Source organism: Christensenella sp. MSJ-20 (genome assembly GCF_044357945.1).
In the GTDB taxonomy this organism is placed as follows: Bacteria; Bacillota; Clostridia; order Christensenellales; family QAND01; genus QAND01.
In genome coordinates, this window is the sequence record NZ_CP076563.1 from 630,586 (window position 1) to 1,088,352 (window position 457,767).

Sequence of the window (457,767 nt, forward strand, 5' to 3'; positions counted from 1 at the left end):
ATCATGCCCAAGCCGGTCAGCACAAGGATCTGCCGTTCGGTTAGCACGTCCCCCTCCCGGGCGATGGCCTGCCCCTTTTTGTATTCCACAGGGCTCACGGCGTCCTCCGCCGCTTGAATGGCGGCGTTGGTGGCGGCCTGATCCAGCGTCATATTGGTGCGGACGCACTGGGTCAGGGCAGCGGCAGCCAGATTCCGCTGGGTCTCCCCCAGGGTATTATCCCCCTGGACAACCTGGATGGCGGCAGCCAGGGATGCGGTAACATCCTCCTCCTTGAGGCCCTTTTCCATGGCGGCCACCAAAAGGCTCTCGGTCGCCTGCATGGCTTCGTCAAGGCCCGCGTCGGAAAGCAGCAGCGCCGGGTATAGCAGAGGAGCCTCGATGGGCACGCTGAGGCTCTCCAGTATATTTTTTACCTGCTCCTGCGTCAGGACGTTCTCATAGTTCTCAACGGTGATGAACCCCATGGAAAGAGCATAGCTGTTGGCGGTGGATTTGGCCCGTTTCAGCCCCTCGAAGAAGTTACGGTTCTCGTTTTTGGCCTGCTCCAAGATGGTACTGTCCAGCAGGTAGATGGGCGATACCGAATCCCTGGCCTGCTGCTTCAGCTCGGCGGTAGCTTCCTCATCCACGGTATCTCGGGGCGCCAGAATGGTCTCGGGGCTGATATCCCCCGCCTTCAGCGCGTAATTCTGGGTGGAGATAGCGGAAAACATGATGGCCAAGGCCAACGCCAAAAATGCCACCATTCCCGTCCAAAATCGTTTCTTGTCCCTAGGGCTCATGTCGCTGCCCCCTCCTATACCTGCAAAGGCGCCCAAACGAGCGTCCCATATCCATGCACAGAATTTCTATTTTATTATATACCCTTTCCCCCTATTTTGCATTCTGTTTTTCTCGGGGGCCGCGGCGCCGCGTTTTTGCATCCCATTGGACGCGCTCGCCGGTCTTTGGGTTCCAAAAAGCCGCCCTGTGGGGCGGCTTGCTTCTGCCGGGTACCGCTATACGATCTCGAATCCATCCCGTCCTTTGTTTTTCACGGTATACATCGCTTGATCCGCCCGGCGGTATAGCGCGTCGAAATCCCGTTCCTCCCCCACCATCGCCACGCCGATGCTGAAGGATATGGGCCATTTGGAGATCAGGTCGCGCATCCGCTCCCGAATCCGAATACAGCGCTCCCGAACCATCTCCCTATCCTGGACTCCCCGCAAAAAGACCAGGAACTCATCCCCGCCCAAGCGGCCCACGATGTCCTCATGGCGCACTTGGGACTGCAGGACCTCTCCCAGCTCCATCAGCACCCGATCCCCCACGTAATGGCCATGCTGGTCGTTGATGCTCTTGAAATCATCCACATCCAGGATAAACAGTGCGCCGCCCTGGAACTCCGGATCCGCCAGGGCTTCCCGGACGGCCTGGCGGCAGGCTCCGGCATTGAGCACCTGAGTAAGGCCGTCCCGCTGGGCCTGTTCCTTCCACATCTCCTGGGCTTCCCGCTCGCTGCTGATATCCATGGCCTTGCCTAGGGCGTATACGGCATTGCCACCCTCATCCCGTATGATGTTGGCCACCACCCGGAGCCAGCGGAAATCATCTTCTCCCAGCCGAACCTGGATATCAATGGGCGTGCCGCCCCCTTGCTCCAATCGCTCCAAGAGGTCGGAAAGGGAAAGCGTTCCAAGGTCCATCCGATCCTTCACCCGGCGGGAAAACCCCTCCAATGTGGAGGATACCCCAAAGAATTGGCCGCCCTTGTCCGACATGGTAAAACGGTCACGCGGAATATCGTATTCAAAGAGGATCTCGTTGGATAGGGCACTGAGCTGCTTATACCGCTGGTTGGCCAGGGAGATCTCCCGGTTAACCCGAGACCGGCGGCGTAGGTACTGCAACAGCAGCAAAATGATAACGCCGCAAACGGCGAGCACCCCCACCATAACCGCCTGCCAGTTGGATGCCAGAAAGACCTCCAGGGTAACGGGGCCGCTCTGAAGTCCGCTGTTTTGATAGATGATCGCCTGAAGCTCCCCCTGGGATACCCCTCGCTGGGCTTTATTGAGGATGGAGAGCAGCTCCGGGCTTGCGGAGCGTACCACCCCCACGCAAAACTCCTGCAATATGGCAGCCTGGGGGATTAGGTTAAGGTTGGAGTAGTACCGCTGATTGGTGATGGCCTGCACGGTGTACACGTCCCCAAAGAAGTAATCAGCCTCTCCCACGCTGTTGACGGCTTCCAGGCATTCCTCAACGCTGGGATATAAGCGTATGGGGCTGTTGTATACGTTTAAGAAGTCATAGCCCTGGGGCAAAGCGATGATTCGCTCCGAAAGGCCATCGGCCTTCACGCTCTTGTTGACCGCTAAAACCACCTGGGCGGAGATTACGGGCTGGCTCAAGGATACGCCATAGGAGCCGGCCAGATCATAGTCATGGTAAAACCCCGCCACCAGGTCCACCTGCTTCTCTTCGATGGCGTCCCGGAGCGCTCTGTGATCCTCCATATAGACAAATTCAAAGGTGAGGCCGATCTTCTCCCCCACCAGGCGGAGATAATCGGGCAGGATGCCCAGAGCCTCTCCCTTAACGCTGTCATAGCGCTGAAGGGGAGATTGAAAGGGCCAAAGAGCCACGCGCAGGGTGGGATGCGCCTTTACATAGTCCGCCTCATCCCGGCTCAAATGGATTTCATCTCTTTCAGCGTTGAAGTATTTGGCGTACAGAGAGGCTGCAAAATGGGGATTGCTCTCCTGAATATTCAAGATGGCTGCGTCCAGCTGGCCGGCCAGGTCGGTGCGGCCCTTGGTACAGGCAAAATAGTAGGGGCTGGGCGCAAACCGAGCCACAGCCCGCATGTCCACAGGCATGCTGATATCCTTGGTCAAAAAGACGTCGGCCTTTCCCTCCCGGACGGCGTTTGCGCTTTCCTCCATGGGCCCGCATTCCACATATTCCAGTGAAAGGCTCTGGGTATCGGCAAAGGTTTCCAGCTCCTGGCGGCGCATCACGCTGCCCCGATACAGGGCAACCCGCAGATTAGGGTAATGCCGGTAGCTGACTTCGTTGATCTCAGCATTCTCCTCCAAGGCGCTCAGCACGGTATAGGAGCTGCCATAGCTGTTGACGGGGTATTCATAGCGTTGGGCCAGCTGGTCGCTGTACACCATACCCCCGATAAGATCGGCGTCTCCCCGCGCCACCAATTCGCATGCCGTGGTCAAATCTTGGTTGATGTCCCCGGTATTGATGACGATGAACTCATATTCCCATCCGGTATACTGGGAAATTTCCTGGAGAAATTCATAGCTGTACCCAGAAAATCCCCCTTTTTCATCGTATTGGGTCAGGCCCCATTGTACGGGGTAAGCCACCCGGATCACCTGTCTCTCCCCGTCCTGCTCCTGGGCCTGTGCAACACAGAAAAAAGGCAAGGATCCCAAAGCCATTGCCAAATAAAACGCCATCCGGCGGAAGATTCCAATGCGGTCAAATCGTCTTTTCATCCAAACTCCATCTGCGTATAGCGGTGAGTTAGCCTCAGTATACGCTCCTCTTATGGGAAAGGCAAATGAATACAGCGCTCTCCTCCAATTGTTTTCCAGGTCAAAGCCGCCCTATTCTCGCGAAAAATCATCCAATGCCGGGAATGCCGTTGAAACTTCCCCCGTGGGATACTATAATGAAAAAGCCTTTATTATCGTTATAAGGAGTATCTATTTGGAAACCGAACACGTAGAATTCGAATCCCTGGATCAAGTGATGGACACCGTCGGCCCAAACGACTGCCACCTGAAGGCCATCGAAAAGGCCTTTGGGGTCGCCTGCCATATCAGCGCCACCGGCGTCACCGTGTCGGGGAACGATCCCGCCGCGGTTCGCAGCGCCGGGTCCGCCTTCCGCATTCTACAAAAAATGCGGCGCACCACCCCCGTGCTAACCTCCATGATGGTGGACCAAGCCATGGAGCTCGCTACCGGTGAGGGCGGTGTGGATGCCGATCAGGCGGTGGAGGCCATGACGGACGTGGTGGCCGTCACCTACCGGGGAAAGCCCGTAAAATGCAAAACCATCGGCCAGAAAAACTATATCAAAGCCATCCGGGACAATACCGTCACCATCTGCATCGGCCCGGCGGGTACCGGCAAGACCTATCTCGCTATGGCCATGGCGGTAAACGCCTTAAAGCGTAAGGAGATTTCCCGGATCATCCTGACCCGCCCGGCGGTGGAGGCCGGTGAGCGGCTTGGCTTTCTGCCTGGCGACCTTCAGCAGAAGGTGGATCCCTATTTGCGCCCCCTCTACGACGCCCTTTACGACTTCCTGGGCCAGGAGCAGGCGCACCGTTATCTGGAAACCGGGGTCATCGAGGTGGCGCCCTTGGCCTACATGCGGGGCCGCACCCTAAGTGATTGCCTGGTGATCCTGGATGAAGGGCAAAACGCCACCCTGGAAACCCTTAAAATGGTCCTCACCCGCTTTGGAGAGGGCGCCAAGGTGGTGGTCAACGGCGACGTCACCCAGATCGACCTGGGCCAGGAGCGGACCAGCGGCCTGCGCCAGTGCGCCGAACTGTTAAAAGGCATTGAAAGCATCGCGGTGGTACGGCTCACTAACCGGGATGTCGTCCGTCATAAGCTGGTAAAGGAGATCATCAAGGCCTTTGAAAAATATGAGGAGAAGGAGTCCAAGTCTCCGCGGCCCCAGAGCCGCCCTCCCCGCAAACGGAGCTGATCCCTCCTTCCCAGCGATGTTTCTTTAAAACAAAAACCCGCGTATCGCGCGGGTTTTTTGCTACTCATAATAGACCGGCGTACCCAGGGTTACCGCCGCTTCGATGTAGACGGTCACCTCCACCTGGCTCCCCTTGACGGCGCTGCGGACCAAGGTATCCCGCACCACCGCATGGGTGGGCACCTGCCGAAGGGCCAGCTCCTCTGCCGACGCTTTTGCCTCCGCCTCAGCGGCGGTGAAATCCCCCTGCTCCGTCACCACCGTCACCTCCCGGTACCGCTTGGTGATAACCTGAGCCGGGAAAAAACTGCCCACCACCGGGGTCCGGGATACCTCCTCCACGGTGTACTCCTCATACGGGGGCGGCTCCTCGGTAAGATCCACCTCCCAGCCGCCCAGCTCCATGGTGCGGACGGTATATTCATTGCCGGTGGGCTCGGTGCGAACCGCTTCCAAAGAGGCGGTAGCGCTGGCGCTGTACCAAACCCGGCCCAGTATCTTGCCTCTAGCCGAGACATACCGAGGTTCCTCCTCTTCGTTGCGGAAGAAGGACCCCTCGATAAGCACCTGCCCCTCCTTGACCACATCCCCTGCCTTTACCTTGGGCGTGCCTTCATAAGCGGCGATCTCCAGGATCACCGCAGGGCGGTCGGCTACGATGTCGCAGTGGCGGGTAGCGTCCACAAAGGGTTCAGGCTCCACCGCCAGATATAGCTCCCCCTTCAAGGTCACCCCCTGGCGCTTTAGGATCAAATAGGCCAGGGAGGGGTTATCCAGCATCAGCCGGTTGTTGATGGCATCCAGGTCCAAGGACCTCCAGAGGGTTCCCCGTTCCACCCCCATGGAGGCCAACTGTTCCAAAACCTGTCCTCGGAAGGGCTCCGCCCCCGAAAGATCCACAAACCAAACAAACTGGGACAATACATAGGCGGCGACCAAGAGTAGCGCGGCGCCCAGCACCATGCCCCGGCGGGACGCCACCCGCAGCAGGAGGGGAACCACACCCCGGTACCCCAGGTCCTCCACCTCCACCCTGCTTTCCTCCGCCCACATAAGGAGTTTTTTCATGTGGCTCTGGGGAATGCGGCATCGGACGGACATGCTGCCCTGGCGTTCCAGGTCATAGAGGCGGATACCTCGGTTTCGGCATCCATTGAGAAAGGCCAGAATCCGGGTGCCCTTCAGCCGCACCCGGTGATAACCCACAACATACCGCCAAATTCTATTCATGGGCGCCGCCTCCGCCCAACAGCTCCATCCGATGGACCCGCCCCCCAACAACCACGGTGCCGCCGTCCAGTTCCATCAGGGCCAGAGAGGTGCCGGAGAGCACCAATTCCCCCTCTTGAACCCGCAGCCGTACGCAGTCGTCCGCGTAATCCAAAATGCCCCCGTGATTTTCCACGATGGTCCTATCATCCCCGTACATCACCAACCGGAACTGCCCCGTCAGGGTATCCAGCGGCAGGTTCAGGCCGGCAGCGATTCGCTTGGCGGTCTGTGCAATCTTTTTCACCCCATCCACCTCATGTATTACATTATGAGGCCCCCTCTACAAATAGAATCCCAGAAACGCTCATAAAAAAAGCTCCCCATAGGGGAGCCTTCCTTTTAATACTTTCTCTTTCTAGCCGCCTCAGCTTTTTTCTTTCTCTTCACACTGGGCTTCTCGTAATGTTCCCGTCTGCGCACCTCGGCCATGGTCCCAGACCGTGCGCACTTCCGCTTAAACCTCTTAAGAGCACTCTCGAGGGATTCGCCTTCTCCAACATGTACTTCAGACATCGATTTTTCCCTCCCTCCGTTGCCACTCTATCGTTAACATACAAGCATTATATCCAATCCATTGTTCCATGTCAACCAGGGAACGATGCATTTATACCGTCATCAACCGGGAGGCCACGCCAGCTTCCGCTTTCCCAGCAGATGGATGTGAAGATGCCCCACCGTCTGGCCGCCGTCCTCTCCGGTATTGACGACGCACCGAAAGCCCTTTTCCAGCTCCAGCAGCGCCGCCACCTTCTGCACCGCGCGGAACAGCGCTTCAGCCTCCTCAGGACTAGCGGGGTCTAGTATGCTCCCCAGATGGCGCTTGGGTATCACCAGCACATGGACGGGGGCCTTTGGATCCAGGTCGTAGAACGCCAGGGTCCGGTCATCCTCATACACCTTGCGGCTGGGGATTTCCCCCGCCACGATCTTACAGAATACGCAATCCATGGTTTTCCTCCTTTTCCATTGTCTCAATCCACGGGACGGCAGAGTGCTGTACCCCGCCGCTCCCCGATGATCTCCACCGTTCGGGACCGCCCAAGCTCTCCCCTCGCCCCCGGAGCGGATACCCGGATGTAGTTACCGGTGTAGCCCACAAGGGCGTCCCCTTCCCGGGTCTCGAACACGGCGCGCAGCTTCTGCCCTAGAAACCGCTGGACAAACGCCGACTCCAGCTCCTCTCCCAAAGCGATGAGCTCCCTTGCCCGTTCCTGCTTCACCTGCCGGGATAGATGTCCCGGCAGACCGGCAGCCACGGTGCCGGCCCGTTTGGAGTAGGGGAATACATGAAGCCTGGAAAAGCCCACCTCCCGAAGGAATCGGCAGGTGGCCCGATGCTCCTCCTCGGTCTCCCCCACAAACCCACACAGCACGTCGGTGGTGATGCCGGCATCCGGCATGGCGGCCCGGATACCGTCCGCCACCGCCCGAAACTCACCGGTGGTATAGCGGCGGTTCATGCGGTGAAGCACCGCATCGCAGCCGCTCTGAAGGGATAGATGAAAATGGTGGCACAGCTTTTGCTCCGCGGCGGCACGGCGGATAAAGGCCCCGTCCACCTCATCGGGGTCCAGGCTTCCCAAACGGATGCGCTCCACCCCCGGGAGGGCGGCCACCGCCTCCACGGCGTCCATAAGGCTCTCCCCCCGATCCCGTCCAAAGGAGATCAACCGAATACCGGTGAGTACGATCTCCCGAATGCCGCTCTCCGCCATGGCTCCGGCCTCTTTCACCAGGTTATCCATCCCCCGGCTCCGCACCGGCCCTCTAACCTTGGGGATGATGCAGTAGCTGCAATACCGATCGCATCCATCCTGAATCTTCAAATATCCCCGGGTTCGATGGGTGGCCGCCACCCCCATCTCCTCGAAGAAATGGGAGGGCTCCTCCACCAGGTTCAGCTTTTCCCCTTTCCTGCCCTGCTCCACCGCAAAGAGAACCGCCTCCCGGTTGCCGGTTCCCAGCACGCAGTCCACCTCGTCCATCTCAAGGTAGGATTCCGGATCCCGCTGGGCAGAGCATCCGCACAGAACCAGCAAGGCGTCCGGGTATTGCTTTCCCATGCGCCGCAGAGTCTGACGGGTCTTTCGGTCGCTCTCCTCGGTGACGGTGCAGCTGTTCACCACCACCGCTTGGGGAACCTCCCCCCGGCCACAAGTGGGATACCCATGGGCGGTCAGCAGCGCTTCCATGGCGCCGGTATCGTATTGGTTGGCTTTGCAGCCCAAGGTAACGTATCGAATCCCAGCCATCCTACTCCATCTCCCCGTAAACGCACAGCATGGCGGAAAGCACCGCCATGCCCGCGGTCTCGGTCCGCAGGATCCGAGGCCCAAGGGTAACGATGCCCCCTCCAGCCTCTCGAAGGCTGTGGGCCTCCTCCCGGGTCATGCCGCCCTCGGGCCCCACCACAATGCCATACCGCCCTCGTCCAGCCCGATCCAGCAGTCCCCGGTAAAGGCCGTATCCCTCCGCCTCCTCATAGGGGCAGATGAGGCATTCCTGGGCCTGGAGCAGCTCGGAAAACGGAATGGCCTCCCCAATGCGGGGAATCACCGCCCGGCCGCACTGCTTGGCGGCCTCCCGGGCGATCTTCCGGTATCGGCCCAGGCGTTCCGTGCCCAGATCCCGCACCTCACAACGGGAAAAGACCACCGGTACAATGGCTCCAATCCCCAGCTCCACGCACTTCTGGATCACCAGCTCCATCCGGGGCGCTTTCGTAAGCCCCTGATATAGGGTGACGGATACCCTGGGCTCGGTGCCGGCGGGTACGGCGGACAGCACTCGAAGATCCACCTCCCGGCGGTCGGCCCTGACAATCTCGCATTCCAGCCGGTTGCCTAGGCCATCGAAGGCAAAAACCCGATCTCCCTCCCCCCGGCGCAGGGTTTTGACGATGTGCCCGGCGTCCTCCCGGATAAGGGCCCGCTCCCCCTCCAGATGGTCCAGGAAAAACCCCGGCATCAGGCCCGCTCCAGAAGGAGGGCGACCCACTCGCCCATGCCCTTCCGGCCCCGCGCCATGAAGCCGGCGTCCTTCGCCGCCGCCAACACTTCCTGTTCCCGATCCCGGATGATACCGCTGACCACCATTTGGCCTCCGCCCGCCAAAAGAGGCGCCGCCTGGGGCAGCAGCGCCAGGATCACATGGGCCACGATGTTGGCAAAGATCACGTCGTAACCCCCCTTCGCCCGGTCAGCAAGGTTCCCCTCCACGCAGAGAAATTCCTCCTTACAGCCATTGAGGGCGGCATTGTGCCGAGCAGCGGATACCGCCACTGGATCCATGTCCACGCATAGCACCTCCCGGGCTCCCAGCTTGTCCGCGGTAATGCCCAGAATGCCGGTGCCACAGCCCACGTCCAGCACCCGTTTGTCCAAAAGGTCCATCTCCTCCATCAGCTCCAGACACATGAGGGTGGTCTCATGCTGCCCGGTGCCAAAGGCCGCTCCCGGCTCCATGGTCACCACCGTCCGCCCCTCCTGGTTGGCATAGGCCTCCCATTCTGGCACAATGGCGAGCCGGCGGCCCACCTCCAGAGGCTTATAGTACTGTTTCCAGTTGTTGGCCCAATCCTCGTCCCGCATCTCCTGAACGGATACCGAAAACGCCCCCAGATCCAAGTCAGGGTTTTCCTCCCGGAACCGGTCCGCCGCCGCCCGGATGGCGAGAAGCTTTTCTTCCCCGTCCTCCTCCTTGGAAAGATATACCCGGACGCAGGGCTCCTCCTTCCCCATGATCTCCTGAGCGCTGGCATAATCCCAGTATTTGCTGGTCTCCAAGAGAACGGCCTCTACCGCCTCCTGATCCTCAATGATCTCCAGATTCTCGTAGCCCAGATCACTCAAAAGCCCTTGGGCCACCTCCCGGCCCAGGGCATTCCCCAGGATGGAAACCCGTATCCACTCCATCGTCCTTGCTCCTTCACACTAAGGTGGAAAAGCTCCGGCACAGCCCGACGCTTTCCCTTTTCACTGGGTCAATTATACGGGATGCCCTCCCATTCCGCAACCACAGGGCCGCCCTTTTCTGCCCATCTCCCACCGCCAGATTCCCGTTCCCCCTTTCCAACGGCCAAATCAAAAATGCCGCCGCATGATTGCGACGGCATTTTACGCCTCTACTCCTGATTAAAGATCTTATCAAACAGACCCTTGCCCTTTTTGCCCTCCTTGGTGGAGTGGCCGTCAAACTCCCGAAGCAGCTCCTTCTGCCGTTCCGTAAGATTTTTGGGAACTTCCACCTTAAGGGTAACGAACAGGTCCCCCTGCCCGCCCCGGATGCGGGGCATCCCCTTGCCCTTAAGGCGTACCACTGTGCCGGGCTGGGTGCCCTCCGGCATCCGGTATTTTGCGTCCTCCGTGAGGGTAGGCACCCGGAGCTCATCCCCCAGAGCCGCTTGGACAAAGCTGATCGGCATCTCCATGGATAGATCGGCGCCGTTTCGCTTAAACAAACGGTGAGGCTTCACCGAAGCCACCACATATACGTCGCCGTTGGGGCCGCCCCGCTTGCCGGCGCTCCCCTCCCGCGAGAGGGTGACGTATTGCCCGTTGTCGATGCCGGCGGGAATCTTCACCTTGATCTTCCGCTGACGGCGGACGGTACCCCGCCCCCGGCAATCGGCGCAGGGGCTGTCGATGATCTCCCCGGTGCCCCCGCAGGCGGTACATACCGACGTGGTCATAAACCGGCCTAAAGCGGTCTGTTGCGCCCGACGAACCTGGCCGGTGCCCCCGCAGACGGTGCAGGTCTTAGGCGACGTGCCGGGTTTGGCGCCCGATCCATGGCAGGTGGGGCAGTTCTCACTCCGACCCACGGTAATCTCCCGGGTCACACCGGTAAAGGCCTCCTCCAGGGTCAGGCTTACATCCACCCGGATATCCTCCCCCTGTTCCGGCCCAGTTGGGTTTCCCCCAAAGCCGCCGAATCCGCCCCCGCCAAAGATGGTATCAAAAATATCACCAAAGCCGCCGAATCCGCCCCCGCCAAAGCCGCCGCCATAGCCCGCGCCGCCTCCGCCCGATGCGTTCTGGGTATACGCCTCATGGCCATACGCGTCGTACTGGCTGCGCTTCTCCTTGTCGGACAGCACGGAATAGGCCTCGTTCACCTCTTTGAACTTGGCCTCGGCCTCCTTGTCGTCCTTGTTGATATCGGGATGATACTGCTTGGCTTTCTGACGGAACGCTTTTTTGATCTCCTCATCGCTGGCCCCGCGGCCCACCCCTAAGATGTCGTAATAATCCCTCGCCAAATGAATCACCTGTCAAGCATACGGGAGATAACAGGGAAAAAGGCAACGCGCGGCTGCCTCTCCCCTATATCCCTATGCGGATTTACCGGTTTCGTTCCGGCTTATTTCTTTTCGTCGTCATCCACCACTTCGTAGTCGGCGTCCACGCCGCCGGCCGCTCCGGGGCCAGCCTCAGGACCAGCGCCGCCCGCAAAGCCGGGGCCGCCGGGCTGCCCACCCTGGGGCGCTTCCTGCTGATACACCTTCCCAAAGACCTCATAGCTCTTCTGGCGGAGGGTTTCGGTAGCGGTCTTGATGGCCTCAATATCGCTGCCGTTCAACGCACTCCGCACGTTGCCGATCTCATCGTTCAAGGCGCTCTTGTCGGCCTCGTCGATCTTGCCCTCCAGATCCTTCATGGTCTTTTCAATCTGGTATACAATGCTGTCGGCGTCGTTGCGGGCGTCCACCTCTTCCTTCTTCTTCCGGTCCTCATCGGCAAACCGCTCGGCCTCGTCCATGGCCTTCTTGATCTCGTCATCCGACAGATTGGTGCTTGCGGTGATGGTCACCTTCTGCTCCTTGCCGGTGCCCAGATCCTTTGCAGATACGTTGACGATGCCGTTGGCGTCGATGTCAAAGGTCACCTCGATCTGGGGAATCCCACGAGGAGCGGGGGCGATGCCGGAAAGCTGGAACCGGCCCAGGGTCTTGTTATACTGGGCAAACTCCCGCTCACCCTGGAGCACATGGACGTCCACAGCGGTCTGGCCGTCGGCCGCGGTGGTAAACACCTGGCTCTTCTTGGTGGGGATGGTGGTGTTCCGCTCGATGAGCTTGGTGAACACGCCGCCCATGGTCTCGATGCCCAAGCTCAAAGGCGTCACGTCTAAAAGCAGAATATCGGTTACCTCGCCGCCCAATACGCCGGCCTGGATGGCGGCGCCAATGGCCACGCACTCGTCGGGGTTAATACCCTTATAGGGCTCCTTACCGGTGATGCGCTTTACGGCCTCCTGAACGGCGGGAATCCGGCTGGAGCCGCCCACCAGGATTACCTTATCGATCTGCCCGGCAGAAAGGCCGGCGTCTTTAAGGGCCTGGGTGGTGGGGCCAACGGTCTTCTCCACCAGGTCAGCGGTCAGCTGGTCAAACTTGGTACGGCTGAGGCTGATGTCCATGTGCCGGGGGCCATTTGCGTCCGCGGTGATAAAGGGCAGGTTGATGGAGGTCTCGGTGGTACTGCTAAGGTCGATCTTAGCCTTCTCAGCAGCCTCCTTCAGCCGCTGCATAGCCATGTTGTCCCGGCTGAGGTCGATGCCATCGGACTTTTTAAACTCCTCCACCAGGTAATCCATGATCTTCTTGTCAAAGTCATCGCCGCCCAGGCGGTTGTTGCCGTTGGTGGCCAGCACTTCAAACACGCCGTCCCCGATCTCCAGGATGGAAACGTCAAAGGTACCGCCGCCCAGGTCAAAGACCAGCACCTTGCCGGAGCCGTCCTTGTCAAGGCCGTAGGCCAAAGCCGCGGCGGTGGGCTCGTTGATGATCCGCAGCACCTCCAGGCCGGCAATGGTGCCGGCGTCCTTGGTGGCCTGACGCTGGGAGTCCGAGAAATAGGCGGGCACGGTGATGACGGCCTGGGACACCTTCTCCCCCAGATAGGCTTCGGCGTCCGCCCGGAGCTTCTGCAAAATCATAGCGGAGATCTCCTGGGGCGAATAGGTCTTGCCCTCAGCGGTTACCTTCCGATCGGTCCCCATGTCCCGCTTGATGCTGGCGATGGTGTTCTGGGGATTGGTAATGGCCTGGCGCTTGGCAATCTGGCCCACCAGGCGCTCCCCGGTTTTGGCGAAGCCCACCACCGAAGGGGTGGTGCGCATGCCCTCGCTGTTGGGGATAACGGTGGGGTCTCCTCCCTCCATAACGGCCACGCAGCTATTGGTGGTTCCTAAATCGATGCCGATGATCTTTGCCATAGTGTTTTCCTCCTGTATTGGTCAAAATGTTGTGTGCAATTCTTGTGTCTAAATGTATGTCAACGCCCCTAGGCGTAAACAGCTACCATACTGTGGCGTAGCACCTTTCCGTGCAAAAGGTATCCCACCTGAAGGGTCTGGGCCACCTTCCCGCGGAGGGCGTCGTCCTCGGTGGGGGTCTGCATCACGGCGTTGTGGAGGTTTGGATCAAACTCTGCCCCGTCCGATTCAATCCGCGCAAACCCATGCTTTTCAAAGGCCTTTAAAAAGGAGTCCATGGAAAGCTGGATGCCTCCGGCAATGGCCTCGTTTTCCGCTTCCTTAGCGGCGGCAAGGGCCCGCTCCATGTTGTCCATCACCTTTAAGAATTCCCCCAAAGCATAGGCCATGCCCTCATTATAGGCGTCGGCCACGGCAACCTGGTTCCGCTTCTTGTAGTTTTCAAAATCCGCCTTCAGCCTAAGATGGCTGTCGGTCAGCTCCGAGAGCTTTTTCTGGCTCTCCTCCAAATCCTTTTCCAGCCGCTGTTCCTGCTTTTTTTCCTTCTTGGCGGCCTTCTTTTCCTGGCGGGGCTGTTCCTGGTCCCGTGCCTCCTCGGCCTTCGGCGTTTCGGCAGCGGTCTCTTCCGCCTGGGCGGTCTGCTGATTCTGTTCCAGTTCGTCCTTCTGGTTCATGTATCTGTCCTCCGTCTATTTTTCCTGCTGATGCAAAAAGTCAATAAAAAAGGAACCCAAACTCTGCATGATGGACACCACCCGCGGATAGTTCATCCGCATGGGGCCGATAACGCCAAAGCTGCCCACCTGCTGGCCGTCCACGCTGTATGTGGCGGTTACCACACTGACGTCATTGAGATCCTCCCGCCCATTCTCCATGCCGATGGAGATGGAAAGGGAAAGCTGGTTGGCCCGATTCAAAATATCGTAGATGGTATCCTGGGTCTGAAGGGCGGTAAGGATGCTCTTCGCCCGTTCCACATCGGTAAACTCCGGGTAGCGGAACAGGTTCTGGGCCCCGTCAAAGACGATGCTCTTGGCGGGCACGGCGTTCTCCGACGCGGAGATCACCTCGATGAGGGATTCAAATACCTTCCCATGGTACTGCATCTCCTCCATCATTCCCTTGGCGGTTTTCTGCAATTCCGCCACCGATTTTCCCTCCATCAAAGAGGTCAGCGCATTGCTGATCATATCCAGGCTGGAGTCATCCACGTCCTCAGGGATGTTGATAAAGAGATCGTTGACAAATCCCATGTTGGTGACGATGACCACCAGAGCGCGGCCCCGGGTAACCGGCACCAGGCGGATCTGCTTAATGAGCACGTTCCGCAGCTCCGGCGCCATGGCGATGGAAACATAGTTGGTGCTGGCCGAAAGGGTCTTGGCCGTCACCGATATGATCTCCCCAATCTGGTCCATCCGGCTGGTGAAATAGCGCTTAATCTGCTCCATCTCCCGCTGGTCCACCCCGGGCACATGGAGCATCCGATCCACATAATAACGGTAGGCTTTCTGGGAAGGCACCCGGCCCGAGCTGGTGTGGGGCTGGTTCAAATAGCCCATTTCAAAAAGGTCGCTCATCTCGTTGCGGATGGTGGCCGGGCTGAATTCTCCGCCCCACAGCTTGGAGATGGTACGGCTGCCCACGGGAATGCCCGATGCAATGTAGTCGTCCACAATGGCCTTCAGAATCCGAATTTTCCGTTCACTGAGTTCCAAGCTGTTCACCTCGCTTCTTTGTTAGCACTCTCAACACTCGAGTGCTAACCACAGACAGAAGCATAGCACTGACCCCTCGGTTTGTCAACGGATTCCAGAACAAAAAAGCGGAAAATCGATATGATTTCGTAACTATTTGAGGTGATGCATTTTTCCCGCCGCGTTGTTGCCATGTTCCCGCCATAGTTTTCTCCATGAGCTGCCCATGCTCCCTCGTTTTTCTCCCAGCTCCCATCCAGCCAGGGCTGGATGGCCCAAAAAGAAAAAGCGCCCTTTTGCCGGATCTTCCCGGCTAAAAGCGGCGCGTTTCGGCCAATTTAGGCCAAAAATGGCCGGATAACAAATCCGTATGAGGCCCGGCCCGCCCTCAGCAATCCCTCATAAATTTCATAAGAATCCCATTTTGTAAATCCATGCCCCGCGGGGTTAGGGCAAGATACTCCCCCCGCTCCATCAAAAGATTCCCCTCCAAAAGCGGCTGAATAACCCCAGGATAGGCATCCTCCACCCGGATTCCAAACTCCCGGCAAAATGTCGTTCGGTCCAATCCCCTAGCCATTCGAGTGGAGAGCATCACCGCCTCAAACATCCGCTCCGCCCGGCTTAGGTACCCCCGGTTGGGAAACCGCTTTTCTGGAGCCGTCTCCAGCTCCTCCCGGTATGCCCCAAGATCATTGGCATGGAAATAACGGAACCATCCTCCTTTTTCCCAAAGATACCCATGGGCTCCCGCCCCGATGCCCAAATAGGGCTTCCGCTCCCAATAGACGGTATTGTGCCGGCTCTCCTGCCCGGGCTTAGCAAAGTTGCTGATCTCATAGCGGCGATATCCCGCCTCATGTAGCATGCTGACCGCCAAATCCCCCATATCCGCCTGGGATTCCTCCTCCAACGCCAGAGTTCCAAGGGCAAGCCCACGAGCAAGCGGTGTCCCCTCCTCCACCGTCAGGGCATAGCAGGAAAGATGGGGCACATCCAGCTCCAGTATCCCCTTTAAAGTCTCCTCCCACCCTGCCAGCGTCTGGCCGGGATAGCCGTAGATGAGATCCAGGCTGATGTTTTCGATGCCCGCCTTCCGGGCGGCTTCCACCGCCCTTGGCACGTCCGCCCCGCGGTGCCCCCGTCCCATGGCGGCCAACACCCCATCCTCCAACGACTGAGCCCCCAGAGAAATCCGGTTTACTCCCGCCAAAGCCCAGCGTTCCGCCAGGGCGGGGGTAAAGGTTTCGGGATTGGCTTCGCAGGTCACTTCCGCTCCCGATCGCAGCCGCACCGACTGCCGGACGGCAGCCATGAGGCCCTCTACAAACCCCGCCTCCATGCAACTGGGGGTGCCACCCCCAATGTACAGGGTAGGCGCTTCAACGCCCAGATCCTCCAGCCCGGAAAGCTCCCGCACCAATAGGGGCAAATAGCTCCTTTCCCCGCCGTCACGGGGGACGGAGAAAAAGGAGCAATAGGCACATTTATGGGTGCAAAAAGGCACATGGATGTAAAGGGATGCTTCCATTTCTAATCCATCTTCAAAACGGCCATAAAGGCCTCGCTGGGTACCTCCACGCTGCCCACCTGGCGCATGCGCTTTTTGCCCTCCTTTTGCTTTTCCAACAGCTTCTTCTTTCGGGTGATGTCCCCGCCGTAGCACTTGGCAAGCACGTCCTTGCGCATGGCCTTGACGGTCTCCCGGGCGATGATCTTTCCCCCGATAGCCGCCTGAATGGGCACTTCAAACATCTGACGGGGAATGGCGTCTTTGAGCTTCTCGGCGATAGTCCGCCCCCGGTTGTACGCCTTATCCCGGTGAACGATGATCGAAAACGCGTCGCAGAGATCCCCATTTAACAGAATATCCAGCTTCACCAGGTCACTGCGTTTATAACCGGTTAGTTCGTAATCAAAAGAGGCATACCCCCGGCTCTTGGACTTGATCAAATCAAAGAAATCATAGATGATCTCATTGAGCGGCATCTCATAATGGATGGATACCCGTCCCCCCTCCAGGTACTTCATATCCTGAAAGGTACCCCGCTTTTCCTGGCACAGTTCCATGATGGGCCCGGTATAATCGGATGGGGTCATAATGGTAGCCTCCACCATGGGCTCCTCCATGTATTCAATCTCGGCGGGGTTTGGCAGATTGGTGGGATTATCAATGGTCAGTTCCTGGCCGTCGGTCTTCTTCACCCGGTAAATGACGCTGGGAGCGGTGGTCACGATGGAAAGATCAAACTCCCGCTCCAGCCGCTCCTGAGCGATCTCCATGTGCAAAAGTCCCAGAAACCCGCAGCGGAACCCAAATCCAAGGGCCACGCTGGTCTCGGGCTCAAAGGAGATGGAAGCGTCGTTGAGCTGCAGCTTGTAGAGGGCCTCCTTCAGGTCCTCGTAGTCCCCCCCATCGGCGGGATAGATGCCGCAAAACACCATGGGAACCGCCTTCTTGTACCCCGGCAGCGGCGTCTGGGCGGGCCGGGCGGCGTCGGTGATGGTATCCCCCACCCGGGTGTCCCCCACCGACTTGATGCTGGCGCAGACGTACCCCACCTCCCCGGCGGTGAGCTCCTTCACGGGCACCATGCCGGGAGAAAACACCCCCACCTCGGTAACGTCGAACTCCCGTCCAGTGCTCATCATCCGCATCCGGGTCTGATTGCTGATGGTACCGCTCATAACCCGGACATAGCAGAGAGCCCCCTTGTAGTTGTCGTATACGCTGTCGTAGATGAGAGCGGTCAGGGGCGCGTCGTCATCCCCCTCCGGTGCCGGGATATAATCCCGGATCACCCGGAGCACCTCTTCCACATTGAGGCCGGTTTTCGCGCTGATGAGAGGGGCCATGGAGGCGTCCAAGCCAATCTCATCCTCGATCTCCTGGCGGACAGCCTCGGGCATGGCGCTGGGCAGGTCAATCTTATTGATGACCGGCACCACCTCAACGTCGTTGTCCAGGGCCAGATAGACGTTGGCAAGGGTTTGGGCCTCGATGCCCTGGCTGGCGTCCACCACCAAAAGGGCCCCCTCGCAGGCCGCCAAAGACCTGGAAACCTCGTAGGTGAAGTCCACATGGCCGGGGGTGTCGATTAGGTTATAAACGTATTCCTCCCCATTTTCATCGGTATAGAGCATCCGTACGCTTTGGCTTTTAATGGTGATGCCCCGCTCCTTCTCAATATCCATGTTGTCCAAAAGCTGCTCCTGCATGTCCCGGGATGCGACGGTACCGGTCAGTTCGATGAGCCGGTCCGCCAGAGTGCTTTTGCCATGGTCAATATGAGCAATGATGCTAAAATTTCGTATTTTATCCTTTTCGATTCTCGCCATAGAATCCTCCACACTCCGCACTGGGCCGATGTACCGGCCTCTTCATACATATGATATCCAAAGAGATCCCTCCGCGCAAGAGAGAGGGGCTGCCGGTCCTCAGTCCCCTTTTCTCAGATCCCAGCCGCCTCCCGGACTTCCCCCTTGGATAGCCGGAAAACGTCAGCCAGCATCCGTGCCGCTCCCTCCTCGTCATTGGTGAATTCCGTCACCAAATCGGCCGCGGCCTGCACTTCGGGACTAGCATTGCGCATGGCGACCCCCAGGCCGGCATACTGGATCATGGGAATATCGGTCCTGGTATCCCCCACCGCCATCGCCTGTTCCCGGGTCAATCCTAGAACCTGACACAGAGCCGCAACCCCGCTTGCCTTATCCACCCCATGGGGTAGAATCTCGACATAGGTCGGGCTGTTGAGATAGGCATCCGCCTCATGGGACAGCTCAGTCTGGAGAAAAGCCGCCAGCTTAGCCAGGCCCTCGGCCGTGCCTAGGGGCAGTATCTTGCTGGCTCCTCGGCCAGTTCGCTCCCAACACTCCATCAGATCCCCGTAATCCGCCACAGTTGGAACCACGCCCACCGTAGCGCTCTCCTGCTGGGCATAGGCGTCCATCTGGGGCACATACCAATTTTCATCCTGATACAGGCTGATATGCACCCCAAAATCCTTCCCCTTTTCCACAATTCGCTTCACCGCAGCCGGGCGGATGTATTCCGCCCGTACCGCCTTGCCGTCCTGAAAGATCGATCCGCCGCCATAGGCGATCATGGGGCCGGTGAGCTCCAGCTCCTTGTGAAACCGTTCCATGGCCTGGGGCATCCGAGCGGAGACCAGCGCCACTGCTACTCCATCCCGTTGGAGCCGCCCGATCACCGCTTTCGTGTAAGAGGTAATCTCATGATATGGGTTTAAAAGAGTGCCATCCAAATCCAGGCACACCAAGCGATACTGCATGATACGATTTCCTTTCAAACTTTATTGGAAAGGCCGGGACAGGCCCGGCCCATTTCCTTTCTCGGATCACACTTTAAGGCCAAACGCCTGGACAAGAGCCCTCGCGGCGCCATCCTCCTCATTGGTGAGGGCAACCATGTCGGCAGCGTCCTTCGCCGCCTGGGAAGCATTTCCCATAGCGATGCCAAGGCCGGCGTATTCCAGCATACAAGCGTCAGTAGCGCCATCGCCGACGGCAACGATCTCCTCCCGAGGGATCCCCATGCTCTGGGCCAGGAACGCCACGCCGCTGGCCTTGTCCACCCCATGGGGCAGAATTTCCAAATAGGTGGAGATGGAACGGTAGGTATCGGCCTCCTCAGCGGTGTGTTCCACCAGCCACTCATAGAACCGCTGGATGTCCTCCGGTTCCCCGATGCACATGATCTTACAGGCCCCTTTCCCAGAGGCCCGCCAGGCTTCCAGCATAGTTGGATAGTCCTTCAAGATGGGCTCCATATTCACCATGCCGATCTCCGCATCGATCCAATGATCCCACCTGGATACAAACCAGTGGCTATCCTGATAGAGGTTGATATTAATGCCCGTCTCTTCCCCCGCCCGGGCGATCCGTTCCACCGTATGGGGATGGATATACTCCGCCCTTAAAACCCGCTCCCCATCCCACACGGTGCCTCCGCCGTAGCAGATCATGGGGCCCTTTAGCTGAAGCTGCTGGTAATAGGCTTTCATAGCCTGAGGCATCCGAGCTGAAGTCAATGCCACCGTTACGCCGATTCCCTGAAGCCGGGCTATGATGTCCTGGGTATAGGGAGTGATCTCCTTACGGTCATTTAAAAGGGTTCCGTCCAAATCCAAGCATACCAAACGGTATTGGCCCATTTCAATTCTCCTTCTATCGTCCATGATCTATGGTGCTAATTGAGGGACTTGCCGCATTTCCTGCAGAAGGACCAATCCCCCTCCGTACGAGCGCCGCAATAGGGACAGAATCCGCCTTCCCCCTGGGGCTTGGAAGGTTCCCGGCGTCGGGGATCCAGGGTATCCCCCTCCTCCGATTCATCGGTGATATCAAATAGGGACATCCGATCCCTGCCGGTAGCGTTCCGCTTGTGGTACAGTCCCTGTACAATGGCTAGCACCACAAAAAAGACGCCAAACAATGGAAAAAACCAAGGCGCGCCCATGGAAATGGCCGCGATGGTCCAGATCACGCCGAATCCGGCGGTAAATAGGCTTCCGATGGCCCCCATATAGGAAGGGCCGCGGCCCGGCTTTATGCTTTTCATGGCTTGCCTCCCTCCGTTCCAACAGTACAGTATTATGCCATAGGCCATCGCATCCGTAAAGAAAAGCCTGTGAAAACAGGCCGCGGCTTATCCATATATGGATGGATGCGCTCCGCCAGAAAAACAAACATCCGCCCCCATGGAAATCAAAAAGGAGGCGCACGCCTCCTTTTCCTTTCTCACCCAAGCCCCAACGCGTGTGGCAAATACAAGGACCCAGCCACCAAAAGTACCCCATTCTGGGGGCAAAGCTCCCGAGCCTGGAACAGGGCGGCTCTGGGATCGGAAACCGCTTGGGCCTTTTCCCCGTAGAACGCCGCCAGCCTCTGGCAATCCAGGGCACGGGGCGCGTCCACCTGAGTGGCGATAACCCGGTCTGCCAGCGGCGCCAGCTGGGCCGCTACCCCAGAGGCGTCCTTGTTGCTCATCATAGCGGTCAAAAGCACCAGGGGCTTTGAAGGGTACGCATCCCGGATCGCCGTGGCAAGGGCGGCCGCCCCCTCCGGGTTATGGGCTCCATCCAAGAGCAGAATGGGCGTTTGCTCTATCAGTTCCAGCCGCCCCGGATGGCGGGCAGCCATTAGACCCTCCCGAATGGCATCCGGGGTGATCCCATATCCCTGCTCCATCAGCGCCTGGGCGATGAGCACCGCAAGAGCGGCGTTATAAGCCTGATGCCGCCCCATGAGGGAAACTCTCGTGTCCAAAAGGGATAGGCCGGGGCGGCGGATATCCACTCGCCAGCAGCCATCCTCGCCGGGACGCAGCTCCAGTTCCCCCGGTTCATAGGCAAGGACGGGTGCCCCTACCCGGCGGCAATAATCCCGAATGGTCCGTTCCACCTCCCCGGGATAGCGGGGGTATAGGGCCATGGGAACCCCTGGCTTTGCGATGCCCGCCTTTTGCAGCGCGATCTCACAAAGGGTGTCGCCCAGGATCTCCCGGTGGTCCATGCCAATGGTAGCGATAGCCGTCACCTGGGGCAGCAGAATGTTGGTTGCGTCCAGAGCGCCCCCCACGCCGGCCTCCATCACTCCAAACGCTACCTTTTGCCGGGTATACCAGCGCAGAGCAGCGTACAGATATCCGTCAAACAGCCGTAAATCAGGATACCGGGCGTATATCTCGTCCAGATAGGCGGTCAAAACCTCCTCCAAAATAGGCGTTCCGTCCACCAGGATCCGCTCATTCTCCCGATAGAGGTGCGGGGAGGTAAACAACCCCGTCCGATAGCCAGACGCCATGAGGATGGCGGCCACCATAGCGCAGACCGACCCCTTCCCGTTGGTTCCCGCCACATGGACGGTGGGAAAACCGGTAAAAAGCGGGGTTTCCAGCCCCAGGGTCTGCGCAACCCCGGACAGCCGCTCCCTCTGCACGTCGTCCCAGATACGCAGAACGCGCCCATAATCCGTCATGAGAACAGCGCCTTCTCCATAGCAATGGTCCGCTCCAGCATCTGCCGGAACTCATCAAGCTTCATTCGCTCCGCCTCCACCACCTGTTGAGGCGCCTTCTGGGCAAAACCAGGATTGTTAAGCTTTCCTTCCGCCCGCTTGATCTCGCTTTCCAACCGAGCCTTTTCCTTGTCGATACGAGCCCGCTCCTTCTCCAAATCCAGCAGCTCGCCTACGGGCAGATAGACGGTCCCCAAGGGGGACAAAGCGCTAACCCAGCCCTTCTCCGCCTCCTTTTCACTGGTAAGGAGGCGTACCTCGCTGGCCATGGTCTGACGGGCAAAATAGCCGGGCAGAACGGCAAAATCCCCCTCTTTTCCGGCGGCGGGCAGGATATAAAGGGCGGATCGCTTGCCCCCCTGGATGTTCAGCTCCCTGCGCAGGTTCCGAACGCTGCGGATCATCTCCATCATGCCCTGGGTCCGGGCGGCGGACGCCTCGTCCCCCAATCCGCTTACGCTGGGCCACTGGGATACCACGATGCTGCCCTCAACGCCGGGTAGGCTCTGGTAAATCTCCTCGGTGATGAAGGGAGTAAAGGGATGGAGCAGCTTTAACGTGCGCTCCAATACATAGAGAAGGACGCTCACCGCAACGGCCTTTTCCTCCGGACTTCCATTCAGCCGGGCTTTGCTCATTTCGATATACCAGTCGCAATAGTAATCCCACAGGAACTCATACACCGACTGGGCGGCCAGGCCCAGATCAAAGGCATCAATGCTGCGGTTCACATCGGCAATGGTCTCATCCAACTTCCGCAAAATCCACCGGTCCTCATCGGCTAAATCCAGCGTGGCTGGATCCATGGGAACAATGCCCTCGGCGTTCATCAGTACAAACCGGGCGGCGTTCCACACCTTGTTGGTAAAGTTCCGGCAACTCTCCACCTTCTCATAATAAAAGCGCATATCGCTTTCGATGCTGTTGTTAAGCACCAGAGAGAACCGGAGCGCGTCGGTGCCATAGGTATCGATGATCTCCAGTGGATCGATACCGTTGCCCAGGGATTTACTCATCTTCCGTCCCTGGTTATCCCGGACGATGCCGTGGATCATCACCTTGCGGAAGGGAATATCCCCCATAATCTCCAGGCCGAACACAATCATCCGAGCCACCCAGAAGAAGATGATCTCATGGCCGGTCACCAGGGTGCTGGTGGGATAGAAATAATCCAATTCCGGGGTCTTCTCGGGCCATCCCAAGGTGGAAAAGGGCCAGAGGCCGGAGCTAAACCAGGTGTCCAGCACATCCTCATCCTGATGGAGGCGATGGCTTCCGCATTTGGGACAAGTCTCCGGCGCCGTCCGGGCAACCGTCACCTCTCCACAGTCATTACAGTAATAGGCGGGAATCCGATGCCCCCACCAGAGCTGACGGCTAATGCACCAATCCCGTACATTCTCCATCCAGTTGAAGTAGATTTTCTCAAAGCGCCTGGGTACAAACTCCACCCGGCCGGACCGCACCGCTTCGATGGCGGGCTCCGCCAGAGGCTTCATCTTTACAAACCACTGGTCCGAGGTGATGGGCTCCACCACGCTGCCGCAGCGATAGCAGTGGCCTACGCTGTGGGTGTAATCCTCCACCTTCACAAGGCAACCCAGCTCCTCCAGTTTTTTCACCACCCGGCGCCGGGCCTCCAGCCGGTCCAGCCCCTCAAACGGGCCGCCGTTCTCATTGACCACGCCGCCGTCATCCAATACCCGGATCACCGGCAGGTTGTGGCGGATGCCCACCTCAAAATCATTGGGATCATGAGCAGGAGTGATCTTCACCGCGCCAGTGCCGAACTCCATTTCCACATACTCGTCGGCCACAATGGGAATCTCCCGGTCCATAATGGGCAGAATCACCGTCTTGCCAACGAGGTCTTGATACCGCGCGTCGTCAGGATGAACTGCCACCGCGGTATCCCCCAACATGGTCTCAGGCCGGGTGGTGGCCACAATGACGCTGCCGCTGCCGTCCGCGGCGTCATAGCGGATGTGCCAAAGATGCCCGGCCTCCTCCTCATATTCCACCTCGGCGTCGCTCAAAGCGGTGCGGCAGTCGGGACACCAGTTGATGATCCGGTTGCCCCGGTAGATGAGGCCCTTTTCGTGCAGCCGTACAAACACCTCGTTTACGGCGTGGCTGCATCCCTCATCCATGGTAAACCGTTCCCGATCCCAATCGCAGGAGGCGCCCATCTTCTTCAGCTGTTCCACAATCCGGCCGCCATACTTCTCCTTCCACTGCCAGGCCCGCTCCAAAAAGGCCTCCCGGCCAATGTCGTTTTTGGTAAGCCCCTCCTCCGCCATATTCTCCACGATCTTGACCTCGGTGGCGATACTGGCGTGATCGGTGCCCGGAACCCACAGGGTGCTGAATCCCTGCATTCTCCGGGTACGGATGAGGATATCCTGCAACACGTTATCCAGCGCGTGGCCCATGTGAAGCTGCCCCGTGATATTGGGGGGCGGAATCACAATGGTATAGGGCTCCTTGTCCGGGTCCACCCGGGCGGAAAAACACTTTTCCCGCAGCCAAAAGTCGTACAGGCGGTCCTCCACCGCCTTGGGATCATAGACCTTCTCGGGCAAATTCTTCATGGGTATGCTCCTTCCCTTTTCTGAAAAATCAAAAAGGGCTCCGTCCCAAAGGACGAAGCCGGCTTCGTGGTACCACCTTATTTTACGGAGGGGCTTTCCCCCCCCCGCCTCTTGGGATTAACGCTCCCCCACGCGGCCGGCTGACGCGCTTCACCGGCCGAGCTCCCGGGCGACCTTCAAAGGCTTTCTCCCAGCGTCCTCCCACCATGGAAGGATTCCCTTCCCGGACGCCTCTCTTGAGGGACCAATGCCTCCTACTCCTCCCGATCCTCGCAGATATCGGATTGTTAGCTATTTTACCAAAGGCTACCCCGGCTGTCAACACGCCGGTCAGAGGGGCTCCGTCTCGTTGTCCCGGCGCCAAAAATATGGTATCCTTTTTTTGCTTGGATGTTTAACCAGGAGGAATCCCCATGTACCCTCGATTAAACCACGTCTTGAATCTCCTCATCGGCAGTTTCATCGGTGTCTGGATTGGACATAGCCTGTATCTCCTTTGGGACTACCATGCCCATCCTGGGCTATACGCCCTGGGATCCGCCCCCTGGTATACGGGTATTCTGATGAATGGCCTTTGTACCGCTGGCTTTTTGGCCGTTGCTCTCTTGGTTAAGTACATTCTCCATAGAAAAGGAAGATCCGTCTCCCGGGAAAAATAGTAAAAAAGGGCCGTCCATGAGGGCGGCCCTTTTGTATTGAGCTTATTCAGACGGCTTTCCAAACAGATTCTTAATGGCGCTGTTGACGTATCGGGCAAAGGCAATCAGGGCCACCACCAGCCCCAGATACAACACATACATGTTGTAGGGACGCAGCACCTCAAAGAAGGTCATCGCCAGGCCCATGCTTAAAAAGTAGGTAGCTGCCTTGCCAAAGATATCGGAATATACCACGATATCCTTCTTGCGCAGCAGCACCAGCGCGCCGATACACAGGATCAGATCCTTGGCCACAAAGATCGCCACAAAGAAGGTGGGGATGTAGCCCACCAGCATAAAGCAGATCAATACCGAGAGGGTCATAAGCTTGTCTGCCACCGGGTCCATCAGCTTGCCATAGGTGCTGATGGCCTTGTATTTCCGCGCCAAATAACCATCGATAAGGTCGGTAACCCCCGCCGTAGCGCAAATGGCAAAGGATAGCATCCGCCCCTCGAAAACGGTGTCGGGATTCCAAAATGCCCACCAGAACAGCGGCACCATCAAAAAGCGCAACGTGGTTAAAATATTGGGAATTTGCTTTTTATACTCATTCATTTTCGTATCCCTAAGGCTTTCCGGCGCATTGGATTGGATCGGCTTCCTACCGCCGCCGGCGCTCATCGTTATCTTATCATATTTTGTTAAAAAGTTCACTAAGTTTTTCACAAAAGGATCAAGAATTTGGAAAAAGGGTCCTAACCCCACAAAATGGGAATATGCTTTACGGAAGGAGGTTACCGCTGTGGAACAATGCTATCCCTTTGAGGCGCTGCCGCTGCCCTATCCCTATGATGGCCTGGCGCCCTATTTAAATGCAGAAACCCTGACGTTTCATCACGATAAGCACTACCAAGCCTATGTGGAGGGGCTCAACCAAATTTTAGAAAAATGCCCCCAGTACCAGTCCTGGTCCCTTAACCGGCTGGTGACGGAGTACGCCCACCTGCCCCAAAGCATCCAGGAGCCGGTACGAAACAACGCAGGGGGCGTTTACAACCACGGCCTTTATTTTATGGGGCTTTGCCCGGGCGGCTCCATGCCGGGCAGCCGCCTGACGGCGGTCATCGAGAAGGCGTTTGGTTCCTTTCAAAACCTAAATGACGCCCTCATCCAGTGCGCCATGAGCCAGTTTGGATCGGGCTATGCCTTTTTGATCAGCGATGCCTGGGGCCGGCTGGGGCTGGTAAAGGCCCCCAACCAGCAGGTTCCGCTAAGCAGCCGCATGTGTCCGCTCCTCGCGATTGACGTATGGGAGCATGCCTATTACCTCCAGTACCAAAACCGCCGGAAGGACTATCTTACCGCCCTTACCCAGGTCATCGACTGGTCCTTTGTGGAGCATCGGTACGCCGATGTAATGGACGCCACCCGCCGCCGGGGACAGCGGGGTTAAAATCCGAGAAAACGCAGATACTATCCCCGAGGTGATAAGGATGAGCAGCGACTTACCACAGGGGTTTCTCATGGCTCTGGCCGATAACCTGGACGCGACAGCCTACTTTGCGTCCCTCAGCCAAAGCCATCAGAACACCATCGTGGATCATGCCCGCCATGTCAATTCAAAACAGGAGATGCGCCAATACGTCAACAGCTTTTTCAAAAGCTAAGGCGGGGAGGCGTTTCTCCCTTTTTGGCCTAGAATCCGATCCGCTCCAAAAAGGCCGCTACTTTCGCTTCATACGCCTCCGGAGACTGCAGATGGCTGGTGGCATGATACGCGCCCGGGACCAGAAACAGCTCCTTTTCCCCCTGGTACGCCTCAAACATCTCCCGCGCCATTCGGACGGGAACATAATCGTCCTCCGCGCCATGGATAAACAAGATGGGAATCGTTGCCTTTTGCAGCTGATGGATAGGGCTGTTGTCCCGAAAACGGCTGCCCATGCGGCGGCGATACAAAAGGCTGGCCAGATACATCACCGGAAAGGGCGGCAGATGGTACTGGCGCTTTAACTGATGAACCAGTTCTTCCCAGGCCGAACTATATCCGCAGTCCGCCACCACCGCCCGCACCTGGGGTGGAGGCGACTCTCCCGCCGCGTTCAACACCGTAGCGCCTCCCATGGAGACGCCATGAAGGAGGATGCGGGCCTCCTTTCCCAGTCTCTGGATCAGATACGCCGCCCAATCCAAACAATCCAGCCGGTCGGCCCATCCGAACCCCACATAGCGGCCGCCGCTTTTGCCATGAGCCCTGTTATCGGGCATCAAGAGATGGAAACCCATACGCTGATAGAAGGCCGCAAAGGGTCCAAAGGTGGAGATGCCATCCCCCCGGTACCCATGGATGCACAGGGCAACCCGGCAGCTGGGCTCCTTGGCCGGAAGAAACCAGCCTGTAAGGAAAACCCCATCCTGAGAAGCCGCGATTTTCACCCGTTCCATGGGCTGGGTGGAAAGCCATTCCTTAGCTTCCAAGATGGATGCCGTCCACCGCCGGCCCAGCGGGGTCATCCTCTTGGGATCCCGCTTCCGTCTGGGGCCGTCCGTATGATAAAAGGCAATCCATAGCAACAGCTCCGCCATCAGATAGCTCAATAGGCAAACCGCCAAAGCCGCTATGGCTAGTATCTCCCACCAAGGCATGGCCATCCTCCTTTCCTCTTCATATATATCACCGAAAAGAAGGGGATTCAAACGAAAAAACCACAAAACGGAGCATTTTCAAAAAAGTTCACGATTTCTTATGGATTTCTTCCTCTTTCCCAGGCGTTGCTTTTGGGACAAAACGCTATCGTCTCTTCCGCCAACACTAGAGCTTCTCCTCTTTCCAAGGGTTGGAATCCAGAAAGGCAAAAATTGAAAGAAGGAATTTCCAATATCTGTGTGATTTAATTCCATTTCATGGTAAAGTTGAGTACAAATGAAACAAAAAGTGTAGTTGCTATTTCATAAAAGAATCAAATTAAAGGAGGAATGGAGTATGACCTATCAACACCTGCGTACCGAAAGCGACGTCCGCGCGGTAGCCATGGAGAACCCGGAGGAGCAGCCCGTCCGGCTTACGCCACAGGCGGTGTACGATATCGCCTGTGGATTCGCTCGCTTTGTCTCGGAGAAGCTGCAAAAACCGCTGGAGCAGCTGCGCATCGCCGTGGCGCAGGACTGCCGGCTGTCCGGCCCTCTTTTGATGCCTCGTCTCCAACAGGGACTGGCGGATATGGGCGTCCAGGTGTTTGACTGCGGACTCTCCACCACCCCCAGTATGTTCATGAGCACCGTCACCCCGGGATTCCTCTACGACGCCGCCGTCATGATGACGGCCAGCCACCTGCCACCCGATCGCAATGGTCTGAAGTTCTTCACCGCCCAGGGCGGCACCAGCAACGAGGATATGATCCATATCCTCGCCCTGGCGGAGGATGGCTGCACCAAAAAAGCAACGCCGCCCAAGGCCGCCATCCAGGTGGACTTTCTTTCAAAATATGCCCAACAGCTGGTGGATCTGGTTCGTAGAGGTGCCAATGCCCAGGACTATGACCATCCCTTGGCCCCCTTCCGCATCCTGGTGGATGCGGGCAACGGCGTAGGCGGTTTCTTCGTGGAACAGGTGCTAAAACCCCTGGGCGCCGATCCAATCGGCAGCCAGTTTCTAGAGCCGGACGGCCGCTTCCCCAATCACATGCCCAACCCGGAGGACGACGACGCCCTTTCGTCAGTCAGCCAGGCCGTAACGCGAAATAGCGCCGATCTCGGCATCATCTTTGATACCGACTGCGACCGGGCTGCTGTCATCAACCGGGACGGAACCCCCTTTGCGCGGAACGCCCTTGTAGCTCTTATGAGCGCCATCGTATTGGAGGAACATCCCGGCACCACCATCGTCACCTGCTCCAGCACCTCCAACCACATCCGTTCCTTTATCGAAGCCCGCGGTGGCAAGCAACGCCGGTTTAAACGGGGCTACCGCTTTGTTATAGACGAGGCCCTTCGCCTAAACGCCGCGGGAACCGACAGTCAAATGGCCATCGAAGTCAGCGGCCATTGCGCCCTAAAGGAAAACCACTTTCTGGACGACGGCGCCTATCTGGTGGCAAAGGTTCTCATCAAAATGGCAAGGCTACACCAGGAGGGCAAGCGGCTGGACAGCCTCATTGCCGATTTGAAGGAACCTCTGGAAGCCCTCTCCTTCCCCTTCCACTTTACAGTGGAAAACCCCAGGGAATATGGCGATATGCTCCTGCGGGACCTTTTCCAGTTCGCCAAAGAGCAGGGAATTGCACTCAACGAAGAACACGTAGACGGATTTCGTGGCGAGTTTCCCCCCGGCGACGGAGATGGCTGGGCCTCCAGCCGGCCCAGCATGTATAATCCCCTGATGGGATTCCAGGTGGAGAGTGAAGAGCCAGGCGGTGCGAAACACATCGCAAAAAAATTCATCCCCTTCTTTACCCGTTATCCGGAGCTAAATCAGGAGGATCTAGCCCCCCTGCTGGCCCTTGCCCAAGAATGATTCCCGAATGAAAAAAACGCCGTCTCCTCAGGGATGGCGTTTTTTGTAGCACGCCATTTTATTTCATCTCAAGGGATGCAGTTTTTGCAACGGCCCGGCCTTGACGGCTATGGAATATTATGGAACAATGGATCCTAAAGTGTACTAAATTATACTAAATTTAAGAAGGGGCGCCCATGAACTACAAACAGGTACAAACCAGGTTGAATATCCTCGATTTTCTCATCGTCGGAGGTCTCACCGGCGGCTCCTATCTGGGCATGGTGCTGCGCGCCGCCGGCCTCTCCAGCATGGCTCTGGGCACGGTATTGAGCATCAATTCCCTGATGGCGCTCCTAACGCCGCCGCTGTTTGGAATGATCGCCGATAAAATCGGTTCACCCCGCAAAACCATGTGCATCACTCTTGCTCTCACCTGCCTGGTCTGGCTGGGGATTCCCCTCACCCTTAACGTCAAAATCGCCACCTTTCCTGTGGTAGTGGTATTTGTCATCTGCGGCGCTTGGGTGCGGTCTCCCGTCAATTCTCTGACGGACAGCTATCTGATGCAAGTCCAAACCGCCGATTCCCGGATTGTCTACTCCCGGGCCCGCAAATACGGCTCATTGGGCTACGCCATTATCGCTCTGTTGTCTACCCCTCTTATGGCGGCTCTGGGGGTTGGCGTCATGTTCTACGTCCCTCTGTTGATCCTGGGGCCGGTTATTGTCATCACCCGCCAGGTTGGCGATGTCAAGCCCAAGGACGCGCCAGATTCAGGCCAGGGAGCCAAGCACAAGCTGCAGATCGGCCGGGCTTTCAAAAGCTATTACCTGGTCTGCCATATCATCTGCCTCATGGTGGTTTGGATGCCCTTCATGCTCCACGGCACCCTGGTGCCCTTTCTGCTGGAGGCCATCCACGCCGATTCCTCTTTACAGGGAATCGCCTTCGGCATCCGGGCTTTCATGGAATTTCCCTCCTTCATGTTGGTGCCCTTTCTTCTGCGGAAATACAATCCGCAAAAGCTGCTTCCCCTCTGTTTTTCCTACTATGCCGTCGAATGCCTGGTTCTGGCCATGACCCAACAGGTCTGGGCCCTATATGCCATCATGGTATGCAGCGGCACGGTCTTTGCTATGATCATCGGGGTCAATATCAACTACGTTCACAGTCTGGCCCCCAGAGGGCTGGAATCCACCGTCGTAACGGTAAACGCCGCTGCACAGTCCCTGGCCGGGGTATTGGGAAACCTCTTGGCCGGCGCTTTGGTGGATAGCGTGGGCATCCGCATGACCTATCTCATCATCGCGGCAATGGTGGTGCTGGCATCCCTTATGATGTACTTCCTGGCTGGGCATGGGCGCAAGAAGGGAATTCCCCTGAATGCCGAAACAGCGATTCAATGCCCTTAGACCAGCCTTGTGGACAGAAGCAAAACGCAAAAACGCGGTCCCCTTGGATCGCGTTTTTGCTATTCGCCCGTTGCCCCTTTTGTTTGCACCATATAAAAAACAACCCTGGAATCCTTTCTTCCAAGGCCGTTTCGTTAATGAAGCATTACGATAATACTCCTCCCATTTTATGCAAAAAATATCGCAACCCACAAAAGCGGATTGCGATATTGAGCGCGGCAACTTACCGCTGGTACCCCCTCAGGGATTCGAACCCTGGACACCCTGATTAAGAGTCAGGTGCTCTAGCCAGCTGAGCTAAGGAGGCATGTTTGGAGCGGGTGATGGGAATCGAACCCACGTAGCCAGCTTGGAAGGCTGGAGCTCTACCATTGAGCTACACCCGCAAGTGGAGCGGTAGACGAGATTCGAACTCGCGACATCCACCTTGGCAAGGTGGCACTCTACCACTGAGCTACTACCGCAGATGGTGCGGGCGAAGAGACTTGAACTCCCACGCCTATTGGCACTAGATCCTAAGTCTAGCGCGTCTGCCATTCCGCCACGCCCGCAGGGCTTGGCCTGCAAAAGCAACGTCTCACTCTTGCATGCCTTGTGATTATAGATAGTATCTCCAAAATTGTCAAGCCCTTGTGAGAAAAAACCGCTCCTAAAACTTCCACAAAAGGAGGAAGCATCCGCCCTTGAATATATTGGCTCCATAAGAGCACCGCAAACCGCCGGGGAGGCTCTGCTCCTCTCCGGCCAGCAGCATGCTACTGAAGCAGCCCCAGTTTCTCCTTCCATAGGAGGACTCGCAGCACCGACGCATCCAATGCCTCCTCGCTGATCGTTCCATCCTTAACCGCCTGAACCACGGCGGGTATCTGCTCCTTATAGTCGGTTCCACAGATCATATCATTCCCCGCTTGAATGGCCAATACCGCCGCATCCCCTATGCCATATTCCGTGCGGATGGCGTCCATATAGAGATCGTCGGTCATGATCACTCCCTGAAACTCCAGCTCCTCCCGAAGAATCTCATGCACCTTAGGGGATAGGGATGCCGGAAGATCTGGGTCCATGGCCTCCACCACGTTATGGCTCACCAGGACGCTGTCGGCTCCGGCCGCAAAGCCAGCGGAAAAGGGCAGAAAATCGCTGGAGCGGAAGGTCTCCATGGGGCGCTGGTCATGGGCTACCCCGGTGTGAGTATCCCGGTTATTGCCATAACCGGGGAAATGCTTTAGCACCGATCCCATGCCCTCGGCATCCATCACCTCCACCACCGTTCTTACATATTCCGCGGTCTGGGCGGCGTCCTTTCCAAAGGTTCGGGCATAAATATAGTCCCCGCTATCGGTGGAAACATCGCAAACCGGCGCCATGTTAACATTGATTCCAAGTTTTTTTAAAAACTGTGCCTTTTCCTGGGTATCGCTGCTTACCAATTCCAACCCCCCTGCTCGGAACAGCGCCTGAGGGGAGCGGAAGGGGGCGGAACGAAACTGGGGCAGTTGGCTGATGCGGTTCACCAATCCCCCTTCTTCATCCACAGCAATCAGCATGGGAATCCTGCTGGCCTCCTGGTAGGATGCAATCTCCTCCTTTAAGCCGGCTGGCGTCTGGTTTTCCGTATTGGGCTTAAACAACACATATCCGCCCAGATGGTAGTCTGCAGCGTCCTGAGCGGCTCCCTGGGTCGGGCACCGCACCAAGAACAGTTGGCCCACCTTTTCCTCCACACTCATGCCAGCCAGAAGGTCGTCCACCACCCGATAGCGCTTGGCTTCCTCTCCCGGCTCCACCAGGGTGATCACCAGGGCTTCATAGGGATTCCGGTGCTGAACCTCCACCCGGTCTCCCTCCATCAGGCGATATCCGTTCAGCTTCAACTGCGCGTTCTGCCGTTCAAAGGTATGGGTTGCATCCTCTGTGGTTTGAATGGTGATAATCTCCTCCGTTACCTCCACCACCTTGCCCACAGTGGCCTCCACGGGCTTAGGAGTGGGAGCGGGCTCAGCCGCATTGCCGCAGGCGGCGCACAGCATACAGATACAGCAGATGATTCCAATTACCGCTTGTTTTTTCATAGGTTCACCCGATCCTTTTTTGCCATTTGTTTTATTATATCAGATCATCGGTGCCATAAAAAAGTCAATGTTCGGATGCATTCCTCCTGGACAATGCAATTGACGGAGCAAGACATCTATACTATAATATCCAAGGAATCGGCCGAAACCGGCATTCACGGGGTATAGCGCAGTTTGGTAGCGCGCTTCGTTCGGGACGAAGAGGCCGGAGGTTCAAATCCTCTTACCCCGACCAGCGGCAAGTTGCCGCGTCTAATATCGCAATCCACTTTTGTGGGTTGCGATATTTTTATCCCCGCCCCATCTTTCCCTCCTTTCCGCATTTCAGCCAGCGGTAGGTTGCAGCGTCCAATATCGCAATCCGCCTTTGTGGGTTCTGGTATTTCTATCTTCCTTCATCCATACCATTCACATTCGGTTGCATCGCAAGATTCTCATAAAAAGCTTGGCTGATTCATAAGCACAAGATACTTTTACATCGTTGTCTCGCTTATTCCCTCCGTTTTCTCCCAAACCGCCCTATATGATCCCGCAAAAAGCTGGCAAATCCTGCTATGTTTTTGTCCATGCCCTTGACAAATCCTGCAAAGACTGATAAAGTATTTTTCGTATTCAAAGAGGTATCAATTGTACTCACAGGTATTGTAAGTCATTGGCTCCATTCTTGATTTACACCTGTGGGTTTTTTGTCTCTTATGAGTGCAGATTCTTTTAGGAGGTACCAGTTATGAACAATGGTACGGTAAAATGGTTCAACGATAGCAAAGGCTATGGCTTCATCTCCAACGATGAGGGCGGCGAGGACGTTTTCGTTCATTTCTCCGCTATTCAGGGCGAAGGCTTCAAGACCCTTGCGGAAGGCCAGAAGGTAACCTATGATACCGAGGTCGATCCCAAGAACAGCAGCAAGACCCGCGCCATCAACGTCTGCCCTCTATAATTGGAAGTACCACGAACAGCCGCTGCTGTTCAGCCTTTCAACATACGGCAAAAGAAAGCGCCTGTCATCTGACAGGCGCTTTTCGTTTCTTCAAACCACATCGGAGCCAAAAGGCATCAGTGCCAGCTTGGCGATTTTAAAGTGTTGCTTTCCAAACGGGATTCCCACGATCGTCATACAGAAAAGCACTCCGGTCACCGCGGAGCAGATGGCAAGTGGAATCCCGCTGAAGATCAGCCATAGGACATTGAGCAAAGTAGCCCCTACTCCCCCGGCATAGATGATTTTTTTCCCGAAGGGGAAGAATGTCAATTTGGCAAACTTAAAGCACTGCATTCCCAGGGGAATACCCACCACGGTGATGCTCCAGAGCACCCCTGCCAAAATCCAACCAAGGCCGATCTCCAGCCCGCCAAATACAAACCAGATAAGATTACCAAATATTCGCATGATATGCTCCCTCTTCCCCTTCGTTAACCTGATGATACCCGATCTTCCTATGCTTCTCATAAAGAAAAGCATAATAAATCCTTAACTCGTTCGCCTCAGCAGCGCCATACTTTTCATGCGCTTCTGACGCCTTGTACATATCAGACTGAAAAAAAGTCGCATCCTCCAATAGAAGATGCGACTTTGGGTGCTGCAACTTGCCGCTGGCAGAGTCTTACGATTTGGCTCTTTACTGTCGGGAACAAAAATATCGCAACCCACCAAAGTGAATTGCGATATTGAGCGCGGACACTGTCCGCTGGAGCCACTGTGGGGATTTGAACCCCAGACCTGCTGATTACGAATCAGCTGCTCTACCACTGAGCCACAGTGGCCTGAATGCGGATGCATTATAGCATATTTGGAAAGAGGCTGTCACTACCCAAATTATCGATACCGGCGAAAATACATATATAGATCGCATCGAATGCTGCCATTATACAGCTTGCGACGCTTGTTTGCCCGCGCCCCAAAGGATCTTTCAAATCCCCGATCCTCACTGATAGCAAATACACCCCAGCGAGGGTTCGCCTCCTTGAGCCGGCCCAAAGCGCCGATGGCCTCCCGATCCACCTCCATACGAACGCCGTAGGGGGGATTGGTGACGATGACGCCGCCCTCGCTGGGCAGAGACAGGCTCTTAACGTCCCCCTGAACGGCGTTGATAAACCCGTTGACCCCCGCCCGCTTTCCGTGGCGCTGGGTCATGGACACCATCTTAGGATCGATATCGCTGGCGTGGATATGGGCAAATCCCCTTTCCCTCCGAAGATCCCGAGCCTCCTCGCGGCAGCGCTCTCCTGTCTCCCGCCAGTGGCTCCAGCTATCAAAGGCAAATTCCCGCATCAGTCCAGGTGCGGTGTTGCTGGCGATCATAGCCGCCTCAATAGCGATGGTACCAGAGCCACAGAAGGGATCCAACAGAATTTCCCTGCCGTCATAGTGGGAAAGATAGACCAACGCAGCGGCCAAGGTCTCCCGGATGGGAGCCTTTGCGGACAGGTCCCGGTATCCCCGGCGGTTGAGCCCGCCTCCCGATAGATTCAAGCCGATGGTAGCTACATCCCGGAGCATGCCAATCTCAATGTTATACCGGGGCCCGGTCTCGGGACAGCGGGCATATCCATAATGGGCCATCATGGACTCGGCCACAGCCTTTTTGCCGATGGACTGCATGTCCCGTACGCTGACCAGTTTGCTGAGCGCTCCCTTTCCGGTGATGTACAACTCCGCGTTGAAGGGCAAAAGCTCCCCAAACCCAATGGCGCGGATGCCCTCAAAGAGCTGATCAAAGGTCTCGGCGGGAAAGGACCCTAACTCCAGAAAAACCCGGTCGGCGCACCGGAGCCAAAGGTTAGCCCGAACAGCGTCCTCCTGTTCTCCCTGGAAAAACACCCGGGCGTCCTCCACCCGCTCCACTTGAATGCCAAGCTCCCGGAGCTCATCCCGTACCAGAGCTTCCATTCCAAACCCGCAGGTGGCATAATACCTCATCAGTTTTCCTCCCCTTGGCCGGATTTGCCCGGCTCGGTATGGCGGTTTACATATACATCGTTGATCCACAGCTCAAACCGACAGCCCAAATAACGGGCAGCGGCTTCCGTCAGCGTCATCCGGCTCATATAGATGTCCAAAAACTCCTTGATGGAGGAGCCATTCTCCATCACGCAGGAAAAGCGGATCACCTTGGCCTCCCGATCCACCGTAACATTGGTCTTCTGGATGGAATAGTTCACCCGGTCGTGGATATCATTGGGATCATACTTGTTGCGCCGAACCCGGACCCGGTGGGCGTCGATCTTATCGGCAATGATCAGAGCGGAGCTGATGGCGCTGACAGGCTTCCCATATTGCTCCTCGTGGTTTCCCACCGCAAGACAGATCTCGCTGGCCTCGTCCGGATCCATGCCGGCCTGCAGCAACATAGGAAACAGCAAACACGCCCCGGTGAGTCCATGATATTCCCGGTTGACCATGTTTCCCACGTCATGAACCCACCCGGCAATGGCGCCCAGCTCCACCGTGCGGCTCGGATACCCCAAGCTGGAAAGGATCTCCGCGGTGATGCGACTTACATAGCCCACATGCTTGGGCCCATGATCGGTATAGCCTATGGCCTCCAAATACCGGTTGGCGGTTTCTATCATGGCTGATATGGCGGGATCCCGCCGAATATCCAGCAATACAATCTGCGACATACTATTCTCCCATCGTTCTCATCAATTCATAATCCTGATCTCCGTAGAACTCTCGTTCCACATCCAGGATAGCGCCTAGGCTTTCAGCGGCATCCCGCATGGCAAGATAATCCCCATAGCGCAAATTGGGCGCCTGCATAGCGGTTTTGAGAGGTTCCACCGCCCGGGCATCCCCCAGCCGCATCAGACACTGGGCGTAGAAGGCGTCCGGACAATCCAAAAATAGGTTCAACAGGGCTTCAAAGGTTCCCTCCACCGGGAGATAGCTCAGGATATCCCCCAGCCGCCGCCGGTTCTCCGGATCCATAATTCCGGGCAGGCGATCTTGGATCAACCGGGCAGTCTCCAAATCCCCCAGAGCGATGACGGCCTCGGCTGCGGCGTCGCTGAGGCCGGCGTCGGCGTCCTCATCCAGCAGGATCTCCCGGTAGCGGGTAAGCGGCGCCCTGCTCTCCAGATCCATGAGCAACCCGATGACCGCCACCCCCTCGCCAGGGCTGAGCCCGGTATCCGCAAGCGCCTCGTAAAGGGCTTCCTCCCCTTGAGAAGACGACAAAATGGCGTCCATCAGATAATCGGTCGGGGGGATTCCCTCCCTTGCGCAATCCAACAGCTCCTCTACCAGCATATAGGCGTTCTTTTCGGAAAAGTACTCCTCCATGGTTCGGCCGTCCAATTCGGGGAGCGGCGTATGAAGGAACCCATGGTACAGCTCCTCCGCCCGCTCCTCGATCTCCTCCTCGGTGGCGTCCTCCGACACCTTGCCGTGCCGGGCGAAATACTGCCGGAACAGCCCGTCAAAATCCACAGCCATATCAGTGATGCTCCTTCCCATAACCCAGGGCGCCAAGGCCCCGGTTCAGGCCGTCATACCGAACCCCGAAGATCCGGCAGGCCTCCTTCTTCAATAGGGGTCTTCCCCGCCGGAGAGCAGCAAGATAAGCAAGGGCTGCGCAGAGGTCCTCCTTCTTCATCCCGGTGATCTCCTCCATTCCATGATCCCGGATGTATTCGCAAAACACAGCCACCATCTCGTCCACCAGGGCATCCTGGCCCTCCTCGCCCATACGGCTAACGGCCAAGGCAATCACCTCTCGGTAAAAGGCTTCCCCATCCTTTGGAAAATCATAGACCGATATCTTAGCCCGGACCACCGAGCCCTCCAGCATGGCCAGATAGGGCTCCGGCTCCCCCGCGTGGTAAAGGGCCATCAAAAGCTCATTCTTTGTCTCGTCGTCGTAGAATTCCGATAACAACATCCATCGCAGTGTCAGAATGCACTCTTGGGTAGCCACCATGGAAAGGATCTCAATACAAGCGCTCCGCACCCGCTTATCGGAAAGCTCCACACCCCACAGAGCATAGGAGCGAAACTCCGCGTCCTCCAAAAAGGCGCTTCGGGTAGCCCGGGGACCCTGGCGCAGCACGCCGTTGATCACCGATACCCGCCGGGCTGCTTCCGTAAGGGGCACCTGGTACTGATAGGCCAGCCACAGCACCTGAGGTTCCTCCTTCATGGCCTCCTGGGCAAGATTCCGATAGTATAGGGAGATGCTGTTTTCCCATTCCCACTTGGACAGCTCCCCAAAATGCCGGAACGCCCGGCCGTATTGTCCACTGTTATAGGCGGCAATGCCGGCAAAATACAGCATCCGCTCATCCCATTCAAACTGGTTCATAGCGGAACGAAATACCTCATACGCTGCGGCATCCCGGTGATTTTCTCCCAGGGCCAAACCCAGCCGCAGGGCATCCTGTTCATTCTGGGGAACCAGCTTTTCGATCTCCTCCAGCTGCTCCATCGACCGCTCTACATCCCGAAGGGTCTGGTAATATAGGAGCAGATTGCAGTTTGCAAAGATATTCTGAGGCTCCACAGCGCGGACTTGCTCCACATCCCGAAGCGCTCCCTCCACATCCCCCAGGGCATACTGGCAGATGGACAGATTATTCCGTGCATACACCAGAGAATCGTCCTGCTCCAGGCATCGAGAGAACCGTTCCGCCGCCCGGGAATAGTCCCCCTGATCCATGGCCTCCCGCCCTTCTTCCGCCAGCTTTTCGGCGGGGGTCAGTTGTTCCATATCCTCCAGGTATTCATAGATGGAGAGGATCATATCCTCCGCGTCCTCTGCGTATTCTCCCTCGGGCTCTGCATCCAAATACCCCCGCAAAAAGCGAAGGGCCTTGTCATACTGTCCCATATTCATCTGGTTGTATCCCAGATAATAGGCGCATTCCGCCGCCTCATCTCCTCCCTCCTCCAGAAGTCCATAGAGAATTCTGCAGCTCCGATCATACATCTGCAGCCGGGACAGCACATCGGCCAGCAAAAGCTGGTATTCCCTGTTTCCAGGCTCCCGATTCAGGGCACGCCGAAGGTTGGCCATGGCCCCTGGCAGGTCGTCCCGGTCCAGATTGCGGATGGCCAGCTTGCCGTAGAATTCCCCCGGCTGATGATAGGTTAAAATCTTGCTTTTCTCTCTGGGTAGTGCCATAGGCTCCTCATTCTACCGATTTCGCGGAGGCCTCTCCCAACAGGCGAAGCAGCTCCTCTTCGGTAAAGCAGTACTTGGTACCGCAGAAGTGACAGGTGATTTCGCAGCCATGGTCCTCCTCCACCATCTGAACCAGTTCAGCCTCCCCGATGCTGATCAGCGCCCGCTCCATGCGCTCCCGGCTGCAATTGCAAACATACCCGCAGTCCTGGCGCTGGGTAATGCGGTAAGCAAGACCGCTAAAAGCCATTGCAATGGAATCCGGCAGGGAGGAATCCTTCAGCATATTGGTAAAATCGCTGTATAAAGGCGCCCCCAGCTCCAGCTTCCGGATGGTCTCCTCCGGACATCCAGGCAGGGGAAAGATCCCGATGCCCCCCGCCGATAGAATGCTACCATCGGTATTCACCAGCACACCAAGGTATAGCAAGCAGGGCTGCTGCTGGCTGGTGGCATAGTAGTAGGCCATATCCTCAGCGATCTCCCCGCTTACCAGGGGGGACTGTCCCACATAGGGTTCTCCAAACCCCAGATCCCTTACCACAGCGATGCGCCCATTCTTGCCCACGGCGCCTCCTACGTCCAGCTTGCCGTCGGCCCGGGGTGGCAGCATCACCTCTGGATGATCCACACACCCCCTAACCTCCCCCTTGGGGTTGGCCACAGCGATGATGCGGCCCAGCGGGCCGTCCCCCTGGATGGTCACCGAAACGTCCCCTCGATCGTCCTTGATATCGGAAGCCATAATAAGGGCGCCCATGAGGGTGCGCCCCATGGCGGCGGCCGCTACCGGGCTCAGGCCGTGCAGGTTTACCGCCCGCTGAACGATCCGCGTCCCGTCAATGCAGACCCCGTAGGCCGCGCCGTCCTCCAGCATGGTTTTGATCAAATTTGCCATCGATCCTATCTCCTCGCTATCATCATGATACGCTCATCCTGGGGCTTTATATCCTCCACCGTCAAAAAGGAGAAGGCCTCCACCTGGGAAAACCCCGCGTCATACAAAGCATCCGCCAGATCCGTGGGATCATGGACAAACAGAAAATGCTCTTCATAGCCCCGTCTATAATACTCCCCTTGTTTGAAAAAGAGAGTCAGCTCCATGCTGCATCCCCCCTTCTCCCGGTGGGTTACCAGGATATAGGCGGAGTCGTCGTTCTCATCGGCAAAGGTATTGTCCCCCAATGCCGTTAGGAGCCGGTATTGGGTGCTGAAATCAAAAAGCAGGAGCCCCTGAGGCAAAAGGGCATCGTAAGCACAGCGAAAAAAATCGTCTCGGGCGTGGTGCGTCAAGTAGTTGATTCCATCGCACATAGCGGTGATGCAGTCCACCCCATTGATCAGGGAAAAGTCCGTCATATCCATGCGGTAAAAAGGAACTCGCTGCCCCCGATCCCTGGCCTTTTCCTGGGCTCTTTGTAGCATATCCTGGCTCAAATCGCCGCCCATCACATCATATCCCAATGCGGCGAGCCCCAGGGAAACGGAGCCGGTACCGCAGCAAAGATCCAGCAGACGCCGGGCCCCGGGGCGCCGGGTTTGAATCAAGCCGTGGAGATAGGCGCACCAGTCCCCATATGGAACATCGGCCATAAAACCATCGTAAACCGTGGCAAAGTCTCCGTACACCGTCTCATCTCCTCCGGTTTGCCCACATTTTCAATGCCCTTTCCGGGCGCCAAGCATAGTATGATATATAATTGTATCATGTTTGTCAACGCGGACGGCAGAAAGAGGTATAAGAAACCCAGGATGCCGTTGACAACCCCCCTAGCGCAATGCTAAAATCATCATAATTACATACGGAGCAGGACAGAGGTGCGGTTTGCATCAGTAGCAGCGGCCAGGGCGCGGAGCCCGCTAACGCGCTGTGAAAGGGTAAACTGCCGAAGGGAGCGGGTCTGCCGCGGACGGTTCCCTGGCTGGTTGGATGAACAATCTCCCGGCTGTCACCCTCGGGTGGAGCGCTGACTGCCCTCATACCGCGTTTTGCGGTTTGTTGGGCGGCGCGCTGAGCGCCGTTTTTTCATTATCTAGAGGAGGAAGCAACGATGAAGAAGTATCAGGTGGCCGTAGTAGGCGCGACCGGCATGGTAGGCCAGCGGTTTGTCACCCTTTTGGAGAACCATCCCTGGTTCCAGCTTTCGGCAGTGGCGGCAAGCGGCCGTAGCGCTGGCAAAACATATGAAGAAGCAGTGGGCGCCCGTTGGGCCATGGCCACCCCCATGCCTCAGTCCGCCAAATCCCTGGTGGTGCTGGACGCCAGCCATGTGGAGGAGGTCGCCAGCCGGTGCGATTTTATCTTCTGTGCCGTGGATATGCAGAAGAGCGAAATTCTGGCTCTGGAGGAAGCCTATGCCAAGGCCGAAACCCCGGTAATCTCCAACAACTCCGCCAACCGCATGGTAGCCGACGTTCCTATGATCATTCCGGAGATCAACCCCGAACACGCCCAGGTGATCCCCGCCCAGCGGAAACGGCTGGGCACCCGGACGGGGTTCATCACAGCCAAATCCAACTGCTCCATCCAGAGCTACGTTCCCGCCCTATCCTGCCTTATGGACTTCGGCGTAAAGGACATCCTGGCCTGCACCTATCAGGCCATTTCGGGCGCGGGCAAAAACTTTGCCACCTGGCCCGAGATGGTGGATAACCTCATCCCCTATATCGGCGGCGAGGAAGAGAAGAGCGAGCAGGAGCCCCTTAAGATCTGGGGCAAGGTGGAGGATGGCAAGATCATCCACGCCGCTTCTCCCCGGATCAGCGCTCAGTGCTACCGGGTGCCGGTTTCCGATGGCCACACCGCGGCGGTGTATGTCAATTTTGACCGCAAACCCGCCCGGGAGGAGATCATTGCCCGATGGCAGGAATGGACCCCCCTGCCCCAGCAATTAAAGCTGCCCAGCGCCCCGCAGCAGTTCCTCACCTATTTCAATGAGGATGACCGGCCCCAGGCTAAGCTGGACCGGGAGCTGTATGGCGGCATGGGCATTACCATGGGACGTCTCCGGGAGGACAATATCTTCGACTACAAATTCGCCTGCTTGTCCCACAACACCCTTCGCGGCGCGGCGGGCGGCGGCGTGCTCTGTGCCGAGCTGCTCTGCGCCCAGGAGTACATTCCCCATAAATAAAAGGAGGTAGCGCCATGACCCTGTTTACCGGCTCCTGTACCGCTATGATCACACCCTTTACGGAAGACGGCATCGACTTCGAGGCCTATGGCCGGCTCATCGACTTCCAGATAGAAAATGGCACCGACGCCCTGTTGATCGCCGGCACCACCGGAGAACCCCCCACCATGACGGCCCAGGAAAAAAGCGATCTCATCCGCTTCGCCCTAGATCGGATCAATAAGCGGGTGCCCGCCATCGTCTCCACCGGCGGCAACAATACCGCCGCCGTCATCGAGGCCAGCTTGGCCGCACAAGCGGCGGGTGCGGACTGCCTTCTGGTGGTAACTCCCTATTACAACAAAGCCACCCAAAAGGGCCTCATCGCCCATTACAACGCCGTGGCCGACGCGGTGGATACTCCCATTATGGTCTATAATGTGCCGGGCCGTACCGGAGTCAACCTGCTTCCCGGTACCTTTGCGGAGATCGCCCGCCACAAGAATATCGTTGCCATGAAGGAGGCCTGTGGCAACGTAGCTCAGGCCCAGGAGACCCTGCGGCTCAGCCGGGGCCAGGCGGATCTGTACTGTGGCGAGGACGCCATCACCGTACCCTTGATGGCCATGGGCGCCAAGGGCGTGGTATCGGTGGTCAGCAACATCCTGCCCCGGGATACCCACGAGATGTGCGCCGCCGCCCTGCGGGGGGATTTCACCACCGCCGCCGAGATGCAGCATCGGCTAAACCCCGTCATCGACGCTCTGTTCTGCGAGGTAAGCCCCATCCCCGTCAAGACCGCCGCCGGTCTCATGGGCTTGTGTAGCGATCGGGTTCGGCTGCCCCTCTGTCCCATGGAGGAACCCACCAAAAACCGGCTGATCCGCGCCATGCGGGACTACGGCATCCAGTTCTGACATCACACAAAAGGGCCTACGGGCCCTTTTTTACAAAGGATCTAACGAGGTGTTACTATGATCGATGTTTTGTTGACCGGCGCCCTCGGCGTCATGGGTGGCATGGTGCGAGACGCCATCTCCCAAACCCAGGATCTGCGCATCATAGCAGGGGTGGACATCACCCCCAACGACAGTCTTCCCTTTCCCGTCTATCCCTCCTTGGACGCGGTTCGGGAGGCCCCCCAGGTGGTGCTGGATTTCTCCCATTTTTCCGCCCTCAGCTCCATTCTGGACTACTGCCTAGAGCGTCAGCTTCCGGTGGTGATCTGCGCCACCGGGCATACCATGGAGCAGCGGCGGGAAATCCAGCGGGCGGCGGAGCGCATTCCCGTATTCTTTTCCGCCAATATGAGCCTGGGTGTAAACCTCATCAAACATCTAAGCCAGGAAGCCGCCAGCCTTCTGGAGCCAGCCTACGACATCGAGATTTTGGAAAAGCATCACAACCGCAAAATAGACGCGCCCAGCGGCACGGCCAACATGCTGGCCGAAGCCATCAATGAAGCCGTAGCTCAGCCCAAGAGCTTTGTTTATGAGCGCCATAGCAAGCGGGAGCCCCGGAAAAAAACCGATTTGGGCATTCATTCCATCCGGGGAGGGACCACGGTTGGAGAGCATTCCGTCCTCTTCTACGGAGAGGACGAGGTGGTGGAACTAACCCACATCGCCAATTCCCGGCGGATCTTCGCCACCGGAGCGGTAAGCGCCCTGCGGTACATCGCGGAAAAGGGCCCCGGCCTCTACTCCATGGACAACCTCTTTGCCGAGGACCAGGCGGTGACGGATATTCGGAGCCTTTCCCACCAGACCCTTTTCAATCTAGCGGGAAAATTGAGCCCCGACGCCTTCCTGGAGATCTTTGCCGCCGTTGCCCAGGAAGGAATTCCGGTGGACGTTATCACATACAGCTTTAGCGGCGTGATCTCCCACCTAACCCTTTCGGTGGACAACGCCCACAGCGCCGTGGTGACCGCCGCCATCTCCCCCATTCTAGACCGTCATGGCCTCTCCATGGATCTGATGGCAGACCTCAGTAAGATCACCATCCGGGGGCCCGGCATGGAGTTCGAGGCTGGCGTGGGCGCCAGACTCTTCCGTCCCCTGATTCAGGCGGGCATTCCTCCCCTGTCGGTGGCCACCAGCGAAGAAAAAATCGTTCTCCTGGTGCCTGGCAAGATGGAGGAGCAGGCCCTTTCCCTTTTGGCCCAAGAATACGCCCGGTAAAGGCGCGTACCGACATCAGTTCCTATATTGATAGTGCACATACAAAGGCTCCCAGGGGGGAGCCTTTTTATGTGCTGCGGAATCCTCATTTTCGAGCATAGGCAGCAGGTCAGTTCGCATCTTGCGATTCTCAGGTTCTTTTTCATACGCGCCCCCATAGATTCATATTTCTCTTCCCGGTTCTCCTTTTCCGTCCTGCACAGCCTTTAGCAGAACCCCCGGCAATTCGCCTTCCTCTGGAACTACTCCATGGCCATTTTCACAATATAGCAAAAAAGGAGCACATAAGCGCTCCTTTTGCAGTTCTTGTTACTGTTCCCCGCCGAACTTAGGCCGAGCGGTGTAATGGGTGTGCAACAGCTCGTGGGCCTTGTGGCTGCCGGGCTCCCCGAAGAACTCCTTGTAAACCCGCTGGATGGAGGGGTTCTGGTGGCTCTTCCGGATGACCTTGGCCTCGTCCTCGTCGTAGATAGCCTTGGCGCGGAGGGTCCGCACATCCTTCAACATCTTTACATTGGCAGGTACGATGGGCTGGCCGCCGCCGTTTACGCAGCCGCCGGGGCAGGCCATAACCTCGATGAAGTGATAGCCAGAGTCGCCCTTCCTTACCTTCTCCATGAGCTTCCGGGCGTTGGCGGTACCATGTGCAACAGCAACCTTAATATCCATACCAGCCACATTGACAGTGGCTTCCTTCACACCCTCAATGCCCCGCACATCATTGTACTCAATGGTCTGGAGATCCTGGCCGGACAGGATGTCCGCCACGGTACGGAGAGCAGCCTCCATGACGCCGCCGGTAGCGCCGAAGATTACAGCAGCGCCGGTGGAATCGCCATAGATCTGGTCGAAGTCCTCATCGGGCAGCAGGTTGAACTCAATGCCAGCCTGCTTGATCATCTTGCCAAGCTCACGGGTGGTCAGAACAGCGTCGATATCCTGATAGCCGCAGCTATTCATCTCAGGCCGCTGAATCTCGTATTTCTTGGCGGTGCAGGGCATGACGGATACCGAATAAATATCCTTAGGATCGATGCCCGCCTCCTGAGCATAAACGGACTTCACAACGGCGCCCATCATCTGCTGGGGAGACTTACAGGAGGAAAGGTTGTCAAGAAGATCATGGTACTCATGCTCACAGAACTTGATCCAGCCGGGCGAGCAGGAAGTGATCACTGGCAGCTTACCGCCGTTCTTAATCCGGTCGATAACCTCAGTGCCCTCCTCCATAATGGTCAGGTCCGCGGCAAAATCGGTATCAAAGACCTTATCAGCGCCCAACCGCCGGATGGCAGCGGCCATCTTCCCGGTCACCCGGGTGCCGATGGGCAAACCAAACTCCTCGCCCAGGGCCACCCGGACGGAGGGAGCGGTATGGAACACCACGTGCTTGGTGGGATCGTTGATGGCGTCCCACACCTGAGCGGTGGAATCCTTCTCGTAAAGGGCGCCCACGGGGCAGGCCTGGATGCACTGTCCGCAGTTGACGCACTTGGACTCAGCCAAGGGCCGGTCAAAGGGCACGCCGATATCGCTCTTATAGCCGCGGTTCCGGATGCCAATAGCACCGATCTGCTGTACCTCGTTACAGGCCGCTACGCAGCGCTTGCACAGAATGCATTTATTGGGATCCCGCACAATGGAGGGAGACGCCAAATCCAAAGGCAGGTTCTTCTTGGGCATTTCATACTTGATATTGTCGATACCCAGCTCCTCGGCCAAAGCCTGAAGCTCGCACTTGCCGTTGCGGGGGCAGGTGAGGCAGGCCCGGTCATGATCAGCCAGAATGAGCTCTACCACAAACTTCCGGGCCTTGCGGACCTTATCTGTGTTGGTATAGATCTCCATCCCCTCGTTGATGGGCATCACGCAGGCGGCGGCAAGAGCTCTTGCGCCCTTGATCTCCACCAGACAAACCCGGCAGGCGCCAATGGCGTTCACATCCTTCAGGTAACAAAGGGTAGGAATTTTAATCCCGTTTGCACGGGCGGCCTCCAATACGGTAGACCCCTCTGCCGCCTGCATCGGAACACCATTGATTTTGATGTTAACCATGCTTCATTTCCTCCAACTCTATCGCTTACTTTTACGCCATAATCCCCTCTTTATGTCGCAGAGCCATGGCGGAATGTCAACCTACAAAAAAGGACAAAACAAGACCTTTATGTGAAAAAATAGCCAAATAGAATTATAGTATTTTATATGTGCTTTGTCAAACTGAAACCAGCCCAAATAGTGAAAACTCCGCCGTTTCGTCCCTTCATTTTGAAGGGACGAAACCGGTTTTTCCCATGGGCGGAGATATTTAGCAGGTTTGCTTTACGCCTTGGGGGCGTCCATCTCGATCACTTCGGTTTTGTTCATGCTCTCCATATACGTAAGATACGCTTCCTTGGTGAGCTTGGGAGTAAAGCCGTCCTTTAACTCATGAGCCAGCTTGGCGCCGTCCTTCAAAAGATGATAGGCGGTCAGCGCGAAGATCTTAGCGGTAACAATATAGGCCAGCTCCTCATCTGCGATGTCATAATTCACCTGATGCCCGCCGCCGCATGCGCCGCCGGTGCGGAACTCCATGGTAGGCATGATATGGGTCAGGTCACCTACATCGGTGGAGCCAGTGGAGTGGTCCTTCTCCCCCGCCCAGGTCATCTCATAGGGATAGGCCTCCTTGATGGTCTCGGCGGCCTGGTTAAGCGCGTCGATATTCTCCAAGGGGATGGTGGGCAAATACCCCGGCATGGTGACGATCTCGCATCCCGCGCCCACGGCAAGGGCGCCCGCCCGGAAGGCCCGATCGGTCTTCTTATCGGCGTCCATAACCATCTCCATGGTGTTGGCCCGGACCAAGGTCTCCACCACCACGTCATCGGGGATCACATTGACCAAATCCCCGCCCCGGGTGATGATGGGATGAATGCGGACGGTATCCTTATCCTGGAAGGTTTCCCGCTGGAACTGGACGGCAGTGATGCCCAGGGTCGCGGCATTCAGCGCGTTCACGCCCTTGTGGGGAGAACCTGCCGCATGGGTAGCCACGCCCTTATAATTGATGGTTTTGGCGGTAAAGCCATTGTTGGTGGCCGACCCAATGATGACCTTATCCTCGGTAACGGTGTGATGCACCACGTTGATGTCCACATCGTCAAAAGCACCGATGCGGATCAGCTCGCACTTGCCGCCCAGGTAGCGGATAATGCCCTGATCCATCAGACTCTTCTTAAAGTCCACCTCGCCGCACTCCTCGCTGGGTACAGCGTAGAACACCACCCGGCCAGCTAAGGCCTCGGCGATCTCCGGATCCGTCAAGGCAAGCGCCGCGCCCATAACGCCTGCCATCTGGGCATGGTGGCCACAGCAGTGAGCGGCGCCGGTCTCGGCCCAGGCATGGGCATGGTTGGGAATGGCAAGGGCGTCCAATTCCCCAATGAGGGCTACGGTAGGGCCCTCCTGTCCGCCGGACAGATACCCCTTTACGCCGGTCACAGCCAGCTTCTCCTGGATCTCGGTGATGCCCGTATCCCGGAGAGCCTCCACAAACTTGCCGGCGGTACGATACTCCTTGTAGCCCAGCTCGGCGTGATCATAGATATCCCGGGCAAAGGCGATGATTTTCTCCCGGTTCTGGTCAATGCGTTCCAGTATTTTTTGTTCCATCCGATCCATGCGCTTCATCCTCTTTTCTCATAGTTTATCGGCATAGGCCATCAGCGCCTCCAAAAAAGCGCTAAAAACAAACCCCATTTATAGATAGTAAATTCCTATAAATTATAGCACCCTTTCCCACCATTTTGTAGGCTCTTTCGCATTTAAAAGAATTCCGAATTCTATTTGCGTTCCCGCCGGTCCACACGACGGGGTACGTCAGCCTTCCTCTTGTGCCGGCTTGCCAATGACGATAAAATAAAGAAAAGGAGGGAATTCCATGTCTAAAAAGATTCTTGTGGTAACGGGTAGCGCCCGTCGGAATGGCAATAGTGACCAGCTGGCCCAGGCCTTCGCACGAGGGGCGCAGAAAGCTGGACATCATGTGACGCTCTTTTCCGCCGCACAAAAGCGCATCGGAGGTTGTCTCGGCTGCGATCTATGCTGGAGCCAAGGCCGTCCCTGCATCCAGAATGACGATATGACAGAAGCCTATCCGCTCTTTCAAGAGGCAGATGTTCTGGCCCTGGCAAGTCCGGTGTACTTCTCCTGCCTCACCGCCCAGCTAAAAGCCTTTTTGGACCGGACCTATTGCTTTGGCTCCCTCTCCGAAGAGCATAAATCCCATATCCGGGAAAGCGTTCTTCTCCTGACGGCCGGGGACGCCCCCGAAAGCGCCGTCTTTGACGCTCCCCTCAAAATCTACCGGGATACCATCCGGTTCTGGAAGGTCCAAGATCGGGGCATTATCAAGGCCGGCGGCCTGGGAGAAAAGGGAGCCATTCAAGGAACCCATTGGCTCCAGGAGGCGGAAGCCCTTGGCCGCTCCATCTGAGATGGAGATGTGGAGCCCTTGGCACGGCTGCCATAGGATCAGCCCGGGCTGCGCCAACTGCTATGTCTACGCCCGGGATGCCGCTTACGGCAAGGATAGCTCGGTGGTGGAAAAAACCAAGTCCTTTGACCTCCCCCTCCGCCGGGATCGGCAGGGCAACTATAAGCTGCGTTGCAATAGTCCGGTATTCACCTGCGGCACCTCGGATTTCTTTCTTCCAGAGGCGGATCCCTGGCGGCTGGAGGCCTGGAGCATGATCAAAGCTCGGCCGGATCTCACTTTCGCCATCATTACCAAGCGTCCTCAACGGTTCTACGTCAATTTGCCCCTGGATTGGGGCCAGGGCTATCCCAACGTACGCCTCTATTGCACCGTAGAAAACCAGGCCGAGGCGGATCGCCGCCTGCCGGTATTTTTAAGCCTTCCCCTCCGCTACCGGGCCATCAACTGCGAACCCCTTTTAGAGAACCTGAACCTAACCGCCTACCTTAACCCCCAGCTTCTGAAAAAGGTATCGGTGGGCGGGGAATCCGGCCCTCATGGACGGGATCTGTCCTATCAATGGGTGGTGGCCATCCGGCAGCAATGCCTTGCCTATGGTATTCCCTTCGCCTTCAAGCAAACCGGCACCCATTTCATCAAAAACGGACGGCGTTATACCATCCCGCGGCAGCTTCAACACCAGCAGGCAATCCGGGCGGGACTGGACTATCCAAAACCATAAAAGCGGCCCGAAGGCCGCTCTTTATTTATTGATCCATATGTTCCAGCAAAACCGTCCGCTCCCGCCGGCAGACAAAAGCCGGCAAATCCTTTCCCATCTTACGGGCCGTTTCCATGTCCCCATGGATCACCCGGCTCAGCTCGTCAAATCCGGAAAAGCGTTGCTCTCTCCGAAGCCGTCGGATGAACCCAACCTCCAGAAGCTTGCCATAGAGATTTCCCTCAAAGTTTAGGATATGGGTTTCCACCGAGAGAAATCCCGTCTCCCCCACCGTAGGATTCTGGCCCAGGTTGGTCACCCCTAAAAAGGCCCGGTCGCCCAACCAAACCCGGCTCAAGTACACTCCGCCCTCCGGCAGAAGGCGTCCCGTTATCCGCAGGTTAGCGGTGGGAATCCCCAGCTTTGCCCGGCCCACCTGCCGTCCATGGATTACCCGGCCATAGATGGTATAAGGCCGCTCCAAGCGTTCTCCCACCGGTTCCACGTCCCCTTGCCGTAGCAGCTTTGCCAGGGGCTCTTTGGGAGAATCCTCTCCTTCCCAGAAAAGCCGTGTTTCTTGATAGCCCATTCGGGACAGCATATAAAACGCCGATCGGAGGGAATACATCCGCTTCCCCTCGGCAGAAAGGGGCAGATGCGCCACGGTCTCCCCCGCTCGCGCTCGCTCCCCTAGGGCCCGCACCGCTTCCGGCAGCAAAGCGTCCAATCCCGAAATCACGCTGGGAATCTCCTCATTGTTTGGTATCCAAGCAACCCGCACCCGGATTCCTCCTTTTTTCGTCGCTGTCCTTTATTCTACCACAAAATACAGAAAAGCCCGATGGGATTTTCCCACCGGGCCGTTCCAAACTCGCTTATTTGTAGTTATCAGCTTTGATGGCGAAGTACGCTTTGGGATGATCGCAAACGGGGCAGATCTCGGGGGCGGTGTCGCCGGTGTGGATGTGGCCGCAGTTGCCGCAGATCCAAACCACAGGCTGCTCCCGCTTGAAGACGCGGCCCTGCTCCATGTTGGCGATGAGGGTGTTGTACCGCTCCTCATGCTCCTTCTCAATCTTGCCTACGGCCTCAAAGAGGTAAGCCAGCTTGGTGAAGCCCTCTTCCTTGGCCTCTTTGGCAAAGGTAGCATACATATCGGTCCACTCATAGTTCTCGCCGGCAGCGGCATCCTTCAGATTGGTGAGGGTATCGGGCACAGCGCCGTCATGAAGCTGCTTGAACCAAATCTTGGCATGCTCTTTCTCGTTGGCAGCGGTCTCAGCGAAGATATTGGCGATCTGCTGATACCCCTCGCTCCGGGCCTTGGACTCATAGTAGGTGTACTTATTCCGGGCCTGGGACTCCCCAGCAAAAGCGGCAAGCAGATTGGCTTCAGTCTTGGATCCTTTCAATTCCATGGTTTGTCTTCCTCCTTAGATTGTTTTTTTGTTCCGTACGTTATGTTACAGGGCAGCTTTCCACAGGCCGTGGAGGTTGCACCAAGCATAAACGTCCAGCACCTTCTCGTCGGTATAGAAGTCGGCCTCAGGGGCGGCGTCGGGGCTCAGGTTCTTCCGCAGAACGCCAGTGGGCGTCACCAGGGAGATCCACTGGATGCTGTGCTCCGCCGTCATGGGATGGGCCACATCCCCCACGCTTACATGAACCCGGTTGCCATCAATGGTAACCACGGGCACATGCTTTTCGGTAGCCGCGTCGGTGGTATTGGCCACCAACAGCTCCATGTCCTGTCCACAGCAAACCAGCTTGCCGGGGCCAGTTACCACTTCTTCTACGATCTTCTTACAGAGATTGCACCGATAGTAGTTCACTTTCATCTTAATTCCCTCCATTGATTTTGTCACGACATTTTTTACATAAACCGTAAAATATTACCTCATGGGACCGTAATTGATATCCGCAGGCTTCCTCCGCCCGCCGGATCAACGCTCCCTCGGGTTCCAGAAAAACGTCGGCCACCTCACCGCAGGACTGGCATACCGCATGGTAATGCGGCCTGGTATCGCCATCGAAGTGATCGGAGCTGTGGGGAGTGGTCACCTTGCGGATCACGCCCTCCTCGGCCAAGTAGTTGAGGTTTCGGTATACCGTTGCCAAACCGATCCCGGTTCCTCGCTCCTGCAACATTCGATAGACCATATCCGCCGTAGGATGGCCGGTGGTGCTGTTGACGGCATCCAGAATCAGCCGCCGCTGTCTGGTCATTCTCCGTTCCATCGGTCCTCCTAACAATAATGAGAATTATTTTCAATTAAAGTATATCCATCCTCCACCCTCTTGTCAACCCCTTTTCTACCAATTTTTCCAGCTTTTCTAGTCTAACCATTTGGAGGGAAAGCCATTCTTTTGCGCAAAATTTTCGTTCCCTGCCCTGGTATCACATCCCGCCAGCGATCCTCGGTTGCGGCAAAAAGGCTTTGGGCTTATAATATAAGTATCATTTTCCAGATTGTGACGACCCAATAAAGGAGGATTTCCATGCAGAACAAGCAGCCCCTGATTTTGGATGCGGAGCACCATGCGGCGCTCTTCGGATGCCTTGCCCGCTGTACCCTTTCCACCCTGGAGGAACAGGGCCCCGCCGCTGTACGGGAAGCGGTCATCCTATACGGAAACCAGCGGGGTGCCCGCATGGCCATGCGGGCCAAAGCCGCCGGCCTGCCCCTGGACATGGCCACCTATAACGCCACCCGGGAATGGCAGGTGGTCATCCCTGGGGCCGCTCACCAGCATCCCGCCTATAAAGCCGACCCCACGCCGGCCTATTACGTTTCCCTGAGCTCCAGTTGCCCCTGGCACGCCGCATGGGAAAAGCACGGCATGCTGGAGGAAGGCCTTTACTACTGCAACGACGTGGATGTTGCCCTGCTTCACGGCTTCAATCCGGAGCTGCGTCTAACGGTCACCAAGCTGCTGACCCGGGGAGACGGCTACTGCGAGATGCACTGGCAGGACGATCTTGACCACAAGGCCGCGGAAGAACTCGTCCAAGAGCGGGCGGCAGCTGCCGGCAAGGTCATGGGGTGGGACTATCACATGTGCCACCTTTACTGCTCCTTCATTTCGGTGCTCTCAAAATACCCCCAGTGCCGCTCCATCCTGAACGCCGCCCGGGAGATGTTCGAGGGGTTGTACGGCGCCGGCGCCTTGGATGCCCTAACGCCCTGGATGACCTGCAACTTTGCTTCCCTTCCCAAAGAAGGATAAGAACTTACCAAAAAGAACGGCCCCCTGCGTGGGGCCGTTCTTTTTGGGGTCTTCTCGCCTAACATAGTCCTATACCCGAAATCATTGGACCCTTTTAATCATCTTTATATGCCATCCTACATCTGATATAATCAAAATAAGTCACGATTTATAGGTAAATTACATGAACATCGTAGAGGTAAAAGACAGAACCAACGTATTGGTTGAGCAATTACTAAAAGTTTGGGAAAGCTCCGTTAGAGCAACGCATCTATTTTTATCTAACGAAGAAATTGAGAATATCAAAAAATATGTCCCACAAGCACTAAAAGAAATTTCTTATTTAATTCTTTTCAACGACGAAAGCAACAGACCCGTTGGATTCATGGGGATCAATCATCAAATGTTAGAAATGCTATTTATTGCAGCTAAAAATAGAGGACAGGGAATTGGAAAACAATTATTAAATTATGGAGTTGAAAGGTTCAATATAAATGAACTTGCGGTGAATGAACAGAATCCTCAAGCAAAAGGTTTTTATGAACATATGGGATTTAAGGTCTATAAAAGAACTGAATTAGATGAGCAAGGAAAACCATATCCGCTTTTATACATGAGAAGGGAAATTTGATTTTTCTCTGGATTAATGCTTTAGCAAGAACGATTCTTTTCTATAATTTATCATTTTTAGGATTGTCCATTTTCATTCGGATTATCCTTTAGAAAACCTGTCTAGAATTTTTTTCTTTTTGAACTTATCTTCGGCTTTCCATTCGGATGCTGGCAACATGCATGGAAATCCAGTAAACTATAAAGAATAGTACGTATCTACCAGGAGGAACTCGCCCATGGGATTGCAAATGGCCCAATACATCGACAGCTACCTCCCCGCTGTGGATGGCGTCGTAACAGTGGTAAAAAACTATGCTCGGGTATTGGATGAAGCATATGGCAGCTGCTGTGTGGTGGCCCCCCGAATGCCTGGATACCTGGACCAGGATCCGTTCAACGTCTACCGGTTCCAGTCCATCAAGGTCCCCAAACGGGACCCCTACCGGTTTGGCTTGCCCAGCGTGGATGTTGCCTATCGCCGCTATATCCGGGACGTCTCCTTTGATATCATCCACGCCCACTCCCCCTTCGGAGCCGGCCGGGAGGCCGCGCGCCTAGCGCGGAAGCTGGACGTGCCCCTTGTGGCTACGTTCCACTCCAAGTTTTACGATGATTTCAAAGAGGCTACCGGCAGCGATCGGATGGCACGGCTGGGAGTCAAATACGTCATCCGCTTTTTTCACTCCGCCGACTACGTATGGAGCGTCAATGCCGCCACCGCCCAAACCCTCCGGGACTATGGCTATCAGGGCGAAATCACCGTGGTGCCCAACGGAACCGATGTGGGCGTTCCCGCCGATACCAAGGAGCGCCGGGCAAGAGTACGGCAGGAATTGAAACTGGGAGAATTGCCGGTGTTTCTATTCGTAGGACAAATGATTTGGCAGAAAAACCTGCGCCTCATCTGCGAAAGTCTTGCACGCTATAAGGAACTGGGCAATGACTTCCGCATGGTTTTTGTGGGTACCGGGGTAGCGCTGAGCGACCTCCAAGCCCTCTGTCGAGAGCTGGGGCTGGAGGAAAATACCGTCTTCACGGGAATTGTTTTGGACCGCGATTATCTCCGCAGCATCTTTGTAGCTGCCGACCTCTTTCTCTTCCCCTCCATCTATGACAACGCGCCCCTGGTGGTTCGGGAAGCGGCCGCCGTCTGCACCCCATCCCTATTGATTGCCGGATCCAACTCCGCCGAGGGGATCGCCCATCTTGATAACGGTTTCCTCTGCGCAGAAACCCCTCAAGCCATCTGTGATACCCTCTGTGCAATCGCAACGGACCGGCCCCTTTTGGAGCAGGTGGGCCGCCGGGCCAGCGAGACTCTGCCCCTGGGTTGGGACAAGGTGGTGAAACAGGTTTATAACAACTATCAAGAGATCTTAAAGGATTGGAACGACCGCCGGAAATAACCGTAACGTACAAAAAGCGCCCATGAACCCTCTGGTTCATGGGCGCTTTTTCGGTTCGGCTTACAGAAGGGCCGCTGCCTCAGCATCCGCCACCACAATAACATCGGGATGCTTCTGCAAAAGGCTTGCGGGCACCTGCTCCGTCATGGGGCCGGTAAGCGCCGCCTTCAGGATCCCGGCCTTTTTCGCTCCCCGCACCATTAAAAGGATGGTCTTGCTCTGCAAGATGGTATAAAGGCCCATGGTGATGGCCTTATGGGGCATCTCCTCGGGAGAATTGAAGTTGACGCTGTTGGCGTCAATGGTGCTCTGGGTCAGCTCCACTACATGGGTCTTCTGATCGGCGGAAGTTCCGGGCTCATTAAATCCGATATGGCCGTTCATTCCCATGCCCAAGATGGCAAAATCGGCGTACCCTCTAGCGGCCAGAGCATTCTCATAGTCCCGGCTCTCCTGCTCCATATCCGCCGCCATGCCGTTGGGCAGATGGAGGTTCTTGGGATCGGCGTCGATATGCCGAAACAGCCGGTTCTCCATATAATACCGGTAGCTGTTTACATCGGACGCGGGAAGGCCCACATATTCATCCAGGTTATAGGAATGCAGATCCCGGAAGGACACCTTTCCCTCCTTGCACCGTTTTACCAGCTCATCATAGACCGGTTCCGGAGTGGACCCCGTCGCAAGGATCATGGTGAGGTCGGGCTTTTCCTCCACTGCTTTCTGAATCTCATCCGCCACCGCATTGGTCCATTTTTCTAGGGTTTCACATACCACCGTCTTCACTGCCATCACCGTTCCATTTCTTTATTGATTCTTCCGGGACGCCATTGGCTGTCCCATCTAAAACAATAGCACAAAAATCACCAAGAAACAATACCCATTGTTTGCTCTTGTGCGTTTGATTGGTTGTTGCATTTACAGGTTTTCCATCGTTCCTTGTTTTTTCCCTGTTATTTTCCAGAAAAAAAGGGGCCTTTTAAAGGCCCCCTTGTCTCGGCTGACTATTTGATGCGAACCCCGTTCTCGTCAATCCGGCCAATGATGCCCTCAGCGGCTTCCTTATCCATCAGCCAGGTGCAGTTGGGATGCAGCTGCAGAATGCTGGCGGGCACCGCCTCCGTCACCGGTCCCAGAATGGCGTTGGCTACGGCTTCCGCTTTGCTGGTTCCTACGGTGATGGGCAGGGTGATCTTGCCCTGCATGAAAGTCTTCAGGCCCATGGTGATGCCGTTAAAGGGGCCATATTTTGCGGCGTCCAGATCAAACCGGCGGCACATGTTGCCGGTAACGGTCTCGGACAGAGCGGTTACATGGGTGGTAGTGCCGAAGGAGGTGCCCGGCAGACAGAAGCCAAGGTGCGCATCGGGGCCCACACCCAGCATCTGCAGGCCGATACCGCCTACCGCACGGATCTCCGCCTCATACTTTTCACACTCGGCATCCCAGTCCTCGGCCAGCGGATTGGGAAGATGGCAATGGGCGTCGTCCATGGAAAGAGGGCCCCACAGATCGCCTTCCATCCGGGGCCGCATGGAACACACCACGCCGGCATCCTTGGGAGAGCAATACTCATCGGCGTTAAAGGTATGGAGGCCGGAGGCATCGAAGGGATTCTTCTTATACATTTCGGCCACGATCCGATGGATGGGCTCGGTGGTGGTGCCGGTGCAGACGCCGATTACCGGATTCTCATGGTTCAGGGCGTACCGCATAAAAGCCCATGCGCCGGCGACCAGGCACTCTTCGCGGGAGTCGTAAATTTTAATTTTCATTGTGGTTCTCCTCCTATTGTATATGGTTATTTGATGCCGTTATTTAATACGAACCCCATCGGGGGTAATGCGGCCAATGATGCCCTCAGCGGCCTCGCGGTCCAGGAGCCAGGTACAGTTGGGGTGCAGCTGCAGAATGCTGGCGGGCACTTCCTCCGTCACCGGCCCCAGTATGGCATTGGCAGCGGCCTCAGCCTTGTGGGAGCCCGAGACGATGGGCATGGTAATCTGCCCCTGCATAAAGGTCTTAAGACCCATGGTGATTCCAGAGAGCGGCAGCCATTTGGGATCCACTCCCTCGTTCTGCACCATATCGTTCTGGATGGTATCGGACAGCTTCACCACATGGCTCACGCTATCAAAGGGGGTCCCAGGGAGGCAGAAACCCAGATGGGCGTCAGGACCCACACCCAACATCTGCAAACCAACCTTCAGTTCCCGCACGCGTGCCTCGTAACGGGCCGCCTCAGCTTCCCAATCATCGGGGTCGGGATTGGGCATATTGGCCCGGTCGCCCTCGATGCCCAGCGCATCCCACAGTCCCTTCTGCATCCGGGGGCGCATGGTCAGAAGGCCCTTGTCGTATCCCTTAGGGGTAAGGAATTCGTCTGCGTTGACGGTATGAAGTCCGGACGCGTCGAAGGGGTTCTTCCGATAGATTTCGGAGATCATCTCATGGATGGGTTCAGTGGTGGTTCCTGTGCAGCAGCCGATGGTTCCATCGGGATGGGCAAGGGCGTATTTGATAAACGCCCAGGCTCCGGCGGTAAGGCACTCTTCTCGGGAATCAAAAATCCTGATCTTCATGGGTGTCCTCCTTATATTTGGTTGTTCCAGGCGAGCGGATTTCTTCTTTCCCCCGCCAAATCCATCATTTGATACGGACGCCGTTCTCATCGATGCGGCCAATGATGCCGGCTGCCGCCTCCCGGTCCATATACCAGGTGCAGTTGGGATGCAACTGCAAAATGCTGGCAGGGACCTCCTCCGTCACCGGCCCTAAGATGGCCTTTTCCACCGCTTCCGCCTTGCTGGCGCCAACGGTGATGGGTAGCAGCTCCCGGCCCTGCATAAAGGTTCTAAGGCCCATGGTAATGCCATAGAAAGGACCCCATTTGGGATTTACCTGGCGGGTCCCCCCTACAATGCTGCTCTCGGTCAGCACCTGGGAGATGGGGGCGACATGGGAGATGGTGCCAAAGGGGGTTCCAGGCAGGCAAAAGCCCAGATGAGCATCGGGACCCACACCCAGCATCTGCAGACCAATGCCTCCGATCTCCCGGATGGTGGCCTCATACTTCTCCGCCTCGGCCTCCCAGTCCTTGGGATTGGCGTCCGGCATATGGGCATGGTTCTCATCGATGCCCAGCACCGACCAAAGGGTTTTTTCCATGCCGGGGCGCATGGTGATGATGGGGCCGTCATACCCCTCGGCCTGGGGAGTCAAAAATTCATCGGCATTGACGGTGTGAATGCCCGAAGCGTCAAAGGGATTTTTCCGGTAGATCTCAGCGATCATCTCATGGATAGGGCCGGTGGTGCTTCCAGTGCAGAGGCCGATGGCGCCGCAGGGCTCCTTTAGCATATAACCGACGGCCCGCCAGGCCGCGGCAGTCCTGCACTCTTCACTGGAATCAAAAATACGGATTCTCATGACTGAACTCCTCCTATTCACCCGGCAAACGGGCGTTATTTCATGGGGGTGCCATCGGGATTAACCCGGCCGATGATGCCGGCCGCCGCCTCCCGGTCCATATACCAGGTGCAGTTGGGGTGCAGCTGCAAAATGCTGGCGGGAACCTCCTCCGTCACCGGACCAAAGATGGCTTTCTCAGCCGCCTCGGCCTTGCTGGCGCCGCAGACAATAGGCAGCATCTCTTTGCCCTGCATAAAGGTCTTCAGCCCCATGGTAATGCCATAGAAGGGGCCCATGGAGCGATCGAACTTATACTTGTTGACGATGATCTCCTCGATGGCCGGGGAAACCGCCCGCTTATGACAGACGCTGTCAAAGGAGGTTCCCGCAAGACAGAAACCCAGGTGGGCGTCGGGGCCCACACCCAGCATCTGCAAGCCTACGCCGCCTACAGCTTTGATGCGCTCCTCATATCTGAGGGCCTCGGCGTCGCCATCCTCGGCGGTGCTGTCCGGAAGCATGCCCCGCTCCTCATCGATGCCTAGGGCGTCAAACAGATCCTTTTTCATGGTGGTACGCATGGTCAGGGTGACAGGGCTTCCCTTGGGGGTGAGAAACTCGTCGGCGTTTACGGTGTGCAGCCGGGAAACATCGAAGGGGTATTTCCGATAGATATCCGCCACCATCTCATGGATGGGGCCGGTGGTGGATCCGGTGCAGAGGCCGATGGTTCCCTCCGGGTTGTTGAGGGCATACCTGATAAAGGCCCAGGCCCCCGCCACAAGGCATTCTTCCCTGGAATCAAAGATGCGAATTTTCATCCGTTACCTCCATTGGGACCGTCTACCAAACCGGTCCTATTTTGATAAATTTATTATACTATGAGGCTCCCGGGAAATCCACCCATTTATACCAATCAAACAAAACCATATTGGTGTTTTTTGTAGGTTCTGCCGGTCTTTTCCCGTGTATTTTATGGTATACTAATAAGGTTATCGAAAAGAACGGAGGAGATAAACATGAAACAACTGGACTATACCCAGACGGCCAACCGGGTTCTGGAGGCTTTCTCCCAGGGCGGAGCCTTTCTCACCGCCGGAAAGATGGGGGATGCCAACCCTATGACCATCGGCTGGGGTGCCGTGGAAATCATGTGGAACAAAGGCATCTTTCTTACGGTAGTCCGGCCCCAGCGGCATACCTTTCCCCTACTCCGTCGGGATATGGAGTTTACCGTCAGCGTGCCCACAAAAATTCCTTTGAAAAAGGAATTAGCCTATTGCGGCACCAAATCCGGCCGTGACGGCGATAAATGGGCGGCAACCGGTCTTACTGCCGCTCCTGGACAGGTGGTAAAAACCCCCATCGTAGCACAATGCGGCCTGCATTTTGAGTGCAAAGTGGTAGCATGCCAGACCTTCGAACCCATGCTGCTTCAGGAAGAGATTCGGGAAAAAAGCTATCCTGGCAACGACTATCATACCGCCTTCTATGGGGAGATCGTAGCCTGCTATACCACCGATGAAGAGTAGCGCGCAACCTCGTGCAAAAGGGGCCTTTCGGGGCCCTTTTTTCATGGATTTTTCTTGACTTCAGCCAAAACAATGGTATGATTTATATGAAAAGTAATACTATTCTTACCATTGGAGGGATGTATCGTGGAGAACAAGCGGCAGCCGGAACCCTATATGGGCACCGTAAAGCTGGGGCCCAAGGGGCAAATCGTGATTCCCAAGGAGGTTCGGGAGATGTTTGGCATCGGGCCCGGGGATTCCCTCTTGCTGATGGCTCACCCAGGACGGGGAATCGCTATGCACCGGCCCTCCTTCTTTGCCGCTATGGCGGACGCCATCTTCCAGGGAACCTATCGAGAGGAAGCCGCTCCAACGGAGCAGCTTGCAAATTTTGCCCAGGTGGTCCAGGAGACCGTCCGGGAGGAGGAAACCAAATGAACGCCCTAGAGATTCGTGCCCTTACCAAGGTGTACGAACAGCATACGGCGGTAGACCACCTGACCCTTGACATCAGGGAGGGAGAGCTCTTCGGCCTGTTGGGGGTCAACGGCGCCGGCAAATCCACCACCATTAAGATGCTGTCCTGTCTATGTCGCCCCACCGCGGGGGACGCCCTTCTATTGGGGGACAGCATTCTTACCGCTCCCCACCGGGTAAAGGAGAAGATCAACGTCTCCCCCCAGGAAACCGCTGTTGCCCCCAATCTATCGGTGGCGGAAAACCTGGCGCTCATGGCCGGTATCTATGGAAGCCCCGGAGCACAGGCCCGGGAGCGAGTCCAGGAAATGCTGGTTTCCATGGGACTGACGGAGGTGGAAAAACAGAAGGCGAAAACCCTCTCGGGAGGCTGGCAACGGCGGCTTAGCATCGCCATGGCGCTGATTACCCGGCCAAGGATTCTATTCCTGGACGAACCCACCCTGGGCCTGGACGTACTGGCCCGCCGGGAGCTATGGGGAATCATTCGCAGCTTAAAAGGCCGGGCCACCGTCATCCTGACCACCCATTACATGGAGGAGGCTCAATCCCTATGCGACCGGATCGCCGTCATGGTACGGGGACGGCTTCGGGCGGTGGGCACCGTGGATGAGTTGATGGCGCAGACAAAGGCTCCCAACTTTGAGGAGGCCTTTGTATCCCTCTGCGAAAAGGAGGAATCTCTATGAAGCTCATAGCGTTTGCATCTCGCAACTGGAAAGAGCTGATTCGGGATAAGCTAAACTTGATATTCGGCATTGGCTTTCCGGTGATCCTGCTGCTGCTGTTGACGGCCATCCAAGCCAACATCCCGGTTTCCTTGTTTACCCTGGATCAGCTTACGCCCGGCATAGCGGTCTTTGGCCTATCCTTTGTATCCCTGTTTTCCGGCGTACTCATCGCTAAGGACAGAACCAGCTCCTTTATGCTGCGGTTGTTCATCTCCCCCCTTCATCCGGGGGAGTTCATCCTGGGTTACATCCTTCCCCTTCTGCCCATGGCCGCCGCCCAGATTCTCCTCTGCTTTCTGGTGGCGGGTATACTGGGGTTGCCTTTAACCGTTAACGTCCTTTGGAGCGCGCTGATCCTGCTTCCGGCATCGGTGCTGTTCATCGCACTGGGGTTGCTGTGCGGCTGTCTTCTCACCGACAAACAGGTGGGCGGTATCTGCGGCGCGCTTTTGACCAACCTCACCGCCTGGCTGTCCGGCACCTGGTTTGATCTCGACCTGGTAGGAGGTGTGTTTTCAGGGGTAGCAAATGCGCTGCCCTTTGTACACGCGGTGGAGGCGGGCCGGGCAGCCCTTCATGGAAACCTTGCTGGCGTATTTCCCCACCTCTGGTGGGTGCTGGGCTACGGCGTCGCTTTTCTGGGGCTGGCGGTCTGGGTGTTCACCCGGCGGATGAATGGGGATCAAAAATGATCCTTGCCACCAAGCGTTCCGGATACTTTCCATGATATAATTAATAAACACTATATCAATCGGGAGATACAAGAATGGCACAGAAATACACCATACCCGCTTGCTGCGGACGGGCAATCGACGTACTCATGGGACAAACCATAACCGTAATCGATCTTGAGGGAGGACAGGTTGTAGATTTCTTTGCGGAGTCCGCGGAAAATCCAGAGGAGTTTCTATCCCCCGGCGTTACCATCGACTGCAACGAATCCCTGCGCATATCCGTTGGGAACCATCTCTATTCCAATCTTTACCGCCCCATGTTTCAAGTGCTTCAAGATGAGGTTGGTGAGCACGACCTTTTACATCCATGCTGCCGGCCGGAAATGTACGATTTTTTCTACCACAACGGCGCAGGACATCCCAACTGTCTGGAAAACATCAATGGCTGCCTAGGAAGGGCAAGGCCGATCATCCATCCCATCAATCTCTTTATGTATACGGAGATCCAGCCAGATGGCAGCATCTGCGTCAAACGTCCCCTCTCCAAACCGGGCGATCGGATCGTTTTCAAAGCGGAGATGGATCTGCGGATCGGTGCCGCGGCCTGCAGCGTCTCGGAAAGCGACTGCAACAGCGGGAGCTGCACGCCCATAAAAATCCTGATTACGGACTAACGCCGCATCAAAAAAGGCCGCCCTGGGGCGGCCTTTTATTTGGTCTCCAGAAGCTTTTCCGGAAAATGCCACAAGCCACAGCAACTCTGTAAAGGATCCGAAGCGTTGGCATGCGGATACAATTCAGTGCTTCTATTTCGCCTATATAGGCACGGCTGAGTCCCGAGGCTTCTGCCGACTCCTCCTGTGTATACCCCGAAAGCTTCCGGTAGTGGCTTATGTTGAGGTCAACTTTTAATAGAAAGCATTCCTCCTCTTTAGAAAGCATTTTCCCCTCAATGGATAGACAATGAAATGGCAGAAACGATTTACCCCAAACCCACTATATCGCAGTTTGCTGTTAAAATGCTGATTTCGCCTAAAGTAGGAGAAAGTGGGATAGCAGGCAATAAAAAAACGGCGGGTTCCAGATTGGAACCCGCCGCGGGCCATCGCAAGGGGCGCTACACCTCAAAGGCGATGATGCCGATGAGACCTGGTCCGGTATGAGCCCCCAACACGGGGCTCACCGCCGAGATGAAGGATTCCTTCACCTTGGCAAACCCCCTAAGCTCCCGCTCCACATCCCGAGCCAGGGCTTCCGCTCCGCCGTGAACCACCGCCAGCTCCACCTCTTTACCGGTAAAGCGGGCCTTGAACTCTTTTTTCATGCTCTCCAGGGATTTTCGATACCCTACCGTTTTGCTCATGGGATAGTAGACGCCGTCATCGTTGACGGAAATCACCGGGCAGATGCGCAGCAACGTGCCCACAATGCCCTCCACCTTGCCGATTCGTCCGCCCTTACTGAGGTATTCCAGCGTGCGAACCACATAGGCCGCCAACATGCTCCCACGGATCCGATCCATCCGTGCGATGGCCCTGGGGATGCTGCCGCTCTTTTGAATCTCTCGGGCAGCGCTCAATACCATGAGCCCCAAAGCCATAGACAGGGTTCGGCTGTCATACACCGTCACCTGCATCCGGGTGTATTCCTCGGCGCACATCCGCATGGCGTTATAGGTCCCCGAAAGGCCCGAACTGATGCAGATCTGCAGCAAATGGGTGTAGCCCTCATCCGCGATGGCATCCCAGGTGGCGGTGATATCATCGAGGCTGGGCATGGAGGAGGTGGGTAGTTCCTCATCCAGGCGCTCGTACACATACTGCGCATCCACCTCTACCCGATCCCGGTACTCTCGGTCCGCATACACAATCCGAAGCGGAATGATACTGATCCCATACTGGGCCAAAATCTCATCGGATAGATCGCAGGAGCTATCGGTGGCAATGGCAATTCTCTGATCCATTTCCATTGGGTGCCTCCAATCGGCAACAGATTATATTCCCCTATACCGGCCCCTCCGGCCAATACACAGTCGATATGATAAATGATACCAGATGCCCTGGTTTTTTGCAACAAATCTAACCGACCACAAGGGATTTCTACTTCATTCTATCCATGAAAGGGCAAAAAAAAATCCACTTTCCCAAAAATTTCTCTGGAAAAACCGGTGCACATCGTATATACTGTCATAGTACCGCACTATTGCTGTACTATGCTAAATTATATTTGGGAGTGTACGCTGTGATGAAAAAGTTGAGGTTCACCGCTCTGTGCGCAGCCGGCATGATGCTGGCCGCCCTCACCGCCGGATGTGGCGGAGACAATCCCGCCGATACCAGCGCCAAGACCTATGTGGTGCTGGAGGATTCCCTGGACGCCGAACAATACGGCATCGGCTTCCGCAATGAGGATATCGCTCTGGGACTGGAGGTACAAAAGCATCTGGATGAGATGATCCAGGACGGCACCGCCGCCGAGATCAGCAACAAATGGTTTGGCGAGGATATCCTTCTGAAGGATCAGGCCTATCTGGAGGAATCCACTGCCCCCAGCGGAGACGATTCCCTGACCAAAATCCAGAACAAGGGCAAGCTGGTTCTGGGCTTGGACGACAGCTTCCCGCCCATGGGCTTCCGGGATGAGAGCGACACCATCGTCGGCTTTGATATCGACCTTGCCACCGAAGTTGCCAAGCGCATGGGGGTTACCCTTGAGGTGCAGCCCATCGATTGGGACGCCAAGGAGATGGAACTCAGCACCGGCCGCATCGACTGCATCTGGAACGGAATGTCCATCGATGACGACCGGCTGGCCGCCATGTTCTTCGCCAAGCCCTATGTGGCCAACCGCCAGATCGTCATCGTGCCCAGCGATTCCGATATCAAAACCGTGGCTGACCTTGCCGGCAAAAAAGTTGGCCTGCAGAAGGGCTCCACCGCCCTTTCCGCCCTCAAGAAAAACGCTGTCTTTGAGCAGGTGGCCGAGGTTGTGGAGCTGGCCGACAACGTCACGGTCTTTATGGATCTGAAAGCCGGACGGGTGGACGCCTTTGTGGTGGACGAGGTGGTAGGACGGTATATCATCTCCACCGATCAGGGAGAACAGGAATAACTTTAAATCGTATTCCCCATTATTAGAACGGTTTCGCGGGGCTTGCGGCTTGGCCGCAAGCCCCCGTGCTGTCATAAAAGGAGTAAGACGCTATGAGCGCCCAATACCTGTTACAGCTGAGCGTCTCCCTGGCAGGGGGACTAAAATACACCATCGGGCTGTTTTTCATCACCATTCTATTGTCCATGCCTTTGGGGCTAGCGCTGACCTTTCTGCGGATTGGCAAAAGCCGTGTGCTGAAAGCCATCACCGGGGGGTATGTATGGATCATGCGGGGCACCCCTCTTTTGCTACAGTTATTTTTCTTCTGCTATGGCATTACCGCCATCCCGGGCATCGGCCCCTACCTGGTGATGGATCGGTTTACATCGGCCTGCGTGGCCTTTGTCCTCAACTACGCCGCCTATTTTTGTGAAATCTTCCGAGGCGGCATTCTATCGGTGGACAAGGGCCAATATGAAGCCGCAAAGGTACTGGGCTTTTCCCGCTGGAAGACGACACGGCTCATCGTGTTGCCCCAGATGCTCAAAGTATCCCTGCCCTCCATCAGCAACGAGTGCATCACCCTTGTGAAGGATACCGCTCTCATCACCGCCATCGGCATCACCGAGGTTTTGTACTTTGCCAAGAGCGCCGTAAACCGGGACGTCAACGCCCTGGCCTATCTAGTGGCCGCTGGCTTTTATTTGATCATGACCTACGGTCTAACGGTGCTGTTCCGCCGTTTGGAGCGGAAATACAACTATTAGGAGGCGCTCCTATGGAGATGATCCGTGTAACCCAGCTTGGAAAATCGTTTGGCTCGGAAGCGGTGCTGCGGGACGTCAGCTTTACGGTGGAAAAGGGGGAAACCGTGGCCATCATCGGAGCGTCGGGCGCAGGCAAAAGCACCATGCTTCGATGCCTCATCGGCCTGGAGCGAGCCGATAGCGGCTCCATCCTGGTGGAGGGTGAGGCCATTTTGCGGGACGGCAGCTATCAGGATGAAAAGACCTGCCGCCGTATCTGCGGCAAGATGGGCATGGTGTTCCAGAGTTTCAACTTATTTCCCCATATCTCGGTGCTGGATAACCTCATCTACGCACCGGTTCATGTGCGCAAGGAGAGCAGGGCCTCCGCGGTGGAGCGCGCCATGGAGCACCTTCGGATGGTAGGCCTTGTGGGCAAAGAAGCCGCCTATCCCGGCCAGCTTTCCGGAGGGCAGAAACAGCGGGTAGCCATCGCCCGGGCCATGATGATGGATCCCGATATGCTGCTGTTCGACGAGCCCACCTCCTCCCTGGATCCGCAGCTCACCGCAGAGGTTTTAGCCGTCATGCGGGACCTGGCCGCCCGGCGCATGACCATGGTGGTGGTCACCCATGAAATGGGATTTGCCCGGGAAGCCGCAGACAAAGTGCTGTTCATGGGGGATGGCTGCATCATCGAAGAAGGGCGGCCGGAGGAGCTTTTCGGCAATCCCAAAGATAACCGGGTAAAGGAATTCATCCACAGCATTCTATAACTGGAAGGGCCTGGTTTTACCGGCCCTTTTTCTTGCACCGGTTTTTATGGGCTGGTATACTCAAATGTAAAAAGGAGGAAGAAGTTCTTGGCCATCCGTGAGATCCGCACCCTGCCCGACCCCATTCTGCGAAAGAAATGCAAAGCCGTTCCAAAGGTGGATGACGATATCCGCTCCCTTTTAGCCGATATGGCGGAAACCATGTATGCTTCCCCCAACGGCGCTGGGCTGGCCGCCAATCAGGTTGGGGTGTTAAAACGGCTGGTGGTGCTGGATATGGGCCAGGGCCTGATTCAGCTGGTAAATCCTCGGATCGTGCATCGAGAGGGCAAGCAGGAGGTTCTGGAGGGATGTTTGAGCCTGCCCGGCCGATGGGGCAAAGTGGTTCGTCCCAAAATCGTAACGGTGGAAGCCCTAGACCAAAATGGAGCGCCTCTGCGCCTGGTGGGGACTGGGGATCTGGCCAAATGCTTCTGCCATGAAATCGACCATCTGGATGGCATTCTTTTTTGTGATCGGGTGATCCAATGGGTCGCCATGGAATAGGAGGATTTATAATGATCAAAGATCTGGTACAAAAAAACCGCAGTTACCGCGGCTATGATGAAAGCCGCAAAGTCACCCGGGAAGAGCTGGTTCACCTGGTGGAATGCGCCCGCCTGGCTCCCTCAAGCGTCAACATGCAACCGCTGCGCTATTATCTCATTCATACCCAGGAGGAGCTTGATCTGCTTCAGCCCCTCACCAACTGGGCACGGGCGCTGCCGGAGCTGACCCTTCCCCATCCCGGCCATTGTCCCACCGGCTTTGTGGTGATCTGTCAGGACACCAACCTGAATCCCTCCATTCCCCGCTTCCAAAAAGACATCGGCATTGTGGCCCAGACCATGCTCCTTGCCGCCGTGGAAATGGGGCTGGGTGGTTGTATGATCGGCAATTATGACGCCGGAAAGGTAAAGGCCGCGCTCAATCTGGCGGAGAACCTAGCGCCCGTCCTCATCGTAGCCATCGGAAAGCCCGATGAAACCATCGTTCTCACCGATGTGGGCCCCAATGGCGAAACCAACTACTACCGGGATGAAAACGATGTTCATTACGTTCCCAAACGGAGCCTCGATGACCTCATCATCAACAGATAGAAACGGCAAAATAAAAAAAGAGCCTAAGGCTCTTTTTTTATTTTGCTTGGGCTAACCGCTCCAAAGCTTCCTTCTGGGTGGATAGAAAAAAGAAATCCCTTCCCTCGTTGCTCTCATAGATAAAATCCCGAAGGGGCTTGCTGGTATAGCCGGAGTAATCCCCATAAACCGCCAATTTCATCCCGTAGTTCTGGTATTTCTGAAGAATTTCCCCCAATAAGCCGGTGGATAGCCGAAAAAAATCCTCCGAAAAAGCCTCCTTGGGAAGGGCCATGCGATTACAGCCCGTCTCATACCGCACCGCTGCCATGAGATCCAGCGCGGATTGCCCATCCGCAATGGGATCACAACCCTCTATCAGAGCGATCTCCCGATCCCTATAGACGATCTTTTGTATGATCATCTCGTTTCTCCTTTAAAAGGGCCCGCAAGTACCGGGCCAAGGTCTTCTTTATATCCCCTGAAACAGGGATACCACACCGTAGGAGCCCAAGGTCATGATGACTCCTGCAATGAATACCCCCAGCACAATCGCCGGCAGGGCATACTTCATCCGGATATCCAACAGGGCAGCGATGATGGCTCCGGACCACGCTCCCGTTCCCGGCAAAGGCACCGCCACAAAGAGGCAAAGGCCCATCACGGAATACTTTAAAGCGCTCTGCGCCTTCCGCACCAACTTTTCCTCATAGCGGTTGAAAAAGCCGCCAAACCATTTGGTGCCCTGAAGCCAATGCAAGATCTTCCTGCCAAAGACGATCAAAAGGGGGACCGGCAGGATGTTTCCAATCAAAGCGATGAGGAAGGTGGTTCCCCAGGGCATGCCCAGGGCGGCGCCCAGCGGAATGGCTCCCCGCAGTTCCACAATGGGTAGCATGGACACGATGAACAGCGCCCCCTCCTGCCCCAGGAAGGAAAAAAAATTTAAAATATCCATAAAAAGAATTCCAGCAGCTTTCCTTAGTTTTACCGGGCATGCCAGCAGTATTTTTCATTTTACACAAATTTCCGCTGGGACACAATTAATTTTGTCTTAAATCAAGGAGCGGGGCTCAGCCCCGCTCCTGTTCTTCCATAGCAATATGCAATTCCCGCAGTCGCTTATCGATGCCAATGATCTCCGCCATTGCCTCTCCATAGGCCCCTGAGCCATGATTCTGGCAAAGGACGTTTTTAGCCGTCAAAGCATATAGCCGCTGCCGGCGGGCCAAAAGTGCCGTCCGCTCCCGCTCCAAGGCTTCCCAAGCGGCCGAAGCTTCTTCCTTCATGGGTTAATCCAGCTTGGCGCCGCACTGGGGACAGAATTTGGTAGCCCCCTCCAACTCCGTTCCGCACTGAGGACAGGCTTTGGGCGCCGCCGAGGCAGCCTCCTCCGTCTTCGCGCCGCACTCAGGGCAGAATTTCGCCCCCTGCTCCAGCTGAGCGCCGCAGGCTACACACTTAGCTCCAGCGGCTGGAGCGGGCTCCTCCATTCTGGTTCCGCACTCGGGGCAGAACCGCGCTCCCTTTTCCAGCTTGGCGCCGCACTGGGGACAAATCGGGCTATTGGCAGCCGCTCTGGCCTGCTGCCGTTCCCGAATCTCGGCGATCTGCCGCTCCAAATCGGTAATTTTCTGGTACTCTTCCTCGATAATTTTGCAGATATTTACGATGGATTCATCCAGGCTGCCGTCCTTTTGATACAAATTCCAGACATATTCTCCCAGATCCGCCTTGCTAGCGGCAATTTTGCCCTCCTGGCTGCGAATCTCACCGTTTAACTTGCTGATCTCGATGGATTCCCCCGTCTTATCCGCTACGCCCTTGGCGAAGTTCCCCATCTTCTCAAAAAACGCCATGGTTCCCCCACGCTCCTTCACTTTTCTGTCTCCATTATAGCCCATTTTTGTCCGGACAGAAATAGCTTTTTCCCCTTTTCCCGGGATCAAAAAATATTGATAAAAAATGATCAATATCTATTGACACAGAAAAAAAACTTGCTATAATCAAAGTATGTTAAAAAATGATCAATCTTTGCGGGCTGCTCCACCAAGATTGCGCACCTTAAGATAGAGACCGGAAGCGGAACGATGGGAACCTCTCTTTTGCATTTTGTTTCAACTCCAGACCGGGCGGATTGAATTCGGCTCAGGTTCCCAGAAACGCGTAGCGTTTCAGCCTATCCTTCCAAAGCAGATTATTCCCATCCCCACCAAGCGTGGCCCTGCGCTTCCAGCGAAAGCCTCTGCCGGCCGGACCGGCGATAAAATAGATTATTTCTTTCCCCTTTTTTTCATCCTTCAATACAGCAAAAGCCCCCGCGGGGGCTTTTGCTGTATCTCCAACTGTTAAAAGGTATCCTGATAGCGCCGAATGAGCGCGTCCCAGGTGGCCGGCCCTACGATGCCATCCGCCGCCAGGTTGCTCATCTGCTGGAAAGCCACCACCGCCGCACGGGTTCTAGGACCGAAGATGCCGTCCGGTGTAACGGAGGGAATCTGAGGATACACAGTGGCCAGATCCGCCAAATACTGCTGCACCAGCCGCACATTCTCCCCACGGGAGCCTTCCCGAATGAGGTAGCCGGGATAGGGGCGAATGGGGACGGTACCTACGCCGGGGGACTCCCCCTCGCTGTTAAGAGCGGCAAGGCGTTTGACCGCTGCATAGATATAGGACAGCTGATACCAGGTGGCACGGCCCACGATGCCATCCTGCTGGAGATCGAAAATCTGCTGAAACTTCCGCACTGCGGCCTCGGTCTGAGGGCCAAAGATGCCATCCGGCGCAACGTACGGGATGGCGGGATAGTTCTGCCCTACCCTGTTGAGCTGCTGCTGGATGATCCGCACGTTCTCATCCCGACTGCCCCTGCGCAAAAGATAGCCCGGATAGGAGCGTTCAATGCCGCGAATCTCGTTGGTCTGTACCAGCTCCACATCCCGGCCATAGTAATATTGGAGCATCTGGAGCGGATTATAGCCCTGGTTGGCCAGGCTTACCGTCCCCCACTGGGATAGGCCGCTGCAAGTCGTGGTGGTGCCGTTACAGTAGGAGGAAAACAGCGGCTCCAGATGGCCCAGGCGCCGGGGATATACGTTGAAAATTTCATCCACCAGCCGGCTGATGTTATCAAAGATATTCCGTCCCTCCACGAAGGACTGGTCGTAGGCCGTGGAGTTGGTGATCTCAAAATCATAGCCCCGGCTTGGATACCATTCGGTAAACACCCGGTTGAGGACAAATCCCACCTGGGCATGGATGTTGGCCCGGAGAGCAGCCTCGGGCCAAGTGGGATAGATCTCACTGCTGGCTACATTTTTGATATAGTCAATAAAGGGAACTCTTACGTTCCGGGCGCTGGCGCTGGGGCGCCCCAAATGCACCGTAATGAACTCCGGTATGTATACCCTGGTGAGGATTCTGGCATTGGACGGAGGGCCCTCCGGTTCTCGCTCTTCGCTGGAATCCAGGCTGTTCGGCGGAATCTCAATGACGATTTCCTCCTCGCCGCTTCGGGCTCGGCTGGAAGCCGCAATCAAGTCCACCGGCTGGATGGTCTCAATCCCTGAAAACACCTGAATTCCCCGCACCGATACCGGCGTATAGCCCTCTTTTCTTACATCCACCTGAAAGAGAGAGTAGGGAGTGATCAAACTGTCCGGGTCCAAACTGGCGGATAGGGGCGGCGTCTCCACCCGGATGACGGGGGTACGCCCCGACTCGTCGGTTACCAGTTCCATGGCCTCGCCGTTGGCCAGATCGGTAAGGAGCACCGACGCCCCTTGGATGGGCAGCGCCCCCTGGCCGGTGGTAACCTCCACAATGATGGTTCCATGATCGATCTGTTCCATCTATCATCGTCCTTCCCTTGGCCTTGCGGCCCATGATTTCTTCCTATCCTATGCTTGCCCTGCCCTTTCTGCCACAAAAAAGCGTCCGGCAAACTTGCCGGACGCTTTCAATGCTTTTTCTAAACGCCGCTATTCCGTCAAAAAGAGGACCCCTAGGGTATTGGGCCCGCAATGGGAGGAGATGGTACAGCTGGCCTGGGTGATATGGATCTCATCAAAGAGATTTTGTTCCCGCACAATGCGTTCCACCAGAGCGATCCGCTCCGGAGCGATGCCCGAATGGGTGATGAACACGCGGTCCCGGCGATAGGAGGGATAGCGGCTCAGCTGTTCCTGGACGTATTTTTTCAACACCCGATCCAGCTTGCCCTTGTACTTTTTCCCCACCTTCATAGCCCCGCCATGAAGGTTGTCCACCTCAATGCAGGGCTTCAGGTTCAGCATATTTGCACCCAGAGCTACCAGGGCAGAGCAACGCCCTCCGGCCTTCAAAAACTCCAGAGTATTGAGAATAAAGCTGGCGTGGCTCTTGGGCACCAGCGCCTCCACCTCCTGGGCAATCTGCCGGGCGGGCATACCCTGTTCCGCGCGGATAGCCGCCTCCAGCACCAAAAGGCCCATGCCGGTGGAAAGGTTTTGAGAATCCACCACATAGACCCCGCGAAGCGCTTCGGCGGCTAGGCGGCAGTTCTGATGAGTGGAGGATATGGCCGATCCCAGATTGATGTGAATCACCTCATAGCCATCGTCCACCCAGGGCTTGAAGTACTCGTAGTATTCCTTTACATTGATGGCGGAGGTTTTGGGCAGAATCCCCCTCTTCTCATAGGCAGCATAGATATCCTCGGGGAAGATGTCCACGCTGTCTATGAACTCCTCCTCACCCAGGGCGATATGAAAGGGAAAATAGTGGATATGATACCGCTCCTTGAGTTCGGGTCCCAGATCACAGGTGCTGTCCGCGCTGATGATAATCTTCTGCATAACCCTCTAACTCGCTTTATAAATTTTCAGTCCACATCGGTGGACGGATTTCATAATTGGTCCATGCTTAGTTTATCCCATAAATCCGTAGGAGCAAGGGAAATATTATAAAAAATTATGAAGGTTTTCTAGGCTGTCTCCCTGCCGTCCGCTTCCATGATCCTCTGGTTGATCTTCATCATCTTTTCATCTAAAAGGCTGATCTGCTCCGCACAGTAAAGAAGATCCTCCGACACCCCCGGCAGCACGCGTCCCTCATGCTTATACCGCAGCTTGTGCTCCAAACTAGCCCAAAAATCCATGGCAACCGTACGGATCTGCACCTCCACCCGGACCCGCTCCATCCCATTACTAAAGAATACTGGAATCTCCACCACCAAATGCAGGCTTCGATACCCGTTGGGCTTGGGGTTTTTGATGTAGTCCGTCCGCTTGACGAGCGTTACGTCGTTCTGTCGGATCAGGGTGTCCGCCACCATGTAAATATCATCCACAAAGGAACAGATCACCCGGATCCCCGCGATATCGTTTAGATTCCGCCGGGCGGATTCCACCGACGGGGGCAGTCCCTTGCGGGCCAACTTTTTCAGCATGCTGGCAGGAGTCTTGATCCTGGACTTGATGTGTTCGATGGGGTTATCCTGCCGAAGAGAACTGAATTCATCGTTTAAAATTTCCAGCTTGGTGCCCACCTCTCGCAGAGCAGATTGGTACATTAAACGTATTTTGGTAAACTCCTCCACATAGGTTTCCACCTCGTGGGAACTCAGCTCCAATATGGTTTCCTTTGCTTCCATGCTCTCCCTTTCTATGCCAGCTCTCCCGTCAAGAGACGGAGTACAAACACCACCGCAAGACCGCCACCCGGCCGATTTTCCGCCCAAATCCGGCCTTTATGGGCCTCGATGATCTCCTTACAGATAGCAAGGCCCAACCCGGCCACGCTGCGGCTTTCGTCGGAGGTATAAAGGGCTTCAAAAATGCGGTCCAGATTCTCCTCAGGAACCCCAACGCCATTGTCGGATACCGCCACACGGACCCCGTCTGGAACCTGATCCACCGTCACCTTGATGAGGCGGTCCGCTCCCTTCATATGCTTAACGCTGTTGCCGATGATGTTGCCGAACACCCGCCGCAGCTTGCTAATATCCACCCACAGGAGGGTTTCAGGACAATGGTCTTCCACCCGCAAAGCGATGCCCATGCCATCCAGCTCCTCCTGGTTGTCCACAATCACCATGCGGCAAAGATCCGCAACCGCGACCTGTTGGCATCGCAGGGAGCCCTGCAGATGGCTGGAAAGATAGTCGTCAAACTCGTCGATGAGGTCGCGGATAGCGAGAGAACGATCATAGATGGTATCGATATACCGCTCCTGCCGCTCAGGGCTTAGCCCTCCCCTGCGCAGTCGTTCCGTGTACCCCATCACCGAGGTAAGGGGCGTTTTGATATCATGGGAGATAGACGCGATGATCCTATCCTGCTTCTGCCGCTCCTGGTCAAGGCGTTCCGTCATATCCACAAAGGCGTTGTGAAGATTCCCAATCTCATCCGGCCGCTCCATCCGAAGCAGGCGGCTTCCCTTGCCATAGCCTGTAATGGCTTTCTGAAGCTGCTCGATGGGTTTGATATACAGAAGATAGATGATCACCATCATCACCGCCAGGATGATGGGAAGGGCCATCATCTCCCCCCAGAAGAGATATCGGATGGTGTTGGTCCCCTGTTTGCCCACCGGTATGGGCCGGGCCACCTCCACAAAGTAGGTAACGCCCTCCAGTTCCACCGGGGCCATAGCGTTGATGGCGTATAAGCCCAGACCAAGGTCTCCCTCTTCTCCTGTTAGGGTTCTACCATCCATATTCTTAATGCGGAGGATTAGATCCTCCTTGGTACAGCTTTCCATCACCGTCTGAAAGCTCTCCCCCGCTTCCAGCCTATCCGATATCTGGTGCGCCGTCTGGTTTAAGGACTGCTCCAGCGCCGTCTGATTGGAAGCGAGCTGCCTGGTAATAAAAATGTTGTAATAGCCCACCAGCAGCAGGAGGTTCAAGCAGCAGGCCGTCACCACCGTAAGGGTGATCTTCCATCTAAGCTTCATCCAAATCCTCCGTGGGTTTTACAAATTTATAGCCCACACCCCACACCGTTTTGATGTAACGGCTGTCGGGATCAATCTTCTTCCGCAGGTTCTTGATGTTGACCGTCACAGTGCCAATATCCCCATAATTCATCCCCCAGACCCCATTGAAGATCTGTTCCCGGGTCAGCACATTGCCCTGGTTCCGCATAAAGTATTCCAATAGTTGAAACTCCCGGGGGGTCAGTTCCACCCGTTCCCCCTTCAAAAACACCTCATAGCTTTTGGCATATAGGCGGATGTCCCCTACCGCAAGGCAATCGGGCTCCTGATCCACATGGCTGCTGCGGTTTTCCCGCCGGAGATGCGCTTTTACCCGGGCCACCAGTTCCTCTACCACAAAAGGTTTGGCAATGTAATCGTCGGCCCCCATCTCCAGGCCCAGCAGGGTATCGATGGTCTTGCTCTTGGCGGTTACAAAGATGATTGGGCAGGATACCACATCTCGGATCCTGCGGCACAGCTCCAGACCGTTCATCCGGGGCATCATGATGTCCAAAAGGATCAGGCTTACATCCGGGTTCTGCCGCACCGCTTCCTGGGCGGCAGCGCCGTCCCGGCAGAGGATCGTCTCATAGCCTTCGTCCGCGAGGGCATCTGACACCAATTCTCCAATGGCGCGATCGTCATCCACGATGAGTATTTTTTCCACTGTGGCTTCCCTCTTTTCCATAGGCTCCATTCCTTCCGGCTCCAGTATAACACAGCATTTCAGGCCAATTCTAACGTCAGTATAAAATCAAAAAGTGATGGAGTAACCCACAACCCATGAAGAATTATGAAAGATCCTTTTCTCTTGACATGCCGCGTTCCATTGGGTATGCTGAAGCAAAACCATAGGAATTGGAGTTGAAAGCATGTTCGATTGCGCTTGCTAACATGATACCCATCATGGGGCCCGGAGATCTCTTGGCCCGCCGGCAAGGAAATCGTCATGCTTTTTCCATTCGTATCATATAAACGCCCAGGGGCGTTTCCTACGGGGATGCGGGACGCGGAAAACACGGTTTTCTTGCGTCCCTTTTTATCGATAGGAGGTGCCCAATGGCACAGATCCGCATATCCCATCTTACCTTTGCCTACCCAGGCAGCTATGATGATATTTTTACCGACGTCTCCTTTTCCCTTGACACCGATTGGAAACTGGGATTCATCGGCCGTAACGGCCGGGGCAAGACCACCTTCTTGCAGCTTCTCATGGGACGGTATCCCTTTAAGGGCTCCATCACCTCACCGGTGGATTTCGCCTACTTTCCCTTTTTGGTAGAGCGTCCCGAGAAGTGGACCCTCAGCATAGCCCAGGATCTCCTGCCTTGGATGGAAACCTGGGCTCTGTGCCGGGAACTCTCCCTTCTGGAGGTGGAGGAAGAGGTCCTCTACCGGCCCTTTTCCACCCTGAGCCAAGGGGAGCAGACCAAGGTGCTCCTGGCCCTTATGTTCTTGATGGAGGGCCGCTTTCTCCTGGTTGACGAACCCACCAACCATCTGGATCTCCACGGCCGGGAGGTTGTCAGTCGTTATCTATCCCGGAAGCATGGCTTTATCCTGGTATCCCATGACCGGTCCTTTCTGGATAGCTGTGTGGACCATGTTCTCTCCCTCAACCGCACTGGGCTGGAGGTACAGCAGGGAAACTTTTCCTCCTGGTGGAAAAACAAGGAATACCGGGACCAATTTGAACAGGGCGAACAGGATCGGCTGCGGAAGGATATTGGCCGCCTGACCCGCGCCGCCGGCCGCACCGCTGGATGGTCCCATCGGATAGAGGCCAGCCGTACAGGCCAAGGCCCGGTAGACCGAGGGTATATCGGCCATAAATCCGCCAAGATGATGAAACGAGCCAAGGCCATCGAACAACGACGGGAACGGGCAATAGCAGCAACCACCGACCTGCTTCAGGATCTAGAGTCCGCCGAAGCCCTCAAGCTCTTTCCTCTCCGCTATCACAGCGCACGACTGGCGGAGTGCCAAGACGTCACAATCATGTATGGAGAACGAGGGATAACCAATCCCCTGTGCGTTACCATCGCCCAAGGGGAACGGCTGGCCGTCACCGGACCCAACGGCGCGGGAAAGTCCAGTCTATTGCGCCTGCTTGCTGGGGAGGAAGTCCCTCATCGGGGAAGCCTTCGTCTGGGGAGCGGCCTAACGGTCTCCTATGTTCCCCAGGATCCCTCCTTTCTGCATGGAAACCTTCTGGAATATGCCCGGGAATGCGGGATAGATCAGAGCCTGTTTCTAACCATCCTACGAAAGCTGGATTTCAGCCGGAGCCAGTTTGAAAAGAATATGGAGAATTTTAGTGCAGGGCAAAAAAAGAAGGTGCTCATTGCCCGGAGCCTATGCGAAAAGGCCCACCTCTATCTTTGGGATGAGCCTTTGAATTACTTGGACGTATGGTCCCGCATGCAGGTGGAGGAGCTGCTTTTAGACAGCCAGCCCACCATGGTGTTTGTGGAGCATGATGCAGCCTTCTGCCAAAAGGTCGCCACTAAACGATTAGCGCTCTAGGCGCCGCTTCCGTTTCCGGCGGCGGAATACCAAGCCGCGCATTGGCGCGCCTATGACAAAACCTTTTGAGAGCAAGGCCGATATGGTTTACCCGTTGAGCAGTTCCATAAACTCCTCGCCGGAGATGGTCTCCTTCTCCAATAGATGCTTGGCCAGCAGATGGAGTTTTTCCTGATTGTCCTGAAGAATACGGGCAGCCTTGGCATGGGCCGATTTAATGATGGATAACACCTCGTCGTCGATTTTGGCCGCCGTCTCAGAGGAGCAGGTCAGGCTGGTATCCCCCGAAAGATAGGGGTTATTTACCGTTTCCAGAGCCATCATATCGAAGGCATCGCTCATCCCCAGCCGGGTTACCATGGCCCGGGCGATGCGGGTGGCCTCGGCAATGTCATTGCTGGCGCCGCTGGTAAAGGTGCCAAACACCAGTTCCTCCGCCGCCCGGCCCCCGGTCAGGGTAGCCACCTTGTTCACGGCCTCCTCCCGGGTCATGAGAACCTTTTCGTCCTCCTCCACCTGCATGGTATATCCTAGGGCTCCCGAGGTCCGGGGTACGATGGTGATCTTATGAACCGGCGCGGAATCCGTCTGCTTGGCTGCTACCAGGGCATGGCCGATTTCATGATAGGCTACGATCTCCTTTTCGCGGCCGGAGATCACCGCGCCCTTGCGCTGGTATCCCGCAATGACCACCTCTACGCTCTCTTCCAAGTCTTCCTGTGCCACGGCGTGCCGGCCGCAGCGCACAGCCCGGAGAGCAGCCTCGTTGATGATGTTGCTAAGCTCCGCCCCCGAAGCCCCGGCGGTGGCCCGGGCAATGGCTCGAAGATCCACAGCGCTCTCCATCCGCACCTTTTTGGCATGAACCTTCAAGATGGCCTCCCGTCCAGCCAAATCCGGAAGCTCCACCGGGATGCGACGGTCAAACCGCCCCGGCCGCAGCAGAGCCTTGTCCAGCACCTCCGGCCGGTTGGTAGACGCAAGAATTACCACGCCCTTTTTCCCGTCGAAGCCATCCATCTCGGTAAGGAGCTGGTTTAGGGTCTGTTCCCGCTCATCGTTCCCCCCTGGCATCCCGGTATCCCGCCGTTTGCCAATGGTATCAATCTCATCGATAAAGATGATACAGGGCGCCTTTTCGTTGGCCTCTCGAAATAGATCCCGTACCTTGGCGGCGCCCATTCCCACAAACATCTCCACAAACTCCGAACCGGAAATAGAGAAAAAGGGGACTTGGGCCTCCCCCGCCACCGCCTGGGCCAAAAGGGTCTTACCGGTGCCGGGAGGGCCCACCAAAAGAGCGCCTTTGGGCATACTAGCGCCGATCTCCTGGTACTTCTGGGGATTATGGAGGAAATCCACAATCTCCTGAAGGGCTTCTTTGGCTTCATCCTCCCCCGCCACATCGGCAAACGTCTTTCCGGCGGTATCCTTTACATATATTTTTGCGTTGCTCTTCCCCAGGTTCAGGGCATTGGGCATATTGCCTCCGCCCATCCGCTTCATCATGGAACGCATCATCAGCTGACCCAGGAAAGCGAAAAGAGCAATGGGAAGCACCCAGGACAAAAGGAAGCTCACCAGCGGGGAGTTCTCCTTGGGAATCACTCTGCCAAATTCGATCTCGGCCTGATTCAGACGCTCCACCAACCCTGGATCGTCCATGATGCCCGTCACATAGGCTACATCGTTGCCGGTATCCCGGGTGAGGTAGGCAATCTGGTTTTCCTGAATCTCCACCTGGGTCACCTGGCCGGCTTCCACCTGATCCAAGAAGGTGTTGTAGCCTACCTCTTCCACCTTCTGCCCTCCCAGGAAGGGAAACACCAGGGCGTTGAGCAATAGCACCAGGATCAGTACAATACAGTAATAATATAAAAGGGATTTCTTGGGATTTTTAGGATTCTGTTGTTCGATGGGCATGGAACCCCCTTCTTTCTTCATTGGTTTCCAGTGTATCTTTATTTTATCTGTCGTCTATGAACCAATCCCGAAAATATTATAAAGAATCATAAATTTTTGAATCTATAAAATTCATATGAAAAAGGACGGCGCATAGCCGTCCTTTTCTGCCGTTTAAACGGATTACCGCATCCAAGCCAGGGCGCCCATGGGATCCCAGGGCGGCAGAGGGATGGGCTCGCTTTCATAGGCGAAAAGCTCTTCCTGGCTCAGATACTTCTTGTGTACCACCACCTGATAGGTGAACTGAGAAAACCAATCATCCGACATGATATAGACCCCCTTCTCCCCGGACTTGGCGCCCCAGCTGTTCTCCACCCGCCAACGGTCCGGCACGCCGTCTTCGGTTAAGTTCACCCCGGTAAATACCATGGCGTGGGTCATCAGGCTCTCACCATAATCTAAACGCTGGGCCTTGGTCATGGGGAACCGAGTGGAAAACAGGTTTTCAAGAGCGAAGCCGTCAAGGTCCATAGCCCCTGTGGTGCGGTTTAGCCACTGGCCCACATCGCATCCAAACCAAACCGCATGGCCGTCCTGCATCTGGGCAATGGCCAAGCGCTTTAAACCCTCCACCGGAAGGTTCAGATACCGGACAGGCGCGCCATCCACAGCACTGCCCAGGTAGGTGACGGTGTAACTTCTGCCGTAGGGCTTATCGGCTGTAGGCGCATTGATAACGCTGACATAGTCCGACAGCTCCCAGCCCACATACTCCCGGTAGAAATCCTGGGGCGTGATGGGCCCAATGCGCAGGAACTTGTTATCCTTGTCCCGGGTCTCATAGACAAAGGTCTCCGGAGGCTTGCCCAAAGCCACGCACAGCATATGGTAGATGGTATACAGCATTTCCTCCTTCATTCCCCGGAGCTCCCCCAGCGGCGCGCCGGCGCCATGTGCTTCCCGGAGGGTGCAGGCAAATCCCCGGAGTTTTAAGGTCAGGTAACGGTTCAGTTCCGCCGTAGCTGAGGAGGAAAAGGACTCGGGCATAGCATCCTTTGGCACCACGCCGTACTTCCTTACCAATCCGGCAAACATATCCCACTGTCCACCATCCTGAACGGGGGCGGACAGCAAGTGGGATACCAGCCGGCCGGACAGGGGTTCATCAAGGGTGGAAAGAATGCTCTCTAAAAAATAATTGGCCTTCTCCAGCTTGTCATAGAACAGCGGATAGCTCTGGGATAGCTCCATGGTCTTGAGGTTCAGCTTCTGCATCACTTCCAGCCGCATGGTATTAAGGGCGGCAAACATCCAACAGCGGCCTGACCGTTTCTGGTCCGTCACCTCTCCCGCCTCCAGCTGAAGGGAAAAATCGTACCGCATGCGCCGGGCTCCAGCGTAGTCCGTAGCGGCAGCGCTGATCCCATTCTTAACGGCGGCGTTCATGGCAACCTGGGCAACCTGGTTTTCATCAAACCGGGCGGAAAATCCTGTTAATAGCTCAGATGTGATCGCAACTTCCATACCGTTCATCCCCCTAGTCATTTCGATATTCCAATTATACCACCAGGCACTCGTCCCCTACAATCCCGGCCCGCTGCATGTTTTATCCGGGAAAGGCATATGTACTCATAGAACAAGGAGGGCCCACATGGAGCAGTTTCTAACCACTCTGGATTCGGCGAATCGCGCCGTCAACAATTTTGTATGGGGGCCGCCCATGTTGATCCTGCTTCTAGGAGCCGGCGTCTATCTAACCCTGCGCACCCGGTTCTTTCAGCTATCCAGGATGGGGCTATGGTTTAAAAGCACCCTTTTTGCCCTATTTTGCAACAAAGAGGTACGGGATGGAAGTGATCCCGGCTCCATTAGCCAATTTCAAAGCTTTACCACCGCCCTCGCCGGCACTATGGGCACCGGCAATATCGTGGGAGTCGCTACCGCTCTTACTGCCGGAGGGCCAGGAGCCATCTTCTGGATGTGGGTCTCCGCTTTATTCGGCATGATGACCAAGTACGCCGAAATCGTGCTTGGCATCCTCTTCCGGCGGCGGGGGAAAAACGGTCAATGGAAAGGCGGCCCCATGTCCTATCTTGAAAAGGGGCTTCACTGCAAACCCCTGGCGGTTCTTTTTGCTTTTTTCGCCAGCTTGGCCTCCTTTGGCATAGGGAATATGACCCAGGGCAACGGCATCGCCGACGCCATTCACCGCAGCTTTCCAGTGATCCCCAAATGGGCGGTAGCGGTAGCCGTCATGGCCCTTACCACCCTCTGCATTTTAGGCGGCATCAAGCGGATAGCCAAGGTCACCGAAGGGCTCATCCCCCTTATGACGGTTTTATACCTGGCGGGTTCCCTGGCCATTCTGGTTCTGCACTTCCGCCTGATTCCCGCCGCGCTGGGGCTGATCCTGCGCGACGCCTTTTCCCTACAATCGGTGGGCGGTGGTGTAGGTGGATATGCCGTTCTGCGGGCCATCCGATACGGCACCGCCCGAGGAGTCTTCAGCAATGAAGCCGGCCTGGGCTCCTCGGTGATCGTCCACTCTGCCGCACAGGTCAAGGAGCCGGTGATCCAGGGCATGTGGGGCATCTTTGAGGTGTTTGCCGACACCATCGTTTCCTGCACCCTGACCGCTCTTTGCATCCTTACTACCGGAGTGCTTTCCACCGGACTTACAGGAGCGCCTCTTGCTATGGCGGCCTTTTCCAGGGTATTCGGCTCCTGGGGGGAGCTGTTCATCACCATCTCCATCACGCTCTTTGCCTTCTCCACCATTTTGGGATGGAGCTATTATGGAGAGCAAACGGTGGAATATCTTCTGGGGCCTCGGGCCATCCCCGGCTATAAGCTTCTCTATATCCTGCTGGCTGGAGTGGGCTGCGTAGCTTCCTTAGAGTTGGTCTGGGACATCTCCGATACCATGAATGGCCTCATGGCTCTACCCAACCTCATCGGGGTTCTGGGACTCAGCGGCATGGTGGTTCGGGCCACAAAAGACTTTCTTTCCCGACGTGACAAGGGCCAATACCGGGAACTGGCCCGTACCTATCGGGATTTTATTAAAAAGCGGTGAGGAATTCCTCACCGCTTTTTAATAATTAATTTAGTTATTGTCGATGTTTTTTACAGTCAAAGCAGTCACCGGCTTCTTCCTCGTCGCCTCAAGGTAGCATAATGCTAACATTAGAGAAAAATAAATGGAGGCATTGGGCCGCCGCAATAGATAACCTGTAAAAATGGAAGCTCCAATTTGCAATGCCACTGTTAAAATAATTGCAAAATTGTATAAGGACATCGCATTTCTAAAATCCGTCAAAACTTTCTTCAACACTTTGGAAAAAATAAAAAGTAAAAGTATAAGGTACAGTCCTGCCCCGATATAACCAAAGTAATAGAGAATACTCTCCGCGTCATTCTCTAAGTCAAAATTATCATTCGGCGTACGCATCCTTGTTTCTTCAAAGCCAACTAGCTTCGTAAGGAAATCGCTTTCTTCCCATTGCAATTGTCCAAAAATTCTTTTTTTTAACCGCATATCAAGCAATTGGGATGCCGATGGATCTCCTCCATAAGCTGCCAAAACACGCTCAAATCCAAATCTAGCAATCAAGTCTTGATTGAATTGATTTTTATAGTCTTCATTGGACGATAATTCAGTTGGACCATTTGAAGAAGGTGTTTCAATGTTACTTAGTTGTTGCTCCACCTGATTCTGACCGTGAATCTCAGTATTGCGTCTTTGTTTATATGGAGTATATGGTAAAATAATATATGTGACAATCAGCATACTACAAAGAACAACTATTATAGATCCACAGAATTTTTCTCCTTTTCTTATATTTAGAAAATACTTAAATAACAAAAATAAAATAAATCCTAAAAACAGAATGATCAATGTATAAAAAGTAGTTTTCGTCCCATTACTTAGCAACAAAAAGGTAAGAATAGCAACACCAGTAATCAATAACCATTTATTATTTGACTTAATAAAGGTATAAAGAGCAAATGGAGCTAGGCTAATTATAACAATGCTCTGGGAATTTGCCTCTGCAAACCATCCAGTCAAACCCAAGTCATAATCTACGTAAGTATATCGACCCGTTCCTGTAATCCATGCAAGTATCACCACCAAAAATATCAATAATAGATTTACAAGAAATCCATATTGGATTTCTTTTGATATTAATTCATAATCTTTTTCTTTTCTGTGATTAAAATAAAAAATAAAGCTTATTGCAAGTATTGGCATATACCACGTACGAATAAAATAACCCATATCCTCAAAAAAAGAAATATAGCCAACGCGAAACGAATTTGCGCAATGCAAGAGGCCTAACAAAGCAATCGGAAGCAATGAGAAAAGAAAACCTTTTTTATAGGATGTCTTTATGAAAACAAAAATTGGAACTACAATTACAAAAGCTAGGCGCAAATATCCTGCCATAGTCCCTATCGGATTATTATATTGAATATATGCAATTATATCCAAAATAGGCTGCATGACAATGCATAAGAATAGCGGACTTTTAATAACTTGTTTTATTGTAATTCGATTTACTGTCACGTTCATTCTCCCTACCCACAATCATTGCTATAGACTAAAAAATCTTATTCTTGAATATACAGGTAAGATGCAAATTATCCATCATATTTTCGGACATAAAACACCATTACAATTCAATGTTTTATTTTTGCGCTTAATAACAAAAGAATTCGTGAAAGGGAATGTAAGCCCATAGCATTCATCTTTGCAACGATTCTTCGGTTCCTTGGCATATTAAGAAAAGCTTCATCCCTCTGAAATTTTGGGTACTTATTTTTCACATAATGGCGCAATTCAGCTATAACCCTATTTTTCTCAGGATGCTTTTGTCTTGCCACCCGATTAATCGTAGTAATCAAGACATGCTCAAGTACGATGTACTCAATATCCTTCTCGTATTTATCATACAAGAAATTCCTCCTCGCAAAATCAAGAATATCATCAACCGCTACAATGATATCAAGATTTTTTGGAGAATTATGATTATTCATTGTTGATACAGCGCGACTATGACAATGATAAAAAAACTCTGCACAATATCCTATGCACTCTGTCTTCATCAGAAGTTTTGTCGTAAAATTAAAATCTTCATACCAAATACCGTCCATAAAAGTTTGATTTCCTATCAAATTTTTAGAAAAAAGCTTGTTACATGCAGAAGGAGTCTGCATAAACTTATTTTTTGCATGGTTTGTATCATAAGCTATCACTTTTCCATTGGAAAAATGATCATCCAAATTACATACTACAATATCTAGCATTTCTTTTTGTGCAAATGCTAACATAACTTCATACATGCTGGAGTCAACCCAATCATCGCTGTCAACAAATCCAATATATTCTCCTTTAGCATATTGCAGCGCATAATTTCGTGCACTAGCTTGTCCAGCATTATCTTTAAAGTATGCTTTTAAGCGCCCTGGATAACGTTCGGAAAATTCTCGAACAATTTCTGTACTTCCGTCAGTTGAACCATCATCAACCACTAATATTTCTAAATCCTCTAAAGTTTGCGCAACTAAAGAATCAAGACACTGTTTTAAATAGTCCTTAGTATTATAAACAGGTACGATAATACTTACTTTCATAATAATTGTCTTCCTTATAAATTCTTGAGCTTAAAAATTAATCGAATAAGTTTATACATTTTATGACGTAGTAAAAAGAAAACCAATCGTTTATTTCTTCCCAACAAATTCAAATAAGGATTTCTATTATAATCAGGAAAGCTATTCCGCATAAAGGCACAAATTTCTTGAAGAAGTTGATGTTTAGAATCCACAAGAATAATTCTAACAGAAGCAGCAATATAAAGATGGAAAATCGCTAAATACTCTATTTCATGATAGTATTTTTCCCAAAGATTATTACTCTTGTAATAATCTTGAATATGACTAAAAGCTAGAGAGACACTTTGATTTTTTTCTGGATCTTGACTTCGCATAGCAGAAGAATTTCTTTGTATATAGTGATAAAGCGGCGCATCCCCCTCATATACAAAATAGCGGCAGTGAGGAAGATATGCCAAGAAAAAATCCAGATCCTCCGCAATAGATAGACTAGGACTAAACCGTATAGAAAATCTTTCAACAATTTCTCGAACAAACAACTTATTCCACATAGCGGGCTGAACCAGCATTACTTCAGAATAATTATCAAAAAGAAGTGCTTTCTGGACAGGGAGCTTCTCATTCATAATTTTAAGCGGGGTCCCGTCTTCTGATTCCGCTATTGCGCTACAAATTACACATCCGATCTCAGGATGCAAAGCACTACATTGGTATAAACGTGCTAACATATCAGGCTCGATATAGTCATCACTATCCAGAAAGGCTAGATAGGTCCCCGAGGATTTCTTTATTGCATAATTTCGCGCATTGGAAACGCCATTATTAGAGGTGTGAAATACCTGAAAACGGGGGTCTATTTTCGCAAAAGAATCACAGATTTTACCGCTTTCATCCGTGGATCCATCATCAACAATAATCACCTCAAAGTTCAAAAACGTTTGAGCAACTAATGAATTTAAACATCGCTCCAAATATTTTTCAACATTATAAACTGGGATAATTACACTAATTTCAGGCATAGAAACTTCTCCTACTAAAAAGTCTGACTTTCAACAGGAACTCGTGCATAAGGAAAAGGATAAAGGTAATCTGAAAGATTATCTGTAATTATTTTAGTCTCTTCCTTATACCTCTCATTTTGAAACAATTGTGTATTATTGATGGATCGTTCAGGCAAAAAGTATGTCTTCTTTAATGTGTGAAAACTAGAATCCAAATTTAGAAATTTCAAGATTTGGTTAACACTATTTTCATAATCATATACTAAATCCTCAAAATGAATCCGCAAAACTTTGTTGGATTGCGTATATTTCTCACTTTCCCTTAGGCCTTTATAAAAACCGCAAAATTTTTTTACATCCGTTGGATAAGGCACAGGCATATTTTGTTTTGACCAAATATATTTATTGATAATAAAAACATCCCTTGGATCACGAGAAACCACTATAGCTCTTAGTTCATCTCCGAAATAGTGATCAACACGATATAAATTATGAGGAAGCAAAAGCTGATCCAAAATAATTGATTGCTCCATGATGCCCATTAATTTCAATATTTGTTGTATATAAACACGACTTATCTCATAAAACTCATCTGGTTGAATAAAAGATATCCACATGGGTGAATAAAGTAATGGTTTCTTTAAATTAACTTTGTGAAAAGTCAACAACGATACAATACGCTTCCATGCAAGTTTAAAAAACATTTGTATATTTGTATTCTCTTGCATATACCAATAATACGTAGGAGTGTACTGCACTAATTTTTTTATATAAGTTTTAGTACAATCCCAGAATTCCACTCCAACTCGCTGTTGATAATCTCCAACCCACCACCACTTTTTATCATATAGCTGACGCATTGTATTTAAAAAAGAGTGCAAAGCTTCATCACTTCGTAGCGCATTGTTCCCAATTAATAGTTTATCTTCTAAATCAAACACACCATTTGGGCAATGTAAGAAAACGTACTCAAACGTGTCATTTCGCGCTTCGTATCCTCGAAACTCAGAGACCAAGTCAGTAATCACAGATGAACCTGATCCCATATATCCTATAGGAACTACCAACTGATGCATAAGCTCACCTCAGAAATACTTTTATTAATTTCTTAGTATACCCACAATTGCACAAAAATACCGAAAAAATGGGTCAGATATATGTTTATATTCTACCCGATTCTATGTACATCAGCAACTATGAAAGCAAAGGGCTCAATTTAAGTGCATAAAATTAATTTATTATTTTAACACCATTCTATCCCAAAAACAATCAAGTAACCCAATCGCCTATTCCATCTTGGTCAAGCAGGCATCCCGATCTACGGCATTCACATGGACGATTTTCACGTCCACGCGATAGACGCTGGAGAGCAATTGCTCCGTCAGCACCTGGCGGGCGAGGCCCGCTGTCATCCTGCCCTCTCGGTCCAAAACGCCCACGGTATCGTCCAGCATGATGGCATGATCAGGGTTGTGGGTGGTCATGACTACAGCATAGCCCCGTTGAGCTAAGGCACGGATCATCCTTATCGTCCGCAGCTGATTGCCAAAGTCTAGGGAGCTTGTGGGCTCATCCATGAGGATAATCTTGGGCTCCTGGGCAATGACACGGGCAATGGTCGCCTGCTGGCGCTCTCCCCCGCTGATATCGGTATAGGGACGATCCCTAAGATGCTCAATTCCCATGATTTCAAGGGCCTGATCCGCTTTTTCAAAATCCTCCTGTTTGGGGAGCTGCATGGTGCTGATATAGGGGGCGCGTCCCATCACCACAAAATCCCGAACGGTATAGCCATAGGTGGGATCCTGGCTTTGGGGTACATATCCTATCCACTGGGCGACTTCCCTGCGGGAAAGGGTATGCATGGGCTGCCCGTTTAAGAGGATTTCTCCCTTTTGAAGGGGAAAGAGATTGGCCAGGCAGTTGAGCAGAGTGGATTTCCCCGCGCCATTGGGACCTAGAATGCAAAAGACTTGTCCCGCTCGCAGAGAAAAGCTGACGTCTTCAAAAATCACAGGGCCGTCATGATATCGAAAAGCTCCCTGTCTTATTTCCAGCTGTACATTTCCTTCCATCATTTTATCCGCATCCTCTGTTTGGTAAGCATCCAGGCATATAGCGGCGCACCGATGAAACTGGTTACGATACTGAGGGGCAGCTCGGCCACCGTCACGGTACGGGCAAGGGTATCCACCACCACCATAAAGGCCGCTCCCATCACCAGGGAGAAGGGGATGGCCTGCGTATTGTTTGGGCCGGCCAGCATCCGGCTAAGATGGGGCACCACAAGGCCCACCCAACCGATGGTCCCGCTGATGCATACAGCACAGGCCGTCAAAATGGTGGAACAAAGCACCATCAAGCCCCGAACCGCGCGTATGTTGACGCCCAGGGTCTTGGCCTCTCCGTCCCCCAAGGACAGAAGGTTGACCCGCCAGCGCATGCGCAGCAAGATGACTGCGGCAACAGCCATGGCAGGGAGGACAGAAAACACATCCTGCATATTGGCCCCAGCAATGCTGCCCATGGTCCAATAGGTGATCTCCGCCAGCTCGGTCTGGGGATCGGCAACAAACTTGATGATACCCATCAACGCTCCAAAAAAGCCGCTGACGATAATGCCCGAAAGTACCAGCACCATGGTGGAACGATTTTTTAAAAGCCGTGGCAGCATGGTGGTCATCAGCACGGCCAATAAGCCGGCTATTAGGGCCAAGATTTGGATGCCGGTGCCTCCCAGGCCCAATAGAATGGCTATGGCTGCTCCCACGCAAGCGCCTGAAGAAACGCCCAATAGATCGGGGGATACCAGGGGGTTCTTAAAGATTCCCTGATAGACCGATCCCGAGAGAGACAAAGCGCCTCCCACCATGGCTGCTACCAGCATACGGGGCAGGCGGATCCGAAAGACCACGTTTTCCATGGTAGGCGTCCAGGTGGATTCCATGGGAATGATACGGGAAAGCAGGATCTTAACAGCCTCCAAAGGCCCGATACCATACCGTCCCACGCAGAGAGAGCCGATGCAAACCACAAGGGCTATCACACATACGGGTATGAAAAAGTGGGAACGCCAAAGGGCGTTCTCACTTTTTCTTTTGCTATGTTGCTTTTGGATTTCCATAAAGATGCTCCAAACTTATTCTATTGGGGAAGCAGCTCGGTGCGCAGAAGCTGATCGACCTCCTCGTCGGTAAGCTCGCACTGTTTGAAGTCCTTATAATATTTCTTGGTCTCTTCCTTGATATCGAAGGAAACCTTGTCGGGATGCAGAATGGTTGCGGCCCACAGCGCCTGCAGAGGGGTATCGCCGCACAAACGGCCCCACCAGAAACAGCCCTTGGGGATGCAGTAAATCCTGTTTTCCTTGACGGCGGTGATGTCCTGCCACTCGGGGCTGGCCTTCAGAGCGTCACGGACTTCCACAGCGTTATCCCCATCGATCATGATATAGTCGGGGTTGGTGGCCAGGATCTGCTCAGCGGTAACGTCCTTCAAGCCCATGCCCTTGCCTAAGGCCGCAGTGGAAAGCTTGCCGCCAGCGTAGTTGATCCACTCTTCGATGATGCTGCCGCCGCCAGCGCCGGAATAGAGCTTGGTGGTATCGGAGGTCATGATGTAGTGAACAACGGGCTTGTCCTCCTCCTGAACGTCCTTCAGGTCTTCCGCCAGGGTGTCGGTAACCCATTGGGTGTAGTCCACCAGAGCCTTAGCACGCTCCTCGTATTCGCCGCCCAGGATCTGGCCCAGGATGGTGGTGGATTTCTGGAAGCCCTCATAATCGGTATACATGAGGTTGATGGCGTTTACCCCTACGTCCCGCAGCTCCATCTCCTTTTCGGTGCTGGTGACGATGACCATATCGGGGTTCAGCTCCAAAAGCTCCTCAGCGGTGGCCTTGGAATAATCCGGCAGATCAGCGATTCCAGGGAAAACCCGTTTGCTCCAATCGGACACAGCAGCGGGATGTCCAGAAACCAGCAGCTCGCCGGCGCCCAGGTTAAATAGGTTGTCCGTAGCGGCAGACCAGGTATCCACGATGGTCTTCACTTCCTTGGGAAGGGTAACCTCCACTCCCCCCATGCCAGTTACGGTCTGGGTCTGAGCCTCTTCAGAAGCAGGGCCGCCGCAGCCGGCGGTCATGAGCATCAGAGCGGCCAGCATCAGCGCCAGCAGAAGGCTTGTCTTCTTTTTCATTCCGTCCTCTCCTTATCCTTAAACATTATTTTACAGCAGCCATAGGCCACGGCTGTAACAAAAAAAGAACGCGCAGAAAAATCCACGCGTACAGAAAACTGCGCCGATCTTTCTTTTCAAACACGGAAGGCGGCGCCGTTTCCGGCGCAACCCATTGGCAGCGGACCATAGCCCATCGGGCGGTAGGCGTCGCTTGCTTGAAAAATCGCGGTATGATTCGTATGGTTCACTGGGTCAGGTTGGAATCATAGAAGGCCCCTGGCCTCTGCGGTATAGAGATCCGCAACAGGATTATGGTTTAACATTCGGTCCTTGGCAACCAAAACGGTACAAGGAGCGTTAGCATACTGCAAAAATAGACTGTCGTGCCCGACGCATAGGCCTACCACAACGTTGAACTCGGTATTGGCCTCGTTAAGCACCATGGCTTGGCCGATAGGATCACAGATAGCCCGCGGTTTGACCTTTTCCGGCGGATGAAGCCGTCCATCCGGGCTCCGGAGATCCCTGCGCTCGGGAAGGGATTCCCGCATGGGGCAGGGCCCGATGAGCTCCTCACTGGAAAATCCACCCACCTTGCAGCCGGCCGATACGGTTTCAAAGCCTTCTTTTTTGAACAGGGCATTGACGATCCGTCCCTCCCGCAGCATGCCGCTGCAATAGGCGATGCCGATGGTATGATACTTCATCAGCCTGCAAAAATTAATGGTCTCCATCAGCCGGGTCAGACGGGCAAAGGATTGCCGCATGCTCTCCACGGAGGCCTCATAAAAGGTATGGATATCCGGCTTCTGATACTCGGCCAGAATGGCGTCAAATAACGCCTGATCCTTCATGGGGCAATCCGCACCGCCAGGCTGTTTACACTGAACCTGACAGTTCTGAACGAGACACTCCGCGCAATGCATAGGATACTCCTCCTTCATCTTTCGACACAATTTGCCAAAAGCATAGCCATTCTATCCCATTTTCAAATCTCTGGCAAGGGGACTACTGCCGGGCGACAGCCCCTTTCTCTTTCTAAAACATGAAATACGAAAGCCGGATCTCCTCAACGGCACATCCAGTTCTTCCATTAACGGCACTGGCTAGCGCCGCTCCAACTCCAAACGGCGCCTGGAGGATTCACAAAACCGCTCCATGAGCCGCTCCTCATCCTCCTTTTTGATGGCCTCCTTCAATTCTTGGAATTGCATCTCAAAGTCCTCCATGGCCAATAGCAAATTCTCCCGGTTCCCCAGGAAAAGCTGGGACCATAAGGGCCCGTTGATATTGGCGATCCGGGTCAGCTCCCGGTAGCTGTCCCCCACAAAGGAGCTGGTTTCCTGGGGATGGCGATCGCTGTTGATAAGGGCTACCGCCAGCACATGGGGCAGTTGGGAGGTAAAACCGATCATCCGATCATGCTCCTCCGGCGAGATGCGTCTGATCCTGCCAAACCCCAGCTCCCGAACCAGATCTTCCACCAATCGGATGCTCTCTTCCCGGTTTCCCGGCCGGGGAACGATGAGATAGTTGGCCCCAAGGAATACCTCCGCACTGGCAAAATCGATGCCCTCTTTTTCCCTTCCGGCCATGGGATGGCCTAAAACAAAGTCCACCCCTGGAGCCAGAAGGTCATCCAGTTCCCGGCATAGAGGGCCTTTGACGCCGCTAACGTCGGTAAGGACGGTGCCCGGCCTCAGGCAGCTTCCATGCTCCCGTAAAAAGGCAGGTACATCCTTAGGATACACCGCCAATATGGTAAGATCCGCGCGGGGCAGTACCGCCTCGGGATCGACGCTGCCCTCCCGAATCATTCCTCGGCAAAGGGCCTTTTGGATGGTATCGGGATTCCGGTCCACTCCAAAAACGGTGTGGTCGCTTTTCTCCAACAGGGCCTGGGCGAAGGATCCCCCAATAACCCCCAAGCCAACAATGGCAATGTTCATGTCCGTTTTCCTTTCAGATGGTGGTTCAATGCGTAAAGCGCCAGGATATAGCCGTATTCCCCCAGTCCGCAGATCTGGCCCAGACAGACCGGCGCCGTCACCGAGCGGCTCCGAAACTCCTCCCGGGCGTGGATATTGGACAGGTGCACCTCCACCGTGGGGATGGATACCGATTGAATGGCGTCATGGATGGCATAACTGGTATGGGTATAGGCGCCGGGATTTAGGATGATCCCATCCACCCCGTCATGGTAGGCCTTCTGAAAAGCATCGATGATGGCGCCCTCGCAGTTGCTCTGAAAAAACGCCATCGTATGGCCCAGCTTCCGAGCCTCCTCGTCTATCCGAGCGTTGATCTGCTCCAGTCCCACGCTGCCGTAAATCTGCGGCTCCCGAATCCCAAGAAAGTTCATATTAGGGCCGTTGATCACCAATAGGTTCATCCGATTCCTTCCTCCTTCAGATAGACCAGGATGGCGGCCACCGCCGCCTCCTGGGTCGCATCGTTTTGAATCACCGCGTCCCCGGCCGCCCGGTACAGGGAATAACGGTCCGCATAGAGCTGATACAAGCGATCCATTCCATCCCGCAGCAGCGGACGGGTGGATCGGTCAATATCCCCAGCGATATGGGCCAGGGGCCTATCCAGGAACAACACAGGCCCACCGGCTTTCAGAGCGTCAATGTTGCCAGGGGTTAGGACTACCCCCCCGCCGCAGGCCACTACCGTAGGCCTGTCAACGCTGGATAAGCGGGCACAGACCCGGGCCTCCCATTGGCGGAATACCGGCTCCCCTTGGGAAAATAGCTCTGGGATGGTGCGTCCCGCCATATCCTGGATGGCGTCGTCCATATCCACAAAATCCCATCCCAATTCCCGCGCAACCAGCCTTCCCAAAGTGGTCTTCCCACTGCCCGGCATACCAATTAGAGACAGGATCATCGCCGATGCCTCCCCTCATGCAGAGCGCCCCAGGCCTCTTTATAGGCCGCTTCCCCAATCCTTTGGGGAATGTCCCGCTCCTGCCAAAGCTCCTGTGCCCGCACCGCTTGGCTTACCAGCATCCAAAGCCCTCCACAGGTGCGCTTGCCCAGCGTTCGGCCCAGTACCAGAAGCTTGGTCTCCAGAGGATTGTAGATTAAATCCACAATATCCTCATGCCGCTCGATGACGGTGGGCCCCACCGGGCAGGCGTCCGTATGAGGATGCATTCCAACGGGGGTACAGTTGACCAGCACATCCCCTTCCCAGCGTTCCAGTTCCCGGTAGGAGCGTTCCCCCTCTCGTGGCGTGCGGCTCACCAGGGTCACCTCCCCACCTCCATCCCGGATGGCCGTGGTCACCGCCCGGCTGGCACCTCCCGTTCCCAAAACGGTAAACCGCCGGCCGGACACGCCGATGCCCTTCTGCGCCAGCATGGCCAGAAATCCATGGTAATCGGTATTATCCCCGTATAATAGTCCATCCCGCAAAGCGACGGTATTGATGGCCCCGATGCGTTCTGCCTGGGGAGAAAGAACATCCATCTGCTCCATCACCGTCCGTTTATAGGGGATGGTAACGTTGACTCCGCGGATGCCAAGGGTCCGGATAGCTTCCCCAAGGCCGCCGATGCGGCCGCGGGGAACCTCTATCAGATGATAGGTGCCGGGGACGCCCAACTCCTTTAAGATGCGGGTATGAATCAGGGGGGACAGGCTATGGCCCAGAACCTCCCCGATCAATCCATAACATTCCATAGATGCTCACCAATCCTCACAACGACTGTGGTTTTTAGCCGCCTAAAGTTCGTCCTCCCATTTTATGGGCCTGATAGATTCCCAGCAGCCGCCAATGTTCGCTTAGGGACTGGGCAACCATTTCCGCCTCCTGGAAGTTCTCCCCCAAATCCCCGGAAAAATCCCCGTAAAAGCGGTATTCAAAGGGGCGGTGAGGGATGGGCCTCGACTCGATCTTGGTCATGTTGATGCCCCTTTGGGCAAAGACAGTCAACAGCTGTGCTAGGGTGCCCGGGCGGTTCTTTAGGGTGAATACCGCCGTGGCCTTGTTCCCCGGCCCCCTCATGGGTTCCCGGGTCACCACCAAAAAACGGGTGTTATTGTCCCGCACATCGTTGATGGCCTCCGCTAAAATCGTAAGACCGTAGAGGCTTGCCGCCCGTCGGCTGGCAATGGCCGCCCGGGTTTGGTCGCCGCACTCGGACACATATTTGGCGCTGGTAGCAGTATTGTAATAGGGAATCAGCCTCCACCCAGGGTGGGTATGGAGGAACCCCGCGCACTGAGCGATCCCCTGGCTATGGGAATAAACCTCCCGGATGTCGTCGAGGCGAGCACCCGGCAGAGCGAGAAGGTGCTGCTGCACCCCGATGACCCGCTCCCCCACCACGCTGAGGTTATACTTCTCCAAAAGGTCATATACCTCAAAGACCGATCCTGTGGTGGTGTTTTCCACCGGCAGGACCCCGCAGGGGACTTCCCCACCCTGTACCAGCTGGCAGAGCTCCTCAAAGGTATCGGTTCGCCGGACGGGGGCCTCCTCCCCAAACAGTTCCCGGAGGGCCTGTTCTGAGAAGGACCCCGGAACTCCCTGATAGGCGATGGCTCCCTGCGCTCTCAAGGGGGAAAGCTCCTGGCAGGATTGCCGCTCCTCCGACAAAAGCTGGCGCTGATAATCCTTGCTGATGTTCATAAGAGCGGTATACAGTTCCCGCACGCCGGCATCATAGGCGTGGTTCTCCAACAACGCCTGTACCTTTTCCAGCACCTGGGCCTCCCGGGTTCCCTGGAAAACCTCCAGGTTATGGGCCAGCTTATACCGGGCAACATCCAACACCACATCCATCCGCTCCTCAAAAAGGGCGGTGATCTTCCGGTCAATGGCGTCAATTCGATTCCGATATTCCGTCAAATCCCCCATGCCGCTCTCTCCTTTAACAACTCCACCATGGCCATAGCCGCTACCCCCTCGATAACCGGTACCGCCCGGGGCACGATGCAAGGATCATGACGACCGCCCGTCTGAATGGGCTCCTCACGATGCCGGACGAGGGATACCGTTTGCTGCTCCCGATGGATGGAAGCGGTGGGCCGAACGGCCGCCCGAAACACCACCGGCATGCCACAGGTGATGCCCCCCTGGATACCGCCCCCTCGATTGGTACGGGTTTTCACTGCGTCCCCTTCCAAATAGAATTCATCGTTGCACTGGCTACCCCGCAGGGCCGCCATGGCAAATCCCAATCCGAATTCTACTCCTTTGACGGCGGGAACCGAAAACAACAAATGGGCGATCACCGATTCTGCCGAATCAAAGAAAGGAGCGCCCAGCCCCGCAGGAACCCCGAAGATTCCGCACTCGATGACGCCCCCTAGGGAATCCCCCTCCATGCGGGCAGCGTCAATCGCCTGTTCCATGGGCTTCCGCTTGGCTGGATCCAGCAAGGGCAGCACCTCCTTTGCCAGCTCTGGCAGGCGGGGATCCCCCGTTGGCACATCCAGAAGCAGCGCGTCTTGAATCCCCCCAAGGGCAGCCACATGGGCGTAGACGTCAATCCCATGGCGGCGCAGGATCTGTTTGCAGACCGCCCCACAAAATACCAAGGGTGCGGTGATCCGTCCAGAAAAATGTCCCCCGCCATGATGGTCCTCAAATCCGCCATACCGTACATGCCCGGTATAATCGGCATGCCCCGGACGGAGCAAATCCAACTCTTCCCCGTAATCCCCGCTATGGGCGCCGGTATTGGCAATGGTAGCGGAAAGGGGGGTGCCGGTGGTCCTCCCCCGATACAGGCCGCTCAAAATCCGGGGCGTGTCCGCCTCCTGGCGCTGGGTGGAGAGCGAACTCCGCCCAGGCGCCCGCCGTGCCATCTCAAAAGCAATGGCATCCAGGTCCAGGGGCAGCCCACTTGGCAGGCCGTCTATGGTGATGCCGATGGCCGGGCCGTGGGACTCCCCGTAAATGCTTACGCGCAGATAATTACCCCATTGTCCACTCATCCGCTTTTCCTCCTAACGCCGTAAAATCCCGGAAAAATCCCGGATAGGACTTCCGTACACAGGGATAGTCCTCAAGGTAAATGGGCTCCTGGCAGACCGTGGCGGCCACGGCCAGCATCATGGCGATGCGGTGATCCCCGTGGCTCCACACCGTGGCGCCCCCGGCAAGGCGCTCCACCCCCTGAATAAGAAATCCATCGGGAGTCTCCTCAATCCTGGCTCCCAGCTTGCTCAGTTCCTGGGCGGTAGCCGCCAGCCGGTCGCACTCCTTGATCCGCAGACGGGCCGCTCCGGTGATTTTCGTTTCCCCATGACAAAGACAAGCCGCCAAAGCCGCAATGGGCACGATATCGGGGCACTGGCTGCCATCGATATGAGTAGCCGTGAGCCGCTTTGGCGGAAGGACAGCGCCTCCATCCATCCGGCAGCCCATTCGAGAAAGGATATCCAGGATAGCCCGATCCCCTTGGGCGCTGTTGGAATCAAGCCCTGTCACCGACACACGGCTGCCCAACGCATCGGCAACCAGATAAAAAGCGGCCTGGGAATAATCCCCCTCTACCGCCCCGTCCCGGGGCCGATACCGTTGCCTGCCAGGAATATGGAATCTCTGATACATCTGGTTTTCCACCTGGATCCCATGGGCAAAAAGAGCCGAAAGGGTTAGATCCAAATACCCCTTGGATTCCATAGGCGTGGTGATGACCAGATCGGAATCCCCTTCCAAAACAGGCAGGGCCAACAGCAAACCGGTGATGAACTGGGAGCTGATGTCCCCTGGAACGGCATAGGTTCCCGGCGTCAGCCGTCCCTGAACCAGCAAATCCAGGTGTTCCCCCCGCCCTTCCTCATAGCGGATGTCCTGGGCCCGTGCGATATCCCGATACACCGTCATGGGGCGCTTGTGAAGGTTCCCCCGGCCGATGAACCGCACCGGCCTATTTTGCGTCAGCGCCAGGGGTACCAGGAACCGCAGGGTCGAGCCCGACTCGTTGCAGTCAATGGTAATTTCCCCATCGCCGGTCCCGGTCTGGATGCTAGCTCCGTCCAGAATAAGGGTATCTCCCTCAAAGGTCCATTCCGCTCCCAGGGCTCGAAGGCCCTTGAGGGTGGCCAGGATGTCGTCAGACGGGTCGATGCCGGTGATGCGGCTCTTCCCCTCCGCTAGGGCGGCACAGATGCACAAGCGATGGGCCATGCTCTTGCTGGGAGGCGCCGGAACGGTCCCGGCTAGGAGCCCAGGCTGGATTCTCATGGTTTTCATGCTGATAGCTCCTTAAAAAAAGCTGAGGTGGTATCGTAGAGATAGGCCTCCCCGATTCGTTTCAATAATACCACCTTTAGCACCGATCCCAAATTCTTTTTATCCCGGGCTACGGCGGCTAGTATTTCCTTGCCGTTCAATAGAGGATGCTCTACGGGCAGATCATAGACGGAAAGCACCCGCCGGATGCGGTCCGCTGTCCCTCGAGGAGTGAGGCCCTTTTTCTCCGCCAGACGGGTGATGGCTACCATTCCAACGGCCACCGCCTCCCCATGGGTAAGCCCCTCATACTGCTCTATCGTCTCAATGGCATGGCCCAGGGTATGGCCGAAGTTCAGCGCCATCCGCTCCCCCCGATCCCGGGGATCCCGCTCCACATAATCCCGTTTGATAGCCAAGCACCGGCAGATGATCTCCTCCATCCTTCCCCATAGGGCCTCTGGGCCCTGTTCCAGTAGGGAGAACAACTCTCCATCCCCGATGCAGCCATACTTTACGACCTCCCCCATGCCGTCAGCGTATACCCGCTGGGGCAGGGTGGAGAGAAGACCGGGATCCACGAACACCATCCGAGGCTGGTAGAAGCTGCCGACGAGGTTTTTCCCCTCCGGCAGGTCCACCGCCACTTTGCCTCCAATGGAGCTGTCCACCTGAGCCAACAGGGAGGTGGGCACCTGGATGTACGGCACCCCCCGCAGATAGGTAGCGGCGGCAAAACCCGCCAGGTCGCCGATGACCCCGCCCCCTAGGGCCAGCACCAGATCCTTCCGGGTGCAACCCAGAGCCAGAAGATCCTCATAGATGCGGGGTAGGTTCCCAAAGGACTTGGTGGCTTCTCCCGCCGGAAGCACCGTCCGGCCCACGGTAAAACCGTGGTGCCGGAGCTCCGCTTCCACCCGGTCCCCGTAAAGGGCGCTCACATGGCGGTCGGTCACCACCAGGATACGGGCCCCGGAATATTCCTCCCTGAGATGCTCCCCCATCCGGTCCAGCATGCCGTTCCCCAGAAGAATGGGATAGCTTTCTGGCCCCAAATTTACATGGATGCGCCGTTCCCCTTCCATAACCGTCTCCTTATAGCTCCCGGCCCACCGCCTGGGCGATCACCCGAAGTTCCTTCACTAGCTCATCCAGCACGCAGGGCTTGATGGACTGCTGGCCATCGCACAGAGCATGGGCGGGATCGTTGTGTACCTCAATCATCAGCCCATCGGCTCCCACCGCGATGGCCGCCTTGGCAAGGGGGGATACCATCCACCACTTGCCGGTGGCGTGGCTGGGATCCACCAGGATGGGCAGGTGGCTCAACCTCTTGATGGCAGGCACAGCTCCCAAGTCGGTGGTATTGCGGGTGTAGGTCTCGTAGGTGCGAATGCCCCGTTCACAGAGGATGACATTCTCGTTGCCGCCCGCCATGATGTATTCCGCAGACATCAGCCACTCCTCGTAGGTGGCGCAGAGACCCCGCTTTAGCAGGATGGGCTTGTGGATCTTGCCCAGCTGTTTCAAAAGATCGAAGTTCTGCATGTTCCGGGCGCCCACCTGGATGACATCTACGTCCCGGACGAAGACGTCGATGTCATCGGGGGACATGAGCTCCGATACGATGGGCAGGCCGGTGATGGCCCGGGCCTCCTTCAAGAGCTCCAGGCCCTGGTATTTCAGCCCCTGGAAGGCGTAGGGGGAGGTACGGGGCTTGAAGGCGCCGCCCCGGAGGAATCCCGCCCCAGACTCCTTGACGCTCTTTGCCACCGATACGATCTGCTCCTCACTCTCCACCGAGCAGGGCCCGGCAATAAGGGCCAGCTTCACGTCCCCGATGGTCCGATCCCCCACCGTTACCACGGTGTTCTCGGGATGGAAGCTGCGGTTGGCTTTTTTGAAGGGTTCCGCCACATGCATGACCCGCTCTACATTGCGGTTGGCCTCGATGCGGGAGGGATCGATCTTGCTGGTATCCCCCACCAAGCCCAGGATGATGAGCTCTTTCCCCACCACGGGGTTTACCTCCACCCCCTGAGCGGAGAGCTGATCGGTGAGTTTGTCGATTTCCTTCTGCTGGGTTCCCTGTTTCAATACCACAATCATGACATTCAACTCCTTAAAAAATGATAAAACAAAAAGGAGAGCCCTTTTATGAGCTCTCCTTACGTTCCCGGTTCTGCTATCCCTGGCGGCTTATGCCCCCAAGGCCATAGGATGGCTACATAAAAGGATGTTTTTTGGGAAGCGGAAAAAGCCGAAGCTAAAATAGCTCCGGTAAGTAAAGCCGAAAAAGTTAACGCTATGGGCTTTACCCGCCAATCCTTTCATAACATCCTCCAGGCCATGCCATGTGATTGATGTTATTATATGCAGGCGAGCCGGTCATGTCAACGAATTTTTGCGATTTTTTCAGCTCAGTTTTCGGGAATCCCTTTGTTCCCAGCAACCCTTGGCTTATAATGGATGGGATAACGATGCCGAAATTCCGGCAGAAGGAGCCGTCATGCAATCAATGGAGATTCTTGCCCCGGTTGGGGGCCAGCAACAGCTGATCGCCGCCGTGCGGGCGGGGGCCGACGCCGTATACCTGGGCGCTCAGGGCTTCAACGCCCGGCGCAATGCCCAGAACTTTGACGAAACCGCCCTTCCCCAGGCGGTGGCCTATGCCCATGGCCGGGGGGTGAAGGTCCACGTTACCGTCAATACCCTTGTGACCGATGGAGAGCTCCCCGCCCTTATGGAGGAAATCCGCCGTATCGGGGAAGCGGGACCGGACGCCGTCATCGTTCAGGATCTGGCGGTGGCGGCCCTTTTCCGCCGCCATCTGCCCACCATGCCCCTCCACGCCTCCACTCAGATGACCATCCATAACCTAAGTGGGGCCAAAGCCCTCATGGATCTCGGCTTTCGCCGGGTGGTCCTAGCCCGGGAACTAACCCTTCGCGAAATCAAAACCATTGCCCGCGGCGTGCCTTTAGAGGTGGAGACCTTTGTCCACGGTGCTCTGTGCATGAGCCTCTCGGGCCAGTGTTATCTCTCCTCCCTATTGGGGGGCCGCAGCGGCAACCGAGGGCTTTGCGCCCAGCCCTGCCGGCTCAACTACCAAGCAGGAAGCCGGGAATACGCCCTCTCCCTCCGGGACATGTCCTACATCCAGCATATGAAGGAGCTGTCGGAGGCGGGAGTGGTCTCCCTGAAAATCGAGGGACGGATGAAACGGCCGGAGTATGTAGCCGCCGCCGTCACTGCCTGCCGAGCCGCTCGGGAGGGGCGGGAACCGGATCTTGCCAGTTTGGAAGCGGTATTCTCCCGCAGCGGCTTTACCGACGGATACCTCACCGGCAAGCGGGACCTTTCCATGTTTGGACGTCGGACAAAGGAGGATGTAGCGCGATCAGCTCAAGCCCTCCGGGGCCTAGGAGAGCTCTACCGCCGGGAATACGCCCATATCCCGGTGGAAATGTCCCTGACGGCAAAAACAGGGAGCCCCGTGACCCTTCTGGTCACCGATGGACAGCACTGGACAACGGCGGAAGGCGCGCTGCCCCAGCCGGCTCAGACCCGGCCCCTGGATGAGGCCTACGCCCGCCGAAGCCTGGAGAAGACCGGGAACACCCCCTTTGTCCTAGGCCGGCTGGAGACCCAGATTGAGCCGGGCATCATGGTACCCCAAAGCCAGCTCAACCAGCTGCGCCGAGAGGCCCTGGAGAGCCTGCTAAAACTCCGCAGCGTCCCGACGGACCATCCCTTTGTGGAGGGCGCCGTTCCCCATACCGTGGGCAAGCGAAGCGCGGAGGAGCCCCGGCTTCATATCCGCTTGGAAACGCTTCACCAGCTCTCCCCTGCCCTTTTAGAAGCGGAGCGGATCGTCCTTCCCATTGGGGAATTGGAGCAGGATCCATCGCTGATCCAGGTCCTGGGAAGCCGGCTGGTGTGCGAGCTTCCGGCCCTGGTGTTTCCCCCGGAGGAGGAGGGGCTCCGGGAGCGGCTGGTCCGGCTCCGGGAACAGGGGCTTCAGGCGGTCTGTGTCCACAATTTGGGAACCCTCCATCTGGGGCGGGAGCTGGGGTTCCGGCTCCACGGGGGCTATGGGCTCAACATCTTAAATTCCGCGGCACTCATGGAATATCAATCCCTGGGGCTTTCCGACGCCACCCTGTCCTTTGAGTGCGCCATGGGAGACGTCCAGCGGATGGATCATAGCATTCCGACGGGAATCCTGGGATACGGCCATCTGCCTTTGATGCTGTTACGGGCCTGTCCCGCCCAGGGTCCAAAAGGCTGTGGAAGCTGCGATGGACGCCCCGCCCTTGTGGATCGTTTGGGCGCTTCCATCCCTCTTCTCTGCCAGGAAAAGCGCTATGCCGTACTGCTAAACCCCATCCCCCTGCATCTAGCCCATCGAAGGATCCAGGGGATGGCCTTCCTTACCCTCTATTTTACCAAGGAAACACCGGAAGAGTGTGTCCGCGTCTGGGAGGACTACCAATCGGGACGGGCATACGAGGGGCTCCGCACCGGCGGGCTCTATTACCGGGAACTGCAATAGGAGGTCCTATGAACAAACCTGAATTATTGGCTCCTGCCGGGGACATGGAAAAGCTAAAAACCGCCCTTTATTTTGGCGCAGATGCCGTCTACCTGGGCGGGCCGGGGCTCCATCTCCGGGCAGCCTCTGCCGATTTTACCCTGGATGATCTCCAAACCGGGGTGGAATATGCCCATGGCCTGGGAAAACGGGTATATGTCACCGTCAACGCCTTTGCCCGGAATGGGGATTTCGAAACGCTTCCAGAGTATGCCCAGGCCCTTTCCCATATGGGCGTAGACGCCGTGTTGGTGGCGGACATCGGCGTGCTGGCCGCCGTAAAAAAAGCGGCACCCAGTCTTCCGGTTCATATCAGTACCCAGGCCAACTGTACCAACTATGCGGCAGCCAACGCCTATCACGACCTGGGTGCCAGCCGGGTGGTGCTAGCCCGGGAGCTCTCCATGGAGGAAATTGGGGAGCTGCGATCCAAAATCCATCCCGGCCTGGAGCTGGAAGTGTTCATTCACGGCGCCATGTGTATGGCCTATTCAGGACGATGCCTCATCAGCTCCTATCTCACCGGCCGGGATTCCAATCGAGGCGGCTGCGCCCAGCCCTGCCGCTGGACCTATGCCCTCATGGAGGAAAGCCGGCCCGGGGAATATTTTCCCGTCTATGAGGAGGATGGCTTTACCACCATTCTAAGCTCCTGTGATCTCAACACCATGGCATTTGTGGACCAGTTGGCGGACATGGGCATCGACTCCCTGAAGATCGAAGGACGGATGAAGTCTCCCTACTACGTAGCCACGGTGATCAACGCCTATCGCCGCCGATTGGACGGCTCCGCGCCGGTGGAGCAATTAGAACAGGAACTCCTCTGCGCCAGCCATCGGGCGCAATCCAGCGGCTTTTACTTTGGGGAGCTCAAACGCCATACCCCCGATCCCGGGATCTACCATCAGAACTGCCTTTTCATCGGTCCGGTGCTGGAACAACACCATGGGCGCATCCTGGTAGAACAGCGCAACCGGTTTGGCATCGGCGACCGGCTGGAAGTGCTGTCCCCCCATTCCCTAGGAGACTCCTTTATGGTGGAAGGACTTTGGGATCGGGACGGCGCCCCACTCTTGGAAGCCATCCATCCCCAGGAGGCTGTTTGGGTCTCCTGCCCGTTCTCCCTCTCCCCCGGTGATCTGTTGCGCCGGCGCATCTCTGATTGAGTATCTGATTGTTGAAAAATTGGACAAATATAGATCATTTAAATTATTCGCTGGTATAAAAAAACCCCCGGAGCGCACTCCGGGGTTTCTCTTTTCCCTTAAGCGTTTTTATTCTTGATGTACTCGTCGATGGCCGCTGCGGCATGCTTGCCGGCGCCCATGGCCAGAATCACGGTAGCAGCGCCGGTAACGGCGTCGCCGCCAGCATATACGCCCTCGCGGGTGGTAAGCCCACTGTCATCCCGGGTAATAAGGCAGCCCTTGCGGTTGGCCTCCAATCCAGGGGTAGTGCTGCGGATAAGGGGATTGGGGCTGGTACCGATGGACATGATCATGGTATCCACATCCAGTACAAATTCGGAGCCTTCCTTGACCACCGGACGGCGGCGGCCGCTCTCATCGGGCTCGCCCAGCTCCATCTCTACGCAGCGGAGGCCGCCAACGTTGCCCTCGCCATCGTCAATAACCTCAACCGGGTTGCTCAGCAGCTTAAAGATGATGCCTTCCTCCTCGGCATGTTCCACCTCTTCCTTCCGGGCGGGGAGCTCCTCCATGCCGCGGCGGTAAACGATGTAAACATCCTCGGCGCCCAGGCGCTTGGCACAGCGGGCCGCGTCCATGGCTACGTTGCCGCCGCCAACCACAGCCACCTTCTTGCCCCGCTTGATGGGGGTCTTGCTGTCCTCACGATAGGCCTTCATCAGATTGACTCGGGTCAGGAACTCATTGGCGGAGTAAACGCCGTTGAGGCTCTCGCCGGGGATGCCCATAAACATGGGAAGACCGGCGCCCGAAGCGATATAGATGGCCTCATTGCCCATCTCAAAAAGATCGTCCACGGTAAGGACCTTACCGATGACCATATTGGTCTCCACATCCACGCCCAGGGCGGTGAGGTTGTCGATCTCCTCCTGAACGATAGCCTTGGGAAGACGGAACTCGGGAATGCCATAAACCAGAACGCCCCCCGCCAGATGCAGGGCTTCGTAAATGGTCACCTCATAGCCCAGCTTGGCCAGATCCCCCGCAGCGGTCAAACCGGAAGGACCGGCGCCGATCACCGCAACCTTATGGCCGTTGGGAGCGGGCTTCTGAGGTTTCTCCTTGCTGTTGGCCCGATGGTAGTCGGCAACAAACCGCTCCAGCCGGCCAATGCCCACGGGCTCGCCCTTGATACCCCGGACGCAGGCGCTCTCGCACTGGGTTTCCTGGGGACAAACCCGGCCGCAGACGGCGGGCAGGGTGCTGCTGGCGGACAAAATCTCGTAGGCGCCCTCCATATCCTCTTCCGCCACCTTCTCAATAAAGGCGGGAATATCGATCATTACAGGGCAGTGGGCCACGCAAGGCTTGTTGGGGCAATGAAGGCACCGCTTGGCCTCGTTGACCGCCATCTCATAGGTATAGCCCAGGGCCACTTCGTCAAAGTTCTTATTGCGGACATTGGGATCCTGGGAAGGCATGGGACACTTCTTGGGATCCATATTACGCTGTACCGCCATCTCACTCAACCTCCTTGGTAAAAAGCTTACAGGCTTCCTCCCGGGCATGGGCCTCTGCCTCATGATACATGGTACCCCGCTTCATAGCCTCGTCGAAGTCCACAAGGTGGCCGTCAAAATCCGGGCCGTCCACGCAGGCAAACTTGGTCTCGCCCCCCACCGTCAGCCGACAACCGCCGCACATGCCGGTGCCGTCGATCATGATGGGGTTCATGCTCACGGTGGTCTTGATGCCGTATTTCTTGGTGGTTAGGGTGACGAACTTCATCATGATCAAGGGACCAATGGCGATGACCTCGTCATACTGATTGCCCTCATTGATGAGGTTCTCCAGGGCTACGGTAACCACGCCCTTCTCTCCATAGGAGCCGTCATCCGTCATCACCACGAGTTTGTCGCTGACGGCGTTGAACTCATCTTCCAGGATCAAAAGATCCTTATTGCGGAAACCGATGATCGAATGTACCTCACAGCCCAGCTCATGGAGCTTTTTCGCGGTGGGATATGCGATGGCGCAGCCCACGCCGCCGCCTACCACAGCAACCTTTTTGAGGCCCTCCAGTTCGCTGGCCCGGCCCAGGGGGCCCACAAAATCATGGAGGCTATCCCCCACAGACAGGCTGTTGAGCTCCATGGTAGCGCCGCCCACGATCTGATAAATAATGGTAATGGTGCCGTTCTCCCGATCATAATCGGCAATGGTCAAGGGAATCCGTTCGCTGTCCGCCTTGGACCGCAGGATGATGAACTGGCCCGGCTCCGCCTTCTTGGCGATAAGAGGGGCTTGGATCACCATCTTGGTAACGGTTGGGTTCAATGCTTCTTTGGATAAGATTTTATACATGAGTCCATCCATCCTCGCTTTTAAATTAAATTCACTAGTGTTTATAATAGCGGCCAAAGCGCAAAGTTGCAAGGCAACTTTGCGCTTTGGAAGAGTTTACATTTTAGATATGCAAATCATGAAAGAGCTCTCTGCCGTTCCCGATTAAAAATCGATTTTCTTGCCGTCGTAGATGTAGCGGAACAGCTTCTCCATCTCCACAGGGGTGATAGCCCGGGGATTGCTGCCGGTGCAGGCGTCGCCCACAGCCAGCTCGGCAATCTTGGCGATCTTCTCGTTAAACTCCTTCTCCTCGATGCCGAATTCACGCAGGGTCTTGGGGATGCCCAGCTCCACGTTGTAGGCGTCGATCTTGTCGCACAGGGCCTTAACCAACTCATCGTCGGTGCTGCCGGGCAGCTTCACAAACCGGGCGATGTCAGCATAGCGCTTCTTGGCGGTAGCATCCTTGGCGTTGTACTGGATGACATAGGGCAGATAGATGGCGTTGGCGCAGCCATGGGGGATGTGGCCGGTGCTGAAAGCGGCGCCGGTCTTATGGGCCATGGAGTGCACGATGCCCAGGAGAGCGTTGCTGAAGGCCATGCCAGCTAGGCACTGAGCGTAGTGCATCTGCTCGCGGGCATCCATATCGCCGTTGTAAGAAGCGGGTAGGTTCTCGAACACCATCTCGATGGCACGCAGGGCCAAAGGATCGGTGAAGGGGCCGTTCATGGTGGATACATAAGCCTCGATGGCGTGGGTCAGCGCATCCATACCGGTGTGGGCAGTCAGGGTCTTGGGCATGGTCTCAGCCAGCTCAGGATCCACCACGGCCACGTCGGGAGTGATGTTGAAGTCAGCCAGAGGATACTTGATGCCCTTGGCGTAATCGGTGATAACCGAGAAAGCGGTCACCTCGGTAGCGGTACCGGAGGTGGAGGGGATGGCCAGGAACTTGGCCTTCTGCCGCAGCTCCGGGAAGGAGAAGGGCTGAATGATCTCCTCAAAGGTGGTGTCGGGATACTCATAGAAAACCCACATGGCCTTAGCGGCGTCAATGGGGGACCCGCCGCCCATGGAGATGATCCAGTCGGGCTGGAACTCCCGCATGGCCTCGGCGCCCCGCATTACGGTCTCCACGGAAGGATCGGGCTCCACGTTCTCAAAGAGCTGAACCTCCATGCCAGCCTCTTTCAGATAGCCCACGGCCTTATCCAGAAAACCAAAGCGCTTCATGGAACCGCCGCCCACCACAACGATGGCCTTTTTGCCTTTCAGCGTCTTCAATACCTCAAGAGAACCTTTGCCATAGTACAAGTCACGGGGAAGTGTAAAGCGTGCCATTCTTATAACCTCCTATAATAGATTCTTATTGGATCTCTCTCCCCCTCTCCGTATTGCAGCCGGAGAAGGTTTGATAAAATTTTAACAATATCTTGCGAAAGAAAAGCCGAATCAACGTACGGCATGGAATGAAACTTTCAGTTTTTGATTCTCTCGTTTTGAAACAGGCGCTCCATTTTCTAGCATTTCCCTCTTTCGATTCTTATTATAGTCTTTCTTTTCTATGGCGGGTAATGCATAATTGAAATAGACCGTATATGTTCCATCATATGTTAATATTTTCACAAACATTCGTTTCATTGGATGTGCCAGGAGGGGACCATGAATTTACAGCAGTTGCGCTATGCCGTCGAGGTGGAAAAGACCTCCAGCATCACCCAGGCGGCAAAAAACCTTTATATGGGGCAGCCCAATCTCAGCAAGAGCATCAAGGAATTGGAGCAGGACTTGGGCATCACCATCTTTACCCGAAACGCCAAGGGAGTGGAACCCACCAGCATGGGGCTTCAGTTTCTACGCTACGCCCATGAAATCTTGGACAAGGTGGATGAGCTTAGCAGCCTGTTTCAACCCCAGCATGAGACCACTTTGCGTTTCAGCGTTTCCCTTCCCCGGGCCACCTATGCTTCCGTTGCCTTTGCCAACTTTATCAACCGGCTGGACCGCTCCCGGCCCTTGGATATCCTCTGCCGGGAGACCAATTCTCTGGCCATCGTAGGGGATGTCAGCGTAGGAACCAGCGTTATGGGCGTGCTCCGCTACCAGGACATCTATGAAAGCTATTTTCTCAACCTCTTGAAAAAGAATAATTTGCAGTACCAGGTACTGTGGGAATACCGCATGATGCTGTTGGTTCATAAAAGCCATCCCTTGGCCGAATGTACCGATGTCCCCTACGAAAGGCTGCAGGAATATACCGAAATCATCCATGGGGATTTCCAGGTGCCCGCTCTTCCCCCTGCTCAGATGAAACAGCTTACTCGTTCCGATAACCGTATCTTCATCTATGACCGGGGCAGCCAATTCGATCTGCTGGAACGGGTCAAAGGCACCTATCTATGGGTGAGCCCCCTGCCCCAGGAGGTGTTGGATCAGCATGACATGGTCCAGTTAAAATGCAGCGGGGCGGGCATCCACCGGGATCTGGTGATCTACCACCAAAGCGATGGATTGGAGGAATACGAGCGGCAGTTTATCGAGGAGCTAAAACAGGAGGTCGCCTTCCTGGATCAATCCATCCAATAGTTCAGTGTATGAAGCGCCCGGCAATGCCGGGCGCTTCACGCCCATCCCTCCTCACAAATTTACCATACGGTTGTTTTTATTCTATTATGAGGAGGCAAAAATGGAAAATTTGGCTAACCATCATAAAAAAGGACCGGGAAAATCCCGGCCCTTTTTGCCGTCTATCGTTCTTCTCGGAAGAAATTGGTACCACAGCTCTTGGGCTGAAGCCCCTCCTTGGATTGACGAATACTGGTTATGATGATAACCAAAATGGTCGCCACAAACGGCAGCATCACATAGATGGCAATGGGGATCTTGGCGGATACATACAACCGCAAAATGCTGAGACCGCCAAACACCAGGGAGCCGATCACCGCCCGGCCTGGTTTCCAGGCCGCGAAGATCACCAGCGCCACCGCAATCCAGCCCAAACCGTTGACACAGTTGTACACCCAGGTGCCCCCGCAGGTAGCCATGATCACATACACCCCGCCCAAACCACAGAGTCCGCCGCCCAGGCAGGTGGCCATGTACTTGTACTTGGTTACACTGATACCAACCGCATCGGCAGCCGCGGGATCCTCCCCCACCGCGCGGAGGTTGAGGCCGGTCCGGGTATGCTTGAGGAACAGCGCCATGCCAATGGCGATAGCGATTCCAAGGTAAACAAAGATGTTGTACTGGAAGAAAAGCTTGCCCACATAGGGGATATCGCTCAAAAACGGAATGCTCAGCCTGGAAAAAGCGCCGCTGACCTTGGCGCTTACCACCGCCGCTCCACCGGGAGCCGATCGCATCAACGCGTCCCCGATCATGTTGCCAAAGGCCACCCCGAAGATGGTAAGGGTCAGACCGGTAACGTTTTGGTTGGCCTTTAAGGTCACCGTCAAAAAGCAATAGATGAGCGCGCCCAAAGCGCCGGCCAAAAAGGCGCCGATCACCGCCATTATGGCGCTGTCGCAGGTATAGCCCAGCACCAATCCCATGGAGGCGCCCATATACATCATACCCTCCACACCCAGGTTCAGGTTGCCGGACTTCTCGGTGAGAATCTCCCCTAACGTACCATACAAAAGAGGGGTGCCCGCCAACACCGCGGCATAAACAAAGCTGATGATGTAGCTTACGGTCTCATTCATGATCCCGATGCTCCTTTCTCCTCCAAACCAAGCGGTAGCGGATAAAGAACTCACAGCCCAGCATGAAGAACAGGATGATGCCCGTCAGCACCTCGGCGGCGGCATTGCTGATGGCGAATACCGTCTGGATGCTGTTGCTGCCCTTATCCAGAATGCTGAACAAAAAGGTGGTTACCAGCATGGCCACTGGATTAAGATTCCCCAGCCATGCTACGGTGATAGCGGTAAAGCCCACGCCGCCGGCCACCGTCTCCACCAGAGTATGGTCGGCTCCCGTTACCTGAAGCATGCCCGCGATTCCACACAAGGCTCCCGACAGGAACATGGTCCGCATGATGATGCGCCCCACGTTCATTCCAGCGTACTTAGCGGTGGGTTGGCTCTCCCCCACCACGCTGATCTCGTAGCCCTGCTTGGTACGGTTCAGGTAGAAATACATCACCCCAACCAGAACTAGCGCCACAATCCAGCCGATGTGGACGCCAAATACCTTGGGCAGCCGGGCGGCGGTATCAAATCGAGCGATCTGAGGAAACCCAGTGTTGGCCGGATTGATCCAAGGCCCTTCCCGCAGATACTGGATGATGTATACCGCCACATAGTTCATCATCAGGGTAAACAGGGTTTCATTGGTATTGAATTTCGCCTTGAAATAGGCCGGAATTAACCCCCACAGGCCTCCGAAGACCGCTCCGGCTAAGAACATAACCAGGAACAAAAACGGCTGCGGGATTTTATCCGCATAGAAGAGGGCAAAATAGGTGGCTGCGATGGCCCCCAAGCAGATCTGCCCCTCAGCGCCGATGTTCCAGAATTTCATTTTAAAGGCCAGTGCCACACCCAGGGATGTGATCAAAAGGGGAATGGCAATGCGGATGGTCTCCCGTAGGGCCGCTGGCGTCATAAGGGCCCCCGTTACCATCTGGCCATATACCGCCACCGGATTTTTCCCCAAGAGGGCGATGAGCAGTCCCCCGGTGACAAAGGCTGCCAGCAAGGCCAGCACTCGGATCAGGATGGATTTTCCCCGGGTAAGATCGGTGCGTTTGACCATCCGTACCAGGGGCTGGTTGTGATGATGGTTATTCTGCTTCATGGTCCGCACCCTCCCCCGCTACATGGACCATCATCAGGCCCAACTGTTCCTTGGTGGCCGTCCGAGCGTCCACCACGCCGCTGACCCGGCCCCCGCACAGCACCAAAATTCGGTCGCTCAGCTCCAGCAGCACATCCAAATCCTCCCCGATGAACAGTACCGCCACGCCCTTTTCCTTCTGTTCATTCAAAAGGTTGTAGATGGTATAGGTGGAGTTGATGTCCAGCCCCCGGACGGGATAGGCGCTGATGAGAATGGCGGGGGCGCTGTCGATCTCCCGTCCCAGCAACACCTTCTGCACATTGCCCCCCGATAGCATCCGCACCGGTGTGTGGATGCCCGGCGTCACGATGTCCAGCTTTTCGATGAGGGACTCCGCCTGGGCTGCCGGCGCTTTTCGATCCACCAAAGGCCCGGAATGCTCCCCGTAATTCTTGAGCATCATGTTTTCCACCATGTCGAGGCCGCCCACCAGGCCCATGCCCAGCCGATCCTCCGGCACAAAGGCCATAGAAATGCCCTTTTTGATGATCTCCCTCGGGGTCTTGCCCACCAGATTCTCGCTGACCTCCACCCCATCCACATGGTTTTTATAGAGGATAGCGCCGCCGGCCACATCGTAAAGCCCCGCGATGGCCTCACACAACTCCCGCTGGCCGCTGCCCGCCACACCTGCTACTCCTAAAATCTCTCCTGAGCGCAGGGTAAAGCTCACATCATCCAGTACTTTGTGCCCCTCGCTTCCCAGGCAGGTGAGGTTCACCACCCGAAGCCGATCCTCCGGATCCTTTACCGGGGAGCGGTGAATCTCCAGACTAACGCTGCGGCCTACGATCATCTCCGTCAAGGTGGGGACGTCCATCTCGGCGGTTTCCACCGTACCCACCGCATGGCCCCGGCGTAGCACCGTCACCCGGTCCGAAATGGCCATCACCTCGTTGAGTTTATGGGTGATGATGATCACCGCTTTACCGTCCTCCTTCATCCGCCGAAGGATGGCAAACAGCCGATCGATCTCCTGGGGCGTCAGTACAGCGGTGGGCTCGTCCAAAATCAAAATATTAGCGCCCCGGTACAGGACTTTTAGAATCTCCACCGTCTGCTTCTCGCTGACGGACATATCGTAGACCTTCTTCTCCGGGTCCACCTCCAAGCCATACCGGGCGCTGATCTCCCGGATCTCCTGACTCAGCTTCTTCCGGGACAACCGCTGCTTGCCCGGCAGCCCCAGGACGATGTTCTCCATACAGGTCAGCACATCCACCAATTTAAAGTGCTGGTGGATCATCCCAATGCCCAGATCAAAGGCGTCCTTGGGGGAACGAATGGAACAACTCTCTCCCCGCACCAGAATCTCCCCTTCATCCGGGTAATAGATCCCCGACAGGATATTCATAAGGGTGGTTTTGCCCGAGCCGTTCTCCCCCAAAAGCGCCAAAATTTCTCCCCACCGTAGGGTGAGGGAGACGTCTTGGTTGGCGATGACCGGGCCAAAGGTCTTGGTCACATGTCGCAATTCAATGGCGTTTTCCATGGATATCCACCTTATACGCAAAATAGAAAGATGGGGTTATGCACATGGTATAACCCCATCCCTTCCTCACTATTCTGGGATGCGGATTAGTCTACCCGCACGCCCTTTACCAGCCAGGTCATCTGCTGAGCAATGAGCAGGTCGGAGGCTTTCTCGCCTTCCGCAATCTGCAGGTTGCCCTCGTTGTCGTAGATGGGCCCGTTGAATACGTCAAACTCGTCGTTCTCATCCACGATCCTGTCATAGGCTTCCTTGATCTTTTCCTCGGTGCCGGGAGCCACGTTCTTGGACAAGGGAGACAGATAGCAGGTGCCGATGGCCATGCTGCCCAGATGAATGCCGCCGGTGAAGGTGCCGTTCAGAGCATCCTCAACCAACTGGGTCATGATGGCGCCCCAGTTCCAGACAGGCGCGCACAGATGAGCGTCGGGAGCAAACTCGGTCATGTCGTTGTTGTAGCCGCAGCCCCACTTGCCCCGCTCCTGCGCGGCCACCTGGGGACCGGTGGTATCCACATGCTGAGCGATCACGTCGCAGCCCTGATCCAAAAGGGCCTCGGCAGCCTGCCGCTCGCCGGTGGGATCATACCAGCTGTTGGTATATTTAACGATAACTTCAATGTCGGGGTTTACGGACTGAGCGCCCAAGGTAAAGGCGTTGATGCCGCTGTTGCACTCGGAATTGCTGAAGGCAGCCACATAGCCCAGCTTATTGGTCTCGGTACGCATACCAGCGGCGATACCCGCCAGATACCGAGGCTGATAAACCCGGCCGAAATAGTTGCAGAAGTTGGTCTCGTTGGACTTGATGCCGGTGGCATGGCAGAAATACACCTCAGGATGCTCCTTTGCGGCCTCATCCATGAAGTCCATAAAACCGAAGCTGTTGGCAAAGATGATATTGCAGCCCGACTCGATGAGCTCGTTGATGGCGTCGGCACAGGCGCTATCCTCGGATACGTTGGCCTTGACGATCATCTGATCATCCCGCAGGCCAAGCTGCTCCTGCATGTACAGGCGGCCCTTTTCGTGGGCATAGTTATAGCCGTTGTCGCTGGGATCGCCGATGTAGATCAAGCCGATCTTCACGTTTTCCTTGGTCAATTTGCCGTCAGTCCCGCCGCCGTTGCCAGCGTCTCCGCCGCAAGCAACCAGGGACAGGGCCAGCATGACACAGAGTGCTGCCACCAACCACTTTTTCATTGCGTCCTCTCCTCCAAAACCAATCAAAAAATTCCCCGCTGCCATTTTGCACCGAGGTGACATCCATATGATACGCTATTTTTTGCAGCCTGCCTAGAGCAAACCCGTCATTTTTCTTGCAGTTTTTGCAAATTACGACGGAATTTTTGAAAGACAGTCCTCTCCGCCCTGAAAACAAAACAAAAAACGCCCCCGGAACCGCCTCTCCGGGAGCATTTTCCCAATCTTTGCATAATCGGCGTCACGCCTGGCGGAAGCGGAACTTGCCGTCCTCCACCCCTTCAATGATAGCCAGGGACTGCAGGTTAATCCCCCGTTCCCGCAGGCGTTTGCCCCCCTCCTGGAAGCCTTTTTCCACCGCCACACCCACGCCCATCAACTGGGCGCCAGCCATATCCACAATGTCGATGAGCCCGCGCAGCGCCTCGCCGTTGGCTAAAAAGTCATCGATGATCAAAACTCGGTCCTCAGCACCGAGCCACTGCTTACTTACCAAAAAGGTGACCTTTCTATTATAGGTATAGGAGTAGATCTCGCTGGCGTAGAGGCCCCCCTCAATGTTATCGGATTTGGCCTTTTTCGCAAATACCACCGGCACATCAAAATACTGGGCGGCAATGACGGCCACAGCGATACCGGATGCCTCCGCCGTCAAAATTTTGGTTACGCCCAGATCCCCAAACAGCCGGTAAAATTCCTTTCCCATGCGGTTCAATAGCTTGGTATCGATCCGATGGTTCAAAAAGCCGTCCACCTTGATGATCCTGCCATCGATGATCCTACCCTCCTGGGCAATGCGCTCCTCCAGCTCCTTCATGGACCCCTCTCCCCTATCCGTCGTTGATGAAATGTTGATGAAATTTAGTATAGCACAAATCCATGGCCGTGTACCATTTTCTTGATAATTCATAAGGAGATCGGCGGGCCAACACAACGGAACCATGGACAGAAGAAAAATACCGTGCTATAAAAAAATCATGAATGATACCGGGTGCCCCAATATCGAGGAAATCGACGGCGGGCTTCTGCGCCGGAAAGACGGCAGAAAGGTATTGTGCCAATGAGATACGGTATGACATCCATCATGCCCCATGAGTCGCCAAACCAGTGGGCAGAGGACTTGGCAAAGCGCGGCTTCACCGCCGCCTATTTTCCCGCCAAGGAAACGGCTTCCGACCGTGAGATCTTCGCCTATGAAAAGGCTGCAAAGGATCACAATCTGGTGATCGCGGAGATGGGCATATGGAAAACCCCGTTTGCCCAGGATTCCAAGGAGGCCGAAAAAAACAAAAATATCTGCTTGCGTCGATTGGAAATCGCGGACGCGGTAGGGGCCAAATGCTGTGTCAACGTTTCCGGAGCGGCGGGAGAAATTTGGTATGCCTACTATCCGGAAAACTATTCGGAAGCGACCTACTGGAAAAACGTGGAGTTTGTCCAGTGGCTTTTGGATACGGCAAAGCCAAAAAGCACCTACTACGCGCTGGAGATCATGCCCTGGATGCTGCCGGATAGCGCGGAAAGCTATTTGAAATTCCTCTGGGATGTCAACCGTGACCGGTTCGCCGTGCATTTTGATCCGGTAAATCTCATCAACAGCGTTGAAAAGGTCCGCCACTATGGGGATATGCTGGAAAGCGCCGTCATCCAGATGCATCCCTATATCAAAAGCTGTCATCTCAAGGATTTTCTTCTGGCGGACGGCTATACGCCAAACGTCCGGGAAACCATCCCGGGAAGGGGCTGGGCCGATCTTTCCAGGTATCTGAAGCTAATCCACAGGCTGGATCCCCAGATGCCGATGCTCTTCGAGCACCTCCATACCTGGGAGGACTACGAAGAGGCGCTTGCTCATGTTCAACAGCTGGAATCCCGGCTGTTTCCCCAGGATTGATGTCCCCGGGTCAACGCTTCCAGGCCACCTGTCCTCCCACAAGGGTATGGGTTAGGATCAGTTGAGGGGTCAGCACCACAACGTCGGCCAGCTGGCCCACATCGATCTCCCCCCGGTCCATAAGGCTGATGGAGCGGGCGGGGTTATAGCTGAGCACCCGGCTGGCCTCCTCCACCGTCAGGCCAATGACGTTGACAAAATTGCGGAAAGCCTGGTCCATGGTCAGCGTGCTGCTGGCCAGAGTCCCGTCCGGCAGGCGGCAGATTCCATCCACCACCGTCACCTTTCGGTCACCCTCTAAGAAATCGTACTCGCCGTCCGGCATGCCTGCCGCCTGCATGGCATCGGTAATGCCGATGATCCGGCCCACTCCCATAAACTTCACCGCAAGGCGGACCATAGCGGGATTCACATGAATGCCGTCGCAGATGATCTGTCCATGGATTCGGTCATCCAAAAAGCATCCCACGGGGGTGGTATCCGCACGATGATTCATGGGCGGCATGCCGTTGTATAAATGGCTGGCCTGGGTGGCGCCCCAGTCTGCGGCAGCCTTCACCGTAGCGGAATCCGCCGTGGTATGGCCAATGGCCGCCACCACCCCATGATCCGCCAAATATTCCACGACGGCCTGCGCTCCCTCCATCTCAGGAGCGATGGTCATCATCTTCACATCCCGGAGGTCTGGACCGCACATCTCGATCAGGGTATCCAGACGGGGCGGCCGGATGCTCTCCACCGTAATAGCTCCATTGCGCTCCGGATTCACAAAGGGCCCCTCCAGATGGGCGCCGGCAATCCTAGCCCCAGGACAACCCATGGCCTCCCTGGTATCCTGCAAAATTCTCCGATGCTCCTCCGGCGTTCCCGCGAAGGTGGGTAAATAGCTGGTAACGCCCTGGCTGGGCATTCGGGCCGTTAGCGCTTCGATGGCCTCCCGGCCCATGAGGGTGGCATATCCATAGGCGCCATGGACGTGGACGTCCACAAAACCCGGCAACACATAGCCTCCCTGAGCATCCAAACAGGGGCCTTCCGTCTCAGTCTGGCCTCCTATCTGGGCAATTCGCCCATTTTCCATGAAAAGATCCCCTTCCACAAATCCCCGAGGCGTCAGAATCCGTCCGTTTACGATGCGCATGGCCTACCTCCTATAATCAATATATCATGATGTCTTAAAACCAATTTGTCCCGCTCCCTGTCATAGACCACCTTGCCGTCCATAATGGTCTTTTGCACAAAGAGATCGGGGGTCATCAGAACAAGGTCTCCCTTTCTCCCCCGCTCAACTTTGCCCCGATGGGTTTCCCCAATGGATTTTGCCGGATTCTCCCCGCACATGGTGCCGATCTCCTCCAGACTAAATCCCATGGATCGAAGGGTTCGCATGTTTTCATCGAAGGGATGGGCGCCTGTCACCAGCTTTCCATTGGGATCCCTCGCCGCGCCGTCCTTAAAGATAACCTCCTTGTCTCGCCGCATGTAGCGGCCTTCAGGCATCCCCAGGAACTGAGAACAATCGGTAACCGGCACCACCCGGTGGATTCCCTTGGCCCGCACGGTAAGCTTCACAAAAGCTTCCGCCACATGGATCCCATCACAGGTAAGCTGGGCGTACATCCGATCCTCCAACAACCCGCCGGCCAGGGCGCCGCTCACATGGTGATCCATAGGCGCGAATCCGTTGTAAAAGTGGTTTAAAAGGGTCGCTCCGTTGTCCGCCGCCTCTTTAACCTGGTCGGCGGTACACTCGGTGTGGCCCACTTCCCCCACCACTCCTTGATCGGTGATCCATCGAAACCATTCCATAGAGCCGGGAAGCTCGGGCGCACAGGAGATAATCCGAATATCGGACAGATCATGATCCGTCATCTCAAGGGTATATTCCCGGGTGGGAGGCACCTTGATGTTGTAATAGGCAATGGTCCGATACCGAAAAGGGCTGTCCAGATGCATCCCCAGTACCTCAGCGCCGGGGCAGCCCTTTGCCGCCCGAACCCCCTGTACCGCTCGGCGGACGGTTTCCGCGTCGGGCAGGGAAAAGGTTGGAATAAAGCCCGTCACCCCATAGTTGGGCAACAGCGCGCAGGCCTTGCGAACTGCCTCCGGCCCCTCATTGCACTCGCTGCCATTGCATCCGTGGATGTGGGTATCCAGAAATCCAGCAAACACCAAGCAGCCCGAGGCGTCCACCACCTCCTCATCTCCCGCGGTAAGACAGGGGCCGATCTCCTCCATCACGCCATTGCGGATCCGAATGTCCTTCTGATGAAAACCGCCGTCATAAAACACACTTCCATTTTGAATCAGCATGGGAAACTCCTTTCCATGATACCGTCTCCCATGATTATAGCTTCTTTTAAAGAATATTTATATAGAAAAAAAGCGGCTGCCTGTCCGGCAACCGCTGTTCTCCTTTCAATCTATTCCGTAAGATCCGCGATGCTGGTGTCCCCTCGGACGCCGGTCCAATCGCGCTTAAAATCCTCCACAGCTTTGGCGATGGCCGCCATGCCAAAGGCATCATGCAAGAGCTTAGGCTGCACCGTCACCGCCTGGGCCCCCGCCAAAAGAGCGCTTGTGACTTGGGCCATATTCCGGAAGCTGGCCGCCATAATCCTGCTATCCGATCCCGCTTCATCGATGAACTGGCGCATGGCTGCAATGGTCTCCCGAGGCTCGATATCCAGGTTCTCCATCCGGTTGAAGTAGGGGGCGATGTAGTTGGCTCCCGCCTGCATGGCCATAAAGGCCTGGATCTGACTGTAGACCGCCGTGGCGGTAATGGGAACGCCCTCTCCACGCAAGGCCCGGATGGCGGCCAGCCCCTCCTCGGTAACGGGCACCTTGATATAAACCCCGTTGTCCACCATCCGATGGATGGCATGAGCCTCCCGAATCATCCCCTGGGCGTCATCCGCCGTCACCTGGACATGGAGGGTACGCTCAGGGCCGATGAGCTCCCGCATCCGTTTCAGATGATCAAAAAAGGCCACTTTCCCTTCGGCCTTGAAAATGCTGGGATTGGTGGTCACCCCGGTCATGGGAAAATAACGGTCATAGGTCTTGATCTGTTCCAAATTGGCGGTATCAAATAGCAATTCCATAGCTGTTCTCCTTTTCTGCTCTCTTCCCTTTAGTAGGATGCGCCATTTCCTTTCAATCATGCAACCCCTTCCGCTGGCGAGGGCTCCGGCGCATGCGAATGGATGGCATGCTGCTCCGAGCGGCCTGCATAAGCTGGATCAGGGTCTGCCAAATCATACGACGGGTATCGGCGTCCACGTTTTTCAGCCCCTTCAAAATGGTGCCGGCGCTCCTAAGCCAACTGGCCGATAGCTCCGATAACGTGGTAGCCCCGGTGGCGGAAAGCACCTCGTACAGCACATCCAAAAACCGCTCCCGCTGGATGGGCGCAAGAGCCGCCAGCCAGTTTTTCAGGGTACGATCCACAAACTGGCTGCTTTCGGTAATGGTCTCCATCTCCCGAAATCCCGAACGATTCACCTCCCAGGAGTAAAGATCATGCTGCAGCAAGCCTCTTTGGACGCTGTGGACCACGGTATAGGGTTCCTCATGTTCCAGCAACATGCCAATGACCGAGGACTGGGGCAAAAAGGTATGGATGCGCCCCAGTACCGCCTGGTAACCCGGCTGGCGCAACATTTCGGCGTCAAATCCAGGTCCATCATTGTTGTGTACTTCTAGGATGCGGCCCTGTACCTTGGGCGCGGCCATTGCCGCGGCATAGACCGCCAGGTTTCCCCCCTTGGAATGTCCCCCCAGCATCAGAGCGCCCCGACGTTTCCGGGCCACGTAGTTGAGGTAATCGAGCCCTTCCCTCTGAGCCGGCACAGGGGTGAGAAATGTCATATTAAAGTCCTCTTTCCACCCAACAAGCGTGCTGTCGGTGCCCCGGTAAGCCAGATACCGGATGCCGTTGCCCAAAGCCACCGTTACCGCCGAAAACTGTTCCTCTTCGGCCGGGTCCAAGTGGTTCACATAATCCGATAACGCCATGCCGCCAAACCGCCGGCTTTCCCCCAGTGCCTGAAAAAGGGAAACGTCCTGTTCCATCAGCAGCCGTCCTAAATGGGGCGTTCCCTTTTTAAAGTACCGCTGTGCCGCCTCCGAAAAGGTCATAGGAGCATCCCCCAAAATCCCGTCAAAAGGGAGATAGGCCGCTCGGCAGAGGATTAGGCTATCCACCGGACAAAACGGCGATTGATCCAAGGTCAGGTCTCCCCGCCACTCCAGATAGTCCAATATGTTTGCCACAATATCCCTCCTCATGCCGCTCCTCGGTTCACGCTAACGCAGCATACCGCCGATCCCCCAGGGGACCGCAAAACAGACAATTCAGCCCCATGTGCTATACAAACAGCCGCAAAACCATCTCCAATTATAGGTTTGGGGCATCAGAAAATCAATCCAATCAAAAAGCCGTCCACCTCCATGGTGAACGGCTTAGACGCACTCCCTTATTTGCCCTTCTTCTCCTTCTGCATATCCAGGTACAGATAAACAAACTCCTGGTCCGTCAGCTTCCGGCCAATCTTGTTCTCCATGTCCTTGCGCGCTTTCTTTTGTCTGAAGAAAGCGATCAACACCTGTACTGCGATGAAAGCGGAATACAAAAAGGCAAGCCCAGCGATAATCGCCAGTGCCCAGTACAGCCACGGAACCGCGTTGCGGAACCAGACCATGAGAGGGCCAATGGGATCATGGAATTCCACAAAGAACCGTAAAATCAAGAGGACGGCGATACCGATACCGCACCAAACGGAAGACCGTTTCCGCGCCCGGAAGATTCCCATGGCCATGGTAGTCCCCTCGTTCTGCTGCTTCTGCTCAATCTCCTGACCCATCCGGTTCATAAAAAGGACTTCACTCTTATAGGCCGGCATATAGAACATGAGCGCATAGACCAGCACACCAAAGGTGATAAGGGACATCATCACATTGGTGGATACGCCGGGAGCGTATTGGAAGACCGTAAACACCACAATCCAGGCTGCCAGAATGTGGAACGCCGACCAATATCCAAGGGCAAACTTCTCTTTTCCGCCCTTCATATACCACTGAATCAGGAACAGGGACTCAAACCCCGCTCCGATTACTCGCACCAATCCCAAGCCGATCAGCATCTGGGACATAAAATCCAGGATCAAATACAACAACTCCTCCAACTATTCCTTCGCCCATCGGGCATTTGTGCGCAGCAACCGCCGTTATTCCTCCGGCGTTTTAGGGGCGTCCTCCACGGTCTCTCCCTGATGGTTCTCCTCCTGGGCAGCCATGCTCTCCTGATAGGCAGCCAGTTTCTGACGAAGCAGCTCCGCCTCAGCGTCTTTGGGCTTCCTCGGAATATCCTTGGGCTGCCTACGCCTGCGCTTGTCTCCCGACTCCTGCGCCTTAGTTTCCTCTTCTTCCACAGCAGCCGCGGCCTCCTCGTTGTAAGCTGCCCGTTCCTTTAAGGTCTCCGGGGTTTCCGCTTCCAGAACATCCTTGTCGTAGCCTTTGGAAAGCGCTTCCTTCAGCCGGCGCCTTGCCGCACGGCGCTGGGCCTCGGAAGTCTTGGCGTTATATTCGTCTTGAATCTCTCGAAACGTCGGATCGGGCGGCGTAATATCGATGCCAGTCTGCTTGGCAAAGGCTTCTATGAACCCTTCGTCGTTCTTAGGGGTAATGGTCACCACGTCATACCCGCCGCCAGTCCCCTTCATATAGATGGCAATCCGTTTGCGGGTGGAAAGGCCATAACTGTTCTTCGCTTCGGCCAATACACGCTGGAAACCAAAAATCGAGGAATACGGGAAAAAGCGGTTGGCAAACCAGCCAACCTTAATCCGAAGTCCGTCCTCCTCCACAATGTACTTCATCGAAAAGTACATTGGGACCAAAAGGACAAAAAACATCAGGGAAAAGATAATAGCCAAAATCAGGAGGGTTACGCTAAAAGATGTAACCGTGAAGTAGATAAAGATTGCGGTAAACAGAAGGAAGCAGAGAAATCCCGCTTTATAGCCGCCATCCACATCCGTTTTAAAGGTCATTCCTTTGGGCTCCTTTGTTCAGGCGCCAAATTTCCGCACGCCGTATAATATGGATAAGTTATTTTATCATAAACGGATGCGAATTCCTAGGCTTTTTTCCCCTGGCAAAGGGGATACAAAATAATTTGCACAAGAAAAGGGCTGGCACATGGCCAGCCCTTATTCCGTTTGATGTATTCGGGAATCGGCTTAGAAGATGCCAATACCCACGCCAGCGATGCCGACGACTACCATGATCACGATCAACCAAGCAACGTTGATGCCCTTGCGGATACCAGCCAGGGTCAAAAGGCTCACGATCAGGGGCAGCAACTTGGGGAAGATGCTGTCCAGAGCGGACTGCAGGGTCTGGGCGGTTTCGCCGGAGCCGGACAGGATGATGGCGGTGTTCAGGCTGACGAAGTTGGCGCACATGGCACCTACCATGATCAGACCGATGGTGGTGGCGCCCATGGTGAGCATATCCACATAACCACTCTCGTAGGCCATCTCCAGGAAGTTGTTGCCCAGGCTGTAGCCATACTTCAGCATCAGCCAACGCAGGGGCTCGCTGATCACATGATAGATCACCAGGAAGGCAAAGGGAGCCAGCATGGAGCCGTTCTGGGCCAGGGTAATGGCCACGGAAGCGGCGATGGTCCGAACGGTTACCCAGAAGATGGCGTCGCCCACACCGGACAGGGGGCCCATCAAAGCGGCTTTCAGCGCGCTGATGGAAGCGGGATCAAAGTTCTCAGGATCGGCAGCGTACTCACCCTCCATGGACATGCACAGTCCAAGGATGAAGAACGCGGTCTCGGGGGTGCAGTTGAAGAAGGGCTGATGCCGTACCATGGCCTCGGCCATCTTCTCCTGGTCGTCGCCGTAGAGCTTCTTGAGCCAGGGAGTCATAGCGAAGCAGAAGCCAGCGGTCATCATCTTAACCTGGCTAAACGCGGCAGACGACATAATTTCGTAGCGCCACCAGATTTTTGCCCGTAGTTTCTTATCCATTACGATGACTTCATTAGCCAAAGAGATCGTCCTCCTCTCCGGAAGAGCTACCGCTTACGGCCTTCAGCCGGTCACGGAGATCCAGCTCGTTGTAAACCTGCATCAAAGTGATAAACACAGCGATGACGACCATGAAGGTCATGTTGATGTTGAGGTACACGGTGGCGGCGAAGCCGAAGAAGAAGTAGATGGAGGCTTTGCCGGACCACAGCATGTTCATCAGGAGGCCAAGTCCGATGGCGGGCATCATGCCGGCAGCCACGCTGAGACCATCCAGAATGAAGGCAGGGATAGAAGCCAGGATGCCCTGGAGAGCGTCGGCGCCCAGTCCGATAGCAGCATACACCAGGATGGTGGAGAAGATGGGGTTGGTCGCGTTGGCCAGGATGGCCATGCGATTGTAGCCCTTCACATCGCCCTTGGCGGCCAGCCGCTCAAAGATGGTAACGAACATACCCTGATAGACAATACGGACGGTAAGGGACCAAATGGCGGATACGGCGCCGATAGCGGCGGCCAGAACCACGGCGGTCTCATAGTCCAGATTGGTGCCGATGCACAGGGCGGTTACGATGGTGCCAGCCAAGAACACGTCGCTGGGGATGGAACCACCGATGTTGGTGATGCCCATGAACAGCAGCTCCAGAGAGGCGCCCAGGGCCAAACCGGTGGCCGCGTCACCAAGGATCAAACCAAGGATGGGGCATACCACGATGGGACGGGTCGCAAAGTTATGCGCCCAGAATGCACCGAGCTCACTAAAAGCCAAGTACACCAATGCAGTGGTTAAAGCAAGAGTACCTGCACTCAAATTAATTAACCCCTTTCATTTCAATGTAAAAGTGCAAACGATTCCGAATTTACTTGAGCACGTCGTCCAGGGTAACCATCGCCATGTACGGCAGCAGCTGTACGTCGATGGGAATCCCGGTCTTTTTCATCTCTTCAATGACTTTCAGATCCTCTTCGTCCACGTAGACGTTATCGGAGAGTTTTTTCTTCTGCGAGACGTCTCCGCCGTTCAGGCGGCCGTAGTTGCCGAAGTTGATCCGCTTCACCTGGTCGGTGGCTCCCTGCGCGATGGCGAGAGCGTCTTTCAGGTTGGTGACGATGATCCCAATTACGGTGTTAGCGGTCCGGGGATCATTTAGGGTTTTAATCGCCTGCTCAATGCTCTGCACCGTGGTCTTGCTGCTGGGCGGGCCCGCCATCTTCAACGCCATGGTCTGGGTCTTGCTGGCAGCAGCCACGTCGCTTGCCACCATCAAAACCTTGAATTCCAAGGCCTTGCTCCAGGCAATGGCCACCTGTCCGTGAATCATCCGATCATCCACACGCATTAATTTTACCAATTCATTTTTCACCTCCTCCTTTTTTAAGTGACCAAAGACGCTTGGTCCTAAAGAGAAAATTACGCATACTAGAGTTCTTTTTTACACCGTTTGATATCGGTGCGGGTAACTTTCCCCGAAGTATTCAGGCAAAGGGGCGCTTGCCATTTTCATCAAAATTGCAATGTGCGTTCACCGCACGCTTACAAACAAGACATCCACTCTTTCAAACAAATAAAATTAAACATTTTACTTGTTTTTTAAATTTCCATATATAATCCAGGAAAATCCAATCACTTTTTCTACCAATATCATTCTATGATCAAACGCGCTAAAAATAATCGCTATTTTTAGGGTATTTTTCGGAAATCGCTCTGACTCATCTCCGTTTTAATCCCTCTATAATTAACTTTATTATATGTACTCACCTATCGATTGTCAATAATAACCTGGTATTTTTCACATAAATAATCAATAATTTATTGTTTTTTTATATTTTTTTCAGTTCAATAATTTCAAAAATTTTTTGTAGTTATTTGGGCTACTTGCGTCATCCATTTTATTGGAAATTTCTAACTTTCATAGGATAAAGCCTCTATTCTATGGGAATCTTTTTAAACTCCACCTGAATCCATTCAATCATCTCCGCAATTCAATATTCCAAATTCTTATTTTACTTTTGTAACTTCAAGGAGATTTTTTCCATACCTGATTTTCCCTTTCATTTATTGATGCCAAACCTTTGATCCATCAACGCAAATCCGCGCAAGCGAAGACACAATCCTTTTCCATCTTAGATCTCCTCCTGGCCCTCCCCTTCGTCCATATCCGTCCCCATGTGGGTCTCTTCGGTTTTGATCTCCCAATGGATCAGAAAGGTCAAAGCGGCCCGCAGCAGTATGATTGCCCCAACGATAGCGATTTCACTGAACTCCCGCACTACCACCGTTCGCAAAATCTCACTTCCCAGCTTAAATTCAAGGCCCATGGCCATTCCTTTAGCCAACTTCAAGCGCGTAAGCGGATCCCGGCGAAGATAGCACACGAGCCCAACTACGCCCGCTACAATAATGACGCCAACGCCCATAAACTCAAACGCGATGATGGCTAAATTGACCACCCGGATCAAAATATGATGAAGTAGTTCTTCCATCTGTATCCTTCACCCTTTCCGATTTCCTCACTATTGTTAACGCAAGGATGGGGAAATCATTCCGATTTCCCATTTCTTCATCAAATCCACTCCAGATAAAACACAGATCTAGCGAAGAAATCCAAAGGCATTATAGGCGCAGGCGAAGAAACTTTTGAGTCATAACCTTCATGTGGTTTCGATTTGCGGCAGCAAAGGAGCTACGTATTTCATGTTCTCAGCAGAATAAACCAATTCAATAAACAACTTAAAAAAACAGCCCTCATTTATGACATCCATGGGTCTGAAGTGAATGGCGAATTAAAATTAGTGGCAAATGCCGTTGACGATGTGTTTTCAAAAGCAATCAAGAAATGAACTATGTACTTTTGTGTGTACCTGAAAAAGAAAGCCCCCGAGAAACCTTTATTCTCTGGGGTTTTGTTTAGCACAGTCTTACGATATGGATCTTTACTTGCGGGTACAAAAATATCGCAACCCGCAAAAGCAAGTTGCGATATTGGATGCGGCAACTTGCCGCTGGTGGAGGCGAGGGGAGTCGAACCCCTGTCCGAAGACGTTTGTTCACGGTTTTCTCCGAGCGCAGCGGCTCGATCAAATTCCCGCATCCCTTCCTCGATGCCGCGAGGGAAGGGAGTTGGTAGCTTCATCTTACCGGTTTAGACGCAAAGCTTAGCCTAACCTGTTCCCCATCTAATGGCGTTCTATCCTACCCGATGGGACATGTAGGGAGAACGTCGCGGCTTAGGCCGCGAAAGCTACTTCGTTTTTCGCAGTTATTATTTGATTTGCCGGTTTTTAACGCAGCCCCGGCGGTCTGCGGCTCGCTTACCGTGCCCAATCCATCCCCGTCGAAACCATTACGCCCCCATATAGGGCCCCATCGGGTATTAGATTATACCATACCCGCAAGAGAATTCATATGCCAGATTCTACAAAACATGGAATCAAAAAACAAGCGGGCATTTCATAGAATGCCCGCTCTTACCTCGGATATGCGTATGGGGAAACTCAATCAAACAGATTCAGAAAATCCAGGGTAGCAAAGTAATCCTTTGGCGTCTCCGCCCGGCGGATCAGCTGGGTGCTGCCATCCTCCTTTAGCAAAACCTCTGCGGAGCGGAGCTTTCCGTTGTAGTTGTAACCCATGGAAAAGCCGTGAGCGCCGGTATCATGGATCACCACGATATCCCCAATGTCGATCTTGGGCAGCGCCCGGTTGATGGCAAACTTGTCGTTGTTCTCACACAGCGAACCCGTCACATCGTAGAGGGTATCGCAGGGCTCGTCCTCTTTGCCCATCACGGTGATGTGATGGTACGCGCCGTACATGGCGGGCCGCATCAGGTTGACAGCACAGGCGTCAAGGCCGATATAGTCCTTGTAAATCTTCTTTTCGTGAAGAACCGTGGATACCAGATAGCCATGGGGGCCCGTCATAAAACGCCCCAGCTCCGTTTTAATCTGTATCTCCATGCCGGCCTTGGCGATGGTCTTTTCATAAACCTTCCGGACGGCGTCCCCCACCTCCAGAATATCCACCGGCTTGTCCTCGGGACGATAGGGAATCCCGATTCCACCGGATAGATTCACGAAGACAATGTTGGCGCCGGTGGTCTTATGCATCTCCACAGCCAGATGGAACAAATCCTTGGCTAAGATGGGATAATAGTCTTTATCGGTGGTATTGCTGGACAAAAAGGCATGGATTCCGAAGTTCTTGGCGCCCAGGGACATGAGCTTGCGGATACCCGCCATCAGCTGAGTTTTGGTCATGCCATATTTGGCGTCCCAGGGGCTGCCCATGATGGCGTTGCCCACCTGGAAATCCCCGCCGGGGTTATACCGCAAGCAGATGGTTTCCGGAATGCCCCCGTTCTCCTTCAAAAAATCAATGTGGCTGTAATCATCCAGGTTGATGAGCGCGTCCAGCTTCCGGGCGTACCGGTACTCCTCCGCCGGAGTGACGTTGGAGGAAAACATGATGTCCTCCCCCGCAAAGCCCAACGCCTCTGCCAGCATCAGCTCGGTGTAGGAGGAACAATCCAAGCCGCAGCCCTCCTCCTTCAGGATGTTCAGAATCACGGGATTGGGCAGGGCTTTTACGGCAAAATACTCGCGGAACCCAGGATTCCAGGAAAACGCCTGGTTCAGGGCCCGAGCGGTAGCCCGGATACCCTTTTCATCATAAATATGGAACGGCGTCGGATACTGCTTGATGATCTCGACGATCTGCTCCTTGGTAAAGACCGGTACCTTCATGGTGTGCCTCCGTACAAAAACTTTAATAGCGAAATTGTATCATGGGGGGTTAGCCCAGTCAAACAAAGAAGTAATTAAAATTGACGGTTTTGCCCTCTCCGTCTTGCATAAATTGAAACAAATTTTTCACATAGGGAAAAAGAAATCCCCGGGCCCCGGGGATTTTCCTTTCTTTTGTCAACCCAGGGGCTACTCCCCCCTGCGTCCAGCCCGGGCCACCGCCCGTTCCATTTCCCGTTTATCGTCCCGCTGCTTGAGAGATTCCCGCTTGTCATACAGTTTCTTGCCCTTGCAGATGCCCACTTCCATCTTGGCATAATTGCCATAGAAGTACACCGAAAGGGGAATGAGCGTATACCCCTCTCGCATGGTGCTGGCGTTGAGCTTTGCAATCTCCCGTTTATGGAGCAGCAGCTTCTTATCCCGCAGCGGATCCCGGTTAAAGATATTCCCCTGTTCGTATGGGCTGATATGCATCCCCACCACATAGGCTTCTCCATTCCGCACCCGGATATAGGCGTCGGTTAGGTTTGCTTTTCCCTGGCGGATGGACTTCACCTCGGTGCCAAAAAGGGATAGGCCAGCCTCCATGGTCTCCTCCACATAGTATTCATGGCGGGCACGGCGGTTCTGCACCATCACCTTTTTCTTCCGATCCATTTAGCGGCCGCCTCCTTCAGCGGGAACAAATTCCACCCGGCGCATATCCAGGTTGACCCCGCTTACTATAATATCCATTTCGTCGCCGATTGCAAAGGTTTTCTTGGTTCGCTTGCCGGTAAGCCGAAGCATCTTCTCGTCGTAGACATAATAATCGTCATCCAAGCTGGCCATACGGATGAGTCCTTCGGCGGTATTGGGCAGCTCCACAAAGATGCCGAAATCCACCACCGAGGTGATCACCCCGGTGAACCGCTGGCCGATGAACCGCTCCATGTATTGAGCCTTTAAGAGATCGTCCACCGCCCGTTCGGCTTCCATAGCCACCCGCTCCCGAGCGCTGGTATGCTCCCCCATAGCATGGATCTTTTCCTCCATGGCCTCCAGCTCTTTACAGCCGGGGCCATGGCCAATGGCCGCCTTGATGGCCCGGTGGACCACTAGATCGGGGTACCGGCGGATGGGCGAGGTGAAATGGCAATAGTTCTTAAGAGCCAGGCCAAAGTGTCCCAATGGGGCGTCGGCATACCGGGCCTTTTTCATGCAGCGAAGCATGGTACGGTTCATTACCGAAGCATAGGGCGTATCCTCCGCCTCCCGCAAAAGGACCTGCAAGGCCTTGGGATGGATGTTGCGCAGCTTGGGCGCCTTTAGGCCCAAGGCCTTGGCCATGGTAAAAAGCTCCTCCATCCGCACCTGATCCGGCTCCTCGTGGACCCGGTATAAAAAGGGCAGATCCCAGGCGGAGCCATAGGCGGCGGCGCACTCGTTAGCGCTGAGCATAAAGTCCTCGATCATAGCGTTTGCCCTGCCCCGCTGGGCCCGGCGGATATCCACGGCGTTGCCCATATCGTCGGTCTCGATATCGGTCTCCGCCAAATCAAAGTCGATGCTGCCCCGCGCATGCCGGTTGCGGGAAAGGATCTCGCTCAATTTTCCCATTCGAAGAAGCAGATCCGCCACCCCCTCGTATCCGGGGACAGTAATCCCCTTCTCCAGCAGCTGGCTCACATCCTCATAGGTACACCGCTTATCCACGTGGATCACCGAGTTGTGGAAGGAATAGCTTTTGATGTTCCCCTGCCGGTCCAGTTCCATACGGCAGGACAGGGCCAACCGGTCCACCCCGGCGTTGAGGGAACAGATGCCGTTTGAAAGGGCCTCAGGCAGCATGGGAATCACCTGACCCGGGAAGTATACGCTGGTTCCCCGTTCATAGGCGTCCTGATCCATGGGACACCCCGGAGTCACATAATGGGATACGTCGGCAATGTGGACGTATAGGATATAGCCATCCTCCCTATCCTCCAAGGAAACGGCGTCGTCCAGATCCTTGGCGTCCGCCCCATCGATGGTGACGGTGGTAAGGCCCCGATAATCCTCCCGGCCCCGTTTCTGCTTGGGGTCCACCTGCTGCGGCACCCCTTTGCTCTGGGCAAGAGCCCCCTTTGTAAAGGTATCGGGCAGGTCATAGGAGCGAACGATCCCCAGTATCGACGCCTGAATGGAGCCGGATTTGCCCAGCACCTCGGCAACCTTTCCTACAGCGTTGCGGTTGCCGCTGGGCCATTTGACGATTTGGGCCACCACCAGGTCTCCGTTCCTGCCGTCTCCCATATTCTCCAGAGGAATGAACACGTCGGGGATTCGCCGATCCTCGGGCACCAGAAACCCGGCGTTATGGCCTCGCTCCAGCCGTCCCACCACGCTGTCCCGGGCGCGGCTTAGGACGCGGACCACCTCTCCCTCCTTCTTGCCCCGGTACGCCCGGCTGCCCCGAACCTTCACCAAGATCCGATCCTGATGCATGGCTCCCATCAAGGCGCCACTGGGAAGGAACACGTCCTCTGCATTCTTGTCGTCAGGAACCAAAAAGCCAAAGCCCCGCTGGTTTCCCGACAGGGTTCCCGCAAGATACCCCAGCCATTGAGGCAGAGCCACCTTGCCCTTACTGGTATAAACCAGCTTTCCCTGGAATTCCAGCCGGGCAAGGATTTCCCCAAAGGCTTCCTCTGAAAGGCCGGACCGCTCCATCAATTCATTCTTCTTCATGGGAATCCCCTGGGATTCCAGTACGTTCAACAATTTTTCTTCCATAGAATTCTCCAATAATAAAACAGGGGCGCCCCAGGCGCCCCGTATGAACCTATCCCTTAAGCAGCAAATTTCTGTATCAACACCAGCGCAAAGGACCCAATGGCCAGCAGCACTGCCGCGATCTTGGTGTAGCGATCCAGCTTTGCTTCATAGGTCTTGCTCTTGGTCTTGGACAAAAAGGTGTCGCTCCCCCCAAAGGATGCGCCCATGCCGGGCTCTTTGGGTTTCTGCATCAGCACCAATACGATGATCAGCGCCGACAGGATACAGATAACGACTTTTCCAATGGTCATCAGCATTTAGTTCACGATCCTCCCAAAATCCATAGCATTCGGATTATAGCATACCCCATGTCCCATTGCAAGCCCGGCCTTTGGGAGAATCTGGCGGAGGAGGACCAGACGCCCGGTACTGTGTCATTTTACCGGCGGTTTATGGGTTCCTGGTTATTCCCGTGTTAGGGTTTCCAGAAGCGTGCTATAGCATTCCTCCGTCTCCTCCGGGGTAGAAAGGTTGAACACCACCGTCTGTTCTCCCCGAAGCACGATATACCGGTGAACTTGCCGGTAGATGTGAAGCTGGTATCGGCCAAACTCCTCGTTCTGAAAGCTGCCGCTAAACACCTTAAAGCTGTCGGTGCCAAACACCTTTTTCCCCGGGGCGAGCTCCTCCCGCAGCTCGACGCCGGTCACGGCGTCCAGATCCACCGTGACGCCCGCGCCCAGGACCCCATCCACCCGCAGCCGATCCCCCGACATCCCCGCGTGGATATCTCCGCCCACAAACAGAAGAATCAGCACCACAGCCGTGATCACCAGGGTGATGGCCGTGCCAAAGCCAATGAACACCCTTCTCTCATTCGCCCGCATCGAAATCCCTTCTCTCCTCTATAAAAAAGGGGAAGGACCGAGGTCCTTCCCCTTTTGGTTATCGGTTCAACAGGGATACGCCCGTCATCTCCGGCGGCTGCGGAACATCCATCAGCTCCAGAAGAGTTGGGGCCAAATCGCAGAGCCGGCCGCCTTCCTTGAGGGAAGCACCGCTCTTCTCCCCCACCAGGGCCAACATCACCGGATTGGTGGTATGGGCCGTCATGGGCCCGCCGTTCTCATCCACCATGGTTTCCGCGTTGCCATGGTCCGCCGTCAAAAGGAAGCAGCCGCCATTTTTCAGGATGGCGTCCGCCACCTTGCCCACGCACTCGTCCACCGCCTCCACGGCACGGATAGCCGCGGGGATCACGCCGGTATGGCCCACCATATCAGGGTTGGCAAAGTTCAACACCATAAAGTCGTATTTCCCCTCGCCAATAAGCGCCACCGCCCGGTCTGCCACCTCATAGGCGCTCATCTCGGGCTTTAAGTCGTAGGTATCCACCTTGGGAGAGGGAATCAGCTCGCGATCCTCCCCGGGATTGGGCGCCTCTACGCCGCCATTGAAGAAAAACGTCACATGGGCGTATTTCTCGGTTTCGGCGATGCGGAGCTGCGTCTTGCCCATCTTGCTCAGGTACTCCCCTAGGGTGTTGTCCAGGGACTGGGGTAAAAAGGCCACATGGACCTTGTCCCCAAAGGTGGCGTCATACTGAGTGAAACACACATAGTGGACGGGGAAATACGTCCGCTGAAATCCGTCGAAGTCCTCCATAATGAAGGTACGGGTGATCTCCCGAGCCCGGTCGGGGCGGAAGTTGTAGAAGATGATGGAATCCCCTTCTCCTACGGTTGCCACCGGCTGGCCGTTCTCCGTAACGATGATGGGCTTGATAAACTCATCGGTAACGCCCTCGTCGTAGCTCTTCTGGATCATGGCGGGGGCATCCTCACCCCGCTGGTCGCCTTCGCCCTTGGTGAGGGCGTTGTAGGCCACCTCTACCCGCTCCCAGCGGTTGTCCCGATCCATGGCATAGTACCGGCCGATGACGGTAGCCACTTTTCCGCAGCCCACCTTCTCCATGGCCGCCTGTAGCTGCTCCACATATCCCTTGCCGCTGGTGGGCGCCACGTCCCGGCCGTCCATAAAGCAATGGACATATACCTTATCCACGCCCATCCGCTTGCAGAGCTCCAGCACCGCGATGCCATGGGTCAAATGGCTGTGAACACCGCCATCGCTGCACAGGCCAAAGAGGTGAACCGCCTTATCGTTGTCCTTTGCATGCTGGATGGCCTCCCGCAGCACGGGATTCTCATAAAAATCCCCATCTTCGATGGATTTGGTAATCCGGGTCAGCTCCTGGTACACGATGCGCCCAGCGCCGATGTTCATATGACCCACCTCGCTGTTGCCCATCTGTCCCTGGGGCAGTCCCACCGCCAGACCGCTGGCTTCGATCTGGGTATGGGGATAGGTGGCAAGAATTCTGTCAATATTGGGGGTATTGGCAGAAAGGATGGCGTTACCGCCATCCTTCTTTCCAATACCGAACCCGTCCAGGATAATCAATCCCGTCAGTTTCTTCATGATATCCTCCTAAGTCCGGTCAATGTTCCTTATTTCTGGTAGTTGATGAGGGCGGAGAAATCCTCAGCCTTCAGAGCAGCACCGCCGATGAGGCCGCCGTCGATCTCGGGCTGCGCCATGAGGCCCTTCACGTTGCCGGGCTTCATGCTTCCGCCGTACTGGATCCGAACGGCATCAGCGGCTTCCTTGCCGGCAATCTCCTCCACGGTCTTGCGGATGATGCCGATAACCCGGTTGGCTTCCTCGTCGGTAGCGGTCTTGCCGGTGCCGATGGCCCACACGGGCTCATAGGCGATGACCAGCTTGGCAACGTCGGCGGGGGCCACGCCGGCAAGGCCGGCCTTAACCTGTCCGGCCACCAGGGTATCGGTAACGCCGGCTTCCCGCTCCTCCAGGGTCTCGCCTACGCACATGATGGGAATCAGATCGTGGGCAATGGCGGACAGAACCTTCTTATTCACGGTCTCGTCGGTCTCAGCGAAGTACTGGCGCCGCTCGCTGTGGCCCAGGATCACGTACTCCACACCGATCTCCTTCAGCATCAGGGGAGAGATTTCGCCGGTGAAGGCGCCGGACTCCTCCCAGTGCATGTTCTGAGCGCCCAGGTGGATGTTGCTGCCGTCCAGATACCGCTTGGCGATCAACAGGCAAGCAGCGGTGGGGCACACCACGGCGGTCACGTCGTTGTTATCGGCAACCAAGGGCTTCAGAGCCTCGATGAGCTCCTTGGCCTCGTTGGGGGTCTTGTTCATTTTCCAGTTGCCGGCGATGATGGGTTTTCTCATGTGCGTAAGCCTCCTAATGATATGTATCAATGTTGACCGGGCTGGGCCCGGCATGTTGCCTTATTTGTTGGGGATCGCCGCGATGCCGGGAAGTTCCAAGCCCTCCAGGAACTCCAGGCTGGCGCCGCCGCCGGTGCTCACATGGGTCATCTGATCCTTGTAGCCCAGCTGCTCCACCGCCGCAGCGCTGTCGCCGCCGCCAACGATGGTCACGCCCTTGCACTCGGCCATAGCAGCCGCAACCGCCTTGGTGCCGGCGGCAAAGGCCTCAAACTCAAACACGCCCATGGGGCCGTTCCAAACCACGGTGCCCGCGCTGACGATGGCGTCATGGAACAGCTTCTGGGTCTTGGGCCCAATGTCCAAGCCCTGCCAGTCGGCGGGAATCTCGGTGCTGTCCACAGTTTTATGCTCGGCGTCAGCCGCAAATTCCTTGGCCACCACGGTGTCCACAGGCAAGAGCAGCTTCACACCCTTCTCCTCGGCCTTGGCCATCAGCTCCTTGGCAAAGCCAATGCGCTCCTCGTCCAAGAGGGACTGGCCAATCTCATAGCCCTTGGCAGCAAGGAAGGTATAGGCCATGCCGCCGCCGATGATGAGGGTATCCACCTTCTCCAGCAGGTTGTTGATGACGCCGATCTTATCCTTCACCTTGGCGCCGCCCAGGATGGCGACGAAGGGACGGTCGGGATTCTCCAACGCCTTGCCCATAACGGAAACCTCTTTCTCGATGAGGTAACCGCAAGCGGTGGGCAGGTAGGCAGCCACGCCGGCGGTGCTGGCATGGGCCCGGTGGGCGGTGCCAAAAGCGTCGTTGACATAGATCTCAGCCAAATCGGCGAGCTGTTTGGCAAAGGCAGGATCGTTCTTCTCCTCCTCTGCATGGAAGCGAACGTTCTCCAGCAGCAGGATCTCGCCGTCCTTGAGGGCAGCGGCCTTCTGCTGGGCGTCCTCGCCCACAACATCCTTGGCCAGGATCACGTTGGTATCCACCAGCTCGCCCAGGCGCTTTGCCACGGGAGCCATGGAGAACTTCATGTTAAACTCCCCTTTGGGACGACCCAGGTGGGAGCAAAGGATGACTTTGGCGCCATGCTCATAGAGGTATTTGATGGTGGGCAGAGCCGCGGTGATGCGGTTGTCATCGGTAATTTCCCCGGTTTCCTTATCCATGGGGACGTTAAAATCCACACGAACCAGAACCTTTTTGCCCTGTACAGCGATGTCCTCGATGCTGACTTTGTTCACAACGATCACTCCTTATATAAATGTCTCATTTGGGTTCCAAGAAGGCACAATCAGCCCATTCTTCCACACCAACCATTTTATAGCAACCATGTTAAAAAGCAAGCAATTTGTGAAAGATTTCTCTTTTTGAAGGGATCCAGGTGGAAAACGCCAAAAACCAAAAGCCCCCAACTGGGGGCCTTTGGTCTGCTGCATTGCTTTCATTCTAATTGGAGGGGAGGTATTTGGTTATCTGCTGCATCTTTACTATAGGCACAGGATGTGTCCTCTATATAGTAAAATCGTGTCAAAATTGTGAACAACTGTGTCAGTTTCCTGTCCGTATTGTTTCCCCCTTCCTCTTTCTATATAATAGGATCGAAAGCGATTATCATCCCACCCGAGGTGCATTTATGACCAACCTAATCCTGATCTGCGACGATTCCCCGGTGGTTCACGAGACCCTGGGCGCGTACTTAAAATCCGAAGGCTTCCCCTTCCTCTCCGCCACCGATGGCGAGGAGAGCCTCCGCCTGTGGCGGGAAAAGGATCCGGATCTCATCATCCTGGATATTATGATGCCCAAGCTGTCGGGCATCGACGTCATGCGGGAGATCCGCAAGGTGAGCACCGTGCCCGTACTGATGCTCACCGCCCGGGGAGAAGAGGTGGATCGTATCCTGGGCCTGGAGCTGGGCGCCGACGACTACATCGTAAAACCCTTTTCCCCCCGGGAGGTGGTAGCCCGTATCAAAGCGGTGCTCCGGAGAAAGAACGATCCCCAGGGGGAAAGCCAGGGTGCCATCGTCCGGGCCGGCAAGCTCTCGGTAAATCTGGCCAAGTATGAGGTCCTCTACGATGGAAAGCCCGTCATCTGCACCCCCAAGGAGGTGGAGATCCTCAACCTGTTGATCTCCCATCCCGGCCAGGTGTTCGATCGGGAGACCATCCTCAATAAGGTATGGGGCTATGACTACTTCGGGGATACCCGGGCGGTGGATACCCAAATCAAGCGGATCCGGCATAAACTTCCCGAGGATCCCGACTTCTCCATCAAAACCATCTACGGGGTGGGCTATAAGTTCGAGGTATCCTGATGGGCCGCAACTTCATTTTAAAGCGAATCCTTTCCATGGTAGCCATGGCCCTCGCCATGGCTACCATCCTCATTGCCGGCATCTACGCCGTGGTAACCCCTGGCAAGGTGGCAAAGGCCAAGGTGCAGGAGCTGCTGCCACGGGCCTGGGCTGCCGCGGACCTGGTCAACGAATACATGCTGGGCAACATCAGCATGGATGTCCTAACCCAGGTGCTGGGCTCCGAGCAATCCATCCTAAACTCCTATATGTATACCTTTTTCCGGGACAGCGAAACCATCCTCTACACCCAGCGGGAAGGTGAAAGCTCCCTGCCCAGCGATAGCACCCTTACCCTTTTGAAGCCCTACCGGGATACGGTGCTGTCCGGCGCCGTGGTCACCACCACCGCGGATCTTCGGGACGGCCGGGGCAACTGCCTTCTTGTGGGCGTTCCCATCTATCGGGAAAGCCGGGTCATCGGCGCGGTGTTCCTCACCAAGACCCTGGCGGAGGTCAACGCCGCCTTCCAGAGCCTGAATATCACCCTGTTTATCAGCCTGTTGACGGTGTTTTTTGTCATGCTGTTCCTCACCTATTTCGCCTCCCGGGTCATCACCCGCCCCATCGTTCAGATGCGAGGAGTCGCCCTTGCCATTGCCGGAGGGGACTTCTCCGCCCGGGCAAACGAGACCATCCGGGGAGAAATCGGCGAGCTGGGCCGCACCCTCAACTATCTGGCCGCGCGGCTGGACGAGAGCATGACCGCCATCATCCTGGAGCGCAACCGCCTGATGCAGCTGTTTGACGGCCTCAACGAGGGCATCCTGGCCCTAGATGTGGACGGCAATATCACCCACGCAAACCCCGCCCTATACAACCTGATGGGGTGTGACGAAAGCATGCCCATCTCCCAGCTTCGCAGCACCGATTTCCTCACCCGCGCCCTTACGGATGTGGACGTGATCATCAGCACCCGCAGCTCCGCCATCAAGCAGCTGGTCTGCGGCGATAAGATGATCCGGGTCATTCTCTCCCCCATGCTCAATTCCCGAGAGGAATGTGAGGGCGTGGTGGTGCTGTTCTCGGATATCTCGGAATCCGAGCGGCTGGAACAGACCCGGCGGGAATACGTGGCCAACGTATCCCACGAGCTGAAAACCCCCGTCAGCTCCCTCATCGGTTTGGCCGAAACCCTCAACGACAATATTCTCACCGAGGAGGCCGACCGCCGGCGGTATTACAGCCTCATTCTAAAGGAGTCCCAGCGCCTAAGCCGCCTCATCGACGACCTCCTGGAGCTGTCCCGCCTTCAGGAAGGACGGGGTCGGGCAGACATCATCCGGGTAAATCTTTTGGAGCTGGTCCACGAATCCCTGGAGGTATTCCAGCAGACCGCCCGGGAAAGCGGCGTCACCCTTATGGTGGACGAAAGCTTTACCGATTGTCCCCGGGCCCTGACCGACCCCGACCGGGTGGACCAAGTGCTGGTGATTTTAACCGACAACGCCCTGCGGTTCACCCCCCGGGGCGGATGGATCAAATACTCCGCCGCTTGGGATGAAACCACCATCCGGATCACGGTGGAGGATTCGGGCTGCGGAATCGCCCAGAAGGACCTGCCCCATGTGTTCGACCGGTTCTACAAGGCCGATACCTCCTACGCCAGCCCCGGTACCGGCCTGGGGCTGTCCATCGCCCAAAAAGCCTTGGGGCTCATCGGCCAGCGCATCTGGGTTAAAAGCGAGCCGGGCCACGGCGCCGCCTTCACCTTTACCGTCCGGCGAGCGGACCCCCAATAAAAAGCGTTTGACCTACGGCCCCCCTTTGCCTATGATATCTTGGGACCCAGGGTAATGGTTTCGCCACAGTGTTGCCTTATTTTACCGGTATAATACCTAACGTTTGAGGAGGTGTGCCCCAAATGAACCGACAGTCCGTTGTGGTATGTGTCACCGACCAACAGAGCTGTGTTCGGCTGATTCACGAGGGCAGCCGTATTTCCAGGGAAAAAGACCTGGATCTCCACGTATTAAGCGTCGTGCCTTTAAAGGTGGCCCCCCGCAGCTGCGGCGAGGCCCTGGAATACCTTTTTTCCGCCTCTCGGGACGTGGGTGCGGAGATGACGGTGTTTTACAACAACGACGTACTCCCCACCATCCTGGATTTTCTGGAGAAAAAACGGGCCACCGATGTGGTCCTGGGCGAAGGAGATCTCTCCGCCGGCGGCTTTATGGATTCTCTCTTAAGCCATACCCAGGCCAATCTCCATGTGGTGGATAAAAAAGGCGGAAAAACCGGCTATCGCAAGGGCCGTCCTTTGGACTATAATAAAGAATCATACCGGAAAGCTCTATGAGCTTCCCCCGCGTCGCGGGATCAATAGGAGGTATATCCCCATATGGAACCGAACAACGCGCCCCAGCCCCGCAAAAGCCAGTTCTGGCCTCTGTTTACCACCGCCATCTGCTCCGCTTTGGTTGGGGTGCTCATCGCCTGCTTAATTCTGTCGATCTTCTTCAAGGGGTATGGGGATACGGCGGGCCCCTCCGCTTCCCCCCACCCGGAGAATCCCAGCCAGACCACCATCAACCTGGATAAATACGAGAATCCCGCCGTAGCCGTGGCCCAGAAATGCATGGATACCGTGGTGTATATCGAGATCACCCAGGTGTCCGCCATCGGCAAATACGCCGGACGGGAGCAGGTATCCGGCACCGGCAGCGGGGTCATCATCAGCGCGGAAGGCCATATCGTCACCAACAACCATGTGGTGGATGGCGCCAAGAGCATCTATGTCACCCTTAACGATGGCACCCGTATGAAGGCCAGCCTCATCGGGGTGGATTCCTCCAGCGACCTAGCCGTGGTAAAGATTGAAAAATCCGGCCTCCATGTAGCGGAGATGGGCAGCTCCGCCAGCCTCAACGTGGGAGAGATGGCCATCGCCATTGGCAATCCCTTTGGCAGCCAGCTGGGCAACTCCCAGTCGGTGGGCTATATCAGCGCCCTGAACCGGGAGATCAATACCGACGGCGTCACCATCTCCTATATCCAGACCGACGCCGCCATTAATCCCGGCAACAGCGGAGGCGGGCTTTTCAACGCCAAGGGCGAGCTCATCGGTATCAACACGCTAAAATCCCGGATCAGCGGATACGACCAATACGGCAACGCCATCTCCTCCGAGGGCATCGGCTTCGCCATCCCCATCGATTACGCCAGAGGCATCATCGACGACCTAATCCAGCACGGCAAAATCAGCCGTCCCGGAATCGGCATCGTCGTCTACACCGTAAGTCCCGAGGATGCCGAAATCAATGGCCTCCGGGCCGGCGTGGTGGTAGATCGGGTGGTGGTCGGCGGCCCTGCCAGTCAGGCCGGGGTCAAGGCCCAGGACATCATCCTTCAGGTGGATGGCCAGGATGTAACCGATAACGACGCCTTCCTCGCCGCCATCAAAAGCAAATCCATCGGGGATCAGGTCACCCTGAAGATCCAGCGGGAGGATGCTCAGCTGGAGCTCTCCGTCACCATTGGGGACATGAGCGAAATGAGCTACGAGTAGACAAAACAAACGCACAAAATGGGTTTTGCATCCCCAAATGCAGCCAATGGCCCGCCGGGATCCGGCGGGCCATTGCTTGTCACATTCGTGATATCATATGATCAAGCGTATCCAGAATGGACGGAGTGAGCTTCCATGTATTTTCAATATGGAGAAAAGGAAATCGCATATCTGAAACAAAAGGATCCCAAACTTGGGGACGTCATAGACCAAGTCGGCATGGTAAAGCGCGCGGTTGATCCCGATTTGTTTTCCTCCGTCGTTCATCACATTGTAGGCCAGCAGATCTCCACCAAGGCACAGGCCACGATCTGGAAACGGGTACAGGATGACCGCGGCATCGTCCAGGCCGATACGATTCTGGATGCTGGCGTTACGCATTTGCAGTCCCTCGGCATGTCCTTTCGGAAAGCCCAATATATCGTCGATTTTGCGGAAAGGGTCAAAAGCGGAGCCTTCGATCTAACGGGCATCTATCACAAATCCGATGAAGAAGCCATTCAAGACCTGATGAGTTTACGCGGGATAGGCCTTTGGACCGCCGAAATGATTCTGCTCTTTTGTATGCAGCGTCCCAACGTATTGAGCTATGGCGACCTGGCGATTCATCGTGGCATCAGAATGGTATACCATCATCGACAAGTCAGCCGCAGCCTATTCGAAAAGTATCGGCGTAGATTCAGCCCCTACTGCAGCGTCGCAAGCCTTTATCTTTGGGCGGTGGCCGGCGGTGCGATCCCCAACATGAAGGACTACGCCCCGAAAGCGGCAAAAACGGGGAAATCATCTTCCTCGCTTTCTCCTCTTTAACTGTCTCCGTTCCCCCTGTCCCGCCCTTGCTTTGCGGGGGCGTTTCCAACATCCAGAGGGGCTTCATGTTAATGGGATGCGCAAGGGAAAATCATCCCCCTCTTTCCCAACAGGAACCGACCGTTCCCGTCCCTTCTCCCAAATAAGGCCGCCCGCCAGGGCATCCATCCCGGCGGGCGGTCTGCGCATCACGAATCCTACTTCAAAATATCCTCTCCAACGGTCTCTGTCCTGGGAAGGAAATGGAACGCCGCGAAGTCGGACGCCAGGAATTGCGCTGCAAACTCCTTGGCGGCGTCTTTGAACTTTGCGGTTTCCGGAATGGTAAGCGCATGAACGATGGGAGCGCCGTAAACGGTATTCTCGTCATCCACCGCAAAGCTCACCTTGGCATACTCCTCCTTCAGATCCTGGCTGGAAAGATCGATGCTCTCGGGAAGCTCCGCAAAGTCACCCCCGCGAGCCTTCGCCCCGGAATAGTAAGTAAACATATAGTCGGCCTCAGGCATCAGTTTCCCCTTCGCGGGGTCGTGTTCCATCCCCAGATGACCGGGATGGCTCATCAACTGATGGGCCAACCCCTTCTTTAGCCGATCGGCCAGCAGGATGGTCATAATGGCCCGGTAACCGCTGGGATCGCCATAGGGGTTGGTATGGCTGAAAGTACTGCTGGGATCCAATAACCGCTCCATCCAGTTTTCGCTGTTAATCCCCTTGCCCGCAATGACCATCTTGTTTCCGGCAAACACCTTGTATCCCCTGGCATACTTGGGCATCAGCATGGACTCAATATTGGTATCGTCGGCTAAGATCAGCACATCGCACCGTTCCCCCGCCAAAACCTGCCGGATCAAGTCCACCGATCCGCCGGGATGCATCTCTGCCTGGAGCTCCGGATGCTTTAAATTCCACCGCTGGATGGCCTCCTTTGTCACGCCGATTGCCACGCCGGCGGTAAACACCTGCAGGGTCTTGTCCGTCTCCTGGAACATATCCCGAGCGTCGCGGATCAAAAACAGCTCATGGCGTACATCGCAGACCTTCTGCGCTAGGATGCCCAGGAAGTTACGCAGCATGATGCCCTGGGCATGGGCATGCTGCTCCCCATAAAAGGCCGTCATCATGCCCTCGGTAAACTCCAGCATCTCCAGATCATAATCGATGGGCGTAGGCTTGTGCATAGGCCCCCCTGGCCGGCGCTTTAGCCCCTCAAACATTCTGGAATAGGTGGGGATCTCCGCCATCAACATGCCTGGTTCCCCAAACTTAGGCATATCGTATTTGAACTTTCTGGGTACGATCCCCTGATCCGGCGTAGCGCGAAGGGCCATTTTAAAGGTTCCCTCCGGCATGGGCGGCATGGGCTCCCCCGCTTTGCGCATAACGATCTTCGGCTGCATCGCTTCCAGGAGAGCGATGAGCTCCTCATCGGGGATATCCTGAAACAGGGTGGTGGTCTTGAGTTCCTTTAAATACGCTCTGTAATTCTCCATAAGTTCTCCCCTCTTGCTAGCATACGACGCAAATATTCCGTTTGGCGTCCTCATCGTATACGGTCTTGATATTCAATCCATACAATGTGGAAAGGGTCTCCTTCTGCAGCGTTTCCTTTGCCAATCCAACGCTGAGCAGCCCTTCCCGGTTTAAAATGGCCACTTTTCCGTCCAGGAGGATGGCGTGATCGGGATTATGGGTGGTCATGATAAGGGCAAAGCCCTTGTCAGCAAGCTTTTTGATCATCTGCATTACCCGATACTGGTTGCCATAGTCCAGGTGGGCGGTCGGCTCATCCAGCAGGATCAGCTGGGGCTGCTGGGCGATCACCCGGGCTATGGTCACCTGCTGCCGTTCTCCACCAGAGATCTCCGTATAGGCTTTGTTGCTTAAATGGCTGATTCCCATCCGTTCCAAAGCCTCGTCGGCAATACGGTAGTCCTCCTTTTTGGGCTTGGCAAAGGCGCCGATGTAGGGCGTCCGCCCCATAACGGTAAACTCTCTAACGGTATAGGCATAAGCCGGGGTGTGGATCTGGGGCACATACCCGATCACCTTGGCCACATCTCGCATATGCATTTCCGTCATGGGCTTGTTATGTAGGAGAATCTCTCCGCTCTGCGGCCGATACAGATTGGCAATGCAGTTCAATAGCGTGGATTTTCCCGCGCCGTTGGTCCCCAGGATGGACAGCACCTCCCCCTTGGACAGGCCAAAGCTGACATCGTGGAAGATAGTGCGGCTGTTATAGTAACGGTAACTCAAATTTTTTACTTCTAAAATCATCTTAAGTTCCTACTCTGCTTGATCAAAATCATGATAAAGAAAGGCGCTCCTATGATGCCCGTCAAAATGCCAATCCGAAGCTCCGCCGCCGTCAGGGTTCGGCATAAAAGATCGATGAGCACCATAAACGCCGCGCCCAGCAGGAGGGCGATGGGCAGCATCTTTTTATTGTCCGCTCCCACAATCATCCTGGAGGTATGGGGAATCACCAATCCTACCCAGCCGATGGTTCCCGAAAGGCATACGCAGCTGGCGGTGATCAGGGTGCTGCATAGGATAAAGATTCCATTGACCGCCTGAATGTTGATCCCAAGGGATCGGGCTTCATTCTCTCCCAAGGAAAGCACGTTGAGCCGATAGCGCATCAGGAGAATCGCCGCTACGGGAACAAGAATGGTCGGAAGCACGGGCAGCATGTCCGAAAAGGTCACGGTAGCAAAGGAACCCATGGTCCAGTAGGTGATCTCCGCCAGCTGGGTATCGGTATCCGCCACAAACTTGAGAATGCTCATCACCGAGGACATCAGGCTGCTTACCACGATCCCGGAAAGAATCAAAACGGTGGTGGATTGGTTTCGCATCAGCCTGGGGATCATCACGGTAATGGCCACCGCTAAAATACCTCCCATAAAGGCGCTGCCCTGAATTAAAACGCTCCCCCCTCCCAAAAGGATGGCGGCAGCGGCGCCCACGCAAGCGCCGGAGGACACCCCCAATAGGTCGGGCGAGCACATGGGATTTTTGAAGATGCTCTGGTAGGCCGCACCGGAAAGGGCCAGTGCAGATCCAACCAACATGGCCGCCACGGTCCGAGGCAGCCGAAATTCAAAGACCACCGCGCTTGCCATATCCGGCCAAGTTTGCTGGATGGGAAATAGCCGGGAAAGCAGAATCTTTATGGTATCAAAAAAACCGATGCCATAGCGCCCTATGGAAAGCGACGCCACAAAAACCAGCCCCAGAACCGCCGCCACACCCCAAATAACCACCCGGTACCGGCGCTCTGAGATATTAAGAGACTTTTTGTCAAGAGCCTCCCCGTTTTCGGGAAGGCTCTTAACACTTTTCACTTTCAATCGTTTCATTGCTTATTGAACAGGAATTTCAGCGGTACCATCGGGCTTCAAGCCGTCCAGCATATAGCCGGCCTCTTCCGCGGTCAGCTCTTTGCCGTTGTACTGCTTATAGAACTCGATGATGCGCTTCACCATATACTCCCGGTCAATACCGTTTTCTGCGGCAATCTCCGGCTGGATGGCCATCAGCGCGTATTCAATCTGCAGGTTGCTCTCCAGGCCAAAGCGATCCCAGTTAAAGCAAGCATAGGGATTGGTGTATACGCGGTTGTTCTTTACGGCCTTCAGATCCTTCCAGCCATCGGTGTTCTTGAGCTGGTCAACCAGCACATGCTGGTAGGCGCCGCCCACGATGATCACGTCGGGATCCAGCTGGAAGATCTGCTCCGCGGTCACCTCGGTAGAATCCAGATTCAGCGCTTTGGCGGCATAGATGCCCCCGTTGGACTCCACCCAATCCTGCATGATGGAGTTCTGGGCCATGGTGGTCACAAGGCTTTCTCCCTGGCCGGCGATGTAATAGACCACGGGTTTCTCATCCTCGGGGATATCCTTGGTAAGCTCCCGGGATTTCGCCAGCTTGGTCTCCACCTCTTCGCACCAGGTCGCCAGCTTTTTCTCATAGTCTCCGCCCAATACCTTGCCCAGAATGGTGTAGGCTTCAATCATACTCTCATAGTCGCTGAAGTTGATATTGATGGCGGGTATGCCGGCCTTGCGGATCTGCTCGGCAAACCCATCCTTGGCCGTGCTGGGATGGATGATAACCAAGTCAGGCTCCAGGTTGATGAGCTCCTCCACAGAGGGGGTGGTGCCGCCCAGAGCGGGGATGTTTACGGATTCCGGATAGAAGTACTGGGTCCAGGCGCTCATAGTGCCGGTGCTGTTAACGGCAAGGCCCTTTACCAGATCGCCAGCGCCCATCACAAAGAACGAGGAAGTTCCGGCGGGCCACAGGTTGATGATGCTCTTAACCTCACCCTCGATGGTCACGGAATCCCCGCTCATGTCGGTTACCGTAACGGAACGGTCATCCGGGGTCTCGTTGCTGTTGGTCTGTGCGCTGCCGCACCCTGCAAACAGGGTAAGGGCCAGGCACATGGTCAGGAACAGTGCAAGAGTTCTTTTCATGATTCTCCTCCTCATCGTAAAAAAATCCGCCCTTCTGTTAAGAAAGACGGATGCTTTATCATTGCATGTAGGTTTGAAAGCGGAGCTCAAGCCCATCACAGCGCAAACACCATCTTCTTTTCATACTGGAAGGCTGCTTCGTTTCCAAAGAAACCCTTTGCCTTTAAGGCCGGCCAACACCCCATAGAACCCCTTAGGCGTGATGGCTCGAAGATAAGACGCTTATTCACTTGTTTATTGGACTTAATTCGTGTGTATTCTTATATATTCTCCAATAATTGTCAAGTTTTTGCAGGATGCTTTTTTTGCTTTTTATCACAGGCTGGGTGCATGCGGTTTTGGTGTAAGTCAACAAAAAATCGTTTAAAAGTCCCACATAGAGCCAATCGAAAGGCATGATCAACTTACAAAAAACATGAAATATACGAATAGCGCAGGCCAGCTTTGAAAAAAGGCTTTCAACAAACATGGCTTTCAGAATACAAAAAAGTTCGCAAACCACCTATGGGTTTGCAAATTTTTTCAGCGCCTGGCTGCTGACAGAATTTTACGATATGGAGATTCTCTAACGGATACAAAAATACCGCAATCCACCCAAGTAAATTGCGGTATTGGATGCGGCAACCTGCCGCTGGCGTACCCGAAAGGATTCGAACCTTCGGCCTTTAGAGTCGGAGATCAACGCTCATCAGTTTTTAAGACACCCCCAAAATGCTGAAAATGCCCTTAAATAAAGGCTTTTGGCCATTTTCTTGGGATTCCATTATTTCTATAAAAGACGGCTTTTTCCACTGTTTTTTGGTGAGATTGTAGTCAAAATTGTAGTCAAATTTGACTACAATTTTTTGTTTCGCCAGTCTGTCAACAATATATTTAGAGCAACGCCTATTTTTAAACGTTCCAAGTAGAATTTAATTTTTTCATCATTGGTTTTCATATAATTGAACCTATTGATTCGACCAATATATTTTTCTGGCAAGTCTTGATTTCCTTCTATAAATGATTCAAAGGCTAGTTTTTCTTCCTCCGAGTAATAAATAAGAATCACCTCTTTAAGACGCTCAAACGCAGAGTGTTCATCACCATTTTGTGGCTCATATAGAAAAGATAATATCTTATAAAGTTTACTACCAAGAATATAGTATTCATAACTATATTTCGGACATATCTCATACCCCTTATGACAGACAAATCCCTGATCAGGTATTGGTATCCTCAGTCGGCCAGAATCCAAAATAATCAACCCATAAGATTCTAATATTATATTTTGATATTTGATATTTAAAACTTCAAATGATGTCTGTGAGTTTACCATTGCGTATGAATAATACATTGGTTCATCTCTAGCTTCATCGTTTTTACTTTGTATTTGAATAGTATACTCAGGGCGGTAAATATTATAAAAACCCTCGTTTTGTTCTATCCATTCAAACTTATTATTCATACGATCATAGATAAATTCCAATGGTGGCTTAGTGAGTCCAAATCGCTTGCGCCACAAATCCTCTATCTCTCCAATATCCGCATTTCCATTATCAGGAGTATTTTTATCGCCCACACGTGTATAAATGCATCCGCCCCGCATTGTGCCATAATTCTTTTTTAAATATATAGGCGTGCGTTCTACATTAAAAATAATCAGCACATCTAGCACTTGTCCATCTAACACAATAGTCTTTACTTCTATTTTGGGTGAGACATCACCCGCAAACGTAAGATTAGAAATTGCATCAAGTATCTCAGCTTGTTTGATCCGCTTCTTTTGCATCCCTAAAATCTGTAAAGAATCAGAAATGCCAAAAATAATATAACAATTTTCATCGTGAACTGTATTGGCAAAACAAATTATATCTTTTAGAAGGTCAACCATATTGTCATGCCATTCCAGTTTGAAATCCCAGCAATCGCCCTCTTTGCCCGTTTTAAGAAAATAGCGTACTATTTCTTCAGTTGAATAATATTGAAACCTTGATATTAGAATACACCCCCTATTTATTTTTTGTGCGATAATTGTATTATAATGAGTAACATAATTCTAAATCTATAAAAACTATGATACAGTAAATTTGATAATTAATCTCTAAAAACATAAGGATCGGTGCTATGACTCTTAAAGAACAAGCCAAAGAATTTGAAAGAAATTTTACGGAGATTATTGAAAGATCGGTAAGGGATTTGTCATCAATATTTGACGATCTATATTTCAAAAGAGATGGGCGTAATATTCTGGATACTATTAAAAAAGCCGAATCTTTATTATACAAAGAATACAATATCCCAACACAAATTCAGATCCACTATGACATTGCAACTGCGTATGACGAACTATCTTTACTAGAAGAAGAAATCAAAGAACAATATTTTGAAAAAGAACTCTATCATTTCAGATATGCGTTAGATTTATATGAAACTCACTATGATGATACCGATAATAACCCAGAAGCAAAGGTCGCACAATATATTGCAATGCGTTCGTATACTAATTTAGGAAATGCATATAACAAACTAGGGCGATATATCATTGCATCAGATTGTTTTCAAAATGCTTTGCTTATTAGCAATGATTTCGCAATGGCAAGTCTTAATTATTCAATTTTATTATTTCGATTTGCACCAATTCAGCTTAAAAAATATGAACAAAACTATTTTTATCACGCTTGTTATCATTATTTTAAACAAGCAGAAAAATGCAAAATAAATATAGAGAACAAGGAATTTCTAAAGATACTACAAAATCTCATTTCTTCATTTGATTCCACATATATCGAGAATTATTTGAGTAAACCTCTAAACCTGCCTCCTTTCCAATCGAGTAATCAAAAAGAAGCAGATTATCGAAACTATTTACTTCTATTTCGTCTTTTTCTCAACCCATGCTTAGATATAATAACAAGTCCATGCTTTGCAGTCGATAGTGTTAATCTTCCTTTTAAAGAACCCTATAACAATAAAGAAAAAGAGTTTATTGGTTTATTTAACCAGATTAAACAAGAGTATAATTGGGCCAGGTTACTATGGTATAAAATTTCTACTGAGGAAGAATACAAACACTATTCTGAGTCGAATTTGGATTTAATTGATACAGCAGATTTCTCTGATTATTCTTTAAAGGATAGTATGTTAAGAACAGCCTTTAAATCAGCTTACTCTTTGTTTGATAGGATTGGTTTTTTTATTAACGAGTATTTTCAAGTAGGGCTTACTGGTACAAAAATTAGTTTCAAAAATGTATGGAAAACTGAACTTATCAATGGAAAAGGAAGATCTTATTTTATTGTTCCACATCCTATTCTCAAAGTACATCCAAACAATCCTTTAGTTCAGGCAATGTATTGGCTCCAAAAAGATTTTTTTGAAAAAGATTCCATTACCACTGCACCTCAAGCAGAGCCAATCTTTAAAATGAGAAATGATATGGAGCACAACTGCTTGCGCACAGCATATCAATTAAATAAAAATATTTCTTTTACAAAGTATACCACAGAAGCTAAAATTGAGGATAATACGTTTCGACTTTTAAAACTAGCACGAGAATTAATCATATATCTTTGTCTTGCAGTCAAGTTTAATGAAGAAAAGAATGAATATACTAAAGATTAAATAAACTAAAACATTTTTTAAAAGGCGCCAATGGCGCCTTTTTCATTTTCCAAACCTATGGAGGTGAAGCAATGCCGAAAGTCATCACAATCACCAATGAGAAAGGAGGGGTTGCAAAGACCACAACCACCATAAACCTGGGCGTAGGACTAGCCCGCCATCGAAAAAAGGTTTTGCTGGTGGATTGCAACATGCAGTCGGATTTAACATCCTGTTTTTTAGGGGAGGATGAGATCCAATCCACCCTGGCCGACGCCATGATCCAAACCATGGACGGATCGCCCATTGAAAAACTTGATTTCATCCATCCTACTAAAGAAGGGGTAGACGTTATCCCCGCAGAAAAAGCCCTAATCGGTGTTGAAAGCCATTTGGTAACAGCCTTAAGCCGAGAAAGCATATTACGCCGGTTTCTGGAACAGGTTCAAGAGGGATACGATTATGTGCTTCTGGATTGTCCAGCCGGACTATCCCAAATCGTCATCAATGCAATGGTAGCATCCGATGGGGTGATTATCCCAACAGAACCAGGGACGGACAGCTTTTCCGGGGTTTATGGAGCGGTAGAAAATGTCCGCAAGATCAAAAACCTGTTAAATCCTTCCCTTGACGTAACCGGGATTCTCATTACCAAAGCGGATCTGAGGACCAATCTTCACCGACGGTTTGCCCTGCAAATCAAGGAGATGTTTGGCCCATCCGTTCCTGTTTTTCGGCAGATCATACCAGATCGCATCGCCGTGGGTAACAGCAAGGAAAGCCGCAAAAGCATCTTTGCCTATGACGCAAGGAGTGATGCCGCCATAGCCTACGACAATTTAACAAAGGAGGTGCTGTCACTGGATGCCCCAATCAAAAAGCAAAGCCGCACTCGATAGCCTGTTTCAACCAGCGTCCCATCCTCCAATCGGAGAACAACGGATCCCATTGGAGCTGATTGACCCGAACCCCAATTTATTCGAGCCCATTGACGAGAACAGTCCTGAAGTCATCAGCCTTGCCGAGCAGTTACAGGACAAAGAAATCCACACTTCCATCAAGCTGCGGGCTTTGTCCAACGGAAGATATGAGATCATCGACGGCCACCGGCGTTTTCTCGCTTCCAAGATAGCAGGAAAGAAAACCATTCCTTCCGAGGTTCGCAATATCACAGAGGAAGAAGCCAAAGAGGAATACGCCGATTCCGTACTGCTGCAAAGAAAAGAATTTCATCACATGGTAGTTGCCCGTGCCGTGAAACTCAAATATGAGGTGTTAAAACACCAGGGCAAAAGGCTTCCGTTTCTGGACGAGGAAACTTGTGCCCACGATGGGCACAAGTTAAAAAGTCAGAAATCCAGGGACGAAGTTGCCGCCGACTTTGGCATGGGTCATACCTCGGTACACCGGTATTACCGGCTCAATTTCCTAATCCCACCGCTCCAAACCATGGTAGACACGGGGAGCCTCAAAATGACCCCAGCCGAGCAGATCTCCTACTTGTCCCAAGATCAACAACAATCCACCCATGACTACCTGATCCAAGCAGAACGTACTCCTTCTCTGCCTCAGGCAAAGAAAATCCGGGCAGAAGCGCAAAAGGCTAAAACGCTTTCCGATGAGATGCTGGATCAGATCATGGTGGATATTCCAGGTCCCAAACCCCTGCCAACCAACGGGAAACGTGATCTCGTCATTCCGTACAAGGAGGTATCCAAATATTTCGGCGGGGAGGTGAACGTAGACCAAATACAGAAGTTGTTCCTGGATTTTGTCCAGTTCTACAGCAAAAAGAAACAGCGCCATCAACAAATGGCAAGGTAGTCCACTCAAAAGAGGTGGGCTTTTCATTTTTCTAGGAGGGATTCTCCATGCATAAAGACCCTATTTCCTTAAACGATCTCGTCATTGGATTGAACCGTCTTACCAAAACCCTGGTCCGTTTCAACTATCTGTCCGTACATCTCGCGCCGGATTTCCTACATTGGGTATTCCAATCCATTCCCATCCTATCTGCAAAGGCCGCTTATCAACCCGAAGCATATAGCAAGGCCCTCCCTTATCAGACCGAAACACAGCTTTATCGATCCCTGGAGTACCTTTTACATGATCTTCCCAAGGGGATGTGCCTGCCGCATATGGCCCAAAGACTCACAGGGTACAAACGATGGGTATCGGATCATTTCTCCATGGTTTATGGAATGCCCATTACTGACAGCCGGACAACATACATGTTCACCGAGCCGTCCTTAAACCCGGATTCAGCCGATGAGCCATCCTATGTCTTTGCAGACGATCACGACGCCGTACTGGAAATGATTGACCTGGACACGCTGGAAAACGCCGTACAACAAGCGGTTGAGGGGGTATTTGATGAACTCCGCTAAACCGATCAACGAGCAATGGCGTAAGGAGCTGCGGAAAATCCTCTCCACCCTCTCCCAGCGATGGGGGCTTGAAGATTATCAGGCCATATATTTTCTTGCCCCCTTAATGTTCATCCCCGCCAACGAAGAACCCGAAAGCCTATACAAATGCCTGTTAGCCCTGTATGAAATCGCAGATCTTCCCCTGCCCGATGGGGTCGCCCAGCTTCCTTCTTCCGAGGCGATACGCCAGATGCCAGCCATGCAGATTGAATGCGATGATCTCTATGGTTCGGTGCTATTGGTACAAGGGCTTTTGGATGATTTTCTCATTTCTTAGGAGTGAACCAATGAAGATATTGAAAAACCGATATGTTGTAGGAACTGCCTGTATTGTCCTTGGTCTGTTGATCGGCTTTGTGGCGATTCCAGGTATTCAAAGGGGAAGCGGGAACGCCACCGTTTCCGTGATCCGTGCCAAGCAATATATATCCGAACAAAGCGAGATCATGCCCGAAATGCTGGAAACGGTACAGGTCCCCCGCAACAGTGCGCCCAAGGACGTGTTATCCGCTTTGCCCTCCGGCTCATACGCCGCCGCTCCCATCTATGCCGGCGACTATCTCACAAAATCAAAACTAGCCGGAGACAGCAGCGCCTTAAACGGAATGGAGAAAGCGTCGGCAAAGGGACTGCGTGTGGTATCCGTTACCCTTCCCTCCCTTGCCTCCGGTGTATCCGGCAGATTGGAGCCCGGCGATATCGTATCCGTACTTTCCTTTTCCCGGAGCAGTAACAGCGTAACCCCCGGCGATGCCGCTGCTTCTGCCGTTGCTTTGGTACCCGAGCTGCAATACCTTGAAGTCGCTATGATCTCAACAGCCGATGGCGCTGATTCCCTGGTACAACCCAGCCCATCCGAGGAAAACAAAAACGCCCTGCCCGTCACCATCTCCTTCTTTGCTACGGAAAGCCAGGCACAGATGTTAGCGGACTTGGAACAAACCGGCGTACTGCACCTGGTTTTCGTGGCCCGTGGGGATGATGCCGCCGCCTATCTATCCGATGACCTGCGTGTGTTGAAATAAAGGAGGGACAACTATGATTTTAGCCATCTGGGGAAAAGACGGGGTCGGCAAAAGCACCCTGGCCCATAGGCTAGGTGCTTTTTTTGCAGCCCATGCACTGGCCGGAGTGGTGAATACCGATCTTACCATGCCCACCTTACCTCTCCAGGTACCCAAAGCCATCCCGAGCTCTGGTTCTTTAGGGCGATTCATTGCCGGAACGGGCACATCTGAAATCCGGCCCTATCTGCATCAGCATCCTCAACAAGAAGGATTGTTCCATGCCGGTTTATCCTATGAAGATGACTTCCTCACCTATGAGGTTGGCCTGGAAGCGGATGAAGCCGCCCGCCGACTCATCAACCAATGCACCCATGTCCTCGACCATGTGATCCTAGATCTCTCAGGGCAGAGGAATGATCCGTTCCTGCTTCCCGCTCTGCAAATATCCGATCATGTTTTGGTCTGTATGACGGCGGATTTATCCGGGCTTTGTTGGTTCAATGCCATCTCTCCCCTTTTACACCATCTGTCCGTAGATGGCCGGGTGGTTCCCGTCGCCATGCAGGTACAGAAGGGCCAGGACCCCGGAGCCATCGAACGATCCGCTGATCTCCGATTTCAGGCAGTGTTGCCGTATGTAAAGGAATTTCCGCTCCTGAATGGAACGGGGGAGATGGACGGCATCACAAAGGAATCTCTGCGCTGGTCCCATGGGGTAAAGAATCTATGGAAACGATTGGACAAGCTCTCCGAAACGGAGGGAGGCAAGAAGGAGGGTGAAGCCCGATGACCCCTACGCTCCGTGCTATGGCCTATGGACAGCAACAAAAAAAGGCAGTAGACGCCGCCGATCCTCTTAGCTATGAAACCATCCTGGCCCAGACAAGGGAATATATCTCCACTGAACACGGGGATGCGCTTTCCGAGGTAATCGGCAACAGCAAAAGCGCCAGTGTTGTGAAACGACTGATCTCCCAATACCTAACGGACCAATCCCTTTCCTTGCCGGATATGACCCTGGATGAGCTTACTAGCCGCCTGTATGGGGACATGGCTGGATTCGGCTTTCTGGACGCATATCTAGCTGATCCCGAAATTGAAGGAATCAACGGCAATCGCTGGGACGATATCGAAATCGTTACCGCCAATGGCATTTACAAGATCACGGAACACTTTTCCTCCCCTCAACATGCGGTGGATGTGATCCGCAAAATGGTACGCTTGGGCGGCCTGGTGCTGGACGGCACCACCCCCATTGTGGACAGCTTTCTTTCCAGGGGCATCCGCATCTCCGCCATGATTCCCCCCGTTGCAGACCGGGACGCAGGCGCTTCCTTTTCCATCCGGCGGCAGCGGATCAAGAACCTAACGGCCCAGGACTTTATTGATACCAATATGGCATCAAAGGATATGCTGGACTTCCTTTCTTTTGCCCTAAACCATGGAGCCTCTATTGCCATCTGCGGAAACACCCGTGGCGGTAAAACCTCCTTGATCTCCTATCTGCTCTCCACCGTCCATCCAGACCGGCGGATCTACTGCATCGAAGAAACCAAGGAGATCGAGGTAGTCCGATATAACGAAGATGGTCGGGTGGCAAACAGCGTTGTTCATACCACCACGCGGGAAAGCGACTCCCCACAAGCAAACGTGGATATGAACGATTTACTGCGTCATGCTCTGCGTTTTGACCCAGACATCATCGCCCCCGTAGAGATCCGTGGCCCAGAAGCTCTAACGGTGCAAGAAGCAGGGCGCACCGGGCATACCATTATCACCTCCCTTCATGCCAACTCCTGTCGGGCCGCATACAACCGCATTTTGAGCATGTGCGAAATGGCCGATACCATGCTCCCCTCCCATGTCCTAACCCAAATGATCGTAGAGGCATTTCCCATCGTGGTACACCTTCGCCGATGCCCCGATAACCAGCGCCGGATGCTGGAGATCACGGAAGCCGTTGGGATCTGGGACGATGAGGTTACTTGCAACACCCTGTACCGCTACGACTTCTCCACCCGCCAGTACCGGCAGATAGAGCCGGTATCCGATGCTCTGGAGCAGCGTTTCATCCAGAATGGAGCTACCACCTTTGAAATGAGCCGGTTCAAAAAACGCAGAAAAGGAGGTGCAAAATGACTGCCAAGCTCTGTTGTACCATTTTTATCATCCTGGGATGTTTCCTGGTGCTTGGCTTCTCTTTGCGGGATATATCCGATCTCATGACTAAGCCCTTTCAGCACAGACTAACCCGAAAACAGCGAATCCAGGAACTCACCCAAAAGCCCCACGGAAGAATCCGTTCTTTGATCGAGGATACCCGTGTCCTACTAGAAAGTATCGGGGGTCAAAAAACCTTGGAATCCTATCAGTGGGGAACCTGTCTGATTGCCCTAACAGGATTTGCCATTGGCGTTCTTCTGGACAATTTGCTTCTCGCCCTTGTCCTTACCGGCGGTTCTGTCCTTCTGCCCCTTGCCATGATCTATATTCGTTCGGGGGAATACCAGCGCAGTTTAACCGCCAGCTTGGAATCCGGCATGGGCATTGTTACCAACGCATACATCGCATCCGGCGATTTTATTCAAGCAGTAGAGGAATCCCTGCATCTGCTCCCCGAACCCCTTATCGGATGGTTTCGGACGTTCTTAACCCAAACGCAGTTGGTGGACGCCAGCATGGACCGGGCTTTAGAGGCGCTGCGCCGTCAGTGCAGCAACCGTTGGTGGCAGGATTGGTGCGGCATTTTGATTCAATGTCAGGTAGACCGACAGCTACGCTATGCCTTGCCCGGAATCGTAGAACGCCTGGGGGAATCCCGGCGGGTACAGATGGAGGTGGACACCACCATCCAGCGAAATTACCGGGACTATGCGCTGATCGTCCTCATCGTATTGAGCAGCGTGCCTCTCATGGGGGTTATGATGCCCGAATGGTGTGACGCCCTTTTATATACCCTTCCCGGCAAGATCACCCTTGCCCTGGTGCTGGCTGCCGTTCTTGCGACCAGCGTATGGGTAGCCCGTGCCAATCAGTCCATCGATGCAAAAGAAAGGAGGAAACATTCATGACCATGATCCTATCCTTTTGCATGGCTGTATTGCTCTGTGTTGGACTGTACCAGCTTGCCGGAGCCATCCTCTGTTTTCCCACCGGACGCTGGCTAAAAAGCGTCCAATCCTACCGGGGAAACCCCACCATAAGCCAGCGACTGGACCGAGCGTTATCCCCCTGCGTTCCCTTGGTACAAGCGATCTGGCCCATGAGCGAATACCGAAAAAGGCGGCTTACGGTGTGCCTGGACCGCTTGGGAAAACAGGAGGATCCCGAATGCTACCGTGCATTGGCGCTCTTGCGCTCCATTCTTCTTGCCCTGTGCGGCACTTTCTTTCTTCCCTTTGGATTTCCGCTGTTCTCCATTCTTTTGGCCATCTATGCCGTACTCCACTACTTTAAGACCATCCAGGCACCCCAAAAGAAGGTTGCTGCATTGGATGATGAGATTGAATCGGAGTTACCACGGCTCATCGAAAGCATCAACTATTCCCTGGCAGATCAACGGGATTTGATTTCCATTTTCCGACGTTATCGCCGGGTAGCTGGACCCGCTCTTGGCGCTGAACTGGATATTCTCTTGATGGACATGCAGACCGGCAACCACGAATCTGCTTTACGGAAAATGGACAGCCGGTTAAATATCCCCCAGCTTTCGGTATTGGTCGCCACCCTGTGCGGCGTATATCAAGGAGCGGATCAGCGAACCAGCCTTATGATTCTGGAACAGGATGTACGAACCACTCAACGGGAGAAACTTCGCAAAAAGATGGAACGAAGCCCCGGACGCATCCGGGCCGCTTCTTTTCTCCTAACCCTTCTATTGATCTTCCTATTCATGGTTCCCTTGGTTATCCTGATTCTTTCCAATCTGCAAGCTGCCGGCATTTAGCCGGAGCAATATACAAAGGAGTGTTGTAAATGAACTTCATCGCCAACCTTTCCCGTTCCCTTTCTCTCCCCCGCTTTTTGAAAAAGCGTGCCGACAAGCCCAGGCGGTCCCTTCTGTCTGATTGCCGGGGCGAAGGCTACTTGGACATGGCCATGAAAATCTTGATTGTGGTCGTGGTCGGAGCCGCTATCCTGGTAATCATGAACACCGCAATGCCCGACCTGTTCCAGTCGTTGATTGATAAGGTATCCAGCGAGCTCAGCGGCGTAACCGTCCTTCCGTAACCCCCATCCTCCTTGCACTCGGTGGGGGCGGCAATGCCGCTCCCACCACCCCTTTTTAGAAAGGAGGCCCCCATGTTCAAATCATTACACCGTTTTTCCAAGGATCAAAAAGGAGAAGCCTATGCTGATCTGGCAATCTCCATGGTTCTTTTGATTTTACTGGTTTTTGGCCTTATGATGCTTTGGCCCATTTTCAGTACCCAAATGAGCTTGTCCCAGTCAACTCGTCAGATCACACGCACCATTGAGATCACCGGCGACGCCAGCGATCTGGATCATATGGTGGAACAACTAGCGGGAGCCCAGCCCGATTCCATAGAGATTCAAACGGAATGGCTGGATGAAAGCGAAAAAACCATCCAGCTGAAAACCCCCTTTACCGTTAAAGCGGTTAAGGAAATCCCCATCACCATTGCCCGTCCAATCTGGGGCGACCCCATTGTGTTCTATGTCACCTTACATTCCAGTGCGGAAGGCATTTCGGAGGTGTACCATAAATGACCCTAGCCCTCATCCGGGATAAACGGGGGAGCGCCTATGTTATGACGGCGTTTTTGATTCTACTAGTCTGTTCTCTGGCCCTGGTGGTCTACTCCGTCGCCATTACCTACAACAAATATCTTCAGGCGCAAAACGACCTGGAACGGGTTCTGTCGGTATCGGTAGATGAACAACTGCGCAACGACCATATCCGGGATCTTTTGGTGGACGTCCCCAATACCGTGCCTCAAGCTGTCGAAAACAATCTCAAAGCCTACGGATGGTCCCCGGATGGAACCGATTGGGTCAAAACCTCGGACGGAACGGAGCGTTACCGGCTCTCCGATCTTCAAATCACCTTATCCGGCAATGACCTCATGGTACGGGCCAAGGTGTCCTTTCCTTCCCCCTGGTTCTTTGGGGGGATCCGTAACATCACCATTCCACTAAAAACTCAAGTGCAGGTCCTGTACATTGAATGAGCGTCGGACACTCTTGCAAGAAAATTCTTCCTATGAAATGATGAGGCCGAAAAGAGGTGTTATATTATGAAAACGATGCGTAGTCTCGTCCTAATTGCCCTGTCTGGCCTATTGCTTCTGGCTGGATGCTCTCCCAAGTCCTCCATGACTCGTGTGCCGGAGGATTCTCCGGCTCTTTCCTCCCCTTCGCCGGTTGAAAGCCAGGAGGAAAACGCCGCCCATGAGGAGGAAGAAAAGGCTTCCTCCCAAACCAGTGCAGCCGGGAATATCGATGCGAAAGAAACCGTACCAGATACCAAACTTCCATCCCCCAACTCCAATACTTCCTCCAGTCCGTCCAAGGTGGAGAAACCATCTACCGGTTCCAGCAACAGCCCATCAAAACCAGCCGCCGACAGCAAACCGGAATCCACAGCTACCCCTGTTCCAACTCCCAAGCCTACCCCGGTACAGCCCAGCGGCAGCGCCAGCACTGGTTCCTGGCCCTCTCTAAATCGCCCCGTGACCGCGGCACAGATCAAGAATGCCGTCCAGGTACGCCCGGCGTCCTCCGATTGGGCCGTCCATGCGGCGGGTATCCCAACGGCCCTGTACACTTATCGGTATAACCTGGGCACCAGCGACAGCATCTTTGCCGGGGAAGCGGAAAAGGTCAACAGCGGGATGCAGCTATCCGATCCCTATCCTGTACTGCGGAAAAACAAGGACATCTACTATCGCTCCGACTACTCCGGTTCGATCAACAGTATCCAGTCCCGGTTCCGCAGTCAATATGGGGACAGCGCCATATTCCAGTCCCATAACTCCCTGGTCTACAATGCTCTGTACAGTGGAATCGTGATCCGTGGCCGTCTCTTTGTGGAAAAGGACGGCGGTTGGCAATACCGGGACGTGGAATGCACCGTGGGCGGGTCTGTCTATGCTTGGCTGTCCGGCTGGGCAATCGGCAATCCTCCCGCTTGATCTCCACACATATCTCCTATAACTGAAAGGAGAAGACGCTTTTGAAAAGGAAAATACATCGATCCGTCACGGCCATTCTAATGGCCGTGATGTGCTTTTTAGGCCTCATATTCCCCAGCCTAGCACAGGCGGCAGAAACCCGAACCTTTAAGACAATTGGATGGAATGTACGCTTGATTGTGTCGGGGGAATCGCCCATTGACATCCTGTATCCATATTATTCGTCCTGGCCCATGGCAAAGGTATCCCAACAGCCCAGCGATACATCCAAATCCAGCGAAATGCAGAACGCCTACCTCAAAGACGGTACTTCCTATCTCTATGTGGAAAACTGGGAATATTATCTGAACGAGAACAACTACCAGCTTACCCGTTACTCCATGCCCCTTGTTACCCCCATTACGAAGGACGCCCTTGCCACCCCCTCCGAACAATATTACTTCGACCAGGGCACCATCCCGTCCCTGGAATCCGTCATCATCCAACAGTATGGGAAAGACAGCGCCAAGCACAAAGCCTTTAAGCGCCTTTTAACCAAGGGTGGTCGGATTGAAATGCACTCCATTGATACCATCTGCTATTCCAAGGTTCCCCAGGGGTCCATCAACTCCGGCGTGACCTTTGAAACCCCAAAGGACACGTCATACAACTGGGACCCCTACGGAAAGTACAATGGCTTTGTGGTGGACAGCTACTATGGCGATAATGATAATGTCATCGGATACAACAAGAACGATCCCATCAATACCGTGGGTATCGCTGATCTCCTGATCTATCACCTCAAAGAATACCGGGGAATCACCGGCCCCAATTTCAGTCAATTTACCCTCAATTCTATGAAGGTAACCCATCCCCTATGGGGGCTTTTCCCCGCACAGCCCCATGTGGATATTCAAGCCCATCTTACCTACCAGACCCCGGATGGCGCTGTGCTCCATACCGAGACAAGGGACCTTGCAACCCTGTTTCCCGATCAAAGCCAGGCCGTATCCATATCCTTTCCAGCCGCCTTTGAGGACAGTGCCTTTGTAGGATGGGAGCGCACTTACCTGGGGGCTTCATCCTCCGGCACTTCCGTTACCGATACCCTAACCGTCACCAACCATGCCGATGGCCGGGATGAGGACGTCTACTACACCGTTACCTATGAGCGGGAGCCAGAATATGACCTTACCATTGATTCCGTAAACATTGAAAATTGGTATGCAGACCGGGATGTTGTGGTAACTGCCGTTATCAGAAGCAAAACTTCCGATTCGATCCCTGCTACTGATGTTCGGATGCGGCTGGGCAATCTTGAATTAAGAGAAACCATCTGTGTCCCAGGCAATGGGACAAATCTTGCCGTATTCCGTTTCCGTACTCCGTCCGATCCGGGGGAATACCCCATTAAATTTATAGTTGACCCTGATAACGTGATCCCGGAAACCGACGAAACCAACAACGAGTATTCCGAAACTGCCCATATCTTTGCGGTTCCTGCTTCCTCCCTTGTTGATCCCGATGACCCCGATATGCAAAAAGCCTATCAGGAGGATGGCATTGCCTCCCTTCCTCCCACTACCGGCGCAGCTACCCATAGCTGGACGGAAACCCGGTATGAGGATGGGCAGTATGTCGCCAAACGGTTTTGGGCTCGCTTGGAGAACGAGTTCTCCCTCTCTCCCGATACCAGGATATCCGCTACCAATCTCCTGGAATCGGGGTTCGGCGTGAACCTCTCCTGCAAAACCATCCTAACTACCAACTATGACCGAGTGGATAAGCTGGTAGGACCCCAGATGGTATGGGTAACATATCCCGAATCGGCCTATGGCACAGGAAAATGGGGTAATGTCCGCAGTAGCTTGGAAGTCAAGGAAGGGGCCCCAGGGGAAAGGATCGTCACCTGGCAGAATCCCATCAATCCCTATTCCATCCTGGGTACACGCCTCCATTACATCCCCCTCTGGTATCCCGACGGCGCTTACCTGGCTTCTGCTCAAGCGTTCTACGCTTGGACGCCCCAAGGCCAGCTTCACAGCACCCAAACGGGATCCGTGGAGGTTTATGGGGATATGTACGACAGAATCCATGTGGTGCGCCGATAGGGAGCAAAATCATACAGAGCGGGAACAAGGAAGTTATGGTATAATGACTTTGTTCAGCATCGTGAACATTATTAGGAGGTGACGCCATGGCAATCTGGGATCAAATCGACGAGGCAAAAGCGGTCCTTGACGCTCTGCCTCCCCTTACCAATGGCAGCCTAATCCGGTTGGACGAGGAGTTCAGCTTACAGTTCAACTACAACTCCAACCGCATCGAGGGCAGCACCTTAACCGAGCAGGAAACCCGGCTTGTGGTAAAGGACGGGATATCCATCAAGGGGAAACCCGTTCAGGATCAATTTGCCGCCATCGGCCATCAAAAAGCCTATGCCTATCTCTGCGATCTGCTCCACGACAGCCCGCTGATTTCCGAGGAGATCATCCGGCAGGTACATCGGCTTGTACTGATGGGACAGCCCGAGGACGCTGGGCAATACCGCACCGTACCGGTATATATCGGCAATGCCGACGTGATCCTACCCTCTCCCAACCTGGTGCCCGCCCGGATGGAGCGGCTGATCCGGGAATACCGGGAAAAGCTGGCGTGCTGCCATCCCGTCCAGGCCGTTGCCTGGATGCACTTGGAGTTTGAGAGCATCCATCCCTTTGTGGACGGAAACGGACGTACTGGGCGGCTGATCCTCAACTATGAGCTCATGCGTCAGGGATACCCGCCCATCGATATCAAATATGCCGATGTAGAGCGATACTACGACTGCTTTAGGGAATACCAGGGCGGCGATGAGAATCCCGGCCCCATGGAATACATGGTAGCGGAATACCTAAAGGACGCCCTTCAACGACGCATTGCGTTGGTGAAGGAATCCCACCGGCTTAGAACGGAACAGGAACGATAAAGAGGCGCGTATGCGCCTCTTTTCTTATCTAACGATGCATTCCTCTGGCGGTTTATCGTCCCGTAGTCCTTTGTATACTGCCCGTCGCAACGATCCGTTCTTGGTTTTCTCCATGTACTCTACCCGGCAGACCAGCTTAGGCGGTATCCAAACAGCTTGTTCGTTTCCGTGGCCTTTGGGATACGGCAGAGGTGCAAAGGGCGCTGGTGGCAGCGCCTTGATCTTTTTCAAATCCGACTTAGATACGCCCATAGTAATGTGGCCTTTGTAGATTAGCTGTTCTCCATCATATTGTCCAAGAATTAGGCTAACCAGCCCATCGGCCTTGTTGATGTACCCGCAGATCACAAAATCGTCATCCTCAAAAGTCTTGATCTTAATCCAATCTTTTGTACGTTTGCCAAAGTAGTATTTGCTAGTTTTTCGTTTGGCTACAATCCCTTCCAGCTTTTGTTCCACGGTTAGGTTGTAAAAGGCAATGCCCTGATCTTCTATGACCCGGGATACCGCCATCCAATCCGTTTCCTTCTTTACCATAGCCGACAGGAGTTTTTTTCGTTCCATCAATGGCTTCTGGGTCAATGATTCGCCATCCTGATAAAGAATGTCAAAAGCAGTAAAGCAAACGGGCAAGGCATCGGCGGCAAGGCGTATCTTAAAAGGATCTCCCATGAGCGCACGGCGTTGCATCTCGCTAAAGTCCGGTTTGCCGTCTTTGATTACCAGCACCTCTCCATCTAAAATACACCGTTTTTTGACTTGCGTGTGTATCTCTCTTAACTCTGGATAGGCAGCCGTTACATTGAGATTCCTTTTGTTTCGTAACTCTGTTCCGGTTTTGGGATCCAAATATGCGACACAACGCACCCCGTCTAATTTGAGCTCATAGATATAGTCCGGGGAATCGAATGCCTCTCCCGACGCCCCGATCAGCATAGGCGCTATGCTCTTTTGTTCAAACAGGTCGCTCATTTAGCCACGGCCCGTTTCCGGGTGGAGGGCCGTTTAGACGGCTTCTTTTGTTCAAGCGACTTTTGCAGGGCTTCCATCAGATTGATTACATTTCCACTCGTTTCCGTACTAGGCGCAACAAGTTTCTGGCCTGCGGCTTTTTTCTGAATGGCTTCCATTTCCCGTTCGTAGTATTCGTTCTTATATGCAGCAGGCTCAAATGGCTGTACCATTGCGTTGATCAGAGACTTTGCCACTTCCAACTGATTTTGCTCCACCTCTGGCTGGGTATACGCTTTTGGCATTGGCTGGATTTCTTCTGCATAGAACAGCGTTTCCGCTAAAATGCCGTTTTTCCCTGGGACCAGCGCAACTAATGTTTTACTGGTACGGATCACAGTCCGGGCAATCGCTATTTTATTTTCCTGCAACATAGCCGTGCGGAGCAGTTCAAATGCTTGCTCTCCACCGCCGTCCGGCACGACATAAAACGCCTTTTCAAAGTAAATCGGGTCTACTTCCTCTATGTCCGCAAAGTGCAGTATCTGAATGGATTTATCAAGCGGCGTCTTAATCGCTTCAAAATCATCATCTTCCATGATGACGTATTTCCCTTTTTCTATCTCATAGCCCCGGACGATATCCTCTTGCTTTACTTCCGTCCCATCGTCCAAAACCTTTTTATATCGGATTCTTTGATGGGTGTCCCGGTGTAGCTGGTTATAGCTGATCTTTTGTTCTCTGGTCGCTGTGTAAAAGGATACCGGGATATGAACCAATCCGAAACTAATTGCCCCTTTATGGGATACCGATGCCATAAGGATCACCTCTTTCTTCTTTAGGGTGTCCTATCGCACAAAATCTTTGCGCCTACCGGCGCTTTTTTATTGGAGGTTAATCATGATACGAATGGATGAAATGGGTTTTCCAGCACGGATATATTACTCATAATATATGCCGTTGAATTGAATGCTCCCGTTAGAAGTGGCAGATCCTTTTTACGCTTTTTTCGCAGATGATCTATAGGCTAGATTTCGTAAAAACATCGAGTTATGAAATAGATTATTCTAGTTCACTGTCAAAATGAATGTTTGCATGGCACAATGAATTAAAGAAAAATCAAAAAGCCAACTAGTGTGGTTTTTTGCATCATAACATCCAAACCTTTTTGAACATAAGTAAATTTGTCGAATATTGGCTAAACTATTTACATTTTTTACTAATAGTATATATTGGAAATAGAAAATAGTGTTAGGAGGCAAAAATGAAAAAAATCCAAATAATACTATATTCCCTCTATTCTATCTTTCTATTAGCATTGCTTCTTTTGCAAAATTACTTTGGAAATTCCTTAAGGAGTCTATTGGCGAGCTTTGATTTAAGAATAGTAATTTATAGTCAATTCATACTATTTGGGGCTGCTGTGTATTCAGAAAAAATATTTTCTTCCAGAACAAGCAGAAATCAAAGAATAGTGACTACGGCTTTAGGCACCATTGTATTTGGTGCCTATTATTTTTATCAATTCAAAATTCCTCTTTTTGCGCATCAAGCCAACCAATCCGTAATTTCCATAGCCTTTGTTGTAGCTGGCTATTTTCTAATTAGGTTAATAGAGGAGGTGAAGAATAGATAAGCCAAAGAACAGCGGTAACCAATAAGACCAAACTCATCACTAAGGAGGAAAACAGAGTGAAAAAAATCATGAAATTTTGGCCATTGTTTTTAGCCCTAATGATGACCGCCTTACCTCTTCAAGGGTTTGCTGCCAATAGTAATTATGTGCAGTTACCTGATACAGCAGTCGTTGCTATTCTCGAGAGTAACGAAGAACTCAGTATAGATGAAATTCGTACCAAATCAACTAAAGTAAAAACGGAAGTTCTTCAGGCAAGCGACCCTGCATTGCGAAACACTTCCTCCGTGCTGGTCTCAGAAATTTATGAATATGATCAGGTTTTGAGTCGCGTTCAGTTGGCAGATGGAACAGAAGTAACAAGACGTGCTAAAACTGTAATTGAGGAAATACAGCCCCGCTACAATTCTGAAACGACTAAATCAGAAAACGATGGATACTATACCCACTACATTACTTTTTACTATAATGAAACCACGAATGGCTATGCAACTTACTACACTCTTGAAAGTTTGAAGCTAAGCCGCTCTAGGACGCAAAACGGTGGAGATATGGTATCTGGAACCTTAACTGCTTACTCACTTGCAGAAAGTCCAAAGACAACAGTATCTACAGTTCCTATGGGTACAGCTGGTTTTTATATGAATTGTCCTGGGCATCCTCCGGTAATTGTTACATTCGGAGTTATTTCGGGGACCCTAGATTATGTCCTGAACATCAACGGAGTTAACTATACTCGACAGTGGCAGACTTACTTGCTTCATAACAGCTAAGTAAATAAAGTAAAAGGTGAAGGGGCCGGCGTATGCTGGCCCCTTTTCACATCTGAATAATTTACCAACCAAGTAAAACATCAAGTTGATCAAATACCTGCGATGTTATAAGCATCTTTTGTCGCCGGGCTCATATAGCGCAGTCATAGATGATATTTTATGAGTATTTTCAAATACGATGTTGATGATCTTGAACCAGAACTTGAAAGGGAACAACTGCAAAAAATAGAACTTGAAAGGTAAAGGGGGGCCATATTGGCCCCCCTTCCCACGATCAATATGGTCAACATGAATTACCAGCCGGGCAAAACATTTAGTCTAGCAGAACGGTTATAAAGATTAACGCCTACTTGGACAGTAAAAGAGAGGGTACATGTCATCTGAGCTGCTCCTTGAAGCATTGCATCATGAGCTGTCGGATAAATATTATAGTTATTGGTATCAGGTATGGAGTGGGTTGTGGTCAATGCCGTTTCCCTGCGTTCATACCCTGCTCCAGAGGTAAATATCGTAGTCTTCATATTAGAGTAAGAGGCAGTTCCTCCATGCAACGAAGAACGGTTATAGTTTACTCAAGTAAGATCAAAGTATGTCTGATAGAGGTTTAGTTTAACCAGATCATAATAAGCAATCATCTTATGACGGGAAATCCCGTCAAGATCTCTCTGATCGTCATAAGTCTGAGAATAACTGGCGTAAGGAACAATTTCCTCAACAATAGAAGATGCATATTCTTCGACGATAGTCCATCCTCCATTGCGCTTCTTTTTAACAGCTGATCATATTGAACATAAAATGATTAACTGGGTGTATTTTTTTGCTTTTATGTTTTCTTCCTTTGTACATATTGGGACTCGGGTTCTCATTCTTCTGCCTGCTTATTTTTTTCTACCACTTCCTCAACAAATCTAAATATAAAGTATCCAACAGAAAGGAATAATGAGACATTAATGAATTGAGTAATTTGTGCCATAAAAAATGCTACCCGATACTGTAAAATGTAATATAAAATGTTGATTATAATGCTACTTCCAAGGACAACAAGACAGGTCTTTTTTGAGTGCGATCTGGATAGTGACCTTTCCATCGCTAAACAAAATCCATATGGAATTAACATGGAAAAAGCAAATGCAGAAAATAGTATGAAGTTTCTATAATTTTCGATCATTTCGTATTGGATTATTGTAGCAATACGATTTGCTATCATAAGGAGTATAAGTAGAAAAACAGGATACGTAAGATAAAGAATTTTGATACTTTTTTTCACGCTGATTCCCTCCTTTTTAATCTCCATAATTTACCTTTTTCTTACTTTTATAATGACAGGAAGGAAATAGATGTCAATAGAAATCGACAAAAAAAAGATAAAAAATGCTAAAATCATACAAGCCTTTAAAAACCAAATGGCAATAGAGTGAGGAAAAATAAAAATGACAACCTTTGATTTTATCAGCATCCTTTTGGATGCTTTTTTTGTTGCTGGGCTTATATGGAGCAGCTATACCGACCTACAACATCGGAAGATCTCAAATGCCTGTGTACTCCTTCTTTTGTGTCTAGGATTGACCCGCACCTTTTTATCTCTTGCAGCCGGATCAATCGTATGGTATTTGCATCCGTTTGGATTGCTCTTTGGCCTTCCCTTTTATATCGGCTGGCACCTTCACAAAGTAGGCGGCGGTGATGTAAAACTCGCCGCCGTCCTTGGTCTCTACTTTGGCCTCCCTGCTTGCGTTATTCTTGTGATCTTTATGCTACCTATCCTATTTGCATATTACCTATTCCTCCATACCTCTAAAGCCAGCGTAGCAATGGCCCCAATTTTTTCCTTGGCGGCCATTGCTATGTTGGTCATCCAATACTTGATTTTTTAATAATAGAAAGGATGTTGTCTATGAAAGTATTGATTATCGAACCATCTTTTGAACCACGGGAAGCAGAGATCGAAAGCGGCCTGGAATCCCTGCAATCTGTTGTGGGAGGGAACATTGAAGCAATCTATCCGTATGAAGATGAGGTGGCCATCATCTGCAACGAGGAGGGGAAGATCAACGGTCTCCCGCTCAATCGCTCCATCGTTATGAATGGAGAAACCGTGGATATCATTGCCGGAACCTTTCTTGTCGCTGGCCTGACCAAATCCAACTTTGGTTCGTTGTCACCAGAACTTTTAAAAAAATACCATGATCTGTTCTATCCTGCGGAATTGTTCCAAATAGATCATCACCAAATTAAATCCATAAAAATTCCTCCTAAAACAAAACGGCGTTCTCATAAGTCTGTTGATGATCTCGTCCGTTAACGCTACTGCCGGGCTCTGCCCGGTTGTGGCAAGCATCGCATTTGTGGCCCTCCGGCCACACCAATGCCGCTTGTTAGGGGATACTCCCCTAATACCCCTAGAAAGGATGATGTGTCTTTGTCCAACGTCTTTCCCGAAGAACTATTTCGCTACCGGGAATGCCGCAGAGCTTTGGAATCCGAGCTCTTTTCTTCCCATGGCCGCATTTGCCTTTTTGCCCTTAACGCCCTGGATCAGATTATCCAGCAATATGGATTCGACCATGTGTGCGCTGTTATAGCTACTACCATTAAAAGTAACGATCCCGAACAATACAGCCAGCGAATACAGAAATGGGCCGATTCCATCCCTTCCCTCCCATTTTCAATGGAAGATCAGAAATCCCTATGCGTCTATGCCTCAAACTTTGCCCTAGAACGTGTGGCGCACTATCTATCCCTGGTGGCGAATGCCATTGCGTAAAAGAACCTATCGAGCTCGTGTCTGGCTGGACGATCAGGAGTACCGAGCCTATCGATCAGCCGTAAAACAATCCGGGCTTACCCAGGAAACTTTTCTGCGCCAACTGATTACGGGGTATGTGCCACGGCCCGCCCCCCCAATGGACTACCATAGGATGATCCGAGAATTAAACTCCATCGGGAACAACTTGAACCAAATCGCCGCTGTTGCCAACAGCAACGGATATATCAACATTGAGGAATACCGGAAAGCGGTGGCATATTTAAGGCGTGTTCTTTCAGAAATCCAAACCGCTATCGCCCTTCCAGAACGCAGGTGATCCTATCGCATACACGAAGATCTGGCCGGTCTATGACAGTATAAAGCGCCTCCTGCATTATGTGGCACGGGAGGATAAGGTACAAAACCCCGATCCCCAGGGAATGCGTCAACTGGTCACCGGCATCAACTGTGATCCCGATCCCGGTATTGCGACACAGCAATGGCAGGATATTCAAATGCATTATGGGTTACGGGGAAACCGCTTGGCCTATCATGCGGTACAGTCCTTTCAAGGATACGAGGTTCCCCCCTCAACCGCCCATGAAATCGGAGTAAAGCTGGCAACAAAGCTATGGGGAGAAAACTACCAGGTTCTTGTCGCTACCCATGTTGATACAGACGATATTCACAATCAATTTGCCATCAACCCCGTATCCTTCATAGGAGCCGAAAAATTCAGAAACGAGAATGCTTTTTATCCCCGAATGAGAGCTTTATCCGATGAACTATGTAAAGAATATGGGCTTTCCATTATCGACCTTCCGCAATCTAAAAAGGGGAAATCCTATGCGGAGCACAAGGCAGAAAAGGAACATCTGCCCACCAAACGGGGTATGATCCGGGAGGATGTAGACGCCGCCATTGCTCAAAGCCAAACCTATCAGCAGTTTCTATCCTGCCTCCAAAGAATGGGATATGAGGTAAACACCCGTGGCAAGTATCATAAAATCCGGCCAATAGGCGATGAACGCTTTTTTCGGCTTCGCAGCTTGGACCACAATGAAGGGGCTTACACCCAAGAGGCCATCATCCAGCGGATTCTTGCAAATGAGGCCCCTGCCAAGCCATCCAAGCGTCCCCAACGCAAAACGCTTCGTGTCCGTCCCTATCCCGTTCTTCATGGCCTACAAACCACTTGGTTCATTTATATCTTTGCCGCTGGGCCTCGGCGCAAATCTCGACCCCGGTCCCACCACACCGTTGTGTTGCGCAAGGACGCCCAAAGGCTTCGGCAAAGGGCGGCCATGTGCACCCTCCTATTTCAGCGAAAGATTACTACCCTATCTCAACTGGCCGAATATCAGCTTTCCCTACAACAACAGATCAAAGAACAATCCTCCCAGTATCGTAAGACATGGGAAGAAAAACAGCGAGAAGCAATCGGCCAACAAGTCAAACAACTGCGGTACGAGCTGCGGCTCTGTAAACAGATCGCCTCGGAAAATGAGGAGGTGTCTCGCCAAGTCCATTTGAAGAACCAGCTAGAAAAACATATAGTGTCCAGGACGATTTCTACTCCCATCAGATAGAAAGGAGTATGCAATGAATTTCAGCGATCCGGCCTCCCAACTGGTTGAGTTGGGATTAAAGGCCATCAGCACTGCCGCAATCGGCGGTGCAATTGCCGGCAAATTTGTGATAAAAGGAGCAGCAAAAGGCGGTGTCAGATTGACCAAACTTGCCAATCAGAAAATCAAGACGCTAGCAGGAAAAGATCCGTACTTTGTAAAAAAGGTGGAGGCATTGCAAAAGAGAGGACCCATCGCCATCTTTGCCGTCCCCAAGGAATGTGTAGACGCTTTTCGTGAGGCGAATATGGGAATGGAAAAGGGGTTGAATGTCTTTTACCATACCAGTCCCAGTGCGGATCGGCAGGGATTGGTTGAAATCATCGTAAATGAGGATCAGCTTGCCGTTGTTCAGCGAATTTTTCAACGTGCTGAGCTTACTTTTTTGGAGGATGATCGTACTCTAAAAAAAGACAAAGCCCCGGAGGATCGGAGCAACGGCAGTCCGTCCGGGGCTATCTCCAAAGCCTACGCTTCTTTTAGGCAGACCAACCAAGATCGTCCATCGGTTCGTTCCGAGCTAGAAAGTATCCAACATAACTCTTCCTCACAAAAAGAAAAAAAGAAAGGGGAAAAAATGCCATTGTTCAATAACCGGAAAGGACGATGATGCAATATAAAAAATCCAAGCCAAGGCCAGTATGATTGGATCATATGGCCTCTTTGTTATCCCCTCGTCCTATGGGCGGCCTTGCTGTTCGCCCCCTATTTTTCCTCCCATGTCAACGTCGGCACCATCTTAGATTCCCTTGTGCTTGCGCTCCAACATCCATTTTCCATCACATGGGCGGAATCCTCCCCGCGCTTTTTGTTGCTCTTTTCACTGGTCTATGGAATTGCCTGGGCTTCCTGGTGGGCAACCCGCCGCAATCTCCGTCCTAAGGAGGAATATGGGAGCGCCCATTGGGGCAATGTCCGGGAGCTCTGCAAACGCTATGCCGATCCTCATGGAGGCAACCGTATTTTTACGGAAAACTTCCGCATGGGCTTGGATGGCAAAAAACACCGGCGTTCCCTAAACTCTCTGATCCTAGGGGCCAGCGGCACCGGCAAATCCCGAAGCTATATCATCCCCAACATTCTTGCCATGAACGGCTCCATGCTGATCCTCGATCCAAAAAAGGAGCTATTGCGGTCTACCGGCGGCGTTCTAAAGAAAAATGGGTATGATGTACGGGTCTTTGACCTCATTGATATTCAAAACTCTTACCGCTACAACCCCATGCGCTATCTGGAATCAGACAAGGATGTATTAACCCTGGTGGATGCCCTCATAAGGAACACCACTCCCGCCAAATCCCACGACACCGACCCTTTTTGGACAAAAGCAGAAACTTCCATGTTTCAAGCGTTAATCCTCTATCTCATGTACGAAGCGCCGCCCGAAGAACAAAACCTGGGGATGGTCATGGAGCTCTTGCGGGCAGGAGAGGCACGAGAGGAAGAAGACTTCCAAAGCCCCTTGGATATTCTCTTTGAACGCCTTGCCATGCGGGAGCCCGACCATGTTGCTGTCAAAGCCTACCGTACCTTTCAACAGGCGGCAGGAAAGACGGCAAAATCCATCTTGGTGTCAGCGGGCGTCCGGCTCAGCTCCATTTCTCTCGGCATCATTGAATCCCTCGTCAGCATGGATGAGCTGGACCTATATACCCTTGGCACCCAGAAGGTCGCCCTATATTGCTGCCTCCCCGACAACGACAAATCCCTCAACTACCTGGCCGGGTTGTTGATTATGCAGGTGATCCAGGTACTCTATCGGGTTGCGGATCAGCACGGCGGCTCACTTCCTATCTCGGTTCATCTCATGCAGGACGAGTTTGCCAACGTCCCCAGCCTTCCGGGGGACGCCTACCAGCAGTACCTTAGCACCTGCCGATCCCGGAATATCCACAATTCCATCTGCATCCAAGGGTTGAGCCAGCTTCAAGCCATGTTCAAGGACGAGTGGGAGATCATCGTCGCCAACTGTGACGAGCTTCTTGTCCTTGGCGTCAATGACAGCAAATCCGCAGACTATATCAGTCACCTTATGGGCAAATCCACCGTGGATATCACCACCCATGGGCATACCAAGGGCCTAAAAGGTTCTTACTCCGACAACTTCCAGCAAGTGGGTCGGGAACTGATGGCTCCCGATGAAATCCGGCTCATGAATAACGACTATGCCCTGCTTTTGATCCGTGGGGAAAACCCATGCATTGACCGCAAATTTAACCTGTCCCGGCATCCCAGCTATGCCGCCACGCCGGAGGGTGGGGGCAGCCAGGACTTTGACTATACCCAGCTTACCTATCCGTTACAGCCGGATATCGACTTTGACGATACCGACGATCCCCAAGGCCATACCTTGAATCTTTTGGAGGTGCATTCCGATTAACATGCGTTGCCGAAAATTATTGACCTTTTGTTCCGTCCTGCTCCTAGTGTTTTCCCTTGCCGTACCCGCCCTTGCCGCCCCCGACGATCCACTTACCGTCGTCCATAACCTGGACGATTTCTTGTTTCAGTTCATCCAGGCCATCGGATATATCATGGCGGGCTATGGCGCAGTCCAGGTCGGCCTATCCTTCAAAACCCAGGATGCCAGCCAAAAATCCGCCGGATTGATGACCCTTGCCGGAGGCATTCTTGTAATCTTTGCTCGCAGCATTATCTCCCTCATCACCGGGGGCTGATCTCTTTGCCCATCTCTAGGAGGTGATCCCTCATCGACAGCAATCTTACCATTGAACTTCTGGAAGGGGCCCTAAATACTTGGAATGAAAAGCTCAGCCAGTTGTGGACTCTCCTTACCACCAGCCCCGCCGAGTTTCGGGATGGGGCGATTTGGCAGACCATCGTTACCATCAACGACGCTTTGAAAGCCTTTGCCCTGGCTCTATTGGTTTTATTTTTCTTTGCCAGCATCTTCAAGACCGTGGGGAATATGGCCGAGCTCAAACGGCCCGAGCTCATCGTCAAGATGCTGATCCGTTTCGTCCTGGCCCGTGCCGTGGTAATCTATGGGATGGACTTGATGCTGGCCGTATTTGAAATCTGCCAGGGCATCATGGCCACCATTGGGGAATCCATCGGGGCCATCGGAGCAGAGCCCTTGGTTTTGCCCGACGCCATCCGGGCAAAAATATTGGACACCGGGTTCTTTGAACGGATCCCCATGACAGCCGTTGCCCTCATCGGGAGCCTGGGCGTTACGATTATGTCCTTTGTTCTGATCCTCACGGTATATGGCCGCTTCTTTAAGCTCTACATGTATACCGCCATCGCTCCCATCCCTTTGGCTTCCTTTGCCGGGGAAAGCACCGAATCCACCGGCAAAGCCTTTCTCCGCTCCTATATCGGGGTATGTATGGAAGGGGCCATCATCATGCTGGCCATGCTGATCTTCAACGGCTTTGCCATATCCCCACCCGATCCCACCATCAACGTCGGCAGCACACAGATGATCTGGAACTATATTTCCGAAACCATTTTTAATTTCCTAGTTCTGGTGATTGTCGTTAAGGGCAGCGACCATATCACCAAGGAAATGCTGGGCCTATCGGGATGAAAAAGCTCCGGCCTTCGGCAACGTTCCATAAGGAAGTAAAAAGTATTTTGGTCGGAACTGGCGTGTCAAATCATGCCGGTTCCGATTCGTTTGGGGACTCCCTTCCAATCTTCAAAGGAATGCGGATTTGTCCCACATAGGTGAAATACAGGTCGATTCGCACCTGCTTCCTTCCGTTCTCCCTTACCGGGCTATGTACCACATTCCAATACGGCTAATTTCCCTTTTGCCACCACTTCCCTGATTTCTTGGAAAATCCAATTCATATATCCTATATAGTAATTTTTGTGAAGTCTAATTAAGCGCCTATCGCATTACCCGTATAAAGCTGGTAGTACCGCCCTTTCTCCGCAATCAACTGGTCGTGGGTGCCCCGCTCGATGATACGGCCCTGCTCCAGTACCATGATGCAGTCCGCATTCTTGACCGTGGACAGACGGTGGGCAATCACGAAGGTGGTGCGCCCGTACATCAGGCCGTCCATACCTTGCTGCACCAAAGTCTCCGTCCGGGTGTCGATAGAGGAAGTGGCCTCGTCCAAAATCAGCACCGGCGGGTCGGCAACAGCGGCGCGGGCAATCGCCAATAGCTGGCGCTGACCCTGGGAGAGGTTAGCTCCGTCCCCGGTGAGCACCGTCTGATACCCGTCCGGCAGGCGGCGGATAAATCCATCGGCGTTTGCAAGCTTTGCGGCGGCAATGCACTCCTCATCGGTGGCATCAAGACGCCCATAGCGGATATTGTCCATAACTGTCCCGGTAAACAGGTGGGTGTCCTGAAGTACCATACCCAGGGAGCGGCGTAGGTCTGCCTTCTTGATTTTGTTGATATTGATCCCATCGTAGCGGATCTTGCCATCCGCGATGTCATAGAAACGGTTGATCAGGTTGGTAATGGTGGTCTTGCCCGCGCCAGTGGAGCCGACAAAGGCGATTTTCTGCCCCGGCGTGGCGTACAGCTTGATGTTATGCAGGATGATCTTACCCTCCTCATAGCCAAAGTCCACATCGTCAAAGGTGATGTCGCCCTCCAGTTTTTTGTAGGTGATGGTCCCGTCCGCCTTATGGGGATGTTTCCAGGCCCAAACCGCTGTCCGCTCGCTGGTCTCGGCCAAAGTGCCGTCCGCGTTTTCCTTTACGTTGACCAGCTCCACATAGCCGTTGTCCTCCTCCGGGTGCTCGTCCATCAGGTCAAAAATCCGCTGGGCGCCGGCCATTGCCATGACAATGCTGTTGAGCTGCTGGCTGATCTGGCTGACCGGCTGGGTGGAGTTTTTGTTCAGCGTCAGGAAGGAAACCAGAGTACCGAGCGTCAGCCCCAGGTATCCGTTCAGGGCGAATACCGCGCCTACCACCGCGCACAGCACATAGCTGATGTTACCCAGGTTCACATTGACCGGCATACTGATGTTGGAGAAGGTGTTGGCCTTGTCTGCGCTCTGGCGCAGCTCGTCGTTCAGCTTACGGAACTGCTCCAGGCTCTTGTCCTCATGGCAGAATACCTTGACCACCTTCTGGCCGTCCATCATTTCTTCAATGTAACCGTTGACTGCGCCCAGGTCTTTTTGCTGACGGGCAAAGTAAACGGATGACTTCGCAGCGATCTTCGAGGTGGCAAAGACCATCACGCCGATCACTGCCAGGGTGATAATGGTCAGCGGGATGTCCAGAATAAACATACTGACAAAGGAAGTCACGATGGTCACGCCGGAGTTGATAACCTGGGGGATGCTCTGGCTCATGAGCTGCCGCAGAGTGTCCACGTCGTTGGTGTAAACGGACATGATGTCGCCGTGGGCATGAGTATCAAAGTAGCGGATAGGCAGGCTTTCCATGTGCTGAAATAGCTCCACGCGGATGTTCCGCATCGTGCCTTGGCTAACATTAACCATGATCCGGTTGTAGGTATAGGCACAAAGTATGCCGATCCCGTAGGTGACCGCAACGGAGACCAGCGCCGTCGCCAAATGTGAGTAGTCCGGTGTCTGGGCCTGAGTCAGCGGCACGATGTAATCATCAATCAAACTCTGCATGAACAGGGTGCCCCGAAGGGTAGCCAAGGCGGAACCAAGGATACACACTACCACCATGAAAAAGGAAAACTTGTAATTTTTCAGCATCAACCCCAGCACCCGGCCCATGGTGCGGAGTTGCCGACCAGTGCTCATTTTGCTGTTTTTCTGTGCTGTCATGCCAAAATACCATCCTTTCCGTCCGGGGCCGGCTGGTCGAAGTCGCCGCCACCCTGGGTCTGCGCGTCATAGATCTCGCGATAAATCTGATTGGTTTTCAGAAGATTTTCGTGGGTATCAAAGCCGTTGACCTTTCCGTTATCCAGCACAAGGATACGGTCAGCGTCCTGTACGCTGGAAATTCTCTGAGCCACAATCAGCTTCGTGGTGCCGGGAATCTTTTTGGCAAACGCCTCTCGGATCTTCGCGTCGGTGGCCGTATCCACGGCGCTGGTGGAATCGTCCAAAATCAGCACTTTCGGCTTCTTCAGCAGGGCGCGGGCAATACAGAGACGCTGTTTCTGGCCGCCGGAGACATTGCTGCCGCCCTGCTCGATCCAGGTATTGTATCCATCCGGGAACCGCTCGATGAACTCATCGGCACAGGCCAGGCGGCAGGCTTCGGCGCATTCTTCCTCCGTGGCGTCCTCTTTGCCCCAGCGCAGATTGTCCAGGATCGTGCCGGAGAACAGCACATTTTTTTGCAGTACCACCGCCACCTGATTGCGCAGAGCCTCCATGTCATAGGAGCGAACGTCCTTGCCGCCGACACAGACGCTGCCGCTGTCCACATCGTACAAGCGGCTGACCAGGCTGACCAAGCTGGATTTTCCGCAGCCCGTTCCGCCGATGATACCAATGGTCTCGCCGGAGCGGATGTGCAGGTCAATATCCTGGAGCGTCTTTTCGCCGCTGCCATGCTTATAGGAGAAGTCCACATGGTTGAAGTCGATGCTGCCGTCGGCAACGGTTTCCTCCGGCTGGGAGAGATTAGCCATATCGGGGACCTCGTTCAGGACCTCCGCGATCCGGCGTCCGCTGGCTGCGCTCATGGTGACCATGACAAAGATCATGGAGAGCATCATCAGGGACATGAGAACGCTCATCACATAGCTGAACAAGCTGGTCAGGCTGCCGGTGGACAGGTCGCCTGCCACGATGAAGTGCGCGCCGAACCAGGAGATGGCAAGGATGCAGCCATAGACCACCAGCATCATCACCGGGTTATTCAGCGCCAGGTTACTCTCCGCCTTGACGAACAGACCATAAAGTTTTTCCGCAGCCTTGCCGAATTTCTTGTTTTCGTGGTCCTCCCGCACGAACGCCTTGACCACACGGATGGCGGAAACATTCTCCTGCACACTGGCGTTTAGGTCGTCGTATTTGCGGAATACCTCATTGAACACCGGCAGGGTGCGGGTCATGATAAAAATCAGCCCCACAGCCAAAATAACGATGGCCACCAGGAAGATCGTGCTCAGCTTTACGCTAATGAAGAAACACATGACCATGCTGCAAATCAGCATCAAGGGAGCGCGAACCGCGATCCTCAGAATCATTTGATAGGCGTTCTGCACATTGGTCACATCGGTGGTCATCCGGGTAACAAGACCGGCGGTGCTGTACTTGTCGATGTTGGAGAAGGCGAAGGTCTGTACCTTTTCATAAATCCCTTCTCGCAGGTTGCAGGCCAGGCCGGAAGACGCCTTTGCCGCGTACCGGCCCGCCAGGACGCCGAACACCAAGCTCAGAAAAGCCATGACCAGCATGATGCCGCCGTACAAATAGACCTGGTTGATATTTCTCGCCTCGATCCCCTTGTCGATGATTGAAGCGGTAACGAATGGGATCAGTACTTCCATCAGCACTTCCCCCACCATAAAGATCGGCGCAAGGATAGAAGCGGATTTGTACTGCTTCACCTGCGCCAATAGCGTTTTAATCATATCGCTGCCTCCATTTCTTTTTTCAAATTACAGAGCATTTGATCCAGGACCTCCTCCAGCCATTGCTGGGATCTCCTGGTACAACCGCTTCTGCTGGGCAAGCAGACTGGTGTGAATCAACTGCTCGGCGCCGTAGGCCTTTTCCATCAGGATGATCTGCTTTTTCCCGTCGTCCAGCGGATCTTCCTTCATGCGTAAATATCCCTGCCTCAATGCCTTCAGTGTGGAGGACACGGAAGCTTTTGCCAGCGTTGCTAGAAGGTCCGCTCCGTAAATATCCTGCCCTCTGCGGCTCAACAGATAGTGGAGAAGGATACACTGGGTCGGTGATAACTCCATATCTTCTAGCAGTATCTTTCCGTACTGCTCCAAAGAGAGATGGAGCTGTTTCAAAGTCCATATGAGATTTTTCCGCAAGGTTGGCTCTCCTTTCCCGAACTTTTTCACGGTAAACGATTCAGCTCCTGACCGTCCGTCCAGACATCATTATACGGATTTCCTGTTGAAAGTGAATTTAGAATATATTACTATTAGAAAGGAAATCTTACTAATTGAAGAAGGAGGGCATTGCCATAAACACCTTTCAGCTTTCCTGCTTTCTGGCGGTGGCGGAATATTTGAACTTCGCACAGGCGGCGCAGTCGCTCCATGTGACGCATCCAGCCGTCAGCCAGCAGATCCAGTCCCTTGAAAAGGAATTGAATGTGAAACTGTTCCAGCGGACCACCCGCACCGTCCGACTGACCGAAGAAGGAAAAGCGTTTTTGTGGGATGCGCAACAGATCGTGGTGCTTTCCGAGCGTGCCAAGAAACGCTTTGGCAATGTCATGGATGGAAATATAGAAACGCTGGCCATTGGCTGCTATAACTTTCCCTGTATGTTCCTGCTGTCGGACGCATTGGAGAGCCTACGCGTCCTCCGGCCAAAACTTCACCCGCGCCTCCAGACAATCCCATTTCAGCACATCTATCGAATGTTGGAGGAGGGAGATCTGGATGCAGTCGTTGGCTTTCGGGAGTCATCCAAGCAGAAAGTCAACGCGCAGTATAAAGAGATTGCAGAGATTCCGCTGGTTTGCCTCTGTTCCTGTAAGCATCCACTGGCAGGCCAGAGCAAAATCAGTTTAGAAGAATTACGAAACGAGAAATTGGTCCTGTTCGTCCCCGCTAGAGCCACCATTTCCATCGCACAGATACAGGAGCAGCTCATGGGGGAGCATTCGCCCTCAGAGTTTTATTTTTGCGAGTCGGCGGAGGCAATCACGGTTCTGGTCACGGCTGGATATGGTGTTTCCGTCCTGCCGGATTATCTGGTGCCGGATTCACCGTTGATTGCCAAAATTCCGCTGAAAGACACGGAACCCATGTCCTTTGGCATTTACTATAAGACTCTTCAGGGTAACCCGGCGCTGAAAGCCTTTATGCAGTGCGCCAAGGAACATTTTGAGTAAAAAATGTTCAATCTGTTATTTTAATTGAATCAATGCCGAAAGTCAGATTATCCCAAATTCGGGATAATACCGGTTGCGATTTTGGCCGGATTACCAAGGAAATGCTGGGCCTATCGGGATAAAGGAAGCCCTGGCAAACTGCCGGGGCTCCTTCCCTACTTGTACCATCGTGGGCACAAGTGAATATCCATAAAGAAAAAACTTGTGCTCATCGTGAGCACAAGTTGATTTATATGATATATTGAAGATATATAGGGTAAACATGAGTATCCCCATAAAGGAAGTGGCTCAACGATGAATTTTGAGAACAAATATTGTATGAATGAAGAACAGAATATCTTTGTTGCAAAACGCAATATTGTCGACTATATCTGGAAAAGCGCAAAGCTAGAGGGGCTGGGCGTTACGTTCCCACAGACCCAGGAAATTTATGACGGCGGCATCATCAACGGAATCCCACGGGACGAAGTCATTGCCGTTAACAACCTAAAACATGCGTGGCAATTCCTTTTTGAAACATTGGAGTATCCCATGGATCTTCCCTATCTCTGCCATATCAATCAGGTGGTAGGGGCAAACCTGATCTATGGTTCCGGCTTTTTGAGGAAAATGCCCGTCCGCATGGGCGGTACGACCTGGACGCCGGATATGCCCATAGAATCTTTAATAAAGGAAGAATTGGACGACATCCTAAAAATAGAGAGTGCAACCGAGCGGGCCATTACCCTGATGCTTTGGGGGATGCGCCGCCAGATGTTCCCCGACGGGAATAAACGTACCAGCATGCTAGCCGCCAATCAAATTATGATTCAAAACGGCTGTGGGATCATCAGCATCCCCATTGACCGGCAGGGAGAATTTATAGAGAAGCTAGTGCGCTTTTACGAAACCAATGAGATGGATTCTCTCAAAACATTCGTCTATAACCACTGCATTGACGGCGTTGATTTTGAGCCAATACAGGAACAGCCCACCACACGGGAGCAATTTACAAGCAAAAAGCGCAACCAAGAACGATAATACAAAATAAAAGGCCCTACACTTACAGGGCCTTTTTCATTGAATGGGTCACTTGTGCCCATCGTGGGCACAAGTGCTTACAAACTCTCTTGATATTGTTTTTCCATCGCTACAAACCATGCCGGGACATCTCCATTGGTTCGCATAAATTCTCCATTCTGATACTCTGCCACGAGCTGAAATCCATTTTCATTGTCATAAAAATTCGCTTCATCGCAGTATGGGAGAATATCAACCAGCACATCAAATCGTTTGGCAAACCGACGGCGCACATCTTCTTCCTGGATATCGTGCCCGCCCTTTGCAACACGGTTTGCAATCCGCTTTAGGCATTCCTCCTCCGTTGCTACGCCAACATAAAATAGATGTACCTCGTATCCTCTTTCCTTGGCCTTCTGGATCATCCTCGTTACCTGATGTCCACCCGAAAGCGTAGATTCCTGTGTAAAAGAGATACCATTTTCACAGTAATGGTTCATCAGCCTTAACGCCTGTTTTCCTGCTTCTAAAGCCGACAGCTTCCCCTGCATCGCCATCTTATCAATGTCTATAATCATGCCCAGGTCATCGCGTTCCTTTTTCAAAACGCCTGTTAAGCTGGATTTCCCCGCTCCATTGACCCCGCCGATGATGGTATATACCTTTGCCATGACATCTTCTCCTGCCTTTGATCCACCCCATATTCTTTAGGGTATTATATCATACCATCCATGATTCGTACCAATCTGGCAAAAGAACGGACCTCTAGCCTTTATCCATTTTAATAACCATTTAGTTATAAAGTGGCTTTCGATACAAAAAAGACCCCGCAAATGCAGGGCCATTTCAATATCGTTTAGTCCGCTTCTTTATATTTTTCAAACACCTTGAGCAACGCATCAAACTCTTGCTCCCATCATCAAGAAAATAATAGAGCCCAGGATATTTCCCTGGGCTTAATCTTTTTTCCGGCCTTTTTTATATTTCCTTATCGTACTCTCAATGGAATCTAATGTTTCTAATGCACAAATTGGTTTTTCAAAACCCGGCGTAAAAAACTCTGCGGGTGTAATTCCGAAATAATCGCATATTCCCAATAAGCTATCTATGGTGATTCCCTCTGGCTTCTTCGTATGATTCCTCAATGCATTGATGTATCCTTCACTTAAACCTGATCCCAAAGATGCTTCACGATCAGATACACCCTTTTCTGAGATCCCTTTTCATCGGGAGTGGTCCGCCCAGGAGATCCGCTCCATGGAGGAATCGGAGTTTCTGGCCGCAACCGAAAGCCTAGAGCAATTCTGCAATGAGGTTTTAATTACGGAAACAGAGCGGGGGCCCCAGCTTCCCACAGTTCGGGCGCAGTATATTCACTTTTACACCCAAGTTGCCCGGTTCATCCGCACCGTCCATCCCGTAGTCTATTTCAACCTGGTCAACGGAGCGGGAAAATCCAGCCCGTTATATGTTCTGGAATTCATCACCGCCGCCGTGCATGCGCCATATATCCCATGCTACCCGGTGGATTTTATGAAAGCGCTCTCCCGTGAACAGGCCCAGGAATACATCGGCGATCTGTTACACGCCGGTGAAATGCTGGTTTTTATCTATGGAAAGATTCATCCTGTCCCTATGTTCCTTTTGTCGTATTTCTCCATGTTCCTAACCAAGCGGCCAGGGGAAACAAAGGACTTTCAAAAATACCACGGTCAGCATGACGGCAGTACTACGCCGCAAATACTCAACTAAATTTCATCTTGGGAGGCGGTAGCATGATACACACGGACCATTTGTTGACGGAATTTACCCTGGGCATGTACGACGAAAATACCATGAGCGTTGTCTACCAGATGGATGCAGAGGAATATGCCGACCACGACAAAGCATTAGCGGCTGTCAAAGAAGGCTTTTTTCACGGGAAGATCCGCACTTGCAATCCTAGGCTATACACTTTTCTTGTTCGGTATATAGATGGGTCGCGTGGGCTGGGCAGAGAAGTTCGCCAGGATGACCGCCCGCTGATTGCCGACCTTGCCCGTCAAAACGCTCCGCACTACATCGAATATCTAAGCGTGGATTTTGGGCCGCAGGACCGGCACTATATCCCGCCTGTTTGCTACCAAACTCGCTTGGAGGATGGGACTGTTCTGTTGCCTCAGCTTGCCTTAAAAGACCTTTCAGAGCTTACCGATCAGGAGATAGCCGCATATCAGGTAGATCTCTATCTCCTGCTTCTAAATCTAAAACAGTCCTTTTATTATGATGATCCTGCGCCAGTCTATGTCCGTTCCTATGCTCGGATCATGAACTGGTGTCTAGGATATGCTGCTCCTAGCCGCCGATATTTTGAGGTCGCTAAGGACGTATATTTGAGGAAATTGGAGGAAGGGATTTATGAGCAAAAAATGTGCGATTATAGTTGAGCATGGGCTATCTAGGATGAAACTAGCACCAAAGTTGGGGGAAGCCATTGATCTCTATATAGAAAATGGTGTGGATGAGTTTTACATTTCTTTAGATACCTCCCTCGGCAGATGGGCACTCCAATATGTCACAATAAGATTTCCTGGCATGAGATGCATTGGATGTGTTGCTAGCGATAAAGGTACACACAGCAATCATGGAAAGGTCATAATAAGGGACTATTCAGAATATAGCCGAGCGCATTTGAAAAAAATCATTGCGGATTGTGATTGTGCGATTATGGTAACTGCTTTTATGCCAAATGCTTTCGGTTCAATTCGCTCTACCATTGGCTGGGCACAGCGATATGTGTATGACCACAACTATAACACCCTTCACATAGATATACGGGATGGCAAAATTCGCCCTTCCAAAACAGCGATCAAACAAATATGCGTAAATACTCTAGTACCGCATCGTTATCACCGCTGTACCCTTGTAATCCAAGATGAGCGACATCTGCTTAGTCACACTGGAGATTCCATCTCTGAAAATGTAATTGAGGAACTCGAGCGCTGTATCGTAGAAGGTATCTCTGATTACGAAATAGTTCTGTGTTCTAATCCAATCATATCCTTAGCAAAGGAGATTCTCTCATATCCCAATACCACTTGTAAGACCAGTTATTCATCCATTTCCGAACAAAGCGAATGGCGTTCAATTCCCATAGAAGATTTGATAGAAAAACTGGATTCTGATTATTTCGTCTTTATCGGCAAAGTTGCGGGTACGGGAGACAGCTATTATGAACAATTGATCCAAGCAGTTAAGAAAAAACGAATTGATGCATCCTATGTTGTCCATCACGATATCAAATATATACGTTATGAGGACGATCAAGAAAAGCTTTTAACCTATCCAGATTGATAACCAATTGTTTATATACAACAGCCTCCATTGGAGGCTTTTCATATTTTAGGAGGTGAAAAACTTGGAAGTCAAAGTCCCAAAAGACATTAAGCAGTTCCATGAAACCGTGTTTTTCGGCCTTACGATCCGGCAAGCCATCTGCGGCATATTGGCCGGTGGCGTCGCAATCGCCCTGTATTTTTTCTTCATTGATAAGCTGGGCATGGAGATCACAAGCTGGATCTGCATTCTAGCGGCTGTCCCCTTTGGATTGATGGGGTTTTTCAACTACCACGGCCTAAACTTTGAGCAATTCCTATGGGCCTGGTTGTTTACCAATGTCCTAACCCCAACCCGACTTTTCTTTCGTGCCGAAAACCTTTACTACACAATGCTTACAGAGCCCAAGGCAAACCGCAAACAGAAAGGTTGATGTTGTTGCTATCTTCCCTTAAAAAACTCTCTATCCTGTCCCGAAAAAAGGGCCCTTCCATTCCGAAATCCACACAAAATGTTATCCCCATCAACCGCATCTGGCCTGATGGGATTTTCTTTTTAGGAGATAACCGCTATTCAAAGACCTACCACTTTACGGATATCAACTATTCCGTCAGTTCCCCCGAAGATATGACCACCATGTTCTTAAGCTATTCTGCAATCCTTAACTCACTGGAACCCGGCGTTGATGCCAAGATCACCATTAACAACCACCATATTGACCGCGCGGACTTTAATCAATCGGTGTTGCTTCCTTTAAAGCATGACGGCTTAGATCATTACCGCCAGGAGATCAATCATCTGATGGAAAACCGGGCGCTGGTTGCCCACAACCACATCACACAAGATAAGTACATCACCATCACGGTTGAAAAGCGAAACGTAGACGAAGCTCGAACAGCCTTTCAAAGAATCGGCAGCGACTTATCCGCAAAATTCAAGCGGCTGGAATCACAGCTAGAAGAATTGGATACGAGCTCCCGCTTAAAACAACTCTATGAATTTTTACGCCCGGATCATCAGCCCCCAATGCTATATCCCATCAATGAAACCGCAAAAAAAGGACATAGTTTTAAGGATGCCATCGCTCCCGATTCCATGTCCTTCAAACGGGACTATTTTGAAATGGACGGTAAAGTGGGGCGGGTACTCTACTTGCGGGAATACCCTTCCTATCTCCGGGACAGTATGGTTGCAGAGATTAGCGACATCGCCCGGAACATGATGCTGTCCATTGATATTGTTCCTATCGCTACCGAGGATGCATTGCGCCAAGCGCAAAATAAGCTCCTTTCCGTAGAAAGTAATATTACAAATTGGCAAAGACGACAAACACAAAACGCCAATTTCTCCGCACTGATTCCTTTTGATCTGGAACAGCAGCGCCAGGAGTCTCGAGAGTTTCTGAGTGATCTCACCGCCAGGGACCAGCGAATGATGTTCGTTGTCCTCACCATCGTCCATCTTGCCGATTCCAAGGAGCAGTTGGATCAGGATACCGAAAGCATCCTTTCCGTTGCCCGCAAAGATATGTGCCAGGTCAGCCCCCTGTCCTATCAGCAGCTCGCCGGACTTCAAACGGTGCTGCCCATTGGCGTCCGGCAAGTCCATGCTCTGCGCACCATGACGACAGAAGCCACCAGCGCTCTCATGCCCTTCCGTTCTCAGGAGCTATCCGACCCTAACGGCCTATACTACGGCCAGAATGCAATCACCGGACGGCTGTTGCACCTCCATCGCCAGGGGCTGCTAAATGGCAACGGGTTTTACCTTGGCGTATCGGGCAGTGGAAAAAGTATGGCGTGTAAAGTCGAAGCTGCACAGATCATTTTAAACACCAACGACGAGGTTCTGTTCTTGGACCCCGAAGGGGAATACTCCGAGTTTGTCCGGCATCTTGGTACAGGAAATGACTGTGAAGTCATCGACATCTCCACCACCAGCAAAGCGCGGATCAACGCCATGGATATTTCTGCGGGATATAGCGATAATCCTATCGCCCATAAAGCAGAATTTCTCCTTTCCCTATGTGAACAATGTATCGGCGTTGGAAAGCTCAACGCTAACTTTCCATTGATTGTGAACTTAGTCGCCATATTCCCTGTGTTTTAACCCACTTCCCCTGGTATTCCCATATGTTTGCCATCAGACGGAAGATAGAAACCTCCACCGCATCCTCCCGTTGGTCTCCTCCTGATCCTTCTGTTCTGGTGGCGTCACCCAGAAACGGCTCTGTTACAGGCTCCGCTTGAATCGTCGCGGCATATCTTCCTCCTGGCCCTCGATCATTTAAGTTCACATAGCCTTCTCCACCAAATACTCTAGAGTGCGTTTCTTCATCTAAAGAGATCGGGGTGTCCAGTTCCCCAGCGTCGATAAAGGATCTATCCAGCCAAATCGCGTTCTCCTTGATATCAAGAATGAAATTTGGAGCGCCCATGTATAGACACATGCCTTCTTCCGTGAGTTCGCCTGCAATTCCCGCAAATACAACATATTGCCCATGTATTTCCTCTGTCCGCGCCATGATCGCCATATTCATTTCATAAAGGGGCGCAGATAGCTCTTCATCCTCGTCCGATGGTGCAGCATACGCCATCTGGAATGGCAGGACTAAAAGCAGCAATAGAATCATCAGCATCCATTTTTTCATGGTCCTCACCCTTTACTTCATAATCGTTTGAACATGATGTCCAAACTCACCCAAATAGATGTCTTTCCTACGCTTATGCATTTATCTCAATTTTAGCTCCATTGGAGTGCTTTCCATCATATATGTCAAGCAAAGAGGAAAGGCGATGCCACCACCGCCTTTCCTCTTCTCAATCAAACTTTATGTCCCTGCCAAGATCATCAGAACCATAGCTATTCGGCTCACGAATGATCTCCATCTTCTTTACTTTCGTGACCTTAATCCCACACGCATATGTCCCCTCCGGTCCTTTATCCGCTACGGATTGCACCCCAGTAACTTCTACAAACCAGGTGTTCCATTCCTCTAGGCTCTGTGCATTGACAACGTCCTCATCGATTTCTCCAAGCCATATGGCGTCCAAAGGATTGTAGTATTTTGCGTTTTCCCTTGTATAGTATAGACAGTATCCGTCGGTCTCTTTTTTCAGAACGCCTCGTACCGTTACTTCCTCTCCATCAAACCGGGACGGATGCGTTAGCAGCTCAAAAAAAGAAACCACATTTTGTTTCGCGGGCTGCTGTTGTTCTCCACAGGCACAGATGAGCAGCACCTGCAATACCACCAGAATAATTAGAAATATCGGTTTCTTTTTCATGGATTCTGTTCCTCCATGGATTGTCGCATCTCCTGTTCTCGCTTAGGATGCAAGGTTAGATCGCTTGGATGCTCTAATTGAGTTAGCAAATAGTAGACGTCATCAATATTTAATTCTACCTGAGCCTGACCAATTACCGATGCCTGAAAGCCACCAGAGGAATCAAAAGATCCGCTGACTACCCGTTTGTATTCCTCCCTTTCCATGGTTGAAAGCTGCTTCCCCAATACCGTTATCTGAGAACCTGGGAATTCAATGCGGGGAACAAAATGCTCACCACTGATTGATTCCATCCCTATTTTCCCCTGAATCTTCACCCATTTTCCGGTAAACCGCCACGGGTCTCCTAAAAGGGCGTGTATCGATACTTCCATTGCATTTTCCCTGGTATCCCCTCCGGATGGTATGGGCTCTTCTGCCTGTTTCCCCTGATATGGTTCTGTTACAGGCTCCAGCTTGAGAGTCCCCGCATATGCGTTTCCTGGACCCCGATCGTTAAGGTCCACATATCCATTCATGCTGATAAGCCCATCGTTATTCACCACATCTATTCCATGCTTTTCAAGCATTTCAGGATACCCCGTTCTTTGATACTGCTCCGTTTCAAAGAACTCTTTTCCTAGCCAAACAGCATTTTCTTTGAGCCCCAACGCCCAGGCTTGTTCACTGTAATAGATGGCCATCCCCTCATTTTCATAGAGGTATAGAATCCCTGAAAATATAACATATCTTCCATGTATCTTTTCTGAGCGGGATATCACTGCCTGCTCCGCATAAAAAACTTGGATTGGGCTCTCAGTAGCCTCCGCTACCGGTATTTGCAGATACCCTCCCAACAACAAGAGACAAGTTACTAAGCTCCAAGCTCCTCTTTTCATCTTCATTTCCCCCTTATGGATAGATCCTTTGTACATACTTGTCAAAATAATTGATATACTTTCTATTGAGGTAATAGCTTCATTAATTCTTCTCCTACCTCATAAACAGCTTTTGAGGTCTCTTTTTCTAATCTTTTGCATATTTTTTTCCGTAAATATAAAACAGAAATATTATCTTTAAAACCATGATCTTTATACAAATCCAAAAGGCTTTGAATAGCTAAATATCTGTTTTTATAAAACTTATTATCTATTTCTCTAATTATTTCATAAACATACTCTATCTCACCTAAAATACAAAGGTTATAATAATAATTTATTTTTACCCATATGCTCTTCTCTTTTTTACTTGCACTTTTTAAAAACGAGTGTATATCCTCATCTTTTTTTCGAAAGGCAATATTCCCTAATGAAAGTACTGCATAGCCACGCACTAACTGCAAATCATTTACAGCCTTTTTCTTCAATACTTTTGTAACGCTCTCTGAAGAATAACTTCCCAGGGAATCACAAGCGTTAGCTCTGATTAATTCATCTGTATCATCAACAAGTTTAAGAAGAATTTTTTCACCTTGCTTTTGATCTGTTTGAGCTAATATAATTGCAACAGCATTTCTTATCTCCCAATTCTCATGTTTTGCATACAACTCTAATCGATCAAAGTTTATACCTTCTAATGGAAATTTTAAATTATCAATAATTTTGATAATCTCATCATTACTCATATTTTTCTCTCCTCATTATGGAACCATAAGATTCCCAGGTATCGTCCACCAAAAAGGTGGGAATAGCGATGGTAATAATCGTATTCCCCTATATGCCAAATAACCCAAACTTACTGTTGAAATGACTGCTATTTCATTTTGATAACCATATGGAATCACTTGATCAATATTACTTTTGCGCTTTTGCACGTTTCTTTGTTTTCTATACTTTTCTTCCGTTTGATATCTTCTTCTTTCTTTTCCACTTAAACTTTTATCTCTTGCTCTCCGTGATATTTCTTCATTTGTCAAATCCTTAAGACCTGAATCCCTGTTTGAATGTGTTTGTTTTGATAACACAATTATTCTATTTTCATTCTCTGAGAAGCTTAACTCATGGTATACATTTATCTCATTCTCTCCATAAGATAGTCCCCAATAGCCATTTTGATTATCAACTTCTGGCTTCCATATATTCTCAGGATCTTTGCTAGAATTATCTGAGAACCAGGGAATCACTTCCTCAATATTTTGCTTTACAGCAGCAGTGGCACCGCTTTTTACTTTTTCCTGCACTCCTCCAACAATTTCTTCTTTCCCTATTACTAGTTTTAGAGATCGATGCCCAGTAGGATCGATATAGTTGATGGGATTGTTGCTGGTATAGGTATACAGGTTCTGGGTCCAGGGGCTATACCTGTCCCCCTTGTAGCTGTCCTGCTGCACGAACCGCCCTACGTTGGGATCATAGTGCCGTGCCCCCATGTAGTATAGCCCGCTACTATCGCTCATGCTCCCGCCATACTTGATGTTGTTCTCCACCTGGCTGAAGCTAGTGGCCTCGTTCTGCTTCCCAAAGGGATCGTACTGGTTCCGCTCCGTATACCGGTACCCCGCAGCGCCATCCTCTCCCAATACGATGCTCCCCACGCTGGACTGCATGTCGTAGTGGTAGAACTGGTACGCGCTCTCAGTTGGGTTCTCGTAGATCTCCTTGAACCCTCGCTTGCTGGCGATGATCCGGCCGTCCGGACCCAGGATGTTCTCGCTGGGCACATAGTCCGTCGACGATCCCGTGGTGAACGCCAGCGCTCCTCCCATGTAGAAGTACCTCTCGTACTCCCCTGCCTCGTTGTACTGCCGGACCCGCTGACCCTCTCCGTTGTACACGTTCCGGCTCTTCACCGTGTAATCGCTGGCGCTCTCCAGCTTCTCCTCCACCTTCGTTAGCTGGCTGGCGTTGTTGTAGGTATACCGGATATCCCCGATCCTCTGGCTCTCATCCTGGGTGTAGTCCACATGGTACTGGGTCTCCAGCGTCCAGTTCCCGTAGGCGTCGTACCCATAGGCAATATCGTTTTCTATATATTACCATATTGTAGGGTATAAAGGAAGGCGATGCTTAGCATCACCTTCCTTTTCCTACTTCTCTATTCCTTTGGCAGTTCATTTACTGGTTCCAGTTTCAGTATCTTCTGAATATCCTTTAGCTCACAGTTATATGCTTCCTTTGGACCGTAGGCGTCTCCTACCACCGTACCCGTCACTTCTACATATTCTCCATCCAAAGCTTTTAGCTCCTCGGGGGTATACGCCGTGATCGTTTCCTGCTCCCCCATCCACAGAGCATTAATGGTCAGCAGATATTCCCCATCGTCAGGAGTAGCATACAAAGCAGCTCCATCTCCATCCAGATAGAACGCTCCCCGCACCGTTACCGTTTGTTCGTTATAGGCTTCCGGATCGATGATCAAGGCAAAGATGGAGGTGCGATCCTCTGGGGAGACACTCTCAGGGTTTACTGATGCTGAAGTAGGTTTATTCTCTCCACATCCGGATATCAGAAAAAGCAGTATTGCGAACGACAGAAACACTTTTGTTAGCTTCAATGCTTTCATGGTTTTGTCCTCCGTATCTCATACAACTCAACTATTGGATTTTTTAAATATGCAGATGACATGCTTATTCTTTCATTCGGCATTGCTCTTACTTTTACCATTTTGCCCAAATAATCATTGTTATATATTGGTATATATTCTCCATCAGTTTTAGAGTATCCTGAAATAATGGTTCCATCCATCGTGCAAGGTTCTTTTTTTCTTTTTGATGGCATTACTTGCCAAAGAGATAGCTGGTGTGTAACCTGTGTTTTCCTGTTGTACGGCCATCCTAGGTCAATCATTGGAGTTTCCCCAGCCTCACCAAAATCTTTCCCAATGTTTAAAACCCCAACTAGTTCCACAGGCATTCCCACATACTTTTCTGAGAGATCTGCAATATATCGATATATCGATACAGGCATAGCATCTTCCCAATATGCTTCTGGGTTCTCTATAGGAGTAGCAGCATAATCCACCGTTCTAGTTTCCTCTTCCATTCCCCACCGATCATACAAAGAACACATATCCAATTCTTGCAGTTTTGCAATGGCTCCATTTGTTTCTTCAGAAGAAAACGTAAAACATCTTGCCATAATCCATGCCCTTTTTCCTTCCAATTGCTCCAATCGCAATATATCTTTTGTATTTTTAAAGCTACTTCTAGCCTCATCCTTTTCTACTACTATTGCAGATTCTCTATTATTATAAGCATAGTCATAAGGAGTAAAGTATAACAACACCTCGTTTTCTGTAATATGTAGATACCCTTCTGTCTCCACAACTCCTTTTTTTCGCAAGATTTTTTCTTGTCCAATTAGTGTTATCGGCGGAACGATTCCATACGTGGGTCCGATTATACTCATATCCGATTCTAAGGCAAAGCTCCCCATTTGAATGTAACAAAGTAGGGCAATTATAATTTTGTGAAACACTGCTTAATCTCCTTTTATGCTAACTGTATTATGGATATTGCATCTCTCGGTACACTTGATAACCTCTTCCTAAAAGTGCATCATCAATCTTGTCTTTCTGAAGGCCTGATACAGTACTTACTACGTAACAACCTCCGCCCATAAACAAATTTGGCGTAATATACTCGTTTGCGTACCAAATTGCTGCCTTATCACTATCAGAGGGGCTCTGTTCATACTTTAAAAGCCCTTTACTATATGGATGCGTATGCGAATAGCTTAAGTTCTGGATGTCTACTTGCTGAGCAAACTCTTTAGCATCTGCATGTAAAAAGCCTGCTTCTATTCTATCAATTGCTTTCGTAGACCACCTTAGTTTTCCAAGCTTTGACCCTGAATGAAAATTCCCAATCACCATTCCAAATTCTATCCCAGTAAAATCTCTTAGCTTTGCCAAGTCTCCTGCCGTCGTCTCCGCTACAGCATCCGAATTTTCATGGTCATTTTCTCTTGTTACTTCAATACTTAGTATTATTGACAGTACATACTCCTGCTGCCATTTTTCTGTAATTTTATCATCGATCCCATACGCCGTACTTGCCATCTCACTATATGTCTTTTCTGCTCTTCCATATGCAGCTGGATTCGTCCTCTTCCACGAGTATGTTTTTGCATACTCATTTCTCATTACCATAACTCCTCCCAGGCGTATACGCTCTGATTCCAATATGTCCAATGATTCCTGAATGGACATATTCGTATTATCACTTCTTAGTTGCTCCATATACGCTTGATCATATGCTTCAATCATGCTCATATAGCTATGGCCAGTAGGATCGATATAATTCACAGGGTTGTTGCTGGTATAGGTATACAGGTTCTGGGTCCAGGGGCTGTACCGGTCCCCCTTGTAGCTGTCCTGCTGCAGGAACCGCCCTACATTGGGATCATAGTGCCGCGCTCCCATGTAGTACAGCCCGCTGCTGTCGCTCATGCTTCCGCCGTACTTGATATTGTTTTCCACCTCGCTGAAGCTGGTACTCTCGTTCTGCTTCCCAAATGGATCGTACTGGTTCCGCTCCGTATAACGGTATCCCGCGGCACCATCCTCTCCCAATACGATGCTCCCTACACTGGCCTGCATGTCGTAGTGGTAGAACTGGTACGCGCTCTCAGTGGGATTCTCGTAGATCTCCTTGAACCCTCGCTTGCTGGCGATGATCCTCCCGTCCGGACCCAGGATGTTCTCGCTGGGCACATAGTCCGTGGCCGATCCCGTGGTAAACGCCAGCGCTCCTCCCATGTAGAAGTACCTCTCGTACTCCCCTGCCTCGTTGTACTGCCGGATCCGCTGACCCTCTCCGTTGTACACGTTCCGGCTCTTTACCGTGTAGTCGCTGGCGCTCTCCAGCTTCTCCTCCACCTTTATGAGCTGGCTGGCATTGTTGTAGGTATACCGGATGTCCCCGATCTTCTGGCTTCCGCTCTGGGCATAGTCCACGTGGTACTGGGTCTCCAGCGTCCGGTTCCCATAGGCGTCGTACTGGTACTCCCGCTCCACCTGCCATACGCTGGCTCCCGTATTGCTCCCGTTCCCCTTCTCGCTCCTTATGAGCTGGTACAGGTTGTTGTAGCTGTACCGGTCCGTCTGAGTATCCCCATCCTCCGTGATGCTCTGGTACTGCCGGTTTCCTACCTTGTCGTATCCATGGGATTTCCATTGTGGAGATCAGCAAGCTCATGGGCTTAAAATATCAAACCACTGCCAAGAAGATCAGAGAAAAGAAAAAGATGGTTCAGAAAGCAATGCAAGAGGAGGGGTCGCCGGGTGAGGCAAAACTATGAACCGCCCATCCAGGATAAAGACTACGACGAGGAAATGGGAAAACGGGTGCTGGAACAGGCTAAACGGATCGTTGCTGCGGAATCCAAATTCCAGTACCGCCGCAAAAAGCCCCGGTCGCTCTTGATCGCTATGATCCTTGCTTTCATTGTCTTGCTCACTCCTGCCGGGATATTCGCCTGGCAAACGATTTATCCGCCAACCTATCCCATGGAAGGGGAGTTCCAATCCCACTATACTTTGGAACTGCCGGGGGCCGAGCTGCTTTCCCGCTACACGTCGGAAGGGCAGTTGGATGAAGCCTAGCTGTAGCTCCGGCTCTTGGTGGTGGATGTTCCGCTAACTGGCGTGCTCACCTCCGTGATCCCCGTACTGGTTAGCCGTCCGATGGCGTCGTACCCATAGGTACGGCTCACGCTGAGATCCTCTTGATCCCCCATGTTGTCCGCCAGATAGCTCCCCCCAGTCGCATAGCTTCTGCCGTCATAGCTCTGGGTATATTTCTCCAGCAGGGTCTCCGTTTCCCCCGCCCGTTTTACGTACTCCAGCTCCGTCACTCGGCCCAGGCTGTCATAGCTGTACTTCTCCACCACCGTGGTGCCCTGGAGATTGGCTTTTCGGTCAAAGTCCAGATACTCCACCGCTTCGTTCAGATCCCCATTGGCGCCGTAGTGGTAGGTCTTCACCGTCTTCAGGTTCTCCGGTTCCACGGTCCCCGCTCCCGCCATGGCGCTGCGCACCTCCACGGGGCGGCCCATAGCGTCATACCCATAGGCGATGGTCCGCACGCTCCCCGTGTTCCCATACTGCATGGCCACCAGTTCCCCTACCCCGTTGTAGCTGTAGTTTACCGGCTTCCCGTCCTGGATCATCTGGATTACATCGTTTTCTATATATTACCATATTGTAAGGCATAAAGGAAGGCGATGCCAAGCATCGCCTTCCTTTTTCTACTCCTCTATTCCTTCGGCAGTTCATTTACCGGCTCTAGTTTCAGTATCTTCTGAATATCCTTTAGCTCGCAGTTATATGCTTCCTCCGGACCGTAGGCATCCCCTACCACCGTACCCGTTACCTCTACATATTCCCCATCCAGAGCTTTTAGTTCTTCCAGGGTATACGCCGTAATCTCTTCCTGCTTTCCCATCCACAGGGCATTAATGGTCAGCAGATACTCTCCATCGTCAGGCGTTGCATATAGCGCCGCTCCATCCCCATCCAGATAAAACGCTCCCCGCACCGTTACCGTTTGTCCATCATAGACTTCTGGATCGATGATTAGCGCGTAAATCGATGTGCGGTTCTCCGGAGGAGTAATTGCAGTTTTATCAATGATTCTTTGATTCCCTTTTCCACAGCCAACACAGAAAAAGAGCGTTGCCAACACAAAGCATAGTATTATCAAAACCCTTTTTTTCATTGTCGCACCTCTCTCTTTTCTGCCAATCGTATTTCATCTACCTGAAGTTCAATCGTTGGAATAGCATAAAAGCCATAAAGTCTATTAATATCAGCAACATGGCCAATTATTTCTACTCTCTGATCCAAATACTTTGGATCAAGCACTGCCGCTCCATTATCCTCATATCCAATAATCAAATTCCCATCCAAGTGTTTATCAACTATTAAGCGGATATGTTCCCCTTCTTGATTATCAAGTCTTTGATCTAAACTTAACAAGCACCGTGTTTCTTTTGTGGTTATGGTTGTTGTATACGCCATAAATTTCCCTTGAATGTAAACTTTTTGTTCCGCATGTAGCTTTGGATTCCATAAAAAACGATAGAGAGATACTTGCTTTACTTCATCTAAATTGAACTCTGGCTCTTTTTCCAAACAGTATCTTTGAATTTCATTTGGAAAATAACACCTTTCTTGATACTCATTAACCAGCTTTTTCCCGACATCTACTTCATAAATATCATAAAGCCTTGCGATAGCGGCATCGTTCTTTTCACAAGTCAAATACGCCGATATTCTCATATATGTTCCATTCAAATCCTCTACTCGTTTTCCGGTCCATCCTTTCAATTCTTTAGAGTTCTCGCTTAAACCATCAAAGTATTCTTGAAATTCCTTTCGATCCATAACAACCGCATTCTCATGATTTCCATATTGGTAGTCTGCAAAGAAGCAATAAAGATATATATTGTCTTTTTCAGCGCCAAAATAACCCTCTACATGCTCAAAGTCATAAATTTCCTCAATATTGTCACGACATAACAAAGTAAATGGTAATATAGTACCCCATCGTACTTCTTCATCTACCAAGCTGCTTCCACAAAACAACATATTCAAACTAATCACAATACACACAATATATTTTATCTTTTTCATTTCTTTTCCCCTATGGTTGAAAGCCTGGTATGGTCAAAGGTTTTCCCTTCTCGATCACATATTTCATATTAAATCCTTTGCTTTCTCTTGTACTTTGTGACGTAACATAGAGCTTACCATAAATCTTGGCTGTTCCCTGTCCAACCACAAGATGATGTTTTGTCGCCAATGCTTCTCCATTAGCAGCAAACACACTAGCGTCTCGACTAGAAAACAGCTCCTTTGTTTGAGGATCAACACCATCAGCACCTATCGGATGCACATGGGTAAAGCTATTAACGATAAATCCTCCTCTTTGACTTAACTCATAAGATGCCTTTAGAGTTCGCTGAGATTCAGCATTAATTGCAACATTCGTTCTACTTCCAAATAAAATGCCACTTAGCTCCGCATGACTGCCCATATTCCCTATGAAGGCTCCAAACTCTACTCCGGTAATATCCGTCATCTTAAGGAATATCTCACTTGCCGCTTCATTCGCATCATCTACTGTTGCAAACAATGCACTGCTTCCGCTTGCTACGCGCAGTTCTTCATACTCTATAAAGTAATTTTGCAATTGGACTTTTTCTTCAGCTGATAATCCTTCCACTCCATTTGTTTCCACATATCCTCTCCATCCACCCGGTCCGTCATCTTCTTTCGCCGTCCGAAGTGGTCGTACTCATAGGTGGTGTACCGACCGCTGTCCGTGGTCTCCTTCACTACCCGGTCATAGGCGTCGTATTCATAGCTCTGCCGCACGATGAGGCTGTCCCCGCTGGCTCCCGCCTTCACCTGGCTCAGGCGGGCGTATTCGTCGTACACCCACTCCGTGATGATCCGCTTGTCCGTGGCCGCGTCCACCGTTTTTCCATACTGGATCTCCCTCCGAGTCTGACCCAGCTGGTTGTAGTAGGTCCGAGTCACCCCGCCCTCCGCGTCGGTGACGGTGTCGTAGTACATCCCTTCCACCGCGTCGTAGGTATCGTAGGCATAGCTGGTGCTCTGGCTTTCCCCGCTGGGAGCGCTTCCCCTGGCTTGAAGGCTCAGATACTCCTTTACCTCCGTCACCCGGCCCAGAAGGTCGTAACTGTACTCCTTCACGGCGTACTTCCGTATCCCGTCCGCCGTCTCCACATAGGTCCAGCTACGGAACACGTTCCCCATGACGTCGTAGTCTGTATAGCTCTCCACCAGCAGATTCTCGTCATACTGCCGGACGGCACGGCCTACCAGGTCGTATTCCACATGGACCGGCCGCTCCTCCTTCCAGGCGCCATCCTCCTCATACATCTGTACCGATTTTACCATGTTTCCGGCGTAATCGTAGTATGCTTTGCTACCCAGGGTGCCATTTTTCTGATACTGGTACATTTGACTGGCATCCGCCACCCCATAGGGGTTCTTCCCGCCGGTTACCGCCGCGCGGCTTACGCCATCCGTTCCCGACACAATAGTTGCAGATGTGATCTTTCCAGCGCTCGTCCCCACCTGGTTTGTCGCAATGCTTCCATTGGGTAAGGTGGTCTTTATGAGTCGCCCTACTTTATCATATTCATACTGAGTCTCCAGGCTTTCCACAAAGGCATTGTTCTGATACCCCAGCAAGGCATTGCTCACCATATAACCCATGGGACTATATTGGACATATTCCTTCTGTCCCGTAGCGTAGTCCGTATGCACCAAATACCCTAGGTCGTCGTACTCATACTGGTTGGTGATGGCGCCGCTTCCCCGCTGTATGCTGCTGCTCACCGGATTGTTCCGGCCATCGTAAGCGTAGGTGGTGGTCAAAGTCTTTCCGTCTCCAATATCCGATGTGCTGGTTAGCCGTCCAAACTTGTCATACCCATAGGCCGTTTTCTTTCCGTTCCAGGCCGTGGTCTCCAGCAGCAGCCCTTGGTTATCATATACATTGGTGGTGGTTTTCACGTCCGTAAACACAATGGGGTTGCTCACCGCGATTTTACTGGTCAGCAAATTCCCCCGATCATCGTAGGTATACTGAGCGCAGTTCAATAGGGTATCCCCATCAAATACCTTCTGCTCCGTCAGCCAGCTGGTCCCGCTCTGGTAGGTGTATTCGCTCTGGATTCCCAGAGGATCGGTGCTGGTCAGCACGTTTCCTCGGCTGTCGTAGGTGTACATGTTGGTTACCGCCGTGGTATGGGCTGCGTCATTGTAGGAGCGCACCGTCTGGGGCTGTAGCGTATCGGTATAGTCTTCGTAGTATACCGTCCGCCCGCCATCCACCCGGGTTTCTATCACCACCCCATGATTGGCCGTATCCGTATAGAACGTATATCGGGATACCGCCACATCCTCCTGACTGGCAGTAGCCGTTGTCTTCAGAACGTTGGCCCCATAACCGCTCTCCGGCTCCAGGTAGCTGAGTTCCATCCGTTCCTCTTCATGGACAATGGAATCGATCCTATGGTTTTCCGTATTCAAATTTAAGGTTGCCGCAGAGGTCCGTCCCGGGTACGTCAAGGATTTAGACGGCATGGTGATGGTATGGAGTCCCGCTCCATCGTAAGAGTAAACCTCTGCTACGGTAAAGGCCTGGTAATCAATGGGTTCCGGAACATCATCCTCTCCAAAGGTCAGGATGGGACGCACGGTAGACGTACTTACCCCCACCAATTTTCCATAAAGATCCGCGTTCTCCAGGTTACTGCTATACTCATAGACATAGGCCTGCTCATCGGCCGTCCCATCGGAGTTGATTCCAAAATGGTTTACCGCCTTGATAATTTTATCTTGATTATGAGGCGCCTCACCATATTCAAAAGTGATATATTGCTGCTCGCTTTCACTAAACAAGAGCTGACCATCGGCTTCTCTCTTCAGATATTGGTTGTGAATCACCTTGATGAGCCGACCCTTCCTATCGTATTCGAACAGCAGCTTATTCCCATTGGGCTCGCTAAACTCTTGAATCATCCTTTGCTGGTTGAATACATAGGTAATATCATCGGAGCGCTCCGCAGTAAAAGTTCCATCCTCCTGTTCAATCAGTTCCAGGAAAACGCCATTAGGCGCTTTGTAACTGCCATCCTCCTGCTTTACATACCGATGGATGGTTCCATCACCGTCTTTCAGCAGGATCGCGATTTCCACCATATCGCCGTTGGCATCCGCCCCATACTCCGTCAACAGGTTGGTGTTAAAGCTAAAATCCCATCCCTCCCCCAAGGGGGATCCAGCGGTGGACTGGCTATTGTAGGTTCGCCGCATCACCGACGCTAACAGAGGCGCGGTATTGGCAAAATCCGTTTTCTGATACACCAGGTTTCCGCTGGCCACGTTGGCATAGGCAGTGCCATCGTCCAGGCCCAGAGTGGCATAGCTCCAATAGCTCTGAAGCCCCAAATACTTCTCCGTTTCCCCTTGGTCCACCATTGTAGCTTGGGCCGAGATAGAAGGGGCGCTAACCGCTTCAAAGCTGTTCTCTCCCGTTCCAATGGTCTTCTTGGCTACCACATAATATTGGAAGGTCTGGCCATAGTATAGATTGTAATCGTAATGGTATGGCTCCGTCAGATTCTCCGCAATCAGCTGCGGAGTCCCTGCTCCATCCGCATAAATCGGGGTCCGGTAGACATCGTAGGTCAGTGCCTCTACATCTGATTCCTCCTCATCCCACCGCAGCCAGGTGGTGTAATTCATCTGGGCAACCGCGCTGAGTCCCCGGGGAGGCAGAACCAATTGGTTATCAGTCAAAAGGTTGATTCCCGTATAACCCACGGATATTCCTATATCTGTAATGGCTAAATTCTCCGATGGCGCATGGGTGCCGTAATCCACAACCCGGCCGGTGACTTCATAGCCGTAGTAGCTTCCAGCAATGGTAGCCGCTTCCCCAATCCCTACAGTTACCGGTTCCGTATAGTTTTCTCCATCAAAGAACCGCACATCAAAAGCAATTTCCACATCACTGGGCAGCCCTATAAAGGTATCCACCACAACGCTGTTAACCAACCCCAAACCCGATTCCACAGGGGCCAAGATAAAGTATCCATCCGTGGACAAGTCATTGGGCACATTAAGCCGTCCTTCTTCCAGGGTAAAGCCCAATAGCTGACTAAATTCTTCCGCAGCAAAAGCCACCGATTGATTGGCCACAAACACCGGCACCGAATACGCAGACGTTTCTCCCGCTGTCAGCTTTATGTGCAAGGATACCGGCTGCTCCTTCAGCAGAAGTGTCCGGTTCTGAGGGTCAATCACATCAAAACTGATGGTTTTTGCCGTTTTATCCACCACGGTGTTGGGCAAAGGTTCCCCGTCAGCATATAGAATTAGGTCATAGGCATCCGGCAGTGTGTATTCTCCCAGTGTTCCATAGCCAATGGTCTTGGTCGGGCCATCCAGTATAACAGAACCCATGGGATCTCCTTCCGCTCCCACAATCCGAATCTGCGGATTCTGATATTCTGCCGACGCTGCCAGATAAAAGCTCTTCTCTTCCATCCAGGTATTCCCTACAGTATCAACTGCTTTGACCCGCAAGGAATATTCATAGTTCCCCAAAGCCAGCGAATTGAGGGGAATTACCGCTGGATACACAGTATCAGCAGTCCCTGTATAAACCGTACTGTATGCCGTGCCCACCAAAGGCAGCTTAACTCCCAGCTCCACTGTAATCTGTTCCAGATTGTCATCCTGCACCGAGGCGATTTCAATGGAATCGCTAATCTCCCATACCGGTGGTTCCCCCACTCCCTGAGGGTAAACCATCTCCAACACAGGGGGAAGGGTATCCCGTTTTACCTGGATATTGGCGGATGGCCCCGCTAGAGCATTCGTCGGGTTACTATCAACCCCACGAACCTCAATATAATTGCTCCCCTCCCATAGGCTATCGACGTCCAGCATGATACCGTTAACCGCCATAGTATCATTGGGACCAGTCAGCAGAAGGTCCTCCGGACTTACGGTAATCCAGTCCTCGCTAGACTGATTCACACGGTACTGCACTGCACCAATCCCATAGTCGCTTCCCTCTCCCGGAGAAATGCTCCAATATAGTTCAACATCCTCCTTTACCGCAAATCCAACGGGATCGTCCTTCCCATAACCGTCCCCCGCCTGGTTTTTGATGGTTAGGCTGCTGGGTGCCTGGGGAGTAATATAGTTGGGTATGGTTATCCCATTGGAGAAACAGGGCACCGTAGTGTAGTTCCCCTTGGCATCAACTGCCCAAATTCCAAAGTAGATGGTCTCCCCGCTTGGAAAATCCATTTCCTCATAGTTATAGGAACCGCTGGTCGCAGAAATATTCTCAATATGATTTCTTTGTCCGGAGATATTGGTAATCTTCCCAGTACTGTCCGTAGTCACTTGGGACAGTGATCCCCGATACCAGTACACCTCGTAATGGCTTACTCCTGTGTTGTCCGTTGCAGCTGGCCATGACACATTGGCCTGAGCCCCTGAGATGGACGCTGTTGCGTTCCCTCCCGGAAACTGGGGAGAAACCGTATCCGGCATGGTAAAATACAGCCAATCGGTATCTCCGATAATTGTGCTCCCACTATAATATCGAACAAATCCCCGCGTGGTATTATAAGGTACTCCTGTGATAGTTTTGCTGGTTGCAGTACCCGCATCGTAATAGGTTCTCTGCCCTCCATGCTCCAACGCCACCTGATAGGTCGCTCCCGGTATTCCCGTCCAGCTAAGGCTTATGTTTCCAGTCGAGCTGTTAACTGGCCCCGCACTGACGCTTGTGGTCGCAGATACCGGGGTATAGTTCACCGTGATCTTCGGGTTATATGTGGCGCTTCCATTCTCAAGAGAATAGAGGGATTTCACACGCTGATAATTTTCCGTTGTACTTTTCAAACGCACAATGTTATACGTCCAGCCAAATTGTCCTGCTCTCGCAATACTAGTAATATCCCAGTTATACCAACCCGCTCCAACTACCGTTGTAGTAGAAACCGGACTTCCTACCTGGCCCAATTCCTCTTTCGGCTGATTATTCCACTTAATATCCCACATGGTATTGACACCGCCCGTTACCTGTGCCACCGCCGTAGGAACTTGGGTTGCTCCACCTTGGTTGTATAAACTCAGTGTTGCGCTATGAATCACATTTCCTTCCATGCCCAATAAATGGTCCGGTAATTTAAACCAAATAAAGGACCGATATATGCGATTACTGGTATCCTTCCCCACACGAATCCGGCTATAGCTGGGGTAGGGAGTCTCTCCATACAAGCTAATGACGTCGGCATCATAGATCTGTCCCGATGTATTCATGGTAATGGTGGGATCGATCACCACCGGATACTCCCGCTCTGGATCCTTCAGATACTCCCAGCTGGGAATCATGGTATACCGGTACTTCCCATTCCCCAACTCCTCCAGCTCCACCTCAATATCATAGCTGGTCAGAATATCATCCTCCGCTATCCGGCTGTCCTCCATAAAGGGATCCGGAATAAACCCAATCAACCCATCGTCCTTCTCCACATTGGGATCATAGATGGCGATATACCCTTCCTTGGAGGTATCCAGATACTGATCCCCCTCCAGCTGAATCTCAAAGGAGAACCGGTTGCTCCTAGGTACCTGACTCAGGATGACCTCTTCCTTGTATCCATTCACTCGGGGTGTGATCCGAAGATGTACCCCACTCTCAAATACATTGGCGTATTCCACCGACTGGTATTCCGGAATCGGCGCTTCTTCCCCTTCGGACTGAATCGCTGGCTCATCAGCTGTGCTTTTCTCTGTATTCTCTGCCGCTTTGGGAACCAGCGTCATCTCCCGTTCTACTTGGACCAGCTCATGACTCAACGTAGCGGAACTTTCCTCCTGAACAGCAACTCCCTGACTCATGGCTGCATCTTGGGAAAAAGGCTCCTGATTTTCCTGTGCCTGCTCTTCCTCCAGCGCACTTTCTTCCAAGGTCTCTTCGCCAACGCTTGTCCCATTCTCAGACAGCGGTGGCAATACCTCCCCCTGTTCAAGCTGGAATGCAGGCCCCTGCACCGGCAGTATCGGTTTTACCGTAATAACCGCATTCTCCCCCACCAGCTTGATGGGCGCTTCCGCTGTAATATCCTCCTTTAGGAGCGTCCAATACTTGGACGTCTTGGTCTGATAGTCATAGGCCGGATCGGCGTACTCGGAAAGAATCGCTGTCTCCTCCTCCGTGGAGACGATGGCCATATCCACCTCTTGCCACACCCCATCCTCGTCCTGTACCCGTATGGGATCGCGGTAGGTCTCATAGGTCATAGTGCCGTCCCCGTTTCGATAATAGGTCTCCGTCTCGGTGTTCATGCTGTCAACGGGCACCTTGGTGTTGGCCAGCTCCCGGGCAACGGCTGCCTCCCGTGCTTCCTCTGCCAATACCCCCATAGGGGTTAACAGCACCATCAGTGCAGACAGCAGTAACGTAATGACGCGGCGCATTCCCTGTTTCCTCATTTGTTTAACCTCCCGATTCAATCCAACAGAACAAAAAAACCACGAAACAAAATGTTTCGTGGTTACAACAGCAACAATCCGGACCATCCTCCTCCAGGATGGCCATAATCGTTTTCTAACCTTGTGGATATAAACAACGACATCATAATTCTCCAGAATTCACACAATACTCACTTATAAACCCAATATATTCCAATTTATTCTATATGTCAACCAATAACTGGATATATCATGTAAATTCTTGATTTTACATGATATTTTACTTACAAAAAGTCCTAATGGAGTACACGCATTAGAAACATGCAAAAATAGAGATTAAGAAAATAGCTATTAAATTAAGTTAAAGAATCCCGTCACTTTTCCTTATATAAGTGACGGGGTTCTTTTTATGGCCCCATGTGTTGGTACTTTGAAATTCGAATAGGAAAACCCAAGTACATTCTGTTGGTTAGCCCTGAATGGGAAAGCGGGTACAGCAGCGCCATGACTGCAAAAGCAAGAGCGATAAAACTGTGATCGTACCACCGGTGGGACAAGCCGGGTGCCATGACCTAGCCAGCAGGGATTATGATACACCCGTCCGGCTTCACGTCGTGGTGAGGGACGGCCAGGCATCGGAATGCGTGGAGTGAAAAACACTGTGAGGGCCCGTCAAGCCCTGCTTGGGTGGTCCATATATATTTTGTTCAATAAACCCATTTGTTTCCGTCTCTTTTTCAAGGAGGTAGATGGCTCATTTATAAAGATTTTGAAGAACTGCCACTTACCCTAAATGCAAAAGATATTGCAGATGTTCTGGGTATTTCAAAATCCTACGCTTATAACCTTTTTTATAGAAAAGACTTTCCAACTCTAACAATAGGAAAACGTAAGATTGTTCGTAAAGATAAATTCTTACTTTGGTTGGATGAGCATGAAGGTGGAAATTTAGATGCCTAAAACAAAATATAAGAAAAGAGCGGATGGCCGCTATCAAAGATTATTAAATCGTGGGCGCAAGCCGGATGGATCATACGACCGAGTACCCATTTATGGGAATACCATTACAGAATTGGAGCGTAACTACGAGGAAGCAAAAAAAGCTTGGGAAATAGAAAAGGCCAAAGAAAAAGAAATGAAACAGTATGAAGGGCTAAAAATCAACCCATATATGACCTTTCGAGAATTGGGCAACTATTTTCTAACCCTCCCAAAGCCTGGAAAATCAGCAAGTGAATCGGATGAAAGGATTTTTCGTTTGCACCTTTGTCCTAAACTGGGTGACTATCGGATCTGCGATATCAAAAAATTTATGTGCAATGATCTCATCGTAGAAAAAGGTGCTACTTATTCAGAAAAAACAGTTAAAGATATGCGAAATGTTGGCAGACAAATTTTTGACGTTGCCATTGAAAATGAACTATTGACAGTAAATCCTTTTAACAGAATACAGGTTATTGGGATTCCACCAAAACAACGTCGGCCACTCACCAAAGATGAGATAAGTCTAATTGTTAAGACATGGTCGGGCCATAGAATGGGACCTGCCGCAATGACAATGCTATTTTGCGGAACGCGGAGAGGAGAAACGGCCGCCCTTAATGTCTTTACGGATTTCAATCTCAACGAGTCTGTTCTTTCTATCAACAAATCCATTGAATGGCCGTCCAATCAACCAGTTTTGACTGATCCCAAATCAAAAGCTGGTTTCAGAGACATTCCTATCCCTGAGATTTTACGTCCGGTTGTTGAATTTGCTCGAACAAAGAATCCTTTGCTTTGTTATAGTGTCCAAGGAACAGCCATTACCGACACAGCATTTCGACGCGCATGGACAGCCTATGAAAATTATTTGAATGTTCAAGCCGGAGGACAGCTATCCACTGGCCGCTATGTGGAGCGTATTCAGGTCATCGACCATATAACCCCTCATATGCTTCGCCACACTTACGCCAGCTTGTTATACGATGCCGATGTGGATATTAAAACCGCTCAAAGGTATCTCGGTCATGCCGATATCGTTACTACTCTCGATGTATATATTCATGTTTCGCATTACAAAGAAGGCCAAGCAAAGAAAAAAATCAACAAATACCTAGTGGATCTCTATAACGATTCTGCGACAACACAATCGGTAAATGAATATATCCAAACCCTGGCTCCTGATTTCAACTCAAATCATTCTATTTCGATGAAACAAAAATCACATGGAAAGGCAAGATGATTGTCCATTAAATCTATACTTTTTATTATGTACAAAAAATATTGTAGTCAAATTGTAGTCAAAATGCATAAATAACCAAAATATACAGCCCTTATTCAACAAGAATGTCTACAATAAAAACCGATCATATTGGATTGCTCTTGAATGATCCTTTGCATAAGGAAACCCCCGAAAACCTACTGTTTACGGGGGTTTCTGGCGTACCCGAAAGGATTCGAACCTTCGACCTACAGAGTCGGAGTCTGTCACTCTATCCAGCTGAGCTACGGGTACATGATAACTATTTGAATGTATATATTACTACGGGCCTTCAGCGTCGGAGTCTAACGCTCTATCCAGCTGAGCTACGGGTACCCGTTTGAGCCTATTGATTATAGCATACCCTGTCCCCAGGTTCAACTCCCTTTTCAAAGTTCTTTCTTTTCCGCTCTAATCTCGTTCCTCCGATTCCTTCATAAACCGCTCCATCCAATCCTCAAGCGCCTCTGCTGGAACCGGCGGAGAAAACAGATAGCCCTGTACCATGTCGCAGCCTAATTGCCTGAGATACGCCAACTGCTCCTCCGACTCGATGCCCTCGGCCACCGTGCTGACCCCCAGCCTGGAGGCCAAAGCAATGAGACAGGCCACCACGTCCTTTGCTTTGGGCTGGGATAGCCCAAGGAAGAATCTGCGGTCCAGCTTGATGGCGTCCACATCAAATTCCTTCAGCAGGCCCAAAGAGGAGAACCCCGATCCAAAATCATCCAGCGAACAGGAAAATCCGTACCGATGCATCTCCCGGATGCTCTCCTTCACCGCTTTGATCTGCTGGTCGTCAAAGAAGATGGACTCGGTAAGCTCAAACTCAATGAGCCCTCTGGGAACGCGATACCCTTCGGCAATGGCGTCCAGCCGGGACAAAAAGTTGGAGGTACGAAAATGCTGCCGGGACAAATTCACCGAGATGGGGAACACCTGCCGGTTCTCCTGCAGCCGCTGGGCCAGATATTCGCAAACCCTGCGGAACATATAAAAATCCAGGGCGCGGATGTTGCCGTTCCGCTCAAACAATGGAATGAAGTCGGAGGGATAGATCATCTCCCCGTCGTGCTCCCAGCGAACCAGCGCCTCCGCCCCCGCGATCCGATTTTCCTCAAGCCCCACTTTGGGCTGCAGATATAGCTGGAATTCCCCCTGCTCCAGCGCTCCGCGAAACATGGCGTTCAGATCATGCTCCCGCTGCAAGCGCTTGGTAAAAGCGGCGTCATAGAAAACGCATCCGCCGCCGGAATGCTCCCGGTCGGCCACCTTGGCCCGATCCTCTATAACGGCAATCTCCAGATCCGGGTCCTCCACCAAGTACGCCCCCTGCTGGAAGGTTAGAAGATAAACGGTGTCCCGGGTTTGGTTAAAGCTGTTGATATCCGTCAGCATTTCATCCAGCCGCCGCTGGACGTCCAAGGGCTGGTTTTCCCGCAGCAGCAGCAAGAAATGTTCTCCTTCACCTCGGCAGGCCGCTTCATCCTCCCTAAGATGGCGCCGCAGCGTCTCCATGATGTATCGCAGCGTGGCGTTTCCCTCCGCGCTCCCGGCGGCTTCATTGATGAGATTAAAATTCCGCAGCTGCATGGATACCATGGTGTAGGTTCCCTTGGGCTGGGCCGATAGCAGCTCCCTGCACCGTAGCCCAAAGGCCTCGTGGTTTATCCCTCCGGCGATGGGATCCATAAAAGCAAACCGTTCCAATTGCCGGCGATGGTTCCAGTAGGTTCGTAAGAACGCCATAAAAAACAGGAACGGAACCAAAATCATGCCAACGACGATACGAAACATGCGGCTGATGTGCACGTTTACCTCGCTGACGATAAGATCGGCGGGAACCAAGGTCAAAAGCACCCAATCAAAAGCCTGCATAGCGTTATAGGACAGGATCAGTTCCATCCCATTTACGGCGGAAAAAGTCACAACGCCATCCCGGTGGTTCCGCATATCCTCCCGCATCTGCTGAATATCCTGAACCGTCTCAGGGTCTCCATCCTCAAAGAAAATGCTGTCCAGCTGCAAAAAAGGGTCTAAATCCGTAGGGGAGATGATCACCTGCCCACGGCTGTCAGCGATGCAGCTCAATCCCTTGCCCATAAAGCTCTTGGGCTGGATCAAAGCCTGCATGTTGTTTTTGTTCCGAAGCCCCCCAATACGCCGACCACCCTCTCCTCCTCATAGAGCGGAATGGCATTTATGATTTTCTGGCCGTCCAGAAGAAAGAGGGACCCCTCCCCTTGAAACGCCCTGCGTATTTCAGCCAGCTCCTCTTCCGAAAGGGCCACAGAGCCGGCGGTATGCACGTCGCCCTTCTCGCAAAAATAAAGCAGCGCGTCAAAGGCAAGGATCTCCACCTTACGGTTCAAAAACTCCTCCAATTCCTCCTGATTAGGGCCGTGTTCGATGCGCAGTAGGCTGTCCGCCAAAAGCTCCAGCTCCTGGCTGTCCTTTAACAATAGGGTCTCAATATCCAAAGCCAGCTGCCTGGCCACATCCTCCACATATCGCTCCGTGCTCGCGTGGATGGATTCCCGCATCCCCATAACGTTGACGATGGTCAATGCCACCACAGCGATCGCAAGCAACAGCAGCACTCCAATCTGAATCCATTGGAATATCCACTGCTTTTTGCTGTTAAACAGCTTTCCGCCCTGCCATATGCCCTTCGGTTTCATCTCTTCCGCCCCAATGCAAATATCATTCCCATCATAAATACCATGTCCAAATTTCGCTTTATGATGTCCCCCTATGGAAGACAAGCGCATTTTCCTAGCTTTTCCCTTCTAAAAGTGGATGCAGAAGTCCAGTCTGGTTTCCCGCTAAGGGCGCAGCTCCCCGTGGAGACAGGCCCTTCTGTGCAGCTCCTCCACCCGAACGATCCGCAAATCGGTCTCATAGACCTCCCTAAGCCGATCCTGGGTAACAACCTCCTCCACCGAGCCGCATACAAGCCCGCCCTTGCGGTCCACAATGGCCGCCCTTCCCCCCAAAAGGATCACATGGTCGGGGTTGTGGGTGGTCATCACCACGGAGTATCCCTCTCCCGCCATCCGGCGGATCGCCTCCAGAATGCGAGCCTGATTGCCAAAGTCCAGATACGCGGTGGGTTCATCAAACAAAATGGCCTGGGGTTCCTGTGCCATGGCCCGGGCGATGGTGCATTGCTGGCGCTCCCCGCCGCTGATCTCGGTATAGGGCTGATTGGCCAGATGTTCGATGCCCAGCTCCGACAACACCCGCCATACGGCCTCCCGGTCCCGGTTCCCTGGACGGCCAAAAAAGCCCACCTTGGGGGCCCGGCCCATCAACACAAATTCAAATACCGAATAGGAAAAGGAGGGAACGTGGTTCTGCTGCACGTAGGCTACCTGCCGGGCAATCTCCCTTTGCTTCATGGCATGAATGGACTTCCCGCACAGCTCGATGTCCCCGGCGGTGGGGTGAAGCAATCCCGCCATACAGTTGAGCAAGGTGCTCTTTCCAGCACCGTTTGGCCCTAAGATGGAAAGCACCTCGCCCCGTCCCAGGGTTAAATTGGCGCCGGAAAGCACCTGGCGCTGGCTGCCGGGATAGGAATAGCTTAGGTTTCGAACCTCATAGATCACATCCATTGGGCGTCCCCTCCTACTGAACCGTCATTCTGCGCCGGTACAGGAGCCAGGCGTAGAAAGGCGCGCCCACCATACCGGTAAGGATGCTGATGGGCAGCTCGGTGGTGCCAATGGTACGGGCCGCGGTATCCACCACCAGGAGAAAAATGCCCCCCACCAAACAGGCGGCCGGCAGCAGGCGGATGTTGCTGGTGCCCACCATCATCCGGCCGAAGTGTGGAATCACCAGTCCCACCCAGCCGATGGTCCCCGCCAGGCAAACGGAGCTGGCGGTCAAAAAGGTGGCGCAAACCACCGTCAAGGTGCGTACCAGCACCACATTTGTTCCCAGGGTCTGGGCTTCCCGCTCCCCCAAGGACATCACGTCGATCCACCAGGACAGGCCAAAAAGGCAGGCGCCCGAGAGCACCATGGCGGGCAGCACCGAAAAAAAGCCCTCCAGATCCACATAGGAGAAACTGCCCATCTGCCAATAGGTGATGGCGGCCAGCTGGGTCTCCGGATCGGCGATATACTTGATAAACCCCATCAGAGAGCCCATAAGCCCCCCAACGATGATGCCGGATAGCACCAGCATCAGATTGGACTGATTCCGGATAAGGGATGGGATGACTAGCGTCAACCCGACGGCCAGGATTCCCCCCAAAAAAGCAAAGAGCTGGGTCATGCCGGCGGGCAGCGCCAACAGGATAGCAAGGGCGGCGCCCACGCAGGCTCCCTGAGAAACCCCTAGAAAGTCGGGAGAAACCAGAGGATTTTTAAATACCCCCTGGTAGGCCGCCCCCGAAAGCGCCAAAGCCGCGCCGCAAAAAACAGCGCCCAAAATCCGGGGCAGACGAAGCCCCCAAACCACGCTGTTTGCCATGGCGTCCTCCGCGCCGCCGCCAAATAGGATGCCAAGGGCCTCCCATGGCGAAACCGGATATTTTCCCACACAGAGCGCCAACAGCGCCAGAGCGCAAAGAACGGTCAGCAGCAATAGGTTCAGCCGGGCCGCTTTGCGCCGGCCCGCCCGTTCCTCCATGCGTGGGTTAAAATCGGATGCCTGCATACAAACCTCCAAAAAGGCCCCCATGGGAGCCGGAAATACAAAAAACCGCCGGATCAGCGATCCTTCCAATAGTGAAGGACGCACTCCGTCCGGGGATAGGGCAAATACAGCCGCCCCTGCCGCTCTACCAGATACCGGGGCGCAAGCTCCTCAATGGCCTGGGCATACTCCTCCCCCGCCCGCAGCTGGGCGCGGATGAAGTCCGCCGCCTCCCGGACGTCCGCCACCGGCTGTCCAAAATCCCGCTGAAAATGTTCGCACTCTACCCGGGCTCCCACTCCCTCCAACAGCCCCATGATGTGGCATCCGCGGCTGCAAGGCGTGCTCCGGGCAGGAAGCCCCAGCAAAGGAGGGATCTCCTCCATAAAGCCTCGATCCTCCCGGCGCAGCAGGATGATCCCCTCCCGGCCCGTCAGCTCCAACAGACGCTTTGCAGCGCTTCGGTTTTCCAATAGGAAGAATACATAGAGGGCCACCACCACGTCGCAGACCGGCAGCTCCCCCTGGGGAAAGGGCTGGTCCAGGGGCGTGATGTTACGGGTGCCCTTCTTCGCGATCCGCTCCCGCAGGCTGTCAAGGCCGGCCTGGCTGGTATCCACCGCCCAAACCTGCCGGCAAAGGGTAGCCAGATACTCCGAGCTGGCGCCCGGTCCGCAGCCCAGATCCAGCACGGTGTCCTCCGGCCGGATGATCCCCTCCACATACTTTGCCAAGGGTACCCTGGGATAATCCAAAAACGCGCAGGCGTCCAAATACCGCCGCAGGCTTTCAGGCGCCCAAAATTCCTTCTTTTCCATCCATCCGTTCCCCCAAATCCTGTTTGAATCCCTATCCGCAAAATTCGATAAAAAAGCTATCAGCCTCAGTATAATCCATTTCCTCCCGGCCAACAAGTGGAGGGGCGGATGGTGTCGAGGGACCCGAAGGAAGATTGACAAATCCACCCAAATCCGATAGAGTTGAAACAGCCCATGTCACGAAGGCATGGCCCGCCGCCGGATGTGCGGTTCTTTCTGCTTTCGATTCCGAATCCAATGCCACGAAGGTGTTGCGCGCAAGCCGCCCTCGTGGCAATTTTTCTGTCTGGAGGAAGTATTATGGGAAGAAAACGCATAGCCGCCTGTCTTTCGTTCATTCTGTGCCTGGCTCTTCTGGCGGGCTGCGGCGGAGGAACCCCCGCCGGCGCCCAAACCGGGGCAAAGGACTCCGTCGTTGTGGTGATGTCCCCCACCTCGGAGCCCGAAGCCGGGTTTGATCCCGCCTATGGCTGGGGCGCCGGAGAGCACGTCCACGAACCCCTGATTCAAAGCACCCTCACCATCACCACCGCTGATCTCAAAATCGGCTATGACCTGGCCACCTCCATGGAGGCAAGCCCCGATGGTATGACCTGGACCGTCACCATCCGGGATGACGTCTCCTTCACCGATGGCGAGCCTCTTACAGCCCAGGATGTGGCCTTTACCTACAATACCGTAAAGTCTGCCAGCTCCGTCAACGATTTCACCATGCTGGACCGGGCGGAGACCACGGACGATACCACCGTGGTGTTCCACATGACCCGTCCCTATTCCATCTGGCCCTACACCATGGCCATCGTGGGCATTGTGCCGGAACACGCCTACGATGAAGCCTACGGCCAGCACCCCATCGGCTCGGGCCGGTACATCCTCAAGCAGTGGGATAAGGGCCAGCAGGTGATCCTCACCGCCAATCCCGACTACTACGGGGAAGCCCCCATGATGAAGCAGGTGACCATCCTCTTTATGGAGGAGGACGCCGCCTTTGCCGCCGTAAAATCCGGACAGGCGGATCTTAGCTACACCGCCCCCTCCTACGGGGATCAGCAGGTGGAGGGCTTTTCCCTTCTATCGGTGGCCACCGTGGATAACCGGGGGCTCAACCTGCCCGCCGTTCCCCGGTCGGGGGACGTGGGCAACGACGTCACCGCCGATCCGGCGATCCGCCAGGCCATCAACCTAGGACTAAACCGGGAGGAAATGATCCAAAACGTGCTGAACGGCTACGGCACCCCCGCATATAGCGTCTGCGATAAGATGCCCTGGTTTAACGAGGATACCGTAGTTCCCTACGACCGGGAAAAAGCCCTTTTTCTCCTGGAAAGTGCCGGCTGGAAGGCGGGCAGCGACGGGATCCGTGTAAAGGGCGGGGTTCGGGCCGCCTTCACCATTCTATACCCCACCGGCGACTCCCTGCGCCAGGCCCTGGCCGCCGATACCGCCAACCAGCTTAAAACCCTGGGCATCGACGCTTCCATCGAGGGCGTGGGCTGGGATGTGGCCTATGACCGGGCACAGATGGACCCCATGGTCTGGGGCTGGGGCGCCCACACCCCCATGGAGCTCTACAACATCTATCACACCATGGAGGACACCGGCCTGGCTCAGTTCTCCCCCTACGCCAATGCCCAGGTGGACGCTACTATGGACAAGGCCCTCCGCAGCGCCGATCTGGAAACCTCCTACGCCCTGTGGCAGAAGGCCCAGAGGGATGGAGACGCCGGGATCAGTGCAGACCTCCCCTGGGTCTGGCTGGTCAACGTGGAACACCTGTACTGGGCCCGAGACGGCCTTACCGTGGCGGAACAAAAGCTCCACCCCCATGGCCATGGCTGGTCCATCGTCAACAACGTGGACCGGTGGAGCTGGAAGTGATCCCTTTCCCATGGGGAGGCCATCGCCCGCTTTCCCGCCCATTTGGACGATTGCTATGAAACGGAACCTGCTCTTTCTGTCAAAAAACCTGTTGAAGATGGCCCTATTGCTGCTCTGCGTCAGCATGGTGGCCTTCTTCCTCGTTTCCGTTTCCCCCATCAATCCCCTTCAGGCCAACGTGGGCCAAACCGCACTGGGCTCCATGAGCCCGGAGCAGATCCAAAAGCTGGAGGAGTACTGGGGGGTGGGCCAGCCTCCGGTGGAGCGGTATCTCGCCTGGGCCGGAGATGTTCTCCGGGGAGACATGGGCACCTCCCTTATCTACCGGCAGAGCGTGGCCTCGGTCATCGGCCAGCGACTCCAAAACTCCCTATGGCTGCTGATCATCGCCTGGGCCCTGTCGGGAACCATCGGATTTTTCCTTGGAGCGGTGGCCGGAGCCAACCGGGGCGGGATTTGGGATCGGCTCATCAAGTCCTATTCCCTCATAACCGCCAGCACCCCCGCCTTCTGGCTGGCCCTGCTGCTGCTCCTCTTTTTCTCCGTCTGGCTCAAAGTTCTGCCCATCGGCCTGTCGGTGCCCATCGGAATGGAGGCCTCCGCCGTCACCCTTCTGGATCGGGTCCGCCACGCCATCCTGCCGGCCCTGACCCTGGCCATCACCGGCGTCTCCAGCGTTGCGCTCCATACCCGGGAAAAGATGATCGACGTCATGGAAAGCGACTACGCCCTGTTCGCCCGGGCCCGGGGAGACAGCAACTGGCGCATCCTTCGCCGCCATGGGCTCCGCAACGTGCTGCTTCCCGCCCTAACCCTGCAATTCGCCTCGGTGGGGGAGATCATTGGGGGATCGGTGCTCATCGAGCAGGTGTTCTCCTATCCCGGCTTGGGCCAAGCGGCGGTAGCCGCCGGCCTGGGGGGCGACGTTCCCCTTTTGATGGGCGTCACCCTGGTCTGTGCCGGCCTGGTGTTTCTGGGGAATCTTGCCGCCAACCTCCTCTACGGCGTGGTGGATCCCCGCATGAAGGGGAGGGAAAGCCCATGAAAAAGCGCAGCCGCCGGAAGGCCGCCCTTTCCCTTTTGATCCTGTCCCTTTGTCTCCTGTTGGCCGTCACCTTAGCCGGCGTCCTGCTGCGGGACGCCGCTATGGAAACGGATTTCGCCCGGAAAAACCTGCCGCCCTCCCTCCGCTACCCTTTCGGCACCGACTGGATGGGCCGGGATCTTTTCGTTCGGACCCTCTGCGGCCTGTCCATGAGCATCCAGATCGGGATCATCACCGCCAGCGTCAGCGCCGTAATCGCCTTTCTGCTGGGATCCGCCGCCGCGCTGTTGGGCCGGGGCGCCGATGCCGCCGTCTCTTGGCTCATCGACCTTATGATGGGAATCCCCCACATCCTGCTGCTGATCCTGGTTTCCTTCGCCTGTGGAAAAGGATTCTGGGGGGTGGTCATTGGCGTAACCCTCTCCCACTGGATGTCCCTCAGCCGCGTCATCCGGGGGGAGGTGCTACAGCTCCGGGAGAGCGGCTACGTGCAGGTGGCGCAAAAGCTGGGCATGGGCCGCGGATACATCCTCCGGCGGCATATGGTCCCCCACCTGTTCCCTCAGTTTATGGTAGGGCTGGTGCTGCTGTTCCCCCACGCCATCCTCCACGAGGCCAGCGTCACCTTCCTGGGGTTCGGCCTCTCCCCCGAGCAGCCCGCCATCGGCGTCATCCTATCGGAGGGGATGAAGTATCTCATCATGGGCCAGTGGTGGTTGGCGGTGTTCCCCGGCCTTGCCCTGGTGCTGGTGGTACTGCTGTTCGATCTGGTAGGAAGCACCCTAAGAAAGCTGCTGGATCCCGCCAGCATCCACGAGTAAGGAGGCGGCTATGGAACGTCCCATTCTAGAGGTAGAGCACCTCTCCCTGTCCTTTACCCAATACCGTGGCCTGTTGGGCCGGACACAGCTTCCTGCCATTTCCGACCTAAGCCTACGGATTCATCCGGGGGAGCTGGTGGCGGTGGTGGGAGCCAGCGGTTCGGGAAAAAGCCTTCTGGCCCACGCCATTTTGGGGATCCTCCCCTATAACGCCAGCCTGACGGGCGCCCTCTTTTACAACGGCGCTCCCCTGACCCCCCAGCGGCAGAAGGCCATCCGGGGAAAGGAACTGTTGCTGGTCCCCCAGAGCGTCTCCTATCTGGATCCTCTCATGAAGGTGGGCCCCCAGGTGCGCAACGGCCGCCGGGATGAGGCCGCCCGAAACCGCTCCCGGGCGGTGCTGGCCCGCTATGGCCTGGATCCACAGGTGGAGGAACGCTATCCCTTCCAGCTATCGGGGGGGATGGCCCGGCGGGTGCTGATCTCCACCGCCGTCATGGAACAGCCCCGGCTGGTCATCGCCGACGAGCCCACCCCCGGCCTCCACCCCCAGGCGGCCCAGCGGGTGCTGGGCCATTTCCGGGAGCTGGCGGATCAAGGAGCGGGGGTACTGCTCATCACCCACGACCTGGAACTGGCCCTGACGGTGGCCCACCGCATCGTGGTGTTCTACGCCGGCACCACGCTGGAAGAGGCCCCCGCCTCCGCTTTTCAGGAAGACAATACCCTGCGCCACCCCTATACCCGGGCCCTCTGGCGGGCCATGCCCCAACACGGCTTTCACGCCCCGGAGGGCAGCCTGTTCTCCCCGCAAAACCAGGAAGAGGGATGTCCTTTCCGGCAGGGCTGCCCTGAAGCCAGGGAGGACTGCGCCGGCTCCATCCCCTACCGCCAGGTGGAGGGTGGCTACGTCCGGTGTATTGGGGAGGTGGCGCCATGACGCTGTCGGCAGAAAACTTGGGGTTCCGGTATGGGGATGGATCTCCCATCCTATCGGGCTTCAATTTCACCCTTATAAGCCAGGAGCGGGTGGGGCTCATGGCCCCCAGTGGCTTTGGGAAAACCACCCTGTGCAAACTGCTGGCGGGCTATCTCGTCCCCCAGGAGGGGCGGATCCTCCTGGACGGCGTCCCCCTCTCCCAATACAAGGGGCCCTGCCCGGTACAGATGATCTGGCAGCATCCCGAGCTGGTGGTCAATCCCAGAATGCCCCTAGGGCGTACTCTAGCGGAGGGGGGAAAGCTGGATGCCAGGATCCTGACGGGATTGGGTATCCAACCGTCCTGGCTCAGCCGGTATCCCCGGGAGCTGTCAGGAGGAGAGCTGCAGCGGTTTTGTATCGCGCGAGCCCTGGGATCCCAGACTCGATTCCTTCTGGCCGATGAGATCAGTACCATGCTGGACCTTATCACCCAGGCGCAGATCTGGAACTTCCTCCTTGCGGAAACCGCCGCCCGGAACATCGGCCTTCTGGTTGTCAGCCACTCCCCTTCCCTCCTGGACCAGATCTGCACCCGCACGCTGGACCTAACAAAAAAGCGTCCATAACGCCCGCTTTTTCCCCTTTTGCTGTGTTAAAATAGAAAAAACGGCAAGAGGAGGGATCTCCATGGCCAACTCCATTCAATACAAGCTCTATCTCCCTCCGGGGTTTTTGGATAAACGCATCAACGAGCAGGTGATCTTCGATTTCGTGGATCAGGTGCGCCACTATTCCGTCTGGCGGCGGGGCGACCCACTTCAAAAAGAGCCGGATTTCGTCTGTGATGGGGAGGGGTTGGAGGTCACTTTCGCCTCGTCGGATTACTCCACCCGGAACTTTATCGGGGATTTCTGCGATGGCGTCTACTCCCCCTTGGAGGCCCAGGAGGACCATACCCAATACATCCAAAACGCCCTGGAGCGCAAAGCAAAGAAAACCTATGCCACTCCCCGCACCTCCCTTGCCATCCTCTGTATGCTGGAGCTGTTTTGCTGGACGGAGGCGGTTTTTATCCAAGACCCGGCCATACAGGGCCAAAAAAGGCGTTTTCTGGACAAAATCGCCCAGAATTACCTGGGCGTCAACCGCTTTTATCATATCTATTTGATCCTTCCCGGCCTCATGGCCGATTGGTATGTCCTGGACGTAACATCAAACCAAACCCAGCGGGTCAAGGCTCCCTCCCACGCCGATCTCCCCTATTTTAGAAGAACCCGATAGCATTCATCTATACATCATGATTATTTTATTCATTTTATAAAACCAAGGGGAGCGCAACGCGCTCCCCTTGGTTTTTCAAACTTCTCACCTTTTGTTAAGCAACCGAACCCGTTCCCAAAACGGGTCGGATTCCCTCGCGTTCAGCACATCCTCATTATACCGCTCAATTCCTTGATTCCACCAATCCACCAGGTCGGCGTCATCCGTTCGAGGCGCTATGTTGTAATTCTCCACAATATAATCCGACAAAAAATCCGACAGCTTTTGCATCCCATAAGCATTCAGACGTTCGCCAGTCGTAGAGTAAAAATCGGTATCCAAGTCAAAACCATAAGATTGAAACTCCACATTGAAGTCCAGAAACGGCACATCATACTCGTCCGCCAACTGCGCAACCGCTTTATGCTGTGCATCATTCCAATAACACCCTGAAGGGCTTTTGACAATTAGCAATTCGATCTCATTCGTCTCGCATAATTCTTTTATTTTTATAAAATATTCAAAAACCCTCTTTTCAATTGGCGATGCAACATTTGATGTTTTCATATACTCTCTATCAGCCTCGTATTCAGCATGTTCAAATACCGGTACACCTCCTTTGGTTGCATACGCTCTCCCCTCTCGCCAATACTTATAGTCTCCTTCTCCAATCTCATTCCATCTTGAATGATACCTTAGAATTGGAAATACATAATTTACATAATTAAATATTGGCTCTATTCTTTCTTCCTCATGCTCTTTTCTCCATTCCTCTTCAATGGTAATAAATGTATCGATCAATCTAATTTTATTCCCAGAAAGGCGCATATAATCTGCAGAACGGCGATTATAATATTCACTTGGCGCCTTACCGTTTCCATAGGTAAAAAACAGTGCCTCCAATACTACAACTTTAGGTTGTTGATAAGCCAATGCTTCTTTTAAATAGTAATACGAAGTCCAAATCTCTTGATCGGAAGATCCAAATCCATAACTTGTTATTCCATACTTTTCCCATAAAATCAAGGGATTAAATGCATTATACATATTACAAGAACCTAATACTAAAATATCCAAACTGTCTTTTGGCTCTTCATAAAATCCTGCCACTTGTGCAGTCCCTGGGCTATTTCTATGTCCAGTTTCATATGTCCACTTTGGTTGGAATATCTTTCCGCCAAAAAACAAAAGGATTAAAACCAATAAGGAAAAACAAGCTATCTTCAGGCTTTGCGTTTTTGTCATCGTTAAAAGCCTCCATAGATAAAGTCCGAAGCCACATAGCCCTGGCCATAAATTCCATAAACCACAACGACCACAACTCCAGTCAAGTAGATTGGCCTCCGCACTATCATCGGCATCTGGGCAATTTTTTCCCTGATACAATACTTTCTTTGCAGGATATCAACTGCAACCAGCACCAGGGTAAAGACACAAAGCGCAATGAAATCGCTGCTGTTCAACCCTAATTGGAACAACGTTTGATCGGAAAAAATCCATGGATTATCCAGGGGGAACATATTTCTTACATACTCGATTCCCCCTCTTAACCCTGCCATTCTAAAGAAAATCCAAGCAAAGGAAACCAGTGAAAAAGTGATCAGCATTTGAAATGCTTTTCTGCATCGATGACGCATCGCATATTGTTCCACTGGCAGATTGGATCCCATACCCAGGCGTTTTGCAATCCATTCCCTGGGCGTTTTCAACATCTGTCCTAACACCTGGTATACCCCGTGGAGTAATCCCCAAAACATAAAATTGAGTCCAGCCCCATGCCAAAGCCCACTGATAAAGAAAACAATCACGATATTGAGATATTTTCTCCAAGTCCCCTTCCGATTTCCTCCCAAGGGAATATAAACATAATCCCTCAACCAGGAACTAAGGGTCATATGCCAGCGGCGCCAAAAATCCGCGATAGATGTAGCGAAATAGGGCTGACGGAAATTATGGGGCAGCTCAATCTGCAGGGTTTGAGCCGTACCGCGAACAATATCCACGCAACCCGAAAAATCGGTATAGATCTGAAGGGAATAGCAGATCGCACCAACCAATAGAACAAAGCCGCTGTATTCACTATAATTAGAAAATATATGATTGACCAGATAGGCTACCCGATCCGCAATCACAAGTTTCTTGAAGAAGCCCCACAACATCAATTGAAGGCCAAACGTAAACTGAGTATAGTCAAATTTCTTTTTTCCCTTCTCGGAAAAAAGGCTGTCCTCCAAAGGTGCATAGCGAAGGATGGGCCCCTGCAAAATACAAGGGAAAAAGCTGACATACAATGCGTATTTTGCCAGATTCCGTTGCGCCGTAATCTTTCCATGGTATGCATCCACGCAATACGCCGCCACAGTAAGGGTATAAAAGGAGATTCCCACCGGAGCAATCATGTCAAATAGCGGCAACTGAACAGGGATTCCAAGCTTACCCATAGCCCTACTAAAAAGCGATGCACAAGCCGCGTACTGTTTGATAAAAAACAGCAGTCCAAGGTTTAACAACAGCCCAGCAATAAGCCAAAGCCGTTTTTTCCCTTTTTTCTCCTCTCTTTGCATCTGAATCGTAATAAAATAAGAGGTAAGAATACTAAATCCAAGAAAGATAAAATAACGCAGGTCAAAGGTGGAATAAAAAAATAGGCTAACTGCCAGCAGTACCCATGGTTGCATCCTTTGCGATACCAGATAGTAAACGATAACCGCAAAAAACACCAACAAGAGGTAGGGAATGGATGTTAAGCTCATAGGCATTCTCTCCCATCAGCAACGCATTGTTTGTTTAAAATGTATACTTTTCTTATCATGCCCAAAGAACAGAAAAAACCCCAATATTGTTGGAGTTTTCTAATAAAATAATCATATTTATATATGGTAAAAAAAGTATAAGATGTTGTGATGATACCATATAGCAAAACACTTGTGCAAGCCGTGCAAATCTACCCCATAAAACAGAAGGAGCGGAATTCCGCTCCTTCTGTTTTATTCATTTTTTCCGGGAACAGCTCACGTCTTAATTTCCGCACTCGATGCTGATCTCGTTAAACAACCCCAGAAGATCCTCCACCCGGGTGGCCGCTTTTTCTCCGTTCCGACGATCCAGGATGGCCGCTCCCTGATGCATCATGACGATGCGGTTGCCGTATTCGATGGCATACCGCAGGTTATGGGTCACCATGATGGTGGTCAGATGCTTCTCCCGCACGATGCGGTCGGTAAGCTCCATGATGGTTTCCGCCGTGCGAGGATCCAGAGCGGCAGTGTGCTCATCTAGAATGAGAAAATCGATGGGCGTCATGGTGGACATAATGAGGGCCATCGCCTGGCGCTGTCCCCCCGATAGGGAGCCCACCTTAACGTTCATCTTATCCTCCAACCCCAGATTCAGCTGGCGAAGGTGCTCCCGATATTCCTCGGCCCGTTTTCGGTTGGTCCCCCGGGCAAGTCCATAGGGACGTCCCTTATTATCGGCCAGGGACATGTTCTCCAGTATGGTCATAGAGGGGCAGGTTCCCATGGCGGGATCCTGATACACCCGGCCAATACACCGGTAGCGCTTAAAATCCTTGCGATGGGTAATGTCGTCCCCATCGATGAGGATCTTCCCCCCATCCACGCCGATGTTGCCGCAGATGATATTGAGCATAGAGGTTTTACCGCTGCCATTGCTTCCCACCACCGAAACGAAATCCCCATCCAGGATATCCAGGTTGAAGTCGTCAAAGAGACACATGGCGTCCACCGTACCGGGGTTATAGATTTTTTTAATCTGCTGAAGTGAAATCAAGCCGGTTCCCCCTTTCGATCCATCCAGTTCCCCGCGATAAGAATCACTAGAAACAGCACGGCGGTCACGAGTTTCATATCGTTGGCCGACATGCCGAAGGAGATGGCCGCCGCCACGCAGCCCTTATACAGGATGCTGCCCAACACCACAGCTGTGGTAGCCTTGATGAAGGTCAGGCGTCGGAAAAGATTGATGCCGATGATCACCGACGCCAATCCGATGACGATGGCGCCGGTGCCCATCTGAATTTCAAAAAACCGCTGCTGCTGGCACATAACACTGCCGGATAGGGCGATCAGCCCATTGGCAATTGCCAGTCCCATGATCTTGACGGTGCCCTTGTCCCGGGCGAGGGATGTAACCACCGCATCGTTGTCCCCAACCGCCCGAAGCAGATACCCCGCCTTGGTCTTTAGAAACAAATCCATCAAAAGCTTTCCGATCATCGCCACTGCCAACACGATGATCAGCGTCTTATAGGGAGCCAAACCGCCCCCGAACACTCCATCCACAAATCCGTTTTTGAATAGCGTAGTCATACCAAAAAGGGGCACGTTGGACATCCCCGCAATGTGCAGGTTGATGGAATACAGCGCCGTCATGGTGATGATACCAGACAACAGATCCCGCACCCGGCACTTCACATGGATCAACCCCGTTACCAGGCCTGCCGTCGCTCCCGCCAAGAGGGATACCCCCATGGCCAGGACGGGATTGCCGCCATTTGAGATCATAGTAGCGGTGATGGCAGCTCCCAGCGGAAAACTACCATCCGCCGTCAAGTCAGGAAAATCCAATATTTTATAGGTAATGTATACCCCCAGAGCCAGGATGGCGTAAATCAGCCCCTGTTCCAGGGTTCCGATGATAAGATCCATAAACCCCTTCCCCTTTATAGCCGGATGGGCGCCGGTGGAAAAATTCCAGCGGCGCCCCAGCGGCAACTGATATTTACTGTGCTACGTCGGTAGCCCGGGACATCATATCCTCGGGAAGCGTCAGGTTCAGCTCCGCCATCACGTCGCTGTTGATGGTAAGCTGACTCTCCTTCAGCACCTCATAGGGAATCTCGCTGGCCTTGGCCTCACCCTTCAAAACTTTAGCTGCCATGCGGCCGGTCTGTTTGCCCAGGTCGATATAATCGAGACCCTCTGCGGCCACACATCCCAGCTTTACCTGCTCGATCTCGCTGCCAAACACGGGAATGTTCTTTTCCCCAGCAGCATCCAGGATCACGGGCAGAGCGCCCACCACGGTGTTGTCGGTGAGATTGCTGATGCAGTCCACCTTGGTGACCAGGTTATCCACGGCAAGAGGCACATCCGCCTGGGTGGCCACTCCCGTATCCACGATCTCAAAGCCATAGTTAGGAGCCAATTCCTTATAGGTAGCGATGGTGGAAATGGAGTTGCTCTCACTGGTAGTATACAGAATGCCGATTCGCTTGGCATCGGGCATCATGGCCCGGATGAGCTTCAGCTGATCCTCCACCGGCAGCATATCGCTGGTGCCGGTGATGTTCCCCTCGGTGAGCCCGGCCAACTCTACATCGGTGATAGCGGTAAAGACCACCGGAATGTCGCTTCCTTCAGCGGCGTTATAGGCGGCCTGGGCCATGGGCGTGGCGATGGCGCAGATCAGATCCACCTTATCGCTAACAAAGGCCTGGGCAATGGTGTTGGTGGTGCTGCCGTCAAAGTTGGCGTTTTGATACTTTACGGTGAGATTTTCTCCCTCCACGATGCCTTCCTCAGCTAGGCCCAGCAGAAAGCCCTCCCGGCAGTTATCCAGGGAGCCGTGGGGGCCAAACTGCCCAATGCCGATGGTGTAATGGTTTTCTGCCTTTTGCCCGCCGCAGCCGGTGAGCATCAAAGCGATGGTGAGTACGGTGCAAAGAATCGCAAATACCTTTTTCATCATAAATCCTCCCAAGAAATCAATTTTATTTTTGTGGTCTTGTTGTTCCATAACATCCTTTTGCGCCCGAGGCGCCACCAATCCGCGCTCAACGCGACCACCTCCCTTTCCTTAATAAAAAAAGTCCCAAGCATCTTGCGATGCTTGGGACGAAATACCTTCGCGGTGCCACCCAAATTGGTCCAAAGACCCACTCTGCCGCATACCATCATATGCGCTCCGATGATAACGGCCCGGATCCCCGTCGGCGCCTACTATGATCTTCGGGCCGCCCTCAAAAGTCCATTCACCTTCGGGCTCCATACCGCAATCCCACCGCCTGCGGCTCTCTAAGCTGGAACCGGTTGAAAGGCTACTACTCTTTCTCCTCGGTTTCTTTTCTGTTGTTGTGTGTTATCGTAGCACAGCGTTTTTACCCTGTCAACCCCCGATTTTATAGAATCTGGATGGCGTCCTGAATGGTCTTTTCCAGGGCTTCCCTGCCGTACTGGTCCACCTGAGACTTGTCCTTGGCTCCATGGGTCAGGCATCCAGCGCCGCCGATACATCCGCCTACGCAGGCCATCCCCTCGATAAAATTGCCGTTCAACACCTTTTTGTTGGCTTTCAAAAGAGCCAGACGACATTCCTCAATCCCATCACAGGCCACCGGCTGGTAGGAAAAATCCTCGATGCCCCGCTCCGCTATGGCCTCTCGGACGGCATCGCTAAGTCCGCCGCTCCGGGCAAAAATACGCCCATAGTAGGAAGCGTTGTCCAGTACGTCCTCGGGCAGCTCGCTGAGCTCCATATCCTGGCTGTCGATAAGGGCCTGAAGCTCCTCAAAAGTCAGCACGCAATCCACGTAAGGCCGGACTTCCTCCCTCTGCGCTTCCATCTTTTTGGCCATGCAGGGGCCGATGAACACCAGCTTAGCGGTAGGATCGGTGCTTTTGATGTACTGGGCGATGGTTCCCATGGGGGATAGGTTGTGCGAAATATGCTCCTTTAGCTGCGGAAATTCCTTTTTGATATAATCCACAAAGGCGGGACAGCAGGAGCTGGTCAAAAACCCTTTATCCACCAACTCTTGAGCCTCAGCGTAGGCCACCATATCGGCCCCCAAGGCCACCTCCACCACGTTAAAGAACCCCAGCCGCTTGATGGCGGTAATCACCTGGCCCAGCTTTGCGTAAGTAAACTGGCTGGAGATGGAGGGCGCCACGATGGCGTACACCTTATAGTTCCGGTTGTTATCGCTCTTTTTGATGAGATCGATGGCGTCCAGGATAAAGGATTTATCCATGATGGCTCCAAAGGGGCACTGGTACGCGCAGGCGCCGCAGCTGATGCACTTTTCGTTGTTGATGACCGCCACATCGTTTTCGGGGTCCATGGCAATGGCGCCGATTTTGCACGCCTTTTCGCAGGGACGCTTGCTGTTCATGATGGCACTGTAAGGACAAACCCCAGCGCACCGGCCGCATTCCACGCATTTCTGGGGATCGATATGGGCCTTTTTCTGCCGTGGGTCAAAGGAGATGGCCCCCACCGGGCACACCGATGCGCAGCGGTGGGCAATACAGCCCCGGCAGCTATCGGTGACGGCATAGCTGCTGACAGGGCATTCGTCACAGGCGATGTCGATGACCTCTATGACATTGGGGTTCTCCCGATTGCCGCCTGTGGCCAGCTTCACCCGCTCGGCCAGAATGGCACGCTCCTTATATACGCAGCAGCGCATGGTGGGCTTAGGCCCAGGGACAATGGTCTTGGGAATATCCTGAACGGCCTCCACCAGATCCCCGGCATAAGCGTGCCGGGCCACTTCCTTTAACACCTGGTATTTGAGGTGCTGTACTTCGGTATCAAAGATTCTCACAACGCTTTCCCCTCTCCCCGGCGAGCAGTGCCCGCTTCCGTATTGCGCGCCTTCGGTGCGCCCTGTTTCCATGACAAACGCCTTGCCGCTGGCCAGCATAATCGTATAACTTCCGTAGCTTTTCCTCGGCATGTCCCCAGGCTCAGCCTGGCCGCTAGAAATAGCTGACTTTGATCTGCTTTCCCATCTGCTCCAGGCACCGGGCCAGCTCTTCAATGAGGTTGATCTTGATGGCAAAGGTGATGGGCAGATCCGGGTTCTGGTGGGCCGGATTCATGGCCCGCCCCACAAAGAAATTGATGTCGGTGGCTTTCTGGAACAGCTCCCGGCAGATAAGGCTGGCTCCATCCCGCTTGGTGCTCCAGGCCGGCGTCAAATCCTCTCCGCTCAGATAAGCCTTGGCATATTCCAGAACCTTGCTGATGGTAATGACCCCTTCCGTCACCAGATCCACCCCCTCGATAGCGCTGATGGGAGGGATCTCCGGATCCAGATAATCCAGCTTTGGATCCACCGGTTTATTCAGATACCGGGACACGATCTTGCTGGTGGTGCCGCCGCAGACGATTTTCTCTCCCTCCTTGGCAAAGAAGAGGTTCATCATCTTGTTATCGTCGGCAGGGTCAGCCGGCGGCCCAATGACCAGGTTCACTTGCTGGCGCTGGCGGATCTTTACCGCCGCCACAGTGGTATCGTCCCCCGGATGTTCCGCATACAGCTGATTGCAGGCGTCCACGATGAGGGAAGCGATCACCTTGGCGGAGAGGTTGTCGGAGTAATTGCCCTCGGCATACTGGATGATACTATCCCGCTGCCAGCCAAAGTTGATCTCCTGGCCTACCCCCGCGTAGATGGCGCCATCGCTCATGGCGATGAGCACATCCTCCTCCATAAGGGGAAAACGGCTTTCATAGATGGTCTTTCCGGATATCTCCCGGCTGGTGCGGGGATACTCGTAGTTCTTCCCGTTCCTGAGGCAGATGACCATGGGGTTATCAAACTGGATCAGCTCCACCTCGGTGTTGTCGCTGATGCGGATGATGGTAAAGGTGGAGTACGCCACCTTGCGCACACTGCAGATGGGCAGGGTGCTGGCCATGGTCTCCACGCAATCGTCCACCGACATGCCGCTGTCGATCATGGTACACAGGATCTTGCTGGTCAGGGTGGACAGGATGTTCGCCTTTACCCCGCTGCCCAGCCCATCGGCCAGCACCAGGGTGGTCACCCCGTTTGTAGTGGCCATTTCCACCCGGTCGCCGCAGAGCTGCTCCCCAAATTTATTGATGCTGGCATAGCCGGTATCCGTCCAAAGATTGTTCATGGAGCGCACCTCACTTCTGCAGGGTCTCTTTCAAGTTGCTTAGGGCGATCTTGGTCTCGGCGGCGGTCTCCCCCAACAGGGAGGCGATCTCCTGCACCACCCGCATCTGCTTGTCGATGACCTTGTCGGTGATCTCCACCGTCTGTTGCCGCAGCTCCCGGTTTTCCTCCTGAACCTGCTCCTGCTCTGTCACATCCCGCATGAAGCTCACCACGATATGGTACCGCTTGTCATAGACGATGGTCTCCTCCACAAACTTCTTGTACTCGGCGATGTAATGCCGCTTGTTATACACGTTTTTGCCGGTGAGCACCACATTGAGATAGTCGGTGGGAGAGAGCAGCCGGATCACCGGCTCATGCAGAATATCATTGGGGCTCTTGAGGTTGAACATCTCGCAGGCAGCGGCATTGATCTGCTCCACCACCAGATCCTCGTTAAGCACAAAGATGCCATTGGGGCTATTGCCAATGATCTTATCCGAGAAGGACTCCGCCTTCTCCTTCAAATAGGGCAGGCACATGGTAAGGTCCGCCTTCCCCTGGCATACGGCAATGGCCTTTTCCCGGCAGGTGTTATACCCACAGGTGCCGCAGTTGAGCTCATGCTCCGGCAGGGTCTTGCCCATTTGGGCCAAAACCTCCCGGATGGCGTCGTTGCCGGGCATCCTCTGATGGATTCCCAGATACGCGTGTTCCTTGTGGAGATCTTCCAAATCACAGGCAAAATCGGCTTTTCCACCGTATTCCACCACCTTCATGGCACCGGATACCCGGTGCTGGCCATGCTCCCGGATACAGGGACCGTTGATACAGCTGCCCTCACAGGCCGACATTTCGATAAAGACATTTTGCAGGCGGCCCTCCTCCAGCTCCCGGAAGGCGGCCACGCAATTCTCCACTCCATCGATGGCGATATAGTTGAAGTTTTGGGCGTGGTCCATGGATTTCAGGATCCCGCCGGTAGTGGGGAAGAACCGGGCCCGTTTCCCTTCCTGGGTCTCCCGGGGCGTCCGCTCAAAGGAGATATCCTTTCGGGCCATCCACTCCCGCAGCTCGTCAAAGGTGAGAACGATATCGGTATGCGCCGAGCCTGCGGCCTCGTCCTTTTTGCTGATGCAGGGTCCAATAAACACCGTCACAGCGCCGGGATGCTGCTCTTTCATGAGCTTGCAGTGGGCCTGCATGGGGGAAAGCACGTCGGCCAAGTAAGGCAGCATGGTGGGATAGTATTTCTGAATCAATAGGTTGATGGAATGGCAGCAGGAGGAGATGATGGCCCGGTGCTTTCCGCTGTCCACCAGCTTTTGATATTCCCGCTTGACCAAATCCGCGCCGATGGCGGTCTCCTCTGCGCCGGCAAACCCCAGCTTTATCAGGGCCTTTTCCATCTCTGCGATGCCCGAAACGTCGAAATCCGCAATAAAGGAGGGCGCTACGCTGGCATAAACCGGTTTCCCGGCATTCATGGCCTCCTCCACCAGATGGATATCATCGCGGATCTCCTTGGCGTTCTGCGGACAGGTCACAAAGCACATGCCGCAGAGGATGCACTCGTCCGGCACAATCTGGGCCTGGCCGTCTCCAAACCGGATGGACTTTACCGGACAGTGGCGGATGCACTTATGGCAGTTTTTACAATTGGCTTTTTTCAGCTGCAATACATCGTTCATGGGCTCAACCTCTTTTTTTGTTTGCCTTTTCCAGGAACCGCTGATTCTGGATGACGACCCGCTCATGGGTTCCCTCTCCAATGACGCCGGCCCCGTCATAGGCCGTCACGGAAAACGTAAGCCGCCGCCCCGCGACCTCGGTCAGGCGGCTTTCACACCAAACCCGCTCCCCCAGAGGGGTGGCGGAACAATGCTGAATGGAAAGGGCGGTGCCTACCGTGCCAAAACCGGGCTCCAGTTCCCCCGCCACACTGTCCATACAGGCTCCTTCCATCAGGGCCGCCATGGCCGGCGTGGCGTAAACCATCAGGGTACCACTGCCCAGAACGGCAGCGGTGTTGGCCTCCGTCACCCGATCCTCCCGGTATCCCTTCAATCCAATCTCCAACATCGCCGTTACACCTGGCTGGCGATGTACCGGTCGAAGATCTGCTCAAAGTTCTCCTTGTTGACCCCGCTGATGATCTCGTCCTCCACCTTGATGGACACTCCGTCAGTGCATTTCCCTAAGCAGAAAGCGGCGGACAGGTTGACCTTTTCCTCCAAGCCCCGGTCCCGGAGGGCGTCCTTCATCAGCATGATGATGTCATAGGACCCCTTAAGATGGCAGGAACTCCCCACACAAACGTACACGTTCATAGAAAAACCTCCTAGCGCTGTATTTTGCTCAATCCACGTTCAGGACATCGAAAGCCGTTCCTCCAGGCGGGTGGATAACACCGCCAGAGAGGCCGCGATGTCCTCATTTTGCACGATCACATCGTCGGGCGCCGTCAAATGGACCGGCGCAAAGTTCCATACCGCCAAAACACCGCAGGCCACCAGCTGATCGCAGACCGTCTGGGCCGCCGGCGCCGGCACGGTGATGATCCCCAGCCGGGCTTTCAGCCGCCTGCAAAGGGAGGCCAACTGCTCCATGGGATACACCTCCCGCCCGTCCTCCAAAGGGGCTGGGTGGGCGTCAAAGGCGGCGATGATGTTCAGCCCATAGTTGGAGAATCCTTCATAGGATAACAGGGTCCGGCCCAGCTGGCCCACCCCCACCAAAACCGCGTCCTTGGCGTTGTTATAGCCCAAATACTCCTCTAAGTCGGAGATCAGCATCCCCAGGGGGAACCCGGTTTTAGGGCGGCCGCTGGCGCTCACAGCCGCAAGATCCTTCCGCACCTGGACGGCATTCAGCCCCATATCCATGGCAACGGCCGAGGCCGAAATATATTCCGCCCCCTCCCTGCGCTTACCCCGCAGATAATTGAGATATCCCGGCAGACGCTGCAAGGTGGGCTTGGGCACGCTCTGCCCTCCCGGCACGGCTCTGTTCATCCCCATCCTCCAATCGATATTTTTTTATCGATATAATTATACTGATTGTTTTGCCCCGCGTCAATCGTCAGCGGGCAAAAACTCAGTCCTTTTCCTTTTGGCCGCCCCAGTCCGCCACCGGCAGGTTCCAACGGTACCGGGCAGCCAGAAAGCGAATCAGGATGATCACGGCGGCAGCGGTGATCATGGCCACAAAGCCCTGCATCCTCCGCCAAAGCAGCACATAAGCCAGGGCGCCCAGGATGGAAGCGCTGGCATAGACCCGCTTATACAACACCACCGGGGTGACCCCTGCCAGCACATCCCTGAGGATACCGCCCCCCACCCCGGTGACGACCCCCACGAACACCAGAAGAAAGCCGTTGTCCCCATGGCCTCCCTGGATGGCGGTGTTGACCCCGATGACGGTGAACATCCCAAGACCGATGGCATCAAAGGCGTTGATGGCCTTCCAGTACAAAGCACGTATCATCGCCCGGTTTCGAAAGGGAACCCGTCCAAGATAGGCCACCAAAAACACCAGGAGAGCGGTAGCCGTTGCCACCGCCACATAGAGGGGATTGCGGAACATAACGGGAGGGACGTTGCCTAAAAGCAGGTCTCGCAGCATACCGCCTCCCACGGCGGTGGTGATGGCCAGAAGCCATACGCCAAATACATCCATCCGCTTTTCGATTCCCACCATGGCCCCAGAAAAAGCAAAGGCCACGGTGCCCACCAGCTCGGTAATGAGGATGACGGTCTGCTCCATAGCGATCCCTCCTATTCCTAGAAAGCTCGGTCGATTCCAGCCGAAACCGCTCTCATTTTATCGAATCTTCCCGCCAAACACAACCGGGATTTCATGGGGATTTTCCGCCATCTTTCCCTTGCGGTAAAAGGCGCTGTCAAGGCCCCTGTGGTTGTGGTATAATATCCGCCAGAACCAAATTCCCAAAGCAGCGCTTTCCGGGGAAAAGGAGTTACCCATGAAAAAAGGCAGCGGAAGAAGGGGCGGGCTGGGCATCGTGCTGTTGGCTCTGCTGGCCCTTTTGATTGGATATTTGATCTGGGAAAACAGCGGATTTTCCGTTACCGATTACACCTACCAAACCCGTTCTGTACCGGATGAGCTGGACGGCATGAAGATCCTATTGCTCACCGATCTTCACAACAAGGAGTTCGGGGAGAACAACGAAGCGCTTCTGGACGCTATCCGGGAAGGAGCGCCCGATCTCATCGCCATCACCGGCGATCTTATCAGCCGGAACGACACCGACCTTGCCCCCGCTGTAAATCTGGCCAAGGCCTGTACGGAGATCGCCCCGGTGTACTATGTCACCGGCAACCATGAAAGGCAGTCCTCCCTTGGCGCCCAGCTCATCGCCCAGCTGGAGGAGGCCGGCGTGACGGTTCTCATGGACGAGGCCGCCACCGTTTCCTATGGGGAGGGCAAGCTTTCCCTCTGGGGCATTTCCGACGACCTCCAGGCCTATGAAAAGGAACACCCCCAGGAGGAGCAGCTCTCCTTCACCCTGTCCCGGCTGCGGCTGGAGGGCAACCAGCGTTTTCGCATTCTTCTTGCCCACGAGCCCCAGTTTTTCTCCACCTATGCCAAAAGCGGCGTGGATCTGGTCCTCAGCGGCCATACCCATGGAGGGCAGTTCCGAATCCCCCTCATCGGCGCCGTCTATTGCCCCGACCAGGGCTTTTTCGCTAAATATCAGTCCGGGGTATACACGGAGGGGGACACCACCATGTATCTCAGTCGGGGACTGGGCAGCAGCACCATCCCCTTCCGCGCCTTCTGCCGGGGGGAATTGGTCTTTATCACCCTTAAGGCAAAGTGAGCAACAATAGCAAATCCTTTCTTGTTGAAAGCCGCAGCAAAGAGCTGCGGCTTTCCTTTGCGTTCAGTGAAACGCGGATCGCGCGTATAACATCCAGCGGAAAAGGCACAAACTGGATCAACGGAGGTGTTTTTTTATGTGTACGGCGGCAACCTATCAAACAAAGGATTTTTACTTCGGAAGAACGCTGGACTACGCATTCTCCTATGGAGAGGAAGTCACCATAACGCCCCGCAAGTATCCCCTTCCCTTCCGGAGCATGGGAAAGCTGGACGATCACTATGCTATGATTGGCATGGCACATGTGATCGAGGGATATCCCCTCTACTATGATGCGGTAAATGAAAAAGGGCTGGGAATGGCCGGGCTCAACTTCGTGGGCAATGCGGATTACAAAGAGCCTATGGCAGGCAAGGACAACGTGGCGCAGTTTGAGCTGCTCCCATGGATCCTGGGCCAGTGCGCCACGGTAAAACAGGCGCGGACGCTGTTGGAAAAGCTCAATCTCGTCAATACCCCCTTTAGCGAAAAGCTGCCCCCGGCTCAGCTCCACTGGCTGATCGCAGACCGTCACGGATGCATCACCGTGGAATCGGTCAAAGAGGGAATCCGGATCTACGACAACCCCGTGGGGGTTTTAACAAACAATCCGCCCTTTGACCAGCAGATGTTCCAGTTAAACAACTACATGAATCTCTCCCCCAAGCCCCCGCAAAACCGATTTTCCCCCAAACTGCCGCTGCAAGCATACAGCCGCGGCATGGGCGCTCTGGGGCTTCCCGGGGATCTATCCTCACAGTCCCGGTTCGTACGGGTAGCCTTTACCAGGATGAACGCGGTATCCGGGGATTCCGAAGCGGAAAGCGTCAGCCAGTTTTTCCACATTCTGGGCTCGGTCGACCAGCAAAGAGGCTGCTGTGAGGTTGACCATGGCAGCTATGAGATCACCATCTATACCTGCTGCTGTAACGCCGATCAGGGAATCTATTATTACACCACCTACGATAATCACCAGATTACCGCGGTTGACCTGCGCCATGGGGATCTGGACGCAGGCGATCTGATCCGCTATCCCCTGATTTTGGGAGAGCAAATCAAACGGCAAAACTAAGGCTGGCCTTTCTGGAAAAGCTGCGCAGGCTCTCTCCATCCTGTGCTTCCCACCAAGACGTGCCATTGTTTTCCCTCACAGCAATCCAATGCCAGCCTTCGCGCTTTCCAGCAGATAAAAAAAGAGACCTCCTAGGAGGCCTCTTTTTCTTTGATTTTCTTATTTCACGGTGGACATGTGGATCATCAGATCGCACAGCTTGTTGGAATAACCCCACTCGTTGTCATACCAGGCAACCAGCTTCACAAAGCGGTCGTTGAGGGCGATACCAGCGCCGGCATCGAAGATGCTGGTGTGGGGATCGGTGATGAAGTCGCTGCTAACCACAGCCTCGTCGGTGTAGTCCATGATGCCCTTCATCTCGCCGGCAACGGCGGCCTTCACAGCGTCGCAGATCTGCTCATAGGTAGCGGGCTTGGAGAGCCGGCAGGTGAGGTCAACCACGGATACGTCAGCGGTGGGAACCCGCATGGACATACCGGTCAGCTTGCCGTTCAGCTCGGGGATAACCTTGCCCACGGCCTTGGCAGCGCCGGTGGAGCTGGGGATGATGTTGAAGCAGGCGCCACGGCCGCCGCGCCAATCCTTCTTGCTGGGGCCGTCAACGGTCTTCTGGGTAGCGGTAACAGCATGGATGGTGGTCATGAGGCCCTCTTCCAGACCGAAGTTGTCATGGATAACCTTAGCCAGGGGAGCCAGGCAGTTGGTGGTGCAGCTGGCGTTGCTGACGATGTCCATGTCGGCGGTATAGGTGTTGTTGTTCACGCCCATAACGAACATGGGAGCGTCGGCACTGGGGGCGGAGATGATAACCTTCTTGGCGCCGCCCTCGAAGTGCGCCTTGGCCTTGTCGGTGGTGGTGAAAGCGCCGGTGGACTCCACGATGTACTCAGCGCCGCACTCGGACCACTTGATCTCGGCGGGGTTCATGCAGGCATACACGGCGATCTCCTTGCCGTTGACGATGAGCTTGCCGTCCTTGGCGGAAACCTCGCCGTCGAAGCGGCCATGCACGGTGTCATACTTGAGCATGTAGGCCATGTACTCGGCATCGATGAAAGGATCGTTGATGCCCACTACGTCCAGCTCGGGTTTGGCGCAAGCAGCGCGGAACACCAAGCGGCCGATCCGGCCAAAACCATTGATACCAACTTTGATTGCCATTGTTAGTTCCTCCTAGCATTTTATTGTCATATTGTGTAATGAGAAAGTTTGTGCAACCTTTCACTTACATTCCAGGTTCTATCTTATCGCCTTTTTAAAATTATGGCAATAGTTTCCCGCTAAAACTTGTTTCATTATTCGGTTTTCTCCCGCTTTTTTGAGGCCCTCTCATCCCCTCGCCAGGGTTTGGGGATTCAGCGCGCAGAGGCTCTCCTCCACAAAGATTCCTTCCCGTCGGATCAGCTTGCCGTCAAAGTAGATCTCTCCCCCGCCATATTCCGGGGTCTGTATACAAACCAAATCCCAGTGGATGGCGCTCTCATTGCCGTTGGGGGCCTCGTCATAGCAGGCGCCCATGGCAAGATGAAAGCTGCCGGCGATCTTTTCATCAAATAGGGTGCTGAGCATGGGCCGGGAAATAGCCGGGTTTACCCCCAGGCTGAACTCCCCGATGTACCGGGCGCCGGGGTCCAGATCCAACATCCGATTGAGCCGTTCATCGTCGTTACAGGTAGCAGCGACGCACTTCCCCTCCTGGAAGGTCAGTCGGATGTTTGAAAACCGAAATCCGTTCTCCACGCTGTCGGCATTGAACGCAACGGTGCCGTTGACGCTTTCCCGTACCGGCGCGGTAAACACCTCTCCATCCGGCACGTTATAGATGCCGTCGCATTTCACCACCGGAATCTCCCCGATCTCAAAGGATAGATCGGTACCCGGCCCCTTGATCTCCACCCGGCGGGTCCGCTCCATCAGGTCCGCCAAGGCATCCATCCCTCGGCTCATAGCCTGGTAATCCACACAGCAGGCCGAAAAGAAGAAGTCCTCAAACTCCCCCGTGGACATGCCGGCGTTCTGAGCCGCCCCCGGGGTGGGATATTCCACCACCACCCAGCGGGTGCCGTTCCGCCGCATGATCTCGTCCATCACCTTCCAGTGATGGGTCCGGTATAGGTTGGTTTTCTCCTGAGGCACGTCCATCATGTCCAGAGCGTTGTTTCCGCCGGCAAAGGAGACGTACCCCTGCATCCGTTCCATGCGGCGGGCGTCAAATTCCGCCATGGCCTTTATCATTGTTTCGTTCATGCCCTGGTGGATCAAGCTGGTAAGCCGCGCGGTAGAGAGATTCACAAAGGGCCTCCCGCCCCGATGATACACCGCTTCGATCAAAGCACAAGCCATATCCCGGTCGTAGTCCCGTAGGTTGAGAAGAATGTTGTCCCCGGTCTTCACGTCCATGGAATGCTCCACCAGGACTTTGGCCAGCGCGTCGATTCTAGGATCCCGCATGGCGTCACACCAGATTCTCGGGGTTCAGGGCCGCCAGTTCCGGCAGCACAAACCGGCCGTCCTTGCGGACCAGCACGTCGTCGAAGTAGATCTCTCCCCCGCCGTATTCCGGCGTTTGAATCAGCACCAAATCCCAGTGGATGGCACTGTGGTTGCCATTATCGGCGTCTTCGTAACAGTTGCCGGGGGTAAAGTGGATGCTCCCCGCGATCTTCTCATCAAAGAGGGTGTCCCCCATAGACTGGTTGATGTTGGGGTTCACCCCGATGGCGAATTCCCCTACGTACCGAGCGCCCTCGTCGGTATCGAGATAGGCGTTCATGCGGTCGGTATCGTTGCTGCCGCAGTCCACGATCTTGCCGTCCTTGAAGGTGAGCCAGATATTCTCGTACCGGAATCCCCCCACAAAGCTGGGAGTATTAAAGGTGATGGTGCCGTTGACGCTGTCCCGCACCGGCGCGGTGTAGACTTCCCCGTCCGGGATGTTTCGCTCCCCGTCGCACTTTACCGAGCCGATCCCACGGATGGAGAAGGTGAGGTCGGTACCAGGGCCCACCAGCCGCACCCGGTCGGTGCGGTTCAACAGATCGCATAGGGGATCCATGGCCCGGCTCATAACGCCGTAGTCCAGGTTGCAGACGTCAAAATAAAAGTTCTCGAATTTGGCGGTGCTCATGCCGGCCTGCTGGGCCATGGCGGGGGTGGGCCACCGCAACACCACCCAGTTGGTATGGTCGATCCGCACATCCATATGGACCCGCTTCCCATAGATGGCGTTATAAGCGTTGAGCCGCTCCTCGGGAATCCCCGCCGACTCAAAAGCGTTGTCAAACCCCCGGATGGCAATGTAGGCGTCCATGGCCTCCATCTTGGGTACGTCGAAGTCCGCCATAAGGCCGGCCAGCTCCGGGGTCATCCCCGCCATAAGCGCGGCGCTAATCCGCTGGTCCTCCATCTGGATGAAAGGATAGGCCCCCACGCCGTAGGTCTCCTCAACGAGGGCCTCCAGCACTGGAGTGCCGGTGTTGCTGGCGCTAATCCATACCTTCTCCCCCTTTTGAAGCTTCAGGGAAAAGTGGATCAGGTTATGGGCCAACTGCTTGATTCTGGGATCAGTCATGCTCTCTCCTCCTGCGTAATGATTTCGTTGATGATATAGTTGGGGCGCTCCTTTGCCTCGTCATAGATGCGGCCGATATACCCCCCCAGGATGCCGATGATAACGAACAACAGCCCCACAAAGAGGAACAGCCCCGTTAAAAGGGGATACACCAGGGGAATCATCCGTCCGCACAGGGCCAGGACCAGTTCCACGATCAGCGCGATGAGGGATGCCACTGCCACCACCAGGCCCATGGGGATGGTGATGGTCAAGGGCTTTAGCGAAAAGCCCACGATGCCGTCGATGGCCAACCGCACCATCTGCCGAACCCCGTACTTGGTCTCCCCGTACTCCCGCTCCTCCCGGATGAACTCCACCGGCTCCTGGCGGAACCCCACCCAGGAGATCATTCCCCGGACGTAGCGGTTGTGCTCCGTCATGGCGTTGATCTCATCCACCACCTTGCGGTCCATAAGCCGGAAGTCCCCGGTATCCAAAGGAGCGTTGCTGCCCGATAAAAACCGGAACACCCGGTAATAGAGCTTGCTGGTGATCTTCTTAAAAAAGGTTTCCCCCTTGCGCAGCTTCCGCTTGCCATATACCACATCGGCCCCGGCCCGCCACCGCTCCACCATCTTGGGGATGGTCTCAGGCGGATCCTGCAGATCGGCGTCGATGAGGATCACCGCCCTGCCTCGGGCGGCGTGCATACCGGCGGTCACCGCCGCCTGCTGCCCAAAATTCCGGGAGAAGTCCACCGCCACCACATGGGGATCCTTCTCAGCCAGCTCCTTTAGGATGGACAGGGTATTGTCCCTGCTGCCGTCGTTGACATAGATGATTTCATAGGAGCCCAGTCCCTCCATCACGGCGGTGAGCCGCTTGTGGGTATGGGGCAAAACCTCCTCCTCGTTGTACGCTGGAACCACAACGGAAAACTTCGGCTGCTCCATGGATTCCTCCTTTGTGCAGATCATTTTTTCCTATTATACCTTGTTTTCCCATTTGTTACATGCCTCCCGGCCAATTTCTATAAAATTCTCCCTCTATAGGCCCTTTCCCCTCTCCCTCTTGTAAATCCCGGGGGGATTGGCTTATAATATTCATAAAATGAAACCAAAGAAATGAGGGATTCCATTATGGCCTTTGTTACGTCCAAGGAAATGCTGCAAAAAGCCTATGACGGCGGTTACGCCGTAGGCGCTTTTAACGTCAACAACATGGAGATCGTCCAGGGCATCACCGCCGCTGCCCAGCAGGAGAACTCCCCCTTCATCCTCCAGGTGTCCGCGGGTGCCCGGAAGTACGCCAACCACAACTATCTCATTAAGCTGGTGGAGGCCGCCATGCTGGAGACCGGCGTGGACGTGTGCCTGCATCTGGACCACGGCAATTCCTTTGAATTGTGCAAGTCCTGTATCGACGGTGGCTTTACTTCCGTCATGATCGACGGCAGCCATCTGCCCTTTGAGGAGAACATCGCCCTTACCAAGCAGGTGGTAGAGTATGCCCATGACCACGGCGTTACCGTGGAGGGCGAGCTGGGCAAGCTGGCCGGCGTGGAGGACGACGTAAAGGTGTCCGAGGATGACGCCCTCTATACCGATCCCAACGAGGTGGAGGAATTCGTCAACGCCACCGGTGTGGACAGCCTGGCCATCGCCATCGGCACCAGCCACGGCGCCTATAAGTTCAAGGGCGAGCCCCGGATGCGGTTCGACATCCTGGAGGAGGTTTCCCGCCGTCTTCCCAACTTCCCCATCGTGCTTCACGGCGCTTCCTCCGTCATGCCCGAGTATGTGGAGATCATCAACCAGTACGGCGGCAAGATGGGCGGCGCCAAGGGCTGCCCCGAGGATCTGCTCCGCAAGGCCGCTTCCATGGCGGTCTGCAAGATCAACATCGACACCGACCTGCGCCTGGCCATGACCGCCAGCATCCGCAAATATCTGGTGGAGCATCCCGATCATTTCGATCCCCGCCAATACCTGGCTCCCGCCCGGGATGCCATTCAGGAAGTGGTGGCCCACAAGATGAAGTACGTCCTGGGCTCCTCCGGCAAAGCCTAAGGCGGGCAGTGCCCGCTCCCATATCGCCGCATATGCTGGCGGTTTCACGCCGTTAGGCACACGGTTTGAGGGAAATCGGTTAGCCGCCTTTCCATCGGCGGGCGGTGCCTGCTCCCACGCCGCTGCATATGACTAGCGGCCTAATATCGCAAGGCCGCACGGCTCCAAGCGGGCAATCCTCCGTCCCTCCATTGGCAGGCGGTATCCGTCCAGTCAATCCATAGGCAAATAAAACCAGCAGCGCCCATCCCTATTCCCGGATGGGCGCTTTTGTTCTCCTCCATCCCCTTCCGGCCCGGCCCCTGGACAAATCCCTTCTCCGTCGCTAAGATAGGACAACAAAAGGAGGAATCGCTATGGATCCCAAGCAGCAGGTACTGGACTATTTAAACGGCCAATCCATCCCCTTTGAGCTGGTGGAGCATCCCGCGGTCTATACCATCGAAGAGGTTCTGGCCCTGGGGCTTCCCCAGGATCGGTGCATTGCAAAAAATCTATTTCTCCGGAATTCCAATGGAAAATCCCACTATATTCTAGTGGTGGAACACAGCAAAACCGTGGACCTAAAGGCCCTGCGGCGGCAGATTGGTTCCTCCCATCTGGGGTTTGCCAGCGAGGATCGGCTTATGACCCATCTGGGTCTTCATAAGGGGGAGGTCACTCCCCTTGGCATTCTCAACGACAGCAGCTGTACCGTGGAGGTGCTGTTGGATGAAGATCTCTTTTCCGAAGAGGTGATCGGCGTGCATCCCAACACCAACACCGCTACGGTGTTTCTCTCCCCTCAACATCTGGAACAAGCCATAATGGCCCATGGAAATCCCGTCCGGCGGGTCAAAATTGACTAAATCGCCGTATTCCACTCTTTTTCACTCTGTGGTATCATAGAAAACAACAAAGGGACAGGCCGGTTGTTCAATTTTGCGCCGGCGTTCCCCATGAGTGGAGGAATGCGATATGAAACTGGTATACACGGGAAAAACCAAGGATGTATATGCGCTGGAAAACGGCCACTATTCCTTAAAGTTCAAGGACGACGTCACCGGGGAAAACGGAAAGTTTGATCCCGGCGCCAACACCATCGGCCTCTCCATCGAGGGCATCGGCCGGGAGAATCTGAAGGTCTCCGTCATGTTCTTTGAGGTGCTGAAAAAGGCCGGCATCAAGACCCACTACGTCTCCGCCGACATCGACAACGCCACCATGGAGGTTCTGCCCGCCAAGGTCTTTGGCAAGGGGCTGGAGGTCATCTGCCGGTACCGGGCGGTGGGTAGCTTCATCCGCCGGTATGGGGACTACATCGAAAACGGCGCTCCCCTTCCCGCCTATGTGGAGGCCACGCTGAAGGACGACGGCCGGGGCGATCCCCTCATCACCTGCGAGGGCTTGGAGGCCCTGGGCATCATGACGCGGGATCAGTTCGACGCCATGAAGGCTATGACCCAGCGTATCGCCGGCGTAGTCAAGGACGTGCTGGCACAAAAGGGGCTGGAACTGTACGACATCAAGTTTGAGTTTGGCTATCATGACGGCGAGGTAATCCTCATCGATGAAATCGCTTCCGGCAACATGCGGGCCTATAAAGAAGGGGAAATCGTGGATCCCATGGACCTGACCGCCATTCTGTTGGGTTAAACCCGTGCATAAGATGGGGCCCAGTTGGGCCCCATTTTTCTATTTTTTATTTTTTTAGGAGGTATGTCGTATGAAACAGCATTGGCTGCGGGCCGCCACGCTTTTGGTGGCGATCCTGATGCTGGCGCTCTGCCTGGTGGGATGCGGCGGAGAAGCAGGCCCCAGGGGCCCCAAGGTCCCCAGGGAGAACAGGGAATCCAGGGCGAGCAAGGGGAACAGGGAATCCAGGGAGAAAAAGGGGAAAAGGGTGATACCGGCGCCCAAGGCCCCCGCGGAGCCACTGGGGCTACCGGCCCTCAGGGACCCCAGGGGGAACCCGGCGAGGATGCCGACCCCCAGGTAATCGCCGACCTCCAGGCCCAAATTCAGGAGCTGGAAGACCAGTTGGCGGCCGCCAACGCTAAGATCCAGCAGCAGGCCCAGGACATCAACACCATGAAAAGCGACATCCAGGCGGCAAAGGACGACGCCGCCCGGGCCAACCAGCGGCTGGATAACATGGCCTATCCATGGCAATGATTGAACATATAACCAAACTCCATCGTAAAACCGCCCCGAGGGAATCTCGGGGCGGTTTTCCTATTTACTATTTACGGTTCAGCATGCTCCGAAAATCCCGCTCGTATTCCTGGATTCCCAAGGAGCTTACATCCGTCGCCACAAATCGGTAGGGCAAAAGAGCGTCCTCTCCGGCATAGTCCACCCCCACCCGGGGCGTGGCCTTCATGGGCAGTTTCTTTTCCCCTTTTAGCAGGTAAATCCGGTCCCCTGTAAAATCCGCGCCATAGTCTTCAAGGCTGATGCCCAAGGCCATGCAAAGCTTGCCCGGCCCGTCGGTCAGCCCCCGAATCCCCTTCCGTTTCCGGCGGCGCTCCATAACGGAAAGGCCCACGGTGGGATAGATGCTCCGCAAAAGCACACACTGGGGCACCCCCTCCGCGGCGGATACCACGTTGACGCAATGGTACATACCGTAGATCAGATGCACATAGGCGTATCCGCCGGGGCCATATACCACCCGAGTGCGGCCGTTGGGGTTCCCCCGGCAGCTGTGGGCGGCGCGATCCTCCTTCCCCAGATAGGCTTCGGTCTCTACGATGACCCCTCCCGTCCGCTCCCCGCCCAGCTCGCTGATGATGGTAGCGCCGATGAGCTCCCTTGCCAAATCCAGGCCCGGTTGGCTCAATTCCTCTCTGGTATATCTCATAGGGGATCTCCTCCTTTTTTCAGTCTTCATTTGGGATAGAACCGGCTTTTTCCGGCCAAACGCGGCCAATTCCGGCCCTCTTTTCTCCATCATAGAAAAACCCTTCCCATTGTGCAAGGCCGGGATGCAAAACGCTCTTGACTTCTCCCTATAAATCTGCTTTAATAGTCCTCGCATGTAAGTTTAGTGTTAGTGAACTTTTGGTTCAGAATCAGTTACCCGGGAGGTGACGGCGTTGAACATTGGAGCTAAGATCAAACAGCTGCGGCAGGAGTTAGGCCTCACCCAGGAGGAGCTGGCGGACCGGGCGGAACTGAGCAAGTCCTTCATCTCCCAGCTGGAGCGGGATCTGACCTCCCCCTCCATCAACACCCTGATGGATATCCTGGAATGTCTGGGCACCAATCTTCGGGAGTTCTTCTCGGAGGATGGGGAGGAAAAGGTGGTCTACACCGGGGCGGATATCTTCGAAAAGGTGGATCCGGCCAACGGCAGCCGGGTGGAATGGCTCATCACCGCCGCCCAGCGCAACGCCATGGAGCCCATCCTCCTAACCCTATCCCCCGGAGGTACCGGCGGACGGGATAACCCCCACGAGGGGGAGGAGTTTGGTTACGTCCTCACGGGGAGCATCCTGCTCGTCATCGGTAACAACCGGTACAAAGTGAAGAAGGGGGATTCCTTCTACTTCTCCAGCAACGCCCCCCATGAGATTCAGAACCCGGGAAAGTCCGTTGCCAAGATTTTATGGATCAGCTGCCCGCCGACCTTTTGAATATCTCCATAGGAGGGGAATGCCGCTATGGCGGATAAAATCATCGATCTTGTGAATCTCACCAAATCCTTTGACGGCGAAAAAGCCCTGGATGGGGTGAATCTATACGTCCGCCGCAGGGAGTTCATCACCCTATTGGGCCCTTCCGGCTGCGGAAAAACCACCCTTTTGCGGCTCATTGCCGGCTTTGAAAAGCCCGATGATGGAGACATTCTCTTTGAGGGCCAGCGCATCAACGACCTGCCCCCCTATAAGCGGAGGGTCAATACCGTTTTCCAGAAGTATTCCCTTTTTCCCCACATGAATGTCTATGACAACGTTGCCTTCGGCCTAACCCTGAAAAAGAAGGATAAAAAGCTTATCGACCAGAAGGTGCGGGAGATGCTGGAATTGGTCAACCTCTCCGGATTTGAAAAGCGGGAGGTGGAGTCCCTTTCCGGCGGGCAGCAGCAACGTATCGCCATCGCCCGGGCCCTTATAAACGAGCCCGAGGTTCTTCTCTTGGATGAGCCCCTGGCAGCCTTGGATCTAAAGCTCCGCAAGGAGATGCAGCTGGAGCTGAAGAAGATGCAGCAGCAGCTGGGCATCACCTTCGTCTTCGTTACCCACGACCAGGAGGAAGCTCTTACCATGAGCGATACCATCGTGGTCATGAACAAGGGGCAGATCGTCCAAATCGGCACTCCGGTGGACATCTACAACGAGCCCATCAACGCCTATGTGGCCGACTTCATCGGGGAGAGCAACATCCTGCCCGGCGTCATGCTGGAGGACTATAAATGCCGTTTCGCCGGTCAGGAGTTCGTCTGTGTAGACCGGGGCTTTAGCCGGAACGAGGAGGTAGAGATCGTCCTTCGTCCTGAGGACTTGGACATCACCCCCAATGACCGCGGCATGCTCCACGGCGTGGTGGAATCCATCCTCTTTATGGGGGTCCACTACGAGATCCGGGTACGGCTCCACGAGGATTTGGAGTTTACCATCCACAGCACCGATTACGTGGCCGAAGGCACCCCGGTTGGCATCGATATCGAGCCGGACGCCATCCATGTGATGAAGGCGTCCGATATGCCGCTTGCCACCGAGGAGGAGTTGGAGGGGGCAGCCGATTATGAAGCGTAGCGTTTTTGCCACCCCCTATCTCATCTGGATGGCCATTTTCATCCTGGTGCCCTTGGGGATCATCGTATACTATGCCATGACGGCAGCCGCCCCTGACGGCGGAGTGGTCTTCACCCTGGATAACCTTATAAAAGCCTTTGATCCCCTCTACATGGGCATTCTAGGCCGCAGCGTCTGGCTGGCCTTTATCGCCACCTGCGTCTGTCTTTTGATTGGCTATCCCGTGGCTTTGATCCTCACCAGCCGGAACTTTAAAAAGGGAAGCCTGTTGATCATCCTCTTTGTCCTTCCCATGTGGATGAACTTCCTACTGCGTACCTACGCTCTCATCAACATCCTGGACAGCGGCGGGGTTGTCGCCCAGTTTTTAGGGCTTTTTGGCATCCAGAACCCCAAGCTCTTGTACAATACCTTCGCCATCATCCTGGGCCTGGTGTATAACTACCTGCCCTTTATGATTCTCCCCATCTACTCCGCCATGGTAAAGATCGACCACGGGCTTATCGAAGCGGCGGAGGATCTGGGGGCAAACAGCTGGGACGTATTTCGCCGGGTTCGATTTCCCCTTTCCCTTCCGGGCGTGGTGTCCGGCATCACCATGGTCTTTATGCCTGCCGTCACCACCTTTGCCGTTTCCCGCCTCCTGGGAGGCAGCAACTTTATGATGTACGGCGACGTCATCGAGAACCAGTTCTTCTTCATGCGGGATTGGCATTTTGGCGCCACGCTGAGCCTGGTGATGATGGTCCTGATGCTGGTATCCTCCTTTATCTTCCGGAAATACCAGGACGATGATTCGGGAGGGATGCTGTGGTGAAGGTAAAATCCCTGTTTCAGAAAGGCTATTTGGGCCTTGTGCTGTTGTTCTTATACGCTCCCATCGCCACGTTGATCATCTTCAGCTTTAACGTGGGAAAGACCATGGGCAAGTGGTCGGGGTTCTCCCTCAAATGGTATGAGCAGCTCTTCCAGGATCCCTCCTTGATGAGCGCCCTCAGCACCACCCTTACCATCGCGGTGCTGTCCGCCCTCATCGCCACCGTCATCGGCACCCTGGCGGCCATCGGCATCCACAGCATGCGGAAACGGACCCGCTCTCTGGTGGAAACCGCCACCTACATTCCCATGCTGAACCCCGATATCGTCACCGGTATCTCACTGATGCTGTTGTTCCTGTTTTTGCGGGTGAGCCTGGGGTATACCACCCTGCTCCTAGCCCACATCACCTTTAATATCCCCTACGTGATCTTCTCCGTGCTGCCCAAGCTTCGGCAGATGCCCCAGAACCTCTATGAGGCTGCTCTGGACCTGGGCTGCAAACCCACCCGGGCCATGTGGAAGATCATCGTGCCCCAGATCATGCCGGGTATCGTCACCGGCGCCATCTTCGCGCTGACCCTTTCCATCGACGATTTCGTGGTCAGCTACTTTACCACCCAGGGCGTTAGCAATCTATCCATCGCCATCTATGCCATGGCCCGCCGGGGCATCAGCCCCAAGATTAACGCCCTATCCGCCATCATCTTTGTCAGCATTGTCACCCTTTTGCTCATCGTCAACATCCGGGCCAACAGGGTGCAAAATGGAAAGGAGAAAAAAGCCTGATGAAAAAATTCTTTGCCCTTCTACTTTGCCTCGCTATGGCCTGCACCATGCTTGCCGGCTGCGGCGGCACGGAAACCACCGCTACCCTTCGCATCTATAACTGGGGGGATTACATCGACGACGATGTGCTGGACCAGTTCCGCAAGGATCATCCTGAAATCAAGGTAGTCTACGATATGTTCGATTCCAACGAGGCCATGCTGGCCAAGCTGGAAGGCGGCGCGGAATACGACATCCTCTTCCCCTCGGATTACATGATCGAAAAGCTGATCCAGGAAGAAATGCTCCAGGAGCTGGACCTCAGCCGTATTGAAAATCTGGACAACATCGGGGATTCCTTCCTGAACATGGCCTTTGACCCTGGCAACAAGTATTCCATCCCCTATATGTGGGGTACCGTGGGCATCCTCTACAATACCACCATGGTGGATGATCCCGTGGATTCCTGGGACATTCTCTGGGATGAGAAATACGCCGGTAAGATCGTCATGTACGACAGCGTTCGGGATTCCATGGCGGTGGCCTTAAAGCGCCTGGGCTACAGCGTCAACACCACCGATGACGGCGAACTGCAGGAGGCCGCCGAGACCCTTCAGGCCCAGAAGCCCTTGGTCATGGCCTATATGATGGACAACGCCAAATCCACCATGATCAACGGCGGCGCCGCCATGGCGGTGGTCTACTCGGGAGACGCCATCTTCTGCATGGGTGAAAACGAGGATCTGGCCTACGCCGTACCAAAGGAAGGCTCCAACGTATGGGTTGACGGCGTCTGCATCACCAAGTCCTGTACGGGAGAGAATTTGGATGCTGCCTACACCTTCCTCAGCTACCTCTGTGACGCAGAAGTGGCTAAGGCCAACTCCGAGTACATCGGCTACGCCACCCCCAACGCAGCGGCTCTGGAGCTCATGGACGACGCCGTAAAGGCCGACCCCGCCTACAATCCCCCCCAGGACGTGCTGGATCGCTGCGAGGTGTATCTGGACCTGGGCGACAAAGAGGCCGTCTATTCCCGGTATTGGGAGCAGATCAAGGCCAACTAATTTTCACATCATAATGTATAAATATAAAAAGCCCCTTCCAATGAAGAAGGGGCTTTTTATATTTGCTTGATATCTCTGCCATTTTCCTAAAGGGTCCACCGGCTTTGGCGATGCGCAGAAGCTTTTCTACGAATCAGCGCGCCCATCAACTGTAGGGTGGCCTTTGTGGCCCGCCAATAGCCCAGCTTGGTCATAAACTCATCATCATTCTCTGGCACATGGCCCAAATATTCCCATAAATCCCCCTCATAATAGAGGTACTCCGCCAGAATGGTCTCAAAGTCCCGCGGCAAACACCGGGCCTCCTCCATGGGAATCTGAGCCAGGTTTTCCTCGCGCAGCATCCGCGCCACAAACTCCGAACAGGTATAGGCCTTCTCGGTATCAAAGCCTTTCCCCATGGATTGAAAAATGGCGGAGAATAGATTATATAGGTAAGGCTCCTCTCCCATCTCATGCAGACGGCGCTGAATGCTTTCATATTGATCCCGGGGAACGGGCAACCGAAACACCTTGATGTAAATGGGCTCCGGCTTCCCCAGAGAAAACCGCGCCGGGGTTTCGCGGATAAATCCCCCGTAAAAGGGAGTAGACTTATAGTACCGGGCAAAGGAATACATCTCCCGCATCTCCCGATCCAAGCTTAAGGACGTGTGGCTGTATATGGTTTTGGACAGCTTTTTGATCAGATAGCCGATCTTGGTCTTGGTGGAAGAAAGGATCACATATAGATACCGCTGCTCCTCCAGGGCCAAGGGCCGCTGTGCTTGCATTTGGTGCATTGCAACCTCCCAAGAAGGTATTTTATTTATTATAATATAAGCTGTAAAAAAAAGATACGTACTTCACCCCCTTAATAACAGCACTTTTTGGCTTCACGAGAAAAAATGTGTAGAATACTGCCAATTTATTTTGCAATTTTTTCTTTTTCAATGTAAAAAACAAAGCGCCGGGCGGCCCGGCGCTTTGTTTTTCTGCTCATAGTAGGTATTTTCTTTGCTCCTCAAAGGAGAGAGTGGAGAGCATTCCCAACGGAACGTCATAGACCGTCATAGCGCCGGCGCAGCCAGCCTGGGCCATGCGGTGAACCGCCCGTGCGAAGGCTGCCAGCACCGATGCGGTAAATTGGGGGTTGGAATCCAGCTTTAGAGAAAATTCCACGATGGCGTTGTTGTCATCGCTGGTGCGTCCCGACCGGAACACAAAGCCGCCATGGGGCATCTTGCCATGATCCCGCTCCATCTCCTCCATGGTGATGAAGTGAACGGTGGTGTTGTAGTCCGAGAAGTAGTTGGGCATTTCCACAATGGTTCGGGTGATCTCCTCCCGGTCCGCACCCTCCTCTGCCACCACAAAGCACTCTCTAAAGTGCTTCTGCCGGGTTGTCAACTGGGGATTTGTTCCGCTGCGGACAGCGTCCAGGGCTTCAGGATAGGGCCGGGTATACTGGATGGCATACGCCACCCCAGGCACCCTACGGATGGCGTCGGAGTGGCCCTGGCTTACCCCGTCTCCCCAGAAGGTGTAGTCATTTCCCTGGGGTAAGCAAGCTCCCGCCAGCAACCGGATCATGGAGAAAAGGCCGGGATCCCAGCCACAGGAGATCAGGTTCAGGTGTCCGCTCTCCCGGGCCGCTTGATCCATGGCCGCAAAATACTCCGGAATCCTTGCATGGGTGTCAAAGCTGTCCACGGTGTGGAACAGTTTGGCGTATTCCGGGCCCTGCTGGGGCAGATCGGTGGCACTGCCGCCGCACAGCAGCATAACGTCAATCTGATCTTGATAGTTGGCCGCGTCTTTTGCAGCATAAACTGGCGTACCGGCATCAACAGGATCCAATTCGACCAACGCCGGATCCCGCCGGCTGAAGAAAGCCACCAGTTCCATATCAGGATTCATCCGAATGGCCTGGGCAACGCCCCGCCCGATGTTTCCATATCCTACGATTCCCAAGCGGATCTTTTCCATCTGCATTTCCTCCCAAGGCGATACCGCCCGTTTTTTGTTCCCTATTATAGCACAGGCCTCCCCATGAGAAAACCTTGCATCTTTTCATCGGCCGAATACTTCTTTGGCCTTTTTCATCCGTTCCACCACCGGCACTCCAAAGGGGCAGTTGCTCTCACAGCTGCGGCAGGCAATGCAATCCTCTCCATGGGTCTCCATGGCAAGATAATGCTCCCGCACGGTATCCGGCACCTTGCCCTCCGCTACCAGCGCTAAATCCAGGTACTTGTTGACCTGGGCCACATCAATGCGGGCAGGACAGGGCAGGCAGTGATTGCAGTACATACAGTTCCCCGCCATGGAATAGAGCTGTGTAGCGCCCAAAAACGGGCTGTAATCCCGTTCCTCCGGCGTGGCGGACTCATAGGCAACGGCAGCTTCCACCTCCGCCGGACTCCGATACCCCGCCAGAACGCTGGCCACTCCTGGGCGGGTCAGGCAATAATGGATACACTGGATCGGCGTCATAGGGGCTCCAAAGGGGGATAGCTCCTCCTTTAAAAGCTTCCCCGCACCAAAGGGCTTCATAACGGTAATCCCCACTCCACGCGCCTCACAGGCCTCGTAGAGCCGCTGACGAGCAGGATGGATTCCATGCAGGTCTTTGCCTTCCCGCACCAGATCCGCCTTGATGAGATCATCCACCGATACGCCGGCATCCAACAGATCATAGGCGGCGTTGATGCTGAACATCAACACCTCGATGACCCCAGTCTCAACCAGGCTGAGCGCCACACCAGGATCGTGGGAACTGACCCCAATGGCGCGAATCATTCCCTTCTGCTTCAGCTCCTGAGCATAGTCCAAAATGCCGTTTTCCAGCATCCGCGATAGATTCTCCTGGGTATCCACATAGTGGATCATCCCCACATCCAAATAATCGGTATCCATCCGGGTAAGCAGATCGGAAAACGCCGCTTTACACTGATCGAGATCCCGGCTCCGCTTGTATTGCCCCCCCAGCCAGCAGGCGCCGATATGCCCCTGGATCTGCATCTCGGGGCGGCGCCGGCCCAAAGCTTTTCCGATGTTGCTCCGCACATGGGGCTCCGCCATAAAACAATCCATCATATTGATTCCGGCGTCCAAAGCAGCGTGAACCACCGCCTCCACATCCCGGTATTCCATGCCCTCCAGATGTTCTCCTCCAAAGCCCACCCGGCTGACCTGCATTCCCGTCGCGCCCAATGCCCGATATTCCATGCTAGCTCCCCCTTTCATATGAAATTAGTATAGCACAGAAATATCTTTCGGAAAGAAAAAAGCGCCGGGCAGATTGCCCGGCGCCATGCGTCACACGCTTATTTTACTTCCACAGTAGCGCCAACCTCGGTGAGGGAAGCAGCCAGCTTGTCGGCATCCTCTTTGGAGATACCCTCTTTGACAGCCTTGGGAGCGCCGTCCACCAGATCCTTGGCTTCCTTCAGGCCCAGGCCGGTAGCCTCGCGAACAACCTTGATGACCTTGATCTTCTCACCGCCAACCTCTTTGAGGATAACGTCGAACTCGGTCTTCTCCTCAGCGGCCTCAGCAGCGGCGCCGCCAGCGGCGGGGGCAGCGGCAACGGCAACGGGAGCAGCGGCGGACACGCCGAACTTCTCCTCCAGCTCTTTTACCAGCTCGGACAGCTCCAGTACGCTCATAGCGGCGATGGCTTCGATGATCTGCTCTTTATTCATTTGATTTTCCTCCTAAATGATGATGAAATATGGTTGCCGGTTTCCGGCGGGTTTTAGGCGCCCTTCTGCTCTGCAATGGCATTGAGAGCGTAGAGGAGCTTCTTGGGAATGCCCGCCAGAGCGGACACGAAACCAGTGACAGGCGCGTTCATAGTGCCCAGCACCGTCGCAATGAGAACCTCGCGGCTGGGCAGATCCGCCAGGGCTACAACACCCTTCTGATCCAGCACCTTGCCGTTAAGAATCCCACATTTGATCTCGGTTTTCTTGTTCTTCTTGATGAAGTCGTTGATGAGCTTCGCGGGCGTTACCACGTCATCGTACCCAAAGGCCACAGCGGTAGGACCGGCCAGGTAGGGCTCACACCCCTCGATACCGAGCTGCTCCACAGCCCGGGCAATCATGGTGTTCTTCAGAACCCGATACTCCACCCCGGCATTCCGAAACTCGTTCCGAAGGCCGGTGACCTCCTCCACAGTGAGGCCGCGATAATCGATGAATACTGCGCTCTTGCTGTTCTGCAGTTTCTCTGCGATCTCCGCAACCACTGCTTCCTTCATTTTAATTGCTTCCGACATTGTTTCACCTCCTGTGAAAAAGCCCCCGAAACAGCATACTTCGGGGGCGTAACACAAAACAAAGGTTATGCGCTTCCCACCTCGGCTGGATGTTTAAACGGCAACGCCGTCCCTGCTGTCTACGGTTGGATGATATTCTCTTGTTACCCAATGAGTTTAACAAACCCGACGGGCTTTGTCAATCCCTCTTACAGGAACCGCTGGGGGTTCAGCTTGATGCCGGGGCCCATGGTGCTGGACACCGTCACGCTTCTGAGATAGGTGCCCTTGGCGGCGGCAGGTTTTGCCCGAACGATGGCGTCCATCAAAATGGAGATATTCTCGTTGAGCTTCTCCGCCTCAAAGGAGGCCTTGCCCACGGGAACATTCACGATGCTGGTGCGGTCCACACGGTACTCCACCTTACCGGCTTTGATCTCGTTGATGGCCCGGGTGACGTCAGGGGTCACGGTACCACTCTTGGGGTTGGGCATCAAGCCCCGGGGTCCCAGGATACGGGCAATCCGTCCGATGGTACCCATCATATCGGGGGTGGCTACCGCCACGTCGAAATCCAGCCAGCCTTCCTGCTGGATTTTGGCAACCAAATCCTCCGCACCCACGAAATCGGCGCCGGCGGCCTGTGCCTCGTCGGCCTTTTCGCCCTTGGCGAATACCAAAACCTTCACGTTCTTGCCGGTACCATGGGGCAGAACCACGGCGCCACGCACCTGCTGGTCCGCATGGCGGGGATCAACGCCCAGTTTTACCGACAGCCCGATGGTCTCGTCAAACTTTGCCTTGCTGGTCTGCTTTACAAGCTCGATGGCGTCGGCCAGATCATACTGCTTCTGCCGGTCGATGAGGGCAAGGCTATCCATATACTTTTTGCCATGTTTCATGAAAAATTACCTCCTTGTGGTTCAAGCGCAGGGCAACTTCCCTGCTCCCACCCAGTATTAGTCGGCGACGACGACGCCCATGCTCCGACAGGTTCCGGCTATCATGCTCATGGCAGCTTCCACGCTGGCGGCATTCAAATCCGGCATCTTCATCTTGGCGATCTCCTCCAGCTGAGCACGGGTGATGGTAGCGACCTTATCCCGATTGGGACGGCCGCTGCCGCTCTCCAGGTTCAGCGCCCGCTTGATCAGCACCGCTGCGGGGGGGGTCTTGGTGATGAAGGAGAAGGAGTGATCCGCATACACGGTGATCACCACAGGGATGATCAAGCCCGCGTCTTTGGCGGTACGCTCGTTGAATTCCTTACAAAAACCCATGATGTTGACGCCATGCTGGCCCAGTGCGGGACCAACCGGCGGTGCGGGCGTTGCCTTGCCCGCGGGAATCTGCAGTTTGATAAATCCTGCAACCTTCTTTGCCATGGTTGCACCTCCATTGAATATAGTGGTTTTAGCGGGAAATACCCTCCCACCCCGGGCTGTGCCCGGTCTTTCTGCGCGTCCGCGCAGTCGGAAACAAATGATTGAGCGGGGGTGTCGTTATACCCGGCGTACCTGGACAAAGTCCAGCTCCACCATGGTTTCCCGTCCAAACATATTGACGGACACCCGCAGCTTCTGCCGTTCCTTGTTGATTTCCTCGATGACGCCCACAAAGCTCTCCAAGGGACCGGAGGTGATGGTGACCGTCTGGCCTACCTCCACATCCAGCACGATGGGCACGTCCTCCACCCCCGTCAGCCGGACCTCTTCGTCCGAAAGGGGGATGGGGCGGGATCCCGGGCCCACAAATCCCGTAACGCCACGGGTATTGCGCACCACGTACCAACTCTCATCGGTGAGGATCATCTTCACCATTACATAGCCGGGGTAGACCTTCCGGGCCACGGTTTTCCGCTTGCCGTTCTTGATCTCGATGGTGTCCTCCATGGGCACCTTTACCTCGACGATATAGTCCTGGAGACCACGGTTCTCCACCGCCTTCTCCAGGTTGGCTTTTACCTTATTCTCATATCCGCTATAGGTATGAACCACATACCAATAGGCTTTTTCTTCGCTCATGGCTATGCTCCCCTATCGTACGATGAGGTTCAGCAGTTCCACCAAAGCAAAGTCCATGGCTCCCACCACCACAGCAAAAACCACGATAAAGGCCAGTACCACGCCGGTGTACTTGACCAGGTCCTTTTTGGTGGGCCACACGGTCTTTTTAAGCTCCGCTCCGACCTCTTTGAAGTATCGTTTCATGCGGACAAAGATATTGGGCTTCTTCTCCGCGCTTTTTTTGCTGATAACCGGTTTTGCCATCTCGCTCCCCCGCCCTACCGGGTTTCTTTATGGGAGGTGTGCTTTTTGCAGAACTTGCAGTACTTGTTCAGCTCAAGCCTGTCCGGATCATTCTTTTTATTCTTCATAGTGTCATAATTCCGCTGTTTACACTCGCTGCAAGCCAAAGTCACTTTTACGCGCATGGTAAACACCTCCTAAGCTGGTTTTGAACATGATTAAGAAAAGCCCCTTATGGGGTTAGCCTATAAAGAATAGCATAACCGCCAAATGCTGTCAACGCAAATTTAGCGGACAAGCCCCCGCATTGGGGCTTTTTGTCCGCTAAAAGGGTAGAAAAAGGGGCCTAGGCATTGGCCCTTGACCCCAGATTCACAGAATTATTTACTCGATAACGCCGGTGACAACGCCAGAGGCTACCGTACGGCCACCCTCACGGATTGCAAACCGCAACCCTTCCTCCAACGCGATGGGCGTGATCAGCGTGATCTCCATGTCGATGTTGTCGCCCGGCATCACCATCTCCACGCCCTCCGGCAGCTTGATCACTCCCGTTACGTCCGTGGTCCGGAAGTAAAACTGCGGACGGTATCCGTTGAAGAACGGCGTATGACGGCCGCCCTCTTCCTTGGTCAGCACGTATACCTGACCATTGAAATGGGTGTGGGGATGAATCGTCCCCGGTTTCGCCAGCACCTGCCCGCGCTCAATCTCCGTACGCTGCACGCCCCGCAGCAGTACCCCGATGTTGTCGCCCGCCATGGCCTGGTCTAACAGCTTCCGGAACATCTCTACTCCCGTTACCACCGTGCTCCGGGTCTCCCGCAGACCTACGATCTCCACCGTATCCTGGATCTTTACCGTTCCGCGCTCCACACGCCCCGTCGCTACCGTACCGCGGCCCGTGATGCTGAATACATCCTCTACCGGCATCAGGAACGGCAGGTCGCTGGCACGCTCCGGCGTGGGAATGTAGCTGTCCACCGCATCCATCAGCTCAAAGATGGGCTTGCACCAGGGATCGCTGCTTACGTCCGCGTCGCTCTGCGCCGCCTCCAGCGCCTTCAGCGCGCTTCCACGGATCACCGGAATATCGTCCCCGGGAAACTCGTAGGTGCTCAGCAGATCCCGGATCTCCATCTCCACCAGCTCCAACAGCTCCTCGTCGTCCACCATATCCACCTTGTTCATGAACACGATGATGTACGGCACCCCTACCTGACGGGCCAGCAGAATGTGCTCCCGGGTCTGGGGCATCGGGCCGTCCGCCGCGCTTACCACCAGAATCGCACCGTCCATCTGCGCCGCCCCGGTGATCATGTTCTTCACATAGTCCGCGTGGCCGGGGCAGTCCACATGGGCATAGTGACGGTTGTCCGTCTCATACTCCACGTGCGCCGTGTTGATGGTGATTCCACGCTCCCGCTCTTCCGGCGCCTTGTCGATCTCGTCGTACTTCGTCGCCTCCGCATGGCCCTGCTTGCTCAGCACCATGGTGATTGCCGCCGTCAGCGTCGTCTTGCCATGGTCCACGTGCCCGATGGTCCCAATGTTTACATGGGGCTTCGTCCGCTCAAATTTCGCTTTCGCCATTTCTCTCTCTCCTTTTGCTTAGGGCGGCAACCCAGCCGCTTTTGGTTAGAATTGGAGCGGGTGATGGGAATCGAACCCACATAGCCGGCTTGGGAAGCCGGTGCTCTACCACTGAGCTACACCCGCAAATGTGCCAAATCTCATAAATTATGCGAGTAACATTCTAGCCCATCCCCAGGGGTTTGTCAACGGATTTGGGCCGATTACCGCAAAAATCCCGACAGCTTGGTCTTGATGCGCTGCAGGGCGTTGTCGATGCTCTTCAGAGGCCGGTCCAGACGCTCCGCGATCTCCCCATAGCTCATGCCCGTCAGGTACAGTTCCAAGACCGATCGTTCCATCTCTGAAAGCTCCTTTTTGATGTGGGCCTCCATAGCAGAACGGTTCTCCTCCCCCAGGATGATCTCCTCCGGATCCAGCGCCGACTGGCCCGGCATCACGTCAAGGAGAGTCCGGTCATCGGCGTCATAGACCGGCTTATTAAGGCTCACATAGCTGTTAAGAGGCATATGCTTCTGACGGGTGGCGGTTTTAACAGCGCTGATGATCTGCCGGGTAACGCATAGCTCCGCGAATCCCCGGAAGCTGGACATCTCAGGCTTGTAATCCCGAATAGCCTTATAGAGCCCCATCATCCCCTCCTGAAGGATATCCTCGCTATCCGCTCCCATAAGGAAATAGCTTCTGGCCTTGGCTCGGACCAGGTTCTTGTATTTCAGCATCAGATAGGTAAGGGCGTCGTCATCTTCCCGGGCAAGAAGAACCAATTCATCGTCCTCCAGATCCCGGAACCGTTCAAAATGCTCCATGGCGCTCCCCCTTTCTATTCCCGGCGCATCCGTTCCAGGATGGCCACTGTCCGTGCATCCGCCCCGTCCAAGAGGCTAATTCGTTCTCGACCGGCAGGCTGCTGACGGAGCACCTCCTGGGCAGCGCGTTCCATCTCCCGCAGAAACTCCCTCGGGGTAACGCGCAGCGCTCCCATCCCAAGGGCCAAGCTCTGAATCATCCCATCTCCCGATACTACAGCCACCCGGCAGCCCCGCTCCATCAGTTCAAAGCAGGTCCGTTCAATGTAGCTGTCGGCGCTTTGCCCCGTCCGGGTATAGACCACCTCCATGGTGTCCCAGGAGGCGACGCTGCCAGGGTTTCCCTCCGCCCGATGGCCATCAAACACCAGGATGCACCGGATTCCTGTGGCGCCGGCGTAGTTATCCATCCGCTCGATGAGAGCTTCCCTGGCATGGGACAGCTCCATATCCCCCGCCTTTTCCCAGGCCATGAGGATATTGTAGCCATCCGCCAGCAGGATGGCAGGGCCCCGCTCCATCCTAACCCCTCCGCTGCTGGCCGATCTCATAGAGCAGGATGGCGGCCGCCGCCGACACGTTAAGGCTGCTGGTAGCCCCCTCCATGGGGATACCCACCTTGATGTCGCACTTATCCAGGAGCAGAGGAGAAAGGCCCTCCCCCTCTCCGCCCAGGCATAGGGCCAAAGGGCCGGCAAGGTTGGTTTTGCCGGCATCGGGGCAGCCCATATCCGCTCCCGCTATCCAGAGTCCTTTCCTCTTAAGGGCATCCAGACAGGAGGCCAGGTTCCCTACTCTTGCAACCGGGAGATGGTTGAGGGCTCCCGCAGAAGCCTTCATAGCGGTAGCCGAAACCGGCGCGCTGCGGCGCTTGGGCAAAATGAGGCCATGGGCCCCCAGGGCCTCGGCGCTCCGGGCGATGGCCCCTAGGTTGTGGGGGTCCTGAACGCCGTCCAGCACCACCAGAAGGGGCGCTTCCTCCCGTTCCCGGGCCATGGCCAGGATCTCCTCCACCTCCACAAATGGGATCTCGCTCAAAAGGGCGCAGATGCCCTGATGAACCACCTTTTCCCCGATGATCTGATCCAAGCGGCGCTCGTCCACCTGGATCACCGGCGCGCCGATCTGCCGCACTCTGGCGGCCAGGCGGCTCACGGCCTGGGAGGACTTGGTCACATAGAGCTTTTCAAACTCCCGGCCGGCGGCAAGGGCCTCCTTTACGGGGTTGATGCCATAGATATACTCCTGCGCCATATCATCTCAGCTCCTGTGCCCGGCGCCGGACCTCTTCCATCCGACCACAGGATTTCTTGCCCTCGGGGCAGGGACCGGAAAGACATCCGGGGCCCGCGTTGCAGAAGAGGGCTGGCGCCGCCTTTCTAGCTAAGCGCAGCATCTCCCAGCTAAGGGCGCGTATTTCCCACTGGGCCCGGTTGCAGCACCGAAGGGAGAAGAAATGGATCAATTCCCGAGCGTTCATGGTCACCAGCATCTTGGTGCCGGCGGCGTTGGGCAGCACAAAGCGAGCGTCCTCATTGCTGCTCTCCCCCTTGCCGCCCAGCTTCTTCTGCCAGTCGTTATACCAGCCCTGGATGGTCATCATCTGCTGATGGAACGCCTCCACCGCATCCTCCCCCAGCGCTTCGATGGCCGGAGGCAGGATATAATCAAAGCAGCCCTCCTCATGGGCCATATCCACATACCGCTGGGATTGAACCGAAAAGCTGGCAATCCGATGGCGGGTGATCTGGGCTAGAAGGGATCGGGAAACCCCTTCAATGGCAAAGGTGAAGCTGGCGTGCTCCACCGGGGACAGATGCCCCATATCCATCAATACCTGGATAAACTTCGCCTGATCCCGGGCCTCTACCCCTTTTTTCAGCTCGTCCACATCGGCGCCGGAATAGCACAGCTTTGCCCCCAGGGCCACATTCTGCTGGGGATCCATGGTGTGGGACACCAGCTCCACCCGCAACGCAACTCTACCCATTTTTATTCGTCCTCCCATCCCTGTGCCTCGCACAGTGCCAATATCTCCTGGAGCCTCTCCCCGTTTCCGTGCAAATGCAGGTAGCCCAAGAGGGCCTCAAAGCCGGTGGCCAACCGGTATTCGCCCACGTCGGCATTTTTGGGCACCGTGGCCGATTTGGCGTTCCGTCCCCGGCGAAAAATATCCCGCTCCTGCGGGGTCAGGGAATCCAGAATGCCAAGGGCCGTCTTTGCCTGGGCTCCACACCGGACCACCCGAACCGCCCGGAGATGGAGCTGGTGGGCCGTCTCCCCCGGGTGGCGGCGGATCAGCCTGTCCCGAACGAAGGCATCGTAAAGGGCGTCCCCCATATAGGCGTACGCCAGCATCTGAATCTGGCCCCTGTCGCAGAGAGGCGCTTGGTTCTGCTCCATGGCTTATCTCCTTTCAGGGGCGCGCCCCAAGGGATACCCTATTTTATCATAGAATCCCCCGGGACACTACGCTATTCTGCGTCATCGGGAACGGAATCCCCCTCCTCCGGATGGTTCTCCTCCGGCGCGGGAGAGGCGGGCATCTCATCGGGAATGGGGCTCTGATAGGGGTTGGGCCCGGGGGTGATGGTGGGGCCGTCCTCCCCGTAGAGGTATTTGCATACCCCATCGGCGATGGCCACCGCCAGCCGCTTCTGATAGCTCTCCTGCTTTAAAAGCCATTCCTCGTCCCGGTTGCTCAAGAAGCCGCATTCCACAATAACGCTGGGAGCCTTTCCCCCCTTTAGGATGAAGAAGGATTCCCCGTAGGCGGTCCGCTTCTTGGCGGGATTCAGCTGGCTGTTCAGTTCCGCTTGGATGTATTTTGCCAGCTTCGCCCCGTTTTCACTGGAGCTATAATAGATGCTCACCGGCCCCCGAACGCTGGCGTTCTGGTTGCTGTTCATATGGATGATGATGGCGCAGTGGGCACCGCTCTTGCTGATGAGGTTCCGCCGGGTGTACATATCGTTGGTCTTGGTGTTGGAGATGGCGTTGCCGTCGGTGCGGGTCATCTCCACCTCTACCCCTCGATCCTGAAGCTCATCCCGCAAGAATTCCGATACCGCAAGGTTGAGGTCGTCCTCATGGGTGCCGGTGACCCCGATGGCCCCGGGATCGAACCCGCCATGACCCGGGTCGATGATCACCTTGGGGGTGCTGCCCTCCGCCGTAAGGGTCAGGCCGCACAGCATCACCGGAACCGCCAGTAGCGCCGCCAAAATGCATCCTCCCAAAACAACCCCTTTTTTCTCTCGCCAGTTTTTCATGGATATCCTCTCCCCCAAAAATCCTATCATTTGCATTGGTATGTTGGGGAAAGAAGTTTCATGCTTCTTGCATGAAAATGGAGTTAAATCCATGTTACATTTTGTATTATTTGGGGGAAATCCCTGTATATGCAACAGCTTATGCACACTGTCCACAGAGTTATCCACAGGGCGTGGCCCCAATTTCCATTAGTTTGTCCTGGGTTTTCCACAGCCGTGCAAAATGAATATACGGATATGTATGTAAAATTCGCCCTACTTTTTGGTATAAAAATTACCCTTCATATATGCAGGGCGTCCTGCATATACTGGAGCTTCAATCCCGGAACCGCATTGGTGGACAGCCCCATAAACTGCCGGTTTTTGATACGGTTGACCGCCGCCGCCCCGATCATGGCGGCGTTATCGGTACACATGGCCCGAGAGGGCAAATAGAGCTTGATCCCCAGTGCCCCAGCCTCAGCAGCAGCCCGGTTCTGAAGATAGCCGTTGGCCGCCACCCCGCCGCAGATGGCCAGGGTATGGACATCCATCTCCCGGCAAGCGGCAAAGGCATTGTGAAGCAGCATCCCCACCACGGCCTTTTGGAAAGAGGCGGCCACATCGGCCCGGTTGATCTTCTCTCCCCGCTGCTCCGCCGTATGGAGCAGATTGATGACCGCCGTCTTGATGCCGGAAAAGGAGAAGTCCATGGGGCGTTTCAGCTTGGGCCGGGTAAAAGCGTAGGCGTTCTCATCCCCCTCCCGAGCCAAGCGCTCCAGATTGGGCCCGCCGGGGTACGGCAGATCCAAAGCGCGCGCGGCCTTGTCAAAGGCCTCTCCCGCCGCGTCGTCCACCGTCTGGCCCATTTGATAGAAGGTTACCGGGTCCTGGGCATACAAAAGCTGCGTATGGCCTCCCGACACCGTCAGGCAGATATGGGGATAGTCCATGGGGCCCTCCAGCTGGTTGGCGGCGATATGACCCTCCATATGGTTCACCCCGATAAAGGGCAGATCCCGGCCAAAGGCCAGGGCTTTGGCGTAGCTTAGGCCGCAGAGGAGGGCTCCCACCAGGCCAGGGCCCATGGTACCGGCGACGCAATCGATGTCGTCAAGGGTAAGGCCCGCGTCGCAAAGGGCCTTTTCCACCACATGGGGCAGCAGCTCCATATGCTTGCGGGAAGCGATCTCCGGCACCACGCCGCCATAGGCCTCAAACACCTTGGCGGAGGAGGCCACCACGTTACTGTAAACCCGCTGATTGAGGTCCACAACGGCGGCGGCGGTCTCATCACAGGAGGATTCAACGGCCAGCACGTAACCTTGGCCTCGGCTAAGAAGGGCTTCCGCCCGGGCCTGGGCTTTTTCCCGATAGCTCATGCTTCCTCCCCGCTTTCCTCCCGAAAGATCTTCAACCGCATCTTTTTCCTACCCATGATCCGGGTGACGATGACGGCCACAAAGGCCGCTGCCAGCACCAGGCCCCACTGCACCACGATCTTCATGCAGGTGGCAAAGAAGAAGGGCTCGGGCACCAGACGGATGAGATAATCGGTGGCGGGGTTTAGAATCCACAGATCATTACGGAACAGCGCTCCATGGAAGGCGGTCCAGAAACCGCTAAAGTCAAAGTAGGCGTAGCAGCCCAGGGCCGCCAGGGCGAGAATCCCCAGGCCCATGCCGATTAAAAGGGGCAGAAAGGGATTGATCCGCCATTTTTCCGGCAGGAACAACGCCGCCGCCAGCACGATAAGGGTAAAGGCGTACAGCGCATAGGACAAGGTGTTGGCGGTGTTCATCACCCGCTGGACATCCACCATGTGATCCCGCTCCCGCTGGTTGTAGAACTCCCGGGTCTGGCCGTCGATCTCCACCTGAGCGGAGAGGGTGTCGGTTTTGCCGGAGAGGTACTGGATCAGGTTATCGGTAATGACGGAAAGCCCGGCTTCATCGGTGCCGATAGCCGCCGCCGTACCGTTTTTCCGGTATTGATCCAGGTAGTGATCTTGGTCCAGGGCCACTCCCCGGATCACGGTAAGCAAAAGAGCGATGGTAACCGCCACCCCTGCAAGGGCGGAAAGAACCCGCATCAGCCATTTCATAGGCCCATTCCTCCTAGGATTGGAACATTCTTTGATTCGTATTAGTATACACGAAAAAAGCCCCTTGGGGGCCTTTTTATTTGATCTCTTGGTCAAGATGATCGAATATGGCGGCGTCAAAAAACTCCGCAAGCCCCATATCCAAACCATCGCATAGCTTTTTGACCGTAATGACGGACAAATCCCTGCGGCCATCGTCCATCATGCTGTAAACGGTGGATGGGGATACCCCAGCCCGCCGCGCCAGGTCATTGTATGCGATATTGCGTTCCCGACATATCTGTTGAAAACGTAAAACGATAGCCTCTTTTACCTGCATAGGATGCTCCTTCAAAAAAAATTGTAGAGAGCTATCCGCGTCTGCGTATACGCACTTGCGTATACGCAGACCGACAAATCTCTCCGGCTATCATCCATCATACTGTAAACGGTAGGCGGCGGAATTCCCGCCTATCGAGCCAAATAATTATACGCAATGTTTCGTTCTTTGCATATCTGCTGAAAGCGCAGAACAATAGCTTCCTTAATTTGCATGGGACACTCCTCTAAAAAATTTTAGAGAATTCTCTCCTGCGTTATATACGCATATGCGTATATCCGGCGAAGTTGTCCAGTGCAAATCAGCATCACAAGGATGGATTGGGATGCACGGGAATATACGGTTCTGCATATCCTAGTGAAAAGAGCCGTTGACCGATTTGACGAACATGCTATAATGAGAAAAAAGAAAAGGCTTGGATCGCGGTTAGTAGCCGTTCCAGCTCCGGCCAAGAGAGGATGGGCCACCGGCTGAAAGCCCGTCCGCTGTGAGGGAACCGTGAAGTTGCGCCGCAGGAGCCGCCTTCCGCATGAGTGGAAGGACGCTCGCCACGTTACGGCGTCAAGGGGAGGCTCGGGCGTTTGCCCGCCTCAACGGGAGTGGAACCGCGGTCATCACCGTCTCTTAGGAGGCGGTTATTTTTATTTTGGTGGGATAAAGGGATGTATCTACGCAATCTGAGAAACGATATTAGAGCTGTAAAGGAGCGGGATCCCGCCGCCCGGAACGGCTTTGAAATCTTCATGTGCTACCCCGGCTTTCATGCCATCCGGTGGCATCGCCGGGCTCATGCTCTATACCGCATGGGGCTCCGGTTTCTGCCTCGGTTCATCGCCGCCCTAAACCGCTTCTTCACCGGCGTGGACATTCATCCCGCCGCGAAGATCGGGAGCGGGCTGTTCATCGACCACGCCTCCGGGGTGGTCATTGGGGAAACCGCCGTCATCGGCAACAACGTTACCATCTATCAGGGTGCCACCCTGGGCGGCACCGGCAAGGATACCGGCAAGCGGCACCCCACCATCGAAGACGACGTGGTGGTGGCGGCCGGCGCCAAGATCCTAGGGCCCTTTACCGTGGGCCGGGGCAGTAAAATAGGAGCCGGAGCCGTGGTGCTGGAGGAGGTCCCCCCCTACTGCACCGTGGTGGGCGTGCCCGGGCGCATCGTCCGCCGCAGCGCCTGTCCTCACGGCCGGCCCATCGGCTCCTGTGCCGAGTGCGATATGGAGGAATGCGAATATAAAAAGCCCAATCTGGATCAGGTACACCTGCCCGACCCCGTCCGCGGGGAGATGGCCGAGCTGCGAAGCCGCATCGAAGCCTTGGAGGGCATCATACAACAGATGACAAAGGAGGAGGATTCCCATGAAACTCTATAACACCATGACCCGTAAAAAAGAGGAGTTCGTTCCCATCACCCCCGGCAAGGTGGGCATGTATTCCTGCGGGCCCACCGTATACAACTACTTTCACCTGGGCAACGCCCGGCCGTTCATCGTCTTTGATACCCTGCGCCGGTACTTTGAATACCTGGGCTACGACGTAACCCGGGTCCAGAACTTTACCGATATCGATGACAAGATGATCAACAAGGCAAACGAATTGGGTATCACCGTCAAGGAGCTGGCGGACCGGTTTATTCGGGAATACTATGTGGACGCCGACGGCCTCAACGTAGAGCGGCCTACGGTAGCCCCCCTTGCAACCGAGCACATTGGGGAGATCATCGCCCTTATCGAAAAGCTCATTCAAAACGGCCTGGCTTACGAAAGCCAAGGGGACGTTTACTACGCTGCCAAGGAGTTTCCGGGGTATGCCAAGCTGTCGGGCCAGAACCTGGATGAGCTGGAGGCTGGCGCCCGGGTGGACGTGGCTGAGATCAAGCGGGACCCCATGGACTTCGCCCTGTGGAAGGCCGCTAAGCCCGGCGAGCCCAGCTGGGATTCCCCCTGGGGCAAGGGCCGGCCGGGCTGGCATGTGGAGTGCAGCGCCATGAGCATGAAATACCTTGGGGAGACTTTTGACATCCACACCGGGGGCCAGGACTTGATCTTCCCCCATCACGACAACGAGATCGCCCAATCGGAGGGAGCCACTGGCAAGCCCTTTGCCCGGTATTGGCTCCACAATGGGTACATCAACGTGGACAACCGGAAGATGAGCAAGTCCTTAAACAACTTCTTCACCATCCGGGACATCTCCACCGAGTTCGACCTCATGGCGGTGCGGCTGTTCATGCTCTCAGTCCACTACCGGAGCCCCATCAACTACAGCCGGGATTTGATCGTCCAGGCAGAGGCGGCGCTCAGCCGCATACGCAACGCCCATGACCTTCTCTCCCGAATCGCGGACGCGCCCTGGGGAGAAGCTCCCCGGGAGACGGCGTTTACAGCGTCCCTGCCCCAGTACCGGGATCGGTTCAAAGCCGCTATGGACGACGACCTCAACACCGCCGATGCGTTGGGCGTAATCTTTGATCTGGTGCGGGAGGCCAACACGGTGTTCGTGGACGGTGGTTCCGCGGAGGGTTCGGCCGCCGCCAAAGGGCTTTTGGAGGAGCTGCTCCACGTGCTGGGTATCCAGCTCAAGGCCGAGGCTCCCATTCCCCAGGAGGTGCTGGATCTGGCGGAGCAACGCCAAGCCGCCCGTGCCGCCCGGGACTTCGCCGCCGCCGATGCTCTCAGGGATCAGATCACCGCCCTGGGCTATGTGGTGGAGGATACCAAGGCCGGCCCTGTGGTCAAGCCAGGCGCCTAGTAGGCGCTCCCATGTGGCGGAGATAAAACGGCTATGCAGCCAATGGCACGGCGTTGATTGGGCAATAAAGATGCAATCAAAAAGTGATTGCAATAAGGGCACAGGCTCAGCCGGCCAGGAGCGGTTCCAGAAAATGGAGCCGTTCTTTTCTTTTGAAAAACAAACCGGACAAAAAATTCCGCACGGATGCATATTGGGGGTGCCGGTGCCCTATCATCTATGGTAGAATGGTGGTTGCATTTTAACCAGGAATGGCGGTCATTTCATGAAAAAACGAATCGTTCTGACCGGCGGCGGAACAGCCGGCCACGTAACCCCCAATATTGCGCTGGTACCCTATCTGCTCCGGGACGGATGGGAAATCCACTATCTGGGCACCGAGGAAGGCATCGAGCGAAAGCTCATCGAACAAGTGGAAGGGGTGGCCTATCATCCCATCCAGAGCGGCCGGTTCCGCCGGTATTTTACCTGGAAGAACTTTACCGATCCCTTTAAGGTCATCCGCGGCATGGGCCAGAGCAAGCGGATTCTACGGGAGTTAAAGCCCCGGGTGCTGTTCAGCAAAGGCGGATTTGTATCGGTGCCGGTGGTATTCGGCGCCAAATCCGCCGGAGTGCCGGTTGTCCTTCATGAAAGCGACTATACCGCAGGTCTTGCCAACAAGCTTAGCGCCCCCAAAGCATCCGTCATCTGCACCAGTTTCGATCCCAAGGAGCTGGGCATCGCCGGGGACAAGGCCGTATGGACTGGATCGCCCATCCGGGACGAGATCACCCACGGCAACGCTGCCAGAGCCCGGACAGCCCTGGGATTTGACCAGAAGCCCGTGCTGCTCTTTATGGGGGGCAGCCAGGGCAGCGCCGCCGTCAACGCCGCGCTTGAGGAGGCCCTCGGCGCCATCCTCATGGAGTACAATGTCATCCACGTGCGGGGCAAGGGGAATTTAAACCCCAGCCTCACGCAACAGGGCTACAAGCAATTTGAATACGTGGATGCCGAGCTGGCCGACTATTTTGCTCTCTGCGATCTGATGATCGGGCGGGCGGGTGCTAATACCATCTTTGAGCTGCTGTGCCTCATGAAGCCCTCGGTGCTGATTCCTCTCCCCAAGGAGGTCAGCCGGGGGGATCAGATCCTCAACGCGAGATACTTTCAGTCCATGAACTATGGGGTGATGCTGGAGCAGAAGGATTTGACCCCTGAAAGCCTTATCAGCGCCATTCACGACGTCTACCGCCGGCGCGGAGAAATGGCCGCCGCCATGGAAAAGAGCCCCATCAAAAACGGCACCATCAACGTATTGCGGCAGATCTATCGGGCGGCAAATCTTCCCTTCCCCTTTGAGGGTTGATGGAGGCAGTTTCCATCATCCCCTTACAATCGGCAGATTTCCGCAAAAACAATGCTTGCTATTCCTTCGCCGGCAGTGTATAGTGAAATCGTATTCTAAATGTACATTGATTGCCGCTGGCCGTAAGTCAATTTCATTTTGACTTGCGCCAGCGGTTTTTATATGCACGATTTTGAATAACATCTTTTAGGAGGTACTGGTTATGAATAACGGTACTGTAAAATGGTTCAATGAGGCGAAGGGCTTCGGCTTTATCTCCAACGACAACGGCGGCGACGATGTGTTTGTGCACTTTTCCGCCATCCAGGCCGATGGGTTCAAATCCCTGCAAGAAGGCCAGAAGGTTACATACGACACGGAGACCGACCCCAAAAACAGCCGCAAGCTTCGGGCAGTGAACGTCTGCTTCGCCTGATCGATAAAGCCAGCAAAAAAGCCGCCCAATGGGCGGCTTTTTTATTTGATCAGGTCTGCAAAACGGTAGTTGACCATCCTTTTCAGATCCTCCGGCGATACCTCCACCTGGGCGCCAATACGCCCTGCACTGAACAGGATGGCGTCAAAGGCCCGTGCGCTCTCATGAAGAGTGGTAGGAAAGGGCTTCTTCATGCCGATGGGCGAGCATCCTCCATGGACATAGCCTGTCAGCGACAACAGATCCTTGGACTTCACCATCTCGATCGCCTTCTCCCCCACCGTCCGCGCCGCCTTTTTCAGATCCAATTCCTCCCCAACGGGAATCACAAACACATAGTTTCGCCGGGAATGGCCCACCGTCACCAGGGTTTTGAACACCCGGGCCGGGTCCTCCCCCAGCAGTTGGGCCACCTGGATGCCGGCCAGAGCCTCCCCCGCGCCATAGTAATGGGCTCGGTAGGGAATCTTTTTCTGGTCCAGCATACGCATTACGTTGGTCTTCTCCTCCATGGTTATTTCCCTCCTAGTAGATGGGAATGCCCGAAGCAAACAGCCAGGTGATGGCAAACAGCCCCAGAACGCTCAATAAGGTGACGGCGGAATCCACCAACGGCTTTTCCGCCCAACGGCCCAGGATATAAAAGGGAAGGGCCAGTCCCATAAGATAGCGGGCGCCCGACAGCAGCCAGGTTTGGGACAGCATGAGATAGAATCCCGCGACGGCATAGGCAAAATGGGTGGGATGTAGCTTCCGTCCCCCCGTGGCCAGCAGCCCGCCAAACAGCAGGATGGCCACAAGCTGGGTAATCCAAAAGGGGGTTAGGGCGGCCTCCGCGTTCTGTAGCAAATGGCGGGTGGTGGTAACCAGGCTGTGGGGATAGGAGGCAAACCCGTTGTACCAATGCTCCTTCTGATAGGTCAGAAACTGGAACGGGTTTCCCGCCACAGCATAGTTGAGGTAAAGATAGGCCCCGGTTCCCACGAGGGGCAGAAGGGTCCATAGAACCGCCTGGTAAAGGGGAATCTCCCCCATGCGCCAGGAACGGATCCCCTCCATGAATATGGGGAGCATCAGGATCACGCCAGTGGACCGGCATAGGGCGCACAGTAGCCCCAAAATCCCGGACAACGGCAGTTTTCCTTCCATGGCATAATAGATGGAAGCCACCGATAGCAGTAAAAAGAGGCTCTCCGTATAGGGATTGCGGAAAAACAGGGCCAGGGGAAATAGGCTTATGTATTTTGCCGCCCGAAAAGCCGTTCCCCGGCCATAATAGCGGCATCCCATGCGGTATAGATACCACATGGCACCGTAAAGAAATCCGTTGTTCAGGAGAATTGCCGAAAGAAGATAGCTGCCCGTCAGATAGGTCATGGCCTTCATGGCATAGGGAAACAGCGGAAAAAACACCAGAAAGTACCGGGTCTCCCCCAGGTTGGTATAACCGTTTTTCGCGATCTCGATATAGTGGAGGGCATCGGCTTTCACCAGGGCATTATAAAAATCCCCCCGGCCGGCCAGGTAAGCCGTGGCGTAGATGAAAAGGCTACCCGCCAGCATCCACCCCAAAAGCCGAAGGGCATTGCCCGGGTGGGGAGTCCCCGCCACCAGGCTTTTGGGTGCCCGTTCCAAAAAGGTATACCGCCAACCTTGAATCCAGGCGGGGATCAACGCCAAGAGAAACAGCGCCCCTCCCAGGATTCCAGCAATAATTGGAATTACGGACTGCATAAGCCACCTCCCGCCTTATTATAGCCGGAAGGAGCGGGATGGTACAGCCCATAAATGGCTTCAAAAAAAACGAGTTGCCGGCTGGGGCGTTTGTGGTAGAATAACCCCATAAAGAAGGAGGACGCTCATGAAACATTTGACCACCCCCATGGAAATCGGATCGCTGCGCCTTCATAATCGTTTGGTGATGCCTCCTATGGCCACCGCCAAGGCCGATGAGGAAGGGCGCGTCACCCAAGCCCTTGTGGACTACTATCTGGAGAAAACCCAGGGAGGCTGTATTGGGTTGGTGATCACCGAGCATAGCTATATCAGCCCGGAGGGCAAGGCCAGCCGGAACCAGGTATCCATCGCGCAGGATGATGACATCCCGGGCCTGCGCCGGATTGCGTCAGCCATCCACCAGAATGGTTCCAAAGCGATTGCACAGATCAACCACGCCGGAGGGCAGGCAAAATCCGAAGTAACCGGCCATAAAAGCATCAGCGCCAGCGCTGTAAAGATGCCCAATCAAAAGACCGATTCCCCTATGCTTCCACAGGAGATGACCCAGGCGGACATCCGCCGGGTGGTAGAGCAATTTGCCAAAGCGGCGGCGCGGGCCAAGGCGGCGGGATTCGATGGAGTAGAAATCCACTCCGCTCACGGATATCTACTAAATCAATACTATTCCCCCCTCACCAACCATCGAAGGGACGATTACGCCGGAAACAGCCTTTCAGGGCGTATCCGGCTACATCTGGAGGTTATCCAAGCGGTACGGGCCCAGGTTGGCCAGAACTACCCCATCGCCCTGCGGCTGGGGGCTTGCGATTACATAGAGGGAGGCGCCACCATCCAGGACAGCGTACAGGCGGCCCAGGAGTTTGAGCGGGCCGGAGTCGCCCTGCTGGACATCTCCGGAGGATTCTGCGGCTACCGCCGGCCAGAGGGCGCTCCAGAACAGGGCTATTTTGGGGAGATTACCCAGGCCATCAAGGAGACCGTCTCCATCCCAGTGATCCTGACAGGGGGCATCACCGACGTCCAGGCCGCGAAGGAACTGCTGCAAAACGGCAAGGCCGATCTCATCGGCGTCGGCAGAGCTCTGATGCAGGATTCCCATTGGGCCAAGAAGGCCCTTCTTGGCCCAAATTGGCCGGAATTGGCCCCATAAGTCTCAAAAAGCGCAAAAAAGCCGGGAGGCAACTCCCGGCTTTTTTCTTTTCTATGGGGCGCTAAATCCGTTCCCGGCGGCGCTTGGAGAGCGGCGGGCGGATGATCTCCGATAAGATCACCGCTTCACGCATCCGATTAAGGTCGATGGCGCTTCTGCGGTCTTTCTCCAGGGAGGTGGGCTCCATCCAGGCTGGGCGGGTGGCATGGCGCTCTTCCCCACCCTGGGCGGTATGCTGGCCCATACCCTCCTCCTCATAGGCCGCCTCCAATTTGGTTTGGACGGCAAACGCGGGCTCAGGCGCTGTCCCTGCCCAGGCGCGAATGGCATCCGCCCCCGGAGCTTCGGCATCCGGAAAGGCGCTACCCTCCTCCGGAAAGGATTCGCCATCATCCTGGGTGATCTCCTCCAGAATCCGGTGCCAATCCACATGGGACGCGCGCCGCTGCTTTCCCCTGGCGCTAACGGATACCGCCACCACCAAGAGGATAATCAAGACGGGAAGGATCCCCGCTAGGGCTCCAATCATGGGCATGGCGTCACGTCCTTTCCATTAGCCGTCCTGCTGGCCGGCATCTCCGGCGATCTGCTTGCGCATGGTGGTATCGGCCTGGATGTTCTGCATGTTGTAGTAATCCATAACCCCAAGGTTTCCGGCCCGGAAAGCCTCCGCCATGGCCAGGGGAACCTGGGCCTGGGCTTCCACCACCTTGGCCTGCATCTCCTGGACGGCGGCCTTCATCTCCTGCTCCTTGGCCACAGCCATGGCCCGGCGCTCCTCGGCCTTGGCCTGGGCAATGCGCCGGTCGGCCTCGGCCTGGTCCATCTGAAGCTGGGCGCCGATGTTCCGGCCCACGTCCACATCTGCGATGTCGATGGAGAGAATCTCAAAGGCGGTCCCGGCGTCCAGGCCCTTGGCCAAGACGGTACGGGAGATCAGATCGGGGTTTTCCAGCACAGCCTTATGGCTATCGGCGGAACCCACGGTGGTGACGATGCCCTCTCCCACCCGGGCGATGATGGTTTCCTCTCCGGCGCCGCCCACCAGGCGGTCGATGTTGGCCCGGACGGTAACCCGGGCCTTGGCCCGCAGCTCGATGCCGTCCTTGGCGATGGCGGCCACCACCGGGGTCTCGATCACCTTGGGGTTGACGCTCATCTGCACAGCGGTGAGGACGTCCCGGCCGGCCAGATCGATGGCGGCAGCCCGTTCAAACTCCAGGGTGATCTCAGCGCGCTGGGCGGCGATCAGGGCGTTGACCACCCGGTCCACATTGCCGCCCGCCAGATGATGGGCCTCCAGCTTGTTAATGGAAAGATCCAGGCCGGCCTTGGTGGCTTTGATCATGGGATTTACGATGATCTGAGGGGACACCTTCCGGATCCGCATGCCGATGAGGTTGAAGATGCCCACCCTAACCCCGGCGGCGGTGGCGGAAATCCACAGGCGGATGGGCACAAAGCTGAAGAAGACGGCAAATACGATGATGACGGCCGCTACGATCAGCACGGGTACGATGTTGAAATCAGCAAAAAAACTTGACATGTGTTTCTCCTTTATTCGGGACTATTGTTGTTCCGGTTCCCGGGCCCGGCGTACCACAGGGGTAACGCCGTCCGTGCCCACCACGGTGACCTCCACATCCGCATCCAGCCAGCCTCCCTGGGTGATGACGCTGATGGGATTCCCCTCGATCTCGGCGGTGCCGGCGGGGCGCAGAGGGGTGACGGTCCTGCCGGTCTTCCCCAACAGGCTTCCCTTCTGGGGCTCCTGGCCGGTGATGGCATCCTTTAGGATGATAGGGGAGTTGGCCAGCCTCCCCCGCTGGGCGGACCGTACCGCGATGGCAAAGGCAATGCCCAAAATCACCAGGATGATAGCGGTGAGAATCAGGGCCTCCAGGATGCTCTTGGCCTGGAGAATGATGGCGGCGGCCATGAGAACCAGCCCAGAGCCTCCCGCCAGGCCAAAGCCCGGGGTGAAGATCTCCACCACCATGAGGACCAGCCCGGCCAGCAGGCAGATGACCGCCCAGGTGTTGATATCCGAAAACAGCGGCAAATTTGTTCGCCTCCTTTTCTTCAAAGTATACCATACTTTGTGAAAACCTGTAACAATCTCCCGGGGCCCTGGAGGGCGGCCTGGGGGATTCTAAGGCGGATTTTATGATTCCTTCCTTTTCTATCTTATCCGGGATGATCGGGGCGTATTCTAGCGCACGCTCCCGCAAAAATCCCCTCTTATTGGGGCGTTTTCCCAATAAAAAAAGCCCATCCAGCATCTGGATGGGCCTTGGATTAAAGGTCCTGCACCGGCACCCGTTGTTTTTGAAGGAACACCACTTCCCGGAGCCCCAGCTCCTGGATCAACGCCTGGGCCACCTGGTTATCCGCCGCCAGGTCCTCCACAAAATGGGCGTCGGAGCCAATGGTTACGTCCCGGTTGCCGGCATCCCGGTACATCCGCAGGAGTTCCCGGCTGGGCATGGGCTCCCGGAGCCCTTTACGGAGAGCGGAGGTGTTGATCTCCAGCAGGATCTCCCGCTCCGCCATCAGGCGAAAGATGTCCTCTATGAGCCCCGTATCCAAGGGGCTTTTCCCGAAATACCGCTTGGGGAAATCCAAATGCCCCAGGCTCTGGAACCCGCCGTGGCGAACGGCGCAATAGACCTCTCGGAAGTAACCGTCGGTATAGGCCATGGAGGGAATACCCTCCCGTTGCATCCGGCTGGGAAACAGGTCTCCTACCCAATGAATGCTGCCGATGATGAAATCATAGGGATAGGTTTGATACTCCCGAAGCAGATCGGGATGGAGGTGGGGCTCGGCGAACTCCACCCCCGCCAGGATGCGGATCCGGCCGCCGTATTGCTCCCGGACCGTTTCAATGGCCTCAAAATAAGCCTGGGGGTCGTAATAGCCGCAGCCCGAGTCCAGGGGATGGCAGTCCAGATGGTCGGTAAAGCAGACGCAGCCCATCCCCAGCTCCACCGCCCGCTGGCAATAGGCGGCAAGGGGGGTGTCGGAATCGGCGGAAAAGGCGGTATGGACGTGGAGGTCGTTCAGCATAGCGGTTCCCCTTCCTCTGGGATTTCTCGCTTCTACCCTATGGGAAAGGGCGAAAAAATGCAAGCCCTTTTCCATTTGAATGCCTACGAATCCCCTTTTGCGCAAAAAAAAGAACCCCAAGGGGCTCTCTTTTTTGCGTTTAGCCTTTTACCATCATCTCGGCGCCCTTTTTCATGGCCTCCTCGTTGACGGGAAGCAGATGGGCGCGGCGCTCGCCGAAGATCTTGGCCAGAGCCTTCATGGCGCTGTCCAGGGATACCACGCCGGTATCCGCCAAAAAGGCGCCCAGCATGGCCATATTGGCGGCCCGGCCATTGCCGACGGCGATGGCGGCCTCGTTACAGGGGACATAGCGCTTTTGGATGTCCTCCCGCTCCGACTTCAGCTCAATCAGGCTGCTGTTGACGTAGATGGTACCGCCCTTTTCCACCAGGGGCTCATACTTGCTAAAGGAGGGCAGGTTCATCACGATAAGCTTTTCCGGCTCGGTAACCAGGGGGCTGGCGATCTCTCCATCGGAGACGATGACGCTGCAGCTGGCGGTGCCGCCCCGCATCTCGGGGCCGTAGCTGGGCAGCCAGGAGACGTTCTTCCCCTCGGCCATCCCCGCATAGCAGAGCACCTGGCCAATGAGCAAAACCCCTTGGCCGCCGAATCCCGCAACCACGATACGATGTTCCATGGTTACACCTCCTTATAGACGCCCAGAGGATACTGGGGGATCATCTCTTCCTCAATGAACTTGAGGGCTTCTACTGGGGATTTTCCCCAGTTAGTGGGACAGGAGGAAAGCAGTTCCACAATGGCGAAGCCCTTTCCGGCGAGCTGGGTTTCAAAGGCCTTCTTCACAGCCTTCTTTGCCTTCAGCACGTTGGGATAATTGTGCATGGAAACTCGCTCGGCGTAGGCCACGCCATCCAGCTGGGACAGCATCTCCACCATGCGAATGGGATAGCCTTGGATATCCTGATTCCGCCCGTAGGGGGAGGTGGTGGTCTTCTGGCCCAAAAGGGTGGTGGGGGCCATTTGGCCGCCGGTCATGCCGTAGATGGCGTTGTTGATGAAGATCACAGTGATCTTCTCTCCCCTTGCAGCAGCGGAGACGATCTCCGCGGCGCCGATGCTGGCCAGATCGCCGTCCCCCTGGTAGCTGAACACCACCCGGTCCGGCAGGGCTCGCTTGATCCCGGTGGCTACCGCAGGCGCACGGCCGTGGGAGGCCTCCTGCATATCACAGTTAAAGTAATTGTAGGCGAACACGGCGCAGCCCACCGGCGCAATGCCGATGGTCTTGCCCTGAATGCCCAGCTCATCGATGGCCTCGGCCACCAGCCGGTGGGCGATCCCATGGGTACAGCCAGGGCAGTAATGGAAGGGTGCATCCGTCAAGGCCTTGGGTTTTTCAAAAGCGGCCATTTAGCCCACCTCCTTTACAAAGTTCAGAATCTCCTTGGGGGTGGGAATGACCCCGCCCGTCCGTCCGGTAAAATACACCGGGCATTTGCCGTTTACCGCGATGCGGACGTCGTCCACCATCTGGCCTAGGCTCATCTCCACGCTGATGACGGCTTTCTTGCCCTCCGCCGCCATGGAAAGGGCGTCGTAGGGGAAGGGCCATACCGTCTTGGGCCGCAAAAGCCCCAGCTTGATCCCCTCCTCCCGGGCCTTTGCCACCGCGCTCTTGCAGATGCGGGCGGTGGTGCCGTAGGCTACCAGAAGAAGATCGGCGTCCTCCACCATGTAGGACTCATAATCGGTCTCAAAGGCGGAGATCACCTCGTACTTTGCCTCCAGCCGGTGGCAGACCTCCTCCAGTTCGTCCGGATTGATATAGAGGGAATTGACCACGCTACGAACACCATTTTTGCTGTCCATACCAGTGGTGGCCCAGGGCTTTTTCACCTCCTGGTATCCGGGATCGATGGCCTCCAGATCCACCGGCTCCATGATCTGCCCAATCATACCGTCCCCCAGGATCATCACGCCAATGCGGTACCGATCCGCCACATCAAAGGCCTTTACCACCATCTCGGCGGCCTCCTGAACGGTGCTGGGGGTGTAGACCACCATGCGGTAGTCCCCATGCCCTCCGCCCCGGGTGGCCTGATAGTAATCGCTCTGGGCGGGCTGAATGCCTCCCAGGCCCGGGCCTCCCCGTACCATGTTTACCACCACGCAGGGCAGCTCCGCACCCGCGATATAGCTCAGCCCCTCCTGCTTCAAGCTGATCCCCGGAGAGCTGCTGCTGGTCATCACCCGCTTGCCACAGCCCGCTGCGCCATATACCATATTGATGGCCGCAAGCTCACTTTCTGCCTGCAGAAAGACGCCGCCCACCTGGGGCATCCGCCGGGACATATATTCTGGAATCTCATTCTGGGGCGTGATAGGATAGCCGAAATAATACCGGCATCCAGCCAAAATCGCCGCTTCTGCGATGGCCTCGTTCCCCTTCATCAACACCTTTGCCATAGTTCACCCTACCTTTCTACCGTAATGGCACAGTCCGGGCACATGGCATAACAGGCGCCACAGGCAACACAGGCCTCCTGGTCCACCACATGGGCCGGCGCATAGCCTTTGATATTGATGGTTTTCTCATCGATCTGAATGATCTTTTTGGGACACGCGGTTACGCACAATCCGCAGCCCTTGCATACGTTCGCGTCGATGTATGCTCCTGGCACTGACGCCACCTCCACCCTTTCATAAAAATAAAAATAAAGAAGATATTTGATTTATTATAGCACCATCAAAAAGCATGTCAATGGTTAGACAAGCCATTCCGGGCGGTTGATTCCCTCCACCAAAATGGGGGTTCCTGAAACCTCCCCCGGCGTCAATTCCCGCAGCAACTCCAGGGTGGCGCCAAAATGGGTCACCGGTAATCCAGCCAGCTTTCCCAGTTCCTTTGCCGCGGCGTCCCCCGCCATCAGATGCTCTTTTTTTGTCTCAGCTCCCAGGTTGGCGTTGTTGATAATGGCGGTGCATGGAAGGTGGCTCTGCTCCTGGATCTCACGCATTAGGTCATGGGCGGACTGGGCGTCCCGGACCAAAGGACGGTAGGGGTTCAGCACAAACAAAACCTCCGCTCCCCCAGCTGCCTCCAGCCGCGGAGCCAAGGAGCCCATGGCCACAGCGCCGATGGGATCGCCTCCTAGGTCGAACACCACCCGTCCTGAGCCGCTAAACGCGGAGAACACCTCCGGGGGAATGGAGGGTACATCGCCCCCCAGGTACTGGGGAGCAATCACCCGGATCCCCTGTTCCACAAGGGCGCTTCGTTGATTTCCCGATGTGAAATACGGGTTGACTAGATCCAAATCCACCAGCGTAACCGGTTCTCCACCCTGCCGCAACGCCTTGGAATAGGCATAGGCGAGCTCGGTTTTTCCTGATCCAAAATTCCCGCAAAAGACGGTGATCCGCCGCTCCATGGGCATTCCTCCTAATAAAAAAGCGGCGGAATACCGCCGCGCAGCTGATGTTGTTATTCCCCCTGCGCCCCCTCCGGAGCGGGCGTGGGGCTGGCTTCCTCCGCCGGGGTGGGTTCCGGCGTAACGGTGACGGTCGGAGAGGCGGTAGCGGCGTTCCGTTCGTCCTCCATCTGCTTGGCAATCCCCCATTTTACAGGCATAAACCGGCTCATCAAAAGAGCTACCAGCAGAGCGATGAGGCATACCAAGACCTCCCCGGCGCTGTATTTGCGCTTCTTTTCTTTGGGACGATTCATGGAATTACCCCCTTCCTCTTGCCATCATTATAAACGAAGCCGCTTTTCCTGTAAAGCCACGGGAAGAAGATGCAAACCTGGCCATGATCTTCCTGGCGGCTCGGATGCCGTCCGCTCCTGCGCTGACAATGCCTCCAGCATAGCCCGAGCCCTCCCCTGCCGGGTAGAGGTTATGGGCGTAGGGGCTTGTCCCATCATCGTTTCGCAGGATCCGCACCGGAGCGCTGGTTCGGCTTTCCACCCCGGTAAAAACGGCGTCTGGGCTGTCAAACCCCCGCAATTTTCTCCCCAGATGAGGCAGCGCCTCTCGCAAACTACGGCACACATAGTCCGGTAGAACGTCATCTAGGCTGCAGAATGCCTGACCCAAGGGATAGGTGGGCTTTACCGCTCCCAGGCGCCGGGTAGGGCGCCGGCGCAAAAAGTCCTCCACCCGCTGGGTCGGAGCAGCATAGGAGTTGGTCACGTTATATGCCTGGCGCTCCATCTCCTCCTGGAAGACCACGCCGCCCAGGGGACCGGGAGGGTAATCCTTGGGGGATACCTGAACGATGAGCGCGGAATTGGCGTTTTCCCCGTCCCGGGCATGATAGCTCATCCCGTTGACACACAGCAGGCCAGGATCGCTGACGCTGGGAATCACCTGTCCACCAGGGCACATGCAAAAGGTATATACCCCTCTATCCCCGCCCCGCGCGGTAAGGGCGTACTCGGCAGCGCCTAGACGGGGATGCCCCGCGTAAGCCCCATACTGGACCCCATCCACCATGGACTGGTGGTGTTCAATCCGTGCCCCTACCGCAAAGGGCTTAGGCATAAGGGGCACCCCTAGGCTATGGAGCATCCGATAGGTATCCCTCGCGCTGTGACCAGTCGCCAGCACCACCGCGCCCGGCTGGAGGGTTTCGGTCTGCCCCTTCCACTGAAAGCTCAGGGAGGCGATCTCCCCGCCTGCTTCCAAAATTCCGGTGAGCTTTGCACCAAACAGCACTCGTCCTCCCAGGCTTTGGATGCCGTCGGTCAATGCGGAGATCACCCCTTTGAGCCGATCCGTCCCGATATGGGGCTTGGCATCATAGCCAATCTCTTCTCCTGCCCCGTACCGCATCAAAAGCTCCAATGCGCGGCGGCCGGCAATATCCCGGTTTCGAGCGGTTAGCTTGCCGTCGGAATAAGCTCCCGCTCCACCTTCGCCGAAGAGAACATTGCTGTCAGGATCCAAAGAACCGCCTGACAGAAAACCATTGGTATGGATATCCCGTTCTCCCATCCGACAGCCCCGCTCCAGAAGCAGCACCGGGTATCCCTCCTCCGCAAGAGTATGGGCCGCCATCAATCCGCAGGGGCCAGCTCCCACCACAACAATGGGGCCGGATAACAATCCCTCGCCGCGAAGAAAATGGTCCGGCTCCGGTTCCGGAATGGGGAACGCTTCCCCGCGAGGACGGGAATCCACCACCTCCAGCCCCAGCGCATAGACCAACGATACCCGGCCCCGCCGCGCATCGATGGACCGGCGGCGGATCCAGAGCTTCCGGATGGCGGAGGGATCCAACCCCGCCTTCTTTGCAGCTAGGCTTCGAAGCAGGCCGGGATCCTGATCCGGCGTCAGGGATATCCCCCGAATCTCATACAGCATACAATTCCTCCATAAAAAGCCGGGGACGGGGTTTCCCCCCTCCCCGGATGACGACTCCGCTATTCTGCTGCCGTGATCTCCACCTTTACGGTGACCTCCCTAGCGCCAGCGCTAACCACGTCCTTGGGAAGAATAATTTGGGTAGTCAGCTCCATACTCTGATTGGCACCTTGAATCCGAACCTTCTCCACCGAAATTTTGGTTAAACCGGCCAGTACCTGAGCCGGTGCAGCCACTTCCACCTCCGCAGGGGAAATGCTGACCCCTGCCACACGATAGCCCTGGGCCACGGCATCGGCATCTTCCAAAATGGAGCTGGTGTCGATGGGAAGCTTCTTGGTTGGCAATATCTCCATATTGACCTCAGCGGTAGGCTGATCCGAGAAAAAGCGCTTATAGCTGATGGTTTCGCCCCCTTCTCCCAATAGCTCCGCCGGCAGGCGCGCGGCGTAACTGGAGGTTAGACCGGTTTCGTCCAGCCGAATCACCACGTTACGAATGGCGGCTACATCGGACGCCGCTCCCGATATCTCCAGATATTGAGGGGTTACAATGGGATCGGTTGAATACAGACCTTCAGTTAAATCCCCCGATTTGATCACCTGGATAGGGAACTGAGCGGTGACCTTTTCCTCCACCTCTATGGTAATGGAGGCCGGAATCACCTTTACAACCGATCCGACCGGAGAATGCCCTGTTAGAGGAATGGAGTATTTTCCCGGTTCGGTGATGGCGGATACGTCGGCAATCACCCCAACGGAGCTGGACTCCAAGGATCCCAGTTCGCTGACCTTTAAGGACAGGGATACATTGGCATCGGTAAAGATGGCGCCAACCTCCCCCTTGATGGCCAGATTGTTGCGGTCCAGTTGGGCCACCCCTACAACCTCGATGGGGATGCCCCCATAGGTGCGATTCCGCTCCGGATCGGTCTCAGAGATCACAAAGCTCCACAATAGGATGGCAAAAAACAAGGCGGCAATCTTCAGCCAAAGATTATGTTTTAATCGGTTCCATAAGCGGCTCATTGGGCTTTCCTCCTTCGAAAGAAGTCGGTAAGACTCCAACCTGTGAGCTTGCCCTGGGTGCTTTCCATAATGGCGCGAATTCCTCCGGCGTCCAGGTTGGTGGTCAGCCTCCCCTCCATCGCACAGGAGATGGTCCCCGTCTCCTCTGAAACCACAAACACCACGCTGTCTGACACCTCGGAAAGCCCTACCGCCGCTCGATGGCGGGTCCCCAGGGTCTTGGGCAGTTCATCGCTATTGGTCAGAGGCAAAAAGCATCCCGCTGCTTTGATGTATCCATCCTGGATGATCACCGCGCCGTCATGGAGCGGCGTCCCTGGCATAAATATCGTACCCAAAAGCGCATTGGATACCTCAGCACCAATGCCGGTTCCAGTTTCTGCGATGTCGTCCAGCGCAACCTGCCGTTCCAGAGCAATCAACGCTCCAGTCCTGGATTTGCTCAGGCTCGTCAGGGATACCACCATCTGGTTGATGAGATCCTCCTCGTTGACGCTTCTGCGGCTATCCCGAAACTGGCTGGTCCGTCCAATATGCTCAAATGCCTTGCGGAGTTCAGGCTGAAACAGCACGATGATCAAAACCGCGCCCATATTGATCACATAGTTCAAGACCCAGGTGATGGACTGAAGGCCAATCCATTCACTGATCCGGGCCGCAATCAACATGATGCCGCATCCCTTTAACACCTGCATTGCGCGGGTGCGGGAAGCAAGCTTCAGAATATAATAGATCAGTACCGTCACCAGGGCGATATCCACCAAGTCCAGGATGCTGAACCGTGAAAAGATATTCCCTAAAAACTCCCAAATGCTCAAAAGATGTATGCCTGCCTTATCAAATTATTTTTTTGGGCTCTTTCGTGTCCTCCTAGGCTTCTCCTCCGGCTCTTCCGTGGCATCAGCCATCCCAGCCAGATCCGAAAGATCAATTCTAGACAGCACCACCGCGTTTTGCTGCACCAGCTCAGGGGAGGAAAGGCTCTCTCCCCTTGACAACTTCTCATCGGCAAGCTGCTCCAGCTTATCCCGCTCGATTTCCAACTCATAGAGCTTTGCTAGATTTTCTTCCGTATAGTCTTTTGACAACACTTTTCCTCAATTCCTGTTGGTGGTATTATTTTAGCATACAACCCAATGCGCTTTCAATAAAAGTGCAATAGATCAAAAAGGCTCTCTTTTCCATAAAGCCGTAGGAGGAACCAGAATGCGCTATATCGTCGACCGCCAAGAAAACGGTCAATTTTTATTGCTGGGAGAGAATGGCGACAGACTGCTACTCTCGCCGGATCAGATCAACGGCCGCGCCCATGAAGGCGCGGTGGTAGATCGATCAGAGGACGGCGTCTTTACCGTGAACCTTGAAGCCGAGCATACCTTGCGCCAAGAAGCCAAAGATACCCTCCAGCGGCTCTTTCAACGCAGCAAGGATTTATAGCACAAACATTCCATAAACCCAAACGCCAAAGATCGAAAGGGCCATAAATCCGAAGGGTACTGCGGGGCGCCAGCAACCATCCTGGACCAGTTTGATGGCATAGGCGGTACAATAGGCCATAGCCAGGGCCATTACAGCGATCATCATATGCGTCACCTCCTGTACGGGTCCTGTTTGACCATTTGGAACTCCACCCGGACCTCCACCTGGCCGTTGCGGATGGCATCCTTGACGCCATCTTTTTCATAAGCCGCAAAGGAGAGATACCGGCGGCTCGCCCAGCGGGACAGGTTAAAGGCATCGGAGCCCGCTGCCAGAGCCTTGATCCGCACCTCCTCCATACGGCGGTTTAGCTCTGATTCCGCCGCAAGGGTAACGGCTTCAAAGACCGCATCATCATCCATGTTCACAAAATTGGTCTGATCCACCACTCGTCCACGAAGAAAGACGGTTATCCTACAGCGAGCGCCATCTTCCTCAAGATCCACCTGGATGCTGGGCTGCGCACGCTTTGTAAGATTCAGCGTAACGGTGCCCTCCCCCGAGGGATCCGGCACCACATACCTGGTATGGCTGAACTCGCCGCGGGCCATGAGCAAAAACTTGGTCTCCCCTGGGCCCAGTATCTCCACCATCTTGCCGTCTGAGAACAGCGTTGCTCCTCTGAGATCACTCCCCAAGCCGCCCTCTCTAGAAATTTCCCCTACCGGATCGTCCATGGCACTTTGGGAAAAAGCCTCCTCGGAGGCCTCTTCCCCCTCTCCAGTAGCCGGGGAAGACACCGATTCATTCACACTGCCCAAGGCCACCACACAATCCCCCCGTCCATCGGTAAAATACTCCAACAGGTCGGCTATGGTAGCCGATGGAATGATGGAGGAGTTGGCTGCGCCCTGGATCAGATTCTCCTGCAGCCGCTCCAGATTGGATTCCTTTTCGTTTTCAAACCCTTTCAAAAAATCCTGTGCCGATCCCCGGGCAACCACCACCAAAGCCTCCTCCCGAAGTTCCGCCAAATAAGCGCAGGAGGCAATCAAGCCCGGCATATCCCCCGCCCGCGCCAGTTCTTCGCTGACCACAAAAAAATTTAAATGAGCAAAATTCATATTCCGGGCATCGGCATGGTTGGCGCTTTCAAAAGCATCCAGGATATTATCCGCCTCCAGGGTCAAGCTGCGAAACCGCGCCTCCCCGTTTCCCAAGCCCTCTCCCAATAAAATTGGCATCTGAAAGGTATACCGGTAGGTCTTTTCCTCTCCCCTGTCAATGGCAACGCTGAGAACATGGGCGGAATCATCCAATTCCAAGCTATCGCTGCATCCGCCCAGAAAAGTCATAACGAGCAAAAGCAGCCCCAGAAGCATTCCGCGCTTAACCATGACGTATCCTCCTTCCCGTCAAAAGCCCCAATGCAATTCCCCCAAGGAGAAACCAAACGCTCCAGCTTTCCACATCGCTTCCCATCCCCCATAGCGGTGAACCGGGAGTCAGCGACCACTGGATGGCGCAGAGACACGCCATCCCAATAAGCACAACTGCAGGGCGTACATCCGGAAGGCCCACGATCCGCTTGACCAATATGCCGCATACGTAGAGCCCCAACGCTCCCGATACCACGCCCAAACAGGTAATGGCTACGCTTAAGATGGGATCCAAGCGGTAAAAGGATCGTCCCATGGTGGCCTGCTCAAACAAAAACGAGACGGGAGAAAAGCCCGGCTGGACGGAATATGGGCTCCGTACCATCAGGCAGGCCAGTAGAATGCCGCCTCCCCAAAGCGCGCCGAAGCAGGCTCCGCGGATGCCAAACTTCTTGATCCTGGGGGTGTCGGACGGCTTTTGAGGAAACACCCAGAGTAGCACAATGGGCCAAAAAGCCATGATCCACTGAAGGCCCGCCCGCACATAGTCCTTCCAGTCCTCCCGTACCAAGGGTAACACCCGAAAAGGATCGTAATTGCTGTATGCCGCCCAAAGTCCCAGGATAAGAACAAGGAAGGAAAGCACCAGACCAATCTTTCCTGCTCCATCCATGCCGGTCAGGCCAAAAAATGCCCCCGCCACCATAGCCGCCAATACCACCGCAGCAATGGTGGATTCCCCGGTGGTCAAAAAGGTATCGTATTTCATGGTTAAGGTCATACGGCTAACATTAGCCGTTACCTCCATAAGGATGGCTACAAGAAACAGGATCATTACCATTCGTTGCGACAAGGTGGACGTCTCTCCATCGAGTGGGCATAGTCCCCCCCTCAGACGATTTTGATCCAGCAAAAAAATCAACGCGACTCCGCCTACCAAAGCAATCAAGGGAACCAAAAACGCGCCGCCGCCAAGGATACTGAGACTATTATCCACCAACAGAACCTTGGCAAGAGAGGTAATTAAAATAAATTTTCCGAAGGCGCTGTACCCAAGCTTTTCCCTCATTTTTTCCCACCTCCCCGGATATAGTCTGGAATATCCCCACCGCGGGTGATGTTCCCTTTGATGATCAAATCCCGGTTGGAGCGGGTCTTGGGTGCAACGGGGGTAAAATAGGGTACGCCATAGGATTTAATGGAACACAAATACGCGCAGAGCGGAATAAACACCAAAAGAATGCCCCAAAAACCGCCCAGTAGCGCAGCGCCCAGGAAGATAAATCGCACATAATACAGAGCCATTTGTAGGGAAAAATCCGGAATTGCAAAACTGGCCAATCCCGCTGTGGACACCACGATGATGGCGATGGGGCTCACCAGGTTGGCCGACACCGCCGCCTGCCCTAAAATGAGCCCTCCGACGATGCCCAGGGTTTGGTTGATCCCCGATTGCACCCGGATACTGGCTTCCCGCAGCAGCTCAAAAACGATGGACATCAGTAGAATTTCCAGAAATACCGGAAGGGCGATGAGCTGCCGGCTTGCCAGGCTGGAAAGGATGAATTCAATGGGCAGCATCTTTTGGTGAAACAGCACCAGCGCCACATAGATCCCCGGAAGTAGCATGGAAATAAAGAGGCTCGCGTAACGGATGATCCGCTCAATGGTAGCAAATACCGGGTTGATAAAATAATCCTCGCTGGTCTGCATCAAGGAAAAAAACGTAATGGGCAACACCATCACAAAGGGATAGCCGTCGCACACCAGCGCAATATGCCCTTGGGTCAGATAGGCAGCCGCTCGATCGGGGCGCTCGGTCTGAAGGGTGCGAGGCAGAATGCACCGGCGGTCCTCCTTCATAAGCTGCTCCATCATGCCGCCGCCCAGAACAAACCCCACATCGCTGATACCCTTTATCTTTTCAATGACCCGCTGTACCAGCTGTTCCGATGCCACTCCCTTTCGGTACATAACGGCACACTTCATATTGTTATCTCCACCGGTGGGCATGATTTGGCTCACCAAGTCAGGCACCCGGACAATACTGCGGATCAAGGTGATATTGGTCCGCATGTTCTCCACGAACCCCTGCTGCGGCCCCTTTACCACCTTCTCGTTGATGGTCTCTCCCACCGTACGCTTGTCGTAGCTTTTTACATCCAAGGTGATAGCCCGGGCATCCCCGTCAAAGAACACCACAGCGTCCCCCTCAAGAATGGAGTTCACCATCTGTTTCCCGTCGGTGGCAACGGAAATATTATTGATGGGCAACACCCGCCTTAAGGCATCGTCTATCCCCTCGCATGGATGCTGAATCAATGGCCGCAGCAGCATATCGTCCACGATCATGCTGTTGGTCAGGCCATCGATAAAGGCCAGCAGCACCTTGATCTTCCCGCAGTAAAATTCCCGGCGAATATAGTCCATGTTGATTTCCTTATGAAACAAGGCGTCCAGCTGTTTTTTATTCTCCTCCAGCGACTCTGTGGGGGTAAAGCCATCCAGTTTGGGAGGAACGTTGCTTCCGCCATAACCGTCTTCCTTGGCGTTGTTCCGCTCCTCCTCATCCTCCCCTAAGAAAAAGGCTTCCTTGGGGGTAAATCCAAACCAATCCCAGTCAGGCATGCGCATCATCCCTCCCGCTTTTCTCCTATTGTTTCCAGCAAAGGAAAAAAGCATACGGCTTCTTAGCGCGGACCGGTATAACGATAGGGTTTCACCGTATCGGTGTAGTAGTTGTATTCCTTGTTTACCGCTGCAAAATATCCCTGCTTGCGGTAACTGGCCACGTCGTTCTTCAGCTTGTTATAAAGGCTTCGATCTTTGCTGTACAGCTCATCGGCAATCTGGTCAAAAAATGCGATCTTGCCCGGCTTGGTTAACCGTGCCCATTCCGTCTGCACACTCTGGGAATAGCCGGAACTGGATTTCCCGCTGCTTCCGCTGCTGCGTCCGCCCCCGCTCCGGGAGGAGCTGGAGGCTTTTGCCGCCAACGCAAGCTCGGTCTCCCGCACCGAGTTGTTGTACTTTACCATAGCTAGGATACGGTCATCCCGATCCTCCATCAGCTGATCCAGGTATTTTCGCATAGCGCTCTGCTGCTTGGCAGAGATCATCCCCTTGTTGCTAAGCAAGTCCCGCTGCACATCCAAGATCTCCTGATTGATGGCGTCCACCTGATCCCGGTATTCCTGGTTGATCCGATCCACCATGGTAAGGTGCTTATCGCTGGCCTTGTCCACCATTCCTATGTAGTGGGTACTTCGGCCCATTCCCCGCTTCAAAGCATCGTTAGCAAGATACTCCCGGGTCTCGTTAAACTGCTCCTCCAGAAGATCCAAGCGCTGCTGGTATGCTGGATCCAAGGCGCTGATGGAACGTTGAAGGGCCTCGGTGAGCCGTTGCGCTTTTTCCTCCTCAGCGGCCAGCATAGCGTCGTATTCCCCCGAGACGGCGGCCTGCGCCCGTTCCAGCAGCTGTGCATCGCTAGGCGCCGTATAATCATAATAAGAAAGCCCATAGCTGTTCTGGCGGGTGCTGACGGAGGATCCCCCAAGAGAGGAGGAGGCCGTGATGCTTCCCAGCTGTTGATAAGCCCGCTCGGTTTCATCCCCCCAGACGCCGTCCACCGATAGCCCCGCCCCCTTATCGTTTAGGAGCTTCTGTATCTCTTTGATATAATCACCGGATTTTCCATAATATTGGCTGTACGCCATGGTATCTCCTCCTTACTGGTACACCACCCAAAGATCGGCCGGATACTCCGCCTGGGAATAGAACTCCAACTCCTCGCCGCTGATGGGCGAATAGACGGCATATCCCCGGGTATAGCCGCTCTGGATGGCCTGAATGGACGCGGACGTCACCGGCGCCCACTGGGACTCGTCTGGCGCCAGCGACGCCACATTGCCCAAAGGACCGCCTACCACGGCGTCCCCCATGGGGCCTGTATGGCTATGTAAATACAAATACACCTTTACCCGGTCTTTGGTTCCCGCGCCCGGTTTTCGCTTTAATTGGATCCTCCCGGCCACCGGGGTCTTCCCCGAAAGCTGCGTAATGACATCCTGGGAATCGAACACCCAATACCCCTTGTACTCCTTTCCAGTCACCCGGTCCTTCCCCTGCGCAGGGGAGGGGTCCTCTAAGAACTCCAGATCCAACGCGCTCATGGTAGCAGTAGAGGAAAACACCCTCTCCCGGTACCCCAGATGCGTTACAGCCGTACCAGCGGAGGCTGTGGCCGTTCCCAGGATCACGCCTCCCTCCTGAGCAATGGAAGGGGTAACTGCCACCGGCCGGGTTCCAGACTGAACCGCAATGGCGCATCCTTCTGCCTTCAGGGCAAATCCATTGCCGGATCCTACGCAATTGTGCATGCCGATCCGCCCCATATCCCAAGCCTCTATGGCGCCCAACCCGCAGCCGTAAAAACCACAGCCTAAAGCGGCGACGCTTCCGCCCCGCGCTAGGATACCACGGCAGCCATCGCCCCCCATCACAAAATCGCAGGTATGAAAGCTGACTGAAGCTCCCGGAGATACAACCTCTACCAGTTCCTCACAGGTTCCCTGGAACACAAAATTTTCAAAGGCTATGGTTCCAGTAAAGGCCGGCCCAAAGCGAATGGAGCCCACGAAGGTCACTCGCTGGCGGCCCACGATCCTTAGATCGCCGCAAAGGGGAATGCTGGCCCAAAGACGCTCAAAATACCGGCCCGAGGACGGCGCATCGCAATAGATAACGGCTCCCTGGTCGCAGATCATGGGCAGGGATTGGAGGGCGCACAGGATGCTGCAGAATGGCGTTTGTTCCGTTAAACCGTCGTTGCTGTCATTCCCAGCGCTGGAAACATACCGCACCTGCGGCTTTCCAGCAAACATCGCCCGTCCCATGATGCGGGGATTGGCCAGCTCCGCCCCCACCATCAACGCGGTGGTGCTGTAATCCCCGGTCTGGGGATCCCGGCTCTGGGTTCTTACCCAAAGCTGCTCCAGTTGGTCATTGAGGGTCTTGAGAGCGAGATCGGAAAAATCCGTGATCCGCTGATACCCCGCCGTGCTGGTAAAGGTAAATCCCTGGCCATATCCCAACACATTGTTGGGCAAGCCCTTTACATTTCGGTTGGGAATGATAAATCTGCTCATAGGACCTCCTCTCCTAATCCTCGTCTATTTCAATAGCAACCTGGGGCGCATGCAGTTCAAAGGATGAACCCTCCACATTGCTGAAGGTATAGCTAACGGTTCGCCCCAAAGCGCGGATGGGAATGCGCACCGGGGTAAGCTGGTCGCTGAGAGCGATCCGTTTTTCCCGTGCCCTGCCGCCAAAGTCCGCTGTAACAGACAGCTCTCCCTGTCCCCGCACATGGGCGTAGAGCACGGTACTGGTCTTATGAGTATATTTCGCTCCCAGATCATGAACAGGCGTTTTCCAATGGGCTGCTTTGCATGGTCCGGTTTTTTTGGCGCCCATGCGGTAGATTTTTCCATCCTGGCTGCCATATAGAATTGTGCCGTCGGCCACCAGAAAGCAGTTGGCGTTCACGCCCCTGTGGATGAGATAGGTCTGCTTGCCCACGTCGTATTCCAGTAGAGCATCGTTGACGCCATCCCCATCCTCACAAACCGCAAAGTAGATCTTCCTTCCTAGGGCGACAGCACAGCAATAATCAAGACATAGGTTGGGGTTTTCAAAAAAGATGCGGAGTTTCTCATCACCCAAGGGCCGGGTCCGCATGCCGTCGTAGTAGCAAATGCCATCGTTGCGGCTCATATAATAGACCCGATCCATGGCGGATACGATGGAAAAGCAGTTGACGGGGCCATAATCCCCTGCCACCTTGGACACGCCAAACTCAGAAGGATAGGTGCCATATACCCGGAAGATCTCTCGATCCTTGAAGATCACAATCTCATTAAATAAGGATTTAGGGGAGCGGGCTGCATCCAGCGGAGGCTGTTCTCATCGATGCGAGAAGCCCGTACCACCTCCCGGTTCCAATCCAACAGGGCGTCCTCTTCCACCTCGGCACTGCGGCTGACAAGCATCCTGGCCTTCCCGCTCATAAGGGCGTTTTTGAGGATGATCTGATCCAATTGATCGGCGTATAATTGTAGGTTTTTCAGCACATCCACCACCGAAAGCCCCGCCGGCATCCCCTCCAAGGGATAGAGGGATTCCATTACAAATGGATACTTTCCATGGGCATACATTCCCTCGGGCCGGCTCCGCTTGCTGTCATACAGAAGGGCGTGCCCGCAGAGCACCGCCATATGAACCCGAGAGACGCCCTCCCTGTCCCGCTCCTTATACCAATATTCCATCATCATCAGCTCGTCCCCGTCTCCGCCGTAGGGGCTGTAGGTATCGGGCTGTACCATGGAAAGCGCAAAAGGATATCGGTCGGCCACAAACTCCTTGGTAAAGAACCCAAACTTGAAGCAGGCCCGGCCCTCCTGGAAGTTCTCACATTTGGGATCAAATAAAAAATGCTTTACATCCCAGCTTCGGATGTTCACATCCCCCAGGCCGCCATAGAGCTCGGTATCCCAGAACACCTCCTGGACCGACGTTCCTTTGATTAGCGCCTGGCGGGCCTTCTTGCGGAATACCGTCCGGTACCGCCGGCGCTTGAGGATGTACCGTACCACCTGGGATAGGGTCTCCGCCACAGCATCGTCCCCCTCCTCCTGGGCCAGCACCACCGGCTGGGGATAGCTGTCCATAATATCCGCCAGCATGCTCTCAATGGTAGAGAACAGCACCGGATTCACGGGCTGAGGTTCGTCGTCCCTCTGGCCCTGGCGCCGCCAGTGATTGGTGCGATATAGTTCCTCGTTCTCCTCCCATTTCATACGAAGCTCGGCAGTTTGAGCATAGAAGTCGTCAAAGAGCTCATAGGCCCGGCCAATCAGCTCCTGATCCTGCCGGGGCGCCTTTTCCCGCAATTCGTCGTTCATGGTGAACCTCCTTATTCCAGCGGATTAAACACCCGCCTTGTGATGGCCTTGGGCTTCTGGCCCACCGGCCGGGACATCAAAAAGTACCGTGCAGCGTCGTAAAGATGATCCTCTCCTTGGGTATCCACATCCTCCGGGCGATGCGCGTCGTATTTCAGCCCTGGCAAAGTGCGGATAAAGTTCCTGCAGGTAGAAAATACATAGAGCCCGCACCGGCCGGATGCGTCAAAGGCTAACCGCTGGTGCATCTGCGTCTTCCCAGCGATGCGGGCGTTGTCCCCCGGGGTAAAATAGACACCCTCCCGCTCCATTTGTTCCGCAATGGATTCCCCTCGGCTGCCATCCCAAATGCTGGGATCGGCAAATCCCACTACATCCCGCTCTCCCGCCTCCTCCTCGATGCGGCGGATGCCCTTGGCAATCTCCGAAGCTGGCAGCCGCATTCCCACGTTGTTGCCGCTTCCTCCATACCATTCCCGATACAGATAGGCCGTTCCATCGCTGTCCACTCCAAACCATAGAACGGCAAAGGGCCGGGCATAGCCAAAGTCGAAGGCCCGGTATCGCCGAAAATAGGAAGGAATGGGGAAGGGCGTCACCACATGGGTAAAACGATGGGTGTCGTATGCCTCTGGGCGGTCTCGCCACTCGTCAAAAACCTGTCCCTCAAAGGCGTCCCATCGCCCCAACAGAAGGGCTTCCCGCAGTGCTTTGGGCTTCCCCTCCAATTCAAAGACATAGTCCTCCCCAATGTAGGGATTGTCGGTAACCAGCGATGGAATAAACTGCACCGTCCGCTTCCTGCCATAGCCCAAAGCCTCGCTGTAAACATACTCCTCGTGCAGCTCATAGGGCGGCCCCGGATCCACAAACCGCTCCTTGACCCAGCTATGGCCAATGCCGCCAGGGTTGCTGGCGCACCGCACCACCGGGCGGATACCCAGCCGCTTTTCCGCCCGGAGCCGGGTCTTCAAAAAGTCATAGATGGTCTTGGTAAAATGGGTCAGCTCGTCGATGAATAGGCCGTGGATCTCCACCCCGGCATAATTGAAGCGATCCCCCTCGTTGTTGCAGTGGCGAAACCGCATGGCAGAGCCGTTGATGAACTCCATGCTCATGGTGGTGCTGGAAAACCTCGCCAGCTCCCGTGGGATAAACCGCCGGGACTGTAACACCAGAGTATCCATCAGCTCCCGGTAGGTCCGGCGGAAAAGATACATCTGCACGCCGGGAGTGGATAGGCACCGGATACAGGCCTCCATGGCTAGGGCGGCGGTCTTTCCTCCGCCTGCGGCGCCTCCAAAGAGCACCTCATCCGCTGTGGAGCGGTGAAACAGCGCCTGTTTTCCCGTGGGATGATAGTACCGCGCTGGAGCCGGGCCTAGCCATCCGTGCATCCTCCCCCGCTCCATTCCATTTCCAAAGGTGCCTCTTCCTCCATTCCCCTTTCCTCCTGCGGACGCGGAATATCGCTTAGCACCTCAATCACCCGTTCTTCCCGCTCCATCAGCTCCAGCTTTCGCTCCATCAAAGCCCGGCGGTAGGTATCGGGAAACAGATCAAAATACCGTTCCAGCTTTTCCAGGGCTTTCATCCGATCCGCCAGCTTTATCCGAGGAATCCCCCTACTGGAGATGACGATCTCCTCCACAAGCTGGCCATCCACCTCCTGATCCTCCCGAAGCTCGGTATAGCTCACTCGTTTCCCTTCCTCTTCCCGGGTACCGAAACGCAGAAAGTCCTTGACGTCGCTGAAGGCGATCCGCTCGTACAAAAGCAGAACGTGGTCCGGCCCATGGCCAAGGACCGGCCGGCTGCCCACCTCCAGAGCCTCCCGCACCTCCGGGATACGCAGGAGTTTGCGGAAATAGCCCGGCCGGTACCCGCACCGTGTTCCGGCCTCCTCAAGGGTCAATCCTTTCTGCAACAACCGGCAAAGCTCCTTTTGCCGCTGGTTCATTCCTCCATCCCCTTTCTCCCATAGAGGAAGCCTAGCATGGGGATTGCTTCATACTGCCAACGCTTTTGTGACATAGCGCTTTCACAAAAGCGTCAAATGGATCAGAAAACAGCCCCATTCCCTTCCGGCGCTTTACAAGGCGGAGGGGAATTGGCTATAATGATATAAATCCCTTTGCAAAGGAAGGAGGCGTCCTATGCCTCGAAAGATTGCCATCGTGCTTATCGCGCTGCTTATCGTAGCCATGGGCGCCTATGTAGTGGTTACCAGCCTCAGCCAAGAACCTCTTACCATCGTAGGCCGCTGGATTCACGATAACAACGGCGCCTCCTATACCTTCCAAAAGGACGGCACAGTGGAAATCGAGCTTCCCAAGCTCGCTCCCTATACCGCCAGCTATGTTTTGGATGAGGAAGCCGGCGTTCTGGAAATACAGCTGATCATCGATAGCCAAATTCAGCGCCAGGAAAGCGCCTATTCCCTTTCCAAGGATACCCTTACCCTAACCAATCCCGAGACGGGCAGCGTGGTCACCATGACCCGTCAGTCCGACGATGCGCAATAAACCATCATCCTTTAGGAGGAATCACCTATGAAACGCACAGCACTCGCCTTTGTCCTGGCACTTCTGCTCCTGTTTGCCGTGGGGTGCGGCGCAAAATACCCCTTTGCCGGCAAATGGCAGGAGGAGGGAACGGGTACCTATTATGAGTTCAACAACAGCGCCCAGTTGCTGGTGGGTGAAGCCAGCGGCAACGTAGCGGTAGGGGCCAGCTTTAGCTGGGAAAAGGACTCCGATCAAATCACCATCACCGTGAACCCTCCTGGAGGAACCGCCCAGTCCGCGGTGGTCACCTATACCCTCAGCGAGGATAAATCCACCCTGACCCTGACCGATGTTCAGGGCCAGAAGTCCGTTCTAAAAAAGGTACAGTAATCACAGCACAAAAAATGCCGTGGGTTTCCCACGGCATTTTTCTTTCCATTTAACTTTCACAATACGGGGGATGCCTCCCAGCGCTTACCCCTATGCCCGTTCAAAAAAGACGGCGACACCCTTGGTTCCGGTATAAGCGCCAATGACACAGCCAATCTGAGTGGTGATGCTCTCCACCACCCGCACCTGGCTTTTCACCATGTCAGCCAGCTGCTCAGCGCGGCTTCGATCCAGACAATAGGCAAAGCCAAGGATGGTGTTTCCAAAATCCTTGCCTTTCTCCACCGCCTGCTCGCACAGCCATTTCATCCCCTTTTTAAAGCCCAAGGATTTATGACGGATATAGATCTTGCCCTCTTCATCAAAGGTGATGACGGGCTTGATGTTCATAATGCTGACGGCCTTTGCCGCAAGGGCGCTGATCCGTCCTCCCATCACCAGATAATCCAGATCATCCAACAGCACCAGGGTCTCCATCTTGGACACCCTACGCAACCCCTGGGCATAAACGGTATCGTGGTCCAATCCAGCCCGGCCCTCCCGTGCCGCCAACACCGCTGAGATACCGATGCTGATACCGCAGGCCTTGCTATCGATGACGTCCACCCGGCCCACATCCTTTAGCTGATCCCGGGCAATGCAGGCGTTTTGATAGGTGGAACTGATCCCGCTGCTGGCGCAAAAACAAAGGACGGTATTGCCCTTTTGCAGCTCAGGCAAAAAAGCGTCATAAAACCGCTGAGGAGACGGAGCCGCCGTCTTGGGCACGATGTGTTCCGCTTCAATGCGCCGGCTCATCTCCAGGAAGGAAACGCCCGCGCCGTCATCAAAGCTCTCCTCCCCCAGGGTTACCGTCAGGGGGATGATGCCCACGCCCTCTTTTTCAGCGATGGGAGCATCCAGGTCCGATGTGCTGTCCGCAAACACTTTTACCATAGGTCCGTATCCTCACAGTTTGTTATGAAAATAATAATAGTATTGTACCCGTTCTTTTCGTATTTTACAATGCAATCCCCAAAAGAAACAGATCTCTTTCATAAAAAAGGGGCCTTTCCAAAGGCCCCTTTCCCTTCCACTTTGATTTTGTCATTTCTCTCCCATATTGCCGATCATCCTAGGCGCGCATTTCGCCAGCGCAATGATCAGCCCAATCGAGATGGCGGCGTTGACCACAAGCAAAGCAGCCCACACAGCGGTCATTCCCAGGTCCAGCTTCATAACCAGCGATACAATTCCCACATTGGGCGCCACATAGAGAAACGCCAGCAGGATCTCCAGGATGGCGTTGCGGCTTCGCTTGATGGCCGCCGCCTCGGAGGTCCAGTTGAGGCTGGGCTTTTGCATATCCAGGAACACGGCGCCCGCCACTACTGGAGTGCACGCCACAAGGGCCGCAAGCGTAGCCAGCAAAAGCTGCAGGATGGAGAGAAACGGCGTCATAAAGTACAGGGCTACTGCCAGAGGCAGAATGGCAATGACGCTGATCTCCAGCCCAAAGATCAACTTCGCGAGGGCGATTCGCTTGGGCTCAACGGGAAGGGTCTTCAGCAGCCAAACAGCCTTTCCCTCCCGGGTAAAGACGGTGGCCGCGCCGCTGTTCACAGTGCCCAAGAAATACATAAGAGCAGCAACCCCCAGCATGATATAGCCTGTCACCTCCGGGGGAATCCCCATCATGGAGACCATGCTATTCAAGTCCCCCATGTCACCCCGGGGGATGAAAAAGATACAGAACACCATAATGGGCCCTACCAACGCCATGATCAAAGAGTTCATGGCATAAACCGGGGACCGTAGCACCGTTTTCCACTCCCGCGCCAGCAAAGCGCGGAAGGCGGACTGGGGCTTGCTGGATTTATCCAGATTCACCCGCTTCTCGGATTTCGCGGCCTCCCCCTGGTTGGTACTGGTGCGGATGAAGGAGCTGCCCGCCACAAAGGTGCTGAGGATGAGCGCGCCCACGCTGACCCCCGTAAAGAGCAGGAAGGCGTTCATGCCAGAGCTTCCGGTATATACCAAGGACTTCGCTGCCCAGAGCGCCGGGGGGAAGGCCCGGGTGATGGTATCCATAAGCCCTCCGGTCAGCATCGCCGCCAAGGCGTTTTCGTCCATGGTGGTCATCCCAGCGGATAGGTACTGTACCCCCAGAAAATAGAGGATAAAGAACACTACGCCCAATCCCATGACAATCTTATCCTTGTGCTTGACGAAGATGGTCATCCCCATAATGAGAGAGGAAATAATGGCTGCCAGCGCTAAAGGGATAGCTGCGGACAGCAGCATCACCACCACGCTCTTGAGCCAGAACAGCATATCCACCCTGGCGTATTGGGAATAGATAATCAGCGCCGGCAGGATGATAGCCACGTTCAAGACGGCCTCGCTGGCCATAATGGGGGCAAATTTCCCCGCGAAGGCAGTCCTCTGGGGAATGGGCAGGGAAAACAGAAAATCGGTATCCCGGTTGTAGTACAGGCCGATGCACTGCATGATGCCAAATACAAAGGTCAGCACCATAGCCAGCAGCACCACGGCGGTCAGTAGCGTATCGCTGAGTCCCGCCAGATAGGCGGGTTCAAATACCAAGTTCAAAAGGAACAGGTATAAAAAGCCCAAGGAGCCCACCAGTAGCGCCGCCACCAGCAGATATCCCAGGGATTTTAAAATCCCCTTTGGGCCGCTTTTAAACCCCTCCTTCAGGGTCTGAAGACCGAGCTGGAGCTTCAGCTCCACAAAAAATAGGGTAAAGAATTTTCTCATGGTTTACGCCTCATAAGTGTCTTCTTTGTCGGTCAGCTCCAGGAACAGGCTCTCTAGGGATTCGTCACGACCGTTCTTCAGTTCCTCCAGCGTGCCCACGGCAACGATTTTACCCTGGCTGATGATAGCAATGCGGTCGCACAAGCGCTCGGCCACCTCCAACACATGGGTGGAGAAAAACACCGTGTTGCCCATCTCGCAATGGGCCCGCATCTCCTGCTTTAAAAGATGGGAGCTTTTGGGATCCAGGCCCACCATGGGCTCATCCATAATCCACAGCATGGGATTGTGGATGAGTGCGCCGGTGAGGGTCAGCTTCTGCTTCATGCCGTGGGAAAAAGTCTTGATCTGGCTGCCCACCGCCTTCTCGATCTCAAACATATTCAAGTATTTCTCCATCCGCGCTTTGCGGTCGGCGGCGGAAACCCCATAGATGTCCGCGATGAAGTTCAGGTATTCGATCCCCGTCAGCCGGTCGTAAACCTCGCTGCTGTCGGGAGCATAACCCATCTTCTGTTTGGCCGCAACGGGATCTGTTTGGATGTCTACCCCGTCGATGAGTACCCGGCCCTCCGTCGGAGGCAATATGCCGGTGAGCATCTTGATGGTGGTGGTCTTGCCGGCGCCGTTGGGGCCGATAAACCCAAAAACCTCGCCCTTTTTCACATGCAGGTTGATGTGGTCCACCGCCAACACATCGCTTTTGGAGTAGCTCTTGGTCACGTTCTCCAGTCGAATCATCGTCATTACCTCCTGAAAAGGGTTGTTACCTTTTTCACAATTATTGTACCCTACCGCCCTCCCCTTGCCAATCCCCCGTTTTGCCCCCCGGAATCAAAAAACACCCGTTTTCCCGGATTTCTTCATACAGGGATATCCCAGACGAAGCCGGGCAAACTGGGCCGCGGCCGGGCTTAGTCTCCGTCCCTCGCCACGAGGCCCCCGTTGCCTTAGATAGGCTGGCGTGGTATAGTGAGGAGGTTGTTTTGGAAGCCATTTTGGGCCAACGCAATGCTCTGTTTCCGTGAAATCCAGTCCGCCCCCATGAACATGACCTATGGGCGTCTTAGTCCGTGGGTTTTTATTTTGCCTGGAGTGATCCCCATGTCTGTAACCGTCATCGTTCTGCTGTTTCTACTGGGCCTTGTTCTGATCGTCAAAGGCGGCGATTTCTTTGTGGACGCCGCTGCCTGGATGGCCGAGGTATCCGGCATTCCAAAGGTGATCATCGGAGCAACAGTGGTAAGCCTTGCCACCACTCTTCCCGAGCTTCTGGTCTCCCTGCTTGCCGCCACCCAGGGAAAAGCGGATATGGCAGTGGGCAACGCGGTGGGTTCCGTCACCGCAAACCTAGGTCTTATCCTCAGTCTGTGCGCCCTGTTCCTGCCTTTTGCATTCCGTCGAAAGGAATACGCTGCCAAAGCCCTTCTGATGATCGCGGCTGTAGGGGTGCTTTATGCTTGCTCTCTTGAAGGCTTCCTCTCCACGCTGGGAGTTCTTCTGCTGTTCCTCATCTGTGCGCTGTTTTTCTACGAGAACATCCGATCCGCCAAGCGGCAGATCCTTCCCGCCCATAACCGCCCATCTCCCACCAAAAACCAGGTCACCGCAAACCTCTTCAAATTCGCTTTTGGCACCCTGGGTATCATCATCGGCGCCCGGCTTCTGGTAGACCAAGGAAGCGCCCTAGCCGCTCTCTTGGGAGTGCCAGAGGGGATCATCAGCGTCACCGTCATTGCCATAGGCACCTCCCTGCCGGAGCTGGTCACCACCGTAGCCTCCATTCTCAAAAAGCAGGGTTCCCTGTCGGTGGGCAACATTCTGGGCGCCAATATCATTGACACCACCCTCATCGTGCCTCTTTGCGGCATGATCGCCCGCAACCCGCTTGCCATCTCTCCCCAATCCCTCACCCTGGACCTTCCCATCTGCCTTGCCATGTGCCTTGTTTTTACGGCGCCCATGCTGTGCAAGGGAAAGCTCATGCGCTGGCAGGGCGTTGCCGCCCTGACCCTTTATGGGGTATACCTAGGACTATTGGTATTTTAGCCAAACAAAAAGGGCCGGATGGTTGCATCCGGCCCTTTTTTGCTACTGGATCTCGATGACGCTGACGGGACAGCTGTTGGCAGCGCTCTGGGCGCTTTCCTCCGCCCCGGCGGGGATGGGATCCACAAAGCTTTCGGCCTTGCCCTCCTCGTTAAAGACAAAGACCTGGGGACACATGCTGACGCAGAGCCCACAGCTGATGCATCCGGTTTGATCAACATACGCATTCATAAGGCATACCTCCTACTGTATTCCTTTCTATGATTCACATTTTTACCGGTCCTATTCAGTTTTAACCCCGGCTGTTTGGATGGGATTTCATATAGTGCTCGGCCCACATCTGCAGCTCGCCCAGGGTAGAGATCTCCATGCCCGTATCGATAACGGCATTCTGAACCGGAGCAGGGAGCTTTAAGAAGTATTCCCGCACGTCGTTGTTGTACATATAATCCTCTCGTGACATTCCACTCACCTCTGCATTAGGATGCCACCCAAGCTCTTTTCCATACAAAAAGCCCGTTCCGCAGAACGGGCTTTCCCTAACGCGATTCACAGGCTGGAATCCAACCCCTTTCCCAAGGGCTCCATGGCAATCACCCTTTGACACAGGGCCTGGGCAACATCGGCCTCATGGGTCACAAGCACTCCGGTTTTTCCCCTGAGGTGCTCTTTCAGGCGGGACAGCACCACAGCCCGGTTTTTTTCATCCAATCCATAGACCGGCTCGTCGTATAGCATCACATCCCCATCATGGGCAATGGCCCGGGCAATGGCCACTCGGCGAGCCATGCCAAAGCTCAGCTCCTTTACCGGTCGAAGGCCCGCGTCCCCCTGGATCCCGAGGCTGTCTAAAATCTCCCTAGCTCGCGCCAAATCGGGATGGGGCATGGCCGCCAATAGATTGGCCTCCGCTCCCTTATGGAGGATCAGGCGGTTCTCAGCAAAAAGATAGGTAATCCGTTTCCCCTCCATGCCAAGCACCTCTCCTCCATCCGGCGTAAGGATGCCGCTTAAAAGATTCAGCACCGTGGTTTTCCCGCAACCGGACGGGCCCATGAGGGCCACCATCTCGCCATCCCGCACCGCAAGGTCAAAGCCGTGCAGCACCTTATTTCCACCAAAGGACTTCTCAATCCCCTGCAACGCAATTCCCATCATCCCACCAACCTCCGCAATCCTCGCTCGATGAACACGCTGAGGATGATCAGTGCCGCAGTGACGGCAAAGAGATCGGTGGTCTCCAGATATACCTTGGCGTCGGACAACAGCCCCCCGATGGCATACCGTGGGCTACCGATAACCTCGGCCGCCACCGCAGCCTTAAAGGCTAGACCCATGGAGGAGGCGGTCGACGCCATCAGATAGGGTCGGACGGAGGGAACCCAGATATACCGCAAGGTGTCATAGGGGCGAAACTCATAAAGCCGAGCCATATGCAGCATCCCCTCGTCGGTACTGGCAATGCCCTCCCGCACCCCTTCGTAAACAATGGGCAAGGTCATGATAGCGGCAGTCAAAACCGGCACCTGGCCGGTTTTCAGCCATAGCAGAGCCAGTATGATAAAGGACGCAAAAGGCGTGCTTCTGGCCACCGCGATAAAGGGGGAAAAAACCGCCCGCAGCCAGGAGGATGCAGCGCAGGCCACCGCCAGCAAACCCCCGGTAAATGCTCCAATTAAAAAGCCCGCCATCACCCGCACAAAGGTGGATCCGATGGCTAGGTAAAATTCTCCCTCCCCTAAAAGCTCCGCCAACCGCCGAAAGGTGGCAAAGGGAGAGGGCAGCAGAACCTCGTGGCCCACCAAAAGGGATAAGAGCTGCCAGGCGGCGATCCATATCGCCGCCACAACAGCCCATTTTCCTATGCTCCTTAGAATATTATGTTTCTTACTGGGCGCCATAGTAGAAGTCAGCCTGGGGCATCTCGCCGCCCACGGACTTGGGGTTGGCTTCGTACAAAGCGGTCAAGAAAGTCTCCATGGCGGATTTCATCTCATCGCCCGCCAAATAGGTGATGTTGCACCGGGGCAGCGCGCTCTTAACCACCGCTTCCGCCATAATATCGGCCTCGCCGATGATCCTGGCGGTCTCCTCCACCTCTTCATTGGCAAAGGTGGTGGAAGCCTGGTACTCCTTTAAAAAGGCCTGGATCTGGGCGTCATCCACATCAGCCTTGGCCACGATGCATCCCATGACCAGGGGAACATCTCCGTTGGCCTCCTTCCAGGCCTGGGTCATATCCACAGCGATTTTCATCTCAGGGGTTTTGCCGGTGATGGAGGTCACAAAGGGCTCGGGCACCATGATGACCTCAGCCGTACCGGCGGCGGCCAGGGCGGCCACCTCAGCATGTTCGCTGCGATACTCCACCGTCACGTCGGCACCGGGGGTCAGGCCGTTCTTCTGCAGCAGATCATTCAGAATGTACTCCGGCGTGGAACCCTGGCCGGATGTATAGATGGTCTTGCCGCGGAGATCGGCTATGGATTTCACGCTGTCGTCGCTGCTGAGAATATATAGCACGCCCAGGGTATTGATGGCCAGCACCCTGGTGTTCCCCTCGGTCTTTTTGTAAAGCACCGCCGCCAGATTGGTGGGAACCGCCGCAATATTCACCTGGCCAGAGATGAACTTGGCGGCCATGTCGTCAGGGGATGCAATCACCTCGACGCTTCCGTACTGGTCCTCATTTTCAATGATCTTCACAGCGCCCAGCGCGGTAGGGCCCTTCAGCACCCCAATCTTCAGGTCCTTCATGGAAGTGGGCTCCGCGGAAGGCTGGGGATTGTTACCGCCGCCGCAGCCCGCCAGCGCGCCGATTAACAGCAATGCTGCCAATAGCATGGTGATCGCTCTACTCTGTCTCCGTTTCATCAAAATTCCCTCCCTAAAATTATCATATCATGATTTATTTATTAATCTGTTGGGGCGAATTCTCGCCCCTATAACAGATAAATCCGTTTTCCCTCCCGGCGTATGGCCCCCTCCGCTATGAGAGCATCCATCGCCCGGTAGACAGTGGCCCGGGAAACCGACAGCTTTGCCGCCAACTGCGCCATGTTATCCTCCAAGCGCACCGTACCCTCCTGATCCACGTTGTGATATAGATAGGAGAGCAGCTTGCTCTTGGCGTCGGTGCCAAAGAGCGCATCCACCCGGCCGCTCAAAAACCGGATACGGGAGCAAAGATAGCTCATATAGTTCTGTACCAGAACAAAATCCATAGAGAGCAGTTCCAGCACGGATTCCCGAGAAAGGAACAGCGCGGTGCATCCCTGGGGGCCAGCATAAATATCGGTTTCAAAGCGGGAAGCGTTTCCAAATACCGTAACCGCCCCAAACAGTCCGCCGGGCTCCAATACGCTCATGGGCATCCGTCTGCCCTCTACCGATGTCTTGCTGGTCAGCGCGCGGCCCTCCGCTACCATACCCAGTCCTTGATAAAACCGATCCTTCTGGTAGATAGCCTCCTCCGGCAAAAAGGATGCGGTACGAAGGACGGCAAGGGCTCGGTCCACCGTTTTAGGCGCTACGCCGCGCCATAGCGGACAGGCTTCCAATAACCGTCGGTATTCCTCCATTACGCCCTCCTTTTTGTCTCATATGATACACTTATAGTATATCCTTTTTTTGAGATTTGTAAATAGATATTTTTTTCACAAATATATTTGACATCGTATCCAATACCAGTTAGTATAGGTACAAAACCCTTGGGGTTATCAAAAATGGCATGGTTCCATGGATAGGAGTGGCGAAATGGATCTATTGACCCTAATACTCACAGCCTGCGGGTTGGCCATGGACGCTTTTGCGGTGGCGGTCAGCAGCGGCATTACAGCCCGAGATCCTTTGGGGCCAAAAGCGCTGCGGATGGGTTTTTTCTTTGGATTTTTTCAGGCGCTCATGCCCCTCATCGGTTATTTTGCCGGGATGTCCATCATGGCCTATATCCAGCACGTAGATCACTTTGTCGCCTTCGGCCTCCTCGCCTTTGTGGGCGGAAAGATGTTGCTGGACGGTATCCGGGGGGAGGAGGACTGCGAAGCGAAGGGGGACTCGTTCCGCATCCAAACCCTTTTAATCCTCTCCATCGCCACCAGTATCGACGCCCTGGCGGTGGGCATCAGCTTTGCTGCGGTATCCGCCAACATCTGGCTTAGCGCCGGCCTCATTGGCGTAATTACCTTTTCGCTCAGCTATTTGGGAGTATTCTTCGGCAAGCGGCTGAGCTGTGCCTTTCAAAAGAAGGCAGTGGTTACAGGAGGCGTCGTTTTGATCCTCATCGGAGCCAAAATCCTGTTGGAGCATCTGGGCATTCTCGGCTGATTTCCCATTTACTACGGTTATCTTATTTTTATATATTTAGGAAGTGATCCATATGAACAACACCAAACGCCTGGCCTATGGAGGACTCCTAGCCGCCCTGATCATGGTGGCCACAGCCTATCTAAAGTTCCCCACCACCCTAGGGTACATCCACATTGGAGACGGGATTATCTATCTATCCGCCGCCATTCTGGGGCCCTTTGCGGGCTTGGTGGCCGCCGTGGGTAGCTGCCTGGCAGACCTTTTGGCAGGCTATGTTACCTATGCCCCCATCACCTTTATCATCAAAGGCATCATGGGGCTTGTGGCAGGCTATCTGCTCCAAAAAAAGACCCGGTCCGTAGCCTATTCCGCCCTGTTGCTCCTGCTGTTGCAGGCCTTTATGGTGCTGGGGTATTTCCTCTTCGAGGCCATTCTCTACGGCATGCCCGCCGCTCTTCCCTCCGCAGGATTTAACTGCATCCAGGGGATCGCTGGCGTGGCCATCGGATTGGCCGCCATTCTATTCACCCAAAAGCTGATGCCGAAAAAATGACCTCTGACCAAAAAGCCGCCCGATTCTGGGCGGCTTTTTTCATCTCGCCAGCCGCCTTTCCATATCCCTTCCGGTTCTCTGTAATCGTGTCCGATAAAAGGGAACCCCTTTCCCCTCTCTTTTTCCGCTCAATAGAATAGCACGGGATTGAGGGTTCCCTCATTTTAGCCTTGTCTAAATAAGGCGAGCCCTGTAAAATATGGGTGGAATTCAGAAATTGATCAACGAGATGTCAAACCGTCCAACCTGGGTTTGGACGGCGTGTGTTGTTGCGTTCTGTTCGCCGGCATGCTCTGCCGGCGGCAGGGCAGCAGCGCAATACAAGGTTTTCCGCAGCCACAGGATGGAATTGGCCCGCGGACAGCTGAAAAACCCTAGGGGGGCGTTCCATGGAAACCTTTATCCTATCCATCGATCAGGGCACCACCAGTACCAGAGCCATTCTATTCGATGCCGCAGGGGCCCCTCGCGCCTCCTATGGAGTGGAGCTGCGGCAATACTATCCCCAGCCAGGTTTTGTGGAGCACGATCCCACGGAGATCATCGGCAGCGTATACCAGTGCATACATGGCGTTCTGGAAAAAGCCGACGTCTCTCCCCAGCAGATTCAAGCCATCGGCATCACAAACCAGAGGGAGACGGTAATCGCCTTTGATCCCCAAACCGGAAAACCCCTATTAAACGCCATCGTGTGGCAGTGCCGCCGCAGCGCCGATATCTGCGCCGAGCTACGCCAGGACGGCATGGCCTCCACCATCAAACACAAGACGGGGTTGGTCATCGATCCCTATTTTACCGCCACAAAAATTCAATGGATCTTTGAAAACGTTCCGGGAGCTTACAAGCGGGCCATGGACGGCCGGCTTTGCTTTGCCACCGTGGACGCCTGGATCCTCTACCACCTCACCGGAAAACGGGTGTTCGCTACCGATGTAACCAATGCCAGCCGTACCATGCTCTTTAACATCAACACCCTGGACTATGACGACGAGCTATTAACCGCCTTTGCAGTACCCCGGTACGCCCTGCCCCAGGTGCTGCCCTCCTGCGGTGTCATGGGTTATACCGACCCAAGCATCCTGGGAGTTGAGATTCCCATCGCCGCCATGGCCGGAGACCAGCAGGCCGCCTTGTTTGGCCATGGCTGTCTTCGCCGGGGCGATGCCAAAAACACCTATGGCACCGGTTGTTTTCTCCTGATGAACATCGGAGAGAAACCTGTGATGACCCGAGATCTCATCACCACCCTAACCGCCACCTCCGACGGCAGCACCCAATACGCCCTGGAAGGCAGCGTCTTTGTGGCGGGCGCCGCCGTAAAATGGCTCCGGGATCAGCTGGGCATCATCAAGAGCGCCGCACAAACCGAGGCCATGGCTCTTTCCGTCCGAGACAGCGGCGGCGTATATGTGGTTCCTGCCTTCACCGGGTTGGGCGCCCCCTACTGGAACATGGATAGCCGAGGGCTCATCATCGGCCTCACCCGAGGAACCCGGCGGGAGCATATCGTCCGAGCCACCCTGGAATCCATCGCATACAGCACCATGGACGTGCTGAACCTCATGGCCATGGCCGCCCAGAACCCCATCTTCGCGCTCAAGGTGGATGGAGGGGCCTGCGCCAACGATTTTCTCATGCAGTTCCAGGCCGATCTCATGGGAGCGCGGGTTCTCCGGCCCCAATACCAGGAGGCCACCGCCCTGGGCGCCGCCTATCTCGCCGGCATTGCCGTGGGATTCTACGGGGAAAACGATCCCATCAACCTATGGGAACTGGAGCAGGAGTTCTCTCCCACCATGGCAAAGGACGTCCGGACGGAGCTGCTGCATAAGTGGCATGACGCCGTGGGACGCACCCTGGACTGGGCCAAACAGTAAACGGATCAAAAAGGGCCGGCTTTCGCCGGCCCTTTTTCTCTTTCTTTATCGTGGCGCCACAAACCTAAGAATCCGCTTCTCCTGAACGATGGGATTTAGCGTCAATACCCAGCTGGGCCACTCCCAGAAGTCAACCTCCCGCGCCCCGGTATGCCAATGGACTTCAGGGGCAACCCGGAGATTCGGGTAAAGGCCCCTTTTCCCTTCATCCTACCATGGCAAATCCCGCTTCCCGCTGGTTCCGGCCACAAATCCTCAAGGTTTCTCTTCCATCATCAGCCGCATGGTGCTCAGTACCGGAGCGAAACCCTCCCGCTCGTAAAGGGATCTTGCCCTTTGGTTTCCTGATAACACGTCCAACTCCAAAAAGCGCAGGCCGTTTTGCCGGGTCCAGGCCTTTGCAGCGTCAATAAGGGCGGTGCCAATGCCCTTATTTCGGGCGTCAGGCCGGACCATGAGATCCATGAGCGCGGCAAACCGGTAGCGAACCATACAGGGGATAGGGGGCGTCAGCTGGGTTTGCAGCACCACAAACCCCAAGATCGTCCCCTCTTCATCGGCCACCAGCACATCGTCCTCATCGCTGTCCAAAACCGCGTCCAGATATTCCACATCCTGATCCGCCGCCTGGATGTACATCGGGGCGATGGCCGCCATCTCGAAAAATAACTCCCGATAGAGCGCCTGTACCGCGGGGTAATCCTCCCGCATCATCGGACGGATCTCCATCCTATTCCTCCTCCGTAAGAGCGGCTCGCACCAATCCAGGCAGCTGGCCCAGCAACTCCTTTAAGGGCAGATCCTGTACTCCGGCTACGGTAATCCCACACCGCTGCAGGGGCAGCAGAACCTTTTCTCCCGGGGCCAGGGCCACCGCCTGGGCCATCCGCGGGGTGATCTCCCCCATCATGGCATCAGCTGTCAAAATCCCAATGGGCCCCACGATGACCTTTGCTTGCCGGCACATATGGCAGACAGCGTTCTCCCCGCTAGCGCCATCCTTCGCCCCGCCCCGCAGCATATTGGCGGTGGCCACCGCGTTGGTGCCAAGGGCGATGATTTCCCCCTCCAGCTCCCCTCGATTCAAAGCTTCAATCACCGCGCGGCCTAGGCCGCCGCCTTTCCCGTCAATCACCGCGATCAATGGTTGTTTCGCCATTTTTCTTCCTCCTTGCTTATCGATTTTATTTCATCACAGAACCCGCCGAAATGCAAACGTTGCCATAGCAACGATTCAATATCTGGAACCGGCTTGCAATAATTTACATAGGGTGTATAGTGTACTTATCAAAAATTTATCGAGTAGCTCGAGCAAAATATTTTGACACGCGGGCAAGAGGCTCCCCCTGGGCGGGGGTCCTGTGTCCACGCCTGCCAAAGTGGAAAGGTGTTGCTAGTCTTGTCCCTTTTTGCCGCCAAAAAAGAGCCGCAAGCCCATCACTTTGAAACCAAGGAAAACCCCACCTTAAAGGAGATCCGCAGCGATATTTTCCGGATGGCATGGCCCTCGGCCATGGAGATGATCCTGGTCTCCCTCTGTGGCATCGTCGATATGATGATGGTGGGCCAGCTGGGCTCCTACGCCATCACAGCCGTAGGGCTGACCAACCAGCCCAAGTTTCTGATGCTGGCCGTGTTTCAGGCGTTTAATGTCGGCTGTACCGCCTTGGTAGCGCGGAGCCGAGGAGAGGGCAGGCAGGACACCGCCAATACAGCGACGTCCAGCAACCTGATCCTCTCCATTGTAATCTCCATCGCGCTATGCACCGTGGGCTTTTTCTTTGCCTCCGATATGGTGCGTTTTATGGGGGGAGACGAAACCACCACCCTGTACGGCACCCAGTATTTTGAATTCCTGTTAATCGGCCTGCCTTTCAACATCGCCGGTATGGCCATCACCGCTGCCCTTCGGGGGGTAGGAAACACCAAGGCCTCCCTTTATATGAACTTCACGGCCAACATCATCAACGTGTTTTTCAACTACTGCCTCATCTACGGCAATTTCGGTTTCCCCCGCCTGGAGGTAGCGGGCGCCGCCATCGCCACCTCTCTTGGGTTCGTGGTGGCCTTTTTCCTCGGACTTTTTATTCTGCTCCGCAAGCACCAATACGTCTATCTGTCCCGCAAGAACAAGCTTCTGGATTGGACGGTAATCAAACGGATGACCCGGGTGGGCAGTCCCGCCATGGCGGAGCAGCTCGGCATGCGGATCGGTCAAACCATCTTCACCCGGGTGGTATCGGGGTTGGGCACCGCCGCCTTTGCCGCCCATATGGTGACCATCAACATCGAAAGCCTGTCCTTTACCACAGGCCAGGCCTTTGGTGTAGCCTCCACAACCTTTGTAGGTCAAAACCTAGGCCGCGAGCGACCTGATTTGGCGGAGGAGTACGCGCGCCAGACCAACCGAGTGGGGCTGGTGGTGGCCGTCCTCATCGGCCTTTTGATGTTCACCTTTGCCCGGCCCATCGTTTTGATGTACAACAATGAACCCGACGTGGTGGCCATGGCGGTAGGAGTACTCACCTTCGTATCCATCACCCAGCCCGTTCAATGCTCCTATTTCATCCAAGCTGCCTCCCTGCGGGGAGCGGGCGATACCCGGTTTACCGCCATGGTATTGATGCTGTGCGTCATGATCCTGCGCCCCTTGTTTGGCATCCTTCTGGTCAATGTATTCGGCTGGGGACTCATCGGCGCCTGGATCGCCATCACCGCGGAACAATTCGTTCGGTGTATCCTTGTCACCTACCGGTTCCGAACCGGCAAATGGAAAGAAATGCGGGTCTAAAAAAAGCGCCTCCAACGGAGGCGCTTTTTCTTTATCCTTCTTCAATGGTTACACAATACAAAAAGTTCTCCCTAGTTTGCTGCCGTTGGAGCTTTTATCAAAAACAACTGCAAAGAGCGTAAAAAGACTTAATAAAAACCCCTGACTAAATATGGACGTGCGCCGCTATTTCTCCAAACAATACGCAAACGGCTGCAGTTCTTTAGCACAAACTTTTTTTGTTTTTCCATTGACTACGATAATTACTTCACACATGGGTGCGTAATCGCACAGCAGCTGGCGGCAATTCCCGCAGGGCGGAATAATCTCTTCGCCTCTTTTTCCTCGGACCGCTACGATTGTCTCAAAAGCTCTTTCCCCATTTGTTATGGCAGTACCTATTGCGATCTGCTCGGCACATGCTCCATGCAAAGAATAAACATTTACTCCAACATATATTTTCCCGCTTTTGCATCGAACAGCAGCTCCAACCGTGTGATTGTAATTTTCATCATCATAATTCATTTGAATTGTATTTTGAGCAAGCGAGATCAACGCATAATCGCTGTCGTTAAGGTCATACATACTGCTTCCTCCACAACCACCGGTTTTCTTGAACAGATGCGCCTCTGTCTCAGAAGCATTCGCCCCTGCAAGTGCTTTTTTACATCGATTGGTCCCATTCCCGCTTTTACAGCTCCCAATCCACCGCCACCCGGCTCTCACGGATCTCATTGCAAAACTCCGATACCTTCACATGAGCCGGATGAACCTTATACGCATGGAGCGCCTCCATGGAGGAAAACACCGAAACAAGACAAGCGTCATAATTTCCCCCATCACCGGTGCAATCGATGCCCACCTCCATCTCCACAATTCCCTGGATCAGAGGACGAAGCGCCATGAGCCGATCCCGCAGCAGGACGGCGTTTTCCTCCTTGTTCCGTCCCTGGGCATGGTCCAGCAGCTTCCAACACACCACATGCTTGATCATTGCGCTTCCCCCACAAGGCCCAGGACATCGGCGTATTTTTTCATCCCCTCGATGGTATGGGCCATCAGCTCCTCTAGCGGCATGCCCAGTCGGTCAGCACCATCCTGAATCACATCCCGGTTGATGGCAGCGGCAAAGGCCTTGTCCTTCCACTTCTTTTTGACGGACTTTACCGTGAGATCCATAATGCTTCGGCTGGGCCGCACCAACACGCAGGCGTTGACTAAGCCGGTCATCTCATCGGCGGCATATACGGCCTTTTCCATATCGCTCAGGGGCTCCACATCGGTACATAGGCCATAGGCATGGCTCTGCACCGCCCGAATGATATCCTCCGGCACTCCCTTTTCCTCCAGCAGTTCCCTAGCCTTTACGGCATGCTCTTGGGGATAGCGCTCATAATCAATATCGTGAAGGATGCCCACTACGCCCCAGCGTTCCTCATCCCCCTGAAGAACCCTGGCCAGTTCCTCCATAGCGGCCTGTACCGCCACACAGTGCTTGATAAGGCTCTCCTTCTCAACGTATTCCTTCAACAGCCCGTAGGCTTCTTCCCTCGTCATCTCCACGGTTAACCCCCTCTTTCTTTGGTTTCATTCATTATAGCGGGATGAAGAGCCCGGCGCAATAAAAGCGTTGCCCGCCCAGAAGAAAAGCCCCGTCCATCCACGGGGCTTTTCTTTTCACCTATTTATTCAAATCCTCCAAACTGCCAAAGGTATAGCCCATCTCCTCCCATTTCGTCAAAAGATCATCCATAATTTCGGCGTTTGTAGAACTGGTGCTGTGCAGCAGCACGATGGCGCCAGGATGGATCCGGGGTAGCAGCTTGGCATAAGCCTCCTCCGGGGTGGGCTGTTTCTCCTCATACCAATCGGCGTATGCCAAGCTCCAGAAGCAGGTAGTATACCCCAGCTGCTGGGCTTGCTTAAGATTGCTTTCGCTAAATTTTCCCTCGGGAGGACGGTAGAATTTCTTCATCTCCTGGCCGGTGCATTCCTGGTAGAGCGCCTCCAAGTCGGTGATCTCCTTTTTAAATTTCTCCATCTCCCCGATTTTGCTCATGTTGGGATGATGCATGGTATGGTTTCCCACGATATGTCCCTCAGCCACCATCCGTTTTACAAGATCGGGACTGCTCTCAATGTAATGCCCTACCAAGAAAAACGTAGCGGGAGCATTGTGCTTTTTTAGGGCATCCAGGATCTTCTCCGTGTTGCCGTTTTCATAGCCGGCGTCAAAGGTTAGATAGATCACCTTTTCATCGGTAGGCGCCACATAGTAGCTGTTGTACTGAGCCAGGAACTCCGCTTCGGCGTTGCCCCGAGGCTTTTCCCCCTCGGCGCCAAAGCTAAGCCCCCAGTTCTGGGGATGATAGGCCACGATGGTAACCACGCTCTCCCCAATGCCCCATAACTGAGTCCCCACCAGCAGCGCCAACACCGATACAGCCAGCAGATACGCGCCCCGTTTCAACCTCTTTCCATTCCATCCGCCGGACTGCTTTTTCCGACGGGACTTTCCCTTGGGCACCCGGGTCCATATAAGCTTCATGGCGCCACACTCCTTCCCCAGTATCCATATGGGGAAAGGGCTGTCCCTTATTCCTCTCCGATGCCTCGAATGGCCGGGGCCTCCAGTACGTTTCCATGGATATCATACCGGGAACCATGGCAGGGGCAGTCCCAGGTCTTCTCCGCATCGTTCCACTTCAGGCTACACCCCATGTGGCTGCATTTAGCCTTTATGGTAAATTCCTCCCCAAACTCATTTCGGTATAGGCCCATCCGCTTGCCATCCTTGCGGACTACCTGTCCCCCCTGGGATTCCGGTTTTAAGGAGGGAATTCCCATCCAGCCCGCCGCCAAAGAGGCCGCCAGAGTGCCGGTATGGGCAAGATATCCCCGCGTCATATCCAAAGGCGCTACCCGCCATGGCCGGTACAGTTCTTCGTAAACGCTCTTGCCCCGATGCACCAAGTCGCTCAGAATGCCGGCGGCTGCCAGCGCCTGGCTCATACCCCACTTTTGAAAGCCGGTGGCCACCAGACGACGATCATCGGACTTCCCATACCAGCCGATAAGCGGAACCCCGTCATAGGGCATACAATCCTGTGCAGACCACCCCTCCATGCTCTGCACACGGCCAAACTGTTGCCGGGTCCGTTCCAAAAGCCGTTGGTATGGATTCCCCTGAGGATCCTTTCCGGTAGGATGCCGTATTCCCGAAGCGATGATCCACTCCCCCGCGGGACGATAGCTTGGGCTATCCTCCTCTACGCCAAAATACATGGCGCAGAGCTTAGGCCCCTCCAAACGGCAAGCGTAGGAACGCTCTTGATACATGCGGGCATAATACATGCCTGGCTTATCCAGAATGGGATAATGTGTGGCTATAACAACATGGCTGGCCATGACGCCTCCTTCGGGCGTATGAACCCGGCCAAAATCATCGATGCGCAAAGCCCGGGTTTCCTCATAGATACGACATCCCCTCTTGGCTAGCGCCCTGGCCATGCCCTGTACAAATTTCAGAGGATGAAAGATGGCCTGGTCCTCCAATACCAATGCGGCTTTCGTTGCAAAGGGCAAAGTTTCCTCCGCCCAGCGGCTCTCAATCCCTGCCCGCTTATGGGCGTCTTTCTCCCGTTTTAAAGTCTCCACCCCCCGCTCGGTGGCAGCATACAGATAGAATGGCGCGGCCGCATAGTCGCATTGCACCTCCCAATCCCGCAAAAGCGCGGGATACTCCAAAAGCGCCTCTCGATTGGCCTGGCCGTGAAGAGAAGCACCGCGGGGACCTTTGCGCCGGATCAAATCCTGGTAGCAGGTGGCTCCGTGCTGCACTGTGATCTTAGCCGTGGTGCCGCCGGTGGCGCCCGACCCCAAGCGCCGAGCCTCCAAAAGCACCACCCCATAGCCCTTTTCCATCATGCGAGCGGCGGTGCACAGTCCCACGATACCGCCTCCAATGACGCACACATCCGCCGAAGTCTTCTCCGTAAGAGGCGGATAGTCCGTCCGCTCCACGCTCTTCTCCCAGTAGGATTCCATTAGGACGCTCCTTTTTCTTCCAATCTATCGGTTAGTATGGCGCGGCCGCAGGATTCTATACCATAGGCTAAAACGATTCTCTCCAGCCGGCCCATAATTTTGGACAAAAAATCATATTTCCGCCATATTATGTCACCTAGGATTAACATTTATATAAAAATCACTTGCTATCCTAACATCATCAAGGGAACGAACGGCTCCCAGGAAAGGAAGGGAATTCCATGTTACAGGCAATCATGATCGGCACTGTGGTTCTCGCGTTTTTGCCCATGGTCTGGTGCGGGTATCTCACGTTGACCTTATACCGTCAGTATCAAATACAGCAGCGGTTCTCAAAAGGGATCAGGGTTCCCGCCTACCGGCCTCGGGGCTAATCCATCAGCTTTTCCCGGCGGTTTCCTGCGCCATATAACCAACCAATCCAAATAACCAATCCAACGCAGCAGAGAAAAACCCTTTTTCATCATCTAATTTTGCGCAACCGAAGCCACCGGTAAAAGCCGCCGATTTCCGGCGGCTTTTTTGTGTAAAAGACCGCGCATAAACCTCCTTCTCCTGGGCACACTATGAGTGAATCTTCGGAGGTGAGAAAACATGCAGGCCAACAAAAGTATTGGTTGTACCGTAACTCAGTGTGTACATCATTGCCAGAGCGAGAATTTCTGCTCCCTGGATCAGATTTCCGTGGGTACCCACGAGCAGAATCCCACTCAGTGCCAGTGCACCGATTGTGAATCCTTCCGTGTAAAATAACGATTCGCGCAAAAGAACTCCGCCAGGCGGGGTTCTTTTGTTTTTGGATAGGTTCAACCCCATGGGGAATCCTAATTCCATGAAACCCGTAACCCGTGCCATCTACGACTGTATCCTGGACTTCCCCGGAGAAACCGTCTCTTTTCTCTTTCGGGAGACGGGGTATCCTATGCTTTCCATTTTAGATGCCCTCAACCGCCTGGAAGAGCAAAACTTCATAGTGGTAGACCGCTCCTACGTGGATCCAGGCTGCTACCGGTGCTACCCTACCCTGGACTAACATAGTTTTTCCCCTGCCGGGACAAACTATGAAGGCGGATGCATCGAATAAGAAAGGACTGATCCTATGCATAAGGACCTGCCCCAGGACCGGGCCATCAAAAAGTCCTACCGCGAGGAAGAGGATGCGATTTTGCACCTGGAGCCCGAATCGGTGGTCTCCACCACCGAATGCACCGGTCTGGTTCAGGCGGAAATCATCTCGCAGCCCGAGGTGGAATCCTATCTGGAGATCTACGACATCCCCCTCAAAGAGGATGGGGCGCATGTGCGGGGGAACCGCCATACCAACGGAGACGGCCGCATCCTTCATTAAAAAAAGAGCCCGCATGGGCTCTTTTTTTAATAGCAAAACATCCGAAGAGATTTTGCCCTCTTTTGCTCCTCCGGTCACACTAAAACATATTCTTGGATTTCTCCGATTCTTTATGAGTTTTTATGCGTTTTTGTGGGTTTTCTATCGGTCTTTCTCGACAAAAACCTTGCTATTTCATCCAAATAAATCATATAATTAATGTTACATTGTTACCAAATTTATGTTGGGCGAATATCGCCGCATATTTATTCAGTATGGCAAGACCGCGGCTGCGGCCTGCAGGGTGGATGATAGGGTGGAGAAAGCGAAGATGCCGCATACAGACGCATATCCCCTTTCCCAAAGCCAGCAAAACATCTGGCGGCTGGAAAGGACCCATTCCGGCGCTCCCATCGGCAACATCTGTGAGGCCGTTCACATCAGGGGGCGGTTTGATCCTGCCCTTTTGCAGGAAAGCCTCAACCATGTCCTGGCACAGGACGCCTCCCTGCGCACACGACTTCTCCTCTCAAAGGAGGGGGAACCCCGGCAATATACGGCGGATTATACGCCCGTTCATTTTCCCGTATTCGATTTCACCCTGTCTTCCAAAGAAAGCTTTGATCACTGGGAGGCCACAGTGGCGCGGGAGCCCCTTCCCCTGGTGGGCGGCCCCCTTTTTTCCTTTTCCATCTTTAAGCTGGGAGAATCCCATGGCGGCGTCCTTCTAAAAACCCACCATATCATCTCGGACGGCTGGTCCCAGGTGCTGCTCACCAACCGTGTGGCGGCTGCCTATCTTGCTCTGTTGGCAGGGGAACCCCTTGTGGAGGAATCCTATCCCAGCTATCGCCGTCATGTGGATAAGGAGCAGGCCTATGCCACGTCCGCCGCCCATGGACGAGACCAGGCGTTTTGGGAAAACCTTCTGGCAGAGCCCTTCACCCCTGCGGCCATCAAGGAATGCAAAAGCGCCCAGGTCAGCCCCATTGGGCTTCGAAAGACCTTTGATCTGCCGGAGCTATTAAACCACGCCATCTTTTCCTTCTGTGAACAAAATCGGGTCTCCCCCTTTGCGGTTTTCTATATGGCCTTGGCCATCTACCTCAAACGGGCCAAGGGACTGGATCGGTTCAGCATCGGCGTGCCCATCTTCAACCGGGGGGATTTTGTCGACCGGGAAACCACAGGTATGTTCGTCAGCACCCTGCCCTTTCTCTTTTCCCTGGACGAAAGCTGGAGTTTTGAGGAGTTTAATCGCAACCTAGGGGAAAGCTGGTACGATCTTCTGCGCCACCAGCGGCTTCCCTTTGCCGAGATCGCGGCTCAGGCCCGGGCACAGCATCCACATATGGATCAGCTCTTTCACCTGGTGCTTTCCTATCAAAACGGGGTCATCATGGCGGGAGAGGACGCCTCGGTCACCTTGTCGGGACAATGGGATTACAACGGCTACCAAGGGGAGCAGCTGTGCATCCATCTCAATAATATACGGGACATCCACCGGTATTCCGTAAGCTACGACTATCTGGCCCAGCTCTTCTCAGAGCGGGAGATCACAGATCTACACAGCTACCTTACCGGTATCCTGTACCAAGCCCTAGAGAATCCAAGGATCCCCATCCGGGAGATTGCCCTCCCCAGCCGGGAAGAGCAGGAGACGGTGCTCTTCGATTTCAACCGGACAAATGCCCCCCTGCCTTTTCATACCCTGTATGAAGGCCTGCGCCTTGCCTATGAAAAGCACCCCCGGCGGGTAGCCGTCATCCACGATGGCCACCGCTATCCCTACGCCCTTTTGGAGCAGCGGGCAAACGATTACGCCCATGCCCTAAGCGATTCCCGGGAGCCGGTAGCTATTGGACTGCCCCGAACCCAGGAACTGCTCATGGCCATGGCGGGAGCAGCCCAGGCGGGACGCCCCTGGGTGCTGCTCTCTCCCTCTCTGCCCCAGGAGCGGGCGGAGGAGCTGATCCGGGACAGTGGAGCCACCACCCTCCTTCTTTCAGAGGACAACGCTTCCTCCTTCGCCCACCTGGAACTGCCCATCCTCTCCCCCCAGTCGCTGCCTCACGTCCCCGAGGCCTTTGTCTGTCCCGCCGCACCCGGAGATCTTGCCTATCTCGTCTATACCTCCGGCAGTACCGGACATCCCAAAGGGGTGGAGATCACCCAGGAAAACCTGTGTAGCTTTGCCTCTGGCATGTCCTCTCTTTACGGCCATGGAGCAGTACTGTCCCTCTGCAACCTAGGCTTTGACGTGTTTTTGCTGGAGAGTATGGCCGCCCTTTTAAACGGGCGTACCATCGTTCTGCCCCGGGAAGAGGATCTGGAGCGTCCCCAGCGGCTGGCGGAACTGATCACCGGCTTTGCAGTGGGGACTATGGCCCTAACTCCTTCCAGACTAAGCGCATACCTCAAAAACCCTGCCTTCCAACGAGCCGTGGTGCGGGTGGAGTCTCTCATCTGCGGAGGAGAATCCATCTCCCCCGCCCTGCTCCATCAGATCCAGCTTCTCACCGATGCCCGGATCTACAACCAATATGGCCCTTCCGAAGCCACGGTAGGGGTCAGCTACAAGCTGCTCAACGGTACCAACGCCATCACCGCCGGCCGGCCCATGGACAACTGTAAGCTTTACGTGCTGGATCAATACCGCCACCCCCTCCCCATCGGAGTCTACGGGGAAATATACATTGGCGGTAAAAACGTAGGCCGCGGCTATCGAAACGCCCCAGAATTAACGGAAAAGAGCTTTTTCCCCAGCCCCTTTTCCCATGGGGAGCGCCTCTACCGTACCGGGGACGTGGGATGCTGGACGAAGGACGGTGAACTGCTGCTGGGCGGCCGGATGGACGGCCAGCTCAAGGTTCGGGGCGTACGGCTGGAACCCCAGGAGATCACCGCCTGCCTCCTGGGCCATCCTAGGATTACGGACGCCGCGCTCCAGGTGGCAGAGCTTTCCGGCGTCCCCTGTCTTGTGGCCTACTACACCACCAGCGCTCCCCTAACAAAGGGGGAGCTGCTTCGGCATATGGGACGTAGCCTACCGGATTATATGATCCCAGCGCACCTGGTGGAGGTGCCGGAAATTCCCCTGAGCCCCAATGGCAAAGCGGACGTTTCCCTCCTGCCCCTGCCCCAAGCTTCTCAGGAGGATGCTTCCGCCACCCCTTTAGAGCGGCAGATACTGGATCTTTTCCAGCGGGTGCTGAACCGCCCAGGACTCACCCCCAACAGCGATTATTTTTCGGTCGGCGGGGATTCCCTCAATGCCATGGAAACTCTGTTAGAGCTGGAGTCCATTCACGGCCTGACCCTCACCGTATCCGATCTTTACGCCCTGCGAACCGCTCGAAACCTAGCCGCGCTTTTAGCGGACGAGACCGCAGCGCTTCCCAAGGCCACCGGCGTCCCCGCAGCGCCAGATTTAGAGGATTATCCCCTAACGCCCGCCCAGGCCGGAATTTTCCTACAGTCCCAGCTGGACCCCGCAGGTCTCGTCTACCATATGCCGGGGCATCTGGTTCTGCCCACTGGGCTGGACCTCCAGCGCCTGGAATCCGCCATGATTCGACTGATCCAGGAGGAGCCGATTCTGCGGACGGGATTTTATCTCCGAGACGGCCAGCCCCGGCAGCGGGTATCCCCCCATGTGGAATTCCATCTGGATTCCCTCTCGGCCGCCACCTTAGAGGAGGCCCAAAAGGCGTTCCTCGCTCCCTTTGACCTGGCGTCGCCTCCCCTATTCCGGGCCGCCACCTGGAAAAAGGAAAGCGGAGAAACCCTCCTTCTGCTGGACCTGCACCATCTCATCGGGGATGGTCTCAGCACGTCCCTCTTCCTTGAGCGGCTGGATCGGTGTTATAGAGGGAAATCCCTCCATAAACCCTCCCTCCGATACATCGATTACGCCCATTATCTGGCCCAGGAACGGCAGATAGATCTGACCTACTGGGAGGAAACGCTCCCCAAAGAACCAGTGGAGCTGCCTACCGACCTTCCCCGGCAGAGAACTTTTGACTACCGGGGAGAGCAGCACCGGTTTCAGTTGGACCGGTGGACCGCCCAGGCCTGTCGAGATTACTGCGCCCAGCGGGGAATCTCCCTGTTCACCCTTTTGGCAGGAGTGTTCGGCATCCTGCTCTCCAAGATATCGGGAGCGGATTCCCTCTCCCTGGGCACTCCCATGGCAGGACGAAACCATTCGCAGCTGGACCAAATGCTGGGCTGCTTTGTCAGCACCCTGCCCCTTACCCTGACGCCCAACGCTTCAGCGGCGGCGCGGGACTATCTCGCGGACACCGGAAAGCGGATCATGGAGCTTCTGGACCGGCAGGACACTCCTCTTGAGCGCCTGCTCCCCCTGGGCAAAACCCCCCATAGCCTGGGCGGTAACCCCCTGTACAGCGCTCTGTTTTCCCTCCGGCCCAAATCGGAGGAATCCCTCGCTCTGGATGGGCATCCCCTTAACCTAATCCCCATTCCCACCCATACCGCTAAGCTGGAGCTTTCCCTGGAAGCCGCTCCCCAAGCGGATGGCATCGCCTTTACCCTGGAATACGCCTCCTCCCTGTTCGAGGAGGCTACCATCGCCCTCTACGGACGGTGCTACCGCACCATCCTCGGGGAGATTCTCGCGGATGACAGCCGTGCCATCGGCGCTCTAGCCGTCCTCTCCCCCAGCGATCGGTTCCGTCTGTGGGATCAACACAATCAAACCAAGATCCCCTTCCTAAAGCTGCCGCTGGACGTTCAAATCGACCAAGCGGCCAAAACACATCCCCACCGCGTCGCCATCCGGTTTGAGGAGGAAACGCTCACCTATGGGGAGCTTCGCACCCAGACCGATGCCCTGGCCGCCCGCTTGCAGGCCGCTGGCGCCCAGCGGGGCGCCGTCATCGCCCTATGCTGCCGCCGAACGCCCCAGCTTCTGCTTTCCATGATCGCCATTGCCAAGGCGGGCTGTGCCTATCTGCCCGTTTCTAGGGACCTTCCCCCTGCCCGGGTAGCCTATATGCTGCAAAACGCAGGCGCCGTCATGATCCTCACAGACGGTACTGGGGAGGACGCGCTCCGGGAGAGTCAGCTTCCCCGGATCACCATAGACTGTCATTGCCAAACGCCATTCCGGCCCGTAGAGGGCCGGACGGAAGAGGACCTTCTCTATGTCCTATATACCTCTGGCTCCACCGGCATGCCCAAAGGGGTCATGGTACCCCACCGGGCCATCTGCAACCTGCTACTGAGCATAGGGGAACTGCTGGCTCCCACCCATGGTCCGGTGCTGTGTACCACCGGCATAACCTTCGATACCTTCATCACTGAAAGCCTCCTCCCCCTAGCCCTGGGCCGTACCGTAATCCTGGCTGGAGAAGAGGAATCCCTTCTTCCCTGGCGTATCGCCTCCCTCATGGAACGGTACCGGCCGGGGCTGGCACAGTTTACTCCTTCCCGCCTCCAGATGTGCTTGGGGGAGGAAACCTTCCGCCGGGCCATGGCAGGGGTAGAGTCAGTGATTCTAGTGGGGGAAGCCCTATCGGACGGCCTGCTGCGGCTTTTGCAGTCCACCGGAAGCGTACGCATCCTCAATATGTACGGTCCCACCGAAGCAGCGGTCTATGTGACGGTGGCGGACCTCACCCGCGAGAGCCGCTCCACCATAGGCCATGGCCTGGCTAATTGCCGCCTATATGTCTTGGATGAAACCCAGGCCCCCGTGCTTCCCACCGCCCAGGGAGAGCTTTACCTGGCCGGGGACTGCCTGGCGCTGGGCTATTGCCAACGGCCCGATCTAACCCAGGCTGCCTTCCTTACAGATCCCTTCTTCCCTGGGGAATCCATGTACCGCACCGGGGACATGGTCCGGCTCCGTGCAGACGGTTCCCTGGATTTTCTGGGTCGGCTGGATGGCCAAGTCAAGATTGGCGGTCAGCGGGTAGAGCTTCAGGAGGTGGAAACCGCCCTTTTGGATACCGCGCTCATCTCCCAGACAGCGGTGTTAGGGGTGGAGGATGGCGCCGGCAGCAAGTTTCTCTGGGCTTTCCTGGTACCCGCCAGAGAATCCAAGCTGGACCTGGACGCCCTCCGGGCCCGGCTGGCTCAGCGTCTGCCCCGCCACATGGTACCCCAGCGGATGACCATCCTCTCCTGCCTGCCCCAGACCGCCAGCGGCAAAACCGATCGCCTGGCTCTGCTGGCCCGGGCTTCGGAAACCGATCCTTCCCCGGCTCCCGCTGCTCCCGGTGCGAAAAAGCCCGCATTGGAACCCCACTGTGACCCAGCCCAGCATCCGCCACAGGAGGATGGGGCCGGCTTCCATTCCCTTTCCAGGATGGAACCGCCTGCAAAAGTCACTCCCAGCCCGGAGCCACTGCCCCCGCATGAACCGCCGTCCGATCTCTGGACGCCGCCCAGTGTGGATGCCCTTGCCGCACTCTGGCAGCAGGTGCTGCACATCCAGCCTCAGCCCAATCAATCCTTCTTCCAACAGGGGGGCACCTCCCTGGGCGCCCTCAGCCTGTTGAGCCTGTACTATGGAAACGGCTGGTCCATGACCCTTTTGGACTTCTACAATCACCCTACCCTGGTCCAGCAAGCCGCCCTGCTGAACGCCTCGTATCAAGAGGGGACGGCTAAGGAGCCCATCGCGACCTTCCCAGCGGCGCAGCCGGTTGAAGAAATAAAATCGGAGTTTTTGCCGCAGCCTGCCCGCCCCACTGGACCAGTAGCAGCCTCTTCCCAGGATACGCTCCTTCTGACGGGGGCCACGGGATATCTTGGTGCCCACCTTCTAAAAACGCTGGTAGAGGCGGATAGGGGGCCTGTCCTATGCCCCATCCGAGGCGGGCAGGAACGGCTCTATAGCATCCTCTCCTGGTATTTTGGCCAGGGATGGCTGGATCTCCATCGGAGCGACCTCCGGGCAATCCCAGGCGATATCACCCAGCCGCGGCTGGGGTTGGGGCAATCCATCAAGGCAGGTGGACTGATCCACGCCGCCGCCGATGTACGCCACTACGCGCCGCCGGCGGATTCCCTTCGTACCAACCGGGATGGCACCGCTCATGTTCTTTCCTTGGCCTGGGATCTAGGCGTCCCCCTGCACCATATTTCCACCATCAGCGTATCGGGGGAATACCTTACCGCATCCCCTCAAGAGGAGCGAACCTTTACGGAAAGGGACTACGACATCGGCCAGAACTGGCGGGACAACGTCTACGTCCAAAGCAAATTCCTGGCCGAAGGGCTGGTGCATCAGGCCATAGAGCGGGGTCTTCACGCCTCCATCTACCGGGTCGGCCACCTGGTAGGCCGGGACAGCGACGGCATGTTCCAGCGCAACCCGGAGAGCAACTCCCTGTTCTCCTTCCTCCAAGGGCTGCGCCACCTGTATCGGATGCCCCTTTCCCAGCGGGATACCCAGGTGGAACTAACGGCCGTCGATCTCTGCGCCCGGGCCATCTCCCTATTGATGCAATCGGATCCCGGGGTATACCATGTGATCAATCCCCACACCCTGTCCCTATACGAACTATCCCAAGAGCTGGGGCTATCCATAGAGCCGGTGCCGGATCAATCCTTTGAAACCCATCTGGCCCAGGTGCTGCGGAGGGAGCACGGCCACGCCCTCAGCATGGTGCTGGACCTCTGGCTCCGGTCAAAGGCCGTTCCCACCCGCATTCACCCTACCGCCAATAGCACCCAGGACGCGCTATCGGCTCTGGGCTTTGCCTGGCCAGAACCGAGCCCCGCCCGGCTTTTAAAAGCCTTTTTCCGCTAATTTTGCCGTGAGTGAGCATTCTAAGAAAGGAGGGTACCCATGTTTTCCGACACCACTATGGTCATCCTATGCCTCTGCGTAGTCGTGATCTTTGCATTCATCATCCGAACCGTTCGGAATGGCAAACCGCACCTGATTCACAAAATCTATCTGACCGCCTCGGTGCTACTTGCCATCTGGATGCTCTCCCTCATCGCCATGAAGCTCACAGATCCTGCCAACACCATCATGCTCTATGTATGGGATGCGCTCGTTTACCTGGGCTGCGGCACCATTTCCACCCTCTGCTTGCTCACGGTACTGGTATTCACCAAAGGTCTAGAGCGGATGCCCAAGTCCTACTACTGGCTGTTTGTTGTGCCCGTCATCGTAAACCTGGCGGTTTGGACCAATCCCCTGCATCATCTGTTCTACCGGGTGTTTTCGGTGGACATCAACCAGGTGGTCTTCGGGCCCATCCTATATTTGTCGGGGCTCTATATCTTCACCCAGTTCGGCTTCTCCATTTTCTACCTGGTCCGATTTGCGGTAAAAAGCCAAAATCGGCTGTTTATGAAGCAGGCCGCCCTGTTTGCCATTGGAAGCCTGGTGCCGGCGGTGGTAAACCTATTAACCACCCTGCGGATCTTCCATCTGACCATCGCCGCCACTCCCATCAGCCTTATCGTAACCATGGCTTGCCATGGCCTGGCCATCTTTCATTTCCATTTTCTCGACATCAAACCCCTGGCGATGCAGAGGGTGTTGGACTGGATCTCGGACTGCTATCTCATCACCACCGAAAGCGGACTGATTTTGGGATTCAACCAACCCCTTTTAGCGGTGTTCGGGGCATGCAAATCCCTGCGGGAAAACGGCTTTCTTTCAGACTGCCTAAAGGACGAAGATCTCCAGAACCGCAGCGCCATGTACAACTTGATCTCCTCCATCGAGGCAAGTCGTACCGCTAAGAGCAACGTCTCCTATGAGCAGCCGGTCCAGGTGATTCAAAACGACGAGCTCACCCGATTGGCCTATATGGCCGAGGTCACCCCTTTGATCATCGAGGAACGGATTCAGGGGTTCGTGGTTATCTTCAAGGACATCACCAAAATCAAGGAAAGCATGCAGCGGCTCCAAGATAGCCATATCCGCATGATGGAACAGGAGCGGCTGGCCTCTCTGGGCCAGATGGCCGGCGGACTGGCCCATAATCTCAAAACCCCCATTATGAGCATCTCGGGAAGTGCTACCGCCATGGAAAACCTGGTGGTGGAGTGCGAAGCCAGCTTGGGCGATTCCGAAGTTACGCCGTCGGACTATCGGGAAATCTACGCCGAAATGCGGGATTGGCTGGATAAAACGAGGGAAGCCTGCGCCTATATGTCGGACATCATCAGCGCCGTCAAAGGCCAAGCCGCCAATGTAACAGTATCCGAATCCGCCGAATTCTCCTTGGATGACCTTCTCAGACGGGTTTCGCTGCTGCTCCGCCACGAGCTTTTGTCCGGTGGCTGTAAGCTTCAGATAGAGGATCATATGGAAGGGGAGGTATTCCTACACGGGGATATCAACAACCTGGTGCAAGTGGTCAACAATCTGATCAGCAACGCTATCGACGCCCAGCTGCCAGGAGGGGATCACACCATTACCATCGGCATCGCCCGGAACGCAGAAGCACAGGCCTTGGATCTCACCGTACGGGATCGGGGCGTGGGCGTCCCACCCGAGATTGCCGGCAAGCTGTTCCGGCAGATGGTCACCAGCAAAGGAACCCGGGGAACCGGGCTCGGAATCTATATCAGCAATGCCGTTATACGGGGCAAATTCGATGGCACCATGTGGTATCAGGCCAATCCCCCGGGCGGATCCATCTTTGGTATGTCCTTCCCTATCGGGAATATCACCATAAAAGAGCGCAAACAACTGAGGAATTAAGATGAGAAAGAACAGAATCGGCAAACAAGAGCGGCAGCAGCAGTATACCATCCTTGCGTTGGACGATGACCGTATCATGACGGAAACCCTTCAGTCCTATTTTGAAAACTCCGGGTTTCGTGTGGACATCGAAAACGACCCCTATGCCGCCATTGAACGGGTTCGCCGGGGCCAGTATGATATTCTATTGCTGGACTTTTTGATGGATCCCATCTGCGGCGATGAGGTAGTGGCCCAGATTAGGGCTTTTAACCAGGAGCTTTTCATCATCCTGCTTACCGGACACAAAAGCATGGCGCCGCCCATCCGCACCATTCGGGAACTGGATATTCAGGGATATTACGAAAAGAGCGACCGGTTTGACCAGCTGGAGCTCCTGGTGGAGTCCTGCGTCAAGTCCATCGATCAGATGCGCACCATTCGTAAATACCGGGACGGCCTTCAGGATATTCTGGACAGCACCCCCCTGCTATACCAGCTACAGCCTCTTTCCGGCCTTCTCCAAGTGGTTCTAGACCAGATCCGTCGGATGCTGCCGGATGCCAGTGCCTGCGTGTATTTGGGCGGAGTGCCTTCCATGGAAATTCCTCCGGTATACCAGGGCATCGGCCGGTATGAGAGCAACCTCTGCCTGGCCCGGGAATGGTATTTAAAGCTGGCTGATCAAGAGTACGTCCCCGCCCAGCGGAACATGGCGGAACGGCAGCTGGTTCTACCCTTGTACAATGAACACCACCAGATAGAGGGGATTTTCCTTCTAGACCTACCCGATGGCTTCCCGGAGCACGGCTTGACTCTTCTTGAGGTTTACGCCAAGCAAGTGGCGGCGGCCATCAGCAACATCACCCTGCATCTGCTAGTAAACCAGAAAAACGAGGCGTTGAACCAGGCCTATGCCAAGCTGCGGGACAACTATCTGGAGATGATCCAGGCCATCCGGGCTCTGGTGGACGCCAAGGATATCTACACCAGAGGCCATTCGGATCGAGTCTCCTATTTTGCCGATTTGGTCGCCCAGGCTCTGGGTAAGGACGAAGCATATCGTGAACGGATCCGGGTTGCCGGCCTTTTCCACGATATCGGCAAAATCGGGACCGCGGACCAGCTTTTAAATAAGCAAAGCCGGCTCACCGCCGAGGAGTATGAGGAGATACAGTTACACCCCCAGCGGGGTAGTGAAATTCTCAGTGCCGTCAGCACTTTCCGTCCCATCGCTCCCATCGTGGAATGCCATCATGAACGCTTTGATGGCCGGGGATACCCCAATGGCCTCTCGGGGGAAGACATCCCCGAGGAATCCAGGATCATCAGCGTGGTGGACGCCTTTGACGCCATGACCTCCGACCGACTTTACCGTTCCAGCATTGGGATTGAAAGAGCCAAAGAGGAGCTAAAAAACGGCAGGGGAACCCAATTTGATCCCAGGATCGTAGACGTCTTTTTGACCATCCTTCACGAGTACGACCGGGTACAGGAGAAGATCGCCTGGACCTATGCAACCATTCCCCAGGATTCCTCCTCACCCCAGCTTCCATAGAAAGGAGCCTCTTATGGCAAAAGCATATCCTCTCAACCAAGTAACCTATTATAATGACTATCGGAGCATGCTTCGGGATATCTCCGAAAAATATGGCCAGGCCCCCGCTGTCACCTACTATTCCCGAGATGGACAGGAGCACCACCACAGCTATATCCAGCTGGAACAAGACGTAGCCCATTTGGGGGAAGCCCTCTGCCTCTCGGGACTGGCAGGCCAGCACATCGCCATCGTCAGTGAGAACAGCTACGCCTGGCTGGTGGCCTATTTTGGCATCATCACCAGCGGCTCAGTGGCGGTCTGCATCGACATCGAACAATCCGACGACACCATCCGCGCCATGGTGGCCCAGGCGGACTGCGCAGCTGTGGTGGCCTCCCAAAGCCTCTCCTCCATCTGTGCGCCCCTTATGGAGCAGGGCTACATCCAACGGATCCTCACGGTGGATCCCAGGGAAAAAGCTCCCGACCTTTTCTGGGCGTTCTGTCAGAAAGGAGCTGCCAGCCTGGATGGGGGAGGCCTTCTGTACAGCCAGGTGCAGACCGATCCCACGGCTACGGCGGCCATTGTCTATACCTCTGGTACCACCAGTACTGCAAAACCCGTAATGCTGAGCCAAAAGGCCATTCTCACCAACGCTGCCGATGCACTGGCCTTTGTAGAAGCAGGCCGCCGCTCTTTCGGCGTGTTGCCCTTTTACCACACCTATGGGTTTACCCTCGCCGCTCTTGTCAGCTTGATGGACGGTATCAACATCTGTATCAGCGGCGATCTAAAGACCATGATACGGGATCTATCCGCTTTCCAGCCCCATACCATCATCGCCGTACCCCTCATCGCGGAGATGATCCACAAGATGATCTGGGCCAGTATCGAAGAAAAAGGAAAAAAGGATCAGGTACGGACCCTCATCAAAATGGGCAAGGCGCTGGGCAGACCCGGCATGTTCCTGCCCAAAGCGATTTTTGAGGGGATCAGAAACTCCCCCATTGGGGAGCTGAACCTCATTATGTGCGGCGGCGCCTACCTGAGCCAGCAGGTGGCGGAGGACCTGTTGGCTTTTGGTATCCTGGTACTCCAGGGCTATGGCATCACCGAATGCTGCCCTCTGGTCTCCGTCAATCGGAATAAGACCGCCAATATGGCGTCGGTCGGCCGGCCCCTGCCCCATTTCCAGATAAAGATTAAGGACGGGGAGATCCTGGTTCGGGGAGATAGCCTTATGAACGGCTACTACAACAATCCCGGCCTAACCCAGGAGTCCCTGGATGAGGGTTGGTTCAAAACCGGGGACATCGGCTATTTTGATAAGAAAGGCCATCTGTATATCACCGGTCGTACCAAGAACCTGATCGTCATGAAGAACGGCAAGAAAATCCCTCCGGAGGAAATTGAAAACGCACTGATGGCCCTTCCCCTGGTAAAGGAAGTGGTGGCCTATGGAGCAGCCAGCGGTAGTTCCGCCGACGACGTACGCCTGGCCGTCGCCGTATACCCCGACCCCACCATGACCCAGGGCATGACCTCCTATGAAATTTTGGATCGGCTCCAAAAAGAGGTGGATCAGCTCAACCAAAAGCTGCCGGTCTATAAGCAAATACAAATGGTCCACATCCGGGAAAGCGAGTTCGAAAAAACCGCGTCCAAAAAGATCAAGCGACAGATGATTTAGAAAGGAGAGGGCTCCCCATGCTGGAATTGGTACAGGAGATCATCTACAACGTCACAGGCAAACAGAATATCACCTATGAAACCGACTTCATCAAGGATCTGCAGCTTACCTCCTTCGACGTGATGAACATCGTATGCGCCTTTGAGGACCGGCTGAACGTGGACATCCCCACCCGGGATGTCTGGCAGCTTCACCAGGTAAAGGACGTCATCGCCTATATGCAGGAAAAAGGCATCGAACTGGATTAACAAAGGGAGCTGACTACCATGGCAGATCACGCGGTACAAATCCATATCTATCCCGAGCCCCATTCCACAGGCCGGACGGAACGGCTTCTGGGCCTGTCCAGAGCTTACGCCCTTTCCCTGGGCCAGAACCCCGCGTCCATCACCTCCCCCTTGCGATCCCAAGAGGGAAAGCCCTACTTTCCCCACGCCCCCTGGCTGCATTTTTCCATCACCCACAGCGGAGATTACTGGCTATGCGCCCTTGGAACAATTCCGTTGGGCTTAGATCTGCAACGGCATCAGGACTGCGATAGGGCCGCCATCGCTCAGCGGTTCTTTCATCCCCTGGAGCAAAGCTATCTGGAACACACCGCGTACCAGGACTTCTATTCCATCTGGGCTGCTAAGGAAAGCTATTTGAAGTATACTGGCCAGGGCCTCCCCGGCGGCTTGAACGGCTTTTCCGTAGTGGCGGACGGCGCTCTTGCCGCGTCTGTCAACGGCGCAGCGCTGCACCACCTTCCTTTTTCGGAGGAATACAGCCTCTGCCTGTGCGGTCAGCTTTCCACCCCCATCCAGCTTCAATGGCACGGCTGATACTACCAGTTAAAATAATTGACCGTATCCAGCAGCGCGGCAGTGCTGCGTCTCAATATCATTCCCGCCAGCCAAAACTAGATTTCTTCCCAAGGTTGGTCACGGTAGGATCCCATCTCTATACTGTGTTTCACCCTATCGGCGGAAGGGAATGCCCCTTTTGTGCCTCTTAATGGTTTAATCTGCCCTATGATCAACATAACAAGGGTATTTGAAGGCAATCAGATCAACGTGTACCAAAGCCCTACAAAACGTAGCGTGGTACGCCCATGCCAGGCCAAAAGATTGATCAGCAAATCGTTGGATGGATGCTCATACCAAACAACGTGTACTTTAGTGTGTACCCAGGCACAACAAAACCCCCGAGAATAAAGGATTCTCGGGGGTTTTTCTGGTGCGGTCACCGGGACTTGAACCCGGATGGTTGCCCACACGCCCCTCAAACGTGCGCGTCTGCCTGTTCCGCCATGACCGCATGGAGGGCAATACGTGAATATTATAGCGGAAATGCCGCAAAAGTCAATAGAAACTATTGCACGCCGCCCGCCTTGATGTCATCTCCCTCCCGGTAGATATACCACTGTTCCACGGCTTTGAACACGTTCTTATCCCGCGCCATAGTAACCCCCTGAATCATGGAATGGTACACCAGAGTATTGGTCCTAAAATACAGGCTCATCACGGGAAGCTCATCCACCAAATACCGCTGCAGCGCCAGGCTGGCCTGTTTGATCTCGCTTTCTGTTACAGCACCGCTGTATGCATCAAGCAGATTGTTGAGCTGGGTAGAGGAATAATGGCTGTAATTGTTAGCGCCGGCAGAATGCAGAAAGAAGGAGACGTCAAAATCCTTACCAATATCAAAGCCACAGAAGGCAAGGTCAAAATTACCGTTCTGGAGCGCCTTGGTGTACTCCTCCCAGGGAAGAACCGATACCTCCGCCCGCAGGCCCACCCTACCCAGTTGAGTCGCCACCAGGCGGGCGGCGTCAGCCCGAGTATTGGCGCCGGGATTCTCGTTGACGATGATGTTCAGCTTAAAGCTTGCCCCGCTCTTCTCCAGATAGCCGTCCCCGTCATCGTCTGCAAATCCCAGACCGGATAACAGCTCCTGCGCCCTGGCAGTGCTGTATTCATAGGTAAAGGTGGAACTGCTGTAAAGATAGCTATCCGGCGTCACAGGCACGTCCACCAGCACCGCATTGCTCAGGTAGATGGAGCTGATGATCTCCCCCCGATCAATGGCGTACAGGATGGCCTTCCGCATCTCGGGGCTGGATACCGCCGAGCGGTATACATTGGGTACGATGCACTCGTATTCCTGCGTCATAAGAGGAACGGTATTGATCAAATCCTTCTGGCGATAGCGGGACGCCGTCAGCAATGTGGAATGAACCAGGTTTACCAGGTTTGCATCCAAGGAGCTGAGGGCAGCGGCAGTGTCGGGCACCGCCGTCACGTTGATGGTGCTGATGTAGGGCTGACGCCGCCAGCCATTAGCGTTGGCGGAAAGCACCATGCTCTTTCCCTTCTCCAGGCTGGAAATGGAATAGGGACCGGTGCCAGCGGGCAGGCTATCCCCTCCGCCATAGCTTCGAGGCAGTATTGGAAAGGACATGGCAGAGATGATCCGGTGCCCCGGCACCTTCACCTTGACCATTAGGGTAGTCTCATCCTCGGCGGAATAACTGTCAATCAGGTCAAAAACCCCTTCATAGATGGAATCCACCCTACTGTTATCGGCGTAGCTTTTCAAGAGATCCAAAGTCTTTACCACATCGGCGGTGGTAAGGGCGGAGCCATCATGAAAGACGACATCGCTCCGCAGCTTGAATTTCCAGGTGGTGCCTTCATCCTCGGTGGTCCAATCCTGGGCCAGGCCGGGGATAGGACGCATCTCCTCATCAAAGCGCACCAGCCCATCGTAGATCAAGCCGTATAAATCCACCATCTCCCTGGTCTGGGGCCGTAACGGATTCCAGTTTCCGGGATCCTGCGGCATAACGATGCCGATGCTCCCGCCATTGGTGGGCACCTCCACGGGAGCCACCGTCCCCGATGGAGGCGGTGTAGACTGGGACTCCCCCTGCGAGCCGCAGGCCGCAAGGCTGCAAATCAGCAGTATCGCAAAACAAATGGCCAAACATTTACGCACCAAGATGATAGTACTCCTCATATCTCTGCCGGGCGCTGTTCACCTTTTCAATGTAGTTCCGGGTGGTTTCATTGGGCACATGGACAAAGTTGCCCGCTCCATCCCCATACCGGGGATCCTCCAGCCAAGAACTGATTCGGTTAGGCCCGGTGTTGTAAGCGGCAAAGACCACGTCGTGTTTGCCGTCATAGCGCTCATAAAGGTAATTCAGATACCAGCACCCAAAGCGGATATTGGTATCGGGATCATACAGGGTATCGGGATCAAAGTTCTGAATCCCCAGCTTCTGAGCAATCCAGCCCCCGGTATCCGGCATTACCTGCATCAGGCCGCGGGCGCCTACGTAGGATTCCGCATTGGCGTCAAAATGGCTTTCGGTATGGATCACCGCCGCCACCACGTTGGGATCCAGGTCATATTCCTCGGCGTATTTTAAGATGATCTCTTCGTATTTCAAGGGATAGGCAGCCTTCCGCTGAGCCTGAAAAGCCAACGTGCCCACCACCGCCAGGGCCGCAAGAAGCAACAGGGCCAACAGCACCAAAAGCCAGGGAGAGCGCCTCCTGCCCCGTCCGCCACGGCGCCCGTGGTTCCTGGGCCGCCGCCTGGTATTCACATTCTGCATGTCATATTTCCTTTATCATGGTTTGATACCATCCCGCTACCTGAGCTCTTAGATCAGCCAGGTTCCCACTGTTGTCCAGCACCCGATGCACTCGGCCGGGATCCACCTCCCGCTGATTTGCCATGCGCATCCGTGCCTCCGTAGGACTGAGACAATCCCGCGCCATGATCCTGGCAAGCCGGACCTCCTCTCGAGCAGTGACCAACCAAATCTCATGGCATAACCGATCCATGCCCGTCTCAAACAGCAGGGGGACGTCCAGGACAACAAGCCCCCCATGGGATGAAATTTCTCCTATTATAGCATCCATTACAAGGGGATGGATCATTCCATTTAATTTTTTAAGGGAATCTTCATGGGAAAAAACCTCCCGTGCCAGCTTTTTGCGGTCCAGCCTGCCATCCTCCAGCAAAAAGTCTGGCCCAAAAGCTCCAAGGATAGCCCGATACCCCGGCTGGCCCGGCTCCTGCAGCTCTTTTGCCATGGCGTCAGCGTCCAGCACCTGGGCTCCAAGCTCTTTCAGCATGCCGCAAACGGATGATTTTCCACTGCCGGTATTGCCGGTTATCCCCAGCACATAGGCCTTCTCTTTCCCTTTCATGGTCCCTCCCAAGATGCTTTTTCCCTATCATACCACATGGCACCCATCAAAAAACCGATATTTACTTGTAAATGGCAAAAAGCTATACTTGTGGTGCGGATTTACCGTAAAAAAAACCGTTCCAACGCACAGCAAGGAGGAATCATCATGCTAACCATGGAAGAATGCCTGCGGGAAACCCCCTTAAGGCTCAAGGACATGATCAACACCCACCCGGACCTGTTCAAAGAGGTGGCCCAGCGGGACTTCAAACGCGTCGTGATCAGTGGCTCGGGCTCCAGCTTTCACGCCGGGACCGGAGCAAAACTGTATATGCAAAAGACCATGGGGATTCCGGTAGATGTGATCTACCCCTTCCAGGCTGAGGATTATCTCTTTACCCAGCCCAGCGAAACGCTCTTCATTGGCATCTCCCAAAGCGGCACCAGCCTCAGCGCTTTCCGGGCCATGGAACATGCCAAAGCCCAGGGTTGTGTTCTGGCCTCCATGGCCGGTCGTAGGGATGAAGGCGTGATCTTGGATACCGTAGCCGACTACATCCTAACGGTGCCCTGCGGCGAGGAAGGCGATCTCCAGCCCAAGACCAAGGGCTTTTTGTGCACCATCGTCAACCTACAGCTGCTGGCCGCCAGCTGGGCGCTTGCCCATGGCAGACTGGATGATGCATCCTATCAAGAGACGCTCCGCCAGCTGAGCGAGGTGGCGGATAACATGCCCAATGTATTGGACGACGCCAAAGCCTGGATCGATAAATACGGCCAGATGCTGGCCCAGTCCCATGACATCCGTCTGGTGGGCACCAAGGACATCTTTGGTATCGTTTTAGAGGGAACCCTCAAGCTGGTGGAAACCCTCCGGGTACCAGTGGGCGGATATGAGTTCGAGGAGTTTATCCATGGGGTATACAACGCCATCAACCAGGACTCCCTGGTGGTGCTGCTGGATACCGGACGGGAGCCCCGGATGAAGACCTTAAAAGAGGTACTCTCCCAGTGGTCCGATTACATCATGATTGCCGGAGCCTCCGCTCAGGACGATCGGGATTTTGTGGTTCGTACCAAGGGCTATGAGGATTTCTATAACCTGGAATACAGCCTCCTTTTATTCTCCATCTGTTCCCAGGTATCGGCCATGAAAGGGATCGACATTCAAACCACCAAGGATACCAGCTTCCACGCCAAGCTGGGCAGCAAGGTGCTGCGCTAAACAAGCAAAAGAGGTCCCTAGGGGCCTCTTTTTTTATGGTTTATTTCAATTCTTTTCCAACCCGCTTATTTGGCGTCCAGCCAATTCTCCCCCCAGCCGACCTCCGCAATCAGGGGAACTGAAAGCTCCACCACCGATTCCATGGCGGCGTCCAGCTTCTGCGCTACTTCCTCCTTAAGCGTAGCGGTACAATCCACGATCAGCTCGTCATGCACCTGCAAAATCAAGACTGCGTCATTGCCGTAAGGGGCCAACTGCTCCTCCGTCCGGATCATAGCAAGCTTGATGATGTCCGCCGCCGTCCCCTGGATTGGCGCGTTCATGGCCACCCGTTTGCCAAATTCCCGGACGTTGTAGCTACGGGATTTCAATTCCGGCAGATACCGCCGGCGGCCAAAAAGGGTTTCGGTATAGCCTCGGGCGGCGCCCTCCTCCACACTGCGGTCCAAATAAGCTTTTACTCCTGGAAAGCGGGTAAAATAGGTATCGATATAGGCTGCCGCCTGAGCTCGGGTGGTGCCAATGTTCTTGGCCAGACCAAAATCGCTAATGCCATAGACGATGCCAAAGTTCACCGCTTTGGCGGCGGAGCGCATCTCGCGGGTCACGGCATCCCGCTCCACTCCGAAGACTCGCGCGGCGGTATCGGTATGAATATCTCCGCCGGATCTGAAAATATCCAGCATAGCCGGATCCCCAGAAAAATGGGCCAGCAGCCGCAATTCAATCTGGCTATAATCGGCGGCCACCAACACCCGGCCGGCTTCATAAGGGATAAAAGCCCGGCGGATTTCCCGTCCTTCGGCGGTGCGCACCGGAATATTCTGGAGGTTGGGCTCGATGGAAGACAGCCGTCCCGTGGCGGTAACGTTCTGGGTAAACCGGGTGTGAATGCGGTGATCCTTAGGATCGGCAACGGCGGTTAGCCCATCCAGATAGGTGGATTTCAGCTTAGCGGCCTTTCGGTATTCCAGTACCCAATCCACCACCTCATGCCGGCCGGAAAGTTGCTCCAGCACTTCAGCGTCGGTGGAAAAGCCGGTCTTCCCCTTGGTGGCTTTGATGACGGGCAGTCCCAGATCCACAAATAAAACCTCGCCCAACTGCTTGGGCGAATTGATATTAAAAGATTTTCCCACACTTTTGTAGATGCGCTCCTCCAGGCTTTTAAGCGTTTTCTGATATTGCCCAGACAGCTCCTTTAAAAACGCCACATCCACCTTAAATCCTCGTTGCTCCATAGAAAATAGTACCGGCCAAAGAGCCGATTCCATCTCCTGGTAGACCGACTCCATCCCCTCGTTTCGCAGCTCAGAAGCAAGCTGCGGTTCCAACCGGTACAGCCCGACAGCGCCTTCCTCCTGGATGCCTTGGCGTTCCAGCAACTGGCTGAGGGAACGCTTCCCCAGGGCGGGATCCCGCACATAGGCCATAAGGGTTACGTCCTGAACCCTATGGAGGGTCCCTCCCAGAGGAGCGATCTCATGGGCCAGGGATTTGGCGTCCATTACCACCTTGATAATATCCGCATCGGCCAACAGCGGCAGCAACAGCTCAAGGGCTTCTTCTCTCTCCATTCCCTCGTCTACCAGGGTTTTCTTGAGGGGAACACAACAGAGGAACCCTTCTCCTGCAAGCTCCACGGCCTCGTCATCCAGCACCAGGGCAATCCGCCCTTCTTTGCCGCCCCGCAGGATGGCCTCATCAAAGGACACCTCCTCCATAGGAATGGCACAGGCCTCAGACTGCGTCTCCGCTTCGGATGTCGCATCTTCGCTTTGAATGCGCTTTAAAAGGGAAGCAAACCCATGACGGGTAAACACCTCTTTGACGCTTTCATAGGAGGGCGCATGATAGGCAAGGGCCGCAAGCTCTGGCATATCCGGCACATCGGGATGGATCACTGCCAGGTCCCGGCTTAAGATCGCTTGATCCCGATACTCCGTAAGTGCCTTCTGAACCTTAGCGCCCCTAGCCTCCTGTGCGTGTTCCAGTACTCCATCCACCGTTCCAAAGCTGTTTAGCAGTGTAACGGCGGTCTTGGGCCCCACTCCCGGCACGCCAGGAATGTTATCGGAACTATCCCCCATCAACCCCTTTAAGTCGGGGATCCGCTCGGGCAGAACTCCCATTTTATCCAAAACGCCTTGGGCGTCCAAGAGTTCGTAATCGGTGATGCCCCGCTTGGTCAAAAGAATCCGGACTCCGTTGCCAGCCAGCTGAAGGGCGTCCTTATCCCCCGTTACCAGCACTGCCTCAGCGCCGTTTTCCCGAGCCAGCTGCGCCAAATATCCCAGGATATCATCCGCCTCATAAGCCTGGCGCTCCAGTATGGCCACTCCCATGGCCGATAGGGCTTCCCGAACCATATCAAATTGATACACCAGTTCAGGCGGCGTTTTTTTCCTCCCAGCCTTATAATCGGCATAGGCTTCATGGCGAAAAGTCTTTCCATGCATATCAAAGGCCACCGCAAAGTAATCGGGCTTTTGCTCCTCCACCACCCGCATCAGCATATTCAAAAAACCGTACACCGCGCCAGTCTCCTGTCCTTGTGGATTGGTCAAGGGCGGCAGAGCGTAAAATGCCCGGTGCATGAGGCTATTTCCATCGATTCCCAATATCTTTTTCAAGGCGATTCCTCCTCGCTAGCAGGGTACCATAGGCCTATCCAAAAATCAAACCGCCGCCCAGGCAACGATAGCAAACACTAAGGCTGTTCAAACGGCAGTTGAAGCAGCATTCCAGCTCCCCTAATGCGTTCCCTTCTGTACGCCGTTTTTCTACACAATTAGGAATCCCCTATCCTTCAAATCCAATACAAAAAGGCCCGGCTTGGGCCTTTTTGTATTGCTTCTCTTGGCGGATCAGCATGTTAGCGAATGCGGTATACCGCGCTCACCTGAACCGTGACGGTTAAATCGCCAGCGCTGATCCCCGCCGCAGTATCCGCTGCCAATTCCTGCTTTGCGGTAGCTCCATAAATGGGATAGGGGTCATAGCTGACGGAATCGGTAAGGGTTACTACCTCTCCCAGCGTCACGCCACCGGCGGCAGCCATCGCTTCCGCTTTGCTTTTGGCTTTGGCAGCGCCATCCCCTAAAGCAGCCGTATAAGCCGCGGTTTTATCGGAAACATCGAAGCTCACCGACTGCAGCTGACTCCCGTTGTCGGGAACCGCAGCCTCCATCACCGCTCCCATCTTGTCAATCTCCCGCACCGTAACGGTTACGGTATTCCGGCAGACATAGGCCCGCAAGGTCTGTTTGTTGTTGATATATTGGTAGTCCGGCCCTAGGTGATAGTCCACCGTCACCAAATCCTTCTCCTCCACCCCCAGGGCGATGATGGCCTGGGCGATGGCGGCGGATTTCTCTTGATTTCTCTGCTGGGCATCCTGCGCACCGCTGCTTTCGGTCACCACCTGGTAGGTCACATACCCCATATCGGGGCTTGCGCTGGCCTGACCGGTGGCGCTCACCACGATGGTCCGTTCCGCTGTGCCGGCACTTGTACCGCAGCCCGCCAATGCGCCAATTGTCAAAATGCATCCCAATCCCAAAGCGATCTTTTTTCGAGTTCCTTGCATGGTTTTTCCCATCCTTTCTATGGATAGGACGCATTTTTATGAAAGAAGTTCCAATTCTTTTAACGCCTTTGCCAAGGCGGCGCGTGCTCGAAAAACGCGGCTTTTTACGGTGCCCACCTGGATTTCCAGAGCTTGGGCGATCTCCTGGTAGCTCAGCCCACCGTATTCCAACAGCAGCAAAACCTCCCGATGGCGTTTTTCCAAGCTCATCAGCGCCTTTTGTACCAGGAGGCGCCGGTCTCGATCCAAAGCCAGTTCCTCGGGGCCTGATTCATGCGATGGCTGGGTTGCTTCCATGGGAATCTCCTCTTGGGAAACCGCGCGTTTATGGCGTTTATTGCGACGGAGAAAATCCAAACAGGCATTGGTCGCAACGCGATAAACCCAACTGCTAAAGGCCGACTGAAACTGGAATTTCCCCAGATTCAGATAGATCTTTAAAAGGGCGTCCTGGGCGGCATCATGGGCATCCTCCCGGTTGCGCAATGTCCCTAGACAGACGTGGTAGACCAGAGGTTCACAGCGCAATAATACCGTTTCTACGGCGGCCTGATCCCCCCTTTGCGCCCTCTTTATGGTGATTTCATCCAATGTTTTTGCCATGGCATCCGTAATCTCCATTGATCGCATTATCTCCATTTAAACAGAGATTACATATTGACGCAACACCAGGATTTCTGCTATGATAGTTGAGCATTCCTGCCGGAGTGATGGAATTGGCAGACGTAGTGGACTCAAAATCCACCGGTGGCGACACCGTGCCGGTTCGAGTCCGGCCTCCGGCACCAGACTGAGCCTGGACGCAGTTCGCGTTCAGGCTCTTTTCTTTTGCTCGGAGTGGAGCGCTCATGCCAAGAGATGGGTATCTTTTTTGTAGTATAAACCCAGATTGAGTATTCATAACGGATTTAAGTTATAGACACTCGATTTTTTGTGTCAATCGGTTTCCTTATATGTCGGCATTGAACCTGCCTAATCGTGAAAATATCCGCAGCCTCTGCGCCTGCAAAAGGGAGGAGGCGGCTTCCGCACATTCGATTTCATCTAGCAGCAAAAGCTATTCTTTTTCCTCTCTGTCCCGCAGTTTAAAAGAATTTTAATAGTAATTACCGATAGTATGTCCTTTTTTCTTAAGAAAAGATTGAAAACCAACCAGCTTTATAGTAGATTGTATATGTATATTTGTATTTAGAAAGGGACTTGTCAAAAATGATGGAGAAAGGCAGGCTTTTAGCAAGCAAGCAAGCAAGCAAGCAAGCAAGCAAGCAAGCAAGCAAGCAAGCAAGCAAGCAAGCAAGCAAGCAAGCAAGCAAGCAAGCAAGCAAAGCCTAACTCTGCCTATTTTTCTTGTCAAGCGGAAAATTGTATAAATAGTATAAGCGCACTCTATCCGTTTTGCTGCGGACGGGATGCGCTTTTTGTATTTCGGGAATTCATAGCGAAGGTCTAAATATATTTGAATAAGGGGGAAAAAACGTGAAAACAAGGCGAAGATTTTTGAGTATCCTATTGGTTTTTTGCGTAATACTCGCATTGGTGCCATTGACGGTGTTTGCAGCGGGTATGGCAGATGGAATAACAAATCTGACAGTCAATCAAAGCAAAGTAGCCTTTGCGGGCCATGAATGGTGGGTAGTTGGCGACGGAACAAGCGGAATATATCCGCAGAAAGGGCATATTACCCTGCTTGCGGCAAATGCAGGCCTTATGTGTTGAAGATTTTTGAAGAGGAAGTCAATGATGAACTCTATACTGATTTTTGCAGCGAACCGGTTCATATGAATCTTGATGTAACCAATGGAACTGGAACAATAAAAGATTTCGATAACATACACGAACATAAGGCGGGAGCGGAATGGAAACACAATGAAACCAGCCATTGGAATGAATGTATGAATAACTGTGGCGAAAAACTGAACGAGGCTCCCCATAGTTATGAATGGGTCATTGACAAGGAAGCTACTGCAACCGAAGCCGGATCAAAGCATGAAGAATGCATTGTCTGCGGTTATGAGAAAGCGGCGGTGGAGATTCCGGCGACGGGAACAACGGGACCTGCTAATCCGAACGAATCCAATGAACCATCCGGGCCTTCCGACCCATCCGCACCTCCGGAGAACCCAGACGATAACTCAAATAACCCACAGACCGGAGACAGCAGTAACCTTGTCCTGCCGATTTTTCTGCTGTTTGTATCGGGTATCGGACTTGCCGGAACTTCGATTTGTCTTAAAAAGAGAAGATACAGCAAATAGGTTTCAGAACAGAGCGCCCCGCAAAATGCGGGGCGCTTTCCTTTACAGGTTTTAGGGCAGCGACCTAACAAGTTTTACTGTTTTGGACAAACCTATTCATAAACAGTCTGCTCACTGAGCCGATGCAGAATTTTACACAGGTATAATAAAGATGGCAAAGCCGATGCGGTGGATTTATCTTCCGAAACCGGTATCCGTTTTATAACGTAGGCCCAGCCAAAGGCTTTGATGCGCAAGTCACGTTTGAGACTTATCCTTTTGTTAATCGATTTACATTTTTTCTATTTTGGATCCTCCCAGCCGGCTTCCCGGCAAGCCTCCAATAGGCCTTTACAGGGAAGCAAACGGCTGATCACATTCCTTTGAGGCTTTTCTCGGGAGGAAACCGATAGCCTTTTGTTTTTGCTCAAAATATCGCCATACTCCACCGGGATCAATTCAATGCCCGATAGACGTTCCATCCATGGCAGGCCCTTTGAAGTATTGACCATCACCGCTGACACCCCCTCCCTTTGATAGCCGGGATGCTCGGGATCCATGCCGAGGTAGTCCCCTAGGGTAATATCCCCCAGCCGGTTCTCTCCTTTGAAGGAGCATCGGTAGCAGCTGGGCCGCAGGAAATATGAAAAAGCATATCCATAGGCGGTATCAAAGAAGGGCATTAGCTCTGTCTTTCCATTTTCCGCTTCCCCCCGAAGATAGGCTGGATACCAGGCGTCCACCTTATGGCGAACGGTGAAGGACGCAATGGGCGCCCCCAGAGACTCCTCCAGGTGATCGATATATTCCACTCCCACCCGGGGCGAGGTGATACCATGGCAGATCAAATCACAGGCCAGCAGGTTGGGGTGGTCCCCGCCAAGGTAGCCTTTGAGAGCTCCCACATCACATGGCGTTCCCACAAAGAGAACCAGCCCCTTTTCCAGGCGTTCCCGCACCAGAGGAAAGATCCCGTTCTTCTGGCTCTGGATATACTTACTGCCCTTTAGAGCCGCCAGATCCTGAGGATGGTTGGTACAGATGTAATGGGTGCTGCGGAAATCTTCCCCATACCGCACCCCGCAGACCCAGCCGCCGGCCTCCAATACCGCTCTAGAGAGCGCGGTGGCAACGCCTCCCGAAGCACAGGAAAGCAGTTCCTTCCGATCCGTTTCATGGGCAGCATAGCAAGCAATGCCGTGCTGGGACCGCCTCATGGATTTTCCAGCCATAATCGGACACTTTTCGCGGCATAGCCCACAATCCACACAAGTGATCCGATCCAACTGCGGATAGAGAAAGCCCTCGTCGTCCGCTTCCATCCGTATGGCATTTACAGGACACACCGCACCACATACCCCGCATCCGCAACAAAGCTCCTTGGCAATCCAGTCCATTCCGACCGCCCCTCCCCTTCAAATCATGGAGCCAGTATACCACAGGCGGAATGATCCGTACATATGTTCGCCTATATTTGGTTTTCTGAAACAGAAAAGCAAAGTGCCCGGCAGCGCCGGGCACAGGCAACAAAACTATTTGAGGGTAAACTGAAAGGTAACCGTTCCCTGGTAATTTCCCTCCCCGGGAATATCCTTGGCATCCACCTGAAGCGCTCCCAACACGTTTTCAGTAGAGGCGCTTTCCGCCATGGCGGTGATGGCCTCCCCAGGCAGTATTTCGTTGCCGCCGCTGAGCAGCTTCATTGGGACCACCTGAGCGGTGTTTGTGGCATTTACCAGTTGAAAGGCCCCCTCCGGTCCGCTGCCGGTAACGGTAATATGCAGCATCTTTCCATTAAAATCGGCCATATCGCTGACGGATATGGTGAACTCCTTGGAGGCAGGGGCGCTGGCCTTGGCAATCACCTGAGTGCCGAAGTCCACCTGGGCGGGAATCTGCACAGTATAGACGGGATCAGGTAGCTTAGCGTTCATGGTAACGTCCACCGACCCCGTGGGATTATCCTGGTTGACGTCGGCGGCATAGGCCGTCATCACGCCAACGCACAGGAGCACGGCAGATAACAACAGGATGATACATTTTCGCATGGGAAGACTCCTTTCTTCTATTGAACCCACAGGTCCAGTACCACATCCGCTCCATTCAACGGGGCGGGCGGTTCCTCCAGTGAATAACATTGATACCGGAGAACCGCGTGGGGATACCGGCCTGCAGGCAGGGTTCGGATCAATTGGATGTCGTAGACTCCCTTGCCCGGGGGAATCAGCTTGGATTCATACACCACCTCCCCATCCACCACCAGGGAGATACAAAAATAACAGGGATTGCCCTGGGGATTCACCAAATTGACCCGCTGGTTCAGCGTATTCGCCGCCAATGTCATGGCACCATAGCCCGGTATGGTGATGTTTCCCGCTCCAGAGGAATCTGTCGGGGAGGGCAGAATGCCCTGCCATTCGACCGCACCGGGATCCACCTCCATCTGCACGCCGGCATTCCCCGTACCGTTTGAAGATCGAAACAGCCCTATTCCCAGGCAAATCCCCGCCACCAACAGCAGCGCCCCGGCACAGAGTGGCAGCCATTTTTTCTGTTTGCGCCTCTCTTGTTTCATGATCCACCATTTCAGAGTTTTCTTGTATTGTATCAGATTCTCCATATGGTTAGAAAGCAATTTTCGACAATATTTGACAATAACAAAAAATATTTCCATGTTTTTTACGAAAAAAAAGCACGCCTTACGGCGTGCTTTTAAATGCCCCGTTTACCCGTTTAGATCCAGCTCCACGGGGCAGTGGTCGCTGCCCAGCACCTGGTCATGGATGATAAAGTCCGCCGCCCGTTCCATCAGACGCCGAGAGGTCAAAAAATAATCGATACGCCATCCGGCGTTGTTCTTCCGGGCGTTGAACAGATAGGACCACCAGGTATAGGCCACCCGGTCGGGATACAGCTCGCGGAACACATCCGCAAAGCCCGCATCCAGCAACTTTTCCATCTTACCCCGCTCCTGATCCGAAAAACCGGCGTTGCCCCGGTTCGTCTTGGGGTTCTTTAAATCCAGATCCGTCCGGGCTACGTTCATATCGCCGCAGATCACCACCGGTTTTTCCCGGTCCAGTTCCATGACATACGCCTTGAAATCGTCCTCCCAGGACATACGGTAATCGATACGGGCAAGCTCCTTCTGTGCATTGGGCACGTAGATGTTTACCAGATAGAAGTCGGAAAATTCCAAGGTAATGGCACGGCCCTCCCCTGCATGGGGAGTATTGGGAATATCATAGACCACCTTTTGGGGGGCGACCCGGGTAAAGACCGCGGTACCGGAATACCCCTTGCGCTGGGCGCTATTCCAGTATTGCTCATAGCCCGCAAGGGACAGCTCCGCCTGATCGGGCTGCATCTTGGTCTCCTGTACGCAGAAGACGTCGGCATCCACCGACTGAAAAAAATCCAGAAACCCCTTATTGATGCAAGCCCGCAGCCCGTTCACGTTCCAGGATACCAGTTTCATCTCGTCCTCCTAGAGATTGTTTTTGTTGCCTTATTCCGGGCGGTTTTCGTACTCCCTTGCCATGGCGTAACCAGCGCTGGTGCCAATGCGGCTGGCGCCGGCATCCATCATGCGGAGCACATCGCCGACGGTGCGAATCCCTCCGGCGGCCTTAACCCCCATATCGTCACCCACCGTGCGGCGCAGAAGGGCCACATCCTCCACAGTGGCGCCGGCAGCGGAAAACCCAGTGGAGGTTTTGACATAGGCGGCGCCTGCCCTTTTTGCCAGCACGCAAGCCCGGATCTTCTCATCGTCGGTTAAAAGACAGGTTTCCAGAATCACCTTGACGGGGGTATCCCCCGCCGCTTGGATCACCCGCACCATATCGCTGAATACATCGCCATCATCCCCGGCCTTAAGCCGCCCGATGTTGAGAACCATGTCGATCTCCTCCGCCCCGTTCTGAACGGCGGTCGCCGCCTCGTAGGCCTTGCTCTCGGTATCCATGGCCCCCAGAGGAAAGCCTACCACGGCACAGGGCTTTACCTCCACCCCAGTAAGCAGCTCATTGACCATTGCCACATAGCAACTATTGACGCAGACCGACGCAAAGCCGTATTCCCGGGCCTCGTCACAGACACGCTGGATCTCCTGGGGAGTGGCGTCGGGCTTTAGCAGGGTGTGGTCAATAAGCCCGCAGAATTCATCCAAAGTCAGGTTCCGTTTCATATCAATCGTTCCTCTCCGTTGGCGGTTACCAAGCCATAGACCAGCGGGCGTTCCACCCGGGCTTCCCCCAGGTGCACGGCCCTTGTAAACAGCTCTCTGGCCTGATCCAGATTTTTCTCCTCGTTAACGTAAAACAGTGCCAGGGGTTCTCCGGCTTTTACCGGCTCCCCTACCCGCTTTTGCATTAGAATCCCTACGGAGTGGTCCACGGTATCCTCCGCACGGGATCTGCCTGCGCCCAAAAGCTGCGCCGCCCGGCCGATGGCCTCGGCATCCATATGACACACATAGCCATCCGCCTGAGCCAAGATGGGTTCCACCCGTCTTGCCTTTATCAGGGAATCGGGGTTCTCTATCACCCTGGTATCGCCGCCTTGAGCGGCGATGATCTCCCGAAATTTATCCAGCGCTGCCCCGGTGTCCAGCGCTTTTTGCAGCTTTGCTTCCGCCTCTTCCGGGGTGGACGCCTTCCCCGCCGCCAGCATGATCTGTTTTGCCAGAAGCATACACACCGAAAACAGTGGGGATTCCCGCTCCTGGCCCGACAAAACGCCGATGGCTTCCCGCACGTCCAAACCGTTGCCGATGGCATTGCCCAGGGGCTGGTCCATATCGGTCACGATGGCGGTAACCCGGCGGCCCAGCCGCTCCCCGATATCTACCATAGCCCGGGCCAGGCGGAAGGCAGCCTCCGTCTCCTTCATAAAAGCGCCGCTGCCGGTTTTTACATCCAATACAATGGCCTCAGCTCCCGAGGCCAGCTTCTTGCTCATGACACTGCTGGCGATGAGGGCCACGCTATCCACGGTGGCGGTTACATCCCGGATGGCGTAGAGCCGCTTATCGGCAGGGACCAGGTCCCCAGTCTGCCCCACGATGGCGGCGCCATGGCGGTTCACCAGATCCACCATCTCTTGGGGGGTGAAATCCACCCGTAGGCCCGGGATGGATTCCAGCTTATCCAGCGTGCCGCCGGTATGGCCCAGTCCCCGACCGGACATCTTCGCCACCTTGACGCCGCAGGCCGCCACCATGGGCACCAATACGAGGGTGGTGGTATCCCCCACCCCGCCGGTGGAGTGCTTATCCGCTACCACGCCTCGGATACCGGAAAGATCCACGGTATCCCCAGACTGCGCCATAAAATAGGTCAGGTTGGCGGTCTCCTCCTCATCCATTCCCCGCAGGCATACCGCCATGGTAAAGGCGGAGATCTGATAGTCGGGAATGCTGCCGTCGGTAACGCCCTGCACAAAATAGGCGATTTCCTCCCGGCTCAGCCGCTCTCCCCGCTTCTTTTTTTGCAACAGATCGATCATATCCATCGCGCTCACCTCCCATAGAGTGTATGCCATTGGGGGTATTCCAACCCGTGTGGCCCCGTGCGGCGGCCCAAGCCTTCCCGGAGGACGGCCCCTTTTGCCAACGCCCGAAAAGCCGCTCCTTCTGTGGGATCATTATAGCATCCCCCTGCTTTCCGGCACAATAGACATCCTTTTTACAGCCCTTTTCCGCCGCGAACAATGGAAAAAAGCGGAGTTTTTTTCATCATTAAATCATCTTTTGTTTTCAACGCCGTCAAGTTGCTGTATAATGCTACCGTGTGAATGCAATATTCCCGTATATGAGGAGGTGCTCATTGTGAGCAGAATTGGCACCGTATCCATGGGTATCCGTATGCCTGTGATCCGCCAGGGGGATGATTTGGGCAAGATCGTAACCGACCATCTTCTGGCCGCGGTAGAGGAAGAGGGCATTGCCCTCCATGATAAAGACGTGGTAGCCGTCACCGAGTCCATCGTCGCCCGGGCCCAGGGCAACTATGCTACCACTGACCAGATCGCAAAAGCGGTCCGGGCCAAGTTCCCCGGCGGGGAAGCCGCTGTGGTGTTTCCCATCTTAAGCCGGAACCGCTTTTCCATCCTGCTGCGGGGAATCCTCAAGGGGTTGGACAAGGTCTACATTGTGCTGAGCTATCCCAGTGACGAGGTGGGCAACCACCTGATGGATCCCGACGCTCTGCTGGATGCCGGCATCAACCCCTATACCACCGTCATGAACCTGGAGGAGTTCCGTGCTCTGTTCGGCACCTACCGGCATCCTTTCACCGGGGTGGATTATGTGGAATTTTACCAGGGCTTGGGAGACAACGTGGAACTATTGTTTGCCAACGATCCCACCGCCGCCCTGACCGTTACCCCCCACTGCCTGGTGGCGGATATCCACTCTCGGCGCCGGACCAAGCGCCGTCTGCGGGACGCCGGGGCTGCAACGGTGGTAGGCATTGACGAGATCATGACCGAGCCGGTGGATGGCAGCGGCTATAACCCCGACTACGGCCTATTGGGCAGCAACCTGGCCAGCGATGATCGGGTAAAGCTGTTCCCCCGTGACTGCGGAACCCTTGTAACCGATATCCAGGCCCGTATCTTTGAGCGCACCGGCAAAAAGCTGGAGGTTATGGTATACGGCGATGGCGCCTTCAAGGATCCGGCCGGCGGTATCTGGGAGCTGGCGGATCCGGTGGTTTCCCCGGGCTTTACCAGCGGCCTTTCCGGCATGCCCAATGAGATCAAATTCAAATTTGTAGCCGATACCGAGTTGAAGGATCTCTCGGGCGAGGAAGCGGGAGAGGCCATGCGGGAATACATCCGCAACAAGGAAGCGGATCTGACGGGCAAGGACGCCTCCCTGGGCACCACTCCCCGGCACCTGACCGATCTTCTGGGCAGTCTTTCCGACCTGACCAGCGGCAGCGGCGACAAGGGTACTCCCGTGATCCTCATCCAGAATTACTTCACCAATTACGCCACCGAATAATCCAAACCGCGTAAAAAGGGCCCATATGGGCCCTTTTTCATTTATTGGATTTTCATACATTTATTTACAAAGTTTATGAAAAGCCGTTGCAGTTTACGCGAAAAAAAGTATACTTTATTCATTGAAGTCAAAGAAACAAAAACCCCCGATTATTTGGGGTTTTTAAGTACAAATTATCAGAAATTCTTGATGCGAAGAAAGGTATACCTTTCTTACTAAACGAAAAAGAACAGCATTGGCACGTTCTCTCGGAGGATGCATACAAAAGCTTCTCCGGGTTAGTAGGAAAAAAATGGAGGAGGCATTTGTATGAAGAGGAAAAGATGGCTTGGGCTGCTCCTTGCAACGGCAATGATGCTGGCGCTGCTGCCCATGACGGCGTTTGCCGCTCCCACGCAAGTATACATGGGCGGCGGCTATTTGAGCGACGGCGCGAACAGCGTTGGCGGTGGTACCGCTACCCTGGATGTGACGCAGAACACCCTAACCCTAGAAAACGTCTCGGTAACCGATTATATTTGGATCAACTCCGACAGCGCGTTTACGATTATCGCTAAAGGAACGAATGCGGTTGGAACCGCCGACGCTCCCGTAAGCGGCAGTGCTTTATGGAGTGAAAACGTGCCAACGCTAAACATCAACGTCGAGAGCGGCGCGGAACTCGGCCTGTATGCGGGAAGCGGGAATGGCCTTTATCTTCCCAACGGCGTTGCCAATATCTCTGGCCCTGGCAAATTAATCGCAAGCGCTGAATATCCAGCCATCTTTACAAAAGGCGATTTGAATTTAAACGGCGGCTTACAGGCCGAAATTGTTTCGGACAGTAACGGCATTCAGGTAAGCAAAGGCAACATCAACATCGAGAACGCCAAGCTCACGGTGGATGCGTATTACGTCGCCCTATTTGCTCAGATGTATGATGAAATAACCGATGCTGATATTCCCTCCGCCGTTACCATGAAAAACAGCACCGTTTCCCTTACCACAGGTGAGTGCCAGGGCGTGTATTGCGGCTCCGGCGGAATCCTGGTAGAGGATACCGTCCTCACAACAAAGACCGACAAGGAAATTTACGCAGAAGGATATAGCCTATACTCCTATGGCGACATCACCATTAAAGGAGATGATACCGTCATCAACGCCGATGACGATTATGGCATTGCTGCCGATGACGGCGTTCTGCGGATTGAAGGGGGAAAAGTTGACGTTTGTTCCACAGACGTGGCTTTAACCGGGTGGTACGGCGTTGAGATCACCGGTGGAACCATCTCCGCAAGCGCTGAAGAAGGCGCGGCTGTGCTGGCAACGGAGGGCCTCGTTCAGATCAAAGGTGCGGATACCAAACTAACGGCAACATCCAACAGCTCCGATACGGCGGCGATCTCCAATGGAATCACCGGCGGGATTCTTCTCGACGCCGACATTACTGCAAAAAATACCGCGAATTATACGCCCATAGAGGGCAAAAACAAGGATAAGAGCGTTGCCATCGCCCTGGGCGCCGGCGTGGGAGCCGTCAACATCAACGGCCAGACGACGGGCGACGTAGTCGTATATAACGAGGCGGACACCAAGTTCTCCTACTTCATCCTTGCGGATGGCGAATCGACGGATGCCGTTTTAGATACCGTAAAAATCTGCAAACATACTTGGGGAGCGCCGGTGTGGAGCTGGAACGCAGAGCACACCGCAGCAAGCGCTCTATTCACCTGCACCAAGGATGCCGGGCATACCGCAAAGGTTGATGGAACCATCACGGCTTTGACCACGGACGCAACCTGCGGAAGCGATGGCAGCACCGTCTATACCGCAACGGCGACGTTCAACGGCAGCGCCTATACCGATGAAAAAACGGTATCCATCCCGGCGACCGGAGCGCATCATTATGTCGATGGAACCTGCACCGTTTGCGGCGCTGAGGAAAAGACCGAAACCGATGTTCCGAAAACCGGCGATGCCAGTAATCCCGCACTTTGGACTGCATTGGCACTCTTTGCTGCCGGCGCCTTCGGAATCACCTTCTATGGGAGAAGAAAAGAAGTTAAGTAACTATAATGCATAGAAAGGGAGCGGAACCTTTGTTCCGCTCCCTTTTTTATCATCCGCCTTTTATTTGATTTCCCTCCCGCTACCAGGCGCCTCCGCCACCGCCTCCGCTGCCACCGCCGGTGAATCCGCCGCCTGAGAAACCTCCTCCAGTGAATCCGCCGCTCCCGCCGCCTTGAGGCGCGGGCGCAGATACCATGGTTTGGGTCATCCGGCCCATGGACCGGTTCATGTAATGGACCATCCAGATGGCGCTCATGGTATTCCAATTCTGCCCCTGGTACCAGATGGGAGGTTCGGTGAGGATCCCCTCAAACCGCCGGCCCAGGGTTTCCTCCAGTCCCAGCACCATCGCATAGGGCAACAGTCGATAGAAATAGCCAGGATGCTCCCGGGCCATGGCAAACAGGCTGCTTTCATCCGTTTGGGTCAGGTACAGCCGCAGACCTAGCAGCTCCTCCATCAACCTCCGTCCATAGACGGAACGCCGTCGGATAAAGGGATGCAGGGCCAAGCATAGCACGCCCACCAGGGTGTAACCAACGGCAATAGCTGGGGACAGTTCCCCCTGCGAAGTCATCAAAAAAACCTGAATCCCCGCAAATACCAAATAGAACAAGCCCAACAATCCGCTCCATAAACGGCGTCGGTGGCGCGCCATCTTATGCCAGCTATTGTATAGCTGCGCGCTGAACCACAGGGCCAGCAGGCCGGCAACCAGGGGCAGGATCCCAAACAAGCTGAACGCGGGATCTCGCTTCAAGCATCCCAGAAGCGGTCCCACCGAAAGGAATAGGGCGGCCAAAAGCGCCAACAGGGTAGACCATCTCCCCGCAGACCGATCCTCCAGCCGGTGTTCTCCGGTAAATTCGCCAGCCACCGCTTTCTGGGCGTCGGCCACCGAGGGATAAAACTTTTCCTTGAGCTGTTCATGGGTCACGGTGCCAGCGGCCTCATCCCCCAGGGCAAACAACGCGTCATACAAGGTATGCTCGTAGCCCCGATGCCCGTCATCCAGCGGAGCGCCACGGGTCAGGAGGAATCCGTCCTCCCCAATGTCCGCCATGGTAAGGTGCCCCTCCTCTGCCCATTGCAGAATCAGGCTGGCAATGTCATCGGGGCTACAGCTAAAATTAATGAGATACCCCGCCTCGGCGGAGTTCAGTTCCTTGGGCGGGAAAGGCTGAGGCACCGGCAGAAGCGGGCGCTCCCGGCCAAGCAGAAGATAGAGCACCAAAAACAGTACCAAGAGCGCCGTGGCCGCTACCAGCGCGATCCAGTTTCCCGCAGACGCCGGCCGGGTAAAGAATCCCTCAGGATAGACCACACGCACCCCGATCAGAGCGCCGGCAGGCAGCTGCTCCAGGGCCACCGTCAGAGCCCCGTTTTCATCCATCTTGGCGGCAAGCTCCCGATCCACTCCATCTTCAGTGCGGCTAAACGCCCGGTATTCGTTGGGAATCTCCGGCAGATGTACCCGAAGGGTTCCGGACATCGCCCCGGCTTCCGCCGTTCCGGAGAAGAGCCAGAGGTCAGCGTAATCCATTTGGCGGTTTCGATCCAGCTCCTGATCCACGGTATAGGACAGGGCAAAGCGCTGCTGCCCCGTGGCAATGGCGGTATGCAAAAAGGCCGCTCCGTATTCCGCGTCGTAATCCATCCCTTCCCCCTCGACGTCCAGAATCCAGGTCTTTTCCTCCCCCTGCGGGGAAAGCGGTACCAGGACTCCCTCCCTGGGTTCGGACAGCTCCAGATCCAATTCCCGATCCACCCGATAGCTCCGGTCCCGGTTTAAGGTGACGATGGCATCGGCCTTGAGAACAGTCAGGGGAGACAGCACCTGGGGCGCCTCGTCAAACGCCCCCTCCTCCAGATATCCATGGAGGGTAACGGCGGTCCCGGGCGCCAATGCCTCCTTGCTCTCCAGCGTGATGAGAGCGCCGTAATCGGCAGCCAGGATATAGGGATTGCCGGTTTCCCCCTCCCTGCCTGAAAACACCTGGTAGCGCACAGGGCGCTCCGGCAGTTGAACGGCGGCGGAAAAACTCTGGATGGAACACTCCCAGCCCTGGCCCAGCAGATTGATATAGGCGTGGTCATAGCTGGAATCCCCATCGGCGGCATGGTCCATGGTATAGCGGATCACATACCGCTGCATTCCCGTCACATATTCCCCCGGGGTTCCAATGCGGATGCGCAGGGTTTCTCCCCCTGGCTCCAGCTGATATTGAGCGCCCTCCACCGAGATGTCGTGAAGATTGTAATCCTCCTCCCCGCCGAAAAGGGGCAGATCGCGATAGATCCCCTGGCGCTCCGATGGGAACCGCACATCGATGGTCTCGGTGACCACATACCGCCGGGCACGGTCCATCCGAACCTCCACCTGGTATTGTTCGATGGTATAGTCCACATCCTGGGCCCGGACGGATACCGGGATTGAGAAAAGGCCCCAGAACAACGCCAGGGCCAGAAACAGGGAAGAAACGCGCTTCATCTTTTCTCCTTAATGGGCCAAAGCCCCTTTTGATTCCCCAAACAGGGGGAGGACAGAAAATTTCCGCACCGCAGCTATCAGGCCGGCGGGAAAGGAGCGAACCTTTCCGTTGAGGGCCTGAACGGCAGCGTTATAATCCTCTTTGCACAGAGCGATGTCCTGCTCCAGCAGGGCAATCCGGCTCAGAATAGCCCGCTCCTCCTCATCCACAACTGCCTGTGCGGCCGCAGCGATGGCCAGGGTCAAGCGGGTTTCGGCGCATAGCCGATCCTCCCTTTTCTCCCGGTTGGCCTCCACCGCCCGCCGGGCTTCCCGAATGCCGGAAAGCAGGGTTTGCTCCTCCCCCGCCAGCATCCGATCGATGCGCTCCAGGCGGGCATCCAGAGGAACCGCCATCATACCGTAGGCTTTTTCCGTCCGTTTTTGTAGCTCTTTCAACTTTTTATGGGTGGATACGCCGTATCCGCCAAACAAGGTCATCATCAGCAAAAGCGCCAATGCCCACATACCGCTACGCCTCCATACAAGGTTCGCGACTCAAGCCGCTTTTTTAGCATGCCCCTATTTTGACATCTCCCAGCACTTTTTTCAACTGTCCCCTGGTTTCGCCCCAAAAAACTGTTGAAATTGCGCCGCAATTCTTCCCAACAAACGCCACAAGATCCAGGAAGTCCCCCTTGTATTTTCTTCGCATATTGTGGATAATAGGATTAGATATTGAACAGATGTTCAATATGAAGGGAAGGTGTGGACATGACCTATCGTCTTTATGTGATTACGGGAGCAACGGGACATCTTGGCAACGGCCTTCTATGGCTGCTGCAGCAAAGGAAGGCTCCGGTAAAAATTCGGATCATGGCTCTGCCGGGGGAGGATGTTTCCGCCCTTTCTCCGTATCAGGAGATAGAGATCGTTCGTGGGGACGTATGCGATTACGATAGCCTGATATCCGCTTTTGACGGCCGGAGCGCAGGAATTCAGCCGCAGGAAACAGCGGTTATCCACTGTGCCGGCGTGGTCTCCATCTATAAAAAGGATGACGGCACCGCCCGCCGTGTCAATGTGGAAGGCACCGCAAACGTTATTGAAGCCTGCCGGGTCCTGGGCATCGGGCGGCTTCTCTATGTAAGCAGCGTTCATGCCCTGACCGAAGCAGCCCATGGCGGCGTCATGCGGGAGCAATCCCGGATGGAGCCCGCAAAGGTGGTGGGCCTGTACGCCAAAACCAAGGCAGAGGCCACCAACCTGGTGCTGGACGCCGCTCGGAACGGGCTGGACGCGGTGGTGGTACATCCCGCCGGCATCATAGGGCCTTTGGATCCCGGCTGCACCCATTCCACCCAACTGGTGTTGGAGTACCTTAAGGGGGGATTGCGGATTGCCGTTCCCGGCGGCTACAACTTCGTAGATGTTCGGGATGTAGCCCAAGGAATCCTATCGGCGGTGGAGCGGGGAAAAAGCGGACAATGCTACATTCTTTCGGGACGGTATATCTCGGTAAAGGAGATCCTCGCCACCCTCTTTGACATCACCGGGCTTCATAAATGCAAGCTCTTGGTGCCCATGTTTTTGGCCAAACTGGCGGCGCCCTTTTCGGAGCTGCATTACCGCCGAATTCGCAAAAAGCCTCTTTTTACCGGGTATTCTCTTTATACCCTGGGCGCCAACTCCAACTTTGATCACAGCCGCGCCACCCGGGAACTGGGCTTCCGGCCCCGGCCCATTCGGGACAGTTTAGCGGATACCGTAACCTACCTCAAAAGCCATGGGAGGCTGGGCAGCCGCGGCCTGCGACGCCGCAAAACCGAAAACGCCACAGCATAGGGCTACACAAAAAAGCACGCGGAAAGAGCGTGCTTTTTTTGCGTTTTAGAATACTGCATTTCCCGTTTCCCCTTGTCTCCCCCCGCAGCCTATGCTATCCTGGTGCCATCAAAAGGGGGGCTAAATCTCAATGGAAAACACAAAAACTGCCGATCTATTCAACGACGTCATGGGCCCCATCATGTGCGGTCCGTCCTCCTCTTCCACGGCGGGGCCAACCCGCATCGGGCGGCTCACCTATGACCTCTGTGGTCAGGGGGACTACAAAAAGGTGATCATCGAATATTCCAGCCACACCGGGTATTCCCATGGCCGGGGTAGCGGAACCACCAAGGGCGTTACCGGGGGTCTCATGGGCTGGATGCCGGATCATGAGAGTCTGTTTTATTCCCTGGATGTCGCCAAGGAGCGTGGTCTGGACATCCCCGTTGTCATCACTGAGGATCCAGTACCCCATGTCAATACCATCACCTTAAAATGCAGCCTGAACAACGGGATGGACATCAGCACCCGTATGATCTCCATGGGCGGTGGCAGCGTGGCCGTGTACCAGATCGACGACCTCCGTGTGGATCTGTTTGGCGGCCGGTATGAGGTGGTGGTCTGGGGCGATTCCGCCGCCCAGGCCGCCGCTCAGGTTCTTTTGGGACAGGCGCCCGTTGCCCAAAACGACCATCTGGCCGTCTTTAGTCGGGAGGAGGAAGCCGATATCGACGCGGTGCGGAACCTGTCCGGCGTGCGCTATGCCTCTCAGCTTTATCCCGTAGTGCCCTGCGTAACCCGGGACGACGCCCAGGCGCCTTTTACCACCGCAGCCGGCATGCAGGCTTGGCAGGCGGAGCACGGCGGCAGTATTCTAGACGCGGCTTTTGCGTATCAAAGCGGCATCAGCGGATGGGACCAGAAGCGCATCATGGATTGGAGCCTCCATCTCCTGGACGTGATGGATCAATCGGTCCAGGCCGGCCTTGATAACGACGGCCGTGGATTTTTCTGTGTTCGTCCGGTCAGCCACGCGTTAAAGGAGCTTCATGAGAAGAAAAAGTTCCTGGATACCGGCATATTGGGCGTTGCTACGGTGGCCGCCACAGCTGTGATGGAATCCAACATGTCCATGCGGCTGGTGATCGCCGCTCCCACAGGCGGAAGCGCAGGGGTATTCCCCGGTGTAGCCGCGGCCCTGGCGGAAGCGGGATATACCCGGGAACAGATCGCCGAAAGTCTTCTGGTGGCGGCGCTGGTCGGCGCTTTCATCTACAACCAGGCTACCTTTACGGCCTCGGTGGGAGGCTGTGCCGTGGAGATCGGCGCCGCTAGTTCCATGAGCGCCGCCGCAGCGGCCTATCTCTTGGGCGGGGACACCAAAGTCTGTCTGGACGCCGCTGGGCTGGCCCTGCGAAACCTCACGGGTTTGGCCTGCGATCCCCTGGCCTCCGGGGTGGAGGTGCCATGCATCCACCGGAACGCCATGGGCAGCGCCAACGCCATCGTCAGCGCCAACATGGCCCTGGGCGGTGTGGATCCCGTTCTTCCCTACGATGAGGTCATCGAAGCCATGTATGTCTTCGGCAAAAACTGTGTGGACAACAACTGGGCCTGTGGCCGCATCGGCCGAGTAGGCGCCCAGGGCACCGCCACGGGGCAGCGGGTGCGAGAGGAGTTTTCCCGTAAGGCTCCCATGGACTAAACCAGCCGGAACCCAGCCCTTACCGCGACCCAGTTTCTAACCCTTTATAGAAACAGTAGAAAAAGCCCGCAGCCGCGGGCTTTTTCTTGTTTCCCTGGACATCCCCTTCTGAATGAAAAATTTATGTTGCAAAATTCTGTTCTTTTCTGTCCCCTTCCTTGTAATCTTTTCAAAATATAGTAATATAAAGGTATCAGTGTAGCACCATAACAATCTACCAAAAGGAGCGTGTTTTCCATGAGCAATGTAAGAGCGTTCGTCAGCAAGCGGGTTGTGGATGGATACCGGATGATCCACGATGGCGTGGTGGTCATCGCCGATGGCAAGATCCAGGCGGTGGGTGCCCAGAAAACCACCAGGATTCCTGAGGGCGCCGAAGTGGTGGACTGCGGCAACAACGTGGTCTCCCCCGGGTTGATCGATATCCACATCCATGGATGCAAGGGCCAGAGCGCCAATGAAAGCCTGGAGAATACCCTCCAGCTTTGTGAATTTGTGGCCCAGTACGGCACCACCTCCATCCTGCCTACCGTCAACAGCACCGATGGCGTCCGTTACGTCTACGAGGCCAGTGAAATCCAGAAGAAGGAAGGCTACAAGGGCGCCGCCATTCCCGGCAGCCACATGGAAGGCCCCTTCCTTTCCCCCAAAGAGCTGCCCGGCCGGCCCGAGGTGGACGCGCACCTCCTGCCCCCCACCATTGAGAAGTTTGACGAGTTCTGGGAGGCCAGCCACGGCCAGATCAAGATGGTAGACATCGGCATCGATCGTCCCGGTGCCTTTGAGCTGACCCGGTACATGCGGGATAAGGGCGTTGTGGTATCCATCGCCCACAGCAAATCCGGCTATGACCTCATGATGGAGGCCATGGAACACGGGGTCACCCATGCCACCCACCTCTACAACGTCATGACCGGCCTCCACCACCGGCGGCCCGGCATCACTGGCGCCTGTCTTACCAACGACATGATCAACTGTGAGTTGATCTGCGATACCCTCCACGTCCATCCCGCCGCCATGGAAGTTGCCATCCGGTGCAAGGGCTACGACCGCATCGCCATGATCACGGATCTTTCCATGGCCGGTTTGCCGGACGGCGACTACGAGCGTCCTGGCGGCACTACCATCACCGTAAAGGATGGCATCGCCCGGATGAAGGGTTCCGATCCCAGTCAGGACAACACCATGGCTGGATCCTGCATTACCCAGAACGTAGGCGTGCGGAACGTCCACAAGGTATTGGGACATCCCATTGAAGCCGCCATCCGCATGGCCACCATCTCCCCCGCCAAGATGATGAAGATCGATTCCTTCACCGGCAGCCTGGAGGTGGGCAAGGACGCCGACATCACCGTGTGGGACGACGACTTCAACGCCCTCATGACTATCGTCAAGGGCACCACCGTCTATCAAAAGTAAGCATCCAACCGGATATCTCCCTCCCATGAGGGGGATATCCGCATTTTTTGTCCATTTAAAGGAGGATTCATCCAATGAGCAAGATTCGCGCGCTAAAGAGCAAGCAGGTAATCGACGGCTACCGCACCATCCACGACGGCGTGGTGGTCATCGCCGACGGCAAGATTCAGGCGGTGGGCGCCCAGAAGACCACCCCTATCCCGGAGGGAGCGGAGGTCGTCGACTACGGCGATAACGTAATCTCTCCCGGCTTTATCGACATCCACATTCACGGCTATAAGGGCCTTCGGGCCAACTCCAGCCTGGAGAACACCATGGGCCTGGCGGAGTTCATCACCCAGGGCGGTACCACCTCGTTTTTGCCCACGGTGGATTCCGTTCCCGGCGTCCGTTACGCCTATGAGGGCGCGGAGCTGCAAAAGAAGGAGGGCTACAAGGGCGCCGCCATCCGGGGCAGCCATATGGAGGGCCCCTTCCTCTCCCCCAAGAACCTGCCCGGCCGGCCCGAGGCGGATTCCAGCCTGCTGCCCCCCAGCATCGAGCTGTTTGACGAGTTCTGGGAAGCCAGTCATGGCCAGATCAAGATGGTGGACATCGGCATCGACCGCCCCGGCGCCTTTGAGCTGACCCGGCACATGCGGGACCTGGGCATCGTGGTATCCATCGCCCACAGCAAATCCGGCTATGACCTCATGATGGAGGCCATGGAGCATGGGGTCACCCACGCCACCCACCTCTACAACGTCATGACCGGCCTGCACCACCGGCGGCCCGGCATCACCGGCGCCTGCCTCACCAACGATATGATCGACTGCGAGCTGATCTGCGATACCCTCCATGTCCATCCCGCCGCCATGGAGATCGCCATCCGGTGCAAGGGCTATGACCGCATCGCCATCATCACCGATCTGACCATGGCCGGCCTGCCGGACGGCGAGTACGTCCGCCCCGACGGCGTGGTGCTGGAGGTAAAGGGCGGCGTTTCCCGGATGAAGGGCGCCGATCCCAACCAGGACAACACCATGAGTGGCTCCTGCTTCCTCCAGAACGTAGGCGTCCGCAAGGTCCATGAGCTGGGGCATCCCCTCCACGCCGCCGTGCGGATGGCCACCATCTCCCCCGCCCGGATGATGGGACTGGATAAAGTCACCGGCAGCCTGGAGGTGGGCAAGGACGCCGACATCGTGGTGTTCGACCCGGATGTCAACATCCTGGAGACCATCGTGAAGGGCACCACTGTCTATCAAAAGTGACCAACCATACCCTGGGTTCATGAAGTGAACCAGTGCGGCATGGCGTACTGCGTCTAAAGTGATGAAAGAACCAGAATCAATCACCTTCTCCGCCCAAGTGGTTTTATCCCTTGGGCGGTCAAAGTAAGGAGGAATCAAAAATGAGTAAGAAACGCGTGTTGAAGAGTTCTCGAGTGGTGGATGGCTACCGTACCATCCGCGACGGTGTTGTGGTTTACCAGGATGGCAAGATCCAGGCCGTAGGCGCACAGAAGACCACCCCCATTCCAGATGGTGCCGAGGTGGTGGACTATGGCGATAACATCATTTGTCCCGGCTTTATCGACATTCATCTCCACGGCTGCAAAGGCGAGGCCGCAATGGAAAGCCTCCGCAACACCAAGCAGTTATCGGATTTTGTCGCCCAGTATGGCACCACCTCCATCCTGCCCACCGGCCGGAACTTCAGCGTGGTGGATTATGCCTACCAGATGATGGAGGTTCAGAAGAAGGAAGGCTATACCGGCGCAGCCATCGCGGGCAGTCACATGGAAGGCCCCTTCTATCCTCCGAAAAATCTGCCGGGACGGCCCGATGTGGATGCGGGCATCATCCCTCCCGATATCGATAAATTCAACGAGGCCTGGGAATTGAGCCATGGCACCGTTAAGCTTCTGGATCTAGGCGTTGAGCTTCCCGGTGCCTTTGAACTGGCCCGGCATGCTAGAGACCTGGGCATTCTTGTGGCCTGTGCCCATAGTAAAGCGGGGTACGACGCCATGATCGAAGGCATGGAGCATGGCATCACCCATGCCACCCATCTTTATAATGTTATGACCGGTCTTCACCACCGGCGGCCCGGCATCACCGGCGCGGCCCTGACCTCCGACATGATGACCTGTGAACTGATCTGCGACACCTATCACGTCCACCCCGCCGCTATGGAGATTGCCATCCGGTGCAAGGGCTACGACAGAATCGCCATCGTCACCGACCTCTCTATGGCCGGCATTCCCGACGGCGAATATGTAAAGCCCGGCGGCGTAGCTGTGGTGGTTAAAGACGGCGTCTGTCGGTTCAAGGGGTCTGACCCCAGCCAAGACAACACCATGAGCGGCTCCTGCTTCACCCAGAACGTAGGCGTACGCAACGTCCATAAGCTCCTGGGGCATCCGCTCCACGCAGCCATCCGCATGGCTACCATCTCCCCCGCTAAGATGATTGGAATCGACTCCTTCACCGGCAGTCTGGAGGTGGGCAAGGATGCCGACATCGCTGTGTTTGACGACGATTTCAACTCCTTGGAAACCATCGTAAAGGGCACCTCCGTCTATCAGAAATAGCCGGCTGGTGTCCCACCCCAGTGCCGCAAAGGAAAACGGTTCCTTGGGAATTGTTCAATTCGGCGGTACAAAACCATTATTTTTTATGAGGAGTTGATTCCATGAGTAACATACGCGCTCTTAAAAGTACCCGTGTAGTGGATGGTTACCGCACCATTCACGATGGCGTTGTCCTTTACCAGGACGGCAAGATTCAGGCTGTGGGCGCTCAGAAAACCACCCCCATTCCGGAGGGCGCCGAGGTGGTGGACTATGGCGACAAAATCGTTTCGCCTGGGCTCATCGACATCCATATTCACGGCTACCAAAGCAAGATGTGCGGCAGCAGCCTGGAGAATACCCTGGGCCTGGCGGAGTATGCCGCTAAAGCCGGTGTGGCCAATATCCTGCCCACCTCTTCTACGGTGGAGGGCGTAGGATACGCCTATGAGGCCAGCGAGATCCAGAAAAAAGAGGGATACAAAGGCGCGGCCATCCCTGGCAGCCATATGGAAGGCCCCTTCCTCTCCCCCAAGAACATTCCCGGCCTGGAGGCCCAGGACGCCGATATCCTGCCTCCTAGCATTGAAACCTTTGATCAGTTCTGGAAGGCCAGCCATGGCCAGGTCCGGCTGGTAGATATCGGCATCGACCAACCCGGTGCTTTTGAGCTGACACGGCACCTTCGGGATCTGGGCGTGCTGGTATCCATCGCCCACAGCAAATCCGGCTATGATCTTATGATGGAAGCCATCGATCACGGGGTAACCCACGCTACCCATCTTTATAACGTCATGACTGGCCTTCACCATCGGCGGCCCGGCATCACCGGCGCTTGTCTCGTAAACGATGTGGTTTCCTGCGAGCTCATTGGCGATACCTACCATGTCCATCCCGCCGCTATGGATGTAGCCATCCGGTGCAAAGGGTATGACAAGATCGCCCTGATTTCCGATCATCTTATGGGGGGACTACCGGATGGAGATTATGATTTGCCCTTGGGTTCCATCACCGTGAAGGATGGCCTCTCACGGGTGAAGGGCGCGGACCCCAACCAGGATAACACCATCGCCGGCTCCTGTTTCCTCAGCAACGTTGGAGTGCGCACGGTGGTTCAGGTACTGGGGTATCCGCTCCATGCCGCCATCCGCATGGCCACTATCTCCCCCGCCAAGATGGTAAAGATCGATTCCTTTACCGGCAGCCTGGAGGTAGGCAAGGATGCCGATATTGCCGTCTTTGACGACGATTTCAACGCTCTTGAGACCATCGTAAAGGGCACCACCGTCTATAAAAAATAGTGCCGCTAATCGGTAGAATAAGTTATGTAAAACCCGCCGGCATTAACCGGCGGGCTTTTTACATATGCGGCTCCCTTATTCCGCAGGAACCGTAATGGCATCGGTGGTCAGCAGGAATTGAACCGAACGGGGCACGATTTTTCCTGGGGCGGCAAAGGATACGATCTCCCCTTCTCCCAGATTGCCAAACTGATCGAAAACCGAGGTAGCTTCCTGAATGCCGTTTCGGATGCCGGTCTGCCCATCGATAAGCTTCTGAACCTGCCCGGGCAGTCCCAGGATGTTGCTATGGAGAGAGCTAAGGCCATCTCGCAGCTCCCCAACGCCGGCGGCCAGGCCATCAGCACCGGCGGCCAGCTCTTTGCCTGTGGATACGGCATCATCCATCTTACCTAGGTCATCCGCCAAGGCCGACAGCTGCCCAAACAGCGTTTGGAACTGCTCAAGCTGGCCAGACATCCCCTCCAACTGGGTTTGAATCCCCTGAATGCTCTGAAGGATCTGCACTTTCTCCTGCCCATCGGGAAGCTGCATAGCCAGCTGACCCATGGAACCCAGGATCCCTGCCAATCCGGTTTTCAACCCGTCAAAATCGGGAGGATTCTGCGCCGCCCCCTCCAACGCCTGGATGATAGGCGCAAGATCGGCGATGCTCTGCTCCAACCCATCCGCATACTGGTGAAGGCCGCTTGCCAAGCCATCGGCTCCGGACTTGATGGAGTTGGCTCCATCCTTGAGCTGTCCAACCCCGGTACCAAGACTGCCTAGGCCATTTTTCAACTGCTGAGTCCCACTGATGATCTGATCCTGACCGTCCTTAAGCTGATTGATTCCATCCCGAATGGTATTGAGATCGGTGCCCAGGATCCCGGAAACATCGCTCTGGGAACAGGTAGCCATGATGGAATCCATGTGAAACTCCTTGGCTGTAAAAGAAACGGTATACTCGGCCTCACTGCCGGGCATCGCCATATAGGCCAGGGTGGCGGTCTTCCCGGAGATCACCTTCGCCATGGCGCCAGGTGCGGCCACATCGGAAGCCATCGATAGATCCAGGGGCACCTGTACCTGGCACATAAAGTTATTCTGAAAATAGGTTTGGGCATCGGGGTTGGTCTTAATGGAGAGGGTCATCTCCACCTTTCCGCTTTTCCCTGCCAGCTCTTCGGGGCTGATGGGCTCCCCATCCAAGGCGTAAGACACCGTCATATGGAAGGGAATCTGTCCATTTTCCACCTTGCCCTGGTAGTAGAATCCCTCGGGATAGGCGTCCAAGTTCCAGGTGAGCTTATCCCCATCCTGGACGGGGCTCTCCCCCCCTGAAAGATTTACGATGTCGCTGTAACTTCCATAGTCCTCATAGGATCCCAGCTTGCCGGCCTCCAGGCGGTTCACCACGATGGTCTCCTTGGCTTCTCCAGCGCTGGTAAGGGTTACATATACCGTCTCATCTTTAACAACGGTTTGTGGATCGTACTCCGCAGGCGCTTCCTGGGCCAGAACGGGTAGGCAGACCAAGGAGAGAGAGATGGCCAGAGCAATGGCCGAATACCAAAGTTTTTTCATAGGGATTCCACTTCCTTTTCCATTGCGGGCTGTTCCCCCTGTTGGGATGGCCCATGGGATTTTTTACGCAGGGACCAGGTGGTCCGATGAATGATCTTGTCACAAAGGGCTAATAGCGGCGGCAGCAGCACCAATACCAGTAACCCCGAAAGGAAAGCGCCGCGGCCGATCAACAGGCCAATCTCCTTTACCGCGGAGATGCTGGAGATGAAATACTCACCCATGCCGGCCACAGTGAGAATGAAGCTGCTGATGAGAATGGATCCCCCCGCCGCTTTAATGGCCGAGGTAGCCGCTTCCTTGGGGGGAACTAAGGCCCGCCGGAATTCCAGATACCGATCGGACATCAAGATCGCGTAATCGATGGTTGCCCCCAGCTGTATGGAGCTGACCACCAAATACCCGATGAAGGTGAGGCTCACCCCTTGGAAATAGGGTACGCTCATGTTGATCCAGATGGAAAGCTGAATCACCGCCACCAGCAACACCGGCAGGGACACAGACCGGAAGGTAAACAGGATGATCAGCGCTACCGCCAGGATGGAAAACCAGTTGACCACCAGGTTATCCCGACTGACGGTATCCTTGATATCCGCGATGCTGGAGGCCATGCCCGCCATATTCCAGGTATCTGGGTAATGGGCTTGACACAGCTGCTTGATCTCCTCCACGGCGGCAAACATCTCGGGGCTCTCCTCCACGATGTTTAGATTGACAATCAAACGAACGGAGCTCTCGGATTGGAAGTTATCCAACACCGCCGCGGGAAGGATTTCCCGGGGTAGGGTGGGATCAACCATGGTGGTGAGGCTTTGAACCGATCCCACATAGGGAAGCTGGGACAACTGCTCTCCTAACGCGATCTCCTCGGCAATATCCCCCCGGGGCACGATGATCAGCATCTGCTGGCTCAAATCAAAACGTTCCTCAATCCGCGCGGCATCCTGTCCGCCCTGGCCCTCGCCGGAGCTGACGGAGGTATCCCCATAAAGAAAATGGTTGTTGCTCTGGGCCAGGAACACCGGTACCGCGATCACCAAAGCCAGGGCGATCACCAGATAGCGGATCTTCATGATGCCCCTGCCCAAGCCGTCAAAGGTGCGCAGAATGGGTTTATGCCGGGTGCGGTTGATGAGGCCGCTTGCAAACTTTAGGATCACCGGCATCACCAGGATACAGCCCAATAGGCTAAAGAGCACGCCCTTGGCCAACACAAAGCCAATATCTGCACCGATGGCGTACTGCATGAAAACCAGAGCCAGGAATCCGGCGATGGTGGTTAAGCTGCTGGCGGATATGGAGGTAATGGCTTTCTTGGTAGCCCGGACGATGGCGGTATCCACATCCTTGCAGACGTCCAGTTCCTCCAAATACCGGTGCATCAAGAAAATGGAGTAGTCCAGGGACACCGCCAGCTGCAGCAGTGCTGCCATAGACTGGGTAATATAGCTGATCTCTCCAAAGATGAGATTGCTCCCCATATTGACCAGGATGGAGATACCGATGACCAAAAGGTACAAAAAGGGCTCCACCCAGGAATAGGCGGCGATCATCAGAAGCACCACACAGATGGGCACCACCACGGCCGCTGCGGTAAAGACCTCGCTCTTTACCATCTCACGATTTAGCCGGTTGCTCTCGGCCGTTCCGCTGATGGCTCCTTTCTCTCCGATGATGGAGCGGATCTCCTCCAAAGCTTCCCCAGAGGAAAGGCTGTAATCATCCCCAACAAATTGAACGGTAAACAGGGCGGCCCCATCCTTATAATAGGGCTCTACCACCTCATTGCCCAGGGTGGACAGAGGCTTTGTCACATCGGCCATATCGTCCAGCCAAAGGACGGAAGATACCCCCTCAACCTCCTGGATCCTTTTTTTCAGATCAAGCGCTTGGCTGATGGAGACATCCTCCACCATCACCGAAGCGGTTCCCGGAAAGCTGAATTCCTCCTCCAGCTTGTGCACTCCCTGGGCCGTTACGGAATCCTCCGGCAGGTATTTGGCCATATCGTAGTTGACGCCTACCTGGAGCATCAACAGCGCCATAGCGCCACATAGGATCAATACCGCAAAGGCCACTAGCTTCCGATGTCGAAGCAGCCATTTTACCATGTTTTCCATGGACTATGCCTCCTTCCCAGCGGGCCCATAAAGGGCCTGAATATCGCTCACGCTGCCCAGGATGATGGTTAAAAACTCCTGCAACAGATTGGCCAGGCGCATGGAATCCCCACCATAGCCGTTAAGCACCCGCATAAATCCCTCCATAATGGCGGCAGCTAGGGCCAGGGCAAGCAGGTCGTCCTCTTTGGCGGAGGGGGCCACCTTGGTGAGAAACTCCTGAGATACCCTTTTCGCGATCAGCGCCACCACGTTCTCCCGGACGTTCTCATACTTACTGCCGGCGCTGCCGTTAATGAGGATCAAAAACTGGCTGCGGTAGGCAAGAAATACCTGGACAATGGCCTCGGAGATCTGGGATAACGCCACCTCGCAGCCCTGGGTGAAGGGATCCACATCCATGGCTAGAAGGGAATCAATCCCTCTCCGGGCGGGCTCCACCACCTGGTCAAACAAGTCATCCTTGCTGGAAAAATAGGCATACACGTTGCCCACCGTCATTCCAGCCTGGGTGGAGATGTTCCGCATGGAGCTTCCGCTGTACCCGTACATCAGAAACTCCTCCACAGCGCAATCCATGATACGCTGGCGGACGTCCTCCCGCTGGTTTCTTGACATCTCGGCTCCCACTCCCATCTAAACAGACGTTTAATGAACAAGCGTTTAATGCTGGTATTATAACATTCCCCCTGTGCTTTGACAACAGGGAGCCAATCTTTTTTATGCTGTAGTTTCTTCCTTTCCTTCCAGGAATGCTATAATACTCAAAAAGGAGGATGTCCATGAAACACCTGTATGTGATCAGCGGCGCCATGGGAGTCGGAAAAACGGCGGTCTGCCAACAGCTGAAGCCCTTGTTAGCCCCCTGTGCTTTTTTGGACGGGGACTGGTGCTGGGACATGGAACCCTTTACGGTCAACAAAGAAAATCGAACCATGGTGATGGGCCACATCCAATACCTGCTTCGGGGATTCCTTCAAAACAGCGGCTATGAAAACGTGATCTTCTGCTGGGTTCTCCATCAGGAAGGGATTTGGCGGGATCTTCTCACCGAGCTGTCCGGCCTTTCCTTTGCGCTCCATCCCATCACCCTTACCTGCACCCCCGATACCCTCTTTCAGCGACTATCTGCGGATATCGACCAAGGCCGCCGCAAGCGGGATGTGCTGCTGAGAAGCCGCAGCTACCTGCCCCTTTTCCATGGACTGCCCACCGTCAAAATTCCAACCGATGGGCGCACGCCTCAACAGGTGGCTAGGATGATCCTTCAAACCCCGCCGAAAGATCCATTCCCATAAGAAAAAGCGTCCGGCAAAAGCCGAACGCTTTTTCTTATCCAACCTTCTTTTTGCGGCGGCGTAAAATCCACTTGACCCCCTCGTACCACAGCACGGAAGCCCCTGCCAGCCCTACCGTCAGCAGAAGCTGACCTGGGTTGAGCGGCGCCAGTTTTAGCCAGCGGGAAAGGGGGGTATACAGGATCAAAAGCCAGCCCAGCGGCACAGCAAGGCCCACCGCCCACATCACCTTATCCTTGGCCAGCCTCCCAATTAGGCGCAAAACCGAATCGGTATCCCCACTGTTTACCTGTACCAGGAACAGGTTGCAAAACACGATCACCCCCAGGCCCATACTGCGGGCCAGCTCGGGACCGCTTTCCAAATTGGCCCAGTACAAGCCAAAGGCGGCGGCAAAGGTGGCCAAACCTTGGAATAGGGATTTTACCGCCAGGCCCATGGTAACCAAGGGTTCCTTGGGGCTGCGCGGAGGTTTTTCCATTATGGTCTCCTCAGCGGGCTGCCGCTCAAAGACAATGGAACTGGTGGGATCGATGATTAGCTCCATCAAAACGATGTGAAGGGGTAGCAGCATGGCCATCTCCCCAGTAATCCCCAGCATAGGAGCCAGCACCGCGCTGAGGGCAATGGGAATATGGATCACAAAAACATAGCCGATGGCCTTGCGAATATTATCATAGATGCGGCGGCCGTCCCGAACCGTCTCCACGATGGTGGTAAAGTTGTCATCCAACAGCACCAGATCGGCGGCCTCTCTGGCCACCTGAGTGCCTTTTTGCCCCATGGCGATGCCAATATCGGCGTACTTTAAGGCGGGCGCGTCGTTTACCCCATCTCCCGTCATGGCCACTACCTCTCCGTTTCGACGAAAGGCGCTTACAATGCGCATCTTATGCTGGGGCACTACCCGGGCAAAAATACTGACCGACTTCACGGCTTGACATAAGGCGTCGTCATCCATGGCATCCAGCTCTGCGCCGGTCAGAACACGACCGGTATCCCCCAAACCGATCTGCCTGCCGATGGCCTGGGCGGTGGCGCCGTTGTCCCCGGTGATCATCACCACCCGGATCCCGGCTCGTTTACAGGTGCGGATGGCGCCGGGCACCGCCTCCCGGGGCGGATCCGCCAGACCCACAAGGCCCAGCAACGCCAAACGCGCCCCCTCCAGATTCTCCGGAGCCTCTGGCACAGTCCCGGCGGCCACCGCGATGACTCGAAGGCCCCTTTCCGCCATATCGGCCTGGCGCTTCAGGGCTTCTCTATGGGTTTCATCGTCCAGGGCGCATAGGGGCAACACGCTTTCGGGCGATCCCTTTACCGCAAGCAGGAAATCCTTTTCCTGGGCGTATCCATGGCCCATACGCTTGGTCTGGGGAGTAAAGGGATATTCCATTGCCACCGGCCGGTGCAAGAGCGCCTCCACCGGGAAACCCAGGCGCTCCCCATGCTCCTTCATGGCCGCCTCCATGGGATCATAGGTATCCTCCTCACAGGCCAGGAGCATGGTTTCCCAGAGGGCGTTTTCGTCTCCATGGACGGCCCATCCCTCCTGAACCTCCATTCGGTTGTGGGTAAGGGTGCCGGTCTTATCCACACAGAGTACCGATACCGCGCCCAGCGTTTCCACCGAGGGCAGCCGCCGGATCAGGGTTTTCTTTCGGGCCAAGCGCCAAGCGCCCATGGAAAGAAATACCGATAGGATGACCGGAAACTCTTCTGGGATCATGGCCATAGCCAGGGTTACTCCAGCCAAAATGGCGTCGGTGATCCTCCTGATGGGGGGAAGCTCCGCCAGGTTCAGATAGGTCACCACCCCAAGCAAAAGAAACAACGCCACCCCAAGCCAAGCGGCATACTTCACCAATACCCGGGTCTGCTTTTCCAGGGGAGTGGGCCGCTGGGGCGCGTCCGCAATATCCCGCCCAATCTTTCCGTATTCGGTTCGAGGCCCGGTTTTTTCCACCTCAATCAGGGCGCTTCCCTGGATTACCTGGGTGCCGGCATAGCAATAATCCCGCCTCCAGTACCCGGTTTCAGCATCCTGCCCCTTTTGCACCTTCCACACCGGTTCCGGTTCCCCCGTCAAGGCCGACTCATCCACGCAAAAATCGCTGAGCCGCAGGATGTAGCCGTCGGCGGAAAGTTTCACTCCCTCCTGAACCAGCATCCAATCCCCTGGTACCAGCTCCCGGCAGTCGATCTCCCGCTCCATCCCATCCCGGAGTACGGTGATTCGGGGCGAGGATAAGTCCCGCAGGGCGCTGAGGCTTCGGTCGGTCTTCCACTCCTGGAATACCTCGATGCCCAGAACGAACACCACGAATACCAGCATAATGAGGCCGTCTCCCGGCTCTCCCAGCAAAAAGTAGAGCATGGCCGCAATCATCAGCAGCAAAAACATGGGTTCCTTTAGACTGGATAATAGCTTTCTAAAAAACGAGGGCTTTTCCTCCGGCGTCAGCTCGTTTGAGCCAATCTCCTCCAGCCGCCGTTTCGCTTCCTCCGTAGTTAGGCCCCTGCCCTTCGGGGTGTGGTGGGTTTGCATACTGCCCATCTCCTTTCAAATGGTTGGCGGTCTTCACAAATGGGAATAAAAAAATCCTGTGAAGACAAAGCATTTCTTGTCCCACAGGATCCGTTCCTGCTGCTTTCGCCCAGCCCCACGAACCGGTTTCGGTTCATCGCCTGCTCAAGTAGAATGATAAAGATGTAGCGATAGGATACACGTTATTTTGCCGCCTGTCAAGAATCTCCAGTTCCAATTCACATTATGCTGAACGAATCGATATGATACCGCTGATGCTTGTCCGTCTTCCCAATATAAGTTTTCCGAAGAAACCAGCCGAAGGAGCTCCCCACTATTTCCGGCTCCACATGGATGGCACCAACAGCATCAGCATGGGGAAGATCTCCAGCCGCCCAGCCAGCATTACAAAGGACAGCACTCCCTTGCTAAGATAGGAGAGAGTGGAGAAGTTGCCCACCGCCCCCACCACGCCCAGGCCAGGGCCTACGTTGTTGATACAGGTCAGCACGCTGCTGAAGGTATCCCCAAAGGGCAGGCCGTCCAGGGAAACCACCAGGGTTCCCAGGCACAAAATGGCGATATAGGTGGCAAAAAACGTATTCACTCCCCGAAGGGTGTCCCCATCCACCGGCTTACCGTCCAGAGTCACCACCCCTACCGACCGGGGATGCACCAGCTGTTTGATCTCTCGGCCCATGGATTTTGCCAAAATCACCAGCCGGGCCGTTTTGATACCGCCTCCGGTGGAACCCGCACAGGCTCCGCAGACCATCAAAAGACACAGCACCGCCTGGGAGAACATGGGCCACTGGCCATAATCGGCGGTGATAAAACCGGTGGTAGTGATGATGGACCCCACCTGGAAGGAGGAGTAGCGGAGGGCGCTTACCACATTGCCATACAATCCCAGAATATTGATGGTGATGGCAGCCACGGCAGCCACGATGATCCCCAGATACCAGCGCAGCTCCTCGCTTTTCAGCGCCTGCTTGAAGTCCTTGATGAGAATCAAATAATAGAGATTGAAATTGATGCCGAACAGGATCATAAACACCGTGATGACCCCGTCGATATAGGCGCTGTTGTAGAAGGCAATGCTGGCGTTCTTGATGCAAAACCCTCCGGTGCCCGCCGTGCTGAAGGACGCAAGGACAGCGTCCAGAAAGGGCATTCCTCCCAACACCAGAAACACCACCTCGGCGGCGGTGAGGGCCAAGTACAGTCCATAGAGTATTTTTGCGGTAGACCGCATCCGGGGGACCAGCTTGCCCACGGTGGGGCCGGGCACCTCCGCCCGCATCAGATGCATGGCACGTCCCTCAGCCAGGGGAATGATGGCCAGCACAAATACCAGCACGCCCATGCCCCCCACCCAATGGGTAAAGCTACGCCAAAAGAGCATGCCCATGGGCATGGCCTCGATATCCACTAGAATGGTAGAACCGGTGGTGGTAAAGCCGGATACCGTTTCAAAAAAAGCGTCTACATAATGGGGAATGGCCCCGCTGATGAAAAAGGGCAGCGCCCCAAAAGCGCTCAAAAGCACCCATGCAAGGGCCACCACCATCACCCCGTCCCGAGCGTAAATAGCGGAGTTTCGAGGCGCCCGGAAGCTCATAGCGGTCCCCACCACCAAAAGGATCCCCATGGTGATGGCAAAGGCGGAGATATCCTCCCCGTAAAGCGCTCCCACAAAGGCGGGCAAAACCAGCAGCACCGCTTCTACCCGCAGAATATTCCCCAAGATATGCCGTATCATCCGGATGTTCATGGCGCCTCCCCTAGGCCAGGATGTCCTTTAAGTCCTTTAGCTGCCAGGTGCTGGTAACCACCAGCACGCTGTCCCCCAACTCCATGGTATCGTCGCCGCTGGGGATGATGTGCTTGCCCTTTCGGATGATGCAGGCCAGCAGTAGATTGGGCTTAAGCTCCAGGTTCTTTAGGGGCGTCCCTAAGAATTTGGCCTTTTCCCGCACCACGAACTCCACCGCTTCCACCTTGTTATCCACGATTTTATGGAGGGTCTCCACATTGCTGCCCAGAGAATTCTGCATCGCTCGGACGTAGCGGACAATCTGGTCAGCGGTGATAAACTTGGGGGAAATGACGCTATCGATACCGGCTCGCTCCATAATTCCCGCAAAGGAGAGCCGGTTCACCTTGGTAATGACCTTATTCACTCCCAGGCTGGTGGCATACATGGAGATGATGATATTCTCCTCGTCATTGTCGATAAGGGCAATAAAGGCATCGGTATCCGCAATGCCCTCCTCCAGCAGCAGTTCCTCATCGGTGCCGTCTCCACAGATAAGGGTCGCCTTGGGCATCACCACCGAAAGCTGCTGGCAGCGATCCGGGTTCCGCTCGATGATCTTCACCTTGACCCCCATCTTGCTGAGAATGCGCCCCAGATAAAAGGTGATGCGTCCGCCTCCCACGATAAGAGCGCTCTTTACCTTTTCCTTTAGAACCCCAATGGTGCGGAAAAAATCCTCGATCTCCCGCGGCACGCCAGTGAGGGTGATCTTATCCCCCTGCTGCAAAACAAAGTCCCCGCTGGGAATGTATACCTCGCCTTTCCGCTGTACGGCGCAGATGAGGATTTTTACGTTGTATTTCTGGGAGATGGAGGCCATGGACTGGCCGACAAGGGGGCTGTTTTCCCGAACCTTGATCTCCACCAGTTCCACCCGTCCCTTGGCGAAGGAATCCATCTTGATGGCTGAGGGAAACCGGATGATCCTGCTGATCTCCACTGCGGCGGCAAGCTCGGGATTGATGGACATGGAAAGGCCAAGATCCTCCCGAAGCATGGTAAGCTGTTCCGCATATTCCGGGTTGCGCACCCGGGCGATGGTATGCTTGGCCCCCAGTTTCTTGGCCAGCATACAACTCAGGATATTGAGTTCATCGGCGCTGGTGGCGGCAATTAAAAGATCGGCATCCTGCACCCCCGCCTCCCGCTGGATGGCATAGCTGGCTCCATTGCCGTGGATACCCAGAACATCCATGGTATCGGTGGACCGCCGAAGTACCGCTGCGTTGTTATCGATTACCGTCACATCATGGCCTTCCTTGACCAACTGGCTCACAAGGGTAGCGCCGACTTTGCCATCCCCCACCACTACGATCTTCATGGAACGCTCCTTTACACCGCGTATTAAGATAGAATAAAGATAATGACGTGGTTATTGTAGCACATATTTTGCCTTTGACCAGCCCCAGGGACGCCTTTTTACGGGAAGAAAACCGGCCAGCCTTTTGCGGGGGGATTATCGTTGTCAAAAAAGGGCAGGATGTGTATACTGGATGCATGGCAAAACCGGGGACAAACTTCCCAATTCTCGCCTGACAGTAGGAGGCAATATGTGCGGCATTACGGGCTATCTCTCTCCCAAAGGGGGAGAACTTAGCGTTATAGAACCCATGATGGAGGTCATCACCCACCGGGGACCGGATTCAGCGGGAAGCCATGTGGACGACAAATGCGCCCTGGGTTTCCGGCGGCTGTCCATCATCGACCTTTCTGCGGACGGGGACCAGCCTCTTTATAACGAGGATCGTTCCCTGGCGCTGGTCTTTAATGGGGAGATCTACAATTACCAGCGCCTAAAAGAAGATCTTTTGGCAAAGGGCCATATTTTTTCCACCAAGACCGACTCCGAGGTGTTGCTCCACGGCTATGAGGAATGGGGGCTTGAGCTGCTCCAGAAGATCCGGGGCATGTTCGGCTTCTGTATCTGGGACTACGCCAACGACCGGGCGCTTCTGGTGCGGGATTTCTTCGGCATCAAGCCCATCTACTACGGCAGCTTTGGCGGGGATTTCATCTTCGGCTCGGAAATCAAATCCATTCTCCAGCATCCTGCCGTTACCCGGGAGCTAAACCGGGAGGCCCTTGCTCAGTACCTCACCTTCCAATACTCGGTTCTGCCCGAAACCTTTTTCCGCGGCATCTATCGACTGCCTCCCGCCCACTATCTTTTGTGGGAAAAGGGAGCATTTTCCATCCACCGATACTGGGAGCCGGTGTTCAACGCCGATGAGCCCATGACCTTTGAGGACGCCGTAAACCGCATCGACGCCGTTATGCAGGATTCCATCGCCGCTCATAAGATCAGCGATACCGAGGTGGGCTGCTTCCTCAGCAGCGGGGTAGACAGCAGCTATATTGCGGCGGCCTCCCACTGTGATAAAACCTTTACCGTAGGCTTTGCCAACGAGCAGTACGATGAAACCTCCTATGCCAAGGAGCTGTCGGAGCACATTGGCGTTCAGAACTACCGGAAGATCATCACCCCCGAGGAATACTGGAACATTCTGCCCACCGTCCAATACCATATGGACGAGCCCCATGCCGATCCCTCGGCTGTGGCCCTGTACTTCGTGAGCCAGATCGCCTCCGAAAAGGTAAAGGTAGTGCTGTCCGGCGAGGGGTCGGACGAGCTGTTCGGAGGCTATAACATCTACCGGGAGCCCCATGACCTGCGTCCCCTAACCCGGCTTCCCCGGTTTATCCGCAAAGCCCTTGGCGGGCTGGCCCGGTGCATCCCCTTCCGCATCAAGGGGAAAAATTACCTGATCCGGGGCAGCATGGACCTGGCCGACCGCTTCATCGGCAACGCCAAAATCTTCTCCGTAAAGGAGCGGAATCGGTTGCTTCGCAACCCCATGGAGGTACCCGTGCCCCAGGCGCTCACCCGTCCCTTCTACGACAAGGTGAAGGATCAGGACGAAATCACCCAAATGCAGTATATCGATATTAACTTCTGGCTTTGGGGAGACATCCTTCTAAAAGCTGACCGCATGAGCATGGCCCATTCCCTGGAGCTTCGGGTTCCTTTCCTGGACAAGGAGGTAGCCCGGGTGGCCTGTTCCATTCCCAGCCGTCATCGGGTCACAGAGGGAAATACCAAGGCGGCCCTGAGGGAATCCGCTCAGCGGTATATCCCACAAAAATCCGCTCAGAAGAAGAAACTGGGTTTCCCGGTTCCCATCCGGGTTTGGCTCCGCCAGGAGCCCTATTATCGGATCATCAAAGAGGCCTTTACCAGCGCTGTGGCCCAGGAGCTTTTCAACACCCAAGAGCTTCTCAAGCTTTTGGACGCCCACTACCACGGCAAGGTGGACAACTCCCGGAAAATCTGGACCATCTACACCTTCCTTCTTTGGCACGGACAGTTCTTCCCTCAAGCGAGTTAAGACACAATCAGCCTCTTTCTCCATCCTATCCAAACCGCAAAGCACCGGCATCCCTTCCGGTGCTTTTTTGATAAACCTCGTAGAAAACTATACCATTATGACTAGGACATATTTTTATAGAAAATACCAATAATCCCGTGATTTTTTGGATTTTTCTTGCAAATATATCGGTCACAACCGCGTTTACACCATGAAAATAATGGTATATAATTATGATCAGCCATTATTGGCAAACGAGACTCATTGGAGGGCGATTATGAAACGACTTTCTCGGCTTTTAACCTTTGTGCTGGCATTTGTTCTCTGCATGTCCATGGGCATCGCAACTACCTTAGCTGATGACGGCCCCGAGGCCAAATGGAGCGCCGACGGCGGAACTTGGCAGGAAGGCACTCTTATGGATGCCGTTTGGGCAGCCTATGGCGCCGACGCCAAAATTGAAATTCAGCTGCAAAGAAGCGTCACCCTAGACGCTTCCTGGTATCCCCAGCATCTGGGTTATTCCGGGGTGGAGTTGATTCTGGACGGCCAGGGCTTTACCATTCACCGGGGCCAAGCGCCTTCCCAATTCTTTGCCGTTGACCAGGCCAATAGCAAGGTTACCCTTAAAGACATCACTCTGGATGGCGGCGCGGTATGGGACAATCCCGCTAACGTAGCCGGACGCGCCAACTCCGGCACCACCATTAACGGAAATGGCCACCTCATCTGGATCTATAACGACAGCGCCACCCTAATTTTGGAGGAGGGCGCAGTCCTGCAAAACAACCACATCGTCAGCAGCCAGAATGGCGCCGGCATTGAAGTGAGCAATGGCACGCTAGTGATGAAAAATGGTTCGGCAATCAAACGCAACACCGCTACCGGCTCCAGCGGCTACGGTGGCGGAGGAGCCGGCGTTGATATTGGCAGCAGTGGCATCTTCCGGATGGAAGGCGGCGTCATATCGGAGAATTACGCCAGCGTTGCCGGCGGTGGAATCTACGTGGGAGACGGCGGTTCCTTCCTTCTGAAAGACGGCCGGATCCAATCCAACGCAGCTGGCAACAACGGCGGTGCGATCTCAGGCGCTGCAGGCTACGATATCAGCCTCATGGGCGGCGTCCTCACCGGAAACCAGGCGGGGGCCGGCGGCGGCATAACCCTGTTTGGTGATATCAAAGTGGGCGGTGGTATTCAAATTGCCGGCAACACCAAGCCGAGCGGCACCGCGTCCAACGCCCTTATCATCAACAGCAGCAAGCTGTTACTCACCGAACCCTTTGAAACCGACGCCGCCATCGGCATTGGCGTACACAGCGGCATCGGTGAGGGAAGCGTCGCCGCCCAGGCGGCCCAGGAGGATCTCGCCATCCAGGGCAAGGTGTTCCTCTCCTCGGAAAACGACGGATTCAGCCTCATGCGCAGCGGTACCCAGCTTCTCTTTACCCAGGGACAGAAGAGCTACACCGTTTTGTTCAATGCCAATGGCGGAAGCGCGATATCTCCCGTGGAAAATCTAGTGGAAAACAGCCTTCTCACCGAGAGCACTCCCACCAAAAACAACTTCCGGTTTGACGGCTGGTACCGGGATGCTGCTCTTACTCAGCCCTGGAATTTTGATACCGATCAGGTACAGGAAAATATGATTCTTCATGCCAAGTGGACGCCTATCCGCACCGTTATCTTTCACTCCAATGGCGGAAGCCCCGTTCAATCGGCATCCGTGGCAGATGGTGATCTGTTGGCACGGCCCGTGGATCCCACCCGGGATGGCTATCTCTTTGCCGGCTGGTATCGGGATGCAGATCTAAAAATTCCCTTTGATTTCTCCCAGCCCCATGAGGGGGATATCACCCTGTATGCCGGTTGGAAGGAGGCCTCTTCTGTGGCCGGAGATCCTATTCCGGAGGATCCGGATTCCGGCGATATTCCCAAGACCGGGGATTCCCAGCAACCCTTCCTTTGGGCGGCTCTCAGCTTACTAGCTATGGCTGCGGCGGGATCCGTGGTCCGGTCTCGGATCAAAGAAGCTCACCGGTAAACAACATGCTGACAAAAGAGAAGCTCCGGCAAAACCGGAGCTTCTCTTTGTATCTCATCGCTTTTATGCTATGCTCTCCTTAGAAATCCAAACAAGGAGTTCCTGCCCATGACCATCACCCTTCGCCCCTGGCGGATGGAAGACATCCCCCAGGTGTATATGCTGGCCAACAACAAAAAAATTGCCGCCAACCTACGGGATGCATTTCCTTATCCCTATAAACTGACGGACGCGGAGGACTATCTTATAAGCTGTATCAGGACCCCTGAAACCACCCAGTGTCCCAGAGCCATCCTTATGGACGGCCAGCTGGTGGGAAGCATCGGGCTATTTCTGGGCACCGATGTCTACCGCAAAAGCGCGGAGCTGGGTTATTGGCTGGGAGAGCCTTATTGGGGCCAGGGCATTATGACGGAGGCCATCCGCCAGATCTGCGCCTATGGTTTTGCCCAGTACGACATCCACCGGATACACGCTGAGCCCTTTGCCCACAACAAGGGATCCCGTCGCTGTCTTCAAAAAGCGGGTTTCACCTTGGAGGGGATTCTGCGTAAAAGCGTATACAAGAACGGTGAAATCCTGGATTCCTGCATCTATGCCCTAGTTGCGGGTGAATCGTCGATGGCCACCATCACCGAAGTGGCTTTGACCACCGCGTAGGCTTTCTCCCCCACCTTCAGTCCCAATTTCCGAACGGCCTCTCTGGAGATGGTAGCGCTTACCACATTCCCTCCTCCAATATCGATCTTCACAATTGCGTTAACAGCGCCGTCCTGGATGTCGGTCACCTTGCCGGGCAGTTGATTTCTGGCACTCAGTTTCATGGAACATACCTCCTTTGGTTGTCCCTCTAGCATGCCACACGACGGCAGTTTTATACCCAAATCCTCTGTACCAGCACATAGGCCAGCGCCTGCGCCGCCATGATGAGCGGTACCCCCACCATAAATTTCTTCTTTCTTATCTTATGATGAAATAGAAAGAAGGAAAGGTAAAGCCCCATACCGCCCAGGAGAACCGCCAGAAGCATAAGGGTATTTTCCGGTACTCTTCGCCGGCCCTGGATGGCCGATAGCTTATCCCATCCCGACACCAGTAGCGCCAGGAGATTGATCCCGATTAGGTATCCCAGAAAGAACGACCCCATGGGCATCAAAATCACCTCTTTGGGGCAGTATACCAGAAAAAACAGGGAGAAAGGGGCCATATGGCCTCTTTTTTTTCATAAAAACAGAATCTTATCTTTTCGCTTGCCTCATGTGGTATCATAGAGATAAGAAGATAGAAAAAAATTCCATCGCTTCAAGATCTTTATAATTTTTCTCCAGATTTTCATCATTTTTGACAAATTATTGCCTTTTCCTTTCATTTTCTAAGAGTACCGTTGAAGTAGAATAAAATTACCTGGATTGCATCCAGGGCTTTCGGGCATTAATTATCAAGAGGTGGTTAACATGAAGCGAAACGCCATGGTGGACGTCATGGTCAAGAAAGCAGCCCGGGAGGTTATTAAAAATCCCGATAAGGCCCTTCCCCGAGGTCTAAAACTCGTAGAGAGCCTGGACCGCAAAAAAGTCAACGCCCGTACCTACGAAGCCCTGCACACGGTGCTGGACGATCCCGATAACAACTGGAACATCTTTCTCCACAACATCTTTTCAAACGTAGCCCCCGAATCCCTGGAAAAGCTATCGGTAAGCCTGATCCTAAACGCCGCTATGGAAAGCTACAACAAGCGGATGGAAAACGTAAAAAAGTATGACTGCAACATCCCCTGGGCGATTCTTATGGATCCCACCGCCGCCTGCAATCTAAAGTGTACCGGCTGCTGGGCTGCGGAATACGGAAAAAACGCCAGCCTCCCCTACGATGTGATGGAAAAGGTGATCCGGGAGGGCACCGAGCTTGGAGTCTATACCTACATCTTCTCGGGAGGGGAACCTCTGGTACGAAAAGAGGAATTAATTCAGCTTTGTGACAGCCATCCCGAGTGCATCTTTCTGGCCTTTACCAACGGCACTTTGGTGGATGAAGCCTTCGCCAAGGAGCTGCGTCGGGTAGGCAACTTTGGCTTGGCCTTCTCCATCGAGGGCTTTGAGGAGGAGACCGATATGCGGCGAGGCGCTGGTACCTATCAGGCGGTAATCCGGGCCATGGACCTATTAAAGGCCGAGGGCGTAGCCTTTGGGTTCTCTACCTGCTACCATAGCAAAAACGTGGACTGCGTGGGTTCTGATGCCTATGTGGACTTCATGATTGAAAAGGGTTGTCTCTTCGGCTGGTATTTCACCTACATCCCGGTGGGGGTGGACGCGGTGCCGGAGCTTATCGCCACGGCGGAGCAACGGGAATTCATGTACCACCAAATGCGGAAGTGGCGGCAGACCAAGCCCGCTTTCCTTCTAGACTTCTGGAACGACGGCGAATATACCCTGGGATGTATCGCAGGGGGACGCAACTACTTCCATATCAACGCTGCAGGAGAATGCGAACCCTGCGCCTTCATCCACTATGCAAATGTGAACATCAAGGATTGCAGCCTGCTGGAGGCTTTGCAGTCCCCTCTGTTCATGGAATATCATAGAGGGCAGCCTTTCAACCAAAATCATCTGCGCCCCTGCCCCCTCCTGGATAATCCCCACTGCCTTAGGGAGATGGTGGAGCGCTCCGGCGCCCATTCCACCGAAATGCTCTCTCCCGAACCGGTAGAGCAGCTAACCAGCAAAACCCAGGCGGCTTCCGAGGCTTGGGGACCGGTAGCGGACCGAATCTGGGAGGATCCCAACGAGCCAAAGTACGCTTCCCGGTCCCGGCTATACCATCAAAAAGCCGATGGTTCCCCCATGGAGGATTCTCCGGAGGACACGGCCTCCGCGCCAGAGGATACGGACATCAGCGCCAACTAGCGGGAGATCACGAATACACAAGGGCAACTTCTAAAAAGGAGCACTCGTATGGAAAACATACGGGTGCTCCTTTGCGTTCCACCGGCCCTTTCCAGATCCATCGTCTGGACTCAATCAATCAAAAAAAACCCTTGCAAAGCAATCCAAAATAGATTATTCTATCCATAAAGGTAACTACTTATCTATTTGAGGTGAAAGAATGGCAGTACCCGCGGATTCACCCAGCCCTCGGCAGCAATTGGAGACCTTTGAGCCGCAAAAGGCCGCTCTGGGCATGGTCTTTCTGTTGGCCAATCAGTTGGAGACGGTGGGTAATCATTTTCTGGGTGAGCTGACCAGTAAACAATGGTTTTTGCTGGCCAACCTTGACTCCTTTTTTCAAGCGCCTCCTACCATCAGCCAAGTGGCGCAAACCATGCATATCAGCCATCAGAATGTCAAACAGCTGGCTTTGAAGCTCCAAGCCAAAGGATTTGTACAGCTTCAAAAGGACGCGCAGGATCAGCGGGCATGGCGCATTCACCTGACGCAGAAAGCCTATGCATACAGTTCCGCACGACTCGGTAAGGATCTAGCCTTCCTGGAAGCGCTTTTAAACGGCGTCTCCCCCGTCAGTCTGGATTCCTTCCTTGCCACCGCCCTGCAGATCCATGATAACCTGACCCGGATGGAGGGTCAGGATCTAACAGAATAGATTAAATCGGAAAGGAAACGCCCTATGAAGATGCCTCTCGTTCTCTTTCGCTCCTACTACGGCAGCACCCTTCAGTACGCGCAATGGCTAGCCCAAAGCCTATCCTGCCCCTGCTTTGATGTCCGGAAAGTTCCCAAAAGCGCCCTAATACACCATGATCCCATCGTATTTGGAGGCGGGCTGTATGCTGGAAAGATGGCCGGCGCTTCCGCACTTCTTCGGGAGGAAGCGCTTCTTCTGGATAAGCATCTGGTGGTTTTCACCGTAGGCGCCTCCGATCCTACGGACACCAGTAAATATGCCCAACTGATAGAAAAAACCTTCTCCCCCGCTCTTCGCGCCCAGACCGCCTTTTTTCATCTGCGAGGCAATCTGGAATACTCCAAGATGAGTTTCCAACACCGCACCATGATGAAACTGTTAAAGAAAATGGTGGAAAAAATGCCACCCCAGCAGCGTAGCCAGGAGGATCAGGACATTCTTTCCACCTTTGGGGTGGATACCTATTTTGTGGATGAAAGCGCCCTAGCCCCCATTTTAGACCATATTAAAACGCTATGATTCCTTCCATCCCGATATAGCCCGGTTCCTTAGGGATCCGGGCCGCGCTTTGTCCCCATGGTCCGCCCATCGCACAAAATGTCAAATTCTTCTTATCAAGATCTTATAGTTGCGTTGACAACTTTATTTCGAGTGCTATAATAAAAGCATATTGAATCCGTATGATAAGAAGGCGATTGCGGTTTGAAAACCCTTGAAACACCCCAGGAAAAGTTCCGCCGTATGACGGAAACCCCCATTCCGAAGCTCATCGTGCGCTTGGCAATCCCCACCATCATCAGCATGATGATCACCTCCATTTACAACATGGCCGATACCTTTTTTGTGGGACAAATCGGCACCAGCGCCACCGGCGCCGTGGGTGTAGCTTTCTCCTTGATGGCCATCATCCAGGCCATTGGATTTACCTTTGGCGCGGGCAGTGGCAATTACATCTCCCGTTTGCTGGGACAACAGCGCCACGAGGAAGCTGAGCGGATCGCCGCTACCGGTTTTTTTACCGCCCTCATCGCGGGCCTGATCCTAGCCGTGGCAGGCGAGCTGTTTTTGGAGCCGTTGGTGCGGATATTGGGCGCCACGGAGACCATCCTCCCCTATGCGATGGATTACATCCGCTGGATTCTCGTGGGTGCCCCCTATATGATGGCCTGTTTCGTGCTCAACAACATCCTGCGGTATCAGGGCAGCTCCTTTTATTCCATGCTGGGAGTGGCCACCGGCGGCATCCTAAACATCGCACTGGATCCCCTGTTTATCTACGCTTTCAATCTGGGGACGGCCGGTGCCGCCATCGCCACCATCATCAGCCAGTTTGTCAGCTTCTGCATCCTGCTGCATCACAGCCGGCGGCCCGAACATATCCACATTAAGTTTCGGATGTTCACTCCTACCTGGGCGGTATATAAAGAGATTTTACGGGGCGGCCTCCCCTCCTTTTACCGCCAGGGACTGGGTAGCCTTGCCACCATCAGCCTAAACTTTGCCGCCCATCCCTATGGGGACGCCGCCATTGCGGCCATGTCCATCGTCAACCGGATCTTCCAATTTATCCACTCGGTACAGCTGGGATTCGGCCAAGGCTTTCAACCGGTATGCGGTTTTAACTACGGCGCTGGACGCTATGACCGCGTGCTGGAGGGCTTTTGGTTCTGTATCAAAGTCAGCGTGGGAATCCTCTGTGTACTCTCTTTGGTGGGCTTCATCTTTGCGCCCCAGATCATCCCCATCTTCCGCAGAGACGCCGATGTAATCGCTATCGGCACCCTGGCCATGCGGCTCCAGTGCGTGGCCTTCCCCCTCAACAGCTGGGTGGTCATGAACAACATGCTCTGTCAGACCATCGGCAAGGGTACCGCCGCCTCCCTTCTATCCATCGCGCGGCAGGGGATGTTCTTCATCCCCATCATCCTGATCTTCCCCAGCCTCTTCGGTCTGTTGGGCGTTCAGATGGGTCAGCCCTGCGCCGATGTCTGTTCCTTCCTTCTGGCCATCCCCATTGGCGCCCGGGTTCTAAGGGAATTAAAGGCAGGACCTAAGAATACGTCCGTCGCTCCCTCTGGGGAATCCTCCGATGCCGCAATGGAAGAAAAAGAGGAGGCGTTGTCATGACGGCTCCCCACGCAAACCGCTTTATCTCCATGATCTATCGCTACGGCCAGCGCATCTTTGCCCGCATGCTGCGGCAACGGCAGTTGCCTGTTGAGGCAGGACAGCTCCCCTTCCTATTCCAAGTGTACCGGCATCCTGGCATTACCCAGGAGGGGATCTCCGCCAACATCGGTATGGATAAAGGCACCACGGCCCGAATCATCACCCAACTGGAAAACAGCGGCATGGTCACCCGCAATCCCGATGAGAAGGACCGGCGCCTCAACCGCATTCATCCTACCCAGGCAGCCCTGGACATCCATCCTGAGATCACGGAAATCGTGGAGGAATTCCATAGCCTTCTGTATCAAGGACTCAGCCCCGAGGAGATCACGCTGGCAAAGCAGCTCCTGATCCACATGAAGGATAACCTGGCCGCCTATCTCCGGGAGGATCGGGGTGCAGTAAAACCGGGTTCTACAGCCGATTCCAAAGACGCCGTTCAAAAACAGTAACCGGGGACTCTTGAGTCAGCATCTGGAAAAATGGTATACTGAAATTGGTTGCACATACAATGATTTGACCCCCTCCGGCAATTCTTCGGAGGCCGTCCCATAGGAGGAATCCCCGTGAAGGACCCCTGTCCCATCTTTCGTTGTACTTCAATGCTGTACCGTGCCGGCCAAGCGTTTTATGACCGGCAGCTCAAACACCATGGCATCGGCTCGGGGCAGCAGTTTTTTCTGCTACGCGTTTATGAGGAGCCGGGCATCAGCGTGTTGGAACTAGCCCAGCGCGGCGGCTATGATAACGGCACCGCCACCCGGGCCATCCAAAAGCTGGAATCCCAGGGCTATGTCCGCATCCTTCCCGACGAGGAGGATCGCCGCGTACGGCGGATCTATATCACCGATAAAGCCATGTCGGTAATTAAGGACACCTATGCCGCCAAACGGGAATGGAACGGCATCCTGATGGAAGGACTCACCGCTGAGGAGCAAGCCGAAGCCGAACAGCTGATGGCCCGCATCTCCCAAAATGCCCGTTCCCATATGCGGGAGGGGAAGGACCAATAATCTTTGAGAGGAGTCGCCCATGAAGCTACTATGGAGACTGGGAAAAGCCGCTAGAAAATACAAGGGACTCTACATCATCGCCATTCTTTCCACCTTTGTTTTAACGCTAATCAACCTGGCCGCACCCAAGCTCCTCTCCTCTATGACAGGGGTGGTGGAGTCTGGCGGCAATGGCGCCGCCAGAACCATTGGGCTATTGACGGCTCTCCTCATCGTTCTATATCTCATGCGGATTCTGTTCCGCTATCTCAGCAACTACCTAACCCATAAGGCCGCGTGGCATTTAGTGGAGGATCTGCGGGTCCAAATTTATGACCGCATCCAGGGATTTTCCATGGGTTTCTTTCATGATAAGCAGACCGGCGATCTCATGAGCAGAGTGGTCAACGATACCAGCAGTTTTGAATTGCTGTATGCCCATATCATCCCTGAGATGGTCACCAATCTCACCACCCTCCTGGGCGTGCTGGTGGTGCTGCTCACCATCAATGTGAAACTGGCGCTGATCACCTGCATCCCCATCCCCTTGATCCTCTATTCCGGTCGTATCTTCGCTACCAAGGTTCGTCCCAACTTCCGCACCATGCAGCGGGCCTTGGCCGGCTTGAACGCCAAATTACAGGATAATTTCTCCGGCATTCATGAGATCCAGGCCTTTGGTCAGGAGGAGTATGAAAGCCAGCGGGTTGAGGAACAGGCCGGTGTATTCACCCGCGCCATGCTGCACGCCCTGCGGTATAGCTCGGTGTTTCACCCCGCGGTGGAGTTCCTCTCTTCTATCGGCACCATTTTGGTGGTTGGAGTGGGCGGCATGCTGGCCCTTTCCGGCGGCCTATCGGTCCCGGATATCGTGGCGTTTTTACTGTATTTAAGCCTATTCTACACCCCTATCTCCGGGCTGGCCCGGTTGCTGGAGGAAGCGCAGCAGGCCTATGCCGGGGCGGAGCGGGTCATGCAGATCCTAGACACCCAAGCCGAAATTCAGGATGAGCCTGACGCCCAGGATCTCAAGGACGTCAAAGGCGGTATCCGATTTGAGCATGTGGATTTCTCCTACGAGGCGGACGCTCCCGTTTTAAGGGACATTGATTTCGCTATAGAGCCGGGACAGATGGTGGCCCTAGTGGGCCCCACAGGGGTAGGAAAAACCACCCTTACCCAGCTCATTCCCCGCTTCTACCAGCCCAGCAGCGGGCGCGTATCCATCGATGGCGTGGATGTAGGAAAGGCCACCCTGAAGAGCCTCCGCGCCTGCATCGCCCCCGTCATGCAGGATACCTTCCTCTTCAACGGTACCATTCTGGACAACATCCGCTATGCCAACCCGCAGGCATCCGACGAAGAGGTGGCGGCCGCCGCCCAGGCGGCCAGGATTCATGACAGCATCATGGCCATGCCGGATGGATACCTAACCCGGGTAGGTGAGCGGGGCGTGCGGCTGTCAGGCGGACAGAAGCAGCGTATCGCTATCGCTCGTGCCATCCTTCGGGATGCTCCCATTATCATTCTTGATGAGGCAACCGCCTCGGTGGATGTGGAGACAGAGCGGGAGATTCAGGAGGCCATTGGTCGGCTCGCCGGTACCCGGACCATCGTGGCCATCGCCCATCGGCTGTCCACCATCCAAAATGCCGATCTAATTCTGGTGCTGGAAGAGGGCCGCATCGTTCAACGGGGCAGCCATCAAGAGCTGCTTCAGGAGGACGGACTATACAGCCGGCTTTGGCGGGCCCAGGGAAAGAAACTGGATTTGCTGGCTTCTGGTGAATAAAGGCAATAAAAAAAATCCCCCATGGGGGGATTTTTTTATTGCCTTATTACTCAGCCTTGTACAGGGATTCGCCCTGCACAAAGGTCTGCACCACGTGCAGCTCGGAATCCATGATGACCAGATCCGCACGGCGGCCGATCTCGATCTTTCCACGATCATGGAGCTCAAAACACCGAGCGGCATTCTCGGTAAACATGGTACCAATATCCTCCATGGAGTATCCCAAGCGTTTCATGGTCCGCATGTTGGCATCATAAGGATTCGCGCCGGTTACCAGCTTCCCCTCAGGGCTCCGCACCGCGCCATCCTTAAAGATCACAGTCTTGCCGTTGTCCTCATAGACACCCTCGGGCATCCCCACGTATTTGGAGCTGTCGGACACGGGGATAATCTTCTCCACGCCTTTGCAGCGAATGGCCAGATCGATGAAGGGCTTTGCCACATGCACGCCGTCACAGGTCATCTGGAGGTAAAGCCGCTTATCCAGAAGCAGACCCACGGTGGAGCCGCTGAAGTGGTGGTCCATCAGAGGAAGGCCATTATAGAAATGATCCACGATCCGGGCGCCCCGGTCGGCGGCCTCGTACATCTGCTCGGTGGTACCCTCGGTGTAAGCGATCATCGGCACAACACCCTGGGTTACCAGCCAGCTAATCCACTCCATAGCGCCGGGCAGGTCGGGAGCGCAGAAGATCATCTTTACGTCGGAAAGGTCGTTATCACAAACCGCCAGGGTGTGCTCAGGGGTGGGCGGGGTATGATCCGCGTAATAGGCGATGGAGCGGTTCCGGTAGGGCATATAGGGGAAGATACCGAAGATATCGGCGCCCCGGCAGCCCTTGGCCTCGCGGATGTTCCGCATGGTCTGCTGGGTGGTCTCTACATCCCGCACAAGGGGAGTCGCCAAAAAGCTGGTCACGCCGAACTGGGGCAGCATACCGGCAATGGTCCGCACCGCGTCAGCGCTATCCTCATAACTACACATCTTAGCCCCGTGGATATGGGTATCGATCATGCCGGGGTAGAGATAGTTGCCGCCAGCATCGATAACCTCGTCGTCCGCCAAATCCTTGCCGATGTTGGTGATCACGCCATCCTTGAACTGGACGTCGATGTCAAGGTACCGGCCGTTAATAAACACCTTTGCATTTTTAATGACCATGGATTCGCCTCCAAATGAAAATATTCTAGCAGTTTTATGATAACACAAATCCCTGCATCCGCAAGTATTTGGGAGGGCAGGCACAATGCTGATTTTGAAACGGAAAAAGCCTCCGGCCCAGACAGGCGCTCCTCCATCAGGACGGCCCGCCGCCCAACTGCTTCTCAATGGGAATCAGTACCGTTTCATATCGTTCGATCTTGGCGTTTAACCGGTCCAGCGTCTGCTGCAGCTCCTCCATCCGGCTGATCAGCTGCCGGCGCTGCTCCAATAAAATCTGCTTTCTAGCCTCGCTGGTGGAGTCCCCCTGTTGACATAACGTTACATATTCAATGAGCGCCTCCACCGGAAGGCCAGCGCTTCGCATACATTTGGCAAAGCTGACCCACTTTAAATCGTCCTCGGTGTAATCCCGTATCCCTCCGGTGGTACGATGCACCGCAGGAATCAGTCCAATGCGCTCATAGTAGCGTAGGGTGTCCGCCGACAGGCCATATTTCTTGCTTACCTCCGCGATGGTCATGGAACATCCTCCGTCATGCTTTCTTCTGGTTCCTCCGCTGGATGGCCTCGGACAGGTTTGTCATGATCTCAGGAATCTCAATCTCCTGGGGACATAACGCTTTGCAGGCGCCGCAACCAATGCAGTTCATGGGCATCTCCTGCGGCGTGAGGGAGGCCAGAGTGAAATTCAATCCAGGAGACGCGTCGAAGGACATCTCGTTGTAGATGGAGATCAGCTTGGGGATATCCAACCCCTGAGGACAGGCCTCACAGCAGTACCGGCAGGCAGTACAGGGAACCAGATTCACCAGGGTCGCAACCACCTGGTTGATCAAAGCAGCATCCTCCCGGGTCCACTCCGTGGGCTGAGAAAAAGTACCCAGGTTGTCTTTAAGCTGCTCCATGGTGCTCATGCCGCTGAGGGTTACCTGCACTCCAGGCAGGTTTTGAAGGAAGCGAAACGCCCAGGAAGCAATGGAGTCGTTGGGGCGCGCCTCCTTCAGCATGGCCGTGGTTTGGGGGTCCAGGTTGGTGAGCCGCCCGCCCCGGCAGGGCTCCATGACGATGACCGGCAGATTGTGTTCTACCAGGATCTCGTATTTCCGTTTGGCGTCCTGAAGCGTCCAATCCAGATAATTTAGCTGAATTTGAGCGAATTCAAAACAGTCGTAGCGATTCAAAAAGCGCTCAATGGTCTCTGGCCGGGCATGGGTGGAAAAGCCCAGGTGTCGAATCCGGCCGGCCTTCTTCTCCTCCAATAGATACTCCACCATGCCCAGATCCTCGTTGGTATAAAGGTCATAGGAGGTTTCGTTGAGGTTGTGGAGAAGATAAAAATCAAAGTACTCCACGCCGCACTTTTTCAGTTGTTCCTCAAAGATTGCAGCGGGGGAGGATATCTCCAGCCCAGCCAAGTAGCCCTGAAAGCCCAGCTTTCCGTTTTGAAAGTTCATCATATGGCCTGGCATTTTGGTGGCCAGATACCAGGTATCCCGAGGAAACGCCTTGAGCGCCTCCCCCACCACCTCCTCGGACTCTCCATCGTGATAGCGATAGGCGGTATCAAAATAGTTGACTCCGTTCTGGTAAGCATAGGCGATGATCTCCCTCGCCTTTTCCCTGTCGATGGGTCCTTTTTGTCCAGCGATAGGAAGCCGCATATTTCCCATGCCCAAAGTGGATAGCTGCAAATCCTGAAATTGCTTATAAATCATTTTAATCGACCCCTTTCTTCTTTTGATGGCATAGCCTTTTTATATCCATTGCCTGACTCTCTACATACCCTATAACTTGGAGTGCACTCCATGTCAAGAGGAATCTATCCTTTTTTTGTGCCGTCTTATATAGTTTGCATGGTTCATCCCCATATTTTCAAAAAAGGATTGCCGCACGCCGCTCCCTCAAATAACAATAGCCCGAAGCGGGGCTTCCTCCGCTTCGGGCTATTCCAACCAGCCCCTCTTATGCCAGGGCACAGCTTACCGGCGTATACCCCGCCTCGGTAACGGCGTCCATCAACACCTGATCTGGCACATCCTTTAATAGGATCACCATAGCCTGCTTCTTTTCCAGATCCACCGTAGCCTCCTGTACGCCATCCACAGCAGCCAGGGCCTTTTGCACATGGGCCTGGCAATGGGCACACATCATGCCATCTACGACCAATACTTTTTTCATAGCAATCTTTCCTTTCTTTTCCGCCGACTCATGTTCAGCGGTTGTATTCGTCTTTTCCGCTTCGGGCTCTTTCCCCTCGGACACCGCTTCTTGGTTCGTCTGTTGTTCCCGTCCGTGGAAGAACCGCAAACGAAGGGCGTTAGTAACCACACAAACCGAGCTAAGACTCATGGCGGCGGAGCCAATCATGGGGCTCAAAAGCAAACCAAAGGCGGGATAGAGAACGCCTGCCGCCAGGGGAATCCCCAGGATGTTGTAGAAAAACGCCCAGAACAGGTTCATGTGGATATTGCGGACCACCGCACGGCTCAGTTCAATGGCCTCGGCCACATCCAAAAGGGAATCCTTCATCAAAACCACATCGGCGGATTCGATGGCGATATCCGTCCCCGCGCCGATGGCGATGCCAATATCCGCCCGGGTCAGCGCAGGCGCATCGTTGATGCCATCCCCCACCATGGCCACCCGGTGACCCCTTTCCTGAAGAGCCCGGATATTGGCTTCCTTCTCGGTAGGAAGCACGTCGGAGATCGCTTGTTCAATGCCCAATTCCCCACGGATGGCCTCAGCGGTGATCCGGTTATCCCCCGTAAGCATCACCACGTGAAGGCCCATCTGGGAAAACCTACGGATGGCGGATCGGCTGGTTTCACGGATGGTATCCGCCACCGCAATGATGCCAGCAATTTTTCCATCCCGAGCAAACAGCAGAGGGGTCTTGCCCTCGTGCGCCAGCCGTTCCACCCGATCCTGTACCGGGCGCCGCACCGATTCATCCGAGAGGAGTTGGTTTTCCTCTAAAAACGCCATATTGCCCGCCAGATAGGCATGGCCGTTGACCGTTGCCTGAATTCCCCGGCCTGAAGAAGCCTGGAATTCCTCCGCCTTTGGCACGGGGATGTGCTCCGCTTGAGCCCGCTCCATCACGGCTTGGGCCAGGGGATGCTCGCTTCCAGCTTCCGCAGCAGCAGCCTCCCCCAAAAACTCCAGCTCGCTTAAGGATGGATCCATCACCAATATGTCCGTTACAGAAGGATGTCCCGATGTAATGGTGCCGGTTTTATCCAGAACGATGGTGTCCACGCTATGAAGATGCTCCAGGCTTTCCGCTGACTTGATGAGAATCCCCATCTCCGCCGCCTTTCCGGTTCCCACCATGATGGCCACAGGGGTAGCCAGCCCCAGCGCGCAGGGACAGGAGATCACCAGCACCGAAATGGCGTTGGAGAGAGCGAACTCAAAGCTCTGCCCCACCAGGAGCCAGACCGCGGCGGTGATTACGGCGATTCCAATGACGATGGGCACAAAGATGCCGCTCACCCGGTCCGCAAGCCGGGCGATGGGGGCTTTCGAGTTGCCCGCCTCGTCCACCAGACGAATGATCTGACTTAGGGTGGTATCCTCTCCCACCTTGGAAGCCTGAAACCGGAAGGTTCCGTTTTTGTTGATGGTTGCGGAGATCACCGTATCGCCCGGCCGTTTTTCCACCGGAATGCTCTCGCCGGTGATGGCCGCCTGGTCCACATAGCCAAAGCCTTCCATCACCACACCGTCCACGGGAATTCCCTCCCCAGGGCGGATGACCACCACATCCCCGGCTACCACCTGCTCTGCCGGAATGGTCTGCTCCACGCCGTCCCGTACCACTACGGCGGTCTTGGGCGCCAAATCCACCAACTTCCCAAGGGCATCCGAGGTCTTGGCCTTGGACCTGGCTTCCAAATACTTTCCTACCGTCACCAGGGTCAGGATCATGGCTGCCGATTCAAAATATAGCGCATGGGCATATTGATGGACCAGCCCTAAGTCCCCATGCCCAAACCCATAGGCCATCCGGAACATGGCAAACAGGCCATAAATCAAGGATGCTCCCGAGCCGATAGCCACCAGAGAATCCATATTAGGCGCTCGGTGAAACAGGGATTTCAACCCGTTTTGAAAGAAATGCCAGTTGATGAAGATGACCGGAATGGTAAGCACCAGCTGGGCCATGGCGTTCACCAGAGCGTTCTCCATCCCGGCTAAAAAGCCGGGCACGGGCAGGGACATCATCTCTCCCATCGCGATATACATGAGGGGGATCAGCAGCAAAACCGAGGAAATCAAACGGCGCTTCATGCCCTCCTGCTCTTCCCGCGCGCGCTCCTTTCTATCCTGCCATTGGCCGCGAAACCCTTCCGCTTTGGCTTCTGAGGATCTCTGAGGAGATGCGCCATAGCCGATCTCCCGTACCGCTGCGGCGATGCGCCCTTCATCCATTTTATTTTCGTCGTAGGTGACCGTCATTTGGTTGGCCAATAGGCTTACATCCACCGTCTCCACACCGTCCAACTTCCCCACACATCGGGTTACATTGGCTTGACAGGCGGCACAGGTCATCCCCGTCACGTCAAATTTTTCCGTTCTCACAGTCTCTCCGCTTCCCTTCTGCCCTTACTTCAACTTTTTGATGAGTTCCATGGCCTCATCCACCACATCTACGTTCCCTTTTTGGATCTCCTCCACCACACAGGTTGTAAGATGGTCCTGCAAAAGCAGGTACCCAAAGGACTGGAGGGCACTTTCCACCGCCGCCACCTGCATGAGGATATCCCCACAATAGCGGTTATCCTCCAACATATTGGCGATACCTCCCAGCTGCCCCATCATACGTTTTAATCTATTCTGCAGTTGGCGCAGTTCCTTTTCCCCGCGAGGGGTGGCCTTGTGCCGGTGTACACATTCCGTACTTTTGAAATTTCCACAATCCAAGCTATTTTGATGCTCCATATCGTCCCTCCCATAATACCCCCATAGGGTATCTTTCAACGATAGTATAATACCCCCTACCAGTATTTTCAACCCTCATTTTTTTATGCATAAAGAAAACGGGATGGCATACCACAGGCCATCCCGCCTTCTTCCTTCCGCCCCCGCAAGGGGATGAAGTTGGAGGGGTTCATGCACACAATCAATGTGAAATGGACAAAGTTATTCCGCCAGGGCTTCCCCCATGGCATGGCAGGCAGCCTCCCCAGATATATCCGGTGCGCCATTACAGATTACACTGTCGCAAACAAGCTGAGCCCCCAGGCGTTGGCAGACGGCCTCCCAAGAACGCATCCACTCGCCATCGCCCCAGCCATAGGATCCGAACAATGCAATTCGCTTCCCGCCCAGTTTGGGTTCACAGCCAGCAAACATGGGCGCAAAAACATCCTCCTCCAGCTGCTCCACCCCCATGGAGGGACAGCCAAAAGCCACCGCATCGAAAGAATCCATCCGGTCAGTGCCGAACTCCGACGCTGGAAGCAGTTCCACCAAAGCGCCAGCTTCCTGCGCGCCAGCCGCCACGGCGTTGGCCATGGCCTCTGTATTTCCAGTTCCGCTCCAATATACCACCGCGATTTTACTCATAGTTGCTTACCCCCAATCTAAAATATTTTAAAACTCAAGCAGCCACCGTCAACTGCCAAATCGATTTTCCTTGGGCCCACAGCTTTCCATAGATCTCCCGGCATTGATCAAACCGTGCAAAAAGCTCCCTGGCCTTATGCTCGTCACAATACACCTTCCAGCAGCCGGTACACTTACAGTTCTTACCCTCATTTTGAATAAATCCAACAACATCACCCAGAGGATACCCAAGAAAAAGTCCAATTTCATGGGGGAAAGCGCTCCCAATCTCCAGCCGCTGCATCAGACGCTCTAGAGCTGCCGGCACATCCAGACTCAAATACCCATATTCCCTTAAGAACTGGGCTACGCCGGGTTTCTGCAGATCTCTTTTAAGATGGGAGGTGCGGTATAGATAGACCAACACCCCTTCTGGTCTCCGCCGCAGCGCCATCAAAACAAGCCCCTTTTCCCGCAGCCGTGCGTTCCAAGTATGAATCTGCCGATCCAGTTCCCCCTCTACAGTCTCCTTGAGACAAATCAAGCTGCCCGCCTTCAGCGACGCTAGAGTAGGCGCACAGTGCTCAATCAAATATCGTTCCAGCTGCATGGTCCTCTCTCCAGTGCAATAAAATTCCGGCAATCCGGTACTCCTTTTATTGACACCAGCGGTACCCCTTAAACCCCTTGAGGTCCATCCAATACAGACCATACCCGATATCCTCCATTTCATCCGCCCGCATGTTAGCATACACTAACTTATGGGCGGTAAAAAACGCGGCTCAACTGCCGCTCCTTTAGTTAGCATATGCTAACTACTTTGATTTTACTCAATCCTTTGAGAAAGGTCAAGCATTTTTTGCACGGAAGCGCTTGCTTTTTGAAACGCCATAGGGTAAGGTGGATACACCGATGGTTAGCTTTTGCTAACCTCTTGCGGCAGTTTCCACTGGAACTCGATTTGGAGGTGTGGCATATGGACATAAAAAATTCCCCGTATCCGGAAGGGCGAACCGCCTTTTCCATTCCTGTTCTCGGAGAGAAACCCATCAACGCCGTGCTTTTGGCGGGAAAACGCCCGGGAAAAACCCTTGTGGTGACCGCCGGCGTACATGGCAACGAGTATGTGGGAATCCAAGCGGTGCGGGAGCTGATACGCGAGATTCAACCCCTGGAACTTTCCGGACGACTGTTGCTCGTTCCCCTAGTCAATGAGTCGGGCTTCTATCAAGGTACCCATTTGATCCCCGCCGACGGGAAAAACCTCAATCGGTGCTTCCCAGGATCCACGCGGGGAAGCACCGCGCTGCGAATGGCCCACGCCCTTGAAAGCGCTCTGTACAATCAAGCGGATTTTCTTGTAGATCTCCATGGGGGTGGAGCCAGCGAGTCCATGACTCCCCTGGCCTTTTTCCCCGTTGGCGCCGGAGCGGAAATGACCCGCATCACCCGGGCTGCCGGCAACGCTCTCACCGTGGACTTTCTGGTGCAATCCTATGCGGATAACGGGCTCTATAGCTATGCCAATCGGTGTCAAATCCCATCGCTGCTTCTGGAGCGGGGAGGTGGTGCCGCTTGGGACGACGCACAGGTTCATGCCTGTAAACAAAATATTTACGAACTCATGGACCATCTAGGCATTCTTTCCTGCAAAAAGACGCTCTCTCCGCCCCAGGAGATCCAGGAAGCCCGGTATGAGGAAGCGGCGGAGGCGGGTTTCTGGTATTGCAGAAAGAAACCTGGGGAGCCCATTTACAAAGGAGAGGTTTTGGGCAATTTGCTGAACAGCCAAGGGGAGCTACTCCAGCAATGCATAGCGGCATACGATGGCGTGGTTCTCTACCTCACCCACGCTTTAGGGGTAAAAAAGGGCGGGCCTTTGATTGCCTACGGCAAGCGGGTATCGAATACCCCGTAAAAAAGCCCTGCCAATGGCAGGGCTTTTTTACGGAAATCAACGTAGTCGCTCAGTGGGTTTGTGTCTCATGCCACCCATATAAATTCTGCAGCTTTTGGACAATCTCCTCCATCTCCAAACCGCGGGAGCCTTTTATCAGAACGGCATCGCCGGGCTGCAACAGACCGGGAAGCTGTGCCCATAGCTCCGCTTTCCCCTCATAGTGGCGTCCCTTGGCGGCCTGGGCCATCCCCTGGGTGAGCCCACCTACGCACAGGATCAAATCAATCCCCTTCTCCCGGGCATAGGCTCCCACCTCCCGGTGATACCGCTCCGTATCCTCTCCCAGTTCGTACATATCCCCCAGGATAGCTATCTTTCGGCCGGTGTGATACCCCAGAACATCCAGAGCCGCCCGCATAGAGCTGGGGCTGGCGTTATAGGCATCATTGATGAGCATGATCTCTCCCAGGTCCTGGATATTCATCCGGCCCCAAATGGGACGATATTCAGCAATACCCGTCCGAATGGCATCCGGCGCCATCCCATAGGCCAAGCCCACGGCCAGGGCTCCCAAGGCGGGGTAGACCATGTGGTCGCCAGGGGCAGGAACCGTTATCTCACAGGTTCCGCCATCCCAAACAGCGGTAAACGCCATTCCCGATAGGCCCAAGGAGCGAATCTGGGTGGCGCGAACATCGTTGTGCTTCTCTAGGCCAAAAGTGATCACGTCCTCCCGGCTTCTCTTCAGACCCAGGAGCAAATCGTCATCCCCGTTGACAAAAACATGGCCCCCCGGACGCATATGGGATAGCATCTCGGTTTTAGCCTGAAAGACCCCTTGCCGAGAACCCAGAAATTCCAAGTGCACATTGCCGATGTTGATAAACAGACAGTCATCCGGTTGTCCCAGCCGGGCCAGCCGGTCAATCTCTCCAAAGCTGCTGGTTCCCATCTCAAGGATGGCCAATTGGTGCTCCGGCCCCAACTCAAACAAGGTTAGGGGTAAGCCTACCTGGGAGTTGAGATTCCCCTGGGACTTGAATACACAGAACTCTTGGGACAGCGCGCTGAACAGCATTTCCTTCATGGTGGTCTTCCCCACCGAACCCGTGATGCCGATCACACGTGGAGAAAACTGTCCTTTATACCATGCCGCCAAACGCTGTAACGCCATTAGAGTGGAATCCACTAGGATATACGGCTTATCGCAATCCAGTGGACGCTGGCTGAAGACGCAGGCTGCTCCCGCTTGAAAGGCAGCGGGGATGAAGTCATGCGCATCCACCCGCTCTCCTATAATCGGAACAAACAGGGTACCGGGCAAAACCATCCGGCTATCGGCCACAACCTTCGAAATGGTTGAAAGAAGAAGCCGCTCCTCTCCGCAATAGCGGCCACCGGTGGCGGAGACCACCTCTTGAATTGTCAAAGGTCTCATGGTATCACCTATACTTTTCCAGAGACAGAGAGATTACCCTGTCGCACAATTCTTCATAGCTGATGCCTGCCGCCGACGCCATCTGGGGAAGCAAACTGGTGGGAGTCATGCCCGGCAGCGTATTGCCCTCTAAGCAATAGAATTTGCCGGTTTGAGCATCCAGCATAAAGTCCATCCGCGCGTATACTGAAAGGCGCAGCAAGCAAAAAATTCTTTCAGCTTCCCGCTGCATGGCGCGGGTGGTGTCCTCATCCAGCTCTGCGGGACAGATCTCCAGCGTGCGCCCCGCTTGATATTTATTAGCGTAATCGTAAAACCCTTCCTTGGGAATGATCTCAATGATAGGCAGAGCCTCTCCATCCAGAACGCCCACGGAAAACTCCCGTCCTTGGATGTACTGCTCGACCATAATCTCATCCTCATAGCGAAACGCTTCCCTTAAGGCCGCATCATATTCCGCCTCGTTCCGTGCAATGGATACCCCGATGGAAGACCCGCCACTGCAGGGTTTTACCACACAGGGAAAGCCCACCGTATTTGTCAAAGCCTCCCCCGGCCGTACCATTTGCCAGGCCGGCGTCAAGCTTCCTGCGCCAAGTAGAATATCCTTGGAAATCCATTTATGCATGGCCAAGGCGCTACCCAGATATCCGCTGCCGGTATAGCGCACCCCCGCCACATCAAACAGGGCCTGAAGCTTGCCGTTCTCCCCGCTTTCCCCGTGAAGGCCCATGTATACCATATCCGCCGCTTTACAGATCTCTATGACGTTGGGGCCCACCTCTCCCAGGAGCGCATCTCCTCGCTTTGCACGGATGGCTTCGATATCCGGTGCGGTCTCGGGAACGCTAACAGCAGCGTCTTCCAGCACATCGCTGAACGCTGACTCCACCGGATCGGGCAGGGCTTCCAGCCCAAAAAAGAGGTCTACCAAAACCGTTTTATGGCCCGCACGGCGCAGCGCCTGGGAGATCTTCACCCCCGAAGACAGAGAGACATCCCGTTCCATGCTGATCCCGCCAGCCAATACCACAATATTCATGCTTCAATACCCCACAATTCATCGCTTTTCGTCCAATCTATCACGCGCTTCAAAAAACTGGCTCCTCTATTCCCCAAGCGCCAATCATATCGCAAGTTAGAAGGACGCACATGAAACACTTGCTCCCATTATATCATTTTTTATGCGGCATCATAGAAAAAAATCCGCCAAAGCATCGCGGAATGCGTATTTGTTTAAAAAAGATCCAGACCATGATAGCTTGTAACACAGGCTTTTCACCACATGTTTCCATTCATCCCTCTTCTACTGTGTAGTTCAATATACAAAAACCCACAGTATTGTGCAAGAATCTGCATATCTAAAAGTATAGCAAAACCCGCTTGATTACTGGCTTTTCCAGCATTCAAGCGGGCTTGTTCTTTGGCGGAGAGTTAGGGATTTGAACCCCAACTATATGGTTTTGCATCAAAACAAAGGCGCTCAAAAGCCTTTGTTTATCGTATTTTTATATAGCACAGACAACTTGCTTTTAACCCCTTTTATGAAAAGAAGGGGTTAAAAAAGGGGTTAAAAAGAGGGGCCCGGCAAATGCCGAGCCCTCAACGGAGAACGATAGCTTTCACACCGAAAACGACACCGCAGGGCAGTATGCCTTTACATACATTATGACATAGAAACACCCTGCAAGATTTTGTAGCCTTGCAGGGTGTTTGCTATCTGTTTTTATGTTTTTTCCCGTTTATTTTGCCCGGGCGCTTCTCCTGCGTTTGCTGTACACTCCTGTACCGATCACACCGGCAGCCGATACGGCAAGCAAGACAAACCATAAAGTAAGATTACTGTTGTCGCCTGTCTGCGGGGTCGTCGTTGCCCCGGTGTTCGGATTACTTTCCGTTGCCTCGGTAATGGATTTTGTATAGGTGTTGGTAAAGCTCATCTGCTCCACCGGGTCCGCTTCCCACTCCAGATCGTAGTACATGCCGTTCTCCGTCTTCTCGCAGGTTGCCGGGAGGATAAGCACGATATAATCCGCGCTGTCCGCGGTGGAATAGGTAGCAATCTGCGACAGGCACAGACCCCATACCGTGTCGTCATAGGTCCAGCCTTCCTCGCCGCCGTCCACCTGCTTTACAAACGCGCCCTCGCAAAGCATATTCCAGAGCTGCTGAGAGGGACCTGTGAATGTCATGACGCCTTCATAGTCGCCCGCACCATTGGTCGTGACGGAGCCGGATACGGTCACATCCGCGTAGGTCTCCTCGCCCGCGTTTGCGTCTACAACCGCCAGATCAAACACGGTCTCGCCAGGTACCGCGTTGCCGCCCAACTTCACCGTAGTGGTGAAGGGCACGGCCAGGGTGTACTGCGGCTCAAGAGGACCGAAGACACCGCTGACGTAAGCCTCAGCCTCAGCGTAACCTTCATCGTAAACAAGGCCGTAGGTATCGTCGTGAGGCTTTCCGTTCACAGTAGCAGAGATCCCTTCGTTTAAGGAATAATTCTCATTTGGAGTGAAGTATAGGTCAACGGAATAGTAGTAACCCTCCTCGAACACATCATCCTCGTACATATCATCCCAATAGTCTTGATCGGTGCCGGTATAATCATCCTCAGAAATCTTGTACCAAAGACATTCGTCCAGTTTAACGCTGCCCGCAGGGATTGCTGTAAATTTAGGTTCGAAGTCGGGGGTCTCGCCCAGGGCAGGCTCGTCCAATGTAACGGCTATATTGCTGACTGGCTGGAGAACCTTGGCCTCGAATATATAACTTAGCTGGCAAGATTTACCGTCAGTCGCTACTGCGGTATCGCAATTTTTACCGTTAATAGTCGCGGGGATATCATCAGGAATCATGTAGTTATTATCGAAGCCGTCATTAGCGTCAAGCCGCAAGACTGCTCGATAGTAGTAGCCCTCTTCGAAAGTATCCCCACCTGACATACCTTCCCAAGCATCGACTGCTCCGGTGTAATTATTCTTAGATATCTGATACCAGTTATAAGAAGATACCTTGAGAGCACCATCAGGATTCGATGTTAATGCTAAACTATACTTAAGGTTCTTACCCACTATGGGGGTATCAACGGTAACGGCAATACTTGTTATATCTTCCGGGATATAGAAGATATTGCTGTTGCTGAGTTGATTTTCATTTAACGGGTCATTCACCACAGTATTTCCATTCACAAAGAACAGATACTGATATGATCCGCAGTCCAGGTCAGTCAAAGTAAGCGACCAGTAACCGGTGCTTTCGTTATAGGTCATGTCCAGAGGATTGTCCATCCAGTTTGTCATGTTTCCGAACAACTGAACGGAGCTTGCATCTGGATCGTAATAATTGAAAGTAACATCATTTCCGTCAATGACAGGGCTTTGCACGGTGGGGTCTGGCTCCAGGGCAAAGACCGTGACCGGGAAGAGCATCAGCACCATGCAGAGGCTCAGCAGAATACTGAGAAATCGTTCCTTCATCATCTTTCCTCACTTTTTGCTTCTCTGTACTCCGCAGAAAAGGAATTCATTCAAAGGGAGATTGCATAGGGGGGATCCCCAATGCAAGGGAGTACTCCCTTGCAAATCATCTTTGTTTGCTCATTTCTTCGGCAGCAGGCCGTCCAGAGAAAACTCATAGCGCATGGCAAGCCGGCGGAACAGCTCCTCCATGACCGATTGGGCAATGCCGCGCATATCCAGCCCCGCAAGGAAGACCAGCACCTTCTGCAGCTCCTCCTCCGGCACCTTGTAGCCCCGCAGCGCCAACGTCACAAATTTGTTCACCTTTCGCTCCAACGTGAATTCTTCCGTGCAGGGATTTGCCATATATCCGCGCATTAGCCCCGCCGAGCCAAACTCCAGCTCGTAAAAATCCTGCTCCGTCAGCTCAGGCTGATACGTGCCGAAGATGCGGTGCAGCTCCTTGGCCGTGGCGCGCTGGATGTAGTCCAGCAGGTGTTCCTGCGTGTAGGCTTCCAGATAGATCTCCCGCAGATTTTCGTTCAGCTCCGTCAGTGTAATCTGGAGCGCGGTTTCCGCCGCGTAGACATACACCGGCGGGACCGCAGCGCCTGCAACGTTTCTGGCAATGCCGAACTGGTTTTCAAACATGAATTTCACCAGCTCCACCAAAACGCCGTTCTTGCTGTGGAAAAGGTTCTGAAAGCTGCTGGAGGAGACCTGCGCTTCCTTTAGAATCTGCAGCATAGTCGTCTGATGATATCCGTTTTCCAGAAACAGCCTGACACATACCTGCAGGATCCGCTTTTGCGTCTGAAGCCCGTCGCTTCGTACTGCCAATCAATCACCCCCTGCCATACAATTCGGTTTGCAAACCAATTATAGTGTATGCTCATCCGTTTTTCAAGACGGGGACAGTGATTGTTTCAAAAAAACTGTCAGACAATACTACGCGAAATGAATGGACAAGAAACCCTTTATAGAATAAATAAGGAAGAATCTCAACGTTTCCGGCGCACAGACTTAGAGGAGCAAGTTTATTTGACCCCCAACTATTTGGTCTCACATAAAAGCAAATGCGCTCAAAAGCCTTTATTTATCGTGTTTTTTATCAATATAGATAACTTAATTTTAACCCCTCTTAAGAAAAAAAGGGGTTAATTTTTAACTATAAGAAACCTAGTAACAGCATAATATCTCATACACTATGCTCTAGTATCCAGCTTTGCAACGCTTCGACGGTCATTTCACCAGCCGCCAAGGTCAACCCGATTTCGACCACTTCCTGGTCAGTACAGCTAATTTATACCCCGTTCAATTCTAAGAATACGAGCATAGCCAGTATTCCAATACGCTTATTTCCATCTACAAATGGATGATTCTGAACCAGGCCATAACCAAGTCTTGCGGCTTTCATCTCAATGGTTCGGTATAAAGGTATTCTATCGAATGTCTGAAAAGGAGCTTCCAAGGCAGATTCTAATCCTCCGTCATCCCGTATACCTTCTAAGCCTCCAGTCTTTTGAAGCAATACCCTATGCATCGCAATTACTTGGTCTTTGCTGAGTCGCTTCACTTTGCCAACTCCTCGAATGCGCTAAGATGTTTAGAGAGAATGCGTTGGCTAATTGTGCTTACATCGTCATCTCTGGCCGTTTGCGCCGCTTGATACTCACTAAACTGTATCACAATGTACCTGGGGGTATTATTCTTTAAGATAACTGCAGCACCATTTTCATCAACCAAATGTGCAACTCTAGAGAAATTCTGATTGGCCTCCGTAATAGAAACCAAGCTGTTCGTATCAATCTTCATGTTTATCCCTCCTAATCATAGTATATCCAATTATAGGAGAAATTCAACCTATTTTCCCTCACAAAACATAGAACAAGATAGCTAGTAGGTGTAGTATGCTGCCCCCCAATACGAATATGTGGAAAACGCCGTGTATATAGTGATGCTTCTTCCCAACCCCATAGAGGACGGCACCCACTGTATAGGATACCCCTCCCGCCAGAATCAGCCAAAAACCGTCCATGCCAACAGCTTCAACGAGTAACGGAATTTTAAAGATAATAGCCCAACCAATGCCGATATAACAGATCATGGAAAACGCTTGATAGCGTTTTAGGTCGATAGCCGTTAGCACGATGGCAACGATAGCCAACGACCAGACGATAGCAAAGAGGATCCAACTGGATACCGGGTCGATAGGCCGCATAGCGCTCAATAGAATTGGGGTGTATGTGCCAGCTATGAGTGAATAGATGGTGCAATGGTCAATCACCTGCAAAACCCGCTTGCCCATCCCCTCGCGTAGGCCGTGGTATATACTGGACATTGTATACAGTAATATCATAGTCACACCGAAGATAGCCCCGCTGACCACGCCCCAGCCATTGCCATGGACCGCCGCCACAATCACACATAGCACAAGTGCCACCACACCGATGGCCCCGCCAACAATATGTGAGATCATGTTGAAGCGTTCTTCACCTTTTGTATAGGCGGGCAATTCTCTATCCCTTAGTTTTATACGCTTCACAATCGCACCCCCTTGCCAATATTATATGATATCCTATTCGCAGAAAATAGTCGAAGAGATCACGAAGAAACTCATAACATTAATCTCAGATCGATATAAAAAGAGGAGCCCGGCAAATGCCAGACCCCACTAGAATATGTTTTATTCTATTCCACGATACCCGTGCCTTTCTGCGTTTCCAAGTAAATACAAAAAAGCAAAAGCAGGAATCCTCAACATTTTTTTCCCAGATGGTGTACTATGTATACCAAAATCTTTTATGGTTTTTGTAACAACAATTGCCACAGAAGATTCTTCACATAGCTCTACAATAGCATCATCATCAGGAATTGAAGCATTGTCACGATACTTAACCTCGATAAGAATGTTTTTAATATTAGGGTAGTCCACTACGATATCAATTTCTTTATTTTTTTTACCCCCACGGAAATATCCTACAGCAGTAGCAAACTGATAGTAAAAAGCAGCAATATGTTTATATACAGCGGTTTCCACCACTTTTCCCATTTCAATAGGATCTGTCATGATAGATTCGTCCATTAATACTGCATTGCGAATCGCAGCATCTGCTATATATATTTTCGGTCGTGCCTTCAATATTTTTTTACCAGCCATCTCAATCGGCCAACTTTGATAAATCAAATTTGCGCTTTCTAAATACTGAATATAATTTTCTACCGTCACCCGTGATACGCCATTCAATTCTTTTGCAATCGCATCAATAGCAACGATTTGGGATGAAGTATTACATAAATATAGAAAGATGCGTTCCAATTCCGTTGAATTACGGATTCTGTACAACGATGGCAGGTCGCGCTTTAATACCTTATCCACAACATCTTCTCTCATGATTTGCTGCGCCATCAAATCATTGTCTGCAAGAGCTAGTTCGGGGAAACCTCCTACCTGCAAATACCGCATAAAGTGATTTTGTACTTTGGACAATTGTATCATAATTTGTGTACGCTCAATTTGGGTTTTATTCAAAAGAGATGTTACCTTCAGATCAAACGGGATCTCAGGGCGCTCTAATTCAAGTAACTCACAATATTCATAAAAGGACAATGTTGGAACTTGAATAATCGACCATCTTCCTGCACCACTCTCTTGACTGCCTTTCATCAATGCAGGACTTGCAGAACCTGTAGCTACTACATGTGTATCTGGTTGAGTATCATATATTGTTTTTAGCCAACGATCCCAGTCCTGTGCATATTGGACTTCGTCAAAAAAGTAATACACATCCTGATCAGCATATATATTTTCGTGATAGCATTCTAGTACTTCCTGAAACTGACTTAACTTCAACATCGGATGATCCATCGAAATAAAAACAATTTTTTGTGGAGCAACACCCGCGCTTAGGAGCTCTTCAATCATCTGATACTGAATAGTAGTTTTGCCCACCCTACGTGTTCCAGTAAGCACTACTATCCTACGAATATCTTTATTATTTAAGCGTTTCATTGCTTCATAAAAGGCAAATCTTTTATACGTCTTAGTCATTCTAGGATTAACTGTTCCTGTCTTCCACCAAGGATTATAAGCTGTTAAAACTTTTAAAATGCCATCTTTAGAAATAATAGACACGATCTCAATCACACTCCTCTATACCCATTATATCAAAAAATCAATTTTCATCAACAATAATTAATAGTATACTTTGCATTATTGTCGGTAAAATTGTTTTTTATGTCTTTTTATATAATAATCGTTTATATAGAATTATTCATGGCAGTTGTACAATTATTGGCCATTAGGATATGCAGCCATACCAATAACCAATAAATAGCTCGGATTGCTCCGGACTATTTCGTTTTCTATCCTTTCATAAAAACCTCCACATAATACATTGGCCGATTCATCAAAAACCATTCTCCCTTATCCCCATCTCATTAACTTGAAGAGTTCCAATACTTACCAATATGTTTATTGCTTTCCCCGTTATTTGTGATAATTTGGTGATTGGAAGATATTTCCACGATTTTTGTTGTCGAAGTAACAAGTAGGAGGGTGCCTTTTGAAACGTCTATCTTTGCTTTTATCTTTCTTATGCAGTTTATGCATCTTGGCTGGATGTACTGAAAGTACTGTATCAAGCAACCCAAAATCTACATCGAATTGCGGCATCAATAGTGTTCTCTGGTATTGCAATCATCATGGCGTACAATGGAGAAAAAAGGGAGGGGCATAACCCCTCCCTTTCTCATTGCTTCAAACATTCGTATAAATAAGATTTTTGCTGCTTTGTTAGCCCTTGTTTATTGATATAGTTATATATTTTCTTGTTCTTCGACCCGCTAATCGCATTCCCTTTCGTATTCTTATCTGATTCAAAGGTGTTACATTCTTGTCTTAATAACAAAAGTACAGCCTCTAAAGCTGTGTGGGCGGAACGTAGATCAACAGAACGGCTGTCATATATACAAAGAATAAAGCCGACATTGCCTAAGGTGGTATCCAGTAATAATGTCTTATTACAAAACACGGTTGACGTGGCGTCTAGTCTTGTTACTGGCATAGTACCAAAAAAAGTTGAACTTTCTAACGTACATGTCATTTCCGGCTATGGGACATCCACAAAGCTTCGTGCTGCAAACGCGCTTGTATCCGCATATGGAGGCAATGGCTGGAAATGGCAAAAGAAAACTGGTACAATACAAACGGACACATTTTCCTATGAAATACATTGGTATGAGTACCTAGGGAAACAATATGAATCCAAATTAAAGGCGGTGAGACGGGTATGAAAGTGAGATACGTTGGGGAAAGCTTTGGGGTTGATGCCCTTACAAATGGCAAGACATATGAATGCCTTGGCGTTGAGTTGGACCTACTTCGCATCATCGACGATAGCGAAGAAGATTATCTCTATTCATCCATTAATCCAGCGCCTCTAGATCGAAGCTCCATTGGAGGGAAATGGGAAATCGTAGAAGATGACGAAAAAGGCACATTATCCCGCCTATTCAGACGCTAGGATAGCGTCTTTTGCGTTTCAGGAGGTATAAATGGACAACTTCAAAATAATCTACCGCATCCTGCGATATCTGGAGGACGCGATGGATTATCCAGAAATTGATATAGATGCCTTTTCAGCTACGGCTCTAAATATCACAAAAGAGCGTTGGGATAGTATTATGGTGATGCTCGTGGAAAACGGATATATCAAAGGAGCCGTCGCAAGAGTGCATCAGAGGCAAAAGCCGCAACTGATGTTTCCTGAGAGAGCTCAAATCACCTTGAAAGGCCTTGAGTATCTGAACGAGAACAGCACGATGAAAAAAGTGGCATACGCCCTAAAAGGAGTAATTGACGTAATTAGTTAAAATACCAAGATCAACCAAGCGCCGAAAGGCGCTTTTTTGATACCCAAAATTACCCTTTGGCGCAGAGGGACTAAAGAAGTGCGCCCCGCAATACCGGGACTGGCCGGACAAAAAGGACAGCGGGAACAGGAGGAAACGATGTTGGAGTGGCTGAAAACGATCCTAGGGGATCAGTACACCGAGGAAATCGACAAAAAGGTATCCGATGAAATTGGAAAAGGATTACCCTACCCCACCAGATGACCCAGGAGAGGCGTTAACCAAAGCGCTGTGGTTTTACTCCTGCGGGCGTGAAACGCCTCATACGGGGTCACACGGCGATTCAGCACAAGCCTATTCTTTCGATGATGACGACAACCTGATTTATGCCGCCTTTCTCGACCAATACGGTGTGGATTTATCCGATATCCCCTATCTGCATTGGTGGAAGTTTCAAGCAATGTTTGAGAACCTACGCCCTGACCACAAATTTTGCCAAGTAATGCATTACAGAACGGCAAAGATTGACCGGAAATGGCCCAAGGCACAACGGGATTTCTATACAGACATGAAAAAGCGCTACGCGATACGGGGGGCAGAAAAGAAAAAGATCACCCTAGCAGAGCGTGACAAGCAATGGAAGGATTACATAAAACAACGGCTTGGAGGTGAATAAATGAGCAACAGCCTTGTCATTGATACAAAAATAGATAACTCTGGTGTAGACAAAGGATTAAAAGATATCTCTAGTCTCGTAGAAACTGGTGCTTCAAAAATCAAAAAAGCGCTTGGCGGTATCGGAATCACCAAATTAACAAAAGACGTTATTGGCCTAGCCAGCGACCTTGAAGAAGTCCAGAACGTTGTAGACGTCGCCTTTGGCAGCAGCGCTGATACAATCAACAAGTTTGCAAAAGACGCGGCAACGTCGTTTGGTCTCAGTGAGTTAAGCGCGAAGCAGTTTTCTGGAACCATGGGCGCTATGCTGAAATCCATGGGTCTAACCGGTGATGCTGTGGTTAACATGTCCATGGATATTGTAGGATTGGCCGGGGACATGGCCTCTTTCTATAACCTTGATCACCAAGAGGCGTTTGACAAAATTCGTTCTGGAATCGCCGGAGAGACCGAACCGCTTAAGCAGCTTGGTATCAATATGTCGGTGGCAAATCTAGAGGCCTATGCACTATCTCAAGGGATCAAAACCACATACAACGAAATGAGCGAGGCCGAAAAGGTAACCCTGCGCTATAACTACCTAATGAGCACCACCGCTGATGCCCAAGGCGATTTTACCCGTACCCAGGATAGTTTTGCGAACCAACTTAGAATTGCAAAACTTGAGGTACAAACCGCAGGCGCAGCCATTGGCAAAGAGCTACTTCCGGTAGCAACGCAAGGAGCAAAGGTGGTTGGGAATCTCGCAAAAACCGTCCTTCCCAGCGTGGCTAAAGCGCTTAAATGGGTGCTGGATAATAGTAAAACGCTGTTGCCTATCGCTGCGGGTCTTTTGACTACTTATAAAGGCTACAAGATCTTCAATGATATCACCAAATATTTAAACGGTTTTGTCACCAAAATGGCAGCGAAAAAGGCGGCAATGATTGCGGACACAGCGGCAACAGTAGCCGCGACAGCTACAAACGCTGCCTTCAGTTCATCGACCGCGGCACAAACAGTCGCTCTAAATGCTGGCACCCTTGCAACAGCAGCTCAGACAGCGGCGGTCAGCGCATTAGCGGCGGCAAAGGCAGCTTTGCTGAATCCTCTTGGTCTAGCTGTTGTTGGAATTGGAGCGCTTACAGCGGCAATGATTGCGTTTGTTGACACATCAGATCCAGAACTTGAGGCCATACAAGCAAATACTGAGGCAATAAAGGAAAGGACAAAGGCACATCAAGACCTGGTACAAGCCCAGAAAGAAAATGCGGAATCTCAACTTGGCGAGATAGCTTTAGCCCAAAACTTATATGATCAGCTTAACGAGTTGGCTGGTGTAGATGGGACAATCAATGAAGCAGACGTTGCTCGCGCGCAAGTGCTGGCTAATATGCTGAACCCAGTTCTTGGTGAAACAATTCAGTTAAATAAGGATGGCACGGCAACTCCTGGACATGGTAACTGGGTATATGGGGGGTGAAGTCCAACAGCCTACTCCCGTCCCTAGTACAAAGGAGATTGATGCATTCTATCGGGTCCGCACCCGAAAGCATGGCTGGCTCCCAGAGGTATGTAACCTTGCAGACTATGCCGGGTGGGAGGATAGTCCCATTACCGATGTGTCCATCGGGGTGTCCCATGGGTCGGTAAAGTACCGGGCGCATGTGATGGGTGGCGACTGGCTCCCCTGGGTAACTGGATACAACATCAATGATGTCGTGAACGGTTACGCTGGTAATGGGAAAGTGATCGACGCCATCGAGGTGTATTTCTATACCCCTGATGATATTCGGCCCTATCAGAAAGCCAAGTACCGCGTGGCTCCTGTGGGTGGCGGGTATTACGCCTTCCAGTACGATAGCGAGACCACCAACGGCCAGGATGGATATGCCGGGCTGTTTGGCAAGGCCATTGGCAAATTCCAGCTAACCATCGAATAGGGGGTGATTGGATGTGGAAGTAGCGTTATCGATTTTCTCGGTTCTTGGGATCAATGGTATTTTGCTGTTTTTCATCAAGCGGTTCTTTGACAAGAAGGACAGCGAGGCGAAGGAGGAAAAAGCGGATAGAGACGCGCTAGTCAAAGAGGTGCGGACAGGCCTTGATACCATCCGTTTGTTGGCTTATGCCAGACTATCCGAGGAAATCGAGAGGTTGTTGAACAAGGGATACGCCACCCCATCGGAGCGGCGGATTCTGGAGGAGATGTTTTTGAATTACAAGGCCCATGGGTGGAATGGAGATATGGATTCTAGGATAGAGAAGGTTCATACCCTCCCCACCAAGGACTTGAAACATTAAGGAGGAATTTGTGATGGAAATTCTGAACGACTACATTGTGGTATTGGTAATGGCGATCTGCCTGGCGATAGGATATATCATCAAGCATTTCCTGCCTATGGACAACAAATGGATTCCCCTTATTATGGGGTGTCTAGGGGTCCTAATCAATGTGTGGGTGAATGCTTGGGGATTTACCCCTGAGGTTCTTCTGGGCGGCCTAGCAAGCGGTCTGGCTGCAACTGGTGCCTTTGAGATGGTTCGGAACCTTGTAGGTAGTGAAAATAAGGACGTATAACCAATAGGTTATATCTATGAAAACCACCCCCGGTCTATCTGTGGCTCGCTTATGTTGGAGGGGGATATCCTTGTCCATCAAGATGTTGTCTTGACTAAGCTTGACTAGGTGTTATCATAGCTTTGCGATGGGCAAATAACATTTGTTTTCTGTCATGGGGCTCGGCGTTTGCTGGGCCCCTATTTTTATTTTGCTCCAAGCAATGGAAAGACACCAGCATAATTTGCTGTGTATTTTCTGTGTAATTCTATGTACAAAAAACCACAAAATTGTACAAGAATTTGCATGTCTAAAAACATAGCAAAACCCGCTTGATTACTGGCTTTTCCAGCATTCAAGCGGGTTTTATCTTTGGCGGAGAGTTAGGGATTTGAACCCTAGATACCCTTCACGGGTATACACGATTTCCAGTCGTGCGCCTTCGACCACTCAGCCAACTCTCCATGATCAAACATCATTGCCGGCACATTGCGGATGCGTCTTCCGCAACCATTATGCCGTGATAGTATACCCCATTTTTCTGCAGAACGCAAGGTTGTCCCGGGATTTTTTATGGAAAACATTACATGGGATGGCTCCAGGAAATCGGGATAAAATACTAATACGGAAACGGCGGATTCCCATCCGCAATCGGGCAAAACTTTGAGGAAGTCTTGGACAAACGGAAAATGCAATCCATTTTCCTAATTTGCCGGAATACAAGCATAATGGATGTACCGATCGCCATTATACAGCTCATTCCTAAGAACGGCAAACGCCCATGCGCCTCACTCGGATCATCAAATTCAGGTTTTGTGCGCATGGGCACCAATGTTTCCTCTTGGGCGGCAGAGCAATCTGCCGCTCTTTATTTTTTCCGATGTCGATCCAGATTACTGATATCAGCGTTTTTTCCAATCACCACCATCACGTCGCCCTCCTGCATTACCTCGCTGGCGCGGGGGGATACGATGATGTCCCCCTGACGCCGGATTGCTACCACGTTAAGACCATAGTTCACCCGGATATCGGCATCCATCAGCGTCTTCCCCTTCCATTCGGGCAGGATGAACACCTCTGCAAGACTATATACCGAGGAAAGCTCGATGAACTCGATGACGTTGGTATCGGCAATTCCATGGGCCAGCCGTACCCCCATATCCCGTTCCGGGAAGACCACCTGATCCGCTCCCACCTTGCACAGGATCTTTTCATGAAGGACATTTTTTGCCTTGCTCACCACCTTCTGAACCCCTAGATCCTTCAGCAATACCGTAGCCATAATACTGGTCTGGATATCCCCAGTGCATACAACGGCTACATCCAAATTGGAAAGTCCCAGGGAGCGCAGGCTATTGGCATCCGTCATATCCGCAATGGCCACATGGGTGAGTTCCTCCTCTACCGCACTGACCTTATCCTCATCGATATCAATCCCCAGCACCTGATTGCCCATAGCCATCAGCGCCATGGCAAGGCTCTCTCCAAATCGGCCCAGCCCCAATACCGCAATCTGTTTCATAGCATATCCTCCTTACGTTCAGCCCACCATGATCTTGCCTTCGGGGTACCGAATTCCCTCATCCGGCCGCTTCCGGCCCGCCAAACCGATGGCGATGGTAAGCGGACCCAAACGCCCGAAAAACATGGTGATGATCAAAAGTATTTTGGAAATGGGATGCAAATAGGGGGTGATCCCACAGCTTAGTCCCACGGTGCCCATGGCGGAAAAGGTCTCCATCAGGATGTTATCCAGGGTCATAATAGGCATATCCCCCGCCTCTAGGGTGCAGATTACACAGGTGATGATCAAGACGATGGACATGGCAATGACGGTAACCGCCGCTGCCCGCCGAACCACATCTCTCGAGATGCGCCGGCAAAACAGGACGGTATCCTCCCGTCCCCGGATGATGGATACCACCGCCGCCACCAGCACTAAAAATGTGGTGGTTTTGATACCGCCGCCGGTAGACGCGGGAGAAGCGCCGATGAACATCAATAGCATGGTCAGCACTTTACTGGCCACCGTTAAGTCCAATTGGCTAATGGTGTTAAATCCCGCAGTACGCGGCGTTACCGATTGGAATATGCCCGCCATCAGCTTCTGCCCCACCGGCAGGTCTCCCATGGTTTTGGGGTTATTCCACTCCAGGAAACAAAACAGTACAGCGCCCCCTATGAGCAAGGCCCCCGTAACCCCCACAACCGCCTTGGTATTGACGTTCCATCGTTTGTGATCCTTCAGGCATTCCCAAATATCCGTGATGACCGCAAACCCCAGACCGCCTATGATAATCAGCGCCATAATGGTAAAGTTCATCAAGGGATCCCATAGAAAACCCGTAAGGGAAGCAAAGCCGCCCAGGGGATCGATCCCCGCGTTGCAAAAGGCGGATACCGATAAAAACGCCGCCATGCCTAACCCCTTTGTCCAACCAAACATGGGCACCATGCGGAAGCATAGCAAGACCGCGCCAATGCCCTCCACCGTTAGGGTAAGGGTTATCGCCCGTTTCACCAGCCGCACCATTCCCTGGAGAGAACCGCTGGTATTAAAGGCCTCTCCGATCACCAACCGTTCTTTTAAGGTGATGCGCCGGCGCAACATCAAAAACAGGGCGGAAGCAAGCGTCATAAATCCAAGGCCTCCCGCCTGAATCAAAGCCATAATAATTCCCAGCCCCAACGTATTGAACGTGGTGCCGGTATCCACCACCACAAGTCCCGTCACACAGACCGAGGTGGTGGAGGTAAATAGTCCGTTTAAAAAGCCGATGCTTTCCCCGGATTTGGTCACCCAGGGGGTGGATAGCAAAATCCCCCCCAGGAGAATGATGGCTGCAAATCCGGCGATCAATACCTGCGGGGGGGAAAGTTTTCTCTTCTTTCGCTGTAGTTCCATGAAGTGCTCCTCCAACAAACGTTGGCTGATGTCTAAGAAAAATGCCGCACACCCTCCTTTGGCAATGCCATCCAGGCGCAAAAAAAGATAGGTTGCTCCGGCCCGGCTTCCCCGCGGCACACGCACGATTCCGCTTAATGCTGCTCCCGTCAGGGCCTGACATGGTTCACGGCTGTACGTTGCACGGGACCCGGCCTTCGACGCTCCTTGTCTTTTCGCATTCCCAAACAACAAAGCCTCGGGAGGGAATCCAGCCCCACTTTAGCGGATTGAGGGTACAGGGCACCGCTAGCTCCCCGCCTGGTGCGACAAACGTCAATATCGGGTTCTTCTGCGGTAGGATATCATCTTCCCTCCGCAAAGTCAATGGATGGTATTCCTTATAGGAGATTGCCGTACTTATTCAGAAACACCATTTCCTGGAGGGTGCGTCGGGGTTTGGCCTCCGGTTCCTCGTCCGGAATTCCGACGGGGGAAAGCGCCACCACCCGGATATCCTCAGGAATATTCAGAAGCTTTTTAACAGGGTTCTCGTAAAAGGCCCCCACCCAGCACATGCCAACGCCATTTTCCTCCGCTACCAGCATCATCTGCTCCATGGAGATGGCAGCATCAGTCATATAATATTCCTTTTCCTCCCGCCGTCCGCTCAGGGTAGGATCGCCACACAGCACCAGGAAATATTCGGCGTTCTCGTAGGCCGATTGAGAAGGGTTGTAGCCGGTAATCTCTCCCAACTGGCCAATTAGCTGCCGGTCCTGTACTAGGATATAGGAAAAAGACTGGTTGTTCTTCCAGGAGGGAGCCAGCCGCGCTGCCTCCAGCATATCGTCCAGAGCTGCTTGAGGCACCGGTCCCTTCCGATAGGCGCGGATGCTGCGCCTGGATTTTACCGCATCGATCACATTCATGGTCTCACTCCTTTTTGTTATTATACCGCATCGGACGCATTCTGCAAACCATTTCCTCCCGCAGCAGAAGAACAAGGTGGCGGGAATATGGCCGCTATGGTATAATGCTTCCATACGCGAGGAGGGACTCTCATGGGCAAATGGAAACGGTTTTTCCCCTTGATGCTGGCGCTGATGGTTCTGGCTATGGCGGGCTGTTCTGCCAAAACAGCGGTGGAAACGGAGCTTGGTACCTTCACCTACATCCGTTCGAAAACGACAAATCAGTATGATACCCTCTCCGCTTCAGAGGGCGAAACCCTGTTAATACTGGCTTTTTCTGCCGGTGAGTTTGATGAAACCCAGTTTAAAGCACACTTTGCCCCTGAGGATACGGCCAAAGCCGCACAGGTGCGGGTGGATGGCAAGGCCTATCCCTGCACCGCAGTGGGTTACCAGGGAAATCCGGATAGCAGTTCTGTGGAATATGCCCTCATCTTCCGGGTTGACGCCGGTACCAACGCAGAAAAAGCCAATCTAGAGTTAAAAGCCCCCGGCAAGGATTGGATCAACTTAAAATAACGGAAGCGGTATGGCTCATGGGCCCTGCCGCTTTTTTGTGGGATTTATCAAAAAATATCAGGCCTTTATAAACAAGGAGCGCTTTAATAAGCGCTCCTTGTTTGTTTTGTTTTCGTCCTTATGACCCCGCCTGGGCGGCTTCCTTGCTCTCCCGGGCAGCCAGATCCCGCTTTTCGATGAGATCCTTGGTCTTCATAAGCCGGGTAAGGTTCCCCCGCTCGTTCTCATCCAGCTTCATGGTGATATACCGGATGTTCTCCTCCATCTGGGGAATCAGCACATATTCCAGAGCGTTAACCCGCCGGCGGGTCTTCTCAATCTCATCGGCCAGCATGCTGGCACTCTTTTCAATCTCTGCCAGCTGGATCATGGCGGGCAGCACCTCCGAAAGGGTGGAGATGGCCCCATCCATTTCGGTACTGGTAAAGGCAAAGCCGTAGGGCACGCCCCCCTGCGCCTCCGCAATGGATTCCACATCGATTTTGGGCACATCTACGCTCATGATGTTCTGACGGCCCAGCCGGAGGGTCACCTCTTTGGCCGGGTACAAAAGAGCGGATTCCAGGCTGTCCTCGCTCATAACGGCACGGGCCAGAAGGAAATCGTAAAGGGCGCCGGAAAGCTGGGATTCCACCTGCTTGCGGAGTTCCATGTTCTTCCGGGCCAATATGACAAACTGCCGAACCATTTCGTCCCGCTTATCCTTCATCAGCTTGTGCCCCCGTACTGCCGTAGCCAGCCGTTTTTTCAGCCGAGACAGCTCCATACGGGTGGGATTGACCTTGGTTTGGGCCATGGCTTACATCTCCCCGTTCTCTTCCCCATTGAAGCCGGGGTAATATTTATCCAGGTACTCCTGGCGAATCCGGCGCAGCTCGCTTGGGGGTAGAATACCCAACAAACGCCATCCAATGTCCAGGGTCTCCTCGATGGAACGGTTGGTGGTAAAGCCCTGGTTCACATACTCCCGTTCAAAGGCGTCTGCAAACTTAGCGTAGAGCTTATCCATGTCGGTGAGGGCCGCATCGCCCAGGATCACCGCCAGCTCCGCGGCCTCCTTGCCTCGGGCATAGGCGGCAAAGAGCTGGTTCATGGTGTCGGCGTGGTCCTCCCGGGTTTTACCCTTGCCAATGCCCTTATCCTTCAGACGGGACAGGGAGGGCATAACGTCGATAGGAGGGGTAATCCCCTTTCGGTTTAAATCCCGGGACAGGATGATCTGCCCCTCGGTGATGTAGCCCGTCAGATCGGGGATAGGATGGGTTTTATCATCCTCCGGCATGGATAGGATGGGGATCTGGGTGATGCTTCCACGGCTGCCCTGGATGCGCCCCGCCCGCTCATACATGGTGGCAAGGTCGGTATACAGATAGCCGGGGTATCCCCGCCGTCCAGGAACCTCTTTGCGGGCGGCGGACACCTCCCGCAGGGCCTCGGCGTAGTTGGTGATGTCCGTGATGATGACCAGCACGTGCATCCCCAGATCATAGGCCAGATATTCCGCGGCGGTCAGAGCCATCCGGGGGGTGCTGATCCGCTCGATGGCGGGATCGTTGGCCAGATTGACAAACAGCACGGTGCGGTCGATGGCGCCGGTGCGGTTGAAGTCGGAAATAAAGAAATCGGCCTCCTCAAAGGTGATGCCTACCGCGGCGAATACCACAGCAAACTGGCTATCCCCCGCGCCCCGCACGGTAGCCTGCCGGGCGATCTGGGCAGCCAGATCCGCATGGGGCATACCGGAACCCGAGAACACCGGCAGCTTCTGCCCCCGAACCAGGGTATTGAGGCCGTCGATGGCGCTGATACCGGTCTGAATGAACTCATCGGGATAGTCCCGGGCAGCTGGGTTGATGGGGCTTCCGTTGATATCCATGTATTTTTCCGCAATAAGGGCGGGCCCGCCGTCCTTGGGACGACCCATGCCGTCAAAAACCCGGCCTAGGATGTCTGGGGCCACCGCCAACTGGATGCCATGGCCCAGGAATCGGGCCCGGGCGTCGCTGATCTTCAACCCCTGAGAACCCTCAAAAAGCTGTACCAGCGCCTTGTCCCCGTCGATCTCCAGCACCCGTCCGGAGCGAATCTCCCCGTTGGCCTGCTCGATCTCCACCAACTCATCGTATTTGACGCCGCTGACACCGTCCACCATCATCAGCGGCCCTACCACCTCACGGATAGTGCGATATTCTTTAAGCAAGGTCTACGCCCCCTTCCACGCCCAAAGCGGACGTCTGTTCCACGATATTGGCACGAATAGCCGCAAATCCCTCAGCAACCTGATCCTCCGGGATATACTTGGCACGGCCGATCTCCTCCCGAACCGGCAAGCTCAAAAGGGCCCCGATATCCGCTCCGTTTTGAAGGGCGGCCCGGGCGTGCTGGTCAAAGAGCAGAATCAGATTCAGCATCTGGAACTGCTTCTCGGGAGAGGTATAGGTGTCCACATCATCGAAGGCGTTCTGATGGAGGTAGTCCTCCCGGATGCTCCGGGCAATCTCCATGGTCAGCCGGTCGCCCAGGGAAAGAGCGTCCATACCCACCAGCTGGACGATTTCCTGCAGCTCGCTCTCCTGCTGGAGGATGGTCATCATCTGGAGCCGATGATCCAGCCAATTCTTGTTGACGTTCTCGTTAAACCAGGGGCCAATGCGGTCCACATACAGGGAATAGGAAGTAAGCCAGTCGATGGCGGGAAAATGCCGCCGATAAGCCAGAGAGCTCGACAGCCCCCAGAACACCTTGACGATCCGCAGCGTCGCCTGGGAAACCGGCTCAGAGATGTCGCCGCCGGGAGGGGATACGGCGCCGATGGCGCTGATAGCGCCCTCACGGCCTTCCTTGCCTTTACAGATCACCACGCCGGCCCGCTCATAAAACTCCGCCAGGCGGGAGGAAAGATAGGCGGGATATCCCTCCTCGCCGGGCATCTCCTCCAAACGCCCCGACATCTCACGCAGAGCCTCGGCCCAGCGAGAGGTGGAATCCGCCATGATGGCCACCTTATAGCCCATATCCCGGAAGTATTCCGCAATGGTGATACCGGTGTAGATGGAGGCTTCTCGGGCCGCCACCGGCATATCCGAAGTATTGGCGATGAGCACCGTCCGCTTCATGAGGGGCTCCCCGGTACGGGGATCCTTCAGCTCGGGGAACTCCATCAACACGTCTGTCATCTCATTGCCCCGCTCACCGCAACCGATGTACACGATGATCTCAGCGTCGGCCCACTTGGCCAGCTGATGCTGCACCACCGTCTTGCCGGAACCAAAAGGACCGGGAACGGCAGCTACGCCGCCCTTGGCAATGGGGAACAGGGTATCGATGACCCGTTGGCCCGTCACCATGGGCTCCATGGGAGCCAGTTTGGTCTCGTAGGGGCGGCCCCGGCGAACCGGCCATTTCTGAAGCATGGGAATCTCCCGCATTTGTCCCTTTTCGTCCTTGATCCGGGCGATGGGCTCCTCAATGGTAGCCTCCCCCTCAAAAATCCAATCAAGGGTGCCGGATATCCCCGCAGGCACCATAATCCGATGCTCTACCAGGGCGGTCTCCTGGACCACTCCCAGCACATCGCCGGGGATGAGGGCGTCCCCCACCTGGGCCCGAGGTAAAAAGGCCCACTTCTTCTCCCTATTTAGGGAGGGCACCTCAATGCCCCGCTGAATGCGGTCCCCGCTCTGGCGGCGGATCACGTCCAGAGGACGTTGGATGCCATCAAAGATGGACTCGATAAGCCCGGGGGCCAGCTCCACCGAAAGAGGATCTCCAGTGGACTCCACATCCTCTCCCGGCCCCAGGCCGGCGGTCTCCTCATAGACCTGGATGGACGCCATCTCCCCCCGGAGCTCGATGATCTCACCGATGAGCCGGTGCTCGCCGATGCGGACCACGTCATACATTTTGCTGTCCGCCATACCGCTGGCTACAATCAGCGGACCCGATACCTTTACTACCTTGCCTACCATCTATTCATCCTCTTTTCCGAACAAAATGTCGGCTCCAAGTGCCTTTTCTACGTTCTTTTTCAACATCTCCATCCCAAGGCCCAGGGTCCCCTGGTTGCTGGGAATGGGAATGATGGCGGGATAAGGCGCCGTCTTAAACCGATCGATCATGTCCCCGATGCCCTGGGCCGCCTGTTCGGTGATAAAGATCACCGCATATTCCTCCCGGGCAAGGGCAAATACCGTCCGGGCGGCCTCCTCGTCGTTTGTCACGGGATACACATCGATGGATAGGGCCTTAAAGCCCAATACGCTGTCCCGATCCCCCACGGCCGCTATTTTACGCATAGAGCTCACGCAGCCTTTCCTTGATCAATTCCTCCGGCATATCGTTGGCCTTGGCCACCATCACCAGCCGGACAGCCTGGGCCTCCCGTTCCTTGCCAAAGAGGTATCCTATGACAGGCGCCAGGGTAAAGGACTCCCCCCGGTGCGCCCGAAATAGCTCCAAGATATAGTCGTCGCACCGCTTTTCCAGAAGGGTCAACTTGCCGGTCTTCGCATACTCCTCCATCCCCTCCTGGATAAGGGCCCCAAAACGGCTCACCCATAGATACCGCCCCACCCCGTCGTCAGGCTCCTTGAGGGAGCCGATCAGCCGGTCATGATCCAGATTTCCTCCCGGCAACAGGGCTCTGCGCAGAATCTCCGCTCCATCGGGATTGTTCCGCACTCGAAGGGCCATCAGCAGGTTGTAGAGATCGGCTTGGGCCGCTACGGCCTCCACCACAATGGGCTCACCGCTGGCCTTAGCTAGGGCTTCCATATCCGCGAAACAGGCTCGATCCATGGAGAAATCCACAGCGGAAGGGGCCAAATTCCCCGTCTCAATGGCAGCTAAGAGCTCCCGAGCGGCTCGCTGCATGTGATTGGGCAGCATGCCGGCGTCTCCCTCGCTCATCCGCTTATACAACAGCTCCGGATCCAAAGTACCCAGAGCCACCAAGGAGGCTTGGGGATCCCGGCCCAGCATCATGGATTTTAGAATCACCTTAGCATTATGACAATCGTGCTTGATTAAAAAAGCGTCGGTGGCCGCCTGGTTGGGGGTCACCTCCTGGATATACCGGGACGTCCTCAAAAGCTCCGATTGGATCATCTCCTCAAAGCTCTCCGCGTCCTGGCTGCCATAGCCCGTTTCCGACAGGGCGTTTCGCACAGCGCCGGGATCCTCCGCTTCCAACAGCCGCAGGATCCGCTCCTCCGTGATCAGCCGCCCCTCATTGACCCGGGTTCGGGCCACCGCATAGGCGATGCTCTTCTGGGCCATGGACTACGCCTCCTCCTGGCCAAACAGCAGATCAGCCGTCTGACCTTCGATCTCCTCCCGCACCTGACGCATGACGGCGGCGGTGGAAAGGTTGATCTCCATACTGCCCTCCAGAAGGATCAACCCACCGGAAATATCCTCCCGCTTGGGCATAAGAACCAGTTCCCCAGTCCGGCCCTGGGCGCGGAGGGTTGCATTGACCCCATCCACAAACCCCTGGTCCAGGCGGGTCTCATCGGCAGCAGGGGCGATGCCCTCTCGGCCGCTGGATACGGCGGACAGCACGATCCTCTCATAGACGGCGCGATAGGCCGCGGGTTCCATGGCCAAAAAGGCGGATTCCGCCTCCCGGAACGCCTCGTCCAGCACCTGGATCTTGGCGCCCAGACGGTATTTTTTAGCATCAAGCTCCGCCACCGCCACAAACCGGCGTTCCGCGTCGGACAGGGAGTCCTTGGCGGCCGCCTCGGCCTTTTGTGTCAAGATTTGCGCCCGCTCACGGGCCTCAGAAACCACGGAACCGGCTGCGGACTCCGCCTCCGCCCGAATGGCCTGGGCCTTCTCGCGGGCCTCCTCCAATATTCTTTGGGTGATCTTTTCAGTCATACCGCCACCGCCTCTTACAAGGACATGGGCAGGATGATCAAAAGGCTGGCAAGCAGGGAGAACACGGCGTAGGTTTCCACCATGGTGGCCATGATGATGGCTTTGCCCATTTCCTCGGGCCGCTTGCCAACCATGGCGATACCGGTAGCGGCGCATTTGCCCTGGGCGATGGCGGAAAGCAGGCCGCCGATGGCCATGATGCTGGCGCCGAAGAAGATGATCAGTCCATTGGTGACGGATACCTCCACCATGGTGCCCAGAACGCCCACCTTGATCATAATCAAGAAGGCCACCAGCAGGCCATAGATGCCCTGGGTGCCGGGCAGCAGCTGGAGCACCAGGCAGCGCCCAAAATTGTCGGGGTTCTCCGCCACCACGCCGGCAGCGGCTTCACCAGCAATGCCCACGCCCTTAGCGGAGCCAACCCCCGCCAGCGCCACCGACATTGCGGCTCCTGCGATTGCAAAAATCTGTCCCAGTGAAAGTCCCATCTTTTTTTCCTCCTTAAAAGGTTTGTCGCTTAAGCTTCGCTTTTCAGCTGAATATATTTGGTGCGGTAGCCATAGGGCACAAAGGCCCGGCCATTGCCCTCAAAAAATTTGGAGTAGAACTCAATATACTGAAGGCGGCAGGAATGCACATAGGCCCCCAGAGCGTTGATGGCCAGGTTAAACCCATGGCCGGCAATCAAAATCGCAATACCAAAGGGGATTCCGATGACGGAACCCATCAGCATAGTGGCAATGGTGTTGAACACCATGCCGATTACCCCCGTGGCAAGCCCTAGGCCAAACAGCCGCGTATAGGACAGGATATCCGAAACGTAGTTCATCAGGCCATACAGGCCGGAAAATCCGCCCATGATCTTTTTCAAGATACCGGGCTTTTCCCGTCCAGCGGTCAACAGGATGCCGACCACCCCCACAATGGCTACATAGGACATAAATGGAATCCCCAGTACCGCAAGGGGCAGGCCCCACAGGATGCACAGCAAAAAGGCCACATCACAGAGGGCGTCAAAGGCATGGCCGTCCCGGATTAGCATAAATCCTTTAGCCATCAGGCCTACCGAAATCTGGATCACGCCAAAGACCAAACAGATGCCCATCATCATAATGGGCTCGTTCATGGGAACAAACCAAAGGGCGGGGAGCAGCTCCTCCCCGAACCATCCTCCAAACAAAGCGCCCCAAATCACGGTGCTAACGCCGCCGAACAGAACGATGGTGGTAATGGCCCCCATCATCCCCCGGGGGCGAACCTTCTTCAGGAAGAAGAGGGCGCCCAGCGTCAAAAGGACACCGTATCCAGCATCGGACACCATCATACCGAAGAAAGCAAAGAAGAAAGGTGCCATCAGAAAGGTGGGATCCAGGCCGGTATAGGCCGGAGTGGAATACATCTCAGTAACGGCCTCAAAGGGCCGGAGCAGTCTGCTGTTGCGGACAGCGGTAGGGGGAACCTCCCCTTCCTCGGGCTCCACATCCTCGATCATCAGATCGGGGCACTCAGCATAGAGCAGCTCCCGAAGCTTTTCTCCGTCCCGCTGGCGGATCCAGCCGGTAATGAGAAAAGCCCTGCCGGTCACCCGGATGGACTCCCCTGCCTCCTCCCGCTGGACCAGAAGGCTGTATTTATCAAAAGCGATCTGGAGCTGCGTCATGGTCGCAACCGCCAGCTCCAAAGCCTGCGCCTGAACCCGATCCCGCTCCTGAGCCAATCGCTGGGATTCCTGCCGGAGCCGGGCAATTTCCTCCTTCACCAGACCCGAAAGGGACAGGCCGGCGTCGGTAAAGCCCGCGGACCGCAGCGCATCCCGAAGATCCTCCTCCTGGCTGCGATGCGCAGCGATAAACAGGGGAACCGACTTCTCATATTCGGGAAGCCGTTCCACCTGGGCGTAATCCCCAATTTGGGCCAAAAGGCCTTCCAGGGCCTCCTGCGGCACCATTCCAAGCCGCATCACCACACTAGGGGTATCGGCCAAACTGGAGACGGGAACATCCAAGGATTCATAGGGCAAAAGGCCCTGCATCGCGTTATGGCACACCAGATCCTCGGAGCGAAGCTGGGACAACTGCTGCTCCAGCTCCTCGGCTTGCCGGGCGGCTTCAAACGCCGAGGCGTCGTCGTATTCCAAAAGCTCCCGGGGCGTCATCTCCGGCTTGGCAGTTAGCATCCCCCGCTTGGCGGCATGATAGCCCCGCAGGAAGGACATGGCGTCCTCGATGCGATCCAACGCGCGGCGCGCCTCCTCCTCCCGTCCCGCTTGGGACAGGCCATCCACTTCCTGGATCTCCTGGATATGTAAGATGGACAGGGACTGAAGGCGGCGGCTGATCTGGGAAAAATCCTCCCACAGACCGCCAATCAGCACCTTTTGCATCCGTTCAATGGCCATGCTAACCGATCCTCTCCAAGATAAACGCTACCGCCTGGGGAATCCGCTCCCGCGCTGCCGTCACGTTGGCGGCAAACTGTTCCTTGCGAATCCGAAGAATCTCAGCCGCCTTCTTCCGGCCGAACTCATCCCCCATCTTTCGGTACTTGGCCGAGATGGCCTGGGCCTCCTCCTCCGCCCGCTCCAATAGGGCGTCGGCCTCAGCACGGGCAGCCACGGCCCGGGCGCGGGCATCCTCACCTGCCTTTTGTACCAGGGCTTCCGCTTGCCGTTCCGCCTCCCGGATGGAACCAACTACTTCCTCGATCAAGGCATTCACTTCCTCGCTATTTTGTGCCAAAGAGCCGGTCGCCAGCATCGCCGAGACCGGGTACAATGTACTTGTTTTCGTTGAGCTTCTCGTCCACAACACCGACGATGATATCCACATCCGGGTGCTCCCGCCGAACCTCGTCAATGCCCTCCTGCACCGAGATGATGCACAGCAGTTTAATGGATTTACCCCCGTTTTTCTTGATAACGGAGATGGCAGCGGCAGCGCTCTTGCCAGTGGCCAGCATGGGATCCAGCACAAGGATCTCCCGCTCCCCTACATCGGCAGGCAGCTTGCAGTAGTATTCCACAGGCAGATGGTTTACAGGGTCACGATACAACCCCACATGGCCCACCTTGGCGCCGGGGATCAAATTGATAAAGGCTTCCACCATGCCCAGGCCTGCCCGCAAAATGGGCACAATGGCCAGCATCCGGCCGGCAATGACCTTGGACTGGCAATAGCACATGGGGGTTTTTACCTCAATCTCCTGGGTGGGTAAATCCCGGGTAGCCTCATAGGCCATCAGGGTGGAGATCTCCGAGGTCAGCTCCCGAAATTCTTTGGTGCCGGTATTCTCGTCCCGCATAAGGGTGATTTTATGCTGGATCAGGGGGTGGTCCAATACGCGTACGGTTCCTTGTTTACTCATTTGCATTCCATCTCCGAAATCAAGTTTACCCGGTTGCAGTGCCTGCCACCGGCAAAAGAGCTGTTCAAAAAGGCATCCACCATGGTAAGAGCAACGGCAGGTCCCAAAACTCGAGCTCCCAGACAGAGGATATGGGCGTCGTTATGCTCCCGCGCCATCTGCGCGGAAAACGCGTTCTCACAGCAGGCCGCTCGAATGCCCTTCACCTTATTGGCGGCAATGGACATCCCGATCCCAGTGCCGCAGATCAAAATCCCCCGCTCATAGGTTCCATCTGCGATGGCCTGGGCCAGCGGTTCCGCCACGGTGGGATAGTCCATGGATTCGGTGCTATAACACCCAAAATCGTAGTATTCAATCCCTTTTTCCCGCAAATGCTCCATAATCGCTTGTTTTAGCTCAAATCCGCCATGATCACATCCAATGGCCAGCATGCTATGCCCCTCCTCATTGGTGAAAAATAGTTCTATTTTATGTGCATACTTACTTTAGTATATAACAATTCACCACAAAATCAAATAAAGAATTGTGAAAAACTGGTCAAATCTACCCAAATTTGGTGCAAAAAAAGAATGGAGCAGGCCGACTCTAAAACAGGCCGTTTTGCTCCATTCCAGCTAAAATATCGTCATGGATTTCCTTGGCGCATTGGAGGTACGCCTGAAAGGAACCGCCATAGGGGTCGGCAATATCCCCTTCCACGCCATAGGCCCACTCCTTCAAGGTCTTTACCGGCTTGGTATATTCCGGTGCCAGCACGCCAATCTGTTCCTTATGAGAGCGGGTTAAGGTCAAAACCACATCGGCCCACTCCAGGAGCCAGGGAGCAACCGGCTGACTTCTATGGGAGGAAAGATCCACCCCATATAACTGACGAACCGCCGCAATGGCATGGCTGGAGGCAGGCATATTCGCTCCCGCCCAGGTTCCGGCAGAAAGGGCTGTGTGACCCAGTCCCTGTTTTTCGCATATTCCATTAAAGATGCCCTCCGCCATAGGGCTCCGGCAGGTGTTGCCGGTGCACACAAACAGCACGTTCATCTTGATTCCTCCAAAACACGATATCCCGCCGCGCGGATGGCCCGGTTCATATAGGCCAGTCCCTCCCCTGCGGTGCCGGTCCCCATGATGATGACGAACTGTGCGCCCATCTCATCGGCGGCCCGAAGGGCATAAAACAGCCCGTGCTCCCCCATGATATCGCAGGGGATCATCCCCTGCTCCCGAGGCAGGTTCGGCCCTACGATGACGGTCAGCCTTCCGGCCGCCTCCGCTTCCGCCCTGAGCGCGCGGGCGCGGTCCAGTCCGTGGCCCCCCCGGATCAAAACCGCCTCTCCTCGGGGCGCATAGTGGGTATGCAACATACCCGGGGAGCGCGCAGCAGTCCCCTCCACCTGTTCCAAAACTCCCTGGGCCACCTGGCAGTCCCCCACCAGAGCGGCTACCTCCTCCCGGGTCACTGCACCCGGCCGTAGGATCACCGGCACCCGCCCCGTCACATCGATTACGGTGGATTCCAAGCCCAATTGGCAGGGACCTCCGTCCAGAATCACCGGCACCTTGCCGTCCAAATCCTCCCGGACATGCTCTAGCCGGGTGGGACTGGGACGGCCTGATCGATTGGCGCTGGGCGCGGCGATAGGCCCAGATACAGCAATCAGATCCAGCGCCCCCTCATGGCTGGGCATCCGGATCCCTACGGTGGACAGCCCCGCTGTCACCCGGTCGGGTACCCAAGAGGCTGCAGGCACCACTAGGGAAAGAGGGCCCGGCCACAGCTTGGCCAATTCCAAGCCCAACTCAGAAAACCGCCCCGTTTCCCGGGCCATATCCATATCCGATACATGAACCAGCACCGGGTTGTTAAGGGGCCTTCCCTTTACGGTAAACACCCTCTCCACAGCGGCAGCATCCCGGGCGAGAGCTCCCAGCCCATAGACCGTTTCGGTAGGAAAGGCCACTGTCTCTTTGCTTATCAACGCCCGGCTGCCGGCAGCGATACCCGCTTCCCGCTCTGCAGGATCCCGTAGATCATAGTATTCCGTTTTCATAGCACATACACCATCACAAGGCCGACACCCACGCCGGCCGCTACCGAAATCACGCCCATGGCCCGGCTTCCCATGGAAAGAGCCCCCGGTACCATCTCCCGCAGGGTAACAAAGAGCATAGCCCCAGCACCAAAGGCGATGCTGATCCCCAGAACCATCTGGGAAATTCCCCCTAGCAAAAACCCAACAATGGCGCCAATGCCAATGGGTAGGCCGGTAAGCACCGCCAGGGCAAAGATGCCAAACCACCGCATGCCCGATAACTTTAGGGGAACCGCCAAAGCCGCTCCTTCAATGACGTTATGCACGGTGAGCAACAGGGCCAGATGAACGCCATACCCGCTGGCCGCCCCCTCTCCCGCCGCCAGGCCCGAGCCAATGGCAAGGCCCTCGGGCAGATTGTGAAGGGCGATGCCCAAACAGAGAAAACAGCCGGTATGAAGCAACTCCCGGTTGCTCCGGGCCTGTCCCAGTTGCTCCGTTCCATGATCGTGAACCTGCGGCAGCAGCCGGTGCATCCCCCAGAGAATCAAGCCTCCCAGGGCCGTCCCCAACAGCATGGTTCCAAAACCCGCGGCCTCTACCGCCTCGGGTAGCATATCAAAAAACACCAGGCTCAGCATCACACCGCCCGAAAGTCCCATCAGAAATCCGGGCAGCTTTTCTCCCGGCGTCCGGATCAACCCCACCAGCAGGCTGCCCAGTCCGGTGCCGATGATGCCCACCCCCAGGCCGATCAAGGCGGATGTCAGATATTCCATGGAATCACTCTCCTAACCCCGTCAAATGCCACGCGTTCCGACCCCAACGGATTACTGCTCCCCACTTGCGGCCAATAGGGCGGTGCGCTCCTCCATGATAAGGGCGTCGATCATCTCATCCAAATCCCCGTCCATAAAGGCTGGAAGCTTATAGAGGGTGAGGTTGATCCGATGATCGCTGACCCGCCCCTGGGGGAAATTGTAGGTGCGGATGCGCTCGCTCCGATCCCCGCTGCCCACCTGGCTGCGGCGGCTCTGGCTCATAGCGTCGTCCTGCTGACGCTGCATGTGGTCCAGCAGCCGGCTTTTCAACACCCGAAGGGCCTTTTCCTTATTCTTCAACTGAGATTTCTCATCCTGGCAGGTCACCACGATACCGGTCTCCAGATGGGTGATCCGCACGGCGCTGTCGGTGGTATTCACGCTCTGACCGCCATGGCCGCCGCTGCGATAAACATCCACCCGGATATCATTGGGGCTGATATCGATCTCCACGTCCTCGGCCTCGGGCAATACCGCCACCGTTGCCGCCGAGGTATGGATGCGCCCCTGGGATTCGGTCTCAGGTACCCGCTGGACCCGATGCACCCCGCTCTCGTATTTCAGCCTGCTGTATGCGCCCTTCCCGGCGATCACGAACACCACTTCCTTGATACCTCCCATCTCCGCTTCCGAAAGGGACATCAGCTCGGTTTTGAACCCATGGCGTTCGGCGTACCGCAGGTACATTCGGTACAGGTCGGCGGCAAAGAGAGCCGCCTCCTCCCCGCCGGTGCCTGCCCGGATCTCCATCACCACGTTTTTATCGTCGTTTTCATCCTTAGGCAGCAGCAAAAACCGGATGCGCTCCTCCGCTTCCGAGAGCTTCCCCGTAAGGGTCCGCAACTCCTCCTCCGCCAGATCCCGCATCTCCGGATCCTCCAGCATAGAGCGCAGATCCTCCTGTTCCCGCTCCATGGCGGCGTAAGCGTCGTACTCCTGGGCCACCTCCTCCAAAGAGGCGTGCTCCTTTACCAGCTTCCGCCAGTTGTCCATATCCGCCATGGTATCGGGCTTCGCGATCTCCTGGCTTAAAAGGTCATATCGGGCCTTGATCTCCTTTAGCTTTTCAATCATGCTTTCCTTCTTCGGGCCCCTACGACCCGAAGCCTTTCCTCCATATCCTGATAGGTCTCAACATCCACAAACCCCCGCTGGCTGAGCAGGGCCGTCACAGCCGGGGACTGCCCCATGCCATGCTCCAAAAACAGCCATCCGCCAGGGACCAGGTGATCTTGGGCTTCCGCCACAATCCTACGGTAGCAAGCAAGGCCATCCTCCCCCGCAAAAAGGGCAAGATGGGGCTCATGGTCTACAACCAGCTCCATCACCGGCTCCCCTTCCGGAATATAGGGGGGGTTGGCTACAATCATATCATAGCGGATTCCCGCATGGGGCGCAAACAAATCCCCCTGTCGTACCTGGACCGCCGCGCCCAGAGCCTTTGCATTGCGCTCCGTAACCCGGCAGGCGGCCCGGCTGATGTCGCTTGCCGTGACCGCATACTCCCCTTCCAAGGCCAGGGAAATACCCACGCATCCGCTGCCGCAGCAAAGATCCAGCACCCGAGCCGCGGGATGGAGTTTTTTTTGAGCCGCAGCCACCAGAGTCTCGGTGTCCCGCCGGGGGATCAGCACGCCTTTCTCCACATAAAAGGGCCGGCCATAAAAGTATGCCCGGCGCGTAATGTATTGAACGGGCTCTCCCGCAAGCCGGCGCGCCGCGCCCTCCTCAAGGCGGCTGGCCTCCAACGGCGACAGCCCCCGTCCCTCCTCCAAAAGGATGCGCTCCATGGGCCGCTCCATGGCCCATTCCAAGAGCAGGCGGCTGTCGCTCCGTGCATCCTCGTCCCCGGCGTCCAGGAGCGCCCGGCGCAGCCTATTCAAGGCGGCGGTTGGACGCAGGCCCTCATACTCACACATCGTCGTCAGCCGCCCGGACGGCGGCAGCGGCCACCTCCAGCATATCGTCGGTGGGCTCCCGGGTGGTCAGGTACTGAAGGGCCAAACCCGGCGCCCGAACGATCTTGGCGAGGATGTTGTTCTGTCTAGCAAACAGCTTTAGCACCTCATAGGCCACGCCGGCCACAAGGGGGATCATCAAAATCCGGATCCCCGCCCGTAAAAAGGGATTGGCCTGAACTCCCAAGAGGGAAAAGATCACGATGCTGACGATCATCACCAGAAACAGATAATTGGTTCCGCACCGAGGATGAAGCCGGGAGTATTTCCTGGCGTTTTCCGGCGTCATCTGCTCCCCATGCTCATAACAAAACAGGGCCTTGTGCTCCGCCCCATGGTACATATAAACCCGGCGCATATCGGGCATCAGGGCGATGACGGCAACATAGCCGGCAAACAGCAGAAGCCGGAAGGCTCCCTCCAGGGCCAGCAGTCCCGCGCCGGGAGGCAGGAACAGCCCCGCCAAGAAGGTAGGCGCCGCAAAGAAGATGGCCAGGGCCAGAAGCACGCTTAATACCCCTATCGCGCCCATGGCGATGGAGCTTCCGGTGGAGGAGGTCTCCACACCCTCATCCTCTTCGATGAAGTTGGCGGACTTCATCAGCATGCGGAAGCCCACCCCCAGCTGTTCGATGAGGTTTACAAATCCCCGGATGACGGGCCAGCCCATCCACTTATGTCGTTTTGCGATGGGGGTCTTCTCCTCACAGACGGTGGTAATCTCCCCGTTCTTGCGCCGGACGCACATCACGGTTCGCTCTCCGCATTTGATCATGACCCCTTCCATGACGGCTTGGCCGCCCATGGGTTTGATTGGCATGAATTCACCTCATAAATGAGAAAAACAGACCGAAGTACATCGGCCTGTTTCTCCTCTCGGGCGGCTTACAGCCCGTAACGTTTCTTAAACCTGTCAACCCGTCCGCCGGTGTCAACCAACTTCTGTTTGCCGGTATAGAAAGGGTGGCACTTGGAGCAGATTTCCACCCGCACCTCTTTTTTGGTGGAACCGGTGGTGAACGTCTCGCCACATGCGCACCGCACGGTGCATTCCCCATATGCAGGGTGTATGTTCTCCTTCAATCGACTCACCTTCTTCTCTCAAAAATAGCATTGTGTATTATAGCATCCATATTCCGGGAAATCAAGGGCTTCCCCTAAATTTGATGCGGGCCATCCGAAGTGTCTTTGCCGGAATCCTCCTTAAGCGCCTCTATGGCCTGGCGATAGGCGGATAGGCCCACCGTCACCCCTGCCGCCATGGTAAGCACGGCGGTGAGCATCAAATTGGTCTCCAAATAGATGCACGCATAGAAGATCAGCACCTCTGCCAACAGCCAAAAGACCAGCATTTTCATGACCTTGCCTCCTGCCGGGCGATTTTTTGCCCGGTAGGCCATCCAGAGCCGGTTGCTGAGCAATATCATAAGTACAATGTCTAACATTCCCTACCTCCCGATGGAATACCCATCCTTTTCCATGATCCTGATGTAATCCATAAGGTTGCCCAGGAATTCCCGATTGTTCTTGGTGCGCATGATCAGCTCGATCAGATGCTCGGTAACCTCCTGAGGACTGCCGCTGCTCATCATCTTGCGGAGCGCCCAGACCCCCTCCAGCTCCTTCTGGTTTAAAAGCAGCTCCTCCCGGCGAGTGCCGCTGCGGTAGATATCAATAGCGGGAAAGATCCGCTTTTCGCTCATCTTCCGATCCAAATGAAGCTCCATATTGCCGGTACCCTTGAACTCCTCATAGATGATATCATCCATCCGGGAGCCGGTCTCGATAAGAGCCGTGGCGATGATGGTAAGGCTGCCGCCCTCTTCGATGTTCCGGGCGGCGCCAAAAAATCGTTTTGGCTTATACAATGCCCCCGGATCCAATCCCCCAGAAAGGCTCCGGCCAGTAGGCGCGATGGTCAGGTTATAGGCCCGGGCCAGCCGGGTGATGCTGTCCAAAAGCACCACCACGTCCCGGCCGGTTTCCACCAGCCGCTGGGCCCGCTCCAGCACCATTTCCGCCACTCGGGTATGGTGCTCCGGCTCCTCATCAAAGGTGGAATAGATCACCTCTCCCTGGATGGATCGCCGCATATCCGTCACCTCTTCCGGCCGCTCATCGATGAGCAGCACCATAAGCTCCACCTCTGGAAAATTGGCGGTGATGCTGTTGGCGATCTTTTTCAGCATGATGGTCTTGCCCGCCTTGGGCGGAGAAACGATCATTCCCCTCTGGCCCTTGCCAATGGGCGCAATCAGATCAATGATGCGGATGGAAAGGTCATGGGGCTGGTCCGCCCGTTCCAGGGTCAGCCTCTGATCCGGATAGATGGGAATCAGGTCCTCAAAGGGAGTGCGCCGTACCGACTGAGAGGGGGGAAGGCCGTTGATCTCGTCGATATAGATCAACGCCATGTGTTTGTCATAGTCCTTGCCGGGCCGGGTTTTCCCTTTGACCAAATCCCCGGTCTTGAGGCCAAACCGCCGAATCTGCGCCATGGAAAGATAGACGTCCGCCGGGCCGGGCATATAGTTCTGGGATCGAAGAAATCCGTAGCCGTCGGGCAAAATCTCCAACACCCCGCTGGCCTCGCCGCACTCGCCGCTGCCCAATATCTCGGCAACGGCCTCCCGCACCTCTCCCGCCGGACGGCCGTTGCGTCCGCCGCTAAACCGTCGGCGCGGAGATTCGTTTTGCTGAGACCGTTCCTGATGGCCCTGGGCTTTATAAGATGAAGCGTCCGGTTCAGCCGCTTTCTCTTCCTTCTCGGCCTCCCCTTTGGGAGCTGGCTCCGGCCTAGACGGCTTTTCCTCCTCTACAGTGGGCTGAGGCGTCACCAAGGCCGCCTTCTTCTCCTCCACTTTTTTGACACGTCCGGTCTTTTTCGGCGTACCAGAAGCCGTAGCGGCCGCTCTCTTGGGCCGTCCCCGTTTGGCCTTTTCCGGCTCCGGAGCCGCAGACGCCGCGTCAGAAGCCGGGGATTGAAGGGCGATCATAGCGGCAATCAAGTCCGCCTTGTTGTAGGTCGTCACATATTTAAGGCCCATGTCCTTTGCCATTTTACGCAGTTGGACAAGGCTCTGTTCCGCTAAGGAATGATCCATCATATGCCTCCGATACCGGTATGGAATGCTGCAAAAGTGAAAAAACAAGAATGGATAGGATAACCGATAAATTTATTATATCCCATGGGTTTCCATGGTTCAATGCGGAATTGTGACGAAATTTGGCGTTATGGTTAAAAGTTTTATAAAGAAAACCGCCTTCGGACTGATCCGAAGGCGGTACGATTGCAACCTTTTATCAATTTCCAAGGGCCGCAGCGATAAATGCCGTATACAGGGGATGCGCATCATCCGGACGGGACTTGAACTCCGGATGGGAAGCAACCCCAACTGCAAAGGCCCGATCCTTGGCCTCCAGAGCCTCCACCCGTCCTTCATCGCCGATGCCGGAGGCGATCAAGCCGTCCCCCAAAAGGGCGGCGTCCTTCTGATACAGGTACCGATTGAGGCGGTGCCGCTCCGACGCCAGCCTGGTGCCATAGACGGCATGGACCCGCGTTCCTTCCATAAGCTTCATGGGTTGGGCGCCCATGCGCATCTCCCCCTCGGTAAAGGGGGCCTTTCCGCCGGCAGCAAGGGCAAGGGCCTCCAAAGCGGCGCCGGTAAAGAGACAGGGCTTGTCCAGCTCCAAACAGGCCTTTGCCACGTTCACGTGGCCGGGCTCCATGGCCTCCTGATGAGCGGCAGGCAGCAGGATGCCGTCCACCGATGCCACCACCTCTCTGGCCTTTTGGAAATCCGCCAGCTCCCCGGTGTCAAAGTATTTGATCCGGACAGCGGCTTCGTTGGCAATGCCTCCATGGGCAATGGCCTCCGCTGCCGAAAAATAGGCGTCATGAAGCTCCACATACTTGCCAACCAGGCCGATGGTTACGGCATGCTTGGGGTTATCCAATACCTGGATCATGTGCTTCCACTGGGTCAGATCCGCTTCCTTCTCTTCCAGCCCCAGCTTTTTGCACACCAGATCGTCCAGGCCCTCAGCATGGAGCAGCAGGGGCACCTTATAGATACAGGAACAATCGATATTGGCCACCACCGATTCAGGGGTGACGTTACAGAACAGGGCCACCTTCTTTTTGATGGAATCAGCGATGGGCATTTCGGACCGGCACACGATGATGTCGGGCTGAATGCCCAGGCTCCGGAGGGCCTTGACGCTGTGCTGAGTGGGCTTGGTCTTCAGTTCCCCGGCGCTGGCGATATAGGGCAGGAGGGTAACGTGGATAAAGCAGCAGTTTTCCGGCCCCACCTCACCGCGCATCTGGCGGATGGCCTCGATAAAGGGTGTGGACTCCATATCCCCCACCGTGCCGCCGATCTCGGTGATCACCACATCGGGCTCGGCGCTGGTGATGGCCAAAATGGTGCTCTTGATCTCATCGGTAATATGGGGGATCACCTGGACGGTGTTGCCGCCGTATTCGCCCACCCGTTCCTTTTCAATAACGGTGTAGTAGATGCGTCCGGCGGTACAGTTACTATACTTTCCATGGGACTTCCCGGTGTACCGCTCATAGTGGCCGATGTCCAGGTCGGTCTCGGCGCCGTCATCGGTCACGTATACCTCGCCGTGCTGAAGGGGGCTCAAATTCCCCGGCCCCAGGTTGATATACGGGTCCATCTTCTGGATGACCACCTTCTTACCCCGGGATTTCAGCAGGTTGCCCAGGGAAGCGGCGGTAATTCCTTTGCCAAGGGAGGAAACCACGCCCCCCGTGATGAAAATAAACTTTGTGTCCATAAGTCCCCCTACCGTTGCAATTGATGTTATTTATATTCCATAAGAACCACCCGTCGGGCCCGAGGCATATCCTCAGGGTCCAACTCCAACTGGGTGGAGGATAGCGCGCTGATGGCGTATTCATTCTGCCGCATCATGGAGAGATATGCCTCCTCGGTGGCGATGGGCATGTCGGCACTGCACGCGGTGCGGTAATGCATGGGGATGGCGATGAGCGGCTTTATGGCGTCGGTCACCTGTGCCGCGGTAGCGGCGTCTATGGTATAATATCCGCCCACGGGAACCATCAGCACATCACAGCGGCCAATGGCCTCCAGCTGCTCCTGGCTCAGCATATGTCCAAGATCTCCCAGATGGGCCAGGCGGATGCCGTCCCCCTCCACGCAGTATACGATATTGTCTCCCCGGTCGGCGCCGTGATTGGCGTCATGGCTGGTGGGAACGCCATAAATGGTAAACCCCTTGACGGTAACGGGGTCTGTTCCCTCCACCAACCGATAGCCGGGCACAATGTTCTCCAAATAATGATGATCCCCATGATGATGGGAGCAGGTAACCACATCGGCCTTACGCTCCACCAAAGGATAGCCCACGCTGCCGTTATAGGGATCCAGCAGCAAAGACGCGCCGTTTTCCAACACGACGGTGAAACAGGAGTGTCCATGATAGTTGATCTTCATTCCTTACCACCTCACATCAAAACAACCGTTATTATAGCACGATTTTCCCCTCTGTCGAACAAAAACGGGGAAAACGCGCCTTCTTTTTTTGATTATACCACTCCATAGAAAAAATTGGATAATAGAAAGGAGCGTTTTCTCCTGGAAAACGCTCCTTTTTTATTGATAGAGGCCCAGCAACTCTCCGAAGAAGGACCGGTATTCCACCCCATCCTCCTCCTGCCAGCCTTCCTCGGTCTCGGTGGCTGGCAGAAAACACAGCGGCGGGAACAGGACGCACCACCAGTTGGCCCCTTGGCCGCTGCCCAAATCCACCTTTACGGCATAGTAGTCCCCCGCCGGAAAGGTAACGCTGCCATAGGTCCGGTCGGGAAAGGGGTAGATCCCCACCGACGCCGTCACCTCATAGTCAAATCCGTTGTCCCGCAAAACCTCTCTTGCAATTCCCTCAATCTCCTCCAAGTGTGCCTCCGCATAGGCCTTGGCTTCGGGAAAGGTCCCGGCATTTTGGGCCCAGACGCCCATATAGGCTACCACCCGATCCCGGATCTGCAGCTTTACCCGCTGATCCTCCGCCCCATCGCTGTTGGCAACCACATGGAGCCGTAAAACCGGAGGAACGGTCCGGGAGGACGGCCCCGCCCCCATAAGGGAAAGGGCCGCCATTACATATAGCAACCATTTTTTCATCTCACAAAATCCTCTCCAGGGTGATTTTCATTCCATCAGCTCCAGGGCGCCGTCTGGAGGCCAGGTCTAAAGCTATTATGGCCAAAAAGAAAAAACCCATTCCGTAGGGTTGGATATAGTAATGGCTCTATAAATCTGATAAGATAAGCAAAAGGGGATGATCTGACATGGTTCGGATGCTTTGCTATGCCAAATTGAATCTCACCTTGGACGTAACCGCCAAGCGGCCGGATGGATATCACGAGCTGGATTCCATCTTCCATACCGTCAGCATCTATGACCGGATCACCCTGAGTCAGGACCCCGTGGGCTACGGAATCAAAGTCAGATGCAACAAACCCATCCAAGGGGAGAACATCGTCAAATCCGCCGCCAAGATCTTCTTTCAGGTGGCAGGCATCGAGCCCTCTGGACTCTTGATCGACATCGAAAAAAACATCCCCATCCAAGCCGGTATGGGAGGCGGCAGCGCCGACGCCGCCGGTGTGCTTTTAGGCCTATGTACGCTCTTCAACGTGGAAATCAGCCCCAGCCGCCTGCATAAGGCCGCCCTCTACCTGGGCGCAGACGTTCCCTTCCTCCTGACGGGGGGCACCGCCGTAGCCTCGGGCATCGGGGAAAAGCTCTACCCCATCGCCAACAAGGAAACCCTACATTTTATCGTGGTAAAACCCCAGGAGGGGCTTTCCACCCGGGCTATCTTCAGCCAGGTGGATGTAGACCATCTTGCCAGCTGGCCCGACACCCATAACTTCGTATCCGCCCTGGAGGCCGGAAATCTCCGGGAGCTGGGGGTTTACTCCGGCAACTCCCTGGAGCCCATCGCTACGGAAATGCTGCCGGTCATCGGTCAGATCAAGCGGGATATTGAGGCCATGGACGCCATCTACGCCGCCATGACGGGCACGGGTTCAGCGGTGTTCGGGGTATTCGACAGCAAGCTGGCCGCCCTTCGCGCCTATGAGGAGCTGGTAGGCAGGTATGATTACGTGGAATATGCCTTCTCCGTTCCCAACGGCGTGGAGCTTTTCCTGTGAAGTAAAACAAAAAAAGGCCGCAAGCGGCCTTTTTTTGTTTATCGGGCAAATCACGTCCTTGGTCATACGGGCCGCGAGATCAAAAGCAGCTTCTGACCTGCCACCAACTGGTCCTCCACGCCCGGATTTTGCGCCAGGATGACATCTTGGTTGATGCGGTACCGTTTGGCGACATCCCACAGGGTATCCCCCGGCTGAATGAAATACACGATGATACCGGAGGGCGTGCGTTCCGCTGCCTCCTCTTCATCCTGCCGGATGACGGTTACCAGATCCATAGCGGCGGGACGGTAGCCGTCGCAGCGGTACTGGACCAGTGCCCGGACCTCTACCTCATCCCCAGCAGGAACGGTCTGCACCTGATCCGCCCATATCTGGGCGGTAAGCTGGGTAGCCCCCGCCAGATCCACCGCCGGCTCCTCCAGTCGGACGGGCACTTCCCCCGATACGGTGTTGATGGCTCCGTCATAGCCCACATAGACCACCTGACAGCCCAGCATGCCCTCCATTACCAGCATGCCTCCCTGGTCATAGGCCCGGCATACCCCCGGAGTCAAATTGCAGCAGAGGATGCGGGCGGGGACGGCCTCCTCCCCCAGCTGCATCCGTTCCCGCACCGCGTTGGTACCGGTTTTCATCAGGCATTTATCCATGGTATTGATCCGCTGATACTCCAAATCGGTACGGCAATGTTCGGCGTAGGCGTCCTTGATGCCCACAAATCCAAAGCGGCGGCGGCAGGATACCGCCATCTTGCAAAGAGCGGAAATTTCCAAGGCCTCCCCGGCGTCGTCCAGGGTACACTGAATTCTGCCCACCTGTGCTCGAACCTCGATATCCCCATCCACGCCGTCGGCCGGCACGACCTCGCTAAACTCCAGGCTGCCGTAGATCTGGCTCACAGGCGCGCTGTCCTCCCCGGTGGAGTACAGCACGTTGAGCTTCAATTCCCCTTCTATGCCCAGGGTCTCCCCATCGAACATGGTGCGCTTAATTTCCGCAAACCCGCTGGCAAACAGCACTCGTTCCACCGGCGCAATGCCGCTGGGAATGGGAACGCTGCCCTGAATCTCCCCCGTTAGGGACATCCGCCGAGCGCTGCGGGTAAAGTGCGCCTCGGCGGGAAGGGCGCTCATATTTTGAGGCGCGTCCTCAAAGGCCAAAGCCAAAAGGGGCACATCCTCCTCCAATACGCAGCACAGATCCACAATGGCATGGACGGAGAGATCCCGTCCGCTGCCCAGGGTGTATTCTACGGCGCTGGGTAGCGCCTCTACGACGCAGCCCATACCGGGCTGTGCCCCCTCCACCTCCACGGTACTGCGGAATACCGATGTGGATTCAAAGGAATGGGTCAGCCCATCGGCACAGAGATAGCAGATCAAAAGGGTAAGATTCCCCTCTACCGCCACCCTGCCCTGATCCGGCTCGGCGGACGCCACCTCGGCGTAGGGCGTTACCATCAGGATGCGAGCCATCTCCGGCATGCCCGCCGGCAGAATGGCCGACCCTTCCACCACAGCCTGGGATAGATCGCCCACCAAATGGTTCAATATCTTTTTTTCATTCTGTATTTGTTCCATGCCATTACCCCCAGTCGATTGGTGATATAGCTGCACACTATATCTACCTAAACCTATTTCACCGGGCCCATAAATATGATAGAAAAAAGCAATTTTCAAGGGCTCTGCCGCTATGGCCCAAAAAAGGAAAAGGGAAGCCGCCGCTTCCCGTTATTCCATAATCTTCAGTTCCAGATTCCGGGTGAGGATATCCCCATAGGTATAGCTGAGGACCCCCGTGGTTCCATCATCCTGTATTTGAATGGTAAAGACGCTGGGAAAGGTCTGGTTGATGACCCCTTCGTTTACCACGCTCTTGCTCCGGCCCCGTTTGGCTTTTACCCAAACCTTTTTGCCGATATTCCGCTCCATCTCCTGTTTGATGCGCTCCAATTCCGTCATTGCTTCACCTCCGGCTCATTTTTAGCATAACCGGAAAAGCCGCCGGATATTCCCAAAACGTGCAAAATCCGCCGGGGAAACATGGAAAAAGCCGTCCGCCAAAGGCGGACGGCAGGGAATGGCAAACGCCGGAACACGCTTACAAAGCCTTAAGCGCTCTGCTCCATGGAAAGCTTGTCGGCAACCAAAGCGATGAACTCCCCATTGGTGGGCTTATCGTTCTTGGTGTAGATATTAAAACCAAAGATGCGGTTGATGTTCTCGATCTTTCCGCGGGACCAGGCCACATCGATGGCGTGGCGGATGGCACGCTCTACCTTGCTGGGTGTGGTTTCAAAATGCTCGGCGATGGCAGGATACAATTCCTTGGTAATGCGATTGATGATGCCGCTGTTCTCCACCACCAGCCGAACGCCATACCGCAAATAATGATACCCTTTGATGTGGGCGGGAATCCCCACCATCAAAAATACATTGGTGATCTTCTCATCCAGCGGTTTGGCAACCGGCACAGATACGCTTCCCGTTAGGCGCTGTCCGTTCTTCAGGCCCAGAAGTTCCAAAGTCCGTTTGTAAAGGCTTTCCACGTTAAGGGGCTTAACCATGTAATAGTTCGCCCCCAAGTTACAGGCTTTGTGCACCACGTCCTCCAACCCTAAAGCGGAGATTACGATGATGCCGGGCTTCGTTTCCCCCATCTCCGCAGCCCGCTCCAGAAGGGAGAATCCATCCAGGTTGGGCATAACCAGGTCCGTGATCAACACGTCCGCCTCCTGCAGGTGGTCAAGGGCACCGCCGCCGTCATATACGGCAGCCAGGACTTCTACCTCATCCCGCTCCCGAAAATAGGCGGCGAGCGTGTTGCAGAGTTCAGCGTTGTCCTCTGCAATAAGCACCTTCTTTTTCCCTTTCATCCTCTTTCCTCCAAAAAATTATTTGCAGCATTTTTTGACGAACGGAAATATGGAAAACCCACAACATCTTGGGATATTCTTGTAAAACCAGTAAATTTATGTATATATATTGAGATATTAGCACATTTCTCAGGAAAAGCAACGGATAATATTTATTATTTGCCACATAACGTGAATAATCATAAAAATTCGACAAGAAATCACAAAAATAGTGACCCCAAAAAACGCAGCTTCGCCATTTGGTAAGTTTTTGTCCCACTTCCTCAGGGCATACTGAATACAGTTCAAAAAGGGGTGGTGCTCTGTGAAAAATCGAATCTTCTACGGTTCCCGCAGGCTGCTTTTGGTCTTTGGCGTCCTGTTCCTCAGCCTGGCGCTCACGGTGGTCAGTACCCAAGTATTCCAGCATGAGAGCTACCTTGCCATGGCGCAAAGCGCCCTAGTCCGCAACATCCCGGTGGACGGCAACCGGGGCCGGATCCTAGACCGCAATGGCAAGGTATTGGCCCAAAACAAACCCAGCTATACCATCGATCTATACGCATACGATCAAGACGGCGATACCGTCAATCGTTCAATTTACGGCGCGCTCAGCATTCTCGGCCGCTATTCGGACGTCACCTATCTATGCGAGCTCCCCATCGCCTACGACGGCGATGCCATGATCTACCGCTGTGATGAAATCGATCAATACCTTACGGAACAGGAGCTCCCCTCCTCCGCCTCCCCAGAGGAAGCGCTTTCCCTTCTCTACGCCCGGTACGGCGTTGGCGCCCTTCCCCCTCGGCAGGCATATGGCTGCCTCTCCCTGATCCTGGGCAGCCAGGAGGGGGGAGATGCCTACCGCAATCTCAGCGACCACTCCCTTCATCAGCTTATGGATCTCTGCCAAAAAGCTGGTATCCAGGTCCAGGTGAACGGCACATCCGCCTCCCTCTCCCTGGGATCCTCCATCCAGGCGGACGTTCTTTTATCCTTTATCGATGGCTGTGAAAACACCCTGGGAGCACCTCCCTATCAAAACGCCATCCCCATGAGCGGACCAGAGAGTCCCCAGTGGCATACCGCCTCCATCAAACGGCTCAAATCCTTTTTATCCCTGCCCGCCGATGCCTCCGCCCAACAGGTGGCGGATACCCTAATGGCCAAGTATCGGGCGGAGGCCTACAACGGGACCCCCTATCTGTTGGACCTTCTGGCCATCCGGTATGCGGCCTCGGGCAACTATTACAAGCGGTACAATCCCCTCCCCATCGCGAAAACCCTGGACTACAACATCTGCGCCGTTCTAGAGGAAAACGCCCTGTCCCTGCCGGGCATCGCGGTATCCCAGTCCTCCATTCGAGAATACCCAGAGGGCAATCTGCTCTCCCAGGTTTTGGGCTATACCGGCCGGATCACCGCCGCCCTGGAGGAGGAAATGATGGCCAAAGGCTACCGCCCCACCGACACCGTGGGTCGGGACGGATTGGAGCGGATTTTAGAGGATGTCCTCCACGCCATACCCGGGGAAAACGCCATCATGGTGGATAGCCTGGGCCGCAACACCCAAACCCTGTCCAGCACCCCGCCCCAGGATGGCAAGGACGTGGTGCTGACCATCGATCTCAACCTGCAGAAAGCCGCTCAGGAAAGCCTGTCCCAGACCATGGCCCAGCTCCGGGAAACCGGATATCCCAAAGCCCAGGTGGGAGCTGCCGTGGCCGTGGACGTCAATTCCGGCGAAATCCTCTGCATGGTTTCGGAGCCAGGCTATGACCCCAACGTATTTTCCAGCGCCATCAGTGAAGAGGTCTGGGCGCAGCTGAGCCCTCAATACCTGGATGAGGACGGCGAAAGCGATCCCGACCCCACTCTAGCGCGGCCCATGGTCAATGTAGCCACCGCCTCCATCTTCCCCCCGGGCAGCACCTACAAGCCCTTTGTGGCGGCGGCCCTTTTGGAAAACGGCATCGTAACCCCCAGCACCACCATCTTGGATCGGGGCCGGTATACCGGGTTTTCCACCACCCAGGCGCCCGGATGCTGGCTATACAATCAAAACGCCGGCACCCATGGATATGAAACCGTATCCGATGCCCTGGCCCATTCCTGCAACTACTATTTCTATGATGCCGCGGTCCGTTTGGGCAGCAACGCCCTTGGAGAATACGTCAAAAAATTTGGATTTGGGACCAGCACCGGGGTGGAATGCCTCTATGACGCCGCTGGAATCGTGGGCGGCGAGGCCTATACCAGCGCTTACCTGGCCAACATCATGAAGCAAAAGCTGATGTCTCTAGGAGTGGAGGAATCGGACGCGAGGGAAATCGGCCGTGAGATGGTGGATACCCCCACCCTCTCCAACGCAAAAAGGCTTCTCCATCCCCTGGGATTGGAGGCGCGCACAGTTGAAACCCTATATGAGTACGTCAACAACCACCGGTATCGGGAAAGCCAGGTATTGTCCCTTGCAATCGGTCAGGGGGAAAACAGCTTCTCCGTCCTTCAGATGGCAAACGCCACGGCGGCCCTCAGCAAAAAAGGACTCCGGTACGCCCCCACCCTGATCAAATCCATAGACGGCCAGGAGCAGCAAAAACGGATTCTGTCCCAACCCTTTTTATCGGACAGCACCTATGCCGCCATCTCCCAGGGGATGCAGCGGGTGGTGCAGAGCGGCGGTACGGCAGCGGGGGCATTTGCTGGCCTGCCCATCGGGGTTGCCGCTAAAACCGGTACCGCCGAAGCGGATGGGAAGGACAACTATGGTTGGTTTATCGCCTATGCCCCGGCGGAGGATCCTCAGATCGCCGTGGCGGTGATGATCGCCCAAAGCGGCGGAGGCAACACCTGTATCCCCGTGGTTCGAACGATTTTTGAACAGTATTTCGGTCTCGGCGAAACCCCAGCAAACCATCGGGAATAGCGTGCAACAAGGGCCCGGCGCAGCGCCGGGCCCATTTCCACTAAATCCGAAGCGGTCTCCCGGTGTCGTTGTCCTGGGCCAGCACCCAGCACTGACCCTTGCGGGTAAATCCCTTCAAATGGGGCGGCGCCGCGGGATTGCCAAAGCTAGGAACCGCCACTGCCCGGCCGGTGACACGGCCATCGGCTTCCCGGAAGGTGCCCAGATAATAATAGAAGCCGCCGCTTTCGTCATAGTTGACTCGGTCCCAGTCCCAGTCCTCCATTCCCGACAGCTCAGGGGGCGCCACATGGGCTTCCCGGACGGGTGTAGGCGCATAGCGCCAGGGGCGCTCCTTGGGCACGGACACCGTCTCTTCCGCTATGGATTCCCATCCCGTTTCGGGCTCCCCAAAAAGAGGGCTTTCCCCCTGAGGGGCGCCAATCTTCTCCTCTAAGGCCCGGTCCTCCTGGTATTCGGGTTGCGGCTCCCCCAGAACTTCCTCCTCAAGATAGCTCTCCTCCAAATTGCGCAGTTCCTCTGCCATGGCGCTCTTGGATACCCGGATCTCCTGGTCCCTGCCGTCAGTGCCGATGACAAAGATGGTCATATCCTCCTCTTCCGTCTGGGCGGCCTGCGCCATGGCCTCCTCCATAAAGCCATCCGCTTCCCATGACGTTTCCTCCCCCGGCTTCTCCTCCTCAAACAACGCGGAAGCCGTCTCCTGCTCCGATTGCGTCTCTTGCCCCGCCGCATCCGCAGTGGCCTCTTCCGGCTCCGGAGCCGTCAAAACAGCTTTGTGATCTGGATGAAATTCCAGCTCCTCCGACACCGTCTCGGCCACGGTACTCACGGCAGGCTCTGTCGGCCCGTCATTGGGCTCCGGTAGTTGCCAATCCACAACCTGGCCGGATTCCGCTGCGGCCTCTTCCGCAACCACGGCCTCCTCTGCTTCCTCCGGTTCGGCTTCTTCGCCCTGCCCAAAAGCCTCTAAACTGGCTTTGGGCTCCATGTCCCCCCTCTCCGCCGCCGGCATGTCTTCGGGTATGGCGTCGGCCTCCTTCCGTTCTCGATTCCGTTTTGCGATATATCCCATAATTCGGTATTCCAGACTGGTCCAATCCTCAGGTCTTCCACCCGACTCCCCAGCCAAAAGGACGCGCCCCTCCTGATCCACCACCGCAGCTAGGATGCGCCCCTGATCCAAACCCGTAATCCCTGTATCGGCGGATAGTCCCCCTGCGGCCGGCTCCAGGGGAACGTGAAAAAAATGTCCGTTTTCCAACAGCAAAAGCTCTCCCGCCAAAATCCCCCGGATCTGGGCGCTTACCGCCGCTTCCTTTCCCCGATACTGAATCCCAATCCTTCCCGAGGCTCTTCCTCCCCGTATCCCACGCAGCAGGATATTCCGTCTCACAACCGCCATCATCCAGCACCTCCTCCTCCATGGATATGCGCCCCTGAACCCAGGGTATACATATTCCATAAGAAAAAGAGCCAAGCTTGGCATCCTGTCCCGATTGCCGTATTTTTGCACAAAAGGCCGTTTTCGCATTCCAGAACCGTTATTTTAAAATATCTCCACTTCGCCCAACGGAGCAAAAAAGCGGAGCTTTACAGGTAGTTCACCTTTTGTTTATCCCTTTCAACTTAAGCAAAACGATAATATAATGTTGCTCAAAAGGATAACCATCAATTAAGGAAGAATGGAAATGTTTTTCAAACGTATTACGGATGTATCAGACTCCACCTACCATGAGGGGATAAAGCTATATCGCATCAGTTCTCCCGATCATGAACAGCGAGAGGCAAGTTCTCAGACGCAGATCTTACAAGATGACGAATATCACTTCAACGCAATATACGATGAAGATATCTTTGTCGGCTTGATTCTGTATTGGGAAAATGACCGGTTCATTTATATTGAACATTTCTGCATTCTTCCGGATATGCGAAACAAACAATATGGACAGAAAACCTTAGCGCTTTTGAGGGAACAGAACAAAACATTGATCCTTGAGATCGATCCTCCAGACGATGACATTTCTAAGCGTAGAAAAGGCTTTTACGAAAGATGTGGTTTCACAGAAAATCTCTTCGCCCACATACACCCACCATACCACAAGGAAAATGAAGGGCACCGTTTAATTCTCATGACCAGTCCAAAACGGATTTCACAGGATACCTTCGATGCCTTTGTCCAGTATTTAAACAATAACGTTATGAAAAATGCATTTTGATAGAACCGCAAACAAATTTAGGGACGTCCATTTCCTGAGCAGATTTGCCCACGATTGTTCAAGATATAGAACGCGGTATCCCGCAAAATACCAGCCGATCCCGCAGCAAAAAGCGCCCACCCCATTCCAAGCGGGGTGGGCGCTTTTTGCGATGTGCTAAATTGCTCAATCCGATGACATCGGCTCCCCATGGCTCCCTTCCCTATTCCTCTGAAAAGGCCCTCATGGCCGCGCGGTATACCGCGTCCAGCGGCACCCCCCGTTGCTGGGCAAGGGCGCGGCAATCCTCATACTCCGGCGCCGCCTTGATCCATCCCCCCACCCGGGCAAACTTAACCTCCACGGGACCATAGGGCGTATCCACCCGACGCTTCTGGGTAACGAGGGCGGTGCGGCCATAGACCGCTCGGCGCACCCCCCAGGTGGTGGTCTCCCGCAGGAGATATTTCGTCAGCGCTTCCTCTTCGCCGGGACGGCATAGGACGGAAAGCACCACCCCGGGACGGTTTTTTTTCATGGTGATGGGCACATAGTATACATCCAGCGCCCCCAGACGAAAAAGTCCCTCCATCACATAGCCAAAGCGCTCTCCCGGCATATCGTCGATGTTGGCCTCAAGAAGATGGATCAGTTCTTTTTTTTTTCGTCCTCCGATTCCCCCAGACATACCCGCAGGCTGTTAGGCCCTCCAAAATCCTTCTTGCCGTGGCCATAGCCCACCGCCAGAGGACGCATAGCGGGCATAGGGCCAAACTCTTGGGCAAAGTGTCCTAAAAGCGCGGCGCCGGTGGGAGTTACCAGTTCCCCCTTTACGTCCCCGCCATAGATGGGGATTCCAGCCAGCAGCCGTAGAGTAGCGGGCGCGGGAACCGGCACCACCCCATGCTCAATCTTCACCCGGCCGCTGCCCACATGGACGGGCGAAGCGGCGATATGGTCCGGAGCCAAGTCATGAAACAGGATACAGCTCCCCACAATGTCCACAATGGCGTCCACCGCGCCCACCTCGTGAAAATGCACCTCCTCGGGAGAGGTACCGTGAACGGCAGCCTCCGCCTGGGCCAGCCGCCGGAATACGGCGATGCTGTCGGCTTTTACCGCCTCGGAAAGACCGCTTCTTTGGATCAAATCCACAATGTGTACAATATTCCGGCGCAAACCGTTGCCATGGTGGTGGTGATGTCCCGCTCCATGGTGGTGGTCATGGGGGTGCTCGTGGTCATGGTGATGGTGCTCCTCCCCATGGTCGTGTTCATGGCCATGATGGTGCTCCAGCCCCAGAGCATGCTGCTTTTCGTGGAGCAGATCGGGGGAAAGCTCCTTTATCACCACATCCACATCGGTGCCAGCGATGCCCGCCTTGTTTTTTTTCTGCACCACCAGTTCAAATTCATCGTCGATGCCCAAGCTGGACAATCCCTCACGGAGTGCAGACTCCGTGGCGCCGGCGTCCAAAAGAGCGCCCATAGTCATGTCCCCGCTGATGCCGGAAAATAGGTCCAGATATAAAACTCTCATGGTATTCCCTCCTATCGCTGGGGCTGGTGCCCCGGCCGGTTGATCATGGCGGCCAGATAGCCCGCCCCAAAGCCGTTGTCGATATTCACCACGCTGACCCCGCTGGCGCAGCTGTTGAGCATGGCCAAAAGGGCCGCCATCCCGCCAAAGTTAGCGCCGTATCCCACCGAGGTGGGCACCGCGATGACGGGCCGGTCCACCAGGCCTCCCACCGCGCTGGGCAGAGCGCCCTCCATACCGGCGGCAACCACTAGCACATTGGCTCCCATCAGCCTCTCCCGCTGGGCCAGCAGCCGGTGGATGCCGGCCACTCCCACATCGTAAATCCGCTCCACCCGGTTGCCCAGGGTTTCGGCGGTTACCGCCGCTTCCTCGGCCACCGGCATATCGGAGGTCCCTCCCGTCACCACGGCCACATAGCCGGGATTCAAAGGCCGTTCCTGTGGCCGCGCTACCACGATGCGAGCCATTTCGTGGAACACCGCCGTAGGATCGAGCGCCACAAGGGCGTCATATACCTCCCGTCCTACCCGGGTAACCAGGATATTGCTCCCGTCCCGCTGCAGGATATTCCGGGTGATTCCCACGATCTGCTCCACGGTCTTTCCCGCGCCATAGATCACCTCTCCAGCCCCCTGACGAAGCCCCCGGTGGTGATCCACCTTGGCATATCCCAGATCTTCAAAAGGCTCCTGGCGGAGTTGAAACAGTGCCTCCTCCATGGAAACGCTTCCGTCCCGCACTCCCCGCAATAGCTCCAGCGTGCGCTCCTGATCCAAGGCTATTCCCCCTTTCCGTCCTCGCCGATGGCGGCATTCATGCTGCCGGTGGCAAAGCCATGCAGATCCATACAAACATATCGATAGCCCAACCCCCGGAAAAAGGCGTCCGCCTCCCGGGCCATGGCCGCCAAATCAGAAATTCGATCTGGTTCCACCTCGATGCGGGCGGTATCCCCATAGTGGCGCACTCGGTTCTGCCGAAAGCCCCGCTCCCGCAAATAGGCCTCCCCCTGTTCTACCAGCCGCAGATCCGCTTCGGTGATTTCCGTTCCATAGGGGATCCGACTGGCAAGGCAGGCAAAGGAGGGCAAATCATGGGTTTTCAGTCCCAGCGCCCGGGATGCTTCCCGGATGCGCTTTTTATCGAAGCCCAGATCCCGCAGAGGGCTGCGCACCCCCAGCTCTCGAGCAGCCTGCGCGCCCGGCCGGTAATCCCCCAGATCATCCACATTGCTGCCGTCCAGAAGGATCTCGATTCCCTGGCTACAAGCCAGCTCCAGCACCTTGGAAAACAGGAATTTCTTACAATGATAGCACCGCTGAGGGCCATTCTCCACAAAGGCGGGCAGGGCCAGCACATCGGCCCGGACCACCTGCCACCGAGCGCCCATCTCCCGAGCCATTTCCCCCGCCAAATCCAGCTCCCATTGAGGCTGAACAGGGGTTGCAATGGTGATGGCAAGGGCGTCATCCCCCAGGGCATCCACCGCCGCCTTTAGCAAAAAAGTGCTGTCCACCCCGCCGGAAAAGGCCACGGCGGCCTTCCCCAGTCCACGGATATAATCCACCAGCTCCCGGTATCCCTGTAATATTGGGTCCTTCCTCTCCGTCATGGGGCCCTCCCCCCTCTCAACAAAAAAATACTATAAAGGTCAGCTTGACCATTATAGCATTTCCTTCCAACGCTTTTCAATCAGCGGTCCCCGTCCATTTTCAAAGGCCCTGGCAATGGCGCTCCAACCCCCTTTTCTGCCACATCCATAACAAAAGACAGCCAACCCCGTAGCAGACCAGATCCGCCCAGTCAAAGGTCCCCCCCAGCAACACTCCCAAAAACGGCATCCGATCCGCCCCCAAAACCGCCGCTAGATGAAAGTATTGGGATCCTTCCACTACAGCCGCAAACAAAAACACATAGAGGGGCAGCAGCCGGATACCCTCTGGCCATACCGTCCGGACCAGGCAATACACCGCCCAAACCGCCAGCACATCCCCCAGATAAGGGCGAATCAGCCTATCATGGACATACAGAGCGATGATCCCCTCCAAAGCCAGCAGCGCCAAAGCCAACATCAGATATTTCCAACGCGACGCCATGCTACTGGTTCTCCATCTGCCGGCCTAGCTCGTCGGACAACCGGATAAACGCATCCATGGCAATCTGTTCTCCCCGCGCGTTTGCGGGAATACCGCATGCTTCCAGCGCCGCCACAGCCGTCTCCTTGGGGAATAGGGCGGAAAGGTTGTTCAAAATGGTCTTGCGCCGCATGGCAAAGGCTCCCCGGATCAGGCGAAAAAACAATTCTTCGTCCCGGGGCTGGATGGGATAGGGCCGCCGCCGCATGACCACCACCGAGGAGTCCACCTTGGGAGCGGGATAAAAACAATCCGGCGGCAAGGTCATCCCCTTTTCCATGGACGCGTAATAGGTTACCGCGATGGAGATGGATCCGTACTCCTTTCCCGACGCGGCGGTCAGGCGGTTGGCCACCTCCCGCTGCATCATTAACACCAGGGTATCCGCCTGGGGCAGCTCCCTCAGGCACCGCATGATCAGCGGCGTGGTGATGTAGTACGGCAGGTTCGCCACCACCGCGGCAGGCCCTTCTCCCACCAAAGCCTGGAGATCCGCCTTTAACCCATCCCCATGGATCAGGGTCAGATTTTCCGTTTTTCCCAGCCGGGCCTGGAGCAGACGGTACAGCCCGTCGTCGATCTCCACTGCCGTAACCCGCCGGGCCGCAGCGCAGAGCCGGCTTGTAAGGGCGCCCGCCCCCGGCCCGATCTCCAAGACGCTCTTCTGGGAAAGATCCCCCGCCAGCGCCACGATGGCGTCGCATGCGTTGCCGTCGCACAAAAAATTCTGGCCCAGTCCTTTATTGGGCGCCAGGCCAAACGCCGCTAGAGCCTCTCGCAGCTGACCGCGGTTGGCGCCGTCGTAAGCAATCCGTTCCATGGTTCCTCCATAAACCGACAGCGCCCGAGGGGATTCCCTTCGGGCGCTGGGATTCGTTCGCTATTCGCTGATGACATAAACGGTAACGCCCCGTTTCACGCCCCAGCGCCTGCATTCCGATTCGCTGTTCATAAACAAATCGATCTGGCTTCCGCCCCATTCCACAAATCCGCCGGTATCCTCGGCCACGGCATAGCCATATCCCGGGATGAAGAGCTTGGTTCCATAGGGGAACATGCTGGTATCCACGGCGCACATGCCAACCTTGGACCACTTGCCAGTAGCGGTCCGGTTTCCGGTATGGGTGTAGGCCGTCACCCGGTCCAGAGTCACCCGCCGGGCGATCATATCGTCGGTAGGAGCGGTATACCCGGATATATAGGTGCCGGAGGTGTTGATTACCTTGGTCCCCCGGAGAATCACCTTGTTCACCGGCTGAGTGGTGATCTCGTCGGACACCACCTCGCTGCTGGCAACCTGGCCGTCCTTATAGGTCAACCGGGTTTGGATGGTACGGACGCCATCCTGGCCCTGCTGGGATACTTTGGTAACCCCTTTGCGCAGGGAGTCGGTATCCTGATATACCGTTTCGAAGGCAACGGCCGCGGTCTCGGTCAGATACTCCACCTGGACGTCCACCACCTGGATGGACATCCCCTCCTGGATCTCGCTGTCCAGCGACGGGGAGATCTCGTCCCCCGGCTTATAGGCAACGCTGGCATAGATGAGCGCGTCCTCCACGGTGCCCTCGGCAATCTTGATGGGCACTTCCTTGCCCCCAGCCAGGATGGTAACGTCCTTGGCCCGGGTGATATGAATGTCCATGCCCTCGGCAACGCTGGCCGCGGTACCGCAATCGATGCGGTCACGGTAGTTCAAAGAAAGGCCGTTTTCATCCAAAACCTCGCCTACGGTCTTCAAAGCGGACCGTACCTCGATGGGTTTGCCATCGTCATAAACGGTCAGCACGCAATAGCGGCCCTCAAAATAATACCAGCCGCCATAGCCCGCCCCGCCCAGCACACAGAGTACCGCCGCGGCGATGGAAAACCGTCTGGCCCAATTCCGTCGGGTCTTGGCCTGGGGCGCCTCGTATACCGGCATGTCCTCCAAGCCAGGCCCTTCCGGGGCCCGCCTCTTCTTGGACTTCTTTAGGGTCGGCATAGGCGGCACATAGTCCACCGATCCCGGCACACCCGCCAGCTCCATATGGGCTACGGCAGCGCCGGCAGGCATAGCGTCGCCGGTCTCCAGCAGAGGAGCCAGCTCCGCCAAGGGAACGTCCACCACGGCTACCTGAGGCGCCGGGCCCATCTCCAGCTTCTGCGCCTTAACCCTTTTCTTTTTCTGCTTTTTCTGTACCTCCGGCTCGGGCACAGCGTCCAGATACACGTCGGGCTCCATGGTGACGGCCGCGTCGGGCTTCAGCTTCATGGGGGGACGGTAATAGGGCACCTTGGTTTCCGCCATCAGGTTATCGTCCGCAACCTTCTTGGGATTCTGGGGCAGCACAAAGAACAGCGCCGCGCGGCCCAGCCAAACAAAGGGCAAAACAGCCATCCGGCCAATCCCCCCAAGGATTCGCCGCACTCCGGACCGCATCCGCTGCATGCCGGAATTGGATGGCGCTTCATAGCCGTAGAACAGATTGCTGTAGATTGCATTTTTATCCACAGTAATATCCACTCTATGCTTTTTTAGCCGTTTTGCTGCGTTCATGGTTCACATCCTTCTAAGAGCCCCCAATAAGGGGATTTTATTATAGCCACTTTCAAATGGGGTGTCAAACCGCAACACCCTCCCTGCTTTTTCCATTATGCCGGTTAAAAGCGGTTACAACGGGATGGAACCATATATCTTCCAAAATGCGCGTAAGCAGGACACAATATCTGCTTTTTCGCCAATTTTTCCCTTTCAAAAATTGGGTTCTGTTCCTATGGGGCTACTTCTCCTATGCTATGGTTTACCAGCTCCCGCACCAGCCCCGTTCCATCTCCAGATTCCAGATACCGCACCGTAACGGCGTCTCCCTCCTGCATAAATTTCACCTGAATGCCCATGGAAAGAGGGGCGATATACATCTTAGCGGGGTTCTCCTGCAATAAAAACTCCACGTTATCCCCATTGTGCAAAAGCCGCAGCACCGTTCCATTGGCTTCCCGCATTTCCTCAGAGGAAAGGTTGCCGGTGCTGCTCAACAGGGAAATGTACTCCGTTTTGGCGGCTTTCAAGTCCATGTTCATGGCAAGGGTTCCATCCGATACCCGTACCAGCACATACCATTGCCGCTGGTACCCATTTTTAAGGGTGAGAAAATAGGTGGGCACCCCTTCGATGTTGATGAGTAGCGGGTCGGTCGGGGTAAGGTTCTGGGCTTTCACCGTCTGGTGGTTCCGGGCGATGTCCATGGCCCGAGCCTCGGTGACCCCCTGCATACGGAAGTAGCTGGTATCCTTGGTCCGCAAATCGGTCATGATAAAGCCAACCGAGGTCTCGTCGGCGTCGTTGGGAGAGGTCACGCCGGAATACATATAGGTCCGGCCGTCCAAGGACAGAAAATTATACTGCTGAGAAAGATTGAAAACGTTGACCTTCGCTCCAAAGTGGGCGTTGAACCAACCATTTTTATAGGTAAAGGCATTGTTGGCCTGCTCATAGGCCATCTCCACCGGCACCACCCGGTCCACCCATTCGGGAACCTCTGCCATGGGATATTTTTGTGTTTCCCCCGTCACCGCGTCGCATAGGATAACCCCCTTGGGATCCGGCCCTCCCGATAGCCCCACGCCGTAGTCAAAATAGGTCGCCACCCAATAGGGATGGCCATTGTCGTCAATCTCAAAAGAGTAATCCGTCACCATGGAAAAGGGATGCTGGAACCAAATATGCCGTTTCAGGTTCTTGTTAAAAAGGGCGGTTTCCAGATAGGGCATCCCGCCCTCCACCTCCACCAAGGTGGCCTCCTCGGTTACCACGTCCACCATCACGTAGCCAACGCTTCCCTTATAGTACCGATTCAGCCCCACAAAAAAGCCGCTGTACTCTAAGGGCGCCACCCGCACCAATCGCTCCGTACCATTGTCGTTGTAGTGAATCAGGGTAAAGCTATCGGATATGGTATACTGGGAGCCATAGGTGCCCAGCCGAGCCTCCGCCTTCCGTCGGGCAATGTCCTCGTCGATGATGGGCAGGGTGCTGCTGCCCACGGACTCCGGGCTCACCATCTGGCCAAACTCCTCTATGGGCAGCTCGTTGATGGACATCTGGCTGGCATATGCCTTGGAACGCAGGATCACGGCGCTGCTCAAGACCGATGCCAGGAAGTAGACAACCACCAAAATGCCGATGATCTTCAGCGGCTTCAAAGAGGGAAAGGCATCCTTGTTGAATACCATGGTATGAACGCCCATGGGCCCCTCTTGGGACCGATAAAACATAGGCCCCTTATTGCGAAAAAACAGCGCTACATATAATATGTAAGCACCGGCGGCAGTCAAGGCCAACCAGCCCATAAAAAATACATTTTTAAAGTGGATGGCCGGTGTAGTCACATAGAGAAATACCGCCGCCCAAAGGAGCAGGACTCCGACAAAAATTCCAATTTTTACGCTTTTTTTCATTGTTTCCTCTCGTAGGTGACACAGGATTTTTATGCCGCTCCATCATAACACATCGCGACAAAAAACCAAAATACCCTGCTGCATTGGGATGGTTCTCCTCCCGTGCGGCATACTAATTCTGGAGGGACTATGGCAAAACGGTTTTTATGCGGACTGGTATTGGGGATGGCCGCCATCGCGCCGGGGGTCAGCGCCGGCGTGATGATGGTGGCATTCGGCCTGTATCGGGAGATCTTGCAAGCGCTGGGAGAGCTGATGCGGTTCCGCCGCATCCGGCAAAACCTTGTCTTCCTATTGCCTTTAGGGCTGGGCGCTCTCGTCTCCCTGCCCCTTTTGGGACTGGGCCTTGAGACCCTGATGGAACGACATCCCAGCTACACCCTTTACGCCTTTGCGGGACTGGTGCTGGGCGGGCTCCCGCAGCTTTGGCGGGTAATAAAATCCGCGCGCCCCCGGCCCTTCCACGGCCTATTGGGCCTGCTTGCCTTTGGAGCGGTATTTCTTTTAAGCCGCGTGGGAGGAAGCGTTCTTCAGCTGGATGCGGGATTCCTTTCCATGGTGTTCTGCGGGCTGATTCTTGCTCTAGGCACCATCGTTCCTGGAATCAGCTCCTCCTTTCTGCTGATCTATTTCGGCGTCTATCCCGCGGTGATCCATGGGATCTCCCATCTGGTGCTCCAAACGGTATTGCCCCTTGCCCTGGGCTTCGTCCTGGGCGCAGCCATCCTGATCCGGGTGGTGGATCGCCTCCTGGAGCGGAGACCGGCAGCCTCCTACGCCATCATCCTAGGGTTCTCCCTGGGCAGTATGGCGGCGGTGCTGTCCCCCGTTCCCTGGGCTCAAATGCCAGTAACCGTCCTATGCCTGCTATTGGGTCTGGCCTTGGGATATGGCCTCTCCAGGCTGCCCCAGGGAACGGAGTAACGCACGGCGGCATCGCCTACCCTCGCGCCGCAATAAAATGCAATATTTTCCAGTTATTTTTCTTTATTATCCCTGCTTTGTCCCAAATAACTTGGGTGCCAGCCATCGCCTTTCATCCCATCCATTGGCTAAATAATGACGCCTCAATCCGCCCATACTGATAGTGTAATTCCAGTGTGGAGGTGCGGTGTATTGTTTCACAAGAGCAACAAGCAAACCATTGAATGCAGCGTGGATAGCTGCCGTTTTAACGAGGACGCCTGCGTGTGCGGACTGGATAGCATCCAGGTCTGCGCCTGCTGGGGCAAGGATAGCGGCAAACCCGAGGACGAGAGCATGTGCGCGTCCTATAAACGGCGCTAGGTAGTCCCATGACCCCGGGCCGTTCCGGCCTATGAAGAAAAAAGGACCGTCCAAGGAGGCGCACCGTTTCTTCCTCCTTGTGGACGGTCCTTCTTCTTTTTTGATATCCGTTTAGAACAAGCCGGAAATGCTGCCGTTTCGGTCGATGTCAATGCCCTCCGCCGCAGGAACCTTGGGCAGGCCGGGCATGGTCATGATGGCTCCGGCCAGCACCACGATGAATTCCGCGCCGGCGGAGGCTTTGGCGCTGCGCACTTTAACGGTAAAGCCCTGGGGCCGTCCCCGAAGCTTTGCGTCATCCGAAAGGGACATTTGGGTTTTCGCGATGCACACCGGCCAATCCCCCATACCCAACCGGGTCAGTTCCGCCAGCTGACTGCGGGCAGCGTCGGAGAATTCCACATCATCCGCTCCATAGATTCGTGTAGCCACCGCCTGGATCTTCTCCATAAGAGGCAGATCATCGGGATAGGTATAATGGGGGACGCCATCGCCCGTTTCGCACAGCTCCACCACGGCGCGGGCCAAATCCAGGGCGCCCTCTCCTCCCTTCTCCCAGCACTCCGAAAGAACGGCTTGAGCGCCCTTTTTCTCACAATACTCCATAACCTTCTGGATCTCGGCTTGGGTATCGGCCGCAAACCGGTTGACGGCAACCACACAGGGCAGCTGGAACCGCTCCCGCAGATTCTCCAGATGCTTGCCGAGATTCTCCAATCCCCGCCCCAGGGCGTCCAGGTTCTCCTCTCCCAATTCCGCCATCTCCAGGCCGCCGTGGAACTTCAGCGCCCGGATAGTTGCCACCAGCACCACGGCATCGGGCCAAATGCCGGCCTTCCGGCATTTGATGTCCAAAAACTTCTCCGCGCCCAGATCAGCGCCAAAACCCGCTTCCGTTACGGTATAATCCCCCAGCAGACGGGCCGTCTGCGTCGCCACCACGCTGTTACAGCCATGAGCGATATTGGCGAAGGGCCCGCCGTGGATCAAAACGGGAGTATGCCCGATGGTCTGAACCAAATTGGGCTTCATGGCCTCCTTCAAAAGGGCGGCCATGGCTCCCTGGGCGTTCAGGTCCCGAGCCCGGACGGGCTCCCCTTTCTGATTATAAGCCACGATGATGTTGCCCAGGCGGCGCTTTAGATCGTCCAGATCGCTGGCAAGGCACAATACCGCCATCACCTCGCTGGCGGCGGTGATGTCAAACCCGTCCTCATGCTCCACCCCATCGGTTCTCCTGCCCTGCCCCGACGTGATGTGGCGCAGCTGCCTGTCGTTCATATCCATGCAGCGCTTCCAGGTGATGCGCTGGGGATCGATCCCAAGGGCATTTCCCTGGTAGATATGGTTGTCCAGCATAGCGGCCAGCAGATTGTTGGCCGCGGTAATGGCGTGAATATCCCCGGTAAAGTGGAGGTTAAGCTCCTCCATGGGCAGCACTTGGCTCATGCCGCCTCCCGCAGCGCCGCCCTTTACCCCAAATACCGGACCCAAAGAGGGCTCCCGCAGGGCGATCATCACGTTCTTGCCCAAAAGGGATAGCCCATCCCCCAGGCCGATGGAAGTGGTGGTTTTTCCCTCTCCGGCCGGAGTAGGAGTGATGGCCGTTACAAGGATCAGCCTGCCGGGCTTTTTCGTGGCTAGCCGCCTCTCAATTTCGGTATATTCCACCTTGGCCATTCCACGGCCATAGGGCAGCATCTCCTGAGGCAGGATGCCCGCCTTCCGGGCGATTTCCTCCATGGGCAGCAGCGTAGCGCTTTGAGCAATTTCAATATCGCTTTTCATAAACCCCATCCTCCTTTGTCTGTTGTTTTAGTATAGCGCAAATCCCAATCCCTTCACAATCCCCCGCCGGCATTTCGTTGTCCGTTCCGGAAGAAAACCCCGTTTATGGAAATCAAAAAAGCCCGCATTGCGGGCTTTTCCCTTAAAACCGTATCAAAAAAACCATACCGCTTATACAAACCAGGTGGAAACCACGGATAACAGGCTGGGGAACAGGGCGATGCAGCCCACGATCCGGGCGGTCTGCATCACAGCGATCTTGCTGGTCTCCAGGCCCAGCTCGTCGGCCAATAGGCACATATCCTGTACTCCGCCGGGGGCGCAGGCCAGCATGCAGGTCTCAAATTCCAGCTTGGTCAGCTTGTGGATGATAAAACCCACCAGGAAACACCACACAAATACGCCGACCAGCATGATCAGCACCGGAAAGATCAGCTGCGGAAGGGTCCGGACATATTCCGCCGTCAGAGTCGTGCCGATGTAGGCCCCCGAAAGGGTCTGGGTTACATGACGGGTTTTGGACGGCATGGCACACCTTCCCCAGGTGACGTTGAGCAGCACCGTGATGGCCATCCCGCCCAGGATGGCTCCCGCCGGCATGCCCACCAGATACAACAGGGTGCCTCCCCCCACCGCGCCCAGGGTGGTGATGGCCCACCGGGGCATCAGCTCCCTGGCGGACGGCTTTATGGGCGCCGGAACGGCTTTCTCCCCCCGCTCCTCAATGGACACCTCGTCAAGGGCGCCGTCAAGGGTAGCCTCCGCCAAATCGAGTTCCATGGCCTCCATCCGCTCCTGGCTGGTAACCAGGCCCTGCTTTTTCCGCTTCCGGGCTACGATTTTCCCAAAGATGGGAGGAAGAATGGCCAGGGTCAAAATCAACCGGGATAGCTGAAGGATCACCACGTAGCTGGGGTTTGCCCCCAAATCCCCCGCGATGATGGCCATATCGGTCATGCCGCCGGGCGCGCTGGCAAACAGGGAGGTGATGATATCCAAATCGCTAACGGAGTAGATGGCCGCGCCAAAGCCGACGTTGAGGATCATCATGCATACCAGCAGGATCACCACCGGCCCGCCGATGGTACGGAGAGCCTTTACGTCCTCCTTATGGACCCCCAGGCCGATGACCGCCCCCGAGAACATCTGCATGACCGTCCGAAGTTCATCGGGAAAACAGGTGTAGCCCGTAAACACGTTCAAAAGGATCACCGTAAACATGGAGCCCACCATGCATCCTGCCGGCATTTTGATCTTGAAACCAATAAATGCCCCTACCGCCCCCACAAGCAGGGTCAGCAGAAGCTGTATCACCCAATCCACACAACACACACTCCCATTTGGCCCGTCGCCGATGCCACGAATGGTTCCAGTTTACCACGCATCCCCGTCTATGACCAGGGGCTGGAAAAAATCCGTTGTTTTTTCCAATCCATGAAAAGCGTGCTTCCCAGCCCAGCAAACCACACGAAAAGAACACCCCTCTGGGGTGCTCTTTTTGCTACCTAATCCAGGCCCGGATGAATTTTTCCGGCACGTCCATCCGAGCCGCCGTCTGTTCCACCGTCATGCCTTCTGCAAGAAACCGGCGGCATACGGCTTTCATATTTTCCCCAATCTCGATGACGTGCCGGTCCGGATCAAAGACCCGCACAGCCCGCTGGCCCCATGGATGCTCCTTGCTGGAATGCAGGTACTCCACCTCTGGCATGGATGCCAGCCGCTGCTGAAAACCGTCAAAATCATCCTCTTCAAAGTACAGCTCCCCGGAAAGGCTGCCAAAGGTTACAGCCTCCGGGGCCTTTCCAATAAAACCAGCCCAGGATTCCAGCGTCTGAAGGCACACGCCTCCTGTCAAGGTGACGTTGGCGCCAAAATCCGCCACCACCCGCAGGCCCAGCACCTTCCGGTAAAACGCTTTGGATCGCTCCAAATCCCTTACCACCAATAATGGATTGCGATACCTCATAGGCCCCTCCTCACGGCTCGGCTCCTCTGCCGTCCGGCAGGCGCCTTTTAACGCTGTCCCGCTCAACCAGGGATACGCTGATCTGGCTTTTCAGCCAGCAGAAGCCGGCCGTGGCCACGGTGTGTAGCAGCATTTGTACCGCTGCCCGGCCCATCTCCTCCCGATACACATGGACGGTGGTAAGAGGCGGGCTGCTCACCTGGCAAAGGGAAAGATCATCCATGCCGATGAGGGACACATCCTCCGGCACCCGGATGCCCCGCTCCGCCAGGGCCCGTAGGCATCCCATAGCCATAATATCGTTGGCCGCAAAGAAAGCGGTGGGCAAGGGCCGGTTTTCCTCTAAAATGGACCGCATATCCCCATAGGCGCCCTCCAAGGTTGGGGTCACCCGCAAAAGCCCCTGGGGAGGACAGCAGAGCCCCTGGGCCTCCATTGCCGCCCGGTATCCCCGCTCCCGGTCGTCGGTGTTGCCGAAGGAAATCCGGCTGGTGATGTGTCCGATGCGGGTATGGCCCGCCCGGATCAGGGCCTGGGTGGCCAGGCGGCCCGCGTCAAAGTTATTCATGACGATGGAGTGGACCGGCTGATCCTGGAACAGATTATCCACCACCAAAAGAGGGGACCGGCAGTCCCGGAACAGCGCCAGATCCTCGGGGGACATCTCGGTTCCCAGCAAGAGAACCCCGGCGCAGGCCTCTTTACAGATGCTCTGCACCCGGGCCCGGTAGTCGGGATCCTCTCCCCGGTGGACGTTGGTGACCAGAAGCTCCACCTGCTCCTCCCGGCATCCGCGCTCAATGCCCTGGATCAGCTCGGCAAAAAACTGGGTATCCATTACCACCAGGCCATGGCACTTGAAGATCACCAGCCGTATATAGGGCTTTCTCCCCTCCCGCCTGGCGTCGGGGGCATAGCCCATCTCCTCCGCCAACTGCCGCACCCGCTGGCTGATTTCCCTGCTGACCCCCTCCCGGCCGTTGAGGGCGTTGCTGACGGTGGCCGGGGAAACCCCCGCCCGTTTCGCAATATCCGCTATCCGAACCTTTTTCACCGCAACGCACCTCCTCTGGATTCCCAACAGTAGAGCGATTTCCCTGAATTCTTCCCCTTAGGAATGCCGGTATACATCCCAGCCCATATAGTTGCCCAGCGCCTCCTCCAGCACATCGGCACAGCCGTCCTGAACCAGGGCCACATGATGCTCATAGCCGTTCTTCGCCAGATGCCGCATCAAGCCATTGAGCTCCGGCACATGGCACACCGCCACCCCGCCGAAGGTATCCAGGGGATCGTCGGTAAATTCCCCCTCCCCCAGATAGCATTTGATTCTGCCGGTAAACTCGTCGGTGGAGGCTTTCAAATAGGTCATCCGGCTGGGGCGCACCCGGCCCTTCAGAGCGCCGAAGGATACGTCGGTCCCCAAGGTAGTGGCCAGGATATCCAGGTTCCCCATCTGGGGCTTTTCCGCAAATACCGCAGCCGGGTAGTTGCTGCAATGGACGTTGATGCATTTATCCTGCTGGTCCTGATAGTTGTTGTTCCAGTCCTGATACAAGGGATATCCGCCCCCCGAGGCGTGGCGCAGGGCCAGCATGGACACAGCGCCCACCACATCGGTCTCGCAGGCGGAGGGCAGGCCCTTTTGCCCCATCATGGACATGCATAGGCACATGGCGCAGCCGTAGTTGGCCTCTACGCTGTCCCAGCACTGGATGGCGCTGGCCTGGCATTCGTGATCCTCCATCCAGCTTTCGATGGCCATGCAGAGCTTGGCCTGGCGGATGAGCTTCTCCTCTCCGATGCCGGGGATCACATCCGCGTAGGCGCGAATCTCCTCCACCTTTTTCTGGACAGCAGCCTCATCGTTGATGGCCTCGATATCCGCCAGAATCTCAGAGAAATCCTCGGTCTCCACGGTGATGCCGCTCCGCTGGAGCAGTTTTTCGGAATAGCGCACGGTGCGGAAGGGCATGACCCGGGCGCCGATCTGGGCGATCCGGGCGTGGCGCAGGGCCTTCACCACGGCGCACACCCGGGAGAACCACTGGATGTCCGCCTGGAACTCCGGGCTGCCGATGTCAGTGGTATGCCGGGCAGTCAGGGAGTATTTGATGCCCCGCTGGTAGAGGTTGTTGCAGCAGGACAGCTTCCCGCAAAAGGCGTCCCGCCGGTTCTCCAGCTGGAGCTTATCGAAATCATCGTTGCAGGCTTGAACCAGCACCGGGATATTTAGGCCGCTGTCGGCGATGGCGTCGGCGATGGCGGTCTCCTCCCCAAAGTTGGGCAGACAGACGAGAATGCCGTCCAGCTCCTCCCCGTGGCTGCGGAACAGCGCCGCGCACTTTTTGGCCTCCTCCCGGGTCATGGTCTGGCCCATAAAGGTATCCTCGGTGGAGAGGGTAATCACCCGATGGCCCATGTCGTCAAGGCAGCGGAGCAGCTTTTCCCGGGCGGTCAGTACCAGGTGATCCGGAAAAAAGGAGCGGTTCGAAATCAATACACCAAATGTAGACATAATCGTTACCTCCTATTGGATGGCCTTTTCTACGGCGGCTTTCCAATCCGACCGTAGGCTCAGGCGCTGGGATGGTTTGATGGACGGAGTATAGCGGGGGCCCAGAGGACGGGGGATGGCGGCAAAGGAGGGATATACCCCCGTGGCAATCCCCGCCATGTAGGCCGCTCCCAGGGCGGATAGCTCGTTGGTGGCGGCGCACTGGATGGGACACCCCAACAGATCCGCCTGCATCTGCATCAATAGAGCGTTGCGGCTGGCTCCCCCGTCAGCGTGCAGCAGCGTCACCGGCGGCATGCTGGCCAGGATATCAGCATTCTGCTGGGCGATGGAGGAAAGGGCGGCATAGGCCACCTGGGCCCGGGTGGTTCCCCTGCTAAGACCCCAGAGAAGCCCTTTTGCATCGCTGTTAAAATAGGGCGCCCCCAATCCAGAAAAGGCGGGAATCAACTGTACGCCGCCGCTGTCATGGACGGTATTCGCTAGGCGCTCAATCTCGTCCGGATCGGTAAACATGCCCAATTCACAGAGGAAGATCAGCGTATCCGCCGAGCAGGTAACATTTCCCTCCAGGGCGTAATGAACGCCATCCTTGTTGTGAAAACCCACGCAGGTGGACAGCCCGGGGGCAAACACCGGGCTGTTTCCGATGTTCTGCATCACCGAGGAACCGGTGCCATAGGTGGCTTTGGCCTCCCCCACCCTATGGCATCCGTTGCCGTAAAGGGCGGCGTGGCTGTCCCCCATGACCCCGGTAACGGGGATCCCCCTCCAATGGCAAAAGATATGATCCGAGGGGTAAATGGCTTCCGCCAAGGTCTCGCGGCGGATGCCAAACAAATCCAGCATGGAGTCATCCCAATCAAGGGTGGAAAGGCTCATCAACTGGGTGCGGGCAGCGTTGGTGGTATCGGTGGCAAACACCTTTCCCCCCGATAGATGCCAGATGAGAAAGCTGTCCACGGTACCCACACAGATGTCCTCCTGGACCAAGTCATACTGCCGGATGGCATGGGCCGCTTTCGCGGCGGAATAATAGGGGGACAGGGCCAGCCCGGTGATCTCCTTGACCCGCTTGGACTGGATCTTTAAACTGTCACACAGCGCCTGGGAGCGGATATCCTGCCAAACGATGACGGGACAGACGGGCTGACCGGTTTTCCGGTCCCATAGCACCGTGGTCTCCCGCTGGTTGCTGATGGCCAGGGCCGCCGCCTGGTCCGGCCCAATCCCCTCCATCACCTGCTCCACGCAGAGCAGCACATTGGCCAGGATCTCCTGGCCGTCGTGCTCCGCCCAGCCCGGCTGGGGAAAGCTCTGATGATGGTTCCGGGAGGCTCGGCGCAGGATGTTTCCCTCCTCATCGATCAAAAGGACCTTGGAGGCCGAGGTGCTTTGATCCACCGAGATGATATACCGCCCCTTCATGCCATCAGCTCCCGAGCGGCGGCTTCAATGCCCGCCTGGGTCAGGCCGTAGTGGGCCTTCACCTCATCCCCCGAACCATTGTAAAGGGCGTCCACCGGCAACCCCATGATCCGCATGGGCACCGGACGGCGCTGGCACAATACCTCGGCCACGGCGGAGCCCAGGCCGCCGGCGGTCACATGCTCCTCCACCGTCAGCACCCGGCCATAGCCGGCCGCCTCCAGCACGGCCTCCACGTCCAGGGGCTTAATGGTATGCATGTCGTACATGGCCACCCCAAGGGCTTCGGCGGCCAAAAGCGCGGGATACACCATCTCCCCGCAGGCGATGATGGCGCAGCCCTTGCCGCTCCGCAGCCGGTTGGCCTTTCCAATCTCAAAAGCGGGATTTTCCCCATACACGTCCGGCACAGCCCCCCGGCCCATGCGCACATAGGCGGGCTCTGCGCTCTCCGCCAAGGCTCGGGTCAACACCGTCATCTGATTGGCGTCGGCGGGGAGGATCACCTGGAGATTGGGAACCGTCCGCATCCAGGCGATGTCCTGGGTGGAATGGTGGGTGGTGCCCAAGGCTCCGTAGCTGACGCCGCCGGATACCCCCATAAGCTTCACGTTGGTGTGGGAATAGCCCACGTCCACCTTCACCTGTTCCGCCGACCGGGCAGCAAGGAAGCAAGCGGGAGAGCAAACAAAGGGGTGCAGCCCGGCGTTTGCAAGGCCTGCAGCGATGCCCACGGCGTTCTGCTCGGCAATGCCGCATTCCACAAACTGCTCCGGCAGCTCCAGTGCGTAGTCCCCCAGGGTCACGCTGCCCCGGCTGTCGGTGGCCAGGGCGATGAGGCGGCTATCCTCCTTGGCCAAAGCCAAAAGGATATCGGTAAATGCCTTTCTCACCAGATGTTTTTCACTCATGCCCAGTCCACCTCCGTCACATGCAGCGCCTCATAGGCCTCTTTTACCTGTTCCTCCGTGGGCACCTTGTGGTGCCACTCGGCTTTGTTCTCGGCGTAGGGCAGCCCCTTTCCCTTGATGGTGTTGGCAATCAAAAGATGGGGCTTCCCCTCCGGGCGCGCTCCATGGAAATACGCCAATAGGGCGTCCATATCGTTGCCGTCCACCTGGGCCACATCCCAGCCAAAGGCCTCCCATTTGGCCGCCAGATCCTCCAAGGCCATGACGGTTTCGGTACTGCCGGAGATCTGGAGCCCGTTCCGGTCCACGATGGCATAGAGCCGGTCCAGGCCATAGTTGGCTCCCGCCATAGCGGCCTCCCAGAGGCTTCCCTCTGCCTGTTCGCCGTCCCCCATCACCACATAGGTGCGGTAGCTCTGGCCGGTTCGCTTGGCCCCCAGGGCCATGCCCACCCCTACCGACAGTCCATGACCCAGGGCGCCGGAACAGATTTCAATGCCCGGCACCTTGTTGTTGGGATGGCCAATGAGGCGGCTTCCCTCCTGGGAAAAGGTCAACAGCTCCTCCCGAGGGAAGAAGCCCAGATCCGACAGGATGGCGTACAGGCCCTCCACGCAGTGGCCCTTGCTCAATACAAAGCGGTCCCGCTGAGGCCAATCCGGCTCGTGCGGCCGCAGGTTCATCACATCGTAGTACAGACAGGTCAGCACGTCAAGACAGCTCATGGCGCCTCCGGTATGGCCGGTTCCCGCCCGGGCGATCATGGTCACCGCGTCCGCCCTGCGTTCGCTGGCAATCCGCTTAAGATCCATCACGTTCCCCTCCTTAGCAGTTGCCCTTGGGCGGGAAAAACAGATGCATCTTGGCGTAAAAATCCTCCAGGGTCATCCGGGCATCCACGGTATGGTATACCCGGATGGGCCGTCCGTCCGGCTGGGGAATGTAGCTGCAGTCCGGCGCCACCCGGGGCGCGGGCAGGATATCATAATTGCAGGTATTGTTCTGGTCATCCAGCAGAAGGGAGACCGTGGGCTGATCCCCCAAGCACCAGCTCTCCCCATGGGGCCAATCCAGCCGGTCGGCCTTTCTGTCGTTGAGATCCACCATCTGCTGGAACAGATACGCTCCCAGATCCCCGCAGGGAGCCACCCGGGCCTGAAGCTCGCTCAGGGTTACCGTCACCTGCTTATAGGCGTTGGCGGGCACCTGCCACAGGGGCACCCGGCTTGCCATCACCACATTGGCGGCAGGGATATCCTGCTTCAGGTTAAACTCCACCCCCCCCTGGGGATAAGCGCCGCCGCCAATCCAGATGGCGGTCATCCGGTCGGCGATCCGGGGTTCCAGCAAAAGGGCGGAGGCCAAATCCGTCAACGCGCCCTGGAACGCCACAAACAGAGGCCGGTCGTCCTCCCGCATGGCCTCCTCAATGATGAAGCGGGCGCCTTCGGAGTCCACCGGGGTGGATTCATCCGCCATGGGGCCCACGGCGCCGCGAAGCACAGGGTATTCTCCCGTCAGATCCATGAGCTTTAGCACCAGCTGCACCTCATCATAACTGGCCTCCATGGTTTTTCCCACGCCAAACTCCTTGCCCTTGGTTTCAAAGTGGCAGGCCACGATACCCCGCACGTCAAACTTGGGGGTCATAAGGTGATGGGCCACCACAAACTGGTCGTCGGCCTCGTTCTTGCAGTCGGTGTTGATGATCACCCGAAATTGCTTCTTGGGGGATACCGTAAACTTCAAACAGTCCTTTTTCATCTGATACCAGTCTCCTTTCTATGCCATGGTTTCTCATGCCGGCTCCATTTCCGGCTTTTTCCTATCGCAGGCCCCGGCGGGCGGCGTCCGCAACCGCCTGGGCAATGAGCCGTTCCGCTTCTTCCCGAAGGACATAGCCCTGGCGCACATGGCGCTCGGTAGCTTCCCGCACCTTTTCCTCATAACCGGCAAGACTGCCGTACAGCTCCGTTAAAAGCGCGGAGGAGAAGGGCTCCATATGGCCAAACATGGGGCTTACGGTCACCTCTCCCTTCCTCTCCTCCCGGCTCCAGGGAAGATAGCGGCAGGTAGGGACGTCCACAAAGGCGGTCCGCACGCCGCCCCGGGCATTGCCAAAAGCGTCGGTCAGGGCGTCCCCCTTGGCGTCCAGCTCCAACCGGGGGGCGTGGATGGGGGCGGCGCCATCCTCGATCCACCGAAACAGCTGGTGGAACGCCGCGTTCATGGGATAGTCATAGGGAAAATCGTTGGGATAGTCATGCACCCCATGATAGGAGGGGTGAATGCCGCTGTCGTTGAGCTTCGGGTCGTTTTTGTAATATTCCACCAGACCAGGCAGATTGTCATGGGTGGCGCCGGGGATCTCGTACAGCCGGCAGAGGTTGCCGGGCACGTCGCTGTCAAACCGGGGCACCCGGTTGCTGCAAAAGCTGCCGTTCTCGCTCTGAGTCTGAACGATGACATAGGGCTGATCCATCCGGCGCACTACGGTATCAGCGCTGTTCTTGGGCCAGCCGTACTCCTGCTGGTTCACCGGCACCGTCATGCTGTATACCCCGCCAGCGGAAAAATAGCCGTCAAAGATGGGGCCGTCCTTGGCCACATCCTCCCGATACGCGAAGCTGTTGACATACCGCACCAGATAGGCGCTGGACTGGGACCACCCGGTCAACGTCAGGTATTTCACCCCATAGCCGGCAAGGGGATTCTTCTCCTCCTTTGTCCGCAGCAGCCGTGCGGTATCGGTGAGGATATCCCAGAAAAGGCCGGTCTCCTGATCCGGCTTTACGAAGGATAAGCCGGGGGTGGGCTGCATCCGCTCCTCCTGGGGACGGGGATTGGGCCAGGAGATGGCGCCGTACCGCTCCTCATCGTAGCGGACAAGGGCGTCGAACACATCGGGCTTGCTGGTGATCCCCACATAGGCGGCCCCATGATTCATAAAATACCGCTGGGAAAGAATCCACATCCGCTCGATGTCAAACTTGCCCGAAGCGTTTAAAATCTCCACCACCACATGGCCGGAAAAGGCCCTGGGATCGGCGGGGCACCGTACCACCATGCGGTTGGTATAGGGCACGTCCGGATATTCCACTAGGGCGTTGCCCGCCCCGTCGTTCCGGTAGACGTTGGCCGTGCCGGAGAAGAGATACTCCCGCTCCACATACCCGTATTCCGTAAGCGCGCCATGCTTTTCCGCGCTGGCAAAGGGATAGGAAGAAGAGGTGATGGGCAGTTCCTGAACCGTTTTGATCATCGTTTCGTTCTCCTCCTTTGGGCGTTTTCGCGCCGTTTGCATCCTGTTTCTTTTCTTCATGATACCCGGCCCCCCTAAAATAATCAATAAAATTTAGGTAAATATCATTGATTATTTTAGCTAATTTTTCTAATATGAAAGGAGAAACCATGGGATCAAATCGGGAATAGGAGGAGCGTATCATGGCATTTACCGAAGAATTGACCTTTTCTGATCTGAAACAGGAGCCCTTGATGGCAAACCTGATCCCCTATTTTTTGTCCAAGAGAAAACAAGGGCTGGTGGAAACCGACCCCCAGGCCAAGCTCAAGGATCACATCCTTGACGCCTTCAATATGGGGGAAATCGCCGACGGATTCAACTATCTGGTGGAGCTGCAAAAGAAGGGGGTCCCCGTCCTCCAGCACTTCTATTCCCAGAAGGAATGCCAGGCCGATCCCACCCGCGAGGGGACGGGGCTGTTCTGGTTCCCCGCCAAAGCCCCCGGGCCCTTCCTGCTCCTGTGCCCCGGCGGCGGCTACGACGTGGTGGAGGCCATGGTGGAGGGCTTTCCAGTGGCCAAGGCCCTGAACCAGATGGGGATCAACGTGTTCTCCCTCAAATACCGGGTGGGAATGCCGGGAGCCGCTAAGCTTGCGGATGAGGACCTGGCCGCCGCCATTCGGCACATCCTGGCCCATCGGGATTTTTATCATGTCACAGAGGACTACGCCCTGATGGGTTTCTCCGCCGGCGGCCACCTGGTGTGCGGCTTTGGTACCGAGAATCGGGGATATGGGCCGGCGGGGCTGCCCAAGCCCCAAATGATCGGGGCCTGCTACGCCGTGGTGTTCCCCTCCCCTGGGGAGGATCCCCAGCAGCGGCGGGACTGGGCGCGGAAAATGACGGGGGACGGCGATGTGGAACAGGCCCTTTCCGACTACGCGCCCCTTCTCCATGTGGGACCGGATTTCCCTCCCGCCTATATCTGGCACACCCTGGAGGATGCGGTGGTCTCCCCCGATAACGCCCGCCAGTTGGCAGCCCGGCTGGAGGAATTGGGCATTCCCTACCGTCTAAACCTGGTACCCACCGGCCCCCATGGCCTGGGGCTGGGCACCGGCACCGACGCCGAGGGGTGGCTCCCGGACGCCGTCGCCTTCTGGAATTCCCTTCGGGAACCATCCCGATAAACCCACTTTTCATTGGAGGTAATAGCCATGCAGCTAGCAAAAAACCTTTATACCGTCTGTGGATACGCCTATTCGTCCCAGGACAACGTCTACGCCATTCAAGCGCCCCACGGGGTGATCCTGGTGGACACCGGCACCGATGACCGGGAATATGACATCGTCCAGGAAAATCTCGCGTATTGGGGATTGGGCCCCGTCACCCATGTGATCCTCAGCCACGCCCACATCAACCATTGCTTCAACGCGGCCCGGTTCCAGCGGGAGGGAGCCCAGATCATCTGTGCCGAAGCGGTAGCGGACGCCATCGCCACCGCCTCGGATCGGCTCATCGACTACCATCGAACCTCTTTCAGCTACCATGTGAAGTCCTTTACGCGCTGCACCGCGGATCGGGTCATTGCCGCCACCGGCATCTATGACATCGCCGGCCAGACGTTCGATATCCGAATCACCAACGGTCATTCCAAGGGAGGGCTGGTATGCTTTAGCTCCATCGGCGGCCGGCAGGCCATGTTTACCGGGGACTTCATCCAGATCGCTCCCGAAAACACCCATGCTGTGGTAGGCTGGAACGGAGACATCGAATACGATCCTCAGGTATGCCTCACGGAACTGCAGCAGCTATCGGTGGAAGAGCCGGATATGATCCTCCCCGGCCATGGCCAGCAATGCCTTCGTGACGCTTGGCAGATGCCCAAAAACGCCTATGTTCGGGCCCTCCGCGCCACCCACCGATCCCTAAATCCGTAAGAAATCTCACCTTGTAAAAAGTCGATTATTGTTCTTCTATATTACTCAAAACAACTCGCCAGATCTTATTATCATCAAAAGAGGCGCCACAATCCGTTTGGAGCGCAGCGCCTCTTTTTTACTGATTCTATTTCCATTTACAAAGAACTTTATTTCTTCTCAAAGATCACCTTATCTCCGTCCATCTCAAGCGTGATCTTCCCGTTTTTGTACTCAGCCTGTGCGGATTCCCCTTCAAAGGTAAGGGTCACAGTAGAGCCATCCTGTTTCCATTCGCCATCTCCCATTGATTCGCCCATCATGGACATGCTGGCTTTCCCATCCTCTTTCAGCTCCAGAGAAAAGTCCAGTTTCATGCCAAGCATAGCTTCATATTCGGCAATGTTGATCATTTCTCCATCCGCTTCCATTTGAGTTGCCTTGTAGGAACCCGCGACGCTGGCGCTGCTTCCACCGCCGCCACAAGCGGCCAGCGACATAGCCAGCATTATCACCGATAGAACAATTGCGACTCTCTTTTTCATACCTTCCAAACTCCTCTTTTTTATTTATTTGACTATAAAAGTCAAATAAGTCCTGGTGCGGTTTTCTCTCTATTGCAACATATAATAAATCGTTAACAGGCTTGTTTTCTATGAGCTTTCCTTACTCCGCATGATTTCTCTTATAGGCAGATACCATCAGGAATACGAATATCCCCAAGCTGGATGCAAACAGCAGCGTTCGCCAAATCTCCGTGTTTGCACTATCACCAGTGTTTGGAATGCTGGAAGCATTGGAATTGTAGCTATTGGTAAAGCTCATCGTTTCCTGGGGCTCCTCCTCATACTGCGGTTCACCATCCACTACATTGAAAAACATCCAAGTGCCCATATTGTCATTTGGCATTGCATACCAAACTTGATCGGAATAAGTCCACCCATCAGCAGAGTCGTTTTTCTCTCGAACAAAGAATCCCTCGCTCAAAAGGCCATGCTCGTACAGATCCGATTCTTTGAGCGTCAGCTCCAAAGTTCCTTCAAAGTTGCCTTTGCCGTTGGTTTCAATGGTATTTGCAGTCAGTTTGACCTTGTCCTCAGCCCCCGAAACTCCAAAACCATACACCTCAAATTCAAATGTCTGCTGGCCAGGGACTTTCTTGCCAGTCTGCTCTACTATTTTTGTGAAAGGAATTTCTAGAATAACTTCGGCATCTTCGCCAAAGGCCTCCAGTTCATTTACAAATGTCAATGGAGCATATGGAATTCCGTTCGGCATTTGCTCTGTATAAAGAGTTACCTCTCCATTTTGAACGTACAAACTGTATCTTTGATCTGACTTTGCATAGCCGTATGGGGCATTGCTCTCCATTAGTGTATAAAATCCATCTGTTACGTTGGATAGAGTCGCCACACCGTTTTCATCGGAAACCGCTGTATACTTTACCTCCATGCCATCACCGGCATCGGTTGTTGTGGAGCGCGCGCTCAGAGTGAAAGTTGCTCCCTCAAGCGGTTGGTTGTATCCATCCACTTTATTGACAAGAATGGTTGCAGGTACCATTGTTTTCAAATGTACATAGGCATAGTCAGCAAGATCGACCTCATTCCAATTCAAAGCGATAGCATCTTGGGCCGTATCACCACCTGAAGCCGATACAATTAAACCGTTTTGGATAACAGGAGTTGGCTGAAATGCGGCGGTATCAGTTGCGCTTGTAATATCCACCACTTCAACCCAAAAATCACCGGAACAACCCGCAGGATAGGGGCTCTTTAAAGACAGCACGGCATTCCCCTTAACCGTTAAGTCTCCAGCACTCCAAATTGCGGCATCCGCTGTAGACGTGCCTATGACTGTACCACCGTCGATGATCATTTCGCCTCTGGCAAAGAGGGCAGGATAAAAGCTGATGGCCTCAACGTAAGAGTCGCTAATACAAATGCTTCCGCTGGTTCCATTTTCATCAATAAAAGCGGCATTACAATTATCTTCTGTTGCGGACAGATTAACTGTGCTATGATTTTTTATTGTAAGCGCCGCCGCATCTATACCGGCGTACAGACCTTTGGAACGAACGACAGCACCGCTGATTAAGACAGTTCCATCACTGGAAAGTCCGATACCCCTGGCGGCGTTAATGGTAACAGCCGTATCTTGAATTGTCAGATCCCCTACAGCGGAAATGCCATCATAGGTTTCGCCGCCTACAGCTATTTCAAGGTTTCCACTGCCTTTGAACTCCACCGCTCCTGCCGATAGAATCCCGCCGTCATCGGTAATCGTGATTTTATTGCTTCCCGCTAGATTGATCACCAATTTAGAGCTCATCTCATTTCGGATTCCATAGCCAGATGGATGAGGCGCCAAAATGGTCGCATTGGTCAATGTCAAGCTATTTGTCCCTGGATCATAGGTTGCCACTCCCTCTCCGCAGGAGATGGTAAGGTTTTCGCTTGTAAACTGTTCCCCGTTTACCCATAGATCATAGCTGATCGGTGCTGCTAGCGCTGCGTTGGGCAGCAGCACCAACAACAGCATAACGCTACACAGAAATACGCTTAGCAAGTTCTTCGTTTTCTTCGTAGAACTCCTGCTGGAAAATCCACCTTTCATTCTCTAAACTCCTTTTGTCTCTTTGCCATTCAAGATAACTGGGATATGGAGCTTATTTCGATATTCCTTCAATAATGGTTTGAATCTTATGATCATTGAATTTTTTATCTAGAGCAGCATCGGCATTTCCCTCAGATACGAAATGAATGCACAAATAATTTTGATCGTCGATTTTCGTATAAACAAGGATCCCCATTCCTGCGTTATACATGTAGCCATCCATTCCAGCAATGCTGAGTTCTTTATAGGTATCTTGATAGAAATCTTTGCAGAAGGCCTGATTATCCTCGAAAGTCGTTCCCAAGATCTCCATATCATAAATGCTGATATCCATCGAGAAGCTTTGATTGGCGTCCGTAACCACCAGATTATCCTTCGCCTCATTAACTGTGAACTCTATGGGGACCTTTACGGTAAAGGTACCTAAAGAATAATCCTTTGTTTCAATACTCTTGGAACCACACCCTACAAGAACCGACAAAGCCCCTAAACACATCGCCAAAAAAACAACCGTTACCCTTTTTCTCATTTTTTGTCTCCTCCAAATTACTTTTTATTCTTCTTGAACATTCCGCCAAGAAATCTTCCCACAATACCAGCATCCTCTATTGCATTCCTTGTTCTCGTATAGTCGTCCATAACCCCCGCTTCTATCATCTGCTTACGCCGGTTCGCAATCAACTCACTCTCCATATCTATCCGTGCCGAGTCCAACGCACTCTCCAGAGCATGTTTTGCAAACTCATTTTTCATCCCGGACATAATCTCTGCAGACCGTTGCTTCTCCTCTGCCGTCATTCCCCTTGGTTTTTGAGTACATTTGGTTGTAATTGACATGAATTCATCAGAAAGCCCCGTTGAGGCGAACTTTTCCTCAAATTCCGTCGCGTTGGCAGATTCTTCTCCCAACGTCGTGATTCTTTTGATAACGCTTTCAACTTCCTCCTGTATGTTTGCAGGAACTGTGAAGTATTCATCGAGAAAACCAATCCGAGCGTCCACACATCTTTTAACGTCCTCAATCATCCTTCCATTCCTCCCTTTACGCAAAACCTTCTATACGATGATTCTTTGAGGTTTTTATTATTGATTAAATCAATAAATCAAGATATACTAAGATGCTTTAAAAAAACAAATATATTTCCCCTTGTTTCCCTGAACTGCAAGGTTAATTTTATAGACCCTCTCCTGTTTTGTCCCCGTCAGAATTCCCAAATTGAGGGGATTGTAGATCTTTCAATCCGTTATTTTAGAAATTAGTGCAATAAATTGACGGGAAATTTGATGGGAAATCGTCAAAGATATATACATTGAGGAGGAATGTATCTGTGAAAAAAGCACTTTCACTTTTTGCAGTCATTGCGCTTCTGCTTTTCAGCTTTGTTGGATGCAGCAGAAATCAGACTCAGAATCGTGATAACCTCATTACACTGTCCATCTGGCACGTATACGGAGGTCAAGTAGACTCTCCTCTAAACGATGTCATCGATGAGTTCAACCAAACGGTGGGAAAAGATCAGGGGATTCAAGTAGAGGTAACCATGGTCTCCAACACCAACAATATCCACAAGGATGTGATTGCTTCGGCCAGCGGTGATCCCGGCGCAGCCACCCTGCCGGATCTATTCGTCTCCTATCCTAAAACCGTGCTTTCCATGCCTGATGATTCGGTATTGGTGGATTTTCAGGATTACTTCTCAGAAGAGGAGCTAGCGGCATTTATTCCGCAGTTTTTAAAGGAAGGCAAAATTCATGATCGACAGTTAATCCTACCCCTTGCAAAATCCACAGAAATCCTTTATGTAAATAAAACGATATTTGATCGCTTCGCAGCGGAAACAGGAGCAAAACTTGAAGACCTCTCCACCTGGGAGGGGCTGTATCAAATGGCCTGCGAATATGCCATATGGTCTGATGCAAAGACTCCTGAAGTAGCCAATGACCCCAAGCACTTTTTTGTACATGATTATCATTTTAATTACTTTCAGGTAGGCGCAGAGTCCCTGGGATATGACTTTTTTGAGGGCGATACCGTCTCTTTTTCGCCAGCATTTGATAAGATATGGGAGCCCTATGCCAAGGCAGCGCTAAGCGGCGGCCTATGGCTTCAAAGCGGATACGCAACCGAGCCGCTCCGCACTGGAGACGCGGTGGCATCCGTCGCATCCTCGGCCAGCATTCTTTATTATTCCGACGTTGTCACATACCCAGATAACACCTCCGAAGAGGTGGAAATCATTAGTCTGCCCTGCCCAGTATTTGCGGAAGGCAATCGCCTCGTTATGCAACGAGGTGCTGGCATTTGTCTGGTTAAATCCACCAAAGAACGTGAACAGGCTGCAATTACCTTTTTAAAGTGGCTGACAGAACCGGAGCGCAATACCCAATTCGTTACACAGGTAGGCTATATGCCGGTTACAAAGGAAGCTTTCGAGAAATATCTTCCGGGTGCGATCGAAGGTTTACATGATCCCAAATATATTTCCTTATACAAGGCCTTTTTGAAAACATATGAGGACTATACCTTCTACAATGCTCCTTTGCTGGACACCTACCTTTCCCTCGAAACAATATTTGAACAAAATATCCGCCTATGTTTACTGGATGCTAGAAAGGAATACATCGAGCAGGGTGCAAATCCCGAAACCATGACTGCGTTTTCAGAAAAGGCGTTAAGGGATTTCTGCTCCTTCTTCCAATAAGGCAAAGCGGGGAGGAAATGAGATGATCCTAAAACTCAGGGATTTAAAGCGACTGGCTGCTACTTCAAAACACCAGAGCAAAAAAATGCAGCATCGGCTGCTTCTATACTATTGCTCTATGGTTTTGGTAATCTTCAGCGCATCGTTATTGATCATGAGTATTGCCGGTGTG

At 54.5% G+C, this 457,767-nt stretch carries 450 protein-coding genes, 11 tRNA genes, 2 other RNA genes, 4 riboswitches and 3 other annotated features (2 of these 470 cut by a window edge); of the genes, 155 read left to right on the top strand and 308 right to left on the bottom strand.

Going from position 1 to position 457,767, the window contains the following annotated elements; genetic code table 11:
- Nucleotides 1–785: the 5' end (the start) of an HD family phosphohydrolase gene (locus tag KP626_RS03240; RefSeq protein WP_395978283.1), read on the bottom strand. It extends 1,321 nt beyond the left edge of the window; 785 of the gene's 2,106 nt are visible here — the first part of the coding sequence; the start codon lies at nucleotides 783–785; its stop codon lies off the left edge, out of view.
- A 216-nt stretch (nucleotides 786–1,001) separates the two neighbouring features.
- Nucleotides 1,002–3,503, bottom strand: coding sequence for a diguanylate cyclase domain-containing protein (locus tag KP626_RS03245; RefSeq protein WP_395978285.1), 2,502 nt, complete (start codon nucleotides 3,501–3,503; stop codon nucleotides 1,002–1,004).
- Nucleotides 3,504–3,759: 256 nt separating this feature from the next.
- On the opposite strand from KP626_RS03245, the gene KP626_RS03250 reads away from it, so the two are divergent.
- Nucleotides 3,760–4,731, top strand: a complete 972-nt coding sequence (locus tag KP626_RS03250) for a PhoH family protein (RefSeq protein WP_395978945.1) — start codon at nucleotides 3,760–3,762, stop codon at nucleotides 4,729–4,731.
- A gap of 60 nt (nucleotides 4,732–4,791) precedes the next feature.
- On the opposite strand, the gene KP626_RS03255 is transcribed toward KP626_RS03250, so the two are convergent.
- The 18 genes from KP626_RS03255 to KP626_RS03340 all read right to left on the bottom strand — a co-directional run bounded on the left by KP626_RS03255 (nucleotide 4,792) and on the right by KP626_RS03340 (nucleotide 24,550).
- Entirely contained in the window at nucleotides 4,792–5,961 is a 1,170-nt protein-coding gene (locus KP626_RS03255; RefSeq protein WP_395978287.1) for a sporulation protein YqfD, read from the bottom strand.
- On the bottom strand, nucleotides 5,954–6,247 hold the full coding sequence (locus tag KP626_RS03260; RefSeq protein WP_395978289.1) for a YabP/YqfC family sporulation protein: 294 nt from the start codon (nucleotides 6,245–6,247) through the stop codon (nucleotides 5,954–5,956). Before KP626_RS03260 ends, KP626_RS03255 begins: the two co-directional genes overlap by 8 nt.
- A 95-nt stretch (nucleotides 6,248–6,342) precedes the next feature.
- Nucleotides 6,343–6,516 carry a 30S ribosomal protein S21 gene (rpsU, locus tag KP626_RS03265; protein WP_395978291.1) on the bottom strand — a complete coding sequence of 58 codons (174 nt, stop codon included), beginning with the start codon at nucleotides 6,514–6,516 and terminating at the stop codon, nucleotides 6,343–6,345.
- 102 nt (nucleotides 6,517–6,618) lie between these two features.
- Nucleotides 6,619–6,951, bottom strand: coding sequence for a histidine triad nucleotide-binding protein (locus tag KP626_RS03270; RefSeq protein ID WP_395978293.1), 333 nt, complete (start codon nucleotides 6,949–6,951; stop codon nucleotides 6,619–6,621).
- A gap of 23 nt (nucleotides 6,952–6,974) precedes the next feature.
- On the bottom strand, nucleotides 6,975–8,255 hold the full coding sequence (mtaB, locus tag KP626_RS03275; RefSeq protein WP_395978295.1) for a tRNA (N(6)-L-threonylcarbamoyladenosine(37)-C(2))-methylthiotransferase MtaB: 1,281 nt from the start codon (nucleotides 8,253–8,255) through the stop codon (nucleotides 6,975–6,977).
- 1 nt (nucleotide 8,256) lies between these two features.
- Entirely contained in the window at nucleotides 8,257–8,970 is a 714-nt protein-coding gene (locus tag KP626_RS03280) for an RsmE family RNA methyltransferase (RefSeq protein WP_395978297.1), read from the bottom strand.
- Nucleotides 8,970–9,917: a 50S ribosomal protein L11 methyltransferase gene (gene prmA / locus KP626_RS03285; RefSeq protein ID WP_395978299.1), complete on the bottom strand. Its 948-nt coding sequence runs from the start codon at nucleotides 9,915–9,917 to the stop codon at nucleotides 8,970–8,972. Before prmA ends, KP626_RS03280 begins: the two co-directional genes overlap by 1 nt.
- A 209-nt stretch (nucleotides 9,918–10,126) precedes the next feature.
- A complete protein-coding gene (gene dnaJ / locus KP626_RS03290) occupies nucleotides 10,127–11,269 on the bottom strand; it encodes a molecular chaperone DnaJ (RefSeq protein ID WP_395978947.1) in 1,143 nt (380 codons plus the stop codon).
- A gap of 95 nt (nucleotides 11,270–11,364) precedes the next feature.
- Entirely contained in the window at nucleotides 11,365–13,221 is a 1,857-nt protein-coding gene (gene dnaK / locus KP626_RS03295; RefSeq protein WP_395978301.1) for a molecular chaperone DnaK, read from the bottom strand.
- Nucleotides 13,222–13,289: 68 nt separating this feature from the next.
- On the bottom strand, nucleotides 13,290–13,895 hold the full coding sequence (locus tag KP626_RS03300) for a nucleotide exchange factor GrpE (protein ID WP_395978303.1): 606 nt from the start codon (nucleotides 13,893–13,895) through the stop codon (nucleotides 13,290–13,292).
- Nucleotides 13,896–13,910: 15 nt separating this feature from the next.
- On the bottom strand, nucleotides 13,911–14,939 hold the full coding sequence (gene hrcA / locus KP626_RS03305; RefSeq protein WP_395978305.1) for a heat-inducible transcriptional repressor HrcA: 1,029 nt from the start codon (nucleotides 14,937–14,939) through the stop codon (nucleotides 13,911–13,913).
- A gap of 367 nt (nucleotides 14,940–15,306) precedes the next feature.
- The gene (hemW, locus tag KP626_RS03310; protein WP_395978307.1) at nucleotides 15,307–16,449 is read right to left on the bottom strand and encodes a radical SAM family heme chaperone HemW; all 1,143 of its coding nucleotides are present in this window, start codon (nucleotides 16,447–16,449) and stop codon (nucleotides 15,307–15,309) included.
- Between the two features lie 2 nt (nucleotides 16,450–16,451).
- The gene (gene lepA, locus KP626_RS03315; protein WP_395978949.1) at nucleotides 16,452–18,248 is read right to left on the bottom strand and encodes a translation elongation factor 4; all 1,797 of its coding nucleotides are present in this window, start codon (nucleotides 18,246–18,248) and stop codon (nucleotides 16,452–16,454) included.
- A 122-nt stretch (nucleotides 18,249–18,370) separates the two neighbouring features.
- Nucleotides 18,371–19,213, bottom strand: coding sequence for an HAD family hydrolase (locus KP626_RS03320; protein ID WP_395978309.1), 843 nt, complete (start codon nucleotides 19,211–19,213; stop codon nucleotides 18,371–18,373).
- Between the two features lie 66 nt (nucleotides 19,214–19,279).
- On the bottom strand, nucleotides 19,280–20,095 hold the full coding sequence (locus KP626_RS03325; RefSeq protein WP_395978311.1) for a Cof-type HAD-IIB family hydrolase: 816 nt from the start codon (nucleotides 20,093–20,095) through the stop codon (nucleotides 19,280–19,282).
- A 35-nt stretch (nucleotides 20,096–20,130) separates the two neighbouring features.
- Nucleotides 20,131–20,502 (bottom strand): zinc-ribbon domain-containing protein, encoded by a 372-nt coding sequence (locus KP626_RS03330; RefSeq protein ID WP_395978313.1) that lies wholly within the window; start codon nucleotides 20,500–20,502, stop codon nucleotides 20,131–20,133.
- A gap of 179 nt (nucleotides 20,503–20,681) precedes the next feature.
- A complete protein-coding gene (locus KP626_RS03335) occupies nucleotides 20,682–21,920 on the bottom strand; it encodes a bifunctional folylpolyglutamate synthase/dihydrofolate synthase (RefSeq protein WP_395978315.1) in 1,239 nt (412 codons plus the stop codon).
- Nucleotides 21,917–24,550, bottom strand: coding sequence for a valine--tRNA ligase (locus KP626_RS03340; RefSeq protein ID WP_395978318.1), 2,634 nt, complete (start codon nucleotides 24,548–24,550; stop codon nucleotides 21,917–21,919). The genes KP626_RS03335 and KP626_RS03340 overlap by 4 nt, the downstream gene beginning before the upstream one ends.
- 45 nt (nucleotides 24,551–24,595) lie before the next feature.
- Nucleotides 24,596–24,830: a binding site (T-box leader), on the bottom strand.
- Between the two features lie 133 nt (nucleotides 24,831–24,963).
- On the opposite strand from KP626_RS03340, the gene KP626_RS03345 reads away from it, so the two are divergent.
- A complete protein-coding gene (locus tag KP626_RS03345) occupies nucleotides 24,964–25,209 on the top strand; it encodes a hypothetical protein (protein ID WP_395978320.1) in 246 nt (81 codons plus the stop codon).
- Between the two features lie 42 nt (nucleotides 25,210–25,251).
- On the opposite strand, the gene KP626_RS03350 is transcribed toward KP626_RS03345, so the two are convergent.
- Nucleotides 25,252–25,806: a CDP-alcohol phosphatidyltransferase family protein gene (locus KP626_RS03350; RefSeq protein ID WP_395978322.1), complete on the bottom strand. Its 555-nt coding sequence runs from the start codon at nucleotides 25,804–25,806 to the stop codon at nucleotides 25,252–25,254.
- Nucleotides 25,807–25,993: 187 nt separating this feature from the next.
- Between KP626_RS03350 and KP626_RS03355 the strand changes: the two genes are divergently transcribed.
- Both KP626_RS03355 and KP626_RS03360 read left to right on the top strand, forming a co-directional pair.
- Complete coding sequence (locus KP626_RS03355; RefSeq protein WP_395978324.1) at nucleotides 25,994–26,644, top strand: superoxide dismutase; 651 nt, start codon at nucleotides 25,994–25,996, stop codon at nucleotides 26,642–26,644.
- A gap of 40 nt (nucleotides 26,645–26,684) precedes the next feature.
- A complete protein-coding gene (locus tag KP626_RS03360; protein WP_395978326.1) occupies nucleotides 26,685–26,858 on the top strand; it encodes a hypothetical protein in 174 nt (57 codons plus the stop codon).
- Nucleotides 26,859–26,886: 28 nt separating this feature from the next.
- On the opposite strand, the gene KP626_RS03365 is transcribed toward KP626_RS03360, so the two are convergent.
- Nucleotides 26,887–27,837: an alpha/beta hydrolase gene (locus tag KP626_RS03365; RefSeq protein WP_395978328.1), complete on the bottom strand. Its 951-nt coding sequence runs from the start codon at nucleotides 27,835–27,837 to the stop codon at nucleotides 26,887–26,889.
- A 337-nt stretch (nucleotides 27,838–28,174) separates the two neighbouring features.
- On the opposite strand from KP626_RS03365, the gene KP626_RS03370 reads away from it, so the two are divergent.
- Nucleotides 28,175–29,704 carry a phosphomannomutase/phosphoglucomutase gene (locus KP626_RS03370; protein ID WP_395978330.1) on the top strand — a complete coding sequence of 510 codons (1,530 nt, stop codon included), beginning with the start codon at nucleotides 28,175–28,177 and terminating at the stop codon, nucleotides 29,702–29,704.
- A gap of 176 nt (nucleotides 29,705–29,880) precedes the next feature.
- Nucleotides 29,881–31,098 (top strand): MFS transporter, encoded by a 1,218-nt coding sequence (locus KP626_RS03375; RefSeq protein ID WP_395978332.1) that lies wholly within the window; start codon nucleotides 29,881–29,883, stop codon nucleotides 31,096–31,098.
- Between the two features lie 230 nt (nucleotides 31,099–31,328).
- On the opposite strand, the gene KP626_RS03380 is transcribed toward KP626_RS03375, so the two are convergent.
- From KP626_RS03380 to KP626_RS03400, 5 genes are all read right to left on the bottom strand, one after another.
- Nucleotides 31,329–31,405 (bottom strand) — tRNA-Lys (locus tag KP626_RS03380).
- 5 nt (nucleotides 31,406–31,410) lie between these two features.
- Nucleotides 31,411–31,484 (bottom strand) — tRNA-Gly (locus KP626_RS03385).
- Nucleotides 31,485–31,487: 3 nt separating this feature from the next.
- A tRNA-Gly gene (locus tag KP626_RS03390) sits at nucleotides 31,488–31,562 on the bottom strand.
- 3 nt (nucleotides 31,563–31,565) lie between these two features.
- Nucleotides 31,566–31,649 (bottom strand) — tRNA-Leu (locus KP626_RS03395).
- A 204-nt stretch (nucleotides 31,650–31,853) separates the two neighbouring features.
- On the bottom strand, nucleotides 31,854–33,170 hold the full coding sequence (locus tag KP626_RS03400) for a glycoside hydrolase family 3 protein (protein ID WP_395978334.1): 1,317 nt from the start codon (nucleotides 33,168–33,170) through the stop codon (nucleotides 31,854–31,856).
- Nucleotides 33,171–33,328: 158 nt separating this feature from the next.
- Between KP626_RS03400 and KP626_RS03405 the strand changes: the two genes are divergently transcribed.
- Both KP626_RS03405 and KP626_RS03410 read left to right on the top strand, forming a co-directional pair.
- Nucleotides 33,329–33,405, top strand: a tRNA-Pro gene (locus KP626_RS03405).
- Between the two features lie 492 nt (nucleotides 33,406–33,897).
- Nucleotides 33,898–34,110, top strand: a complete 213-nt coding sequence (locus tag KP626_RS03410) for a cold-shock protein (protein WP_395978336.1) — start codon at nucleotides 33,898–33,900, stop codon at nucleotides 34,108–34,110.
- A 90-nt stretch (nucleotides 34,111–34,200) separates the two neighbouring features.
- Here KP626_RS03410 and KP626_RS03415 read toward each other — a convergent pair whose 3' ends face one another.
- The 8 genes from KP626_RS03415 to KP626_RS03450 form a co-directional block, all read right to left on the bottom strand.
- A complete protein-coding gene (locus KP626_RS03415; RefSeq protein ID WP_395978338.1) occupies nucleotides 34,201–34,560 on the bottom strand; it encodes a YccF domain-containing protein in 360 nt (119 codons plus the stop codon).
- A 299-nt stretch (nucleotides 34,561–34,859) separates the two neighbouring features.
- Nucleotides 34,860–34,934 (bottom strand) — tRNA-Thr (locus tag KP626_RS03420).
- Nucleotides 34,935–34,986: 52 nt separating this feature from the next.
- The gene (locus KP626_RS03425) at nucleotides 34,987–36,093 is read right to left on the bottom strand and encodes a class I SAM-dependent RNA methyltransferase (RefSeq protein ID WP_395978340.1); all 1,107 of its coding nucleotides are present in this window, start codon (nucleotides 36,091–36,093) and stop codon (nucleotides 34,987–34,989) included.
- Nucleotides 36,093–36,797: a phosphohydrolase gene (locus tag KP626_RS03430; RefSeq protein WP_395978342.1), complete on the bottom strand. Its 705-nt coding sequence runs from the start codon at nucleotides 36,795–36,797 to the stop codon at nucleotides 36,093–36,095. The genes KP626_RS03425 and KP626_RS03430 overlap by 1 nt, the downstream gene beginning before the upstream one ends.
- 1 nt (nucleotide 36,798) lies before the next feature.
- Complete coding sequence (locus tag KP626_RS03435) at nucleotides 36,799–37,611, bottom strand: hypothetical protein (protein ID WP_395978344.1); 813 nt, start codon at nucleotides 37,609–37,611, stop codon at nucleotides 36,799–36,801.
- 1 nt (nucleotide 37,612) lies between these two features.
- On the bottom strand, nucleotides 37,613–39,295 hold the full coding sequence (locus tag KP626_RS03440) for a tetratricopeptide repeat protein (protein WP_395978346.1): 1,683 nt from the start codon (nucleotides 39,293–39,295) through the stop codon (nucleotides 37,613–37,615).
- A 7-nt stretch (nucleotides 39,296–39,302) separates the two neighbouring features.
- Nucleotides 39,303–40,193 (bottom strand): Hsp33 family molecular chaperone HslO, encoded by an 891-nt coding sequence (hslO, locus tag KP626_RS03445; RefSeq protein WP_395978348.1) that lies wholly within the window; start codon nucleotides 40,191–40,193, stop codon nucleotides 39,303–39,305.
- A 5-nt stretch (nucleotides 40,194–40,198) separates the two neighbouring features.
- Nucleotides 40,199–40,924 (bottom strand): class I SAM-dependent DNA methyltransferase, encoded by a 726-nt coding sequence (locus KP626_RS03450; RefSeq protein ID WP_395978350.1) that lies wholly within the window; start codon nucleotides 40,922–40,924, stop codon nucleotides 40,199–40,201.
- Between the two features lie 176 nt (nucleotides 40,925–41,100).
- Nucleotides 41,101–41,273: riboswitch (Lysine riboswitch) on the top strand.
- Between the two features lie 73 nt (nucleotides 41,274–41,346).
- On the opposite strand from KP626_RS03450, the gene asd reads away from it, so the two are divergent.
- From asd to dapB, 3 genes are read left to right on the top strand one after another with little or no spacing between them, the layout of a single operon-like run.
- On the top strand, nucleotides 41,347–42,429 hold the full coding sequence (gene asd / locus KP626_RS03455; protein ID WP_395978352.1) for an aspartate-semialdehyde dehydrogenase: 1,083 nt from the start codon (nucleotides 41,347–41,349) through the stop codon (nucleotides 42,427–42,429).
- A 20-nt stretch (nucleotides 42,430–42,449) separates the two neighbouring features.
- A complete protein-coding gene (gene dapA / locus KP626_RS03460) occupies nucleotides 42,450–43,325 on the top strand; it encodes a 4-hydroxy-tetrahydrodipicolinate synthase (RefSeq protein ID WP_395978951.1) in 876 nt (291 codons plus the stop codon).
- Nucleotides 43,326–43,382: 57 nt separating this feature from the next.
- Nucleotides 43,383–44,591, top strand: coding sequence for a 4-hydroxy-tetrahydrodipicolinate reductase (gene dapB / locus KP626_RS03465; protein WP_395978354.1), 1,209 nt, complete (start codon nucleotides 43,383–43,385; stop codon nucleotides 44,589–44,591).
- A gap of 309 nt (nucleotides 44,592–44,900) precedes the next feature.
- On the opposite strand, the gene KP626_RS03470 is transcribed toward dapB, so the two are convergent.
- The gene (locus tag KP626_RS03470) at nucleotides 44,901–46,646 is read right to left on the bottom strand and encodes an NADH-dependent [FeFe] hydrogenase, group A6 (RefSeq protein ID WP_395978356.1); all 1,746 of its coding nucleotides are present in this window, start codon (nucleotides 46,644–46,646) and stop codon (nucleotides 44,901–44,903) included.
- Nucleotides 46,647–46,910: 264 nt separating this feature from the next.
- Entirely contained in the window at nucleotides 46,911–48,254 is a 1,344-nt protein-coding gene (locus KP626_RS03475) for an amidohydrolase (protein WP_395978358.1), read from the bottom strand.
- Nucleotides 48,255–48,513: 259 nt separating this feature from the next.
- Between KP626_RS03475 and KP626_RS03480 the strand changes: the two genes are divergently transcribed.
- Both KP626_RS03480 and KP626_RS03485 read left to right on the top strand, forming a co-directional pair.
- The gene (locus KP626_RS03480; RefSeq protein ID WP_395978360.1) at nucleotides 48,514–49,068 is read left to right on the top strand and encodes a flavodoxin family protein; all 555 of its coding nucleotides are present in this window, start codon (nucleotides 48,514–48,516) and stop codon (nucleotides 49,066–49,068) included.
- A gap of 1 nt (nucleotide 49,069) precedes the next feature.
- A complete protein-coding gene (locus tag KP626_RS03485; protein ID WP_395978953.1) occupies nucleotides 49,070–49,792 on the top strand; it encodes a DUF5131 family protein in 723 nt (240 codons plus the stop codon).
- Nucleotides 49,793–49,817: 25 nt separating this feature from the next.
- Here KP626_RS03485 and KP626_RS03490 read toward each other — a convergent pair whose 3' ends face one another.
- From KP626_RS03490 to KP626_RS03505, 4 genes are all read right to left on the bottom strand, one after another.
- Nucleotides 49,818–50,552 carry a riboflavin kinase gene (locus KP626_RS03490; protein ID WP_395978362.1) on the bottom strand — a complete coding sequence of 245 codons (735 nt, stop codon included), beginning with the start codon at nucleotides 50,550–50,552 and terminating at the stop codon, nucleotides 49,818–49,820.
- Between the two features lie 94 nt (nucleotides 50,553–50,646).
- On the bottom strand, nucleotides 50,647–51,189 hold the full coding sequence (gene rbr, locus KP626_RS03495) for a rubrerythrin (protein WP_395978364.1): 543 nt from the start codon (nucleotides 51,187–51,189) through the stop codon (nucleotides 50,647–50,649).
- A gap of 45 nt (nucleotides 51,190–51,234) precedes the next feature.
- Nucleotides 51,235–51,609 (bottom strand): desulfoferrodoxin family protein, encoded by a 375-nt coding sequence (locus KP626_RS03500; protein ID WP_395978366.1) that lies wholly within the window; start codon nucleotides 51,607–51,609, stop codon nucleotides 51,235–51,237.
- Between the two features lies 1 nt (nucleotide 51,610).
- The gene (locus KP626_RS03505) at nucleotides 51,611–52,009 is read right to left on the bottom strand and encodes a transcriptional repressor (protein ID WP_395978368.1); all 399 of its coding nucleotides are present in this window, start codon (nucleotides 52,007–52,009) and stop codon (nucleotides 51,611–51,613) included.
- 261 nt (nucleotides 52,010–52,270) lie between these two features.
- Here KP626_RS03505 and KP626_RS03510 point away from each other — a divergent pair, with 261 nt between their 5' ends.
- The 3 genes from KP626_RS03510 to KP626_RS03520 all read left to right on the top strand — a co-directional run bounded on the left by KP626_RS03510 (nucleotide 52,271) and on the right by KP626_RS03520 (nucleotide 54,996).
- Entirely contained in the window at nucleotides 52,271–52,999 is a 729-nt protein-coding gene (locus KP626_RS03510) for an L-2-amino-thiazoline-4-carboxylic acid hydrolase (protein WP_395978370.1), read from the top strand.
- Between the two features lie 163 nt (nucleotides 53,000–53,162).
- Entirely contained in the window at nucleotides 53,163–53,609 is a 447-nt protein-coding gene (locus tag KP626_RS03515; protein WP_395978372.1) for a GNAT family N-acetyltransferase, read from the top strand.
- A 217-nt stretch (nucleotides 53,610–53,826) separates the two neighbouring features.
- A complete protein-coding gene (locus KP626_RS03520) occupies nucleotides 53,827–54,996 on the top strand; it encodes a glycosyltransferase (RefSeq protein WP_395978374.1) in 1,170 nt (389 codons plus the stop codon).
- A 60-nt stretch (nucleotides 54,997–55,056) separates the two neighbouring features.
- Here the strand turns inward: KP626_RS03520 and nagB are convergent, their stop codons facing one another.
- The 5 genes from nagB to KP626_RS03545 all read right to left on the bottom strand — a co-directional run bounded on the left by nagB (nucleotide 55,057) and on the right by KP626_RS03545 (nucleotide 59,228).
- Entirely contained in the window at nucleotides 55,057–55,788 is a 732-nt protein-coding gene (nagB, locus tag KP626_RS03525) for a glucosamine-6-phosphate deaminase (protein WP_395978376.1), read from the bottom strand.
- A gap of 212 nt (nucleotides 55,789–56,000) precedes the next feature.
- The gene (locus tag KP626_RS03530) at nucleotides 56,001–56,771 is read right to left on the bottom strand and encodes a 6-phosphogluconolactonase (RefSeq protein WP_395978378.1); all 771 of its coding nucleotides are present in this window, start codon (nucleotides 56,769–56,771) and stop codon (nucleotides 56,001–56,003) included.
- A gap of 39 nt (nucleotides 56,772–56,810) precedes the next feature.
- Nucleotides 56,811–57,578, bottom strand: a complete 768-nt coding sequence (locus KP626_RS03535; protein ID WP_395978380.1) for a 6-phosphogluconolactonase — start codon at nucleotides 57,576–57,578, stop codon at nucleotides 56,811–56,813.
- 64 nt (nucleotides 57,579–57,642) lie between these two features.
- Nucleotides 57,643–58,425: a 6-phosphogluconolactonase gene (locus KP626_RS03540; RefSeq protein ID WP_395978382.1), complete on the bottom strand. Its 783-nt coding sequence runs from the start codon at nucleotides 58,423–58,425 to the stop codon at nucleotides 57,643–57,645.
- A 35-nt stretch (nucleotides 58,426–58,460) separates the two neighbouring features.
- Complete coding sequence (locus tag KP626_RS03545) at nucleotides 58,461–59,228, bottom strand: 6-phosphogluconolactonase (RefSeq protein ID WP_395978384.1); 768 nt, start codon at nucleotides 59,226–59,228, stop codon at nucleotides 58,461–58,463.
- Nucleotides 59,229–59,426: 198 nt separating this feature from the next.
- On the opposite strand from KP626_RS03545, the gene KP626_RS03550 reads away from it, so the two are divergent.
- The 5 genes from KP626_RS03550 (at nucleotide 59,427) to KP626_RS03570 (ending at nucleotide 62,477) form a co-directional block, all read left to right on the top strand.
- A complete protein-coding gene (locus KP626_RS03550; protein WP_395978386.1) occupies nucleotides 59,427–59,939 on the top strand; it encodes a flavin reductase family protein in 513 nt (170 codons plus the stop codon).
- A 126-nt stretch (nucleotides 59,940–60,065) separates the two neighbouring features.
- Entirely contained in the window at nucleotides 60,066–60,359 is a 294-nt protein-coding gene (locus tag KP626_RS03555; protein WP_395978388.1) for an AbrB/MazE/SpoVT family DNA-binding domain-containing protein, read from the top strand.
- On the top strand, nucleotides 60,356–61,087 hold the full coding sequence (locus KP626_RS03560) for an ABC transporter ATP-binding protein (protein WP_395978390.1): 732 nt from the start codon (nucleotides 60,356–60,358) through the stop codon (nucleotides 61,085–61,087). Before KP626_RS03555 ends, KP626_RS03560 begins: the two co-directional genes overlap by 4 nt.
- Nucleotides 61,084–61,821, top strand: coding sequence for an ABC transporter permease (locus KP626_RS03565; protein WP_395978392.1), 738 nt, complete (start codon nucleotides 61,084–61,086; stop codon nucleotides 61,819–61,821). The genes KP626_RS03560 and KP626_RS03565 overlap by 4 nt, the downstream gene beginning before the upstream one ends.
- 74 nt (nucleotides 61,822–61,895) lie before the next feature.
- Entirely contained in the window at nucleotides 61,896–62,477 is a 582-nt protein-coding gene (locus KP626_RS03570) for a DUF1989 domain-containing protein (RefSeq protein WP_395978394.1), read from the top strand.
- A gap of 7 nt (nucleotides 62,478–62,484) precedes the next feature.
- On the opposite strand, the gene KP626_RS03575 is transcribed toward KP626_RS03570, so the two are convergent.
- Nucleotides 62,485–62,745 carry a helix-turn-helix domain-containing protein gene (locus tag KP626_RS03575; protein WP_395978396.1) on the bottom strand — a complete coding sequence of 87 codons (261 nt, stop codon included), beginning with the start codon at nucleotides 62,743–62,745 and terminating at the stop codon, nucleotides 62,485–62,487.
- Between the two features lie 175 nt (nucleotides 62,746–62,920).
- Nucleotides 62,921–63,772, bottom strand: a complete 852-nt coding sequence (locus KP626_RS03580) for a DegV family protein (protein ID WP_395978398.1) — start codon at nucleotides 63,770–63,772, stop codon at nucleotides 62,921–62,923.
- Between the two features lie 275 nt (nucleotides 63,773–64,047).
- Here KP626_RS03580 and KP626_RS03585 point away from each other — a divergent pair, with 275 nt between their 5' ends.
- The 5 genes from KP626_RS03585 to KP626_RS03605 all read left to right on the top strand — a co-directional run bounded on the left by KP626_RS03585 (nucleotide 64,048) and on the right by KP626_RS03605 (nucleotide 67,557).
- Nucleotides 64,048–64,914 (top strand): transporter substrate-binding domain-containing protein, encoded by an 867-nt coding sequence (locus KP626_RS03585; RefSeq protein WP_395978400.1) that lies wholly within the window; start codon nucleotides 64,048–64,050, stop codon nucleotides 64,912–64,914.
- Nucleotides 64,915–65,006: 92 nt separating this feature from the next.
- Nucleotides 65,007–65,663, top strand: coding sequence for an amino acid ABC transporter permease (locus tag KP626_RS03590; RefSeq protein WP_395978402.1), 657 nt, complete (start codon nucleotides 65,007–65,009; stop codon nucleotides 65,661–65,663).
- Between the two features lie 11 nt (nucleotides 65,664–65,674).
- Nucleotides 65,675–66,418, top strand: coding sequence for an amino acid ABC transporter ATP-binding protein (locus KP626_RS03595; protein ID WP_395978404.1), 744 nt, complete (start codon nucleotides 65,675–65,677; stop codon nucleotides 66,416–66,418).
- Between the two features lie 87 nt (nucleotides 66,419–66,505).
- Nucleotides 66,506–66,964 carry a peptide deformylase gene (gene def, locus KP626_RS03600; protein WP_395978406.1) on the top strand — a complete coding sequence of 153 codons (459 nt, stop codon included), beginning with the start codon at nucleotides 66,506–66,508 and terminating at the stop codon, nucleotides 66,962–66,964.
- Nucleotides 66,965–66,975: 11 nt separating this feature from the next.
- Nucleotides 66,976–67,557 (top strand): nitroreductase family protein, encoded by a 582-nt coding sequence (locus KP626_RS03605; RefSeq protein WP_395978408.1) that lies wholly within the window; start codon nucleotides 66,976–66,978, stop codon nucleotides 67,555–67,557.
- A 37-nt stretch (nucleotides 67,558–67,594) separates the two neighbouring features.
- Here KP626_RS03605 and KP626_RS03610 read toward each other — a convergent pair whose 3' ends face one another.
- The 9 genes from KP626_RS03610 to KP626_RS03650 form a co-directional block, all read right to left on the bottom strand.
- A complete protein-coding gene (locus KP626_RS03610) occupies nucleotides 67,595–67,960 on the bottom strand; it encodes a DUF4180 domain-containing protein (RefSeq protein WP_395978410.1) in 366 nt (121 codons plus the stop codon).
- 48 nt (nucleotides 67,961–68,008) lie between these two features.
- Complete coding sequence (locus KP626_RS03615; protein ID WP_395978412.1) at nucleotides 68,009–68,494, bottom strand: COG2426 family protein; 486 nt, start codon at nucleotides 68,492–68,494, stop codon at nucleotides 68,009–68,011.
- A 115-nt stretch (nucleotides 68,495–68,609) separates the two neighbouring features.
- Nucleotides 68,610–68,825, bottom strand: a complete 216-nt coding sequence (locus KP626_RS03620; RefSeq protein WP_395978414.1) for a hypothetical protein — start codon at nucleotides 68,823–68,825, stop codon at nucleotides 68,610–68,612.
- Nucleotides 68,826–68,828: 3 nt separating this feature from the next.
- On the bottom strand, nucleotides 68,829–69,416 hold the full coding sequence (locus KP626_RS03625) for a zinc ribbon domain-containing protein (protein ID WP_395978416.1): 588 nt from the start codon (nucleotides 69,414–69,416) through the stop codon (nucleotides 68,829–68,831).
- Nucleotides 69,417–69,884: 468 nt separating this feature from the next.
- Nucleotides 69,885–71,390, bottom strand: a complete 1,506-nt coding sequence (locus KP626_RS03630; RefSeq protein WP_395978418.1) for a peptidoglycan-binding protein — start codon at nucleotides 71,388–71,390, stop codon at nucleotides 69,885–69,887.
- Nucleotides 71,391–71,519: 129 nt separating this feature from the next.
- Complete coding sequence (locus tag KP626_RS03635) at nucleotides 71,520–72,374, bottom strand: DegV family protein (RefSeq protein WP_395978420.1); 855 nt, start codon at nucleotides 72,372–72,374, stop codon at nucleotides 71,520–71,522.
- 128 nt (nucleotides 72,375–72,502) lie between these two features.
- Nucleotides 72,503–73,171: a GTP pyrophosphokinase family protein gene (locus KP626_RS03640; protein ID WP_395978422.1), complete on the bottom strand. Its 669-nt coding sequence runs from the start codon at nucleotides 73,169–73,171 to the stop codon at nucleotides 72,503–72,505.
- 11 nt (nucleotides 73,172–73,182) lie between these two features.
- Nucleotides 73,183–74,475: a sensor histidine kinase gene (locus KP626_RS03645; protein ID WP_395978424.1), complete on the bottom strand. Its 1,293-nt coding sequence runs from the start codon at nucleotides 74,473–74,475 to the stop codon at nucleotides 73,183–73,185.
- Nucleotides 74,465–75,187, bottom strand: coding sequence for a response regulator transcription factor (locus KP626_RS03650; protein ID WP_395978426.1), 723 nt, complete (start codon nucleotides 75,185–75,187; stop codon nucleotides 74,465–74,467). The genes KP626_RS03645 and KP626_RS03650 overlap by 11 nt, the downstream gene beginning before the upstream one ends.
- Before the next feature lie 371 nt (nucleotides 75,188–75,558).
- Here KP626_RS03650 and abc-f point away from each other — a divergent pair, with 371 nt between their 5' ends.
- Nucleotides 75,559–77,025, top strand: a complete 1,467-nt coding sequence (gene abc-f / locus KP626_RS03655; protein WP_395978428.1) for a ribosomal protection-like ABC-F family protein — start codon at nucleotides 75,559–75,561, stop codon at nucleotides 77,023–77,025.
- Between the two features lie 87 nt (nucleotides 77,026–77,112).
- Here the strand turns inward: abc-f and ftsH are convergent, their stop codons facing one another.
- Both ftsH and KP626_RS03665 read right to left on the bottom strand, forming a co-directional pair.
- Entirely contained in the window at nucleotides 77,113–78,948 is a 1,836-nt protein-coding gene (gene ftsH / locus KP626_RS03660; protein WP_395978430.1) for an ATP-dependent zinc metalloprotease FtsH, read from the bottom strand.
- 162 nt (nucleotides 78,949–79,110) lie between these two features.
- Complete coding sequence (locus KP626_RS03665; protein WP_395978432.1) at nucleotides 79,111–80,454, bottom strand: aminopeptidase C; 1,344 nt, start codon at nucleotides 80,452–80,454, stop codon at nucleotides 79,111–79,113.
- A 127-nt stretch (nucleotides 80,455–80,581) separates the two neighbouring features.
- Here KP626_RS03665 and KP626_RS03670 point away from each other — a divergent pair, with 127 nt between their 5' ends.
- The gene (locus KP626_RS03670; protein WP_395978434.1) at nucleotides 80,582–82,006 is read left to right on the top strand and encodes an alanine/glycine:cation symporter family protein; all 1,425 of its coding nucleotides are present in this window, start codon (nucleotides 80,582–80,584) and stop codon (nucleotides 82,004–82,006) included.
- Nucleotides 82,007–82,036: 30 nt separating this feature from the next.
- Here the strand turns inward: KP626_RS03670 and KP626_RS03675 are convergent, their stop codons facing one another.
- From KP626_RS03675 to aroF, 17 genes are all read right to left on the bottom strand, one after another.
- Nucleotides 82,037–83,497, bottom strand: coding sequence for an O-antigen ligase family protein (locus KP626_RS03675; RefSeq protein WP_395978436.1), 1,461 nt, complete (start codon nucleotides 83,495–83,497; stop codon nucleotides 82,037–82,039).
- Nucleotides 83,498–83,610: 113 nt separating this feature from the next.
- Nucleotides 83,611–84,564: a glycosyltransferase family 2 protein gene (locus tag KP626_RS03680; RefSeq protein ID WP_395978438.1), complete on the bottom strand. Its 954-nt coding sequence runs from the start codon at nucleotides 84,562–84,564 to the stop codon at nucleotides 83,611–83,613.
- Nucleotides 84,565–84,578: 14 nt separating this feature from the next.
- Complete coding sequence (locus KP626_RS03685) at nucleotides 84,579–85,565, bottom strand: glycosyltransferase family 2 protein (RefSeq protein WP_395978440.1); 987 nt, start codon at nucleotides 85,563–85,565, stop codon at nucleotides 84,579–84,581.
- Nucleotides 85,566–85,579: 14 nt separating this feature from the next.
- The gene (locus KP626_RS03690) at nucleotides 85,580–86,623 is read right to left on the bottom strand and encodes a sulfotransferase (RefSeq protein WP_395978442.1); all 1,044 of its coding nucleotides are present in this window, start codon (nucleotides 86,621–86,623) and stop codon (nucleotides 85,580–85,582) included.
- A gap of 210 nt (nucleotides 86,624–86,833) precedes the next feature.
- Complete coding sequence (locus tag KP626_RS03695) at nucleotides 86,834–87,625, bottom strand: ABC transporter ATP-binding protein (protein WP_395978444.1); 792 nt, start codon at nucleotides 87,623–87,625, stop codon at nucleotides 86,834–86,836.
- Nucleotides 87,622–88,671 (bottom strand): FecCD family ABC transporter permease, encoded by a 1,050-nt coding sequence (locus KP626_RS03700; RefSeq protein ID WP_395978446.1) that lies wholly within the window; start codon nucleotides 88,669–88,671, stop codon nucleotides 87,622–87,624. Before KP626_RS03700 ends, KP626_RS03695 begins: the two co-directional genes overlap by 4 nt.
- A 20-nt stretch (nucleotides 88,672–88,691) precedes the next feature.
- Nucleotides 88,692–89,744, bottom strand: coding sequence for an ABC transporter substrate-binding protein (locus tag KP626_RS03705; protein WP_395978448.1), 1,053 nt, complete (start codon nucleotides 89,742–89,744; stop codon nucleotides 88,692–88,694).
- A gap of 93 nt (nucleotides 89,745–89,837) precedes the next feature.
- Nucleotides 89,838–89,959: riboswitch (molybdenum cofactor riboswitch) on the bottom strand.
- Nucleotides 89,960–89,989: 30 nt separating this feature from the next.
- Complete coding sequence (locus KP626_RS03710) at nucleotides 89,990–90,652, bottom strand: DUF1847 domain-containing protein (RefSeq protein WP_395978450.1); 663 nt, start codon at nucleotides 90,650–90,652, stop codon at nucleotides 89,990–89,992.
- Nucleotides 90,653–90,832: 180 nt separating this feature from the next.
- Complete coding sequence (locus KP626_RS03715) at nucleotides 90,833–91,675, bottom strand: prephenate dehydrogenase (RefSeq protein ID WP_395978452.1); 843 nt, start codon at nucleotides 91,673–91,675, stop codon at nucleotides 90,833–90,835.
- Nucleotides 91,672–92,118: a type II 3-dehydroquinate dehydratase gene (gene aroQ, locus KP626_RS03720; protein WP_395978454.1), complete on the bottom strand. Its 447-nt coding sequence runs from the start codon at nucleotides 92,116–92,118 to the stop codon at nucleotides 91,672–91,674. Before aroQ ends, KP626_RS03715 begins: the two co-directional genes overlap by 4 nt.
- A complete protein-coding gene (locus KP626_RS03725; protein WP_395978456.1) occupies nucleotides 92,115–92,618 on the bottom strand; it encodes a shikimate kinase in 504 nt (167 codons plus the stop codon). The genes aroQ and KP626_RS03725 overlap by 4 nt, the downstream gene beginning before the upstream one ends.
- Nucleotides 92,615–93,415, bottom strand: coding sequence for a shikimate dehydrogenase family protein (locus tag KP626_RS03730; protein WP_395978458.1), 801 nt, complete (start codon nucleotides 93,413–93,415; stop codon nucleotides 92,615–92,617). Before KP626_RS03730 ends, KP626_RS03725 begins: the two co-directional genes overlap by 4 nt.
- Before the next feature lie 34 nt (nucleotides 93,416–93,449).
- Nucleotides 93,450–94,595: a prephenate dehydratase gene (pheA, locus tag KP626_RS03735; RefSeq protein ID WP_395978460.1), complete on the bottom strand. Its 1,146-nt coding sequence runs from the start codon at nucleotides 94,593–94,595 to the stop codon at nucleotides 93,450–93,452.
- Nucleotides 94,583–95,677: a chorismate synthase gene (gene aroC / locus KP626_RS03740; RefSeq protein ID WP_395978462.1), complete on the bottom strand. Its 1,095-nt coding sequence runs from the start codon at nucleotides 95,675–95,677 to the stop codon at nucleotides 94,583–94,585. The genes pheA and aroC overlap by 13 nt, the downstream gene beginning before the upstream one ends.
- Complete coding sequence (gene aroA, locus KP626_RS03745) at nucleotides 95,658–96,941, bottom strand: 3-phosphoshikimate 1-carboxyvinyltransferase (RefSeq protein ID WP_395978464.1); 1,284 nt, start codon at nucleotides 96,939–96,941, stop codon at nucleotides 95,658–95,660. The genes aroC and aroA overlap by 20 nt, the downstream gene beginning before the upstream one ends.
- Nucleotides 96,938–98,005 (bottom strand): 3-dehydroquinate synthase, encoded by a 1,068-nt coding sequence (aroB, locus tag KP626_RS03750; RefSeq protein WP_395978466.1) that lies wholly within the window; start codon nucleotides 98,003–98,005, stop codon nucleotides 96,938–96,940. Before aroB ends, aroA begins: the two co-directional genes overlap by 4 nt.
- Before the next feature lie 10 nt (nucleotides 98,006–98,015).
- Nucleotides 98,016–99,029 (bottom strand): 3-deoxy-7-phosphoheptulonate synthase, encoded by a 1,014-nt coding sequence (aroF, locus tag KP626_RS03755; protein ID WP_395978468.1) that lies wholly within the window; start codon nucleotides 99,027–99,029, stop codon nucleotides 98,016–98,018.
- A 400-nt stretch (nucleotides 99,030–99,429) separates the two neighbouring features.
- Here aroF and KP626_RS03760 point away from each other — a divergent pair, with 400 nt between their 5' ends.
- A complete protein-coding gene (locus KP626_RS03760; RefSeq protein ID WP_395978470.1) occupies nucleotides 99,430–101,475 on the top strand; it encodes a DUF3656 domain-containing protein in 2,046 nt (681 codons plus the stop codon).
- Between the two features lie 8 nt (nucleotides 101,476–101,483).
- Nucleotides 101,484–102,680, top strand: a complete 1,197-nt coding sequence (locus tag KP626_RS03765) for a U32 family peptidase (RefSeq protein WP_395978472.1) — start codon at nucleotides 101,484–101,486, stop codon at nucleotides 102,678–102,680.
- 98 nt (nucleotides 102,681–102,778) lie between these two features.
- On the opposite strand, the gene gltA is transcribed toward KP626_RS03765, so the two are convergent.
- The 3 genes from gltA to KP626_RS03780 form a co-directional block, all read right to left on the bottom strand.
- Entirely contained in the window at nucleotides 102,779–104,182 is a 1,404-nt protein-coding gene (gene gltA, locus KP626_RS03770) for an NADPH-dependent glutamate synthase (protein WP_395978474.1), read from the bottom strand.
- Between the two features lies 1 nt (nucleotide 104,183).
- A complete protein-coding gene (locus KP626_RS03775; protein ID WP_395978476.1) occupies nucleotides 104,184–105,026 on the bottom strand; it encodes a sulfide/dihydroorotate dehydrogenase-like FAD/NAD-binding protein in 843 nt (280 codons plus the stop codon).
- A gap of 144 nt (nucleotides 105,027–105,170) precedes the next feature.
- Entirely contained in the window at nucleotides 105,171–106,352 is a 1,182-nt protein-coding gene (locus KP626_RS03780) for an iron-containing alcohol dehydrogenase (protein WP_395978478.1), read from the bottom strand.
- Between the two features lie 321 nt (nucleotides 106,353–106,673).
- Here KP626_RS03780 and KP626_RS03785 point away from each other — a divergent pair, with 321 nt between their 5' ends.
- A complete protein-coding gene (locus KP626_RS03785) occupies nucleotides 106,674–107,597 on the top strand; it encodes a LysR family transcriptional regulator (RefSeq protein ID WP_395978480.1) in 924 nt (307 codons plus the stop codon).
- Nucleotides 107,598–107,758: 161 nt separating this feature from the next.
- Here the strand turns inward: KP626_RS03785 and KP626_RS03790 are convergent, their stop codons facing one another.
- From KP626_RS03790 to KP626_RS03815, 6 genes are all read right to left on the bottom strand, one after another.
- Nucleotides 107,759–108,718, bottom strand: coding sequence for an ABC transporter permease (locus tag KP626_RS03790; RefSeq protein WP_395978482.1), 960 nt, complete (start codon nucleotides 108,716–108,718; stop codon nucleotides 107,759–107,761).
- A complete protein-coding gene (locus tag KP626_RS03795) occupies nucleotides 108,711–109,814 on the bottom strand; it encodes an ABC transporter permease (RefSeq protein ID WP_395978484.1) in 1,104 nt (367 codons plus the stop codon). Before KP626_RS03795 ends, KP626_RS03790 begins: the two co-directional genes overlap by 8 nt.
- Complete coding sequence (locus tag KP626_RS03800) at nucleotides 109,801–111,348, bottom strand: ABC transporter ATP-binding protein (protein WP_395978486.1); 1,548 nt, start codon at nucleotides 111,346–111,348, stop codon at nucleotides 109,801–109,803. The genes KP626_RS03795 and KP626_RS03800 overlap by 14 nt, the downstream gene beginning before the upstream one ends.
- A gap of 86 nt (nucleotides 111,349–111,434) precedes the next feature.
- A complete protein-coding gene (locus tag KP626_RS03805; protein ID WP_395978488.1) occupies nucleotides 111,435–112,550 on the bottom strand; it encodes a BMP family ABC transporter substrate-binding protein in 1,116 nt (371 codons plus the stop codon).
- Nucleotides 112,551–112,791: 241 nt separating this feature from the next.
- Nucleotides 112,792–113,367: a xanthine phosphoribosyltransferase gene (locus KP626_RS03810; RefSeq protein WP_395978490.1), complete on the bottom strand. Its 576-nt coding sequence runs from the start codon at nucleotides 113,365–113,367 to the stop codon at nucleotides 112,792–112,794.
- A gap of 13 nt (nucleotides 113,368–113,380) precedes the next feature.
- Nucleotides 113,381–113,629: a hypothetical protein gene (locus tag KP626_RS03815; protein WP_395978492.1), complete on the bottom strand. Its 249-nt coding sequence runs from the start codon at nucleotides 113,627–113,629 to the stop codon at nucleotides 113,381–113,383.
- Here KP626_RS03815 and KP626_RS03820 point away from each other — a divergent pair.
- Nucleotides 113,623–114,444: a sugar phosphate isomerase/epimerase family protein gene (locus KP626_RS03820; RefSeq protein ID WP_395978494.1), complete on the top strand. Its 822-nt coding sequence runs from the start codon at nucleotides 113,623–113,625 to the stop codon at nucleotides 114,442–114,444. The two genes, KP626_RS03815 and KP626_RS03820, sit on opposite strands and share 7 nt — an antisense overlap.
- 10 nt (nucleotides 114,445–114,454) lie before the next feature.
- Here the strand turns inward: KP626_RS03820 and nagA (KP626_RS03825) are convergent, their stop codons facing one another.
- From nagA (KP626_RS03825) to KP626_RS03915, 19 genes are all read right to left on the bottom strand, one after another.
- Nucleotides 114,455–115,585, bottom strand: coding sequence for an N-acetylglucosamine-6-phosphate deacetylase (gene nagA, locus KP626_RS03825; RefSeq protein WP_395978496.1), 1,131 nt, complete (start codon nucleotides 115,583–115,585; stop codon nucleotides 114,455–114,457).
- Nucleotides 115,573–116,757 (bottom strand): N-acetylglucosamine-6-phosphate deacetylase, encoded by a 1,185-nt coding sequence (locus KP626_RS03830; RefSeq protein WP_395978498.1) that lies wholly within the window; start codon nucleotides 116,755–116,757, stop codon nucleotides 115,573–115,575. The genes nagA (KP626_RS03825) and KP626_RS03830 overlap by 13 nt, the downstream gene beginning before the upstream one ends.
- A gap of 110 nt (nucleotides 116,758–116,867) precedes the next feature.
- Nucleotides 116,868–117,551 carry a fructose-6-phosphate aldolase gene (locus KP626_RS03835; RefSeq protein ID WP_395978500.1) on the bottom strand — a complete coding sequence of 228 codons (684 nt, stop codon included), beginning with the start codon at nucleotides 117,549–117,551 and terminating at the stop codon, nucleotides 116,868–116,870.
- 52 nt (nucleotides 117,552–117,603) lie between these two features.
- Nucleotides 117,604–118,722 (bottom strand): Mbeg1-like protein, encoded by a 1,119-nt coding sequence (locus tag KP626_RS03840; RefSeq protein WP_395978502.1) that lies wholly within the window; start codon nucleotides 118,720–118,722, stop codon nucleotides 117,604–117,606.
- A gap of 203 nt (nucleotides 118,723–118,925) precedes the next feature.
- A complete protein-coding gene (locus KP626_RS03845) occupies nucleotides 118,926–119,633 on the bottom strand; it encodes a hypothetical protein (protein ID WP_395978504.1) in 708 nt (235 codons plus the stop codon).
- Nucleotides 119,634–119,675: 42 nt separating this feature from the next.
- Nucleotides 119,676–120,500 (bottom strand): PH domain-containing protein, encoded by an 825-nt coding sequence (locus KP626_RS03850; protein WP_395978506.1) that lies wholly within the window; start codon nucleotides 120,498–120,500, stop codon nucleotides 119,676–119,678.
- Nucleotides 120,501–120,689: 189 nt separating this feature from the next.
- Nucleotides 120,690–121,514 carry a PTS system mannose/fructose/sorbose family transporter subunit IID gene (locus tag KP626_RS03855; RefSeq protein WP_395978508.1) on the bottom strand — a complete coding sequence of 275 codons (825 nt, stop codon included), beginning with the start codon at nucleotides 121,512–121,514 and terminating at the stop codon, nucleotides 120,690–120,692.
- Entirely contained in the window at nucleotides 121,507–122,304 is a 798-nt protein-coding gene (locus KP626_RS03860; RefSeq protein ID WP_395978510.1) for a PTS mannose/fructose/sorbose/N-acetylgalactosamine transporter subunit IIC, read from the bottom strand. The genes KP626_RS03855 and KP626_RS03860 overlap by 8 nt, the downstream gene beginning before the upstream one ends.
- Nucleotides 122,305–122,353: 49 nt before the next feature.
- The gene (locus tag KP626_RS03865) at nucleotides 122,354–122,845 is read right to left on the bottom strand and encodes a PTS system mannose/fructose/N-acetylgalactosamine-transporter subunit IIB (RefSeq protein ID WP_395978512.1); all 492 of its coding nucleotides are present in this window, start codon (nucleotides 122,843–122,845) and stop codon (nucleotides 122,354–122,356) included.
- A gap of 772 nt (nucleotides 122,846–123,617) precedes the next feature.
- Nucleotides 123,618–123,977 (bottom strand): DUF1622 domain-containing protein, encoded by a 360-nt coding sequence (locus KP626_RS03870; protein WP_395978514.1) that lies wholly within the window; start codon nucleotides 123,975–123,977, stop codon nucleotides 123,618–123,620.
- A gap of 520 nt (nucleotides 123,978–124,497) precedes the next feature.
- Nucleotides 124,498–124,847: a transfer-messenger RNA gene (ssrA, locus tag KP626_RS03875) on the bottom strand.
- Nucleotides 124,848–124,988: 141 nt separating this feature from the next.
- Nucleotides 124,989–126,239, bottom strand: coding sequence for a diaminopimelate decarboxylase (locus KP626_RS03880; protein WP_395978516.1), 1,251 nt, complete (start codon nucleotides 126,237–126,239; stop codon nucleotides 124,989–124,991).
- Between the two features lie 189 nt (nucleotides 126,240–126,428).
- Nucleotides 126,429–126,899, bottom strand: a complete 471-nt coding sequence (gene smpB, locus KP626_RS03885; protein WP_395978518.1) for an SsrA-binding protein SmpB — start codon at nucleotides 126,897–126,899, stop codon at nucleotides 126,429–126,431.
- Nucleotides 126,900–128,996, bottom strand: coding sequence for a ribonuclease R (gene rnr / locus KP626_RS03890; protein WP_395978520.1), 2,097 nt, complete (start codon nucleotides 128,994–128,996; stop codon nucleotides 126,900–126,902).
- A 56-nt stretch (nucleotides 128,997–129,052) separates the two neighbouring features.
- Nucleotides 129,053–129,295, bottom strand: a complete 243-nt coding sequence (secG, locus tag KP626_RS03895; RefSeq protein WP_395978522.1) for a preprotein translocase subunit SecG — start codon at nucleotides 129,293–129,295, stop codon at nucleotides 129,053–129,055.
- Nucleotides 129,296–129,442: 147 nt separating this feature from the next.
- The gene (locus KP626_RS03900) at nucleotides 129,443–129,865 is read right to left on the bottom strand and encodes a hypothetical protein (RefSeq protein WP_395978524.1); all 423 of its coding nucleotides are present in this window, start codon (nucleotides 129,863–129,865) and stop codon (nucleotides 129,443–129,445) included.
- A gap of 58 nt (nucleotides 129,866–129,923) precedes the next feature.
- On the bottom strand, nucleotides 129,924–131,462 hold the full coding sequence (gene gpmI / locus KP626_RS03905) for a 2,3-bisphosphoglycerate-independent phosphoglycerate mutase (RefSeq protein WP_395978955.1): 1,539 nt from the start codon (nucleotides 131,460–131,462) through the stop codon (nucleotides 129,924–129,926).
- A gap of 26 nt (nucleotides 131,463–131,488) precedes the next feature.
- Nucleotides 131,489–132,244: a triose-phosphate isomerase gene (tpiA, locus tag KP626_RS03910; protein WP_395978526.1), complete on the bottom strand. Its 756-nt coding sequence runs from the start codon at nucleotides 132,242–132,244 to the stop codon at nucleotides 131,489–131,491.
- A 60-nt stretch (nucleotides 132,245–132,304) separates the two neighbouring features.
- Entirely contained in the window at nucleotides 132,305–133,501 is a 1,197-nt protein-coding gene (locus KP626_RS03915) for a phosphoglycerate kinase (RefSeq protein ID WP_395978528.1), read from the bottom strand.
- A gap of 383 nt (nucleotides 133,502–133,884) precedes the next feature.
- Between KP626_RS03915 and KP626_RS03920 the strand changes: the two genes are divergently transcribed.
- From KP626_RS03920 to KP626_RS03940, 5 genes are all read left to right on the top strand, one after another.
- Nucleotides 133,885–134,568 carry a response regulator transcription factor gene (locus KP626_RS03920; protein WP_395978530.1) on the top strand — a complete coding sequence of 228 codons (684 nt, stop codon included), beginning with the start codon at nucleotides 133,885–133,887 and terminating at the stop codon, nucleotides 134,566–134,568.
- A complete protein-coding gene (locus tag KP626_RS03925; protein WP_395978532.1) occupies nucleotides 134,568–136,349 on the top strand; it encodes an ATP-binding protein in 1,782 nt (593 codons plus the stop codon). Before KP626_RS03920 ends, KP626_RS03925 begins: the two co-directional genes overlap by 1 nt.
- Before the next feature lie 122 nt (nucleotides 136,350–136,471).
- Nucleotides 136,472–136,906: a universal stress protein UspA gene (locus tag KP626_RS03930; protein WP_395978534.1), complete on the top strand. Its 435-nt coding sequence runs from the start codon at nucleotides 136,472–136,474 to the stop codon at nucleotides 136,904–136,906.
- A gap of 42 nt (nucleotides 136,907–136,948) precedes the next feature.
- Nucleotides 136,949–138,115, top strand: coding sequence for a S1C family serine protease (locus KP626_RS03935; RefSeq protein WP_395978536.1), 1,167 nt, complete (start codon nucleotides 136,949–136,951; stop codon nucleotides 138,113–138,115).
- Nucleotides 138,116–138,250: 135 nt separating this feature from the next.
- Entirely contained in the window at nucleotides 138,251–138,925 is a 675-nt protein-coding gene (locus KP626_RS03940) for a DNA-3-methyladenine glycosylase family protein (protein ID WP_395978538.1), read from the top strand.
- Nucleotides 138,926–139,122: 197 nt separating this feature from the next.
- Here KP626_RS03940 and KP626_RS03945 read toward each other — a convergent pair whose 3' ends face one another.
- From KP626_RS03945 to KP626_RS03965, 5 genes are all read right to left on the bottom strand, one after another.
- A complete protein-coding gene (locus KP626_RS03945) occupies nucleotides 139,123–140,418 on the bottom strand; it encodes a substrate-binding domain-containing protein (RefSeq protein ID WP_395978540.1) in 1,296 nt (431 codons plus the stop codon).
- 16 nt (nucleotides 140,419–140,434) lie between these two features.
- On the bottom strand, nucleotides 140,435–141,184 hold the full coding sequence (locus tag KP626_RS03950) for an ABC transporter ATP-binding protein (protein WP_395978542.1): 750 nt from the start codon (nucleotides 141,182–141,184) through the stop codon (nucleotides 140,435–140,437).
- Nucleotides 141,185–141,201: 17 nt separating this feature from the next.
- On the bottom strand, nucleotides 141,202–142,275 hold the full coding sequence (locus tag KP626_RS03955) for a FecCD family ABC transporter permease (RefSeq protein WP_395978544.1): 1,074 nt from the start codon (nucleotides 142,273–142,275) through the stop codon (nucleotides 141,202–141,204).
- 18 nt (nucleotides 142,276–142,293) lie between these two features.
- Nucleotides 142,294–143,412: an ABC transporter substrate-binding protein gene (locus tag KP626_RS03960; protein WP_395978546.1), complete on the bottom strand. Its 1,119-nt coding sequence runs from the start codon at nucleotides 143,410–143,412 to the stop codon at nucleotides 142,294–142,296.
- Nucleotides 143,413–143,509: 97 nt separating this feature from the next.
- Nucleotides 143,510–143,637, bottom strand: a riboswitch (molybdenum cofactor riboswitch).
- Between the two features lie 610 nt (nucleotides 143,638–144,247).
- Nucleotides 144,248–145,282: a helix-turn-helix domain-containing protein gene (locus tag KP626_RS03965; protein WP_395978548.1), complete on the bottom strand. Its 1,035-nt coding sequence runs from the start codon at nucleotides 145,280–145,282 to the stop codon at nucleotides 144,248–144,250.
- A 233-nt stretch (nucleotides 145,283–145,515) separates the two neighbouring features.
- Here KP626_RS03965 and KP626_RS03970 point away from each other — a divergent pair, with 233 nt between their 5' ends.
- From KP626_RS03970 to KP626_RS04045, 16 genes are all read left to right on the top strand, one after another.
- On the top strand, nucleotides 145,516–147,012 hold the full coding sequence (locus KP626_RS03970) for an LA2681 family HEPN domain-containing protein (protein WP_395978550.1): 1,497 nt from the start codon (nucleotides 145,516–145,518) through the stop codon (nucleotides 147,010–147,012).
- Between the two features lie 71 nt (nucleotides 147,013–147,083).
- Nucleotides 147,084–147,890, top strand: a complete 807-nt coding sequence (locus tag KP626_RS03975) for a ParA family protein (protein WP_395978552.1) — start codon at nucleotides 147,084–147,086, stop codon at nucleotides 147,888–147,890.
- The gene (locus KP626_RS03980) at nucleotides 147,856–148,815 is read left to right on the top strand and encodes a ParB/RepB/Spo0J family partition protein (RefSeq protein ID WP_395978554.1); all 960 of its coding nucleotides are present in this window, start codon (nucleotides 147,856–147,858) and stop codon (nucleotides 148,813–148,815) included. The genes KP626_RS03975 and KP626_RS03980 overlap by 35 nt, the downstream gene beginning before the upstream one ends.
- Before the next feature lie 47 nt (nucleotides 148,816–148,862).
- A complete protein-coding gene (locus tag KP626_RS03985; RefSeq protein ID WP_395978556.1) occupies nucleotides 148,863–149,378 on the top strand; it encodes a hypothetical protein in 516 nt (171 codons plus the stop codon).
- Nucleotides 149,365–149,697, top strand: coding sequence for a hypothetical protein (locus KP626_RS03990; protein WP_395978558.1), 333 nt, complete (start codon nucleotides 149,365–149,367; stop codon nucleotides 149,695–149,697). The genes KP626_RS03985 and KP626_RS03990 overlap by 14 nt, the downstream gene beginning before the upstream one ends.
- Nucleotides 149,698–149,707: 10 nt before the next feature.
- Entirely contained in the window at nucleotides 149,708–150,445 is a 738-nt protein-coding gene (locus tag KP626_RS03995) for a Flp pilus assembly protein CpaB (RefSeq protein ID WP_395978560.1), read from the top strand.
- Nucleotides 150,446–150,458: 13 nt separating this feature from the next.
- Nucleotides 150,459–151,217 carry a hypothetical protein gene (locus KP626_RS04000; protein ID WP_395978562.1) on the top strand — a complete coding sequence of 253 codons (759 nt, stop codon included), beginning with the start codon at nucleotides 150,459–150,461 and terminating at the stop codon, nucleotides 151,215–151,217.
- Nucleotides 151,214–152,566: an ATPase, T2SS/T4P/T4SS family gene (locus KP626_RS04005; RefSeq protein ID WP_395978564.1), complete on the top strand. Its 1,353-nt coding sequence runs from the start codon at nucleotides 151,214–151,216 to the stop codon at nucleotides 152,564–152,566. The genes KP626_RS04000 and KP626_RS04005 overlap by 4 nt, the downstream gene beginning before the upstream one ends.
- 218 nt (nucleotides 152,567–152,784) lie before the next feature.
- On the top strand, nucleotides 152,785–153,498 hold the full coding sequence (locus tag KP626_RS04010) for a type II secretion system F family protein (protein ID WP_395978566.1): 714 nt from the start codon (nucleotides 152,785–152,787) through the stop codon (nucleotides 153,496–153,498).
- The gene (locus KP626_RS04015) at nucleotides 153,495–154,373 is read left to right on the top strand and encodes a hypothetical protein (RefSeq protein ID WP_395978568.1); all 879 of its coding nucleotides are present in this window, start codon (nucleotides 153,495–153,497) and stop codon (nucleotides 154,371–154,373) included. Before KP626_RS04010 ends, KP626_RS04015 begins: the two co-directional genes overlap by 4 nt.
- 29 nt (nucleotides 154,374–154,402) lie before the next feature.
- On the top strand, nucleotides 154,403–154,657 hold the full coding sequence (locus tag KP626_RS04020) for a DUF6133 family protein (protein ID WP_395978570.1): 255 nt from the start codon (nucleotides 154,403–154,405) through the stop codon (nucleotides 154,655–154,657).
- 72 nt (nucleotides 154,658–154,729) lie between these two features.
- Nucleotides 154,730–155,158: a DUF4320 family protein gene (locus KP626_RS04025; RefSeq protein ID WP_395978572.1), complete on the top strand. Its 429-nt coding sequence runs from the start codon at nucleotides 154,730–154,732 to the stop codon at nucleotides 155,156–155,158.
- Nucleotides 155,155–155,619, top strand: a complete 465-nt coding sequence (locus KP626_RS04030) for a hypothetical protein (RefSeq protein WP_395978574.1) — start codon at nucleotides 155,155–155,157, stop codon at nucleotides 155,617–155,619. The genes KP626_RS04025 and KP626_RS04030 overlap by 4 nt, the downstream gene beginning before the upstream one ends.
- Before the next feature lie 66 nt (nucleotides 155,620–155,685).
- Nucleotides 155,686–156,582 (top strand): hypothetical protein, encoded by an 897-nt coding sequence (locus KP626_RS04035; protein ID WP_395978576.1) that lies wholly within the window; start codon nucleotides 155,686–155,688, stop codon nucleotides 156,580–156,582.
- Between the two features lie 41 nt (nucleotides 156,583–156,623).
- On the top strand, nucleotides 156,624–158,672 hold the full coding sequence (locus KP626_RS04040; protein WP_395978578.1) for a CARDB domain-containing protein: 2,049 nt from the start codon (nucleotides 156,624–156,626) through the stop codon (nucleotides 158,670–158,672).
- 86 nt (nucleotides 158,673–158,758) lie between these two features.
- A complete protein-coding gene (locus KP626_RS04045) occupies nucleotides 158,759–159,529 on the top strand; it encodes a Fic family protein (RefSeq protein ID WP_395978580.1) in 771 nt (256 codons plus the stop codon).
- A 24-nt stretch (nucleotides 159,530–159,553) separates the two neighbouring features.
- Here KP626_RS04045 and ligD read toward each other — a convergent pair whose 3' ends face one another.
- Together ligD and KP626_RS04055 are read right to left on the bottom strand one after the other, a co-directional pair.
- Complete coding sequence (gene ligD, locus KP626_RS04050; RefSeq protein ID WP_395978582.1) at nucleotides 159,554–160,501, bottom strand: non-homologous end-joining DNA ligase; 948 nt, start codon at nucleotides 160,499–160,501, stop codon at nucleotides 159,554–159,556.
- Complete coding sequence (locus tag KP626_RS04055) at nucleotides 160,498–161,298, bottom strand: Ku protein (RefSeq protein WP_395978584.1); 801 nt, start codon at nucleotides 161,296–161,298, stop codon at nucleotides 160,498–160,500. The genes ligD and KP626_RS04055 overlap by 4 nt, the downstream gene beginning before the upstream one ends.
- A 446-nt stretch (nucleotides 161,299–161,744) precedes the next feature.
- On the opposite strand from KP626_RS04055, the gene KP626_RS04060 reads away from it, so the two are divergent.
- Complete coding sequence (locus tag KP626_RS04060; protein ID WP_395978586.1) at nucleotides 161,745–162,116, top strand: hypothetical protein; 372 nt, start codon at nucleotides 161,745–161,747, stop codon at nucleotides 162,114–162,116.
- Between the two features lie 56 nt (nucleotides 162,117–162,172).
- Entirely contained in the window at nucleotides 162,173–162,889 is a 717-nt protein-coding gene (locus KP626_RS04065; RefSeq protein WP_395978588.1) for a hypothetical protein, read from the top strand.
- Nucleotides 162,890–163,751: 862 nt separating this feature from the next.
- Here the strand turns inward: KP626_RS04065 and KP626_RS04070 are convergent.
- Complete coding sequence (locus KP626_RS04070) at nucleotides 163,752–164,156, bottom strand: hypothetical protein (protein ID WP_395978590.1); 405 nt, start codon at nucleotides 164,154–164,156, stop codon at nucleotides 163,752–163,754.
- A 163-nt stretch (nucleotides 164,157–164,319) separates the two neighbouring features.
- Between KP626_RS04070 and KP626_RS04075 the strand changes: the two genes are divergently transcribed.
- From KP626_RS04075 to KP626_RS04115, 9 genes are all read left to right on the top strand, one after another.
- The gene (locus tag KP626_RS04075) at nucleotides 164,320–164,763 is read left to right on the top strand and encodes a prepilin peptidase (RefSeq protein WP_395978592.1); all 444 of its coding nucleotides are present in this window, start codon (nucleotides 164,320–164,322) and stop codon (nucleotides 164,761–164,763) included.
- Between the two features lie 20 nt (nucleotides 164,764–164,783).
- Nucleotides 164,784–165,191: a DUF3846 domain-containing protein gene (locus KP626_RS04080; RefSeq protein WP_395978594.1), complete on the top strand. Its 408-nt coding sequence runs from the start codon at nucleotides 164,784–164,786 to the stop codon at nucleotides 165,189–165,191.
- A 117-nt stretch (nucleotides 165,192–165,308) separates the two neighbouring features.
- On the top strand, nucleotides 165,309–165,653 hold the full coding sequence (locus tag KP626_RS04085) for a DUF3849 domain-containing protein (RefSeq protein WP_395978596.1): 345 nt from the start codon (nucleotides 165,309–165,311) through the stop codon (nucleotides 165,651–165,653).
- On the top strand, nucleotides 165,646–165,972 hold the full coding sequence (locus KP626_RS04090; RefSeq protein WP_395978598.1) for a plasmid mobilization protein: 327 nt from the start codon (nucleotides 165,646–165,648) through the stop codon (nucleotides 165,970–165,972). Before KP626_RS04085 ends, KP626_RS04090 begins: the two co-directional genes overlap by 8 nt.
- 61 nt (nucleotides 165,973–166,033) lie before the next feature.
- A complete protein-coding gene (locus KP626_RS04095) occupies nucleotides 166,034–167,224 on the top strand; it encodes a relaxase/mobilization nuclease domain-containing protein (RefSeq protein WP_395978600.1) in 1,191 nt (396 codons plus the stop codon).
- Between the two features lie 13 nt (nucleotides 167,225–167,237).
- Nucleotides 167,238–167,873 (top strand): DUF3801 domain-containing protein, encoded by a 636-nt coding sequence (locus tag KP626_RS04100; protein ID WP_395978602.1) that lies wholly within the window; start codon nucleotides 167,238–167,240, stop codon nucleotides 167,871–167,873.
- A 201-nt stretch (nucleotides 167,874–168,074) separates the two neighbouring features.
- Nucleotides 168,075–169,643 carry a VirD4-like conjugal transfer protein, CD1115 family gene (locus KP626_RS04105; protein ID WP_395978604.1) on the top strand — a complete coding sequence of 523 codons (1,569 nt, stop codon included), beginning with the start codon at nucleotides 168,075–168,077 and terminating at the stop codon, nucleotides 169,641–169,643.
- 1 nt (nucleotide 169,644) lies between these two features.
- Entirely contained in the window at nucleotides 169,645–169,941 is a 297-nt protein-coding gene (locus KP626_RS04110; protein ID WP_395978606.1) for a TrbC/VirB2 family protein, read from the top strand.
- Between the two features lie 32 nt (nucleotides 169,942–169,973).
- Entirely contained in the window at nucleotides 169,974–170,816 is an 843-nt protein-coding gene (locus tag KP626_RS04115) for a hypothetical protein (protein ID WP_395978957.1), read from the top strand.
- A gap of 298 nt (nucleotides 170,817–171,114) precedes the next feature.
- On the opposite strand, the gene KP626_RS04120 is transcribed toward KP626_RS04115, so the two are convergent.
- The 3 genes from KP626_RS04120 to KP626_RS04130 are packed head-to-tail and all read right to left on the bottom strand — an operon-like array spanning nucleotide 171,115 to nucleotide 175,190.
- A complete protein-coding gene (locus KP626_RS04120; RefSeq protein WP_395978608.1) occupies nucleotides 171,115–173,007 on the bottom strand; it encodes an ABC transporter ATP-binding protein in 1,893 nt (630 codons plus the stop codon).
- Nucleotides 173,004–174,773 (bottom strand): ABC transporter ATP-binding protein, encoded by a 1,770-nt coding sequence (locus KP626_RS04125; RefSeq protein WP_395978610.1) that lies wholly within the window; start codon nucleotides 174,771–174,773, stop codon nucleotides 173,004–173,006. Before KP626_RS04125 ends, KP626_RS04120 begins: the two co-directional genes overlap by 4 nt.
- Nucleotides 174,774–174,800: 27 nt before the next feature.
- On the bottom strand, nucleotides 174,801–175,190 hold the full coding sequence (locus KP626_RS04130) for a hypothetical protein (RefSeq protein WP_395978612.1): 390 nt from the start codon (nucleotides 175,188–175,190) through the stop codon (nucleotides 174,801–174,803).
- A 134-nt stretch (nucleotides 175,191–175,324) separates the two neighbouring features.
- Between KP626_RS04130 and KP626_RS04135 the strand changes: the two genes are divergently transcribed.
- A complete protein-coding gene (locus KP626_RS04135; RefSeq protein ID WP_395978614.1) occupies nucleotides 175,325–176,224 on the top strand; it encodes a LysR family transcriptional regulator in 900 nt (299 codons plus the stop codon).
- A gap of 294 nt (nucleotides 176,225–176,518) precedes the next feature.
- Nucleotides 176,519–177,244 (top strand): Fic family protein, encoded by a 726-nt coding sequence (locus KP626_RS04140; protein WP_395978616.1) that lies wholly within the window; start codon nucleotides 176,519–176,521, stop codon nucleotides 177,242–177,244.
- A 77-nt stretch (nucleotides 177,245–177,321) separates the two neighbouring features.
- On the opposite strand, the gene KP626_RS04145 is transcribed toward KP626_RS04140, so the two are convergent.
- Nucleotides 177,322–177,894: a zeta toxin family protein gene (locus tag KP626_RS04145; RefSeq protein WP_395978618.1), complete on the bottom strand. Its 573-nt coding sequence runs from the start codon at nucleotides 177,892–177,894 to the stop codon at nucleotides 177,322–177,324.
- Nucleotides 177,895–178,179: 285 nt separating this feature from the next.
- Nucleotides 178,180–178,404, bottom strand: a complete 225-nt coding sequence (locus KP626_RS04150; protein ID WP_395978620.1) for a helix-turn-helix domain-containing protein — start codon at nucleotides 178,402–178,404, stop codon at nucleotides 178,180–178,182.
- A gap of 76 nt (nucleotides 178,405–178,480) precedes the next feature.
- Here KP626_RS04150 and KP626_RS04155 point away from each other — a divergent pair, with 76 nt between their 5' ends.
- The 5 genes from KP626_RS04155 to KP626_RS04175 all read left to right on the top strand — a co-directional run bounded on the left by KP626_RS04155 (nucleotide 178,481) and on the right by KP626_RS04175 (nucleotide 182,647).
- Complete coding sequence (locus tag KP626_RS04155) at nucleotides 178,481–178,975, top strand: hypothetical protein (RefSeq protein ID WP_395978622.1); 495 nt, start codon at nucleotides 178,481–178,483, stop codon at nucleotides 178,973–178,975.
- 23 nt (nucleotides 178,976–178,998) lie between these two features.
- Nucleotides 178,999–179,649 carry a hypothetical protein gene (locus tag KP626_RS04160; RefSeq protein ID WP_395978624.1) on the top strand — a complete coding sequence of 217 codons (651 nt, stop codon included), beginning with the start codon at nucleotides 178,999–179,001 and terminating at the stop codon, nucleotides 179,647–179,649.
- A complete protein-coding gene (locus KP626_RS04165) occupies nucleotides 179,621–180,556 on the top strand; it encodes a hypothetical protein (RefSeq protein ID WP_395978626.1) in 936 nt (311 codons plus the stop codon). The genes KP626_RS04160 and KP626_RS04165 overlap by 29 nt, the downstream gene beginning before the upstream one ends.
- Before the next feature lie 64 nt (nucleotides 180,557–180,620).
- On the top strand, nucleotides 180,621–180,971 hold the full coding sequence (locus tag KP626_RS04170) for a PrgI family protein (RefSeq protein ID WP_395978628.1): 351 nt from the start codon (nucleotides 180,621–180,623) through the stop codon (nucleotides 180,969–180,971).
- Nucleotides 180,971–182,647 (top strand): VirB4-like conjugal transfer ATPase, CD1110 family, encoded by a 1,677-nt coding sequence (locus KP626_RS04175; RefSeq protein WP_395978959.1) that lies wholly within the window; start codon nucleotides 180,971–180,973, stop codon nucleotides 182,645–182,647. Before KP626_RS04170 ends, KP626_RS04175 begins: the two co-directional genes overlap by 1 nt.
- Here the strand turns inward: KP626_RS04175 and KP626_RS04180 are convergent.
- From KP626_RS04180 to KP626_RS04215, 8 genes are all read right to left on the bottom strand, one after another.
- Nucleotides 182,598–183,188, bottom strand: a complete 591-nt coding sequence (locus KP626_RS04180; RefSeq protein ID WP_395978630.1) for a hypothetical protein — start codon at nucleotides 183,186–183,188, stop codon at nucleotides 182,598–182,600. The two genes, KP626_RS04175 and KP626_RS04180, sit on opposite strands and share 50 nt — an antisense overlap.
- A gap of 169 nt (nucleotides 183,189–183,357) precedes the next feature.
- On the bottom strand, nucleotides 183,358–183,825 hold the full coding sequence (locus tag KP626_RS04185; protein WP_395978632.1) for a hypothetical protein: 468 nt from the start codon (nucleotides 183,823–183,825) through the stop codon (nucleotides 183,358–183,360).
- Nucleotides 183,822–184,703, bottom strand: coding sequence for a hypothetical protein (locus tag KP626_RS04190; protein ID WP_395978634.1), 882 nt, complete (start codon nucleotides 184,701–184,703; stop codon nucleotides 183,822–183,824). Before KP626_RS04190 ends, KP626_RS04185 begins: the two co-directional genes overlap by 4 nt.
- Before the next feature lie 62 nt (nucleotides 184,704–184,765).
- Nucleotides 184,766–185,428 (bottom strand): HEAT repeat domain-containing protein, encoded by a 663-nt coding sequence (locus KP626_RS04195; RefSeq protein ID WP_395978636.1) that lies wholly within the window; start codon nucleotides 185,426–185,428, stop codon nucleotides 184,766–184,768.
- A 15-nt stretch (nucleotides 185,429–185,443) separates the two neighbouring features.
- Nucleotides 185,444–186,706 (bottom strand): RHS repeat-associated core domain-containing protein, encoded by a 1,263-nt coding sequence (locus KP626_RS04200; RefSeq protein ID WP_395978638.1) that lies wholly within the window; start codon nucleotides 186,704–186,706, stop codon nucleotides 185,444–185,446.
- Between the two features lie 131 nt (nucleotides 186,707–186,837).
- Complete coding sequence (locus KP626_RS04205; RefSeq protein WP_395978640.1) at nucleotides 186,838–187,305, bottom strand: hypothetical protein; 468 nt, start codon at nucleotides 187,303–187,305, stop codon at nucleotides 186,838–186,840.
- The gene (locus KP626_RS04210; protein WP_395978642.1) at nucleotides 187,302–188,219 is read right to left on the bottom strand and encodes a hypothetical protein; all 918 of its coding nucleotides are present in this window, start codon (nucleotides 188,217–188,219) and stop codon (nucleotides 187,302–187,304) included. Before KP626_RS04210 ends, KP626_RS04205 begins: the two co-directional genes overlap by 4 nt.
- A 28-nt stretch (nucleotides 188,220–188,247) precedes the next feature.
- Entirely contained in the window at nucleotides 188,248–189,759 is a 1,512-nt protein-coding gene (locus KP626_RS04215) for an RHS repeat-associated core domain-containing protein (RefSeq protein ID WP_395978644.1), read from the bottom strand.
- Between the two features lie 267 nt (nucleotides 189,760–190,026).
- Here KP626_RS04215 and KP626_RS04220 point away from each other — a divergent pair, with 267 nt between their 5' ends.
- A complete protein-coding gene (locus KP626_RS04220; RefSeq protein ID WP_395978646.1) occupies nucleotides 190,027–190,347 on the top strand; it encodes a hypothetical protein in 321 nt (106 codons plus the stop codon).
- Here the strand turns inward: KP626_RS04220 and KP626_RS04225 are convergent.
- The 5 genes from KP626_RS04225 to KP626_RS04245 form a co-directional block, all read right to left on the bottom strand.
- Nucleotides 190,344–190,913, bottom strand: a complete 570-nt coding sequence (locus KP626_RS04225; RefSeq protein WP_395978648.1) for a hypothetical protein — start codon at nucleotides 190,911–190,913, stop codon at nucleotides 190,344–190,346. The genes KP626_RS04220 and KP626_RS04225 overlap by 4 nt on opposite strands.
- A gap of 86 nt (nucleotides 190,914–190,999) precedes the next feature.
- Complete coding sequence (locus KP626_RS04230; RefSeq protein ID WP_395978650.1) at nucleotides 191,000–191,461, bottom strand: hypothetical protein; 462 nt, start codon at nucleotides 191,459–191,461, stop codon at nucleotides 191,000–191,002.
- Complete coding sequence (locus KP626_RS04235; protein WP_395978652.1) at nucleotides 191,458–192,378, bottom strand: hypothetical protein; 921 nt, start codon at nucleotides 192,376–192,378, stop codon at nucleotides 191,458–191,460. Before KP626_RS04235 ends, KP626_RS04230 begins: the two co-directional genes overlap by 4 nt.
- Nucleotides 192,379–192,388: 10 nt before the next feature.
- Nucleotides 192,389–192,985 (bottom strand): hypothetical protein, encoded by a 597-nt coding sequence (locus KP626_RS04240; RefSeq protein WP_395978654.1) that lies wholly within the window; start codon nucleotides 192,983–192,985, stop codon nucleotides 192,389–192,391.
- The gene (locus tag KP626_RS04245) at nucleotides 192,919–199,803 is read right to left on the bottom strand and encodes a DNRLRE domain-containing protein (RefSeq protein ID WP_395978656.1); all 6,885 of its coding nucleotides are present in this window, start codon (nucleotides 199,801–199,803) and stop codon (nucleotides 192,919–192,921) included. The genes KP626_RS04240 and KP626_RS04245 overlap by 67 nt, the downstream gene beginning before the upstream one ends.
- 458 nt (nucleotides 199,804–200,261) lie before the next feature.
- Between KP626_RS04245 and KP626_RS04250 the strand changes: the two genes are divergently transcribed.
- From KP626_RS04250 to KP626_RS04260, 3 genes are all read left to right on the top strand, one after another.
- Nucleotides 200,262–200,435: a hypothetical protein gene (locus KP626_RS04250; protein ID WP_395978658.1), complete on the top strand. Its 174-nt coding sequence runs from the start codon at nucleotides 200,262–200,264 to the stop codon at nucleotides 200,433–200,435.
- A 67-nt stretch (nucleotides 200,436–200,502) separates the two neighbouring features.
- Nucleotides 200,503–200,742, top strand: a complete 240-nt coding sequence (locus tag KP626_RS04255; protein ID WP_395978660.1) for a helix-turn-helix domain-containing protein — start codon at nucleotides 200,503–200,505, stop codon at nucleotides 200,740–200,742.
- Nucleotides 200,735–202,006 (top strand): tyrosine-type recombinase/integrase, encoded by a 1,272-nt coding sequence (locus KP626_RS04260; RefSeq protein ID WP_395978662.1) that lies wholly within the window; start codon nucleotides 200,735–200,737, stop codon nucleotides 202,004–202,006. The genes KP626_RS04255 and KP626_RS04260 overlap by 8 nt, the downstream gene beginning before the upstream one ends.
- A gap of 196 nt (nucleotides 202,007–202,202) precedes the next feature.
- On the opposite strand, the gene KP626_RS04265 is transcribed toward KP626_RS04260, so the two are convergent.
- The 6 genes from KP626_RS04265 to KP626_RS04290 all read right to left on the bottom strand — a co-directional run bounded on the left by KP626_RS04265 (nucleotide 202,203) and on the right by KP626_RS04290 (nucleotide 207,489).
- A tRNA-Arg gene (locus tag KP626_RS04265) sits at nucleotides 202,203–202,279 on the bottom strand.
- A gap of 156 nt (nucleotides 202,280–202,435) precedes the next feature.
- Complete coding sequence (locus KP626_RS04270; RefSeq protein ID WP_395978664.1) at nucleotides 202,436–204,157, bottom strand: EAL domain-containing protein; 1,722 nt, start codon at nucleotides 204,155–204,157, stop codon at nucleotides 202,436–202,438.
- Nucleotides 204,145–204,705, bottom strand: a complete 561-nt coding sequence (locus tag KP626_RS04275; RefSeq protein ID WP_395978665.1) for a hypothetical protein — start codon at nucleotides 204,703–204,705, stop codon at nucleotides 204,145–204,147. The genes KP626_RS04270 and KP626_RS04275 overlap by 13 nt, the downstream gene beginning before the upstream one ends.
- Nucleotides 204,706–204,849: 144 nt before the next feature.
- Nucleotides 204,850–205,641 (bottom strand): ABC transporter ATP-binding protein, encoded by a 792-nt coding sequence (locus KP626_RS04280; protein WP_395978667.1) that lies wholly within the window; start codon nucleotides 205,639–205,641, stop codon nucleotides 204,850–204,852.
- Between the two features lie 13 nt (nucleotides 205,642–205,654).
- On the bottom strand, nucleotides 205,655–206,692 hold the full coding sequence (locus tag KP626_RS04285) for a FecCD family ABC transporter permease (protein WP_395978669.1): 1,038 nt from the start codon (nucleotides 206,690–206,692) through the stop codon (nucleotides 205,655–205,657).
- A gap of 53 nt (nucleotides 206,693–206,745) precedes the next feature.
- On the bottom strand, nucleotides 206,746–207,489 hold the full coding sequence (locus KP626_RS04290) for a class I SAM-dependent methyltransferase (protein ID WP_395978671.1): 744 nt from the start codon (nucleotides 207,487–207,489) through the stop codon (nucleotides 206,746–206,748).
- 300 nt (nucleotides 207,490–207,789) lie between these two features.
- Between KP626_RS04290 and KP626_RS04295 the strand changes: the two genes are divergently transcribed.
- The 6 genes from KP626_RS04295 (at nucleotide 207,790) to KP626_RS04320 (ending at nucleotide 213,436) form a co-directional block, all read left to right on the top strand.
- Nucleotides 207,790–209,367, top strand: coding sequence for an ABC transporter substrate-binding protein (locus tag KP626_RS04295; protein ID WP_395978673.1), 1,578 nt, complete (start codon nucleotides 207,790–207,792; stop codon nucleotides 209,365–209,367).
- 55 nt (nucleotides 209,368–209,422) lie between these two features.
- The gene (locus KP626_RS04300) at nucleotides 209,423–210,412 is read left to right on the top strand and encodes an ABC transporter permease (RefSeq protein ID WP_395978675.1); all 990 of its coding nucleotides are present in this window, start codon (nucleotides 209,423–209,425) and stop codon (nucleotides 210,410–210,412) included.
- The gene (locus KP626_RS04305) at nucleotides 210,409–211,233 is read left to right on the top strand and encodes an ABC transporter permease (RefSeq protein WP_395978677.1); all 825 of its coding nucleotides are present in this window, start codon (nucleotides 210,409–210,411) and stop codon (nucleotides 211,231–211,233) included. Before KP626_RS04300 ends, KP626_RS04305 begins: the two co-directional genes overlap by 4 nt.
- A 10-nt stretch (nucleotides 211,234–211,243) precedes the next feature.
- The gene (locus KP626_RS04310; RefSeq protein WP_395978679.1) at nucleotides 211,244–212,173 is read left to right on the top strand and encodes an ATP-binding cassette domain-containing protein; all 930 of its coding nucleotides are present in this window, start codon (nucleotides 211,244–211,246) and stop codon (nucleotides 212,171–212,173) included.
- Nucleotides 212,170–212,781, top strand: coding sequence for an ABC transporter ATP-binding protein (locus tag KP626_RS04315; RefSeq protein WP_395978681.1), 612 nt, complete (start codon nucleotides 212,170–212,172; stop codon nucleotides 212,779–212,781). The genes KP626_RS04310 and KP626_RS04315 overlap by 4 nt, the downstream gene beginning before the upstream one ends.
- 61 nt (nucleotides 212,782–212,842) lie before the next feature.
- Complete coding sequence (locus KP626_RS04320) at nucleotides 212,843–213,436, top strand: hypothetical protein (RefSeq protein ID WP_395978683.1); 594 nt, start codon at nucleotides 212,843–212,845, stop codon at nucleotides 213,434–213,436.
- A gap of 84 nt (nucleotides 213,437–213,520) precedes the next feature.
- Here KP626_RS04320 and KP626_RS04325 read toward each other — a convergent pair whose 3' ends face one another.
- The 12 genes from KP626_RS04325 to KP626_RS04380 form a co-directional block, all read right to left on the bottom strand.
- Nucleotides 213,521–214,660, bottom strand: a complete 1,140-nt coding sequence (locus tag KP626_RS04325) for a hypothetical protein (protein WP_395978685.1) — start codon at nucleotides 214,658–214,660, stop codon at nucleotides 213,521–213,523.
- Between the two features lie 2 nt (nucleotides 214,661–214,662).
- A complete protein-coding gene (locus tag KP626_RS04330) occupies nucleotides 214,663–216,168 on the bottom strand; it encodes an MBOAT family O-acyltransferase (protein ID WP_395978687.1) in 1,506 nt (501 codons plus the stop codon).
- A 265-nt stretch (nucleotides 216,169–216,433) separates the two neighbouring features.
- Nucleotides 216,434–217,207: an ABC transporter ATP-binding protein gene (locus tag KP626_RS04335; RefSeq protein WP_395978689.1), complete on the bottom strand. Its 774-nt coding sequence runs from the start codon at nucleotides 217,205–217,207 to the stop codon at nucleotides 216,434–216,436.
- Nucleotides 217,204–218,085, bottom strand: coding sequence for an ABC transporter permease (locus KP626_RS04340; protein ID WP_395978691.1), 882 nt, complete (start codon nucleotides 218,083–218,085; stop codon nucleotides 217,204–217,206). The genes KP626_RS04335 and KP626_RS04340 overlap by 4 nt, the downstream gene beginning before the upstream one ends.
- Nucleotides 218,086–218,158: 73 nt before the next feature.
- Nucleotides 218,159–219,124: an ABC transporter substrate-binding protein gene (locus KP626_RS04345; protein ID WP_395978693.1), complete on the bottom strand. Its 966-nt coding sequence runs from the start codon at nucleotides 219,122–219,124 to the stop codon at nucleotides 218,159–218,161.
- 142 nt (nucleotides 219,125–219,266) lie between these two features.
- Nucleotides 219,267–219,502, bottom strand: a binding site (T-box leader).
- A gap of 55 nt (nucleotides 219,503–219,557) precedes the next feature.
- Nucleotides 219,558–220,985 carry a 4Fe-4S dicluster domain-containing protein gene (locus KP626_RS04350; protein ID WP_395978695.1) on the bottom strand — a complete coding sequence of 476 codons (1,428 nt, stop codon included), beginning with the start codon at nucleotides 220,983–220,985 and terminating at the stop codon, nucleotides 219,558–219,560.
- A 154-nt stretch (nucleotides 220,986–221,139) separates the two neighbouring features.
- A complete protein-coding gene (locus tag KP626_RS04355; protein WP_395978697.1) occupies nucleotides 221,140–222,309 on the bottom strand; it encodes a SpoIIE family protein phosphatase in 1,170 nt (389 codons plus the stop codon).
- Between the two features lie 10 nt (nucleotides 222,310–222,319).
- Nucleotides 222,320–223,981, bottom strand: coding sequence for a [Fe-Fe] hydrogenase large subunit C-terminal domain-containing protein (locus tag KP626_RS04360; protein ID WP_395978699.1), 1,662 nt, complete (start codon nucleotides 223,979–223,981; stop codon nucleotides 222,320–222,322).
- A gap of 4 nt (nucleotides 223,982–223,985) precedes the next feature.
- A complete protein-coding gene (locus tag KP626_RS04365) occupies nucleotides 223,986–224,372 on the bottom strand; it encodes a thioesterase family protein (RefSeq protein ID WP_395978701.1) in 387 nt (128 codons plus the stop codon).
- A gap of 5 nt (nucleotides 224,373–224,377) precedes the next feature.
- Nucleotides 224,378–224,620 carry a (2Fe-2S) ferredoxin domain-containing protein gene (locus KP626_RS04370; protein WP_395978703.1) on the bottom strand — a complete coding sequence of 81 codons (243 nt, stop codon included), beginning with the start codon at nucleotides 224,618–224,620 and terminating at the stop codon, nucleotides 224,378–224,380.
- Between the two features lie 39 nt (nucleotides 224,621–224,659).
- On the bottom strand, nucleotides 224,660–225,304 hold the full coding sequence (locus KP626_RS04375) for a redox-sensing transcriptional repressor Rex (RefSeq protein WP_395978705.1): 645 nt from the start codon (nucleotides 225,302–225,304) through the stop codon (nucleotides 224,660–224,662).
- 82 nt (nucleotides 225,305–225,386) lie between these two features.
- Nucleotides 225,387–226,055, bottom strand: coding sequence for a trimeric intracellular cation channel family protein (locus KP626_RS04380; RefSeq protein WP_395978707.1), 669 nt, complete (start codon nucleotides 226,053–226,055; stop codon nucleotides 225,387–225,389).
- A gap of 217 nt (nucleotides 226,056–226,272) precedes the next feature.
- Between KP626_RS04380 and KP626_RS04385 the strand changes: the two genes are divergently transcribed.
- Entirely contained in the window at nucleotides 226,273–227,133 is an 861-nt protein-coding gene (locus KP626_RS04385) for a metallophosphoesterase (protein ID WP_395978709.1), read from the top strand.
- Between the two features lie 136 nt (nucleotides 227,134–227,269).
- On the top strand, nucleotides 227,270–228,244 hold the full coding sequence (gene bsh, locus KP626_RS04390) for a choloylglycine hydrolase (RefSeq protein WP_395978711.1): 975 nt from the start codon (nucleotides 227,270–227,272) through the stop codon (nucleotides 228,242–228,244).
- A 159-nt stretch (nucleotides 228,245–228,403) separates the two neighbouring features.
- Here the strand turns inward: bsh and gap are convergent, their stop codons facing one another.
- The 4 genes from gap to KP626_RS04410 form a co-directional block, all read right to left on the bottom strand.
- On the bottom strand, nucleotides 228,404–229,408 hold the full coding sequence (gap, locus tag KP626_RS04395; RefSeq protein WP_395978714.1) for a type I glyceraldehyde-3-phosphate dehydrogenase: 1,005 nt from the start codon (nucleotides 229,406–229,408) through the stop codon (nucleotides 228,404–228,406).
- Between the two features lie 168 nt (nucleotides 229,409–229,576).
- Nucleotides 229,577–230,698, bottom strand: coding sequence for an aminopeptidase (locus tag KP626_RS04400; RefSeq protein WP_395978716.1), 1,122 nt, complete (start codon nucleotides 230,696–230,698; stop codon nucleotides 229,577–229,579).
- 4 nt (nucleotides 230,699–230,702) lie between these two features.
- A complete protein-coding gene (locus KP626_RS04405; RefSeq protein WP_395978718.1) occupies nucleotides 230,703–231,818 on the bottom strand; it encodes an aminopeptidase in 1,116 nt (371 codons plus the stop codon).
- Nucleotides 231,815–232,753, bottom strand: a complete 939-nt coding sequence (locus KP626_RS04410) for a glycosyltransferase family 2 protein (protein ID WP_395978720.1) — start codon at nucleotides 232,751–232,753, stop codon at nucleotides 231,815–231,817. Before KP626_RS04410 ends, KP626_RS04405 begins: the two co-directional genes overlap by 4 nt.
- 186 nt (nucleotides 232,754–232,939) lie before the next feature.
- Between KP626_RS04410 and fba the strand changes: the two genes are divergently transcribed.
- The 4 genes from fba to KP626_RS04430 all read left to right on the top strand — a co-directional run bounded on the left by fba (nucleotide 232,940) and on the right by KP626_RS04430 (nucleotide 236,023).
- Nucleotides 232,940–233,869: a class II fructose-1,6-bisphosphate aldolase gene (fba, locus tag KP626_RS04415; protein WP_395978722.1), complete on the top strand. Its 930-nt coding sequence runs from the start codon at nucleotides 232,940–232,942 to the stop codon at nucleotides 233,867–233,869.
- 356 nt (nucleotides 233,870–234,225) lie between these two features.
- Nucleotides 234,226–234,717, top strand: a complete 492-nt coding sequence (locus KP626_RS04420; RefSeq protein ID WP_395978724.1) for a prolyl-tRNA synthetase associated domain-containing protein — start codon at nucleotides 234,226–234,228, stop codon at nucleotides 234,715–234,717.
- Nucleotides 234,718–234,826: 109 nt separating this feature from the next.
- On the top strand, nucleotides 234,827–235,504 hold the full coding sequence (locus tag KP626_RS04425) for a phosphoribosylaminoimidazolesuccinocarboxamide synthase (RefSeq protein ID WP_395978726.1): 678 nt from the start codon (nucleotides 234,827–234,829) through the stop codon (nucleotides 235,502–235,504).
- 63 nt (nucleotides 235,505–235,567) lie between these two features.
- Complete coding sequence (locus KP626_RS04430; RefSeq protein WP_395978728.1) at nucleotides 235,568–236,023, top strand: LPP leucine zipper domain-containing protein; 456 nt, start codon at nucleotides 235,568–235,570, stop codon at nucleotides 236,021–236,023.
- 67 nt (nucleotides 236,024–236,090) lie between these two features.
- On the opposite strand, the gene KP626_RS04435 is transcribed toward KP626_RS04430, so the two are convergent.
- Nucleotides 236,091–236,711: a DNA-3-methyladenine glycosylase gene (locus tag KP626_RS04435; protein ID WP_395978730.1), complete on the bottom strand. Its 621-nt coding sequence runs from the start codon at nucleotides 236,709–236,711 to the stop codon at nucleotides 236,091–236,093.
- A gap of 235 nt (nucleotides 236,712–236,946) precedes the next feature.
- On the opposite strand from KP626_RS04435, the gene KP626_RS04440 reads away from it, so the two are divergent.
- Genes KP626_RS04440 through KP626_RS04460 form a run of 5 tightly spaced genes read left to right on the top strand, consistent with a single transcriptional unit; the run spans nucleotide 236,947 to nucleotide 241,259 of the window.
- A complete protein-coding gene (locus tag KP626_RS04440; protein WP_395978732.1) occupies nucleotides 236,947–237,486 on the top strand; it encodes a helix-turn-helix domain-containing protein in 540 nt (179 codons plus the stop codon).
- A 27-nt stretch (nucleotides 237,487–237,513) separates the two neighbouring features.
- Entirely contained in the window at nucleotides 237,514–238,608 is a 1,095-nt protein-coding gene (gene potA / locus KP626_RS04445; RefSeq protein WP_395978734.1) for a spermidine/putrescine ABC transporter ATP-binding protein, read from the top strand.
- Complete coding sequence (locus KP626_RS04450; protein ID WP_395978736.1) at nucleotides 238,598–239,425, top strand: ABC transporter permease; 828 nt, start codon at nucleotides 238,598–238,600, stop codon at nucleotides 239,423–239,425. The genes potA and KP626_RS04450 overlap by 11 nt, the downstream gene beginning before the upstream one ends.
- Complete coding sequence (locus KP626_RS04455; protein ID WP_395978738.1) at nucleotides 239,419–240,213, top strand: ABC transporter permease; 795 nt, start codon at nucleotides 239,419–239,421, stop codon at nucleotides 240,211–240,213. The genes KP626_RS04450 and KP626_RS04455 overlap by 7 nt, the downstream gene beginning before the upstream one ends.
- Entirely contained in the window at nucleotides 240,213–241,259 is a 1,047-nt protein-coding gene (locus KP626_RS04460) for a PotD/PotF family extracellular solute-binding protein (protein WP_395978740.1), read from the top strand. Before KP626_RS04455 ends, KP626_RS04460 begins: the two co-directional genes overlap by 1 nt.
- Nucleotides 241,260–241,345: 86 nt before the next feature.
- Here the strand turns inward: KP626_RS04460 and KP626_RS04465 are convergent, their stop codons facing one another.
- The 21 genes from KP626_RS04465 to KP626_RS04565 form a co-directional block, all read right to left on the bottom strand.
- Entirely contained in the window at nucleotides 241,346–242,041 is a 696-nt protein-coding gene (locus tag KP626_RS04465) for a hypothetical protein (RefSeq protein WP_395978742.1), read from the bottom strand.
- A 196-nt stretch (nucleotides 242,042–242,237) separates the two neighbouring features.
- Nucleotides 242,238–243,227, bottom strand: coding sequence for a diaminopimelate dehydrogenase (locus tag KP626_RS04470; RefSeq protein WP_395978744.1), 990 nt, complete (start codon nucleotides 243,225–243,227; stop codon nucleotides 242,238–242,240).
- A gap of 84 nt (nucleotides 243,228–243,311) precedes the next feature.
- A complete protein-coding gene (locus KP626_RS04475; protein ID WP_395978746.1) occupies nucleotides 243,312–244,469 on the bottom strand; it encodes an aldo/keto reductase in 1,158 nt (385 codons plus the stop codon).
- A 98-nt stretch (nucleotides 244,470–244,567) separates the two neighbouring features.
- Nucleotides 244,568–244,945: a 50S ribosomal protein L7/L12 gene (gene rplL / locus KP626_RS04480; RefSeq protein WP_395978748.1), complete on the bottom strand. Its 378-nt coding sequence runs from the start codon at nucleotides 244,943–244,945 to the stop codon at nucleotides 244,568–244,570.
- Nucleotides 244,946–244,998: 53 nt separating this feature from the next.
- The gene (gene rplJ / locus KP626_RS04485; RefSeq protein ID WP_395978750.1) at nucleotides 244,999–245,523 is read right to left on the bottom strand and encodes a 50S ribosomal protein L10; all 525 of its coding nucleotides are present in this window, start codon (nucleotides 245,521–245,523) and stop codon (nucleotides 244,999–245,001) included.
- 6 nt (nucleotides 245,524–245,529) lie between these two features.
- Nucleotides 245,530–245,666 (bottom strand) — a sequence feature (ribosomal protein L10 leader region).
- 45 nt (nucleotides 245,667–245,711) lie between these two features.
- Entirely contained in the window at nucleotides 245,712–246,404 is a 693-nt protein-coding gene (gene rplA / locus KP626_RS04490) for a 50S ribosomal protein L1 (protein WP_395978752.1), read from the bottom strand.
- Nucleotides 246,405–246,461: 57 nt separating this feature from the next.
- A complete protein-coding gene (gene rplK, locus KP626_RS04495; protein ID WP_395978754.1) occupies nucleotides 246,462–246,887 on the bottom strand; it encodes a 50S ribosomal protein L11 in 426 nt (141 codons plus the stop codon).
- A 117-nt stretch (nucleotides 246,888–247,004) separates the two neighbouring features.
- Nucleotides 247,005–247,526, bottom strand: coding sequence for a transcription termination/antitermination protein NusG (gene nusG, locus KP626_RS04500; RefSeq protein ID WP_395978756.1), 522 nt, complete (start codon nucleotides 247,524–247,526; stop codon nucleotides 247,005–247,007).
- A 12-nt stretch (nucleotides 247,527–247,538) separates the two neighbouring features.
- Nucleotides 247,539–247,772: a preprotein translocase subunit SecE gene (secE, locus tag KP626_RS04505; RefSeq protein WP_395978758.1), complete on the bottom strand. Its 234-nt coding sequence runs from the start codon at nucleotides 247,770–247,772 to the stop codon at nucleotides 247,539–247,541.
- 14 nt (nucleotides 247,773–247,786) lie between these two features.
- Complete coding sequence (gene rpmG / locus KP626_RS04510) at nucleotides 247,787–247,936, bottom strand: 50S ribosomal protein L33 (protein ID WP_395978760.1); 150 nt, start codon at nucleotides 247,934–247,936, stop codon at nucleotides 247,787–247,789.
- A 199-nt stretch (nucleotides 247,937–248,135) separates the two neighbouring features.
- Nucleotides 248,136–249,344 carry an elongation factor Tu gene (gene tuf / locus KP626_RS04515; RefSeq protein WP_395976686.1) on the bottom strand — a complete coding sequence of 403 codons (1,209 nt, stop codon included), beginning with the start codon at nucleotides 249,342–249,344 and terminating at the stop codon, nucleotides 248,136–248,138.
- A 52-nt stretch (nucleotides 249,345–249,396) separates the two neighbouring features.
- A tRNA-Gly gene (locus tag KP626_RS04520) sits at nucleotides 249,397–249,470 on the bottom strand.
- 77 nt (nucleotides 249,471–249,547) lie between these two features.
- Entirely contained in the window at nucleotides 249,548–250,171 is a 624-nt protein-coding gene (gene sigH, locus KP626_RS04525) for an RNA polymerase sporulation sigma factor SigH (protein WP_395978961.1), read from the bottom strand.
- On the bottom strand, nucleotides 250,168–250,674 hold the full coding sequence (locus KP626_RS04530) for an NYN domain-containing protein (protein WP_395978762.1): 507 nt from the start codon (nucleotides 250,672–250,674) through the stop codon (nucleotides 250,168–250,170). Before KP626_RS04530 ends, sigH begins: the two co-directional genes overlap by 4 nt.
- 1 nt (nucleotide 250,675) lies before the next feature.
- Nucleotides 250,676–251,407, bottom strand: coding sequence for a 23S rRNA (guanosine(2251)-2'-O)-methyltransferase RlmB (rlmB, locus tag KP626_RS04535; protein WP_395978764.1), 732 nt, complete (start codon nucleotides 251,405–251,407; stop codon nucleotides 250,676–250,678).
- Between the two features lies 1 nt (nucleotide 251,408).
- Entirely contained in the window at nucleotides 251,409–252,143 is a 735-nt protein-coding gene (gene thyX, locus KP626_RS04540; protein ID WP_395978766.1) for an FAD-dependent thymidylate synthase, read from the bottom strand.
- 2 nt (nucleotides 252,144–252,145) lie between these two features.
- Nucleotides 252,146–252,556 carry a Mini-ribonuclease 3 gene (locus KP626_RS04545; RefSeq protein ID WP_395978768.1) on the bottom strand — a complete coding sequence of 137 codons (411 nt, stop codon included), beginning with the start codon at nucleotides 252,554–252,556 and terminating at the stop codon, nucleotides 252,146–252,148.
- Between the two features lie 71 nt (nucleotides 252,557–252,627).
- Nucleotides 252,628–253,425 carry an N-acetylmuramoyl-L-alanine amidase gene (locus KP626_RS04550; RefSeq protein ID WP_395978770.1) on the bottom strand — a complete coding sequence of 266 codons (798 nt, stop codon included), beginning with the start codon at nucleotides 253,423–253,425 and terminating at the stop codon, nucleotides 252,628–252,630.
- A gap of 281 nt (nucleotides 253,426–253,706) precedes the next feature.
- A complete protein-coding gene (gene tsaD, locus KP626_RS04555) occupies nucleotides 253,707–254,786 on the bottom strand; it encodes a tRNA (adenosine(37)-N6)-threonylcarbamoyltransferase complex transferase subunit TsaD (RefSeq protein ID WP_395978772.1) in 1,080 nt (359 codons plus the stop codon).
- The gene (locus KP626_RS04560; RefSeq protein WP_395978774.1) at nucleotides 254,783–255,508 is read right to left on the bottom strand and encodes a TIGR01906 family membrane protein; all 726 of its coding nucleotides are present in this window, start codon (nucleotides 255,506–255,508) and stop codon (nucleotides 254,783–254,785) included. Before KP626_RS04560 ends, tsaD begins: the two co-directional genes overlap by 4 nt.
- Nucleotides 255,509–255,584: 76 nt before the next feature.
- Complete coding sequence (locus KP626_RS04565; protein ID WP_395978776.1) at nucleotides 255,585–255,827, bottom strand: helix-turn-helix domain-containing protein; 243 nt, start codon at nucleotides 255,825–255,827, stop codon at nucleotides 255,585–255,587.
- 662 nt (nucleotides 255,828–256,489) lie between these two features.
- Here KP626_RS04565 and cysE point away from each other — a divergent pair.
- From cysE to KP626_RS04585, 4 genes are all read left to right on the top strand, one after another.
- Nucleotides 256,490–257,206 carry a serine O-acetyltransferase gene (cysE, locus tag KP626_RS04570; protein WP_395978778.1) on the top strand — a complete coding sequence of 239 codons (717 nt, stop codon included), beginning with the start codon at nucleotides 256,490–256,492 and terminating at the stop codon, nucleotides 257,204–257,206.
- A complete protein-coding gene (gene cysS / locus KP626_RS04575) occupies nucleotides 257,193–258,584 on the top strand; it encodes a cysteine--tRNA ligase (protein ID WP_395978780.1) in 1,392 nt (463 codons plus the stop codon). The genes cysE and cysS overlap by 14 nt, the downstream gene beginning before the upstream one ends.
- Before the next feature lie 265 nt (nucleotides 258,585–258,849).
- Entirely contained in the window at nucleotides 258,850–259,935 is a 1,086-nt protein-coding gene (locus KP626_RS04580) for an undecaprenyldiphospho-muramoylpentapeptide beta-N-acetylglucosaminyltransferase (protein ID WP_395978782.1), read from the top strand.
- Between the two features lie 202 nt (nucleotides 259,936–260,137).
- A complete protein-coding gene (locus tag KP626_RS04585) occupies nucleotides 260,138–260,350 on the top strand; it encodes a cold-shock protein (RefSeq protein WP_395978784.1) in 213 nt (70 codons plus the stop codon).
- 41 nt (nucleotides 260,351–260,391) lie between these two features.
- Here the strand turns inward: KP626_RS04585 and ybaK are convergent, their stop codons facing one another.
- Both ybaK and KP626_RS04595 read right to left on the bottom strand, forming a co-directional pair.
- Nucleotides 260,392–260,862, bottom strand: a complete 471-nt coding sequence (gene ybaK / locus KP626_RS04590) for a Cys-tRNA(Pro) deacylase (protein ID WP_395978786.1) — start codon at nucleotides 260,860–260,862, stop codon at nucleotides 260,392–260,394.
- Nucleotides 260,863–260,875: 13 nt separating this feature from the next.
- Nucleotides 260,876–262,084, bottom strand: a complete 1,209-nt coding sequence (locus tag KP626_RS04595) for a mannosyltransferase family protein (RefSeq protein ID WP_395978788.1) — start codon at nucleotides 262,082–262,084, stop codon at nucleotides 260,876–260,878.
- Nucleotides 262,085–262,211: 127 nt separating this feature from the next.
- Between KP626_RS04595 and KP626_RS04600 the strand changes: the two genes are divergently transcribed.
- Nucleotides 262,212–263,240, top strand: coding sequence for an NADH:flavin oxidoreductase (locus KP626_RS04600; protein WP_395978790.1), 1,029 nt, complete (start codon nucleotides 262,212–262,214; stop codon nucleotides 263,238–263,240).
- Nucleotides 263,241–263,301: 61 nt separating this feature from the next.
- On the opposite strand, the gene KP626_RS04605 is transcribed toward KP626_RS04600, so the two are convergent.
- The 14 genes from KP626_RS04605 to KP626_RS04670 form a co-directional block, all read right to left on the bottom strand.
- Entirely contained in the window at nucleotides 263,302–263,775 is a 474-nt protein-coding gene (locus tag KP626_RS04605) for a hypothetical protein (RefSeq protein WP_395978792.1), read from the bottom strand.
- Between the two features lie 18 nt (nucleotides 263,776–263,793).
- The gene (gene floA, locus KP626_RS04610) at nucleotides 263,794–264,786 is read right to left on the bottom strand and encodes a flotillin-like protein FloA (RefSeq protein WP_395978794.1); all 993 of its coding nucleotides are present in this window, start codon (nucleotides 264,784–264,786) and stop codon (nucleotides 263,794–263,796) included.
- 21 nt (nucleotides 264,787–264,807) lie between these two features.
- A complete protein-coding gene (locus KP626_RS04615; RefSeq protein ID WP_395978796.1) occupies nucleotides 264,808–265,302 on the bottom strand; it encodes an NfeD family protein in 495 nt (164 codons plus the stop codon).
- 236 nt (nucleotides 265,303–265,538) lie between these two features.
- A complete protein-coding gene (locus tag KP626_RS04620; protein ID WP_395978798.1) occupies nucleotides 265,539–266,309 on the bottom strand; it encodes a histidinol-phosphatase HisJ family protein in 771 nt (256 codons plus the stop codon).
- Nucleotides 266,310–266,448: 139 nt separating this feature from the next.
- Nucleotides 266,449–266,991 (bottom strand): 2-oxoacid:acceptor oxidoreductase family protein, encoded by a 543-nt coding sequence (locus KP626_RS04625; protein ID WP_395978801.1) that lies wholly within the window; start codon nucleotides 266,989–266,991, stop codon nucleotides 266,449–266,451.
- 2 nt (nucleotides 266,992–266,993) lie between these two features.
- Nucleotides 266,994–267,725 carry a thiamine pyrophosphate-dependent enzyme gene (locus KP626_RS04630; RefSeq protein ID WP_395978803.1) on the bottom strand — a complete coding sequence of 244 codons (732 nt, stop codon included), beginning with the start codon at nucleotides 267,723–267,725 and terminating at the stop codon, nucleotides 266,994–266,996.
- On the bottom strand, nucleotides 267,726–268,781 hold the full coding sequence (locus KP626_RS04635; protein ID WP_395978805.1) for a 3-methyl-2-oxobutanoate dehydrogenase subunit VorB: 1,056 nt from the start codon (nucleotides 268,779–268,781) through the stop codon (nucleotides 267,726–267,728).
- A gap of 8 nt (nucleotides 268,782–268,789) precedes the next feature.
- Nucleotides 268,790–268,996 carry a 4Fe-4S binding protein gene (locus tag KP626_RS04640; protein ID WP_395978807.1) on the bottom strand — a complete coding sequence of 69 codons (207 nt, stop codon included), beginning with the start codon at nucleotides 268,994–268,996 and terminating at the stop codon, nucleotides 268,790–268,792.
- 84 nt (nucleotides 268,997–269,080) lie between these two features.
- Nucleotides 269,081–269,746 carry a hypothetical protein gene (locus KP626_RS04645; protein ID WP_395978809.1) on the bottom strand — a complete coding sequence of 222 codons (666 nt, stop codon included), beginning with the start codon at nucleotides 269,744–269,746 and terminating at the stop codon, nucleotides 269,081–269,083.
- A 53-nt stretch (nucleotides 269,747–269,799) separates the two neighbouring features.
- Entirely contained in the window at nucleotides 269,800–270,042 is a 243-nt protein-coding gene (locus KP626_RS04650; protein ID WP_395978811.1) for a hypothetical protein, read from the bottom strand.
- A gap of 4 nt (nucleotides 270,043–270,046) precedes the next feature.
- Nucleotides 270,047–271,681, bottom strand: a complete 1,635-nt coding sequence (locus KP626_RS04655; protein ID WP_395978813.1) for an FAD-dependent protein — start codon at nucleotides 271,679–271,681, stop codon at nucleotides 270,047–270,049.
- 59 nt (nucleotides 271,682–271,740) lie between these two features.
- Nucleotides 271,741–272,709 carry a YbbR-like domain-containing protein gene (locus KP626_RS04660; protein ID WP_395978815.1) on the bottom strand — a complete coding sequence of 323 codons (969 nt, stop codon included), beginning with the start codon at nucleotides 272,707–272,709 and terminating at the stop codon, nucleotides 271,741–271,743.
- A complete protein-coding gene (cdaA, locus tag KP626_RS04665) occupies nucleotides 272,706–273,527 on the bottom strand; it encodes a diadenylate cyclase CdaA (RefSeq protein WP_395978817.1) in 822 nt (273 codons plus the stop codon). The genes KP626_RS04660 and cdaA overlap by 4 nt, the downstream gene beginning before the upstream one ends.
- A 24-nt stretch (nucleotides 273,528–273,551) precedes the next feature.
- Nucleotides 273,552–273,797, bottom strand: a complete 246-nt coding sequence (locus KP626_RS04670) for a hypothetical protein (protein WP_395978819.1) — start codon at nucleotides 273,795–273,797, stop codon at nucleotides 273,552–273,554.
- Between the two features lie 118 nt (nucleotides 273,798–273,915).
- Between KP626_RS04670 and KP626_RS04675 the strand changes: the two genes are divergently transcribed.
- Nucleotides 273,916–274,146, top strand: a complete 231-nt coding sequence (locus KP626_RS04675) for a DUF3006 family protein (RefSeq protein WP_395978821.1) — start codon at nucleotides 273,916–273,918, stop codon at nucleotides 274,144–274,146.
- Here the strand turns inward: KP626_RS04675 and KP626_RS04680 are convergent.
- The 10 genes from KP626_RS04680 to KP626_RS04725 form a co-directional block, all read right to left on the bottom strand.
- On the bottom strand, nucleotides 274,141–274,293 hold the full coding sequence (locus tag KP626_RS04680) for a hypothetical protein (RefSeq protein ID WP_395978823.1): 153 nt from the start codon (nucleotides 274,291–274,293) through the stop codon (nucleotides 274,141–274,143). The two genes, KP626_RS04675 and KP626_RS04680, sit on opposite strands and share 6 nt — an antisense overlap.
- A 5-nt stretch (nucleotides 274,294–274,298) precedes the next feature.
- Nucleotides 274,299–275,525 carry a Ger(x)C family spore germination C-terminal domain-containing protein gene (locus KP626_RS04685; RefSeq protein ID WP_395978825.1) on the bottom strand — a complete coding sequence of 409 codons (1,227 nt, stop codon included), beginning with the start codon at nucleotides 275,523–275,525 and terminating at the stop codon, nucleotides 274,299–274,301.
- Nucleotides 275,518–276,576 carry a hypothetical protein gene (locus KP626_RS04690; protein ID WP_395978827.1) on the bottom strand — a complete coding sequence of 353 codons (1,059 nt, stop codon included), beginning with the start codon at nucleotides 276,574–276,576 and terminating at the stop codon, nucleotides 275,518–275,520. Before KP626_RS04690 ends, KP626_RS04685 begins: the two co-directional genes overlap by 8 nt.
- Nucleotides 276,573–278,135 carry a spore germination protein gene (locus KP626_RS04695; protein ID WP_395978829.1) on the bottom strand — a complete coding sequence of 521 codons (1,563 nt, stop codon included), beginning with the start codon at nucleotides 278,133–278,135 and terminating at the stop codon, nucleotides 276,573–276,575. The genes KP626_RS04690 and KP626_RS04695 overlap by 4 nt, the downstream gene beginning before the upstream one ends.
- Before the next feature lie 62 nt (nucleotides 278,136–278,197).
- A complete protein-coding gene (locus KP626_RS04700; RefSeq protein WP_395978831.1) occupies nucleotides 278,198–279,226 on the bottom strand; it encodes a hypothetical protein in 1,029 nt (342 codons plus the stop codon).
- A 12-nt stretch (nucleotides 279,227–279,238) separates the two neighbouring features.
- On the bottom strand, nucleotides 279,239–280,657 hold the full coding sequence (locus KP626_RS04705; protein ID WP_395978833.1) for a hypothetical protein: 1,419 nt from the start codon (nucleotides 280,655–280,657) through the stop codon (nucleotides 279,239–279,241).
- Between the two features lie 13 nt (nucleotides 280,658–280,670).
- Nucleotides 280,671–281,420 (bottom strand): hypothetical protein, encoded by a 750-nt coding sequence (locus KP626_RS04710; RefSeq protein ID WP_395978835.1) that lies wholly within the window; start codon nucleotides 281,418–281,420, stop codon nucleotides 280,671–280,673.
- Nucleotides 281,417–282,472 carry a hypothetical protein gene (locus KP626_RS04715; protein ID WP_395978837.1) on the bottom strand — a complete coding sequence of 352 codons (1,056 nt, stop codon included), beginning with the start codon at nucleotides 282,470–282,472 and terminating at the stop codon, nucleotides 281,417–281,419. Before KP626_RS04715 ends, KP626_RS04710 begins: the two co-directional genes overlap by 4 nt.
- A gap of 11 nt (nucleotides 282,473–282,483) precedes the next feature.
- The gene (locus tag KP626_RS04720) at nucleotides 282,484–283,869 is read right to left on the bottom strand and encodes a phage terminase large subunit (protein ID WP_395978839.1); all 1,386 of its coding nucleotides are present in this window, start codon (nucleotides 283,867–283,869) and stop codon (nucleotides 282,484–282,486) included.
- Complete coding sequence (locus tag KP626_RS04725) at nucleotides 283,854–284,432, bottom strand: terminase small subunit (RefSeq protein WP_395978841.1); 579 nt, start codon at nucleotides 284,430–284,432, stop codon at nucleotides 283,854–283,856. Before KP626_RS04725 ends, KP626_RS04720 begins: the two co-directional genes overlap by 16 nt.
- Nucleotides 284,433–284,628: 196 nt before the next feature.
- Between KP626_RS04725 and KP626_RS04730 the strand changes: the two genes are divergently transcribed.
- Nucleotides 284,629–284,997, top strand: a complete 369-nt coding sequence (locus KP626_RS04730) for a DUF5640 domain-containing protein (RefSeq protein WP_395978843.1) — start codon at nucleotides 284,629–284,631, stop codon at nucleotides 284,995–284,997.
- Nucleotides 284,998–285,024: 27 nt separating this feature from the next.
- On the top strand, nucleotides 285,025–285,369 hold the full coding sequence (locus tag KP626_RS04735) for a hypothetical protein (RefSeq protein ID WP_395978845.1): 345 nt from the start codon (nucleotides 285,025–285,027) through the stop codon (nucleotides 285,367–285,369).
- Between the two features lie 90 nt (nucleotides 285,370–285,459).
- Here KP626_RS04735 and KP626_RS04740 read toward each other — a convergent pair whose 3' ends face one another.
- From KP626_RS04740 to KP626_RS04750, 3 genes are all read right to left on the bottom strand, one after another.
- Complete coding sequence (locus KP626_RS04740) at nucleotides 285,460–286,305, bottom strand: DegV family protein (RefSeq protein WP_395978847.1); 846 nt, start codon at nucleotides 286,303–286,305, stop codon at nucleotides 285,460–285,462.
- A gap of 150 nt (nucleotides 286,306–286,455) precedes the next feature.
- Entirely contained in the window at nucleotides 286,456–288,129 is a 1,674-nt protein-coding gene (locus KP626_RS04745) for a hypothetical protein (protein ID WP_395978849.1), read from the bottom strand.
- A 3-nt stretch (nucleotides 288,130–288,132) separates the two neighbouring features.
- The gene (locus tag KP626_RS04750; protein ID WP_395978851.1) at nucleotides 288,133–288,870 is read right to left on the bottom strand and encodes an ABC transporter ATP-binding protein; all 738 of its coding nucleotides are present in this window, start codon (nucleotides 288,868–288,870) and stop codon (nucleotides 288,133–288,135) included.
- A 363-nt stretch (nucleotides 288,871–289,233) separates the two neighbouring features.
- On the opposite strand from KP626_RS04750, the gene KP626_RS04755 reads away from it, so the two are divergent.
- A complete protein-coding gene (locus KP626_RS04755; RefSeq protein ID WP_395978853.1) occupies nucleotides 289,234–290,178 on the top strand; it encodes a calcium/sodium antiporter in 945 nt (314 codons plus the stop codon).
- A gap of 42 nt (nucleotides 290,179–290,220) precedes the next feature.
- Here the strand turns inward: KP626_RS04755 and KP626_RS04760 are convergent, their stop codons facing one another.
- The 6 genes from KP626_RS04760 to KP626_RS04785 form a co-directional block, all read right to left on the bottom strand.
- On the bottom strand, nucleotides 290,221–290,409 hold the full coding sequence (locus KP626_RS04760) for a ferredoxin (protein ID WP_395978855.1): 189 nt from the start codon (nucleotides 290,407–290,409) through the stop codon (nucleotides 290,221–290,223).
- 61 nt (nucleotides 290,410–290,470) lie between these two features.
- Nucleotides 290,471–290,641, bottom strand: a complete 171-nt coding sequence (locus tag KP626_RS04765; RefSeq protein WP_395978857.1) for a hypothetical protein — start codon at nucleotides 290,639–290,641, stop codon at nucleotides 290,471–290,473.
- Between the two features lie 86 nt (nucleotides 290,642–290,727).
- Nucleotides 290,728–291,336 (bottom strand): ATP-binding cassette domain-containing protein, encoded by a 609-nt coding sequence (locus tag KP626_RS04770; protein WP_395978859.1) that lies wholly within the window; start codon nucleotides 291,334–291,336, stop codon nucleotides 290,728–290,730.
- The gene (locus tag KP626_RS04775; RefSeq protein WP_395978861.1) at nucleotides 291,333–292,025 is read right to left on the bottom strand and encodes an ABC transporter permease; all 693 of its coding nucleotides are present in this window, start codon (nucleotides 292,023–292,025) and stop codon (nucleotides 291,333–291,335) included. Before KP626_RS04775 ends, KP626_RS04770 begins: the two co-directional genes overlap by 4 nt.
- Before the next feature lie 40 nt (nucleotides 292,026–292,065).
- Nucleotides 292,066–293,052, bottom strand: coding sequence for an ABC transporter substrate-binding protein (locus KP626_RS04780; protein ID WP_395978863.1), 987 nt, complete (start codon nucleotides 293,050–293,052; stop codon nucleotides 292,066–292,068).
- A gap of 68 nt (nucleotides 293,053–293,120) precedes the next feature.
- Complete coding sequence (locus KP626_RS04785) at nucleotides 293,121–293,759, bottom strand: Crp/Fnr family transcriptional regulator (protein WP_395978865.1); 639 nt, start codon at nucleotides 293,757–293,759, stop codon at nucleotides 293,121–293,123.
- Nucleotides 293,760–293,934: 175 nt separating this feature from the next.
- Here KP626_RS04785 and KP626_RS04790 point away from each other — a divergent pair, with 175 nt between their 5' ends.
- The 3 genes from KP626_RS04790 (at nucleotide 293,935) to glpK (ending at nucleotide 296,916) form a co-directional block, all read left to right on the top strand.
- Nucleotides 293,935–294,504, top strand: a complete 570-nt coding sequence (locus KP626_RS04790; protein ID WP_395978867.1) for a manganese efflux pump MntP family protein — start codon at nucleotides 293,935–293,937, stop codon at nucleotides 294,502–294,504.
- 52 nt (nucleotides 294,505–294,556) lie between these two features.
- Complete coding sequence (locus KP626_RS04795) at nucleotides 294,557–295,039, top strand: ECF transporter S component (RefSeq protein WP_395978869.1); 483 nt, start codon at nucleotides 294,557–294,559, stop codon at nucleotides 295,037–295,039.
- A 389-nt stretch (nucleotides 295,040–295,428) separates the two neighbouring features.
- Nucleotides 295,429–296,916, top strand: a complete 1,488-nt coding sequence (gene glpK / locus KP626_RS04800) for a glycerol kinase GlpK (RefSeq protein WP_395978871.1) — start codon at nucleotides 295,429–295,431, stop codon at nucleotides 296,914–296,916.
- 255 nt (nucleotides 296,917–297,171) lie between these two features.
- On the opposite strand, the gene KP626_RS04805 is transcribed toward glpK, so the two are convergent.
- Together KP626_RS04805 and KP626_RS04810 are read right to left on the bottom strand one after the other, a co-directional pair.
- Nucleotides 297,172–297,645 (bottom strand): GNAT family N-acetyltransferase, encoded by a 474-nt coding sequence (locus tag KP626_RS04805; protein WP_395978873.1) that lies wholly within the window; start codon nucleotides 297,643–297,645, stop codon nucleotides 297,172–297,174.
- Between the two features lies 1 nt (nucleotide 297,646).
- Entirely contained in the window at nucleotides 297,647–298,075 is a 429-nt protein-coding gene (locus KP626_RS04810) for a DUF3842 family protein (RefSeq protein WP_395978875.1), read from the bottom strand.
- A gap of 231 nt (nucleotides 298,076–298,306) precedes the next feature.
- Between KP626_RS04810 and KP626_RS04815 the strand changes: the two genes are divergently transcribed.
- Entirely contained in the window at nucleotides 298,307–299,707 is a 1,401-nt protein-coding gene (locus KP626_RS04815; protein WP_395978877.1) for an MATE family efflux transporter, read from the top strand.
- A 165-nt stretch (nucleotides 299,708–299,872) separates the two neighbouring features.
- Here KP626_RS04815 and KP626_RS04820 read toward each other — a convergent pair whose 3' ends face one another.
- The 5 genes from KP626_RS04820 to KP626_RS04840 all read right to left on the bottom strand — a co-directional run bounded on the left by KP626_RS04820 (nucleotide 299,873) and on the right by KP626_RS04840 (nucleotide 303,733).
- The gene (locus KP626_RS04820; RefSeq protein WP_395978879.1) at nucleotides 299,873–300,271 is read right to left on the bottom strand and encodes a cytidine deaminase; all 399 of its coding nucleotides are present in this window, start codon (nucleotides 300,269–300,271) and stop codon (nucleotides 299,873–299,875) included.
- 106 nt (nucleotides 300,272–300,377) lie between these two features.
- Nucleotides 300,378–300,680, bottom strand: a complete 303-nt coding sequence (locus KP626_RS04825; RefSeq protein WP_395978881.1) for a Dabb family protein — start codon at nucleotides 300,678–300,680, stop codon at nucleotides 300,378–300,380.
- Nucleotides 300,677–301,243 (bottom strand): HDIG domain-containing metalloprotein, encoded by a 567-nt coding sequence (locus KP626_RS04830; protein WP_395978963.1) that lies wholly within the window; start codon nucleotides 301,241–301,243, stop codon nucleotides 300,677–300,679. The genes KP626_RS04825 and KP626_RS04830 overlap by 4 nt, the downstream gene beginning before the upstream one ends.
- 124 nt (nucleotides 301,244–301,367) lie before the next feature.
- Nucleotides 301,368–302,234 (bottom strand): delta-lactam-biosynthetic de-N-acetylase, encoded by an 867-nt coding sequence (pdaA, locus tag KP626_RS04835; protein ID WP_395978883.1) that lies wholly within the window; start codon nucleotides 302,232–302,234, stop codon nucleotides 301,368–301,370.
- Between the two features lie 47 nt (nucleotides 302,235–302,281).
- Nucleotides 302,282–303,733 (bottom strand): FAD-dependent oxidoreductase, encoded by a 1,452-nt coding sequence (locus KP626_RS04840; protein WP_395978885.1) that lies wholly within the window; start codon nucleotides 303,731–303,733, stop codon nucleotides 302,282–302,284.
- 221 nt (nucleotides 303,734–303,954) lie between these two features.
- Between KP626_RS04840 and KP626_RS04845 the strand changes: the two genes are divergently transcribed.
- The 10 genes from KP626_RS04845 (at nucleotide 303,955) to KP626_RS04890 (ending at nucleotide 318,793) form a co-directional block, all read left to right on the top strand.
- Nucleotides 303,955–304,107, top strand: a complete 153-nt coding sequence (locus tag KP626_RS04845) for a hypothetical protein (RefSeq protein WP_395978887.1) — start codon at nucleotides 303,955–303,957, stop codon at nucleotides 304,105–304,107.
- Nucleotides 304,108–304,327: 220 nt separating this feature from the next.
- Nucleotides 304,328–304,486 carry a DUF1540 domain-containing protein gene (locus tag KP626_RS04850; protein ID WP_395978889.1) on the top strand — a complete coding sequence of 53 codons (159 nt, stop codon included), beginning with the start codon at nucleotides 304,328–304,330 and terminating at the stop codon, nucleotides 304,484–304,486.
- Nucleotides 304,487–304,565: 79 nt separating this feature from the next.
- Nucleotides 304,566–304,766 carry a hypothetical protein gene (locus tag KP626_RS04855; RefSeq protein ID WP_395978891.1) on the top strand — a complete coding sequence of 67 codons (201 nt, stop codon included), beginning with the start codon at nucleotides 304,566–304,568 and terminating at the stop codon, nucleotides 304,764–304,766.
- A gap of 66 nt (nucleotides 304,767–304,832) precedes the next feature.
- Nucleotides 304,833–305,081 carry a hypothetical protein gene (locus KP626_RS04860; RefSeq protein WP_395978893.1) on the top strand — a complete coding sequence of 83 codons (249 nt, stop codon included), beginning with the start codon at nucleotides 304,833–304,835 and terminating at the stop codon, nucleotides 305,079–305,081.
- 310 nt (nucleotides 305,082–305,391) lie between these two features.
- Nucleotides 305,392–312,843, top strand: a complete 7,452-nt coding sequence (locus KP626_RS04865; protein WP_395978895.1) for an amino acid adenylation domain-containing protein — start codon at nucleotides 305,392–305,394, stop codon at nucleotides 312,841–312,843.
- A gap of 39 nt (nucleotides 312,844–312,882) precedes the next feature.
- Nucleotides 312,883–314,760: a histidine kinase N-terminal 7TM domain-containing protein gene (locus KP626_RS04870; protein ID WP_395975339.1), complete on the top strand. Its 1,878-nt coding sequence runs from the start codon at nucleotides 312,883–312,885 to the stop codon at nucleotides 314,758–314,760.
- Between the two features lies 1 nt (nucleotide 314,761).
- The gene (locus tag KP626_RS04875; RefSeq protein WP_395975341.1) at nucleotides 314,762–316,297 is read left to right on the top strand and encodes an HD domain-containing phosphohydrolase; all 1,536 of its coding nucleotides are present in this window, start codon (nucleotides 314,762–314,764) and stop codon (nucleotides 316,295–316,297) included.
- 13 nt (nucleotides 316,298–316,310) lie between these two features.
- Nucleotides 316,311–317,969 carry an AMP-binding protein gene (locus KP626_RS04880; RefSeq protein WP_395975343.1) on the top strand — a complete coding sequence of 553 codons (1,659 nt, stop codon included), beginning with the start codon at nucleotides 316,311–316,313 and terminating at the stop codon, nucleotides 317,967–317,969.
- 17 nt (nucleotides 317,970–317,986) lie between these two features.
- On the top strand, nucleotides 317,987–318,217 hold the full coding sequence (locus KP626_RS04885) for an acyl carrier protein (RefSeq protein ID WP_395975345.1): 231 nt from the start codon (nucleotides 317,987–317,989) through the stop codon (nucleotides 318,215–318,217).
- 18 nt (nucleotides 318,218–318,235) lie between these two features.
- Nucleotides 318,236–318,793, top strand: coding sequence for a 4'-phosphopantetheinyl transferase family protein (locus KP626_RS04890; protein WP_395975347.1), 558 nt, complete (start codon nucleotides 318,236–318,238; stop codon nucleotides 318,791–318,793).
- A gap of 392 nt (nucleotides 318,794–319,185) precedes the next feature.
- Here the strand turns inward: KP626_RS04890 and KP626_RS04895 are convergent.
- The 4 genes from KP626_RS04895 to coaE form a co-directional block, all read right to left on the bottom strand.
- A tRNA-Leu gene (locus KP626_RS04895) sits at nucleotides 319,186–319,268 on the bottom strand.
- 54 nt (nucleotides 319,269–319,322) lie between these two features.
- Nucleotides 319,323–320,948 (bottom strand): ABC transporter substrate-binding protein, encoded by a 1,626-nt coding sequence (locus tag KP626_RS04900; protein ID WP_395978965.1) that lies wholly within the window; start codon nucleotides 320,946–320,948, stop codon nucleotides 319,323–319,325.
- The gene (locus tag KP626_RS04905) at nucleotides 320,941–321,573 is read right to left on the bottom strand and encodes a lytic transglycosylase domain-containing protein (RefSeq protein ID WP_395975349.1); all 633 of its coding nucleotides are present in this window, start codon (nucleotides 321,571–321,573) and stop codon (nucleotides 320,941–320,943) included. Before KP626_RS04905 ends, KP626_RS04900 begins: the two co-directional genes overlap by 8 nt.
- A 1-nt stretch (nucleotide 321,574) precedes the next feature.
- On the bottom strand, nucleotides 321,575–322,174 hold the full coding sequence (gene coaE / locus KP626_RS04910) for a dephospho-CoA kinase (protein ID WP_395975351.1): 600 nt from the start codon (nucleotides 322,172–322,174) through the stop codon (nucleotides 321,575–321,577).
- 147 nt (nucleotides 322,175–322,321) lie between these two features.
- Here coaE and KP626_RS04915 point away from each other — a divergent pair, with 147 nt between their 5' ends.
- Entirely contained in the window at nucleotides 322,322–323,380 is a 1,059-nt protein-coding gene (locus tag KP626_RS04915; protein WP_395975353.1) for an SIS domain-containing protein, read from the top strand.
- Between the two features lie 65 nt (nucleotides 323,381–323,445).
- Here the strand turns inward: KP626_RS04915 and polA are convergent, their stop codons facing one another.
- The 3 genes from polA to KP626_RS04930 form a co-directional block, all read right to left on the bottom strand.
- A complete protein-coding gene (gene polA, locus KP626_RS04920; RefSeq protein ID WP_395975355.1) occupies nucleotides 323,446–326,013 on the bottom strand; it encodes a DNA polymerase I in 2,568 nt (855 codons plus the stop codon).
- Nucleotides 326,014–326,255: 242 nt separating this feature from the next.
- Nucleotides 326,256–326,969: an SIMPL domain-containing protein gene (locus KP626_RS04925; protein ID WP_395975357.1), complete on the bottom strand. Its 714-nt coding sequence runs from the start codon at nucleotides 326,967–326,969 to the stop codon at nucleotides 326,256–326,258.
- 36 nt (nucleotides 326,970–327,005) lie between these two features.
- Nucleotides 327,006–327,572: an RNA polymerase sigma factor gene (locus KP626_RS04930; RefSeq protein WP_395975359.1), complete on the bottom strand. Its 567-nt coding sequence runs from the start codon at nucleotides 327,570–327,572 to the stop codon at nucleotides 327,006–327,008.
- Nucleotides 327,573–327,670: 98 nt separating this feature from the next.
- On the opposite strand from KP626_RS04930, the gene KP626_RS04935 reads away from it, so the two are divergent.
- Together KP626_RS04935 and KP626_RS04940 are read left to right on the top strand one after the other, a co-directional pair.
- Nucleotides 327,671–327,757: transfer RNA gene (locus KP626_RS04935), tRNA-Leu, on the top strand.
- A 924-nt stretch (nucleotides 327,758–328,681) separates the two neighbouring features.
- Nucleotides 328,682–329,224: a sortase B protein-sorting domain-containing protein gene (locus KP626_RS04940; RefSeq protein WP_395975361.1), complete on the top strand. Its 543-nt coding sequence runs from the start codon at nucleotides 328,682–328,684 to the stop codon at nucleotides 329,222–329,224.
- Nucleotides 329,225–329,505: 281 nt separating this feature from the next.
- On the opposite strand, the gene KP626_RS04945 is transcribed toward KP626_RS04940, so the two are convergent.
- The 6 genes from KP626_RS04945 to KP626_RS04970 all read right to left on the bottom strand — a co-directional run bounded on the left by KP626_RS04945 (nucleotide 329,506) and on the right by KP626_RS04970 (nucleotide 334,717).
- Nucleotides 329,506–330,600: a Coenzyme F420 hydrogenase/dehydrogenase, beta subunit C-terminal domain gene (locus tag KP626_RS04945; RefSeq protein WP_395975363.1), complete on the bottom strand. Its 1,095-nt coding sequence runs from the start codon at nucleotides 330,598–330,600 to the stop codon at nucleotides 329,506–329,508.
- Nucleotides 330,601–330,735: 135 nt separating this feature from the next.
- Entirely contained in the window at nucleotides 330,736–331,251 is a 516-nt protein-coding gene (locus KP626_RS04950) for a hypothetical protein (RefSeq protein WP_395975365.1), read from the bottom strand.
- Nucleotides 331,252–331,268: 17 nt separating this feature from the next.
- Complete coding sequence (locus tag KP626_RS04955) at nucleotides 331,269–331,778, bottom strand: tRNA (uracil-5-)-methyltransferase (RefSeq protein WP_395975367.1); 510 nt, start codon at nucleotides 331,776–331,778, stop codon at nucleotides 331,269–331,271.
- 150 nt (nucleotides 331,779–331,928) lie between these two features.
- Nucleotides 331,929–332,681 carry an exodeoxyribonuclease III gene (locus KP626_RS04960; RefSeq protein ID WP_395975369.1) on the bottom strand — a complete coding sequence of 251 codons (753 nt, stop codon included), beginning with the start codon at nucleotides 332,679–332,681 and terminating at the stop codon, nucleotides 331,929–331,931.
- A 30-nt stretch (nucleotides 332,682–332,711) separates the two neighbouring features.
- Complete coding sequence (gene deoC / locus KP626_RS04965; protein WP_395975371.1) at nucleotides 332,712–333,392, bottom strand: deoxyribose-phosphate aldolase; 681 nt, start codon at nucleotides 333,390–333,392, stop codon at nucleotides 332,712–332,714.
- Entirely contained in the window at nucleotides 333,389–334,717 is a 1,329-nt protein-coding gene (locus tag KP626_RS04970; protein ID WP_395975373.1) for a thymidine phosphorylase, read from the bottom strand. Before KP626_RS04970 ends, deoC begins: the two co-directional genes overlap by 4 nt.
- A gap of 313 nt (nucleotides 334,718–335,030) precedes the next feature.
- Between KP626_RS04970 and KP626_RS04975 the strand changes: the two genes are divergently transcribed.
- Both KP626_RS04975 and KP626_RS04980 read left to right on the top strand, forming a co-directional pair.
- Entirely contained in the window at nucleotides 335,031–336,212 is a 1,182-nt protein-coding gene (locus KP626_RS04975; RefSeq protein ID WP_395978967.1) for a coenzyme F420-0:L-glutamate ligase, read from the top strand.
- Between the two features lie 309 nt (nucleotides 336,213–336,521).
- The gene (locus tag KP626_RS04980; RefSeq protein WP_395975375.1) at nucleotides 336,522–338,261 is read left to right on the top strand and encodes a hypothetical protein; all 1,740 of its coding nucleotides are present in this window, start codon (nucleotides 336,522–336,524) and stop codon (nucleotides 338,259–338,261) included.
- 79 nt (nucleotides 338,262–338,340) lie between these two features.
- Here KP626_RS04980 and KP626_RS04985 read toward each other — a convergent pair whose 3' ends face one another.
- Nucleotides 338,341–340,752 (bottom strand): DUF2207 domain-containing protein, encoded by a 2,412-nt coding sequence (locus KP626_RS04985; RefSeq protein ID WP_395975377.1) that lies wholly within the window; start codon nucleotides 340,750–340,752, stop codon nucleotides 338,341–338,343.
- Between the two features lie 9 nt (nucleotides 340,753–340,761).
- Complete coding sequence (locus KP626_RS04990; RefSeq protein ID WP_395975379.1) at nucleotides 340,762–341,259, bottom strand: LemA family protein; 498 nt, start codon at nucleotides 341,257–341,259, stop codon at nucleotides 340,762–340,764.
- Nucleotides 341,260–341,505: 246 nt separating this feature from the next.
- Here KP626_RS04990 and KP626_RS04995 point away from each other — a divergent pair, with 246 nt between their 5' ends.
- The 6 genes from KP626_RS04995 (at nucleotide 341,506) to nagA (KP626_RS05020) (ending at nucleotide 349,537) form a co-directional block, all read left to right on the top strand.
- Complete coding sequence (locus KP626_RS04995) at nucleotides 341,506–342,576, top strand: NAD-dependent epimerase/dehydratase family protein (RefSeq protein ID WP_395975381.1); 1,071 nt, start codon at nucleotides 341,506–341,508, stop codon at nucleotides 342,574–342,576.
- A 130-nt stretch (nucleotides 342,577–342,706) separates the two neighbouring features.
- A complete protein-coding gene (locus tag KP626_RS05000; RefSeq protein WP_395975383.1) occupies nucleotides 342,707–344,263 on the top strand; it encodes an L-serine ammonia-lyase, iron-sulfur-dependent, subunit alpha in 1,557 nt (518 codons plus the stop codon).
- Between the two features lie 237 nt (nucleotides 344,264–344,500).
- Nucleotides 344,501–345,682, top strand: coding sequence for an N-acetylglucosamine-6-phosphate deacetylase (gene nagA / locus KP626_RS05005; protein WP_395975385.1), 1,182 nt, complete (start codon nucleotides 344,501–344,503; stop codon nucleotides 345,680–345,682).
- Nucleotides 345,683–345,756: 74 nt separating this feature from the next.
- The gene (gene nagA, locus KP626_RS05010; RefSeq protein WP_395975387.1) at nucleotides 345,757–346,935 is read left to right on the top strand and encodes an N-acetylglucosamine-6-phosphate deacetylase; all 1,179 of its coding nucleotides are present in this window, start codon (nucleotides 345,757–345,759) and stop codon (nucleotides 346,933–346,935) included.
- Nucleotides 346,936–347,075: 140 nt separating this feature from the next.
- Nucleotides 347,076–348,257, top strand: coding sequence for an N-acetylglucosamine-6-phosphate deacetylase (nagA, locus tag KP626_RS05015; protein WP_395975389.1), 1,182 nt, complete (start codon nucleotides 347,076–347,078; stop codon nucleotides 348,255–348,257).
- A gap of 101 nt (nucleotides 348,258–348,358) precedes the next feature.
- Nucleotides 348,359–349,537: an N-acetylglucosamine-6-phosphate deacetylase gene (gene nagA, locus KP626_RS05020; RefSeq protein ID WP_395975391.1), complete on the top strand. Its 1,179-nt coding sequence runs from the start codon at nucleotides 348,359–348,361 to the stop codon at nucleotides 349,535–349,537.
- A gap of 75 nt (nucleotides 349,538–349,612) precedes the next feature.
- On the opposite strand, the gene KP626_RS05025 is transcribed toward nagA (KP626_RS05020), so the two are convergent.
- Genes KP626_RS05025 through KP626_RS05035 form a run of 3 tightly spaced genes read right to left on the bottom strand, consistent with a single transcriptional unit; the run spans nucleotide 349,613 to nucleotide 353,841 of the window.
- Nucleotides 349,613–351,103, bottom strand: a complete 1,491-nt coding sequence (locus KP626_RS05025) for a hypothetical protein (RefSeq protein WP_395975393.1) — start codon at nucleotides 351,101–351,103, stop codon at nucleotides 349,613–349,615.
- Complete coding sequence (locus tag KP626_RS05030; RefSeq protein WP_395975395.1) at nucleotides 351,100–353,223, bottom strand: RND family transporter; 2,124 nt, start codon at nucleotides 353,221–353,223, stop codon at nucleotides 351,100–351,102. Before KP626_RS05030 ends, KP626_RS05025 begins: the two co-directional genes overlap by 4 nt.
- Before the next feature lie 3 nt (nucleotides 353,224–353,226).
- A complete protein-coding gene (locus KP626_RS05035; protein ID WP_395975397.1) occupies nucleotides 353,227–353,841 on the bottom strand; it encodes a TetR/AcrR family transcriptional regulator in 615 nt (204 codons plus the stop codon).
- A gap of 164 nt (nucleotides 353,842–354,005) precedes the next feature.
- Here KP626_RS05035 and KP626_RS05040 point away from each other — a divergent pair, with 164 nt between their 5' ends.
- Nucleotides 354,006–354,521: an AAA family ATPase gene (locus KP626_RS05040; protein WP_395975399.1), complete on the top strand. Its 516-nt coding sequence runs from the start codon at nucleotides 354,006–354,008 to the stop codon at nucleotides 354,519–354,521.
- A 34-nt stretch (nucleotides 354,522–354,555) separates the two neighbouring features.
- Here KP626_RS05040 and KP626_RS05045 read toward each other — a convergent pair whose 3' ends face one another.
- The 3 genes from KP626_RS05045 to trkA all read right to left on the bottom strand — a co-directional run bounded on the left by KP626_RS05045 (nucleotide 354,556) and on the right by trkA (nucleotide 360,188).
- On the bottom strand, nucleotides 354,556–357,069 hold the full coding sequence (locus tag KP626_RS05045; RefSeq protein WP_395975401.1) for a cation-translocating P-type ATPase: 2,514 nt from the start codon (nucleotides 357,067–357,069) through the stop codon (nucleotides 354,556–354,558).
- Nucleotides 357,070–357,143: 74 nt separating this feature from the next.
- Nucleotides 357,144–357,227: riboswitch (NiCo riboswitch) on the bottom strand.
- Between the two features lie 155 nt (nucleotides 357,228–357,382).
- Nucleotides 357,383–358,822, bottom strand: coding sequence for a TrkH family potassium uptake protein (locus tag KP626_RS05050; protein WP_395975403.1), 1,440 nt, complete (start codon nucleotides 358,820–358,822; stop codon nucleotides 357,383–357,385).
- 10 nt (nucleotides 358,823–358,832) lie between these two features.
- Entirely contained in the window at nucleotides 358,833–360,188 is a 1,356-nt protein-coding gene (gene trkA / locus KP626_RS05055; protein WP_395975405.1) for a Trk system potassium transporter TrkA, read from the bottom strand.
- A gap of 229 nt (nucleotides 360,189–360,417) precedes the next feature.
- On the opposite strand from trkA, the gene asnB reads away from it, so the two are divergent.
- The 3 genes from asnB (at nucleotide 360,418) to KP626_RS05070 (ending at nucleotide 364,936) form a co-directional block, all read left to right on the top strand.
- Nucleotides 360,418–362,253, top strand: a complete 1,836-nt coding sequence (asnB, locus tag KP626_RS05060; RefSeq protein WP_395975407.1) for an asparagine synthase (glutamine-hydrolyzing) — start codon at nucleotides 360,418–360,420, stop codon at nucleotides 362,251–362,253.
- A gap of 256 nt (nucleotides 362,254–362,509) precedes the next feature.
- On the top strand, nucleotides 362,510–364,276 hold the full coding sequence (locus KP626_RS05065) for an InlB B-repeat-containing protein (protein ID WP_395975409.1): 1,767 nt from the start codon (nucleotides 362,510–362,512) through the stop codon (nucleotides 364,274–364,276).
- A gap of 108 nt (nucleotides 364,277–364,384) precedes the next feature.
- Entirely contained in the window at nucleotides 364,385–364,936 is a 552-nt protein-coding gene (locus tag KP626_RS05070; RefSeq protein WP_395975411.1) for a GNAT family N-acetyltransferase, read from the top strand.
- Here KP626_RS05070 and KP626_RS05075 read toward each other — a convergent pair.
- Both KP626_RS05075 and KP626_RS05080 read right to left on the bottom strand, forming a co-directional pair.
- Entirely contained in the window at nucleotides 364,870–365,100 is a 231-nt protein-coding gene (locus tag KP626_RS05075; protein ID WP_395975413.1) for a molybdopterin-binding protein, read from the bottom strand. The genes KP626_RS05070 and KP626_RS05075 overlap by 67 nt on opposite strands.
- A gap of 50 nt (nucleotides 365,101–365,150) precedes the next feature.
- Entirely contained in the window at nucleotides 365,151–365,483 is a 333-nt protein-coding gene (locus KP626_RS05080) for a DUF1294 domain-containing protein (protein WP_395975415.1), read from the bottom strand.
- A 247-nt stretch (nucleotides 365,484–365,730) separates the two neighbouring features.
- On the opposite strand from KP626_RS05080, the gene KP626_RS05085 reads away from it, so the two are divergent.
- The 7 genes from KP626_RS05085 to KP626_RS05115 all read left to right on the top strand — a co-directional run bounded on the left by KP626_RS05085 (nucleotide 365,731) and on the right by KP626_RS05115 (nucleotide 372,871).
- The gene (locus KP626_RS05085; RefSeq protein WP_395975417.1) at nucleotides 365,731–367,182 is read left to right on the top strand and encodes a radical SAM protein; all 1,452 of its coding nucleotides are present in this window, start codon (nucleotides 365,731–365,733) and stop codon (nucleotides 367,180–367,182) included.
- Nucleotides 367,183–367,381: 199 nt separating this feature from the next.
- Nucleotides 367,382–367,876, top strand: a complete 495-nt coding sequence (locus KP626_RS05090) for a MarR family winged helix-turn-helix transcriptional regulator (protein ID WP_395975419.1) — start codon at nucleotides 367,382–367,384, stop codon at nucleotides 367,874–367,876.
- A 24-nt stretch (nucleotides 367,877–367,900) separates the two neighbouring features.
- Nucleotides 367,901–368,437, top strand: a complete 537-nt coding sequence (locus KP626_RS05095; protein WP_395975421.1) for a flavodoxin domain-containing protein — start codon at nucleotides 367,901–367,903, stop codon at nucleotides 368,435–368,437.
- 183 nt (nucleotides 368,438–368,620) lie between these two features.
- Complete coding sequence (locus KP626_RS05100; protein ID WP_395975423.1) at nucleotides 368,621–370,045, top strand: MATE family efflux transporter; 1,425 nt, start codon at nucleotides 368,621–368,623, stop codon at nucleotides 370,043–370,045.
- A complete protein-coding gene (locus KP626_RS05105) occupies nucleotides 370,042–370,539 on the top strand; it encodes a MarR family winged helix-turn-helix transcriptional regulator (protein WP_395975425.1) in 498 nt (165 codons plus the stop codon). The genes KP626_RS05100 and KP626_RS05105 overlap by 4 nt, the downstream gene beginning before the upstream one ends.
- 114 nt (nucleotides 370,540–370,653) lie before the next feature.
- Nucleotides 370,654–371,100: a MarR family winged helix-turn-helix transcriptional regulator gene (locus tag KP626_RS05110; RefSeq protein ID WP_395975427.1), complete on the top strand. Its 447-nt coding sequence runs from the start codon at nucleotides 370,654–370,656 to the stop codon at nucleotides 371,098–371,100.
- A gap of 19 nt (nucleotides 371,101–371,119) precedes the next feature.
- Nucleotides 371,120–372,871, top strand: a complete 1,752-nt coding sequence (locus KP626_RS05115) for an ABC transporter ATP-binding protein (protein WP_395975429.1) — start codon at nucleotides 371,120–371,122, stop codon at nucleotides 372,869–372,871.
- Nucleotides 372,872–372,917: 46 nt separating this feature from the next.
- Here KP626_RS05115 and KP626_RS05120 read toward each other — a convergent pair whose 3' ends face one another.
- The 7 genes from KP626_RS05120 to KP626_RS05150 all read right to left on the bottom strand — a co-directional run bounded on the left by KP626_RS05120 (nucleotide 372,918) and on the right by KP626_RS05150 (nucleotide 380,199).
- Complete coding sequence (locus KP626_RS05120; protein ID WP_395975431.1) at nucleotides 372,918–374,033, bottom strand: N-acetylglucosamine-6-phosphate deacetylase; 1,116 nt, start codon at nucleotides 374,031–374,033, stop codon at nucleotides 372,918–372,920.
- Nucleotides 374,034–374,169: 136 nt separating this feature from the next.
- A complete protein-coding gene (locus tag KP626_RS05125; protein ID WP_395975433.1) occupies nucleotides 374,170–374,556 on the bottom strand; it encodes a MerR family transcriptional regulator in 387 nt (128 codons plus the stop codon).
- 13 nt (nucleotides 374,557–374,569) lie between these two features.
- The gene (locus KP626_RS05130) at nucleotides 374,570–375,751 is read right to left on the bottom strand and encodes an aldo/keto reductase (RefSeq protein ID WP_395975435.1); all 1,182 of its coding nucleotides are present in this window, start codon (nucleotides 375,749–375,751) and stop codon (nucleotides 374,570–374,572) included.
- A gap of 247 nt (nucleotides 375,752–375,998) precedes the next feature.
- Complete coding sequence (locus KP626_RS05135; RefSeq protein ID WP_395975437.1) at nucleotides 375,999–378,623, bottom strand: heavy metal translocating P-type ATPase; 2,625 nt, start codon at nucleotides 378,621–378,623, stop codon at nucleotides 375,999–376,001.
- A gap of 24 nt (nucleotides 378,624–378,647) precedes the next feature.
- Entirely contained in the window at nucleotides 378,648–378,983 is a 336-nt protein-coding gene (locus KP626_RS05140) for a metal-sensing transcriptional repressor (RefSeq protein WP_395975439.1), read from the bottom strand.
- A 201-nt stretch (nucleotides 378,984–379,184) separates the two neighbouring features.
- Nucleotides 379,185–379,610, bottom strand: a complete 426-nt coding sequence (locus KP626_RS05145; RefSeq protein ID WP_395975442.1) for a flavodoxin — start codon at nucleotides 379,608–379,610, stop codon at nucleotides 379,185–379,187.
- Between the two features lie 34 nt (nucleotides 379,611–379,644).
- A complete protein-coding gene (locus KP626_RS05150) occupies nucleotides 379,645–380,199 on the bottom strand; it encodes a DUF3793 family protein (protein ID WP_395975444.1) in 555 nt (184 codons plus the stop codon).
- A 366-nt stretch (nucleotides 380,200–380,565) separates the two neighbouring features.
- Between KP626_RS05150 and KP626_RS05155 the strand changes: the two genes are divergently transcribed.
- Complete coding sequence (locus KP626_RS05155; RefSeq protein ID WP_395975446.1) at nucleotides 380,566–381,507, top strand: succinylglutamate desuccinylase/aspartoacylase family protein; 942 nt, start codon at nucleotides 380,566–380,568, stop codon at nucleotides 381,505–381,507.
- A gap of 49 nt (nucleotides 381,508–381,556) precedes the next feature.
- On the opposite strand, the gene murF is transcribed toward KP626_RS05155, so the two are convergent.
- From murF to KP626_RS05195, 8 genes are all read right to left on the bottom strand, one after another.
- The gene (murF, locus tag KP626_RS05160; protein ID WP_395975448.1) at nucleotides 381,557–382,927 is read right to left on the bottom strand and encodes a UDP-N-acetylmuramoyl-tripeptide--D-alanyl-D-alanine ligase; all 1,371 of its coding nucleotides are present in this window, start codon (nucleotides 382,925–382,927) and stop codon (nucleotides 381,557–381,559) included.
- A gap of 4 nt (nucleotides 382,928–382,931) precedes the next feature.
- Entirely contained in the window at nucleotides 382,932–383,969 is a 1,038-nt protein-coding gene (locus KP626_RS05165) for a D-alanine--D-alanine ligase (protein ID WP_395975450.1), read from the bottom strand.
- Between the two features lie 700 nt (nucleotides 383,970–384,669).
- Nucleotides 384,670–386,406 (bottom strand): hypothetical protein, encoded by a 1,737-nt coding sequence (locus tag KP626_RS05170; RefSeq protein WP_395975452.1) that lies wholly within the window; start codon nucleotides 386,404–386,406, stop codon nucleotides 384,670–384,672.
- A 120-nt stretch (nucleotides 386,407–386,526) separates the two neighbouring features.
- Nucleotides 386,527–387,228, bottom strand: coding sequence for a TetR/AcrR family transcriptional regulator (locus tag KP626_RS05175; protein ID WP_395975454.1), 702 nt, complete (start codon nucleotides 387,226–387,228; stop codon nucleotides 386,527–386,529).
- A 463-nt stretch (nucleotides 387,229–387,691) separates the two neighbouring features.
- Nucleotides 387,692–387,964 (bottom strand): type II toxin-antitoxin system death-on-curing family toxin, encoded by a 273-nt coding sequence (locus tag KP626_RS05180; RefSeq protein WP_395975456.1) that lies wholly within the window; start codon nucleotides 387,962–387,964, stop codon nucleotides 387,692–387,694.
- Nucleotides 387,961–388,203 (bottom strand): type II toxin-antitoxin system Phd/YefM family antitoxin, encoded by a 243-nt coding sequence (locus KP626_RS05185; RefSeq protein WP_395975458.1) that lies wholly within the window; start codon nucleotides 388,201–388,203, stop codon nucleotides 387,961–387,963. The genes KP626_RS05180 and KP626_RS05185 overlap by 4 nt, the downstream gene beginning before the upstream one ends.
- 58 nt (nucleotides 388,204–388,261) lie before the next feature.
- Complete coding sequence (locus KP626_RS05190; RefSeq protein ID WP_395975460.1) at nucleotides 388,262–388,933, bottom strand: hemolysin III family protein; 672 nt, start codon at nucleotides 388,931–388,933, stop codon at nucleotides 388,262–388,264.
- Between the two features lie 141 nt (nucleotides 388,934–389,074).
- A complete protein-coding gene (locus tag KP626_RS05195; protein ID WP_395978969.1) occupies nucleotides 389,075–390,523 on the bottom strand; it encodes an ATP-binding protein in 1,449 nt (482 codons plus the stop codon).
- 1,156 nt (nucleotides 390,524–391,679) lie between these two features.
- Here KP626_RS05195 and KP626_RS05200 point away from each other — a divergent pair.
- From KP626_RS05200 to KP626_RS05230, 7 genes are all read left to right on the top strand, one after another.
- Nucleotides 391,680–391,913, top strand: coding sequence for a hypothetical protein (locus tag KP626_RS05200; RefSeq protein ID WP_395975462.1), 234 nt, complete (start codon nucleotides 391,680–391,682; stop codon nucleotides 391,911–391,913).
- A gap of 31 nt (nucleotides 391,914–391,944) precedes the next feature.
- Complete coding sequence (locus tag KP626_RS05205; RefSeq protein WP_395975464.1) at nucleotides 391,945–392,262, top strand: YjcQ family protein; 318 nt, start codon at nucleotides 391,945–391,947, stop codon at nucleotides 392,260–392,262.
- Nucleotides 392,263–392,467: 205 nt separating this feature from the next.
- Nucleotides 392,468–392,917 (top strand): Gp15 family bacteriophage protein, encoded by a 450-nt coding sequence (locus tag KP626_RS05210; protein ID WP_395975466.1) that lies wholly within the window; start codon nucleotides 392,468–392,470, stop codon nucleotides 392,915–392,917.
- Nucleotides 392,918–394,381, top strand: a complete 1,464-nt coding sequence (locus tag KP626_RS05215; RefSeq protein WP_395975468.1) for a hypothetical protein — start codon at nucleotides 392,918–392,920, stop codon at nucleotides 394,379–394,381.
- On the top strand, nucleotides 394,335–394,841 hold the full coding sequence (locus KP626_RS05220) for a hypothetical protein (protein ID WP_395975470.1): 507 nt from the start codon (nucleotides 394,335–394,337) through the stop codon (nucleotides 394,839–394,841). The genes KP626_RS05215 and KP626_RS05220 overlap by 47 nt, the downstream gene beginning before the upstream one ends.
- A 13-nt stretch (nucleotides 394,842–394,854) precedes the next feature.
- A complete protein-coding gene (locus tag KP626_RS05225) occupies nucleotides 394,855–395,202 on the top strand; it encodes a hypothetical protein (protein WP_395975472.1) in 348 nt (115 codons plus the stop codon).
- Nucleotides 395,203–395,215: 13 nt separating this feature from the next.
- On the top strand, nucleotides 395,216–395,479 hold the full coding sequence (locus tag KP626_RS05230; RefSeq protein ID WP_395975474.1) for a phage holin family protein: 264 nt from the start codon (nucleotides 395,216–395,218) through the stop codon (nucleotides 395,477–395,479).
- Nucleotides 395,480–395,831: 352 nt separating this feature from the next.
- Here KP626_RS05230 and KP626_RS05235 read toward each other — a convergent pair.
- The 5 genes from KP626_RS05235 to KP626_RS05255 all read right to left on the bottom strand — a co-directional run bounded on the left by KP626_RS05235 (nucleotide 395,832) and on the right by KP626_RS05255 (nucleotide 399,274).
- Nucleotides 395,832–395,922: transfer RNA gene (locus KP626_RS05235), tRNA-Ser, on the bottom strand.
- A gap of 404 nt (nucleotides 395,923–396,326) precedes the next feature.
- Nucleotides 396,327–396,980 (bottom strand): potassium channel family protein, encoded by a 654-nt coding sequence (locus KP626_RS05240; protein WP_395975476.1) that lies wholly within the window; start codon nucleotides 396,978–396,980, stop codon nucleotides 396,327–396,329.
- A gap of 18 nt (nucleotides 396,981–396,998) precedes the next feature.
- The gene (locus KP626_RS05245; protein WP_395975478.1) at nucleotides 396,999–398,363 is read right to left on the bottom strand and encodes a TrkH family potassium uptake protein; all 1,365 of its coding nucleotides are present in this window, start codon (nucleotides 398,361–398,363) and stop codon (nucleotides 396,999–397,001) included.
- A gap of 44 nt (nucleotides 398,364–398,407) precedes the next feature.
- Nucleotides 398,408–398,672, bottom strand: an RNA gene (gene ffs / locus KP626_RS05250) — signal recognition particle sRNA large type.
- Between the two features lie 71 nt (nucleotides 398,673–398,743).
- Complete coding sequence (locus KP626_RS05255) at nucleotides 398,744–399,274, bottom strand: nitroreductase family protein (RefSeq protein WP_395975480.1); 531 nt, start codon at nucleotides 399,272–399,274, stop codon at nucleotides 398,744–398,746.
- Between the two features lie 132 nt (nucleotides 399,275–399,406).
- On the opposite strand from KP626_RS05255, the gene KP626_RS05260 reads away from it, so the two are divergent.
- The gene (locus tag KP626_RS05260) at nucleotides 399,407–399,835 is read left to right on the top strand and encodes a hypothetical protein (RefSeq protein ID WP_395975482.1); all 429 of its coding nucleotides are present in this window, start codon (nucleotides 399,407–399,409) and stop codon (nucleotides 399,833–399,835) included.
- Between the two features lie 118 nt (nucleotides 399,836–399,953).
- Here the strand turns inward: KP626_RS05260 and KP626_RS05265 are convergent, their stop codons facing one another.
- From KP626_RS05265 to KP626_RS05375, 23 genes are all read right to left on the bottom strand, one after another.
- Nucleotides 399,954–400,631, bottom strand: a complete 678-nt coding sequence (locus tag KP626_RS05265) for a V-type ATP synthase subunit D (protein WP_395975484.1) — start codon at nucleotides 400,629–400,631, stop codon at nucleotides 399,954–399,956.
- Between the two features lie 3 nt (nucleotides 400,632–400,634).
- A complete protein-coding gene (locus KP626_RS05270) occupies nucleotides 400,635–402,035 on the bottom strand; it encodes a V-type ATP synthase subunit B (RefSeq protein WP_395975486.1) in 1,401 nt (466 codons plus the stop codon).
- A complete protein-coding gene (locus KP626_RS05275) occupies nucleotides 402,028–403,803 on the bottom strand; it encodes a V-type ATP synthase subunit A (protein WP_395975488.1) in 1,776 nt (591 codons plus the stop codon). Before KP626_RS05275 ends, KP626_RS05270 begins: the two co-directional genes overlap by 8 nt.
- Nucleotides 403,804–404,130 (bottom strand): V-type ATP synthase subunit F, encoded by a 327-nt coding sequence (locus KP626_RS05280; protein WP_395975490.1) that lies wholly within the window; start codon nucleotides 404,128–404,130, stop codon nucleotides 403,804–403,806.
- Nucleotides 404,123–405,112 (bottom strand): V-type ATPase subunit, encoded by a 990-nt coding sequence (locus KP626_RS05285; RefSeq protein ID WP_395975492.1) that lies wholly within the window; start codon nucleotides 405,110–405,112, stop codon nucleotides 404,123–404,125. Before KP626_RS05285 ends, KP626_RS05280 begins: the two co-directional genes overlap by 8 nt.
- A gap of 3 nt (nucleotides 405,113–405,115) precedes the next feature.
- Entirely contained in the window at nucleotides 405,116–405,718 is a 603-nt protein-coding gene (locus KP626_RS05290; protein WP_395975494.1) for a V-type ATP synthase subunit E, read from the bottom strand.
- Nucleotides 405,719–405,732: 14 nt separating this feature from the next.
- Nucleotides 405,733–406,209 carry a V-type ATP synthase subunit K gene (locus tag KP626_RS05295; protein ID WP_395975496.1) on the bottom strand — a complete coding sequence of 159 codons (477 nt, stop codon included), beginning with the start codon at nucleotides 406,207–406,209 and terminating at the stop codon, nucleotides 405,733–405,735.
- A gap of 29 nt (nucleotides 406,210–406,238) precedes the next feature.
- Nucleotides 406,239–408,119, bottom strand: coding sequence for a V-type ATP synthase subunit I (locus KP626_RS05300; RefSeq protein ID WP_395975498.1), 1,881 nt, complete (start codon nucleotides 408,117–408,119; stop codon nucleotides 406,239–406,241).
- Nucleotide 408,120: 1 nt separating this feature from the next.
- Nucleotides 408,121–408,429 (bottom strand): hypothetical protein, encoded by a 309-nt coding sequence (locus KP626_RS05305; RefSeq protein ID WP_395975500.1) that lies wholly within the window; start codon nucleotides 408,427–408,429, stop codon nucleotides 408,121–408,123.
- Between the two features lie 16 nt (nucleotides 408,430–408,445).
- On the bottom strand, nucleotides 408,446–409,084 hold the full coding sequence (upp, locus tag KP626_RS05310; RefSeq protein ID WP_395975502.1) for a uracil phosphoribosyltransferase: 639 nt from the start codon (nucleotides 409,082–409,084) through the stop codon (nucleotides 408,446–408,448).
- Nucleotides 409,081–409,518 carry a ribose 5-phosphate isomerase B gene (gene rpiB, locus KP626_RS05315; protein WP_395975504.1) on the bottom strand — a complete coding sequence of 146 codons (438 nt, stop codon included), beginning with the start codon at nucleotides 409,516–409,518 and terminating at the stop codon, nucleotides 409,081–409,083. Before rpiB ends, upp begins: the two co-directional genes overlap by 4 nt.
- Nucleotides 409,519–409,672: 154 nt before the next feature.
- Nucleotides 409,673–410,125, bottom strand: coding sequence for a low molecular weight protein arginine phosphatase (locus KP626_RS05320; protein ID WP_395975506.1), 453 nt, complete (start codon nucleotides 410,123–410,125; stop codon nucleotides 409,673–409,675).
- Nucleotides 410,122–411,135, bottom strand: coding sequence for an L-threonylcarbamoyladenylate synthase (locus KP626_RS05325; protein WP_395975508.1), 1,014 nt, complete (start codon nucleotides 411,133–411,135; stop codon nucleotides 410,122–410,124). Before KP626_RS05325 ends, KP626_RS05320 begins: the two co-directional genes overlap by 4 nt.
- Nucleotides 411,132–411,896 (bottom strand): ZIP family metal transporter, encoded by a 765-nt coding sequence (locus KP626_RS05330; protein ID WP_395975510.1) that lies wholly within the window; start codon nucleotides 411,894–411,896, stop codon nucleotides 411,132–411,134. The genes KP626_RS05325 and KP626_RS05330 overlap by 4 nt, the downstream gene beginning before the upstream one ends.
- A 51-nt stretch (nucleotides 411,897–411,947) precedes the next feature.
- Nucleotides 411,948–413,012, bottom strand: coding sequence for a peptide chain release factor 1 (gene prfA / locus KP626_RS05335; RefSeq protein WP_395975512.1), 1,065 nt, complete (start codon nucleotides 413,010–413,012; stop codon nucleotides 411,948–411,950).
- On the bottom strand, nucleotides 413,009–413,857 hold the full coding sequence (prmC, locus tag KP626_RS05340) for a peptide chain release factor N(5)-glutamine methyltransferase (protein WP_395975514.1): 849 nt from the start codon (nucleotides 413,855–413,857) through the stop codon (nucleotides 413,009–413,011). Before prmC ends, prfA begins: the two co-directional genes overlap by 4 nt.
- Nucleotides 413,850–414,716: a DUF1385 domain-containing protein gene (locus KP626_RS05345; protein WP_395975516.1), complete on the bottom strand. Its 867-nt coding sequence runs from the start codon at nucleotides 414,714–414,716 to the stop codon at nucleotides 413,850–413,852. The genes prmC and KP626_RS05345 overlap by 8 nt, the downstream gene beginning before the upstream one ends.
- Before the next feature lie 65 nt (nucleotides 414,717–414,781).
- Nucleotides 414,782–414,979 carry a 50S ribosomal protein L31 gene (gene rpmE, locus KP626_RS05350; protein ID WP_395975518.1) on the bottom strand — a complete coding sequence of 66 codons (198 nt, stop codon included), beginning with the start codon at nucleotides 414,977–414,979 and terminating at the stop codon, nucleotides 414,782–414,784.
- A gap of 74 nt (nucleotides 414,980–415,053) precedes the next feature.
- Complete coding sequence (locus KP626_RS05355; RefSeq protein ID WP_395975520.1) at nucleotides 415,054–415,341, bottom strand: hypothetical protein; 288 nt, start codon at nucleotides 415,339–415,341, stop codon at nucleotides 415,054–415,056.
- Between the two features lie 3 nt (nucleotides 415,342–415,344).
- Entirely contained in the window at nucleotides 415,345–417,000 is a 1,656-nt protein-coding gene (gene rho, locus KP626_RS05360) for a transcription termination factor Rho (RefSeq protein ID WP_395975522.1), read from the bottom strand.
- A 199-nt stretch (nucleotides 417,001–417,199) separates the two neighbouring features.
- Complete coding sequence (locus tag KP626_RS05365; RefSeq protein WP_395975524.1) at nucleotides 417,200–418,705, bottom strand: CTP synthase; 1,506 nt, start codon at nucleotides 418,703–418,705, stop codon at nucleotides 417,200–417,202.
- A gap of 26 nt (nucleotides 418,706–418,731) precedes the next feature.
- A complete protein-coding gene (locus KP626_RS05370) occupies nucleotides 418,732–419,385 on the bottom strand; it encodes an MBL fold metallo-hydrolase (RefSeq protein ID WP_395975526.1) in 654 nt (217 codons plus the stop codon).
- Nucleotides 419,386–419,544: 159 nt separating this feature from the next.
- A complete protein-coding gene (locus KP626_RS05375; RefSeq protein ID WP_395975528.1) occupies nucleotides 419,545–420,075 on the bottom strand; it encodes a stage II sporulation protein R in 531 nt (176 codons plus the stop codon).
- Between the two features lie 167 nt (nucleotides 420,076–420,242).
- Between KP626_RS05375 and ispE the strand changes: the two genes are divergently transcribed.
- Nucleotides 420,243–421,112, top strand: a complete 870-nt coding sequence (gene ispE, locus KP626_RS05380; protein WP_395975530.1) for a 4-(cytidine 5'-diphospho)-2-C-methyl-D-erythritol kinase — start codon at nucleotides 420,243–420,245, stop codon at nucleotides 421,110–421,112.
- A 62-nt stretch (nucleotides 421,113–421,174) separates the two neighbouring features.
- On the opposite strand, the gene KP626_RS05385 is transcribed toward ispE, so the two are convergent.
- The 3 genes from KP626_RS05385 to spo0A form a co-directional block, all read right to left on the bottom strand.
- Nucleotides 421,175–422,695 carry an SPOCS domain-containing protein gene (locus KP626_RS05385; RefSeq protein ID WP_395975532.1) on the bottom strand — a complete coding sequence of 507 codons (1,521 nt, stop codon included), beginning with the start codon at nucleotides 422,693–422,695 and terminating at the stop codon, nucleotides 421,175–421,177.
- Between the two features lie 150 nt (nucleotides 422,696–422,845).
- Nucleotides 422,846–423,076: a Veg family protein gene (locus tag KP626_RS05390; RefSeq protein WP_395975534.1), complete on the bottom strand. Its 231-nt coding sequence runs from the start codon at nucleotides 423,074–423,076 to the stop codon at nucleotides 422,846–422,848.
- Between the two features lie 149 nt (nucleotides 423,077–423,225).
- On the bottom strand, nucleotides 423,226–423,990 hold the full coding sequence (spo0A, locus tag KP626_RS05395; RefSeq protein ID WP_395975536.1) for a sporulation transcription factor Spo0A: 765 nt from the start codon (nucleotides 423,988–423,990) through the stop codon (nucleotides 423,226–423,228).
- 304 nt (nucleotides 423,991–424,294) lie between these two features.
- Here spo0A and KP626_RS05400 point away from each other — a divergent pair, with 304 nt between their 5' ends.
- Nucleotides 424,295–426,898: a penicillin-binding transpeptidase domain-containing protein gene (locus KP626_RS05400; protein WP_395975538.1), complete on the top strand. Its 2,604-nt coding sequence runs from the start codon at nucleotides 424,295–424,297 to the stop codon at nucleotides 426,896–426,898.
- Between the two features lie 40 nt (nucleotides 426,899–426,938).
- Here the strand turns inward: KP626_RS05400 and KP626_RS05405 are convergent, their stop codons facing one another.
- Nucleotides 426,939–428,306, bottom strand: a complete 1,368-nt coding sequence (locus tag KP626_RS05405; protein ID WP_395975540.1) for a hypothetical protein — start codon at nucleotides 428,304–428,306, stop codon at nucleotides 426,939–426,941.
- A gap of 283 nt (nucleotides 428,307–428,589) precedes the next feature.
- On the opposite strand from KP626_RS05405, the gene KP626_RS05410 reads away from it, so the two are divergent.
- Nucleotides 428,590–429,117 carry a GNAT family N-acetyltransferase gene (locus tag KP626_RS05410; RefSeq protein WP_395975542.1) on the top strand — a complete coding sequence of 176 codons (528 nt, stop codon included), beginning with the start codon at nucleotides 428,590–428,592 and terminating at the stop codon, nucleotides 429,115–429,117.
- Between the two features lie 202 nt (nucleotides 429,118–429,319).
- On the opposite strand, the gene larC is transcribed toward KP626_RS05410, so the two are convergent.
- The 8 genes from larC to KP626_RS05450 all read right to left on the bottom strand — a co-directional run bounded on the left by larC (nucleotide 429,320) and on the right by KP626_RS05450 (nucleotide 437,030).
- Nucleotides 429,320–429,784 carry a nickel insertion protein gene (gene larC, locus KP626_RS05415; RefSeq protein WP_395975544.1) on the bottom strand — a complete coding sequence of 155 codons (465 nt, stop codon included), beginning with the start codon at nucleotides 429,782–429,784 and terminating at the stop codon, nucleotides 429,320–429,322.
- Complete coding sequence (locus tag KP626_RS05420) at nucleotides 429,745–430,635, bottom strand: LarC family nickel insertion protein (protein WP_395975547.1); 891 nt, start codon at nucleotides 430,633–430,635, stop codon at nucleotides 429,745–429,747. Before KP626_RS05420 ends, larC begins: the two co-directional genes overlap by 40 nt.
- An 11-nt stretch (nucleotides 430,636–430,646) precedes the next feature.
- Nucleotides 430,647–431,414 (bottom strand): nickel pincer cofactor biosynthesis protein LarB, encoded by a 768-nt coding sequence (gene larB, locus KP626_RS05425; RefSeq protein ID WP_395975549.1) that lies wholly within the window; start codon nucleotides 431,412–431,414, stop codon nucleotides 430,647–430,649.
- A gap of 2 nt (nucleotides 431,415–431,416) precedes the next feature.
- On the bottom strand, nucleotides 431,417–432,250 hold the full coding sequence (larE, locus tag KP626_RS05430) for an ATP-dependent sacrificial sulfur transferase LarE (protein ID WP_395975551.1): 834 nt from the start codon (nucleotides 432,248–432,250) through the stop codon (nucleotides 431,417–431,419).
- A 100-nt stretch (nucleotides 432,251–432,350) separates the two neighbouring features.
- Nucleotides 432,351–432,734 carry a DUF2809 domain-containing protein gene (locus tag KP626_RS05435; protein ID WP_395975553.1) on the bottom strand — a complete coding sequence of 128 codons (384 nt, stop codon included), beginning with the start codon at nucleotides 432,732–432,734 and terminating at the stop codon, nucleotides 432,351–432,353.
- A 1-nt stretch (nucleotide 432,735) separates the two neighbouring features.
- The gene (rsmA, locus tag KP626_RS05440; RefSeq protein ID WP_395975555.1) at nucleotides 432,736–433,593 is read right to left on the bottom strand and encodes a 16S rRNA (adenine(1518)-N(6)/adenine(1519)-N(6))-dimethyltransferase RsmA; all 858 of its coding nucleotides are present in this window, start codon (nucleotides 433,591–433,593) and stop codon (nucleotides 432,736–432,738) included.
- A gap of 60 nt (nucleotides 433,594–433,653) precedes the next feature.
- Nucleotides 433,654–435,312 carry a G5 domain-containing protein gene (locus tag KP626_RS05445; RefSeq protein WP_395975557.1) on the bottom strand — a complete coding sequence of 553 codons (1,659 nt, stop codon included), beginning with the start codon at nucleotides 435,310–435,312 and terminating at the stop codon, nucleotides 433,654–433,656.
- 215 nt (nucleotides 435,313–435,527) lie between these two features.
- Nucleotides 435,528–437,030, bottom strand: coding sequence for a hypothetical protein (locus KP626_RS05450; RefSeq protein WP_395975559.1), 1,503 nt, complete (start codon nucleotides 437,028–437,030; stop codon nucleotides 435,528–435,530).
- 312 nt (nucleotides 437,031–437,342) lie between these two features.
- Here KP626_RS05450 and KP626_RS05455 point away from each other — a divergent pair, with 312 nt between their 5' ends.
- Entirely contained in the window at nucleotides 437,343–438,137 is a 795-nt protein-coding gene (locus tag KP626_RS05455) for a DUF368 domain-containing protein (RefSeq protein ID WP_395975561.1), read from the top strand.
- A 192-nt stretch (nucleotides 438,138–438,329) separates the two neighbouring features.
- Complete coding sequence (locus KP626_RS05460) at nucleotides 438,330–438,500, top strand: DUF1540 domain-containing protein (protein WP_395975563.1); 171 nt, start codon at nucleotides 438,330–438,332, stop codon at nucleotides 438,498–438,500.
- A gap of 111 nt (nucleotides 438,501–438,611) precedes the next feature.
- On the opposite strand, the gene KP626_RS05465 is transcribed toward KP626_RS05460, so the two are convergent.
- The 10 genes from KP626_RS05465 to KP626_RS05510 all read right to left on the bottom strand — a co-directional run bounded on the left by KP626_RS05465 (nucleotide 438,612) and on the right by KP626_RS05510 (nucleotide 450,436).
- Nucleotides 438,612–440,288 carry a formate--tetrahydrofolate ligase gene (locus tag KP626_RS05465; protein WP_395975565.1) on the bottom strand — a complete coding sequence of 559 codons (1,677 nt, stop codon included), beginning with the start codon at nucleotides 440,286–440,288 and terminating at the stop codon, nucleotides 438,612–438,614.
- A gap of 171 nt (nucleotides 440,289–440,459) precedes the next feature.
- Entirely contained in the window at nucleotides 440,460–441,611 is a 1,152-nt protein-coding gene (locus tag KP626_RS05470; protein ID WP_395975567.1) for an AbrB family transcriptional regulator, read from the bottom strand.
- Between the two features lie 178 nt (nucleotides 441,612–441,789).
- Nucleotides 441,790–442,257, bottom strand: a complete 468-nt coding sequence (locus tag KP626_RS05475) for a VOC family protein (protein WP_395975569.1) — start codon at nucleotides 442,255–442,257, stop codon at nucleotides 441,790–441,792.
- A 10-nt stretch (nucleotides 442,258–442,267) separates the two neighbouring features.
- Nucleotides 442,268–443,311 carry a LacI family DNA-binding transcriptional regulator gene (locus KP626_RS05480; protein WP_395975571.1) on the bottom strand — a complete coding sequence of 348 codons (1,044 nt, stop codon included), beginning with the start codon at nucleotides 443,309–443,311 and terminating at the stop codon, nucleotides 442,268–442,270.
- 57 nt (nucleotides 443,312–443,368) lie between these two features.
- Nucleotides 443,369–444,775, bottom strand: a complete 1,407-nt coding sequence (locus KP626_RS05485) for an L-fucose/L-arabinose isomerase family protein (RefSeq protein WP_395975573.1) — start codon at nucleotides 444,773–444,775, stop codon at nucleotides 443,369–443,371.
- 12 nt (nucleotides 444,776–444,787) lie between these two features.
- On the bottom strand, nucleotides 444,788–446,203 hold the full coding sequence (locus tag KP626_RS05490) for a glycerol kinase (RefSeq protein ID WP_395975575.1): 1,416 nt from the start codon (nucleotides 446,201–446,203) through the stop codon (nucleotides 444,788–444,790).
- Nucleotides 446,200–447,114: a transketolase family protein gene (locus tag KP626_RS05495; RefSeq protein ID WP_395975577.1), complete on the bottom strand. Its 915-nt coding sequence runs from the start codon at nucleotides 447,112–447,114 to the stop codon at nucleotides 446,200–446,202. The genes KP626_RS05490 and KP626_RS05495 overlap by 4 nt, the downstream gene beginning before the upstream one ends.
- Entirely contained in the window at nucleotides 447,111–447,926 is an 816-nt protein-coding gene (locus KP626_RS05500; protein WP_395975579.1) for a transketolase, read from the bottom strand. Before KP626_RS05500 ends, KP626_RS05495 begins: the two co-directional genes overlap by 4 nt.
- A gap of 13 nt (nucleotides 447,927–447,939) precedes the next feature.
- Complete coding sequence (locus tag KP626_RS05505) at nucleotides 447,940–448,878, bottom strand: nucleoside hydrolase (protein ID WP_395975581.1); 939 nt, start codon at nucleotides 448,876–448,878, stop codon at nucleotides 447,940–447,942.
- 61 nt (nucleotides 448,879–448,939) lie between these two features.
- Complete coding sequence (locus KP626_RS05510; RefSeq protein WP_395975583.1) at nucleotides 448,940–450,436, bottom strand: alpha/beta hydrolase domain-containing protein; 1,497 nt, start codon at nucleotides 450,434–450,436, stop codon at nucleotides 448,940–448,942.
- A 122-nt stretch (nucleotides 450,437–450,558) separates the two neighbouring features.
- Between KP626_RS05510 and KP626_RS05515 the strand changes: the two genes are divergently transcribed.
- Nucleotides 450,559–451,548, top strand: coding sequence for an alpha/beta hydrolase (locus tag KP626_RS05515; RefSeq protein ID WP_395975585.1), 990 nt, complete (start codon nucleotides 450,559–450,561; stop codon nucleotides 451,546–451,548).
- Nucleotides 451,549–451,575: 27 nt separating this feature from the next.
- The gene (locus tag KP626_RS05520) at nucleotides 451,576–452,298 is read left to right on the top strand and encodes an MBL fold metallo-hydrolase (protein WP_395975587.1); all 723 of its coding nucleotides are present in this window, start codon (nucleotides 451,576–451,578) and stop codon (nucleotides 452,296–452,298) included.
- A gap of 149 nt (nucleotides 452,299–452,447) precedes the next feature.
- Here KP626_RS05520 and KP626_RS05525 read toward each other — a convergent pair whose 3' ends face one another.
- The 4 genes from KP626_RS05525 to KP626_RS05540 form a co-directional block, all read right to left on the bottom strand.
- Nucleotides 452,448–452,822, bottom strand: a complete 375-nt coding sequence (locus tag KP626_RS05525; protein WP_395975589.1) for a hypothetical protein — start codon at nucleotides 452,820–452,822, stop codon at nucleotides 452,448–452,450.
- A 121-nt stretch (nucleotides 452,823–452,943) separates the two neighbouring features.
- Complete coding sequence (locus KP626_RS05530; RefSeq protein ID WP_395975591.1) at nucleotides 452,944–454,893, bottom strand: SpaA isopeptide-forming pilin-related protein; 1,950 nt, start codon at nucleotides 454,891–454,893, stop codon at nucleotides 452,944–452,946.
- A 52-nt stretch (nucleotides 454,894–454,945) separates the two neighbouring features.
- Nucleotides 454,946–455,422, bottom strand: coding sequence for a hypothetical protein (locus KP626_RS05535; RefSeq protein ID WP_395975593.1), 477 nt, complete (start codon nucleotides 455,420–455,422; stop codon nucleotides 454,946–454,948).
- A gap of 17 nt (nucleotides 455,423–455,439) precedes the next feature.
- A complete protein-coding gene (locus KP626_RS05540; protein ID WP_395975595.1) occupies nucleotides 455,440–455,919 on the bottom strand; it encodes a hypothetical protein in 480 nt (159 codons plus the stop codon).
- A gap of 302 nt (nucleotides 455,920–456,221) precedes the next feature.
- Between KP626_RS05540 and KP626_RS05545 the strand changes: the two genes are divergently transcribed.
- A complete protein-coding gene (locus KP626_RS05545; RefSeq protein ID WP_395975597.1) occupies nucleotides 456,222–457,595 on the top strand; it encodes an extracellular solute-binding protein in 1,374 nt (457 codons plus the stop codon).
- A gap of 22 nt (nucleotides 457,596–457,617) precedes the next feature.
- Nucleotides 457,618–457,767, top strand: partial view of a LuxR C-terminal-related transcriptional regulator gene (locus KP626_RS05550; RefSeq protein WP_395975599.1) — the 5' end (the start) only. It continues 1,599 nt past the right edge of the window; the window shows 150 of its 1,749 coding nt (coding positions 1–150); it begins with the start codon at nucleotides 457,618–457,620; its stop codon lies off the right edge, out of view.

Excerpts from the sequence above, each read along its gene's own strand:
- KP626_RS03245 (WP_395978285.1), bottom strand. The coding sequence starts at position 3,503 with ATGAAAAGACGATTTGACCGCATTGGAATCTTCCGCCGGATGGCGTTT.
- KP626_RS03250 (WP_395978945.1), top strand. The coding sequence starts at position 3,760 with ATGGACACCGTCGGCCCAAACGACTGCCACCTGAAGGCCATCGAAAAG.
- KP626_RS03255 (WP_395978287.1), bottom strand. The coding sequence starts at position 5,961 with ATGAATAGAATTTGGCGGTATGTTGTGGGTTATCACCGGGTGCGGCTG.
- rpsU (WP_395978291.1), bottom strand. The coding sequence starts at position 6,516 with ATGTCTGAAGTACATGTTGGAGAAGGCGAATCCCTCGAGAGTGCTCTT.
- KP626_RS03270 (WP_395978293.1), bottom strand. The coding sequence starts at position 6,951 with ATGGATTGCGTATTCTGTAAGATCGTGGCGGGGGAAATCCCCAGCCGC.
- mtaB (WP_395978295.1), bottom strand. The coding sequence starts at position 8,255 with ATGGCTGGGATTCGATACGTTACCTTGGGCTGCAAAGCCAACCAATAC.
- KP626_RS03280 (WP_395978297.1), bottom strand. The coding sequence starts at position 8,970 with ATGCCGGGGTTTTTCCTGGACCATCTGGAGGGGGAGCGGGCCCTTATC.
- prmA (WP_395978299.1), bottom strand. The coding sequence starts at position 9,917 with ATGGAGTGGATACGGGTTTCCATCCTGGGGAATGCCCTGGGCCGGGAG.
- dnaK (WP_395978301.1), bottom strand. The coding sequence starts at position 13,221 with ATGGCAAAGATCATCGGCATCGATTTAGGAACCACCAATAGCTGCGTG.
- KP626_RS03300 (WP_395978303.1), bottom strand. The coding sequence starts at position 13,895 with ATGAACCAGAAGGACGAACTGGAACAGAATCAGCAGACCGCCCAGGCG.
- hemW (WP_395978307.1), bottom strand. The coding sequence starts at position 16,449 with ATGGAAGCATCCCTTTACATCCATGTGCCTTTTTGCACCCATAAATGT.
- KP626_RS03320 (WP_395978309.1), bottom strand. The coding sequence starts at position 19,213 with ATGCAGTATCGCTTGGTGTGCCTGGATTTGGATGGCACTCTTTTAAAC.
- KP626_RS03325 (WP_395978311.1), bottom strand. The coding sequence starts at position 20,095 with ATGGGCCAATACCGTTTGGTATGCTTGGATTTGGACGGAACCCTTTTA.
- KP626_RS03330 (WP_395978313.1), bottom strand. The coding sequence starts at position 20,502 with ATGAAAAGCATAAAGCCGGGCCGCGGCCCTTCCTATATGGGGGCCATC.
- KP626_RS03335 (WP_395978315.1), bottom strand. The coding sequence starts at position 21,920 with ATGACGGATTATGGGCGCGTTCTGCGTATCTGGGACGACGTGCAGAGG.
- KP626_RS03340 (WP_395978318.1), bottom strand. The coding sequence starts at position 24,550 with ATGAAGAATTTGCCCGAGAAGGTCTATGATCCCAAGGCGGTGGAGGAC.
- KP626_RS03345 (WP_395978320.1), top strand. The coding sequence starts at position 24,964 with ATGTACCCTCGATTAAACCACGTCTTGAATCTCCTCATCGGCAGTTTC.
- KP626_RS03350 (WP_395978322.1), bottom strand. The coding sequence starts at position 25,806 with ATGAATGAGTATAAAAAGCAAATTCCCAATATTTTAACCACGTTGCGC.
- KP626_RS03360 (WP_395978326.1), top strand. The coding sequence starts at position 26,685 with ATGAGCAGCGACTTACCACAGGGGTTTCTCATGGCTCTGGCCGATAAC.
- KP626_RS03365 (WP_395978328.1), bottom strand. The coding sequence starts at position 27,837 with ATGCCTTGGTGGGAGATACTAGCCATAGCGGCTTTGGCGGTTTGCCTA.
- KP626_RS03370 (WP_395978330.1), top strand. The coding sequence starts at position 28,175 with ATGACCTATCAACACCTGCGTACCGAAAGCGACGTCCGCGCGGTAGCC.
- KP626_RS03375 (WP_395978332.1), top strand. The coding sequence starts at position 29,881 with ATGAACTACAAACAGGTACAAACCAGGTTGAATATCCTCGATTTTCTC.
- KP626_RS03400 (WP_395978334.1), bottom strand. The coding sequence starts at position 33,170 with ATGAAAAAACAAGCGGTAATTGGAATCATCTGCTGTATCTGTATGCTG.
- KP626_RS03410 (WP_395978336.1), top strand. The coding sequence starts at position 33,898 with ATGAACAATGGTACGGTAAAATGGTTCAACGATAGCAAAGGCTATGGC.
- KP626_RS03415 (WP_395978338.1), bottom strand. The coding sequence starts at position 34,560 with ATGCGAATATTTGGTAATCTTATCTGGTTTGTATTTGGCGGGCTGGAG.
- KP626_RS03425 (WP_395978340.1), bottom strand. The coding sequence starts at position 36,093 with ATGAGGTATTATGCCACCTGCGGGTTTGGAATGGAAGCTCTGGTACGG.
- KP626_RS03430 (WP_395978342.1), bottom strand. The coding sequence starts at position 36,797 with ATGTCGCAGATTGTATTGCTGGATATTCGGCGGGATCCCGCCATATCA.
- KP626_RS03435 (WP_395978344.1), bottom strand. The coding sequence starts at position 37,611 with ATGGCTGTGGATTTTGACGGGCTGTTCCGGCAGTATTTCGCCCGGCAC.
- KP626_RS03440 (WP_395978346.1), bottom strand. The coding sequence starts at position 39,295 with ATGGCACTACCCAGAGAGAAAAGCAAGATTTTAACCTATCATCAGCCG.
- hslO (WP_395978348.1), bottom strand. The coding sequence starts at position 40,193 with ATGGCAAATTTGATCAAAACCATGCTGGAGGACGGCGCGGCCTACGGG.
- asd (WP_395978352.1), top strand. The coding sequence starts at position 41,347 with ATGAAGAAGTATCAGGTGGCCGTAGTAGGCGCGACCGGCATGGTAGGC.
- dapB (WP_395978354.1), top strand. The coding sequence starts at position 43,383 with ATGATCGATGTTTTGTTGACCGGCGCCCTCGGCGTCATGGGTGGCATG.
- KP626_RS03470 (WP_395978356.1), bottom strand. The coding sequence starts at position 46,646 with ATGGTTAACATCAAAATCAATGGTGTTCCGATGCAGGCGGCAGAGGGG.
- KP626_RS03475 (WP_395978358.1), bottom strand. The coding sequence starts at position 48,254 with ATGGATCGGATGGAACAAAAAATACTGGAACGCATTGACCAGAACCGG.
- KP626_RS03480 (WP_395978360.1), top strand. The coding sequence starts at position 48,514 with ATGTCTAAAAAGATTCTTGTGGTAACGGGTAGCGCCCGTCGGAATGGC.
- KP626_RS03485 (WP_395978953.1), top strand. The coding sequence starts at position 49,070 with ATGGAGATGTGGAGCCCTTGGCACGGCTGCCATAGGATCAGCCCGGGC.
- rbr (WP_395978364.1), bottom strand. The coding sequence starts at position 51,189 with ATGGAATTGAAAGGATCCAAGACTGAAGCCAATCTGCTTGCCGCTTTT.
- KP626_RS03500 (WP_395978366.1), bottom strand. The coding sequence starts at position 51,609 with ATGAAAGTGAACTACTATCGGTGCAATCTCTGTAAGAAGATCGTAGAA.
- KP626_RS03505 (WP_395978368.1), bottom strand. The coding sequence starts at position 52,009 with ATGGAACGGAGAATGACCAGACAGCGGCGGCTGATTCTGGATGCCGTC.
- KP626_RS03510 (WP_395978370.1), top strand. The coding sequence starts at position 52,271 with ATGCAGAACAAGCAGCCCCTGATTTTGGATGCGGAGCACCATGCGGCG.
- KP626_RS03515 (WP_395978372.1), top strand. The coding sequence starts at position 53,163 with ATGAACATCGTAGAGGTAAAAGACAGAACCAACGTATTGGTTGAGCAA.
- KP626_RS03520 (WP_395978374.1), top strand. The coding sequence starts at position 53,827 with ATGGGATTGCAAATGGCCCAATACATCGACAGCTACCTCCCCGCTGTG.
- nagB (WP_395978376.1), bottom strand. The coding sequence starts at position 55,788 with ATGGCAGTGAAGACGGTGGTATGTGAAACCCTAGAAAAATGGACCAAT.
- KP626_RS03530 (WP_395978378.1), bottom strand. The coding sequence starts at position 56,771 with ATGAAAATTAAAATTTACGACTCCCGCGAAGAGTGCCTGGTCGCCGGC.
- KP626_RS03535 (WP_395978380.1), bottom strand. The coding sequence starts at position 57,578 with ATGAAGATCAGGATTTTTGATTCCCGAGAAGAGTGCCTTACCGCCGGA.
- KP626_RS03540 (WP_395978382.1), bottom strand. The coding sequence starts at position 58,425 with ATGAGAATCCGTATTTTTGATTCCAGTGAAGAGTGCAGGACTGCCGCG.
- KP626_RS03545 (WP_395978384.1), bottom strand. The coding sequence starts at position 59,228 with ATGAAAATTCGCATCTTTGATTCCAGGGAAGAATGCCTTGTGGCGGGG.
- KP626_RS03550 (WP_395978386.1), top strand. The coding sequence starts at position 59,427 with ATGAAACAACTGGACTATACCCAGACGGCCAACCGGGTTCTGGAGGCT.
- KP626_RS03560 (WP_395978390.1), top strand. The coding sequence starts at position 60,356 with ATGAACGCCCTAGAGATTCGTGCCCTTACCAAGGTGTACGAACAGCAT.
- KP626_RS03565 (WP_395978392.1), top strand. The coding sequence starts at position 61,084 with ATGAAGCTCATAGCGTTTGCATCTCGCAACTGGAAAGAGCTGATTCGG.
- KP626_RS03570 (WP_395978394.1), top strand. The coding sequence starts at position 61,896 with ATGGCACAGAAATACACCATACCCGCTTGCTGCGGACGGGCAATCGAC.
- KP626_RS03575 (WP_395978396.1), bottom strand. The coding sequence starts at position 62,745 with ATGCTTTCTAAAGAGGAGGAATGCTTTCTATTAAAAGTTGACCTCAAC.
- KP626_RS03580 (WP_395978398.1), bottom strand. The coding sequence starts at position 63,772 with ATGGAAATGGATCAGAGAATTGCCATTGCCACCGATAGCTCCTGCGAT.
- KP626_RS03585 (WP_395978400.1), top strand. The coding sequence starts at position 64,048 with ATGAAAAAGTTGAGGTTCACCGCTCTGTGCGCAGCCGGCATGATGCTG.
- KP626_RS03590 (WP_395978402.1), top strand. The coding sequence starts at position 65,007 with ATGAGCGCCCAATACCTGTTACAGCTGAGCGTCTCCCTGGCAGGGGGA.
- KP626_RS03595 (WP_395978404.1), top strand. The coding sequence starts at position 65,675 with ATGGAGATGATCCGTGTAACCCAGCTTGGAAAATCGTTTGGCTCGGAA.
- KP626_RS03605 (WP_395978408.1), top strand. The coding sequence starts at position 66,976 with ATGATCAAAGATCTGGTACAAAAAAACCGCAGTTACCGCGGCTATGAT.
- KP626_RS03610 (WP_395978410.1), bottom strand. The coding sequence starts at position 67,960 with ATGATCATACAAAAGATCGTCTATAGGGATCGGGAGATCGCTCTGATA.
- KP626_RS03615 (WP_395978412.1), bottom strand. The coding sequence starts at position 68,494 with ATGGATATTTTAAATTTTTTTTCCTTCCTGGGGCAGGAGGGGGCGCTG.
- KP626_RS03620 (WP_395978414.1), bottom strand. The coding sequence starts at position 68,825 with ATGAAGGAAGAAGCTTCGGCCGCTTGGGAAGCCTTGGAGCGGGAGCGG.
- KP626_RS03630 (WP_395978418.1), bottom strand. The coding sequence starts at position 71,390 with ATGGAACAGATCGATCATGGAACCATCATTGTGGAGGTTACCACCGGC.
- KP626_RS03635 (WP_395978420.1), bottom strand. The coding sequence starts at position 72,374 with ATGCAGAAGATTATCATCAGCGCGGACAGCACCTGTGATCTGGGACCC.
- KP626_RS03640 (WP_395978422.1), bottom strand. The coding sequence starts at position 73,171 with ATGGAAGCAAAGGAAACCATATTGGAGCTGAGTTCCCACGAGGTGGAA.
- KP626_RS03645 (WP_395978424.1), bottom strand. The coding sequence starts at position 74,475 with ATGAAGCTTAGATGGAAGATCACCCTTACGGTGGTGACGGCCTGCTGC.
- KP626_RS03650 (WP_395978426.1), bottom strand. The coding sequence starts at position 75,187 with ATGGAAAAGAGGGAAGCCACAGTGGAAAAAATACTCATCGTGGATGAC.
- abc-f (WP_395978428.1), top strand. The coding sequence starts at position 75,559 with ATGGCACAGATCCGCATATCCCATCTTACCTTTGCCTACCCAGGCAGC.
- ftsH (WP_395978430.1), bottom strand. The coding sequence starts at position 78,948 with ATGCCCATCGAACAACAGAATCCTAAAAATCCCAAGAAATCCCTTTTA.
- KP626_RS03665 (WP_395978432.1), bottom strand. The coding sequence starts at position 80,454 with ATGGAAGTTGCGATCACATCTGAGCTATTAACAGGATTTTCCGCCCGG.
- KP626_RS03670 (WP_395978434.1), top strand. The coding sequence starts at position 80,582 with ATGGAGCAGTTTCTAACCACTCTGGATTCGGCGAATCGCGCCGTCAAC.
- KP626_RS03680 (WP_395978438.1), bottom strand. The coding sequence starts at position 84,564 with ATGAAAGTAAGTATTATCGTACCTGTTTATAATACTAAGGACTATTTA.
- KP626_RS03685 (WP_395978440.1), bottom strand. The coding sequence starts at position 85,565 with ATGCCTGAAATTAGTGTAATTATCCCAGTTTATAATGTTGAAAAATAT.
- KP626_RS03690 (WP_395978442.1), bottom strand. The coding sequence starts at position 86,623 with ATGCATCAGTTGGTAGTTCCTATAGGATATATGGGATCAGGTTCATCT.
- KP626_RS03695 (WP_395978444.1), bottom strand. The coding sequence starts at position 87,625 with ATGATGGAAGGAAATGTACAGCTGGAAATAAGACAGGGAGCTTTTCGA.
- KP626_RS03700 (WP_395978446.1), bottom strand. The coding sequence starts at position 88,671 with ATGGAAATCCAAAAGCAACATAGCAAAAGAAAAAGTGAGAACGCCCTT.
- KP626_RS03705 (WP_395978448.1), bottom strand. The coding sequence starts at position 89,744 with ATGAAAAAGAAGACAAGCCTTCTGCTGGCGCTGATGCTGGCCGCTCTG.
- KP626_RS03710 (WP_395978450.1), bottom strand. The coding sequence starts at position 90,652 with ATGCATTGCGCGGAGTGTCTCGTTCAGAACTGTCAGGTTCAGTGTAAA.
- KP626_RS03715 (WP_395978452.1), bottom strand. The coding sequence starts at position 91,675 with ATGAACATTGCCATTGTTGGCTTGGGGGTTATTGGGGGATCCTTCGCC.
- aroQ (WP_395978454.1), bottom strand. The coding sequence starts at position 92,118 with ATGAACCTATTGGTGATCAACGGCCCTAATATGAACTTTCTTGGGATT.
- KP626_RS03725 (WP_395978456.1), bottom strand. The coding sequence starts at position 92,618 with ATGATCCTGTCTCTAATTGGTATGCCGGGCAGTGGGAAGACCACTTTG.
- KP626_RS03730 (WP_395978458.1), bottom strand. The coding sequence starts at position 93,415 with ATGGAATGTTATGGATTGATCGGGGAGGTTCTGGGCCATAGCCTGTCC.
- pheA (WP_395978460.1), bottom strand. The coding sequence starts at position 94,595 with ATGGGGGATTTGACGGAATATCGGAATCGAATTGACGCCATTGACCGG.
- aroC (WP_395978462.1), bottom strand. The coding sequence starts at position 95,677 with ATGAGTGGACAATGGGGTAATTATCTGCGCGTAAGCATTTACGGGGAG.
- aroA (WP_395978464.1), bottom strand. The coding sequence starts at position 96,941 with ATGAAAACCATGAGAATCCAGCCTGGGCTCCTAGCCGGGACCGTTCCG.
- aroB (WP_395978466.1), bottom strand. The coding sequence starts at position 98,005 with ATGGAAGGGGAACGGCGCATCCATGTAAATTTGGGGCCAGAAAGCTAT.
- aroF (WP_395978468.1), bottom strand. The coding sequence starts at position 99,029 with ATGATTGTGGTATTGAAACAGGGAACCCAGCAGAAGGAAATCGACAAA.
- KP626_RS03760 (WP_395978470.1), top strand. The coding sequence starts at position 99,430 with ATGCAATCAATGGAGATTCTTGCCCCGGTTGGGGGCCAGCAACAGCTG.
- KP626_RS03765 (WP_395978472.1), top strand. The coding sequence starts at position 101,484 with ATGAACAAACCTGAATTATTGGCTCCTGCCGGGGACATGGAAAAGCTA.
- gltA (WP_395978474.1), bottom strand. The coding sequence starts at position 104,182 with ATGGCGGTACAGCGTAATATGGATCCCAAGAAGTGTCCCATGCCTTCC.
- KP626_RS03775 (WP_395978476.1), bottom strand. The coding sequence starts at position 105,026 with ATGTATAAAATCTTATCCAAAGAAGCATTGAACCCAACCGTTACCAAG.
- KP626_RS03780 (WP_395978478.1), bottom strand. The coding sequence starts at position 106,352 with ATGGCACGCTTTACACTTCCCCGTGACTTGTACTATGGCAAAGGTTCT.
- KP626_RS03785 (WP_395978480.1), top strand. The coding sequence starts at position 106,674 with ATGAATTTACAGCAGTTGCGCTATGCCGTCGAGGTGGAAAAGACCTCC.
- KP626_RS03790 (WP_395978482.1), bottom strand. The coding sequence starts at position 108,718 with ATGAATGAGACCGTAAGCTACATCATCAGCTTTGTTTATGCCGCGGTG.
- KP626_RS03795 (WP_395978484.1), bottom strand. The coding sequence starts at position 109,814 with ATGAAGCAGAATAACCATCATCACAACCAGCCCCTGGTACGGATGGTC.
- KP626_RS03800 (WP_395978486.1), bottom strand. The coding sequence starts at position 111,348 with ATGGAAAACGCCATTGAATTGCGACATGTGACCAAGACCTTTGGCCCG.
- KP626_RS03805 (WP_395978488.1), bottom strand. The coding sequence starts at position 112,550 with ATGAAAAAGTGGTTGGTGGCAGCACTCTGTGTCATGCTGGCCCTGTCC.
- KP626_RS03810 (WP_395978490.1), bottom strand. The coding sequence starts at position 113,367 with ATGAAGGAGCTGGAGGAGCGCATTGCCCAGGAGGGTAGGATCATCGAT.
- KP626_RS03820 (WP_395978494.1), top strand. The coding sequence starts at position 113,623 with ATGACATCCATCATGCCCCATGAGTCGCCAAACCAGTGGGCAGAGGAC.
- KP626_RS03815 (WP_395978492.1), bottom strand. The coding sequence starts at position 113,629 with ATGTCATACCGTATCTCATTGGCACAATACCTTTCTGCCGTCTTTCCG.
- nagA (WP_395978496.1), bottom strand. The coding sequence starts at position 115,585 with ATGCGCATCGTAAACGGACGGATTCTGACGCCTCGGGGATTTGTGGAA.
- KP626_RS03830 (WP_395978498.1), bottom strand. The coding sequence starts at position 116,757 with ATGCTGATTCAAAATGGAAGTGTGTTTTATGACGGCGGTTTTCATCAG.
- KP626_RS03835 (WP_395978500.1), bottom strand. The coding sequence starts at position 117,551 with ATGGAATTGCTATTTGATACCGCCAATTTGGAACAGATCAAGACCTAT.
- KP626_RS03850 (WP_395978506.1), bottom strand. The coding sequence starts at position 120,500 with ATGACCTTTAAAACGGATGTGGATGGCGGCTATAAAGCGGGATTTCTC.
- KP626_RS03870 (WP_395978514.1), bottom strand. The coding sequence starts at position 123,977 with ATGGAAGAACTACTTCATCATATTTTGATCCGGGTGGTCAATTTAGCC.
- KP626_RS03880 (WP_395978516.1), bottom strand. The coding sequence starts at position 126,239 with ATGAAGGTACCGGTCTTTACCAAGGAGCAGATCGTCGAGATCATCAAG.
- smpB (WP_395978518.1), bottom strand. The coding sequence starts at position 126,899 with ATGGATCGGAAGAAAAAGGTGATGGTGCAGAACCGCCGTGCCCGCCAT.
- rnr (WP_395978520.1), bottom strand. The coding sequence starts at position 128,996 with ATGGAAGAAAAATTGTTGAACGTACTGGAATCCCAGGGGATTCCCATG.
- secG (WP_395978522.1), bottom strand. The coding sequence starts at position 129,295 with ATGCTGATGACCATTGGAAAAGTCGTTATCTGTATCCTGTCGGCGCTG.
- KP626_RS03900 (WP_395978524.1), bottom strand. The coding sequence starts at position 129,865 with ATGCGGGCGAATGAGAGAAGGGTGTTCATTGGCTTTGGCACGGCCATC.
- tpiA (WP_395978526.1), bottom strand. The coding sequence starts at position 132,244 with ATGAGAAAACCCATCATCGCCGGCAACTGGAAAATGAACAAGACCCCC.
- KP626_RS03920 (WP_395978530.1), top strand. The coding sequence starts at position 133,885 with ATGACCAACCTAATCCTGATCTGCGACGATTCCCCGGTGGTTCACGAG.
- KP626_RS03925 (WP_395978532.1), top strand. The coding sequence starts at position 134,568 with ATGGGCCGCAACTTCATTTTAAAGCGAATCCTTTCCATGGTAGCCATG.
- KP626_RS03930 (WP_395978534.1), top strand. The coding sequence starts at position 136,472 with ATGAACCGACAGTCCGTTGTGGTATGTGTCACCGACCAACAGAGCTGT.
- KP626_RS03935 (WP_395978536.1), top strand. The coding sequence starts at position 136,949 with ATGGAACCGAACAACGCGCCCCAGCCCCGCAAAAGCCAGTTCTGGCCT.
- KP626_RS03940 (WP_395978538.1), top strand. The coding sequence starts at position 138,251 with ATGTATTTTCAATATGGAGAAAAGGAAATCGCATATCTGAAACAAAAG.
- KP626_RS03945 (WP_395978540.1), bottom strand. The coding sequence starts at position 140,418 with ATGGAGAATTACAGAGCGTATTTAAAGGAACTCAAGACCACCACCCTG.
- KP626_RS03960 (WP_395978546.1), bottom strand. The coding sequence starts at position 143,412 with ATGAAAAGAACTCTTGCACTGTTCCTGACCATGTGCCTGGCCCTTACC.
- KP626_RS03965 (WP_395978548.1), bottom strand. The coding sequence starts at position 145,282 with ATGGTTGACCTTCTAAAAGATATAATTTGTTTTGCCAATACAGTTCAC.
- KP626_RS03970 (WP_395978550.1), top strand. The coding sequence starts at position 145,516 with ATGACTCTTAAAGAACAAGCCAAAGAATTTGAAAGAAATTTTACGGAG.
- KP626_RS03975 (WP_395978552.1), top strand. The coding sequence starts at position 147,084 with ATGCCGAAAGTCATCACAATCACCAATGAGAAAGGAGGGGTTGCAAAG.
- KP626_RS03980 (WP_395978554.1), top strand. The coding sequence starts at position 147,856 with ATGCCCCAATCAAAAAGCAAAGCCGCACTCGATAGCCTGTTTCAACCA.
- KP626_RS03985 (WP_395978556.1), top strand. The coding sequence starts at position 148,863 with ATGCATAAAGACCCTATTTCCTTAAACGATCTCGTCATTGGATTGAAC.
- KP626_RS03990 (WP_395978558.1), top strand. The coding sequence starts at position 149,365 with ATGAACTCCGCTAAACCGATCAACGAGCAATGGCGTAAGGAGCTGCGG.
- KP626_RS03995 (WP_395978560.1), top strand. The coding sequence starts at position 149,708 with ATGAAGATATTGAAAAACCGATATGTTGTAGGAACTGCCTGTATTGTC.
- KP626_RS04000 (WP_395978562.1), top strand. The coding sequence starts at position 150,459 with ATGATTTTAGCCATCTGGGGAAAAGACGGGGTCGGCAAAAGCACCCTG.
- KP626_RS04005 (WP_395978564.1), top strand. The coding sequence starts at position 151,214 with ATGACCCCTACGCTCCGTGCTATGGCCTATGGACAGCAACAAAAAAAG.
- KP626_RS04015 (WP_395978568.1), top strand. The coding sequence starts at position 153,495 with ATGACCATGATCCTATCCTTTTGCATGGCTGTATTGCTCTGTGTTGGA.
- KP626_RS04020 (WP_395978570.1), top strand. The coding sequence starts at position 154,403 with ATGAACTTCATCGCCAACCTTTCCCGTTCCCTTTCTCTCCCCCGCTTT.
- KP626_RS04025 (WP_395978572.1), top strand. The coding sequence starts at position 154,730 with ATGTTCAAATCATTACACCGTTTTTCCAAGGATCAAAAAGGAGAAGCC.
- KP626_RS04030 (WP_395978574.1), top strand. The coding sequence starts at position 155,155 with ATGACCCTAGCCCTCATCCGGGATAAACGGGGGAGCGCCTATGTTATG.
- KP626_RS04035 (WP_395978576.1), top strand. The coding sequence starts at position 155,686 with ATGAAAACGATGCGTAGTCTCGTCCTAATTGCCCTGTCTGGCCTATTG.
- KP626_RS04045 (WP_395978580.1), top strand. The coding sequence starts at position 158,759 with ATGGCAATCTGGGATCAAATCGACGAGGCAAAAGCGGTCCTTGACGCT.
- ligD (WP_395978582.1), bottom strand. The coding sequence starts at position 160,501 with ATGAGCGACCTGTTTGAACAAAAGAGCATAGCGCCTATGCTGATCGGG.
- KP626_RS04055 (WP_395978584.1), bottom strand. The coding sequence starts at position 161,298 with ATGGCATCGGTATCCCATAAAGGGGCAATTAGTTTCGGATTGGTTCAT.
- KP626_RS04060 (WP_395978586.1), top strand. The coding sequence starts at position 161,745 with ATGAAAAAAATCCAAATAATACTATATTCCCTCTATTCTATCTTTCTA.
- KP626_RS04075 (WP_395978592.1), top strand. The coding sequence starts at position 164,320 with ATGACAACCTTTGATTTTATCAGCATCCTTTTGGATGCTTTTTTTGTT.
- KP626_RS04080 (WP_395978594.1), top strand. The coding sequence starts at position 164,784 with ATGAAAGTATTGATTATCGAACCATCTTTTGAACCACGGGAAGCAGAG.
- KP626_RS04100 (WP_395978602.1), top strand. The coding sequence starts at position 167,238 with ATGAATTTCAGCGATCCGGCCTCCCAACTGGTTGAGTTGGGATTAAAG.
- KP626_RS04110 (WP_395978606.1), top strand. The coding sequence starts at position 169,645 with ATGCGTTGCCGAAAATTATTGACCTTTTGTTCCGTCCTGCTCCTAGTG.
- KP626_RS04120 (WP_395978608.1), bottom strand. The coding sequence starts at position 173,007 with ATGACAGCACAGAAAAACAGCAAAATGAGCACTGGTCGGCAACTCCGC.
- KP626_RS04125 (WP_395978610.1), bottom strand. The coding sequence starts at position 174,773 with ATGATTAAAACGCTATTGGCGCAGGTGAAGCAGTACAAATCCGCTTCT.
- KP626_RS04140 (WP_395978616.1), top strand. The coding sequence starts at position 176,519 with ATGAATTTTGAGAACAAATATTGTATGAATGAAGAACAGAATATCTTT.
- KP626_RS04145 (WP_395978618.1), bottom strand. The coding sequence starts at position 177,894 with ATGGCAAAGGTATATACCATCATCGGCGGGGTCAATGGAGCGGGGAAA.
- KP626_RS04155 (WP_395978622.1), top strand. The coding sequence starts at position 178,481 with ATGGAGGAATCGGAGTTTCTGGCCGCAACCGAAAGCCTAGAGCAATTC.
- KP626_RS04160 (WP_395978624.1), top strand. The coding sequence starts at position 178,999 with ATGATACACACGGACCATTTGTTGACGGAATTTACCCTGGGCATGTAC.
- KP626_RS04165 (WP_395978626.1), top strand. The coding sequence starts at position 179,621 with ATGAGCAAAAAATGTGCGATTATAGTTGAGCATGGGCTATCTAGGATG.
- KP626_RS04175 (WP_395978959.1), top strand. The coding sequence starts at position 180,971 with ATGTTGTTGCTATCTTCCCTTAAAAAACTCTCTATCCTGTCCCGAAAA.
- KP626_RS04180 (WP_395978630.1), bottom strand. The coding sequence starts at position 183,188 with ATGAAAAAATGGATGCTGATGATTCTATTGCTGCTTTTAGTCCTGCCA.
- KP626_RS04185 (WP_395978632.1), bottom strand. The coding sequence starts at position 183,825 with ATGAAAAAGAAACCGATATTTCTAATTATTCTGGTGGTATTGCAGGTG.
- KP626_RS04190 (WP_395978634.1), bottom strand. The coding sequence starts at position 184,703 with ATGAAAAGAGGAGCTTGGAGCTTAGTAACTTGTCTCTTGTTGTTGGGA.
- KP626_RS04195 (WP_395978636.1), bottom strand. The coding sequence starts at position 185,428 with ATGAGTAATGATGAGATTATCAAAATTATTGATAATTTAAAATTTCCA.
- KP626_RS04205 (WP_395978640.1), bottom strand. The coding sequence starts at position 187,305 with ATGAAAGCATTGAAGCTAACAAAAGTGTTTCTGTCGTTCGCAATACTG.
- KP626_RS04225 (WP_395978648.1), bottom strand. The coding sequence starts at position 190,913 with ATGATCCAGGACGGGAAGCCGGTAAACTACAGCTACAACGGGGTAGGG.
- KP626_RS04230 (WP_395978650.1), bottom strand. The coding sequence starts at position 191,461 with ATGAAAAAAAGGGTTTTGATAATACTATGCTTTGTGTTGGCAACGCTC.
- KP626_RS04235 (WP_395978652.1), bottom strand. The coding sequence starts at position 192,378 with ATGAAAAAGATAAAATATATTGTGTGTATTGTGATTAGTTTGAATATG.
- KP626_RS04245 (WP_395978656.1), bottom strand. The coding sequence starts at position 199,803 with ATGAGGAAACAGGGAATGCGCCGCGTCATTACGTTACTGCTGTCTGCA.
- KP626_RS04250 (WP_395978658.1), top strand. The coding sequence starts at position 200,262 with ATGGGAAAGCGGGTACAGCAGCGCCATGACTGCAAAAGCAAGAGCGAT.
- KP626_RS04260 (WP_395978662.1), top strand. The coding sequence starts at position 200,735 with ATGCCTAAAACAAAATATAAGAAAAGAGCGGATGGCCGCTATCAAAGA.
- KP626_RS04270 (WP_395978664.1), bottom strand. The coding sequence starts at position 204,157 with ATGCAGGCTTTGATCCAGCCCAAGAGCTTTATGGGCAAGGGATTGAGC.
- KP626_RS04275 (WP_395978665.1), bottom strand. The coding sequence starts at position 204,705 with ATGAAACCGAAGGGCATATGGCAGGGCGGAAAGCTGTTTAACAGCAAA.
- KP626_RS04280 (WP_395978667.1), bottom strand. The coding sequence starts at position 205,641 with ATGGATGTGATCTATGAGGTTCGAAACCTAAGCTATTCCTATCCCGGC.
- KP626_RS04285 (WP_395978669.1), bottom strand. The coding sequence starts at position 206,692 with ATGCAGGCATCCGATTTTAACCCACGCATGGAGGAACGGGCGGGCCGG.
- KP626_RS04290 (WP_395978671.1), bottom strand. The coding sequence starts at position 207,489 with ATGGAAAAGAAGGAATTTTGGGCGCCTGAAAGCCTGCGGCGGTATTTG.
- KP626_RS04295 (WP_395978673.1), top strand. The coding sequence starts at position 207,790 with ATGGGAAGAAAACGCATAGCCGCCTGTCTTTCGTTCATTCTGTGCCTG.
- KP626_RS04300 (WP_395978675.1), top strand. The coding sequence starts at position 209,423 with ATGAAACGGAACCTGCTCTTTCTGTCAAAAAACCTGTTGAAGATGGCC.
- KP626_RS04305 (WP_395978677.1), top strand. The coding sequence starts at position 210,409 with ATGAAAAAGCGCAGCCGCCGGAAGGCCGCCCTTTCCCTTTTGATCCTG.
- KP626_RS04310 (WP_395978679.1), top strand. The coding sequence starts at position 211,244 with ATGGAACGTCCCATTCTAGAGGTAGAGCACCTCTCCCTGTCCTTTACC.
- KP626_RS04315 (WP_395978681.1), top strand. The coding sequence starts at position 212,170 with ATGACGCTGTCGGCAGAAAACTTGGGGTTCCGGTATGGGGATGGATCT.
- KP626_RS04320 (WP_395978683.1), top strand. The coding sequence starts at position 212,843 with ATGGCCAACTCCATTCAATACAAGCTCTATCTCCCTCCGGGGTTTTTG.
- KP626_RS04325 (WP_395978685.1), bottom strand. The coding sequence starts at position 214,660 with ATGACAAAAACGCAAAGCCTGAAGATAGCTTGTTTTTCCTTATTGGTT.
- KP626_RS04330 (WP_395978687.1), bottom strand. The coding sequence starts at position 216,168 with ATGAGCTTAACATCCATTCCCTACCTCTTGTTGGTGTTTTTTGCGGTT.
- KP626_RS04340 (WP_395978691.1), bottom strand. The coding sequence starts at position 218,085 with ATGGATCTTATCATCGGAACCCTGGAACAGGGGCTGATTTACGCCATC.
- KP626_RS04345 (WP_395978693.1), bottom strand. The coding sequence starts at position 219,124 with ATGAAAAAGGTATTTGCGATTCTTTGCACCGTACTCACCATCGCTTTG.
- KP626_RS04355 (WP_395978697.1), bottom strand. The coding sequence starts at position 222,309 with ATGAACAATCTTTGGACGGATACCGGCTATGCCAGCATCAATAAATTT.
- KP626_RS04360 (WP_395978699.1), bottom strand. The coding sequence starts at position 223,981 with ATGAACGATGTATTGCAGCTGAAAAAAGCCAATTGTAAAAACTGCCAT.
- KP626_RS04365 (WP_395978701.1), bottom strand. The coding sequence starts at position 224,372 with ATGTTGGAGATTGGATTGAAGGGATACCGGGAGGATCGGGTGACGGAG.
- KP626_RS04370 (WP_395978703.1), bottom strand. The coding sequence starts at position 224,620 with ATGAACGTGTACGTTTGTGTGGGGAGTTCCTGCCATCTTAAGGGGTCC.
- KP626_RS04375 (WP_395978705.1), bottom strand. The coding sequence starts at position 225,304 with ATGAACAGAGCCGTGCCGGGAGGGCAGAGCGTGCCCAAGCCCACCTTG.
- KP626_RS04380 (WP_395978707.1), bottom strand. The coding sequence starts at position 226,055 with ATGGAGCAGACCGTCATCCTCATTACCGAGCTGGTGGGCACCGTGGCC.
- KP626_RS04385 (WP_395978709.1), top strand. The coding sequence starts at position 226,273 with ATGAAAAAAGGCAGCGGAAGAAGGGGCGGGCTGGGCATCGTGCTGTTG.
- bsh (WP_395978711.1), top strand. The coding sequence starts at position 227,270 with ATGTGTACGGCGGCAACCTATCAAACAAAGGATTTTTACTTCGGAAGA.
- gap (WP_395978714.1), bottom strand. The coding sequence starts at position 229,408 with ATGGCAATCAAAGTTGGTATCAATGGTTTTGGCCGGATCGGCCGCTTG.
- KP626_RS04400 (WP_395978716.1), bottom strand. The coding sequence starts at position 230,698 with ATGCGGGATCCTAGAATCGACGCGCTGGCCAAAGTCCTGGTGGAGCAT.
- KP626_RS04405 (WP_395978718.1), bottom strand. The coding sequence starts at position 231,818 with ATGACTGATCCCAGAATCAAGCAGTTGGCCCATAACCTGATCCACTTT.
- KP626_RS04410 (WP_395978720.1), bottom strand. The coding sequence starts at position 232,753 with ATGGAGCAGCCGAAGTTTTCCGTTGTGGTTCCAGCGTACAACGAGGAG.
- fba (WP_395978722.1), top strand. The coding sequence starts at position 232,940 with ATGGCCTTTGTTACGTCCAAGGAAATGCTGCAAAAAGCCTATGACGGC.
- KP626_RS04420 (WP_395978724.1), top strand. The coding sequence starts at position 234,226 with ATGGATCCCAAGCAGCAGGTACTGGACTATTTAAACGGCCAATCCATC.
- KP626_RS04425 (WP_395978726.1), top strand. The coding sequence starts at position 234,827 with ATGAAACTGGTATACACGGGAAAAACCAAGGATGTATATGCGCTGGAA.
- KP626_RS04430 (WP_395978728.1), top strand. The coding sequence starts at position 235,568 with ATGTCGTATGAAACAGCATTGGCTGCGGGCCGCCACGCTTTTGGTGGC.
- KP626_RS04435 (WP_395978730.1), bottom strand. The coding sequence starts at position 236,711 with ATGAGATATACCAGAGAGGAATTGAGCCAACCGGGCCTGGATTTGGCA.
- potA (WP_395978734.1), top strand. The coding sequence starts at position 237,514 with ATGGCGGATAAAATCATCGATCTTGTGAATCTCACCAAATCCTTTGAC.
- KP626_RS04450 (WP_395978736.1), top strand. The coding sequence starts at position 238,598 with ATGAAGCGTAGCGTTTTTGCCACCCCCTATCTCATCTGGATGGCCATT.
- KP626_RS04460 (WP_395978740.1), top strand. The coding sequence starts at position 240,213 with ATGAAAAAATTCTTTGCCCTTCTACTTTGCCTCGCTATGGCCTGCACC.
- KP626_RS04465 (WP_395978742.1), bottom strand. The coding sequence starts at position 242,041 with ATGCACCAAATGCAAGCACAGCGGCCCTTGGCCCTGGAGGAGCAGCGG.
- KP626_RS04470 (WP_395978744.1), bottom strand. The coding sequence starts at position 243,227 with ATGGAAAAGATCCGCTTGGGAATCGTAGGATATGGAAACATCGGGCGG.
- KP626_RS04475 (WP_395978746.1), bottom strand. The coding sequence starts at position 244,469 with ATGGAATATCGGGCATTGGGCGCGACGGGAATGCAGGTCAGCCGGGTG.
- rplL (WP_395978748.1), bottom strand. The coding sequence starts at position 244,945 with ATGAATAAAGAGCAGATCATCGAAGCCATCGCCGCTATGAGCGTACTG.
- rplJ (WP_395978750.1), bottom strand. The coding sequence starts at position 245,523 with ATGTCGGAAGCAATTAAAATGAAGGAAGCAGTGGTTGCGGAGATCGCA.
- rplA (WP_395978752.1), bottom strand. The coding sequence starts at position 246,404 with ATGAAACATGGCAAAAAGTATATGGATAGCCTTGCCCTCATCGACCGG.
- rplK (WP_395978754.1), bottom strand. The coding sequence starts at position 246,887 with ATGGCAAAGAAGGTTGCAGGATTTATCAAACTGCAGATTCCCGCGGGC.
- nusG (WP_395978756.1), bottom strand. The coding sequence starts at position 247,526 with ATGAGCGAAGAAAAAGCCTATTGGTATGTGGTTCATACCTATAGCGGA.
- secE (WP_395978758.1), bottom strand. The coding sequence starts at position 247,772 with ATGGCAAAACCGGTTATCAGCAAAAAAAGCGCGGAGAAGAAGCCCAAT.
- rpmG (WP_395978760.1), bottom strand. The coding sequence starts at position 247,936 with ATGCGCGTAAAAGTGACTTTGGCTTGCAGCGAGTGTAAACAGCGGAAT.
- tuf (WP_395976686.1), bottom strand. The coding sequence starts at position 249,344 with ATGGCGAAAGCGAAATTTGAGCGGACGAAGCCCCATGTAAACATTGGG.
- KP626_RS04530 (WP_395978762.1), bottom strand. The coding sequence starts at position 250,674 with ATGGAGCGGGGCCCTGCCATCCTGCTGGCGGATGGCTACAATATCCTC.
- rlmB (WP_395978764.1), bottom strand. The coding sequence starts at position 251,407 with ATGGCGCAGGAGTATATCTATGGCATCAACCCCGTAAAGGAGGCCCTT.
- thyX (WP_395978766.1), bottom strand. The coding sequence starts at position 252,143 with ATGGGTAGAGTTGCGTTGCGGGTGGAGCTGGTGTCCCACACCATGGAT.
- KP626_RS04545 (WP_395978768.1), bottom strand. The coding sequence starts at position 252,556 with ATGGAGCAGAACCAAGCGCCTCTCTGCGACAGGGGCCAGATTCAGATG.
- KP626_RS04550 (WP_395978770.1), bottom strand. The coding sequence starts at position 253,425 with ATGAAAAACTGGCGAGAGAAAAAAGGGGTTGTTTTGGGAGGATGCATT.
- tsaD (WP_395978772.1), bottom strand. The coding sequence starts at position 254,786 with ATGAGCTATCGGGAAAAAGCCCAGGCCCGGGCGGAAGCCCTTCTTAGC.
- KP626_RS04560 (WP_395978774.1), bottom strand. The coding sequence starts at position 255,508 with ATGAAATGGCTGATGCGGGTTCTTTCCGCCCTTGCAGGGGTGGCGGTT.
- KP626_RS04565 (WP_395978776.1), bottom strand. The coding sequence starts at position 255,827 with ATGCAGGTAAAAGAGGCTATCGTTTTACGTTTTCAACAGATATGTCGG.
- cysE (WP_395978778.1), top strand. The coding sequence starts at position 256,490 with ATGTATCTACGCAATCTGAGAAACGATATTAGAGCTGTAAAGGAGCGG.
- cysS (WP_395978780.1), top strand. The coding sequence starts at position 257,193 with ATGAAACTCTATAACACCATGACCCGTAAAAAAGAGGAGTTCGTTCCC.
- KP626_RS04580 (WP_395978782.1), top strand. The coding sequence starts at position 258,850 with ATGAAAAAACGAATCGTTCTGACCGGCGGCGGAACAGCCGGCCACGTA.
- KP626_RS04585 (WP_395978784.1), top strand. The coding sequence starts at position 260,138 with ATGAATAACGGTACTGTAAAATGGTTCAATGAGGCGAAGGGCTTCGGC.
- ybaK (WP_395978786.1), bottom strand. The coding sequence starts at position 260,862 with ATGGAGGAGAAGACCAACGTAATGCGTATGCTGGACCAGAAAAAGATT.
- KP626_RS04595 (WP_395978788.1), bottom strand. The coding sequence starts at position 262,084 with ATGCAGTCCGTAATTCCAATTATTGCTGGAATCCTGGGAGGGGCGCTG.
- KP626_RS04600 (WP_395978790.1), top strand. The coding sequence starts at position 262,212 with ATGAAACATTTGACCACCCCCATGGAAATCGGATCGCTGCGCCTTCAT.
- KP626_RS04605 (WP_395978792.1), bottom strand. The coding sequence starts at position 263,775 with ATGCCCATGATTGGAGCCCTAGCGGGGATCCTTCCCGTCTTGATTATC.
- floA (WP_395978794.1), bottom strand. The coding sequence starts at position 264,786 with ATGTCAAGTTTTTTTGCTGATTTCAACATCGTACCCGTGCTGATCGTA.
- KP626_RS04620 (WP_395978798.1), bottom strand. The coding sequence starts at position 266,309 with ATGCTGAACGACCTCCACGTCCATACCGCCTTTTCCGCCGATTCCGAC.
- KP626_RS04625 (WP_395978801.1), bottom strand. The coding sequence starts at position 266,991 with ATGGAACATCGTATCGTGGTTGCGGGATTCGGCGGCCAAGGGGTTTTG.
- KP626_RS04630 (WP_395978803.1), bottom strand. The coding sequence starts at position 267,725 with ATGGCCGCTTTTGAAAAACCCAAGGCCTTGACGGATGCACCCTTCCAT.
- KP626_RS04635 (WP_395978805.1), bottom strand. The coding sequence starts at position 268,781 with ATGGCAAAGGTGTTGATGAAGGGGAACGAGGCCATCGCAGAAGCGGCG.
- KP626_RS04645 (WP_395978809.1), bottom strand. The coding sequence starts at position 269,746 with ATGGAGCGGCGGATCACCGTCTTTTGCGGGAATTTTGGATCAGGAAAA.
- KP626_RS04650 (WP_395978811.1), bottom strand. The coding sequence starts at position 270,042 with ATGAATCGTCCCAAAGAAAAGAAGCGCAAATACAGCGCCGGGGAGGTC.
- KP626_RS04655 (WP_395978813.1), bottom strand. The coding sequence starts at position 271,681 with ATGCTGTATGAGATTCGGGGGATATCCCTGACGCCGGATCAGGATCCC.
- KP626_RS04660 (WP_395978815.1), bottom strand. The coding sequence starts at position 272,709 with ATGAGCCGCTTATGGAACCGATTAAAACATAATCTTTGGCTGAAGATT.
- KP626_RS04675 (WP_395978821.1), top strand. The coding sequence starts at position 273,916 with ATGCGCTATATCGTCGACCGCCAAGAAAACGGTCAATTTTTATTGCTG.
- KP626_RS04680 (WP_395978823.1), bottom strand. The coding sequence starts at position 274,293 with ATGATGATCGCTGTAATGGCCCTGGCTATGGCCTATTGTACCGCCTAT.
- KP626_RS04685 (WP_395978825.1), bottom strand. The coding sequence starts at position 275,525 with ATGGTTAAGCGCGGAATGCTTCTGGGGCTGCTTTTGCTCGTTATGACT.
- KP626_RS04690 (WP_395978827.1), bottom strand. The coding sequence starts at position 276,576 with ATGAGGGAAAAGCTTGGGTACAGCGCCTTCGGAAAATTTATTTTAATT.
- KP626_RS04695 (WP_395978829.1), bottom strand. The coding sequence starts at position 278,135 with ATGCCTGACTGGGATTGGTTTGGATTTACCCCCAAGGAAGCCTTTTTC.
- KP626_RS04700 (WP_395978831.1), bottom strand. The coding sequence starts at position 279,226 with ATGGCGTACAGCCAATATTATGGAAAATCCGGTGATTATATCAAAGAG.
- KP626_RS04705 (WP_395978833.1), bottom strand. The coding sequence starts at position 280,657 with ATGAGCAGATTTATCATTCCCAACCGAAATGTAAAGGGCTTGCCCAAC.
- KP626_RS04715 (WP_395978837.1), bottom strand. The coding sequence starts at position 282,472 with ATGAACGACGAATTGCGGGAAAAGGCGCCCCGGCAGGATCAGGAGCTG.
- KP626_RS04720 (WP_395978839.1), bottom strand. The coding sequence starts at position 283,869 with ATGCACGGATGGCTAGGCCCGGCTCCAGCGCGGTACTATCATCCCACG.
- KP626_RS04725 (WP_395978841.1), bottom strand. The coding sequence starts at position 284,432 with ATGAACCAGCGGCAAAAGGAGCTTTGCCGGTTGTTGCAGAAAGGATTG.
- KP626_RS04730 (WP_395978843.1), top strand. The coding sequence starts at position 284,629 with ATGCCTCGAAAGATTGCCATCGTGCTTATCGCGCTGCTTATCGTAGCC.
- KP626_RS04735 (WP_395978845.1), top strand. The coding sequence starts at position 285,025 with ATGAAACGCACAGCACTCGCCTTTGTCCTGGCACTTCTGCTCCTGTTT.
- KP626_RS04740 (WP_395978847.1), bottom strand. The coding sequence starts at position 286,305 with ATGGTAAAAGTGTTTGCGGACAGCACATCGGACCTGGATGCTCCCATC.
- KP626_RS04745 (WP_395978849.1), bottom strand. The coding sequence starts at position 288,129 with ATGAGAAAATTCTTTACCCTATTTTTTGTGGAGCTGAAGCTCCAGCTC.
- KP626_RS04750 (WP_395978851.1), bottom strand. The coding sequence starts at position 288,870 with ATGATTCGACTGGAGAACGTGACCAAGAGCTACTCCAAAAGCGATGTG.
- KP626_RS04755 (WP_395978853.1), top strand. The coding sequence starts at position 289,234 with ATGTCTGTAACCGTCATCGTTCTGCTGTTTCTACTGGGCCTTGTTCTG.
- KP626_RS04760 (WP_395978855.1), bottom strand. The coding sequence starts at position 290,409 with ATGAATGCGTATGTTGATCAAACCGGATGCATCAGCTGTGGGCTCTGC.
- KP626_RS04765 (WP_395978857.1), bottom strand. The coding sequence starts at position 290,641 with ATGTCACGAGAGGATTATATGTACAACAACGACGTGCGGGAATACTTC.
- KP626_RS04770 (WP_395978859.1), bottom strand. The coding sequence starts at position 291,336 with ATGATGGGAATTGCGTTGCAGGGGATTGAGAAGTCCTTTGGTGGAAAT.
- KP626_RS04780 (WP_395978863.1), bottom strand. The coding sequence starts at position 293,052 with ATGAAACGGAGACAGAGTAGAGCGATCACCATGCTATTGGCAGCATTG.
- KP626_RS04785 (WP_395978865.1), bottom strand. The coding sequence starts at position 293,759 with ATGGAGGAATACCGACGGTTATTGGAAGCCTGTCCGCTATGGCGCGGC.
- KP626_RS04790 (WP_395978867.1), top strand. The coding sequence starts at position 293,935 with ATGGATCTATTGACCCTAATACTCACAGCCTGCGGGTTGGCCATGGAC.
- KP626_RS04795 (WP_395978869.1), top strand. The coding sequence starts at position 294,557 with ATGAACAACACCAAACGCCTGGCCTATGGAGGACTCCTAGCCGCCCTG.
- glpK (WP_395978871.1), top strand. The coding sequence starts at position 295,429 with ATGGAAACCTTTATCCTATCCATCGATCAGGGCACCACCAGTACCAGA.
- KP626_RS04805 (WP_395978873.1), bottom strand. The coding sequence starts at position 297,645 with ATGGAGATCCGTCCGATGATGCGGGAGGATTACCCCGCGGTACAGGCG.
- KP626_RS04810 (WP_395978875.1), bottom strand. The coding sequence starts at position 298,075 with ATGGCGAAACAACCATTGATCGCGGTGATTGACGGGAAAGGCGGCGGC.
- KP626_RS04820 (WP_395978879.1), bottom strand. The coding sequence starts at position 300,271 with ATGTATGACCTTAACGACAGCGATTATGCGTTGATCTCGCTTGCTCAA.
- KP626_RS04825 (WP_395978881.1), bottom strand. The coding sequence starts at position 300,680 with ATGATCAAGCATGTGGTGTGTTGGAAGCTGCTGGACCATGCCCAGGGA.
- KP626_RS04830 (WP_395978963.1), bottom strand. The coding sequence starts at position 301,243 with ATGACGAGGGAAGAAGCCTACGGGCTGTTGAAGGAATACGTTGAGAAG.
- pdaA (WP_395978883.1), bottom strand. The coding sequence starts at position 302,234 with ATGAAGCTTATATGGACCCGGGTGCCCAAGGGAAAGTCCCGTCGGAAA.
- KP626_RS04840 (WP_395978885.1), bottom strand. The coding sequence starts at position 303,733 with ATGGAATCCTACTGGGAGAAGAGCGTGGAGCGGACGGACTATCCGCCT.
- KP626_RS04845 (WP_395978887.1), top strand. The coding sequence starts at position 303,955 with ATGTTACAGGCAATCATGATCGGCACTGTGGTTCTCGCGTTTTTGCCC.
- KP626_RS04850 (WP_395978889.1), top strand. The coding sequence starts at position 304,328 with ATGCAGGCCAACAAAAGTATTGGTTGTACCGTAACTCAGTGTGTACAT.
- KP626_RS04855 (WP_395978891.1), top strand. The coding sequence starts at position 304,566 with ATGAAACCCGTAACCCGTGCCATCTACGACTGTATCCTGGACTTCCCC.
- KP626_RS04860 (WP_395978893.1), top strand. The coding sequence starts at position 304,833 with ATGCATAAGGACCTGCCCCAGGACCGGGCCATCAAAAAGTCCTACCGC.
- KP626_RS04865 (WP_395978895.1), top strand. The coding sequence starts at position 305,392 with ATGCCGCATACAGACGCATATCCCCTTTCCCAAAGCCAGCAAAACATC.
- KP626_RS04870 (WP_395975339.1), top strand. The coding sequence starts at position 312,883 with ATGTTTTCCGACACCACTATGGTCATCCTATGCCTCTGCGTAGTCGTG.
- KP626_RS04875 (WP_395975341.1), top strand. The coding sequence starts at position 314,762 with ATGAGAAAGAACAGAATCGGCAAACAAGAGCGGCAGCAGCAGTATACC.
- KP626_RS04880 (WP_395975343.1), top strand. The coding sequence starts at position 316,311 with ATGGCAAAAGCATATCCTCTCAACCAAGTAACCTATTATAATGACTAT.
- KP626_RS04885 (WP_395975345.1), top strand. The coding sequence starts at position 317,987 with ATGCTGGAATTGGTACAGGAGATCATCTACAACGTCACAGGCAAACAG.
- KP626_RS04890 (WP_395975347.1), top strand. The coding sequence starts at position 318,236 with ATGGCAGATCACGCGGTACAAATCCATATCTATCCCGAGCCCCATTCC.
- KP626_RS04905 (WP_395975349.1), bottom strand. The coding sequence starts at position 321,573 with ATGCAGAATGTGAATACCAGGCGGCGGCCCAGGAACCACGGGCGCCGT.
- coaE (WP_395975351.1), bottom strand. The coding sequence starts at position 322,174 with ATGAAAGGGAAAGAGAAGGCCTATGTGCTGGGGATAACCGGCAATACC.
- KP626_RS04915 (WP_395975353.1), top strand. The coding sequence starts at position 322,322 with ATGCTAACCATGGAAGAATGCCTGCGGGAAACCCCCTTAAGGCTCAAG.
- KP626_RS04925 (WP_395975357.1), bottom strand. The coding sequence starts at position 326,969 with ATGCAAGGAACTCGAAAAAAGATCGCTTTGGGATTGGGATGCATTTTG.
- KP626_RS04930 (WP_395975359.1), bottom strand. The coding sequence starts at position 327,572 with ATGGCAAAAACATTGGATGAAATCACCATAAAGAGGGCGCAAAGGGGG.
- KP626_RS04945 (WP_395975363.1), bottom strand. The coding sequence starts at position 330,600 with ATGGACTGGATTGCCAAGGAGCTTTGTTGCGGATGCGGGGTATGTGGT.
- KP626_RS04950 (WP_395975365.1), bottom strand. The coding sequence starts at position 331,251 with ATGCGAAAATGTATCATCCTGTTGTTATCTGCCGTGCTCCTGTGCGTT.
- KP626_RS04955 (WP_395975367.1), bottom strand. The coding sequence starts at position 331,778 with ATGAAACAAGAGAGGCGCAAACAGAAAAAATGGCTGCCACTCTGTGCC.
- KP626_RS04960 (WP_395975369.1), bottom strand. The coding sequence starts at position 332,681 with ATGAAACTGGTATCCTGGAACGTGAACGGGCTGCGGGCTTGCATCAAT.
- deoC (WP_395975371.1), bottom strand. The coding sequence starts at position 333,392 with ATGAAACGGAACCTGACTTTGGATGAATTCTGCGGGCTTATTGACCAC.
- KP626_RS04970 (WP_395975373.1), bottom strand. The coding sequence starts at position 334,717 with ATGGATATGATCGATCTGTTGCAAAAAAAGAAGCGGGGAGAGCGGCTG.
- KP626_RS04980 (WP_395975375.1), top strand. The coding sequence starts at position 336,522 with ATGAAGAGGAAAAGATGGCTTGGGCTGCTCCTTGCAACGGCAATGATG.
- KP626_RS04985 (WP_395975377.1), bottom strand. The coding sequence starts at position 340,752 with ATGAAGCGCGTTTCTTCCCTGTTTCTGGCCCTGGCGTTGTTCTGGGGC.
- KP626_RS04990 (WP_395975379.1), bottom strand. The coding sequence starts at position 341,259 with ATGTGGGCATTGGCGCTTTTGCTGATGATGACCTTGTTTGGCGGATAC.
- KP626_RS04995 (WP_395975381.1), top strand. The coding sequence starts at position 341,506 with ATGACCTATCGTCTTTATGTGATTACGGGAGCAACGGGACATCTTGGC.
- KP626_RS05000 (WP_395975383.1), top strand. The coding sequence starts at position 342,707 with ATGGAAAACACAAAAACTGCCGATCTATTCAACGACGTCATGGGCCCC.
- nagA (WP_395975385.1), top strand. The coding sequence starts at position 344,501 with ATGAGCAATGTAAGAGCGTTCGTCAGCAAGCGGGTTGTGGATGGATAC.
- nagA (WP_395975387.1), top strand. The coding sequence starts at position 345,757 with ATGAGCAAGATTCGCGCGCTAAAGAGCAAGCAGGTAATCGACGGCTAC.
- nagA (WP_395975389.1), top strand. The coding sequence starts at position 347,076 with ATGAGTAAGAAACGCGTGTTGAAGAGTTCTCGAGTGGTGGATGGCTAC.
- nagA (WP_395975391.1), top strand. The coding sequence starts at position 348,359 with ATGAGTAACATACGCGCTCTTAAAAGTACCCGTGTAGTGGATGGTTAC.
- KP626_RS05025 (WP_395975393.1), bottom strand. The coding sequence starts at position 351,103 with ATGAAAAAACTTTGGTATTCGGCCATTGCTCTGGCCATCTCTCTCTCC.
- KP626_RS05030 (WP_395975395.1), bottom strand. The coding sequence starts at position 353,223 with ATGGAAAACATGGTAAAATGGCTGCTTCGACATCGGAAGCTAGTGGCC.
- KP626_RS05035 (WP_395975397.1), bottom strand. The coding sequence starts at position 353,841 with ATGTCAAGAAACCAGCGGGAGGACGTCCGCCAGCGTATCATGGATTGC.
- KP626_RS05040 (WP_395975399.1), top strand. The coding sequence starts at position 354,006 with ATGAAACACCTGTATGTGATCAGCGGCGCCATGGGAGTCGGAAAAACG.
- KP626_RS05045 (WP_395975401.1), bottom strand. The coding sequence starts at position 357,069 with ATGCAAACCCACCACACCCCGAAGGGCAGGGGCCTAACTACGGAGGAA.
- KP626_RS05050 (WP_395975403.1), bottom strand. The coding sequence starts at position 358,822 with ATGAACATCCGGATGATACGGCATATCTTGGGGAATATTCTGCGGGTA.
- trkA (WP_395975405.1), bottom strand. The coding sequence starts at position 360,188 with ATGAAGATCGTAGTGGTGGGGGATGGCAAAGTCGGCGCTACCCTTGTG.
- asnB (WP_395975407.1), top strand. The coding sequence starts at position 360,418 with ATGTGCGGCATTACGGGCTATCTCTCTCCCAAAGGGGGAGAACTTAGC.
- KP626_RS05065 (WP_395975409.1), top strand. The coding sequence starts at position 362,510 with ATGAAACGACTTTCTCGGCTTTTAACCTTTGTGCTGGCATTTGTTCTC.
- KP626_RS05070 (WP_395975411.1), top strand. The coding sequence starts at position 364,385 with ATGACCATCACCCTTCGCCCCTGGCGGATGGAAGACATCCCCCAGGTG.
- KP626_RS05075 (WP_395975413.1), bottom strand. The coding sequence starts at position 365,100 with ATGAAACTGAGTGCCAGAAATCAACTGCCCGGCAAGGTGACCGACATC.
- KP626_RS05080 (WP_395975415.1), bottom strand. The coding sequence starts at position 365,483 with ATGGCCCCTTTCTCCCTGTTTTTTCTGGTATACTGCCCCAAAGAGGTG.
- KP626_RS05085 (WP_395975417.1), top strand. The coding sequence starts at position 365,731 with ATGAAGCGAAACGCCATGGTGGACGTCATGGTCAAGAAAGCAGCCCGG.
- KP626_RS05090 (WP_395975419.1), top strand. The coding sequence starts at position 367,382 with ATGGCAGTACCCGCGGATTCACCCAGCCCTCGGCAGCAATTGGAGACC.
- KP626_RS05095 (WP_395975421.1), top strand. The coding sequence starts at position 367,901 with ATGAAGATGCCTCTCGTTCTCTTTCGCTCCTACTACGGCAGCACCCTT.
- KP626_RS05105 (WP_395975425.1), top strand. The coding sequence starts at position 370,042 with ATGACGGCTCCCCACGCAAACCGCTTTATCTCCATGATCTATCGCTAC.
- KP626_RS05115 (WP_395975429.1), top strand. The coding sequence starts at position 371,120 with ATGAAGCTACTATGGAGACTGGGAAAAGCCGCTAGAAAATACAAGGGA.
- KP626_RS05120 (WP_395975431.1), bottom strand. The coding sequence starts at position 374,033 with ATGGTCATTAAAAATGCAAAGGTGTTTATTAACGGCCGGTACCTTGAC.
- KP626_RS05125 (WP_395975433.1), bottom strand. The coding sequence starts at position 374,556 with ATGACCATCGCGGAGGTAAGCAAGAAATATGGCCTGTCGGCGGACACC.
- KP626_RS05130 (WP_395975435.1), bottom strand. The coding sequence starts at position 375,751 with ATGATTTATAAGCAATTTCAGGATTTGCAGCTATCCACTTTGGGCATG.
- KP626_RS05140 (WP_395975439.1), bottom strand. The coding sequence starts at position 378,983 with ATGGAGCATCAAAATAGCTTGGATTGTGGAAATTTCAAAAGTACGGAA.
- KP626_RS05145 (WP_395975442.1), bottom strand. The coding sequence starts at position 379,610 with ATGAGTAAAATCGCGGTGGTATATTGGAGCGGAACTGGAAATACAGAG.
- KP626_RS05150 (WP_395975444.1), bottom strand. The coding sequence starts at position 380,199 with ATGCAGCTGGAACGATATTTGATTGAGCACTGTGCGCCTACTCTAGCG.
- KP626_RS05155 (WP_395975446.1), top strand. The coding sequence starts at position 380,566 with ATGGACATAAAAAATTCCCCGTATCCGGAAGGGCGAACCGCCTTTTCC.
- murF (WP_395975448.1), bottom strand. The coding sequence starts at position 382,927 with ATGAGACCTTTGACAATTCAAGAGGTGGTCTCCGCCACCGGTGGCCGC.
- KP626_RS05165 (WP_395975450.1), bottom strand. The coding sequence starts at position 383,969 with ATGAATATTGTGGTATTGGCTGGCGGGATCAGCATGGAACGGGATGTC.
- KP626_RS05170 (WP_395975452.1), bottom strand. The coding sequence starts at position 386,406 with ATGAAGGAACGATTTCTCAGTATTCTGCTGAGCCTCTGCATGGTGCTG.
- KP626_RS05185 (WP_395975458.1), bottom strand. The coding sequence starts at position 388,203 with ATGAAGATTGATACGAACAGCTTGGTTTCTATTACGGAGGCCAATCAG.
- KP626_RS05200 (WP_395975462.1), top strand. The coding sequence starts at position 391,680 with ATGAAAGTGAGATACGTTGGGGAAAGCTTTGGGGTTGATGCCCTTACA.
- KP626_RS05205 (WP_395975464.1), top strand. The coding sequence starts at position 391,945 with ATGGACAACTTCAAAATAATCTACCGCATCCTGCGATATCTGGAGGAC.
- KP626_RS05210 (WP_395975466.1), top strand. The coding sequence starts at position 392,468 with ATGAAATTGGAAAAGGATTACCCTACCCCACCAGATGACCCAGGAGAG.
- KP626_RS05215 (WP_395975468.1), top strand. The coding sequence starts at position 392,918 with ATGAGCAACAGCCTTGTCATTGATACAAAAATAGATAACTCTGGTGTA.
- KP626_RS05220 (WP_395975470.1), top strand. The coding sequence starts at position 394,335 with ATGGCACGGCAACTCCTGGACATGGTAACTGGGTATATGGGGGGTGAA.
- KP626_RS05230 (WP_395975474.1), top strand. The coding sequence starts at position 395,216 with ATGGAAATTCTGAACGACTACATTGTGGTATTGGTAATGGCGATCTGC.
- KP626_RS05240 (WP_395975476.1), bottom strand. The coding sequence starts at position 396,980 with ATGAAACAGATTGCGGTATTGGGGCTGGGCCGATTTGGAGAGAGCCTT.
- KP626_RS05245 (WP_395975478.1), bottom strand. The coding sequence starts at position 398,363 with ATGGAACTACAGCGAAAGAAGAGAAAACTTTCCCCCCCGCAGGTATTG.
- KP626_RS05255 (WP_395975480.1), bottom strand. The coding sequence starts at position 399,274 with ATGAATGTGATCGATGCGGTAAAATCCAGGCGCAGCATCCGCGCCTAT.
- KP626_RS05260 (WP_395975482.1), top strand. The coding sequence starts at position 399,407 with ATGGGCAAATGGAAACGGTTTTTCCCCTTGATGCTGGCGCTGATGGTT.
- KP626_RS05265 (WP_395975484.1), bottom strand. The coding sequence starts at position 400,631 with ATGGCCCAAACCAAGGTCAATCCCACCCGTATGGAGCTGTCTCGGCTG.
- KP626_RS05275 (WP_395975488.1), bottom strand. The coding sequence starts at position 403,803 with ATGGTAGGCAAGGTAGTAAAGGTATCGGGTCCGCTGATTGTAGCCAGC.
- KP626_RS05280 (WP_395975490.1), bottom strand. The coding sequence starts at position 404,130 with ATGCGTAAAATAGCGGCCGTGGGGGATCGGGACAGCGTATTGGGCTTT.
- KP626_RS05285 (WP_395975492.1), bottom strand. The coding sequence starts at position 405,112 with ATGGCCCAGAAGAGCATCGCCTATGCGGTGGCCCGAACCCGGGTCAAT.
- KP626_RS05290 (WP_395975494.1), bottom strand. The coding sequence starts at position 405,718 with ATGACTGAAAAGATCACCCAAAGAATATTGGAGGAGGCCCGCGAGAAG.
- KP626_RS05295 (WP_395975496.1), bottom strand. The coding sequence starts at position 406,209 with ATGGGACTTTCACTGGGACAGATTTTTGCAATCGCAGGAGCCGCAATG.
- KP626_RS05300 (WP_395975498.1), bottom strand. The coding sequence starts at position 408,119 with ATGGCCATTGAACGGATGCAAAAGGTGCTGATTGGCGGTCTGTGGGAG.
- upp (WP_395975502.1), bottom strand. The coding sequence starts at position 409,084 with ATGAGTAAACAAGGAACCGTACGCGTATTGGACCACCCCCTGATCCAG.
- rpiB (WP_395975504.1), bottom strand. The coding sequence starts at position 409,518 with ATGCTGGCCATTGGATGTGATCATGGCGGATTTGAGCTAAAACAAGCG.
- KP626_RS05320 (WP_395975506.1), bottom strand. The coding sequence starts at position 410,125 with ATGAACGTGCTGTTTGTGTGCACCGGCAACACCTGCCGGAGCCCTATG.
- KP626_RS05325 (WP_395975508.1), bottom strand. The coding sequence starts at position 411,135 with ATGAAAACGGAATACTATGATCTACGGGATCCTGCAGAGCGGGAAGCG.
- KP626_RS05330 (WP_395975510.1), bottom strand. The coding sequence starts at position 411,896 with ATGGAATATCTGACATCCGCCTTGATCGGCCTGGGGGTGGGCATCATC.
- prfA (WP_395975512.1), bottom strand. The coding sequence starts at position 413,012 with ATGATTGAAAAGCTAAAGGAGATCAAGGCCCGATATGACCTTTTAAGC.
- prmC (WP_395975514.1), bottom strand. The coding sequence starts at position 413,857 with ATGTGTGAGTATGAGGGCCTGCGTCCAACCGCCGCCTTGAATAGGCTG.
- KP626_RS05345 (WP_395975516.1), bottom strand. The coding sequence starts at position 414,716 with ATGCCAATCAAACCCATGGGCGGCCAAGCCGTCATGGAAGGGGTCATG.
- KP626_RS05355 (WP_395975520.1), bottom strand. The coding sequence starts at position 415,341 with ATGTTAGACATTGTACTTATGATATTGCTCAGCAACCGGCTCTGGATG.
- rho (WP_395975522.1), bottom strand. The coding sequence starts at position 417,000 with ATGGATCATTCCTTAGCGGAACAGAGCCTTGTCCAACTGCGTAAAATG.
- KP626_RS05365 (WP_395975524.1), bottom strand. The coding sequence starts at position 418,705 with ATGGACACAAAGTTTATTTTCATCACGGGGGGCGTGGTTTCCTCCCTT.
- KP626_RS05370 (WP_395975526.1), bottom strand. The coding sequence starts at position 419,385 with ATGAAGATCAACTATCATGGACACTCCTGTTTCACCGTCGTGTTGGAA.
- KP626_RS05375 (WP_395975528.1), bottom strand. The coding sequence starts at position 420,075 with ATGAAAAAATGGTTGCTATATGTAATGGCGGCCCTTTCCCTTATGGGG.
- ispE (WP_395975530.1), top strand. The coding sequence starts at position 420,243 with ATGGTTCGGATGCTTTGCTATGCCAAATTGAATCTCACCTTGGACGTA.
- KP626_RS05385 (WP_395975532.1), bottom strand. The coding sequence starts at position 422,695 with ATGGAACAAATACAGAATGAAAAAAAGATATTGAACCATTTGGTGGGC.
- KP626_RS05390 (WP_395975534.1), bottom strand. The coding sequence starts at position 423,076 with ATGACGGAATTGGAGCGCATCAAACAGGAGATGGAGCGGAATATCGGC.
- spo0A (WP_395975536.1), bottom strand. The coding sequence starts at position 423,990 with ATGAAAGGGAAAAAGAAGGTGCTTATTGCAGAGGACAACGCTGAACTC.
- KP626_RS05405 (WP_395975540.1), bottom strand. The coding sequence starts at position 428,306 with ATGATGGCGGTTGTGAGACGGAATATCCTGCTGCGTGGGATACGGGGA.
- KP626_RS05410 (WP_395975542.1), top strand. The coding sequence starts at position 428,590 with ATGTTTTTCAAACGTATTACGGATGTATCAGACTCCACCTACCATGAG.
- larC (WP_395975544.1), bottom strand. The coding sequence starts at position 429,784 with ATGTCTGGGGGAATCGGAGGACGAAAAAAAAAAGAACTGATCCATCTT.
- KP626_RS05420 (WP_395975547.1), bottom strand. The coding sequence starts at position 430,635 with ATGAGAGTTTTATATCTGGACCTATTTTCCGGCATCAGCGGGGACATG.
- larE (WP_395975551.1), bottom strand. The coding sequence starts at position 432,250 with ATGACGGAGAGGAAGGACCCAATATTACAGGGATACCGGGAGCTGGTG.
- KP626_RS05435 (WP_395975553.1), bottom strand. The coding sequence starts at position 432,734 with ATGGCGTCGCGTTGGAAATATCTGATGTTGGCTTTGGCGCTGCTGGCT.
- rsmA (WP_395975555.1), bottom strand. The coding sequence starts at position 433,593 with ATGGAACGGATTGCTTACGACGGCGCCAACCGCGGTCAGCTGCGAGAG.
- KP626_RS05445 (WP_395975557.1), bottom strand. The coding sequence starts at position 435,312 with ATGAACGCAGCAAAACGGCTAAAAAAGCATAGAGTGGATATTACTGTG.
- KP626_RS05450 (WP_395975559.1), bottom strand. The coding sequence starts at position 437,030 with ATGTTTTATCGGTCCCAAGAGGGGCCCATGGGCGTTCATACCATGGTA.
- KP626_RS05455 (WP_395975561.1), top strand. The coding sequence starts at position 437,343 with ATGGCAAAACGGTTTTTATGCGGACTGGTATTGGGGATGGCCGCCATC.
- KP626_RS05465 (WP_395975565.1), bottom strand. The coding sequence starts at position 440,288 with ATGAAAAGCGATATTGAAATTGCTCAAAGCGCTACGCTGCTGCCCATG.
- KP626_RS05475 (WP_395975569.1), bottom strand. The coding sequence starts at position 442,257 with ATGAGGTATCGCAATCCATTATTGGTGGTAAGGGATTTGGAGCGATCC.
- KP626_RS05485 (WP_395975573.1), bottom strand. The coding sequence starts at position 444,775 with ATGTCTACATTTGGTGTATTGATTTCGAACCGCTCCTTTTTTCCGGAT.
- KP626_RS05490 (WP_395975575.1), bottom strand. The coding sequence starts at position 446,203 with ATGAAGGGGCGGTATATCATCTCGGTGGATCAAAGCACCTCGGCCTCC.
- KP626_RS05495 (WP_395975577.1), bottom strand. The coding sequence starts at position 447,114 with ATGAGTGAAAAACATCTGGTGAGAAAGGCATTTACCGATATCCTTTTG.
- KP626_RS05500 (WP_395975579.1), bottom strand. The coding sequence starts at position 447,926 with ATGGATCTTAAGCGGATTGCCAGCGAACGCAGGGCGGACGCGGTGACC.
- KP626_RS05505 (WP_395975581.1), bottom strand. The coding sequence starts at position 448,878 with ATGAAAAAGGACTGTTTGAAGTTTACGGTATCCCCCAAGAAGCAATTT.
- KP626_RS05510 (WP_395975583.1), bottom strand. The coding sequence starts at position 450,436 with ATGAAGAAAAGAAACAGGATGCAAACGGCGCGAAAACGCCCAAAGGAG.
- KP626_RS05515 (WP_395975585.1), top strand. The coding sequence starts at position 450,559 with ATGGCATTTACCGAAGAATTGACCTTTTCTGATCTGAAACAGGAGCCC.
- KP626_RS05520 (WP_395975587.1), top strand. The coding sequence starts at position 451,576 with ATGCAGCTAGCAAAAAACCTTTATACCGTCTGTGGATACGCCTATTCG.
- KP626_RS05525 (WP_395975589.1), bottom strand. The coding sequence starts at position 452,822 with ATGAAAAAGAGAGTCGCAATTGTTCTATCGGTGATAATGCTGGCTATG.
- KP626_RS05530 (WP_395975591.1), bottom strand. The coding sequence starts at position 454,893 with ATGAAAGGTGGATTTTCCAGCAGGAGTTCTACGAAGAAAACGAAGAAC.
- KP626_RS05535 (WP_395975593.1), bottom strand. The coding sequence starts at position 455,422 with ATGAGAAAAAGGGTAACGGTTGTTTTTTTGGCGATGTGTTTAGGGGCT.
- KP626_RS05540 (WP_395975595.1), bottom strand. The coding sequence starts at position 455,919 with ATGATTGAGGACGTTAAAAGATGTGTGGACGCTCGGATTGGTTTTCTC.